General features: G+C 33.1%; 324 protein-coding genes, 5 tRNA genes, 1 other RNA gene, 1 pseudogene and 1 riboswitch (1 of these 332 running past the window's edge). Of the genes and pseudogenes, 174 read left to right on the top strand and 157 right to left on the bottom strand.

Annotation, left to right across the window (positions count from 1 at the left end):
• Positions 1 to 241 precede the first annotated feature (241 nt).
• On the top strand, positions 242 to 1,861 hold the full coding sequence (gene pafA / locus ASE40_RS10895; protein ID WP_057116968.1) for an alkaline phosphatase PafA: 1,620 nt from the start codon (positions 242 to 244) through the stop codon (positions 1,859 to 1,861).
• Between the two features lie 131 nt (positions 1,862 to 1,992).
• On the opposite strand, the gene ald is transcribed toward pafA, so the two are convergent.
• Positions 1,993 to 3,111, bottom strand: coding sequence for an alanine dehydrogenase (ald, locus tag ASE40_RS10890; protein ID WP_057116967.1), 1,119 nt, complete (start codon positions 3,109 to 3,111; stop codon positions 1,993 to 1,995).
• A 200-nt stretch (positions 3,112 to 3,311) separates the two neighbouring features.
• Here ald and ASE40_RS10885 point away from each other — a divergent pair, with 200 nt between their 5' ends.
• On the top strand, positions 3,312 to 3,770 hold the full coding sequence (locus tag ASE40_RS10885; protein WP_053474073.1) for an Lrp/AsnC family transcriptional regulator: 459 nt from the start codon (positions 3,312 to 3,314) through the stop codon (positions 3,768 to 3,770).
• A 62-nt stretch (positions 3,771 to 3,832) separates the two neighbouring features.
• Here ASE40_RS10885 and ASE40_RS10880 read toward each other — a convergent pair whose 3' ends face one another.
• Together ASE40_RS10880 and ASE40_RS10875 are read right to left on the bottom strand one after the other, a co-directional pair.
• Entirely contained in the window at positions 3,833 to 5,281 is a 1,449-nt protein-coding gene (locus ASE40_RS10880; RefSeq protein ID WP_057116966.1) for a glyceraldehyde-3-phosphate dehydrogenase, read from the bottom strand.
• 208 nt (positions 5,282 to 5,489) lie between these two features.
• Positions 5,490 to 6,890, bottom strand: coding sequence for a Do family serine endopeptidase (locus ASE40_RS10875; RefSeq protein WP_057116965.1), 1,401 nt, complete (start codon positions 6,888 to 6,890; stop codon positions 5,490 to 5,492).
• A 159-nt stretch (positions 6,891 to 7,049) separates the two neighbouring features.
• Between ASE40_RS10875 and dapF the strand changes: the two genes are divergently transcribed.
• The 4 genes from dapF (at position 7,050) to ASE40_RS10855 (ending at position 10,618) form a co-directional block, all read left to right on the top strand.
• Positions 7,050 to 7,832, top strand: a complete 783-nt coding sequence (gene dapF, locus ASE40_RS10870) for a diaminopimelate epimerase (RefSeq protein WP_057116964.1) — start codon at positions 7,050 to 7,052, stop codon at positions 7,830 to 7,832.
• Positions 7,833 to 7,915: 83 nt separating this feature from the next.
• Positions 7,916 to 8,449 carry a GNAT family N-acetyltransferase gene (locus tag ASE40_RS10865; RefSeq protein ID WP_057116963.1) on the top strand — a complete coding sequence of 178 codons (534 nt, stop codon included), beginning with the start codon at positions 7,916 to 7,918 and terminating at the stop codon, positions 8,447 to 8,449.
• Between the two features lie 10 nt (positions 8,450 to 8,459).
• Positions 8,460 to 9,500 (top strand): endolytic transglycosylase MltG, encoded by a 1,041-nt coding sequence (gene mltG / locus ASE40_RS10860; RefSeq protein WP_057116962.1) that lies wholly within the window; start codon positions 8,460 to 8,462, stop codon positions 9,498 to 9,500.
• 479 nt (positions 9,501 to 9,979) lie between these two features.
• The gene (locus ASE40_RS10855; RefSeq protein ID WP_057116961.1) at positions 9,980 to 10,618 is read left to right on the top strand and encodes a hypothetical protein; all 639 of its coding nucleotides are present in this window, start codon (positions 9,980 to 9,982) and stop codon (positions 10,616 to 10,618) included.
• 146 nt (positions 10,619 to 10,764) lie between these two features.
• On the opposite strand, the gene scpA is transcribed toward ASE40_RS10855, so the two are convergent.
• From scpA to dnaA, 10 genes are all read right to left on the bottom strand, one after another.
• Positions 10,765 to 12,903 (bottom strand): methylmalonyl-CoA mutase, encoded by a 2,139-nt coding sequence (gene scpA, locus ASE40_RS10850; protein ID WP_057116960.1) that lies wholly within the window; start codon positions 12,901 to 12,903, stop codon positions 10,765 to 10,767.
• Between the two features lie 222 nt (positions 12,904 to 13,125).
• Positions 13,126 to 14,490 carry a methylmalonyl-CoA mutase subunit beta gene (locus ASE40_RS10845; RefSeq protein ID WP_057116959.1) on the bottom strand — a complete coding sequence of 455 codons (1,365 nt, stop codon included), beginning with the start codon at positions 14,488 to 14,490 and terminating at the stop codon, positions 13,126 to 13,128.
• Positions 14,491 to 14,504: 14 nt separating this feature from the next.
• A complete protein-coding gene (locus ASE40_RS10840) occupies positions 14,505 to 14,837 on the bottom strand; it encodes an FtsB family cell division protein (RefSeq protein ID WP_057116958.1) in 333 nt (110 codons plus the stop codon).
• A 157-nt stretch (positions 14,838 to 14,994) separates the two neighbouring features.
• On the bottom strand, positions 14,995 to 15,603 hold the full coding sequence (gene udk / locus ASE40_RS10835; RefSeq protein ID WP_057116957.1) for a uridine kinase: 609 nt from the start codon (positions 15,601 to 15,603) through the stop codon (positions 14,995 to 14,997).
• 265 nt (positions 15,604 to 15,868) lie between these two features.
• Positions 15,869 to 16,750 (bottom strand): SDR family oxidoreductase, encoded by an 882-nt coding sequence (locus ASE40_RS10830; protein ID WP_057116956.1) that lies wholly within the window; start codon positions 16,748 to 16,750, stop codon positions 15,869 to 15,871.
• A gap of 75 nt (positions 16,751 to 16,825) precedes the next feature.
• On the bottom strand, positions 16,826 to 17,953 hold the full coding sequence (locus ASE40_RS10825; RefSeq protein WP_057116955.1) for a methionine aminotransferase: 1,128 nt from the start codon (positions 17,951 to 17,953) through the stop codon (positions 16,826 to 16,828).
• 58 nt (positions 17,954 to 18,011) lie between these two features.
• Complete coding sequence (locus tag ASE40_RS10820; RefSeq protein WP_057116954.1) at positions 18,012 to 18,419, bottom strand: energy transducer TonB; 408 nt, start codon at positions 18,417 to 18,419, stop codon at positions 18,012 to 18,014.
• A gap of 20 nt (positions 18,420 to 18,439) precedes the next feature.
• Entirely contained in the window at positions 18,440 to 19,153 is a 714-nt protein-coding gene (locus ASE40_RS10815) for an SAM-dependent methyltransferase (RefSeq protein WP_057116953.1), read from the bottom strand.
• A 59-nt stretch (positions 19,154 to 19,212) separates the two neighbouring features.
• Positions 19,213 to 19,680 (bottom strand): low molecular weight protein-tyrosine-phosphatase, encoded by a 468-nt coding sequence (locus ASE40_RS10810; protein WP_057116952.1) that lies wholly within the window; start codon positions 19,678 to 19,680, stop codon positions 19,213 to 19,215.
• An 8-nt stretch (positions 19,681 to 19,688) separates the two neighbouring features.
• A complete protein-coding gene (dnaA, locus tag ASE40_RS10805; RefSeq protein WP_057116951.1) occupies positions 19,689 to 21,116 on the bottom strand; it encodes a chromosomal replication initiator protein DnaA in 1,428 nt (475 codons plus the stop codon).
• A gap of 187 nt (positions 21,117 to 21,303) precedes the next feature.
• On the opposite strand from dnaA, the gene ASE40_RS10800 reads away from it, so the two are divergent.
• Positions 21,304 to 21,708 carry an acyl-CoA thioesterase gene (locus tag ASE40_RS10800; protein ID WP_057116950.1) on the top strand — a complete coding sequence of 135 codons (405 nt, stop codon included), beginning with the start codon at positions 21,304 to 21,306 and terminating at the stop codon, positions 21,706 to 21,708.
• A 31-nt stretch (positions 21,709 to 21,739) separates the two neighbouring features.
• On the opposite strand, the gene ASE40_RS10795 is transcribed toward ASE40_RS10800, so the two are convergent.
• The 3 genes from ASE40_RS10795 to ribD are packed head-to-tail and all read right to left on the bottom strand — an operon-like array spanning position 21,740 to position 24,027.
• Positions 21,740 to 22,372, bottom strand: a complete 633-nt coding sequence (locus ASE40_RS10795) for an IMPACT family protein (protein ID WP_057116949.1) — start codon at positions 22,370 to 22,372, stop codon at positions 21,740 to 21,742.
• 10 nt (positions 22,373 to 22,382) lie between these two features.
• A complete protein-coding gene (locus ASE40_RS10790; protein ID WP_057116948.1) occupies positions 22,383 to 22,985 on the bottom strand; it encodes an HAD family hydrolase in 603 nt (200 codons plus the stop codon).
• Positions 22,978 to 24,027 (bottom strand): bifunctional diaminohydroxyphosphoribosylaminopyrimidine deaminase/5-amino-6-(5-phosphoribosylamino)uracil reductase RibD, encoded by a 1,050-nt coding sequence (gene ribD / locus ASE40_RS10785; RefSeq protein ID WP_057116947.1) that lies wholly within the window; start codon positions 24,025 to 24,027, stop codon positions 22,978 to 22,980. Before ribD ends, ASE40_RS10790 begins: the two co-directional genes overlap by 8 nt.
• Positions 24,028 to 24,124: 97 nt before the next feature.
• On the opposite strand from ribD, the gene ASE40_RS10780 reads away from it, so the two are divergent.
• Positions 24,125 to 24,610: a GNAT family N-acetyltransferase gene (locus ASE40_RS10780; RefSeq protein WP_057116946.1), complete on the top strand. Its 486-nt coding sequence runs from the start codon at positions 24,125 to 24,127 to the stop codon at positions 24,608 to 24,610.
• An 88-nt stretch (positions 24,611 to 24,698) separates the two neighbouring features.
• Positions 24,699 to 25,553, top strand: a complete 855-nt coding sequence (gene prmC / locus ASE40_RS10775) for a peptide chain release factor N(5)-glutamine methyltransferase (RefSeq protein ID WP_057116945.1) — start codon at positions 24,699 to 24,701, stop codon at positions 25,551 to 25,553.
• Between the two features lie 107 nt (positions 25,554 to 25,660).
• Here the strand turns inward: prmC and ASE40_RS10770 are convergent, their stop codons facing one another.
• Positions 25,661 to 26,905: an ABC transporter permease gene (locus ASE40_RS10770; RefSeq protein WP_057116944.1), complete on the bottom strand. Its 1,245-nt coding sequence runs from the start codon at positions 26,903 to 26,905 to the stop codon at positions 25,661 to 25,663.
• A 179-nt stretch (positions 26,906 to 27,084) separates the two neighbouring features.
• Here ASE40_RS10770 and hisS point away from each other — a divergent pair, with 179 nt between their 5' ends.
• The 11 genes from hisS to ASE40_RS10715 all read left to right on the top strand — a co-directional run bounded on the left by hisS (position 27,085) and on the right by ASE40_RS10715 (position 37,450).
• Positions 27,085 to 28,512, top strand: a complete 1,428-nt coding sequence (gene hisS / locus ASE40_RS10765) for a histidine--tRNA ligase (RefSeq protein ID WP_057116943.1) — start codon at positions 27,085 to 27,087, stop codon at positions 28,510 to 28,512.
• 309 nt (positions 28,513 to 28,821) lie between these two features.
• A tRNA-Trp gene (locus tag ASE40_RS10760) sits at positions 28,822 to 28,892 on the top strand.
• Between the two features lie 537 nt (positions 28,893 to 29,429).
• Positions 29,430 to 30,008 carry a nucleotide exchange factor GrpE gene (locus tag ASE40_RS10755; RefSeq protein WP_057116942.1) on the top strand — a complete coding sequence of 193 codons (579 nt, stop codon included), beginning with the start codon at positions 29,430 to 29,432 and terminating at the stop codon, positions 30,006 to 30,008.
• A gap of 78 nt (positions 30,009 to 30,086) precedes the next feature.
• On the top strand, positions 30,087 to 31,196 hold the full coding sequence (gene dnaJ, locus ASE40_RS10750) for a molecular chaperone DnaJ (protein ID WP_057116941.1): 1,110 nt from the start codon (positions 30,087 to 30,089) through the stop codon (positions 31,194 to 31,196).
• Positions 31,197 to 31,354: 158 nt separating this feature from the next.
• A complete protein-coding gene (locus ASE40_RS10745) occupies positions 31,355 to 32,272 on the top strand; it encodes an ABC transporter ATP-binding protein (protein ID WP_057116940.1) in 918 nt (305 codons plus the stop codon).
• A 93-nt stretch (positions 32,273 to 32,365) separates the two neighbouring features.
• Positions 32,366 to 33,682: an ABC transporter permease gene (locus tag ASE40_RS10740; RefSeq protein WP_057116939.1), complete on the top strand. Its 1,317-nt coding sequence runs from the start codon at positions 32,366 to 32,368 to the stop codon at positions 33,680 to 33,682.
• A gap of 112 nt (positions 33,683 to 33,794) precedes the next feature.
• The gene (locus ASE40_RS10735) at positions 33,795 to 34,958 is read left to right on the top strand and encodes a sigma-54-dependent transcriptional regulator (RefSeq protein WP_057116938.1); all 1,164 of its coding nucleotides are present in this window, start codon (positions 33,795 to 33,797) and stop codon (positions 34,956 to 34,958) included.
• A 101-nt stretch (positions 34,959 to 35,059) separates the two neighbouring features.
• Positions 35,060 to 35,725 carry a DEAD/DEAH box helicase gene (locus ASE40_RS10730; RefSeq protein ID WP_057116937.1) on the top strand — a complete coding sequence of 222 codons (666 nt, stop codon included), beginning with the start codon at positions 35,060 to 35,062 and terminating at the stop codon, positions 35,723 to 35,725.
• Positions 35,726 to 35,813: 88 nt separating this feature from the next.
• Positions 35,814 to 36,032: a putative signal transducing protein gene (locus ASE40_RS10725; RefSeq protein ID WP_057116936.1), complete on the top strand. Its 219-nt coding sequence runs from the start codon at positions 35,814 to 35,816 to the stop codon at positions 36,030 to 36,032.
• A 77-nt stretch (positions 36,033 to 36,109) separates the two neighbouring features.
• On the top strand, positions 36,110 to 36,913 hold the full coding sequence (locus ASE40_RS10720; protein WP_057116935.1) for a Cof-type HAD-IIB family hydrolase: 804 nt from the start codon (positions 36,110 to 36,112) through the stop codon (positions 36,911 to 36,913).
• A gap of 6 nt (positions 36,914 to 36,919) precedes the next feature.
• Positions 36,920 to 37,450, top strand: a complete 531-nt coding sequence (locus ASE40_RS10715; RefSeq protein WP_057116934.1) for a GNAT family N-acetyltransferase — start codon at positions 36,920 to 36,922, stop codon at positions 37,448 to 37,450.
• 68 nt (positions 37,451 to 37,518) lie between these two features.
• Here the strand turns inward: ASE40_RS10715 and ASE40_RS10710 are convergent, their stop codons facing one another.
• Positions 37,519 to 38,037, bottom strand: coding sequence for a hypothetical protein (locus ASE40_RS10710; protein WP_057117019.1), 519 nt, complete (start codon positions 38,035 to 38,037; stop codon positions 37,519 to 37,521).
• Positions 38,038 to 38,523: 486 nt separating this feature from the next.
• Here ASE40_RS10710 and mtaB point away from each other — a divergent pair, with 486 nt between their 5' ends.
• Positions 38,524 to 39,858, top strand: coding sequence for a tRNA (N(6)-L-threonylcarbamoyladenosine(37)-C(2))-methylthiotransferase MtaB (gene mtaB, locus ASE40_RS10705; RefSeq protein ID WP_057116933.1), 1,335 nt, complete (start codon positions 38,524 to 38,526; stop codon positions 39,856 to 39,858).
• A gap of 195 nt (positions 39,859 to 40,053) precedes the next feature.
• Here mtaB and ASE40_RS10700 read toward each other — a convergent pair whose 3' ends face one another.
• The 11 genes from ASE40_RS10700 to ASE40_RS10650 form a co-directional block, all read right to left on the bottom strand.
• Positions 40,054 to 40,563, bottom strand: coding sequence for a hypothetical protein (locus tag ASE40_RS10700; protein WP_057116932.1), 510 nt, complete (start codon positions 40,561 to 40,563; stop codon positions 40,054 to 40,056).
• Positions 40,564 to 40,661: 98 nt separating this feature from the next.
• Positions 40,662 to 41,378 (bottom strand): 3-ketoacyl-ACP reductase, encoded by a 717-nt coding sequence (locus ASE40_RS10695; protein ID WP_057116931.1) that lies wholly within the window; start codon positions 41,376 to 41,378, stop codon positions 40,662 to 40,664.
• Between the two features lie 114 nt (positions 41,379 to 41,492).
• Entirely contained in the window at positions 41,493 to 42,080 is a 588-nt protein-coding gene (locus ASE40_RS10690; RefSeq protein ID WP_057117018.1) for a phospholipid scramblase-related protein, read from the bottom strand.
• A gap of 54 nt (positions 42,081 to 42,134) precedes the next feature.
• Positions 42,135 to 44,291 (bottom strand): vWA domain-containing protein, encoded by a 2,157-nt coding sequence (locus ASE40_RS10685; protein ID WP_057116930.1) that lies wholly within the window; start codon positions 44,289 to 44,291, stop codon positions 42,135 to 42,137.
• A gap of 70 nt (positions 44,292 to 44,361) precedes the next feature.
• Entirely contained in the window at positions 44,362 to 45,327 is a 966-nt protein-coding gene (locus ASE40_RS10680) for a hypothetical protein (protein ID WP_057116929.1), read from the bottom strand.
• A 2-nt stretch (positions 45,328 to 45,329) separates the two neighbouring features.
• Positions 45,330 to 45,830: an RNA polymerase sigma factor gene (locus ASE40_RS10675; protein ID WP_057116928.1), complete on the bottom strand. Its 501-nt coding sequence runs from the start codon at positions 45,828 to 45,830 to the stop codon at positions 45,330 to 45,332.
• Between the two features lie 211 nt (positions 45,831 to 46,041).
• Positions 46,042 to 46,695 carry a hypothetical protein gene (locus tag ASE40_RS10670; protein WP_057116927.1) on the bottom strand — a complete coding sequence of 218 codons (654 nt, stop codon included), beginning with the start codon at positions 46,693 to 46,695 and terminating at the stop codon, positions 46,042 to 46,044.
• A 153-nt stretch (positions 46,696 to 46,848) separates the two neighbouring features.
• Positions 46,849 to 47,319, bottom strand: coding sequence for a hypothetical protein (locus tag ASE40_RS10665; protein WP_057116926.1), 471 nt, complete (start codon positions 47,317 to 47,319; stop codon positions 46,849 to 46,851).
• Positions 47,320 to 47,352: 33 nt separating this feature from the next.
• Positions 47,353 to 49,509: a prolyl oligopeptidase family serine peptidase gene (locus ASE40_RS10660; protein WP_057116925.1), complete on the bottom strand. Its 2,157-nt coding sequence runs from the start codon at positions 49,507 to 49,509 to the stop codon at positions 47,353 to 47,355.
• Between the two features lie 75 nt (positions 49,510 to 49,584).
• On the bottom strand, positions 49,585 to 50,418 hold the full coding sequence (locus ASE40_RS10655; protein WP_057116924.1) for a DUF6929 family protein: 834 nt from the start codon (positions 50,416 to 50,418) through the stop codon (positions 49,585 to 49,587).
• Positions 50,419 to 50,483: 65 nt separating this feature from the next.
• On the bottom strand, positions 50,484 to 51,077 hold the full coding sequence (locus tag ASE40_RS10650; protein WP_057116923.1) for a hypothetical protein: 594 nt from the start codon (positions 51,075 to 51,077) through the stop codon (positions 50,484 to 50,486).
• Positions 51,078 to 51,185: 108 nt separating this feature from the next.
• Here ASE40_RS10650 and ASE40_RS10645 point away from each other — a divergent pair, with 108 nt between their 5' ends.
• Positions 51,186 to 52,064, top strand: coding sequence for a PPK2 family polyphosphate kinase (locus tag ASE40_RS10645; protein ID WP_057116922.1), 879 nt, complete (start codon positions 51,186 to 51,188; stop codon positions 52,062 to 52,064).
• Between the two features lie 182 nt (positions 52,065 to 52,246).
• Here the strand turns inward: ASE40_RS10645 and ASE40_RS10640 are convergent, their stop codons facing one another.
• A complete protein-coding gene (locus tag ASE40_RS10640; protein WP_057116921.1) occupies positions 52,247 to 52,768 on the bottom strand; it encodes a hypothetical protein in 522 nt (173 codons plus the stop codon).
• 190 nt (positions 52,769 to 52,958) lie between these two features.
• Between ASE40_RS10640 and ASE40_RS10635 the strand changes: the two genes are divergently transcribed.
• The 3 genes from ASE40_RS10635 to ASE40_RS10625 all read left to right on the top strand — a co-directional run bounded on the left by ASE40_RS10635 (position 52,959) and on the right by ASE40_RS10625 (position 56,620).
• Positions 52,959 to 54,344 (top strand): MATE family efflux transporter, encoded by a 1,386-nt coding sequence (locus tag ASE40_RS10635; protein WP_057116920.1) that lies wholly within the window; start codon positions 52,959 to 52,961, stop codon positions 54,342 to 54,344.
• A gap of 61 nt (positions 54,345 to 54,405) precedes the next feature.
• Positions 54,406 to 54,633, top strand: a complete 228-nt coding sequence (locus ASE40_RS10630) for a hypothetical protein (protein WP_057116919.1) — start codon at positions 54,406 to 54,408, stop codon at positions 54,631 to 54,633.
• 55 nt (positions 54,634 to 54,688) lie between these two features.
• The gene (locus tag ASE40_RS10625) at positions 54,689 to 56,620 is read left to right on the top strand and encodes an LTA synthase family protein (protein ID WP_057116918.1); all 1,932 of its coding nucleotides are present in this window, start codon (positions 54,689 to 54,691) and stop codon (positions 56,618 to 56,620) included.
• A gap of 137 nt (positions 56,621 to 56,757) precedes the next feature.
• Here the strand turns inward: ASE40_RS10625 and meaB are convergent, their stop codons facing one another.
• The 5 genes from meaB to ASE40_RS10600 all read right to left on the bottom strand — a co-directional run bounded on the left by meaB (position 56,758) and on the right by ASE40_RS10600 (position 60,513).
• Positions 56,758 to 57,855: a methylmalonyl Co-A mutase-associated GTPase MeaB gene (gene meaB, locus ASE40_RS10620; RefSeq protein WP_057116917.1), complete on the bottom strand. Its 1,098-nt coding sequence runs from the start codon at positions 57,853 to 57,855 to the stop codon at positions 56,758 to 56,760.
• A 303-nt stretch (positions 57,856 to 58,158) separates the two neighbouring features.
• Positions 58,159 to 58,800, bottom strand: a complete 642-nt coding sequence (locus tag ASE40_RS10615) for an NAD(P)-dependent oxidoreductase (protein ID WP_057116916.1) — start codon at positions 58,798 to 58,800, stop codon at positions 58,159 to 58,161.
• 57 nt (positions 58,801 to 58,857) lie between these two features.
• Complete coding sequence (locus ASE40_RS10610; protein WP_057116915.1) at positions 58,858 to 59,265, bottom strand: Rrf2 family transcriptional regulator; 408 nt, start codon at positions 59,263 to 59,265, stop codon at positions 58,858 to 58,860.
• Positions 59,266 to 59,420: 155 nt separating this feature from the next.
• Positions 59,421 to 59,885 (bottom strand): hypothetical protein, encoded by a 465-nt coding sequence (locus ASE40_RS10605; protein WP_057116914.1) that lies wholly within the window; start codon positions 59,883 to 59,885, stop codon positions 59,421 to 59,423.
• Between the two features lie 61 nt (positions 59,886 to 59,946).
• On the bottom strand, positions 59,947 to 60,513 hold the full coding sequence (locus ASE40_RS10600) for a Crp/Fnr family transcriptional regulator (protein WP_057116913.1): 567 nt from the start codon (positions 60,511 to 60,513) through the stop codon (positions 59,947 to 59,949).
• A 103-nt stretch (positions 60,514 to 60,616) separates the two neighbouring features.
• Here ASE40_RS10600 and ASE40_RS10595 point away from each other — a divergent pair, with 103 nt between their 5' ends.
• Positions 60,617 to 61,528, top strand: coding sequence for an AEC family transporter (locus ASE40_RS10595; protein ID WP_057116912.1), 912 nt, complete (start codon positions 60,617 to 60,619; stop codon positions 61,526 to 61,528).
• A 111-nt stretch (positions 61,529 to 61,639) separates the two neighbouring features.
• Positions 61,640 to 62,278 carry a peroxiredoxin gene (locus ASE40_RS10590; RefSeq protein WP_057116911.1) on the top strand — a complete coding sequence of 213 codons (639 nt, stop codon included), beginning with the start codon at positions 61,640 to 61,642 and terminating at the stop codon, positions 62,276 to 62,278.
• A gap of 144 nt (positions 62,279 to 62,422) precedes the next feature.
• Here the strand turns inward: ASE40_RS10590 and ASE40_RS10585 are convergent, their stop codons facing one another.
• The 3 genes from ASE40_RS10585 to ASE40_RS10575 all read right to left on the bottom strand — a co-directional run bounded on the left by ASE40_RS10585 (position 62,423) and on the right by ASE40_RS10575 (position 67,013).
• Positions 62,423 to 64,660, bottom strand: a complete 2,238-nt coding sequence (locus ASE40_RS10585) for a cation:proton antiporter (RefSeq protein ID WP_057116910.1) — start codon at positions 64,658 to 64,660, stop codon at positions 62,423 to 62,425.
• Positions 64,661 to 64,898: 238 nt separating this feature from the next.
• On the bottom strand, positions 64,899 to 66,245 hold the full coding sequence (gene purB / locus ASE40_RS10580) for an adenylosuccinate lyase (RefSeq protein WP_057116909.1): 1,347 nt from the start codon (positions 66,243 to 66,245) through the stop codon (positions 64,899 to 64,901).
• Positions 66,246 to 66,323: 78 nt separating this feature from the next.
• Positions 66,324 to 67,013, bottom strand: coding sequence for an SIR2 family NAD-dependent protein deacylase (locus ASE40_RS10575; protein WP_057116908.1), 690 nt, complete (start codon positions 67,011 to 67,013; stop codon positions 66,324 to 66,326).
• Between the two features lie 132 nt (positions 67,014 to 67,145).
• Here ASE40_RS10575 and ASE40_RS10570 point away from each other — a divergent pair, with 132 nt between their 5' ends.
• Positions 67,146 to 67,808, top strand: coding sequence for a TrmH family RNA methyltransferase (locus ASE40_RS10570; protein ID WP_057116907.1), 663 nt, complete (start codon positions 67,146 to 67,148; stop codon positions 67,806 to 67,808).
• 175 nt (positions 67,809 to 67,983) lie between these two features.
• On the opposite strand, the gene secA is transcribed toward ASE40_RS10570, so the two are convergent.
• The 4 genes from secA to ASE40_RS10550 form a co-directional block, all read right to left on the bottom strand.
• Positions 67,984 to 71,328, bottom strand: coding sequence for a preprotein translocase subunit SecA (secA, locus tag ASE40_RS10565; protein ID WP_057116906.1), 3,345 nt, complete (start codon positions 71,326 to 71,328; stop codon positions 67,984 to 67,986).
• Between the two features lie 89 nt (positions 71,329 to 71,417).
• Positions 71,418 to 71,639 (bottom strand): DUF2795 domain-containing protein, encoded by a 222-nt coding sequence (locus tag ASE40_RS10560; protein ID WP_007138072.1) that lies wholly within the window; start codon positions 71,637 to 71,639, stop codon positions 71,418 to 71,420.
• A 259-nt stretch (positions 71,640 to 71,898) separates the two neighbouring features.
• Complete coding sequence (locus ASE40_RS10555; protein ID WP_057116905.1) at positions 71,899 to 72,468, bottom strand: cob(I)yrinic acid a,c-diamide adenosyltransferase; 570 nt, start codon at positions 72,466 to 72,468, stop codon at positions 71,899 to 71,901.
• Between the two features lie 92 nt (positions 72,469 to 72,560).
• Positions 72,561 to 73,247, bottom strand: a complete 687-nt coding sequence (locus ASE40_RS10550; protein WP_057116904.1) for an ABC transporter ATP-binding protein — start codon at positions 73,245 to 73,247, stop codon at positions 72,561 to 72,563.
• Between the two features lie 277 nt (positions 73,248 to 73,524).
• On the opposite strand from ASE40_RS10550, the gene ASE40_RS10545 reads away from it, so the two are divergent.
• The gene (locus tag ASE40_RS10545; RefSeq protein ID WP_057116903.1) at positions 73,525 to 74,184 is read left to right on the top strand and encodes a DUF6565 domain-containing protein; all 660 of its coding nucleotides are present in this window, start codon (positions 73,525 to 73,527) and stop codon (positions 74,182 to 74,184) included.
• A gap of 60 nt (positions 74,185 to 74,244) precedes the next feature.
• Here the strand turns inward: ASE40_RS10545 and ASE40_RS10540 are convergent, their stop codons facing one another.
• The 3 genes from ASE40_RS10540 to ASE40_RS10530 all read right to left on the bottom strand — a co-directional run bounded on the left by ASE40_RS10540 (position 74,245) and on the right by ASE40_RS10530 (position 77,462).
• Positions 74,245 to 75,024 carry an O-methyltransferase gene (locus tag ASE40_RS10540; RefSeq protein WP_057116902.1) on the bottom strand — a complete coding sequence of 260 codons (780 nt, stop codon included), beginning with the start codon at positions 75,022 to 75,024 and terminating at the stop codon, positions 74,245 to 74,247.
• A 28-nt stretch (positions 75,025 to 75,052) separates the two neighbouring features.
• On the bottom strand, positions 75,053 to 75,517 hold the full coding sequence (locus ASE40_RS10535; RefSeq protein WP_057116901.1) for an FKBP-type peptidyl-prolyl cis-trans isomerase: 465 nt from the start codon (positions 75,515 to 75,517) through the stop codon (positions 75,053 to 75,055).
• An 82-nt stretch (positions 75,518 to 75,599) separates the two neighbouring features.
• Positions 75,600 to 77,462, bottom strand: a complete 1,863-nt coding sequence (locus ASE40_RS10530; RefSeq protein WP_057116900.1) for an ABC-F family ATP-binding cassette domain-containing protein — start codon at positions 77,460 to 77,462, stop codon at positions 75,600 to 75,602.
• Between the two features lie 215 nt (positions 77,463 to 77,677).
• On the opposite strand from ASE40_RS10530, the gene ASE40_RS10525 reads away from it, so the two are divergent.
• Both ASE40_RS10525 and ASE40_RS10520 read left to right on the top strand, forming a co-directional pair.
• Positions 77,678 to 78,109 carry a DUF6326 family protein gene (locus ASE40_RS10525; RefSeq protein WP_057116899.1) on the top strand — a complete coding sequence of 144 codons (432 nt, stop codon included), beginning with the start codon at positions 77,678 to 77,680 and terminating at the stop codon, positions 78,107 to 78,109.
• A gap of 17 nt (positions 78,110 to 78,126) precedes the next feature.
• Positions 78,127 to 78,816 (top strand): DUF4386 domain-containing protein, encoded by a 690-nt coding sequence (locus ASE40_RS10520; RefSeq protein ID WP_057116898.1) that lies wholly within the window; start codon positions 78,127 to 78,129, stop codon positions 78,814 to 78,816.
• Here ASE40_RS10520 and ASE40_RS10515 read toward each other — a convergent pair.
• On the bottom strand, positions 78,800 to 79,771 hold the full coding sequence (locus ASE40_RS10515) for a hypothetical protein (RefSeq protein WP_057116897.1): 972 nt from the start codon (positions 79,769 to 79,771) through the stop codon (positions 78,800 to 78,802). The genes ASE40_RS10520 and ASE40_RS10515 overlap by 17 nt on opposite strands.
• A gap of 324 nt (positions 79,772 to 80,095) precedes the next feature.
• On the opposite strand from ASE40_RS10515, the gene ASE40_RS10510 reads away from it, so the two are divergent.
• The 14 genes from ASE40_RS10510 to ASE40_RS10445 all read left to right on the top strand — a co-directional run bounded on the left by ASE40_RS10510 (position 80,096) and on the right by ASE40_RS10445 (position 94,785).
• Positions 80,096 to 80,518: an adenylyltransferase/cytidyltransferase family protein gene (locus ASE40_RS10510; RefSeq protein WP_057116896.1), complete on the top strand. Its 423-nt coding sequence runs from the start codon at positions 80,096 to 80,098 to the stop codon at positions 80,516 to 80,518.
• Between the two features lie 27 nt (positions 80,519 to 80,545).
• Positions 80,546 to 80,995, top strand: a complete 450-nt coding sequence (locus tag ASE40_RS10505; RefSeq protein ID WP_057116895.1) for an adenylyltransferase/cytidyltransferase family protein — start codon at positions 80,546 to 80,548, stop codon at positions 80,993 to 80,995.
• Positions 80,992 to 81,720, top strand: a complete 729-nt coding sequence (locus ASE40_RS10500) for an SDR family NAD(P)-dependent oxidoreductase (protein ID WP_057116894.1) — start codon at positions 80,992 to 80,994, stop codon at positions 81,718 to 81,720. Before ASE40_RS10505 ends, ASE40_RS10500 begins: the two co-directional genes overlap by 4 nt.
• 16 nt (positions 81,721 to 81,736) lie before the next feature.
• Positions 81,737 to 82,987: an oligosaccharide flippase family protein gene (locus tag ASE40_RS10495; RefSeq protein WP_082586792.1), complete on the top strand. Its 1,251-nt coding sequence runs from the start codon at positions 81,737 to 81,739 to the stop codon at positions 82,985 to 82,987.
• A 2-nt stretch (positions 82,988 to 82,989) separates the two neighbouring features.
• On the top strand, positions 82,990 to 83,769 hold the full coding sequence (locus ASE40_RS10490) for a phosphorylcholine transferase LicD (RefSeq protein ID WP_057116893.1): 780 nt from the start codon (positions 82,990 to 82,992) through the stop codon (positions 83,767 to 83,769).
• Between the two features lie 19 nt (positions 83,770 to 83,788).
• Positions 83,789 to 84,805, top strand: a complete 1,017-nt coding sequence (locus ASE40_RS10485; RefSeq protein WP_057116892.1) for a glycosyltransferase family 2 protein — start codon at positions 83,789 to 83,791, stop codon at positions 84,803 to 84,805.
• A gap of 350 nt (positions 84,806 to 85,155) precedes the next feature.
• Positions 85,156 to 86,073 carry a hypothetical protein gene (locus ASE40_RS10480; protein WP_128414963.1) on the top strand — a complete coding sequence of 306 codons (918 nt, stop codon included), beginning with the start codon at positions 85,156 to 85,158 and terminating at the stop codon, positions 86,071 to 86,073.
• Positions 86,070 to 87,020, top strand: coding sequence for a glycosyltransferase family 4 protein (locus ASE40_RS10475; RefSeq protein ID WP_057116890.1), 951 nt, complete (start codon positions 86,070 to 86,072; stop codon positions 87,018 to 87,020). Before ASE40_RS10480 ends, ASE40_RS10475 begins: the two co-directional genes overlap by 4 nt.
• Before the next feature lie 74 nt (positions 87,021 to 87,094).
• Positions 87,095 to 87,541, top strand: a complete 447-nt coding sequence (locus tag ASE40_RS22535) for an acyltransferase (RefSeq protein WP_317039087.1) — start codon at positions 87,095 to 87,097, stop codon at positions 87,539 to 87,541.
• A 109-nt stretch (positions 87,542 to 87,650) separates the two neighbouring features.
• Positions 87,651 to 88,400: a WecB/TagA/CpsF family glycosyltransferase gene (locus tag ASE40_RS10465; protein ID WP_057116888.1), complete on the top strand. Its 750-nt coding sequence runs from the start codon at positions 87,651 to 87,653 to the stop codon at positions 88,398 to 88,400.
• Positions 88,401 to 88,493: 93 nt separating this feature from the next.
• Positions 88,494 to 89,912 carry an undecaprenyl-phosphate glucose phosphotransferase gene (locus tag ASE40_RS10460; RefSeq protein WP_057116887.1) on the top strand — a complete coding sequence of 473 codons (1,419 nt, stop codon included), beginning with the start codon at positions 88,494 to 88,496 and terminating at the stop codon, positions 89,910 to 89,912.
• Positions 89,913 to 89,998: 86 nt separating this feature from the next.
• The gene (locus tag ASE40_RS10455; protein ID WP_057116886.1) at positions 89,999 to 90,790 is read left to right on the top strand and encodes a polysaccharide biosynthesis/export family protein; all 792 of its coding nucleotides are present in this window, start codon (positions 89,999 to 90,001) and stop codon (positions 90,788 to 90,790) included.
• Positions 90,791 to 90,796: 6 nt separating this feature from the next.
• Positions 90,797 to 93,181, top strand: coding sequence for a GumC family protein (locus ASE40_RS10450; protein ID WP_057116885.1), 2,385 nt, complete (start codon positions 90,797 to 90,799; stop codon positions 93,179 to 93,181).
• Positions 93,182 to 93,369: 188 nt separating this feature from the next.
• Positions 93,370 to 94,785 carry an undecaprenyl-phosphate glucose phosphotransferase gene (locus ASE40_RS10445; RefSeq protein ID WP_057116884.1) on the top strand — a complete coding sequence of 472 codons (1,416 nt, stop codon included), beginning with the start codon at positions 93,370 to 93,372 and terminating at the stop codon, positions 94,783 to 94,785.
• Positions 94,786 to 94,798: 13 nt separating this feature from the next.
• Here ASE40_RS10445 and ASE40_RS10440 read toward each other — a convergent pair whose 3' ends face one another.
• Positions 94,799 to 95,536 (bottom strand): tyrosine-protein phosphatase, encoded by a 738-nt coding sequence (locus ASE40_RS10440; protein WP_057116883.1) that lies wholly within the window; start codon positions 95,534 to 95,536, stop codon positions 94,799 to 94,801.
• Between the two features lie 110 nt (positions 95,537 to 95,646).
• Between ASE40_RS10440 and ASE40_RS10435 the strand changes: the two genes are divergently transcribed.
• Positions 95,647 to 96,837 carry a DUF5009 domain-containing protein gene (locus ASE40_RS10435; RefSeq protein WP_057116882.1) on the top strand — a complete coding sequence of 397 codons (1,191 nt, stop codon included), beginning with the start codon at positions 95,647 to 95,649 and terminating at the stop codon, positions 96,835 to 96,837.
• A gap of 78 nt (positions 96,838 to 96,915) precedes the next feature.
• Here ASE40_RS10435 and ASE40_RS10430 read toward each other — a convergent pair whose 3' ends face one another.
• A complete protein-coding gene (locus ASE40_RS10430) occupies positions 96,916 to 97,386 on the bottom strand; it encodes a hypothetical protein (RefSeq protein WP_241774354.1) in 471 nt (156 codons plus the stop codon).
• 306 nt (positions 97,387 to 97,692) lie between these two features.
• On the opposite strand from ASE40_RS10430, the gene ASE40_RS10425 reads away from it, so the two are divergent.
• From ASE40_RS10425 to ftsY, 11 genes are all read left to right on the top strand, one after another.
• Complete coding sequence (locus ASE40_RS10425; protein ID WP_057116880.1) at positions 97,693 to 98,796, top strand: hypothetical protein; 1,104 nt, start codon at positions 97,693 to 97,695, stop codon at positions 98,794 to 98,796.
• Between the two features lie 31 nt (positions 98,797 to 98,827).
• Positions 98,828 to 99,991 (top strand): glycosyltransferase family 2 protein, encoded by a 1,164-nt coding sequence (locus ASE40_RS10420; RefSeq protein WP_057116879.1) that lies wholly within the window; start codon positions 98,828 to 98,830, stop codon positions 99,989 to 99,991.
• Between the two features lie 83 nt (positions 99,992 to 100,074).
• Positions 100,075 to 101,424: a dihydrolipoamide acetyltransferase family protein gene (locus ASE40_RS10415; RefSeq protein WP_057116878.1), complete on the top strand. Its 1,350-nt coding sequence runs from the start codon at positions 100,075 to 100,077 to the stop codon at positions 101,422 to 101,424.
• A gap of 164 nt (positions 101,425 to 101,588) precedes the next feature.
• The gene (locus tag ASE40_RS10410; protein ID WP_057116877.1) at positions 101,589 to 102,359 is read left to right on the top strand and encodes a 3'-5' exonuclease; all 771 of its coding nucleotides are present in this window, start codon (positions 101,589 to 101,591) and stop codon (positions 102,357 to 102,359) included.
• A gap of 93 nt (positions 102,360 to 102,452) precedes the next feature.
• Positions 102,453 to 103,064: a fumarylacetoacetate hydrolase family protein gene (locus ASE40_RS10405; RefSeq protein ID WP_057116876.1), complete on the top strand. Its 612-nt coding sequence runs from the start codon at positions 102,453 to 102,455 to the stop codon at positions 103,062 to 103,064.
• A complete protein-coding gene (locus tag ASE40_RS10400) occupies positions 103,064 to 103,408 on the top strand; it encodes an Hpt domain-containing protein (RefSeq protein WP_057116875.1) in 345 nt (114 codons plus the stop codon). Before ASE40_RS10405 ends, ASE40_RS10400 begins: the two co-directional genes overlap by 1 nt.
• Before the next feature lie 179 nt (positions 103,409 to 103,587).
• Positions 103,588 to 104,841, top strand: a complete 1,254-nt coding sequence (locus ASE40_RS10395) for a CinA family nicotinamide mononucleotide deamidase-related protein (protein ID WP_057116874.1) — start codon at positions 103,588 to 103,590, stop codon at positions 104,839 to 104,841.
• Between the two features lie 71 nt (positions 104,842 to 104,912).
• Positions 104,913 to 105,149 carry a 50S ribosomal protein L28 gene (gene rpmB, locus ASE40_RS10390; protein WP_008468080.1) on the top strand — a complete coding sequence of 79 codons (237 nt, stop codon included), beginning with the start codon at positions 104,913 to 104,915 and terminating at the stop codon, positions 105,147 to 105,149.
• A gap of 27 nt (positions 105,150 to 105,176) precedes the next feature.
• The gene (rpmG, locus tag ASE40_RS10385; RefSeq protein ID WP_008253902.1) at positions 105,177 to 105,359 is read left to right on the top strand and encodes a 50S ribosomal protein L33; all 183 of its coding nucleotides are present in this window, start codon (positions 105,177 to 105,179) and stop codon (positions 105,357 to 105,359) included.
• A 75-nt stretch (positions 105,360 to 105,434) separates the two neighbouring features.
• A complete protein-coding gene (locus tag ASE40_RS21720; protein ID WP_008468081.1) occupies positions 105,435 to 105,587 on the top strand; it encodes a DUF4295 domain-containing protein in 153 nt (50 codons plus the stop codon).
• Positions 105,588 to 105,805: 218 nt separating this feature from the next.
• Positions 105,806 to 106,759, top strand: coding sequence for a signal recognition particle-docking protein FtsY (ftsY, locus tag ASE40_RS10380; protein WP_057116873.1), 954 nt, complete (start codon positions 105,806 to 105,808; stop codon positions 106,757 to 106,759).
• Between the two features lie 227 nt (positions 106,760 to 106,986).
• Here the strand turns inward: ftsY and ASE40_RS10375 are convergent, their stop codons facing one another.
• A complete protein-coding gene (locus ASE40_RS10375) occupies positions 106,987 to 108,051 on the bottom strand; it encodes a serine hydrolase domain-containing protein (protein ID WP_057116872.1) in 1,065 nt (354 codons plus the stop codon).
• Between the two features lie 84 nt (positions 108,052 to 108,135).
• On the bottom strand, positions 108,136 to 108,627 hold the full coding sequence (locus tag ASE40_RS10370) for a hypothetical protein (protein WP_128414962.1): 492 nt from the start codon (positions 108,625 to 108,627) through the stop codon (positions 108,136 to 108,138).
• Positions 108,628 to 108,951: 324 nt separating this feature from the next.
• Here ASE40_RS10370 and ASE40_RS10365 point away from each other — a divergent pair, with 324 nt between their 5' ends.
• The 3 genes from ASE40_RS10365 (at position 108,952) to ASE40_RS10355 (ending at position 110,517) form a co-directional block, all read left to right on the top strand.
• A complete protein-coding gene (locus ASE40_RS10365) occupies positions 108,952 to 109,392 on the top strand; it encodes a lipocalin family protein (RefSeq protein WP_057116870.1) in 441 nt (146 codons plus the stop codon).
• Positions 109,373 to 109,669 carry a DUF721 domain-containing protein gene (locus ASE40_RS10360; RefSeq protein ID WP_057116869.1) on the top strand — a complete coding sequence of 99 codons (297 nt, stop codon included), beginning with the start codon at positions 109,373 to 109,375 and terminating at the stop codon, positions 109,667 to 109,669. The genes ASE40_RS10365 and ASE40_RS10360 overlap by 20 nt, the downstream gene beginning before the upstream one ends.
• Positions 109,670 to 109,797: 128 nt before the next feature.
• The gene (locus tag ASE40_RS10355) at positions 109,798 to 110,517 is read left to right on the top strand and encodes a hypothetical protein (RefSeq protein WP_057116868.1); all 720 of its coding nucleotides are present in this window, start codon (positions 109,798 to 109,800) and stop codon (positions 110,515 to 110,517) included.
• Between the two features lie 76 nt (positions 110,518 to 110,593).
• On the opposite strand, the gene ASE40_RS10350 is transcribed toward ASE40_RS10355, so the two are convergent.
• The 3 genes from ASE40_RS10350 to bshC all read right to left on the bottom strand — a co-directional run bounded on the left by ASE40_RS10350 (position 110,594) and on the right by bshC (position 114,225).
• Positions 110,594 to 111,013 (bottom strand): nucleoside-diphosphate kinase, encoded by a 420-nt coding sequence (locus ASE40_RS10350; protein ID WP_012026941.1) that lies wholly within the window; start codon positions 111,011 to 111,013, stop codon positions 110,594 to 110,596.
• A gap of 229 nt (positions 111,014 to 111,242) precedes the next feature.
• Positions 111,243 to 112,514: an acyltransferase family protein gene (locus ASE40_RS10345; protein ID WP_057116867.1), complete on the bottom strand. Its 1,272-nt coding sequence runs from the start codon at positions 112,512 to 112,514 to the stop codon at positions 111,243 to 111,245.
• Positions 112,515 to 112,635: 121 nt separating this feature from the next.
• Complete coding sequence (gene bshC, locus ASE40_RS10340) at positions 112,636 to 114,225, bottom strand: bacillithiol biosynthesis cysteine-adding enzyme BshC (RefSeq protein ID WP_057116866.1); 1,590 nt, start codon at positions 114,223 to 114,225, stop codon at positions 112,636 to 112,638.
• 271 nt (positions 114,226 to 114,496) lie between these two features.
• Between bshC and ASE40_RS10335 the strand changes: the two genes are divergently transcribed.
• The gene (locus ASE40_RS10335; RefSeq protein ID WP_057116865.1) at positions 114,497 to 115,774 is read left to right on the top strand and encodes an MFS transporter; all 1,278 of its coding nucleotides are present in this window, start codon (positions 114,497 to 114,499) and stop codon (positions 115,772 to 115,774) included.
• 71 nt (positions 115,775 to 115,845) lie between these two features.
• Here ASE40_RS10335 and ASE40_RS10330 read toward each other — a convergent pair whose 3' ends face one another.
• Positions 115,846 to 119,901: a T9SS type B sorting domain-containing protein gene (locus ASE40_RS10330; RefSeq protein ID WP_057116864.1), complete on the bottom strand. Its 4,056-nt coding sequence runs from the start codon at positions 119,899 to 119,901 to the stop codon at positions 115,846 to 115,848.
• A gap of 135 nt (positions 119,902 to 120,036) precedes the next feature.
• Here ASE40_RS10330 and ASE40_RS10325 point away from each other — a divergent pair, with 135 nt between their 5' ends.
• Positions 120,037 to 122,259 carry a B12-binding domain-containing radical SAM protein gene (locus ASE40_RS10325; protein WP_057116863.1) on the top strand — a complete coding sequence of 741 codons (2,223 nt, stop codon included), beginning with the start codon at positions 120,037 to 120,039 and terminating at the stop codon, positions 122,257 to 122,259.
• Here the strand turns inward: ASE40_RS10325 and ASE40_RS10320 are convergent.
• A complete protein-coding gene (locus ASE40_RS10320; protein ID WP_057116862.1) occupies positions 122,256 to 123,020 on the bottom strand; it encodes an MBL fold metallo-hydrolase in 765 nt (254 codons plus the stop codon). The two genes, ASE40_RS10325 and ASE40_RS10320, sit on opposite strands and share 4 nt — an antisense overlap.
• A gap of 94 nt (positions 123,021 to 123,114) precedes the next feature.
• Between ASE40_RS10320 and ASE40_RS10315 the strand changes: the two genes are divergently transcribed.
• The gene (locus tag ASE40_RS10315) at positions 123,115 to 123,420 is read left to right on the top strand and encodes a GIY-YIG nuclease family protein (RefSeq protein ID WP_057116861.1); all 306 of its coding nucleotides are present in this window, start codon (positions 123,115 to 123,117) and stop codon (positions 123,418 to 123,420) included.
• Positions 123,421 to 123,704: 284 nt separating this feature from the next.
• Here the strand turns inward: ASE40_RS10315 and ASE40_RS10310 are convergent, their stop codons facing one another.
• Both ASE40_RS10310 and ASE40_RS10305 read right to left on the bottom strand, forming a co-directional pair.
• Entirely contained in the window at positions 123,705 to 124,391 is a 687-nt protein-coding gene (locus tag ASE40_RS10310; protein WP_057116860.1) for a response regulator transcription factor, read from the bottom strand.
• A complete protein-coding gene (locus ASE40_RS10305; protein ID WP_057116859.1) occupies positions 124,388 to 125,653 on the bottom strand; it encodes a sensor histidine kinase in 1,266 nt (421 codons plus the stop codon). The genes ASE40_RS10310 and ASE40_RS10305 overlap by 4 nt, the downstream gene beginning before the upstream one ends.
• Positions 125,654 to 125,818: 165 nt before the next feature.
• On the opposite strand from ASE40_RS10305, the gene ASE40_RS10300 reads away from it, so the two are divergent.
• The gene (locus tag ASE40_RS10300) at positions 125,819 to 126,235 is read left to right on the top strand and encodes a DUF1573 domain-containing protein (RefSeq protein WP_057116858.1); all 417 of its coding nucleotides are present in this window, start codon (positions 125,819 to 125,821) and stop codon (positions 126,233 to 126,235) included.
• Positions 126,236 to 126,401: 166 nt separating this feature from the next.
• Entirely contained in the window at positions 126,402 to 127,982 is a 1,581-nt protein-coding gene (locus tag ASE40_RS10295; RefSeq protein ID WP_057116857.1) for a murein L,D-transpeptidase, read from the top strand.
• Positions 127,983 to 128,147: 165 nt separating this feature from the next.
• Here the strand turns inward: ASE40_RS10295 and ASE40_RS10290 are convergent, their stop codons facing one another.
• Entirely contained in the window at positions 128,148 to 128,657 is a 510-nt protein-coding gene (locus tag ASE40_RS10290; protein ID WP_057116856.1) for a C40 family peptidase, read from the bottom strand.
• Positions 128,658 to 128,874: 217 nt separating this feature from the next.
• On the opposite strand from ASE40_RS10290, the gene ASE40_RS10285 reads away from it, so the two are divergent.
• The 4 genes from ASE40_RS10285 to ASE40_RS10270 all read left to right on the top strand — a co-directional run bounded on the left by ASE40_RS10285 (position 128,875) and on the right by ASE40_RS10270 (position 135,139).
• Positions 128,875 to 129,975, top strand: coding sequence for an SGNH/GDSL hydrolase family protein (locus tag ASE40_RS10285; protein ID WP_057116855.1), 1,101 nt, complete (start codon positions 128,875 to 128,877; stop codon positions 129,973 to 129,975).
• Positions 129,965 to 131,347 (top strand): sialate O-acetylesterase, encoded by a 1,383-nt coding sequence (locus ASE40_RS10280; protein WP_057116854.1) that lies wholly within the window; start codon positions 129,965 to 129,967, stop codon positions 131,345 to 131,347. The genes ASE40_RS10285 and ASE40_RS10280 overlap by 11 nt, the downstream gene beginning before the upstream one ends.
• 329 nt (positions 131,348 to 131,676) lie before the next feature.
• Positions 131,677 to 133,974: a beta-glucosidase BglX gene (gene bglX, locus ASE40_RS10275; protein WP_057116853.1), complete on the top strand. Its 2,298-nt coding sequence runs from the start codon at positions 131,677 to 131,679 to the stop codon at positions 133,972 to 133,974.
• A gap of 208 nt (positions 133,975 to 134,182) precedes the next feature.
• Positions 134,183 to 135,139 carry an aldo/keto reductase gene (locus tag ASE40_RS10270; protein ID WP_057116852.1) on the top strand — a complete coding sequence of 319 codons (957 nt, stop codon included), beginning with the start codon at positions 134,183 to 134,185 and terminating at the stop codon, positions 135,137 to 135,139.
• A gap of 51 nt (positions 135,140 to 135,190) precedes the next feature.
• On the opposite strand, the gene ASE40_RS10265 is transcribed toward ASE40_RS10270, so the two are convergent.
• The 7 genes from ASE40_RS10265 to ASE40_RS10235 all read right to left on the bottom strand — a co-directional run bounded on the left by ASE40_RS10265 (position 135,191) and on the right by ASE40_RS10235 (position 144,270).
• A complete protein-coding gene (locus tag ASE40_RS10265) occupies positions 135,191 to 137,173 on the bottom strand; it encodes a glycoside hydrolase family 97 protein (protein WP_057117016.1) in 1,983 nt (660 codons plus the stop codon).
• A 129-nt stretch (positions 137,174 to 137,302) separates the two neighbouring features.
• A complete protein-coding gene (locus tag ASE40_RS10260; protein WP_057116851.1) occupies positions 137,303 to 138,589 on the bottom strand; it encodes a glycoside hydrolase 5 family protein in 1,287 nt (428 codons plus the stop codon).
• 128 nt (positions 138,590 to 138,717) lie between these two features.
• Positions 138,718 to 139,224 carry a hypothetical protein gene (locus ASE40_RS10255; protein WP_057116850.1) on the bottom strand — a complete coding sequence of 169 codons (507 nt, stop codon included), beginning with the start codon at positions 139,222 to 139,224 and terminating at the stop codon, positions 138,718 to 138,720.
• Between the two features lie 66 nt (positions 139,225 to 139,290).
• The gene (locus tag ASE40_RS10250) at positions 139,291 to 140,481 is read right to left on the bottom strand and encodes an AGE family epimerase/isomerase (RefSeq protein WP_057116849.1); all 1,191 of its coding nucleotides are present in this window, start codon (positions 140,479 to 140,481) and stop codon (positions 139,291 to 139,293) included.
• Positions 140,482 to 140,487: 6 nt separating this feature from the next.
• A complete protein-coding gene (locus ASE40_RS10245) occupies positions 140,488 to 141,678 on the bottom strand; it encodes a glycosidase (RefSeq protein WP_057116848.1) in 1,191 nt (396 codons plus the stop codon).
• Positions 141,679 to 141,706: 28 nt separating this feature from the next.
• Positions 141,707 to 143,095, bottom strand: a complete 1,389-nt coding sequence (locus ASE40_RS10240) for an MFS transporter (RefSeq protein WP_057116847.1) — start codon at positions 143,093 to 143,095, stop codon at positions 141,707 to 141,709.
• A gap of 38 nt (positions 143,096 to 143,133) precedes the next feature.
• A complete protein-coding gene (locus ASE40_RS10235) occupies positions 143,134 to 144,270 on the bottom strand; it encodes a glycoside hydrolase family 26 protein (RefSeq protein WP_057116846.1) in 1,137 nt (378 codons plus the stop codon).
• Positions 144,271 to 144,576: 306 nt separating this feature from the next.
• Here ASE40_RS10235 and ASE40_RS10230 point away from each other — a divergent pair, with 306 nt between their 5' ends.
• The 7 genes and pseudogenes from ASE40_RS10230 to ASE40_RS10200 all read left to right on the top strand — a co-directional run.
• The gene (locus ASE40_RS10230) at positions 144,577 to 145,455 is read left to right on the top strand and encodes a helix-turn-helix domain-containing protein (RefSeq protein ID WP_057117015.1); all 879 of its coding nucleotides are present in this window, start codon (positions 144,577 to 144,579) and stop codon (positions 145,453 to 145,455) included.
• 317 nt (positions 145,456 to 145,772) lie between these two features.
• On the top strand, positions 145,773 to 148,964 hold the full coding sequence (locus ASE40_RS10225) for a SusC/RagA family TonB-linked outer membrane protein (RefSeq protein WP_057116845.1): 3,192 nt from the start codon (positions 145,773 to 145,775) through the stop codon (positions 148,962 to 148,964).
• Between the two features lie 11 nt (positions 148,965 to 148,975).
• Positions 148,976 to 150,574, top strand: a complete 1,599-nt coding sequence (locus ASE40_RS10220) for a RagB/SusD family nutrient uptake outer membrane protein (protein ID WP_057116844.1) — start codon at positions 148,976 to 148,978, stop codon at positions 150,572 to 150,574.
• A 17-nt stretch (positions 150,575 to 150,591) separates the two neighbouring features.
• On the top strand, positions 150,592 to 151,647 hold the full coding sequence (locus ASE40_RS10215; protein WP_057116843.1) for a hypothetical protein: 1,056 nt from the start codon (positions 150,592 to 150,594) through the stop codon (positions 151,645 to 151,647).
• 89 nt (positions 151,648 to 151,736) lie between these two features.
• Positions 151,737 to 152,969 (top strand): glycoside hydrolase family 27 protein, encoded by a 1,233-nt coding sequence (locus ASE40_RS10210; protein WP_057116842.1) that lies wholly within the window; start codon positions 151,737 to 151,739, stop codon positions 152,967 to 152,969.
• Positions 152,970 to 152,980: 11 nt separating this feature from the next.
• Complete coding sequence (locus ASE40_RS10205; RefSeq protein ID WP_082586791.1) at positions 152,981 to 153,946, top strand: glycoside hydrolase family 5 protein; 966 nt, start codon at positions 152,981 to 152,983, stop codon at positions 153,944 to 153,946.
• 603 nt (positions 153,947 to 154,549) lie between these two features.
• Positions 154,550 to 155,607: pseudogene (locus ASE40_RS10200) on the top strand (outer membrane beta-barrel protein); the annotation flags it as partial.
• 316 nt (positions 155,608 to 155,923) lie between these two features.
• Here ASE40_RS10200 and ASE40_RS10195 read toward each other — a convergent pair.
• The 5 genes from ASE40_RS10195 to ASE40_RS10175 all read right to left on the bottom strand — a co-directional run bounded on the left by ASE40_RS10195 (position 155,924) and on the right by ASE40_RS10175 (position 161,471).
• Entirely contained in the window at positions 155,924 to 156,826 is a 903-nt protein-coding gene (locus ASE40_RS10195) for an N-acetylmuramoyl-L-alanine amidase (RefSeq protein WP_057116839.1), read from the bottom strand.
• A 26-nt stretch (positions 156,827 to 156,852) separates the two neighbouring features.
• Positions 156,853 to 157,413: a hypothetical protein gene (locus tag ASE40_RS10190; protein WP_057116838.1), complete on the bottom strand. Its 561-nt coding sequence runs from the start codon at positions 157,411 to 157,413 to the stop codon at positions 156,853 to 156,855.
• A 43-nt stretch (positions 157,414 to 157,456) separates the two neighbouring features.
• Positions 157,457 to 158,770, bottom strand: a complete 1,314-nt coding sequence (gene rimO / locus ASE40_RS10185; RefSeq protein ID WP_057116837.1) for a 30S ribosomal protein S12 methylthiotransferase RimO — start codon at positions 158,768 to 158,770, stop codon at positions 157,457 to 157,459.
• Between the two features lie 152 nt (positions 158,771 to 158,922).
• Positions 158,923 to 160,440: an OmpP1/FadL family transporter gene (locus tag ASE40_RS10180; RefSeq protein WP_057116836.1), complete on the bottom strand. Its 1,518-nt coding sequence runs from the start codon at positions 160,438 to 160,440 to the stop codon at positions 158,923 to 158,925.
• Between the two features lie 41 nt (positions 160,441 to 160,481).
• Positions 160,482 to 161,471 (bottom strand): hypothetical protein, encoded by a 990-nt coding sequence (locus tag ASE40_RS10175; RefSeq protein ID WP_057116835.1) that lies wholly within the window; start codon positions 161,469 to 161,471, stop codon positions 160,482 to 160,484.
• Positions 161,472 to 161,572: 101 nt separating this feature from the next.
• Here ASE40_RS10175 and proS point away from each other — a divergent pair, with 101 nt between their 5' ends.
• From proS to rpsT, 4 genes are all read left to right on the top strand, one after another.
• Positions 161,573 to 163,051, top strand: coding sequence for a proline--tRNA ligase (proS, locus tag ASE40_RS10170; RefSeq protein WP_057116834.1), 1,479 nt, complete (start codon positions 161,573 to 161,575; stop codon positions 163,049 to 163,051).
• 78 nt (positions 163,052 to 163,129) lie between these two features.
• Positions 163,130 to 163,201, top strand: a tRNA-Glu gene (locus ASE40_RS10165).
• 46 nt (positions 163,202 to 163,247) lie between these two features.
• A tRNA-Glu gene (locus ASE40_RS10160) sits at positions 163,248 to 163,319 on the top strand.
• Positions 163,320 to 163,472: 153 nt separating this feature from the next.
• Positions 163,473 to 163,724 (top strand): 30S ribosomal protein S20, encoded by a 252-nt coding sequence (gene rpsT / locus ASE40_RS10155; protein ID WP_012026903.1) that lies wholly within the window; start codon positions 163,473 to 163,475, stop codon positions 163,722 to 163,724.
• 169 nt (positions 163,725 to 163,893) lie between these two features.
• Here the strand turns inward: rpsT and ASE40_RS10150 are convergent, their stop codons facing one another.
• Together ASE40_RS10150 and ASE40_RS10145 are read right to left on the bottom strand one after the other, a co-directional pair.
• Complete coding sequence (locus ASE40_RS10150) at positions 163,894 to 164,301, bottom strand: response regulator (protein WP_057116833.1); 408 nt, start codon at positions 164,299 to 164,301, stop codon at positions 163,894 to 163,896.
• A gap of 4 nt (positions 164,302 to 164,305) precedes the next feature.
• Positions 164,306 to 166,015 (bottom strand): PAS domain-containing protein, encoded by a 1,710-nt coding sequence (locus tag ASE40_RS10145; protein WP_057116832.1) that lies wholly within the window; start codon positions 166,013 to 166,015, stop codon positions 164,306 to 164,308.
• 168 nt (positions 166,016 to 166,183) lie between these two features.
• Between ASE40_RS10145 and typA the strand changes: the two genes are divergently transcribed.
• Positions 166,184 to 167,980 carry a translational GTPase TypA gene (gene typA / locus ASE40_RS10140; RefSeq protein ID WP_057116831.1) on the top strand — a complete coding sequence of 599 codons (1,797 nt, stop codon included), beginning with the start codon at positions 166,184 to 166,186 and terminating at the stop codon, positions 167,978 to 167,980.
• 86 nt (positions 167,981 to 168,066) lie between these two features.
• Here the strand turns inward: typA and ASE40_RS10135 are convergent, their stop codons facing one another.
• The 4 genes from ASE40_RS10135 to ASE40_RS10120 form a co-directional block, all read right to left on the bottom strand.
• Positions 168,067 to 170,514, bottom strand: coding sequence for a T9SS type B sorting domain-containing protein (locus ASE40_RS10135; protein WP_057116830.1), 2,448 nt, complete (start codon positions 170,512 to 170,514; stop codon positions 168,067 to 168,069).
• A gap of 111 nt (positions 170,515 to 170,625) precedes the next feature.
• Positions 170,626 to 172,926 carry a T9SS type B sorting domain-containing protein gene (locus ASE40_RS10130; protein ID WP_241774353.1) on the bottom strand — a complete coding sequence of 767 codons (2,301 nt, stop codon included), beginning with the start codon at positions 172,924 to 172,926 and terminating at the stop codon, positions 170,626 to 170,628.
• A 63-nt stretch (positions 172,927 to 172,989) separates the two neighbouring features.
• Entirely contained in the window at positions 172,990 to 173,826 is an 837-nt protein-coding gene (locus tag ASE40_RS10125) for an ABC transporter permease (RefSeq protein ID WP_057116828.1), read from the bottom strand.
• Positions 173,827 to 173,833: 7 nt separating this feature from the next.
• Positions 173,834 to 174,742 (bottom strand): ABC transporter ATP-binding protein, encoded by a 909-nt coding sequence (locus ASE40_RS10120; protein WP_057116827.1) that lies wholly within the window; start codon positions 174,740 to 174,742, stop codon positions 173,834 to 173,836.
• A gap of 106 nt (positions 174,743 to 174,848) precedes the next feature.
• On the opposite strand from ASE40_RS10120, the gene ASE40_RS10115 reads away from it, so the two are divergent.
• Together ASE40_RS10115 and ASE40_RS10110 are read left to right on the top strand one after the other, a co-directional pair.
• Positions 174,849 to 175,901: a hypothetical protein gene (locus ASE40_RS10115; protein WP_057116826.1), complete on the top strand. Its 1,053-nt coding sequence runs from the start codon at positions 174,849 to 174,851 to the stop codon at positions 175,899 to 175,901.
• A gap of 87 nt (positions 175,902 to 175,988) precedes the next feature.
• On the top strand, positions 175,989 to 176,849 hold the full coding sequence (locus tag ASE40_RS10110; RefSeq protein ID WP_057116825.1) for a hypothetical protein: 861 nt from the start codon (positions 175,989 to 175,991) through the stop codon (positions 176,847 to 176,849).
• Positions 176,850 to 177,035: 186 nt separating this feature from the next.
• Here the strand turns inward: ASE40_RS10110 and ASE40_RS10105 are convergent, their stop codons facing one another.
• Entirely contained in the window at positions 177,036 to 180,767 is a 3,732-nt protein-coding gene (locus ASE40_RS10105) for a metallophosphoesterase (protein ID WP_057116824.1), read from the bottom strand.
• A gap of 26 nt (positions 180,768 to 180,793) precedes the next feature.
• On the opposite strand from ASE40_RS10105, the gene ASE40_RS10100 reads away from it, so the two are divergent.
• Positions 180,794 to 181,972: a Pycsar system effector family protein gene (locus ASE40_RS10100; RefSeq protein WP_057116823.1), complete on the top strand. Its 1,179-nt coding sequence runs from the start codon at positions 180,794 to 180,796 to the stop codon at positions 181,970 to 181,972.
• A gap of 105 nt (positions 181,973 to 182,077) precedes the next feature.
• Here ASE40_RS10100 and ASE40_RS10095 read toward each other — a convergent pair whose 3' ends face one another.
• From ASE40_RS10095 to ASE40_RS10050, 10 genes are all read right to left on the bottom strand, one after another.
• Positions 182,078 to 184,447, bottom strand: a complete 2,370-nt coding sequence (locus ASE40_RS10095) for a GAF domain-containing protein (RefSeq protein ID WP_057116822.1) — start codon at positions 184,445 to 184,447, stop codon at positions 182,078 to 182,080.
• A 163-nt stretch (positions 184,448 to 184,610) separates the two neighbouring features.
• Positions 184,611 to 185,669 (bottom strand): nucleoid-associated protein, encoded by a 1,059-nt coding sequence (locus ASE40_RS10090; protein ID WP_057116821.1) that lies wholly within the window; start codon positions 185,667 to 185,669, stop codon positions 184,611 to 184,613.
• Positions 185,670 to 185,716: 47 nt separating this feature from the next.
• Entirely contained in the window at positions 185,717 to 186,076 is a 360-nt protein-coding gene (locus ASE40_RS10085) for a four helix bundle protein (protein ID WP_057116820.1), read from the bottom strand.
• Between the two features lie 96 nt (positions 186,077 to 186,172).
• Entirely contained in the window at positions 186,173 to 186,712 is a 540-nt protein-coding gene (locus ASE40_RS10080) for an IS1096 element passenger TnpR family protein (RefSeq protein WP_057116819.1), read from the bottom strand.
• A gap of 162 nt (positions 186,713 to 186,874) precedes the next feature.
• Positions 186,875 to 187,474 (bottom strand): HPP family protein, encoded by a 600-nt coding sequence (locus tag ASE40_RS10075; protein ID WP_057116818.1) that lies wholly within the window; start codon positions 187,472 to 187,474, stop codon positions 186,875 to 186,877.
• A 105-nt stretch (positions 187,475 to 187,579) separates the two neighbouring features.
• Positions 187,580 to 188,854 carry a chloride channel protein gene (locus ASE40_RS10070; RefSeq protein ID WP_057116817.1) on the bottom strand — a complete coding sequence of 425 codons (1,275 nt, stop codon included), beginning with the start codon at positions 188,852 to 188,854 and terminating at the stop codon, positions 187,580 to 187,582.
• Between the two features lie 267 nt (positions 188,855 to 189,121).
• Positions 189,122 to 189,511, bottom strand: coding sequence for a VOC family protein (locus ASE40_RS10065; RefSeq protein WP_057116816.1), 390 nt, complete (start codon positions 189,509 to 189,511; stop codon positions 189,122 to 189,124).
• Complete coding sequence (locus ASE40_RS10060; protein WP_057116815.1) at positions 189,511 to 190,086, bottom strand: sugar O-acetyltransferase; 576 nt, start codon at positions 190,084 to 190,086, stop codon at positions 189,511 to 189,513. Before ASE40_RS10060 ends, ASE40_RS10065 begins: the two co-directional genes overlap by 1 nt.
• Positions 190,087 to 190,089: 3 nt before the next feature.
• Positions 190,090 to 190,548: a YciI family protein gene (locus ASE40_RS10055; protein WP_057116814.1), complete on the bottom strand. Its 459-nt coding sequence runs from the start codon at positions 190,546 to 190,548 to the stop codon at positions 190,090 to 190,092.
• A gap of 55 nt (positions 190,549 to 190,603) precedes the next feature.
• Positions 190,604 to 191,062: a DinB family protein gene (locus ASE40_RS10050; RefSeq protein WP_057116813.1), complete on the bottom strand. Its 459-nt coding sequence runs from the start codon at positions 191,060 to 191,062 to the stop codon at positions 190,604 to 190,606.
• Positions 191,063 to 191,202: 140 nt separating this feature from the next.
• On the opposite strand from ASE40_RS10050, the gene ASE40_RS10045 reads away from it, so the two are divergent.
• The 8 genes from ASE40_RS10045 (at position 191,203) to ASE40_RS10010 (ending at position 197,860) form a co-directional block, all read left to right on the top strand.
• Positions 191,203 to 193,368 carry a TonB-dependent receptor gene (locus tag ASE40_RS10045; protein WP_057116812.1) on the top strand — a complete coding sequence of 722 codons (2,166 nt, stop codon included), beginning with the start codon at positions 191,203 to 191,205 and terminating at the stop codon, positions 193,366 to 193,368.
• Between the two features lie 353 nt (positions 193,369 to 193,721).
• Positions 193,722 to 194,342, top strand: coding sequence for a hypothetical protein (locus ASE40_RS10040; protein ID WP_057116811.1), 621 nt, complete (start codon positions 193,722 to 193,724; stop codon positions 194,340 to 194,342).
• A gap of 26 nt (positions 194,343 to 194,368) precedes the next feature.
• The gene (locus tag ASE40_RS10035; RefSeq protein WP_057116810.1) at positions 194,369 to 195,727 is read left to right on the top strand and encodes a histidine kinase; all 1,359 of its coding nucleotides are present in this window, start codon (positions 194,369 to 194,371) and stop codon (positions 195,725 to 195,727) included.
• A gap of 2 nt (positions 195,728 to 195,729) precedes the next feature.
• Positions 195,730 to 196,032, top strand: a complete 303-nt coding sequence (locus tag ASE40_RS10030) for a 2TM domain-containing protein (protein WP_057116809.1) — start codon at positions 195,730 to 195,732, stop codon at positions 196,030 to 196,032.
• A gap of 1 nt (position 196,033) precedes the next feature.
• Positions 196,034 to 196,363, top strand: coding sequence for a 2TM domain-containing protein (locus tag ASE40_RS10025; protein ID WP_057116808.1), 330 nt, complete (start codon positions 196,034 to 196,036; stop codon positions 196,361 to 196,363).
• The gene (locus tag ASE40_RS10020) at positions 196,354 to 196,671 is read left to right on the top strand and encodes a 2TM domain-containing protein (RefSeq protein ID WP_057116807.1); all 318 of its coding nucleotides are present in this window, start codon (positions 196,354 to 196,356) and stop codon (positions 196,669 to 196,671) included. Before ASE40_RS10025 ends, ASE40_RS10020 begins: the two co-directional genes overlap by 10 nt.
• Before the next feature lie 17 nt (positions 196,672 to 196,688).
• On the top strand, positions 196,689 to 197,057 hold the full coding sequence (locus ASE40_RS10015; RefSeq protein WP_057117014.1) for a 2TM domain-containing protein: 369 nt from the start codon (positions 196,689 to 196,691) through the stop codon (positions 197,055 to 197,057).
• Between the two features lie 38 nt (positions 197,058 to 197,095).
• Positions 197,096 to 197,860: a LytR/AlgR family response regulator transcription factor gene (locus tag ASE40_RS10010; protein ID WP_057116806.1), complete on the top strand. Its 765-nt coding sequence runs from the start codon at positions 197,096 to 197,098 to the stop codon at positions 197,858 to 197,860.
• Between the two features lie 135 nt (positions 197,861 to 197,995).
• Here ASE40_RS10010 and ASE40_RS10005 read toward each other — a convergent pair whose 3' ends face one another.
• Together ASE40_RS10005 and ASE40_RS10000 are read right to left on the bottom strand one after the other, a co-directional pair.
• On the bottom strand, positions 197,996 to 199,021 hold the full coding sequence (locus ASE40_RS10005) for a COX15/CtaA family protein (protein ID WP_057116805.1): 1,026 nt from the start codon (positions 199,019 to 199,021) through the stop codon (positions 197,996 to 197,998).
• Between the two features lie 14 nt (positions 199,022 to 199,035).
• The gene (locus tag ASE40_RS10000; protein ID WP_057116804.1) at positions 199,036 to 200,469 is read right to left on the bottom strand and encodes a CCA tRNA nucleotidyltransferase; all 1,434 of its coding nucleotides are present in this window, start codon (positions 200,467 to 200,469) and stop codon (positions 199,036 to 199,038) included.
• Between the two features lie 564 nt (positions 200,470 to 201,033).
• Here ASE40_RS10000 and yaaA point away from each other — a divergent pair.
• Complete coding sequence (gene yaaA / locus ASE40_RS09995; RefSeq protein ID WP_057116803.1) at positions 201,034 to 201,792, top strand: peroxide stress protein YaaA; 759 nt, start codon at positions 201,034 to 201,036, stop codon at positions 201,790 to 201,792.
• A 166-nt stretch (positions 201,793 to 201,958) separates the two neighbouring features.
• Here yaaA and ASE40_RS09990 read toward each other — a convergent pair whose 3' ends face one another.
• The 21 genes from ASE40_RS09990 to ASE40_RS09890 all read right to left on the bottom strand — a co-directional run bounded on the left by ASE40_RS09990 (position 201,959) and on the right by ASE40_RS09890 (position 222,770).
• Positions 201,959 to 203,548, bottom strand: coding sequence for an MDR family MFS transporter (locus tag ASE40_RS09990; RefSeq protein WP_057116802.1), 1,590 nt, complete (start codon positions 203,546 to 203,548; stop codon positions 201,959 to 201,961).
• A 4-nt stretch (positions 203,549 to 203,552) separates the two neighbouring features.
• Positions 203,553 to 204,632 carry an HlyD family secretion protein gene (locus ASE40_RS09985; protein ID WP_057116801.1) on the bottom strand — a complete coding sequence of 360 codons (1,080 nt, stop codon included), beginning with the start codon at positions 204,630 to 204,632 and terminating at the stop codon, positions 203,553 to 203,555.
• Between the two features lie 12 nt (positions 204,633 to 204,644).
• Complete coding sequence (locus tag ASE40_RS09980; protein WP_057116800.1) at positions 204,645 to 205,964, bottom strand: TolC family protein; 1,320 nt, start codon at positions 205,962 to 205,964, stop codon at positions 204,645 to 204,647.
• The gene (locus ASE40_RS09975) at positions 205,954 to 206,583 is read right to left on the bottom strand and encodes a TetR/AcrR family transcriptional regulator (RefSeq protein ID WP_057116799.1); all 630 of its coding nucleotides are present in this window, start codon (positions 206,581 to 206,583) and stop codon (positions 205,954 to 205,956) included. The genes ASE40_RS09980 and ASE40_RS09975 overlap by 11 nt, the downstream gene beginning before the upstream one ends.
• A 204-nt stretch (positions 206,584 to 206,787) precedes the next feature.
• Complete coding sequence (gene trpA / locus ASE40_RS09970) at positions 206,788 to 207,549, bottom strand: tryptophan synthase subunit alpha (RefSeq protein ID WP_057116798.1); 762 nt, start codon at positions 207,547 to 207,549, stop codon at positions 206,788 to 206,790.
• A gap of 70 nt (positions 207,550 to 207,619) precedes the next feature.
• Positions 207,620 to 207,940 (bottom strand): gamma-glutamylcyclotransferase family protein, encoded by a 321-nt coding sequence (locus tag ASE40_RS09965; RefSeq protein ID WP_057116797.1) that lies wholly within the window; start codon positions 207,938 to 207,940, stop codon positions 207,620 to 207,622.
• A 69-nt stretch (positions 207,941 to 208,009) separates the two neighbouring features.
• Positions 208,010 to 209,191 carry a tryptophan synthase subunit beta gene (gene trpB / locus ASE40_RS09960; protein ID WP_057116796.1) on the bottom strand — a complete coding sequence of 394 codons (1,182 nt, stop codon included), beginning with the start codon at positions 209,189 to 209,191 and terminating at the stop codon, positions 208,010 to 208,012.
• A gap of 12 nt (positions 209,192 to 209,203) precedes the next feature.
• Positions 209,204 to 209,815 carry a phosphoribosylanthranilate isomerase gene (locus ASE40_RS09955; RefSeq protein WP_241774352.1) on the bottom strand — a complete coding sequence of 204 codons (612 nt, stop codon included), beginning with the start codon at positions 209,813 to 209,815 and terminating at the stop codon, positions 209,204 to 209,206.
• A 100-nt stretch (positions 209,816 to 209,915) separates the two neighbouring features.
• Complete coding sequence (gene trpC, locus ASE40_RS09950; RefSeq protein WP_057116794.1) at positions 209,916 to 210,695, bottom strand: indole-3-glycerol phosphate synthase TrpC; 780 nt, start codon at positions 210,693 to 210,695, stop codon at positions 209,916 to 209,918.
• 20 nt (positions 210,696 to 210,715) lie between these two features.
• Positions 210,716 to 211,708 (bottom strand): anthranilate phosphoribosyltransferase, encoded by a 993-nt coding sequence (gene trpD, locus ASE40_RS09945; RefSeq protein WP_057116793.1) that lies wholly within the window; start codon positions 211,706 to 211,708, stop codon positions 210,716 to 210,718.
• A 75-nt stretch (positions 211,709 to 211,783) separates the two neighbouring features.
• Positions 211,784 to 212,350 carry an anthranilate synthase component II gene (locus tag ASE40_RS09940; RefSeq protein ID WP_057116792.1) on the bottom strand — a complete coding sequence of 189 codons (567 nt, stop codon included), beginning with the start codon at positions 212,348 to 212,350 and terminating at the stop codon, positions 211,784 to 211,786.
• 83 nt (positions 212,351 to 212,433) lie between these two features.
• Positions 212,434 to 212,877 carry a hypothetical protein gene (locus tag ASE40_RS09935; protein ID WP_057116791.1) on the bottom strand — a complete coding sequence of 148 codons (444 nt, stop codon included), beginning with the start codon at positions 212,875 to 212,877 and terminating at the stop codon, positions 212,434 to 212,436.
• Positions 212,878 to 212,968: 91 nt separating this feature from the next.
• Positions 212,969 to 214,369, bottom strand: coding sequence for an anthranilate synthase component I family protein (locus ASE40_RS09930; protein WP_057116790.1), 1,401 nt, complete (start codon positions 214,367 to 214,369; stop codon positions 212,969 to 212,971).
• A gap of 299 nt (positions 214,370 to 214,668) precedes the next feature.
• On the bottom strand, positions 214,669 to 215,949 hold the full coding sequence (locus ASE40_RS09925; RefSeq protein WP_057116789.1) for a hypothetical protein: 1,281 nt from the start codon (positions 215,947 to 215,949) through the stop codon (positions 214,669 to 214,671).
• Between the two features lie 202 nt (positions 215,950 to 216,151).
• Entirely contained in the window at positions 216,152 to 216,718 is a 567-nt protein-coding gene (locus ASE40_RS09920) for a YceI family protein (protein WP_057116788.1), read from the bottom strand.
• A 39-nt stretch (positions 216,719 to 216,757) separates the two neighbouring features.
• The gene (locus tag ASE40_RS09915) at positions 216,758 to 217,390 is read right to left on the bottom strand and encodes an NAD(P)H-dependent oxidoreductase (RefSeq protein WP_057116787.1); all 633 of its coding nucleotides are present in this window, start codon (positions 217,388 to 217,390) and stop codon (positions 216,758 to 216,760) included.
• Positions 217,391 to 217,399: 9 nt separating this feature from the next.
• The gene (locus ASE40_RS09910; protein ID WP_057116786.1) at positions 217,400 to 217,858 is read right to left on the bottom strand and encodes a MarR family winged helix-turn-helix transcriptional regulator; all 459 of its coding nucleotides are present in this window, start codon (positions 217,856 to 217,858) and stop codon (positions 217,400 to 217,402) included.
• Positions 217,859 to 218,146: 288 nt separating this feature from the next.
• Positions 218,147 to 219,724, bottom strand: a complete 1,578-nt coding sequence (locus ASE40_RS09905) for a glycerol-3-phosphate dehydrogenase/oxidase (protein WP_057116785.1) — start codon at positions 219,722 to 219,724, stop codon at positions 218,147 to 218,149.
• 481 nt (positions 219,725 to 220,205) lie between these two features.
• Positions 220,206 to 220,685 (bottom strand): DUF6691 family protein, encoded by a 480-nt coding sequence (locus ASE40_RS09900; protein ID WP_057116784.1) that lies wholly within the window; start codon positions 220,683 to 220,685, stop codon positions 220,206 to 220,208.
• A gap of 10 nt (positions 220,686 to 220,695) precedes the next feature.
• Positions 220,696 to 221,259, bottom strand: a complete 564-nt coding sequence (locus tag ASE40_RS09895) for a YeeE/YedE family protein (RefSeq protein WP_057116783.1) — start codon at positions 221,257 to 221,259, stop codon at positions 220,696 to 220,698.
• A gap of 95 nt (positions 221,260 to 221,354) precedes the next feature.
• A complete protein-coding gene (locus ASE40_RS09890) occupies positions 221,355 to 222,770 on the bottom strand; it encodes an MBL fold metallo-hydrolase (RefSeq protein ID WP_057116782.1) in 1,416 nt (471 codons plus the stop codon).
• 212 nt (positions 222,771 to 222,982) lie between these two features.
• Here ASE40_RS09890 and ASE40_RS09885 point away from each other — a divergent pair, with 212 nt between their 5' ends.
• From ASE40_RS09885 to ASE40_RS09865, 5 genes are all read left to right on the top strand, one after another.
• Positions 222,983 to 223,573: an HD domain-containing protein gene (locus ASE40_RS09885; RefSeq protein ID WP_057116781.1), complete on the top strand. Its 591-nt coding sequence runs from the start codon at positions 222,983 to 222,985 to the stop codon at positions 223,571 to 223,573.
• Between the two features lie 220 nt (positions 223,574 to 223,793).
• Positions 223,794 to 225,140 carry a cytochrome ubiquinol oxidase subunit I gene (locus ASE40_RS09880; protein ID WP_057116780.1) on the top strand — a complete coding sequence of 449 codons (1,347 nt, stop codon included), beginning with the start codon at positions 223,794 to 223,796 and terminating at the stop codon, positions 225,138 to 225,140.
• Positions 225,141 to 225,142: 2 nt separating this feature from the next.
• Positions 225,143 to 226,219: a cytochrome d ubiquinol oxidase subunit II gene (gene cydB / locus ASE40_RS09875; protein WP_057116779.1), complete on the top strand. Its 1,077-nt coding sequence runs from the start codon at positions 225,143 to 225,145 to the stop codon at positions 226,217 to 226,219.
• Positions 226,220 to 226,732: 513 nt separating this feature from the next.
• On the top strand, positions 226,733 to 227,137 hold the full coding sequence (locus ASE40_RS09870) for a hypothetical protein (RefSeq protein WP_057116778.1): 405 nt from the start codon (positions 226,733 to 226,735) through the stop codon (positions 227,135 to 227,137).
• A 231-nt stretch (positions 227,138 to 227,368) separates the two neighbouring features.
• A complete protein-coding gene (locus ASE40_RS09865) occupies positions 227,369 to 227,755 on the top strand; it encodes a helix-turn-helix transcriptional regulator (RefSeq protein ID WP_057116777.1) in 387 nt (128 codons plus the stop codon).
• A gap of 125 nt (positions 227,756 to 227,880) precedes the next feature.
• Here the strand turns inward: ASE40_RS09865 and ASE40_RS09860 are convergent, their stop codons facing one another.
• Both ASE40_RS09860 and ASE40_RS09855 read right to left on the bottom strand, forming a co-directional pair.
• Entirely contained in the window at positions 227,881 to 228,672 is a 792-nt protein-coding gene (locus ASE40_RS09860; protein ID WP_057116776.1) for a sulfite exporter TauE/SafE family protein, read from the bottom strand.
• Between the two features lie 311 nt (positions 228,673 to 228,983).
• Complete coding sequence (locus tag ASE40_RS09855; protein ID WP_057117013.1) at positions 228,984 to 229,625, bottom strand: Crp/Fnr family transcriptional regulator; 642 nt, start codon at positions 229,623 to 229,625, stop codon at positions 228,984 to 228,986.
• Between the two features lie 375 nt (positions 229,626 to 230,000).
• Here ASE40_RS09855 and ASE40_RS09850 point away from each other — a divergent pair, with 375 nt between their 5' ends.
• The 4 genes from ASE40_RS09850 to ASE40_RS09835 all read left to right on the top strand — a co-directional run bounded on the left by ASE40_RS09850 (position 230,001) and on the right by ASE40_RS09835 (position 234,772).
• A complete protein-coding gene (locus tag ASE40_RS09850; protein ID WP_057116775.1) occupies positions 230,001 to 230,312 on the top strand; it encodes a rhodanese-like domain-containing protein in 312 nt (103 codons plus the stop codon).
• A gap of 74 nt (positions 230,313 to 230,386) precedes the next feature.
• Positions 230,387 to 231,967, top strand: coding sequence for an NADP-dependent glyceraldehyde-3-phosphate dehydrogenase (locus ASE40_RS09845; RefSeq protein WP_057116774.1), 1,581 nt, complete (start codon positions 230,387 to 230,389; stop codon positions 231,965 to 231,967).
• A 210-nt stretch (positions 231,968 to 232,177) separates the two neighbouring features.
• Positions 232,178 to 234,055: a M1 family metallopeptidase gene (locus ASE40_RS09840; protein WP_057116773.1), complete on the top strand. Its 1,878-nt coding sequence runs from the start codon at positions 232,178 to 232,180 to the stop codon at positions 234,053 to 234,055.
• Positions 234,056 to 234,157: 102 nt separating this feature from the next.
• The gene (locus ASE40_RS09835) at positions 234,158 to 234,772 is read left to right on the top strand and encodes a tetratricopeptide repeat protein (protein ID WP_057116772.1); all 615 of its coding nucleotides are present in this window, start codon (positions 234,158 to 234,160) and stop codon (positions 234,770 to 234,772) included.
• Positions 234,773 to 234,805: 33 nt separating this feature from the next.
• Here ASE40_RS09835 and ASE40_RS09830 read toward each other — a convergent pair whose 3' ends face one another.
• Positions 234,806 to 235,369: an outer membrane beta-barrel protein gene (locus ASE40_RS09830; RefSeq protein WP_057116771.1), complete on the bottom strand. Its 564-nt coding sequence runs from the start codon at positions 235,367 to 235,369 to the stop codon at positions 234,806 to 234,808.
• 175 nt (positions 235,370 to 235,544) lie between these two features.
• On the opposite strand from ASE40_RS09830, the gene ASE40_RS09825 reads away from it, so the two are divergent.
• From ASE40_RS09825 to ASE40_RS09805, 5 genes are all read left to right on the top strand, one after another.
• The gene (locus ASE40_RS09825; RefSeq protein WP_057116770.1) at positions 235,545 to 235,949 is read left to right on the top strand and encodes a GNAT family N-acetyltransferase; all 405 of its coding nucleotides are present in this window, start codon (positions 235,545 to 235,547) and stop codon (positions 235,947 to 235,949) included.
• A gap of 155 nt (positions 235,950 to 236,104) precedes the next feature.
• The gene (locus ASE40_RS09820) at positions 236,105 to 236,488 is read left to right on the top strand and encodes a hypothetical protein (protein ID WP_057117012.1); all 384 of its coding nucleotides are present in this window, start codon (positions 236,105 to 236,107) and stop codon (positions 236,486 to 236,488) included.
• Between the two features lie 179 nt (positions 236,489 to 236,667).
• On the top strand, positions 236,668 to 237,750 hold the full coding sequence (locus tag ASE40_RS09815; protein ID WP_057116769.1) for an efflux RND transporter periplasmic adaptor subunit: 1,083 nt from the start codon (positions 236,668 to 236,670) through the stop codon (positions 237,748 to 237,750).
• A gap of 106 nt (positions 237,751 to 237,856) precedes the next feature.
• A complete protein-coding gene (locus ASE40_RS09810; RefSeq protein ID WP_057116768.1) occupies positions 237,857 to 241,024 on the top strand; it encodes an efflux RND transporter permease subunit in 3,168 nt (1,055 codons plus the stop codon).
• Entirely contained in the window at positions 241,017 to 242,468 is a 1,452-nt protein-coding gene (locus ASE40_RS09805; protein ID WP_057116767.1) for a TolC family protein, read from the top strand. The genes ASE40_RS09810 and ASE40_RS09805 overlap by 8 nt, the downstream gene beginning before the upstream one ends.
• 103 nt (positions 242,469 to 242,571) lie before the next feature.
• Here ASE40_RS09805 and ASE40_RS09800 read toward each other — a convergent pair whose 3' ends face one another.
• Both ASE40_RS09800 and ASE40_RS09795 read right to left on the bottom strand, forming a co-directional pair.
• Positions 242,572 to 244,278, bottom strand: a complete 1,707-nt coding sequence (locus ASE40_RS09800; RefSeq protein ID WP_057116766.1) for a tetratricopeptide repeat-containing sensor histidine kinase — start codon at positions 244,276 to 244,278, stop codon at positions 242,572 to 242,574.
• 61 nt (positions 244,279 to 244,339) lie between these two features.
• Positions 244,340 to 244,519 carry a hypothetical protein gene (locus ASE40_RS09795; RefSeq protein WP_057116765.1) on the bottom strand — a complete coding sequence of 60 codons (180 nt, stop codon included), beginning with the start codon at positions 244,517 to 244,519 and terminating at the stop codon, positions 244,340 to 244,342.
• Between the two features lie 1,050 nt (positions 244,520 to 245,569).
• Here ASE40_RS09795 and ASE40_RS09785 point away from each other — a divergent pair.
• Entirely contained in the window at positions 245,570 to 245,935 is a 366-nt protein-coding gene (locus tag ASE40_RS09785; protein WP_057116763.1) for a hypothetical protein, read from the top strand.
• An 80-nt stretch (positions 245,936 to 246,015) separates the two neighbouring features.
• Here the strand turns inward: ASE40_RS09785 and ASE40_RS09780 are convergent, their stop codons facing one another.
• Positions 246,016 to 247,368, bottom strand: coding sequence for a GH1 family beta-glucosidase (locus ASE40_RS09780; protein WP_057116762.1), 1,353 nt, complete (start codon positions 247,366 to 247,368; stop codon positions 246,016 to 246,018).
• A gap of 591 nt (positions 247,369 to 247,959) precedes the next feature.
• Between ASE40_RS09780 and ASE40_RS09775 the strand changes: the two genes are divergently transcribed.
• Entirely contained in the window at positions 247,960 to 248,376 is a 417-nt protein-coding gene (locus ASE40_RS09775; protein WP_057116761.1) for a lipocalin family protein, read from the top strand.
• 80 nt (positions 248,377 to 248,456) lie between these two features.
• On the opposite strand, the gene ASE40_RS09770 is transcribed toward ASE40_RS09775, so the two are convergent.
• Positions 248,457 to 252,548: a PAS domain S-box protein gene (locus ASE40_RS09770; RefSeq protein ID WP_262487370.1), complete on the bottom strand. Its 4,092-nt coding sequence runs from the start codon at positions 252,546 to 252,548 to the stop codon at positions 248,457 to 248,459.
• A gap of 276 nt (positions 252,549 to 252,824) precedes the next feature.
• Positions 252,825 to 253,271: a response regulator gene (locus ASE40_RS09765; RefSeq protein WP_057116760.1), complete on the bottom strand. Its 447-nt coding sequence runs from the start codon at positions 253,269 to 253,271 to the stop codon at positions 252,825 to 252,827.
• A 532-nt stretch (positions 253,272 to 253,803) separates the two neighbouring features.
• Here ASE40_RS09765 and ASE40_RS09760 point away from each other — a divergent pair.
• Complete coding sequence (locus ASE40_RS09760; RefSeq protein ID WP_057116759.1) at positions 253,804 to 255,249, top strand: glycosyltransferase; 1,446 nt, start codon at positions 253,804 to 253,806, stop codon at positions 255,247 to 255,249.
• A 345-nt stretch (positions 255,250 to 255,594) separates the two neighbouring features.
• Here ASE40_RS09760 and ASE40_RS09755 read toward each other — a convergent pair whose 3' ends face one another.
• Positions 255,595 to 256,299 carry an AAA family ATPase gene (locus ASE40_RS09755; protein ID WP_057116758.1) on the bottom strand — a complete coding sequence of 235 codons (705 nt, stop codon included), beginning with the start codon at positions 256,297 to 256,299 and terminating at the stop codon, positions 255,595 to 255,597.
• Positions 256,300 to 256,767: 468 nt separating this feature from the next.
• Here ASE40_RS09755 and ASE40_RS09750 point away from each other — a divergent pair, with 468 nt between their 5' ends.
• The 11 genes from ASE40_RS09750 (at position 256,768) to ASE40_RS09700 (ending at position 274,840) form a co-directional block, all read left to right on the top strand.
• A complete protein-coding gene (locus ASE40_RS09750) occupies positions 256,768 to 257,418 on the top strand; it encodes an RNA polymerase sigma factor (RefSeq protein ID WP_128414960.1) in 651 nt (216 codons plus the stop codon).
• 154 nt (positions 257,419 to 257,572) lie between these two features.
• The gene (locus tag ASE40_RS09745; protein WP_057116756.1) at positions 257,573 to 258,724 is read left to right on the top strand and encodes a FecR family protein; all 1,152 of its coding nucleotides are present in this window, start codon (positions 257,573 to 257,575) and stop codon (positions 258,722 to 258,724) included.
• Between the two features lie 172 nt (positions 258,725 to 258,896).
• Entirely contained in the window at positions 258,897 to 262,223 is a 3,327-nt protein-coding gene (locus ASE40_RS09740) for a SusC/RagA family TonB-linked outer membrane protein (RefSeq protein WP_057116755.1), read from the top strand.
• A gap of 10 nt (positions 262,224 to 262,233) precedes the next feature.
• A complete protein-coding gene (locus ASE40_RS09735) occupies positions 262,234 to 263,679 on the top strand; it encodes a RagB/SusD family nutrient uptake outer membrane protein (RefSeq protein ID WP_057116754.1) in 1,446 nt (481 codons plus the stop codon).
• Positions 263,680 to 263,695: 16 nt separating this feature from the next.
• Entirely contained in the window at positions 263,696 to 264,469 is a 774-nt protein-coding gene (locus tag ASE40_RS09730) for a DUF4843 domain-containing protein (RefSeq protein ID WP_057116753.1), read from the top strand.
• Between the two features lie 33 nt (positions 264,470 to 264,502).
• Complete coding sequence (locus ASE40_RS09725; protein ID WP_057116752.1) at positions 264,503 to 265,996, top strand: PKD-like family lipoprotein; 1,494 nt, start codon at positions 264,503 to 264,505, stop codon at positions 265,994 to 265,996.
• Positions 265,997 to 266,065: 69 nt separating this feature from the next.
• A complete protein-coding gene (locus tag ASE40_RS09720) occupies positions 266,066 to 266,935 on the top strand; it encodes a thioredoxin family protein (RefSeq protein ID WP_057116751.1) in 870 nt (289 codons plus the stop codon).
• A gap of 6 nt (positions 266,936 to 266,941) precedes the next feature.
• Complete coding sequence (locus tag ASE40_RS09715) at positions 266,942 to 268,414, top strand: aspartyl protease family protein (RefSeq protein ID WP_057116750.1); 1,473 nt, start codon at positions 266,942 to 266,944, stop codon at positions 268,412 to 268,414.
• A 29-nt stretch (positions 268,415 to 268,443) separates the two neighbouring features.
• The gene (locus ASE40_RS22340) at positions 268,444 to 269,826 is read left to right on the top strand and encodes a TlpA family protein disulfide reductase (protein ID WP_057116749.1); all 1,383 of its coding nucleotides are present in this window, start codon (positions 268,444 to 268,446) and stop codon (positions 269,824 to 269,826) included.
• Between the two features lie 12 nt (positions 269,827 to 269,838).
• On the top strand, positions 269,839 to 272,655 hold the full coding sequence (locus ASE40_RS09705) for a M16 family metallopeptidase (RefSeq protein WP_057116748.1): 2,817 nt from the start codon (positions 269,839 to 269,841) through the stop codon (positions 272,653 to 272,655).
• Positions 272,656 to 272,797: 142 nt separating this feature from the next.
• Complete coding sequence (locus tag ASE40_RS09700; RefSeq protein WP_057116747.1) at positions 272,798 to 274,840, top strand: protein-disulfide reductase DsbD family protein; 2,043 nt, start codon at positions 272,798 to 272,800, stop codon at positions 274,838 to 274,840.
• Positions 274,841 to 275,171: 331 nt separating this feature from the next.
• Here the strand turns inward: ASE40_RS09700 and ASE40_RS09695 are convergent, their stop codons facing one another.
• The gene (locus ASE40_RS09695) at positions 275,172 to 275,630 is read right to left on the bottom strand and encodes a DUF1810 domain-containing protein (RefSeq protein WP_057116746.1); all 459 of its coding nucleotides are present in this window, start codon (positions 275,628 to 275,630) and stop codon (positions 275,172 to 275,174) included.
• A 490-nt stretch (positions 275,631 to 276,120) separates the two neighbouring features.
• Between ASE40_RS09695 and ASE40_RS09690 the strand changes: the two genes are divergently transcribed.
• The 11 genes from ASE40_RS09690 (at position 276,121) to ASE40_RS09640 (ending at position 288,573) form a co-directional block, all read left to right on the top strand.
• Positions 276,121 to 276,480: a hypothetical protein gene (locus ASE40_RS09690; RefSeq protein WP_241774351.1), complete on the top strand. Its 360-nt coding sequence runs from the start codon at positions 276,121 to 276,123 to the stop codon at positions 276,478 to 276,480.
• Between the two features lie 100 nt (positions 276,481 to 276,580).
• Positions 276,581 to 278,236, top strand: a complete 1,656-nt coding sequence (locus ASE40_RS09685) for a peptidase domain-containing ABC transporter (RefSeq protein WP_057116744.1) — start codon at positions 276,581 to 276,583, stop codon at positions 278,234 to 278,236.
• A 2-nt stretch (positions 278,237 to 278,238) separates the two neighbouring features.
• Positions 278,239 to 279,591 (top strand): HlyD family secretion protein, encoded by a 1,353-nt coding sequence (locus tag ASE40_RS09680; protein WP_057116743.1) that lies wholly within the window; start codon positions 278,239 to 278,241, stop codon positions 279,589 to 279,591.
• A 1-nt stretch (position 279,592) separates the two neighbouring features.
• Complete coding sequence (locus tag ASE40_RS09675; protein ID WP_057116742.1) at positions 279,593 to 280,990, top strand: TolC family protein; 1,398 nt, start codon at positions 279,593 to 279,595, stop codon at positions 280,988 to 280,990.
• A gap of 160 nt (positions 280,991 to 281,150) precedes the next feature.
• The gene (gene nagA, locus ASE40_RS09670; protein ID WP_057116741.1) at positions 281,151 to 282,269 is read left to right on the top strand and encodes an N-acetylglucosamine-6-phosphate deacetylase; all 1,119 of its coding nucleotides are present in this window, start codon (positions 281,151 to 281,153) and stop codon (positions 282,267 to 282,269) included.
• A 167-nt stretch (positions 282,270 to 282,436) separates the two neighbouring features.
• Positions 282,437 to 283,651 (top strand): hypothetical protein, encoded by a 1,215-nt coding sequence (locus ASE40_RS09665; protein ID WP_057116740.1) that lies wholly within the window; start codon positions 282,437 to 282,439, stop codon positions 283,649 to 283,651.
• Positions 283,652 to 283,665: 14 nt separating this feature from the next.
• Positions 283,666 to 284,670: a PQQ-binding-like beta-propeller repeat protein gene (locus ASE40_RS09660; RefSeq protein WP_241774350.1), complete on the top strand. Its 1,005-nt coding sequence runs from the start codon at positions 283,666 to 283,668 to the stop codon at positions 284,668 to 284,670.
• 383 nt (positions 284,671 to 285,053) lie between these two features.
• Positions 285,054 to 286,085 (top strand): methionine ABC transporter ATP-binding protein MetN, encoded by a 1,032-nt coding sequence (metN, locus tag ASE40_RS09655; RefSeq protein WP_057116738.1) that lies wholly within the window; start codon positions 285,054 to 285,056, stop codon positions 286,083 to 286,085.
• On the top strand, positions 286,078 to 286,731 hold the full coding sequence (locus tag ASE40_RS09650; RefSeq protein ID WP_057116737.1) for a methionine ABC transporter permease MetI: 654 nt from the start codon (positions 286,078 to 286,080) through the stop codon (positions 286,729 to 286,731). The genes metN and ASE40_RS09650 overlap by 8 nt, the downstream gene beginning before the upstream one ends.
• Positions 286,732 to 286,777: 46 nt before the next feature.
• Complete coding sequence (gene metQ, locus ASE40_RS09645) at positions 286,778 to 287,590, top strand: methionine ABC transporter substrate-binding lipoprotein MetQ (RefSeq protein ID WP_057116736.1); 813 nt, start codon at positions 286,778 to 286,780, stop codon at positions 287,588 to 287,590.
• A 203-nt stretch (positions 287,591 to 287,793) separates the two neighbouring features.
• Complete coding sequence (locus tag ASE40_RS09640) at positions 287,794 to 288,573, top strand: Ku protein (protein ID WP_057116735.1); 780 nt, start codon at positions 287,794 to 287,796, stop codon at positions 288,571 to 288,573.
• Here ASE40_RS09640 and ligD read toward each other — a convergent pair.
• From ligD to ASE40_RS09625, 3 genes are all read right to left on the bottom strand, one after another.
• Positions 288,570 to 291,131: a DNA ligase D gene (ligD, locus tag ASE40_RS09635; protein WP_057116734.1), complete on the bottom strand. Its 2,562-nt coding sequence runs from the start codon at positions 291,129 to 291,131 to the stop codon at positions 288,570 to 288,572. The two genes, ASE40_RS09640 and ligD, sit on opposite strands and share 4 nt — an antisense overlap.
• Before the next feature lie 8 nt (positions 291,132 to 291,139).
• Positions 291,140 to 291,595, bottom strand: coding sequence for a hypothetical protein (locus ASE40_RS09630; RefSeq protein ID WP_241774349.1), 456 nt, complete (start codon positions 291,593 to 291,595; stop codon positions 291,140 to 291,142).
• 116 nt (positions 291,596 to 291,711) lie between these two features.
• Positions 291,712 to 293,208: a PLP-dependent aminotransferase family protein gene (locus ASE40_RS09625; protein WP_057116732.1), complete on the bottom strand. Its 1,497-nt coding sequence runs from the start codon at positions 293,206 to 293,208 to the stop codon at positions 291,712 to 291,714.
• Between the two features lie 67 nt (positions 293,209 to 293,275).
• Between ASE40_RS09625 and ASE40_RS09620 the strand changes: the two genes are divergently transcribed.
• The 10 genes from ASE40_RS09620 to ASE40_RS09580 all read left to right on the top strand — a co-directional run bounded on the left by ASE40_RS09620 (position 293,276) and on the right by ASE40_RS09580 (position 309,393).
• Entirely contained in the window at positions 293,276 to 295,138 is a 1,863-nt protein-coding gene (locus ASE40_RS09620) for a TonB-dependent receptor plug domain-containing protein (RefSeq protein ID WP_057116731.1), read from the top strand.
• Positions 295,139 to 295,285: 147 nt separating this feature from the next.
• A complete protein-coding gene (locus ASE40_RS09615) occupies positions 295,286 to 295,636 on the top strand; it encodes a hypothetical protein (RefSeq protein WP_057116730.1) in 351 nt (116 codons plus the stop codon).
• A gap of 266 nt (positions 295,637 to 295,902) precedes the next feature.
• A riboswitch (SAM riboswitch) is annotated at positions 295,903 to 296,002 on the top strand.
• Between the two features lie 249 nt (positions 296,003 to 296,251).
• Entirely contained in the window at positions 296,252 to 297,241 is a 990-nt protein-coding gene (locus ASE40_RS09610) for a TlpA disulfide reductase family protein (protein ID WP_057116729.1), read from the top strand.
• A gap of 96 nt (positions 297,242 to 297,337) precedes the next feature.
• The gene (locus tag ASE40_RS09605; protein ID WP_057116728.1) at positions 297,338 to 298,810 is read left to right on the top strand and encodes an aminotransferase class V-fold PLP-dependent enzyme; all 1,473 of its coding nucleotides are present in this window, start codon (positions 297,338 to 297,340) and stop codon (positions 298,808 to 298,810) included.
• A 231-nt stretch (positions 298,811 to 299,041) separates the two neighbouring features.
• On the top strand, positions 299,042 to 299,821 hold the full coding sequence (locus ASE40_RS09600; protein ID WP_057116727.1) for a polysaccharide deacetylase family protein: 780 nt from the start codon (positions 299,042 to 299,044) through the stop codon (positions 299,819 to 299,821).
• Positions 299,822 to 300,088: 267 nt separating this feature from the next.
• The gene (locus ASE40_RS09595; protein ID WP_057116726.1) at positions 300,089 to 300,337 is read left to right on the top strand and encodes a hypothetical protein; all 249 of its coding nucleotides are present in this window, start codon (positions 300,089 to 300,091) and stop codon (positions 300,335 to 300,337) included.
• A gap of 169 nt (positions 300,338 to 300,506) precedes the next feature.
• Positions 300,507 to 302,117: a tetratricopeptide repeat protein gene (locus ASE40_RS09590; protein ID WP_057116725.1), complete on the top strand. Its 1,611-nt coding sequence runs from the start codon at positions 300,507 to 300,509 to the stop codon at positions 302,115 to 302,117.
• A gap of 192 nt (positions 302,118 to 302,309) precedes the next feature.
• Entirely contained in the window at positions 302,310 to 302,447 is a 138-nt protein-coding gene (locus ASE40_RS22020) for a hypothetical protein (protein WP_157848508.1), read from the top strand.
• Positions 302,448 to 302,544: 97 nt separating this feature from the next.
• Positions 302,545 to 308,688 carry a M4 family metallopeptidase gene (locus ASE40_RS09585; RefSeq protein ID WP_082586788.1) on the top strand — a complete coding sequence of 2,048 codons (6,144 nt, stop codon included), beginning with the start codon at positions 302,545 to 302,547 and terminating at the stop codon, positions 308,686 to 308,688.
• 66 nt (positions 308,689 to 308,754) lie between these two features.
• Positions 308,755 to 309,393 carry a porin family protein gene (locus tag ASE40_RS09580; protein WP_082586787.1) on the top strand — a complete coding sequence of 213 codons (639 nt, stop codon included), beginning with the start codon at positions 308,755 to 308,757 and terminating at the stop codon, positions 309,391 to 309,393.
• Between the two features lie 71 nt (positions 309,394 to 309,464).
• On the opposite strand, the gene ssrA is transcribed toward ASE40_RS09580, so the two are convergent.
• Both ssrA and ASE40_RS09575 read right to left on the bottom strand, forming a co-directional pair.
• Positions 309,465 to 309,862: a transfer-messenger RNA gene (gene ssrA, locus ASE40_RS21710) on the bottom strand.
• Positions 309,863 to 309,928: 66 nt separating this feature from the next.
• The gene (locus ASE40_RS09575) at positions 309,929 to 311,131 is read right to left on the bottom strand and encodes a serine hydrolase domain-containing protein (RefSeq protein WP_057116722.1); all 1,203 of its coding nucleotides are present in this window, start codon (positions 311,129 to 311,131) and stop codon (positions 309,929 to 309,931) included.
• Positions 311,132 to 311,371: 240 nt separating this feature from the next.
• Here ASE40_RS09575 and ASE40_RS09570 point away from each other — a divergent pair, with 240 nt between their 5' ends.
• The gene (locus ASE40_RS09570; protein ID WP_057116721.1) at positions 311,372 to 312,574 is read left to right on the top strand and encodes an NAD(P)-dependent oxidoreductase; all 1,203 of its coding nucleotides are present in this window, start codon (positions 311,372 to 311,374) and stop codon (positions 312,572 to 312,574) included.
• Between the two features lie 229 nt (positions 312,575 to 312,803).
• Here ASE40_RS09570 and fumC read toward each other — a convergent pair whose 3' ends face one another.
• A complete protein-coding gene (gene fumC, locus ASE40_RS09565) occupies positions 312,804 to 314,189 on the bottom strand; it encodes a class II fumarate hydratase (protein ID WP_057116720.1) in 1,386 nt (461 codons plus the stop codon).
• Between the two features lie 340 nt (positions 314,190 to 314,529).
• On the opposite strand from fumC, the gene ASE40_RS09560 reads away from it, so the two are divergent.
• Positions 314,530 to 314,709 carry a hypothetical protein gene (locus ASE40_RS09560; protein ID WP_057116719.1) on the top strand — a complete coding sequence of 60 codons (180 nt, stop codon included), beginning with the start codon at positions 314,530 to 314,532 and terminating at the stop codon, positions 314,707 to 314,709.
• 258 nt (positions 314,710 to 314,967) lie between these two features.
• Here the strand turns inward: ASE40_RS09560 and ASE40_RS09555 are convergent, their stop codons facing one another.
• A complete protein-coding gene (locus ASE40_RS09555; protein WP_057116718.1) occupies positions 314,968 to 317,460 on the bottom strand; it encodes a TonB-dependent receptor domain-containing protein in 2,493 nt (830 codons plus the stop codon).
• A 92-nt stretch (positions 317,461 to 317,552) separates the two neighbouring features.
• A complete protein-coding gene (gene arsC / locus ASE40_RS09550; RefSeq protein ID WP_057116717.1) occupies positions 317,553 to 317,897 on the bottom strand; it encodes an arsenate reductase (glutaredoxin) in 345 nt (114 codons plus the stop codon).
• 116 nt (positions 317,898 to 318,013) lie between these two features.
• On the opposite strand from arsC, the gene ASE40_RS09545 reads away from it, so the two are divergent.
• Together ASE40_RS09545 and ASE40_RS09540 are read left to right on the top strand one after the other, a co-directional pair.
• Entirely contained in the window at positions 318,014 to 318,946 is a 933-nt protein-coding gene (locus tag ASE40_RS09545) for a CPBP family intramembrane glutamic endopeptidase (protein WP_057116716.1), read from the top strand.
• Between the two features lie 4 nt (positions 318,947 to 318,950).
• A complete protein-coding gene (locus ASE40_RS09540; protein ID WP_057116715.1) occupies positions 318,951 to 319,994 on the top strand; it encodes an AMP-binding protein in 1,044 nt (347 codons plus the stop codon).
• A gap of 193 nt (positions 319,995 to 320,187) precedes the next feature.
• On the opposite strand, the gene ASE40_RS09535 is transcribed toward ASE40_RS09540, so the two are convergent.
• The 4 genes from ASE40_RS09535 to ASE40_RS09520 form a co-directional block, all read right to left on the bottom strand.
• Positions 320,188 to 321,402 (bottom strand): RsmB/NOP family class I SAM-dependent RNA methyltransferase, encoded by a 1,215-nt coding sequence (locus tag ASE40_RS09535; RefSeq protein ID WP_057116714.1) that lies wholly within the window; start codon positions 321,400 to 321,402, stop codon positions 320,188 to 320,190.
• Between the two features lie 136 nt (positions 321,403 to 321,538).
• On the bottom strand, positions 321,539 to 323,512 hold the full coding sequence (locus ASE40_RS09530; RefSeq protein ID WP_057116713.1) for a KUP/HAK/KT family potassium transporter: 1,974 nt from the start codon (positions 323,510 to 323,512) through the stop codon (positions 321,539 to 321,541).
• A 130-nt stretch (positions 323,513 to 323,642) separates the two neighbouring features.
• Positions 323,643 to 324,926 carry a hypothetical protein gene (locus ASE40_RS09525; RefSeq protein WP_057116712.1) on the bottom strand — a complete coding sequence of 428 codons (1,284 nt, stop codon included), beginning with the start codon at positions 324,924 to 324,926 and terminating at the stop codon, positions 323,643 to 323,645.
• Between the two features lie 116 nt (positions 324,927 to 325,042).
• Positions 325,043 to 325,519: a hypothetical protein gene (locus ASE40_RS09520; RefSeq protein ID WP_057116711.1), complete on the bottom strand. Its 477-nt coding sequence runs from the start codon at positions 325,517 to 325,519 to the stop codon at positions 325,043 to 325,045.
• Between the two features lie 149 nt (positions 325,520 to 325,668).
• Between ASE40_RS09520 and ASE40_RS09515 the strand changes: the two genes are divergently transcribed.
• Complete coding sequence (locus ASE40_RS09515) at positions 325,669 to 326,730, top strand: hypothetical protein (RefSeq protein WP_057116710.1); 1,062 nt, start codon at positions 325,669 to 325,671, stop codon at positions 326,728 to 326,730.
• Between the two features lie 74 nt (positions 326,731 to 326,804).
• Here the strand turns inward: ASE40_RS09515 and ASE40_RS09510 are convergent, their stop codons facing one another.
• The 4 genes from ASE40_RS09510 to ASE40_RS09495 all read right to left on the bottom strand — a co-directional run bounded on the left by ASE40_RS09510 (position 326,805) and on the right by ASE40_RS09495 (position 329,514).
• Positions 326,805 to 327,263, bottom strand: a complete 459-nt coding sequence (locus tag ASE40_RS09510) for a hypothetical protein (RefSeq protein ID WP_057116709.1) — start codon at positions 327,261 to 327,263, stop codon at positions 326,805 to 326,807.
• 23 nt (positions 327,264 to 327,286) lie between these two features.
• Positions 327,287 to 327,706 carry a hypothetical protein gene (locus ASE40_RS09505; protein ID WP_057116708.1) on the bottom strand — a complete coding sequence of 140 codons (420 nt, stop codon included), beginning with the start codon at positions 327,704 to 327,706 and terminating at the stop codon, positions 327,287 to 327,289.
• A gap of 33 nt (positions 327,707 to 327,739) precedes the next feature.
• Positions 327,740 to 328,282, bottom strand: coding sequence for an RNA polymerase sigma factor (locus ASE40_RS09500; protein WP_057116707.1), 543 nt, complete (start codon positions 328,280 to 328,282; stop codon positions 327,740 to 327,742).
• 77 nt (positions 328,283 to 328,359) lie between these two features.
• The gene (locus ASE40_RS09495; protein WP_057116706.1) at positions 328,360 to 329,514 is read right to left on the bottom strand and encodes an SRPBCC family protein; all 1,155 of its coding nucleotides are present in this window, start codon (positions 329,512 to 329,514) and stop codon (positions 328,360 to 328,362) included.
• Between the two features lie 454 nt (positions 329,515 to 329,968).
• Between ASE40_RS09495 and ASE40_RS09485 the strand changes: the two genes are divergently transcribed.
• Positions 329,969 to 330,349, top strand: a complete 381-nt coding sequence (locus tag ASE40_RS09485) for a nucleoside triphosphate pyrophosphohydrolase family protein (protein WP_057116704.1) — start codon at positions 329,969 to 329,971, stop codon at positions 330,347 to 330,349.
• A gap of 146 nt (positions 330,350 to 330,495) precedes the next feature.
• Here the strand turns inward: ASE40_RS09485 and ASE40_RS09480 are convergent, their stop codons facing one another.
• Positions 330,496 to 331,566: a branched-chain amino acid aminotransferase gene (locus ASE40_RS09480; RefSeq protein WP_057116703.1), complete on the bottom strand. Its 1,071-nt coding sequence runs from the start codon at positions 331,564 to 331,566 to the stop codon at positions 330,496 to 330,498.
• Positions 331,567 to 331,870: 304 nt separating this feature from the next.
• Here ASE40_RS09480 and mnmD point away from each other — a divergent pair, with 304 nt between their 5' ends.
• Together mnmD and ASE40_RS22330 are read left to right on the top strand one after the other, a co-directional pair.
• Complete coding sequence (mnmD, locus tag ASE40_RS09475) at positions 331,871 to 332,533, top strand: tRNA (5-methylaminomethyl-2-thiouridine)(34)-methyltransferase MnmD (RefSeq protein ID WP_057116702.1); 663 nt, start codon at positions 331,871 to 331,873, stop codon at positions 332,531 to 332,533.
• A gap of 165 nt (positions 332,534 to 332,698) precedes the next feature.
• Positions 332,699 to 332,896 (top strand): hypothetical protein, encoded by a 198-nt coding sequence (locus ASE40_RS22330; protein ID WP_057116701.1) that lies wholly within the window; start codon positions 332,699 to 332,701, stop codon positions 332,894 to 332,896.
• A gap of 30 nt (positions 332,897 to 332,926) precedes the next feature.
• Here the strand turns inward: ASE40_RS22330 and ASE40_RS09465 are convergent, their stop codons facing one another.
• Entirely contained in the window at positions 332,927 to 333,871 is a 945-nt protein-coding gene (locus tag ASE40_RS09465; protein WP_057116700.1) for a LysR substrate-binding domain-containing protein, read from the bottom strand.
• Between the two features lie 106 nt (positions 333,872 to 333,977).
• Between ASE40_RS09465 and ASE40_RS09460 the strand changes: the two genes are divergently transcribed.
• From ASE40_RS09460 to can, 4 genes are all read left to right on the top strand, one after another.
• A complete protein-coding gene (locus ASE40_RS09460; protein ID WP_057116699.1) occupies positions 333,978 to 334,457 on the top strand; it encodes a Dps family protein in 480 nt (159 codons plus the stop codon).
• Between the two features lie 122 nt (positions 334,458 to 334,579).
• Positions 334,580 to 334,864: a hypothetical protein gene (locus ASE40_RS09455; protein WP_241774348.1), complete on the top strand. Its 285-nt coding sequence runs from the start codon at positions 334,580 to 334,582 to the stop codon at positions 334,862 to 334,864.
• Between the two features lie 89 nt (positions 334,865 to 334,953).
• Positions 334,954 to 336,600, top strand: a complete 1,647-nt coding sequence (locus tag ASE40_RS09450; protein ID WP_057116697.1) for a SulP family inorganic anion transporter — start codon at positions 334,954 to 334,956, stop codon at positions 336,598 to 336,600.
• Positions 336,601 to 336,712: 112 nt separating this feature from the next.
• A complete protein-coding gene (gene can, locus ASE40_RS09445; RefSeq protein ID WP_057116696.1) occupies positions 336,713 to 337,348 on the top strand; it encodes a carbonate dehydratase in 636 nt (211 codons plus the stop codon).
• Between the two features lie 38 nt (positions 337,349 to 337,386).
• Here the strand turns inward: can and ASE40_RS09440 are convergent, their stop codons facing one another.
• Positions 337,387 to 338,589 (bottom strand): LETM1-related biofilm-associated protein, encoded by a 1,203-nt coding sequence (locus tag ASE40_RS09440; protein WP_057116695.1) that lies wholly within the window; start codon positions 338,587 to 338,589, stop codon positions 337,387 to 337,389.
• A 107-nt stretch (positions 338,590 to 338,696) separates the two neighbouring features.
• The gene (locus ASE40_RS09435; protein WP_057116694.1) at positions 338,697 to 339,224 is read right to left on the bottom strand and encodes a superoxide dismutase family protein; all 528 of its coding nucleotides are present in this window, start codon (positions 339,222 to 339,224) and stop codon (positions 338,697 to 338,699) included.
• 213 nt (positions 339,225 to 339,437) lie between these two features.
• On the opposite strand from ASE40_RS09435, the gene ASE40_RS09430 reads away from it, so the two are divergent.
• From ASE40_RS09430 to ASE40_RS09420, 3 genes are all read left to right on the top strand, one after another.
• Positions 339,438 to 339,875 carry an META domain-containing protein gene (locus ASE40_RS09430; protein ID WP_057116693.1) on the top strand — a complete coding sequence of 146 codons (438 nt, stop codon included), beginning with the start codon at positions 339,438 to 339,440 and terminating at the stop codon, positions 339,873 to 339,875.
• A 4-nt stretch (positions 339,876 to 339,879) separates the two neighbouring features.
• Positions 339,880 to 340,398 carry a DUF4251 domain-containing protein gene (locus ASE40_RS09425; protein WP_057116692.1) on the top strand — a complete coding sequence of 173 codons (519 nt, stop codon included), beginning with the start codon at positions 339,880 to 339,882 and terminating at the stop codon, positions 340,396 to 340,398.
• 109 nt (positions 340,399 to 340,507) lie between these two features.
• Complete coding sequence (locus ASE40_RS09420; RefSeq protein ID WP_057117011.1) at positions 340,508 to 340,993, top strand: hypothetical protein; 486 nt, start codon at positions 340,508 to 340,510, stop codon at positions 340,991 to 340,993.
• Between the two features lie 70 nt (positions 340,994 to 341,063).
• Here the strand turns inward: ASE40_RS09420 and ASE40_RS09415 are convergent, their stop codons facing one another.
• The 7 genes from ASE40_RS09415 to ASE40_RS09385 all read right to left on the bottom strand — a co-directional run bounded on the left by ASE40_RS09415 (position 341,064) and on the right by ASE40_RS09385 (position 350,553).
• The gene (locus tag ASE40_RS09415) at positions 341,064 to 342,080 is read right to left on the bottom strand and encodes a glycoside hydrolase family 18 protein (RefSeq protein ID WP_241774347.1); all 1,017 of its coding nucleotides are present in this window, start codon (positions 342,078 to 342,080) and stop codon (positions 341,064 to 341,066) included.
• 293 nt (positions 342,081 to 342,373) lie between these two features.
• Positions 342,374 to 344,164, bottom strand: coding sequence for an acyl-CoA dehydrogenase family protein (locus ASE40_RS09410; protein WP_057116690.1), 1,791 nt, complete (start codon positions 344,162 to 344,164; stop codon positions 342,374 to 342,376).
• Positions 344,165 to 344,395: 231 nt separating this feature from the next.
• Entirely contained in the window at positions 344,396 to 345,577 is a 1,182-nt protein-coding gene (locus ASE40_RS09405) for a thiolase family protein (RefSeq protein WP_057116689.1), read from the bottom strand.
• Positions 345,578 to 345,667: 90 nt separating this feature from the next.
• Positions 345,668 to 348,058 carry a 3-hydroxyacyl-CoA dehydrogenase/enoyl-CoA hydratase family protein gene (locus ASE40_RS09400; protein WP_057116688.1) on the bottom strand — a complete coding sequence of 797 codons (2,391 nt, stop codon included), beginning with the start codon at positions 348,056 to 348,058 and terminating at the stop codon, positions 345,668 to 345,670.
• Positions 348,059 to 348,111: 53 nt separating this feature from the next.
• Positions 348,112 to 348,570, bottom strand: a complete 459-nt coding sequence (locus ASE40_RS09395; RefSeq protein WP_057116687.1) for a MarR family winged helix-turn-helix transcriptional regulator — start codon at positions 348,568 to 348,570, stop codon at positions 348,112 to 348,114.
• Between the two features lie 221 nt (positions 348,571 to 348,791).
• On the bottom strand, positions 348,792 to 349,829 hold the full coding sequence (locus tag ASE40_RS09390; protein ID WP_057116686.1) for a helix-turn-helix transcriptional regulator: 1,038 nt from the start codon (positions 349,827 to 349,829) through the stop codon (positions 348,792 to 348,794).
• A gap of 109 nt (positions 349,830 to 349,938) precedes the next feature.
• Positions 349,939 to 350,553 (bottom strand): hypothetical protein, encoded by a 615-nt coding sequence (locus ASE40_RS09385; protein WP_057116685.1) that lies wholly within the window; start codon positions 350,551 to 350,553, stop codon positions 349,939 to 349,941.
• Positions 350,554 to 350,647: 94 nt separating this feature from the next.
• On the opposite strand from ASE40_RS09385, the gene ASE40_RS09380 reads away from it, so the two are divergent.
• The 12 genes from ASE40_RS09380 (at position 350,648) to ASE40_RS09330 (ending at position 362,910) form a co-directional block, all read left to right on the top strand.
• Entirely contained in the window at positions 350,648 to 351,016 is a 369-nt protein-coding gene (locus ASE40_RS09380; protein WP_057116684.1) for a hypothetical protein, read from the top strand.
• A 169-nt stretch (positions 351,017 to 351,185) separates the two neighbouring features.
• Positions 351,186 to 351,303: transfer RNA gene (locus ASE40_RS22015), tRNA-OTHER, on the top strand.
• Between the two features lie 234 nt (positions 351,304 to 351,537).
• Positions 351,538 to 353,778 (top strand): hypothetical protein, encoded by a 2,241-nt coding sequence (locus ASE40_RS09375; protein WP_057116683.1) that lies wholly within the window; start codon positions 351,538 to 351,540, stop codon positions 353,776 to 353,778.
• 383 nt (positions 353,779 to 354,161) lie between these two features.
• The gene (locus tag ASE40_RS09370; protein WP_057116682.1) at positions 354,162 to 355,583 is read left to right on the top strand and encodes an RtcB family protein; all 1,422 of its coding nucleotides are present in this window, start codon (positions 354,162 to 354,164) and stop codon (positions 355,581 to 355,583) included.
• 282 nt (positions 355,584 to 355,865) lie between these two features.
• Positions 355,866 to 356,666, top strand: a complete 801-nt coding sequence (locus ASE40_RS09365; protein WP_057116681.1) for a TatD family hydrolase — start codon at positions 355,866 to 355,868, stop codon at positions 356,664 to 356,666.
• A 144-nt stretch (positions 356,667 to 356,810) separates the two neighbouring features.
• On the top strand, positions 356,811 to 357,560 hold the full coding sequence (locus tag ASE40_RS09360) for a DNA polymerase beta superfamily protein (protein ID WP_057116680.1): 750 nt from the start codon (positions 356,811 to 356,813) through the stop codon (positions 357,558 to 357,560).
• Positions 357,561 to 357,589: 29 nt separating this feature from the next.
• Positions 357,590 to 358,159, top strand: a complete 570-nt coding sequence (locus tag ASE40_RS09355; protein ID WP_057116679.1) for a peptidylprolyl isomerase — start codon at positions 357,590 to 357,592, stop codon at positions 358,157 to 358,159.
• 15 nt (positions 358,160 to 358,174) lie between these two features.
• Positions 358,175 to 359,233, top strand: a complete 1,059-nt coding sequence (locus ASE40_RS09350; RefSeq protein WP_057116678.1) for a DNA polymerase beta superfamily protein — start codon at positions 358,175 to 358,177, stop codon at positions 359,231 to 359,233.
• 270 nt (positions 359,234 to 359,503) lie between these two features.
• Complete coding sequence (locus ASE40_RS09345; protein ID WP_057116677.1) at positions 359,504 to 359,773, top strand: hypothetical protein; 270 nt, start codon at positions 359,504 to 359,506, stop codon at positions 359,771 to 359,773.
• An 87-nt stretch (positions 359,774 to 359,860) separates the two neighbouring features.
• The gene (locus ASE40_RS09340) at positions 359,861 to 360,487 is read left to right on the top strand and encodes a hypothetical protein (protein WP_057116676.1); all 627 of its coding nucleotides are present in this window, start codon (positions 359,861 to 359,863) and stop codon (positions 360,485 to 360,487) included.
• A 1,244-nt stretch (positions 360,488 to 361,731) separates the two neighbouring features.
• Complete coding sequence (locus ASE40_RS09335) at positions 361,732 to 362,235, top strand: hypothetical protein (protein WP_057116675.1); 504 nt, start codon at positions 361,732 to 361,734, stop codon at positions 362,233 to 362,235.
• Between the two features lie 129 nt (positions 362,236 to 362,364).
• Positions 362,365 to 362,910: a 3'-5' exonuclease gene (locus ASE40_RS09330; protein WP_057116674.1), complete on the top strand. Its 546-nt coding sequence runs from the start codon at positions 362,365 to 362,367 to the stop codon at positions 362,908 to 362,910.
• A gap of 55 nt (positions 362,911 to 362,965) precedes the next feature.
• Here ASE40_RS09330 and ASE40_RS09325 read toward each other — a convergent pair whose 3' ends face one another.
• The 3 genes from ASE40_RS09325 to ASE40_RS09315 all read right to left on the bottom strand — a co-directional run bounded on the left by ASE40_RS09325 (position 362,966) and on the right by ASE40_RS09315 (position 367,903).
• A complete protein-coding gene (locus ASE40_RS09325) occupies positions 362,966 to 364,744 on the bottom strand; it encodes an AMP-dependent synthetase/ligase (RefSeq protein ID WP_057116673.1) in 1,779 nt (592 codons plus the stop codon).
• 178 nt (positions 364,745 to 364,922) lie between these two features.
• Positions 364,923 to 365,357, bottom strand: a complete 435-nt coding sequence (locus ASE40_RS09320) for a hypothetical protein (protein ID WP_057116672.1) — start codon at positions 365,355 to 365,357, stop codon at positions 364,923 to 364,925.
• A 134-nt stretch (positions 365,358 to 365,491) separates the two neighbouring features.
• Entirely contained in the window at positions 365,492 to 367,903 is a 2,412-nt protein-coding gene (locus tag ASE40_RS09315) for a TonB-dependent receptor domain-containing protein (RefSeq protein ID WP_057116671.1), read from the bottom strand.
• 242 nt (positions 367,904 to 368,145) lie between these two features.
• Here ASE40_RS09315 and ASE40_RS09310 point away from each other — a divergent pair, with 242 nt between their 5' ends.
• Positions 368,146 to 368,427 (top strand): hypothetical protein, encoded by a 282-nt coding sequence (locus ASE40_RS09310; RefSeq protein ID WP_128414959.1) that lies wholly within the window; start codon positions 368,146 to 368,148, stop codon positions 368,425 to 368,427.
• Between the two features lie 231 nt (positions 368,428 to 368,658).
• On the opposite strand, the gene purL is transcribed toward ASE40_RS09310, so the two are convergent.
• The 3 genes from purL to ASE40_RS09290 all read right to left on the bottom strand — a co-directional run bounded on the left by purL (position 368,659) and on the right by ASE40_RS09290 (position 376,310).
• Positions 368,659 to 372,312, bottom strand: a complete 3,654-nt coding sequence (gene purL / locus ASE40_RS09305) for a phosphoribosylformylglycinamidine synthase (RefSeq protein ID WP_057116669.1) — start codon at positions 372,310 to 372,312, stop codon at positions 368,659 to 368,661.
• A gap of 394 nt (positions 372,313 to 372,706) precedes the next feature.
• Positions 372,707 to 374,551 (bottom strand): endonuclease, encoded by a 1,845-nt coding sequence (locus ASE40_RS09295; protein ID WP_057116667.1) that lies wholly within the window; start codon positions 374,549 to 374,551, stop codon positions 372,707 to 372,709.
• Positions 374,552 to 374,801: 250 nt separating this feature from the next.
• The gene (locus ASE40_RS09290) at positions 374,802 to 376,310 is read right to left on the bottom strand and encodes a hypothetical protein (protein WP_057117010.1); all 1,509 of its coding nucleotides are present in this window, start codon (positions 376,308 to 376,310) and stop codon (positions 374,802 to 374,804) included.
• A 293-nt stretch (positions 376,311 to 376,603) separates the two neighbouring features.
• On the opposite strand from ASE40_RS09290, the gene ASE40_RS09285 reads away from it, so the two are divergent.
• The 4 genes from ASE40_RS09285 (at position 376,604) to ASE40_RS09270 (ending at position 379,041) form a co-directional block, all read left to right on the top strand.
• Positions 376,604 to 377,035, top strand: coding sequence for a PaaI family thioesterase (locus tag ASE40_RS09285; RefSeq protein WP_057117009.1), 432 nt, complete (start codon positions 376,604 to 376,606; stop codon positions 377,033 to 377,035).
• 3 nt (positions 377,036 to 377,038) lie between these two features.
• Positions 377,039 to 378,103 (top strand): chorismate-binding protein, encoded by a 1,065-nt coding sequence (locus tag ASE40_RS09280; RefSeq protein ID WP_057116666.1) that lies wholly within the window; start codon positions 377,039 to 377,041, stop codon positions 378,101 to 378,103.
• Positions 378,104 to 378,184: 81 nt separating this feature from the next.
• On the top strand, positions 378,185 to 378,901 hold the full coding sequence (gene bshB1, locus ASE40_RS09275; RefSeq protein ID WP_057116665.1) for a bacillithiol biosynthesis deacetylase BshB1: 717 nt from the start codon (positions 378,185 to 378,187) through the stop codon (positions 378,899 to 378,901).
• A 66-nt stretch (positions 378,902 to 378,967) separates the two neighbouring features.
• Positions 378,968 to 379,041: transfer RNA gene (locus ASE40_RS09270), tRNA-His, on the top strand.
• A gap of 617 nt (positions 379,042 to 379,658) precedes the next feature.
• Here ASE40_RS09270 and ASE40_RS09265 read toward each other — a convergent pair.
• The 4 genes from ASE40_RS09265 to ASE40_RS09250 all read right to left on the bottom strand — a co-directional run.
• Complete coding sequence (locus tag ASE40_RS09265; protein ID WP_057116664.1) at positions 379,659 to 380,507, bottom strand: neutral zinc metallopeptidase; 849 nt, start codon at positions 380,505 to 380,507, stop codon at positions 379,659 to 379,661.
• Positions 380,508 to 380,642: 135 nt separating this feature from the next.
• The gene (locus tag ASE40_RS09260; RefSeq protein ID WP_057116663.1) at positions 380,643 to 384,695 is read right to left on the bottom strand and encodes a PAS domain S-box protein; all 4,053 of its coding nucleotides are present in this window, start codon (positions 384,693 to 384,695) and stop codon (positions 380,643 to 380,645) included.
• Positions 384,696 to 384,782: 87 nt separating this feature from the next.
• Entirely contained in the window at positions 384,783 to 385,577 is a 795-nt protein-coding gene (locus ASE40_RS09255; protein WP_057116662.1) for a hypothetical protein, read from the bottom strand.
• 118 nt (positions 385,578 to 385,695) lie between these two features.
• Positions 385,696 to 386,331, bottom strand: the end of a protein-coding gene (locus ASE40_RS09250; protein ID WP_057116661.1) for an aldehyde dehydrogenase. It continues 693 nt past the right edge of the window; the window shows 636 of its 1,329 coding nt (coding positions 694–1,329); its start codon lies beyond the right edge, outside the window; its stop codon occupies positions 385,696 to 385,698.

Here is a 386,331-nt window from a genome sequence, read left to right as displayed (position 1 = left end):
AGTAGTTAAGCCCGCCTGCGCAGATGGTACTGCAGTATTGTGGGAGAGTATGTCGCCGCCTTTCTTTGAAAACCCTATCCAAACTGGATAGGGTTTTTTGTTTTGTATTTGTTTGATTTTGTTAAAAGATACATTAAAGATTAAACTGTTAAATTATAGTCAATTGTTTGTTCTTCTACATTGATACTTTAGAAGTTTTAAATTTGAATGAGTATTTTTGTGCTCAAATTATTATTTAAACATGAGAAAAAGTATTTTACTGTTGGCACTTTTTATAATTACAAATCTAAGTGCACAACAACGTCCTAAGTTAGTTGTAGGTATAGTAGTTGATCAAATGAAAATGGAATATTTATACCGTTTTTCAGATGATTTTTCCCCGAATGGTTTTAAAAAATTAATGAATAATGGATATGTTTTTCAGAATATGCATTATAATTATATGCCAACCTATACTGCACCAGGACATGCTTCTATATACACGGGTACAACTCCTGCTACGCACGGAATCGTAGGAAACGAATGGTTCAGTAGAACTCTTGGAAAAGAAATGTACTGTACAGATGACGCAGGTGTGAAAACGGTTGGAGACGGAACTGCAGAAGAAGGTGCAATGTCTCCTAAAAATCTTCAAAGTACTACAATAACAGATGAAGTTCGAATGGCAACTAATTTTGCTGGAAAAGTTATTGGAATGAGTCTTAAAGATCGTGGCGCAATTTTACCAGCTGGTCATTTTGCGAATTGGGCATTTTGGTACAGCAAAACAGGTTCATTTATTTCTAGCAGTTTTTATGGAGAAAAATTACCAGAATGGGTGTCTGAATTCAATAATGAAAAAAACTACTTAAAATATATTGATAAAGGCTGGGATTTGTATAAACCAGCTTCAGTTTATAATGAAAGTCTCCCAGATAATAATCCTTATGAGGGGAAATTGTACGGAAGTGCTGCTCCAGTTTTTCCATACGATTTGAAAACTATGTATGAGAAAAATGATGCTGGAATTATTCGTGCTACTCCTTATGGAAACGATCTTTTGGCAGATTTTGCTAAAAGAGCAATTGAAAAAGAAGAATTAGGAAAAGATAATATTACAGACTTCCTAACTGTGAGTTTTTCTTCAACTGATTACGTAGGTCATTTACTTGGACCAAGATCTATGGAACTTCAGGATACTTACTTGAGGCTAGATCAAACTATTGCTGATTTCTTAACCTATTTAGATAAAACTGTTGGTAAAGGTAATTATTTGTTGTTCCTAACTGCGGATCACGCAGGAGCAGAGAATGTAATTTACTTAAAAGACCGTAAATACAATGTAGATAACTATCCGTCAAAAGAAGTTAAGAAAAGCATGCAAGATTTCTCAGTAAAAACTTTTGGAGTAGATCTGGTTTTAAACTATTCGAATTTTAATGTTTTCTTGAATAAGAAGATAATTAAAGATAAAGGTTTAGAATTATCTAAAGTTAAAAAAGCTTTTAAAGATTTCTTGATTTCTCAACCACAAGTTAAAAAGGTTTATACAGAAGAAGAAATTCTAGCTAATGGTGGAAACGATTACGCTCTTAATTTTGTGGCTAAAGGATATGATGTTACACAAAATGGTGATTTAGTTATAGTTGATAAACCAGGGGATATTGAATATAGCACGACAGGTACATCTCATGGAACGATCTACAGTTATGATACTCATGTCCCAGCTATTTTTTACGGGTGGCATATCAAAAAAGGGGAATCTTATGATAAAAAAGCAATTACTGAAATAGCTCCGACAATTGCTCAAAAAATTAAAGTTACTTTTCCTAATGGAACTGAAGCAAAAGTATTGCAGGAAGTTTTAGATGAAAAGAAATAACATCTTAATATTATTAGAAATAGAAAACCTGTCTTTTATGAAGACAGTTTTTTTTATGCATAAAAAAAGGCTTTTCAATTAAGAAAAGCCTTTATAATAGTGACTTAGTAAGCACTTATTAAGTATTAGCACTATGCGTTTGCTAATACTATCTCTTCGTTAAAAGGAAGGTTCCAAGCTTCAGCAACTCCTTTGTAAAGGATTTTTCCATTAGCTACATTTAAACCTTTTTTCAATTCTTCATTTTCGTTACAAGCTTTCTCCCATCCTTTGTTTGCTAGTTGTACGGCATATGGTAAAGTTGCATTAGTTAAAGCTAAAGTTGATGTGTAAGGTACAGCACCTGGCATATTAGCTACACAATAGTGAACAATATCATCTATAATAAAAGTTGGATTTTCGTGTGTTGTAGGAGTACAAGTTTCAATACATCCACCTTGATCAACCGCTACGTCAACAACAACGGCTCCTGGACGCATTAATTTTAGCATATCACGAGTAATTAAGTGAGGTGCTTTTGCTCCTGGAATTAAAACCGCTCCAACAACTAAGTCAGCATCTTTAATTGCTCTAGTGATATTATAATGGTTAGACATTTCTGTATTTACATTCGCAGGCATAATATCATCTAATTGACGCAAACGAGGTAAACTTAGATCCATGATAGTAACTTGAGCACCTAAACCTGCAGCCATTTTTGCAGCTTGAGTTCCAACAATTCCTCCGCCTAAAACTAAAACTTTTGCAGGAGGTACACCTGGAACACCACCTAAAAGAATTCCTCTTCCTTTTAATGGTTTTTCAAGATATTTAGCTCCTTGTTGAATTGCCATACGACCTGCAACTTCTGACATTGGTACTAAAAGAGGTAAGCTGCGATCTGTTTTTTCTACAGTTTCGTAGGCTAAACAAACAGCTCCTTTCTCAAGCATAGCATGAGTTAGTTCTTCTGATGAAGCAAAGTGAAAGTAAGTGAAAAGTAATTGATCTTTTTTAATCAAAGGATACTCAGAAGCAATTGGTTCCTTAACTTTGATAATCATTTCTGCAATTGCATAAACTTCTTCAATAGTTGGTAAAACTACAGCACCAGCTTGAGCATATTCATCATCACTAAAACCACTTCCTAAACCAGCAGTAGCTTGAACATAAACTGTATGCCCGTGTTTTTTCATTTCTGATACACCAGCAGGAGTTAAAGCAACTCTGTTTTCGTTGTTTTTTATTTCTTTTGGAACACCTATTATCATTTTGTTATATATTTTTGTTTTTATTGAAATTGTTTTACAAATCTACAGAGAGAGAAGAAATTATGGTTTAATGATTGTTAAATAAGAAAATATTATTTTATTTTTTACTTTTACAGAAAAATATTCTGTTTTATGTTCAATTTTATTCTTGAAAAAGAAAAAAAGACTAAAAACTATTAATCTAATAAAACGTTTTCGCTATGGCTTTAGATGAAATTGACAAAAAAATCTTACGTCTTCTTCAAGAAGATGCACATTACACTTTAAAAGACATTGCAAACAAAATAAACTTGTCGCTAACTCCTGTTCATGATAGAGTGAAACGTCTTGAGAAAGATGGTATTATAGAAAAATATGTTACTATTTTAGACAAGAAAAAGTTGGGAAATAACTTAACGGTTTACTGCCAGGTCACACTTACAAAACAGACTTATGACACATCTGAAGGGTTTAATCAATCGATTTTAAATTTACCCGAAGTTGTGGAGTGTAATTATGTTTCTGGAAATTTCGACTATATGCTTAAAATCATTATTCCAGATATGGAAAGTTATCATCATTTCCATCAAAAGAAATTATCTGTTTTGCCTGAAGTTTCTTTGATCAATACGGTTTTTGTGATTTCGGAGGTAAAAAGTACTACGGTTTTGCCTATTTAGCAAATCAAAAAACCATCAAGAAAAGCCTGATGGTTCTAAGAAAAAAAGTTAATTTGGTTGAATTAATAATACGTATAACGTCTTACTTTGGCAATATATTTTGCTAAACGAATCACTTGATGACTATATCCATATTCGTTATCATACCAGATATACAAAACGATGTTTTTTCCATCCTTAGATACAATTGTCGCATTGCTGTCATATATGGAAGGGGCAGAAGTTCCAACAATGTCAGATGAAACTAATTCATTATTTAAAGAATATTTAATTTGTTCTACCAATTCTCCCTCAAGAGCATATTTCTTCATTATTTTATTAATGCCAGCAATTGATGTCGCTTTTTTAACTTCTAAATTTAAAACAACCAAAGATCCATTTGGAACAGGAACTCTAATCGCATTTGAAGTTAATTTTCCTTCTAAAGATGGCAAAGCTTTTGCAACGGCACTTCCAGCACCAGTTTCAGTAATTACCATATTTAACGCAGCAGCTCTTCCGCGACGGTATTTTTTGTGCATATTATCAACTAGATTCTGATCATTTGTATAAGCATGAATGGTTTCTAAATGGCCTTTAGTAACTCCCAAAGTATCTTCAATGACTTTCAAAACTGGAGTAATGGCGTTAGTTGTACAAGATGCTGCAGAAAAAATATCCACTTCATCAGGATTGTATTCATTTTGATTTACTCCGTAAACAATATTTGGAACTCCTTTTCCTGGTGCCGTTAATAAAACTTTTTCAACTCCATTTGATTTTAAATGTCTTTTTAAAGCTTCTTCCGTTGTAAAAGCTCCAGTATTGTCAATTAGTAAAGCATCATTAATTTCGTATTGCATATAATCAATTTCTTCAGGAGAATTTGCGGTTATGATATGAACTGTAGTTCCGTTGATAATTAGAGAGTTATTTTTTGGATCGGCAATAACAGATCCGTGAAAATCACCATGGATAGAATCATAACGGAGTAAAGAAGCACGTTTCTCTAAACTTGTCGCATCATTTTTATCACGAGTTACAATTGCTCGCAGACGCAGCTGATTTCCTTTCCCGGTTTTAGACATCAATTCTCTTGCTAATAAGCGTCCGATTCTTCCGAAGCCATATAAAACCACATCTTTCGGTTGAATTTCTTTTGATGATTTGGCTTTCTTCAATTTATCCATCACAAAATACCTTGCATCTGGATATTTTTCGTCCTCTAAGCGATATTCGTAGGTTAGTTTTCCAAGATCTATTTTTGCCGGTGGCAGTTCTAAAGATAAAACGACTTTTGCAATTTCTACAGAATCAAATATGGTGATTGGTTTTCCAACAAATTCACCCGCATATTGATGAAGGTTAATAATATCGCTGACATTTTTGTCTAGCAGTTGGTTTTTAAATAAAACCATTTCTACCGATTTGTCATACCATAAATCACTTATGATTTTAATTAATTCGACTCCAGCTCTTCTTCGGTCGACCTGTAATGATACCTCTTTTTGGTACAAAGATTTGTTGTTCATAATAGATTAAATTGAAATAATAAAACGCTCACTTATTTTATAATTTGGCGCAAAAGTATCTATTTCAATCGATTTCGTAAACTATTTTAGCATTTATTTTAAAAAATAAAAAAGCCATCTTAAATTTCCTAAGATGGCTTTTTTAGTTTTCAGTCTCAGTCACAGTGTTCAGTTGTAAAAACTGTAAACTGGGACTGAGTACTGTGACTTAAATTATAATTCTAAAAATTTCTCCGTTTCTGTTGATCATTTCAATTCGAACACTTTGGCCTTCGTCTTTTTTACTTAAGAGTTTCGAAACTGTTTCAACATTTGTTGCTTTAACATTATCAATACTTAAAATGATATTACCTTGTAGTTCATTTTGATACTGCATTAAATTCTCATTTGTAATATTTTTAATCTTAACACCATAATCAATTCTGAATTTTTTCTTGTCTGCAGCATCGATATTTTCTAATTCAATTCCTTTAAACTCGGCGCTGTAAAATTCATTTTTACTTAAAGTTACTGGAACAGTTTTAGTTTTTCCATCTTTAATATACGTTACTTTTACTACATCATTTGGGCGTTTGGTATTAATGTAACCTGATAAATCTGCATATGTAGAAATATTTTGATCATCTAGCTTTACAATAATATCACCTTTGCCTAAGCCTGCTTTTTCTGCGCCAGAATTTTTGGTTACTCTATTAATGTAGAATCCTTGAGTTTCTGTAATACCTAATTCTTTAGATGCGGTACTATTTAGTTCACCACCTTCAACTCCTAAAATTCCTCTTTGCACATTTCCATATTCCATAATATCCTCGATTATTTTTCGAGCGATATTAGAAGGTACAGCAAAAGAATATCCTACATAAGAACCAGTCATTGAGGAAATCATGGTATTAATTCCAATTAGTTCGCCTCTCGCATTAACTAACGCTCCACCGCTATTTCCTGGGTTAACTGCTGCGTCTGTCTGGATAAATGATTGAATGCCGCTTTGATCTAAATTTCTGGCTTTCGCCGAAACAATACCAGCAGTTACTGTAGAAGTTAAGTTATACGGATTTCCAACTGCCAATACCCATTCTCCAACTTTTACGCTGTCTGAATTTGCGAAAGCGGTGTAAGGAAGTTTTTCATCGGCATTGATTTTCAAAAGTGCTATATCCATTTTTGAATCTGTACCGATTAACTTCGCTTTATATGATTTTTTATTGTTTAAAGTAATTTCGATTTCCGTAGCATCTTTAATAACGTGATTGTTGGTTACAATGTATCCATCTTCGGAAATAATTACACCAGAACCAGTACCAACTTGTTCTTGTTGCTGCTGTCCTCCGTAACCATAGAAAAATTCAAGCATCGGATTACTAACGGTTCTTCTAGAAACATTTTTTACGTGAACAACGGTATGGATAGTTTTGTCTGCGGCTTCGGTAAAATCTACTGTTTCAGCTGCTAAACCAACATTTTTTCCAAATGAATTGGGGGCAAGAGTAACAACAGAATTTCCTTTTCCAAAAAAAGAATTGTTGCTTTCAAATAATAACTTGTAAGCACCAAGAGTAATAGCACCACTTAATAATGACACTAAAAATAAGGCTGAAAATCTTTTCATATTAGAATTTGTAATTAAAGTTATTAGAATTTATGTTCATGTTATTTAACGTAAAATTACTTCAAAAAATTATTTGTAAAAACGGTTTAACTCTCTTTAACAATGATTAACATTTCATTAATTAATAGTTTGTACTTTTGTATTTCTAATGACTAAAAAATGCAAATAGAATTTTATAAATATCAAGGAACCGGGAACGATTTTGTAATGATTGATAATCGTTCAAATTTCTTTCCAAAAGAAGATGTTAAACTTATTGAACGCTTGTGCGACAGACGTTTCGGGATTGGAGCTGATGGATTGATTCTGCTTGAAAATGACTCTGAAACCGATTTTAGAATGGTTTATTATAACTCCGATGGAAATCAAAGCTCCATGTGCGGCAATGGTGGGCGTTGTCTCGTTGCTTTTGCCAATCAGTTGGGAGTAATTGATGACAAAACAACTTTTATTGCCACTGACGGATTACACCATGCTTCTGTTAATGATGATTCTATTGTTTCCTTGCAGATGATTGACGTCAACGAAATACAGAAAAAAGATTCTTATACGTTCTTAAATACTGGATCGCCACATCATGTTCAAATTGTAGATGATTTGGAACACTATAATGTAAAAGAAAATGGCGCAGCAATTCGTTATGGAGAATTATATGGAGAAAAAGGCAGCAACATCAATTTTGTAAAAAAAGTTGATAATGATACTTTTTCTTTGAGAACGTATGAAAGAGGTGTTGAAGACGAAACATTGGCATGTGGAACGGGAGCAACTGCAGTTGCAATAGCGATGAATGCAATTGGCGAAACAGATAAAACCTCAATTAATTTAAATGTTGAAGGTGGAAAACTTGTGGTTTCTTTTGATAAAGAAAATGATGGTTACACAAATGTTTTCTTAACTGGACCTGCAAAATTTGTTTTTAAAGGAACAATTGAGATCTAATGTTAAATTCCAACATTTTAAGTTCCAAATTCCAATTGACATTCTAAAATCTGCAATCTAAAATTTAAAATCTAAAATTGTAAATGATAACATTAAAAGGAGATTCTATTTATCTGCGTGCACTTGAGCCTCAAGATTTAGAGTTCATTTATTCGATAGAAAATGATGAGAATATCTGGGAAGTTAGCAATACGCAAACTCCTTACAGCCGTTTTTTGATTAAACAATATTTAGAAAATGCCCATCAAGATATTTATGAAGCAAAACAACTTCGTTTGGCAATCTGTCAGGATGAAGATTTTCCTGCTGTTGGATTAATTGATTTATTTGATTTTGATCCTAGAAATAATAGGGCAGGAATTGGGATTGTTATTCAGAAAGAAGAAAATCAAGGAAAAAATATTGGTTCTGAGGCTCTAGAACTTTTAATAAAATATTCTTTTTATAATTTAAACCTCCATCAATTGTATGCAAATATTGGTGTACAAAATGTAGCTAGTCTTGCACTTTTTACTAAATTTGGTTTTAAGAAAATCGGAATAAAGAAAGATTGGATCTTGTATCATAACCACTACCAAGATGAAGCAATTTTTCAATTAATTAATAAACAAATTTAAATTTTAAGCTTTGACTCTAAAAAAAATTATCACAATAAGTGCCGTAGCCGTAATTTCAGTCTTAATGATTTATGGTTTTATTTTAATCAGTAAAATTTTTAGTTCTAATACTAAGTTTGAAGAAAAAGAATTGTACGTGTATGTGCCTACAGATGCAACTTATGCCGATGTAAAAAAGATATTATCGCCTTACATCAAAAATTTCGACAATTTTGAAATGGTTGCCGAAAAGAGAGATTATCCGGAAAATGTAAAATCTGGACGTTTTCTTTTAAAGAAAGACATGAACAATATTGATCTAGTACGAGCAATGCGTTCTAATATTCCAGTGAAATTGGTTTTTAATAATCAAGAACGTCTAGAGAATTTTGCCGGAAGAATTGGTTCAGAAATAGAAGCAGATAGTTTATCATTAATGAAAGCTATAAAAGATTCTACTTTCTTAGCAGCAAATGGTTTTAATGAAGATAATGTTTTTGCTATGTTTATTCCAAACACATATGAAATCTATTGGAATACTTCGGCAGAGAAGTTTCGTGATAAAATGATTAAGGAGTATAATAATTTCTGGACAGGTGATAGAATTGCTAAAGCAAAAGCGCAAGGATTAACTCCTGTTCAAGCTACGATTTTGGCATCTATTGTTCATAAAGAGTCAGTTAAAAAAGATGAAAGACCGCGTATTGCTGGTGTTTATTTAAATCGTCTTCGTTTAGAAATGCCATTACAGGCAGATCCAACTGTTATTTATGCATTGAAATTAAGAGACAATAATTTTGATCAAGTTATTAAAAGAGTTTTTTATAACGATTTGATTATGAGATCACCATATAATACATATGTGAATAAAGGACTTCCTCCAGGACCAATCGCTATGCCTGATATTACAGCGTTAGAAGCAGTTTTAAATCCAGAGAAAAACGACTATATTTATTTCTGTGCAAGTGTAGAACGTTTCGGATATCATGAATTTGCGGCAACATTGGCAGAACATAATGTAAACGCAAAGAAATATTCTGACTGGATCGCTAGTCAGGGCGTAACAAGATAATTTACTTTTTTAAATTATTCCAAACCGAAGTAATTTTACTTCGGTTTTTTTGTTTCTAATTTTTAGTTGAAAAGTGATTTCGATCTTAAAAATATCAAATTATTATTTTGAGTATTTTTTTGTTCAGCTTCATAAAAAAATAAACATTTTTTAATGGGAAATTTTATAAAATTCAAAAAGTAGTTTTCAAAATTTGGATCAAAACGAGTAAATAATTGTAATCTATTTCTTTCTTTTTAGCCTTTTTTACTTAAAATTAATATAAAATTTGATTTTTTTTGAGCCTAAAATTCAATTTTTGAAGGTAAAAAATCACTCGATAAAACTTTTGGAATCCATTATTATAACTGGGACGAAAGCAATTTTGAGTTTTTTGATAAAAATGTTAAAACGTTGATTTATAGCATATTTTTAAAATGCCTTATCTTTGCACCGTAGAAATTTCAAGAGGGTGACAGCGTCTTGAAGAAAAACAATTTATGATAAAGAAATGGTATTTTTATGCGAGTTTAGTCGTTATTATTACATTTTTAAGTTTGGGATTTATTCCCTCTAACCACGAAACCAAACCTTGGTTTTCAATTGAAAAAACAGATGGATCAGAATATATTTTTCCATCTAAAGAAAAGGATGATTATCCAAACACCAACGTCCCATATACAGGAAATCATCTAATAGGTTTTAAAGAAGCAGTTGCTTTTAAAGAATCTCAAGGGAAATACAGATTAGTAAATTCTCTTGGCTACATGGGTAAATATCAATTTGGTTCTAAAGCTTTAAGAGCAATCGGAATTAATGATAATAAAGCCTTTTTAAAAGATCCTGCCCTACAAGAAAAAGCTTTCATGGCTTTATTGGCCAAAAACAAATGGATTTTACGCAATGAAATCGAAAAGTATGAAGGCAAAATCATCAGCGGTATTGAAATTACCGAATCTGGAATTTTAGCTGCAGCGCATTTAGGCGGTGCAGGTTCCGTAAAGAATTTTTTCAAAAACAAAGGAAGCAGACATTTTAGAGATGCTTTTGGAACTTCTTTGAAAAGTTATATGAGAGATTTTGCAGGTTACGATCTTTCTTTTATAGAAGCAGATAGTAACGCAACAGTAAACGACTAAATTAAAAGAGGTTGTTTCATAATTTTGAAACAACCTCTTTTTCTATTTTTATCTCTTCAATCAGCCTTAAGTAATACTATAAAACCTTAAGAATTTTTTCATCAACATCCCCTAATAACTGAAAACCGAGACTGAGACTAAAAAACTTACTCAATCAAGGCCTCCAAGATTTTAATAGCAGCTTCACTGATTTTAGTTCCTGGACCAAACACGGCAGCAGCTCCGGCATCAAACAAAAATTGATAGTCCTGAGACGGAATAACACCGCCTACAATTACCATAATATCATCACGGCCATGTTTTTTTAATTCTTCTATAACCTGCGGGACCAATGTTTTATGACCGGCTGCAAGTGAAGAAACTCCTAAAATATGCACATCATTTTCTACAGCTTGTTTCGCTGCTTCAGCTGGAGTTTGAAATAACGGACCAATATCAACGTCAAAACCAACATCGGCATAACCAGTGGCCACTACTTTTGCACCTCTGTCATGACCGTCTTGCCCCATTTTAGCAATCATAATTCTTGGGCGTCTACCTTCTTGTTTAGCAAAAACATCAGCTAGTTGTTTTGCCCGCTCAAAATTTTCGTCATTTTTTATTGCTGCACTATACACACCGCTAAAAGATTTGATTTGTGCTTTAAAACGACCAAAAACAGTTTCCAATGCATTACTAATTTCGCCTAGTGTTGCTCTGTTTCTGGCGGCTTCAATTGCATTTTCTAATAAGTTTCCTTGTCCTGTTTGTGCACAAAGGATTAGTTTTTCTAGTGAATTATTTACTTTTTCTGTATTCCTTGTTCTTTTTATTTCTTCTAAACGTTCGATCTGCTGTTTGCGAACCAATTGATTATCAACATCCAAAATATCTAATGGATCTTCTTTTTCCAATCGATATTTGTTAACGCCGACAATAATATCCTGTCCGCTGTCGATACGCGCTTGTTTTCTCGCGGCAGCTTCTTCGATTCTAAGTTTTGGGATTCCAGCTTCAATTGCCTTAGTCATGCCGCCTAATTCCTCAACTTCTTCAATTAATTTCCAAGTTTTTTCTGTGATGTCATTAGTTAAACTTTCCACATAATAACTTCCAGCCCACGGATCAACTGTTTTAGTAATCTTAGTTTCCTCCTGAAGAAAAATTTGAGTGTTACGAGCAATTCTTGCGGAGAAATCTGTTGGAAGCGCAATTGCCTCATCTAAAGCATTCGTATGAAGCGATTGTGTGCCTCCAAAAACTGCTGCAGCAGCTTCAATACAAGTTCTAGCAACATTATTAAACGGATCTTGTTCTGTTAAACTCCAGCCGCTAGTTTGACAGTGTGTTCGCAAAGCCAAAGATTTATCACTTTTCGGATTAAACTGCTGTAGTAATTTTGCCCAGATCATACGTCCAGCCCTCATTTTGGCAATTTCCATAAAATGATTCATCCCGATTGCCCAAAAGAAAGATAGCCTCGGAGCAAATTCATCAATTGTCATTCCTGTTGATAATCCTGTTCGAATGTATTCTAAACCATCTGCTAAAGTATAAGCCAATTCAATATCGGCAGTGGCTCCAGCTTCCTGCATGTGATAACCAGAAATCGAGATAGAATTGAATTTTGGCATTTTTTTGCTAGTAAATTCAAAAATATCAGCAATTATTTTCATCGAAGGAGCAGGAGGATAGATGTAGGTGTTTCGTACCATAAACTCTTTCAAAATATCATTTTGGATAGTACCTGCTAATTTTTCTGGGGTAACACCTTGTTCTTCGGCAGCGACAATATAAAAGGCCATAATAGGTAAAACAGCTCCATTCATCGTCATTGATACCGACATTTCATCAAGTGGAATCTGGTCAAAAAGCACTTTCATATCTTCGACAGAATCTATTGCAACGCCGGCTTTTCCAACGTCACCCACAACTCTTTCATGGTCAGAATCGTACCCGCGGTGTGTAGGTAAATCAAAAGCTATTGAAAGTCCTTTTTGACCCGCAGCTAAATTCTTTCTGTAAAAAGCGTTGCTTTCTTCCGCAGTAGAAAATCCAGCATATTGACGTATCGTCCACGGGCGTCGTACATACATTGTTGCATATGGACCGCGTAAATTAGGTGCAAAACCAGCTCCGAAATCAAGAAATTCTAAATCTTCTATATCCTTTTCAGAATAAGTTTTTTTAATCTCAATTCCCTCTGCAGTTGTGAAGTATTGTTCTAAGTCTTCTGGGTTTTGCGTTGGTTCGCTTAACTCTTCACTTTTAACTTCCAGCTTTATATGTTTAAGGTCTTTTCTCATTTTATATTGAATGACTACTGAAGATTTTTAAGAGCATTAATCATATTATTCATTATCATGTAATATGGTAAATAATAAAAAAGTATAGCTAATAACATGGTTGTAATTGCTATGAAAATCTTTTTATAGTTTTTATATGTGATTCCGATTGTCAAATAGATTAAACAAGTAACTATCATAATTAATGATAATATCCAAAAGATAACAAAATAAATTCCCATCTTATTCTTGTTCTAATCGTTCCTGTTCCATTTTTTCTGAAAGTCTTTTTTCGATTATGGGCGTAATTAATGTTTTTCTGGGTTTGATTTTGACAAAAGGAAACAGTTCTAAATCATGCTTCATTCTGTCTTCTTTGTTCGGATATTTATTTGTTCCTAAAAGAATTTCCTTTTTAGAATCAAATAATTCCTGTTCTTTATTGGCACTTTCCTGAATTTTCTTTTTGATTGTTCCATCATTTAAAAGCTTCAAGAAACCTCCATTAGCTTCAATATCTTTAAACAAGGCTAAAGCTTTTTCGGCGATCTGCATTGTTAAACTTTCGATATAATAACTTCCATCAGCTGGATTATTTACTTTGTCAAAATAGCTTTCGTGTTTTAAAATCAAAAGCTGGTTTCTGGCGATGCGGTCTCCAAATTCATTGTCTTTATGATACAAGGCATCGTATGGCAAATTAGCAATTGCATCTGCACCTCCTAAAATTGCCGACATGCATTCTGTTGTTGTACGAAGCATGTTAACATTATAATCGTAAATCGTTTTATTTCGTTTTGTCGGCGTTACCAAAAAATGGCATTTTATTTTAGAATTGTATTCTTTTGCTATTAAATCGAAAAGCATTCTAAGTGCGCGAAGTTTTGCAATTTCGAAGAAATAATTGGTTCCAACAGAGATTTGAAAAACAATTGGTTTCGTTAATTCAGAAAAACGATTCAGGTATTCGTTAGCATGCGCTAGACTGTATGCAATCTGCTGGGTAATATTTGCACCCGAATTTTGATATAAACCTAGATCTACGCTTAAGAGATTTAAGTTGGTTGTATTTTTAAATAGTAAATCTAAAGTTTCAAAATTATTTTTCTCTGAAGTTGTAAACCAATTTCCGTCGCGTGCTAATTGTCCAATAGGATCAAAATTGCAATAAAAATAAGCCTTTTTTTGGATTGAAATTGTATCTAATTTTTTAACGAAATCGATTGAGATAAAATTGAAATTAAAGTAAACGATTTTGTTTTCTAAAGGAAGATTCTCTAGTAATTTTTGAACATCAATTTTGTCATTTTCTATAGTAAAACGAAGACTTTCGGCACCTCTTTCTAAAGTGTTCAAAGCTCGTTCGATAGATTTATCGACATCATAAACAAAGATATTCTGGCAGATTTTAAAATCAGAGGCTTGTGTATTTACATTTGCTGCTTTGGTGAATTCATCGCTGTGATAAAAAGGTTTTACCTGAATATCTTCTGGAGAATTCCAAATAACAGTTTGATTATAATCGGCTCCATCTAATTCAAACTGAATTTTTTGTTTCCATTGTTTGGATGAAATCGGATTAAAATCGTCGAATAGGTTAGTGGCCATTTTATTTTTTTTGATTATTCTTTTTCTGGAATAGTGTCTCCTTCAAATTGTATGATGTAGATATCTTCGCTGTCTTTTTTCATGAAATACTTTTCGCGGGCGTATTTCTCAATTTGTTCTGGATTTTTTAATTGCTTGATCTGTTCCTGATCTTTTTTGATTTCTTCCTGATAATATTTTTTATTATCCTGAAGCTCATTTATTTGCTGATCTAAAAAGCGATGATCAAAATAAGAGTAGTTGTCTAAAAATAACATCCAAACAATAAAAAACAGCAACACCCAAACGTATTTGTTTCCAAGGTATTTGAACCATTTTTTGTCTTTATATGGATTTTTTAATTTCATTTTTAAACGAATATTGTTTTGAATATGATTGGTGTTTTTTTAGCCCCGATAGAAGTGAAAATCCTTTTGTGTCTCGTTTCTTTAACGAGACACAAAAGATTGTAACGAATAGCGGGAAACAGCTCCTTATTATTATGGTTTAAATTTACGATAAAAATTATGAAATTCGCTGATTAATTACTGCGCGAACTACATCAATTGCTACAGTATTGTATTTGTCATTTGGGATAATAATGTCTGCGAAAGCTTTAGACGGCTCGATAAATTGCTCATGCATAGGTTTTAAAGTCGTTTGGTAACGGTTTAAAACTTCGTCAATATCACGTCCGCGTTCTGAAATATCTCTTTTTAGACGACGAATTAATCTTTCATCAGAATCTGCGTGAACGAAGATTTTAATATCGAACATTTCACGTAATTCTGGATTTGTTAAAATTAGAATTCCTTCTACGATCATTACTTTTCGAGGATGAGTTGAAACCGTGTCATCTGTTCTATTGTGCTGTACAAAAGAATAAACAGGCTGATCGATTGTTTCTCCAGCTTTTAAAGCTTTTAAATGTTTTTCTAACAATTCAAAATCGATAGCACGCGGATGATCAAAATTAATTAATGCTCTTTCGTCAAAAGACAAATTGGTTGTTTCTTTATAGTACGAATCTTGAGAAATCACCCCAACTTCTGTGTGTGGCAATTCATTCATAATTTGGTGTACTACTGTGGTTTTTCCACTTCCTGTTCCTCCTGCAATTCCAATAATGAGCATAAAATTTTTGTTTGATATTTGTTTGGCAAAAATAATAATTTAACTGAATCGCTAAACATATTATCTGTTTTAAACCATATAAGTAATATAAGTAAATTTAAGCGGAAAATTTTTTAAGCAAAACAGTACTTAACTGAACTTATATCACTTATATGGTTAAAATGTTTGTTTTTATTTTAAAAAAAATCCCGAAAGTAAACCTTCGGGATTTCGTGCAATCAGTATAGTTTTAAAAAAATATTCTGAATTTAGTAAGCACTTGTAATTATTTATTCTTTTTTGCTTTAATCATCATTTCAAGCTGATCCCAAAGTTCTTCTGGAATTGCTTCTAATAAGTTGAATTGGCCTGCGCCTTTCAACCACTCGCCTCCATCAATCGTAATTACATCTCCATTGATATAGGCTGAAAAATCAGATACTAAATAAGCTGCTAAATTGGCTAATTCCTGATGATCACCAACTCTTTTCAATGGCACTTTTTTAGCCATATCAAATTTTTCAGATAAATCTCCAGGCAGTAATCTGTCCCAAGCTCCTTTTGTTGGGAAAGGTCCTGGAGCAATTGCATTAGAACGAATTCCGTATTTTGCCCATTCTACAGCAAGACTTCTTGTCATTGCCAAAACCCCTGCTTTTGCTGTAGCGCTAGGAACAACATAAGCAGATCCTGTCCAAGCATAAGTAGTTACTATATTTAAAATCGTTGCCGAAGTTTGTTTCGTGTCGATCCAGTGTTTTCCAAACGCAAGTGTACAGTTTTTAGAACCTTTCAACACAATATCTATAACTGTATCAAATGCATTAGCAGACAATCTTTCTGTTGGTGAAATAAAATTTCCTGCTGCATTATTTAAAAGAACATCCACTTTGCCAAAAGCTTTTAAAACTTCTTGAAGCATGTTTTCTACTTCTTCGTAATGACGAACATCGCATTGCAAAGGAAGACATTTGCCGCCAGTTTCGCTTTCCAGTTCGGCAGCTGTAGTTTTTAACTTTTCCAGATCTCTAGAAGTTATCGCTACTTGAGCTCCTAATTCGAGAAAATATTTGGTCATAGCTTTACCTAAACCACTTCCGCCGCCTGTAACGACAATGACTTTGCCTTGTAAAGCATCATCACGTAACATTTTGTCTGTATAGCTCATACTTTTCTTTTTTTGCAATATTAGTTAAATAAAATAGGATGCACGCATAATAATGTTATAAAATTTTGAAAAATTTTATATTCCGCATAATTTTTTCGCAGCAGATTCAAGTGTAAAGTCGTCTTTGGCGAAACAAAACCGAATTAATTTTTGATCTTTATGATCAGAGTAGAAAGTCGAAATCGGAATTGCTGCAACACCGTAATTAATGATTAGGTTTTTGCAGAAAGTCACATCATCTTCGTTTGAAATATTTGCATATGAAGCGACTTGAAAATAAGTTCCTTCGCAGGGCTTTAATTCAAATCGGCTGTTTTGAAGTAATTTTTGAAAGTAATCTCTTTTTTCTTCATAGAATTTTCCAAGAAGATTGACATCGACAACGTCTAAATATTCGTTGATGGCAAATTGAGAAATACTATTAACGCTGAAAACCAAAAACTGATGCACTTTCTTGATTTCTTTCATTAAATGTTCTGGCGCAATTGTGTAGCCAATTTTCCAGCCTGTAATATGAAATGATTTCCCGAAAGAAGAAACCATTATGCAGCGATCTAAAAGAAAGTTTTTGGTGTGTGCTGAAATATGTTTTTCTTCAAAAGTAATATATTCGTAAACTTCGTCGGATAAAACTAAAAGGTCTGGATATTTGGAAAGGATTTTTTCTAACTCAAGAAAATCAGCTTCAGTTAATATTTTTCCAGTCGGATTATGCGGATTATTGATGATAATCATTCGGCTTTTTGCTGAACACGCCTTTTCGATTGTTTCCCAATTTGGTGTATAATCGTCGTTTAAAGCCACACGAACGGGCTTAGCTTTGCAGAGTAGAACAGGAGATTCGTATGAATCGTAGCTTGGATCAAGAATTATGACTTCATCATTTTCTTTTACTAAAGCTAAAATTGAAGTAAAAATTCCCTGTGTAGCGCCAGCTGTAACTAAAAGTTCTAAATCAGGATTAATTGTTCTGTTATAAGAATCTTGAATTAGTTTGGCAATTTTATTCATCAACGGAGGATAACCTGCCATTGGAGTATATTGGTGAACGTTTTCATTCGCTAATCTTGCAACTATATCTGTTAATCTTTCATCTACAGGAAAATTTGGAAATCCCTGCGAAAGATTTATCGCATTGTATTCGGCTGCCATTTTTGACATTACCGTGAAAATGCTTGTGGTTACGTTTGGGAGTTTACTCATGCTTGAAGTTTGATTAGGAGAAAAACTTATTTAATAAAAAGGAAGACCAATTGAGAATTTAATTGATTGTTATAGGGAGAGCAAATAAAACCCTAACGTCTTGTCCTTCTAATTTTCCTGAATTCCATTTAGGAGATAGCTTTAAAACCCTAATTGCTTCATTTCCTGTGTTAAAACCGAGATCTTTTACAATTTTTATTTCATTTAACGAGCCATCTTTTTCAACAACAAAAGTGGCTACAATTCTTCCTTTTACGGTAATGGGCTTTTCTTGTGGAATTTTATAATTCTGAGAGATGTATTTATAAAATTCATTTAATCCTCCCGGAAACTCTGGTTTAATATCTATTCCTGCGGTATTGTAAACATGATTTTCATCGTCAGAAAGAACACTAACAGTTTTAGTTGCTTGAGAGAATGAACTTTGGGCAGCACAAATTAAAATCAGAAATAAAAGTTTTTTCATGGATGATGGTTTGAGTTAGTCTACATTTTATGGATAATAAAAATCGTTGGTCTATTATGTAAATCAACTTTCAGTTTTTTCCAGTCGGCAATTTTCATTGTTTTAATGAATTCTGTCGGCAGTGTAATATCTGTGGCGATACATAAATGTGTTGACGGACTTACAATCTGCAAAATATCTTCAACCAATTTGTTGTTTCTATAAGGAGTCTCAATAAAAATCTGTGATTGGTTTTTATCAAAAGATAATTTCTCAAAATGTCTCAATGCCGATTTTTTCTCGTCTTTGTCAATTGGCAAATATCCGTTGAAAGTAAAACTCTGGCCATTCATTCCAGAAGCCATCATAGCAAGTAGGATAGAAGATGGTCCAACCAAAGGCACAACCTGAATTCCTTTTTCGTGTGCTAATTTTACAATTACCGCACCTGGATCAGCGATACCAGGGCATCCTGCTTCACTCATTAAACCCATATTTTTTCCTTCTAACAAAGGTTTGATAAAGTCTAAATGTTCGTTTGGTTCAGTACGTTTGTTAAGAGTAAAAAGCACCAACTCGGATTGCTTTTTTTCAGGATAAACTGCTTTAATCGATTTTCTAGCGGTTTTATCGTTTTCAACAATATAGTGGTCTATAAGTTCGATACTTCTTTTAACTGTTTGAGGTAAAACATCCATCGGATCGTTTTCGCCCATTGTAGTTGGAATTAGATATAGTTTTCCTAGAAGTTTCATGTGTATATGTTTAAAATTAAAAAATTCAATTATCTCATTTTTGAAACAATTGAATTAAATTAAGCGTGTTTTTTGATTAGTTTTTCGGCGATCAAGTCTGTTACTTCGTCCAGCATTTGATAAACATTTTCAAATCCGTTTGTAGCACCGAAGTATGGATCTGGAACGTCTACATTTTCGTCGGGAAATAATTCATTTAGAATCAAATGAACTTTGTTTTTGTGTTCAGGATTTTTAGCAAGATGATTTACATCATTAAAATTTGAATTGTCCATTACAAAGATGTAATCAAATTCATCAAAATCACTGGTTTTAAACTGTCGGCCTTTTTGTCCGCTGATATTGATACCGTTTTTTTTGGCAACCTCGATCGAGCGTTTGTCAGGACAGTGGCCTACGTGCCAAGAACCTGTTCCGGCTGAATCAACAAAGAATTTATCTTTAGGTAATTTAGAAGCTAAAATTCCTTCTGCTAAGGGAGATCTACAGATGTTCCCTAAACAAACCATTAGGATTTTTACAGGCATGATGCGTCTTAAAGCGTTAGTTTTTTATTGATGTCTTCAACAAACTTTTTAAATTGTTTGTCTGTAGAAACTAAGTTGTCGACTGTTTTACAAGCGTGAAGAACAGTTGCGTGATCACGATCTCCAATTTGTGAACCGATATTGGCTAAAGAAGCTTTGGTGAATTTTTTAGCAAAAAACATTGCTAATTGTCTTGCTTGCACAACATGCCTCTTTCGGGTTTTCGATTGAAGTGTTTCAATATCTAACTGGAAATAATCTGAAACGATTTTTTGGATATAATCGATTGAGATTTCTCTTTTTACGTTTTTAACAAATTTCTCTACAACGCTTTTCGCTAATTCGATTGTAACTTCTTTTTTGTTGAAAGAAGATTGAGCGATTAAGGAAATAATGGCACCTTCTAATTCTCTAACATTTGTTTTAATGTTTCGAGCCACATATTCTAAAATATCTTCTGGCATTTCAACACCATCACGATATAAGATGTTTTTTAGGATCGAGATACGGGTTTCGTAATCAGGCTGATGCAATTCTGCAGACAATCCCCATTTGAAACGAGACAATAATCTTTGTTCAATATCCTGCATATCAACAGGAGCTTTATCTGAAGTTAAAATTACTTGTTTTCCATTTTGATGTAAATAGTTGAAAATATGGAAAAACACGTCTTGCGTACCTGATTTTCCAGATAGGAACTGAACATCATCAATAATTAAAACATCTATTAATTGGTAAAAGTGAATGAAATCATTACGATTATTCTTTTTTACCGAATCAATATACTGCTGTGTAAAAATCTCAGCAGAAATATATAAAACTGTTTTTTCAGGATATTTATCTTTTACTTCTACACCTATAGCATGTGCTAAGTGTGTTTTTCCTAAACCAACTCCTCCAAATATCAATAACGGATTAAATGAAGTTCCTCCAGGTTTGTTGGCAACAGCCATACCTGCAGAACGAGCCAAACGGTTAGAATCTCCTTCTAAGAAATTATCAAAACTGTAGTTCGGATTTAACTGAGACTCAATTTTTAAATTTCTAATTCCAGGAATTACAAATGGATTTTTTAGTTCAGGATTTAAGTTTTTAAACGGAGCATCAACCTCTTGCGGTTTCATCGGCACTCTGTTGGAACTTGGCAGCTGCTCGGTAAACGGCTGTTTGTTACCATAAGTGTTCTCCATTTTAATTTTATAGAGTAACTTTGCGTTTTTTCCCAGTTCTTTGGTAAGCGCAACTTTCAATAATTTTACATAGTGCTCTTCGAGCCACTCGTAGAAAAATTTACTTGGAACTTGAATGTATAATGCGTTATCGGTTAGCTCAACTGATTTGATTGGTTCAAACCAAGTTTTGTATGCTTGATCTTGAATATTATCCTTTATAAAGGACAAACAGTTTTCCCATACCGATTGAGCAGTTTTAGTCATAGATTCAGATAAATTTTTATTATTGTTATAAAGATTCTCCTAATAAATGAGGAGCAATTTTATTCCGTATTTCGGGATAACAAATATGTGAACAAATTTCTGTAAAAAAAAATATTTTGACATCTAATTTTATAAAAAAAAGTTGTAAGTAGGCTTTTTAAATTTGAATTTTTTTAATCTCTAAATAATGAAAAATCACCAGACTCAAGTAAGAGTTCGTTACTCAGAAACCGACCAGATGGGAGTCGTTTATCACGGAAATTATATTCCTTATTTTGAAATCGGACGCGTGGAATGGCTTAGAAATAAAGGGGTTTCGTATAAAAGCATAGAAGAAAGCGGTATTGGTCTGCCAATTGTAAACATGAACATAAGTTACAAAAAATCGGCGAGATACGATGAGCTTTTAACAATTCATACAACTTTCAAAAGTCACTCTTCTGTCAAGATTGAATTTGACTGCGAGATCTATAATGAGTCAAATGAGTTATTAACAACTGCGACGTTTATTTTAGTATTTATTTCGTTAAAAACAGGTCGTCCGACAGCTCCTCCAGATTATATTTTAGAAATATTTAAATCGCTTGAATAATTGTTAAATCGCTTAAAGATTTTCTACTAATTTATACAATTTTAATATCAATTTCAAACATTAAATCAAAAATGCTGAACACTGTTTCGGCATTTTTTTTTCGCGTTTTGATCGTAATTTTGCCAATCGGTAATCCAGAAATATCATCCATTTCCATTTCTTGAGAAGTTATTTCTAACTTTTTCTCTTTGATCACACGCATTACTTTATTCATGTTTTTATAATCAAATGAAATTAAAAATGATTCGTCAATTGTTTTTTCAATAATCTCGCAAGTTTCTAAAGTCATTTGAGCTGTTGTCCGATAAGCAGCAATTAAACCGCCGACTCCTAATTTTACGCCTCCAAAAATTCGAACAACCACAACAAGAACGTTCGTTACTCCAAAAGATTGTATCTGCCCGTAAATAGGTGCGCCTGCAGTATTGCTTGGCTCGCCGTCATCATTAGCACGATATGAAATTTTGTTTCCAACACCCAGTTGATAAGCATAACAATAATGTACAGCATGCGGATGTTGTTTTTTAAGGTCTTCAATAATTGGTTTTACTTCGTCTTCATGATCTATCGGAAATGCATAGCCAAAGAATTTACTGCCTTTTTCTTTAAACAGCATTTCTTCAGATGGAGATGCAATAGTTTGATAAGTATCGTTAATTTCCAAAAGCAGTATTCTAAATTATATTTTTATTATAAAGGTCAATAACATCTTCTTTCCCAACTTGAAGATTCCAGACTTTAATGCCTAGAGCTGCTGCGCTGTCGGTGTTTTCTTTTTTATCGTCAACAAATAAAGTGTTTTCTGGTAATAGATTATGTTTTTCAAGCAAGAATTGATAAATTTTTGGATCTGGTTTTCTTAATCCCATATCAAAGGAGAAATAAACTTTTTCAAAACAGCCATAAAAATCTTCATAAAAGGCAGTTCCGTTTTTTGTTTCAAATGTGTTGATATGAATAGAATCAGTATTACTCAACAAAAACAAACGATATTTTTTGGATAATTCTTTTAGGAACTCCAAACGGTATAAAGGAAAATCTGCCAATACAGCATTCCAAGCTTTTAAGATTTCTTCTTTCGATGCATTCGGAAGTTGTTTTTGAAAACCGCCAATAAAATCTTCTGGAGAAATATGTCCAGTTTCAAAAGAAAAATTTAATTGATCAAAGTCATTATTCCATTCTGTCATTCCTAATTTTTGCAAACCAGAAATTGTGGCAGGTTTGTCCAAATTGATGAAAATATCTCCAAAGTCAAAAATTATAGTATCAATCATAATTTCTAATCTGTATTAATTCGTCGCTTAAAATAGTAGTTTTACTGTTGTTTTTTCTTGAAATAATTGGAGCTTTTGTTCCATTGCCAAAACTTTGTTTTCCAACAAAAATTCGAGCTTCATCCCAAATATTTTCATCTATAAAAGATTGTAAAGTTTGTCTTCCGCCTTCAATTATTATCGATTGAATTTGATTTTTATATAAAACATCTAAAATTTCAGGAATAATATTTTTACTAAAATCAATTACTTCAAACTGCGTATTTGTTGTTGATGTTTTTCTATTTTCATTAGAAAAAATAATTGTTTTTACAGTGTCGTCAAAAATAAAACTGTTCTCGTCAATTTTATTTTCCCGATCTATAATAACCCTCACAGGATTATTACCGCTCCAGTCTCTGGCGTTTAATTTAGGGTTGTCAGCAGCAACTGTTTGTGTCCCAACTAAAATAGCCTGCTCTTCGGTTCTCCATTTGTGAACCAGTTGGCGAGAATAAGTATTTGTAATCCAAATAGGTTTACGATCCTGGCTGATTGTTTTTTCAGGAGCTAAAAATCCGTCTTGACTCTCTGCCCATTTTAAAATAATATAGGGTCTCTTTTTTTGATGAAAAGTAAAAAAACGTTTGTTCAACTCGTTGCATTCATCTTCTAAAACTCCAACAGTAACATTTGCTCCCGCTTCGATTAATTTTAGAATTCCTTTTCCGGCCACTTTTTCATTAGGATCAACCGTTCCGACAACTACATTCGGAATTTGATTTGCGATAATTAAGTCGCAGCAAGGAGGCGTCTTTCCAAAATGACTGCAAGGCTCTAAACTTACATAAATTGTAGCTTTTTTTAGCAGTGATTTATCCTTCACAGATCGAACCGCATTTACCTCTGCATGTGGTTCACCGGCCTTTTTGTGCCAGCCTTCGCCAATAATTTGATTTTCGTAAACAATTACGCTTCCGACCATTGGGTTCGGATAAGTAGTTCCAAGCCCATTTTGTGCCAGTTCGATACAGCGTTTTATATATTTTTCATGTATATTCACGGTGCAAAAGTAGTTATTTTTGAGTTTATGACTAAGTTAAGAAACTATAGAAATAACTACCTTTATTTTGCGTTTATAATATTTTAGATTAAAAAAAATGGTAAATTGGCTTATACGCGCAATTGAAAAAGAAGATAATCAATCAGTTGCGAGTTTAATTAGATCAGTTTTTGACGAAATGGAGATTCCAAAAGTCGGAACTGCATACGAAGATCCTTATTTGGATTTAATGTTTGAAGAGTATAGTAAAGCAAAATCTTCCTATTTTGTTGTAGAAAGTGAAGGTGAAATTGTAGGCTGTGCTGGAATTGCGCCTTTGGAAAATGGGGATCCAAAAATCTGCGAATTGCAGAAAATGTATTTTCTGCCCAAAACCCGCGGTTTAGGAATTGGAGCCAAAATGATGGAAAAGTGTTTAGAGCAAGCAAAGGATTTTGGTTTCGAAAAATGTTATATAGAAACAATGCCTTTTATGCATGCAGCACAAAAGTTGTATAAAAAATCTGGTTTTGAATATCTGGATGCGCCATTAGGGTCAACAGGACATTGCTCTTGTCCAATATGGATGCTGAAAGTTTTGTAATTAGAAGTTGTAACAATTTTGTGTTAACGAGACTTATTGAATTGTAAAAATCAGTTTTTAACTGGTACATAATGTTCAAAAAATTGAAATGAAAATTAAACAATACCGCACTCAATTTATTAAAGAATTATCGCCTTTTTACGATGCGTACGAAGCGGAGAGTTTTTTTTATTTAATTCTGGAAGAAAAACATAAACTTCGTCAGATTGATTTGGCATTAAATCATGAATTGACTTTTGAAGAGAATGATTTTGTTATATGGGACGAGCTTTTAAAACAGCTCAAAAAAGAAGTTCCAATTCAATATTTATTAGGAAAAACGAACTTTTATGGTTTGGATTTTGAAGTAAATGAAAATGTTTTGATTCCAAGGCCAGAAACTGAGGAATTAGTAGAATGGATTATTAATGAAAATTCTAATCCAGATAAATCAAAAAAAACGAAAATTCTAGATATTGGAACCGGAAGCGGCTGTATTGCTATTTCGCTGGCAAAAAATCTGCCTAATGCTGAGGTTTATGGAATCGATGTTTCTAAAAAAGCAATAGAAACAGCAAAAAGAAATGCTGTAAAAAATAATGTCGATGTGACTTTTGTTCTTTTGGATATTTTAGAAACCGAAGAACTAAGATGTAATTTTGATATTATTGTTTCGAATCCGCCCTATGTTCGAAATTTAGAAAAAGAAGAAATCAAAAAAAATGTACTGGATTACGAACCGCATTTAGCACTTTTCGTGGAAGATAATGATGCTTTGATTTTTTACAGAAAAATTGCTTCGCTGGCACAAAAACGCCTTTTTGAAAAAGGAAAATTATATTTCGAAATCAATCAATATCTTGGAAAAGAAATGATTGAATTGCTCGAAAATATGGATTTTAAAAACGTAGAGCTGCGAAAAGATATTTACGATAACGACAGAATGATAAAAGGGAATATTTAAAGTTTTTCAGTCTCAGTTTACAGTCTCAGTCTCAGTCACAGTTTTCGGTAACACCAATAACTGAAAACTGTTAGTGAGACTGAAAACTGAGACTGAATACTAAAAAATTATTCATATCGCAAAGCTTCAATAGGATCTAATTTAGAAGCTTTAATTGCTGGATATAAACCAGAAACCAATGCAACGCAAAAACTTGTTGCAAAAGCGGCAAAAATTGCCATCCACGGAATCACAAATACGAAGCTCATCGCTGCTGCAATAGCGAAACCAAGCAAGATACCCAAAACGATTCCGACTAAACCTCCAATTTGTCCAATTAATAAAGTTTCAATAAAAAACTGGAATGCTACGGTTGATCTTTTTGCTCCTAAAGCTTTACGGACACCAATTTCGCGAGTACGTTCTGTAACCGAAACAATCATAATATTCATCAAAGCTATGGAAGATCCCAAGATAGTTATGATGCTGATAATCCATGCGGCCCATCCTAAATATTGAGTAATTCCGAGAATTCTATTGATTAAATCATCGCTTCGAACAACGCCAAAATTATTGTCACGAACGGGGCTTAATTTGCGCACTCTTCGCATTGTGCTTGTTGCATTGTCAATTGCCTGGTCTAAAACTTCTTTTTTAGAAACCATAACACTAATTGTATAATTGATATTTGGTGCCGTGAATAAAGATCTTGCAACCTGAATCGGAATCAAAACTCGTAAATCCTGACTGTTTCCAAATGTTGAACCTTTTTCTTTAAGAACACCAATTACTTTGAATCGGGCACCTCGAATTGAGATGATTTTATCAATTGGATTAATATCTTTTAAAAGTCCTTTTTCAAAGTCAGAACCAACAATGCAGGAATAGGTATTATTTTCAACGTCAAATTGATTAAAACTTCTTCCTAAACTTGTTTCCAAACCAGAATTAGTAATAAAATGTTCGTCAACTCCGACAATTGTAATTTCAGGATCTGTTTTTTCGCCTAAATATTTTACTTCAGCCGTAGAAGTTGCTGTAAATGACAAAGAAGTTTCTGTAAAAGGATATTTGTATTTATTTTTGAAAGCAACAGCTTCGGGATAAGAAATAATCGGATTGATGACTTCTCGTTCGTTGCCGCCACGATTACGAACTTTATTTTCGTATTGATTGATGTTAAATGTATTTGCTCCCATTGACGCAAAATCGGTAGAAATTGTATTTTCTAAAGCAGAAACCACCGTTAGAATTCCAACCAGAGCTGTTATACCAATAGCGATAATTAAAACGGTAAGAATAGTACGCAGTAATTGTGTTTTGATAGAACCAAACGCAATTCGAATATTTTCTTTAAATAATTTTAGCATCATGACCAATTTGTCACGAAAATACGTTTTTTGTTACAAGTTTGTTTTCGAAGCGCTATTATTTATTTTAAAAAGTAAGATATTTGCAGGCGATTAAAATTAAAAGAAAATAATGTTAAAGAATTTAGAAGTAAGGATTCAAGGAATCTGAAATCTAAAATCAACAATCTAATATAAAAAAGATGGCTTCAAAACCAAGTATTCCACAAGGGACAAGAGATTTTTCGCCTGCAGAGGTGTCAAAACGTCAATATATTATTCAGACAATCAAAACTAATTTTGAGAAATTTGGTTTTCAGCCAATAGAAACTCCTTCGTTTGAAAATTCAGATACTTTGATGGGGAAATATGGGGAAGAAGGAGATCGTTTGATTTTTAAAATATTGAATTCAGGAAATTTTTTCTTCAATAAAAATAAAATTGAATTGCCAGAATCTATCGAAGCACTTCAGTCAAATTCTGCCGAAACAATAGATTTAAGTCAGAGAATCGAATTGAATAAATTTACTGGAAGAATTTCAGAAAAAGCATTACGTTACGATTTGACAGTCCCGTTTGCAAGATACGTTGTACAGCACCAAAACGAAATTGAATTTCCTTTTAAAAGATATCAGATTCAGCCCGTTTGGAGAGCAGACAGACCACAAAGAGGACGTTACAGAGAATTTTATCAATGTGATGCCGATGTTGTTGGTTCAAAATCACTTTGGCAGGAAGTAGAATTAGTTCAGTTGTATGATACCGTTTTTACTTCATTAGGATTAGAAGGCGTTACAATTAAAATTAATAACAGAAAAATATTATCTGGAATTGCTGAGGTTATTGGCGCTTCAGATAAATTGATCGATTTTACGGTTGCTTTAGATAAACTAGACAAAATTGGAGAAGACGGCGTAAAAAAGGAAATGATCGAAAAAGGAATTGCTGCAGAAGCGTTGGTTAAAGTACAGCCGCTTTTTAGCTTTAGCGGAACATTTGCAGATAAAATTGAGCAGCTTTCAGAATTATTGGCTTCTTCGGAAGAAGGAATGAAAGGTGTTGAAGAATTGAAATTTATTTGTGACAACGTTGCCGTTTTAGGATTGGCAACAGCAACTTTAGATTTAGATGTGACTTTGGCACGTGGTTTAAATTATTACACTGGAGCTATTTTTGAAGTTGCGGCTCCAAAAACCGTTTCGATGGGATCTATCGGAGGCGGTGGAAGATACGACGATTTGACTGGTATTTTTGGTTTGAAAAATATGAGTGGTGTCGGAATTTCTTTTGGTTTGGATCGAATCTATTTAGTATTAGAAGAATTGCAATTGTTTCCAGAAACTGTTGCAGCGACTTCAAAAGCTATTTTTATCAATTATGGAGATAAAGAAGCTTTGTATGCTTCAAAAGCAATTCAAAAATTGAGACAAGAAAATATAAAAGTAGAATTGTACCCAGATAATGTAAAAGTGGGGAAACAGTTTCAATATGCAGATAAACGTCTGATTCCGTTTGCAGTAATTGCAGGAGATCAAGAAATTGCCTCGAATTCTTATGCACTTAAAAATTTAGTGTCAGGAGAACAGATTACAGTTGATTTCGAAGGTTTGAAAAATGCTTTGTTGGCATAAGAGTTTAACCGCAAAGTACGCTAAGATTTATTTTAATTTCTGTATAAAAAACACAAAGTTCGCAAAGCCAAATCAATACAACGCTTTGCGAACTTTTTGTTTTTTTATAAACCACACTCAAAAAAAAACTTAGCGAACTTTGCGGTTATTTCACATAGTTTTGTTTTGACAAAAAAGGAGGAATTTGCAAACCTTTGAATATGATTTGGTTAGTAAATTATTAGCATTTTATGCGCTGAAATCTTTTGTAATGTGAGTGAAATGCTTGCTAGTAAAGAAAAAAAGCTTTTAATTTGCCGACCTTAAGTTACGGGCGTAGTTCAAGGGTAGAATAGCGGTCTCCAAAACCGTTGATGGGGGTTCGAATCCCTCCGCCCGTGCAATAAATTTTTTTACGCAGATTTTTTGTTGTAGAGATTTTAAACACACATACATAAATCGCAAAGCTAAATTAAAGCTTGCGATTTTTTTTTTAACCACAGAGAACACAAAGACTTATTTAAGTATAGTTTCTAAAATCACAGAGTTCGCAAAGCTTTGCGTGTTTAGATTGTGTAAACACAACTTAAATCTCTGTAAACTCTGTGAAAACCTTTGTGTTCTCTGTGGAAAAAAAGAATAGTAAAAAAAGCAAAAAAAAGCTTCGTCTCTTAAGGCGAAGCTTTTTTTAATATAAGGTAAATTTGAATTAATAATTATTTTGAGGCCGAGGCCAACCCTTAAATTCAATTTTGATAGGTAATGATTTAGTTTTAATGCTTCAAAGATAAAATAAACTATAACGTAATAGTCTTAAAATTATACTAAATTTTATTTGCTACGTTTCATTTTTTAAAAGACTCATAATTAATAAAGTGACAATTTGACATTTTAGAAGATTTGGCAGTACTTTTGCAATCCAACAGAAAGAAAATAAAATGAAGTTTAAAAATATTTTTAAAAATAAAAGTAATATGACTACGGAAAATACAGAATTCGATCAGGAATTAGACGACGTAACGTTAGAGAACAATGCCAACGGAGAACAGTTAATTGTTGAAGAATTAAGTGTTGAGGAGCAATTAGCTCAAGACTTGGCTAAAGAAAAAGATAAGTTTTTGAGATTATTTGCCGAATTTGAAAATTACAAAAAAAGAACTTCAAAAGAGCGTATTGATTTGTTTAAAACTGCAAATCAAGAAGTTTTGTTAGCAATGCTTCCAGTTTTAGATGATTTTGACAGAGCAATGGTAGAGATCAACAAATCTGAAGATGAGAATTTAACTAAAGGTGTTGAATTGATTCACGAAAAACTAAAAAGTACTTTGGTAACTAAAGGTTTAGAACAAGTGGATGTAAAAGCAGGTGATGCTTTTGATGCTGATTTTGCTGAAGCAATTACCCAAATTCCAGCTCCGTCTGATAAATTAAAAGGGAAAATTGTTGACGTTATTGAAAAAGGATACAAATTAGGAGACAAAATTATTCGTTTTCCTAAAGTAGTAATCGGAAACTAAAAAAAGCAAACAAAAGTTTCAAAAGTCAGTTTTAAGATTGGAATTTGGAATTTTAGGTTTTGGAATTTAACCTTTATTATGAAAAAAGATTTTTACGAAATACTAGGCATTTCAAAAAATGCTGACGCTGCTGAAATAAAAAAAGCATATAGAAAAAGTGCGCTGAAATATCACCCTGATAAAAATCCAGGCGACAAAGAGGCAGAAGAAAACTTCAAATTAGCGGCAGAAGCTTATGAAGTTTTAAGTGATCCGCAGAAAAAAGCAAAATACGATCAATACGGACATCAAGCATTTGATGGTTCTGGCGGATTTGGCGGTGGTCATGGCGGTATGAATATGGATGACATCTTCAGCCAGTTTGGTGATATTTTTGGAGGTGGATTTGGCGGTTTCGGAGGCGGAGGCGGTGGTCCTCGCCGTGCAAAAGGAAGCAATCTTCGAATTAAAGTGAAATTAACTTTAGAAGAAATTGCTAATGGAGTAGAGAAAAAAGTAAAAGTAAAACGTAAAGTTCAGGCAAAAGGTGTAACGTATAAAACTTGTACGACTTGTAATGGTCAAGGTCAGGTAATGCGTGTAACTAATACCATTTTAGGAAGAATGCAATCTGCGTCAACTTGTCCTACTTGTGGTGGTTCTGGTCAAATTTTAGATAAAAGACCTTCTGAGGCAGATGCTCAAGGAATGGTTCAGGAAGACGAAACAGTATCAATCAAAATTCCTGCGGGAGTTGTTGACGGAATGCAGTTAAAAGTTTCTAACAAAGGTAACGATGCTCCAGGAAATAGTATTCCAGGTGATTTGATTGTTGCGATTGAAGAAATTGAGCACGAATTCCTAAAACGTGAAGGTGAAAATGTTCACTACGATTTATATATCAGTTTCCCAGAAGCTGTTTTGGGAGCTTCAAAAGATATTGAGGCAATCAACGGAAAAGTTCGTATTAAACTGGAAGAAGGAATTCAATCTGGAAAAATCTTACGATTAAAAGGAAAAGGGATTCCAAGTCTAAACGGTTACGGAAGCGGAGATTTATTAGTTCACGTAAATGTTTGGACTCCTAAAACTTTAAATAAAGAACAAAAACAATTCTTTGAAAATGCTTTAAACGATGATCATTTCGTTCCAAGTCCAGAGAAATCAGAGAAATCATTTTTTGAGAAAGTAAAAGATATGTTTTCATAATCTAAACTTTTCTAAAATGTAATACTATCAAAAACCCATTCTAGTGCAAATTAGAATGGGTTTTTTGCGTATTATAATACAAGTTCGCTTCGAATTATTTACTTTTACAGTCGCAGAGCCACAATTGGTAAAGTGACGCAGAAAATCTAAAAAACAGCATGAGTAACTTACTTGAAGTACATAAAGTCGTAAAACAATATGGCGATTATGTAGCGCTTAACGAAGTTTCATTAAATGTGCCGAAAGGCAGTATATATGGACTATTAGGTCCCAATGGAGCTGGAAAAACTTCCCTTATCAGAATCATCAATCAAATTACAATGCCCGACAGCGGCGAAGTAATTTTGGATGGAGAAAAATTACAGCCAAAACACGTGCAGACAATTGGTTACCTTCCTGAGGAAAGAGGTTTATATACTTCTATGAAAGTAGGAGAACAATGTTTGTATTTGGCACAAATGAAAGGGCTTTCTAAAGCTGAGGCAAAACTGCAGTTAGAATATTGGTTTGATCGTTTAGGAATTCAAGGCTGGTGGAACAAAAAAATTCAAGAACTTTCTAAAGGAATGGCGCAGAAAATTCAGTTTGTAGTCTGCGTTTTACATAAACCAAAACTGCTGATTTTCGACGAACCTTTTTCAGGTTTTGATCCTGTAAATGCCAATGTTATAAAAGATGAAATTTTGGCATTAAAAGAGCAGGGCTCAACAATTATTTTTTCTACACACAGAATGGAAAGTGTTGAAGAACTTTGTGATCATATTGCTTTAATCCATAAATCGAATAAATTAATAGAAGGCAAAGTAAGCGATGTAAAACGTCAGTTTAAAACCAATAGTTTTGAAGTTGGAATTTTAACTGATAACGTCGAAGGTTTGATGTATGACATTACACAAAAATTTACTGTTGCACCGGCAAATTTCAAATCCTTAAATGATGATTTAAAATTAAATATCCAAATAGGAAATGCAACTCCAAACGAATTATTGAATATTTTGACACAACGTGGACAAGTGACACATTTCGTTGAAAAAATTCCAAGTGTAAACGATATTTTTATTCAAACAGTAACATAAAATAAAATTTAAAAATTCCAAAATAGAAATTCTAAATTCCAATTGTAAAAGCTTGGAATTTGGGATTTGAAGTTTTAAAAATTAAAAATATTTATGAGCATTATCTCGTTGATTATAAAAAGAGAATTTATTGCCAAAGTCCGCAATAAATCTTTTGTTGTCATGACTTTTTTGAGTCCGCTTTTATTTGTGGCGATAGCAGTTTTTATTGGCTATTTGAGTTCGATGAAAGCTGAGACAAAGCGTATTGCAATTCATGACGAAACTGGACTTTTTGCTTCCGATTTCTTAAAAGAAAATAAAAATGGAGCAGAGTTCAAATATCTCGATTTATCTGCAATTGATGTAAAGGCTTTAAAAGACAGTATTACAAAAGAAAATTTCAGTGGTCTAATTGTCATTCCAAAAACAAATGACACAAAAGATTTAGAAAGTAAAATTGAATTTATTTCGAATAATAGTCCGAGTATTTCTTTTGTAGAAAGCACACAGGATGTCATCGGAACAAAAATTACAAAACTAAATCTCGAGAAAGCCAATCTAGACACTCTAGCTATTCAAAAAGCACAGTCAAAAGTTAATATTCATTTGATAAAAGCTTCTGGTGAAGAAAGTTTAAAAGGCTTAAATGAAATCAAAATCGGAATTGGCGGTGCGTTCGGTTATTTGATTATGATGTTTATTATCATCTATGGAAACATGGTAATGCGAAGTGTAATAGAGGAAAAAACAAACCGAATTATAGAAATCATTATTTCGTCGGTTAAACCATTTCAGTTAATGATTGGTAAAATTATAGGAACATCGCTTGCAGGGATTTTACAATTTATGATCTGGGCAATTATTGGTTTGGGATTAATGTTTGCAGCTTCCGCATTTTTTGGTGTCAACGTTGGACCAACAGCCAGAATTTCGCCAGAATTAATGCAGTCGGCACAGCACGAACTTTCAGGATCTGCACAAATGTATATTGCTGAATTGTGGAACCTGCCAATTGCAAGTATCATAATCGGTTTTGTGGTTTATTTTATAGGAGGTTATTTTCTGTACAGTTCATTTTATGCTGCAATCGGAGCCGCAGTAGACAATCAAACAGATTCGCAGCAATTTCTTCTGCCTATTATAATGCCGCTTATTTTAAGCGTATACATCGGATTTTTTACAGTTGTTAATGATCCTCACGGAACGGTTGCTGTAATTTTTTCGATGATTCCATTAACGTCGCCAATTGTAATGCTCATGCGCATTCCGTTTGGTGTGCCGTGGTGGCAAATCGCAATTTCGGTATCATTATTGTTTGCTACATTTTTCCTTGTTGTTTGGTTCGCTGCAAAAATTTACCGAGTAGGTATTTTAATGTACGGCAAAAAACCAACTTGGAAAGAATTGTATAAGTGGCTTAAATATTAATTTTTTGGAGTTACTAAGGTTCTAAGGTGCTGAGGTGCTAAGATTTTTTTAGTGTCTTTTAGAAAAACCTCAGAACCTTAGTGACTTAGAACCTCAGAACCTTAAAAAAAAAATGAGTAAAATACTAATTATAGAAGACGAAGCAGCGATCAGAAGAGTTTTGGTAAAAATTTTATCAGAAGAAAATGATTCATACCAAGTTGAAGAAGCTGAAGATGGCGTTGCAGGGCTTGAAAAAATAAAAAACAACGATTACGATTTGGTTTTGTGTGATATCAAAATGCCAAAAATGGACGGTGTTGAGGTTTTAGAAGAAGTAAAAAAGATAAAACCAGAAATTCCGATGGTCATGATTTCGGGTCATGGCGATATGGAAACAGCAATTCATACCATGCGCTTAGGAGCTTTTGATTACATTTCAAAACCGCCAGATTTGAATCGTTTATTAAATACCGTTCGTAATGCTTTAGACAAAAAACAATTAGTTGTTGAGAATAAAATTCTAAAGAAAAAAGTCAGCAAGAATTACGAAATGATAGGCGAGAGCGAGTCAATTAATCATATTAAAGTGATGATTGATAAAGTAGCTCAAACCGAAGCCAGAGTTTTAATTACGGGGCCAAACGGAACTGGAAAAGAATTAGTAGCACATCAGCTACATGAAAAAAGCGAACGCGCTAATTTTCCTTTAATTGAAGTTAACTGTGCAGCAATTCCGAGTGAATTGATTGAAAGTGAATTGTTCGGACACGTAAAAGGCGCTTTTACATCGGCAGTGAAAGACCGCGCAGGGAAATTTGAAGCCGCTGACAAAGGGACGATTTTCCTCGATGAAATTGGTGATATGAGTCTTTCGGCACAAGCCAAAGTTTTACGCGCCCTTCAGGAAAGTATGATTACCAGAGTTGGTGCTGATAAAGATATCAAAGTTGATGTTCGTGTAGTTGCTGCAACAAATAAAGATTTAAAAACAGAAATTGCCGAAGGCCGTTTCCGTGAAGATTTATACCATCGTTTAGCCGTAATTTTGATTAAAGTACCGCCGTTAAATGAAAGACGTGACGATATTCCGGCTTTGATAAAACATTTTGCAGAAAAAATTGCATCAGAGCAGGGAAATGCAGTGAAAGTATTTTCGGCGCAAGCCATAAAATTATTGCAGGAATACGATTGGACAGGAAATATTCGTGAACTTCGAAATGTAGTCGAAAGATTGATTATTTTAGGAGGAAACGAAATCTCTGAAACCGATGTAAAATTGTTTGCAAGCAAATAGATGCTTGTCGCAATAGGCTTTAAGCTTTAAGCTTTAGGCTTTAAAAAAAAGTATAATATTTTAGCTTATGGCCTAATGCTTAAAGCTTAAAGCATAAAAAAATGAAACTAAAAAAAATAAACGAAAAATTACAGGACGGATTAATTGAAAATGGTTTGACAGAAGCAAATGCATTGCAGCTGGAAACATTTTCGACCATAAAAAGTGGTGCCGATTGCGTAATTATTTCTCCAGAAGGAAGTGGAAAAACAACTACAATTGTTTTAAATGTCATTCAGCAGTTAGCAGGAAAAAATGAAGAATCGCCTCGTGCTTTGATTATTGTTGAAGACAAAGCGAAGGTATTGGAAATGGTGGCGCTTTTTGAAAAATATGGAAAATACACCAATCTTGAGGTGTATGGCGTAAATGAAAAAGGCGACATGGATTACGATAAAAATTACATTTCAACCGGAATCGATGTCTTAATTGGAACACCAACAAAATTAAACGATATGTTTAGTACAGCAGGTTATAATGTTAACCGTTTAAAAATGCTGATTCTTGATGATGCAGATCCTATTTTAAGGTTGAGACACGAAACAAAGATTATGCGTATTTCTGGCAGTATTGCAAAAACGCAGCGTTTGATTTTTGCTGAAACCCTGACAGAGCGTATCGAAATTTTGGCTGACAAAATGTTAGTTGAACCTTTTTTATTTGATATGGATGAAGAAGGAGAGGAAGAACTTGACGAAGAAGAAGACGATATTCAAGAGGAGGAATAAGTAATCAGTCCCGGTTTTCAGTCGAAGTGTTCTGAAAATCGGGATTTTTAATTTTAAAAAAATAATATTAGAATAAATATAGAATATCATGGGATTAATGAAGGTGTTTTCGGGTAGTGAAGTGTTAGCAATTGCTTTGCAGGAAAGATTAGAAACAGCGGGAGTAGAAACCGTAAAAAAAGATAATATTCAATCGGCTCGTTTAGGGGGTTTTGGCGGAACAGATTTGGCTGTTGAGGTTTTCATTCAAGAAACCGATTTTGCAAAAGCAAATCCGGTTATTGAAGAATTTAGAATGAGTCTTTAAAAGTTTTCAATTTTCAGTCTCAGTTTTCAGTTGTTACTGAGACTGCGACTGAAAACTGCGACTGAAAACTAAAAAATATGCAATACAAAATGCTAGTGCTCGACATGGATGATACCTTGTTGACAGATGATCATAAAATTTCAGATTTAAATAAAAAAGTAATATTAGAGGCACAAGCCAAAGGTGTTTACGTAGTCTTGGCTTCGGGAAGACCTACATCTGCAATGACGGCTTATGCAAAAGAATTACAATTAGACATTTACAATTCTTATATTATTTCATTTAATGGTGCTATTATCAGCAGGGCAAAAGACGATTTAGTTTTTTTTGAACAAAAGCTGACTGTAGAGCAGATTCATGATTTATACGATTATAGTGTTAAAATGAAGACGCATATTATCACTTATTTGGACAATGAAATTATAAGCGAAACAGATTCGCCATACATAGAAGTCGAAAAAGAAATTACTGGAATGGTGCATCGTAAAGTGACCAGTTTTAAGGAATATGTTGACAGACCTGCTGTAAAATGTATTTTATTAGAAGATCCGGCTTATTTGAAAACGGTTGAAAAAGATTTAATTGAAGCAATGCCGCATTTGAGTGTTTCTATGTCGAAACCATTTTTCTTAGAAGCAGCGCAGCAAGGGATTGATAAAGCGGCCAGTTTGAAACTTTTGACAGATAAGTTAGGAATTCTTCAAAGTGAAATTATCGCAGTTGGAAACGCTGGAAATGACTTAACAATGATTGAATATGCTGGCCTTGGAGTCTGGGTAGATAATGTAACGCCCGAATTGCGTGATAAAGCAGATATAATTGTAGCATCTAATAATAATGATGGTGTTGCAGAAGTAATAACACGTTATATTTTAAACTAAATAAAGATGAAGAATTCAATTGAAACCGAACGTTTGATTTTAAGAGAATTAGCACTTTCTGATGCAGAAGGAATGTTCGAATTGGATTCGAATCCCAATGTCCATTTGTTTTTAGGAAATAATCCCGTAAAACATATTGAAGAAAGTATTGATTATATCAAATTCGTTCAAAAACAATACAAAGATTTTGGAACAGGGCGCTGGGCTGTAGTTCTAAAAGAAACCAATGAATTTATTGGATGGTCGGGAATAAAATATATTACTGACGAAATCAATAATCATAAAAATTTTTACGAGTTAGGTTATCGTTTTATCGAAAAACATTGGGGAAAAGGATATGCATCTGAAGCAGGAAAAGCTTTTGTCGATTATGCATTTAATGAAATGAAAGTGGAAACCCTTTACGCTTATGCAGATGCTGGAAACGAAAATTCTAGAAAGATTTTAGAAAAACTAGGTTTCCATTTTGTGAATTCTTTCGAATATCAAGGAGAAATAGAAGTTTGGTATGAACTCAAAAATCCAAACTCAAACTAAGAAATGTATTCCAAATCTTTACATACTTAAAAGTCAGTAAAGATTTGGAAACAATTCAGAGTGTATGATTATTTTTTAGCTACAGAAACAAAATATTTATTTCCGTCACCCATAGTTAATTTTACACGTTCGTCACAAAGATCGATTGCAAAATTAGCACTTTCGTAACAGCTGCAAGTTGTGTTTTTGTCTTTAGACATTTCTGTTTTACAGTTGTTATTTTTAAAAGTTGCCAATTGCGGTGTATATAAACTAACTAAGTCAGTAGAAGCAGTTACCAATGAGATAATACTTGCCGAATTATTATTAGTAATTCTGTACACAATTCTATCAGTATAGTTTACTTCGTTAACTGTTACTTTACGAATGTAGGTATAAGCTGTAGATCCTTCACCTGGTTCTTTAACTTCAAACTTAAACCCAACAGCACGAATAGCAACATCAAATTGCTGTTGTGAATTGAAGCTCGCCCAAGTCGTTAATGTACTAATAGAAGGAAATGGATTTGCGGCTGGGACATTAGTTTGCGCTTGCGAACTAAAAATGGTTAAGAACATCAAGCAGATTGTGGGTAAAAATGCTTTCATAAAGTGGTATTTATTATTATAATTTTGCCTACTCTCTTTGGTTTTCGGCTTTCCCATTTCATTTTGTAACACAAAACAACAACATAACGAGTAAAATTCAAAATTGTTATGCCCGAATTATTATTAAATTAATTAAAGCTTTCTAAAATTCTTAATTATGGATTTATTTTGAGGCTCAGCCATAATGAAAGTAAATGTAAGAAATTTTGAATTTAAATCAAGAAAAAATGTATTTAATCGATAAAATTTGCATTTGATCGATTATTTTGTCATTTTATTCTTATTGTACTGTTAAAAAAATAGAGTTTAAGAGGTATAATCTTCTGAAAAAATAAATCTCCAAAATATATTTTTAATGTTTCTAAATTAACATTGAATGCAAATTATTGATTCGAAGTAAATTAATCCCTTTCTTTTGATGAATATTGTTTGTAAATTTGCAGCCTTAAATTTTTTGACAACGATTTCATTAATTTAAGACAGATTATGGAAAATAGAAAGAAAGTTGCCTTTTATACGCTGGGTTGTAAACTGAATTTTTCAGAAACTTCTACAATTGCCAGAAACTTTAACGACGAAGGTTTTGACCGTGTCGATTTTGAAGAAATAGCAGATATTTATGTAATTAATACTTGCTCTGTAACAGAAAATGCAGATAAGCAGTTTAAGCAGGTTGTTAAAAAAGCAATGAAGCTTAACGATAAAGCTTTTGTTGCTGCTGTTGGCTGTTATGCACAATTAAAACCAGAAGAATTGGCTGCAGTAGACGGCGTTGATTTGGTTTTGGGAGCAACAGAAAAATTCAAAATCACTGACTATATCCATGATTTGAGTAAAAACGATATGGGCGAAGTGCATTCATGCGAAATTGCCGAAGCCGATTTTTATGTTGGAAGTTATTCTATTGGTGACCGTACAAGAGCATTTTTAAAAGTGCAGGACGGCTGCGATTATAAATGTACTTATTGTACAATTCCGCTAGCAAGAGGAATTTCCAGAAGTGATGCTTTAGAAAATGTACTAAAAAATGCCAAAGAAATTTCGGCTCAGAATATCCGTGAAATTGTTTTAACTGGAGTAAATATTGGTGATTACGGAAAAGGGGAGTTCGGAAATAAAAAACACGAACATACTTTTCTAGATTTAGTTCAGGCTTTAGATAAAGTAGAAGGTATTGAACGTTTACGAATTTCGTCTATCGAACCAAATTTATTGAAAAATGAAACCATCGAATTTGTTTCTAAAAGCCGCACTTTTGTACCGCATTTTCATATTCCGTTACAATCTGGAAGTAATGATATTTTAAAATTAATGAAACGCCGTTATTTACGTGAAGTTTATACAGATCGCGTGAATAAAATTCGCGAAGTAATGCCTCATGCTTGTATTGGTGTAGATGTAATTGTTGGTTTTCCTGGAGAAACAGACGAGCACTTTTTAGAAACCTATTATTTCTTAAATGATTTAGATATTTCGTATCTGCACGTATTTACTTATTCTGAAAGAGATAATACAGAAGCAGCTGATATGGAAGGCGTTGTGCCTTCAAATGTAAGAGCAAAACGCAGTAAAATGCTTCGTGGATTATCAGTTAAAAAACGTCGTGCTTTTTACGAAAGCCAATTGGGAACAAACAGAACGGTTCTTTTTGAAAGCGAAAATAAAGAAGGATACATTCACGGATTTACAGAAAATTACGTAAAAGTAAAAACACCTTGGAATCCAGAATTGGTAAATACGTTACAAGAAATCAATTTAACTAAGATTGATGAAGATGGAAGTGTTCGTTTAGAGTTTTTGAATAAACTGGCGGAAGCTTAATTTTATGATTTTTAAACTTTGACAAAGTTTTTACATAACTATTTTCATTCCGAGGAACGAGGAATCTCCACAAGTAACTCTACAAAGATTGGCAATTTTAGGAGTGGAGTTTCTCGTGGAGATCCTTCCTTCGTCAGGATGACAAAAACCGCATAATTTTTTAAAATTATGCGGTTTTTGTTTTTTAGAAGATATTTATTTTTGATTCTCGTCAACCACCAATTTCAAAGAATTAATATAATCAGTATCAAACTCAATAACACGAATCTTTTCTGGATTAAAACTCAATTCTCCTCCAAACTGGCCGCGTGTGTCTAAAAAATTAATGGTTAATTCTTCGTCGTTTAATTCTATTAATTTTCCTAAATAAGCAGATTTTGATGATTTTTTTGCAATTTGAAAAATGCCGTATTTCTCAGAAATAAATTTCATGATTGAAGCCAAATCTTTAATCGGAATGATATCTTCAGAATTAATTTTTAAACCTTTCAATCGAATTACTTTCTCTGTAAACGCCAGATCATGATCTCGGTTTACCGCTTCGATGTTTTTATTTCTTAAAATGACAAAACCGTCCAAAACAAAATCTACAGGATTATTTCGAAGTAAAATCCATTCATCAGAATAATCAATTAAAAATCCGCTGAATATTTCTTTCTTATCCTGAAATTCTATTTCGACCAACTGTCTTAAATATTGTTCCATAATTTTAGTTTTTGAAATTCCAAGTTTTAAATTCCAAATTCCAATTTAGTCAAACTTGGAATTTGGAATTTAAAACTTGGAATTTGAAGTTTATATTTTTAAGGATTAGTAGACCAGATGCTGCTGTTTTTGATAAATACTCTTCGGTTTAATTTTAACTGCGCAATAATTAAATCTGCCATATCTTCAGACTGCATCACTTTTTCTGGATTTCCGTCAGTCAGGTTTAAATCCTTAGCCATGTCAGTGGCAACAGTACTTGGCGTTAAAGCCGTAACACGAATATTGTGTTTTCTCATTTCCTGCATCAAAGAATCGGTTAAACCTAAAACAGCAAATTTAGAAGCGCTGTATGCACTCGTAAGAGCATTTCCGTTTAAACCTGCAGTAGATGAAATATTAATAATGTCTCCAGTTTGTCTTTCGATCATATTTGGGATAACGGCGCGTGTCGTATAATACGTTCCCATTAAATTCACCTGAATAATTCTTTCCCAAGCTTGTGGCTCCAATTCCAAGAATTTTCCAAAAGAAGCAATTCCAGCACTATTGATTAAGATGTCAATACTTTTAAATTCGGCAATTGCTTTTTCAACAGCAGTATTTATAGAGTTAATATCCGAAACGTCTGCAGATAAAGCCAAAGTTTTTACACCCAGTTTTGCAGTTTCTTCTGCCAATTGATCAATATCGCTTTTAGTTCTAGAAACTAAAATCAGGTTTACACCTTCTTTAGCCAAAGCAATAGCTACAGCTTTTCCAATTCCTTTTCCAGCACCAGTAATTAGTGCATTTTTATTTTTTAAGTCGGTCATGATTGTATTTTTAGAAATGCAGAAAGCATCATTTTAAGTAATACAAAAATAAGCTTTTGCAAACTAAAATGATGCTTTAAAATATATTCTTAATCTAAGTTTAACAACTTTTTGTTATTCTTTCAAAACCATATCGATACACATTACAGCTCCTAAAATTAATTGTCTCAACGGACTTTCGGCTGCTACAGTGTCTTCAATTTGAAGTACATAATTGTCGGCGCTTGTGAAAAACTCTTTTCCTAATCCAGCCCATTTTTTACTTACCTGCGCCAATTGTTTGTTTTCATGTGAGAATTTAAAATCCCAGCCTGTCCATTTTCCTTGAAGTGTTGCAACAGGTTTTTCGTTTTTGTCTAGGATATCAAACTTTCCTCCAATAGAGAAGAATTTTTGTTTAAAAGTTCCAATCAAACGATCTTTTTCGTCCAATACTTCAACAGTAGATCTAAAGATCGCTACACCTCTTCTTACGGTGATTAGTTTTTCGCCAGAAGGAGTTGTGATTTCAATATTAAATGGAGTTGCTCTTTTGTAATCTGTAAAACGAAGTACTTTTGTGAAGAAACCAAGATTGTTTTCTCGGCAGTTCATAATTATCTGATTCGTTTCCGGATTGTATATGTCATAGTTATTTGCGGCTTTAAACATTCCAACATGTTCTTTTACTAAAAATAGATTTTGGCTTAAAATTGGGTTCATACGAGTATAAAAAATTAAAGTTTTGAATAAAGCCCAAATGTAATACAATATTTATTAATTATACTGTTTAGAAGTTTCAACCAAACGAATAAATTCAGCTTTGTAACCTTCGGCATCATTTGAATTTCCTTGCTTTGCTAATTTTACAATCTCTTCAGAAGACTTGCCGGCAATCAATTTTGAATCTCTTAATTTTAATCCGAACCAAGCAACTGCAGTACTAAATTTCATATCATCACTCGCTTTTTCCATAGCAGCTGATTTGTTTTCAATTATCTGAATCATTTCTATACTTTTGTCACCGTCAGGTTTTTTATAACGGAATTTTATTGTTGCCAATTCATTAGTGTAATTGCTTGAATTTGTTTCGGTTTTAGTGTATTTTAAATCATCTGGCTGTACATTTAAGTAATCGCTTTTTACACCAACAGGAATAATTTCATATAAAGCCGTTACGGTATGATTACTTCCTAATTCTCCAGCATCAATTGCATCATTTTTAAAATCTTCAGCACGAAGTTTTCTGTTTTCATATCCAATCAAACGATACGATTGCACTTGTTTCGGATTGAATTCAATCTGTATTTTCACATCTTTCGCGATAGCAAACATCGAACCTTTAAATTCTTTTCCTAAAAAACGATTCGCTTCTTGAATATTATCGATGTACGCATAGTTTCCGTTTCCTTTGTCAGCCAAGATTTCCATTTTGCTGTCCTTGTAATTTCCCATTCCGTAACCTAAACAGGTTAAGAAAACGCCTGTTTTTCTTTTTTCTTCAATTAGTTTTTCCATATCAGAATTAGAAGAACTTCCCACATTAAAATCGCCGTCAGTTGCCAGGATTACACGATTGTTTCCGCCTTTGATGAAATTTTCAGCAGCTGTTTTATAAGCCAGTTCGATTCCTGCACCGCCGGCAGTACTTCCGCCAGACTGCAATTTATCCAAAGCATCTATAATTGTTTTTTTCTCGTCGCCAGAAGTTGGAGGCAGAACCATTCCAGCAGCGCCGGCATACACTACGATTGCCACTTTATCTTTTGCACGTAATTCGTTTACTAAAATTTTTAAAGATTGTTTTAATAACGGAAGTTTATTCATATCGCTCATTGAACCCGAAACATCAATTAAGAAAACAAGGTTTGAAGCTGGCAGATCGTTTGTTGGAATATTTTTTCCCTGTAAACCAATTTTCAAGATTTTATTGTTTGCATTCCAAGGCGAATCGCTTACTTCTGTGTTAATAGAAAACGGATTTTCATTTTTAGGCTGTGGATAAGTGTATTTGAAAAAGTTCACCATTTCTTCTACACGAACTGCATCTTTTGGGACTTGTTGCCCATTGTTTAAAAAACGTCTGATATTGGTGTAAGAAGCATTATCAACATCAATAGAAAAAGTAGAAAGCGGTGCTGTTTTAGGGCTTTCAAAAGCATTCTCAACAAAAGAATCATAATCTTCCTGAGTTGGTTCAGTAGGAATTGGCATTATGTTTAGTTTTTTGTCTAATTCTTTTTCTGAAAGATTTTTATAAAGTTCATTTTTAGTCGAAACTACAACAACGCCATTTGAACCTTTACTTCCATAAATCGAAGTTGCTGCTTGGTCTTTTAAAACCGAAACATTGTCAATATCATTCGGATTAATTTTTGCCATTTGGTTGGCTTTTGCTGGAACTCCGTCAATTATGTACATTGGTTCATTTTTTGGAGAAACAGATGCATTACCGTGTACAACGACATTGGGACTTGGCATATAAAGGGCGTTACTCGCAACTTGCATCGCCATTTTTCCTTGCGGTGCTACCGATTTATCTCTTTTTTCTTTTCTTCTTTCGGCACGAGCATAACTGCGGTCTTCATATTCAGCATTACTTGTACCATAACCCACAACTACAACTTCACTTAGAGTTTGATTGTCTGGAAGAAGTTTTATATTGATAATATTTGAGTTCTGAACCTTTTGACTTTGGTTTTTATATCCAATGAAGCTGAAAACCAGCATATCGCCAGTTTTGGCTTGAATACTGTACTGCCCATCAAAATTGGTTGTCGCATCTGCTTTTGATGTCTGATTGTAAATAGTAACACCTGGAAGTGGTTGTTTTGTTTCATCTGAAACGATTCCAGTTATTGTTCTTTGTTGTGCCATGGTTACGAAACATACAAGCATAGCAATGGCTGATGAAATAAGTTTTAAACTTTTCATGATAATAATTTTTAAGATTAATGTTCGGATTTAGCTTTGTCAAAGCTGCAGACTTTGACAAAGCTTGGAATTACTTTTTCGGAGCTGGTTTTCCTGTTTTTGTAGTAATAATGACAACTCCTTTTTTACCTTTTTCACCATATTTTGAAGTGGCTTCAAGGTCTTGTAAAATAGTTATAGTTTTAATGTCTTGTTTGTCCAAGGGCGCGTAAGGACTCGTTGGATTATTGCCAAATAAATCATTTTCAGAATAATAAATGCCGTCGATAATGTACAATGGCTCGTCTAGAACAACGAGCGAATCTACATTTTCTGGATTTAGATTCGGAAGTTCATTTCGCATCATTTTATCTTTTTTAGCTTCGTCGCTATGCGCCATTGCGTTTCCGTTAAAAATAACAAGTGGAGCACTTTTCTTAGCTCTTGGAGTACTTTTTTCAGCAAAAGCGACTTTCGCAGATTCTCTTTGCGGACTCCTTAAATAAGCCGATTCTGAAGAAAACTCTTTTTTAGAAATAATGTTATCGTCTTCTTCAATTGATTCTTGCACTACAGGCGCAGCAGCTACAACAGCATCTGCTGCAACTTTTGGTGCTGGTGTAGCTTGTAGCAATTCTGTATTTGGTGCAATTGTTTCCTCAATAGCGACTCTTTCTTTATTTTTAGTATGATTTTCTAAAATTTTATCGGCTTCTTCTTTTGAAACAATTCCTGAATCAGAAGAAGGTTCTGTACTTTTTTGATTTAAAGCAGGCTCTTGAGATTGTTCTTTTTCAGTTTCCTGAATAACTACTTTAGGAGTTTCTTGTACGGCATTTTTATCTGTATGTAAAAATTGAACAGCTAAAGAAATTAGTAAAAGAAGAGAAGCAGCAATGGCAATTTTTTTCCATAAAGCAATTGTTTTTTTATCTTCTTTTTTGTCGAGTTTTTCTTCAACACGTGCCCAGACTTTTTCCATTGCGGGAAAGTCTTTGAATTCCGCATTTTGCGAAGCTTCTTTTATTTTATCGAATAATTTATCTTGATTGTCCATGACTATTTTGCTTTTTGATAATACAGTTTATTAACCAGTTCTTTCAATTTGGTCTTAGCGGCGTTCAATTGTGATTTTGAAGTGCCTTCGGAGATCTTCAGCATTTCGGCTATTTCTTTATGAGAAAAACCTTCAATGGCAAAAAGGTTAAAAACAGTTTTACAGCCGTCTGGAATATGGTTTAATAAATTGAGTAAATCTTCTTCTTCCAATGTATTTAATTCGTCAACAGAAGGTTGAGAAATTAGTTTTACATCGTCGAGATACATGTTGAAATTGGTTGCTTTTCGAATTGATGCCAAACAATGGTTTACGGTTATCCTTCTGGCCCAAGCTTCAAAAGCATACGCTTCTTTTAATTGGTCCAGTTTGGTAAAAATCGTAAAGAAAGAATCGGCAAGTGCTTCTTCAATTTCCTCTTCCTTTTTTAGGTATCGTTTGCAAAGGCGATACAATTTGGGCGCCATGTATTCGTACACCTCACGCTGCGCATCGCGGTGCATTTTTTTACAGTTTGCTATTTGAGTCTCGTTTATCACAATTGTTGTCTTTCTTATATAGAGCGATAAAAAGATAAAAAGGTTGGGACGATGATGAATTTTTTTTTAAAGGTTCAAAGTTACAGAGATTCAAAGTTACAAAGGTTTGTCGTAGAGACGCACAGCAGTGCGTCTAAAGTCCTGTAAATCCGCAATTTTTAATGGAGTGAAATATTTATTCTCCCAAACAAATATCATTATAAAACTCTACAATTTCTTTAATATCTTCAAAAACCCATTTATCGCCTTTTAATTTTTTGACAATAAAATCGCAATCAGCGAAAAACTTGGAAGTGTTTTTTCTCCACGCGTTTATAACACCGCAGTTTAAACAAGTTGGATATTTGTCTTTTGGCTTTTTTATGTAATAAAATGTAGAAGGTTGGCTTACATTAGAATTTGATAAATGTTGTTGGGCTTGCGGACCTAATTGTGTTTTTAAAGTTGGGCTTAAGGTATTATCAGGCCGATCATCGTACGGATTATAAATCATGTCTGTAAGACTAAAATCTGAGCCTACTTTTTTATATAAAGTCGCTTCACCTTTAGTAATAATTTCTACCAATTTTGGTTTGTCTAAAGAATTCAGCTTTACATATTCAAAAGTTCTTGTGGTTCCAAAATCAAGGAAAGTAATTTTTTTTACATACTCTTCATCCCAGCTGTCAGATTTGTCATCCTGCGAAACTTTAAATTTTATTTTATTGAATTTTAATGAAGCAAAACCTTCTATAGAATCACCATCTTTAAAATAAATTATAGCTTGTGTTTGAGAATAGCTTTTAAGGCTGATAAGAATTAGGATTATGAATTTGTAAAGTTGTTTCATTCGTGAGTTTTGATTTCATGAAATATTTATCGTAGAGGCGTGTACAGCAGTGTGTCTCTACATTTAATCTGCTAAGCGAAATACTTTGTGTTCTCTGTGTAATTCTTTGTGAATCTCTGTGTAATAATTTTACCGCAAAGATTCACAAGGAATTTAATTTGCATGTACAGAACTTTTATACCAAATTTCTATTTTTTTAATTGATTCTCTGTCAGTTTTAGGATAACAGTTCAAACCCAAATTTATCTTTTTTTTCGAAATATAAGAATTTAAAAATATTATTGCGAAACCCCCAATCTCAGCATCTTCGGTTGAAAGATATGAAGAGAATATATTCATATATCCACAACATTTTTCTTGTGAACGGATTATCGAAATTAAGTATTGCACATCATCTGGTTTTACCCAGTTTTCAGGAAATTCTCCAGTCATTGTTACGCTATTTATAGGAGTTTTGTTATACCTGTCTTTACAAATAGTAATAAAAGATTCTGGGTCCAGATCCTTTATGTATAGAGTTTTATAATATTCTTTCTGGGCTTTCTTGGTCTTAAAATCATAAAACAAATAAGTACCGGTAACAAGAATTAAAACTAATACTAATGAAAGAATTATTTTTTTCATAAATGTAACTAGCAAATTCAATTATATGTTCTATTACTTCGCCATCTGAAATTTTGAATTTCCAACCTGCCACAATGCAAAAGCAAACATATCAGCACTATCATTATAAGTTACATCCAAATCGTTAGAAAAATGTCCGTTTGCGTAATTTACATGTAATAATATTGGTCTGTCAGAACTATTGTAATTTTGTAAAACAGCAGCAAATTTTCCAGGTTCCCAAGAAGCTACTCGTGCATCGTTAATTCCAGTATGAACCAAAACAGCAGGGTATTTTTGTCCCTTTTTAACTTTGCTTTGCGAATCCATTTCTAGGATATTTTTAAAATCTTCTTCATTTTTTAAAGAACCAATTTCTGGAATTTGATTCGGACCGTTTGGAGTTGTTTCCATTCGCAAAGTATTGGTGCATCCAACTTCAATAATAGCAGCTTTAAAAAGATCAGGACGTTCTGTAATTGCTCTTCCAATTAAGACACCGCCCATACTTGCACCATTTCCAATAAGTTTGTCTGCCGAAGTATATTTTTCTTTGATTAAATATTCAGAACAAGCAATAAAATCTTTCCAAGTATTGGGTTTCGTCGCTTTTTGACCTCCTTTATGCCAATTTGCTCCTTTTTCTCCGCCGCCTCTAACGTGTGCAAAAGCAATTACAGTATTTTGCTCCAGCAATGCCATCAAATCATCGCCAATATAATAGGGTGTTCTGCTTGATCCGTAAGCGCCATAACCACTAATATAGCAAGGAGTAGAGCCGTTCATTTTAATGTTTTTTGGATAAATAATAGACAAAGGAACCATTACGCCGTCGTGACTTGCAATTTCAACTTCTTTGACACTATACTGCTTTGAAAAGTCAGGATAATTGCCGCTTGCAATAAATTGTTTTGATTTTTCTAAATGGCCAGTTGAACCATTAAAAGAATAAGTCGTAGATGGTGCGATCCAGCCGTTGTAAAAAAATAAGAGATTATCATTTTCACGAGAATTTAAAGCGTAAGCTCCACTTGAACCTTTAGGAAGAGGTATTTCCTTGCTTTCTAATGTTTTTGGATTAATCTGATATCTGTCAATTACAATTCCGTCAGTTAAGCTATAATAAATGAAATTTTTAGATTTCAGTATTCTTCGTAATACTTTATTGCTCTCCGGAATTATAATTTTAGCATTATCAATATTTGGATTTTTAATATCTGTTAGTCCTATTTTATAATTTGGTGCATTTTTATGAGAAACAAAGAAAAATTGATCTCCAATTATTTCATAGCTTATAATTTCATCATCATATTTAATAAGCGGTTTCCAATTTATTTTCGGATTGTTAAGTTCTGAATAAGGAGCATAGAATGCTAATATTTCGCTTTTTGTAGATCCGATTTCTAAAATTATGTATGAATAATTATCTGAGAATTTAACATCAGGAAACTGTTCAGCAAGAAGATTCAAGTTGGGATTGTTTTCTTTTGATGCCAGTATTTTATCGGTCTCCGGATTAGTGCCAATAACGTGAAGTAGAGATTTCATGTGTTTTAAAAAATCATCACTTTTATTATCATTGGTACTCATTTTGGTATAAGTAATCGCTTTGCTATCAGGTGTAAATTCAAAATTAAACTCACTCCACACTGGATTTAAATTGTCTGGAAGAAAAGTTTTAGATTCAATATCCATAATTCGGAGATCACAAACTTCGGCACCATCTTGGGATAATGTAACCGCTAATTTTTTCTGGTCCGGACTAACATTGAAATTTGTAATTGTTGCATCTTTTTTATAAGTTTTGGGGTCTAATAATAAGACCTCGGTTCCGTTTAAACCTTTACGGATATATAATTTATCAATGCTTTCTCCTTTTTTCTTTTTGGTGTAATAATAATTGTCTCCTAATTGTTTTACGTAAGTATAATCATCTCCTGCCAATGCACTAATTTCCTTCATTCTATTGAAAAGAGCATCACGGCCAGAGATTTTTTTTATGACAGAATTGGTAAAATCGCTTTGATCTTTAAACCATTTTTGCACTTCTGGTTTTTTCATATCTTCCAGCCAACGGTAAGAATCTGTGATTTTTGTTCCGTAATAATCATCTACTACAGGATGTTCAGGTGTTGAAGGATATTGATATTGAGCCTGTGATATTTGACTGGTAATAAAAACTAAAAGAGCGAAAGCGGTTTTTCTGATCATTATTTTTTTATGTTTATAATTATTACTGATGGTTTGTTGTATAGTCAAAGACTCAATAAACAGGAAATTGCTGCGTTATTTAGGAATTGTCAATTTGTATATTTTTGTTTCCAAAAGATCGGTGTCATTATCCTCGCAAAGCAAAAACTCGATTTTATTGTTTTCTTTTTTGTAGAAAGTTAAACCTTCAAATTTATTGGTTGAGGTTATTTTTTGAGTGAAATCTATTTTCATGGTTTTAATGTCAATTCTGCCAATGAAGCTTCCTAAGATTTCACCGTCATCATAAGTTGATTTGGTATCTTCTGCTGTTGAAAGGAAATAGATTTTATCATCAACCAAAACAGCGTCTGTAAAGCTGGAACGAACGCCTTTTATTTTTGGAAGTTTGTAATTGACAGAAATTAGGGCAAATTCTTCTCCAAGGTTTTTCGCGTGAATCGTAAAAATGGTGTTTTTATTAGAAATTCCATTTCCTCGGTTGAATAAATACCAGTTTTCGCCATCGAAAATAGCGCCTTCCAAATTGAAATCTTCTGGTTTTATTGAACCGAAATTCTGCATTACGGCATACAAATCAACTAAATTGTTTTTTTGTAAAACAGTTTTGGATTTCAAATCAAATTCGATCATTCTGTTTCGGTTTTCGGTTGAACCAGAACCAAAAACATAAAGTGTATCGTTATGATGCGTTAGCGATTCAAAATCGGGTTTTAAGTTTTTCGGAATATTTTGCGACGGATTGTCAATTAACGCATGCTGGTTCAATTGCTGATTCTGCATATTGTATTCGTATAAGAATCCGCTGTTGTCGCCAATGACATAAAGTGCATCATTATTATAAAATAAACCTGATGCCGAACCGATGCCTATGATTTGAAATAATATTTCTAATGTGAATTTTTCCATGGAAAATGTGTTTTGAAAACTTTTGTGTGATAAAAATAAATTTATTTTAAAATTAGTTTTTAAATCTAAAACTCTTTAAGATTTAAGTAGATAATTAGATTTTCAATCTGTTCTCCTAAATTACAATCATATGATTTTTCTTTTTCTAATAAGATTTTTTCAGGACTATAAAAATGGTATGGAAATACTTCAATATGATATGGACCGAGGTCATCGTTTAAATGATTATAGTTGTTTCTTACTTTTAACAATTCTCTAAGTAAGTTATCCGAATTCTTAATATTTAAAAAAAGTTCGTATTCATCCATAATGTAATGCGATCTCTTCTCCTTATTTAGATTGAAAGCCTCTAACCCCCATCTTTTAAGCATTTCAATTGTTTCAATATTTCCGAAATAATAGGCTAAAATTAACTGATTTATTATAGCCAAACATGTACGTATTTGAATATTCACATTCCAGCTTAATTGAATATAACCAATACGCCTAATTTTAATTTCTTCTAAGTTAAGTAAATAAGCTTCAAAGAGATTTATTGTATTTTCTCTCAATGCATCAGAAATAAAATAAGAAATTTTATTTGCAACAAGTAAAGGGTTATTTATTTTATCAATAGTAGTAATAAAGTTTTCTATATCTTCATGTGTTAATTTTTTCATTTTAAATTTTTATAACTTTAATCAAAATAATCCAATGAATAGCAAATTGGATAGTTATCGGAATTCGTAAAAGTAGTATATTTATTATAAATAAAAACGGGAAAAAATATGAAGTCAATAGACCCAAAAGATTTTAAAGTTACAGATGAAATAAAATTAAAGAAGCTTCCGACATTACTAAATGTTGATGCGGATGATGACGAAAAAGAAGAGAAACTAGATAAAGTTCAGGCAAAATTAAGTGATTTGCAGGATGTTATGTATGCGCACAATAAGTATGCGGTTTTAATCTGTCTGCAAGGAATGGATACTTCTGGAAAAGACAGTTTGATTCGGGAAGTTTTTAAAGAATTTAATCCGCGCGGGGTAGTGGTGCATAGTTTTAAAACACCAAATTCAACCGAATTGGAACACGATTATTTATGGCGACATTACATTGCTTTGCCCGAAAAAGGGAAATTTGCCATTTTTAACAGAACGCATTACGAAAATGTTTTGGTAACGAGAGTGCATCCAGAATTTATTTTGGCGGAGAATTTACCAGGAATTAATTCGGTTGATGATATTAAACCGAAATTTTGGAAAAACAGAATTGAACAAATCAATAATTTCGAAAGGCATATTGCAGAAAACGGAACTATCGTTATGAAGTTCTTTCTGCACTTGAGTAAAGAAGAACAAAAGAATCGTTTACTGCGCCGTTTGGAAGAAGGAAAGCATAATTGGAAATTTTCGCCAGGCGACCTTAAAGAACGCGAACATTGGGATGAATATCAGCAGTATTACGAAGAAGCAATTAACCAGACTTCGAAAGAACATGCGCCTTGGTATGTAGTTCCTGCAGATGATAAAGATATGGCACGTTATATTGTGGCTAAAATTATTTGGGAGGAAATGAAGCAATATACCGATATTCAGGTTCCAGAATTAGCTAAAGAAATTAAAGACAATTTTGATACGTACAAAAAGACTTTGGAGAAGAGTTAAAATTAGATAATTTGTAAATGTGTCGATTAGATAATTTTTCTAGTTTACAAACCCGACAGGTTTTTAAAACCTGTCGGGTTTAATTTTTTAGCTGAATAGATTTTTATAAAATAAAAAACCCGACAGACTATGCAGGCTGTCGGGTTTTTACCAAAAACAAAATAATAAATTAAACCTATTTCTTAAAGTTTAAAACCGTATGCAACACGTAGTGCTACTTGGTTGGTTCTAAAATCATGATAATCTTCGTAACGAACACTTAAGTCAATATATTTATTAGCGTAACCAATTCCTGGCGACCATAAAAAAGTAGTGTTGTTGTAACCATTTGTTACTGCAAAACCAGCACCAAGTTCTCCTAGTACATAAAATTGATCTTTTAAAACAAAGGCTTTAAAACCTGCTTTAGCCGGAATAAATCCTAGATCTTTTATGTCATTTCCAGCGGCATCTTTTTTGCCGTTAAATAAATTAGTAAATCCTGTTGTTAAGGTTAATGATGTTTTTTTAGAAAGGTCATATTGTAAACGAACGTCTCCACCAAGAGCCCAGTCGTAATCGTTATCTGTTGGAAGTCCTCCATTTACTCCAAATCCTAATCTAAATCCTTGATCGTAATTTGTTGCTTCTGTTTCTTGAGCGAAAGTTGTGTTAGAGAATAAAAAAGCAAAAGCAACTAGGCAAATAATCTGTAATTTTTTCATGGCTTATAATTTTGAATTATTAATGATGTAAAAGTAAAATAGAGCACTTTTGAGCTTGTTATATAATTTTTAAAAATCGTTATATAATATTATGGTATACTTATTTTACCCTTAATAAAGGCTTATATTTTTATTAATAGGATAGAATTCGAAGCTTCTGATTATCTTTGCCGACTAAAATTGATTACAAGTGAATTTAAAGCAGTACACCAGAGAGTTTTCGTATAATTTGAGACTGGCATACCCTATTATTCTGGGAATGGTTGGCCATACTTTAATTGGTATTGTCGATAATATTATGGTGGGTAAATTAGGAAGTACAGAACTTGCCGCGGTTTCTCTAGGTAACAGTATGATTTTCATCGCGATGTCTCTTGGAATTGGATTTTCAACAGCAATTACACCAATTGTTGCAGAGGGAGATGCAGAGAAAAATGACAACAAAATTCGTTCTGCATTTCACCACGGTTTATTCCTCTGTACTATTTTAGGATTAGTTCTTTTTGGAGTTATTATGTTTGCAAAACCAATTATGGAATTATTGGAACAGCCTGCAGATGTAATTGTGCTCGCAAAACCTTATTTAGGATGGGTAGCTTTTTCGTTGATTCCATTAATAATGTATCAAGGATATAAACAGTTTGCAGACGGAATGTCGATGACTAAATATTCGATGTATGCAATGGTAATGGCAAACGTTCTTCACGTGGGAATTAATTATGTTTTGATTTACGGAATTTGGATTTTTCCAAAAATGGGAATTATTGGCGCAGCACTTGGTACCGTAATTTCAAGGATCTTTCTAGTTATGTTCATGCATATCATGCTTTCACGAAGAAATGATTTAAAACGATTTTTCAAAAACTTTAGTTTCGACGAAATTAAAAAAGCAACTATTAAAAAGATTATCAGTATCGGATTTCCTTCGGCTATGCAGATGCTTTTTGAAGTGGTTTTGTTTACGGCTTCTATCTGGCTTTGTGGTAATATTGGTAAAACGAGTCAGGCGGCCAATCAAATTGCTTTAAGTCTTGCATCGATGACTTTTATGTTTGCAATGGGACTAAGTGTTACTTCGATGATTAGAGTGAGTAACCAAAGAGGTTTAATGGATTATAAAAAACTAATTGTTGTAGCGAGGTCTATTTTCTTGCTTGCCATTATCTTAGAAACTGTTTTTGCTATATTCTTTATTGTTTTTCATAATTATCTTCCTTACATCTTTTTGAATATGGAAAACACAGGACAGATTTTAGACAATGAAGAAGTAATCAGTATCGCTTCAAAATTGCTTTTAATTGCAGCTGTTTTTCAAATTTCTGACGGAATTCAGGTTGTGGTTTTGGGCGCTTTACGCGGATTGCAGGATGTAAAAATCCCAATGTATATTACGTTTGTTGCATATTGGGTTATTGGTTTTCCAATTTCTTATTATTTAGGAGAGCATACCGACTTAAAAGCGCAGGGAGTTTGGATAGGACTTTTGGCTGGTTTAACAGCTGCAGCGCTTTTTCTGTATATTCGCTTTCATTACTTAACTAGAAAATTAAATAATAATTCAGTTTCAAATAATTAAATTTGACTGCCCATAAACAGTGACAGCAAAATAAATAAACAATTAATAAAACAAAATAAATATGGAATTACCTAAATTTTTACTTGGAGATAATACTGATTTTCCAGATGATATCTTTATCATTCACCTTGATTACCCAAGATTTATTATCAATTTAAAAGATGATGAGGTAGAATTTTTAGAAGAACCAGAAGATCTAGATGAAGCTGAATTGAATGCAGAAATGGAAAGCTTGATCGAAAAAGCAAATGATTTTTACGATCGTGAAGTAAACCGTTACGAAGAGTAGGGAAGTACACCCTTACTTCGTACAAAACACTTTAGCTAAATATCTAAATTATCTAATGAAAAAATTAAGTTTTTTAAAGCCTATATTTAATTTTATAGCAATCGGATTATTGATTACTACTTTAAGCCGAATCTTTTTATTTTTTCTTTTTAAAGAAAGAGTAGAGCAAACACCAAATTTCTGGTACATTTTTCCAATCGGTTTACGAATGGATTTGATTTTACTTTGTTATTTGTCTTTTCTGCCGGCTGTTTTAATTACTTTTCTGCCAAATAAATGGCTGAAATTTACCAATACGTTTTTGGTAATCTATAGTTTCTTATTTCTGTTTCTGATTCTATTTGTGGAGTTAGCTTCTCCGGATTTTGTCAAGCAGTACGATACGCGCCCAAATAAGATCTTCTTAGATTATTTAATTTACCCAAAAGAAGTTGTCGGAATGCTTTTAAAAAGTTATCTGACTTCTATAATTGTTACTTTCCTGATTTTAGGAGTTGTGATTTATTTTGCCTTCAAAAAAGGAAAAAAATATTTTCACACCACAAGTACAGAGTATAAATTCAAATTAATGGTTTTTCCATTACTTGCTTTTGTGTTGTTTTTTGGAGCACGTTCAAGTTTAACTTCAAAGCGTCCGATTAATGCTAGTAATGCTGTTTTCTCGACAGATCAACTAACTAATACGTTAGGTTTAAATTCATTTTATACCGTTGCTTTTGCAGCATATTCTATTAAAAATGAAGGAAACACAAAGATGTATGGTAAAATGGATGAAGCCGAAGCGATTGCACGTGTAAAAAAATACATGATTGCCGGTCCAAATGATTTTACCGATGCTGAAATTCCATTTTTGCATGTACAGCAGCCAGATTCTGTTTTGAAAAAACCTTATAATTTAGTGATTTTCCTGCAGGAAAGTTTAGGCGCAGAATATGTTGGAATCTTAGGCGGAAAACCTTTGACACCAGAATTTGACAAATTATCTAAAGAAGGAACATTATTCACCAATTTATACTGCACAGGAACTAGAAGTGTTCGCGGAATAGAAGCTGTTGTAACAGGATTTTTACCTTCACCTTCTGAAAGTGTTGTAAAACTTGGAAACTCACAGCAAGGCTTTTTTACACTTGCCGAGGCTTTAAAACAAAAAGGTTATGATACGAGTTTTATTTACGGAGGAATGGCGAATTTTGACAATATGGCTTCGTTTTTCAACGGAAACGGTTTTCAAGATATTGTAGATCAAGAAGATTTTGAATCTGATGGAAACAAATATGCTTTTAAAGGAACTTGGGGCTATTCTGATGAAGATTTGGTAACTAAAGCGAATCAGTATTTCAAATCAAAAGGCAGCAAACCATTTTTCTCTTTAATGTTCTCGACTTCAAATCATGAACCATTTGAATATCCAGCAGGAAGAATTAAACCTTACGATAAAAAAGCGGCGACGGTAAACAACGCCATGAAATATGCTGATTTTTCTATTGGAAAATTCTTCGAAATGGCTAAAAAAGAAGATTATTTTAAAAACACCATTTTCATTGTAATTGCAGATCATAATACGAGAACATACGGCAAAAATTTAGTGCCAATAAATAAATTCCATATTCCTGCATTTATTATGGGGCCTGGAGTTCCAAAAGGAGCGATTTATGATAGATTAGCAAGCCAGATTGATATTCCGCCTACATTGTTAAGTTACTTAGGCCTTCCGTTTGAAACCCCAATGGTAGGTAGAAATTTAAGCAAACTTGATCCAAAAGTACAAGGAAGATCTATTATGCAGTTTAATGATATCAATGCATTTAGAGTAGAAAATCAAGTTGTAATTATGCAGCCAAATTTGAAACCATTGCAATTTGAAATCAAAAATGATACGACTTTAATTCCTGTTAAATTAAATGAAGAATTAGCTAAAGATGCTTTGGCGCATGTGATTACTGCTGGGAATTTGTATAAGGAGAGTAAGTATAAATTAAGGCGCTAAGATTCTAAGATACTAAGGTTCTAAGTTTTTTATATACTGTCAGTTTGATCAGAGAACTGCAGAGCATTCCGACTTTGCTCAATGTGACAAAACTAGACAATTTCCTAAATTAAAATCTTAGCAACTTAGTATCTTAGTCACTTAGAATCTTTAGAAAAATATAATTTTAACAACTCAGAAGCAGCTGCAAAAGGTGAAATTTCATTTTTTTGCACTGCTTTTTTGCTTTCTTCTAAAAGTGAAATAATTTCTGGCTGATTATAGAAGTTTTGTTTTAATTGTTCGTTGATGGTTTCCATCATCCAGAAATGATTTTGGTCATTTCTTTTTTCGTCGAAAAATCCGCTTTCTTTAGTTAATTCAAAATATTCAGAAATAGTATTCCAAACTTCAGGAATGCCATCTTTTGTCAGTGAACTGCAAGTGGTTACTTTTGGCTGCCAATTTGATTTTTTTGGTGGAAACAAATGCAAAGCTCTATTGAATTCAAGTTTTGCCTGATTTGCTTTTTTGATATTATCTCCATCCGCTTTATTGATGACAATTGCGTCTGCCATTTCCATAATACCGCGTTTGATACCTTGAAGTTCATCGCCGGCACCAGAAATTTTTAAAAGCAAAAAGAAATCAACCATACTGTGAACGGCAGTTTCGCTTTGGCCAACACCAACAGTTTCTATAATAATAGTATCAAAACCTGCAGCTTCGCAAAGAATAATTGTTTCTCTCGTTTTACGCGCGACACCGCCTAAAGTTTCCCCAGAAGCGCTTGGTCTTATAAAAGCATTTTCATCTTTAACCAATTCTTCCATTCGGGTTTTATCTCCTAAAATACTGCCGTGTGAAAGCGAACTGCTTGGGTCGACTGCTAATACGGCTACTTTTTTTCCTAACTCAGTAAGTTGTTTTCCGAAAGCTTCAATAAAAGTACTTTTTCCAACGCCGGGAACACCTGTAATTCCTATTCGGATAGATTTATTCGCATGTTGTAAGCAGCCTTGAACAACTGCACTGGCTTTTTCAAAATGATCTGGATTTGTACTTTCGATTAAAGTTATAGCACGGCTTAAAGAAGTTCTGCTACCATCTAAAATTCCTTTAATTAATTCCTCAGAAGAGGGCTGTTGTCTGCGTTTGCTTTTAATTTGATTGATAGCCGAAACATTGGTGATTTCAGGAGGTGAAATTCCAGCTTTTTCAGTAATGCTGCTCGACTGTTTTTTAAAACTTGACAAAATACTTTTTTAATATTGTAAAAGTACAGAAAACAAAAACAGTTTCAAAAGACAATTGTTCCTTTGAAACTGTGTTGTTAGGTTTGCCACGAATTACTCGAATTTCCTCTAATTTTTAACGCTTTTTTTGTCATCCTGAGCGAAGTCGAAGGACTCTAAACCAGCTCGACAAAGATTGAAAATATTAATTGTGAGTTACTTGTGCGTCCTTCGCCTTCGATAAGGATGACATGAGTAAATTAGCTTCTATAAATAGGAACAAACAATTCGTGAAAATTCGTGTAATTCGTGGCTAAAAAAAAATTAGTAACCAGCTGTAAATCTAACTTGATGATGTTTTGGATTTTCTGCTTCATCAGCAATAACAACTGCTAAATCTTCTACAGATAAAATACTTCTTTGCTCGTCGTTAAATACTGGATTTTCTAATCCTAAACGATATTTTCCTGTTCTTCCTGTTGTAATTCCGCCATGCATTTCAAAAGCAGGACTGAAGAATGCCCAGTCTAAATCTTTTTCTTCCTTAATTACATTTAAATAATCTCTTGCCGCTGTAGCGCCTGCATAAAATTCTTTTGGAAAATCTGGAGTATCAACTGCTTGTAAACCTGGAGCAACAAACAAACTTCCGCCTCCGCCAATAGTAATGAAACGTTTAACTCCTGATTTTTTAACTGCTTCCTGAATAGCTTTAGAACCTGCTAAAAAGTCATCATAGATGTTTGGGTTTGTCCAACCTGGATTATATGCGTTAATAATTGTATCGTGGCCTTTTAAAATTTCTGCCAATGCATCAACATTAAAAATATCTGCAGCAACCCAAATGGCGTTTGCAGTATCTTTTGGAGTTCTTGCTATTGCAGTAATTTCATGTTTTCTATCTGCTAATTCGTTTAAAATTGCTGAGCCAACAAATCCTGTTGCTCCGATAAGTGCGATTTTCATAATATATAAATTTATTTAGTAATAAAAAATGTTACAGTTTAGGTTAAAAAAATAGTTTTAAAATTGATTCGAAAAATCTTCCAATGAAATTGCTTCCAGCTGTGTGCTAACTTTTTGGTTCATTTCGCTATATAAAGCTTCCAAATGCTGATTGATGTTTTTTCCAACAGGACAATCAGGATTTGGCTGATTTTTAGCAAAACCTAAACCAATAGTTTCAAAGGTCATTTCGAATATTTGTTTTAAAGTCAGTTCAGCAGCATTAACCGCCAATTTTGTACCGCCATTTTTTCCTTCTTTACTTTCTACAACATGATGAGCTTTTAGGTTGGCAATTTCTTTTCGAACCAAAACAGGATTTAAATTAATACTTCCCGCAATAAACTCAGATGACAAAAAATCATTTGGGAATTTATGGAGCAAAGTAAGAATGTGAATCGTTATGGCAAATTTACCTGAAATCATACTGTAATAAAATATGTTACAAATATAAGTGGCTTTTTTGAAATAAAAAAAGTTTTAACTAAAAATTAATTTTTGGTACTTAAAAGTCACTTAACCAGTGAAAAGCAAAAAAGATGCACATCATTAAATTGAATGATGCGCATTTTCCTGATTGACTATTTTGATTTTTGATTATTCCTAATAGAAGAAAAATATACCCAAAGTATAAAAAGAAGTTGCATTGGGATTCTAAGCCATAAATAGGAAAGTCCTTTGCCTGTATAGTCTGCAGTTTGCAAATTGATATTATTACTAGCCGCATAAATGTTAGCCGGAAGTAGCAGTATAAAAAATAAAATAAGCAAATTTCCGGTAAGGACTTTGGTACTTGGCAATAGGAGTCCAATTGCAGCGACTAATTCTATAATTCCTGTCGCCAGTACAATGGCGTTTGCCCAAGGTAAAAAAGAAATCATCATTGCCATTCCTTTCGTAAAGGCAAAATGACCTATAGCTGTAAATACTAGCATAAGTGCCATGGCAACCCTTCCTGAGAATGATAGTTCAAGTCGTTTGGTTGTAAGCCAGATAATAAGTAGAGTTGCAGTAAAAGCACCAAATAATACAATTAAGGTTTCCATATCTTTTTGTTTTTATTATACAAAGTTGCACAGTAAAGAAACCTAAAACAATGAACCTGGGTTATGAAATGCGCTTTCTAATTCGGCTTAAAGCTTGTGGAGTAATACCGATATAAGAAGCAAGGTATTTTTGAGGTATTTTTTGAATTAATTGAGGTTGCTCAGTAAATAAATTAAGGTATCGTTGTTCTGCAGAATCATTTAGTAACGACAATTCTCTTTTTGATTTTTTAAGAAATAATACTTCGCTTGCCAAACGGCCGATAGTATTACCGATTTCGGTTTTGGCATAAATATACTGAAGATCATTATAAGAGATACGCCATAATATAGTATCTGCAAGAGTTTCAATAGTATAATTTACGGGTAATCGGGTAATAAAGGAGTCGTAACCACTTGTAAATTCGCCATCAAATACAAAAGTAAAAGTGAGATCTTTATTTTCTGAAGGAATGTAGTACCTAACGATTCCTTTTTCTATAAAGGAAAGGTAACTTTCAACGTGGCCAGTATGAAGAATTGCCGTTTTCTTTGAAAATTCCTGACGGATAAGTTTTGACGAAAAGATATTCCAGTCTTCATCAGAAAGTTTTACCATTCGTTCCAAATTGTCTCGTATTTGCTGCATTACTTTTTTTTAAATATTAAAAGTAACAAAAAACTTAAAGAAGTGCTATAATTTGTTCAGCATCGCAATTTATAAATTCCTATTTTTGTGCGTAAGCCGTGATATGAACAACTTTATATTGATATTTCTCTTTCTTTCCCTAGGTTTAGTTTTACAACACGTAAAACAATTTCCTACTCATATCTATAAGACACTTAATAAAATTGTTATTTATTTCTGTCTCCCTGCGATCACCTTATATCACATTCCGAAAATAAAATGGAGCAGTGAACTTTTGTTTCCAATAGGAGCAGGGTGGATTACTTATTTATTAGCCTTTGTGTTTTTTCATTTTTTAGGAAGAAGAAATGGCTGGTCTAATAAATTAATTGGGTGTTTGATTTTAACTGCTGGATTGAGTAATAGCTCTTTTCTTGGTTATCCAATTATTGAAGCTTTATTTGGAAAAAAAGGATTAGAAACGGCAGTGTTGGTCGATCAGCCTGGAACTTTTGTCGTTGTATCGACTCTTGGTGTGTTTACAGCAGCTTTTTATTCTAAAGGAAGCCCAAACGCTTTGGGAATTTTGAAAAAAATAATTCTGTTTCCGCCTTTTATCATGTTTGTTATATCATGTTTGATGAACATTTTCCAATTTGATTTAAATGAAAATATTCAATCACTGTTATTGAAAATAGGCAGTTTAGTAACGCCTTTAGCTTTGCTTTCTGTTGGTCTCCAATTAACTTTTGATCGAAAAAGCCAGCATTGGAAATTCTTGAGACTGGGACTTTTCTTTAAGTTAATTTTAGTTCCTTTCATAATCTTTGTACTATATGTTTTTATTTTTAATCAACGCTCTGAAGTTATAAAAATCACCTTAATGGAAACTGCTATGGCTCCAATGATTACGGGTGCTATTTTAGCTTCAACTTATGGTTTAAAGCCCAAATTAAGCAGTATGATGATCGGTTTCGGAATTCCAATTTCATTTGTAACTCTTGCTGTTTGGTACTTCGTTTTAAGTTTTATTTAGTTTAAAATAGTAATTATATCGAGGAAGTAGAATTTTAACTTTTTTTTAATTCTATGTTGTTTTCTCAATGTATTTTTTAGTTAATTTTAGAGGAACTAAAAAAATTAAATTATGTCAACATTAAGATTAGGCGATATAGCTCCAGATTTCCATGCAGAAACCACGCAGGGACCAATTAATTTTCATGAATGGCTGGGAGATTCTTGGGGTGTATTATTTTCGCATCCAGCAGATTTTACTCCTGTTTGTACAACTGAATTAGGAACTGTAGCGAATTATGTTCCTGAATTTACTAAAAGAAATACGAAAGTTATTGCTTTGAGTGTAGATGGTTTGGAGTCGCACAAAGAGTGGATTAAAGATATCAACGAGACTCAAAATACAGAAGTTAATTTCCCTATCATTGCCGATGAAGATAAAAAAGTAGCTAATTTATACGATATGCTTCATCCAAATGCGAGCGATAAATTTACAGTACGTTCTGTTTTTGTTATCGGACCAGACAAAAAAATCAAATTGACTTTAACGTATCCAGCTTCGACAGGAAGAAATTTTGACGAATTACTTCGTGTAATTGATAGTCTGCAATTGACTGCAAATTATAGTGTTGCAACGCCTGCAAACTGGAAGGATGGCGAAGATGTAGTTATCGCACCTGCAATTCCAGACAGCGACATTCCATCGAAATTCCCAAAAGGACATACACCAATTAAACCTTATTTACGTTTGACACCACAGCCGAATAAGTAGCCTAAAAGGTTCTAAGATACTAGGCGCTAAGATGCTAAGTTTTTCTCTCGTAGAAGCTTACCATCTTAGCGCCTTAATTATATTAAAAGGAAACTTAGAATCTTAGTATCTTAGTATCTCAGAAACTTAGCCCCTCAAAAAAAACTATTTCACCGCTAATAAATCAGTCATTCTTTTTTTGTCACCAACCACCCAGAGAATATCGTTTTTCTCTAAGATTAAACTAGATTCTGGATTTAAGATACGATTTCCGTTTCGTTCGATTCCCACAACCATCCCGTCGGTTTTTGCTCTAAATTGCCCGATGCTTTTTTGAATGAATTCTTCCTGAGAAACTTCGAGCTGACGTAGTACAATATTAGTTTCTTCCACTTTTCCAGGTGCCTCAGTTTCATTCTGAGTTAAAAATTTAGTGAATTCAACAATTTGAGCATCTGTTCCAATTACGCAGATTTCATCTCCAGGAAATAGGCGTTCATTTTTTGTTGGAATTGGTATAGTAACTTCGCCTCTTTTGATATAGGCTATATTAATTCCTAATTGTTCCCTAATTTTTAATTCCTGTAACGTTTTACCAACTAAATTAGATTCTTTTTTAATTTCAAAAAAAGACATGTGACCGTCCCATGGCATTAAATTGGCATATCTTCTGTCTATTTTTTTGTTTTCGCGGTCATTAAGATTTTTCAAAAAGTGATTTTCAATTCTATGGTATTGTTCGTTCAGTTTTTTAGGGAAAATTTGATAGGCAGCAATAGCGATAATCAACGCAACAAATGCTACTAAAGGAGAGAAGAAAATATTCAATAAAAATCCAACAAAAAATAATCCAAGGCTCATTCTAATTAAAATCAGCATTAAAAGGGCTCCACGATATTTTCGTTCTTCCCAAAGTATTTCTACTTCTTCTACTTTAACGCGTCGAAGCGAGAGAGCCCATAAAAACGGCGCAATTATCACCAATGTTAGTAAGGCGGCTAAAGTATTTCCGAATCTAGTATCGGCTACTAACGGCGCTACAAATCGAGATGACAATAAAATAATAGCCGCAATAATTATAGTATGAAGAATAATTTGAGTGATTGAAGACCGCAATACAATCTGCCAAGTACTGACAGACTTAATTGCCTGCGCATTTACACTGTAGCGGTTGATGTTTTTAACCCATTTTTTGGGCATTTTTGATTCTAAAAATTGAGCAAATGTTTCAGAATATTTGATTAAGAATGGAGTTGTAAAAGTTGTAACTGCCGATACTGCCACAATAATGGGGTACAAGAAATCGCTGGTTACTTTCAAAGTCATACCAAGCGTGGCAATAATAAATGAAAACTCTCCAATTTGCGCCAGACTCATTCCCGTTTGAACAGATTGTTTAAGAGGCTGACCAGAAATTAACGCTCCAATAGATGAACTAAATGCTTTTCCGAAAATAGTTATCAGTGTAATTAAAGCCACAGGAAGTGCATAAGTCACTAAAGTTCCCGGATTAATCAACATTCCTACGGATACAAAGAAAACCGCGCCAAATAAATCTTTTACAGGCTGAATTAAATGTTCGATTTTTTCTGCCATTGTAGTTTCAGCAATAATAGAACCCATGATAAATGCGCCTAAAGCTGGAGAAAAACCAACATTTGCAGCAAAAATAACCATCATTAAACAAAGTGCCAGTGAAATTATCAAGAGCATTTCGTCTGTCATAAGATGTTTGGCTTTTTTAAAGATAGTTGGAATAATAAAAATTCCGCCTAAAAACCATATAATTAAAAAGAAAATCAATTTTAAAACCGATTGTAATAATTCACCTCCCGAAACTTGGTCGCTTACCGCAATGGTTGATAATAAAACAAGCATTAAAATAGCTACAATATCTTCCACGATTAAAGCTCCAAATACAATGCCGACGAACTTTTTACCTTTTACTCCCAATTCATCAAAAGCCCTGATAATAATAGTTGTAGACGAAATCGAAAGTGTTGCACCTAGAAAAATACTGTCCATTTTTCCCCAGCCCATCCACTGGCCAACACAGTAACCAATCAGCGTCATAAACATAATCTGGGTTATAGCGGTGATAGAAGATGTTCCGCCAACTTTCATTAGTTTCTTAAAACTAAACTCAAGTCCTAAACTAAAAAGTAAAAATATAACCCCGATTTCTGCCCATACTTCGACACTCTTCATATCGGTTATTGAAGGGAAAAAATCAAAATGGTTTCCAGCTAAAAATCCTGCAATCAGGTATCCTAAAACTAGAGGTTGTTTCATTTTTTTAAATAATAAAACGGCAATTCCAGCAGTCATAAGGATTAATCCTAAATCACTAATTAAAGGTTGTAGGTGATGTGTACTTTCGGCCGCGGCATTTAATGCAATCATATTAAAATGTGGTATTTTTTTAAGGAGCTGATCCAGCTTTTCATTACAAGCTTTTGTTCAAAAATGCCTATTTTTTTAACAGTTACAGGAGCTTCCGTTGGTCGCTCTGTACCTGCAAAAAAAATATGGCTTTTTTCACAAAAGGCTTTTCATTTCAATCTGGGCTAAACTCTGATTTAAATAAAAAAAGCTATCTCGATAAAGATAGCTTTTTTTGGTAAAATATTTTGAATTTTCTTTAGATTCCTGTGTAATTACTAGGTGTTATCTGCATTAATTCAGCCCTAACCGCATCAGAAACTTCCAAAGTAGCAATAAAATTATGAATTGCATTTTTGTCAATAGCTTCATTTGTTCTAGTCAAACCTTTAAGAGCTTCATACGGATTTGGGTAAGCTTCGCGGCGTAAAATTGTCTGAATTGCCTCAGCAACTACTGCCCAGTTTTTTTCTAAATCTTCAGCAAATTTACCCTCATTCAAAAGTAATTTGTTCAACCCTTTCAAAGTTGCTTCAAAAGCAATAATTGTATGTCCAAACGGAACTCCGACATTACGTAAAACTGTACTGTCAGTTAAATCACGCTGTAACCTCGAGATTGGTAATTTTGCTGATAAGTGTTCAAAAATAGCATTTGCGATTCCTAAATTTCCTTCAGAATTTTCAAAATCAATCGGATTTACTTTGTGCGGCATTGCAGAAGAACCAATTTCTCCAGCTTTGATTTTTTGTTTGAAATAATCCATCGAAACATACGTCCAAATATCGCGGTCTAAATCGATGATAATTGTGTTGATTCTTTTCAAAGCATCAAAGAAAGCAGCAAAATGATCGTAATGTTCAATTTGCGTAGTTGGAAAAGAATGCTGCAAACCAAGATTAGTCTCAACAAATTTATTTCCAAATTGTTTCCAGTCAATCTGCGGGTAAGCCACATGATGCGCATTGAAGTTTCCTGTCGCACCGCCAAATTTAGCAGCAAATGGAATATTAAATAACAAACGCATCTGCTCTTCTAAACGTTCTACAAAAACCAAAAGTTCTTTTCCCAAACGGGTAGGAGAGGCAGGTTGTCCGTGTGTGCGTGCCAGCATCGGAATGTCCTTCCATTCAACGCTTAATTCCTTTAATTTAGAAATTACGGCAATTAAAGTTGGCATATAAACCTGCTCAAACGCTTCTTTTGTAGAAAGCGGAATAGCAGTATTATTAATATCTTGAGATGTTAATCCGAAGTGAATGAACTCTTTGTGTTGAGATAAACCTAATTTTTCAAAAGCATCTTTTATGAAGTACTCAACTGCTTTTACATCGTGGTTGGTTACTTTCTCTGTTTCCTTAATCCAAAGTGCATCTTCTGTAGAAAAGTTTTTGTAGATATTTCTTAAGCTGTCAAATAAACCTGAATCAATACCTTTTAATTGTGGTAAAGGAATTTCGCATAAAGCAATGAAGTATTCTACTTCAACTAATACACGATATTTTATTAAAGCTTCTTCAGAGAAAAAAGGGGCTAAATTTTGGGTTTTATTTCTATATCTTCCGTCAATTGGCGATATAGCATTCAGTTCGTTTAGAGTAGTCATTGTTATGTTGTTTTTCGAAAGGTGCAAATATAAACAGAATTTAGCGATTTGAGGTAATCAAAAAGTGCATTTGTGCATTCAAAATGAATTTAATCGCTCTCTTAAATCTGCAACTCCTTCTGAAGCAAATTTGGCAATCGTTTCCACTTTATTTCGAATATTGGCAATAGCAATTGGCTTTGGATCAATATAAAAAACTGGAGTTGTACTTGGAACATAAGAAATTAAGCCCGCAGCAGGATAAACCTGAAGAGAAGTTCCGATTACGGCAAAATAATCTGCAGTTTCAGTTATGTCGATAGCTTCTTCGAGAGCAGGAACTTCTTCGCCAAACCAAACAATATGAGGTCTGAGCTGATGTCCGTTTGCATCAAAATCTCCTGTATTTAAATCTTCGGTCCAATCTAGAATTAGATTTTTATTCTGAATGCTTCTCACTTTTAGCAATTCGCCATGTAAATGAAGCACTTTTGTACTTCCCGCGCGTTCATGCAAATCGTCAACATTTTGAGTGATAATGTAAACATCAAAATCTTTTTCCAATTCAGCCAGAATAATATGACCTAAATTTGGATTCACTTCTTTTAACTGCTGACGGCGTTTATTGTAAAAATCTAAAACTAATTCCTGATTTTTATACCAGCCTTCAGGAGTTGCAACTTCCATTACGTCATGTCCTTCCCACAAACCGTCACTGTCGCGAAATGTTTTAATGCCGCTTTCTGCGCTTATTCCAGCTCCTGTTAAGACTACAAGTTTCTTTTTCATTTTTAAGGAGATTTTTTGATTCTCATTCAAAGATAATCAAATGAGGAATTTTTCAAATGAAATGGTTATTTTCGCAGACTAAATTTCTGTAAAATAAGTTGAAGAACTTATTTATTAATAAATAGAATTAAAATGATTGATTTAGATTACCTCGCATTTCTAGAAAATATCTTAACGGATAATAGAAAAAGCAATTTTTTGAAAGTTTTAGAAAACCGTACGAAGCATTTTACAGTTGCGGTAGAAGATGTTTTCCAGATGCATAATACAAGTGCAGTAATGCGAAGCTGCGAAGTTTTTGGAATTCAGGAATTGAACGTAATTGAACAGCGTTTCGGAAAAAGAATTGATAAAGAAATTGCTTTGGGCGCTCAAAAGTGGGTGGACATCAATAGGTTTGATTCGGTTTCAGGATGTCTTTCTGATTTAAAAAGCAAAGGTTACCAGATCATTGCAACTACACCTCACGAAAACGACTGCATGCTGGAAGATTTTGATATTACAAAACCAAGTGCTTTATTTTTTGGAACAGAAAAAGAAGGTCTATCAAAAGAAATAATGGACAATGCCGATGGTTTCTTAAAAATACCAATGGTTGGTTTTACGGAAAGTTTAAATATTTCAGTTTCGGCAGCTATTGTCATACAAAATTTGACGAATAGATTAAGAAGATCAGATATTAATTGGAAATTGACCGAAGAAGAAATTTTAGTAAAACGTCTGGATTGGGCTAAAAATTCCATTAAAGATATTAAAAGAATTGAAGCTCGCTATTATCAGGAGAATCCGAGATAAAAAAGTCGCAGTTTGCAGTCTCAGTCTTCAGTTTTGAGATGTTTAATTTAAAATATAAACGCTTAAAAAATAAAAAACCGACAGTTTTCGCTGTCGGTTTTTTTATGGAATTTGAAGTATCAGTGTAAACTGTAAACAGTACTGAGACTGTAAACTGCGACTGAATACTTAGAATTTATTCATTTACAATAACCCAAGTTCCAGCAGCTAAAAGACTTTCTGCTTTTTTGAATTTCATTGTTTCTGTTTTACCAGTTGCAACTTCTTGAACTGTTACAGTATCGTTACGATTGATTTTTGGCATATCTCTCACGATAGTTTCAGTAACTTGACGTTGTTGTGTTTCTCCAGCTTCGCGATTAATATTTTCGCTGTTTGGAATTTCGTCTTTAGTTAACTGTAAATTTTCTTTTTGACGAATTTCTCTTGCTTCATGAATTTCAGGAGCGTTTTGAGCAGGTAAATCACCTTTGAATAAGAATGAGATAACTTCTTTATTAACGTTGTCTAACATTGATCTAAACAAGTTAAAAGCTTCTAATTTATAAATAAGCAATGGATCTTTTTGCTCGTGAACAGCCAATTGAACAGATTGTTTCAACTCGTCCATTTTGCGTAAGTGTTTTTTCCAAGCTTCATCAACGATAGAAAGTGTGATGTTTTTCTCGAAATCAGCAATTAATTGAGCACCTTCACTGTCGTACGCTTTTTTCAAGTCAGTAACAACATTCAAAGTTTTGATTCCGTCTGTAAAAGGAACTACAATTCTTTCGAAATGATTGTTAGGTTCTTCATAAACACCCTTAATGATTGGGAAAGCTTCTCTAGCGCTTCTTTCAGTTTTTTCTGTGTAGAATGCCAAAGCTTCTTTGTACACTTTTCCAGTGATTTCAATATCAGATGATTTTAAGAAATCTGCTTCTGAAATTGGAGATGTAATTCCGAAATAACGAATTAAATCAAAATCAAATCCTTTAAAATCATTTGCCACTTTATTATTACTTACGATTAATTCGCAAGTGTCATAAAGCATATTAGCGATATCCAGTTTCAAACGCTCTCCAAATAAAGCGTGGCGACGACGTTTGTAAACTACTTCACGCTGTGAGTTCATAACGTCATCATATTCTAATAAACGTTTACGAACACCAAAGTTGTTTTCTTCTACTTTTTTCTGAGCACGTTCGATAGATTTGGTCATCATAGAATGCTGAATAACTTCACCTTCTTTAAGTCCCATTCTGTCCATTACTTTAGCAACTCTTTCAGAACCAAATAAACGCATTAGGTTGTCTTCAAGAGAAACATAAAATTGAGAACTTCCTGGATCTCCCTGACGACCTGCACGACCACGTAACTGTCTGTCTACACGACGAGAATCATGACGCTCTGTACCAACGATTGCTAAACCTCCGGCAGCTTTTACTTCTGGAGATAATTTAATATCGGTACCACGACCAGCCATGTTTGTTGCAATAGTTACAACTCCGGCTTTACCAGCTTCTTCAACGATTTGTGCTTCTTGTTTGTGCATTTTAGCATTCAAAACGTTATGAGTAACGCCTCTCATTTTCAGCATTCGGCTTAATAATTCTGAAATCTCTACAGAAGTTGTTCCAATCAAAACTGGTCTTCCAGCGTTTGATAATTCAGTAACGTCTTCAATAACAGCGTTGAATTTCTCACGTGTTGTTTTGTAGATATAATCTTCTTTGTCATGTCTAGCAATTGGACGATTGGTTGGAATTTCAACAACATCCAATTTATAAATCTGCCATAACTCGCCAGCTTCTGTAACTGCTGTACCCGTCATACCACCTAACTTGCTGTACATTCTGAAATAATTCTGTAATGTAACGGTAGCAAAAGTTTGTGTAGCAGCTTCGATTTTCACATTTTCTTTAGCTTCGATCGCTTGGTGTAAACCGTCAGAATAACGACGTCCATCCATGATACGACCTGTCTGCTCATCGACAATCATAATTTTGTTGTCCATGATAACATATTCTACATCTTTTTCAAATAAAGCGTATGCTTTTAAAAGCTGAGTAAGGGTATGAATACGCTCGCTTTTTACACCAAAATCTTGGAATAATCTTTCTTTAGCCTCTGCTTCAGAATCTTTATCAAGTTTTTGTTTTTCGATAGCAGCAATTTCTGTTCCAATGTCTGGTAAAACGAAGAAATCTGCATCAGTATCTCCAGAAAGGTATTTAATACCGTTGTCTGTTAATTCTACTTGATTGTTTTTTTCTTCAATCACAAAATACAAAGCTTCGTCAACTTTGTGCATTTCGCGATTGTTGTCCTGCATATATTGATTTTCAGTTTTTTGAAGTAATTGTTTAATTCCTTCTTCACTTAAAAATTTAATTAATGCTTTATTTTTTGGTAAACTTCTGTAAGCTCTTAATAATAAGAAACCACCTTCTTTAGTATTTCCTTCTCTGATTAATTTTTTAGCTTCTGCTAAGAAACCATTTGCTAACTGACGTTGTTGTGCAACTAAGTTCTCGATTTTTGGTTTCAATTCGTTAAATTCATGACGATCTCCTTGCGGAACTGGTCCTGAAATAATAAGCGGTGTTCTAGCATCATCAATTAATACAGAATCTACTTCGTCGACAATTGCGTAATTGTGTTTTCTCTGCACTAAATCGCTAGGCGAGTGCGCCATGTTATCTCTTAAGTAGTCAAAACCAAATTCGTTGTTTGTTCCATAAGTAATATCTGCGTCGTAAGCTTTTTTTCTAGCTTCTGTACTTGGCTGGTGATTATCGATACAATCAACAGTTAAACCGTGAAATTCGAATAAAGGTGCTTTCCAAGTACTATCACGTTTTGCCAAGTAGTCATTCACCGTTACTAAGTGAACTCCATTTCCAGTTAAAGCATTTAAGTAAAGTGGAAGTGTAGCAACCAAAGTTTTACCTTCACCTGTCTGCATTTCGGCAACTTTACCTTCGTGCAATACCATACCACCAATTAACTGAACATCATAGTGAATCATGTCCCAAGTGATATCTTTTCCAGCTGCATTCCATTTGTTAGCCCAAATTGCTTTTTCACCATCTATGGTAATGTATGGTTTTGTTGCTGAAAATTCGCGGTCTCTTGGAGTTGCAGTAACTTCAATATGTGAATTATCTTTAAAACGACGAGCCGTTTCTTTAACAACAGAAAAAGCTTCCGGAAGAATTTCCATTAAAGTTTTCTCAGAGATTTCATAGGCTTCTTTTTCAAGAGCATCTATTGCATCATAAATATCTTCTCTTTTGTCGATGTCTTCGATGTTTTCTACTTCCGCTTTAAGTGCAGCAATTTTAGCATCTTTTTCTGCTCTAGCTTCTTTTATTCTATCTTTAAAATATACGGTTCTCCCTCTTAATTCGTCATTAGATAGACTCATTAAGGTAGTTTCGAATGTTTTAATTTTGTTTAAGTAAGGTTGTAAAGCTTTGACATCTTTCTGTGATTTATCACCTACAAAGACTTTAATAATACTGTTTATGAAACTCATGATTTATTGTATTTCTTTATTGTTTTAAATATGTATTTGAACCAAAAAAAAAGCCTCTGTGATGAGACTTTTTCCTTTGGTTTATTTTTTTAATATTCATCCTCATTCCAAAGATAATCTTCGTCTGTTGGATAATCAGGCCAAATTTCTTCCATTGATTCATATATCTCGCCTTCGTCTTCTATTGATTGAAGGTTTTCTACCACCTCTAATGGAGCACCAGCTCTAATAGCGTAGTCTATAAGTTCATCTTTGTTAGCAGGCCATGGCGCATCACTTAAATAAGATGCTAATTCTAATGTCCAATACATCTGTTATCTGTTTAGTTTGTGCAAAAATAAATTTTTTACTGAAAAAGACAAGTAAATTTTGATTTATTTTAATAAAATTTAAGAACGTCTCTTGTTAAATTCCAAAAAACAAATTTCAAATTCCAAAAAATGGGCTTGAAAGCCTACTCTTTAATCACCATATTGTAATATTAGATGATAATTTTGTCATTTGTAAATTCAAAGAATTTTGTTTTTTTCTTTGGAATTTGGAATTTAAAAATTTGGAATTTTAGAAAATTTATTTCCTAGGTATCCATTTCACTTCCTCCGCTTTTAAGTCAGACGACAACTTCCGTGCCAAGACAAAAAGATAGTCAGAAAGTCGGTTTAAGTACTGAATTGCTATTTCTGGTACATGCTCATTGTGGCTTAAATGAACAGCTAAACGTTCTGCTCTACGGCAAATACAACGTGCAATATGACAATGTGACACAGTTGGATGACCGCCTGGTAAAACAAAGTGAGTCATTGGCGGAAGACTTTCATCCATTTTATCAATTTCTTTTTCTAATAATTCTATATCAGAATCAATTATTCCTAAATTTTTTAATCTAAGCTCGCCATTCTTCAGAACTTCTTTTTCTTGCGGCGTTGCCAAAATGGCACCAACAGTAAAAAGACGATCCTGAATTTCTATTAAAACTGTTTTATAATTTGAGTCGATTTCTTGGTCGCGAATAAGTCCTATATAGGAATTCAATTCATCAACAGTTCCGTAGCTGTCAATTCGAATGTGGTCTTTTGGTACACGAGTCCCTCCAAAAAGAGCCGTTGTTCCTTTATCGCCGGTTTTGGTGTATACTTTCATTTTTATGAGATGCTAAGGTTCTGAGGTGCTATCCCGAAGCTTCGGGACTAAGTTTTTTTTCTAATCTAAAATCTAAAATCAGAAATCTACAATTATTTAGTTGTATCACTTTCAATTAATCCGTCACGTAGACGAATTACACGATGCGCATAAGCCGCAATATCTTCTTCGTGAGTTACTAGAATTACCGTATTTCCCTGTTCGTGGATATCTCCAAAGAGTTTCATGATTTCTACAGAAGTCTTACTATCTAAGTTTCCTGTGGGCTCATCGGCCAAAATAATCGAAGGTTTATTGACTAAAGCTCTGGCAACAGCGACACGCTGGCGTTGTCCTCCAGAAAGCTGATTTGGCTGGTGATCCATTCTATCTGCTAAATTCACTTGTTTTAGAACTTCGGTTGCTCGTGCAATTCGATCAGATTTGCCGTAGCCGGCATAAATCATAGGAAGTGCAACATTATCAAGAGCTGTTGTTCTTGGCAGTAAATTAAATGTCTGAAATACAAAACCAATTTCTTTATTTCTAATTTCGGCTAATTCATCATCTCTCATTTGGCTGACATCTTTTCCATTTAATATATAATGTCCAGAAGTAGGTGTGTCTAGGCAGCCTAATAAATTCATTAATGTAGATTTTCCAGATCCAGAAGGCCCCATTAAAGCAACATATTCTCCTTTTTTTATTTCTAGATCTATTCCTTTTAATACATATACAATTTCGTTACCTAAAACAAAATTTCGTTTGATGTCCGTTATCTTAATTAATGGTTCAGCCATTTCTTTTTACAATTTTGGATTTAAAAGTACAAAACACTTTTGAATTAAAGAGATAAGTAGCTTATAATTGGTTTTTGTTACAAATGGATCTTTTCTTATATAGTGATATTATATTTTAAACTGTTACGTAATTTTTATATTACTTTATATAATTGTCATTATTTTTTATTTTTTACAGATTTAATATATTTTTAATATTAAAAATATGGTAATAATGTAATTTATGGGGTTTTGTTTTGGGTATCTTTGAAATGTAATTAATTAAATAATCAACATTATGAAGAATATTAAAATAACTGCAGTAATTGCATTAATGGCGTTAGGTTTTACGTCATGTAAAGATGAGAAACAAGAAAAAGCACAGCGAACAATTGACTCTTATGTAACCTACGTAGATTCGGTTAAAAATGTTAAAGCCGAAGATTTAAAAGAAAATTGGAATGCTGTAGAAGCAGAATATGACAGAAGAGCGGCAGAGGCTAGTTTAGCTTTAGCAGATATTAAAGACAACGCTGCCCAAACTGAAAAAATAAATACAAGTAAAGCAAAATACGAGGACTTTAAAAATGAAATGACCACCCTTTTGGCCCCGCCAGCTCCAAGTCCTAAACAACAATTGAGAAATGCTTTATTTGGTGAAGGAAAAATTGGAGACGATATGAGTTTTAGCTGGGTTAACGCTCAGAATATTCACAGCGTTTACCAACAATTTGTACATACAGTTGAAAACAATAAAGATAGTTATTCTAGAGAAGACTGGGATGAAATTAAATTATTGTATGAAGCACTTGACAGCAGAAAAAATACTGTTGAAAAAGAAGGACTTTCGTCTGAAGATAACAGAAAAATTGCTGGTTTAAAAATCAAATTTGCACCAATGTACACTGTTAACAGAATGGGAGCAAAATCTGAAGAGAATAAAGAAGCAAAAAAATAAAAAATGTTTTTTTGAATTAGTATAAAAAAAGGCAATCAGAGATGATTGCCTTTTTTTTATTTATGCTCTTATTATAAAGTGTTCTTTTTCCTGTTCTCGTCTAAAGAAAACAAGTCCCCATTGAAAAGTATCTATTGTTACTTTTACTTTTGGATGATTTTTTATAATCTCCCAAGTTTCCTCCATTTCTCGAGACCAATGAATATCATCAAAAATCCAAACAGAATCATTGTCAATCGTTGGCAATAAAAGTTCAAAATAGTTTAAAGTCGCTTTTTTTGAATGATTACCATCAAAATAGATCAGATTGTAAGTTGTTGATTGTAGATTTTCGGAAATTAAAAAAGATTCAAATTCAGAAATTATATTTTCAACATTTGTACAATCGAATTCATTCAGTTGATTTTTGGCAATATTTGCTGTATTCGGACAGCCTTCTACAGTTATTACTTTTGATTTGGGATTTCCTAAAGCTAAAGCAGAAGTTGCTAAGCCAAGTGATGTTCCTATCTCCAGAATATTTTTAGGTTGAAAATAATTGGATATTCGAAATAATAATTCAGCACGCTTAGGTGAAATTCCCGCTGTTTTAGCAATTTTCGAAATTTGTCTTTTGTTTGATTTAAAAACTTTAGAGCCTGCTCCAAAATCAGTTACTTCAATGAAACTTTTATTACTGAAAAGTGATTTTCGATATTTTTTCAGAATTGAATATTCTGGCTTTTGTTTCTTATCATAAAAACATTTTGTCAGTAAACTAAAAACAAAAGGCGAGTGAACCGCATGTTCGTTTTTAGAATTCCACAAAAATTTTAGATAAGATTTTATTTGAAAGAGCATTATTTTTCTAATAGTTCTTAAAATGGCATTAGTTTACTGCAATAATCTTTACATCAAACACAAGTACAGATCCTCCAGGAATTCCTCTGTCAGTATAACTTCCATATCCTAGGTGAGACGGTATTAGTAAAACACCACTACCACCTTCTTTAAAAAATGGAATTCCTTCCTGCCAGCCTAGTATTACACGATTTAAAGGAAAAGTTGATCCAGAAATTGGGCTTTGATCAAAAGTAGTTCCGCTTGTGTAATAACCTTTATAAACTACTGTAACTGTAGATGCTGTTGTTGGTTGTTTTCCTGTTCCTTCTTCATTAACAATATAATACAATCCTGAGCTTGTTCTCTTTGCAGTTAAGTTATTTTTTGCTAAATAATCTGTGATTTCTTTTTCATTTTCAGCCGTAAAATCTTTAGGCTTTATCAAGTCATCAGAACTAGAGCAGGAAACAAAAAGTGTTAAAGTGAATAATGCAGTTAATAATTTTTTCATGTGGTATTTATTTTTAAAGTCGTAAATATATAAAAATTAGATTTCAGTCTCAGTTTAAAACCTGAAACCTGAAAACTAAAAATTACCCTTCAATCTTTGCCGAAAGCTCAAACCAGCGTTCTTCTTTTGCGTCTATTTTCTTTATGATATTTTGCAATTCATTTGCTTTCTTTTCAATATCAGCATCGGCAACTTTTCCGTCAGAGAATAACTGTTCAATTTTAGTTTTTTCGATTTCTAAATCTTTGATTTCTCTTTCGATTTTTTGATATTCTTTTTGCTCGTTAAAGCTTAAATTTCCTGTAGGATTGTTTTGTTTCCAATCTTTCTTTTCGGCTTTGTTTTCTTCTTTTTGAGCAACGTCGGCACTGTCTTCATAAGCTCTAAAATCAGAGTAGTTTCCTGGGAAATTCTCAATTTCACCCTGTCCTCTAAATACAAATAAGTGATCGACAATTTTATCCATAAAGTAACGGTCGTGCGATACTACCAATAAACATCCCGGATAATCTAAAAGGAAACTTTCAAGAACATTCAGCGTTACAATATCCAAATCGTTCGTAGGCTCATCGAGAATTAAAAAGTTCGGATTCTGAATTAAAACGGTACATAAATACAAGCGTTTTAATTCTCCACCGCTCAGTTTTTCCACATAATCGTATTGTTTTTTGGCATCAAAAAGAAAACGCTCTAACAATTGCGAAGCAGAAATAATTTTTCCTTTTGCCAGCGGAATATACTCTCCGTATTCTTTTATAATATCAATAACACGCTGTCCTGGTTTCGGATTAATTCCAGATTGTGTGTAATAACCAATTTTAATGGTATCTCCTTTTACAACACGTCCATTGTCGGGCGGAATTGTTCCTGTCAACAAATTTAGAAAAGTAGATTTTCCTGTTCCGTTTTTACCAATAATTCCGATTCTTTCGCCACGCTGAAAATCGAAACTAAAATTGTCTAGAATAACTTTGTCTTTGAATTTTTTAGAAAGTTTATGAAGCTCGATAATCTTGCTTCCCATTCTTTCCATATTAATTTCAAGTTCTACCTTGTTTTCTTTTCTACGGCTTTGTGCTTTTTCTTTAATTACATAAAAGTCATCCTGACGAGATTTAGATTTGGTTGTTCTCGCTTTTGGCTGGCGGCGCATCCATTCTAATTCTTTTACAAATAAGTTTTTAGCTTTGTCAATGCTAGAGTTTTCAGAAGTTATTCTTTCTTCTTTTTTCTCTAAATAGTAAGAGTAATTTCCTTTATATTGGTATAATTTTCCGTTATCAAGTTCGATAATTTCGTTGCAGACGCGTTCTAAAAAGAAACGGTCGTGCGTAACCATAAACAGCGTAATATTTTCTTTAGCAAAATAACTTTCCAGCCATTCAATCATTTCAAGATCTAAATGATTGGTTGGCTCATCTAAAATCAATAAATCTGGTCGATTGATTAATATGATTGCCAATGAAAGGCGTTTCTTTTGTCCTCCTGACAGATTTTTTACTTTAAGTTTAAAATCTTCTAGTTTTAATTTGAATAAAATCTGCTTGTACTGCGTTTCAAAATCCCAAGCATTATGCTGATCCATTCCGTCAAAAGCCTTTTGATAAGCTTCTTCATCATTTGGGTTTTCAAGCGCTTTTTCGTAAGCCTCAATTATTTTTAGAGTTTCGTTATCTGAGGCAAAAATGCTTTCTTCAATCGTTAATTCATCTTGCAGATTATTGTCTTGCGATAGAAACGCCATTCTGATTCCTTTTCGCAGCACAACTTGTCCTGTATCTGGTTCGTCCAAACCATTAATAATGCTCATAATGGTGGTTTTACCAGAACCATTTTTGGCAATAAAAGCAATTTTTTGGTCTTTGTTGATTCCAAAAGAAATGTTGTCAAAAAGGACTCTTTCGCCAAATGACTTTGATATGTTTTCTACAGATAAGTAATTCATGAAGATCTTTAACTGATATTTCAGTTTTTATTAATTAAAATTCTAAATATTGCGCAAAGATAGGCTTTTGCATCAGAGAAAAAAAACAGACTTAAAAGCTCTATATCTTTGATTTTGTAAACCTATAACAAGTCCTTCACTAAAAACAGTTTTAAAAATAGATTGTAACGTTTTAAGATTATCTCCGACATATTTAAAAACTTAATTTCTTAAATATGAGTGAGAAAGAGATAAAATCGGGCAGTTTTGAAGATTTTAAAATAAACACTAAAATCAAACTTGCTGCATTGTGGACTTCGGTAATGTTTTGCTACATATATGGAGATTATTTTTCATTGTATGTTCCAAATAAAGTAAAAGATTTTATAAATGGTGAAACGCTTCTTGATTCTCCAGTAAGATTATTTCTTGCCACAATTTTAATGACAATTCCAGCTTTAATGATTTTTGCCTCTGTTATTTTAAAACCAAAAATAAATAGACTGTTAAATATTGTTTTTGGAGTTATTTATACACTCATAATGTTATTAATTGCTTTTACCACAATGAAACCTTGGTGGAGTTTTTATGTTTTTTTTGCATTTATAGAAAGTATACTTACAGCTATAATTGTCTGGTTTGCATTTAAATGGCCAAGATATATTTAATTTTAAAAAGATAAAAGATGACTCAAGAATCAAAAATATCGTTTACTAATACAGGAAGAATTGCAGGTTTGTTATACTTAGTTGTTGTAATAACCGGAATTTTTAGTTTAGGATATGTTCCCTCAAAATTAATTGTTTGGAACAATGCATCTGAAACTTTTAATAATATTGTGAATTCTGAATTTCTTTTTAGACTTGGAATCGTCAGCAGTTTAATCTGCTATACCTTCTTTTTGTTTTTGCCTTTGGTTTTATATAAATTACTCAGGTCTTTTAATAAAACATATGCCAGATATATGGTTGTTTTAGCTGTTGTAAGTGTGCCAATTTCCTTTGTAAATATGTTGAACAAATTTGCGGTTTTGTCTATTATTAATTCGGGAGAACAAAAAAAAGATCTCGTAATGTTTTACCTCAATCAATATGATTACGGAAATTTAATTGTTCAGATTTTTTGGGGACTTTGGTTGTTTCCTTTTGGATACTTAGTTTTTAAATCAGGAGTAATTCCAAAATTTTTAGGAATTTTATTAATGCTTGGCTGTTTGGGATATTTAATAAATTTCTTGGGCAACACATTATTATCTAATTATTCTGAACTCGGAATATCATCTTACGTAAGACTTCCGGCAAGCATTGGAGAAATCGGAACTTGTTTTTGGCTCTTAATAATGGGGGCGAAAAACAAAGTTATTGTTGCCGATTGATGTATTGATTTAAAATTTGACTCAAATCTAAATAATGAATTTGTTGCTTCACATTTATCACAGGTTTGCGAACCAAAGATTCATTTGTGATAAAGTAATGGAGTCCGTCTTTCGTCGCAATTCCTTCAATTTGATGAAAAGGAAGTTTTAAATCAATTCGTCTTTTATTTCCAGATAAAAAATCCTGATTTTTAAAATCGTAAAGCAGGTATAAAAATGGTTTTCCGACTTTAGTATACCCGCATAAAACAATCAAGTTTTTATTTGCTACATAAGTCGCGCCAGTTACTAAACCTTTTGTATCGAATGTTGCTTTAAGTTTTGCAACCTGCGATCCAGTTTGATTGGGGAGGACGTAAATATTGGTTTTAGAAGATTTCCATTGTTTAGTAAACAAATAAATACTGTCTTTAGAAACAATAAAAGCTTCACAGTCAAAATCGGTTTTATTGGGTTTTGAAGCAGAAAAATCCGTTTGATCAGCATAAGAAAATGAAATTGTTTCAATCTTAGGATTTTCTTCCAAAAACGATTTTTTTTCAATTTTAAGGATTTTAAGTTCAGATCGGTTTCCAGAATAATTATTGCCAAAATCACCTATATAAATATGTGAGCTGTCTTGGGTAATTTCTTCCCAATCGTAATTTGTTGCTTCATTAAGAATGATTTTTCTTTTGATTCTTCCTAAAGAATCCAATCCGTAAATCGTTTTATCGTGATCGTCGTTATGCGTCCAAAGTAAATTTTCGAAAGCAATTAATCCTGAAGTGTCTCTTATAGAATCGCTTAAAATTTTCGAATATTCTGGTTTAAGTTTTAAATTCTTATAACTACAACTGCCATCATTTTGTATAGCATTAGAATTGTAATTTTCTGCTCGAGAATCTGTACAGAGCGAGATTTGACTGTAGGTCGATGTAACAATTAAGAAAAAGAATACTATAACTTTTTTCATTTAAAGTCGCGTTTTAGGCATTGCAAAAATAGCTTTTAATGTTCAAAAAGCAGCTTTAAACTATTTTAAATGCAAATCTATATTTTTTTATTCTACTTTTTTGTAAGAGGAACAATACGTCTTTTTTATATTAAAATAAGACATTTCTTTCATTTTTGTTTTTTGATGCTGTTTTACTAAACTACTTTTGCAAAAAAATTAAAAGGACTCGTGGATAAATGAGATGATTTATTAAGAGTATTTTTTAATAGAATTTTAATCTGAATCTGACTCTTGTGAGTGGGAGAAGCGAAGCTATGCTTATAAATAACTAATTTTTTAAATATGAAGATAGGAATAACATTTAGCGCTTTTGATTTACTGCATGCTGGCCATATTAAAATGCTGGAAGAAGCCAAAAGACAATGTGATTATTTAATTGCAGGATTACAAATAGATCCGGCCTTAGATCGCCCTGAAAAAAATAGTCCCACACAAACAGTTGTTGAAAGATACATTCAACTTAAAGGATGCAAATTTGTAGATGAAATTATTCCTTATGCAACAGAGCAGGATTTAGAAGATATCTTGAGATCGCATAAAATAGATGTTCGAATTATTGGTGAGGAATATCAAAGTAAAAACTTTACAGGAAGAAATTACTGTGAAGAAAAAGGAATTAAACTCCACTTTAATAAACGAGATCATCGTTTTTCAAGTAGTGGACTAAGAAAAGAAGTTGCTGATCGGGAATTGGCAAAAGTCTAAATCTTCGTCATTTAAAATTTATTTAAAATGTCAAAAAGAAAAATTATTTATACATCTGGAACATTTGATATGTTTCATTCTAATCATTTAAAAATGATTAAATATGCCAGAGGGTTAGGTGAAGTGCTAATTGTAGGAGTAAGTACAGATGAGTTGGTTTGCTCTTATAAAAAAGCGCCCATTATTCCTTTTGAGGAGCGTTTGGCAATTTTAGAATCTTTAAAATATCCTGATATTGTAGTACCGCAAAAATCGTTGGATCATACCGAGTTAATTAAAAATCTTAATATAGATTCATTTGTAGTTGGTGATGATTGGGTTGGGAAATATGATTACTTAAGAGAATTAGGCATTCAAGTTTTTTATTTTCCCTATGGAGAAGGCATTTCTTCTTCTAAATTAAAAGAAGAGATTTTTCATAAATATAAAGAATTGAAAAAGGTTAGTGACAAACATTCAAATCCAGAAATTAAGTGAAAACGGCATTTATAACGGGTGGGACTAAAGGCATAGGTAAATCGGTTGTTGAGCGTTTATTGGAAGAGGGATGGAATGTAATTATTACGTATTTGTCTGATGAAGAAGCAGCAAAAAAAATACTATATAATTTGCAGATTATATATCCTCAATTAAAAATCGATGTTTTAAGAGTTGATTGTGGAAATCTAAATTCGATTGTTATTATTGAAAATTATCTCAAAAGAAATAATATTTATCTAGATGCGATTTTGTTCAATACTGGTGCAACCGACAGGTCTGTTTTTTCTGAAATTTCTGTTGAAAACTGGCAGCACGTTTTTGATGTAAATGTGAATTTTCCAACTTTTTTATTACAAAGACTAATGTCTAGACTTAAAAATAACTCAAGTATTACTTTTACGGGTTCATTGATGGGGGTTCATCCGCATTCCTTATCTCTGTCCTACGGTGTAACAAAGGCTGCAGTACATGCATTAGTAAAAAACTTGGTTAAAGTTCTGTCTGATAGAAAAATTAGAGTAAATGCAATCGCCCCAGGCTTTGTAAGTACTGAATGGCAGAATGCAAAACCAAAAGAGCAGAAAATAAGTATAAATAAAAAAATTGCCTTGGAGCGTTTTTGCGAACCATCAGAATTAGCAGATGCATATTTGTTTTTAATTAACAACAGTTATGTTAATGGAGAAATTCTTGTTGTTGATGGCGGATATGCTGCGTCCTAATTTATAGATTAATACCATGTTTTTTAAAAAGATAAATTTAAGTTCTTCTTTAATATCTAATTTTTTTTCTTTAGTAATACTTCAAGGAGCTAATTATATATTTCCATTACTAACTATTCCTTTTTTATTTAGAACATTAGGAGTAGATACTTTTGGTTTAATAAATTTTGCTTCAGCATTTGCACAGTATTTTGTGATTTTAACTGACTTTGGATTTAATTTGTCAGGAGTTCAGTTTATTTCTGCAAATAGAGGTAATAAAGAATTACGTGATACATTTTTTGTAAATGTATTAATATCTCAATTGTTTTTGTTTTTTATAGGTTTAATTATTTTACTCTTAGTGCTTTTTATTTTTGACAAGTTTAGTCATAATAAATGGTTGTACTTATTATCTTATTTAACAGTATTTGGGGCAGTGCTTTTACCAACCTGGTTTTTTCAAGGAATGGAGGAAATGAAATATATAACCAAAATTAATATTGCAACTCGAACACTGGCGATTATCCCGATTTTTTTTCTTGTAAAATCCGATGCAGATTATTTATTAGTACCATTTTTTTATGGATTAGGATCTGTGGCCTCAGGAGTTATAGCGCTCTATACAGCTAAAACTCGTTTCGAAGTGAATTTGTGTTTAGCAAAAGTTTCATTATCTGCAATAAAAAAATGTCTTAAAGATAGTTCAGATTTTTTCGTTTCAAGAATTTCAGTTTCAATATATACTGTAAGCAATACATTCGTATTGGGATTGGTGCTGGGGAATGTTGCGGTTGGTTATTACGCTGCAGCAGAAAAATTATATCTGGCGCTACAAAGTATGTTTGGCCCTCTAAATAATGCTTTGTATCCGTATATGATTAAAAATAGGGATATAGTAGTGTTTAAAAAGATTTTTATTACTGTATTAGTAATTAATTGTATTGTGCTGCCTGTTTGTATTTACAATTCTGATTTTATCATGCAATTGGTTTATAAGAATGTTGCAATAGAAAGTGTAAATGTTTTAAAAATTCTTTTTGGGGTGTGTCTTATTTCGGTTCCTTCAATTCTTTTAGGTTATCCTTTATTGGGAGCTTTTGGGCATGCCAGATATACTAATCGTACTGTAATTATTGCCTCTTTTTTTCACGTTGCAATGTTAGTACTGTTATTATTTATTAATTCAATTACTGTTTATTCTGTTGCAAGTTTGGTTGTTTTGACTGAGTTGTTTGTCTTAGGGTTAAGAGCAAATGGAGTTAGACGATTAATTTTTGAAAATTAAAAATGGAAGATTTAAGTTCTTATAACCCGGAAGGTTCTACATTAAGAAGGGCGCAAATGCGCATGCTAGAGATTGCAGTTGAATTTGACAGAATTTGTCAGAGAAACAATATTACTTATTGGCTAATGTCAGGCACGTTACTGGGAGCACGTAGACATGGAGGGTTTATTCCGTGGGATGATGATTTTGATGTAGGTGTGAAAAGAGACGATTATCAAAGATTGCTTGATTGTTTAGAAAATGAATTACCGGATTTTTTAAAACTGCAAACACAAAAAACAGATCAGGGGCATCCTTATTTTTATGCAAAAATACGAGATTTAAATTCTTTGATTATGGAAGATCATTGTTCACACAGAAATTATAAATATAATGGATTATTTATAGATGTTTTTCCATTTGAGTCTATTTGTTTACCAAAAAAAAGTAAGCTTCTTTTTGATTCGTTTTATAGCAAATTTAGATTTGAATTTAAAAAAGGTATTTTATGGAGTGGAGTATCTTCCTTTTTTTATCACATTTCTTTATTGATTCTTCCAGTCTTGCGATTAGTAGGAAAAATGGTTGAAAATAGATACTCACATGCTTATGGTATAGGTTTTTTTGCCCCTCATAAAATTACCACTTGTTTTCCTGTCTGCAAAGTTAAATTTGAGCATTATGAATTTAATGCACCCAATAATATTGATCAATATCTCACGGATGAATATGGCAATTTTATGGTAATACCGCCAAAAGAAAAGAGATTTATCCATTCTTCCAAAATAGAGTTATTTAATTAAGAGTTCAAAAATAAATCAAATGAATACTCAAAGTCCTGTAATAACGGTTTTAATGCCAGTGTATAATGGCGAAAAATATATTAAAGAGGCTATTATAAGTATTTTAAATCAATCGTTTAGAAATTTTGAGTTTATAATTATAAATGACGGAAGTACTGATGAGACAGAAAATATAATTTCTTCATTTAAAGATAACCGAATTCGTTATGTGAAAAATCAAAAAAATCTGCAACTTATCAAAACTTTGAACTATGGGATTGAATTGGCTAAAGGCAAGTATATTGCCAGAATGGATGCAGATGATATCGCAATGCAAGACCGACTTGAAAAACAATTAGATCAATTTCTTCTTGAAGATAAGATTGATATGGTTAATAGTCAATGTCTTTTGTTAAATGAAGATGGAAATAAAAGTAGAAAAAACAGAACAAATATTAGCCTTAATTATGAAGCGCTAAAGTATGTTTCTATTTTTCAAACTATGATTGTGCACCCTGCCGTTATGATAAAGACTTCTGTGATAAAACGTTTTAAATATAGTGATCAGCCTAATGCTGTACATATTGAGGACTTTGAATTATGGAATAGATTATTTGAAAATAATATCGTTTGTTATACAATTCCAGAACCCTTATTGTATTATCGTCTTAATTCAGAAAGTATTACTAATACAAACAGCAAACAGCAACAAGAAAGAATTAGAAAAATGACTATTTCTATTCTGAATAATTATGGTGCAGAGATAGATAATGAAGCATTAGATTTAATTCAGGGGCAGTGTGAGAAATGTAATTTTAAGATGCTTAAGAAGACTGATCTATATTTATGTAATTTCTTTTTAAAGATTAAAAAGCATGATTTGATATCCTTAGAGGGCTATAGTGATTTGTTGCTTTGGAAAGATTTCAAAATATCATATGTTTCAATAAAATCATTTAAAAGGAGCAGTATTTACAATAAAATTGGAATTCTCTTTTTTTTAGCCACAAAAACTCCTTCAATAATAAATATAAAATTAATTAAGAAAATTTTTTAAAGTTTTATAATATTAAGAAAGTATAATTTTTATAACTCAAAACATATTAAATTTTAAAAATAAGCTAGGTTCTTTGAATTTGTAATATAGTAATGATAACTAAATCTAATGTTTTACCGTTTTTTTTTGCTACTAAAATAATACTCGATTTTTTTAGTCCGTTTCGCGAACTTAATAGTGTTTTACAGTTATGCATTATAATCCCTGTTGTAATGGATAGAAATTTTTTGAGTTTTATTATTAAGCGCAAATTGAATTTTGTTTTGTTTTATTTTTTGGTTTATATTTTTATATCAGGAAACGCACAATCTTTCAAGATTTTTGTTGCTATTATTCTTTTTTGCGTTTTTTTGTTTATAGGATATAAGTCGACTTTGCATACAATTTCTAAAAAAGCTAAATTAATATGGAGAGTTGGTTTTATATGTTTTTTAATGAGTTTCACAATTTCAGTATTGACTGGAAGATATTCAAGAAGAGAATTTTATAATTTTGAACATGTAAATCTTTTAGGGACTTACCTTGTCTTTATTTCTATTTTCTATTTAATTCATTACAAAGAGAAAAATAAAAAAGGTGGTAATATAGAAAGTTCACCTTTCAGTTTAATTATAGGCTCGTATTTAACACTTTCAACAGGTGCATTTGTTACACAGCTCACTGCATTTATTCCTTCAAAATATTACAGATTAAAAAATATTAGATACTTATCTATTCTTTTAATAATTACGGGCATCAGTTCATATTATATTACAAATTCATTTTCTCCAGATTTATATCAAAAAATATTTGGTTCACTTAATTATTTTGGAAGAGAGATATCTTTAAGAGAGTTTTATCAGGAATCTATTCATCAAAATCTAGAGCTAAATGATTCCGAAAACAGTGGTTCATTTACGTGGAGAATTTTTTCTTATACTTTTTATTTGTACAACATTTTTCACCAAAATATTTTAAATTTTTTGTTTGGTTCGGGTGCTGAGTCTTTTTTTCAATTTGCAACTTTTGCCCCACATAATGATTTTATTGCAATTTTCCTTGATTTTGGTCTAGTCGGTTTATTGTGTTTCCTCTTTTTCTTGTTTAAGATGTTTAAAACTGCGATTAATAGTGATTTTGATATTCTAACATCGTTTGTTGTTTTTTTACTGCTTCGTTTGGCGTTTGAAAATGTAATTTATTCATCCTATGTATTCTCGTTGATTAGTGCTATCGGAGGGTTGTTGTACGGTACATTACTTCAAAATAATAATGCAAAAAAAATATGAAAATACTTTTTGTTACAAATATGTTTCCTACCAAAAGTCATATTTATTATGGTATTCATGTGCGGGAACAAATGGAAGGTTTAATGAAAAAAAATGATATTACAGGACTTTTATATTTTATAAATGCATTAGAAAATGGAAAAATAGAATACATAAAAGCATTATTTAAAATAAGGAAGACTATATCTAAATTTAAACCTGAAATAATTCATATACACTATGGTTTAGCGGGTTTGTTTTTACTGCTTTTTAGACCTAAATGCAAGATATTTGTTACGCTGCATGGAGGAGATATTCTTCCTAGACAAGGAAAATTTCTGCAACTGTTTTTTACACGGCGAATATTAAAAAAAGTTGATAAGGCATTTATTTTAAATGAAGAAATGGCTGAGATACTTTCAGAATTAAAAATTCCTTTTGAAATTCTTCCTTGTGGTGTTGATATAGATTATTTTAAGCAAAATGAAGATCTTATCATCGCAAAAAAAATAAATAAAGTTTTAGTTTTTCCAGGAGACTCTGCCAGACCCGTTAAAAATTTTTCGCTTTTTAAAGAAGTTTTCGAAGAAATTAAAAAAATAGCTCCATCATATAATGTGGATATGAAAATTGTTCATAATCTAGAACGGATCGAAGTGGTAAACACGTTGTGTTCCAGTGATTGTTTGGTTATGACATCCTTTAGTGAAGGATCCCCTCAAATCATAAAAGAAGCATTATCATGCAACTTACCAGTGGTCTCAGTAAATGTTGGTGATGTTTCTAATGTTATTGAAGGTTTACCGGGCTGTTTTGTAACCAAAACGTATGCTCCAAGAGAACTTGCAGAAGCTGTTATAAAGTCTTTAGGATCTGACGTTTCTGATTTAAGAAAAAAGTTTATAAAGAAAGGTATCTATGATAATAATTCAATCTTTAATAGGTTGTACCAAGCATATAAAGAGTAATAATGTATAATAAAATTACGATAGCGATTTATTATATGTTCATTTTTAAATTGCCTAATTCTAGGTATTTAAAAGTGAGTAATAAAATAAGAGTATGGTACTTAAAAAATATTCTTAAAATAATCGATTCTTGTGAAGAATGCATTTTTGAAGAGAGAGTTTATATTTCAACCGGAAAAGATAAAATTTCAATTGGTCATCATACACATATTAACGAAGGAGTATTTATACAAGCAGCAAAAATTGGAAACTTTGTTTTAATCGCGCCAAATGTATCTATATTATCAAATGCTCATGTTCATGAAAGGTTTGATATACCAATTATGCTTCAGGGAATGACATCAAATGAACCTGTAACGATTGAGGATGATGTATGGATTGGTAGAAATGTTATTATAATGCCCGGTTGTATTATAGGTACAGGTTCTATTGTGGGTGCCGGAGCAATAGTAACTAAAAACATTCCTCCTTTTTCAATCGCAGTTGGTGTTCCTGCAGAAGTAATTAAAAACCGAAAATAAACCAGTTTTTTTTCCTNTTTTTTTTTTGATTTATTTATAAAAATAGAAAACTAAGATCATAAAGCAATACTGATTAAGAGAATACTCATTTTAAGAAAGACTTTGTACCATGATTCCAAAAATAAAGATATTAAATATAAACATTCAATCTCTGTCAAAAGCAGAACTATTAAAAAAACTTAACAAAGGGGTGTTAGTTACTCCAAATTTAGACCATATGGTAAAATTGCAAAAGGATAAAAGTTTTTACAATGCTTATCAAAAAAGTGATTGGGTCATTTGCGATAGCAAAATACTATTGCTAGTATCGAGGTTTTTAGGGAGACCAATTAAAGAAGCTATTCCGGGGTCTTCATTTTTTAGTTCATATTGTACTTTTCATAAAAACAATCCTGACGTAAAAATATTTCTATTAGGTGCCGCTTCAGGCGTTGCTGATCAAGCTATGCTAAACATTAACAAAAAAGTTGGCAGAGAGATTATTTTAGGGTGTCATTCTCCAACATTTGGTTTTGAAAAAAATGATTTGGAATGTCAGGGAATTATCAAAATGATTAATGATTCAAATTGTAATGTTCTGGTTGTTGGAGTTGGAGCTCCAAAACAAGAGAAATGGATCATTAAGTACAAGGATGAAATGCCCAGTATTGATTTATTTATGGCTTTAGGTGCCACTATAGATTTTGAAGCAGGAAATATAAAAAGAGCTCCAATCTTTTTTCAAAAATTTTATTTGGAATGGCTTTATAGATTCTCTAAAGAACCTAAAAGATTATGGAAAAGATATTTTATAGAAGACCCTGTTTTTTTTTATCATTTGTTGAAGCAAAAATTGGGATTTTACAGTAATCCTTTTTAATAAAATTAATATACATATTTATTTAAAGTCAATTGCTTAATTGTGTTATTTCTATTTTGCATTCAATAGTGATATATAAAAAAATAATTAGTTATGAAAATTTTACAAAAACTATCTAACTATAGTTTTTCAAGATATTTCCAAATACTATTCATATTCTGGGATGTGATATTGCTTAATACGGCAATACTTATTTCAGGATTAATAAAATTTGAAAGTCTGGACAGACTTTTCTTAAAAGAAACACAAACAATATCGTTATTAGAAAATTTAATTTGGCTTGGGCTTTTATTATATAAAGATTCCTATAGAATTATCAGAGTCGAAACGATTGAATCTATATTATCAAGAACAATAAAAAAAGTTATTGTTCATGGATCAATTGTTGCCATTTTTGTTGTCTTTTTAGATTACTCCGATATTTCGAGATTTCAATTGCTTTATTTTTATATTTTTTTCTTTTCATTTTTAATGCTTTCCAGAATTTTTTCGATGAAAGTTTTAAAATATATCAGAATGAAAGGCTATAATTTCAGAAACGTTATCATTGTAGGAGCTAATGATACTGGAAATCGCATTCGCAAAATATTAGCTAAAAATTTAACTTACGGTTATAGGTTTCTGGGGTTTTTTGATGAAAAGGAAAATATTTCTGGTTCAATTTCTAAAAACATTATCGGAGGATTTGAAGATGTTCAGAACTTTATTAGTAAACATCAGGTTGATGAAATGTACATCACACTTCATATTAATGATATTGATATAATTAATAAATTAATTCAAATATGCGAACAGCATATGGTACGAATAAAATTTATTCCAGACTTTCAATTGTACACTAAATCTAGTCGAGTTGAAATCTCTTTTTATGAAAACACACCTGTTTTAATGTCACGAAGAGAACCTTTGGAAAATTCATTAAATCGAATCATAAAAAAGATTTTTGATATGTGTTTTTCCTTTCTAGTAATAACTCTGTTATTTCCTTGGCTGTTTCCTATTTTGATGTTAATTATAAAAATCGAATCTCCAGGACCAGTTTTTTTTAAACAAGAAAGATCAGGAAGGGATAATAAACCATTTTCATGTTTAAAGTTTAGGAGCATGCATATTAATGATGGTTCACATAAAAAACAAGCTCAGAAAGGCGATAAACGTGTTACAAAATTTGGTGCTTTTATGAGAAAGACAAGTATTGATGAACTGCCTCAATTTTTTAATGTTCTGTTTGGTAATATGTCAGTTGTCGGGCCAAGACCACACATGTTATATCACACCCAAGCGTATAAGGAATTAATTAACAATTATTTGGTTCGTCACTATGCAAAACCTGGAATTACAGGATGGGCACAGGTAAATGGTTATCGTGGTGAAACAAAAGAACTGGTCGACATGGAAAACAGAGTAGAGTTTGATATTTGGTACATAGAAAATTGGAGCTTGCTCTTAGATATAAAAATCATCATAAAAACAGTTCTCAATGTATTTCATGGAGAAAAAAATGCGTACTGATTTAGTACTTCTATAGATTCAAAATATAATCCTAGCAGAATAATTTAGACTATTCCTGTCCTATAATTTTTTTAAAATCAAGTTTAATGAAATCTAAAATTAATTTTTTGATGAGAAACATCAGTTTCTTGTCAATCATACTTATTCTTTTTTCCTGTGCTTCAAAAAAAGATCTAATATATTATCAAAATATTGATTCATTGGAAACAAAGCAAAATGAAAACTCATATGAAGTTAAAATTCAGCCAGACGATTTACTTATGATTATCGTCTCTGCTGATGATCCTGAAGCAGCTTTACCTTTTAATTTAAAAACGTACAGTATTTCTAATAATAACAAACTTGATGTGAGCCGAGGCCAAGAAACAGTTCAGACTTATTTGGTGGATTCTAAAGGCAATATTGAATTTCCAATCGTCGGAAGTATTAAAATAGGAGGACTTACACGTACAGAAGCCCTTCAATTATTGCAAAATAAGATTGGTAATTATATTAAGAAACCAATTATAAATCTTCGTATAACAAATTTTAAGGTTTCGCTGCAGGGTGAAGTCAATTTACCAGGGACTTATAATGTAGCTTCCGAAAGAATTACATTAATAGAAGCTTTAAGCATGGCAAAAGATTTAACAATTTATGGTAAAAGGGACAATATTCTTGTTATTAGAGAAACAAATGGTGTAAAAACATACAATAGAGTTGATATAACAAAAGCTGACTTTATGAATTCGCCTCTTTATTATTTGGCTCAAAACGATATTGTTTATGTTGAACCAAATAGAACAAAAGTCAATTCATCTGCAGTTGGTCCCAATACTTCTGTAATTATATCCGCTGTTTCTATTTTAGTTTCCCTAGCAGTTTTAATTTTTAAATAAAAACAAATGCAAAAAAGAGATTATTACAACGATTTTATCGATGATGAAATTGAAGATGACAACTTTAGAGAACAGTTGGAAAAATACTTAGTTCATTGGCATTGGTTTTTATTTAGCATTATTATTGGTTTAGTTGGAGCTTTTACATATTTATGTTATGCAACAAGAACATATGAAGCGCACACAACCATATTGGTTAAAGATGAGAAAAAAGGAGGCATACTTTCAGAATTATCAGCCTTTTCAGATATAGGCCTTGGTGGAAGTATGAAAAGTAATGTAGATAATGAAATTGAAATTTTAAAATCAAGAAGCCTAATAGAAAAGACAATTAAAAAATTAAATCTTAATATTTCTTTATATGCTGAAAAAAATATAGTTGACCAAAATATATATCAAGATGCGCCAATACGCGTCAATTTTATAAATCGAACAGAATTATTTGATGACACTAAAATTATATTAAAATGTAATTTATTAAGTTCGGAAACCTTTTCATTAAAGAATGAAATAGAAAATGAAGCAAATGTCAATTTTATTTTAGCATCTAAAAAAGAGTTTAAATACGGAGAAAAAATACCAACAAAGATTGGTACTTTAATTATTGATAAAGCACAATTGTCTGACAACAACAAAACTGATAAATTTGAATCTATTTCTATTCAAATCAAACCATTCGATGAGGTTGCAGAAGATTTTAAAAAAAGACTCAAAATTGATCCTATAAGTAAAACAAGTAGTATTGTAGAGGTTTCAATTACAGATCCGGTGGCAAATAGGGCAGAAGCATTTTTAGATAATTTGATTCAGATTTATAATGAAGATGCTGCTGAGGATAAAAATCTAATATCTGAAAACACCTCTGAGTTTATTTCAAACAGACTTTCTTTGATAACAAAAGAACTTGATGGTGTAGAACAAAACGTAGAAGGATTTAAAAAAACGAATAGATTAACAGATATAAATTCTGAAGCTAAGCTATTTATCGAAGGATCAAATGAATATGATAAAAAGGGAGTAGAAACTGAAATTCAACTAAATGTCATTTCTTCATTGTTAGGTTTTATGAAAAACAGTACTAATTCAGACTTACTTCCTTCGAATATTATTACTGATAAAGGAGATGCAGGAGGTTTAATTAGCGCCTACAATCAACTGGTATTAGACAGAAACAGGATTTTAAAATCGGCAACAACTGACAACCCGTCTGTAATTAAATTAGACCAGCAAATTAATTCTTTGAAATCAAGTGTTACGGCTAGTTTAAATCGAATCCAGTCCAATCTCGAGATTCAAAATAAAAACATCAGAAATCAAGAAGGAATTTTAAACAATAAAATTGCTAAAATTCCAGTTCAGGAACGTCAATTAAGAGGGATAGCAAGACAGCAGAAAGTAAAGGAAGAATTATATTTATACTTACTTCAAAAAAGAGAGGAAACAGCAATTTCACTTGCGGCAACAGAGCCTAATGCAAGAGTAATTGATAGCGCAAAAGCGGAACAGACACCAGTTAACCCGAAGAAAAAAATTATCTATTTAGCGGTAGTCTTATTAGGGTTGCTAGTTCCATTTGTGATTATTTATGCGAATGACTTATTAGATACCAAAATCAAAAACAGCAATGATTTGGAAGGAAAAACACAAATTCCATTTATTGGCGAAATACCTTCTTGCAATGATATTTCTGAATTAATTAAATCCAATAGCAGAAGCAGCTCTGCAGAAGCTCTTCGGATTGTCAGAACCAATCTTGGATTTATGTTGAACAAGGTAGAAGAAGGTAAGGCTAAAACGATATTTGTAACTTCAACCTTTGCTTCTGAGGGAAAAACATTTGTTTCAACGAATTTAGCAGCAAGTTTTGCATTACTGGAAAAAAGAGTTTTACTTATGGGAATGGATATTAGAAGTCCACGTCTCAATGAATATATGGATCTTCCTGCCGAAGGGGTAACAAATTATTTATCATCAAATGATCATAATGTTGACCAATATATTGTAAAACATACTGGGTATGAAAATTTTTATATATTGCCGGCAGGTGTAGTTCCTCCAAATCCAGCTGAATTATTAATGGATAATAAAAAAGTAGATCAATTATTCGAAAAACTAAAAAAAGAATACGATTATATTATTGTTGACACTGCTCCATCCAGTCTTGTAACAGACACTTTACTGGTTGCGAAAAACGCTGATACTTTTGTGTATATTATGCGAGCCAGATTTTTAGAAAAAAGAATGATATCAATTGCAAACGGATTTTTTAGAGACAAAAAACTTCCAAATATGTGTATTGTTCTTAATGATACAAATCCGCAACAAAAATACGGTTATGGATATGTTGAAAAAAGTTCGAAAGCAGGATGGTTCAAGAAACTTATCGGTTAAATTTATAAAAGGAAAAAAACGGCTCAATATATTTGAGCCGTTTTTTTTACGACCAAGCCATTGTATAATATGTCCTTAATCTAAAGTTTCACAAGAATTGATTTAAAAATAGTATATAAGAATAATTAAAATGCTATTTTCGTCATCCAGACTAAAAAACAAATCTTATCTAGAGAAATAAGCCGAAGATGAATTTTTTGCAAAACTTATCACGTTATCGTTTTTCGCGTTACTCCAAATTCTTATTTGTGTGCTGGGATCTTTTATTATTAAATTTTGCTATATATCTGTCTGCTATGGCGAGATTTGGGGATTTAGACAAGCTTTTTTTAAAAGACGAAAAAACGATTTCATTATTGGCGAACCTAATCTGGATAGCTTTACTGATGCAAAAAGACTCTCATAGAATTATTAGGATAGAATATATCGAATCAATTTTAAGAAGAACAATTAAAAAGATTTTTATGCATGTTGCGTTAATAGTCTTTTTTGTGGTTCTTTTAAAATATACAGACATCTCCAGACTCAGGCTATTGTACTTTTACCTGTTTTTCTTTGCTTTGCTCGTGATCTCTCGTTATGTGTTAATGAAGATCTTAAAATATATTAGAGCTAAGGGATATAATTTTAAAAAAATCATCATTGTAGGGGCTAATGAAACTGGGGAAAAGATGCGCAAGATATTAGCTAAAAATTTAACCTATGGCTACAAATTTTTAGGTTTTTTTGATCAAAAAAATGAAATTGAAAATCATTCTATTCCTATTACAGGGGGATTCGATGATGTAGAAGAGTTTATTATTAGAGAAAAAGTAGAAGAAGTTTATGTGGCTCTGCATATAGACAATATTGAAATAATAAATAAGCTGACAAAAATATGTGAGCAAAATTTGGTAAGGATCAAATTTATTCCAGATTTCCAGTTGTACACAAAATCCAGTAAGGTTGAGGTAGCTTTTTACGAAAACACACCTGTTTTAATGCTGCGTCCTGAACCTTTAGAATTAACACTTAACAGACTCCTAAAAAAAATATTTGACCTCTGTTTCTCGATACTCGTTATAATTTTAATCTTTCCCTGGCTATTCCCAATACTAATGTTAATTATCAAATTAGAATCACCAGGCCCAATATTTTTCAGACAAGATCGTTCTGGTCGTGACAATAAATCATTTTCATGTTTTAAATTTAGAAGTATGTACGTAAATGATTTAGCACACGATAAACAGGCAGGAAAAGGAGATTCACGTATAACAAAATTTGGGGCCTTTATGCGTAAAACAAGCATTGATGAGCTGCCTCAATTTTTCAATGTTCTTTTAGGAAATATGTCTGTTGTAGGACCAAGGCCTCATATGGTCAATCTAGCTAAAGAATATGGGGAACTAATAGATAACTACTCTGTCCGCCATTATGCAAAACCTGGAATTACAGGTTGGGCCCAAGTAAATGGCTATCGAGGAGAAACAAAAAAGCTCTCTGATATGGAAAATAGAGTGGAATGCGATATTTGGTATATAGAAAACTGGAGTTTGTTATTAGATATTAAAATTATAATTAGAACAATTATGAATATTGTTCAAGGCGAAGAAAATGCTTATTGATACTCTAAAAGTATTAAATCTTAAAAAAAGAATTATTTGCAATTACTTCTTTCAAAACAGAAACACTACTAACATTCACTTTTTGTTCAAAAGATCTGATATGCTTATTATGATGTACATCAGTTCCTGCAAAATCATACATTCCTTTTTTTAGAAGCTGTTCGGCTGTCTTGCTAATCTCACTTCCATAATACCCAACAACAGAAAGTAAGTTTAACTGAAATTTACACCCCGCCTTTTTTAATTTATCATATTCATTGAAGTTTTTATGATAAAACAAATATCTCTCAGGATGAGCCAGAACAGGGATATATCCTGCGACCTGTAAATCAAAAAATATCTTATAAAGCTGTACAGGAGCATTAATGTATGACATTTCTACCAGTACGTAATTATCTTTTAAAGTTAAAAGCTTTTCAGTTCTAAAGTGCCTTTCAAACCAATCGTCCATAAAATATTCAGCAGCAGCCTTAAAAGGTATTTTTATTTGATTTTCTTCTAATGCATTTTGTGTTTCCTGAAGTTTTGATTGTATAATTTCAGAAGAGTTATTCCAAACATAATGACTGATATGCGGTGTCGTGATAATTTGACTTATTCCTAATTTTTGAAAAGATTTAGTAAGTTCAATAGATTTCGCAAGAGATTTAGCACCATCATCAATTCCTGGTATAAGGTGAGAATGAATGTCAACAAAACTGCCGTCAAGCAAGTCTTTTAATGCAGGTTTCGATTTAAAGAATGTGAACATGGGGTAAAGCTATGTAACTCAATTTATAAGTGACAAAATTAACATAGAAATTGTAATAAGACATTTTAGAATTATACTATATTTGATTTTTAGTAAAAAAGTAAAAAATTATGAAAATAAAAACGAATTTGTTTAATCAGAGAATTATTTCTATAGATGCTTTGCGTGGAATTACGATTTTTGTAATGATTTTTGTAAATGAGTTGGCAAGTATTCAAAATGTCCCTCAATGGATGAAACACATGCCTGCAGATGCAGATGCAATGACTTTTGTAGATTTAGTTTTTCCTGCTTTTTTATTTATTGTCGGAATGTCAATTCCGTTTGCTTTTAATGCCAGATTACTAAAAGGAGATACTACAAAAACAATTTGGACCCATACTTTCAAACGAGCTTTGGCACTTATAATTATTGGTGTTTTTATGGTTAATGCCGAATATGGTTATGATGCTTCTAAAATGATAATTGCGCCTGCTTTTTGGGGACTTTTGGCGTATGCCATGCCAATTCCGATTTGGAATAAATATCCCAAAGATTTTCCTATTTGGCTGAAAAATGTACTTCAGTATGGCGGAATTCTGGTTTTAATTGCCCTTTACTTTTTGTATATTCAAGACACTGGAGAAAGAGGAATGACTCCAAAGTGGTGGGGAATTTTAGGACTTATAGGCTGGGCATATCTTTTTACAGTAGTTTATTATTGGCTAGTATCTGGAAATCTTTGGGCAATGATCGGATTTTTAGTTTTTTGCGTGGTTATGAATTCTTTAAATCTTATCGAAAATTCATTTGTTCAAAAAATTTCTTGGCTTAGTTTCATCGCTGGACATCTAACACATGCTGCTTTAGCCTCTGCAGGGATAATTATTTCGTTATTGTTTTTTGATCGAAAAATCGAAAACAAAATCAATTGGCCGGTTATTGGTTTTATAGTTTTGTTCTTTGCCACTGGATTTGCTCTCCGACCTTATTTCGGGATCTCAAAAATACAAGGAACTCCTTCATGGACAATGCTGTCAGCAGGAATTTGCACAATCTTATTTTACTTTCTATATTGGTTAATGGAAGTTAAAAAACAGACAAAATGGAGTGACTTTTTTATGCCAGCCGCTGCAAATCCGTTATTGATTTATATTTTGCCGGGCGTTATTTATTATTTCTGTAAAGCATTCAATATTCATATTATTCCGGGATATTTTAGAGAGGGAGTTCCTGGGATTATTTGGTCTTTGGTATTTTCTACGATTATGCTTTTCGTGATGAAAATCTTGAACAAATACAAAATTCAGCTGCATCTTTAGTTAGTATTCAGTCTCAGTCTCAGTTTCCAGTCTCAGTATTCAGTGTTAAAAACTGAAAACTGTCACTGTGACTGAAAACTAAAAAAAGACCGATTTTATCCGTAATACATCTCCAGAAACTGGACTATAATTTACGAAGTTGAATTTGCATAAATTGTGAATATCTAAAACTTTTCCATCAGGAAGTTCGTCTTGTTTGAAATTTAACCACGGAATTTTTATCGTTCTAAAGTGGTTTGGAGATGCAGGCAGACTAACTCTTGGGTGAGAACCACCGTGCACACAGCGAGTTCCTTCAGGATTTCCTTCTCTGGCTTGTAATTTTATAATCTGAGTAGATTGATACGTAATTTCAACATACTTTGATTCGCTGGAAAGATTGGTCGAAATTCCGTCATTCGTTTCAGATGCTGTGATCATTACATTCAGTTCTATTTCGCCTTTTGGATTATCTTTCGCAGTAACCGAAACGATTCCTTTTTCTAAACGGATGGAATTTATAGTTTCTTCCTTTTCTTTAACAGGACCGGCGATAAACCATTTATTCAACTTTACAAGATCTTGCTTTTGTTGATCATTTTGAGAAAAACAAAAAAGGGAAAAAAGTAAAAAGGACACAAATAGATAACGCATAGGAGTTTAAAATCAAATGTTTAGATATTCAAATGTAACTTTTTCTATTCATTTTAAAATTCTTTTTTATTCACTTAAAAATTTGACTATAATTCTTAATAAAGTTTTAAATTTGTAAGAAGAGTTTTTAAAATATTGTAAGTGAATAGTTTAAGAATTGTATCAGCACTCTCTTTTTTCTTAATCGCCTCGTTTTGTAATGCGCAAAACGACAGCATAAGTATGGGAAATCGAGACATTCTAGATGTTATTCATAGAATTTTTGATAAAAATGATACAATCAAAAAAGACAATCAAAAAAAATTAGCATTCTCTTTGCTGCCAGTTCCTGTAGATGTAAATTCCAGTACAGGTTTAGTGGTTTCTTTTTTAACTACATTTTATTTAGGCGAAGATCATCAAAAAACTAAAATGTCTCAGGTTACATTTTCCCCTTATTTCAGTTTTACGAAACAATATGTTTTTCCTATTCAGACTTATGTTTATACCAGTGAAGATAAGTGGAATTTTATTGGAGATTATCGGTATATGATTTATCCGCAGCTTACTTATGGATTGGGCGAACATGAGTCAAAAAAAGAAATGTCAACTCTCGATTATCAGCAGTGGCGTTTTTATCAGTTCATAACCAGAAAAATTATTGGTAATTATCGTTTGGGAGTCGGTTTTCTTTTTGATAATTACCAGAATATTTCTGAAGAATCTTATATAGATGAAGAAACAGATTATTTTAAATATATGAATGGCAATTATTCTGATGAAAGTTCTTTTGGTTTTGCTGTTCAAGGTTTATACGATTCTCGAAAAAATATTATAAATCCAGAACAAGGATTGTATGTAGAAGCCGATTTGCGAATTAACACCAGCGGAGTGGAAGGAGATAAATGGCAGTCATTGTATATTGATGCTCGAAAATATCATTCATTTAGTACAACCAAACACAGAGTCTGGGCATCGAGAGCTTTTTATTGGTCAACCTTTGGCGGAAAACCACATTATTTAGATCTTCCAAGTATTGGCTGGGACCGCGACGGAAAAACAGGGCGCGGTTTTACCAAAAACAGATATAGAAGTAATGCCTTGATTTATTTTGAAACCGAATATAGAACGGATATTAGCCGAAATGGATTTTTTGGTGCCGTATTTTTTACCAATATTTCCTCGGTTTCTAAGTTGGATACTTACGATTTTAAAAAATGGAATCCAGCTGTGGGAACAGGAATTCGGATCAAATGGAACAAACGAAACGGCAGCAATCTCGCGCTGGATTACGGAATTAGTAAAAACGATTGGTCATTGCGTTTGGGGTTATCAGAAAATTTCTAACTTTCGACCCAAATTTACAGATCAAATATTCATGCAGTTATCGATTATTATTCTCAATTATAATGTCCGTTACTTTCTGGAGCAATGCATTTTAAGTGTTCAGGAAGCGATTGCTGCAATTGAGGCCGAAATTATTGTTGTAGATAATAATTCGTCAGACGAAAGTGTTTTGATGATGCAGGAAAAATTTCCAGAAGTTACTTTGATTCAAAACAAAGAAAATTTTGGTTTCCCGAAAGGGAATAATATTGGTTTTCGTCAAGCGAAAGGAAACTACATCTGTATATTAAATCCCGATACTGTTGTTGCAGAAGATACCTTTACTAAAATTCTGGCTTTCGCCGAAAGGCAGTCCAATCTCGGCATTATTGGCTGTAAATTAATTGACGGGACGGGAAATTTTCTTCCAGAAAGTAAACGCGGTATTCCAACGCCTTGGGTTGCATTTACTAAAGTTTTTGGGTTGTATAAAATCTTTCCCAAAACAAAACTTTTTAATCAATATTACGCGCAGCATTTAAGTGAAAACGAAACAGGAAAAGTTGATATTCTAGTAGGAGCTTTTATGTTTTTAGAAAGTAAATTATATCAAGATTTAAATGGTTTTGATGAAGATTGTTTTATGTATGCCGACGATATCGATTTGTCATATCGTGCGCTTCAGAAAGGGAAAAACAACTTTTATTTTCACGATACCACAGTTTTGCATTATAAGGGAGAAAGCACAATAAAAGACGAAAAATACATGAAACGTTTTCAGGAAGCTATGAATTTCTTTTATGCGAAACATTTTAAGAAATCATGGTTTTTTAGTTTTTTCATTCAAGTTGGAACTTGGTTTTTTTCTATTGTAAAAATGTTTCAGGGAAATGTAAAAGAAAAACCATTGCCAGAATGCTATATTTTGTACTCTGAAAATGCGAATTTATCTGAAAAACTAGCTTCGATTTTAGAAAATAAAGTTAGTTTTTTGAATTTGAAAAAAGAAAAAATGGTAAATTCGTGCCTGATTTTAAAGGGTAAAAAGACAGAGATCATTTTGGATAATCAATATGTTTCATTCAAAAAATGTATCAATATAATAGAAACTCTTAAAGATAAGAACATTACTTTTAAGATTTTCCCTAAAAGAACAGCTTTTATTATTGGAAGTAATTTAAGAAATGGGAGAGGGGAAATCAGAAAAATTAAGTAAAAATTATACAAAGTGTAATTTATATTTAATTTTTTCAGTAATTTCGCAATCAGAAAATCAAAATCATCCTTTAGAATAACAATATGGCAAGATTTGAATTAAAGCTTCCAAAAATGGGAGAAAGTGTCGCTGAAGCAACTATTACAAATTGGTTGAAAGAAGTTGGAGACAAAATTGAAGCTGATGAAGCAGTACTCGAAATTGCAACAGATAAGGTTGACAGTGAAGTACCTAGCGAAGTATCAGGAATTTTAGTTGAGCAGTTGTTTGGTAAAGATGATTTGGTACAAGTAGGGCAGACTATTGCTATTATTGAAACTGAAGGCGGTGCGGCACCAGCTCCAGAAACAAGTTCGGTTGAAGAAACTGCTGTTCCTGAAGCGGCGGCTGAAATTGAAAAAACAATTGAAGCAGTAAAAGAAACTGTAACCACTGCAGAAGATTTTTCAGGATCAGAAAAATTCTTTTCTCCATTAGTAAAAAACATCGCGAAAGAAGAAAATATCTCTCTAAATGAGTTAGAAAACATGGCTGGATCTGGAAAAGACGGCCGAGTTACAAAAGAAGATATTTTAAAATATATAGAAGATCGTAAATCTGGTGTTGCAGCAACGCCACAAGCGATTGAAGCTCCTAAACCTATTGTTGAAGCGCCAAAAGCAGTTCAGAAACCAGAGCCAGTTGTACAAAAAAGTCAGCAGGTGGTTCCAGTTTCTGTAAATGGAGGCGACGAAATTGTAGAAATGGACAGAATGCGTAAACTGATTTCAGGATATATGACAGCTTCGGTTCAAACTTCTGCTCACGTACAATCGTTTATTGAAGTAGATGTAACAAACATTGTAAAGTGGAGAGATAAAGTAAAAACAGCTTTCGAAAAAAGAGAAGGCGAAAAACTTACTTTTACTCCAATTATGATGGAAGCCGTTGCAAAAGCATTGAAAGATTTCCCTGGAATGAATATTTCTGTCGATGGCGATTATATCATCAAAAAGAAAAATATCAATTTAGGAATGGCAGCAGCACTGCCAAACGGGAATTTAATTGTTCCTGTAATTAAAAATGCAGATCAATTAAATCTTGTTGGAATGGCAAAAGCGGTTAACGATTTAGGAAACCGTGCAAAAGCTGGAAAACTAAAACCAGACGATACACAAGGCGGAACTTACACAGTTACAAATGTGGGAACATTTGGAAGTGTTTTTGGAACGCCGATTATCAATCAGCCTCAAGTGGGAATTCTGGCGCTTGGAGCGATTCGTAAAGTTCCTGCAGTAATAGAAACTGCAGAAGGAGATTTTATTGGAATCCGTCAAAAAATGTTCTTGTCGCACTCTTACGATCATAGAGTTGTAGATGGGGCATTAGGAGGAAGTTTTGTAAAAAGAGTAGCAGAATATTTAGAAGCTTTTGATGTAGATAGAGATTTCTAAAAATATATTATAAGTATAGATTTAAATCCGATAAGTATAAAAACTTATCGGATTTTTCTTTTGTAAGAAAAGGTTAGAAATCAAAGCGTCAACTNAAAAAAAATGAGAATAAACGAGGAAATTCGGCTTTAAAAATTACATTTGTAAACTTATAAAAATTAGAAATGGAACTCAAACTAAACAAGCCAATTTGCTTTTTTGATCTCGAAACAACGGGAATTGATATCGGTAAAGATAGAATCGTAGAAATTTCAATATTTAAAGTTTTTCCTAACGGAAATAAAGAAAGTAAAACCTGGTTGGTTAATCCAACAATTCCAATTCCTCCGCAAACAACGGCAGTTCATGGCATTACAGATGAAAAAGTAGCCAATGAACCAACCTTTGCAGAGCTTGCTCCGCAAGTTCATAATATGATAAAAGATAGTGATTTGGGTGGTTTTAACTCAGATCGTTTTGATATTCCGCTTCTCGCAGAAGAATTGCTTCGTGCAGGAGTTGATTTTGATATGAAAAATAAAGTTTCTGTAGATGTTCAGACTATTTTTCATAAAATGGAAGAGCGTACTTTGAGTGCTGCTTTGAAGTTTTATTGTGGAAAAAGTCTAGAAAATGCACACTCAGCAGAAGCAGATACAATGGCGACTTATGAAATTTTAAAAGCGCAGTTAGATCGTTATCCAGAATTGGAAAATGATATGAGATCGTTGTCTGAATTCACAACCCGTAAAAAAATAGCAGATTTTGCCGGAATGATCGCTTTTGATAAAGACGATGAAGAAATTTTTACTTTTGGAAAACATAAAGGTGCTAAAGTTGAAAAAGTTTTAGAAGCAGAGCCAGGATATTTCAGCTGGATCCAAAATGCTGATTTTCCTTTATATACCAAAAAAGTATTAACAGCAATTAAATTAAGAAAATTAAATACGAAATAAGTTTCTAAGACGCTAAGTTTCTAAGTCGCTAAGTTTTTTTGCGTAGTTTTTATTAGAATCTTACCGTCTTAGAATCTTAGAACCTAAAAAAAAATGAAAATTATCTGTGTCGGCAGGAATTATGCCAATCATATAGAGGAATTAAAAAACGAGCGTCCAACAGAGCCAGTGGTTTTTATGAAGCCCGATTCGGCAGTTTTGTTGAAACAGCATCCGTTTGTAATTCCAGAGTTTTCTGAAGATGTTCATCACGAACTTGAAATAATCGTAAAGATTAATAAGGTTGGAAAATATATTGAGCCTAAATTTGCTCATAAATATTATGATGAAATTAGTGTTGGAATTGATTTTACAGCACGTGATCTGCAGAGTAAATTAAAAGAAAAGGGACTTCCTTGGGAAAAAGCCAAAGCGTTTGACGGTTCGGCAGTTATTGGCGATTTTTTGCCAAAAACTAATTTTGTTTCTATGGAAAATCTTAATTTTGAATTGAAAAAAAATGCAGAGACAGTTCAAAAAGGGAATTCAAACATGATGCTTTGGAAAATAGATGAACTGGTTTCTTATGTATCTCAATTTTTTACATTGAAAATTGGAGATATTATTTTTACAGGAACGCCAGAAGGTGTTGCAGCTGTAAAACCAAATGATGTTTTAGAAGGCTTTTTAGAAGATAAAAAATTATTCAGAATACAAGTAAAATAATGGCTTTAAAATACAACCTTTCGAAAGTGTATGCGCTTTCAGACAACGATCCTGAATTTGTAAACGAAATTTTAAATTTATTTGTTACAGAAGTTCCCGAAGATTTGAAACAAATTAAAGAGGGAATAAAGAAAAAGGATCATAAATATGCCTATTCATATGCGCACAAAATAAAGCCTACTTTAGATTTAATGGGACTAAATGTGGCTTTTGAAGAGATTTTGCAAGTTGAGGCTTGGACAAAAGCAGAAGGCAAGAAAAAAGATATAATTGAAACTTTTAAAAGTATTAAAATACAAGTTAAAGAAGCAATCAAAGAGATCAAAAAAGACTTTGATTTGTAAAATATAATACCCAGCCCAATTCTTGTTTTTATAAAGAATTGGGTTTTCTTATCTAAATCTAAAAGATTCGTTTTTTGTGATTTGGATTAAATATGATGAATCTTATAAAAGTTCATCACGAATAACTTCTTCTTATAATAAACCTGTTCGTAATTACAGGTAATATTCCTTACATAGATATGAAAGCAGCAATTATAACAATTGGAGATGAAATCTTAATTGGCCAAATCGTAGATACAAATTCAGCTTTTATTGCCAAATCGCTTGATAGAATTGGAGTTGAGGTAATAGAAATGCTTTCGATCAGCGATGATAAAAGGCATATTTTGGACACTTTTGCCTTACTGCAAAACAAAGTGGATGTGGTAATTGTAACCGGCGGATTAGGGCCAACAAAAGATGATGTTACGAAAAAAACATTCTGTGACTATTTTAACGACGAATTGGTTGTAAATCCAGATGTTTTGGCGCATGTAACGCAATTAATTGAAGGTTTTTATAAAAGACCAATTTCGCAGCTTAATAAAGATCAGGCTTTGGTTCCGTCAACTTGCACAGTATTGCATAATAAAGTGGGAACTGCTCCGGGAATGTGGATGAAAAAAGAAAATACCGTTTTTATTTCGCTTCCAGGTGTTCCTTATGAAATGAAATATTTGGTTGAAGAAGAAATAATTCCAAAAATAGTTCGTGAATATAAACGTCCATATATTATTCATAAAACCATTTTAACTTACGGTCAAGGTGAAAGTTTAGTTGCAGAACGTATTGAACATTGGGAAAATAATCTGCCGGAATTTATAAAACTTGCTTATCTGCCAAATCCAGGGCGCGTACGTCTAAGATTGACCGCAAGAGGAACAGATAAAGAGCTGTTGGAAACTGCAATAGAGGAAAATGTCCGTTCGTTAGATTTGATTATCCATGACATTATTGTGGGATATGAAGAGAATGAAACCATAGAATCTGTAGTTGGTAAAATTTTAACCAAACAAAATAAAACAGTTTCAACGGCAGAAAGTTTTACTGGTGGAAGAGTCGCGTCGCTTTTATCGGCTGTTCCGGGCGCTTCAAGCTATTTTAAAGGAAGCGTGGTCTCTTATGCAACCGAAACTAAGATAAATGTTTTAGGAGTTTCAGAAGAAATAATTAAAAAGCATTCTGTGGTAAGTGCAGAAGTTGCATCTGCTATGGCTTTGAGTGTGAAAAACTTACTAAAAACTGACTACGGTATTGCTACGACTGGGAATGCGGGACCTTCAAAAGGTGATTCAGATGCAGAAATCGGTACTGTTTTTATTGCTTTGGCGACGCCGAACGAAGTAATTGTAGAAGAATTTAACTTCGGACAACCTCGTGAAAAAGTGGTAGATAGGGCAACAGTTAAGAGTTTAGAAATATTGCAGAAAGAAATTTTAAAATTTGTGCAATAATTTTTTGCTACAATGGTTTATTTTTCTTTTCTTTGCACCCTGATTTTGAATAACGATAAAAGATAAGTATAATGTCAAGAGTTTGTGACCTTACAGGTAAAAGAGCGATGGTAGGAAATAACGTTTCTCACGCTATGAACAAAACTAAGAGAAAGTTTTCTGTAAACTTAGTTAAAAAGCGTTTTTATCTTCCAGAAGAAGATAGATGGATTACTCTTAGAGTAGCAGCATCTACGATAAAAACAATTAATAAAAATGGAATCACTGCTGTTTTGAAAAAAGCACAGTCAGAAGGATTTATCAAATAATCTTTTCCTAAATAAATATATAGCAAGATGGCAAAGAAAGGTAATAGAATCCAAGTAATTTTAGAATGTACTGAGCACAAGACTTCTGGTGTTCCAGGAACTTCTAGATATATTACAACTAAGAACAAAAAAAATACTCCAGACAGATTAGAGATTAAGAAATTTAATCCAATCTTAAAAAGAGTAACTGTTCATAAAGAAATTAAGTAATAATTAGAGATTTTTGTAAATCTCGAATGGTTTAGCCATGAGAGTTTTATAAAAGCTTCAAATAACATTTGAATCATGGCAAAGAAAACCGTAGCATCGTTACAAACATCTTCTAAGAGATTATCAAAAGCCATCAAAATGGTAAAATCTCCTAAAACTGGTGCATATACATTCGTAGAATCTATTATGGCTCCTGAAGAAGTTGATGAATTCTTGAAAAAGAAATAATTACAATTACATTATATAGAAAAGCTACTTTCTTTCGGAAGTAGCTTTTTTATTACCTATATTTGTCTATAAATTTAAAGAAACACAGTAATTGACTTTTTTTAATATGAATTTCTGTTTAAATTAAGGTTAATTGAAAAACAATTGCACTTTCTTTAAAGATTTGGATTTCTGATCTAAACAATCAAGAGATCTAATAAATCTAAAAATCTACAAAAATGAGTTTTTTTAAAAAATTATTCTCTACCGAAAAAAAAGAGACTTTAGACAAAGGTCTTGAAAAAACAAAAACTACTTTTTTCTCTAAGTTAAGTAAAGCCATTGCTGGAAAATCTAAAGTTGATGATGATGTTTTAGATAATCTGGAAGAAATTCTTGTAGCTTCAGATGTTGGCGTAAATACAACTTTAAAAGTAATTTCAAGAATTGAAAAACGTGTTGCTGAAGATAAATATTTAGGAACAGATGAATTGAATCAAATTCTTAGAGACGAAATAGGGGCTTTATTATCTGAAACCAATACAGGCGAGGCAACTGAATTTGATATCCCTAAAGATAAAAAGCCATACGTTTTAATGGTTGTTGGAGTAAACGGAGTTGGTAAAACTACAACGATTGGTAAGCTGGCTTATCAATTTAAAAAGGCAGGTCACAAAGTTGTTTTGGGTGCGGCAGATACTTTTCGTGCTGCAGCAATTGACCAATTACAAGTTTGGGCTGATAGAGTTGATGTGCCTATTGTAAGACAAAATATGGGAAGCGATCCAGCTTCTGTAGCTTTTGATACTTTACAGTCTGCAGTTGCTCAAAATGCTGATGTTGTGATTATAGATACCGCAGGACGTCTTCATAATAAAATCAATTTAATGAACGAATTGACGAAAGTAAAACGTGTTATGCAGAAAGTTGTTGCCGATGCTCCTCACGATGTACTTTTGGTTTTAGATGGTTCTACAGGACAAAATGCTTTTGAGCAGGCAAAACAATTTACAGCGGCGACAGAGGTTACTTCATTGGCTGTAACTAAATTGGACGGAACTGCAAAAGGCGGCGTTGTAATTGGTATTTCAGATCAATTTCAAATCCCAGTAAAATATATTGGTGTCGGCGAAGGAATTGAAGATTTACAAGTCTTTAATAAGTATGAATTTGTTGATAGTTTCTTTAAATAATTTAAAATGAGTTTTGAGTCTATAAAAAATATACCAGCGATTGCTTTTTATTTTGCAAGCGTTATTTGTTTTGTTTTGGCAAANATAATTTTATTCTTTTTAGGTATTTTGAAAAGAATAAAAACTAATCGTTAGTTTTTTAGTAGAATTTTATTTCTAAAAAAAATATTGAGCTTTTAAATATAAAAAGGGTCTTTAAGACATTTTATATTTAAAAGCTCATTTTTTTATTGATACAAAGCATTAATCTTTTCCCATAAAGTTTTATCAAAATCTGATAAAGCTAGATTTACATTGTCGGCTGCGTCTCCCATTCTAATTACAACCATCTTCTTGCTTGGAACGACATATATTTTTTGATCGTTTTTTCCTAAAGCCATGAACATGTCATTTGGACCAGTCGGAATTACGCTTCCTTGAAATGTAAGCTGCGATTGTGGTAAATGATAAGAGCTTTTGCCGTTTAGCCACCATAAATAACCATATCCTAGATTAATATTTTGTGATGTGGCGGTTGCTTCATTAAAAAAAGATTCGTTCAAGATTACATTGTTTTCCCATTTTCCTTTATTCAGCATTAATAATCCAAAGCGCGCCATACTTCTTGTGGTACTTGTATAAACGCTGTTTACTCCAATCTGTACCCAAGTACCATTCATGCCTATTTTATCTCTTAATTTGGCATTGAAATAATTCTCCCAGCTTTGTCCGCTGGCTTTTGCAACAACATCTTGTAGTTTTACATAAACATTATGGTAAGCCCATCTTGTTCCTGCATCAGCTTTATAAATTAAATTGGCTGGTTCAACTTCATCGGTACTGTCATCTAATCCAGAAGTCATAGAGAGTAAATTTTTGCAGGTAATTTGGTTTTCTTGAGCAATTGTTTCGCTTGTCCAGCCAGTTCCAATATAGTCGGATACTTTATTGTTAATGTTTAGTAATCCTTCTTGCTGCGCAATTCCAGTTAATGTTGAGGTTAAAGTTTTTCCGGCGCTTGCCCAATACCAATTTGTTATAGCTGTATGATTGTTGAAATAATTTTCTAAAACAATTCGTCCGTTTACTAAAATCATAAAAGATTTGGAATGTTTTAATTCTAAGTAATCTAGCAGTGGTTGAACTGCATTTTGATTCCATTTTAAATCAGTCAGCGATTTTGTTTCCCAAGCATTTCCAGTTAAAGGAGGGAAATACATTGTTTCTGTTGGAGTTGAATCTGGTTCTGTTGAATCTTTACTACAGCTTATAAACGATAAGGCCGCTAGAATTGTACAAATAGTTTTAGTCATGTTTTTTGGTTTTGGTTTAGGGTTTGACTAAAAATATATAAAATAGTTTAATGTTAATAAACTTATTTCTTGTTATGTGGAAATTTACTGATCATCAGATCCCCATTTTGTACCATCGACAAAGACAATATAATAAGCTCTAATTTTAGTTATTTTATCAGCATCTGTAGAAAAGTCTTCCCAGAATTCTGTTCTGCTTTCTCCAGATTTTATTAAGGATATTACCTTTTCAGTAAATCTTCCTTCGGCATAAAAATATCTTCCATTTGCGGGTTTGTCAAATGCATTTTTACAGAACCATTCAAATTTAATGGCTTTAATATTTTTCTTTCCTGAGTTTTTGTAAATTAATTTCAGGTCTTTGTGATTGGAATAGTCGTTTTTTAATAATGTAGCTGCTGTAATTTTTATGGGTGAAACTTCTTTTTTGCTTTCTAAAGAATCGTTTTTTATTGAGTCAGTATCTTTTAAGTTTGAAGTGATTGTCTCTACACTTTGTTTCTTAGTTTTTTCTGGCTTTTCGCATTTTGAGAATATTAGTATTGGACTAAAAAGTAATATCAATATTTTTTTCATCTTTTTTGTAGAGATTTTCAAAAGTAATTTGGATTTGAAATTCATTAAAAATGTGAATATCTTTTGCCCTGAAAAGTTTTTATGTTGTTAAAATAGGGTAATTATTATAAGGGGTATTAAAAAGATTGTTTTGGATAGGCTCAATAAATTAAGAGATAAAGCATTTCTTTTGATGATTATAAGTTTATCTTTGTAGTTCGCTAAAAATTTCTTTTGAAAACTGAAGCACTAGCCCTGATGGAAGCGGCATCCTTTTACTTTTTTCTTTAAAAAGTAAAAGATATAGCGGACAGCAGGTATCAGCTCCTTAATATTATAATAATTATGAAGAACACTTTTATGATCTTGGTTTTGTCAATCTTGTTTGTAAGTTGTAAACAAGAAATAAAACCGACGGATATTACTAAACTAAACGGTTATTGGGAAATTGAAAAAGTAGTTTTTGACAAAGGCGAGCAGAAGGATTATAAAATGAATGAAACATTTGATTTCTTTCAAATTAAAAATAATAAAGGTGTTCGAACGAAGGTAATGCCGCAGTTTGACGGGACATTTTTAACGACAGATACATTTGAAAATGTATCAGTTCGCTTTGCTGGGGAACATGTCTTTTTAGATTATAAAACAGATTATGCAAAATGGAGTGAAGAAATTATTTCGCTTTCTGATGAGCAGTTAGTGGTTAAAAATCCACAAAAAATAGAATATCATTATAAAAAAGCGGGACCAATTAATCTATTGAATGATGGCGAAAAGAATAAATAACGAGTCTACAATAAGTGCAGTTTTGCAGCAAATTATTCAGGTGAATAAATTACAGCCTGGAATGGATCAAATCGATGTTCGTGATGCTTGGAAAAGCCTTATGGGCAGTGGCGTAAATACTTATACAAGAAATGTTGTCCTAAAAGGCAGTACACTTTATGTAGAATTAGGATCTGCAGTTTTGCGTGAGGAATTAAGCCACGGAAAATCTAAAATTGTTAAAATGATTAATGAGGAGTTAGGACGCGAGGTTGTAAAAGAGGTAATTTTGAGATAGCTCTTTTTAATAGGATTATTTTTAAAATTAAATAACACTTCTATTGTGGAGTGTTTTTTTTTGCGATACATTTGCGCGTTATTTTTTGTAAGTAACATCCCTTTAATAACCCAATAATTTAACAAACAATGAAAAAATTTTTACTTATTTTAACCGTATTATTTGCCTTAACTGCTTATTCTCAAAAGAAGAAAGTTGCTGTAGTTTCTTTTTACACTGACAAAACAATAGATCTTTCAGATTTAGGTTTAAATAGCATTGCAGCAGTAACAGATTTAGGAAATAATCCAAATTTTAACCTGGCGCCTATTTTAGAGAAGTATCATAATGCTTTTTTTAATGATTATGCTAAAAAATTTCCGTTTGATTTAGTTCCAGAAAGTGAAGTAACACAAAAACAAGAATATATTGATTTTACTCCAAAATTTGCTAGAGAAGGAGATGCAGGAAGCACTATCATTAATTATCCAGGATATAAATATATATATGAAGGAATAAATGGTTCAACTAATGAAGTAGCATCTGCTAAAATTTTTAGTGAGAAGGCTGACGGAGTTTTATTTACAGAAATTCATTTCGCTTTGCAAAAAGGATTTGCAGTTGGCGGAACTGGAACCGTTAAAATGAGAGCTTATGCAAGAATCGCTTTATATGACAAAAATGGAAAAAAAGTATTTGCATTTAATGAAGGAGCAAATTCTAAGAAAACTGGAACAATTGTAGGAGGAATACCTGTTTTGTCTTTTGATAAAGTATTGCCAATGTGTGAAAGTGCATTAGATGAGCTTCTAAAAGATTTAGATGGAAAAATTGAGAAAATGGTGAAAAAGACGTCTGATAACCTTTAATCCATTTATAATTAAAAAATAAAAACCCGCTTCAATTGAAGCGGGTTTTTTATTTGATTGAAAATCAAAATTCTTATTAGAATTGCTCTCTTCCTGCAAAGTGGAATGCGCTTTCGATAGCAGCGTTTTCGTCGCTGTCAGATCCGTGAACTGCATTTTCTCCGATTGAAGTAGCGTATGCTTTACGAATAGTTCCTTCAGCAGCTTCAGCAGGGTTTGTAGCTCCAATTAAAGTTCTGAAATCTTCTACTGCGTTATCTTTTTCTAAAATAGCAGCAACAATTGGTCCGCGTGACATGAATTCAACTAATTCTCCGTAGAAAGGTCTTTCTGCGTGAACTGCGTAAAATGCTTTTGCATCAGCTACAGTTAGTTGAGTTAATTTTAATGAAACGATTTTGAAACCACCATTAGTAATCATTGCTAAGATATTCCCGATGTGTCCGTTTGCAACAGCATCTGGTTTAATCATTGTAAAAGTTCTATTTGTTGCCATTTTATATTTTATTAAATTTTGTGCAAAAGTATACTTTTTTTATCAATTGATTTTAATAAATTCATAATTAAAACTTGATTGTAAGGTGTTTTGGTTAATAAAAATGTCTTTTGAGAACTATTTAAGTAATAATTAGCGATATACTGTCATGTATTTAATATAAAAAGCATAATTATAACAATAAAAAATACACTTTGTATGTCTTTATATTAGATCTAGTTAAATTGTTTTATACTTTGAAAATCAGTTTGTTTCTGTAGAAAATCCATAAAATAAATGTCCAGATTGCTACATAAGTTAAAGCACCTGCGAGAGATGCTGTCATTGGATTGCTGAAAAATGGTGCAATTCCGGAGCGGTATAAATAATCTAAAAGATTGGTTTGTTCTTGTGGGTTTTGCGGATTTTGAAATCGAATCATAGTCAATGCCTGCGGAATAATCTGTGAAGCAAAGAAGACAATCATTGGATTTACACCCCAAATAACAAATAATTTAAAGCCTTTTTTATATTCGGCAATATCAATTATATAATACAGTAAAGCGAGACCAGTTGAAGCTAAACCTGTTGTATACAGAACATAACTGCTGCTCCAAAGTGATTTGTTAATTGGGAAAACAAAATTCCAGATTAATCCGCCGATAATTAAGGCAATTCCGGCAATTGCCATTTTTTTTGCCTTTTCGGTTTTTAATATATTTTGCAGTAATAGTTGCCCTATCAGTAAACCAATAATTCCGTTTACAATTGACGGAATCGTGCTCAAAATTCCTTCAGGATCCCAAGTATTAGTTTCATGGTACATATGTCCTTTTAGAAGTATACTGTCGACCCAGGCTGCTAAATTAGTTCCTCGTTCTAAATTTGCCTCTCCAATTCCAGGAACGGGGATTAAAGTCATCACTGTCCAATATCCTAGAAGCAAAATAGCTCCCGTAATAATTTGTGTTTTCTTGGAGGTTTTTAAATATAAAAGTGAAACAACAAAATAGACTATTGCAATACGTTGTAAAACTCCTGGAAGCCTAACGTCTTGGTAGTTTTCGAAACCGCCGTAGGCTAAAAAGAGATAGATGATTAATATACTAAAAGCTAAAATATTTTTTACTTTAGTGCTAAAACTTCCCATTAAAGCATATCCTACTGCAATGGTTATCGCTAGTCGACCAATAAGAAGGGGAATTCCGTCTAGACCAAATAATTGAATTTTTCCGAAGAAATTAAAAAATATTCCAAGACATAACATTCTTAGAGAACGAATGAGTATTTTATTAAATGTAGTATCGTCGTAAACTTTATCCGGCATTGCAAGTGGAACCGCAACTCCCATTATAAATATAAAAAACGGAAATACAAGATCGGTTGGTGTGCAGCCGTTCCAGTGTGCGTGTAAAAGCGGCGGATAAACATTTCCCCAGTCACCGGGATTGTTTACAATAGTCATTAATAGAATAGTCAGTCCGCGAAAGACATCAAGCGAAATTAGGCGTTCTCTTACCATTTGGTTAGTTAGTTAATAGGTTATAAAAATAATTCTATTTGGTTTGAGAGAGCAATAATCTCGGAAATGAGCTGGTTATTTGTTCCGAAATACTTACTTTAATTTTTTAAAGATAATTATTTTAGGTGATTATGATGTTAAAATTATTTTCCAACGGTTTTAATTTCTGAATTAAAAGCGGAATTAGCTGTTCTCCATTTTCTAGATAAAATTCAGAGAAGTTTGCCTGACGTTCTTGAAGACTATAATTCGGAAACAATTCGCATTGCAAATCAGTTACACGCTGTAATTGATCTTGGAGTTTTCTCTTTTGAGCTTTTAACAAACGTTTTTCCAGATTTTCTAAACCTTTTTTCTGCTTTACTTCTTGTGCTTTTACAGCGCCACTAAAAGATTTGTCGGTCTTTTCAGCCAATTCAAAAAGGTAATTAAATTGCTTTTCAAGCGCTTCTTTTTGTTCAGTTAAATCAATTGGAAAAGGAGATAGTTTACGGGTAATAGCATTAATTAAAACTTCAGATTTACTAAATAAATCTTTCCAGCTTAAATTTAAATTATCAGCTTTTTTAGCTTGTTTTTCTGTAGCTAAAAGAACTGAATTTCGAACCAATAAGATCGGGAAAGTAATGTTTACGGCATCAAAAAATGCTTTTAATTCTAACCAATAAGCAATTTCACCGCCTCCGCCAATGTAGCAAAGATTTGGCAGAATAATTTCCTGATATAACGGACGCATGATTACATTTGGACTGAATTTTTCAGGATTGCTGTCGACTAATTTTAAAATTTCTTCTTTAGAGAATGAAATTTTAGTGTTGTTAACCCAATATTTATCATCTTCGATAATTATTCGTTCACGGAGTTTATCTTCTATATAAAATAAATTAATTTCTCTCGGATTTACCTGAACAGTATAATCTGAAAGATTTTCAATCGATTTTTGAACTTCCTTAAATGACGTTTGATTTTCTAACTCATTTTTTACATATGGAATAAAAACACGCTTTAAATCGGTATTGTCAGCATCTATAATAACTAAACCGTAATTTGAAAAAAGACTATTTGCCAAGAAACGTGTAGCATCAGCCAGATTTTCATGTTTTAAATAGGCTTCTTCAAATAGATCTTTTAAGGTATTTGCATTTGAGCTTGAACCTAATTCTTTAGAATAAACTTCAAATAAATCTTCTAGCCCTTTTGTAGATAATCTGCCAACAGGACCTGTACTTTCGGCATTCCAACGGATTTTTTTCCCTTTAAAATTAAAATAATTAATTTCTTCAAAATCGTGATCTTCTGTAGCCATCCAATATACAGGTACAAAATTATAAGAAGGATATTTCGATTTTAATTCTTTAGTTAAATTAATAGTAGAGATAATTTTATATAAGAAATACAACGGGCCAGTGAATAGATTTAATTGGTGGCCAGTTGTAATTGTAAACGTATTTTCTAACGCTAAAAGAGTGATGTTATGTTGAGTTGATTCTGAAATATCAATATTTTCATATTGTTTTTTTAAAGTATCAACTAATGCAGTTCTATTATTGTTATCAAAATTAGATGCTTTTTCTGCAATCTGTTTTTCGAAATTTTCCAGTGTAGGGAAGTTGTTGTACAGCGGTTTTAATTCTGTTTTTTGATCTAAATAATCTTGCATCAATTTAGAAAAATATCCAGAAGATTGAAAGCTGATACAGTCGGTAGGCATAATTTTAAATTTATTTTTGACAGCTGTAAATTTAATGAAAATATACAGTTAAAAAGTCTTTTAACGATTGCTTAAGATTTGATTTTTAAATTTTCTTTTAAAGTTCCTGTAATCAAGTTTTTAAAAACAGATCAAATGCTTATTTTTAAAATATAAAATACATGAAATTTGTTAAAAAGCATAAGTGTTCTAAAACTAATTCTATTAAAGATGAATTATTGGTAATGAAACTATATTTTTGTAATCAAAAAAAAAGTTATATCTATTTTACATGAAAACGAACCCGAATCAAAAGAACTCCCTAAAACATGTTCTTTTTGGAAGCCTTATTGGCACGACAATCGAATTTTTTGATTTTTATATTTATGCCAACGCCGCGGTGTTGGTTTTCCCTCAGTTATTTTTTCCAAGTTCAGATTCTACAATGGCGACATTAGAATCTTTAGCTACTTTTTCAATTGCATTTTTATCCCGTCCGTTAGGTTCTGCTTTTTTTGGACATTATGGAGATAAAATCGGTCGTAAATTTACTTTGGTTGCAGCTTTGCTGACTATGGGAATTTCGACAGTTACAATCGGATTTTTGCCAAGTTACGCCAGTATTGGTGTTGCCGCTCCATTATTATTGATGCTATGCCGTTTCGGTCAAGGTGTTGGTTTAGGAGGCGAATGGGGAGGAGCAGTTTTATTGGCGATAGAAAATGCACCGCCAAATAAACGTGCTTGGTACGGAATGTTTCCACAATTGGGCGCTCCAATAGGTTTGTTACTTTCTGGTGGAACTTTTCTACTATTAACCGATTCTATGAGCAATGAGGATTTTATGGATTATGGATGGAGAATTCCGTTTATTGCCAGTTCGCTTCTGGTAATAGTAGGATTTTATATTCGAACAAAAATTACAGAAACTCCTTCTTTTGAAAATTCTAAAAAAGAACACGAAGAAGTAAAAGTCCCATTTTTAGAATTAGTTAAATCATATAAAAATCAACTTATTTTTGGAACCTTTGCAGCGATTACAACCTTTTTAGTTTTTTACTTAATGACAGTTTTTACATTAAGCTGGGCAACTTCGGACTTAGGAATTGTAAAAAGAGATGGTTTATTAATACAATTATTTTCGGTATTGTTTTTTGCTATTTTTATTCCGGTTTCGGCTGTAGTTGCAGATAAAATCGGACGTCGTAAAATGCTTATTATTGCGACGGCGGCAATCGCAATTTTCGGCTTTTTCTTTTCTTACTTTTTAAGCTCAGGAAATATTGTTTTAGTGACAACATTTGCCTGCATAGGAATGGCTTTAATGGGATTTACTTACGGCCCGCTTGGAACTTTTCTATCTGAGTTATTTCCAACAAACGTTCGTTATTCAGGTGCTTCACTAACTTTTAATATGGCAGGAATTCTAGGCGCTGCTTTCGCACCTATGATTGCGATTTGGCTGGCTTCAACTTACAGTGTGAGTTACGTAGGTTTGTATTTAACAGCTGCTGCGTTTATTTCTTTAATTTCATTTTTGGTAATTAGTAAAGACGAGCATAAATTTTAATTTATACCTAGACAATAAGATTTAAGCAAAGTCAGCAACGTATTAATTTACCTTGCGGACTTTCTGTTTATTTATCTTTTTAAACTAAAATGACCCCTAAATTCTGTTCCATTTAATCTTTTTACAATAAACCAATAATCTGCGGCAGGTTCTTGATGACCGAGATAGGTTCCGTCCCAAGAAGCGCTTGGAGCTAATTCTTTAATGAATTTTCCATATCTGTCAAAAATTTTAATTCCTGTATTTGGTGCTAAATAATCTGGATCAATTGTCCAAAGGTCATTAAAGCCATCACCATTTGGAGTGAAAAATTTCGGAAAAGGAAGTTGCTCAACTAAATTGATACAATCACCAGTTGTTGCTTCTAAAATATTTATTGTAATTGGAATTCTATTACTTTCGCAATTGCTTATGGTTTGAGAAGCATAATAGGTAATTCCATTTTCTAGGAATATTTCTTCAGATAAAGTATTATTTGAGGAAGTACTTTCATACCATTTTATATTTTGTCCAATAATTTCAATATCATTAATGGTAGCATTTTTTTGAATGCAAAATTGCTGTGGAGAATTAGCAATTGGATTTGGTGTATCTTGAATTTTTACTGTTACAGCGAATCGTGGGCTTTCACAATCATTTAGAGTTTGTGTAGCATAATAAACAGCAGTTTGTAATAAACTTGTCTCTTGTAAAATATTTCCGTCTGTTGCTTTATCGTACCATTTAAGGTTTGTTCCTGTTATATTAAGGTTTTCTAAAGTAGCAATTTCATCAATGCAGAATTGCTGATTATTATTACCAGTTGGTAAGCCAGTATCATAAACTTTTACCAAAACAGGTGTTCGGTCACTCTCGCAACCAACAGTTTGAGAAGCATAATAAGTTCTGTTGTTCTCTAACAAAGTAGTGTTTGGCAGAGAAGCTGCAGAAAAAGCAGTGTCGTACCATTTTACATTTTGACCTGTTATTTGAATGTTACTTAATTTCGCATTCTCGTTTTTACAAAATTGTAGATTTCCATTGATAGTTGGAGCAACTGGAGTGTTTATAAATGAAATTGTAATTCCTAATCTAGAGCCTTCACAATTATTTTCTGTTTGAGAAGCATAGTAAGTCTTTCCATTTTCTAAAGCTATTGTTTCAGCTAATAAATTTCCATTTGTTAGAGTATCATACCATTTTATAGTATTTCCGATAATTTGAATATTTGAAATAGTAGGATTTTGTCCTGTACAAAAAGATTGATTTGAATCTCCTGTTGGCGGAAGTGTATTTTGAATATTAATTTTAACCGGAGCTCTTTCGCTCTCACATCCGTTTATCGTTTGGGAAGCATAATAGATTGCTTTGTCCTGAAGTACAGTTGTTGTTGGTATAATCGGTCCAGCTGTTAGATCATTGTACCATTTAATATTTTGTCCAGTAATTTGAATGTCATTTAATTTTGCATTTTGATTAACGCAAAAAGTTTGTATAGGATTAACAGTTGGCAAAGGTTGGCTGCTGATAACAATGGTTTGATTTTGGGTTGAAGTATTTCCGTTTCCATCATTATAATTCCATGTAATTGTATAAGTTCCAGGTAAACTATATGAAAGTGGATTTGTTGTTGTGCCAGTAATTGGTCCTGCACATTCGTCTGTGGCAGTTGGAATTGTGGTTATAGTGGTAGTACAATCTCCAGTAACTGTGGGTAAAGTAATAATATCAGGAACTGGAGCTTCAACATCTCCAATAACAACATTGATTTTTTTTATATCGTTGTAGCCACCTATTCCTGTAATTAAACAGCTGTATTCTCCGCTGTTAGCTGTTGTTGCATTTACAATTGTCGGATTTTGATCTGTTGAACTAAAACCATTTGGACCAGTCCATGAATAATTTGTTCCTCCTGATGCTTTAAGTTCTAGTGTTTTGCCTATGCATACTGGAGAATTGCTTGAAATTAAAGAATTTGAATCATAATCTTTGAATTTTATAAGAAAGGCGTCTCCTGTATTAGGCTGATAATTACTTTTGTTGGGATAAAGATTTTCTTGATGCGTTCCCGAAGTCGAAATATTAGTTTTGCTATTAGTAGATCCAGCTAAATAAATATTGGAATTATCATCTAAACATGTCTGAAATGCATTATCTGCCATTTCTCCTCCAAAATATGTCGCCCATTCTCGTTGTCCATCAGTATTAAACTTTACTAAATAGGATTCGGTTCCTGAATTTTTGGTTCTCTGAAAAACATTTTCAGTTGGTTGAAAACCATCTTCAACACGACCTGTGAAGTAAATTGAACCATTTTTAGACACAGATCCTCCTAACGTTTCTGGAAAAAAGTAGGAGCCCCATAATTTTTGACCATTTCTGTCAAATTTAAATATGCATCCGTTACCGTTGCTTAATGAATTTTGAATATAAATTTCTTGAAAAACCCCAGTACTACCTATATTATTGAGACTATTAGTTTTTCCGAAACAATAAATATTGTAATATGAATCTATGCCTAGATTGTAAAAATAATCATTATTTTCTCCACCAAAATAAGTTCCCCAAAGACGATTTCCATCTTGAGTGAACTTTACTAAAAAGCCATCATCTCTGATATTCGTTTTTTGGTGAGAATTTTCGGTCGCAATATTGTTAGTGCTTCTTGAATATCCAAGAAAAATAATATTTTCATCTGAATCGAATCCACAATCAGTTATAGCATCTAAATTACTGCCTCCATAATATGTTGCCCACTGGCGTATACCATCATAATTAAATTTTGCTATAAAACCATCATTTGTGTTATCCATTAAATTTCCAGCTACTATTTGATGTGCATCTACTGTACTAATATTTTCTCTGCTATTAGTTTCTCCACAAATGTAAAAATTCTCATGTAAGTCAATTGCAAAGCTGTTTATAGACTCATTTGCTAAACCACCGTAATAAGTTCCCCACTTTCTAATTCCGTCAGAATCAAATTTTGCTATAAAACCGTCAAAATATCCGCTTTTTATAGGTTGATGAGTCAATGGAGTAGAGATGTTATTGGTACTTAAACTTCTGCCAGCAACAAAAATATTATTGCTACTTGAAACTTTAATTTTTAGAATTTCATCAGTACTGTTACCGCCATAATAGGTACCCCAAACTCTTGTTCCATCAGAATTGAATTTGGCAAAAAATGCATCGTAATCTATACCTATTATCAACGATGTTTGAAAACTACCAGTCGAAGCAATATTATTTTGACTATAAGTAACTCCAGCCATGTAAACAAAATCATCTTTTGTAAAGAGTGAGGTTGCGTAATCAAATTCTTCTCCACCATAATAAGTCCCCCAAAGTCTAGTCGGCACAGGATCAATAACAAGAGTTTTTCCATCCACAGATTGGACTGTATCAAAGCCATAAACATTTCTTTTTACTTTTTTATATCTAACCGCGATCTCCTTTTTGCCATGGTCATCTTCGATCCAGCTCGCAGGAAGCGTTTCCTCCATTTTCCCAAAACGAACATTCATTAGGATTTTATTATCAACCAAATCGGTTTCTGCGCCATTGAATTTTAATTGAATATCAGAAATCTTTCCTTTCGGATGAATAACAAAATTATATTCAACTGTTTTTTTAGGATCTTCGGGAATTGTAAAAACAACATCAATATTGGGATAAATATTTTTATATGTAATTTGTTTGTATTGATGAACTCCAACTATTCCTTCAGGTTTATTCGGAATATTATAATAATTATCAAAATCAGATGATTTCTGTCCTGTAATTAATTCAACTTTAGAATTGGAGTTTAGAAAATCAATATCTATTCTGTGAAAAATATATTCTAAATTGAATTCCTTTTTCTTTTCATCATCTTTTTCTGGAATTAAATATGGAAGTGTTTTTGATGTTGTCGAACCAACAATTGGAGTCTTCTTTACTTCATAAATATCATACGAAAATCCATTTTTTTTCAATTGAACATTTAATCCGTTAGAATTTAATAAATATTTTACTGCTGAATTTGATTTTCCTTTCTGATCAATAATTTGTCCTTTATTTTCTTTAAAACCAATTGATTGGTTTTTGTTTTGAGAAAATAATTGAATTGAAATTACTAAAAGCAGTACAAGTAAAGTTTGTTTCATTTGACTATTTTGGATGTCGACAAATGTAGTTAAATATCCTACAATACAAAATCAGAAACTTAAAACAGAGCGGCTAAAAATCTTTAACTTAAAAGTCTCCAAATATCTCGTATTTTTGCAAAAAAATAATTCCTCTTGAAAACGAAACTTTTTGTAATTACGCCTCCATTTACCCAACTGAATACTCCGTATCCGGCAACGGCATATATAAAAGGTTTTCTGAATACCAAAAATATCGAATCGGCTCAGGCTGATTTGGGAATTGATGTGATTTTAGAATTGTTTTCGAAAAAGGGATTAATTAATTTGTTTCAAGTTTCAAGTTTCAGGTTTGAAGTTGGAAATGAAGTTTCAGATAATTCCAAAAGAATTTTTGCTTTACAAGACGAATACATCAAGACGATTGATTCTGTAATCCAGTTTTTGCAGGGAAAAAATCCAACTTTGGCATTGCAGATTTGTCAGGAAGATTTTCTGCCAGAAGCTTCTCGTTTTGCACAGTTAGAAGAACTCGATTGGGCTTTTGGAACAATGGGAACACAGGATAAAGCCAAACACTTAGCAACTTTATACCTCGAAGACATTTCAGATTTTATTGTCGAATGTGTCGACGATAATTTTGGTTTCAGCAGATATGCCGAACGTTTAGGCCGAAGTGCAAATTCTTTTGATGAATTGTACGAAGCACTTCAACAGAAACCAACTTATATTGATTCGATTTTGATTTCGCTTTTGAAAGCAAAAATTGAAGCTGTAAAACCAACTTTGTTTTTAATTTCAGTTCCTTTTCCTGGAAATTTATACAGTGCTTTTCGTTGCGCACAATGGGTAAAACAGAATCATCCCGAAATTAAAATTTCGATGGGAGGTGGTTTCCCAAATACAGAATTACGCTCACTTTCTGATAAACGCGTTTTTGAATTTTTCGATTTTATTACGCTAGATGATGGAGAAGTTCCAATTGAAGAATTAATTTTCAACTTACAAAATCCAAATACTGTCACTTCGAGCGAAGTCGAGAAGCGATACAAAAGAACATTTTTATTAGAAAACGGAGAAGTTGTCTATAAAAATAATTCACTAAAACACGACTACAAACAAGCTTACGTAGGAACTCCGGATTATTCAGATCTGCCTTTGGATAAATATATTTCAGTAATTGAAATTGTAAATCCGATGCATAGAATGTGGAGTGACGGACGTTGGAATAAGCTTACAATGGCGCACGGCTGTTATTGGGGAAAATGTACATTCTGCGATATTTCATTAGATTATATAAAAGTCTACGAACCCGTTGCAGCAAGTCTGCTTTGTGATCGAATGGAAGAATTGATCGAACAAACTGGACAAAACGGATTCCATTTTGTTGATGAAGCTGCACCGCCGGCTTTAATGCGTGCTTTGGCGCTTGAAATTCTAAAAAGAAAACTGGCCGTAACCTGGTGGACGAATATTCGCTTTGAAAAAAGTTTTTCAAAAGATTTATGTTTATTGCTAAAAGCTTCTGGTTGTATTGCTGTTTCTGGTGGTTTGGAAGTAGCCTCAGATCGATTATTAAAATTAATTGATAAAGGTGTAACTGTAGAACAGGTCGCGAAAGTGACTCGAAATTTTACTGAAGCCGGAATTATGGTTCATGCGTATTTAATGTACGGATATCCAACGCAGACCATTCAGGAAACAGTTGACAGTCTCGAAATGGTGCGTCAATTGTTTGAAGCAGGAGTTTTACAATCTGGATTTTGGCATCAATTTGCTTTAACAGCTCATAGTCCTGTCGGATTATATCCTGAAAAATTTGGCGTAACCAAAAAAACAGAAGCAATTGGAACTTTTGCCAATAACGATATTGATTACACAGATTCTACAGGAATTAATCATGATAAATTCAGTTTCGGATTAAAGAAATCACTTTTTAATTTCATGCACGGAATCTGTTTTGATTATGAATTGCAAGACTGGTTTGATTTTAAAATTCCGAAAACCAAAATTCATCCCGATTTTATTTTTGATGCACTTCAGGAACAAAATGATTTCAATACAAAACCAAATGCAAAAGTGGTTTGGCTTGGCGGAAAACCATCTGCTGAAATTTTTATAAAATCGAAAAAAGGAAGAAGCTGGGAAATGATGTCTTTAACCTTTCACGATAAAAAAGAAAGTTTCAATATTCAAACCAGCAAAGAAGAAGGGGAGTGGCTGATTTCAATCTTGTCTAAAATTTCAATTTCAAGTGCTAAAAATTATACCTTTCAAGAAGTGAAAAATGATTTCGAAACTTCATTAGAAGATTTCGAATTATTTTGGTATTCTAAACCTATAAATACGCTTCGTGAATTTGGATTATTAGTGCTTTAATACTCCAAACATTCACCATCTTTAGGAATAGACGTTTTTGTTAAAAGCCCATGATCTGAAAGAGCAGATCGTAATTGAAATCTAGTTGTTGGGCAATGATTTAAAGCTTCTAAATGATTGGCAAGAACTTTTCCTGGAGCAAGGGTTGCAAATTTCAAAATGTCATCCATTCGCATTAATAATGGCTGTCCGATATCTAATCGCGCAGTACCGCAGGCGACAATCGAAATATCTGGTTTTAGCTGTGTTAGAACTTTTTCGACATGTTCGGTAAAAATAGTGTCAGAGCTTATATAAATTGATTTTTGATCTGCTAATTCGATAAGAAATCCCATGACATTTCCCATAAGTTTAGAGATAAAACCGTAACCATGAATGGCAGGAATTCCAGTTATTTTTCCGTCTAAAAATTTTTGAGGTTCCCAATATTCTAAAGTTTGAATAACAGTCAGTCCTCTTTGAAGAAGTGCTTTTTCGTCCTTTGAACTGCAGATTACAGGAACACTTTTTCTTCGTAAAAATACTTCGCCGGCTTTATCAATATGATCTGGATGCAAATGAGTAATTAAGCAATGTGTAACTCGGCTTAATATTTCTCGGCTGTTTTTTGGCAGTGCCACCAGCGGATTTCTTTTGGGCTTGTATCTAAAAATAGTAAAAGGCGGAATTGTTTTTCTTTTGCCTAACATTGGGTCCACTAAAATGACATGCTTTTCTGTTTCAATCACCAAAGTAGCATTTCGCAAATGATGTAATTTCATATCAAGGAAATTTAGATATTAAAAATACAAAGTTTTTCGAAAATCTATTTACAGATTTTTCTTTATTTTTAGCAAAATTGTTATCATTTTGTTTATGTATTTACAAGAAGGTTTTCATACCTATTTCATTTATATTCTTACAAATAAAGCGAGATCTGTTTTTTATGTTGGTGTTACAAATAACCTTAAAAATAGATTGTTGAAACATAAAGAAAATATTCTACTTGAGAATAAAACTTTTGTGTCTAACTATAAAGTTGAGTTTTTGCTTTACTATGAAAAATTTAATTGGATTCAGGAAGCAATAGCACGTGAAAAAGAAATTAAAGGATGGAGGAGAGAGAAGAAAATAGCATTAATAAAAACTATGAATCCTGACTTAGATTTTTTAAACTATTAATTTACGAAGAGATTTGATCAGAAAAGGTTTAATAGTTTAGTTTGTCATTCCGACGAAGGAGGAATCTCCATAAGTAACTCGCCAAAGATTTGTCATGACTGTGTATAAACCTTGCGTTAAGTTTTATTTATAGGTAAATTTGAACATTCTGTATGTCATTCCGACGAAGGAGGAATCTCCGCAAGTAGCTCCTCAAAGATTGGTCATAACTTTGCGGAATATTGTCGCGGAGATTCCTCCTTCGTCGGAATGACATACTGTACGATTATATTTCTTAAAACTGGTTATCCAATAGAAAATCGAAACCCAATGCCATGAAGGTTTTCAATTGAGATGCCTTGTTCATTTGCTAATATTTTGCGAAGACGCGAAATAAAAACGTCAAGACTTCTGCCCATAAAATAATCGTCTGTTCCCCACAAAGAGGTTAAGATTTGTTCGCGCTTTAAAACCGAATTTTTATGATCTAGAAAGAGTTTCAATAATTCGGCTTCACGCTGGGTAAGACCTACTTTTTCTTCTTCATTAAAAAGAATAAAATTTTTAGTGTCAAACTGATATTTCCCAACTTCATAAATAGTTTTTACAGGCGCAATATTTTTCTGCGAACGTTTTAAAAAAATCTCAATTTTCAAAAGTAATTCCTCAATACTAAAAGGTTTTACCAAATAATCATCGGCTCCCAGACGTAATCCTTTAATTCGGTCTTCTTTTAAAGTTTTTGCCGAAAGAAAAATGATAGGAATATCAAGATCGATTTTTCTAATAGCTTCTGCCAAATCAAAACCATCCATTTTTGGCATCATAATATCAAAAATGCAGATATCAAAATCTTCTTCTTCAAAAGTTTGCAACGCCGCTTTTCCGTCAGAACAATGAATTACTTCATAATTATTCTGCTCCAAATTATCTTTGGTTAAAAATGCAAGAGTTTCGTCGTCTTCGGCATAAAGTATTTTGAAATTTCTCATTTTTTATAAGGAATTGATAAGGTTATTGTTACTCCTTTTTCAACATTATTTTCGGCTTTTATTTTCCAATTCTGCAGTGAGCAGATTTCTTTTACGTAATATAAACCGAGACCAAATCCGTTGACTTCATTACTTTTCTCGTTCTGAACACGGTAAAATTTATCAAAGATAAAAGATATTTTTTTAGGAGTAATCCCGATTCCATTATCAATAAACTCAAGTTTTAAACAATTTTTATCTTCGGTAATTTTGATTATTACTTCTGGCTTTACGCTGCAGTATTTTACAGCATTATCCAATAAATTATAAACTAAATTAGCAAAATGAAAAGTATCAGTTTCTATTGAATAATCATTCGATGAAGTTTCAATTGTAAAAACAGCATCTGGATATTTTAAATTGATGTTTGAAATTGCTTCTTTAATTATAGGAACAATTAGGATATTCTCTTTTTTAAGTTCTAAAGGAGCATAATCTGCTTTTGCAACATTTAGAATTTTTTCAATATGGCCATTTAACTTATTTCCTTGACTAATAATAATATCGGTATAAGTATATAACTTTTTATCTTCTTTAATTGGCTTTTGCTCAATTAGATATTTAGAAGCGATAAGAATAGATGCCAGAGGCGTTTTAAACTCATGCGTCATGTTATTGATGAAATCACGCTGTAATTCAGAATATTTTTTTTGCTGTAAAAGTTTAAAAATAGAATAAACATAAATCAGTAAAATTAAAATTAACGCCGTTGAAAGGATAAACCAAAAACGCATAGAACTAAATAAATACGTAGTTTCATTAGGAAAACGTACTGCGAAATAATAAACCAGATTTTTATGTTTAGGGAAATAAACAGTTTTTTTGCATTCTGCTTTTTTCTTTGAAAGCGAAATGTAATCACCATAAATCATTTCATCACTCTGGCAATTGTACATCGCATACTCGAAATCGGTAGTGATATTCATTTTTTTGAATTCTGTTTTTAGATAAAATTCCAAAATTTCAGGTTCAAATTCATTATCGACATTTACAATATAATAATCGTTGGATATTTTCTGTACGGGATTCTGTACCGGCAGTTCATGATTTGTTCCTTCATAGAGCTTTTTTGCCACTTCCAGTAAAGCAATATGTGCTTTCTGGCTAAGCTTTTTTTGTTCAATTGTAAAAGCCTCTTTTGTCCATAACAATTGTGCCACCAAAATACTAATGATGGCTACCAATCCTAAGAGAATGATGCTGTTGAGTTTATTAATTTTCAAGAATAAGGAATTTTAAAAGTGTAATATTAATCAATTTTACCCTGAAAATAAGCGATTAACAAGTCATTAACAAACATTTGAAAGCGGTTAACAGCGATTTGGTTTTGTCTGAAATACCTTTGTAATATCAAATTAGAACTATAAACCATTTTAAATATATCCGTTATGAAAATGATTAAAATTTCGATGTTAGCTTTGGCTTTAGGGCTAATGTCTTTTTCGGCGATTGCTCCAGTAAAATCTTTAGTTTCAGAGACTAAAATTTCAGAAACTTCGGCTTCTACAATTACTTGGAAAGCAGAAACAATAGATGTTGGACAAATTCCACAAGGAACTCCAAAGGCAATTGTTTACGAATTTAAAAATACTGGAAAAACAGCTGTTGTGATTACAAACGTTAAAGGATCTTGCGGTTGTACGGCTACAGATTACACCAAAGAACCAATTCAGGCTGGAAAATCTGGAAAAGTTACTGCAACTTACAATGCTGCAAACAAAGGTGCATTTACAAAAACAGTTACTGTAACAACTAGTGCAGAAACAGCACCAAAAATCCTTACTTTAAAAGGTACGGTTATCTAAGAATTTTAATAGGTTGGTTATATGGCAAGCTCCAGACAAGTAATTGTTTGGGGCTTTTTTTATGCAGTTTAATTACTTTTAAAATCAGAAAAAAAGATAAATAAGATTTATTTGCGAAGACTTTGATTTAATAGAATTTTTTCTACTTTTAATAAAAAATTCTGGTATGAAAATTTGGTATTCGCTTATTATTACGGTTGTACTTTTTACTGTTTTTTCGTGTAACTCTAAAGCAGATAAAAAAGAGGAAAATTCGATAAAAACAGTTGAGAAAATTCCAGAATTAAAACTTACAATTGACAGTACTCGCGTTGCTGCATTTTATGAAAGTTATCCGAAACTTTCAAAATTTAAAAGTGATGTAACTTCTTTATATCAAAAAAATAAATCAACTCAATTGTGGCAGGATAATAAAGGCGTTGTAGAATTTGGTAATACTTTATTCAACCAATACAAAAATCTGGATCAAGAAGGATTAAAAGCGAATTTTCCATACAGCGAACAATTGAATCTGGTTTTTGATAATAATGCTGCCAAGAAATTATCAAAGGAAGATACTGATTTACTTCTTTCTAATCTTTATTACTATTATGCCGAAAAAGTATATGGAGGATTTGATGAAAAAACGGTTATTTCTTTAGAATGGCTTTTACCTCGTAAAAAGTTCAATTATCAAGTGCTTTCAGATTCTATCTTTAAAAAATCGACCATTTTAGACGATAAGAAAAGAAAGATGTTCAGCCAATATTATAAACTTCGTGATGCTCTAAAAGAATACAGAGAAATTGAGAAAAAAGGCGGCTGGAAAACCATTGAAACGGGAGAAGATTTTAAAAGTTTAAAATTAGGCGATTCTTCAAATGTTATAGCTCAAATTAGAGAAAGACTTTTTGTAACCAAAGATCTTAAAGAAGATACTAAAAGCGCGGTTTGTGATACGGTTTTAATAAAAGCCATGAAAAACTACGAACTGCGACACGGTTATGCGCCAAAAAACACCATTTTAGCAGAACATATAAACGATTTGAATATTCCAGTTTCTGACAGAATAAAAACCATAATCGCCAATATGGAACGCTGCAGATGGATTGATCCTGAATTGGAAAAAGGGAAAAAATACATCGAAGTAAACATTCCTGAATTTAAATTGTATTTAATTGAGGATGGAAAAATTGCTTTTACTTCGCCTGTTGTTGTGGGTAAAGCGATGACAAAAACTGTAATTTTCAGTGGAATGATGAACAATATTGTTTTTAGTCCGTATTGGAATGTGCCGCCGAGTATTATTGCAAAAGAGATAAAACCAGGAATGGCGAAAGACAAAAACTATCTGCAAAAGAAAAATTTAGAATGGAATAACGGGGCAGTTCGCCAGCTTCCAGGAAAAAATAATTCTTTAGGATTAGTGAAGTTTTTGTTTCCAAATTCAAGCAATATTTATCTGCATGATACGCCTTCTAAGAGTTTGTTCGAAAGAGAAAGCAGAGCTTTCAGCCACGGCTGTGTGCGTGTTGCAAAACCTCGTGAATTGGCAATTGAATTATTAAAGCCAGATCCATCGTGGAATCCTGCCAGAATCGATAAAGCCATGCACGCCGGAAAAGAAAGCTGGTATACGCTTAAGAAAAAAGTTCCCGTTTATATTGGCTATTTTACAGCGTGGGTGGACCGCGAAGGGCAGTTGAATTTCTATAAAGACATTTATCAAAGAGATGAAAGTCTGCTGAAACTACTGACGGAAGAATAAAAGTTTAAATTCCAATTCCAATAATTAGCTGGATAAATTCCAATTTCCAAAAATGGTTTTTTTAAATTTTATTTTATTCAGAATGCAAAAATTGAATCCAGAGATTAATGGATTAAAAAGAATTATAGAAAATGGGTGCTAAGCTCTTAATCTGTGGCGAAAAAATTATTTAGATAAAACATCAATACATTTATAAAAACGTTTGGTGTAATGTTCTGTATCAAGAGCTGTAATCGTAACTTGCTGTGCTTTTCCAGATGAGGCGTGAATAAATTTAGAATGCATTCCGTTGGCTTCGCATATAATTCCAAGGTGGCCAACAATAGTTCTGTCTTTGTAACCGTAAAAAACTAAAATATCACCAACCTTAAAATCTTCAGGTTTTAGAGCTTTTCCCAAATTCTTATAACCGCTTGAACTTCTAGGCAATGTCAATCCAAAATTGCTATACACATAACTTACAAAACCAGAGCAGTCAAAACCGTTTTTCGGATTACTGCCTGCGTACAAGTAAGGTGTTCCTAAATATTGTTTGGCATATGCGATAATAGAATCCCGATCAATTTCGGCTTCAATTTTAGGATATTGAGTTATTTTTTGTTTCTCTTCCCTTTTTACAGTGAAAGAAGAAAGTAAAAAAAGAGGAAGTAAAAAAATATAAAGGATTGATCTCATTTTTTTTAGTCTAATATAAGTTGAAACGTTAAAGATAAACCGTTATTTTATTTTAAAAGAACAAAAACACCCTTTAAAAGTACAAATAGCATTCATTATCCTTCAAATGATGTGTTTATGTGGTGTTTTTTTATTGCATTTTGACATTTTAGTATCTTTCTGTCTAGTTCATTTCAAATATATTTGTGAATCGTATTTATATTTTAACAAATAAATTATGTTTCCCAAAAAAATAGCTCTTTTAATTTCGTTTTTGCTGATTTCGAACGTTTCGACTTCGCAAACTCAAAATTCAAGTAAAACTTTTTTATACCAAGGCCGAATTGATAAACTTCAAAATGATCAAGTCATTTTGATAGGAACCGCTTCTTCGGTTTCGTTTAATTTTATTGGAAATGAATGTTCAATTGCACTTCAGAGTGTAGATTCTTACGAACATCATAATTATGTTCAGTTGGTTTTGGATGGAAAATATATTGGAAAAATCAGGATTGAAAAAGGTGATGTTCAAACATTTCCAATAAAAGTGACTTCAAACAAAAAAGAACATCGTTTAGAAATCTATAAAAATACAGAAGCACAAAGCGGTAATATTTTATTTGCTGGAACAACAGCAAAACTGACTACAATTTCTTTTAAAAAGAAAAAGAAAATCGAATTTATCGGAGATTCTATAACTTGTGGTGCGGCAAGTGATCCGTCTGATATTCCTTGTGATAAGGGAGAATATATGGATCATCACAACAGTTATTATGCATACGGACCAAGGCTTTCCAGAGCTAATGGTATTGATTATTTAATGAGCTGTGTTTCTGGAATCGGAATGTATCGCAACTGGAATGACGAAAACAAAGACGAAGCGATAATGCCGGATATTTATCAGAATTTATATTTAACGAAGGATCCTTCGAAACCTAAATATGATTTTGCTTTTCAGCCAGATATTATCAGTATCGCTTTGGGAACCAATGATTTTTCTGGTGGAGACGGAAAGAAAGAACGTCTGCCTTTTAATCCTGAAAAGTATGTTTCGAATTACATCAATTTCATCAAAATGTTGTACAAACATAATCCGAATGTACAGATTGTAATTACGAATAGTCCAATGGTTGGAGGAGAAAAAGGGGGCGTTTTTGAAGATTGTCTGAATAAAGTTAAAAATGCTTTCGCGAATGATAAAGCGCATAAGCCAATTCAGATTTTCAAATTTAAGCCGATGACTCCCAAAGGTTGTTCAGGACACCCAGATGTAGCAGATCACAAAGTTTTGGCTGATGAATATGCTCCATTTTTAAAAAGCTTATTACATGAAAAATAATATTTATAAGTTTGTCTTCTTTCTATTGATTTCCAGTACTATGATGGCAAACGTTTCGCTCCCGAATATTTTTAGTGATAATATGGTTTTACAGCGCAATTCTGAGGTGAAAATTTGGGGTTGGGCAAATCCAAAAGAAGAAATAAAACTAGTTTCTGGCTGGAATAATCAGGAATATAAAACCGTTGCCAATAATCAGGCAAAATGGGAAATCACGATTAAAACTCCAGAGGCAGGCGGACCTTTTTCTATTTCGATAAAAGGCTACAATGAAGTCATTTTAAAAAATATTTTGATTGGTGAAGTCTGGCTTTGTTCTGGACAATCTAATATGGAAATGTCAGCAAGCTGGGGAATTGACGATGGCGAAGAAGAAATGAAAAATGCCACAAATCCAAATATTCGATTTTTTACCGTTCCGAAATTGACTGCAGAAAGTCCGCAGAATAATTTGCTTGGAAACTGGACAGAATCTACTCCAGAAACCATGAAATATTTTAGTGCGGTAGGTTACTTTTTTGCAAAACACCTTCTCGAAGAGTTAAAAAATGTCCCAATCGGATTAATTTCTTCAAATTGGGGAGGAACTCCAGCTGAAATCTGGATGCCAGAAGACGTGGTTAATAATGATCCACTTTTACTGGAAAATGCCAAAAAACTAAACGAACAAGAATACGGGCCGCGACAACCTGGACGTGCGTATAATGCGATGATTTATCCAATTGTCGGATTTAAAATTGCTGGAACGCTTTGGTATCAGGGAGAATCAAATGTGGGTTCTTTGGTTTATGATAAAACTTTAGGCGCCTTAATTACTTCATGGAGAAAAGAATGGAAAGATGATTTTCCTTTTTATTATGTTCAAATCGCGCCTTTTAAAACTGGAAGTAATAATTTCTCAAATGTTACGGTTAGAGATTCTCAAAGAAAATTATTGAAAGAAGTGTCAAAAACTGGAATGGTCGTTATCAGCGATATTTCGGACACAATTGATATTCATCCAAAAAATAAAAAAGATGTTGGAATTCGTTTGGCCAATTTAGCTCTGGCTGAAACCTATAATGTCAATTCCAATTTGGTTAACGGACCGCTTTTTAGAGAAATTAAAGTAGAGAAAAACAAAGTGGTAGTTTCTTTCAATTATGATGATGGATTGTATTTTAAAGATAAAAAATCAAATCAATTCGAAGTAGCCGGAACAGATGGGGTTTTCTATCCAGCCGAAGCTTCGATTAAAAATAATGAAGTGATTTTGACAAGTAAAAAAGTTGTAAATCCAGCAAAAGTGAGGTTTGCGTGGGGAAATACAATACAGTCAGATTTGTTTAATAAAGCGAATTTACCGGCTTCTTGTTTTACGTCGGAATTTTAGATTTTAGTCCCGAAGCCTCGGGATAGATTTTAGATTTTTTGAGCAATGTTTGTCATCCTGAGGAACGAAGGATCACACTCGGGATTCGCCAAAGATTGGAATATTCTGTGTGGAGTTTGTAGTGCGATTTCTCCTTTCAGTCGAAATGACAAGATTGTGTCTTTTGAAAATGTTTGCGTGAGGGATAGCAGTGGAAAGCCCACAGCCTGACGAAGGAAGTGCGAGGACTTGAAACGGATAGCCCGGCCCGGAGGGACACGCCCAAAAAACTTAGTAGCTCAGAACCTTAAAATCTCAGCATCTTAAAAAAAACTAACTAAACCACACATATGAAAAATAAAAAAATAATAACTATTGGGGTTTTTGCCCTTCTTACGATTGGAAATATGAATGCACAAAAAAAGCCGTATCTGGAAAATAATAAAACTGTTGAGCAGCGCATAGATTTGCTTTTACCGTTGATGACGTTGGAGGAAAAAGTAGGACAGATGAACCAATACAACGGTTTTTGGGACGTAACAGGACCAGCACCAAAAGGCGGAACGGCCGAATTAAAATACGAACATTTAAGAAAAGGATTGGTCGGATCGATGCTGACGGTTCGCGGCGTGAAAGAAGTTCGTGCCGTACAGAAAATTGCAGTTGAAGAAACCAGATTAGGAATTCCGTTGATTATTGGTTTTGACGTTATACATGGTTATAAAACGTTAAGTCCGATTCCGTTGGCAGAAGCTGCGAGTTGGGATTTAGAAGCTATAAAAAAATCAGCAGCAATTGCAGCAGATGAAGCTTCGGCATCTGGGATTAACTGGACTTTTGGACCAAACGTAGATGTCGCAAATGACGCGCGCTGGGGACGTGTGATGGAAGGTGCGGGGGAAGATCCTTATTTAGGAAGTAAAGTGGGTTATGCTAGAGTAAAAGGTTTTCAAGGAGAAACTGTTGCAGATCTTCAGAAAGTAAATACAATTGCGGCTTGTGCGAAACATTTTGCAGCTTACGGTTATGTGGAAGCTGGTTTGGAATATAATATTGTGGATATTAGTAATTCTAAATTGTACAACTCGGTTTTACCACCTTTTGAAGCTACGGTTGAAGCGGGAGTTCGTACGTTTATGAATTCATTTAATACTTTAAATGGCGTTCCGGCAACTGGAAACGCTTTTCTGCAAAGAGATATTTTAAAAGGAAAATGGAAGTTTGACGGATTTGTAATTTCTGATTATGCTTCGATTCGTGAAATGATAGCGCACGGATATGCAAAAGACGAAGCAGATGCAACTGCAAAAGCGGTAGTCGCTGGTTCTGATATGGATATGGAATCGTATTTATATGTGGCAAAATTGGTTGATTTGGTAAAATCTGGAAAAGTGAAAGAAGCTTTGGTTGATGATGCCGTTCGCAGAATTCTACGAGTGAAATTTGAATTGGGATTATTTGATGATCCGTACAGATATTGTGATGAAAAACGCGAAAAAGAAGTTGTGGGAAGTAAAGCCAACAACGACGGCGTTTTGGATATGGCGAAAAAATCAATCGTTTTGTTGAAGAATGAAAAGAATTTACTTCCGCTGAAAAAATCAGGGCAGAAAGTCGCTTTGATCGGAGCTTTAGCAAATGATAAAAATAGTCCGCTAGGAAGCTGGAGAATTGCGGCTGATGATAATACTGCGGTTTCAGTTTTAGAAGGAATGCAGCAATATAAAGGCAATCAGCTAACTTTTGAAAAAGGAGTTGATTTATTAAAACAAAAAGCGACTTTCTTGACAGAAACAGTTTTCAACACCACAGATAAAAGCGGATTTGAAGCAGCTAAAACTGCAGCAAAAAATGCCGATGTTGTTGTAATGGTTTTAGGCGAATATGGTTTCCAAAGCGGTGAGGGAAGAAGCAGAACTGATTTGAATCTTCCAGGTTTACAACAGGAATTATTAGAGGAAATCTATAAAGTGAATCCGAATGTAGTTTTGGTTTTAAATAATGGACGTCCATTGAGTATTCCGTGGGCAGCAGAGAATGTTCCAGCAATTGTAGAAGCTTGGCATTTGGGAACTCAGACTGGAAATGCAGTTGCTCAGGTTTTATATGGAGATTATAATCCAAGTGGAAAATTGCCAATGTCTTTCCCGAGAAATGTGGGGCAAGTGCCAATTTATTATAACAAATACAGTACAGGAAGACCAATTGACAGTGATAAAAATGTTTTTTGGTCGCATTATATGGATGTGGAGAAAACGCCTCAATTTCCTTTCGGTTTTGGATTGAGTTACACGAAATTCGATTATAAAAACTTGAAATTGAATAAAACTGCTTTTGCAAAAGGAGAAAAAGTTGAGGTAAGTGTTGAGGTAACGAATTCAGGAAACTATGATGGAAAAGAAGTGGTGCAATTATATATTCATGATGAATTTGCAAGCATAGTTCGCCCAATAAAAGAATTAAAAGGTTTTGAATTGGTGAATCTTAAAAAGGGTGAAACTAAAACGGTAAATTTTACTTTAACGGATAAAGAACTTGGTTTTTATGATAACGAAGGAAATTATTTAGTTGAGCCAGGAACTTTTAAAATTATGGTTGGAGGAAGCTCTGATAAAGGTTTGCAGGGTGGTTTTGAGATAAAAGAATAGTTTTTTTGAGGTGTAAAGTTGCACAGGTTCAAAGAAGCAAAGGTTTTTTTCGCCACGAATTCACGAATTAATTGTTTAAAAATTCGTGAATTCGTGGCGATTTCATTTTACGATAAAAATCTTCGTGTATTAGTGTCTTCGTGGCAAAACTTCGAGAGTTTTTTGTATTTTTAAAATCTATAAAAACTCCAACCATTAAATTAAAATAATGAAATATAACAGATGTGGAAGAAGCGGATTGTTACTCCCTGAGATTTCTTTAGGATTATGGCATAACTTTGGTTCGGTTGATAATTTTGAAAACGCTGAAAGTATTGCCGTTGAGGCTTTTGATAAAGGAATAACTCATTTTGATTTAGCAAATAATTACGGGCCGGTTCCTGGTTCTGCTGAAGAGAATTTTGGAAAAATACTATGGCATAATTTTCAGGGAAATCTGCGTGATGAAATCGTAATTTCTACCAAAGCGGGTTACACGATGTGGAACGGACCTTATGGAGATTGGGGTTCGAGAAAATATCTGTTGTCTAGTTTAGATCAGAGTTTGAAACGAATGAGTATCGATTATGTTGATATTTTTTATTCGCATCGTCCAGACCCTGAAACGCCAATTGAAGAAACGATGATGGCATTAGATCATGCTGTGAGAAGTGGAAAAGCGTTGTATGTTGGAATCAGTAATTATTCGGCAGAACAAACTCGTGTTGCAGTTGATGTTTTAAAACAATTAGGCACGTCATGTTTAATTCATCAGGCAAAATATTCAATGCTGGAACGTTGGGTAGAAAATGGCTTATTAGATGTTTTAGAAGAAAAAGGAGTTGGCTGTATTGCGTTTTCACCTTTGGCACAAGGACTTTTAACAGACAAATATTTAAAAGGAATTCCAGAAAATTCAAGAGCGCATAACCCAAACGGACATTTGAAAGAAGATGAGGTGACACAAGAAAGAATTCAGAAATTAATTCAGCTGAACGAAATTGCTCAGAATAGAAATCAGTCTTTGGCGCAAATGGCTTTGGCTTGGCTGCAAAAAGACAAACGAATTACATCGGTATTAATTGGCGCAAGTTCTGTAAAGCAATTGTGTAATAATATTGATTGTCTTCAGAATACGGAGTTTTCGAATGATGAGTTAAATGCGATTGAGAAGATTTTATCTTGACTGTATCAAACCTAACAGGTTTTTAAAACCTGTTAGGTTTCTATATTTTTTTTATTGAATAATCATCGCCAATCCACCACCGTTTGCTAATCGATACGTTAATTTCGTTGCCGAATCAATTGTAATGATTTCTCTTTTATAATCCGTTGCGGCTTTATCTGCATTTAAACCATCAGAGAAAATTTCGGCTTGGAATTTTTTGCCTTTTTCAAGGAAAGAAAAATCGATAGTAATATCTCTGGAATCCCAATTTGTAATTGAACCTAAATACCACGTATTGCCTTTTCTTCTGGCAATGGAAATGTATTTACCAACTTCACCATTTAAAGAAACCGTTTCATCAAAAGTTGTTGGAACTTTAGCAATAAAATCGGTACTTTCCTGCTCTTTCATAAAAGCTGTTGGACTGTCTGCCATCATTTGCAAAGGCGCTTCAAAAATAGTGTAAAGTGCCAATTGATGACATCTTGTTCCCTGACTCATTGGGTTGGAATGACTTGGTTTGAATTCGCTTTTTGTGGCATTTCTCATTGCGCCAGGCGTATAATCCATTGGGCCGGCCATCATTCTGATAAACGGAATCGTTGTGTCGTAAAGCGGAACATCGTCATTTGGTGTCCATTTATTATTTTCTAAACCTTTTACACCTTCAAAATTTAGAATGTTTGGATAAGTTCGCTGAATCCCGGTTGGTTTGTACATTCCGTGAAAATCAATAATTAATTTATGATTGGCTGCTCTTTGAGCAATATCGTAAACGGAACTAACCATTTTAGCATCGTCACGGTCTATAAAATCAACTTTAAAACCTTTGACGCCCAGCTTAGCATAATTGTCAAAAACGCCATTAATATTTTCATGCAAAGCCATCCACGAAGCCCACAAGATAATTCCAACGTTTCTCTCTTTCGCGTAGGCGATTAAAGCTTCGAGATCAACATTCGGATTGTGTTTCATAATATCGGTTTCTACACTCCAGCCTTCGTCTAAAACCACATATTCCACTTTATTTTTAGAAGCGAAATCAATATAATATTTATAAGTTTGTGTATTGATTCCAGCTTTAAAATCAACATTATAAATGTTCCAGTCGTTCCACCAGTCCCACGCTACTTTTCCGGGTTTTATCCACGAAACATCTTTTATTTTTGATGGCTCGGCCAATTTCTGAACCATATCATTATTGGCTAAATCCGCATCATTTTCAGAAATCACAATTGCTCTCCACGGAAAACTTCTTGTTCCTTTGGTTTTTACCAAATAATCTGCTCTTTCTGTAATTAATTTGTTGAGGTCATTGAATCCGCCGTTGGTTTCCTTTAACGGATATTTAGAAAAGCGAGATTCAAAACCAGAATTGTTTTTATTATTGGTTACAAACAGTCCCGCGTAATCTTCCAGATTTGCTTCTAGAAAAACGGCTTTTTTATGATTTTTATAATCAATTAAAAAAGGTAAAAAAGCTAAAGTATCTTTTTTGAACTCGCTGATTTTTTTGTTTTCATAATGCGATTCAAACGATGAAATAAATGGATCTTTCGGATTTCGTAAATCGCGGACATAAGGCATTAAAGTATTGTAATCCTGATCAAAGTTTATAACCACTTCTTCAGATTTAACGGTAATATCTTTTTTCTTTTTAGTTATAAAACGATACGCAGCGCCGTCATCAAAAACGCGATACTCAATGCTGAAGTCATTTTTGAACTTTAAAGTCAATTGATTGTAATTGTTTTGAACTGATTTCTTTTTGTACAAAGGTGTTTCAAAAGAAGTGTTTACAGTTTCCTTTTTTGAATTTAAAACAACAGCATTTTTTCCTAAAACAATATTTTCGTCCAAAGTCATAGACATTTCTGATGGAGTCAAAATCACATCGTTTTCATGCAAAATTGTCCAGCTGATTTTATCATCAACATTAATTTTAACTTCAATTTTTCCGTTTGGAGATTTTACAGTAAAATCCTGTTTCTTCTGCGAAAAAGATAGGTTTACGAAAAATAAAAGCAGCAATATTGTTATAGCGTTTTTCATCAATTTTTGATTTGTTTTTTCTGTAGAGAAGCACCGCAGTGGGTCTACGCCCAGTTTACGTTCCATATATTCGTTGCACATAAGACGCACTGCGGTGCGTCTCTACAGAAAATAGGGTTGAATAATTTTTTAATTCTTCAATTCTAGGTTGTATTTCTTAACGATTTCTAAAGTCGATTTATCGCCGTTAAAAACAGAATTTAATCCTTGTGGTTCTTGCGGAGGATCTGTTGTAAGTGGTTCGCCTGGATTCCATTTTCCCGTTTCATTAACGGCTTTTCCTTCACCGCCGTATCCCCAAAAATTCGCAGCCTGCAACGGACCTCCGTTTTTATGACTTTCTAGAACTCTTCCAAAAATATAACTGTAAAATTTATCTCTGTAGATCGACGAAGCTCCAGCATTTAAGTTTTCATTTTCCCTCGGAAGACCAAATTCTTCTATAATAATTGGTCTTTTTAAATTATTTGCCACTTTAATATGATCGTCAATATATTTTCCAGCGTTTTCGATTGTTTTTGGCATTGTAGCTTCGGCATTATCGGCTTTAAACCAATTCCAGTTTTTTGGCCAGATGTGCATGGTCAAATAATCAATGTTCGGATTTTGGTGCGTTCTTTCGAAAATCTCCATGCTGTCGTTCGAACTGTTTTTTCCTTCAGAACCCGTAGAAACCAAGTGATTTTTATCTAAACTATCAATTAAATCCACAATGTTGTTTAACCATTTTGTGAATTTAGCTTCATTTTCTACTGTAAAAAGTCTTGGTTCATTTCCAACCTGCCATGCCATAATGGTGTTGTCTTCGTTGTATTTCTTTTTAGAATAAGCATTTGTTCTTCCAATAATAAACTTTACATGATTATTTAAAGCTTCCATGCAAGGTTCGCAGCTGTGAAACTGTTCTGTATACGACATAAATTGAGGCCAAGTGTTTGGCGGAATATTCGGAACTGGAATTGCTCCTTTGCCATTCCATTCTAAATATTGTGACATTCCGCCCGACCATTCCCAGTTGTTTGTCAAGTACAAAACGGCATACATATTACGTTTGCTCATTTCATTGATCAAAAAATCTAAACCGTCCAAAAGATCTTCATCATATTTTCCCTGCTCATATTGCAAAGCCGGACGAACCGTAAAATCGTATTTGCTGCCATCCGCGCCAACCAAAACACGAAGATTATCAATTCCGTTTTTCTTCATTAAATCCAGTTCGCGTAAAAGTCTTTTTCTGTCCCCAATTTTTTTAGAAGCAAGCATACTGCCGTACCAATAATTGGTTCCGATGTAGGCATAAGGTTTATCACCTTTATAAAATTGCGTGCCTTTTACGGTTATTTTTTCCTGCGCCTGACAAGCAATTGTCGACAAAAGCATTGCAAGAGAAAGTGTTTTGAGAAATCTGTTTTTCATGATTTATATTTTAAGAAGCTGTTTCCTGCTATCCGCTGTATCTTTTATGTTGAACGCCAACATAAAAGGATGCCGCTTCTATCAGGGCTAGGACTTTACGTTACTTTAGACCTTTTTATTTATCTCGTTTAAGGATTTCGTTTTAAAAATTCTTCTTCAGAAAGCGTTGTTATTTTAATATCATCAAAAAATACAGTACCGTTAGTTTGGGCAAGAGCGAGCATTATCCTAATCTTTTTAGCATCTGCAGGAACCTTTATGGCTTTTTTGTAATTGATCCAGCCTGTGGTACCTTTTGCATTGCCAATTAATTCAGAGCTGATTTTCTTTTCGGCATCAGTGGTAAATTCAATAATTACAGATGCAGCTTTGTAATCTTCTTTTTGGATTTCTACACCATCGGTTTTCATCCATGCACTGCATTCGATTGCAAAAGTATTTCGCGGAATTGTAATAACTTGATCAAAAGCCCTCCATTCTGCACCAGTATATTGATTAATCAGCGCACCATTTTTCCCAGATTTTTTATCATACGTAGAAAGAGCACCATTTTCTTCGCCTCTCCAATTTACAAACTCGTATTCGAAACCTCCATTTTTTATAAGATTTGTTTGCGCGGTTATTATTGTGGTCATAAATAATAAACTAAAAAGAAAAAAATGTTTCATAAGCGACTGTAAATTAGAGTTAAATCAATAAAGTTATTCTTTAATACGCTGTATAAGTTCCAAACAGGCTCGGCCATTATGATAAGGACATTTCCAGAATCCGGCTTTGTCTTTTTCGATTAAAGAATAGTCGTGGTAAATTCCCCAGACCCATTCTCCATTTTTCTGATCGAGGATATGTTTTTTTATGAATTTCCAAATTTTGTAAACAATTTCCAGATATTCTTCTTTTCCAGTTAATTGGTAAGCGTTGTAAAAACCAATTAAAGCCTCCGCTTGCGGCCACCAATGTTTTTCGGCAATTAATTTATTTTTCTCTGGATCAAATTCGTACCAGAGACCGCCGTCAGAATCAAGTCCTTCTTTTGTAACTTCAGCAATTTGAACGGCGTATTTTTTATAATTTTCGATCAGTTTTTCATTGCCCGAAATTTCTGCACACTGCTGTAAAAGCCAAGCCGCTTCAATGTCATGGCCGTAAGAAACAACATCTGGTTTTTCAATCCAATTTTCGTTGAAAAATAAACGTAAATGACCAGTTTCAGTGTTAATGAAATATTTCTCGATTGTTTCTAATAATTCAATAATATCTTCAAGCAGTTTTTCATCTTTCCAGACTTTGTATAAATTTACATAACCTTCAATAATATGAAGATGCGTATTCATAGTTTTCTTTTCATTCGCATCTTTTGCACTCAAACGTAAATCTTCAATTGGCTGCCAATCTCTTGTAAAAGCTTCAAAATAACCTTTGTTTACAGGATCGTAACTGTGTTCTTGAATTTTTAGATATAAATTTTTAGCAATTTCTAGAACTTTTTCGTTTTTTGAAATCACATAATATTCTGACAATCCGTAGATTGCAAATGCTAAAGCATAAATTTGATTTTTGGTGTCTTTTGGAGTTTTATCCTCATTAATGCTCCAAAAAAGACCGCCAAATTTTGTGTCATAAAAATAAGCACTGAGAAATTCAAATGCTCTTTCTGCCAATTTTTTGTGGTTTTCGTTTTTTGTGGTTTGATAACTGGCAGAGAAAGTCCAAAGAATTCGGGCGTTTAAAACCGAACCTTTTTCTGCATTTTCAATTCTTTGATCATTAAAATCGATCTGACCTGCAAAACCGCCATTTTGCTCATCAACAGTATGTTCTGACCAATATTTTAAAATGGAATCAAGTTCTGAGGTGAGTTCAGATTTTAAAAGCTTTCTTTGTAATGACACGATATATTAAATTGCGTTGTTTCTTTCGATTTGATCAATAATAGTCTGTACAGAACCTGCAGAAATAAAAGTGTCTGCTGGTGCATTGGTAACATAATCAACTAATTTCTCTACGGTTGAAACTGCTACATGCATTCTAGTGTCTGAAGAGGCATAATATACGTAAACAGTTCCGTTGGTATCTTCAATCCATCCGTTAGAAAATAAAACATTCGAAACGTCGCCGACTCTTTCAATTCCTTCTGGTCCCATAAAATGTCCGGCAGGAACGTGCGTAACTTTTGTAATATCATTCAAATCTGTCATGAACATATACAAAGTGTAACGTAAACCTGCAGCAGTATTACGGACTCCGTGTGCCAAATGCAGCCAGCCTTTTGATGTTTTGATAGGAGCAGGGCCAAGACCATTTTTCAATTCATAAATAGTATGATATTGTTTTCCAAAGATTATTTTTTCTTCTTTAACAACAGGGTTTGTCATGTCTTCCACATAACCTAAACCAATTCCGCCGCCACTTCCAACATCAATAAAACCATCTTGCGGACGTGTGTATAAAGCGTATTTTCCGTTTACAAATTCTGGATGTAAAACAACATTTCGCTGTTGTCCCGTATTAGATATTAAATCCGGAAGCCTTTCCCAGTTTACTAAATCTTTTGTACGAACTATTCCAGCATTGGCTACAGCCGAACTTGTATCACCTTTTGGTGCTTTTGGATCTTTTCTTTCAGTACAAAAAATACCGTACACATAACCATCTTCATGATGAATCAAACGCATATCATATACATTGGTGTCTGGTTCTTCGGTTTGCGGAATTACGCAGGGTTTGTCCCAAAACTTGAAATTATCAATTCCGTTTGGACTTTCGGCAATGGCAAAAAATGATTTTCTGTCGATTCCTTCTACACGAACTGCCAATAAATATTTGCCGTTCCATTTCATTGCACCAGCATTAAAAGCAGCATTTATTCCGATTCTTTCTTGCAGGAAAGGATTTGTTTTTTCGTTGAAATCAAAACGCCAGTTCAGCGGAATGTGCGCAGCAGTTACTACAGGGTTTTTGTAACGGTCATAAATTCCGTTTCCAGCAGCTTCCTGAGGTGCATTTTTTTGTTCAATAAGTGTTTTATGTTCTTTTTCTAATGCCGATTTTCTTTCTTGAAAAATGGCTGAAGATGTTATCGTTGTCATATTAATTGATTTCGGTATCTGTACTAATTTATTTTTGGTCTCGTTTTTGGTTTAAATCTTGTTCAATTGTTTGAAGTTTTTCTTCAGATAATGGGTAAAATGCTATAAAAGCTACTGATATTCCAGCTGCTATTGCCGGAAGTATACTCAGCATTAATTGAATTCCGTTTTGAGCGGTTGCAGTTTGTTCTACATTTGCCTGAAAACCGTAATAACCTAAAAGCCATCCAGCTCCAGCACCGCCAATTGTCCATCCAAATTTTTGCGACATGGAAGATGCAGAAAATACCAGTCCTGTAGCTCTTCGTCCTTGTTTCCATTCAGAATAATCGGCACTGTCTGCGTACATTGACCAGATTAATGGAAAAATACAGCCTGCACAAATACTTATTAAAACTTGGAAAATCATGATTAAGAAAATATCTTCTTTTCCGAATAAATAGAAAATCAAACTAAGAATTGCTGCCAGTGCCATTGCACCAAAAAATGTTTTCTTTTTACCAATTCTATTTGCAATTGGCGTCGCTGCGATCACTCCGATGATGTTCGCTGCTTGTCCTAAAACCAAATATATTGAGGTTGGAGTCATATGAAAATCGGTTCCGAAAAGCGAAAAATCGAAGTTTATACTGCTGCTTACATAATATTTGAAATAGTAAACCGCAGCACCATCTCGAATTGAATTGAAAACTAATGCGCCAATTCCAGCTCCCAATAAAATCCACCAAGGTCTATTTTTTAAGAGGTCTTTTAAATCCTCTTTTAGATTGTTTTGTTCGTCTCCAATTGGTTGTACTCTTTCTTTTGTAAATGCAAAACAAGCCCAGAAGAATATAGTTGTAATTAATCCGAAAACGGCAATTGTTGTCAGCCAGCCTGTTTTTGAATTTAAGTTTCCGCCAAAATAATTTACCAAAGGTTCAATCAGCCAAAGTGCCAAAAGACTTCCTCCAAAAGCAAAAACCATTCGATAAGAAGAAAGTGTGTTTCTTTCTTTTCGATCAGACGACATTACCCCCAAAAGTGAGGCATAAGGAACATTGATTAAAGAATAAATCATCATCATTAAAGAATAAGTGACGTAGGCGTAAATTATTTTTCCTTTTTCGTCAAAATCTGGAGTATAAAAAGTCAAAACTCCAATCACGGCAAATGGTATGGCGACCCAAAGTAAATACGGTCTGAATTTTCCCCATTTACTTTTTGTTCTATCAGCTAAAATTCCAACAATTGGGTCAAAGCAGGAATCCCAGATTCGGGTAATTAAAAACATGGTTCCGACTATAGCAGGCGCTAATCCGAAAACATCGGTGTAGAAAAACAACAGATACATGCTGAAAATTTTCCAGAACATAGATGAAGCAGCGTCTCCAAGACCGTAACCTATTTTTTCTTTTAAACTAATTTTGTCGTGCATTAGATTTTTTTTAAAGGTTGTAATTTAAATTTGGGCAGTTATTTTAATTTTTTTTGAATATCTTTTTCAAATATAGTTTGATCTAGATTATAAAAATCGACAAAATCTTTTTCACTTACTTGTCCTGAGAAAGGTGCGTAATAATGCATTTTTTGCTCTTTTTCCTGCCAGCCGTGATTTCTCCAAAGTAAAACATAAGAAATCTTATAATCTCCAATTGCTTTTAGTAAAGTTCCTGTCCACCATTTTGGGTCTGGAACAGCTTCATAACCAGCTTCGGCCAAAGCAATTATTTTATGTTTTTTAATATTGATTTCATTTAAGATTTTAAACTGATTTTGAACTTCGGCAATAAATTTCTCTCCATTTGGGTCGTTGCTATTTTGGTAAGAATCAAAACTTAAAATATCGGCGTAATTATCTCCGGGATAGTTAGCTAAAAAATCTGCTTCACTTCCAAAACCACCTGTATTGTAAACGTAAATTAAATTGTGAACACCTTTTTTCTGAAGATAATCAAAGGTGAATTTCCAAGCCGTTTTAAATTCTTCAGGAGTGCAGTTTCCTTTTCCCCACCAAAACCATCCGCCGGTAAGTTCATGAAAAGGTCTGAAAAGAATTGGAATATTTTTGCCGTTTTTATCTTTTAAAGACAAGAAAAATGTAGCCGCTTTATCTAACCAAGAAGTAAATTTTTTGTGGTTTTCGGCTCCTGGTAAAATTGTTTTTAAAGAGTTTGGAGTGTGATCCCAAGCATCTTTTCCTGTTGCGGGATTGTCAAAATGCCAGCTTATAGTTGAAATTCCGCCTCTTGCATTGGCTTCAATAATGTATTGTTTCATTTTGGCAAAAGGAACGCCGTCAATATTGTTTGGTTTGTCATTTTCCAAACCTGCAATATCCCAGCCATATACAGATGGATAATCTCCTGCGACATCTTTTACATCACTTCGACCGTCTTCATATTTCCATTTTACGCCGTAAGCCAAATCATCTTGATGACCAAAAAGAAAACCTTTTTGAGATAAAGTATTTAGGTTTTTATAAAGTGTCTTAGTTTCTGTAGTTGCTTTTTTATCTGAAAGTGACAAATTAGTATTATCTATACTTTTTTGCGCTATGCATGAACTGGTAAGTACTGTTACTGTCAAAAGTGTCAAAAAGTGTTTTTTCATTGCAGATTAGTTAGTTTGTTTTTCGGCTAAAAGCAAAATAAACAAGTGGTTATGGTTTGGAAATAGTGTTGATTTGTCTGTCAAAAAATCATTATGTTTTTATTGTTAAAATTATTAAAACTATAAAAACATATTCAATTAAAAATGATTAATGTTTATTATTAATGTTCTTTTTAAAGAAATGATAATTTATTTTTTCAAAGATAATTGGATGATTATAGTGGAATTAATATTATTTTATCAATTATATATCATATTATTGCAGTCAAAAAAACAAAATATTACGTTACTAATAATAATTCTGAGATGGGGACTACGAAAAATTTTTATAGAGAAATTGCACCGCTTGCTGCTAGCGACAGCTTTTTAGTTTTTGACCGAGTTAAAGACAGCTTTGATTTTCCTGTTCATTATCATCCGGAATTTGAAATTAATTTTATTTTAAACGGAAAAGGTGTAAAGAGAGTTGTTGGAGATAATATTGAAGAAATTGATAATATCGAACTCGTTTTAATTGGCCCAAATTTATATCACGGCTGGGAGTTGAGTAAATGTACCAGTAAAAAAATCCATGAAATAACGATTCAGTTTCATAATGATTTATTTCATGAATCCTTATTGTCAAGAAGAATTATGAATCCGATAAGAGATATGTTTAACAGATCTATTCACGGAATTCTTTTTTCGAAAAAAACAGCAGAAGAATTGACGCCAAGACTTGTAAGGCTTTCAAAACTAGACGGAATGGATTATTTTTTAGAAATTACCTCTTTATTATATGATCTGGCAAATTCTAGAAATCAGCGTCTGCTTTCGACTTATACAGTTGACTATGACACTTTTGATGACTACGATAAAATGAAATTGGTCTACGAATATGTGCAGAAACATTTTGCTGAAAAAATTACTTTAGAAGATGTAGCAAATGTGGCGAGTATGTCTATTATTTCTTTTAATAGATTCATTAAAAAACGTACAGGTAAAACTTTTGTCAATTATATAAATGATATTAGAATTGGTTACGCTGCTCGCTGGCTGGTAGAAAAAGATATGAGCGTTTCTGAAGTTGCGTTTAAATCTGGGTTTAATAATATTGCCAATTTTAACCGCAGTTTTAAAGCGACAAAAAATTGTACTCCGAGTCAATACAGAGAAGATTTTTCTGGATTGAAACGTATTTTATAGTGATACTTTTTTGTCACTACTAAATATTATTTTTAACGAAATCGTTTGATTTTACGCTTTTTGTTGATTTTTATATAGGTGTTAGGTTCTTTTTGAGGATTGTTGTTGCGAATAATTTAATTTTTATATGGTTTTATTTTCATATGTGTTTTTTTAATCGCTTAAAGTAAAAATATTATCATTAAATGATATAATATTATCGATTTGATAATTCTCTCTGTTATAGATTTGTTAAATAATTTAAGAGTTTGATATACCAGGCTTTTTGATCTCTTAGATTGGCAATAAAACAAATTTAAACTAACCAAACACTTATTATGAAAAAACTAATGACTAGCTTCATTCATTGGAAGGCTGACCACAGAGCTGTTCCTTTGATATTATTTTTGTTACTGACCAGTAATTTTATTACTGCGCAGGTAAAGGTTTCGGGGACGGTATCTGATGAAAAGGGATTATCTATCCCAGGGGCAAACGTATCAGTTGCGGGTTCTAAAGCAACGGTCTCTACTGATTTTGACGGTAAATATTCTATCGATGTTCCTGCAAATTCAACTTTATTGTTTTCTTTTATCGGATTTGCTACGCAGAAGGTTGCTGTAGATGGTAAATCGACTATAAATGTAATTTTAAAATCAAATGCTGAAGATTTAAAAGATGTAGTTGTAATTGGTTACGGTACTCAAAGGAGAAAAGATGTAAATAGTGCTATTTCTAGTGTTGCGGCAAAAGATATTGAGAACCTAAAAGTAGCCTCATTTGACCAAATGCTTCAGGGTAAAGCTGCGGGGGTAGTTGTAAATAGTAACTCTGGAGAGCCGGGAAGTAATGTTTCTGTAAGGATTCGTGGAGTTTCTTCTTTAACAGGTACTAATGAACCTTTGTATGTAATTGATGGTGTGCCTATTTCTGGTGATGCGAGAAACTCTTCTACTTCTGGAAGAAATGCAGCCGGGGATTCTAACTTTTCAAACAACGGAAATATTACTGTAAGTCCATTAGCGCTTATCAATCCAAGCGATATTGAGTCTATTGATATCTTGAAAGATGCTTCTGCTACTGCAATTTATGGTTCACGCGGAGCAAATGGAGTTATCATTGTAACTACTAAATCAGGAAAAAAAGGTACTGGGAAATTGTCTTTTGAAAATTCATATTCAATCAGTAATCTTCCTAAGAAACTGCATTCTATGAATTTGCAGCAATATGCTACTCATCAAAATGCTTTGGCAGATGTTTATGATCCTTCATCAAAACGTCCAGAATTTGCTTATCCTGAACTATTAGGAAAAGGTACAGACTGGCAGGATGCTATTTATGAAACAGGATTAATGAGTTCTAATCAGTTGTCTTTTTCAGGCGGAAAAGAAGGGATTAACTATTATATCTCTGGAGGTGTTTTAAATCAAGAAGGTATCGTAATCGAATCTGGATTTAAAAGATACAATGTTAGAGCTAATATCGATGCTAAGGTAAACAGCTTTATTAAAGTTGGTATCAATGTAAGTGGTGCAATTACAGATGAAAAACTTACACTGAACGGACAGTTTAATGGAGTTGTAGCTACTTCTCTTTTGGCGACTCCAGATGTGGCAGTAAGAGAATTGGATGGTGCATTTGCTGGACCAACAAGTGGTATTTCATTTGTTAATCCTGTTGCAACCTCTTTATTAGGTTCAAATACATTAGTAAGAAAAAATTATTCTGGAAATTTTTATACTCAAGTTGATATTCTTAAAGGTTTAGAATATCGTTTTGAAGCGGGAGGGTATATCTACGATAATTTAGGACAACGATTTGATCCTATGTATTCTTTGGGTAATGCGGTGAAAAATTACGCTAATCTATATTATAATCCGTCTTCTGGTAATTCATGGAACTTAAAAAACATGCTTACGTATAGAAAGACAATTGATAAACACAATTTTACAATTTTAGCTGTTCAAGAGTCAAATAGAGCACATTGGGAAGGATATTCTATGGAAGGAAATGGTTATAAAGATAATAGTAACCAGACGCTTGCCGGCGGAGATTTAGCGAAAGCCGTGCTTAAAAGTACCTATTCAGGAACTCAAACTTTATCATCTTATTTAGGAAGGGTGGTTTATGATTACGCAGATAAATATGGTATTTCTGCTGCGATTAGAACAGATGGATCTTCTAAGTTTTTCGTAGGAAATAAATGGGGTGTTTTTAGTTCTGCCAGCGGTTCTTGGAAAATTTCGAATGAATCTTTCATGGAAAGCACTAGAAAATATGTTGATAATATAAAGTTAAGATTTGGATGGGGACAAACTGGAAACAATCAAATCGGAAATAACTTATACGATTCTAATCTTCACGTAGTGGTAAGTTCTATGGGAACTTCTTATCTTCCTTCAAATACTCCAAATAAAGATTTGAAATGGGAGACTCAGGATCAAACAAACTTAGGTTTAGATTTTACTTTGTTTCAATCCAAATTTACAGCATCGGTTGATGTTTATAAAAAAGTGTCTAAAAACTTCTTGTATCAGGTTCCGTTGCCAAATTATCTTTCTGGAGGCGGTGATTATGAAGGTGGTGTAAATCCTCCATATTTTAACCTTGGAAGTATGCAGAATAAAGGTATCGAGGTAACTCTTGGCTATCATAATAAATTCTCAGAAAACTTCTCTTGGGATTCTAGTTTGAACTTTACCAAGTATGAAAATAAAGTTACAGACATGGCAGGTTTAAATATTATAAAAACAACTAATACACTTGCTTATAGTACTGTAAGTGTTTCAAGAACGCAGGAAGGTCTGCCGATTGGTTCGTTTTTAGGATACGAAGCTGTAGGGATTTACAGAACTGATGAAGATTTATTAAAATACGGACATGTTGACGGTTCAGGAAATAGAGTAGTCTTAAAAAACGGAACAAACTCTTTATTGCCAGACTTTGTAAAAGGTGATGTTATTTATAAAGATTTAAATAATGATGGTAAAATCGATCAAAACGATTTAACGAATATTGGAAATCCAAATCCAAAATTCACTTACGGTTTTACAAATAACTTTAAATATAAAAATGTCGATCTATCGATTTTCCTTCAAGGAACTGCAGGAAATAAATTGCTGAATTTAACTCGTGCATCGGGAACAATGAATAGTAATTTGGGAACTAATTATTTAACAGAAGCTGCTGATTTCTATTCTGCTGATAACTTAGATGCTTCGCTTCCTAAACCTTCTAGTTACGATCATATTAACAATGCCGTTTCTACCCGTATGATTGAAAATGGTTCTTATTTAAGAATTCAGAACGTAACTTTAGGATATTCGTTGCCATCGGATATAATTTCAAAAATCAAACTAACAAGATTGAGAATTTATGCTTCTGGACAAAACTTATTCACTTTTACAAAATACACAGGTTATGATCCTGAGGTGGGTGCTTATAATCAAGACGCATTAATGTCTGGAATTGATAACGGACGTTATCCTGTGCCAAGACTAATTTCTTTTGGTTTTAATGTTGAATTTTAATAAAAAATAATATGAAAAATATATATAAAAGAGGCAGCGTAGGTTTTATGGCGTTATTGATGTTGTTCTCATCCTCTTGCTCTCAAGATTTTATAGATGTTCCTGCAGAAGGAAATCCTACAATAGGAAGTTACTATGATTCTGACGAAAAACTAGACAATGCGACCAACGGACTTTATGGTTTAGTTTGGTTTAATATGAATAAAGAAGGTTTTTACGGTATTACAGATGTAATCTCTGGTAATATGTATGCCGATATTTATAATGACTTTGGAAAATTTACAGATTTGAGTTTTACAAATACATCAAGATATATTTCAGATTCTTGGAGATCTTGTTTTGGAGCTATTGCAAATTCTAATGCTTATATCAGTAATTTACCGCAGAGTGTTGGTCCAAATGTTAGTAAGGAAGCTTTGAATAATACATTAGGAGAATGCCATTTTATTAGAGCATTTTCTTATTTCTTCTTGGTAAGATTATGGGGAAATGTGCCTATTATCGAAAATAATGCAGACTATTCTAAAAACTACGTTATTCCGAGTAATCCAACTGAAGATGTTTACAAATTCATCGAAAATGATTTAAAATTTGCGATTGCTAATTTGAGAACAAAAAACAGAGGTTCAGATTATGCTGCGAATGCGCACGTATCAAGCGGTTCTGCAAAAGCAATGCTTGCAAAAGTTTATTTATATCAAAAGAAATATGACTTGGCGAGACAAATGGCTCAGGAAGTAATTAACAGCGGTGAGTTTAAATTGTTAGGAGGTGATGAATTACCGACTAAGTCTTTTGCCGACTTGTTTTTGCAAAAAAACAATAATAACGAAGAATCTATTTTTGCTTGGCAATGGACAGGAACTGGAGGGTATTTTGATGGTAATTTCACCAATACATTATTTGCTCCAGAAAACAGATTGGTAGAAACAACGTATTCTGGACAAATTGCACCATCTCAAGATTTAATTAAAAATGTTTTTGAAAATGGAGACAGAAGAAGAATTGAGACTTTTATGCTTCCTGGAGATTTCTATCCAAATTTGACTTACGCCAAAACACTTGATCTAGGTGCTCCAAAAATTCTGGGTTATACTTTTGAACTTCAGTACGAAGCTCAAAAATCTGGTGCAGGATTGAAAAAATATGTTATCGGGAAAGAAAATCTCCCAATAACGGGAGCGTTTAATCCTGTAAATAATGGAGAAAGTAGCATGAACAGCTACATGATGCGTTATGCAGAATTACTATTAATTCATGCTGAAGCAATTTTGGGCGGACAAACAGGCAGTACATCAGATGCACAAGCGCTTCAATCTTATAATGCAGTTCGTAAAAGAGCAGGGCTTGCACCAAAATCAGTTATAACATTCGATGATATTTTTAAAGAAAGACGTGCTGAGCTGGCGTGCGAAGGAGATTATTATTTTGATTTAGGTCGTTTACCTTTTGAAAAAGCAAAAGCGATTCTAGAAGCACAAAATAGAGGAAACAGAGAAGCTGAAAAACATATTACAATCTCGGCAACAAATCTTTTATTGCCTTATCCAGCTGACGACTTGACTAAAAATCCAAAATTGACAGAAGTAGTACCATATACTTTTAAATAATTTTAAAAATATAAAACATGAAAAATTTAAAAATTGTTTCATTAGCAGCATGCCTCGCATTAATAGTATCATTATTGCTTTTTACTTCATGCTCTAACGATGATAATGCAGATGCTTCCAGCGGAGGACCTGTAATAGAATCAGTAATGCCTTCGGGATATAATCTTGACGGAACTCTTAAGCCGCTAGAGCCAGTAACATTAGTAGATCCGAAAAACTATTATGTTATTCACGGAAAAGGACTTTTGGGTACTACAAAAGTGTATTTTAATGATTTTGATACTTATTTTAGACCAACTTTTGTAACCGATACTGATATAATTGTTTTGGTAGATGAAGCGACTCCTTTTGCGAATGCTTCGAATAAACTAAAAGTTGTTACAAAAAATGGAACAGCAGAGTTTGATTTAATGGTTGCGCCTCCAGTGCCAACATTTAGCGGTTTTAATTATATAAATTGTGCAGAAGGTGACGAAGTAATTATAAAAGGTAAGTATTTTCTAGATCCTATTGTTACGCTTTCAGCAACTCCAACACAGCCTGCTGTTCCAGTTGAAGTAATATCATCAACTTTAGAGCAGGTAGTAGTTAAAATTCCAGCCAATGCAGATCATAGATATTTGGCTGTAACCAATATTTCAGGAACAGCAGTTTCAAAAGAAGCAATTGGCACAGCGCTGTATGATGATAAACTATATGGAATGCAATGGGGTGGACCTTGGGCAGGCAAAGGAGTTAATTTTGATTTTGGAGGAGATTCCTATCAAGGAGAAAAATCTTGGCAGTGGGAATTTGCTGGCTGGGACGGTGGAAACTGGGGCTTTAATTTTGATATGACGCCGTATAAAGCCTTTAGAATTGCTGTAAAAGGAGCTAAAAATGGACAAGTGAACTTTAATTTAAATGGAGGGCCAAACTATGTAATTCCAGTTACAACAAGTTGGGTTTATATGGAAATTCCGTTGGATAAATTAGGAAGTCCATCAAGTATTACAATGATTACATTCCAAGAGTCTAATAATGACGGCGGTAATACTGTATTGTTTGACGATTTAGGATTTGTATTAAAATAAACATTTCTGTTTTTTGAGTTAGTTTTGTGATATTCCCTAATTTTCAATTAGGGAATATCTTTTTTGTATATCTTTTAAATTCATTGAGAATGAAGAAAATAATTTTAATGCTGACTTTGAGTGTTTCCAGTTTTGCTTTAGCTCAAGGCAATACACATAAACAACAAGCCGGAAAATTTGAAGGCCTTGCAATGACTCCGCCAATGGGCTGGAATTCGTGGAATACGTTTGCAACGAATATTGACGAAAAATTAGTAAAAGAAACTGCTGATATAATGGTCTCTTCTGGTTTAGCGGCTGCCGGTTACAATTACATTGTCTTAGACGATGGCTGGATGACACACGAACGTGATGTAAATGGTGATTTAGTTCCTGATCCACAAAAATTTCCAAACGGAATGAAATCACTGATTGATTATGTGCATGGTAAAGGATTAAAATTCGGATTATATAATTGTGCAGGAACAAAAACCTGTGCAGGATATCCAGGAACAAGAGGTTATGAATATCAAGATGCTCGATTTTATGCCAAGCTTGGAATCGATTTCTTAAAATACGATTGGTGTAATACCGAAGGAATTACCGCTAAAGAAGCCTATACAACAATGAGCAATGCGTTAAAAACAGCTGGAAGACCAATTGTTTTTAGTCTTTGCGAATGGGGCGATAATCAGCCTTGGGAATGGGGAAAACCAGTTGGAAACCTGTGGAGAATTTCGGGAGATATCTATCCTTGTTTTGACTGCGAATTCAAGCATCCAGAAAATTGGTCGTCTTGGGGATTTATGAAAATTGCCGATATGCGAAAAGACATTCGTAAATATTCTGGCCCAGATCATTGGAATGATTTTGATATGATGGAAGTTGGAAACGAAATGAATGATATAGAAGATAAATCGCATTTTGCAATGTGGTGTATGTTGTCGTCTCCATTATTTACAGGAAATGATTATCGAAAAATGACTAAAGAAACACTGGCAATTTTGACCAATAAAGAGTTACTGTCTGTTAATCAAGATAAGCTTGGAATTCAAGGATTCAAATACACTGTTTTAGATGGAGTAGAAGTGTGGGTAAAACCGCTTTCTGATGGAGCTTGGGCAGTTAGTTTTATCAATAGAACTGAAACTTCAAAGAAAGTTAATTTTGATTGGAATAAAAACAATTTCAAAGATGCCGATTTCGGATATGAAGCGGATTTTAATAAGACGACATTCAAAATAAAAGATCTTTGGAAAAATAAAGAAGCAGGAAATACTAAGAAATCTTTTAGTGCAGCAATTGCTTCGCATGATGTTATAACTTTAAAACTAATTCCTTAAAACCTAATATTATGAAGTTGAAGCTTTGGTATGTCACTTTTTTTCTTGTAATGTTTGGCAGTATTTCGAATGCACAATTTGTAAAAAAGCATGGTCAGTTAAGTGTTCAGGGAACGCAGCTTGTAGATAAGAACAACAATCCTGTTGTTCTTCGCGGACTAAGTTTTGGCTGGCATAGTTTATGGCCTCGATTTTATAATGAAAAAGCAGTAGCCTGGTTAAAAAAAGATTTTAATTGTAATGTAGTTCGCGCTGCAATGGGTGTAGAACTCGGAGATCTTTCCTATATTAATAATCCGCAGTTTTCTAAAGAAAAAGTAGAAGCAGTTGTAAATGGCGCCATAAAATCGGATATCTATGTAATAATAGATTGGCACAGTCACAATATCAACTTAAAAGAGGCGAAAGTATTTTTTGAAGAGATGTCAAAAAAATATGCTAAGTATCCTAATATTATATATGAAGTATTTAATGAGCCAGATCATGAAGCTTGGTGGGAAGTAAAAAATTATGCGGAAGAGGTAATTAAAGTCATCAGAGAGAACGATCCTAATAATATTATACTCGTTGGCTGTCCGCATTGGGATCAAGATATTGATCTTCCTGCCGAAGACCCAATTACAGGTTATACTAATATAATGTATACCATGCATTTTTATGCTGCCACACACGGAAAAGAATTAAGAGACAGAACAGACGCGGCAATCAAAAGCGGACTCCCCGTTTTTGTTTCAGAATCAGCAGGAATGGAAGCATCAGGAGATGGACCTTTAAACTATCAAGCTTGGCAGGAATATATAGATTGGATGGAATCTAGAAAGATAAGCTGGATTACTTGGTCGGTATCTGATAAAGATGAAACTTGTTCAATCCTAAAGAAATCAGCTAAATCTGAAGGGAAATGGCAAGACGAAGATTTAAAAGAATCTGGACTTAAAGTTCGAGAATATTTAAGAAAGTATAATAAGGTAGACTAGAAAATAATTGTCTGTTTAAAAAAGAGCCTGTTCAAACTTGAGCAGGCTTTTTTGTTTTTATGAACTTTTTATTTAAGCATTTGAGCTTGTAAAAGTGATGATAAAGGTGATTTTCCTGATTTTATTTTTGTAAGAATTAGTTTCGCTGGTTTTCAACTGTTTTTTAATTGATACGAGAATCTGACTTTTATTCTTTTTTGTATTGTTTTTGATTAATACCCCATTTTATTTTGGGGTTGTTTTTGTTTTAAGGTAGTTTTATAATTGTTTTATGTCAGTTTTTAGCTTTGTTTTTTAATTAAACCCTGTTTTTTTAATTGCTTTGCTTGAAATTATGTTATTGAATTTTCAAAAAAAAATATCGATAAATGTCAAATAACGATTATTGTTAATTTAATTTTTGTAATCCGTAATTCTTCGTCTAAAACGTCAAAAAAGTACTTTTGAATTATTCTACTCATACAAAAGTTAATAAATTCGCTAATGAAAATGATGATGTTTTAGAGGGCGGAAATAGGTTTTAGAAATGACTTATACTATTAAATAGATATATAAAAGATTAACTAACCAGAATCAATTAATAACTAAAAACCAATTTAAAACATGAAAAAAGTATTTCACATTTTAGCCGCGATGTTAACAAGTTCTTTTGCTTTTGCCCAAGAAGATGAAGCAGCCGCTCCACCAGCAACCACCTGGGGAGGCTCTGCAGATGCGTACTATAAATATGATTTTTCAAAACAGATGAATGGATTAACGAGCTTCACCAACTCACAAAATTCATTCGAACTAGGAATGGCGTCGATCGAGGCAGGTCATACTTTTGGAAAAGCTTCTGTTTTTGTAGACTTAGGTTTCGGAAAAAGAGCAGCAGAGTTTTCATATAATGAAACACCAGATAAAGATGTAAGTGCAAAATTTTTAATTAAACAATTATTCTTTACATACAATTTGACTGATGAATTTAAAGTAGTGGCAGGTAGTTTTGGAACTCATATTGGATATGAAGTTTTGGATGCCGTAGATAACAAAAACTACAGTATGTCTTATGCTTTTTCTTATGGTCCATTTTTTAACACGGGTGTTAAAGCACAATATACTGCTGGTAAATTTACAGCTATGTTAGGAGTAACAAATCCAACAGATTTTAAATCAGCGATGGATGCGGGTTCTTATCAAAAAACGTTCATAGGGCAGGTAGGATATATAGGAGATACAGGAAGTGCTTATTTGAATTTTACAACAGGAAGTACTAATCCAATACCAGGAAGTGTAATTCCAGTATCAGACGAAAATAAAACTCAGTTTGACTTGACTGCTTCTAAAACAATTAGTGATAGTTTTGGTCTTGGGTTAAATGCAACTTACGCTAAAACTACAAACGATTTTGATAGTGCTTTAGATGGTGAGTGGTTTTCAATAGTTGGATATGCTAATTATTCATTCAGCCCATCATTGCTTTTAGCTTACAGAATGGAATATTTTGATGCTAAAGATGCAGCGCCAAGTATGGGGACATTAACAGGATCTAGTGTTTTTGCAAACACGGTTTCATTAAATTACAAAGTTGGAAAGCTTACAATTATTCCTGAGCTTAGATACGATGCGGCGTCTGAAGATATATTCTTAGATAAAGATGCATTGCCAACAGGAGGAAGCTTNTTTTTTTTTTTTTTGGAGCTGTCGAAACATACTAATGTTTTGGCAGCTTTTTTATTGGAAGAGGTTTGTGAATTGTAAATTGTGAATTGTGAATGGTAAACTGTGAATTTTGAGTTGTTAGTTGTTAGTTGTTAGTTGTTAGTTGTGTCACTTAAAGCTCTTAGTGGGTCTATTCTAACAATATTTTGTAGAGACGCGCTGCAGTGTGTCTTCTTTTTATAAATCAATTTCTTGTATATTCTTTCGCTATTTAAATAAAAAAAACGCATTTCTAAAACTTAGAAATGCGTTGCTTATTTTAAAATTGAATCTTATTTATTGAACTTGTTTTTTGTAAATCGAATAAATAGTATCAATTGTCTTTCTGTCTAAGGTTGAGGTTGCGTCGGTTTGAATATAATGTAATTTAAATGCCTGAATTGCTGCAGTTAAATTTTTAGTATTATATCCAATTATTCGAAGTGCAGGTTCGATTTTAAAATCGAATGGTGCAGGTTCTAGAATTTCATCCGGCCAGATTCCGAAACCTTTTTCGGCAAGTGTTTTCCAAGGAAATAAAGCACTTGGGTCTTGTTTCCTTCCTGGAGCAATATCGGCGTGACCTAAAAAGTTTTGAGTCGGAATGTTATAGTCTTTTTTCAGCTTAGTCAGCAAAGCAACAAGACTGTTGATTTGTGCCTCTGTAAAAGGTTTGAAACCATTATTGTCTAATTCAATTCCGATAGAGCAGGAGTTTAAATCTGTTGTTTTTCCCCAAGTAGAATTTCCGGCATGCCAAGCTCTAAGGTAATCGTTAAGCATTTGTACTACTTTTCCATTTTCAGAAATAACATAATGTGCGCTAACCTGAGTTTTTGTTTTTGTAAAAGTACTAATAGTCTGCTGAAGCGAATCTTGAGCAGTATGATGAATAATAACGAAACTTGGTTTTCTTAAATTAAAGTTTACGGTACCAATCCACTCTGTATTAATTCCATTTACTAAATAGGTAGAACCAGTTTTAGATAAAGTATCTTTTATAATTCCTAATTGTTGTGCATAAGAAGTATCAATTACAACAGGAGTTGCAGGAATTGGTTTTGCTTCTTTGTTGGTAATCTGGTTTTCTAAAGTTTTTAACTGCTGGTCATATGCTTTTTCCGTATTCTTATACGGATTTGTAGAGCAAGAGCTGATTATAACAGCTAAAATAAGATAACAAAAATGTTTTTTTGTCATAATTCGTTGTTTATGGTTTTAAACGATTATTCTTCGATTTTCGTATCTGTGTTTTCTTTTACTTCTGTATTTTCTTTAGATTTTTTTGAGTCTTTGTCTTTTTTCTTCTTAGATTTTCCTGTTTTGCCTTCTTTTAGTTTCTCCATGAAAGTCTTGTACTTCTCTATTTGATCTGGATTTAAAAAAGAGCCAATTTTTTTATCAGTACTTTCTCTTAAAGCTTTTATCTGCTCAATTTTTTGCTCTTGACTACTGCTTTCATTTTTCAATAAAATACCTTGTTCTCTTAAACTGTCTGTCAAAACATTTGTAATAGCAATTGCTTGTAAGTCATCAAGATTTACATCAGGTTTCATTTGTTCGACAATTTTACCAGCCGTTTCTTCAACAGGAATTTCTTTAGGCTTACTTTGTGAACCTTGCTGCTGTCCTGCCATCATACTTCTGTCCATTCCGCCGCCTCTTCCGTAACCGTTGCCATAGCCATTACCATAACCATTGTTGTATCCGTTTCCATATTGTGCAGAGGCACTATCGAAAAAGAATAGGCTTAAAACTAAAATAAATAAAGTTTGAATTGGTTTCATAAAAGTATCTTTTATCTAATGTTAACTATTGTTCAGCGTAAATTTAAGCAGGTTCTCCGTATAAATCAAATTCTGTAGCTTCAATTATTTTTATATTAACAAATTCACCTGTTTTTACGTAATGTTTAGAAGCATCAATTAATACTTCATTGTCAACATCAGGGCTGTCAAACTCTGTACGTCCAACAAAATGTGCTCCTTCTTTTCTGTCGATAATACATTTGAAAGTCTTTCCTACTTTTTCTTGGTTTAAATCCCAAGAAATTTGAGACTGTAATTCCATAATCTCATTTGCTCTAGCCTGTTTGACATCATCTGGAACATTGTCTTCCAATAAATAAGCATGAGTATTTTCTTCGTGAGAATAAGCAAAACATCCCATTCTGTCAAATTTCATTTCTTGAACAAAATCTTTCAAAATTTCAAAATCCTCTTGAGTTTCACCTGGATAACCAACAATTAAAGTAGTTCTAATTGCCATTCCTGGAACTGCAGCACGGAAATCTTTTAACAACTGAGTTGTTTTAGCTTGAGTAGTACCACGACGCATCGATTTTAAAATCGAATCTGAAATATGCTGTAACGGAATATCAATATAATTACAGATTTTTGGTTCGCGTTTCATTAATTCCAAAACATCCATTGGGAAACCAGTTGGATAAGCATAATGAAGACGAATCCATTCTATGCCTTCAACTTTTGCTAATTCTTCTAAAAGTTCCGCAAGATTTCTTTTTTTATAAAGATCAAGTCCGTAATAAGTTAAATCTTGAGCAATCAAGATTAACTCTTTAACGCCGTTTTTAGCCAAACCTTGAGCTTCTTTAACTAATTTTTCAATTGGCTGAGAAACGTGCGAACCTCTCATTAAAGGAATTGCACAAAAACTACACGGTCTGTCGCAGCCCTCTGCAATTTTTAGGTAAGCATAATTTTTTGGAGTCGTAGTCAAACGCTCTCCAAGTAATTCATGTTTATAATCTGCTCCTAGAGCTTTTAATAATTGAGGTAATTCTGTAGTTCCAAAATATTGATCTACATTTGGAATTTCTTTTTCTAAATCTGGTCTGTAACGTTCAGATAAACATCCTGTAACGAAAACTTTATCTACAAGTCCTCTGTCTTTTTTATCTGCATATTCCAAAATCATGTTTACCGATTCTGCTTTTGCATTATCAATAAAACCACAAGTGTTGATTACAATAATGTTTCCTTCTTTTTCTGCTGGAGCTTCATGTTCAACTTCTTTTCCATTGGCACGCAGCTGACCCATAAGGACTTCACTGTCATAAACATTTTTTGAACACCCAAGAGTGATTACGTTAATTTTGTTCTTTTTTAAAGACTTGGTTCTCATACTTTTATAAATTGGAGTGCAAAATTACACTTTTTTTATTCAAACACACTAGTTTCAGCATGTTTTAGGTGTTTTTTATGAAGCGGATTTTNAAAAAAAAATCCGTTCAGTAAATACCAAACGGAAATTTTCATTCATCTATTTATTCTTAATTACAATTCAAATAATAAAGTAAGTGTTACATTGTTTAGTTTTGAAGACAGGTTAGCCCCATCTGTAAAACCTGTAGCAAAAAATCCTTGATTCGATTTTCTTTCTAAATAAGAGTAAGCTAAATCTAATTTAGTGCCTCCAAAATTGTAACCCAAACCACCAGAATAGCTGGTTAAATCTCCCACAGTAGTTCCATTTTTGTACGGACTTCCTTCGAAACGATATCCAGCTCGTAAACTTAGTTGATTAATTTTATATTCACCACCAATACGAAGCTCTCCTGTGCTAGTTAGATTATTATTGATATCGCTGTTGATTCCTCTGAAACCAGCATCATTTGTTGGTTTGAATTTTGCATTTCCGTAATTTTTTACCGCATAATCAACACTCAATAAACCTGATTTTCCAAAAACATACGCAGCGCTAAAAGTCCATTTGTCTGGAGTTTGTAAAGTGTATGATTCGTATACATTTACAATATTCGGGTTAACATTCGCATTTAAAGGTTGTCCACCATCTGCTTGTCTTGTCGTGTAAATACTTTGTGAAGTTTCATCATATAGTTCATACCAAGTATTCGATTCATAAGCAACACCTAGTCTAAAAGCGTCAGTTACTTTTCCTATAGCTCCAAGCTGGAAAGAAAAACCATTTCCATAAGTATACAATTCGTTGTTGAAACGTAAATTTGAAATAGTTTCATAAGGTTGTAATGGATTGCTGTTGTCTTCGTAAAAACTTGTCGATCTTCTATAGTCAGTTACGTGAACATTTAAGTTCGCTCCTAAATAAAGTCTATCTCTGTATGAAGTTGCAATATTAAAACCTACCTTACTATTGTAGCCTCTAGTGTGTATTTCATTTTCTTGATAATAATTTCCTTCTTCAGGATTAACCCCTCTCGGAACATTACTAATATATTCTGTATTTCCTGGTGTATTGGTAACGGGATCAATAACATGTCCCCAATATCCCATATAAGCCTGTTGCTCTCTATAGTTTAAATCTCTATAATCTAATCCATCAATATCTTGTAAAGGAATTCCATTTGCAAACTCCAAGAAATAACCATCTACAGAATTAGTTGGGTTTATTCCAGCAGAAAAAACATTGTTATTAAAATTATTAGTATTCTCGTATGTCGCTCCAATGGCAATTTTATTCCATCCGTTGTTAGGATTACGATCTTTAAAAACAAAAACACCACCCGCTTGATTTAAAATAAAAGAGTTTTCTTTATCTGAAGTTTGAGTTCCAAAGTACTCAGAATTATTTTTAATGTTTTGATTACTAAAAGATATTCCAACTTGATTGGTATTAAAAACTGCAGAACCAGCTGGGTTGACGCTTAAAGATGATAAATCCCCTCCAACAGCACCGAAAGCACCGCTCATAGCTCTAAATCTTGCAGTTCCTGTTAGATTGTCTTGAGAATAACGCAAAGCATCTGAAACTTCTTGAGAATATGACGCGCTGGCAGTTAGTCCTGTTATAAGTAGGAAAAGTATTTTTTTCATTTGGATAAGTTTTAGTTTGAATTTAGTTTAGTGAGAAAAAATTATCTTCTTCCTCCGCCACCGCCAGATCTCATACCGCCGCCACCGCCGCCAGAAGATCTCATGCTTCCACCGCCACCGCTGTTCATTGAACGTGATGGACTGCTAGGAGTGTAGCTTCTTGATGAACTGCTGTTGTTGCTATTGTTGTAATTATAGCTTCTGTTTGTCGTAGTGTTACTATTGTTGTAAGATCTTCTAGAGTTACTGTAATCTACACTATTGGTATTAGCTCTTCTATTTGTAAATGACGGACTAGTTCCTCCATTCATATTAGATCTTCTAAAGTCAGTATAACCATTAGATCTGTTTGTTGTGTAGTTTCTATTGGTTGTGTAACTTCCTCTGTTAGTAGTGTAGTTTCTATTTGTTGTAAAACCTCTGTTAGAAGTATAGCTTCGGTTGTATGCATAATTTCTGTTTCCATAATATGCGGCAGAACCTCTTCTTCCGTAAGTATAGTTATAGTTGTTGTAGCCGTAGTAACCGCCTCCCCAATATCCTGGATAGCCCCAGCCTGGTCCCCAGTATCCTGGATAACCCCAGCCTCCCCAGTAACCTGGGTATCCCCAGCCCCAGTATCCGCCATAGCCCCATCCGTAATAAGGATAGCCCATTCCAAAGCCAAATGACCATGATGGGTTTGAGTATACGTTTACAGAAACGTCAGAGCTACTGCTTCCCCATGCAGGATAAGCTACAGAAGCTGTTTGAGTACTGTCATTTTCTGAATAATTGGTATAATTGTCAACGTCAGTAAAAATTTCTGTCGGTTGGTTATCATCTTGCAGTGATCTGAAATAATCTTTGTATTGATTGTTTGTGCCATTAGACTGCTGCACATATCTGTTTGATGAAGAATTACCGTATACACCATCATTGTCATGATATGATGAATTTTGGTAAGAACCACACGACGCAAGTAATAAACTCAATAATCCAATTAAGTAAAAATGATTAGAGTTTTGGCGAAGAGAAATGTTAGTTTTCATATCTGTGGTGTTTTTTATTGTTGCACATTACAAAAATAGTTAGTTTTGTCAAACTATTTAGTTAAAATTATTAAAACAAAATTTGTGCCAAACTATATAATATGAGTAAGAACCTCACTACAAGATCAGAAGATTATTCGAAATGGTATAACGAGCTGGTTGTAAAAGCAGATCTAGCTGAAAATTCAGGAGTTAGAGGCTGTATGGTAATTAAACCATACGGATATGCTATTTGGGAAAAAATGCAGGCTGAATTAGATCGCATGTTCAAAGAAACTGGACATCAAAATGCGTATTTTCCTTTGTTCGTGCCGAAAAGCATGTTTGAGGCTGAGGAGAAGAATGCTGAAGGATTTGCAAAAGAATGTGCTGTTGTAACACATTATAGATTAAAAAACGATCCAGAAAAACCTGGGAAATTAATGGTTGATCCAAATGCAAAGTTAGAAGAGGAGCTTATTGTTCGTCCTACTAGTGAAGCAATTATTTGGTCTACCTATAAGGGATGGGTACAATCATATAGAGATTTGCCTTTGTTGATTAACCAATGGGCTAATGTCGTTCGATGGGAAATGCGTACGCGTTTGTTTTTGAGAACAGCAGAGTTTTTATGGCAGGAAGGGCACACTGCGCATGCTACAAAGGCAGAGGCTATTGAAGAATCTGAAAAAATGATGAATGTTTATGCTGATTTTGCAGAAAGTTTTATGGCAATTCCGGTAGTAAAAGGTTTTAAAACTGAAACAGAACGTTTCGCAGGTGCAGATGAAACTTATTGTATTGAAGCTTTAATGCAGGATGGAAAAGCATTGCAGGCTGGTACTTCTCACTTTTTAGGTCAGAACTTTGCCAAAGCTTTTGATGTTAAGTTTGCTAATGCAGAAGGAAAACAGGAACATGTGTGGGGAACGTCATGGGGAGTTTCTACTCGTTTGATGGGAGCTTTGATTATGACGCATTCTGACGATCAAGGATTAGTACTGCCTCCAAATTTAGCGCCAATACAAGTTGTTATTGTGCCGATTCATAAAACAGACGAACAATTAGCACAGATTTCGGCAGCGGTTAATGAATTGACTGCGAAATTGAAAAAGCTTAAGATTTCGGTTAAATACGATGACAGAACAACTCAAAAACCAGGATTCAAATTTGCTGAATGGGAATTGAAAGGTGTTCCTGTTAGAATTGCTGTTGGTCCAAAAGATCTAGAAAACGGAACTTTTGAGGTTGCAAGACGTGATAATTTGACTAAAGAAGTTGTTGAAGGTGAAAAAATTGTTGAATACATTAATGACTTGTTAGAACAAATTCAAAAAGATTTATTTGACAGAGCATTAAACTACCGCGATACTCATATTACAGAAGTAAATAATTTTGAGGAGTTTAAAGAAGTTCTTGAAGGTAAAGGAGGTTTTTTGTCTGCTCACTGGGACGGAACTGCTGCAACAGAAGAGAAGATAAAAGAATTGACAAAAGCAACAATTAGATGTATCCCTTTAGATGCTGTTGAAGAGGCGGGAACCTGTGTGTTTACTGGGAATCCTTCTTCTAAAAGAGTGCTTTTTGCTAAGGCATATTAAAAAAATATATTTTTTTTTGTGTTAACTATTGTGCAACTAAAAAATAGATGTATCTTTGCATCCGCAATACAGAAGCACGGTCCGTTCGTCTATCGGTTAGGACGCCAGGTTTTCATCCTGGTAAGGGGGGTTCGATTCCCCCACGGACTACAAGTTATATTACATATTGAAAAGTTTCCAAACTTAGGAGAATTATGGTCCGTTCGTCTAGGGGTTAGGACGCCAGGTTTTCATCCTGGTAACAGGGGTTCGATTCCCCTACGGACTACAAATTAGTTGTAAATAAGTTTTGTAAAATAAAAATTGGTGTCTCGGTTTTTATTTTATTAGTTAAAACCAAAGTGATTGTTTTACAATTGTGGGAGGTTTTTCTTTTTTAACTAGTATTTATAATAAATTATTACATCTAAAATTAAAGAAAATGGCAAATCATAAGTCAGCATTAAAAAGAATCAGAAGTAACGAAAAAAGAAGAGTTCTTAACAGATATCAACATAAAACTACTCGTAATGCAATTAAAGCATTAAGATTAGCTACTGATAAGTCTGATGCTGCTGCAAAATTATCAACTGTAATCTCTATGATTGATAAATTAGCTAAAAAGAACATCATTCATGATAATAAAGCTTCTAACTTGAAGTCTAAATTAACTAAACATGTTGCTAAATTGTAATTAAATACAATTTGAAAGATATATAAAAGTCCTCATTCGAGGACTTTTTTGTTTCTGCTAAAAATGAAAGTTTAAGTAAACGCTTTGTTTATTAGATCAAAATCAAAAAATCCAGATTCTAATTTTAAAAGATTGGAATTTGGATTTTTTGATTTGAAATTTTTTAAGTTTAAAGATCTATTTTCTTTTTAAGATATTCCAGCATTGGCTGTGTAATGGGTTTAGAAAGAAAATCGATTATAATAGGATATTGTTTTGCTTTAGCTAAATCTTCTGGGTCAATTGTAGAGGACAATACAATTACAGGAGCAGAGTTGAATTCGTCATAATCTGAAGAAGTAAAATGATCTAAAAACTCCCATCCGCCCATTATTGGCATGTTTAAATCTAAGAAAATCAATTCTGGTTTTCTTTTATTTTTATCGTTTGTGTATTTTAAGGTGTTGAAATGATGGAGAGCTTCTTCACCGTTTTGAGCTGTAATAACTTCATGTGAAAATGAAGATTTCGAAATTACCTTTTTGCATAGCATCAATGTGATTGGATCATCGTCAACGCATAAGATCTGCTCAAGCATAATATTAATTTTTAAATGTTATTGTAAATGTGGTTCCTTTGTTAACTTCGCTGTCTATAGAAATAGTTCCTCCCATTGTTTCTACCTGCGATTTCACGAGATAAAGACCTAATCCTTTGCTATCTGGATAATTGTGAAATCTTTGATAAAGACCAAATACTTTGTCTCGGTTTCTTTCTAAATCAATTCCAATTCCGTTGTCTTTAAAGGTTAGGATTGTTTTATTATCGATTTTTTCTGCAGTTATAGATATTTTTAATTTTCTATTCTCTGATTTATATTTGATGGAATTGGTAAGTAAGTTTAATAAAATACTTTCAATATATGCTTTATTGGTAATGAGCTCTGGTACTTTGTCGAACTTAAGTTTGATTATAGGTTTGTGCAATTCTATTTGGAATGACAGCTGACTGAATACATTTTCAAAAACTTCTTCTAAAGATGCTTCTTCTTTTTGCATCGAAGGATTGTCTTTGATAATTATAACTTTTACTAAATCATTAATTGTTTCGTTTAATAAATGTGTCGATTTTGTAAAGCCAGTAAGAATTTCCTGGAGTTCTTCATTTTCTACAGGAATGTCTTCAATTAAATTTAAAAGTCCGATTAAATTAGATAATGGGGCTCTAAGGTTATGAGATGTAATGTAAGAGAATTGTTTTAAATCTTTATTGTTTTGGGTTAATTCTCGAATAAGATGCTCTTTTTCTGTTTCTAGTTTTTTCTCGTCGGTAATATCTCTTTGTATGGAAATCCAGTGCGAAATAGCTCCTTCGTTGCTGAAAATTGGAATCATGGAAAAACGTACCCAAAATTCTTCTTTATTTTTGGTATAGCTGATAGTTTCAATTAGACATTCTTCTTCGTTTTTTATAGCACGTAAAAGTTTCTTTAATTCTTCAGAATCAGAATTCGGCCCCTTAAAGATGTTAGGTGACTTTCCAATTATTTCATTGGATTGGTATCCGGACATTTGCGAAAATGCTGGATTAACATAAACAATTTTAGGGATTTTTCCGTCAGGCGAATTGGCTTCTGTGATCAAAATAGAATCTCTAGATTGAGTAATTACAGTTTCTAAAAGCTTTAAACGTTGTTCTTCTTCTTTTTGTTTAGTAATATCTTGAATAGCACCAATCATTCTAATGGCTCTTCCGCTTTCATCTTTCAATAAAAAACCTCTGTCCAAAACATATTTATAAGTTCCGTCTGCGCATCTAAAACGGTATTGATCCTGCCATTTTTCTGTTTTTTGTTCAATAAAAGAATATAATTTTATTGACATTCGGATACTGTCTTCTGGGTGAATTTTGTCAAACCACCATTTAGAAGTTTTTCCAACTTCTTCAGGGTTGTAACCAAAAACACTTTCAATTCCTTTGTTCCAATTAATACTATCCTCTTGAATTTTCCAATCCCAGATAGTATCGCTTGTTGCTTTTGCTACGATGTCATATTTCTCATTAGATTCTTTTATTTCTTCATTGGTTTTGTTTAGCTTTTCAAAAATGGTAATACTCCTTTTTTCATTTTTTGCCAGTATAAACCTGAAAACCAATCCTGTAATTAGAATAAAGATAATGTCTTTTATAAGTGATAAATATTGATATTCTGATGAAGAAAAGTAACTTATGAGTAATATATGACACAAAACTGCCATAATTATCGAGATGATTGAATAAATAAGAGTAATTTGGAGAGTTTTACTTTTCATTACCTCAAATATAGTTAAATTAACTATAACTAAACATATGTTAATATTATTTTGAAGGCGATATTTTGGTGTTTTACATTAACTAATTGATTGTATATACGCAAACTATGTCAGAAACGTTTTTTATTAAAAAATAAAGTGTACCTTTGCGCCCATTAAAAATCACAGATGGAATCTATTAGAAACATTGCAATTATTGCCCACGTCGATCACGGTAAAACCACTTTGGTTGATAAAATTATGTATCACTGTCAATTATTTCGTGAAAACGAAAACACAGGTGATTTAATCCTAGATAATAACGATTTAGAGCGTGAGAGAGGTATTACAATTACTTCTAAGAACGTATCGGTTCAATATAAAGGAACAAAAATCAATATTATTGACACCCCAGGCCACGCCGATTTTGGTGGTGAAGTAGAACGTGTATTGAACATGGCCGATGGTGTATGTTTGCTAGTTGATGCTTTTGAAGGACCAATGCCTCAAACTCGTTTCGTTTTGCAAAAAGCGATCGATTTAGGATTGAAACCTTGCGTAGTTATCAATAAAGTTGATAAAGAAAACTGTACTCCAGAAGAAGTTCACGAGAAAGTTTTTGATCTAATGTTTGAATTAGGTGCAACTGAAGAGCAATTAGATTTCCCAGCGGTTTACGGTTCTGCTAAGAACAACTGGATGTCTGATGATTGGAGAAATCAAACAGAAAACATTGAACCATTATTAGACATGGTTATCGCTAATGTTCCTGCTCCAAAAGTATCTGAAGGTACTCCTCAAATGTTGATTACATCTTTAGATTTCTCTTCTTTTACAGGTCGTATCGCAATTGGTCGTCTTGAAAGAGGTGTATTGAAAGAAGGAATGCCAATCTCTTTAGTAAAAAGAGACGGTAAAGTAATCAAATCTAGAATTAAAGAATTACACACTTTTGAAGGTTTAGGCCGTAGAAAAGTAGATCAAGTTATTGCTGGAGATATTTGTGCTGTTGTAGGTATTGAAGGATTTGAAATTGGTGATACTATCGCTGACTTCGAAAACCCAGAAGCTTTACAAACTATCGCTATCGATGAGCCAACAATGAGTATGTTGTTTACAATTAACGATTCTCCTTTCTTTGGTAAAGAAGGTAAATTTGTTACTTCTAGACATATTCGTGAAAGATTGACAAAAGAGCTTGAGAAAAACTTAGCAATGAAAGTTGGAGAGACTGATTCTGCTGATAAATTCATGGTTTTTGGTCGTGGTGTGTTACACTTATCTGTTCTTATTGAAACAATGAGAAGAGAAGGGTATGAGCTTCAAATTGGTCAGCCGCAAGTTATCATCAAAGAAGTTGATGGTGTTAAATGTGAGCCAATTGAGGAATTAACTATTGACTTGCCAGAAAACCTTTCAGGTAGAGCAGTTGAATTCGTTACTATCCGTAAAGGTGAAATGCTTTCTATGGAAGGTAAAGGAGAGCGTATGATTATTAAATTTAATATTCCATCTCGTGGAATTATTGGTTTAAGAAATCAATTGCTTACTGCTACTGCTGGTGAAGCTATCATGGCACACCGTTTCATTGGATATGAGCCTTACAAAGGAGAAATTCCTGGACGTAACAACGGTTCATTAATCTCTATGGAAAACGGAAAAGCAATTCCTTACTCTATCGATAAGTTACAAGATCGTGGTAAATTCTTTGTTGATCCTAACGAAGATATTTATGAAGGTCAGGTTATTGGAGAAAACACTCGTAGCGACGATATGACTGTTAACGTTACTAAAACGAAAAAACTTTCTAACGTACGTTCTTCTGGAGCTGATGATAAAGCTAGAATTATTCCAGCTGTCAAATTCTCATTAGAAGAAGCTTTAGAGTATATTCAAAAAGATGAGTATGTTGAAGTTACTCCAAAATCTCTTCGTTTAAGAAAGATTTATTTAAGTGAAACTGATAGAAAAAGATATAAAATCTAATTAGTTTTCAATTTTAATATAAAAATCCCAAATTCCGTATGGAGTTTGGGATTCTTTTTTTATTATAAAATTGAGTTACTTGGAATTTACCTTTTCAACGAAAAATGACCTTTACTTTCTCGCTGATCGCTTAATTTTAAAGTATACCAATAATCATCTGATGGTAATGGAATTCCTTGAAATGTTCCATCCCAGCCGTTGTCAAATGTGGTTAATTGTTTTAGTAATTTTCCATATCTGTCATAAATATAAATTTTGGAATTTTTATATTCATTGCCATTCAATCCAATGATATTCCAATAATCATTAAAACCATCATTATTGGGTGTGAAAAATTGTGGAACACCAATTACGGCTACTGTTTTACTGACCAGTCCACAATTCTTTTTATCATTAATATAGACTTCATAAATTCCAGATTTTATATTTTCAAATACATTTGAATCTTGAAAAGGACCGTTTGGAGTATTTAAACTAAATTCATAATCTCCGCTTCCAGAAACATTTATCTTAATTTTATTAGAATTATCAATTTGTAAATCGACAACTTCAACGCTTTCTATAGTTGCAATGTTTGAAGATACAACCTGAATTATTCTCGTTTTAGAACAATTATTTTTGTTGAAGACTGTTACAGTATAAATTCCGCTGGTATTGACTTCGATATTTGATGCTGTTTTGTCCAATATTTCAACACCGTCTTTTTTCCAGACGTATACAAAGTCACTTAATGTATTAATGTCTTTTATTCCAGCATCTAATTGGGCAAAATAAGAAGAATCATTATCGCAGACATTTGTTGTTGTACCAATAATTTCTATATCGGGTAATCGGATGACTTCTAATTTAATTTTACTGATTCCAAAACATTCATTTCCTTCTTCAATTCTTGCATAGACAAAATCATTATAAGGGACTTTGTTGTTATATTGTGAAGGTGTCTGAATCTGATTTTGTTCTAATAAAGCATCATTTTCTGTAGCGTAATATTTTAATTCTTGAGTGTTTGTGAAAGGAATATTTGCGTTGGTTAAATTAAAGGTATGTATGCCATCTTCATTTTCATCATCATCACAAGCAATATCCAATAGATAAGTTTGTACCGAAATTACATTGGTTTTTAAATTTAAGGTAGAGATGCTGCTACATTTAGTTTGTAAATTAGTGATTCTGGCAAACACAATTTGAGGATTGCTACTATTGGTATACTCTGTAGACAATTGATCTGTATTGCTTTCAGCATCGGTCTTACTTATAAAAAAAGAAGTTTCAAGATCAGGATTATTATTGGTCAAAGCTGCATTTGCTTCTTTTAAATTGAACAACACAAAACCATTAGCATTTTCACCAGAATCACATTGTACAAGACTGACATTGTTTACTGGCGGTAAAGGATTTATAGTAATTTTTACTTCTGCTACAGATGCGCTGAGCTGGCTATTAAAGGCTTTTATAAATACCGATTGCTCAAATGGTGTAATGCTGTTAAAAAGATTTGGCAATTGATTGCTGTTATTATCAGCATCGCTTTGAGTTAAATAATAATTGATAGTTAAACCAGAAACATCAGCATTATCAAAAACTACTTTTGTTACTTGATCAAAATCAATTTTCGTTTTTCCATCGAATGGATTTGCATCATTTTCATCACAAACTTCAACCTTGTTATTCGGAAAAACAACTTTGTCATTTATTTTAATTGTAAAAGAAGCAGTATTATAACATTGTGTAATCGTGTTTGTTGCTCTCACAAAAATAGTTTCGGGACTTGTAGTGTTTCTGTAAGCAGTTGGATCTGCTATTGGATTGCTATTAATAATAGCATCATTTTCAGAAGTATGATAAGTAATTTTTACTCCTGTTTGAGATCCTGTTATTTTTGGAGAATTTGCTGTCAAATCAAAAATTAATGAAGAATTTGCCTGTCCAGAAAAGTCAGATTTTGTAATATTCAAATCACTTAAAACAGGAACGCTGATACTTGGTGCATCATCAAATGTTGCTGTGCCCAGCCATTCTAAAGAAAAATTACTAATTCCGACAGGCCTGTCAATTACAATAAAATAAGATTCTCCAGCATTTGCGTTAATCCATTTGATATACCCGTCTCCAAGTTCAGCAGGACCTTCAGACGTGTCAAAATAATCAGCTGTCATTCCCGTATGGTTGTAGGTGAGTTTTGCCATATTAGGATTTGTGGTAGAACAGCGAATGGGAAATGTTAATGAAGTACATTTTGCATCTGGGCCAAATACAAAAAAATCAAAATCTTCGTTAAGATCAGAACTTTCAGGTTTTATAATAAAACCAAACGTTCCAGAAGTTTTAATTGAAATTTTTAACCATACGCTATTATTTTCTCTAGAACCACAGCTGTTTTCTCCTGTAATTTCTTGAACGTTTCCGGCGCCTTGTATACTTAAACCTTTAAAACCAGAATTGCCGCAAACTACAATTGCATCGATGCAATCATTTTGCGAATAAATATTTGTAGAAAGTAAAAAAAGAAAGAGTACAGTTTTACATAAATTCATCTTATAAGAATTTAAAGTAAATATAAGATAAATTTGATGTTTTGTATTTTTTTATGCTTTACTTTTTAAATTGTTTTAAGCTTTTAGTAAAGAATTAGTTAAAATTCTACTTTACCTTTTCAAGCTGAAATGACCTTTAACATTTTTTCCATTAATGAATTGAAGGGTAAACCAATAATCATCCGACGGCAATTGTTGTCCGTTGAATATTCCGTTCCAGCCTAAACTGTTTTGAGTCATTTGTTTTAACAATTTACCATAACGGTCAAAAATTGAAATACTATAATCAGGCATTTCTTCAATATTTTTGATTGCCCATAAGTCGTTATATCCGTCGCCATTGGGAGTAAAAAATCTAGGATAATCTAACACATAGACTACAAACGAATTAGATATTCCGCAGCCATTTTTGTCTCGGGCAATTGCATTATAAATACCTGGATTTACTTGTGTAAATGTTGGATCATCTTGAAAAACAGAGCCTTCTAGAGAGAATTCATAATTTCCAACTCCAGTATATTGAATTAATACCGTATTATCTACCCCAGAAAAATCTTTTACGTCGGCTCCTGTAATTACTGCAGGCTCAGATAGAATGACTTTAAATTTTTTAGTTTTTTGACAATTATTAATATCAGTTACTGTAACAGAATAATCTCCAGCCGTGTCAATTAGTATTGAATTTGTAGTGTTACCATTTGACCAAGTATAGCTTTGAAAGCCAGCATCAACCGTTAATGTTATCTGATCACCTTTGCATAAATACAGTGTTTCATCTTCAAAATTAGGCGGATCAAAAGTGTGGACAATTAATTCTATTGGAGCTATATCATAACAATCAGGACCATTTGCTGCTCGAGCATAAATAGTCTGACTATTTGGCGTTGTATTTTTAAAAATATTAGGCAGTACGTTTGTTTCTGTTATCGCATCATTTGCTGTCAAATAATAATTGATAATCAATCCTGCCGGTAATCCTGTCAAGATTTGTGGTGTTACTTCAGAATTCAAATCAAATTGGTACAAACCGTCTTGAGTATCGTCACCATCACAAGTTGCAATTGGAGATTGATCGGGAATAATTGAATTAGAAATGTTTAAAGCAATTTGTGGAGTAGTATAACAACCAAAGGAATTCTCTATTCTTGCATAAACAATTTGATTCGGAGCTTTATTGGTGTAACTCTCTGGATTTACAATTGGATTTGTTTTGGTTTGTGCATTTGCTAAGTTCTCATAGTATCCTTGATTGATAATTTGCGTATTATTGTTTTTCACAATATTAGCGGTCTTCGTCAAATTAAAAATTGAAATTCCGTCAGTATTATCATCACATTGCAATAAAGAAGTATTTGTTGAGACTATTTCTGGCGTAAATTCGATTGTTATCTCCCCAACTGAAACGCAAGTTGTGCCGTTTAATGTAGCTTCTACTTTATAAGTTCCCGATGTAATTACAGCATATGTAGAAGTTATGGCGCCAGATAGTTGTATATAATTATTAGAATCGTCTTTTTTAAACCATTTAAAATTGTAATCAGAAGTGCTTAATTTGGTGTCTAAAACGAAATTTTCTCCAAAACATACAGGATTATTATTAGCAGCCGTTCTATCTTGTCCAAAATTTATTCGGGTTACAAAACTTCCGGCTTGTATAAAAACAGCCGAGTTATATTGTCTGGTTTCATCATCTGCAATAACCAATTTTAGATGATATTTTTTATTAGGAACTACATCTGTATAAGCATTCATTACAACGGTTTGCCCCGCATAATTTATTGGACTTACTGCAGAATTATAACCATTAAAATAAGTTTCATTTTCAGCATCACATCCTTTTACTATTCCTTCTGGAGTTGTAATCGGATTTATTTTAGGATGCACAGTTGTCGCAGAAACTGCCGTAGTTAAATTTGGTAGAACTGCTAAATTTTTATAATCTTCGGAACTTCCAACTTCCTTAATTAAAAAGGCAAAACCATCTGAATAAATGCATGGATAATTGAACTGATATTCATTTGAAGCAAACAGATAATTAAAGCTGATAGAATTCGTCAAAGCAGTAAAGTCAAATTCTAATACTGTTGCTTGTCTGCTATTGTTAATGCCCAATGCTCTATTTAAGTCATTATCACCGTTCCACGATTGTACTTGTACACCTTTAGAATCTGCTTGGTTGTAAGGACCTTCTGCATTTTGACTTGGCGAAGTACTTAGAACAAGTCCGCCCGAAAAAGGAAAATTAGTTCCTGCGGTGAAGGAAGCATAACTTTGACCATTTGCGGACGGATTTCCTGAAGCGCTTACATTGTCAATAGCAATACAAGAACTATTGATTAAAATATTTTGAACTAAATCTGCAGGCGTGATATTTGGATTAACAGTAATATTTTGAGCACTGGTCTTATGCATGACACAGGACAGCAGAAATAAAACAATTAAGATTTTAAAATGCTTCATAGTATAACAAATATACTATAAATCTCTATTTTTTAATAGTTTGTAAGAAAAATATACAAATAGGAAAGTCCATGTTAAAACGATTAAAACTGTAAAGTAATTTACGCTGTAATCCATATCTGTATCGATTCCCATTTGTGAACCGATATTCTTAATAACAGATAATCTAGGTCCTGGATTAACAATTAAATTTGACATAGATTCTAACGGAAAAAACTGCATAACTTTTTCGCCAGTATTACTGTCTGGGAAAATTTTAAAAGCCAATACACCTTTTGCAATTCCTTCAATTATACTCCAAACCAAAAGAAATCCTAATGCAAATGCGGAGCGTTTTACCAGAATCCCAAGAAATAAACAGAAAGAAAAGAATCCCGTTAATTTTACAAAAAAAGCTAGAAGGTAATCTAAATCACTAAAAATAATATCAAATTCAGTATAAGAAGAAAAAAACAATCCCAGAATTAAACTCATAATAAAAACGAAAACTGTCGAACCGAAAGCAAATAAAACCACGGTTAAAAATTTAGACAGAATAAATTCTTTTTTGCTTAAACCGTCAATCAAGTTTTGTTTTAAAGTTCCGTAACTGTATTCATTAGCCATCATAGAAACAATTACAATAGCCAGAAAAAATTTAAGAATAGCTGCAACATAGGTATTAAAATGCCAGATAAAAGGGAAGTTGAAAATTCCCATTTCTGCTAAATGAAATTTAAAAACGCCAATGTCAAATTTTATGGCTGCAATTAGTGCTATAAAAGAAAGTAAGATAAAATAAGTTAGTGTTAATATACGGCTGGCTTTATTCATCCAGATTTTTTGTAATTCTATAGAGATAAGTCTTTTCATGGCTTGGTTAGTTTTTTGGATGAGTGTTTTTGGTTAATTCTAAAAATTGCGCTTCCAAACTATTTTTACGTTTTACCAAGTGACTTAAAATTATATTTTTGGAAAATAAAAATTGATTCAATTCTGAAGCTGACAAATCTGATTTTAAATACACTAAAACTTTTCCGTCTTCATCCTTAATTTGACTTACGGCATTGTGATCTTTTAAAGCTGATTTTAATGACTCATTATCATTCGAAGAAATTTCAAAGAAACCTTCATTAGATGACATTCCATCGACGGAACCTGAGTATAAAACTTCGCCTTTTCTTAAAACAATTACATGCGAACAAACTTTTTCAACTTCATCTAATAAATGTGATGCCAGTAAAATAGTAGTTCCCTGAGAAGCAATTTTTTTAATAATATCTCGAATCTGATGAATTCCCTGCGGATCTAATCCGTTAGTTGGTTCATCTAAAATTAAAATTTCCGGATCATTTAAAAGTGCAGATGCAATGGCCAGACGCTGTTTCATTCCCAACGAAAAAGTACTGAATTTGCTATCTTTTCTTTCATCCAAACCAACCAATTCCAGCTTTTCATTAACTTTAGAATAATTGATATTTTTGATTTTGCAGACCAATTTCAGGTTTTGCTCAGCAGTCATATAAGGATAAAAGTTTGGTCGTTCTATAATTGCGCCAACCTTTTTTAAAGCTTCATGCGTTTCTACATTGCCGTCAAACCAGCGATAATTACCAGAAGATTTATTAACAACATTCAATACAATTCCTAATGTAGTTGATTTTCCGCTTCCGTTTGGGCCAAGAATGCCATAAACACGGCCTTTTTGTATAGTAAAAGATACATTTTTTAAAGCCTGAATTCGGCCGTATCTTTTGTTCAGATTCTCAATGGTTAATATGGTTTCCAAATTTTTCTGGTTTTAGTTTTTAAGTATGACGAGACAAATTGATTTTTGTTACTTTAAATTCAAACTTTAATCGTATTGACGTAAATTTGTAATAAAGATATTCAAAATGAGCGAGCCATTAATGGTTTTAAAAAAACCGTCCTATCCTTTAACACTGCAACTTTTAAACTATTTAGAGCGATACGAACGTATTTCTAAAGTTTCTGTGTTTTATGATGACTTGCTTCGTTTTTCGGGCTCGATAAATGTTTACGATAAAAATGATAATGATACTCTTTGGATTCGTGTATATTACAGCGAATTTGAGCGCAATGAAATTGATTTAAACCTAAAAAGAATTTATTCTCTTCTTCATTCTGATGGTAACAGCGAGATTATCCAGTTCCTGAATATTGATGCGATTGATTATTGTACATTCGGAAATTCCAAACCTTTTAGAATTAAAGTTCGAAATATCCTCAACGATAATTACGTTCATTTCTACATTAAAAAAGCCGATGCTTCTCGAATTTATGGTTTAGAATTGGAAGATATTCTTTCGCCAGATAAAATCAATTTTTTGGTTTATAAAGATACTTTGATCGAAGAACACATTATAGGAATTCCAGGTGATGTTTTTATGGATACTTTGTTGGATAGTTGTTCTGAAACTGAAAAAGCGCAGATTGCAAAAGAATTTGTGAAGTTTAACGAACGTTGTATGATTCGTCTTTTGGGTGATATGCGTGCGTACAATTATGTAATTGTCCCAATTCACGATTTTGATCAAGTAGTTTACAAAATTCGCCCAATCGATTTTGACCAGCAATGTTATGAGGGAAATTTCAAAGTATATCGTCCTCAGTTTTTCAAAGAAAATTATCCAATGATTCAGCTTATCAAAGAAAAATTGGAAGAGCGTTCTATAATTCAATACAAAGATGAAGAAAGAGCGATTTTGGCCAAGCGTATTCATTCCGCAGAAAATCGAATTAAAAAGCTCTTGAATATAATGTGTCACGATACCATTTCGACAGAAGAACATCTGAATCAATTAAAAATGGAATTGTACCGATATACTAACGATATGAAATTTAAAAATGCCAAATCGATGGGACATATTATGCACGCGGCATTTGAGTTTATTATCCGTAATTTTAAAAACACAAACTTAGTTTAGAATTAACATCCAATTATGTAAGTTCATTAAATCAACTCTTAAATTGACTGATATAACTTATATGGTTTAAGAAGAAAATATAATCTTATGAAAAAATCTTTTTTAGTATTCGCGTCTTTAGTTTTATTGGCTTGTCAGCAACAGTCAGGGAATGATTTGAAGACACTTTATTCGCTTCCGAAAAAATTAAAAGAAGTTTCAGGAATAACTTATTTCCCCGAAACAAGTACAATTTATACCTTAGAAGACAGCGGTAATAAAAATGCAATTTATGCGATTGATTCTAAAGGAAAATTAGAAAAAACAATTACAATCTCTAATGCAGAAAATATCGATTGGGAAGATATCACAAGAGATAAAACTGGAAATATTTATATTGGTGATTTTGGAAATAATGATAATGAACGTAAAGATTTATGTATTTATAAAGTTGCTAAAAGCGAATTAAACAAAGATTTGGCTAAAGCCGAATATAAAATCTCATTTTCGTATCCAGAACAAACCGAATTTCCTCCAAAGAAAAAAGAAATGTTTTTTGATGTTGAAGGCTTTTTTGAACAGGGCGGTTACTTTTATCTTTTTACAAAAAACAGAAGCAAAGGTTTCGATGGAACTGCTTTTATTTACAAAATCAAAAATGCATCTGGAACTCAAAAAGCAGTAAGAATTGGCGAATTTAAAACTTGCAATAATTACAATCATTGTGTTTTAACGAGTGCCACAATTAGCCCTGACGGAAAAAAAGTAGCGTTGTTGAGCCATGATAAAGTTCTTTTATTTAAAGGTTTCAAAGGAGATTTATTCCACAAAGGAACTCACACAGAAATAAACCTAAACCATTTTTCTCAAAAAGAAGCCATCGTTTTTAAAGACAACAACACCTTACTTATTGCCGACGAAAAAACGAATAAAGTAGGAGGGAATGTTTATGAGTTTAAATTAAAATGATAAAAGGTTCTGAGAGGCTAAGATTCTAAGGTTCTGAGTTTTTCTTAGAAATCAAAAATGATAATAAAAAGTTAGCCACGAATTACGCCAATTCCCATGAATGATATTAAAAAAATCAATGAAAATTAATGTAATTCGTGGCCAAAAAATCTTAGAACCTTAGCATCTCAGAACCTTAGAACCTCTTTAAAAACTATATGCCGCGCCAAAAATAACTCTTCCTATTTCATCTGGAGATTTAAAATAAGAGATTCTGGCAGTTAAAACATTAATGGCATTTAGCCAAAGTCCGCCGCCGTAATCGTGATGCCATTTTTTAGAATCTTCTCCGTCCAGCCAAACTCTTCCGTAGTCGAAACCGCCTAAAATTCCGTAGGTAAATGGAGCAATTGTTTTTCTAATTCTGCCCAAACTTAAACGTAAATCAGAACTTTGAGAAAAATACGAACTTCCTAAAAAGCGTTCATTTCTAAAACCACGTAAATCAGTGTCACCGCCTAAAGCAGCACCTTGATAGAATTCGAAATTATTATTCAAAATTGCTTTTCCTTTGAAATAAGTTGCTAAAACCAATTTTCCGTTGTGATCAATTTTATGCGTGAATCCTAAGAAACTTTCAATAGTTGGAAAATTTTGTTTTGTTTCAGATAAATTTGTGGTCCAAGTCGCAGCGACCATAAAAGCCATTCCTAAAGTTGGTTTCGCTGCAAAATCAGAATTTTTGAAAAGATATTTTACTTTCAGTCCACCATAATTCTGAGTGTCAAAAACATTTGGATTCACAATATTTGGAATGTCAATGTATCTATCTTCAGTTTGCTCAACCGTCATTCTTTGAAACATTGGCTGTATGCTAAATTCGCTTCCATATCTTCCAACATGTCTTATGGCTCCTGAAGCATTAAATTTTCTGATTCTAACACGGTTATAATCTAAGCTAACGTCATCATCATATTGCGATTCATTTCCGTATCCAAAATAATTCATAGCAAAATTTGGAGTTGTATACAACGATTCAACATCAATAACCCATTTTCCTAATAAACCTGGGAAATGTGCTGCATAATTAAATTCTAAACCGCCTGTCGCAAAGTAGTAAAAAGCATTTAAAACATGTCTTTGTGTATAAGGATTCTGTTTGAAATTGTTAACAGTATAATTTAAATTGATACCTACTTTTACACCGTCATCTGGATTAAAACCAATGTTAGGAAGACCAGAAACGACATTATATTTCGGTTTTTCATAATTATATAAGTTAACATCATAATCGTCAGTTAACTGCGTTTGAGTTTTTGAATCTAAATTATAAGTGTTTTCTTTTGATTTAAAATCGTAAACAATAACCTTTCTTCCGTTTTCGATATTATAAGTATCATTGTTTTGGCCGCCTATTAAGCGAACTTTAATTTTCGATTTCTGATCTCCTTTTACTTCAAAAATATCATTATCATCTAAACCATAAATCCATAAATTTTTGGTTTTAGCATCAGTTACTGTTTTTGAATATTGTAATTCGTCACCTTCTTTTTTAACTCTGTAAACTTGAATTTCAATACTTTTTTTAGCATCGTGATTCAATACAAATTTGTCTTTCTTATCAGTACCAGCAATCATAACTGTTTTACTTAAAACATCAGAATAACGTGATGCATATTTTTGAAGTTCTCTTTTTCTGTTTTTCAGTTTGGCTATAATTTCATTAACAGTTCCATCCTGAACTTCTTTTGGCATTTTTTTGAAAGCATTTTCAATTTCGGTGTCAGATAAATTTTCCTGAATAAATTTTGCCTGCTCAATCCATTCTTTTTCTCCAGAAGTTCTTAAAAAAGCCAGATCCATTGGATAAGGTTCCCTGCTTAACCATTTTACATTGTCAATTTTATACTTAAAAGTTCGCATATGACGAAGCGCAGGAATGTTCATTAATAAGGAAAGCAAAGTTCCATCATATTTCGCAAAAGCTTGATCACGATCTCTAGGAATCGGTCTGTAGATTACTTTACCATCTTTTTTATATTCTGCCCAGCGCCATTGATCGCTATGTCTGTCCCAATCGCCAATAAGCATATCAAACAAACGGGCTTTTATATATTCTTTTTCATCAACCGAATATTTTTCATCCTTATGAAGATTGGTCATCAGATCATCTGTACCAATTATATTACTTGGATTTCCGAAATTTTTTCCATCCAGATGATTATCAGCAGGTCTTTCTTCAACCATATACAATTGGTCTCCAAAACCAGAATTAAATTCACCTAAACCTTTCTGTCTCGGAATATAATATAAAACTGGATTAGTGTGCAAAAGACCAATTTGATCAGACATGCTTCCAATTACAAACGGAGCGTAAGGATGAGAAGTGGTGTAAAAATCAAACAAGAAATTTTCTGCGTATGTGTCTTCAAAATCATTTACTACATATTGATCTTTAAAAGCAACAGATTGTAAAAATACAGTTGCACTTTTTTTCATGCCTCGCATGACATATTCACGACCTTTAGGATCAGACATTCTTAAAGAAACAGATTGATGTCCGCCGCCTTCGCGAATAGGTTTTAGACCGCCCATTAAAGTGTCTACAGTTGCAACTTTCGCCTCAATTGGCATGCTGTAATATTTTCTGTAATGCTGCCCAAATAAAAATTTATGAAACAAACTTTTATTGGTCATTTTCTGTGAATAGATAGAAGTTGTAATTTTTGCAGGGTAACTATTGGGAATATCTGAAGCCCAATTAATTTCTTTTGCCTTTATAATTTCACGTTCAAACAGCAGTTTTTCTTTATTGTTGTCATTTCCGTAGAAAGAGACTTTGGCATCGCCGCTTTTAAATAAAGTTAAGGTTGCATAACCATTTCCTCCATAAGAAAAATCATTTTCATTTATGGCTCTAGCCGCTTCGGATTTTGAACCCGCACCGCTAATAATCTGCTGAATATTTTCTTTGCTGATGAATTGAAGGTTATGATCATGCCCAGAAACTACAATTACATTTTTCTGCTTTTGCAAAAGCGTCTTTATCCTTTTGGCATAAATTGTATATTGTTTATTCTGAATATCCTGTGGACTTACACCAGATGTCTTTCGGAGTAAATTAATAAAAGATCCAATTATTGGAAGTGGGATTTTTTTCTCCAGCGGAAATAATTGTTTTTCTAATGAAAATTGTCCGCCGTGAGTTCCATTGCTTAACAATGGGTGGTGAATTGCCAGAACAACTGTCTTTTCTTGATTTTTATTTAAAATATTTTCCAGTTCATCAAAAAATGCTTCTCTGGTTTTAATATCACAATTATCATTTATTGTCGGGTGATTATCCCAATCTTCTAGAAACCATTCGCTATCAATAGTTACTAACGTTGTAGTACTGTCAATTTTTACATCTTCGATTGGACAAGACTTTCTTGGCATAAATGCTTTTTTGTCATTGAGATGCTTCGTTACAAAATCAGCCTGAAGTTCCAGCCCTTTTATACCGCTGTACCAATCATGATTTCCAGGAATAAAAATAGTTTTTCCCTTAAAACCATCTGCTAATTTTAACTGATTGGTAAGTTTTGTTTCTGCTAAAGCTTTGTCTACCGATTTATTATCGCTGGGAAAACCTTTCGGATAAATGTTATCGCCTAAAAATAGTAAGGTCGATTTCTTGTTGGCTTTTTTAAGCCTTTTGTGTAAAAGCTCAAGCGTTTGCTGTGCTTGTGCTTCATCGGCATTTCCAGCATCGCCGACAAGATAAAATGTTTGCGCAATTTTTATGGTATCTGTTGCGTTTTCATTTTCGTTTGCGCTTACATTTTTGCCATATTGCGGCTTATGCGTAGCACAAGAATTGATCAATGATATAGTAATAATTGCTAATGAATAGTTTTTAATCTTAGCAATAAAATGATTATCCAAAAACAATTTCATAATTTAGTGGTATAAAAATATTCTTTATGAATCTAATAGAACAATCCGAAGATTTCGTCAGTAATTTACTCAAAGATAAACTTTCTAATTTATATTCTTATCATAATTTTAACCATACTTTCACCGTAGTTTCTGCGGTAAAAGAACTGTGTAAAAAAGAAGATGTAGAAGGTGATGATAAAGAAGCACTTCTGGTTGCAGCATGGTTTCACGATGCTGGATATGTTGAAGGATATAACAATCATGAAAAAACGAGTGCTAAAATAGCGGCCGACTTTTTACGCGAAAAAGGAAAATCAGAGGATTTTATTGCGCTTGTTTCGAGTTTGATTTTGGCAACAGTTAAAGAGTACGTACCCAAAACTCATTTAGAAAAGATCATTAGAGACGCAGATTATGCTCATTTAATGGGAGAAGAATACGCTACAACTTGTGAATTATTGCGTTTGGAGCTAAAAAATACTGGAATAGTAAATTTTTCTAATGCCGAATGGACCAGAGAAAATTTGAATTTTTTATTGAATAAGCACCGCTTTTATACTGATTATGCATTGAAAAAATGGCAGCCTTTAAAAGAAAAAAACCTGCTTCTTATTCAGAAAAAAATAAATAAACAGGAGTTGAAGGCGGCAGCTGCGATTGAAGAAGAAAATAAAAAGAAAGAAAAATTAGAAAAACCAGATCGTGGTATTGATACTTTATTTCGTGTTACACTTGGAAATCATACCCGTTTGAGCGGAATCGCCGATAGTAAAGCTAATATTTTATTGTCTGTAAATGCGATTATAATTTCAATTGCATTATCCTCTATAATTCCAAAATTAGATAGTCCGAAAAATGCCCATTTGGTTATTCCGACATTTATAATGCTGATGTCTAGTGTTATTACAATTATTTTTGCGATTCTATCCACACGTCCAAAAGTAACTTCTGGATTTTTTACACGTAATGACGTAGAAGCAAAAAAAGTGAATTTAATGTTCTTTGGAAATTTCTATAAAATGCCTCTCGAAGATTACGATTGGGCAATGAACGAAATGATGAAGGATAGAGATTACTTATATTCTACAATGATCAAAGATTTGTATTACCTCGGATTGGTTTTACAGCGAAAATATAATTTACTTCGAATTGCCTACAATTTTTTCATGTTCGGATTAATTATCACGGTAATCGCGTTTGTGATTGCTTTTAAATCTATTTAAAATTCAAAAATATTTAGACACTGATTTTACGGATTTGCTATCGCGAAAACGCTGATGAAACGGATTTTTAATTTAACCTAAAAAATNAAAAAAAAAGCTCAACTTTTAGTTGAGCTCATCTAATAAATCTTGATAAGTAATCTTTTTTACTCCTGGATTTGAATTGTTATTGATCACTTTGACACGAATAGCTCTCAAACCAGAAACACCTTGAAGATCTTCAACTTCAAATTGTTCTATCGAAGGTTCTAGAATTTTCTTGTGCTGTAAGTATTTAATATATTTTAAATATTCTGCTTCTTCGCTGTTTTGAGAATAAACAATTGTGATTTTTTCTTTCTCTGTAATTCTTTCGTTTGTTCCTTTAATGTTCGATTTGTCAATTCGTTTTTTAACGACTTCATATCTTGCATTATAAGTTCCGTCCACATCAAAGCGTTTTTCATCCATTCTAAAACGAATTGAAAGCGGAGAACTGAAAACCAGAATCAATGACGTCACATCTAATTCATAAGGAAGTGATTCCTTAAGTTCATGATGCTCCAATTCCATTTCGCATAAAGTCTGCAACTGCCACAAACGAAGATTATGCAGGTACATAATATCAAATGGTTTGGTTGGGGAAATTGAAGCTCCGATATACAAATTGTGTTCCACACCATCCGTTTTAAAACGCTCGTAATAATGCGGATAAATTTGCTGCGCTTCAACTTGTTTTTTATCTAAAACCGTTGCCAGTCTTTTATTGATAATAGACATTGCATTGTCAAATTTCTTTCTTTCCTGATAAAACATTCCTGTTTTTTCGTCCAGACTTTCAAAGTAAAGTTTTTCTAATTTTTCGTTTTTAGCGTTGCTTTTTGTGTTTTTAAGGATCGGGTGAATTTCTTCTTCGATATAACGTTGGATATGCTGTTCCGTATCAGCTTTTAGAGGGAAATCTAGTTCACTTCGAAGGGATTCTAATTCAAATTTTCTTTGTTCCAAAAGAACCAAATTAGAATTCGGATCCTGATTTTCGAAAATTTCTAAAAGAGCTGTAAGCTGGCTTTTTAAATCAGTTTTTACCGTTTCGTTTCGGTGTTCTGAAGAACTTTTAATATCAATTTGTCCATAAAGCGGAAACACATTTTTAAATACAATCTCTTTAAAAATATAATCTTTTGTATGATTTAAATTTTGAAAATAGTTCTGCGATTCTTTTTTGAATTTCCAGTAAACACTTGGGTGAATCGTAGTGTACTCACGTTGAATAATTGCTTCAACCTGATGCTGCATGTCTGTATTGTAGCGATCAATTGTATCAGTTAAATACGGAAGTACTAATTCTAGTTTTGTAGCATTCACACTATTTAAATCTCTTGGATTTTCAGAAACCAATTCGACAACACCCAGTAAATGTCCGTTTCTAATAACGGGAGCAAAAATACAGCTGTTAATGTTTTGCGATAAAAGATGCTCTCCCAGTCTTTTGTTTGTCGATTCTTCTGTAAATTTAGTAACATTAGAAATCACAAAAGGTTCTTTATTATCTAACAAATTTTCAAACGAACATCCAAAAAAAGCATTTTTACAATCGACTTCCTGATCGGCAGAAAGTAAAAAGCTTTTAAGCTGGTTTTCGTATTTTGCCGGTCTAATAAATTTTTCTTCTTCAGGATTGTAAATAATAAACCCAACTTTTAATTTTGGAAGATTAAAAATAGACTGGAAAATATTAGAAACTTCCTGATCTGTTGTAACTGTTTTAGCTCCAGGTTTCAACAAATTACTTTTCAATGTAGAAATGGCACTTTCTGTCGTAGCATCAAATAAAGAAACAATTCCGAAACCTCTTAAGATCCAGCTTCCTTTTGGGAATTTAGATTTCCACAGATTAATATCGCCGTAATTATCAATCAGCTGATCGATATCTTCCTGAGTTAACACAATAGCATTTTCAGTCGGAATAATTTCCATGAAATCTGCATTGTACAAAATACGATAATGTTTTTCGACACCGCTTTCGTCTGGGATATCATAGAAAAATGGTTTGTTGAAATCAATATGCTGTTTGTAATAACTGCTCAAAATCAAACAGCAGTTATTAATGTAAAATTGATGTTCGTCGAAATCACGAATTTCCATATAAAATTCGTCTCCAGCGTTTTTTAGAATTTTTTTGAAACGTTCTGTATAATTGAAGGAAATGTTTTGAAATGGAATTGTAACTGCTTTTATTTCGTTGTGCGTTAAAGCTGTTGGGAATAAATCGGCTAAAATATTTTTAATTAAAGCTTCATTATCTTTAATAACCGAATAATCTTGAATCCCAGTTCTTAATTCCGGGATAGATTCAATTTGTTTTAAAATAGCTTTTGCGTAATTCGATCTGTAATCAACGTCTGATAAAGCAATTTCTTCAAAAGATTCAATTAGCTTATGAAATGATATAATGGTAGTGAAGGGACTTTCTTTAAAAAATTGAATATCCATCTTAGTTTATTTTTAATGCAAAATTAATGATAAATTAAGAATGATCGACATTTTATGATTTCTTTCGTCTATGAAAGTATAAAATTTATTTTTAAAAGCAAAAAAACCTCAAAGCCAAAGCTTTGAGGTTTTTTATCAGTAAGTAATAGAAAATGAAAACTTCTTAGCTTTTTTCTTCTTTGTTGAAGTAAACTAAGTAGTAATACATTTGTTTTTCTTCATCCCAGCCTTTTTCAACAAATTTTTCTGCGCTTTCAGGATTAATAAAGTCCATTTTGATCTGAATATGAGTATCCAAATTAATAACGTTTTTAATCGATTTTCTTGCGTCAGAAACTGCTGCGTTGGCAATTGGGAATGAGGTTACATCTTCGATGCTGTATTTTTCTCCTTTATCAACTTTATAGTTTTTGAATTCAGGAATTAAGTCTGGATTATCTAATACTTCATTCAAGAAATTCTGCTCTTCAAACTGATCATTTTTAGCGAAATAATTCACAGATCGGTTCATAAACATTACTTCCTCTTTCTTATCTTCTGCTGGCAAAACCACATCTTTTGCGAAGTTCTGACAGAATTTTAAATATTTTTTAGTGATGAAATTTTCATCTTCAAAAGCATCAACAGATAGAAAGTGCTCTAACCAGTAACGAGCATCATAACGGTTGCTGTCGACAGTTAGGATTTTATAACCTTCTTCTTTTTTATAATTGAAAATCAAACAGCCTTTATCCAATTTATTCAAGTTGATACCCTGCTGTAAAATCATTTCAAGATTGCTGTTTTTTTCTTCAAACTGTAAAAAGTCTGCCTGCAATTCGCTTTTAAAAATCCCAATTGCATCAACAACATTGTTATCGATACTTAAGTTGGTCAAATACGTTACATAAACCTCTCCGTTTTTAATATGCGGATGATTTGACTGCTCGTATAAATGCTTCGTAATGTTTTTAGAAACCTCATGCACATTTGCCGGATTAGCAAAAATCTCAGTTGCATATTTAAACATATCGTTGTAGTCCAAGTCCACTTCGTGTGCAAACTGATAGTAGTTTTCTTCTTTTTCTCTAAAAGGCTTAAAAAAGAATTCTTTTATAAGAGGCACAATTTCATCATTTAAATTAAATGGCTGCTCTGATAAAAAAATCGCTTCGTTACGGCTTTTGTTTCCTACACGGTGTATAGAAAGCGTCTCGATGTGGGTGTTGAATAGGTTGATCATTTTTTTTGTTTAGGTGCTGAGGTTCTAAGATGCTAAGGTACTAAGGTTTAGTTTCTGTCTTTTATTTTTTTAATAAAAGAAACTAACATTCTTTCTACTTCGCGGCTGTCCTCATATAAGTTGTTAAAATCTTGTTCTTTTAGATAAGATATATTTTTTGCAATTTCTAACTGCGTCTGCATTTCGAATAATGATCCGACTGAAATGTTTAAAAAACGTAAAAGATCTTTATCGCTTTCTCTTCCAAATCCTTCTGCAATATTGCTTGGGATAGAAATTGAACAGCGTCTAATTTGTGAAGTTAATCCGAAAATTTCTTCTTTTGGAAAATTGTTTGTTGAAAAATAAATTTTGGTTATCAAGGCCATTGATTTCTGCCATATAAGCAGACTTCTAAAATTACTCATATTAAATATTTTTAATTCGAAGAATTAAAAATAAGAAAAAACTTTCAAAATAAAAACTTAGAACCTTAGCCTCTCAGAACCTTAGAACCTCAAAAATTAATTCCAATTCTCCTCAAATCCATAATCTTCGAAGCTGTCGTCGCCTTCGAACATATCAAGATCGTCTTCGTCTAGGTCGTCTTCAAATTCTCCGTAGATATCGTCGTGCATATCAGCTTCAAAGTTTTTTTCGACAGCCTCGTCTGGCATTTCACCGTGAGAGAACAAAGTTTCAGGATAAACAGCTCTAACGGCTTCCTCTTCGATAGCAGCTAATTCAACTAAGAAAGTCCACATACTGATGAAATCGTAAACGTAGATAATTTTAGTGTTTTCGCGATCTAAGATACTAGACAAAGGATAATCATTCATGGTTCTTATTTCGCCAGGAACATCTCCAGTATCAAAAAGCGGAATTTCATCTTCTTGATTCCAAGTTTCATCACAAGTATAAAATGAAGCGACTTCTGATCCGTCAAAGCCAAAAGCGTTGAAGATTGCATTATGTAAATCCTCAAGAGTATCATCTTCAAGAATTGCAATGTCTCTAAAAATATCTTCTTCGGCGTCTAGAATTACTCTAAATTTATAAACCATAACATTTGTTTTTATTGAGAGGTCAAAGGTAAAATATAAAAAACGAAATACGAATTGTGAATTGAGATTTGTTGAAAAGATTTTAATGTTTTGATTTACGGTAGTTTATTTAGTTGGCGCTCCTGCAAGGTTTTCAAAACCTTGTAGGAATAGGAATGAGAATTACCTTCCAGTCAATCTTTTTCTAATTTTATGATAATGTTTATGATAAGTACTATGACTAGGATAACTTCTGCTGGAAGTCAGATTATTAAAAACTAAAGCCGTTAAAAGTAAAATAAGCACACCAACTAAAACTGGCGAAATCACATACATATATCCTAAAGCTTTTATTTGTGTTGAACCTGTAACTGCAATCAAAGCAGTAGCACCTCCCGGCGGATGAAGGGTTTTTGTAATCTGCATGAAAATAATAGAGAGTGAAACTGCCAGAGGAGCAGAGATCCAAACAATATCGGGTACAAGCTTATTTATAGTGACACCTATAAAAGCCGAAATAACATGACCGCCAACTAAATTTCTCGGCTGCGAAAACGGACTTTGAATAATTCCGTAAATCAAAACACTCGAGGCACCAAAAGAACCAATTAAATACACAACATCACTCCCCGAAAAATGAGAAGATTCAAGATAAGCTAGAATTCCGATACCAACAAATGAACCTAAAAAGGACCAAAAATGTTCTTTATAATCAATTAAAGTTTCTTTATAAAGAATGTAACGTGTTTTTCTGTAGCTTCTTCTAATTTTTTGAGTGGGCATTTATGTGGTATTTATTGTAAAACTTTGATATTTTTTGCAATAGATTTCAACGATACATAAAGATTTTTTAATCGTTTTAATCTGTGAAATCTGTGGCTAAATTATTTATTTAGTCAAGCTTGGCGCGTAACTATATACAGTGTATGGATATATTGTTTTCGCAGTGTATTTTGAAATTAAGCAAACTATAAGAATTGGTAAAAAGAGAGTATAATCGTTTGTTAATCCGCAGACTAAAAATATTGCTGTAAACGGAGCATGAATACTGGCGCTTAAAACAGCTGCCATTCCGATGATCATGAAATTTACTGGAATTACATTTACATGAAAAAGACTGTTTAATATTGATGCTAATAACAATCCTAAAAATGCACCAATAAATAAACTTGGAGCAAATACGCCGCCGTCACCTCCAGAGGCAAGAGTTACTGAAGTAACAATTGGTTTTAAAACCAAGATTCCTATAAATGTCAGTGCCAACGTTATGGTTAAAGGAAGCTGGCTGGTGCTAAAAATCCCTTTTATAGCATGATATCCTTCTCCGTATAATTGAGGGAAAATAAAAAGTGAGATACTCAAAACAGCAGATCCGATAATAATTTTATAATAATGGGTATTTATTTTTCCGAATTGAGATTTGAAAAATAAAACGCATTTAGTCAAATAAACAGAATTCATTCCAGCTAAAATTCCTAAAAGAATAAAATACGGAATCGCTTTTAAATGCCAAGTTGTAATAGATACAGCAAATAGAGGTTCTTCTTTTAAAATATTAAGTAAGCCAAAAGCAATTGAAACAGCAATTACATTTGAAATTATAAATGCACGTGTTACTTTTCTGGAAATAACTTCAAAAGCAAACAATATTCCCGCAATCGGACTGCTGAAAAGTGCCGTTACACCAGCAGCAACTCCGGCGCAGATTAACTCTGTTTTGTATTGACGGAAAACATTTTCTTTTTCGTGTGCAACAGAACCAATTGTTGCTGTGGCTACAACTGTAGAAACTTCGATTCCTGTTGAACCTCCAAAAATTACAGTTAATAATCCGTTTATAAAATGAGATGGAATTTTATATGAAGGAAGATTTTTTGCGGTTTTTGTGCTTTCAAAAACCTCTTTGATTCCTTTATTTTCTTTTTTCTTAAAAAGATATCGTCTCAGAAAATAAATTACAGATAATCCGAAAACTGGAAATAAAATGTAAAACAGTGGATGAACCGATACTTGGTGAAAGAAGATTTCTTCGTAATATTCGGTTATTTTTTTTAGAGAAATTCCAAGAAAGGCAGAAAGGAAGCCAATTAAAATAGAAACAATAACTAATTTTCGGAATTTTATAAATTGATGATTTTTTTTGATTTGCGCCGTTTTGTTCATCAGAAGTAAATTTGAAATCGCATTTTTTTTATGCGGATCACAAAATTAAGCATCAAAATTGGTTTTTTATAAGAAATAATCAATTTAGTGTGTTAAAACCGATATAAACAAGAAAATTCGTTCAGGTTAAACGTGTTGCCACAAAGTCGCCAAGGCGCAAAGTTTTTGTTTGCTTTATTTGCAAAGTTCTCGCATTTATGTAGGTGTATTCGTTAAATGAAAAACCTCTGAAGCTTTGCAACTTTGAGCCTTTGCACCTCTCATTATCTATCTCTCATAAAACTCGATCGGCAATAAATCAGGATCTGCAATAAAAGTAAAACGTTTATCGGTGGTTTCATCGATTCTGATTGGTTCTGATTCTATATTTTTTGAAGTTAAAAAGGCAATAGTTTCTTCTAAATTAATTACTTCAAAAGCCAAATGTCTTAAACCAACAGCTTCAGGTCTTGAAGGTCTTTGCGGCGGATTCGGGAATGAAAACAATTCAACTACATAAGAACCATTTAAAGCCAAATCTAATTTATAAGATTGACGTTTTTCGCGATAAATTTCTCTAATAATTGTTAACCCTAAAATCTGGGTGTAGAAGTATTTAGATTTTTCGTAATCTGAGCACAAAATGGCAATATGATGAACTTTATTAAGGGTAAGCATTATTTTTTTGATTCAGGTTCTTGATTTAATTTTCTAATTACTTTTGCTGGGTTTCCAACCGCTAATGAATTGTCTGGAATATCTTTTGTCACAACCGATCCGGCGCCAATAACACAGCCTTTTCCAATTGTAACACCTGGACAAATAACTGAATTTCCGCCAATCCAGCAATCGTCTCCAATGGTAACTGGGTAAGCATTTTCAAGCGTTTTTCTTAATTCAGCGTCAAGCGGATGTGAAGCTGTGTAGATTTGAACATTTGGTGCAATAAATACATTTGATCCGATATTTACTGGAGCACAATCCAGAACCACGCAATTTACGTTAAAATAAACATTGTCACCACAAAAAATATTATAACCGTAATCACAGTGAAAGGGAGGCTCTATGTAAAAACCATCTCCAGTATTTGGAATAAGTTCTTTTAGAATTTCTTTTGCTTTTTTGGTTACTCTATATTCTTTTACATTAAGAGTATGCAAAAGATTTTTGGCTGTTCTACGTCCTTTGACAAGTTCTTGATCAAACGCATTATAGTATTCGCCAGAGATCATTTTTTCTTTTTCTGTTTTCATTTATTACATTTTCGTCTTGGCGATTTTTTCATGTATTTTTAAAGTTTCCAATAAGGCGGCAGTGGCATACCAAGGTGTTAATTCAGCTTCGAGTAAATTGGCTTTTATGGCAGGATCTGTTGCAACAAGTGCCTTTGCTTCTTCTATAGTTTCTACATTAAAAATATAAATGCCCCTATAATTTCTGTCGTTTTTCATAAAAGGGCCAGCAACAACCAGTTTTCCTTCTTTTGCTAATTTATTGATGTTGGCCATATGTCCCTCAAAAAGTTTTTTGGTTTCTTCTTTTGAAGCTGTTGTATTGGTTCCAGATTTTAAAAGACAAAAAACATATTTCTTCATTCCGTATTCGTCGGCATGAAGAGATTTTGCAAGATTTTCATCGTATTTGGCTTCAGTTTCCTGCGAAAAACCGATTACATTCATAAATAAAAAAAATAATAATAGTGTTGATTTTTTCATATGAACATATTTTAGATTTCGTTTTTTATTTTTCGTTAATTCTTTATGAATTAAATTAAACCAATTTCTTCAAAATAACGATCTGACCTAAATGATACACATCATGCTGAATAATTCCGTGAATGTGTTCGTAATAGGTATGGCCATTATTTACGTAAATTTTAGCCAAATCTTCGTCATTAAAATCTTCGAAAAAAGTATTCCATGATTCTTGAGATTTTGCCAATGTTTGAAGCGATTGTTCCCAAGCAGCTTCTGAAGGGTCTAGAACAGGTACAAAATAATTATGGTCAGGAGTTATAATTACTTCTCCCTGCATGCGTTCTAAAATGTTTCTTCTCCATTGTATCAAATGATTTACAATTTCCCAAATCGTGTTAAGATTTGGATTTGCTTTTTTGTAAGCCTGCTCTGCTGTTACATTTTGTAAAGTATCGGCAAGATTTACTTCCAGCCAAGGATTACCATTATAAATGGATTGATATAGATTTGAAATTCGTTTACTTTCTGACATAAAATGATGATTTTGGATTTCATAGCTAAGATACAAATTAGTAATTTACAACTCATCCTCGAAATTCTACAATTGGGTTATTATATATTTTTTAACAGAAAATGTTAAAATACATTTGCTTCATCAAAACCAAAGATGATATGAAAACCAAATTATTTTTTACCATTAGCTTTTTATTTTTTACAGCTTTAATTTTTGCACAAAATACTATTTCTGGAAAAGTTGTAGATCAAAAAGGAAAACCAGTTGCCGGTGCTAATATTTATATTGACGGCACTTATGACGGAGCAACAAGCTCTGAAACCGGAGATTTTTCTTTTGAAACAACTGCTGAAGGAAATCAATTTATAGTAGTTAGTTTTTTACTTTTCGAAACTTTTAAAACCGAAATTGATGTTACTAATTATAAAAATCAAACGGTAAAATTAAGAGAAAACGTTAATGCTCTTGATGCCGTTGTAATCACAGCTGGAACCTTAGAGTCTGGAGACAAAGCAAGGGTTTCTGTTTTAAAACCATTAGATATTGTAACAACTGCGGGTTCTGCAGGAAATATCGTGGCAGCTTTACAAACTTTACCTGGCACACAAACTGTTGGCGAAGACGGACGTTTGTTTGTTCGTGGAGGTGAAGCCAATGAAACACAGACTTTTATTGACGGAATTAGAGTTGCGCAGCCTTACGGAGCGACAACCAATAACTTACCAACTCGAAGCAGATTTTCTCCTTTCTTGTTCAGTGGAATTGCATTTTCTACTGGAGGTTATTCTGCCGAATATGGCGAAGCTCTATCTAGTGTTTTACTTTTAAACACGCAAGACGAAGAAGATCACGAAAAAACAGATATCGGTTTAATGACAGTGGGTTTGAGTGTAGGAAATACTCAAAAATGGGAAAAAAGTTCTTTAAGTGTCAATATGGCTTATATAAATTTGGCGCCTTATCAAGCAGTAATTCCACAAAATGTAGATTGGAATAATCCCTATCAATCTCTTGGAGGTGAGACGGTTTATAGATATAAATTCACAAATGGAATCTTTAAATTGTACGCTTCTTTCGACTCAGAGAAATTCGATTTGAATCAGAAAAATATCAATTTCGAAAATCCGATCAGAACCGATATGAACAATAATAACTTTTATTTGAATTCTTCATACAAAGGAAGTTTTGGAACAGGATGGCAGTTAACTTCAGGAATTAGTTACGGTTACAGTAAAAATAAATTGAAATATAATATCACAGATGTTGACAGCAACGAAAATGCAGCACAATTGAAATTGAAACTTGCCAAAAAGGTTTCCAACCATTTTAGATTGTCTTTTGGTACAGATTATTTCATTACCAAATACAACGAAAATTTCGATGATAATGTTTCTATTAACGGTTCAAATGGCTACGATTCTAATATTTTTGCAGCTTACACAGAAGGAGATCTTTCGATCTCTAAAAATCTAGCTTTAAAAGTTGGTTTGAGATACTCAAATAACAGTTTGTTAAACGAAAATAATTTTGCTCCGAGAGCTTCATTAGGTTATAAAGTTTCAAAAAGCAGCCAGTTCTCGTTTGCTTACGGAGATTTTTCTCAAACGCCTGTTGTAGATTATATTAAATATTCAAAATACCATCAGTTTGAGAGTGAAAAAGCCAGACATTATATCTTAAATTATACGTTTACAAAACCTGGACAACTGCTTAGAACAGAATTATATTATAAAGATTACAGCAATTTAGTTCAATACGATACAAGAGATATTCAGTACAATTCGGTTTTCAATAATAACGGATCGGGTTATGCAAAAGGATTGGATGTACTTTGGAGAGACAGCAATTTGTACAAAAACTTAGAATATTGGATTTCATATTCATACATCGATTCAGAAAGACAATATAAAAACTTTCCAAACATGGCTACTCCAAGTTTTATTGCTAATCATAGTTTGTCTGTTGTAACCAAATATTTTATTACAGACTGGAAATCGCAAGTAGGTTTTACAAATAGCTACAGCTCAGGACGTCCTTACAATGATCCGAACCAAACGCAATTTATGAGCGGAAAAACAAAATCTTACAATAGTTTAAGTTTCAACTGGGCCTATTTATTAACCACACAAAAAATTCTTTACTTCTCTGTTTCGAATATTTTAGGAACACAAAATGTTTTTGGATATGATTATGCCAAAACAGCAGATCCAAGCGGAGTTTATCAAAGACAAGCTGTAACACCAACCGCAGATAGATTTTTCTTCGTTGGTTTCTTCTGGACAATCAGCCAGAATAAAAATGAGAATCAGTTGAAGAATCTTTAAAAGATGCTAAGGTTCTGAGATTCTAAGTTGCTAAGAAAAACTTAGAGTCTTAGTCACTTAGAACCTCAGAATCTCAAAAAAAACAATTCATCATCAAAAATCAACAACTCAGTATCATTTAATTTTAAAAGAGTAAAATCCGTAATACTTTTGAAGTATAAATTAGAAAGGAACAAAGAAGCAAAGTGACAAAGGTTCAAAGTTTTAAAAATAGTAACAATATAAAAAACCAAACCTTTGTCCCTTTGCAGCCCTAAATCTTTGAACCTTAAAAAAAAGAGTTTTAATCATCAATAAAAAAAACTTAGAATACCAGAATCATAATAACTTATAAACTTTAAAAAAAAGAAATCATGACCAAAATTATCACCGTTATTACATTATTTATCTGCAGTTTATTATCTGCACAAACACAATTTGAACAAGGAATGACTAAAGCTTTCGGGCTTTGGAAAGAAGGCAAAAATGCAGATGCTTCTGCAATGTTTGAAAGAATCGCAGCGGCTGAAAAAACAAGCTGGCTTCCTAATTACTATGTAGGTTTGGTAAACACATTATCTGTTTTTACAGAAAAAGATAAAACAAAAATCGATTTGTTATTAACCAAAGCTCAGGATGCATTAGATATTGAATTGATAAAAGATCAAAGTAACTCAGAATTATATGTATTGCAAGCGCTAATTTATACAGGATATGTTGTAGCAGACCCAATGACAAACGGAATGAAATATTCTGGAAAAGTTATGGAAGCTTACGCGAAAGCTAAAGCACTTAACCCAAACAATCCAAGAGCAGTTTTTGGAGAAGCTGACTATCAATTAGGAGGCGCAAAATGGACAGGAGTTGACACAAAACCTTTATGTGTACAAGTTGATAAAGCTATTGAACTTTTTGGTACTTTTAAACCAGAAACTCCTTTTTCTCCAAAATGGGGGTTAGAAAGAGCTCTTGAAGTTCAAAAAACTTGTAAATAATAAAAATATTAAACTAAGCTGATTATATGAAAGATGATGGAACTGTTTTTTCTGATTTAAAAGGTGGAACTATAGCATGTTTCAAGATTGCAATGGTATTTGCGATAATATTTTCAGCTTGTTTAGGAGATGATCTAAATATTAGAAACGTTCTTTTAACCTTTTTTATAAGCTGTCTTTATTCTTTTGGATTGGGTTTCGGTAACGGATTTATCAATGTTTTTCTAGATAAAAAATGGGATTGGCTGGAACAAACCAATCTGAGAGTTTATTACGGAATCTTAATAACCGTTTTATATACGGTTCCAGTTGTTTTAGGAATAAACTATTTTATTTTCGTTGTCGTGCAACATGTAACTTTAGATGTGTTTTTTGGAGCAAGAATGTTATGGGTGCATCTTTTCTACATCATTTTATCATTAGGAGTTTCGACTTTTATGCAGGCTAGAAGTTTTATGGTAAAATGGAAAAGGGCTTCAAAATTTGAAATAACACAACAGAAAATCATTGCAGGAACAGCAAATGCTAAATTCGAAAGCTTAAAAAATCAAATTGATCCGCATTTTCTTTTTAACAGCTTGAATGTTTTAAGTTCATTGATCGAAGAAAATCCAGATAATGCACAGCGGTTTACGACTTCTTTATCTAAAATTTACAGATATGTTTTAGAACAAAAAGATAAAGAATTGGTTTCGGTTGAAGACGAATTATCATTTGCGAAAACCTATATGAATTTGTTGAAAATGCGTTTCGAAAACAGCTTGTTTTACGAATTGCCAACAGAAGACATAAATCCAGATGCTAAAGTGGTGCCGCTTTCCTTACAGCTTTTGCTTGAAAATACAGTTAAGCATAATGTGGTAAGCGAACAGAAACCACTTCATATTCGAATATTTATTGATAAAGATTATTTGGCTATTCAAAATGATCTTCAGAAGAAAGAAGTGCTGCAGGACAGACAAGGTGTTGGACTGCAGAATATCGTAAACCGTTACGGAATTATAACCGATAGGAAAGTGAAGGTGGAGCAGGACGAGAAAAATTTTACGGTTAAAATTCCAATTTTAACAAAACAAGTTAGTGTTATGGAAACAAATGCAGATTATAATGATGAAGCGAAAGCTTATTATAGAGCCAAAAAAAGAGTTGAGGAATTAAAGGGATTTTATGCAAATATAATTTCATACTGTTGTGTGATTCCGCTTTTAGTTTTTATCAATCTTAGATTTTCACCTGGATTTCAATGGTTTTGGTTTTCTGCTTTAGGCTGGGGATTTGGAATTACGATGCACGCTTTTAAGGTATTTGGTTATAGTTCAGATTGGGAGGAAAGAAAAATTAGAGAGATTCTAGAAAGAGAAAACAAACAAAAAACCTGGAAATAATCATGGAAAAAGATTTTACAGAAGCAGAACGTTATTATGATGCTCAGAAAAGAGTAAAAGAAATAAAAGAGTTTTACGAGCATTTGACAGTTTATCTTCTAACTAATCCAATTGTGATTGTGGTAAATCTGATGACTTCTCCAGGATATTTGTGGTTTTTATGGTGCTTGATGGGATGGGGAATGGCTCTTATTATGCACGGATTAAAAGTTTTCAGCCTGCCGCCTTTTTTCAATAAAAAATGGGAAGAAAGAAAAATTAGAGAAATTCTAGAGAAAGAAAAAATTAGAAAAACTTGGGAGTAATATGGAAACAAAATTTGATTTTGATAAAGAACAATCTGAATTACAGAAATTAGCAAGTCGGAAAGTTATTAAACTTAAATCCTTTTACAAACAGTTATTTATTTACACCATCATTCTAATACTTTACCTTTTAAAAGAATACACCGAACTGCCGCTAAATGTATTCCCGATTAATTTGTTAAATGGTGTAATTATGATTTTGTGGGCTGCGGTAGTCATTGGCTCAGCAATAGATGTATTTGCTTCTTTTAAGATTTTTGATGAAGATTGGGAAGCACGTAAAGTAAAAAGTATTTTAGAGAGAAGAAATAAAAAACAAAAATGGGAGTAGTCATGGAAATGAATTATAACGAAGAAGAAAGATACATTCAAGCAAGAAAAAAAGTTGAAAATATCAAAGGATTTTATGGAAATCTTGTTGCCTATGTATTGGTAAATGCGATTCTGATTTTCATCAATTTATATACATCACCCCAATATTTATGGTTTTTCTGGCCTTTATTATGGTGGGGAGTAGGGGTCGTTTTTCACGGATTGAAAGTTTTTGAAGTTTTCCCAACTTTAGGAAAAGAATGGGAAGAAAGAAAAATCAAAGAATTTATGGAGAAGGAAAAACAGAACAAAAATAAGTGGAAATAATATTAAAAGATAAAAAAATGGGACGATTAAGAAGACATATGTACGAAGAATACGGGCAGGATTTTAACACTGATGAACGTTATAATAAGGCGTATAGGAAAGTAAAGAAAATTAAAGGCTTTTACTCACATTTAAAAGTTTACATTATTGTTAATGTAATTATTATATTTTTAAGTTTGAATAAAAATTTTATAGGCAGCGAATTTAGACAAAGTGGTCTATTTGAGTGGCATACTTACTCAACAGCATTTTCATGGGGAATAGCACTTTTAATTCACGCTTTCCTTGTTTTTAGCGGCGATTATTTTTTTAGTGATAACTGGGAGGAAAAGAAAATTCGAAAATACATGGAAGAAGACGCTGCGAATAAAAAAAAATGGGAGTAACTTTGAATTAATTTTTTTCAAATTTTACATTATAGTAAATGATCACATTAATTATAGAAGACGAAAAACCAGCTGCAAGATTACTGCAAAGAAAGCTTGAAAAGTTAGATGTAAAAGTAGAGACGATGCTTCATTCGGTTGAAGAATCAGTTGAATGGTTTGAAAATAACCCTCATCCAGATTTAATTTTTCTGGATATCCAATTATCAGATGGTTTGTCTTTTGAAATTTTTGAAAAAATTGACATCAAAAGTGCTATTATTTTTACTACTGCATATGATGAATATGCTTTAAAGGCTTTTAAATTAAACAGCATTGATTATCTTTTAAAACCAATTGATGAAGATGATCTTGAAGTGGCCGTTTCGAAGTTTAAAACCCGTATGCCAAAAGCAGCAGAAAGTTCAAATCTGCAATTAGATTTTGAGCAGATTCGCCAAATGCTTTCCAATCCTTTTGAGAAAACGTACAAAAAGAGGTTTACAGTTAAAATTGGACAGCATTTAAAAGTCATTACTACAGAAGAAATAGAATGCTTTTTTAGTGAAAATAAAGGAACATACATTCATACTTACGAAAATCGTGATTATTTAATCGATTCGACTTTAGAAATCCTGGAGCAGGAATTAGACAAGAAAGATTTCTTTCGCGTAAGCAGAAAATTTATTGTGCCGTTAAAAGCTATTAAAGAAATTCAGGTGTATACCAATTCTCGTCTAAAAGTTATTTTACCAACTTACAGAGAAGATGAGGTTATTGTAAGCCGAGAAAAAGTGCAGGATTTTAAATCTTGGCTGGCATAAAACTTTTACTTTAAAATAGATTTCAACAGATTATAATTCATTCGAATTAAATCTATTCCATAAAAATGCCCCCAAATAGTGTCTAACTTTTTGGGGGCAGTTCAATTCGGCTCTTTTTAGTTTACATAAAATGAGTTATTTGCTCAGTCGGTGCAGCGTAAAAGTCATAGCGCTTAAAAGGAAAAATGCCATAATCTGGTGAATTAATCCTAAAGCCAATGGAACGCTGTATAATAATGTGAAAACTCCAAGTAAAAATTGGATGAAAACAAAAACTACAAGAGTTTTGATTCCGTTAGATTGTGTGTTTGTCAGCGAAATTTTTGTACTTCTGTAATATAAGAACAAAATAAAAGCTACAACAACATAAGCAAAAGTTCTATGCACAAACTGAACACCGCTTTTTCCTTCAATAAGATTTTTAATTAATGTTGGCTGTTCGATGTAAACCGAATCATGAATAAATTGCCCGTCGCTCATTAAGGGCCAGTGATTGTGAATTAATCCAGCATTTAATCCAGCAACAAATCCGCCATAAATAATTTGGATTAGTAAAGCCACTAAAGCAAATCGCCCAATGTTTCGTAACGGAATATTGATTCTGCTGTTTTTTTCAGGATAGATTAAATCTAAAGCGACCCAAAGTGTATAAGCAAAAGTGATGAAAGCAAAAGTTAAGTGTAATGAAAGTCTAAAATGACTCACATCTGGATTATCAATCAAACCGCTTCTCACCATAAACCATCCTAAAAATCCTTGGAAACCTCCCATCGCCAAAAGAATGACACATTTTTTGATGGTTGCGCGATCCAGTTTTTTTCTAATTAAGAAATAAACAAATGGGACAAAGAAAACCAATCCAATAATACGACCGATGAAACGGTGAAACCACTCCCAGAAATAAATGAATTTATAATCTGCTAATTGAAAATCGTTATGAATATTGATTTTTTGATACTCAGGAAATTTCTTGTATTGTTCAAAAGCTTCATTCCATTTTGCTTCTGACAATGGCGGGAAAGTATCCGTTACCAAATGCCAGTCAGTCATTGATAAACCTGAATTGGTCAAACGTGTGATTCCGCCCACGACAACCATTAAAAACAATAAAACACAGCCCGATAGTAACCAAATGATTACTGATTTATTCTCTTTTTTCATTTTATAAATAGTACTTATTTCTCTACTTTTTTTAAGCCCAATTTAGCTGCCCTTTTAATTACAAAATCATAAGCTGCCTGATATTCATTTGGAATATCTCCTTCTAAAATGGCTTCTTTCACTGCTTCTTTTAAAATTCCGATTTCTCTTGAAGGTTTTAAATCAAATATTTCCATAATTTCTTCGCCAGAAATTGGCGGCTGGAAATTACGAACATGATCGCGTTCTTCAACTTCAACAATTTTCTTACGGACGATTTCAAAGTTCTTGTGATATTTTTTGAATTTCGATGGATTTTTGGTTGTAATATCTGCCTCACACAAAGTCATTAAATTTTCGACATCTTCACCAGCATCAAACACCAAACGACGAACTGCGCTATCGGTCACAATATCCTGCGCCAAAACAATCGGACGCGAACTCATAATAACCATTTTCTGCACAAATTTCATTTTGTGGTTCAAAGGCATGTGTAAACGTTCGAATATTTTCTTAGCCATTTTTCCGCCTAGAAATTCATGTCCATGAAAAGTCCATCCTTGTTTTTTAGTGAAACGTTTTGTTGGCGCTTTTCCAATATCATGCAATAAAGCCGACCAGCGTAACCAAACATCATCTGTATTTGGGCAAATATTATCGACAACTTCAAGCGTGTGGTAAAAGTTGTTTTTATGCGTATGACCTTCAATTTCCTCTACCTGATTCAACGCTGTTAATTCAGGTAAAATAATATCCAAAAGTCCAGTTTTGTATAAAAGTAAAAATCCGACTGAAGGTTTATCTGTAGAAAGAATTTTATTTAATTCGTCTACTATTCTTTCCCCAGAAATTATTTTAATGCGTTCAGCATTTTTGGTGATAGCATTTAGCGAGTTTTCTTCAATCTCAAAATTCAATTGTGTGGCAAAACGAATCGCGCGCAGCATTCGCAAAGGATCATCAGAATAGGTAATATCTGGATCCAATGGCGTTTTTATTGTTTTATTTTCTAAGTCGGACAAACCATTAAACGGATCTAAAAGATCACCAAAATTATTTTCGTTTAAAGATAAAGCCAAAGCATTAATGGTAAAATCACGACGGTTTTGATCGTCTTGAAGTGTTCCGTTTTCTACAATCGGATTTCGGCTGTCAAAATTATAAGATTCTTTTCGGGCTCCAACAAATTCGATATCCGTATCTTCAAAACGCAGCATTGCTGTTCCGTAAGTTTTAAAAACCTGAACCTTTGGTTTTTTAGGAAGTAGTTCAGACACTTTCAAAGCCAGTTCAATACCGCTTCCAACTGCTACAACATCAATATCCTTTTTAGAACCTCGGTTTAAAAGTAAATCGCGAACAAATCCGCCAATAACGTAACTGTCAACATTAAGTTCTTTTGATGCTTTCGAAATAATATCGAAAATTTTGTTTTGTAAAGCAGTTTTATAATTTGTTTGTGTAGCCACGAATTCAGTGATTTTTGAGTAAAATGCATTTTATATTTTAATAGAAATAGTTTCTATTAAAATAGAATAAAAATGCATGCAAATTTACAACATAGAAAATGCCTATTATAATCTACAGCTCACTTTTTTGAAGAAATTAATAGTTTTTAATATCGATTTTTATGAATTGAGAAAAAGGTTTGCCACGAATTACACAAATTACCACGAATTTATTTTTTTCTGCCACAGATTACAGGATTAAAAGGATTAAAAAATCTGTGTAAATCTTTTTAATCTGTGGTAAAAAATGGAAACAATCAGAGTAAAATAGAAATTAGTGGTAATTTGTGTAATTCGAGACGAAAAGAGAATAGCCGCAGATTACAGGATTCAAAGGATTAAAAATCTGTATGAATTTTTTAATCTATGGCAAAAAATCTTCTAAACCTGCATGAAAGAAAAATTCGTGGTAATTTGTGTAATTTGTGGCGGAAGAAAAAACTATAGAGCAATAAAACAAATCAATTAGGATAATCTGTTTTTAAAAATGCAATTTGTATTTTTGAGTCATAGAAAAAAGCACAAATGAAAATAGTTATATCGCCAGCAAAGTCTTTAAATTTCGAAAAAGAATTACCAACTACAAAACATACAGAGCCTTCATTTTTAAAAGAAGCAAGAGTAGTTCATAAAGTGGTTAAACAAAAAAAGCCATCTGAATTATCTGAATTAATGTCAATCTCAGATAAATTGGCAGATTTAAACTGGAAAAGAAATCAAGATTGGAAAACTCCTTTTACGCCTCAGAATGCACGTCCAGCAGTTTATACTTTTGATGGTGATGTTTATACAGGCTTAGACGCATATACTATTCCGTTAGAGAAATTAGAAGCGCTTCAAGATAAATTAAGAATTTTATCTGGTCTTTATGGTCTTTTGAAACCGCTTGATTTAATGCAGGCATATCGTTTAGAAATGGGAACCAAAATGCCAGTTGGTGAATATAAAAACCTTCACGAATTTTGGAAACCAACAGTTACAAAAGCGCTAAATAAAGAATTGAAAAAAGGCGAATTATTCGTGAATTTAGCCAGTAACGAATATTTTTCTGCTGTTGATGTGAAAGCTTTAAAAGTTCCTGTCATTACTCCAGACTTTAAAGATTATAAGGACGGAAAATTAAAAATGATCAGTTTTTTTGCCAAAAAGGCGAGAGGTATGATGGTTCGTTATATCATCGATACCAATGCTGAAACGGTAGATGATTTAAAAGGATTTAATTATGATGGATATCAGTTTGATGCCAATCTTTCAAAAGGAAATCATTTGGTTTTCACAAGATAATTTTTAAGATGCTAAGATTCTAAGTAGCTGAGGTTCTTAGTTTTTTACAGAATTATTTAAAAAATTCAATAAAATTATCCTCTTAGAAAAGAAATAATAGTAAAATAAAAAGCCGAGTTACAGGAAAGTGAACTCGGCTTTTTCGTATTATAAATAATTATTAACATTAATGCATCGCATCTGCGGGATTAATTTTATTCTTCCCTTTTTTGATAAAGAGAATAATCGGTATACAACATAAAAACATAATTCCTAAGTACATGAAAATATCCATGTAAGCCATTACTGTACTTTGTTTCATGACTGAACCTTCTATTGCCTGATATGCTTTTTTCAAAGCAACATCTGCACTATATCCTTTTGACATAAAGGCGTGCTGCATTCCTGCAATTCGTTGCTGCACTTCAAATTTGGCAGGATCAAGATTGTTTATTAAATCTACTCGATGTGACTGGCTGAAACGTGTGATGAAAGTGGTAATAATCGCAATACCAAATGATCCTCCTAACTGACGCATCATTCCTGTAAAAGCTGCACCTTCACCAATTTGTTTTCCTTTTAATGTAGAAAGCGAAAGTGTGGTAATAGGCACGAAAAGTAATCCAAGACCAATTCCTCTTAAAATTAAAGGCCAGTACATATGTTCAACTCCTGTATCAGGTGTCATACGGCTGTACATCATAAAGGTAAAGAAGAAGAAAACTAAAAATCCTACTCCAACCATATATCCTTGAGGAACACCTTTCTGAATCATATTTCCAACAAATGGCATCATAATCGCCGTTGTGATAGATCCTGGAATTAATAATAATCCAGCATCAGTTGCGGTCCACCCTAAAATGGATTGTGTATAAATTGGGATAATTAATGTCGAGCCATATAAACCGAAACCAAGTATGAAACACATAATAGTTCCGATTCGTAAATTTCCATCTTTTAAAACACTCAAGTTTACAATTGGATATTTGTAGGTCAGCTCTCTCCAAATAAAAAGAACTAATCCTAAAACAGTTATGACACTTAGAGTTACAATAAGTGAGTCGTTAAACCAATCGTCCTGCTGACCGTGTTCTAGTACGAATTGTAAAGAACCAATAAAGGTGCTCAACAAAACAATTCCCCACCAGTCAACCTGATTTGCTTTTAATTTTTCTCCATATTTTGGACTTCTAACAAAAGTTAAAGCCAAAATTGTAGCAATAATCCCTAATGGAATATTGATGTAGAAAATGTACGGCCAAGAATAATTATCTACTAAATATCCTCCTAAAGGCGGACCTAAAGTTGGACCAACAATTACACCCATTCCGTAAATTGCCTGCGCCATTCCACGTTTTGCAACTGGGTAACTTTCTGTAATAATTGTTTGGGCTGTTACCAGAAGCGCTCCACCACCCATACCTTGTACGAATCGAAAGGCTACAAGTTCCCAAATATTTGTGGCATTACCACACAAAAAAGAACAGACCGTAAATATTATGATGGAAGCCACAAAATAATTACGTCTTCCAAATTGCTGTGATAGCCAGCTCGTCATCGGAATTACAATAACATTCGCAATTGCGTATGCTGTAATTACCCACGCCACATCGGTCAAGGTAGCACCAAGACTTCCGCGCATGTCTGTTAGAGCTACGTTTACGATCGTGGTATCAACAATTTCCAGCAATGCACAAAGTACAGCTGTAATTGTAATTACAACACGTCTGAAGCCGTATTCTACTAAATCGTCGTCTGCTTGTATTGCTGTTGCCATTTATTTATTTTAAATGTACGTCTACATCAACATTCATTCCTGGTCTTAAAAGTTTTACTTTCTCAGGATCGTTTGATTGGTCTAAACTAATTTTTACTGGTAATCTTTGAATTGTTTTTACGAAGTTTCCTGTTGCATTATCAGGAGGTAACAATGAAAAACGAGATCCTGTAGCAGGAGAGAATGAAGTTACAGTTCCTTTAAACTCATAATTTGGATACGCATCAACTTTTAAGCTTACTTTTTGTCCCACAACCATTTTGTTTAATTGTGTTTCTTTAAAATTAGCTACAACCCAAGCTTCATTATTATTGATAATGTAGAATAAAGATTGTCCTGGCTGAACCAATTGTCCTGGCTGGATATCAACTTTAGAAACTTGACCATCAATAGCTGCAGTTACCACTGTATAAGAAAGATTTAAGTGAGCAACATCTAACATTGTTTTAGCTTTTTTAATGTTTGCTGCCGCAACTTCTGTTTGTTTGTCAGAAACTTTAGATTTTGACTGAATAACAGATTTTTGGTAAGAACTTGCTCTTTGTTGTTGTTCTAAAACACGTACTTGGTTTTCAGCCTCTTCTTTTGCAGTTAAAGCCTGCTCATATTGTTGTTTTGTAATAGTATGAGTTTTGTACAAGTTATTGTAGCGGTTGTAATCGTTTGTAAGTTGTCTCAATCTAATTTTTGCACTTTCGATAGAACCACCTGCAGATCTCATTTGAGCATCAGAAACTGAAATACTTGCGTATGCACTTCCGATATCAGCTTTTGCAGCTTCATATTGACCTTCAGCACCTAATAAAGCAGCATTAGCTTCATCAATTTTTAACTGATAATCTCTCTTGTCGATAGTAAATAAAGTATCTCCTTTTTTTACATAATCATTATCTTTCACATATACTTTGCTGATATACCCAGAAACTCTTGGGATAATCGGGTTCATTTTTTTCTCAATTTGAGCATCATCTGTTTCTTCGTGAGCCAATGAGTGCATGTATTTTGATATTCCGTAAGTTCCTCCCACTAAAACCAAAACGGTTAGTATGATGATGAATTTTTTATTTGTCTTTTTCTTTTCCATGAGAGATATCGATTATATTTTAGAAAGATTGAATGATTGTGATAATTGTCCTGATACTGAAAGTAGTTCGTAATATTTTTGAATAATTGTCGCTTTTGATACAGCTGTATTTATTTTTGCGCTTAATTGCTCAACATCAGCTTCTACCAAGTCATTGGTATCTGCCAACCCATTATCGAATTTATCTTTTACAAGTCTGTAATTTTCAGCTGCTTGTTGAAGTGCTTCGTCATAAACTACACTTTGATTGATTGCCAAGTCATAGTCTTCAAGAGATTTTTGAACTTCAACTTTAATGCGATCCGTCATAATAGCTTCGGTATTTTTAACTTCTAAAGCTCTGCTTTCTGCTTCTTTAACATGTGCGCTGTTTTTTAGAATTCCAGATAAATCATAAGATAAACCTAAACCAAAATTCATAGCATATTTTACAGTTATAATATCTTTAAGATCTAAAGCGGTATAGCCTCCCAACAATGAAAGAGTTGGGTAATAAGCTGCTTTTGCAATCTTGATATTAGCTTCTGAAGCTTTTTGCTGTAAACGAATTGCTTCAAGATCTTTTCTATTTTCAAGAGCCATAGCATCAGATGTAGGTGCGTTGGTTGTTTTCAAGTTGAAGAAATCTTCTTCATTTACCTCAATCTTTACAGATGGATCTAATTTAAGTATTGTCGTTAAATAATAATTAATGTTAGTGATATTATTATTAGCTTCATCGATTGATAATTGTGTCTTTGAAACTAATAATTGCGCTTTCAATAAATCATTTCTCGGAATAATTCCGTTTTTTTCCAATTCAATGAAATCAGTAACACGTTGTTTAGCGCTTTTTTGATTCTCATTTAGAGCATCTAAAGTTTTTTGTGCTTTGTATAAAGCAGTATAATAGGTAATAACCCTTAAAGCAACATCTTCTTTTGTTTTCTCAGCGTTAGCACTTTCAGCTTCGTACAATTTATCGTAAGCTTCAATGCTGTTTTGAATTTTAAATCCAGCAAAAAGAGGTAAGCTTAAATTCGCCATTCCTATCATTGCGCGGTCTGGAGAAGCCAAAGAAGCACCTTCACCTTGATTTGGCAAATCAATCGAAGCTTTTGTAAGACGTTGATATTGCCCAGAAATTTTTAAATCTGGATATTGGTTATTCTTAACCGTTTGTAATTCATACTTTTTTGTGTTTACCTTAGTATTGGCAAGCGTAACTTCGTTACTCTTCTCCCAGGCCATTTTCACGGCTTCGTCTAAGGTTAAACTTGTTTTTTCTTGTGCTTCAATTGAAGATATTCCTATAAAGAAAACTCCAAAGAGCATTAATTGACTAATTTTCATAAACAAGTAGCGCTTTTATAGTTTGTTGAATGTGCTTTGTGAGATCGTTTTTAATGTAATTGTTAAACATTTCTTCTGTTTTTAAATCCAATAATTCTTCGAAGAAAGATCGGTTCATATGGAAGTGAAAGAAGGTTCCAATAATAGTTGGTGTAATTAGTTGAATATTAATATCTTTTCTAAAAACACCCTGAGTCTGACCCTGTTTGATAATACTTTCAACAGATTTTAAATTTCCTTTTTTAAGTTCTGTAAACGCATTTAGGCTCTTCTCTCTTTTTTTATTGTTAAGTTCAAAATGTAAAACTCTGTAAATCCCTTTGTTAAGGCAAATTCTGTTAATGTAAATTTCGATTAATTTATTGACTTTTTCAAGAGGTTCAAGGTTTTCCTGTAATAAATTTTCGAGTTGTAATTTTAAATCAACAGTTTTGTAAAAAATCAAAGCTTCTAGAAGTCTTTCTTTTGAACCAAAATAATACGAAACCATGGCAATATTAATTTTTGCCTCTTTGGAAATATCCCGTATTGATGTCCCCTCAAATCCTTTCTCAGAAAATAGCTTTTCAGCAACATTAAGAATCTGAATTTTTTTATCGTTTAATTCGATCTGTGACATGATATTGTTTCTAATCGGATGCAAAATTAAACAGTTGTTTAATTTAAACGCTTGTTTAATTTTATTTTAACAAAATATTAACATAAAACGGTTTCGATAATTTTGAGAAAAAAAAAGCTGAAACACTTAGTATTTCAGCTGTATTAGTTTATTTTGTCTTTCCTCCTTTGTCGGAATGACAGAAAGGATATTTAGTTTGGATAATTATCGAATCGCTCTAACAAAAGACTCAATTTTGCCAGAACCATTTTCACTCAAATGCTTTATGAAAGCGCTTCCAATAATAGCGCCTTTTGCATATTTAGTAGCCTGATTAAAAGTTTCTTTATTTGAAATTCCGAAACCAACAATTTGAGGGTTTTTCAAGTTTAGGTTTGCGATTCTTTCGAAATAATCTTCCTGAACATTTCCAAAACCAGATTGTGATCCTGTAACGCTTGCAGAACTTACCATATAAATAAATCCGTTTGAGACGCTGTCAATAAAACGAATACGTTCGTCTGAAGTTTGCGGCGTAATTAAAAACACATTAATTAATCCGTATTTTTCAAAAATAGCTTTGTATTCATCTGCATAAACATCTACTGGAAGATCTGGAATAATTAAACCGTCAATACCAATTTCGGCACATTTTTTACAAAAAGCTTCAACACCATATTGTAACATAGGATTAAAATATCCCATAATAATCAATGGAATTTTTACGCTTTCGCGGATGTTCTTCAGCTGATCGAATAGAATTTGAGTCGTCATTCCGTTATGAAGAGCCTGCGTAGAACTTGCCTGAATGGTTGGTCCATCTGCCAAAGGATCACTAAAGGGAAGCCCAATTTCAATTAAGTCAACTCCATTTTTTTCTAAATCTTCAATAATCTGCACGGTATCATTTAAGTTCGGATATCCTGCAGAAAAATAGATCGAGAGTATTTTTTTATCTTCTTGTAATTTCTGAGTTATTCTGTTCATTAGTGTGTGTTTTTGTCCTAACAGGTTTGCAAAAAACCGGTTACGTATTTTTTATCGTAATATTTATCGATTATTTATTTTCTGTATAAACCCATGCCATTCTTCCTGACTTTAGTTTGACTTGGACTCTTTTATATGAATTAGATTCGAATTGATCAACTTTTAATAATTCTGTATTTGTAACCTCAAAGACAGCACCATGGATAATGTCTTCCAGATTTTCACTTGGCACTGCAACGACATAATCTGCCATTCCAAATTCTTCTTCTATCTGCAAACTTTTTAATTTGAAACCCAGTATTTGATCTTGAGTTCCGTTTAAAACTTTATTGAAAATCTGCATTTGAATTTGTTTCGATCTTAATGTTCCGTATGAGAATAATAGTTCCATAATTATGATTTTTCTCTTTATTTGTTTGAGTTTGGATATCGGATTGGAACGTCCAAATTACAATTTTTATTACAATTTAAAGTAATCTATATAATTATCTAAATCTTTGTCACCACGTCCAGAAAGGCTGATAACCACAATATCTGTAGGTTTAAATTTTTTCTGATCTAAAACTGCAAACGCATGCGCACTTTCGATTGCCGGAATAATTCCCTCTAATTTTGTCAATTGTAAGCCTGCATTCATCGCATCATCATCGGTTACCGAGAAAAATTCACCACGTCCGCTTTTGGCTAAGTGTGCATGCATTGGCCCCACTCCAGGATAATCTAATCCTGCTGAAATAGAATAAGGTTCAGTAATTTGTCCGTCTGCAGTCTGCATTAGCAAAGTTTTGCAACCGTGAATAACGCCTACTTTTCCTAATTTACTCGTTGCAGCGCTGTGACCACTATCTACGCCTTTCCCTGCAGCTTCAACAGCGATAATTCCAACTTCTGGTTCGTGCAAAAAGTGATAATACGTTCCCGCTGCGTTACTTCCGCCTCCAATACAAGCTACCACATAATCAGGGTTTTCACGTCCTTCTTTTTCCTTTAACTGCCATTTAATTTCTTCTGAGATAATACTCTGAAAACGCGTTACCATATCTGGATAAGGATGAGGTCCAATCGCAGATCCGATAATATAATGTGTATCTACAGGATTATTGATCCAGTCGCGAATCGCCTCGTTTGTGGCATCTTTAAGTGTTCTTGAACCCGAAAGTGCTGGGCGAACTTCAGCGCCTAACATTTTCATACGGGCAACGTTTGGTGCCTGGCGCGCAATGTCAATTTCACCCATATAAACGATACATTCAATTCCCATTAAGGCACAAACAGTTGCTGTTGCAACACCATGCTGGCCAGCACCAGTTTCGGCAATAATTCTTTTTTTGCCCAAACGTTTTGCCAGTAAAATCTGCCCGATTGTATTGTTTACTTTGTGTGCTCCGGTATGATTTAAGTCTTCTCTTTTTAAGTAGACTTTGGTGTTGTATTTTTCAGATAAACGTTTTGCAAAATACAACGGACTTGGTCGCCCAACATAATCTTTTAGCAGTTGGTTGAATTCGGCTTTAAAATCCGGTTCGTCCATTATACTAAGGTATTTTTGACGTAATTCTTCTACATTTGGGTATAACATTTCTGGAATATAAGCTCCTCCAAATTCTCCGTAATATCCTTTTTCGTTGACGTTAAAACTCATTTTATTTAAAGTTTAAAAGTTGGCAACATCAAATTTTCGTTTGAAGTTGCTAAATAGATTTCTGTTTTTCAGCCCTGGTTCGATTTCAAATTTACTATTTACATCGACAGCATAAATAGGTAATTTACTTTTTGAAATTTCTTCAATGGCTTTTAATTCGTTAATTCCAATTCCGCCGCTCAAAAAGAAAGGTTTGTCAGAATTGTATTTTTTTAATATCGTCCAGTCGAAAGTGGTTCCGTTGCCGCCTGGTAATTTGCCTTTAGTATCAAAAAGAAAATAATCGCAGACACTTTCAAAAGGTTTAATAATTTCAAAATCAAAGTTTTCATCAGCCGAAAACACTTTTATAATTTCAGTTTTTTTCGGCAGTTGTTTTTTTAATTCCGATAAAAATTCGACGGATTCATTTCCATGTAACTGAACGGCTTGTAAATTGTATTTTGTTACTTTTTCCAGAATTTCTTCTTGGCTTTGATTGACAAAAACGCCTACTTTTTTAATTGTTTTTATCAGTTCCGGAATTTCTCCGTTAAAGTATCGTGCGGATTTTTCCCAGAAAATAAATCCCATATAATCGGGTAGGAGTGCGCCTACTTCTAGGATGTTTTCGGGGTATTTCATGCCGCATATTTTGAGTTTCATTTTTTTTTAGTGCTTTAAGCTTTAAGCTGTACGCTTTAGGCTAAATTAATAATGTTGAGAAAGGCTTATAGCTTAAAGCCTACAGCTGACTAATAAAGTCAACAGCCGCTTGTCCAGCGTTGTCTGTTTTCATGAAGTTTTCTCCAATTAAGAAACCTTTATATCCATAAGGTTTTAGTTCCTGAATAGCTTCGACTGATGAAATACCGCTTTCTGAAACTTTTACAAAATCGTCTGGAATTTGCGATGCCAATTCTTTACTGAAATCTAAACTTACTTCGAATGTCTTTAGGTTTCGGTTATTTACTCCAATCATGTCTAAAGTTGGCATAATCGATTTTTCCAGTTCTTCTTGATTGTGAACTTCTAGTAAAACTTCTAAATCTAATTTTTTGGCAAATTCAGATAATGATTTGATTTCTTCTCTGGTTAAAACAGCAGCGATCAAAAGAATTAAATCTGCCCCGTGAGCTTTTGCTTCTAAAATCTGATATTCGTCTACAATAAATTCTTTTCGCAAAAGCGGAATATTTACCGATGCTCTAGCCAAAAGCAAATCGTCTAGAGAACCACCAAAGTATTTTCCGTCTGTTAAAACTGAAATTCCGCAAGCGCCTGCATTTTCGTAGCCTTTTACTACTTCTTCAACTGTAAAATTATGGTTAATGATTGATTTTGAAGGAGAACGGCGTTTGTGTTCGGCAATAATTCCTGAATTACTTTCTTTTAATTTCTGACTCAGAGAAATAGTTTGTTTTCCAAAAAATACAGAAGCTTCCAATTGAGAAACTGGTATGATTGATTTTTTTAGAATGACTTCTCTTTTTTTGTCTACTATTATTTTATCTAAAATGTTCATTTTTAAAGATGCTAAGTTTTTTAAAGAGATAGTTGTTGTAATTTTTTAAGAGCTTGATGTCCTTTTCCGGATAACAAACTTTCTTTTGCCAGTTCAAAACCTTCTTTTGGAGAGCATTTTGTAACCGTTGCGATTGCCATTGCAGCATTCGCTAAAACTACATTGTTTTGTGCTTCAGTTCCTTTTCCTGAAATGATATTGATAAACATATCAGCTGATTCCTCGATGGTTTTTCCGCCTTCAATTTCACTTTGTGATAAAAGGTGAACACCAAAATCTTCTGGTTTCAGCATTCCTTCCATGTGGTTAGAAATGGTTTTGGTAGGACCAGTTAAGGAGATTTCATCATATCCGTCAAGCGAATGCAGAATCGTAAAATTCACATCGGTGTTTTGATATAAATATGCATACATTCTTGCCAGCTCTAAATTGAAAACCCCAACCAATTGATTTTTTGGAAATGAAGGATTTACCATTGGCCCCAGCATATTAAAAAATGTTTTTACGGCAAGTTCTTTTCTAATTGGTCCAACATTTTTCATCGCTGGATGAAATAGGGGAGCGTGCAAAACACAAATTCCGGCTTGATCGATACATTTCTCTAAAAAAGAAGGATCGTTGCTGAATTTAATTCCCATTTTTTCCATCACATTGCTTGATCCTGAGATCGATGAAACTCCGTAATTTCCATGTTTGGCAATTTTAATTCCAGCTCCAGCCGCTACAAAAGAGGCTAAAGTTGAAATGTTGAAAGTGTCTTTTCCGTCACCGCCCGTTCCGCATAAATCTATTGTATTATAGGCTGATAAATCGACACGAATACATAATTCTAATAAAGCTTCACGAAAGCCTGAAAGCTCATCGATTGTTATGCTTCGCATCATAAAAACTGTCAAAAATGCCGAAATCTGGCTTGGATTGTATTGACCGCTTGAGATATTAATCAATACGTTTTTTGCTTCTTCTTTTGAAAGCACTTCATGATTGATTAATTTGTTTAATATAGTTTTCATTTTTTTTAAGATTCTAAGTTGCTAAGGGATTAAGGTTCTAAGTTTGAACTGAGACTGAATACTGAGGCTGAAAAACTAACTCTTAATCCAATTCTCTAAAATCCTTTTTCCGTTTGGTGTTAACACACTCTCTGGATGAAACTGAACACCCCTTACATCATAGTTTTTGTGTCTAAGTGACATAATTTGTCCATTTTCGTCTACTGAAGTTGCTTCTAAATCTTCTGGTAAATTGCTGTCTACAACCCAAGAATGATATCTTCCTACTTCAAATTCGTTACCTAAACCTTCAAACAAAATTTCGTCTGAAACGACTGTTTTTACATTTGTTGCAACGCCGTGATATACTTTATCAAGATTTGAAAGTGTTCCGCCAAATACTTCTCCAATTGCCTGTTGTCCTAAACAAACGCCAAGAATACTTTTCGTTGGACTATATTTTTCAATTACAGCTTTTAATAAACCCGCTTCATCTGGAATTCCAGGTCCTGGAGAAAGTAAAATTTTATCAAAAGATGCGATTTCATCAATATCAAATTCGTCGTTTCTATAAACGGTTACTTCGCAGTTTAAATCTTCTAAATAGTGCACTAAATTGTAAGTGAAACTATCGTAATTGTCTATAACTAGTATTTTTTTCATGTCTTTTTTGTTTCAGGTTTTCTATGTTTCAAGTTTCACGTTCCAATAACTTGAAACTTGAAACCTGAAACTTGAAACCAATTTTATTTTTCTCGAACGTATTTTTCTGTAATAATTCGATTGATTCCTAATTTTTCTACTTTCTCAACACCTTTTTGTATTAAGGTGTCGTTTTGAATTTTTACAACAAACTCAAATTTGCCATTTTCCCAATTACGATTATTAAAATATTCTAAGTTTTCGGTATAAATACTGTCTTTCAAAGTATATTTTCCTCCTCCTGCAAAATATACTGCTGTTGTAGAATCTTTTCCGTTTTTCAAATCATGATTCAAAAAAGCAAAATGGCTGTCATTTATAATTTTAATCATTTTTGTGTTTGCATTGAAAGTCGAAAAAGTAGAATCTTTCTCTGTCGTTTCAGCAGAAATAAGACGCCAGGTTCCTTCAATAGAATTTTGCTTTTTTTCGGAATTACAAGCTGTAATGCTAATGATTAAAATTAAAATTGAAATTACTTTTTTCATGGATTATTGATAGTTTATGGTTTGTGGTTTGTTGTTAATTGTTTAAAGTTTCAGGTTTCAAGTTCTGCGACTGAAAACTGAACACTGATGACTAAATTTTCTCTGCCATTTCCAACGCCGTATTTAAAGCTCTTAATTTATTATAAACTTCCTGCATTTCACTTTCTTCATCTGAACTTGCTACTATTCCTGCACCAGCCTGACAATGCAATTGGTGATTTTTAGAAAGGAAAGTTCGAATCATGATTGCGTGGTTAAAGTTTCCGTCAAAATCCATAACACCTATTGCGCCTCCATAAAAATTACGATTGGTTTTTTCGCAGTCTTCAATTAACTGCATAGCTCTGTGTTTTGGAGCACCGCTTAATGTTCCTGCTGGAAACGTGTCTGCAACTACCTGCATTGTTGTAGCTTTGTCGTGTAAATGTCCAGTAACTTTTGATACTAAGTGAATTACATGCGAAAAGAACTGAACTTCTCTATATTTTTCAACATTTACGTCATGTCCGTTTCGGCTTAAATCATTTCTTGCTAAATCGACTAACATTACGTGTTCGCTGTTTTCTTTTTTATCTTCAGAAAGTTCTTTGGCCAAAAGAGCATCACGTTCATCATCTCCCGTTCTTTTGAAAGTTCCAGCAATTGGATGAATCTCAGCTTTTCTGTCTTTAACGATAATTTGCGCTTCTGGTGAAGAACCAAATATTTTGAAATCTCCATAATCAAAAAAGAATAAGTATGGAGAAGGATTGATGCTTCTTAAAGCTCTGTAAACGTTGAATTCATCACCTTTAAATCCTTGTGTGAATCGGCGGGATAAAACCAATTGAAATACATCACCTCTGTAGCAGTGCTTTTTCGCTAAAGCCACATTTTCTTTAAATTCTTCATCGGTTAAATTTGAAAATCCTTCGCCTTCTTTTGCAAATTTGTATGAAGCTATATTTCTAGATTGTAATAATTGTTCGATCTCTGCTATGTTATTTTTTCCGTCTAAACTGTGGCAGAAAATATATGCTTCATTTTTAAAGTGATTGATTGCAATAATGTTTTGGTAAACGGCATAAAAAACATCTGGAATTGCAGTTGCATTGTCTTTTTTCGCAATAGAAACCTTTTCAAAATAACGAACAGCATCATAAGAAATGTATCCGAATAAACCATTGTTGATGAATTTAAAATCGTTTTTTTCAGATTTAAACTGACTTGAAAATTCCTGAATGACCTGCGGAATATTTGTAGAAGCATCAATATTGATTTTTTCTGAAGTTCCGTCAGGAAAAGTTTTAGAGATAACTTCGTTTTCAATTTTTATAGTAGCAATCGGATTACAGCAGATGTAAGAGAAACTGTTGTCATTTCCGTGATAATCACTACTTTCCAATAGTAAACTGTTCGGGAATTTATCTCTAATTTTAAAATAAATACTTACTGGAGTAACCGTATCTGCCAGAATTTGTTTGTAATGTGTATTAAGAATAAAAGGTTTCAAAATGTATAGTTTTATTTAGTTCGTTGTTTTTTTATTTTAAATTTTGACCAAAAAAAAAGGCTTGTCGTGATGACAAGCCTTTTATATTTTATAGTTTTACAATACCATAGGAAGCTTTGTTCACGACGTCTGACGTAAATTGTTCCACCACCAAGTATTGTTTAATATTGTTCTCATTTCTGTTTTTGTTGTGACAAAGATATAAATGTAATTTGAATTGAAGTATATAAAATTTGAAAAAAATCTTTTCGAAAATGCAAATTTTGTTAAATTTTGATCAAATATAGTATGATAACTCTTTAATTCCCAATTGCTATTGTGTTGTTTACATTTAACCTAAAATCTGGATTTCCTTTGATATTAGGAAGCGCAAATAAGTCATTAAGCTTAATTTTAGTAAATTCAATTCCGTTTGCAGGATTGCTGTAATAGCTTTTTATGCCAGAATTGTTACTTGTAGATTCGCTTTCAATTTCACCAGTACAATTATTAGCAACAACATTTTTAAAAGTAATTTTAGCCAAATTAGCTTCCCCATTTCCGATATTTCCTTCCAATAAAACAAAAGGGGAAAATCCAGAAATGACACTGTTGGTTAAATTGAAAAATGTATTTTCTTTAATGTACGCAGATTCTCTTACCAAGCCTTGATTGTTTTCTTCTAAATTAACCAATGTAATGTTGGTTGCATTAATTTTGGTCATTTTTTTGGTCATATCAGTATTAGCGACCTTCTCATAAGAATCTACCTCAAAACATCTTGAACCTGAAATATCCGAAGAAAATGGATGACGAATTGCAATACTATTGCTGATATTAATTTGAGCACCTTGTGTAAAATCAAAATCATCATCAGTCGTTCTGTATGAAATTAAATTACTCATATTCAAATCACCGCCATAACATTCGAAAGAATCATCGTTTGAAAAACTAATTTGTATATTACTAACAATTGTTTTTCTTCCAACACCTGCAAGAGAAAGTCCGTTTAATTCTTTTGAAGCACTCAGTTTTCTTCCCGCATATTCGATTCTCACATATTTTAAAATTCCAGAATTATCTTCAGCATCGGTACCTCCATAATGATTCAAATTTGCTTCTAGATCAAAAGGCAGAGTATGCATGCCTCCTAAAGAATTTATTGGAGCTTTTCCTAAAACAATGATTCCTCCCCAATCTCCTGGTTTTCTATTGTTTATTTCTTTTTCTGATGTAAAAATAATAGGATCTGTTTCCAGACCTTCTGCGATAATTTTTGAACCAGTTGTAATAACAAGAGTCCCGCAGGTTTTGTCGTCGCCTCGAATTACAGTTCCAGGTTCAATTGTCAAAGTTGCATTATTGTTAACGTAAACCACACCTACTAAATGGTAAGTATTACGCTTTAATAATTTGGTGTCTTTATCAATGTTTCCAGCGATTATATTAGTAGCTTCATTGTAGTCGTTAGCAGCAGGTTTAAAGTTCGTCCAATTGTTCATCCAGTTTGTATTTCCGATAATTCCTTTTGGCTGTTGCTGCGCTTGTGCGAAAAAGCTGATAGTGAATAGAATACAGGCAATACGTAATTTTGTTTTCATAACTATGATTTAAATTTCTAGTTGTTGATTTTTTTAATTTCCCCAAAATTAGAAGCCAAATGTTAATCAAAGCCCTGATGCTTATTACGAAAGCGTTATTATACTATTAAGAACGTTAAGTTTTTGAAAAGAAAAAAGAAACCCCAGCAGTATCAAACTGCTGGGGTTTATTACAATTTTTGAATTAGTAAGTTTTAAAATATTAGAATTTTAAAGCTACAGTCAATTCAAATTCGTCATTGATAGTTTTGTCTCCTAAACCTTCGAAGAAACTACCTGAACCGTATTTAATGTCGTATTTAGTTCTGTCAACTTTGAAAGCAGTTGTAGCAGTGTTTCCTTTTACAGTGATATCAAAAGTTACTGGTTTAGTAATTCCTTTGATAGTTAAATCTGCAGTTACAGTGTAAACGTCAGTAGATTTAGCACCAATAGTTTTGAAAACTAATTTTGAAGTTGGGAATTTTTCAGTTCCGAAGAAATCATCAGCTTTTAAGTGCCCGTTTAATTTTCCTTGGTATTCTCCAGTTAAATCGGTTGAAGTTAATGAAGTCATGTCAACAGTAAAACTACCACCAACTAATTTTTTTCCTTTGAAAACTACAGCTCCATCTTTGAAGTTTACAGTTCCAGAGTGCTCTCCAGTTACTTTTTTACCTACCCATTTAATAGTAGACGCTTTTACGTCAATTTTTTTAGTTTGAGCGTTTACTGAAATACCAGCTGCTGCTACGAATAATGCTATTGCAATAGTTTTTAAATTTTTCATGTTTTTTAAAATTAAAATTTGAATTTGATTAATAAATAATTATAGTGTGATAAATAATTCTTCGTGAGATTTTCTAACTTTTTTAAAGTGCTGTGTATTGTCTTCTTCGTGTCTGTAACCTACAGTTGCAATTACAGAAGCATTTAAACCTAATTTATCGAAACCTAAAATTTCGTTGAATTTAGCAGCATTGAAACCTTCCATTGGAGTAGCATCAATTTTTAATTCAGCAGCAGCATTTAATAAGTTTCCTAAAGCTAAATACGTTTGTTTTGCCGTCCAAATATGTTTTGCTTCTACAGGTAAATTTGAGATTACACCTTTCATCATATCGCTGAATCCTCCTAATGCATCTGCAGGAACACCTCTTGTTTCGCTGATAGTGTTGATGTATTTGTCAACAGAAGCTGCATCAAGGTTTAAATCGTTAGCAAAAATAAATAGGTGAGAAGCATCAGTAATTTGTGCCTGCCCGTAAGCTGCGCCTTTTAATTGCTCTCTTAATTCTGGATTTTCAACGATAATTACTTTGTAAGGTTGTAATCCGTAAGAAGAAGCGCTTAATCTAACTGCTTCTTTCAGGGTGTTTAAATCATCAGATGATATTTTTTTTGAAGCATCAAATTGTTTTGTTGCATAACGCCAATTTTGATTTTCTAAGAAATTGCTCATAGTATTAATTTATTTATTGGTTCTGTATTTTTCTAATAATTGATTTAAGAAAGTTAATTCTTCTGGCTTTAAATTGTCAGCAAACGTTTTCTCATGTTCGTCTACTTTCGGATCTAATTCTTTTAAAACATCTAATCCTTTTTGAGTAATCAAAACTTCAATTTTTCTTCGATTATCCGGACAAACATTTCTAGTTACAAACTCTTTCAATAATAATTTGTCTACCAGCCGCGTTGTGTTGCTTGTTTTAGCAAGCATTCGCTCTTGTATTACGCACATATTGGCAGGTTTTCCTTTTTGCCCTCTTAATATACGTAACACATTATATTGTTCTCCAGATAAATCATACGGTTTAATTAACTCGTTGAAATGATCCTGAATCACATTCTGCGTGTACATGATATTCAGAATAACTTTTTTCGCATTATCCATCTTAACCGTACTCTTAATAACCTCTTCAATTGTCATAGTCGTAAGTGTATAATTTGTATATACAAATGTAGAAATTTTAATAGTTGTATATACAAATGTTGTGTTAATTTTTTGTTAATGTGTTTAAATGCGGTTTTCGAAGAACGTATTGTATAATTTTCAGAGAATAAAAGTACTATAATTTTTTAGCGTAAACTATTGATATGATGTTGTTTAATGATTTTTTAAAATCAAAAAGTAATTATGGCTCGAAAAAACATCAGATAATCTTTTGTAAGATAGTTTTTAAGCAAGCAGATTTTCAAATTCATCAGAGTTTACGATTTATTGGAATTCAGACAAAAGAAAACCTTTTGCAATTTGTTTGAAATTGACAATTTCTGTACTTATCCAAGCTTCATCATGACCAAGTTCTTTGGCAATTATTCTTGCCGTTTTTTCTGCAGCTTCAATTGCAGCTCTGGCATCTAAGAATAATAATCGTACTCGTCTTGCCAATATATCATCAGTAGTTCTTGCCATTTCATAGCGAATCGCCCAAACGACTTCTGCCATTGTAAAATCGTAATCAGGATGCAGTTTTTCTTTTAACTCCAGTTCGTTTTCTTGTAATTCGAGTATTTTTGGAATATCAGAACCATATATATATAGGTGATTTTCTCTATCGAGAGACGTTGTAGGTTTATTTCCGTGAATAGAAAGATGCTCAGTAACGCATTCCTTTTTTGTTAATTTTCCCGTTTTAATAGCTTTGTCTATTAGGTCTTCGGCAATTTTTCTGTAAGTTGTCCATTTTCCTCCAGTAATGGTAATAAGCCCAGTTTCAGAAACAATTATTTTATGGCTTCTAGAAACTTCTTTGGTACTTTTTCCTTCTTCTTTTGGGGCGGCCAACGGGCGCAAACCTGCAAAAACCGATAATACATCTTTTCGTGTTGGTTTTTTGGCTAAGAATCGTTGTGCTGTTTCTAAAACAAATTGAATTTCAGTTTCTAAAGCAATTGGTTCTAAACTTTGTTTTTTTATTAAAGTATCCGTCGTTCCAACCACAACATGATTGTGCCACGGAACAGCAAACAAAACTCGTCCATCTTTTGTTTTCGGAATCATTAAGGCATTTTCACCTGGCAAGAAAGATTTATCAAATACTAAATGGATTCCCTGACTTGGAACAATATATTTTTTGTAAACTGTATCATTGAGTTTCATGATAGCGTTTGTAAAAACTCCAGTTGCGTTTATAATGGCAGCACCTTTTAGACTATATTTAATTCCGGTTTCTAGATCTTGAGCTTGAACACCAATTATTTGATTTTTATCGTCCTTTAGTAAATTGACAACTTTTACATAATTTAAAACGCAGGCTCCATTCTCCACAGCAGTCTGAGCCATGTTAACTGCTAGACGAGAATCATCAAATTGACCATCGTGATAAATAACACCATTTTTCAATCCGATTTCTTCGACGTTTGGAAGCAATTCAATTGTTTTCTTTTTCGAAAGATATTTAGAACCTCCTAAACTCAGGCGGCCCGATAATAAATCGTAAATTTTTAATCCGAAAGTGTAAAAATAGCCGCCAAACCAATGGTAATTTGGAATAACAAAAGATTGATTTTTGACCAAATGATTGGCATTTTGAAGCATTAAGCCTCGTTCTTTTAAAGCTTCTCTTACCAAATGAATATTTCCCTGTTCCAAATAACGCACCCCGCCATGAACCAGTTTTGTACTTCTGCTTGAAGTTCCTTTTGCAAAATCTACAGCTTCTAATAAAATTGTTTTATAACCTCGGCTGGCAGCATCAATTGCAGTTCCTAAACCGCTAGCTCCACCGCCAATTATGATTACGTCCCATTTTTGTGTATTTTGTAATTGAGATAACTGTTCGGAACGATTCATGTTTTTGTTTTCTAGGAAATGTTGTTCGAAAGCAAACTTAACGAAATGAAATTAATAATCGATGAAGAAAAGTTTTTTGGTTTTTATTTGTTTCGGGTTTCAAGTTTTAAGTTTCAGGTTTCAGGTTTTCAAGTTTCAAGTTTCGCGTGATAGTGAAAGCTATAACGAGATGGGAAGTTCTATGAAGAAACGAATCTTTTTATTCCGTAGGAATATTTCGTCGGTAACAAATGATAATATGGTTTGCATGGTGTCCTGTAGGGACACATGATTTATGAAAATAATGCATTTGAAATAATGTATCAAACGTTCCTACGGAACGTGTAATGGCAATCACATTTAATTTCTACCAACGAGACATTCCTACGGAATGAATCTTTTCTTAAAGAATAAACCCGACAGGTTTTTAAAACCTGTCGGGTTTATGTTATGTTAAGTTAACTTGAAACTTGAAACATGAAACCTGAAAAAAAACAAAATCTTAATGAGGCAATTTATCCTTAATCAAACCATAAAACCAAGTTCCTGCAATAGCACTTAATAAAGTAACGATGATTACAGTTGCGCCAGTTCCAATCTGAGCGAAAAGAGGACCTGGGCAAGCGCCAGTAATCGCCCATCCAAAGCCGAACATAAGTCCGCCGTAGATTTGTCCTTTGTTGAAATCTTTAGGCTGAATCTCGATTTTTTCGCCTTGAAGCGTTTTGATATTGAATTTTTTAATGATGAAAACAGAAACAACGCCTACTGCAACCGCGCTTCCAATTACGCCATACATAAAGAAAGACTGCAGATGAAACATTTCCTGAATACGAAACCAGCTGATAATCTCTGCTTTTACAAATACAATCCCGAAAAAGATTCCGACGATTAAATATTTAAGGTTTGATAGACTGCTTTCTTTTTTCTGACTTGCGTTGATTCCTTCGCTATCTATATTTTTATTTTCTAAATTATTCATTTTTGAAATTTTAAAGTGAAAGAATATAAGGTAAAATCAAAAGGGACATTACAAAACCTCCAATCATAAAACAGATTGTGGCTACCAGTGAAGGCCATTGTAAGTTTGATAATCCCATAATCGCATGTCCGCTAGTACATCCGCCCGCATAACGAGTTCCGAAACCAACTAAAAACCCGCCCACGACAATCATAATAAATCCGCGAAGCGTTAATAAACTCTCCCAAGAAAATAATTGCGAAGGAACTAGACCAGTATGATCTGTAATTCCATAACCTGCCAATTGTTCTGAAAGCTCTGGAGTAATTACAACCGCATTCGGATTCGATAAAAAGTAAGCTGCAATTACACCGCCAAGAAATATTCCGAAAACAAAAAATAAATTCCAGCTTTCTTTTTTCCAGTCATACTTAAAAAACGAAATATTTGACGGAATACAAGCCGCGCAAATATGACGAAGAGAAGAACTAATCCCGAAAGATTTATTTCCGATAATTAATAAAATTGGAACAGTCAATCCAATCAACGGACCTGCAACATACCAAGGCCATGGTTCTTTGATGATTTCTAGCATATTTTTTAGGTTCTAAGTTGCTAAGATTCTAAGGTACTAAGTTAAAGGTTGAAAATCTTAGAACCTTAGAATCTTAGTAGCTCAGCATCTTTAAATTATTTTAATACTTTACTCTGACAAACAAAATCTGATTTTGGAAGATTTGTTTTTGAAATGGCTCCAAAACCGCCTTCAACTTCAGAAAAATTTCTAAATCCGCGTGCCTGTAAAATAGAAGCAGCAATCATACTGCGGTAACCACCTGCACAATGAAGATAAAAATGCTCATTCGGATTAATGTCTTTTACCCAGTCATTAATATAAGCCAAAGGTTTGCTGTAAGCATCTTCAATATGTTCGGCTGCGTATTCTGTTTCTTTACGAATATCGATTATTTTATCTGTCTCGATATTTACTTCGTTTGCAAACTGTTCAGCTGTAATTCGGTTTACGGTATCTGTTTCAAAACCTGCATCTTGCCAAGCTTCAAATCCGCCTTCTAAATGCCCAATAATAGTATCAAAACCTACACGGCTTAAACGTGTTACGGTTTCTTCTTCCATTCCATCAGCTGTAATCAATATAATAGGCTGCTTTACATTTGCAATTAAAGTTCCAACCCACGGCGCAAAATCACCATTAATTCCGATATTAATAGACTGCGGAATAAATCCTTTGCTAAAATCGGCAGCACTTCTGGTATCCAAAATTAAAGCGCCAGTTTCTTCTGCAACAGCTTCAAATTCTTTTACATTTATAGCTTTCATTCCGTTGTTTAAAACCGATTCAAAACTTTCGTAACCTTGCTTGTTCATGGCAACGTTCATGCTGAAATAGGCAGGAGGAGGCAATAATCCATCCGTTACTTCTTCAATAAATTCAGCTTCGGTCATATTGGCGCGCAAAGCATAATTTGTTGCTTTTTGGTTCCCGATAGTCGAAACAGTTTCTTTACTCATGTTTTTTCCGCAGGCACTTCCGGCTCCATGCGCAGGATAAACAATTACATCATCAGCCAGAGTCATAATTTTATTTCTTAAAGAATGAAATAAAATTCCAGCCAATTGATCTTGTGTCATTCCCGCAGCTTTTTGTGCTAAATCTGGACGGCCGACATCTCCAATAAATAAAGTGTCACCAGAGAAAATAGCGTGATCTTTTCCGTTTTCATCAATCAATAAAAAAGTGGTGCTTTCCATAGTATGCCCAGGAGTGTGCAATACCTTAATAGTCACTTTTCCGATTTTAAATTCTTGTCCGTCTTTTGCAGAAATGCAGTCAAATTCGCAGGCTGCGTTTGGTCCGTAAACGATTGGAGCTCCAGTTTCTTTACTTAAATCGACGTGGCCCGAAACGAAATCGGCGTGAAAATGTGTTTCAAAAATGTATTTCAATTTTACGGCATCGCGTTCTAAACGATCTAAGTAAGGCTGTATTTCTCTAAGCGGATCGATAATGGCCGCTTCGCCATCTGAAGTAATATAATAAGCACCTTGTGCTAGACATCCGGTGTAAATTTGTTCTATTTTCATGATATGAAATCTAAAATATGTGGGATACAAATGTACTGCTGTTTTCTCAGAAAATAGGTGACTAATGTTACAGAAATTTGATTTCTGTTAAAAAATAACATTGATTTTATCATACAGGTTATATAAAGTGATTTAAAGTTGAGCAATTAAGCTTTTACTTCTAATTTTGCATATGACGAATGTCATTTTAAGAAAAAAAATATTCAGTTACTATGAACACAAAAGACTTATTAGATCAAATTGCTTTTATAAAAGAAATTGATAAAGTAAAATACATTCAGCGTAAAACAAAGTTATTTAACAGCGACCGATGCGAAAATGATGCTGAACACAGCTGGCATTTGGCATTGATGGCAATTGTTTTGGCAGAACATTCAGATGAGCCGATTGATGTTTTAAAAGTCGTTAAAATGGTTCTCATTCATGACATTGTCGAAATTGATGCTGGAGACGTTTTTATGTACGACACCATAAAAAATCATTTAAATACAGATGAAGAACGATTAGCTGCTAATCGAATCTTTGGTTTACTGCCTAAAAACCAAGCTGAAGAATTTATTGCTATTTGGGAAGAATTTGAAGCTGGTGAAACCAATGAAGCTAAATTTGCAAAATCGATGGATCGTCTAGAACCTTTATTACAAAACACCTCTAACAATGGTGGAACTTGGAAAGAATTTGACGTGAAGTATGACAAGGTTTATGAGAAGAAAAGCGTAATTAAAAATGGTTCAAAATCATTGTGGAATTATGCTGAAGGTTTGATTAACGATAGTGTAGAAAAAGGGATTTTGAAGAAATGATTTTTTTAAAACCATATAAGTGATATAAGTAAATATAAATTGGAGGTAACTTTGACAAAGATGCAGCGTTTACTTATGAGTTTAAAAAAATTACCGCAAAAACTAAATCAAACTTATATCACTTATATGGTTCAAAAATTTAGAAATAAACTCTTGTTTTAGGGGGTAATTCGGGTTTTAATGGGTAAATTTGTGGAACTTCATAAACAAATTACCTATTATGGAAGAAATGCTCTTTTATGATCGAATGCAATTTGCCTTCACCATTACTTTTCATTATCTTTTTCCTCAGCTTACAATGGGCCTTTCGCTCATCATTGTTTACTTCAAATGGAAATACTTAAAAACCAATAACGAACAATACAATCACGCCACCCATTTCTGGATGAAAATCTTTGCCCTGAATTTTGCAATGGGCGTTGTAACTGGAATTCCCATGGAGTTTCAATTTGGAACCAACTGGGCCAAATTCTCTGAATTAACGGGCGGAATTATTGGTCAGACGCTCGCGATGGAAGGAATGTTTTCTTTCTTTCTCGAATCTTCGTTTCTCGGAATATTTTTATTTGGAGAAAAACTCCTCGGGCATAAATGGCATTTTGTAACTGGAGTATTAATCATGATTGGTTCTTGGGCAAGTGGTTATCTTATTATTGCCACACATTCTTGGATGCAGAATCCTGTGGGTTATGAAATTCTAGAAAACGGAAAGTTTGTATTAACCAATTTCAAAGCTTTATTTTTAAATCCTTGGCTTTGGCCTTCTTATCTTCATAATCAAGCAGCTTCTTTGGTTACAAGTTCTTTTGTTGTGGCTGGAATCGGGGCTTTTTATATTTTGAGTAAAAAAAATGTTTCTTTTGGGAAATTGTTCTTGAAAACAGGCGTGATATTCGGGTTGATTTCGAGTATAATTGTGGCTGTGCCGACTGGAGATTTACTGGCAAAAAATGTGGTCAAATACCAGCCGGTAACTTTTGCAGGAATGGAGGGGATTTTTCATACCGAGAAAAGAGGTTCTGAAATTGTTTTAATTGGCCAGCCTGACGTAAAAGATAAAAAACTGGATAATAAAATTGCGGTTCCTAATATTTTGAGTTTCCTGACTTATGGAAATTGGGATCAGGAAATAAAAGGTTTAGATCAGTTTGAAGAAGATCTGCATCCGACAAATATTTCAGGATTGTATTATGCCTATCATATTATGGTTGGACTTGGAACAGTTTTTATCGGTTTAATGGTAATTTCTCTTTTTCAATTGGTTAGAGGAAAATTGTATCAAACCAAATGGATTTTATGGTCACTAATGTTCATGATGCCATTTCCCTATATCGCAAATACAACAGGCTGGTACACGGCCGAATTAGGGAGACAGCCTTGGTTGGTTTATAATTTACTGAGAACAACAGCGGGAGCTTCGCCAACGGTTTCTTCTGGAAATACTTTGTTCACATTGCTTGGATTCATAGGATTGTATCTTTTGCTTGGAATGCTGTTTTTACTTTTAATTGGAAAAATTATCAATAAAGGACCGCATCACGTGGAACTTTCAACAGAAAAAATATAAGTATGGAATTTTTTTGGTACGTAGTTTTAATGGGAATCCTGGCAGTTTATCTGGTTTTAGACGGCTACGATTTTGGTGCAGGAATTATTCATTTGTTTTTTGCAGATACAGAGCGAGATAAAAAAGTAATTACAAACTCAATTGGACCTTTTTGGGATGCTAATGAGGTTTGGCTGATTGCAGCCGGAGGTGTTTTGTTCTTTGCATTTCCGACTTTATATGCTTCTTCTTTCAGCGGATTTTATCTGCCGTTGATTATGATTTTATGGCTTTTGATTTTTCGTGCAATTGGGTTAGAAATGCGCGGACAGGTGCATCATCCCATGTGGGAAAGTATTTGGGATAAAGCTTTCGGAATTGCCAGTTTGCTTTTGGCTTTGTTTTTTGGAATTGCTTTAGGAAATATCGTTCGCGGGGTCAATCTTGGAATGGTGCAGAATGGCGTTTCTACACAAGAAGCACATTTTTTCTTTCTGCCTTTGTGGAATCCAACTTTTAGTCCGCAGGCCAATGAGCTGGGAATTATCGATTGGTTTACGCTTTTCTTAGGAATTGTAAGTACTGTAGCTTTAACTATTCACGGGGCAAACTGGATTATTTATAAAACAAATTCATCTCTGAATCCGAAATTGAAAAAAGTAGTTTTTGCCTTGAATATTGTTTTGCTGGTTTTAGTTTGTATTTCATTGCAGATTTGGCATTTTATCGAGCCTAAACCATTTCATAATTTTGTTGAAAATCCGATTTTATGGTTTTTTCCTTTAATGACTTTTGTTGGAATTTTAGGATTATTCAAAGTTCGCTCGTTTAAAAAAGATGGTCACGGATTTCTGTTTTCGACTTTGTTTTTAGTTGGCGGGTTTGCGTCGACAGCAGTTTCAATTTTTCCGAATGTTTTGCCTTCAACAAATAAAGTAAATCCGTCTTTAACGATTTACAACACTGCCGCTCACGAATACGGATTAAATGCTGGTTTGAGCTGGTTTTTTATCGCTCTATTTTTAGTGATTGTTTATTTTGTTATTCAATATCGTGTTTTCAGCGGAAAAATGGATGATATTGGGTATGGAGAGCATTAATTTTTATAAATGCTGATTCACGAATTTTAATTATTTGATTATATGAATTGCCTCCAGTTTTAACTGGAGGTTTTTTTATTGAAAGGTGAGAATGCTTTAGCCAAATAAAAAGTTTGGCTAAAACCTAGACTCAAATTTCTTTATCTCCAGATGGAGACAATTGTTAAAAATCTTTAAAACCAAAAAAAATCATTCACTCAAGTGTGCGTTAGGGATAGGAGCGGTATCCTTTTTCTTGTTTCTTTAACAAGGAAAAGATACAAGCGGATAGCCCGGCCGGAGGAAACGCCCAAAATATAAATCTCCTAAATCAGGACATTTTATAAGTAATAAAAGAGGTAAATTATTATTAAAGATTTAATTACAACTTATAGTTATATTCTATAATTTTCTATTGTAGGAAAAAAAAGAAGTTAATGCTTAATATTGCGTATCTAAGAATTATTCCCCTAATATTCTTTAAAAATGATTTCTACTATAACTTTTAAATCTATTTTTACCTACTAATTAATTATGTCTTTAACAATTTTTCGCGACAAGATTAGATTTCATTACAAATCTAAAAATTGGCAGTATCAATTTGATGAAATAAAAGAGATTGGACTGCTGAAAAAAAAGAAAAAATACTTTTTAGAAAATAGTGTTTTTATTGCCGTTACAGCTGTTACTTATTATTGCATGATTTTCTCTGATATAATAGATGTGTATTACATTATTCCCGCAGTTTTGTGTTACAGTCTTGTTATAATCGCTTGGTTTAGAGAAAAAACGGAGTTTAACTATTTTGTGTTTGTAAAGGATGTTTACAAAAATAAAATAAGAACCAAAATCAAGGCAGAGGATCGGGTTTTGATAAGTAGACAAATAGATCATTTTTTAGATCTTCAGTTTGAGCGAAGTATTGGAAGAACCGCTTAAATTTAAAATTCAAGGATGTTTGTAATTGATATTTTCCATTATGATTTTGTTTTCATAATGGGAGCTTTGATGTGTAGTTATTTATTGCAAAAAGGAAAAATTAACGAAAAAACAATGCTTCAGAAATTAGTAGTATGAAGCAATACTAGAATACCCAAAAATAAGTATAGTTACGCTGTTTAACCAACGGCTGGCTGTTTTAACTATACATGACCCCAAATCAGAAAAATTATGGCCGCAACAATTAAAAACAAAATTAAAAACATTAGAGAGTTAAAGAATTATACTCAGGAATATATGGCAGAAAGATTAGGTGTAACACAAGCAGGTTACAGTAAAATTGAAAAAGGGAAGACTTCTTTGAGTTATGAGAAATTGGTTGAAATTGGAAGAATTTTAGATGTCAGTGTAGAGGATATAATTAGTTTTGATTACGATAAATACTTTAACAATTTTAATAAAATAACAGGAAACAACAACGGAAGCATTTTGATAAATGCTGATAATTCTTCGATTTTAAAAGAGCTTTACGAAGACAAAATCAAACTTCTGGAAAAACTTCTCAACCGAACAGAACATGAGCTTGAACGCTATAAAGAGAGGTTTGGAGAGATTTAAGAAATACACTTTTTAGTTTCATCTTTGTCAAAGTGTATAACTTTGACAAAGATTACTCTACAAGTAAAACTAAATTCAAAATATTTAAATAAAAATCTAAACAGATTGGCAATCCGTTTTAAATTTTAAAAGTTAAAACAAACTTCTTTTGCAATAATGTAAATTCCCATTACAAGTACAAACCATCCAAAAAGAGGTTTGAGTTTTGCACCATCGATTTTTTTAGAAAGCTGGCTTCCAATAATCATTCCGATTAAAGCCATTGCCGAAACGCTTAATAGAAAAGTATAATTGATTGGTGTTCCTATATATAAATCGCCTGCAAAGCCTATTGACGAATTAATGGTAATAATTAGTAATGAAGTGCCGACTGCCTGCTTCATTGGTAAATTGGCAAAGAAAAGAAGCGCAGGAATAATTAAAAATCCACCGCCAGCGCCAAGAAATCCCGTGACGATTCCCACTAAAAAGCCAATTAAACTAAGCTGCAAATAATTGGTTTCTGTTGTTTTTATCTCAGGCTGATTTTTTTTAATCATCGAAATTGCTGCCGTAATCATTAATATGGAAAAGATTATCATGATCAGAAAATCTTTTGAAACCGTATAAGAGGCAACTGAAAATAAAGTCGCGGCAATTTGAGGAAAAATTACTTCGCGGATAATTAATATGGAAATTACAGAGGGAACTGCAAAATACAACGCCGATTTCAGTTTGAGATTTCCCATTTTGTAATGGCTGTAACTTCCTGATAAAGCCGTTAATCCCACAATAAATAGGGAATATGAAGTTGCCTGATCTGGATTTACTTGAAATAAATAAACTAGAATAGGAATAGTCAAAATAGAACCGCCGCCGCCAATTAAGCCAAGCGAAATTCCGATTATGATTGAAGCAAAATAGCCTAAATATTCCATTGCATTTCTTTTAATGCAAAGTTGCTTCGGAAATTAGAATCCTACAGTAACATTTATCACAGAAGGAATTTTAAAGACGAATTTCACAAATTTTCACGGATTATTCTGTCTGCATAAATTTAAATCCTATGTGCAGTAATGAAAGTAAAACACCTTTTTTAAAATTACTAAAGCTCTATTTCTATGTGTTTAATACTAATAAAATATTTTGTCACATTGAGTGAAGTCGAAATGCGATGTGCAATATCTATCGAAGCCTCGGGACGCTCGAACTGACAATCGTTTTAAGAAATAAATTATTGGAATTAGTGTTAATTCGTTAAATTAGTGTTTAATAACTCAATCTGGTTTCGGTTTAGTTTCACCAGACCGCGTTGTTCCATTTTTTTTAATAATCGAGAAATCACTTCGCGGGAAGTATTTAATTCCGTTGCAATTTCTTGGTGTGAAAGATTGACTTCAGAACAGCCGCAGGCATCAGAATGCCTTTTTAGGTAAAACTCCAAACGTTCGTCCATAGAACGGAAAGCGATATTATCGACTACTTCCAGCACTTCTTCAAAACGGCTTCTATAGGTTTCAATTACAAATTCGTACCAGCTTCTGTGTTCCATCATCCATTTGTCCATTAATTGCAGTGGAATCATCATTACAGAAACGTCTTCTACAACTTTCGCCATAATCTGGCTTTTCTCACTTTTTGCGGTGCAGATCATAGAAATGGCGCAGGCTTGGCCAGGTTGTAAATAATACATTAGGAATTCGCCGCCATCTTCGCCTTGACGATAAATCTTTATTTTTCCTTTGGTTATTAAAGCGGTATTTTTGATATACTGCCCCATACGCATTAGTATTGTTCCAGCTTCAAAATCCTGCAGGCTTCCGTTTTCTTCTATAGTAGCGATAAGTTCGTTGGAGAAATTGGGAAATATGGTTTTTAAGGAATTTTGCATTGCTATAATAATTTTGGCACCTCGATCGGAGTCGAGATGTTTGCGGTTTTCGACTCTGCTCAAACTGACAGATGATACTTTTGGTTTCTAAATTTTTATCAAAAAGAGATTTAAAATTGTAATTGTTTGCAAAGATAATAGTTTGATTTGGGATTCATTGTCATAAAATTAGATTTAAGATGTATTTAGCGGAAATGAAAAAATCCTATTTTCTACCGATTTTGTAGACTGAATTTTTAAAAATAGTAAGTAAATTTGTAAATCACTGATTATAATACTTTCTCTAAAACGTTTTCTGAGAATAATAATCGAAATCGCATTTGGTACGTTTTTTATAAATAGAAACGTCGTAATTTTACAAAAACACATTTTATTATGAATTTATCACAAGAAGATTGGGTTGCTCAGTTAGAAGCTGACGAAAATGCAGTTATACTTGACGTAAGAACTGAAGACGAATTTAATGACGGCTATATTGAAAATGCTTTAAACATTGACATCAATAAGGGTCAGGGGTTCATTTACGAAATCGAAGAATTAGACAAAAATAAAAATTACTATGTATACTGCCGTTCTGGAGCTAGAAGTGCAAAAGCATGTCAGATCATGAACGAACTAGGTATCGAAAATGCCTACAATCTGCTTGGCGGAATCCTGGATTGGGAAGGCGAAACAGTACAACCATAAAAGAAGAAGAGGCATATAAAGGCCTCTTTTTTCTTTTGAAAATAGAATTACCAGACCATTAAACAAACCAAATTATGAGTTTTATACCAGAAGAATATCAGATTAATACGCTGATAAATCAAGATACTTATCTTGTAAACGGAGAATTGAAACAATGGACAGGGCAAACCACACCTGTGTTTTCTACTATTTCTTCAACAGAAAAATATTCGCCGACTTTATTAGGATCTATTCCTTTTATGGGAGAAAAAGAAGCGGCGGAAGTTGTCGAAGCTGCAACCAATGCATACGATATGGGTCAGGGCTTATGGCCGACTATGAAAGTAGCAGATCGCATTAAGTGCATGGAAAATTTTGTGAAACAAATGAAGGAAACCCGCGAAGAAGTGGTTAAACTTTTGATGTGGGAAATTGGAAAAAATCTTGGAGATTCACAAAAAGAATTCGACAGAACGGTAGAATATATTTACGATACTATTGCCAGTTATAAAGAATTAAATGGACGCAGTTCGCACTTCGAAAAAGTACAGGGTGTAAACGCCATGATTCGCCGCGGACCTCTTGGAGTTGTATTGTGTCTTGGACCTTACAATTATCCTCTTAATGAAACTTTTTCATTGTTGATCCCAGCTTTAATCATGGGAAATACAGTGATTTTTAAACCTGCGAAACATGGTGTTTTATGTATTACACCATTATTAGAAGCGTTTAGAAGCAGTTTCCCAAAAGGGGTAATTAATATTGTTTATGGCAGAGGACGTGAAGTGGCTTCTCCAATTATGAAATCTGGAAAAATTGATGTTTTGGCATTAATTGGAAATAGTAAATCGGCGATTGCTTTACAAGATCAGCATCCAAACAAAAATAGACTGCGTTTGATTTTAGGTTTAGAAGCTAAAAATCCAGCGATTATTTTACCAGATGCCGACTTAGATTTGGCAATCCAAGAATGTATTGCGGGAACTTTATCTTTTAACGGACAACGCTGTACGGCTTTAAAAGTATTATATGTTCACGAATCTGTTAGAGAAGAATTCAATAAACGCTTTTCTGAAAAAGTAGATAGTTTAATTTTTGGAAATCCTTGGGAAAAAGGAGTTTCTTTAACACCGCTTCCAGAAACCGAAAAACCAAGTTACATTCAGGGATTAATAGATGATGCAACTAGTAAAGGAGCGAAAATCATTAATGAAAAAGGAGGAAAGCATACTGATAATTATATTTTTCCAGCGGTTTTATATCCAGTTAACAAGGAAATGCGCGTTTATCACGAAGAACAATTTGGACCAGTTATCCCTGTACTTTCATTCAAAGATATCAAAGAACCTTTAAATGATATGGCAGAATCTAACTACGGACAACAGGTGAGTTTGTTTGGTAAAGATATAAAAACGCTTGCCCCGCTTATTGATTCCTTGGTAAACTTAGTTTGTAGAGTAAACCTCAACAGTTCTTGCCAAAGAGGACCAGATGCGTTTCCGTTTACAGGCCGCAAAGATTCGGCTGTAGGAACATTAAGTATTCCAGATGCTTTGCGTTCTTTCTCAATTCGTACGTTTGTAGCTTCAAAAGATATCGATTATAATAATGAAATTTTGCAGGAATTGCTAAACAGCAAAGAATCGAATTTTATTAATACCGACTATATTTTGTAGNTTTTTTTTTAAATGTAAAATGTAAAATGTAAAATGTAAAATGTGAGATGTGAGATGTGAGATGTGAGATGTTAGAGCAGTCTTTTCACATCTAACATCTAACATCTAACATTTCACCATTAACAATTAATAATTAAATTTGTAACATTCGCAGAAAAGACACCACTAATCTGTTATCAAAAATTAATTTTAAAGACCTAAGAATAACTTATGGAAAAGAAAATATTGCAATTTGCAGTAATAGCATTTGTTTTTTTTGCCCAAAACAGCTTTGCCCAAGAGCTTTATATGCCAAGAAACATAAAAAAAGCTTACGCAGAAGGAACACGTTCTAAAGACGGAAAACCAGGAAAAAACTATTGGCAGAATCACGGAAAATACAATATGGAGATTTCGGTTGATCCGAAAACTAAAATTGTAAGCGGAACAGAAACAATTATTTACGAGAACAATAGTAAAGACACTTTAAAAAACTTGGCTATTCGTTTTGTAAACAACCTTCATAAGCCATCTGCACCTCGCGGAAGCTCTGTAAGCGACGATTTTTTAAGCGACGGCTTGACTATCACTTCATTAAAAATAGAAAATGAAGTTTACAAAGAAGATGCAAGAAACTGGGGAACAGTTGGAAATGTAAAATTGAAAAAGGCAATTTTGCCACATTCAAAAACCATCTTAAATATTCAATGGAATTATCCTTTGTCTAAAGAAAGTGGAAGAGAAGGACAGATTGACGAAACTACATTTTTTGTAGCCTACAGCTATCCACGTGTTTCGGTTTATGACGATTATAATGGCTGGGATAGGTTACCACATACAGACCGCCAAGAATTTTACAACGATTTTAATGATTACGTTTTCTCTGTAAAAGCTCCAAAAAACTATGTAGTCTACGCAACTGGAGATTTACTAAATCCAGATGAGGTTTTACAGCCAGAATTTGCCGCTCGATTAAAAAAATCCTACACGACAGATGAAATTCTGCATATTGCCAATGAACAAGAAATGAAAAGCGGTATTGTAACCAAGCAGTACGATTGGAATGTTTGGAAGTTTGAAGCCAAAAATATTTCAGATGTAACTTTTGGATTAAGCGATCATTACTTATGGGATGCCAGCAGTGTTGTAGTGGATAAAAAAACGAATCGCCGCGCAAGTGTTCAGGCAGCTTATGATATTAAAGGAACAGATTTTGTAAATTCAGTAAAAAACAATCAATATGCTTTAGATTGGTTTTCAAATAACTGGCCTGGAGTTCCATATCCGTTTTCTAAAATGACAGCTTTTCAAGGTTTCGCAGATATGGAATATCCAATGATGTGTAACGATTCGCAAATGGGAGATCCTGTTTTTGCACAATTGGTACAGGACCATGAAGTTGCACATACTTATTTTCCATTTTATATGGGAATCAACGAAACACGCTATGCTTTTATGGACGAAGGATGGGCAACAACTTTTGAATATTTAATTGGAATTGCAGAACATGGTAAAGAAGCAGCAGACAAATTTTATCAGGACTTTAGAGTAAAAGGATACATAAATGATCGATCTACGGAAGAAGATCAGCCGATAATTTCAATGTCTACACAAGTTTCTGGAGCAGGTTACGGAAATAACTCTTATGGAAAAGCATCACTTTCATATTTAGCTTTAAAAGATATGCTGGGCGATGAATTGTTCAAAAAGGCGTTGCACGCTTATATGGATACTTGGAATGGAAAACACCCTATTCCGTGGGATTATTTTAATTCATTTAATACTGCAACAGGGAAAAATCTAAACTGGTTCTTCAACAATTGGTTCTTCACTAATAATTATCTTGATATTGCAGTAAAGAATATTTCTTCGGATAATAAAATAATTACAGTAGAAAACATTGGAGGTTTTGCTATTCCTTTTGATGCAATTATTACTTATGCGGATAATTCAAAAGCAGTATTGCATCAGACTCCTTCAGTTTGGGAAAAGAATCAAAAAACAGCTAAAATTATTTTAAAAAGTACAAAAAAAATTAAGCAGGTACAACTTGACGGAGGTATTTTTATGGATGCCACTCCAGAAAATAACATTTTGCAGATCAAATAATTAAACGTTTTTTAAATATATTACAACGNAAAAAAAAATAGAAAGTGTAAGAAAGTTTCTTTAAAATAAATTAGGTTTGCAAAAAATAAACCTACTAATTTAATGAAAAAGACCTTTATTCTAATTGTTTTGTTGAAGACTTGTCAGTTTTTCGGGCAGAATGATCAAAAAACCACATTTCAAAAGAATAAATACGAATTAGCCCTTTCGTATTATAAAAAAGCTGATTTTGCAAAAGCTATTGATTTATTTTCTTTAGCTGCAAAAATTAAACCTGACAATGAAATAGCGGAAGAAGCTATCAAAAAAGTGGACACCTTACGTGATGTTTTAAGAAAAAATATCTTAGACCATGCAATAGGAACTTGGAAGAAAACTGGAAGTCATCCAGTTTGGGCAACTACATCTGCTAGTGTCGATAATCAGACTGATTTCGATGAATTTCTTGAAATTAATGAAAATGAAATTTTGTTTTTCGAAATTGATAGAAAAACCAAACAAAAGAAAATTCTAAAAACTGAGAATTTAGTTTATAATGATCAGAAGAATACCGTATCATTATATTCAGAAATCATACTTTCAGACGGAACGATTTGGAATTGCAGTATTAACGAAAAATCAAATGTATTGCATGTAATCAATGTAGCTGTTAAAACAGAAGAAGGTATCGAAAAAATAGATGAGGATAACTTGGAAAGTTACTACGTTAAGATATAATAGAAAGGGAATCAATTGATTCCCTTTTATTTTTTACAAGAATTTAAAGCCAAGCGAAAAATTTGTAATTCCTGTTTTAATTTCACCATCAGAAGAATCGATATCTGTTAAGCCAGCAAGATATCGTACGTCAAAAGTCAATTTCCATACATCAACTCCAACTCCGCCAATTATACTATGATTGTTCTTTTCTAATGCTATAGAATTGAGGTTATTATTTTTACTAATATCCGAATAATTTTTCCAGTTATACCCAACAAAAAGCCTCACATTTCCAACTTTACCCAGTGGTACAAGCTTGTACCCGGCAATTAACGAAGCGTCTGTCCCAGCTAGTTTAAATTCGGTTTCACCAATACCATCTTGATAAACACTGAAATTTGATTTCGAATAACCAAATTCACCCTGACCATAAAAAAGTAAAAGATTTACTCGGGCAAATGCCGCAAAACCAATTCCTGTGTTGGTGTGATCTGAACTAAAATTTTTTGCATTTACAGAAGTTATATTAGTTGAAATCTGAGGTCCGATTTGTATTAATTGCGCAAATCCGTTGACACAAATACATAAAAAAGCAGCTAAAAAGAAATTTTTCATAATGGAAGATATTTGATGTTGGTACTATAAAAATAATGATAATTGGTTTAAATTGAACGATTTGTCTGATTTATTTTCGTTTAATTTTTGAAAGAATATTAACATTCATCTCTTTTTTGATTTTTCAAATTCATGATAAAATGCATTACTTTTGGTCAACTTCTAATGGACTAAAATGGAAATTAAAACAATAAATGCATCCGATACGTGGCAGATCAGACATGAGGTGATGTGGCCAGACCAGCCTTTTGAATTTGTGCAGCTCGAAGAAGATAATTTAGGATTGCATTATGGTGCTTACGAGAATGATAAATTAGTTTCAATAGTGTCTTGTTTTATTGCGGGAGAACAGATGCAGTTTCGAAAATTAGCCACTTTAGCCGAATATCAAGGCAGAGGAATTGCATCGGCATTATTGAACCACATTTTTACGGCAGCGAGAGAAAAGGAAATAAAAAAAGTTTGGTGCAATGCAAGGGCAGAAAAAAAACAATTTTATGAAAAATTCGGTATGGTTGATACTGGAGAGCTTTTTACAAAGGCAGGACAGGAATTTGTAATTATGCAGATCGTCTTTTAAGTGATTGGTTTGTAGTGTTTTGAGTGGGTTTTTGTTGTCTAAATATGTCCATTTTGATTTTATTTTAAAGTGAAAACGTTTTCGTTTACGATTACATGTTAAGACTTTCTTATTTTATTTTTTTTATTCCAATCTTTTATTACTTTCGCACCCAAATGAGAAAGTTAATAGTATTTTTAGTATTCATGAATATGCTTCTGTTCGGCGGAGGCCAATATCTTAATGCTAATACTTTTGGCTTACCTCAGCACCATAATCTTGAAAAGAAACACCGAGTTAAATTCACTAATCAAGATCGTGGATCTTCAACTATTGAAGATGCCGCAGATATTGATATTGAAGAGGAATTTCTAGGAAATGATGATGTTGATGGACTTACGAATAAATTTTTTGCATCGTCTTACAGTTTAGTAGACTACTTGTATCTGGCTTTATCAGATCAATCTGCTGCAAATGATTCCAATCGTTTAAAAATTTCTACGCCTAACTTAGGGCATTCAAATCCTATATATATTACTCAGAGAGTATTAAGAATTTGATTTTAAAATATACATTGGTTGCCTAAGTTGCGATCCTGCATATCTTGCTGCTGTATATTTTTCTCTTACTTCCGCTTATATGACAATTAAGGTCAGACCAAGGCTTACTGATGTTTTATCCATCTTTAAGGAATCTTTGTATTCCAAGCATTCAATCGCTTAATTTCCATTTAAAAATCATGAAAAGAATCATCTTGTTCGCGGGCTTTATGGCCGCGGTGTGCTTAACCAGTTGTACAGCAAAAAAAGAAGAAAAAGAAGAAGCGGAAAAGTTTACAGTAACTAATCCCGTAAAACTTGACACTTCATTTACAAAAGAATATGTTTCGCAGATCAAATCTGTACGAAACATTGAAATCCGCGCCCAGGAAAAAGGGTTTTTACAAAACATTTATGTTGATGAAGGACAGTTTGTAAAAAAAGGACAGCTGTTGTTTAAAATTATGCCAAACATGTATCAGTCTGAATTGCTTAAAGCTCAGGCAGAACAAAAATCAGTAGAAATTGAATTACAAAATTCAAAACTATTGGCAGATAAAAATATCGTTTCTAAAAACGAATTAAGTGTAGCTCAGGCAAAATTGCAGTCTGCAAAAGCTGAAGTTGCTCTTGCAAAACTTCATTTATCATTTACAGAAATCAGAGCTCCATTTGATGGAACAATAGATAGAATTCCATTAAAATTAGGAAGTTTAATTGATGAAGGCGAATTACTGACAAGTCTTTCAGACAACAGTCAGATGTTTGCCTATTTCAATGTTTCGGAGCCAGAATATATCAGCTATGAAACAAATGTAAAAGATCGTGCAGATAATAAAGTGAATTTAGTTTTGGCTAACGGAGACATTTTTAAAGAAAAAGGAAATGTTGAAGTTATCGAAAGTGAGTTTAACAACGAAACAGGAAATATTGCTTTTAGAGCAAGATTCCCAAATTCTGGTAAATTACTTAGAAACGGTGAAACAGGACAAGTACAAATGCTGGTTCCTCTTAAAAATGCAATTGTAATTCCGCAAAAAGCGACTTACGAAATTCAGGATAAAAAATATGTTTTTGTTGTGGATAAAAATGATAAGGTAAGCTCTAGAGAAATCACTATTACAGGTGAAATTCCTGATTTATATGTGATCAAAAGCGGACTTAATGAAAATGATAAAATTTTACTTGAAGGTGTTCAGAAAGTAAAAGAGAATGATAAAATTAAATACGAATTTGAATCTCCTAAAAAGGTTATCAATAACCTGCGCTTAAAAGCAGAGTAAATTAGTGTTCAGTCGCAGTTTTAAGTATTCAGTTTATTTTGAAAGTACTAATATTTGCAAGTAACTTATTGATTTCCTTTTAGTTTAATCATTAAAAAAAATAAAAATGTTTAATAAATTTATTCAAAGACCAGTATTGTCGATAGTGATATCGTTGATAATTGTCTTTTTAGGGATTTTGTCTGTATTGAATTTACCAATTACACAATTCCCTACCATTTCACCGCCAATGGTGAACGTTACCGCAGATTACCCGGGATCTAACGGTGAATTGATGGTAAAAGCTGTTGTTATTCCTTTAGAAAGAGCCTTAAATGGAGTTCCAGGAATGAAATATATGGCTTCTGACGCAGGAAATGATGGTGAAGCTACAATTAAAGTGGTGTTTAACTTAGGAACAGATCCGAATCAGGCAGCTATTAACGTTCAGAACCGTGTGGCTTCGGTTACTAATAAATTACCTCCATTAGTAATTAGAGAAGGTATCAAAATTACACGAGAAGTACCAAGTATGTTGATGTACGTGAACCTTTACAGTACAGACAAAAATACCGACATGAAGTTCTTGTATAACTATGCCGATATCAACGTTCTTTCAGAATTGAAAAGGGTAAATGGTATTGGTTCTGGAGATATCTTAGGAACTCGTGAATATGCAATGCGTATCTGGCTGAAACCAGACCGTATGCTGGCTTATAAAATTTCTGCTGATGAGGTAATGGAAGCATTATCCAGTCAGAGTTTGGAGGCTTCCCCAGGTAAAACAGGAGAAAGCTCTGGTAAACGTTCTCAGGCATTTGAATATGTATTGAAATATTCTGGACGTTTTACAACAAAAGAGCAATACGAGAATATTGTAGTAAAAGCAAATCCAAATGGAGAGCTTTTGAGATTAAAAGATGTTGCTAAAGTAGAATTTGGAAGCTCGATGTACGATATCTATTCTAATTTGAATGGAAGACCATCTGCGGCTATTGTATTGAAACAATCTTTTGGAAGTAATGCGAATCAGGTTATTGAAGAAGTTAAGGCTAAACTGGAAAAAATCAAGCAAAGATTTCCTAAAGGAATGGATTATGAAATTTCGTATGACGTTTCTAAATTCCTTGATGCTTCTATCGAAAAAGTAATCCATACTTTGGTTGAAGCATTTATTCTGGTAGGTTTGGTAGTTTTCCTTTTCTTAGGAGACTGGCGTTCGACAGTTATTCCTGCAATTGCGGTACCAGTATCGTTGGTAGGAACTTTTGTGTTCATGACATTCTTTGATATTTCGTTGAACTTGATTACATTATTTGCTTTGGTATTGGCAATTGGAGTCGTCGTCGATGATGCGATTGTAGTTATCGAGGCCGTCCACGCCAAAATGGAAGAAGAACATCTCTCTCCATTTAAAGCAACCAAAAAAGCCATGCACGAGATTGCAGGAGCAATTATCGCAATTACATTCTTAATGGCTGCGGTATTCATTCCTGTTGCTTTTATGTCTGGTCCTGTTGGAGTATTTTACAGACAGTTCTCTGTAACTATGGCAACTGCAATTATCCTTTCTGGTATTGTGGCTTTGACATTGACACCGGCACTTTGTGCGATGATGTTAAAAAACAATCATGGTCAGCCTAAAAAGAAAACCCCTGCAAATAGATTTATAGATGCGTTTAACGATAAATTCAATTTAGCGCAAGGTAAATATCAAAATCTATTAGGTAAAATTGTTGACAGAAGAGTGGTTACTATTGTGGCACTTTTAGGTTTCTGTGCTGGAACATGGTTGATAAGCAGTTCTGTTCCTTCAGGATTTATTCCGAATGAGGATCAGGGAATGTTTTATGCGGTAATTCAGACTCCTCCAGGTTCGTCTTTAGAAAGAACTAATAATATTGCAGAGAGAGTTCAAAAAATTGCCGAAGATATAGATGGAGTAAAATCTGTTTCTTCTTTAGCAGGTTATGAGATTTTGTCTGAAGGTACAGGGGCCAACTCTGGAACTTGTTTGGTGAACTTGAAAGACTGGAGTGACAGAAAAGAATCTGTTGTTGAGATTATGCATGAAATGGAGGAGAAATGTAAAGATATTACAGGAGCGAATATCGAATTTTTCCAACCGCCTGCTGTACCAGGATATGGTGCTGCCGGAGGGTTTGAGCTTCGTTTATTAGATAAAACAGGTTCTGTTGATTATAAGAGAATGGAACAAGTAAATAACGATTTTGTTGCTGAATTGAATAAACAACCGGAATTATCAAACGTATTTAGTTTCTATAGTTCTAGTTTTCCTCAATACATGATGAAAGTCGATAATGACTTGGCACAGCAAAAAGGTGTTTCTATCGAAAATGCCATGAATACTTTGTCAACTCTTGTGGGAAGTAACTACGAAATCAGTTTTATCAAATTTGGTATCAACTATAAAGTAATCGTTCAGGCTTCGCCAGAATATCGTGCACAGCCAGATGATATCTTAAAATTGTATGTAAAAAATGATCGTGATGAAATGGTACCTTTTTCTGCTTTTATGAAACTAGAAAAAGTGTATGGTCTTTCTGAAATTACACGTCATAATATGTATACCTCAACACAAATCAGTGGTTCACCAGCTGCGGGTTATAGTTCTGGTACAGCGATTAAAGTTATTCAGAAAATTGCGGCCGAAAAATTACCAAGAGGATATGACATTGACTGGGCAGGTATTTCTGCCGATGAGGTAGCTCAGGGAAATCAGGCAATTTGGGTATTCTTGATCTGTTTAGGATTCGTTTACTTAGTATTAGCTGCTCAATACGAAAGTTTTATCCTTCCATTATCGGTAATTCTTTCTTTGCCAGCGGGTATTTTTGGAGCTTTCCTTCTGTTAAAATTAACAGGATTAGAAAACAACATTTATGCTCAGGTTGCAATGGTAATGCTTATTGGTTTATTGGGTAAAAATGCGGTATTAATTGTAGAGTTTGCGATTCAGCGACACGCAGCAGGATTATCAGTTTTACAAGCATCAATGGAAGGAGCTAAAGCAAGGTTCCGTCCAATCTTGATGACTTCGTTTGCCTTTATTGCAGGTTTATTACCGCTTGCTTTTGCAACTGGTCCAGGTAAAATTGGTAACAGAACTATTGGTACAGCAGCTGCAGGAGGTATGCTTATAGGAACTATTTGTGGTGTATTCGTGATTCCTGGATTGTATTTCATATTCGCTAAGATTGCTGAGAAACACAAACTAGTAAAACATGAAGAAGAAAATCCATTAACAGAAGAAATTGATAACAATCATGTATAAATTCAAATCATATCAATATGGTATTGCATTAGGAATATGTCTTACGGTTGCAGGGTGTAAAGCCCCTGCACCTGAGGCAGCAATTACCACAAGCACACCAGTTCCTGAGTCATTTGGTACAACGGCTCAAGCTCAGGATGCAAACAATAATACGGCAGCTTTAAATTGGAAAGATTACTTTAAAGATCAAAATCTTATTGATTTAATTGATATTGCCCTGAAAAATAATCAGGAGCTGAATATCACTTTACAAGAAATTGAAATCGCTAAGAATGACATTCGAGTAAGAAAAGGACTTTTATTACCAACAGTTGGTGTTCGCGCCGGCGCTGGAATAGAAAAAGTAGGTAGATATACCAGCCAGGGTGCCGGTGATGCTACAACAGAAATTAAACCAGGTGTAGAAACACCAGATCCGCTGGGAGATTTTACGATTTCTGCTTATGCAAATTGGGAAGTAGATATCTGGAAAAAACTTCGTAATTCTAAAAAAGCAGCTTTAAACAGATATTTAGCTACTGTTGAAGGTAGAAACTTTGTTATTACAAACCTTATTGCAGAAGTTGCAGATTCTTATTATGAATTAATAGCTTTAGACAATCAGTTGGATATTGTAAAACAAACGATCAAATTGCAGACTAACGCTTTAGAAATTGTAAAAGTTCAGAAGCAGGCTGCAAGAGCAACAGAACTAGGAGTTAAGAAGTTTGAAGCAGAGGTTTTAACTTCACAGAGTATGGAGTTTGATATTTTGCAGCAGATAAAAGAAGCTGAAAACAAAATCAACTTTTTATTGGGAAGATATCCACAGGAGATTAAAAGAACAAGCAATACTAATTTCTTAAGTTTGCTTCCAGCTGCTGTAAGTTCTGGAATTCCATCTCAATTATTAGCTAATCGCCCAGATGTGAAACAAGCAGAATTGGAGTTAGTAGCTGCAAAATTAGATGTAAAAGTAGCGCGTGCTGAGTTTTATCCATCTTTGGATATTTCTGCTGCAATAGGTGTACAAGCTTTTAAACCATCTTATTTGCTTACAATGCCCGAATCTCTTTTATATTCTTTAGCGGGAGATCTTGTTGCACCATTGATTAATAGAAATGCAATTAAAGCGGAGTTTGCAAGTGCAAATGCAAGACAACTTCAAGCATTATATAATTACGATCGTACTGTTTTAAACGCTTATTTAGAAGTTTCAAATCAATTGTCTAAAATTGATAATCTTCAAAAAGGATATGATCTTAAATCGAAACAAGTAGAAGCTTTAAATACTTCTATTGACGTTTCTAACGATTTATTTAAATCTGCAAGAGTTGATTATTTCGAAGTTTTGATGACACAAAGAGATGCATTAGAAGCAAAACTAGAATTGGTTGATACTAAAAAAGAACAATTGAATGCTGCTGTCCATGTTTATAGAGACTTAGGCGGCGGTTGGAAATAATATTGCCAATTAATTTGTAGAAAAAAGGCCTTTTGGAAGTAAAATTCTGAAAGGCCTTTTTCTTTAAATTAAATTTGAATCTATTTACATTTCTAATTTTAATTTATTTTGGCATTGAAATCTTTGCTTTAAAACCTTTACCCGGTTCTGTATCAAAATCTATAGTTCCTTTAACAGCCTGAATGCGGCTTTCCATGTTTTGGAGACCATTTTTTATCATCTTAGTTTTTTCACAGCCTTTACCATTATCGGTATAGTTTATTAAGACTGATTTTGGGTCACTGTCAAATTTTATTACCACAAGGTTTGCCTCACTGTGTTTTTTCATATTGACCATCAATTCCTGTAAAATTCGGCTGATAGCGATCTTTTTTACATCATCTATAGTTTCCCAGTTTACACTTTCTAAATTAGTAACCATGATATTCCTTTCTCTGGTATTATAAGTAGAAAGCATTTCTTTTATACTTCTGGTAAAATCTACCCCGGTATCAATTTTATTGTTTTCTTTTGAAATTCCTCTCACGCGCCCGTAGATATCATCTAGTTTTTGTAATAGATTTTCTTTAGTATTTTCTTGAGATAAGGGTTGAGATTCGGCAAAAGCAATTACATGAAATACATCATTTGCCAATTCGTCGTGGATTTTTTTGGCAATTCTAGTTTCGGTATTGTATGAAGTTTTAAATTCTATAGCCTTGTTTTTATTTTTATAATAACGAATTAAAATTGCTATTAAAATCAGTAAAAAAACAAAAACGATAACAAATACAATTCGCATGTATTTGGCTCTTTGAAGAAATAATAAGTTTTCTGCTTTTTCTAAACGAAGTTTTTCGTTTTCATCTTTTTCTTTTTTAGAATCGTATTTAATTTTAGCAAACTTATTTTTAAAGTTATTTCTAATCTTAATAATACTGTCGTTTAGTGTAAAATATTTTTGCACATATTTAGTATCTTGAGAACTATGATTATTTGAAATTAGAATTTGAAGCGCTTCGAGTCTTTCGTCAACGCTGTTTAGTTTTGTGGCAATATTGTAAGCAGCAAGAGCATTTTCATCTGATTTTTGAAGGTCTTTTTTAGAATAGTAATCCGCAAGATGTAGATAACTTTCAATGCTTCCGTAAGTATCTTTAATTTCGTTTTTTAGATGGAGACCTTCATTCATTAAACGAAGTCCTTTTTCATCCAATCCTTTTTTTGAATAAGCATATCCTAAATTGTCTTGCATCCTGCCTTTTAGATATCCTTCAGATTTATTCTCTAAAAGTTTTTCTAAAATTGATTCTAGAAGATTAATTGCTTTATCATATTTTTTTTGGTGTATATAAAGTGCTGCAATATTATTTAGTGGGATTAGTTTTTCCTCCATATCTTTAGAATCTTTTATTGATTCTTTATAGTAAAAAATGGCATCATCATATAGAGAAAGTTCTTTGTCTGCGATCCCCAATGTATTATTTATGCAGCTTACATGGTTTTTATTTTTTATAGCATAAGGTAATGCCTCTGTTACTGTTTCTTTACTGCCATAATAGTCACCATTGATTTGCTGAATAGCAGCCATTTGAATAAGTATAAATGAGATATTGGCGCTGTCTTTTAAAGTTTCAAAAAGTAATTTTGATTTATTAAAATCATAAAAAGCGGTGTTGAAGTTTTGTTTTTGATAATCCTCATCTGCCTTATCTCTTAAACGAAGTGCCTCTTTCCGTACCGATTCAGTGTTAGGGTTGGCAGGCTTTTTTTCTTTACAAGAAAAAAAAGAAAGGAAGATAACAAAATAAAAAAACGGGGACCGTAACATATAAATTTACTTTCCCCGAAAATAGTAATAAATTAGACACTAAAAATATAATTTATTAAGCTTATGGCTTTACTGGAGGTCTAGGTACTTCACCAGGACCATCAGGATCTGCATCACCAGCTTGTAAAGGTTTAGTAACCTTTTCAATTTTCTTTTCTGTTTGAGTCTCGTATTCATCAGGAGTACAAGAAAATATCGTGAATATTAACGCAAAAGCGATAAACAGTATTAGTTTTTTCATTTTAATTTAATTTAGAAATTAGACATAGGTATTGCTGTCCAGAATTATCCAGAGTCTATTTATGACAATACCAAATTGATTTTGGGAAGTAGAGCGTGTAGGACTGTAAGATGTTATTTATACTTCCCGAATAGACTCGATCTTACGGTTTTTCCACACTGCTAATTAGAACTAGTTTATACATTTGTTTTAGTCTGCAGACAAAACTTGAACTAATTTCTATGGCAAAGTAAAGGCGTTTGTAGGCCACTGTAGATAAGGTATTCCCAGAATTCCCGCATTTCCCAGAGATTCCCGAGAATTCCTTAAATCAAAATACAAGGCATAGTAATTTAGGTCCGTTAGAACATGTTATTTCAATATAAAACCAATCTGACCTATATTATAATAGATGCAAAAAGTCCTGAAAAAGTTGCCTTGAATGATTAAAAAAAGATAGAAAATAGAGTATTGAAGAAATCAATAAATTGAGATTGATAGTTGAACAAGTAAAATCGTTGCAAAACAAGAAATAAATCATAGAATTACGTTTGGTTTTTGGGAAATGAAAATGAGGAGTCGAAAGAATATCCTAAAGAGGAAATCTTTTAAATTGTCAATTCTAAAATAATTAAGAAAGAAATTGAAGCGGTCGCTTCGGTATATTCTGCACTTTTATGTTTGGTGCAGAAAAAAGATTAGAAAATAAAATTTCTAAATGAAGTTGGAAAGCATTTTTAAAAATAAAATGCGAAAAGAGATAAAAAAAATAATTTTTAAGGGAATAATTAAGGCGTTGAAAAAGTTTGTTTTTTGGCATATATTATCTGTTATTTATAGCTTAAAGATAAGAAAAAAATATCGATAAACCTAATGATTATCAATAAAATAAAGATTTTTTTCACTCAAAATCATGTTTTTTTTTCTTGACTTTTTTCGTCGTCAATTATCAATTTTTGAGACACTTAAACTTGCCTTTTTCTTATAACTGAATTGTGATAAAATTATTTATATTTATAAAACATTACAAGAGATTTAATTCTAGTAATTATCATTTAAAAAATATCTTTTATGAAAAAGCTTCTTATACTATTAATTGTTTTTTGCACATTCGGTTGTAAAAAATATGTTGTCTCGTTTGAACAGCCCACAAATATGAAACTTGATAACTTAAAGCTGGAAGTGCTTCTTGATAAGCAGAAAGTTAAAGACATCACTTTAAAAGCATCAGATGCAATGCCTACCTATGAGACAGCGTCATTATCAGTATCTGATGATGGAAAACATCTGCTTCAAATAAAAGTAAAAGACACAACCTTTAGCTATGATATAAATTACCCTGAGGAAAAATATATTCTTGTAACGGCTCACTTAAAACAGAATGGTAAGATTCATATCGGAATCTTAAAACAAAATTATAAATATAGATTGCGTTGATCAATTCGATCATATTTAAATAAAAAAAAGCCTTTCACAATTAAACTGTGAAAGGCTTTTGTATATTTTAAGATAGGGGGTTAAGATAAAAAATCTTTAAACCATAAACCTGAGTTTTTAATAGTTCGTTTTTGTGTTTCGAAATCAACGTGAATTAATCCGAATCTGGCATTGTAACCTTCAGCCCATTCAAAGTTATCCGTTAAACTCCACACAAAGTAACCTTCAACATTCAAACCTTCACTTTTAGCTTTTAAAATCTGTTCTAAATGATCTTGAATGTAATGTGTTCGTTTGATATCAAATACTTTTCCGTTTGTAACTGTATCCGGAAAAGCGGCGCCGTTTTCAGTAATAATAATTTTTCTAATTCCTTCGTACTCGTTGAATTTCTTCAAGATATGATACAAAGCAGGCGGATAAACTTCCCAGCCCATTTCGGTCGAAATCACATTTCTTTTCGCGGCGCTGACCAATTCGGCACCAATATACGGAATCAACATGGCTGATTTTACGACTTCTCGAGTATAACATTGTAGCCCGATGAAATCAAAATCGAAATCGAGATTGTTTAAATCGTCTTCGAGAATATAATTGTTGAGTTTTTTTAGCACAGGAAGATCTTTCTGCGGATATCCTAATCCTAAGATAGGTTCGATAAAAGTTCTGTTTAGTAAAGTATCGACACGTTTTGCGGCTTCGATATCTTTAGAACTTTCTGTTGCAGGTTCAATATGGGTGCAGGAAAAAGTAGTTCCGATGTTCGCATCAGGAACTCTATTTCGTAAGGTCTTCGCTCCTGCAGCCGTTGCCAAAGTAACGTGATGCATCGCTTTTAGATAATTGGTAATTCCATTTTTTCCTGGTGCGTGAATTCCTAAAAAATAACCCGCTCCGGTAAAAACCGAAGGCTCGTTAATTACCATCCAGTTTTTAACGCGATCGCCAAAATATTGCGCGCACACTTCAACATATTCTGAAAACCAAGAAACCGATTCGCGGTTTGTCCAGCCTCCTTTTACTTCGAGAGCGTGCGGTAAATCCCAGTGGTAAAGTGTAATCCACGGTTCGATTCCAGATGCAAGTAACGAATCGATAATTTTATTGTAGTAATCTATTCCAGCTTGATTTACAGGATGAATTCCAGTTGGCATAATTCGCGGCCAGCTGATCGAAAACCTAAAATTCGGAATATTTAATTCCTTAATCAGATTAATATCATCTTGATAAGAATTATAAAAATCGCAGGCGGTCAGAGCATGATGTCCGTTTTTTATTTTTCCTTTTTGAGAAGTAAAAACGTCCCAGATAGAAGAACCTTTTCCGTCAGAGTCATGTGCTCCCTCAATTTGGAAAGCGGCGGTAGAAACACCCCACAAGAAATCTTCACCAAATTGGTTTTTGTTCAAAAATGAGTTTTCAACTTTATTCATTCAATGGTACTTTCCTTTATTTTTAAATGATTTATTAATGAAGGAAAGAAGATTGCATAGCTCTTAAAAAAAGCCATTCTTTGAATGATACCAGGAATTTTAGGTTAAAGAATTTCATAACGATTAGTTTTATATCAAATTAATAAAACTAATGTGAATTTATTGTAAAGTGATTATTATCAAATAATTAAATAAAAAAAAAGGGGAGATAAATTAATCTTCCCATCCACAAAGTGTCAATCCAAGACCTTGTGCCTGTTTAAGCGTTTTTTTTGACCACTCCATGACTGCAGGAACTTAAACCTCGACAATTTTCATTGAAATGATATTTTTTTGCAAAACGGAGATGCAATAATTTGGTATGCAAAAACTGAAAATGGAGTCGACTTTTTTAATGGTCATGGAAGGCATCCAGAGAATAATCGTCCTTTAAAGCCTGTTACAAAGTATATTATATCAAAGTATGTAAAAAAATAAAATTTCGTTAAAATGCGATTTATGTAAGATTTTGTTGAAATCATAGAATTTTTTGTAAGTGTATCCCTGTAATTTAGCATTATTAAATTAATTCAATAAAAAAAACAAATCAACATGAAAAGTAGAAACATATTATTTGCAATGGCTTTAGGCTTAGGAATGTTTGCAACGTCTTGCAGCAGCGATGATAACGAAGGAGAAACAATTGTTCCATTACAAGGAAAATACAACTTAAGCAAAACAGGTACACTTGTTGGTACTGAAGAAGTATTGGTTGATGCCGCAGCAAACGCACCAGGATGCAACAGAGATTATTTAGATTTAAGATTAAGTAATGCAGCAGTATATGGTGATTATAATGGAAGTAATTGTGCATTGGTAGAAACTACAGGAACTTATGTAAGATCGCATAATGATTTAACTGTTACTATTGGTGGTATTACTACAACTAGTGATATTATGAACCTTACAAACAAAGAACTTAAATTAAAAGATAAAGCAACTGGTGTAATTACTGTTTATACTAGATAATTAGTTTTCTTTTAAAACTAAAAAACGGAAATAACTTTTAAAGTTATTTCCGTTTTTTTTATGAATTGAAATTAAAAGTTTTAGCTTACCGGAATATAAATATCGAAAGAAGCTCCTTCGTTTTGTACGCCCGAAGCACTTATAAATCCGTTATGGTTTTCTACAATTTTCTTCACAATTGCTAAGCCAATTCCAGTTCCGTTATAATGGTCTCGGCCATGTAGTCGCTGGAAAACTTCAAATATTTTTTTATTGTATTGAGAGTCAAAACCAATTCCGTTGTCTGACACTTTAATATGGCAATAGTTTTTAGCTGGAATGAGTTTCTCATTTTTAAATTCTTTTCCAGTTTTAATTTCGCTGTTAATTTTAATGACAGTTGGAATTTCTGGATTTGAAAACTTTAATGAATTACTTATCAAATTGTACAACAATTGTTTGAATTGAAACGGAATAATATCAACTTCTGATGTTTGCCCCATTTCGATAATGGCACTTTTTTGTTCCAATTCTTCTTTTAAATCCTCTTTTACTTCGTTGATTATCTTAGAAAGTTCTGTTTTTTCAAATACACGTTCTTGAACATTAGTTCTAGAATAAGCTAGTAAATCATTAATTAAAGTCTGCATTCGCTGCGCAGCATTTTGCATTCTTCTAAATTTATCTTTTCCGCTTTCAGATAAATTTTCAGATTCTTTTTCCATAATCTGAGAAGCAAAAGTCTGGATTTTACGAAGCGGTTCCTGCAAATCATGACTTGAAATATATGCAAATGACTGAAGTTCTTTATTCATTTCTTCCAGTTCATTGTTTTTTTGCTCCAATTCCAAAGCATTCATTTTTAATGTATCATCAGCTCTTTTTTTCTCTGTTAAATCATGCGTCACTTTCGAAAAACCAATAACTTCACCTTGTTTATTATGAACAGCTGTGATCACAACGCTTGCCCAAAATAAATTTCCGTTTTTTCGTGCACGCCAGCCTTCATGAATTGCTTTTCCTTTTTCTCTCGCGATTTGTAAAAGTTTTTCTGGAAGCTGATTTTCTTGGTCTTCTTTGGTATAAAAAATGGCAAAATATTTACCAACAATTTCTTCTGCTTTGTAACCTTTTATCTTTTCAGCCCCAACATTCCAATTTTCAACAATTCCTTCTGGATTTAAATATAAAATAGAATATTCCTGAACTTCTTCAACCATTAAATGATAACGTTCTTCACTTTTTTGAAGCGATTCGTTGATCTGAATTAATTCTCTTGTTCTAGCCGTAACTTGCTGCTCAAGTTCGTGTGTAAATGCTTTTTCAGTATGAATATCTGTAAAGGCACCAACCCATTTTATAATTTTATTATCTAAATCGTAAATTGGTTCTCCAATAGCTGTATGCCATCTATAACTTCCATCTTTTCTTCGCATTCTAACATCGCATCGATATAATTCTCCTGTTGCAAGCGAATGTTTCCAGATTTTGATATTTTCTTCAAAATCATCTGGATGTACCATAGACTGCCACGAATCGTCGAGATCTGGGTGAATACCAGTATATTCCTGCCATCTTCCAGAAGTAAACAAAGAATTACCTTCTGCATCTGTTTCCCATATTAGCTGCGGAATACTTTCGGTTAGAGAACGGAATCTTTTCTCGCTTTCTTCGATTTTTTTTCGGGCTTCTACTTTTTCTGTAACATCAATAAGTGTCATTCTAATTCCAGAAATAGAATTATCGCTTTCGCGGAGCGGTGCAAATTCAAAATCAACATAAAATTGATTAACAGAATTTAGGTCATTAATAAAAAGCAGCGATTCGTATTCAGAATAAGTTTCTCCAGCTTCGTAAACCTTTTTTAATAATCCGGCATATTTCTGCTCATTAAGTTCTGGAAATAATTCTAAAATGTTTTTTCCTTGAACATCAGCTTCACCTTTTTTCCAAATATTATTTAGAAGAGCAAAATTAGCCATTTCGATTACAAAATTATTTCCTCTTAAAATGGCTTTAGGAACTGGAGACTGCATAATAAGATTGCGTAATTTTTTTTCGCTATCTTCAATTTTCTGCTGGTATTTTTTCTCTTCTGTTATATCTCTAACCGTTCCAATTAGTTTTTCGGGTTCATTATTTTCATCATAAAAAAGTTTGCCTTTTCCCTCAATCCAATGTATCGATTGATCGATCCAGATTACGCGAGCTTCATAATGCAGCAAACCATTAGTTAAAGCATCTTTAAATGCTTTGTTTCGAATATGCATATCATCTGGATGAAGATGTGCCAATAATTCTTCATGCGTTAAAGAAACATCTTCTTTGTAACCGCCAATAACTTCAAGATAACGTTGAGAATAAGCAGGAACTCTAGTTTTGACATTTAATTCCCAAGTTCCAAGTTCACTGGCTTCAACAACAATTTTAAGCCGATCTTCGTTATGTTCAATTTTTTTACGGGTTTCTACTTTTTCACTAACTTCAGTTACGGTTACGATAATACCCGTAATTTCTCCATTTTCTTCTCTTAGCGGATGATAAAGAAAATCAAAATAGCAAATTTCTTGTTTTCCATATCGGTTTAATGGAATAGGCATTTCGTTTCCATAATAAGGAATTCCAGTAGTAAAAACATTATCTAAAAGAGAGCCAACAGTATCTTTTACTTCAGGTAACGAATCAAACAGAGGTCTGCCCACAAAAGTACTTTCTTCGCGTGCAACCAATTTTAGATAAGACTCATTCGCCATTTCTACCACATGCTGAGGTCCGCGTAAAATTGTAATTCCTACAGGAGCTTGTTTAACGGTGTTTCTAAAGCGTTTATCTGCTTCTTCAATTTCTTGTCTGGCAGTGACTTGCGCTGTGTTGTCTAGAACCCAAATTGCGATTTTAGTTACTTTGCCTTCTATGTTTTTTAGTGGAGAGTAAACAAAAGTTACGTATATTTTTTCTTTTTTGCCATGCCTGATTAATACCATTTCTACCTCATTGGCATGAAAAGGAATTCCTTCTTTAATTACTTTCTGCAGTTCTTTTTCATAAAAAGGTTTAACTTCTGCAAAAGCATCCCAGTAATATTTTCCAGCAATTTCATCGTAAGTTTTTCCAGCGACTTCTACAAAACTGTCATTTACAATTTCGCTTATCAAAGTATCAGCATCAAGTAAACAAATGCCAATTGGTGCTTGATGCACCATGCTGCTTAAATTTTGTTCGTTTTCTTCAATTATTTGTTTGGCCAAATACAAATCTGTCAATTCTGCAGCAGTATTCATTACCGCATAAATTTTACCATTTGTATCGTACAGTGGTGTAAAACTATAATTGAAGTAGAATGGCTGTAATACATTATCTATTACAATATCGATTCGTGTATTTTTAGAATGGAAAGATTGTCCGGTTTCATAAACCATTGCGACTTGTTCAAATACAGATTGATTATGCAGCTCTGGAAGAATTTCTTTGTACGTTTTGCCGATTACGTCGTTACCTTTTCCCCAAATTTTTATAATTGATTCATTGGCAAGTTCAATGCGCATTTCCTTACCAACATATACTGCAATAGGAAAAGGAGCATTTTCGACCAATTGTCTTATCTTTTGTTCACTTTCTTCGACTTTTGAACGAGCCAAAACCTGAGCCGTTACTTCGGTAGCAATTGCCACAACACCAGAAATAGTGCCGTCACTTTCCCTAAGCGCTTCATATACAAAATTGATATAAGTGTTTTCGGTTTGACCATTTCTATTTAATTGAACAGAACGTTCATTAGTCGTGATTTTTTTTCCGTTTTGATAAACGTTTTGAAGAATTTCATCGAGACCTTGCTCTTTAAATTCAGGAAAAGTTTCAAAAATAGGTCGATTGATTATTTTTTCTGCATTTGCTCCCCAGAGTTCGATCATTTGCTCATTGGCAATTTCAACCACATAATTATCGCCTCTAAAAATGCACATAGCAATTGGAGCCTGCATAATATTGTTTACAAATCGAGCATTACTTTGCTGTAAAGCATCTGCAACAATTTTCTTGTCTGTAGTTTCGACTACGGTAACTAAAATACCGCCAATAGATCCGTCTTCTATTTTTATTGGACTGTATGAAAAATCAAAGAAGCATTCTTCTGTATACCCATTTCTAGATAGAAATACTTTAAAATCGGGATAGCTTACTGCTTTTCCTTTCATTACATCGGCGAACATAGGACCGGTAATATCCCAGATTTCGGCAAAAGTTACTTGAGGACTTCCACCTAATGCTTCTGGATGTTTGGTTGCGCCCAAAATTGGTAGAAAAGCATCATTGTATAATTGAGTATAATTTTTTCCCCAAGAAATGTACATCCCAAAAGGATTATTAAGCATCATTGCCGTCATAGTTTTTAAACTTTGCGGCCATTTTTCAGGATCGCCCAAAGGCGTTTTGCTCCAATCNTTTTTTTTCGGTTCATTTCCAAAGAAGATTTAGGGTTGCAATATAAAATTTGCTCTTTCGGGCTGTTTAAAATTGTTCTCTGATGCGTTCGTCAGTGCGTTTTCGATAACTTTTTTTAATTTAGAAAAATCACCTGGTTTCCTAATATAAAATGATGCTCCTTTTTTATACAAGTTGTTTACAATTTCGGTATCCAAGGAGGTTGAGAAAATTATTATGGGCAGATCTTTCAGTTTTTCGTCTCCTTTTATTTCTGCTAAACATTCCAAACCGTTTTTTCGAGGCATATTCAAATCAAGAAAAAGAACATCTGGAAGGTTTAAAGCGTTAGTTTTTAAATAATCCATCAGCTGCACACCGTCATTAACTGTGGAAAGAGCGGTCTCAATGGGAATCTCATCGAGGGCTTCCTTAAAAAAATCGCAGTCATCTTCATCATCATCAGCTAATAAAAGATTGTAATGCTTTATATTCATTGCTTTTAGTCTCCTAAAATTTATTATTAATTTTTTATTTGGCTAAATTTAACTTTTTTAAGTAAGAATTCCTGTTTTTTTGTGAAGAATGTTTTTTGAAAAGAGAAAAAAAATAGCTCCTGCAATTTTATTTTAAATTTTACGTTATTAATTATTGTTAGATGTTTTTCACTCTACATTATTTTGAGTTTTGATTTCTTAATTAATACTAAAAAGAAATCCTGTTAAAAGGGAGCAATAATACTCTTCAAGACCCTTTTTAAATCTGACTGTAAACTCTGAAATTTTCCGTTTTTCTGTATACTATATGCACAAAGTGTAAAATAATTATACACTCTTTTTTGGCCTGATTTCGCTAAAAGCCTCTACATCAGTTTTAAACCTTATTGGCACGACGCTTGCAAATTGTGTTTATGTCAAAATCTTTGATGCGTTTGTTTTTTATTATTTCTCCCCATACGAGAAACAAATAAAAGGAGAAGAAAAGATTTTACTAAAAGCCATATTAAAGAAATCAAACAGGAGTATAAGCATGGAAAGCGAAACAATTATCTCAGAACAATTTTACTCGAACAGCAGTTCGGTTATCAGCGAAAAAGCATTAAACAGTTCTTTTTTTGGAACTAAAGAAAAATCACAAAAAATACACGTAGAAAGGCCAACAAGTCCTTTTGGATTAGCAGTTCTTATTGCAACATTTTTATTAATGATTGCAGGTGTGTATTTGGTAGTTCAATTACAAGACGATTTTGAACAATTCCACTTTGAAAGAATTGCTTCAACTTGGGGACTGCCATTTTTAATCATAACTACAATTTTATTCTTATACCAAACAGGAGTTTTCTTGTACAGTTCTTATTTATATTTAAGATATAAAGCAATTCCATCTGTATCAGACGATTTATTGCCAACTTGTACGATTATCGTTCCAGCTTATAATGAAGGAAAATTAGTTTGGGATACTTTAATGAGTCTTGCAGAAAGCGATTATCCAGCAGAAAAATTACAGCTTTTAGCAATTGACGATGGAAGTAAAGATGATACTTGGTATTGGATGCAGGAAGCAAAAGCAAAATTAGGAGATCGTGTAACTATTTTTCAACAACCTAAAAATGCAGGTAAACGCCATGCTTTATACAGAGGATTTAAATTAGGGACAGGTGAAATTTTTGTAACAGTAGATAGTGATTCTATCGTTAAAAAAGATACTTTAAGAAACTTAGTAAGTCCGTTTGTAGTAAACAAAAAGTGCGGTGCTGTTGCTGGAAACGTTCAGGTTTTGAATAATAAAAAAGCTATTTTACCAAAAATGCTGAATGTAAGCTTCGTAATGAGTTTTGAATTTCAACGTTCTGCAGAAAGTGAAGCAGGTGCAGTATTATGTACTCCTGGAGCTTTAGCAGCCTATAGAAGAGATGCAGTATTTAATTGTCTGCCAGAATGGATCAACCAAACTTTTATGGGACAGCCTTCAGATATTGGAGAAGACCGTGCTATGACAAATATGATCTTGAAACAAGGTTTTCATGTATTGTTTCAAAGAAATGCGGTTGTGTTGACTAATGTTCCAGAAGATTATAAAGGACTGTACAAAATGTTTATCAGATGGAGCAGAAGTAATGTTCGTGAAAATTTGATGATGGCTAAATATGCTTTTAAAGATTTTAGAAAAGAATCAAAATTTGGAGCAAGACTTTTCTTTTTAAATCAGTCTTTTAAAATTTTAATGACATATCCGTTCCTATTATTTATGTTCTTCTTTATTGCGGTACACCCAGTATTATTTTTAAGCTCGACATTAATGGCAATTTTGATTTTCTCTAGTTTCACAATGCTATTTTATGCAAAAAGATATACGCTTGCAGAATCTTTCTGGGCATATTCATACAGCCTTTTTTACACTTTCAGTTTGTTCTGGATTGCGCCTTATGCGATAGCAACTGCCAGCAAAAGAGGATGGTTAACAAGAGGATTGTAACATTTCGTACACTATTTATATCACTATAAAAACTCCACCCAAGTGAAAGAGCCCGCTGTATTTTTACAGCGGGTTTTTTAATTATATGCCAATTCATTCTGAATGTCTGTATATAAATTAAAATTTGTTATGGTGGCATACGTTCCTTCGGAACGTTTCATTGGTAGAAAAAATATAGCAGTCATTAAAAATACGTTCCGTAGGAACGTTTGTTACTTCTGATGATTAAAAAGGATATTAAAATCAAACGTTTCTATGGAACTTTAAAAAATAATTCCAATTTAGAATTTGCTGCCGATGAAATGTTCCTCGCAACAAATAAAATTTGAGAATTTTTATTTGTTTTTATTTTGATTCTAAAGCAGCAATAATCTGCTTTTTCATCGCAGTATTAATGTAATCTAAAGCTTCAGCATAGGAAATAGCATAACGTCTTTCTATATTCTGAAAATGCTGTGGAAAAGTGTCTAAAATTTTATCGTAATAAATATTTAGTTGGTTTTCAGATGGCATTTCATATTTCAAACGAAGCTGAAATCTTCTTAATAAAGCGCTGTCGATTATTTCGTAATGATTCGTGGCACAAATCAGTAAACTATCAGAAGGGAAATAATCAAAAAGCTGAATTATAGTATTCACCAATCGTCTCATTTCGCCGACATCTTTATCGTCGCTGTCGCGACTTTTACCAATTTGGTCAAATTCATCTAAAAATAAAACGGCTCTTTCGCGAATGGCTTTATCAAAAATTGCTTTTAAGTTTTTAGAAGTTTCACCAATTCTAGAGTCGATTATAGTGCTGAGGTTGACAATTATAATCTTTTTGTTTAAAGTATTTGCAATTGCTTTTGCCGTTGTAGTTTTACCGCAGCCAGAACTTCCATGCAATAAAATCTTATTATCAACTTTAAGATTGTATTTCTTTAATTCCTCAAAATATTGATGTTCTTTAATAATCTGAAGCAGGGCAGATTTGTTTTCATTACTAAAGAATAAATCATCTAAAGCAATTTTTTCGGTATCGATTACGGTAAGATCATTCAGGTTCATCTGCTGTTTATTTTGCTGCAAAATTAAGGTTTATTCTGTTTTGTTCTAACGAATGAAGATGTTAAAGAAAATCCTTTGAAATAATTAAAATCATTACGTTTTAATTCTTTTCTAAAATTTGAACAGATAAAAAAATCTGCTGTGGATTCTTCTGCAGCAGATTTTTTTTATTTCTAAAGCTTAAGCAGAGTTCAATTGAAAAAATAAGATAAAAAATTTCAATTTTAGATTTAAAGAAATTGGCTACGGCATTTTTTTGAAATTTAATAAAAATACAAATTTAACTTAATAATGGTTTGAATTTGATATTTTGTAAAATCCATTTTATTTTAATTGAAGAATTCATTTAAGTTGAAAAAAAGAATGTATTTTGTGTTTTAGATTAAACATTTTTTAACGTTTAGTTGTTTTTAAAATTAAGAATTATAGCAAATATAAAATTGTGTTGTCGAGAACAAATTAGGATTATTGGCTAAATTTATTATGTTTGTTGCGAATTATTCAATTTCAAAAACCATCATTCATTTGTCGACTCTTACCTTAAATCAAGATCAAATTTTAATTGATCGTCTTCGTGACGGCGATGAATCGGCTTTGACAGAATTGTATAATAAATTTTGGCAGGCGCTTTTTATGTCTGCTTATAATGTCATCAAAGACAAAGAATTGTGCGAAGATATTATTCAGGATATTTTCATGAATATCTGGCACAATCGAGAAAAAATTGAAATTCATATTTCTTTAAAAGGCTACATGTACGCGTGCGCCAGATATCAGGTTTTTAATCATTTAAGAAAAAATAAAGACAAAATACATGTCGAACTTTTTGATGATCTTGAAAAACGATTTCTAACAACTACTCCCGAAACGCAGTTAATGCACGACGAATTGGTTCAGCAGCTCAATTTAATTATCGAATCGCTTCCCGAAAAATGTCAGGCGGTTTATAAATTAAGCCGTGAAGAACAACTGAGTCATAAAGAAATTGCCGAACGACTTAATATTTCTACAAAAACAGTCGAAAACCATATTACAAAAGCCCTGCATACTATAAGATCTTCTATGGGCGAGAGTATGAGTATGGCGATGATTTTATGGCTTTCAAAAAATATCTTTTAGCAAAAAATAATGCAGTGATTAGATTGGTGATGTGTGGTTTTTCTTCTTTTTTAATTGTCTTTCAAAAAAAAATCAAAAAAATACGATTTGGAATAGGGGGTATGTGTCTTTTTGGATACTTACTTAATAACTCCCCGAATTAATATAAAAAAAAATGAAAAAAGAGGATTTTTTAGTGCTGCTAAATAGATATCTTTCCGGTGATACCACTCTCGAGGAGAATAATAAATTATTGAATTATTACGAGAGTTTTCAAACCGGACAAGATTGGGACGATGCATTGGGTTCTAAAGAAGAAATGGAACTCAAAATGAGAACGCGTCTTCAAAATGCACTTCAATCTGAAGAAAATAAAATTATTCCCCTTCAGCCTTTTTACACTAAAACGACTTTTAAATTAATGGCGATGGCGGCATCACTATTATTGTTGATTTCGATTTCATTATTCATTAGTAAAACAAATCCGCTTAAAATAGAAACTCCCGCAGTTGCCCACAAAGAAATTCTAATTGGCAGCGATAAAGCTACTCTGACATTAGAAGACGGTTCTGTAATTGCTTTAGAAAAAGGAAAATCGTATACGCAGGGGAATGCTTCTAGTAACGGAGAAAAATTGATTTACAATTCAAAAGATGCTAAACCTGCTGCAATCGCAAACAATTATTTAACGATTCCGAGAGGCGGACAATTTTTTGTTCAATTAGCCGACAGTACTAAAGTCTGGCTGAACTCTGAATCTCAGCTAAAATATCCAGTTGCATTTGTAGATGGCGAAACCAGACAGGTAGAGTTGGTTTATGGAGAAGCCTATTTTGAAGTTTCACCAAGTACCAAACACAAAGGTTCAAGATTTAAAGTAAAAACTCAAAGTCAAAATGTAGAGGTAATTGGAACAGAATTTAATATTAAAGCCTATAAAGACGAAACTACTATTTATACCACATTGGTAAAAGGGATAGTTGCGGTAAGTAATGCTAGTAAAAAACAAATTTTAGCGCCAAACGAACAATCTAGAATAACTGATTATAACGGAAATATTGCCGTTTCGGATGTGGATGTTTACAACGAAATTTCGTGGAGAAAAGGATTATTTGTGTTTAAAGGAATGCCTCTAAAAGATATTGCAAGAGTACTTTCTAGATGGTACGATGCTGATATTGTGTTTGCTGATCCAGCTCTTGGAAACGTAAAATTTAATGGAGTTTTAAATAAAAATCAAAAATTAGAAGACATATTAACGACCATCAAAAACATCAATTTTATTAATGCCTATGAGAAAAAAGACAATAAGATTATTATAAAATAAAAAGAAAAGGGATTAAAGTTTAGACCTCTCACCGTACTGCACTTCATCCCTTTCTGTGTATTAATCAATTAATCAGTTTTAACAACCAACCAACCAATTAACATGTAAATTTATGAAATTTAAATTAACCAGTGCCTATTTCTATTTGAGAAAGAGGCTAATTATTAACATTATGAGAACTTTTATCTTCTTGTTTTGTACTACAATTTTTGGTTTTTCTCCCGTAAATCTATTTTCACAAAACACAAAAGTTGTAATTGCCGCTGATAAAATGGTGTCTGTTGACGAAGTTTTTGACATTATCAAGCAGCAAACAAATTATACTTTTATTTATCAGGAAGATTTATTTAAAAAATTACCGAGAGTACAATTAAAAAAGGGAAAAATTAAGGTAAATGATCTTTTAAAAGCGACTTTTACAAGTAAAGATTTTGACTTTAGTTTTACAAATGGAAATACGATTGTTGTAAAAGAGGTTCGTCCAGAAAGAGTTGTAGTACAGCAGTCTAAAAATATAGAAATTTCTGGTGTTGTAACCAATCAGAAAAAAGAACCGCTGCCAGGGGTTAACGTAAAAGTTAAAGGTACAAATGCAGCTGCCCAAACAGATTTTGACGGGAAATTTAAAATTACAGCGCCAAATGATGGAATCTTATTATTTACTTATATTGGACACAGAGCCGAGATTGTTGCCGTAAATAACAGAAAGGTAATCAATGTTTCGCTTACCGAAGAGACCAAACAATTAGAAGGTGTTGTCGTAAATACAGGGGTTACGGTTCGTAAAAAAGAATTAATTACGGGTGCAGTCTCTACTTATAAAGGTGAGGAATTAAGACAAGTTTCGACTCAAAACGTTGTTCAGGCCTTAAAAACGTTAGATCCTTCGTTTATGGTTTTAAACAATAACATTGCAGGTTCAAACCCAAATGTTTTGCCAGTAATCGAAGTGAGAGGACAGACCAGTTTATCTGTAAATCAAGTAAATGATCGTTTTAAAGAAGATCCAAATCAACCTTTGTTTATCTTAGACGGATTCCCGACTACATTACAGCAAGTTGTTGATTTAGATATTAATAGAATTGCCAATATTACGCTTCTTAAAGATGCTGCTTCTACGGCATTATATGGTTCACGGTCTGCAAACGGAGTTGTTGTTATTGAGACCAATAAACCAATTCCTGGAAAATTACAAATTTCTTATGTCTATAATTCATCTTATGAATTGGCAGATTTAAGTGTTTATAATTTAATGAATGCGGAGCAGAAATTAGAATTCGAAAGACTTTCTGGCGCTTATGTAATAAAGCGTCTTGGCGACTATGCTACACAATTTAAGTGGGATGAAATTTATAACCAGCGTCTGGCAAATGTGCGTCGTGGTGTTGATACTTACTGGCTGAATGAGCCTATTCAAATGGGAATTACTTCGGGACACAGTTTGTCAATTGGCGGAGGATCAGACGAATTTAGATTCAATCTTGCCGGAAATTACAAATCTTTATCCGGAACAATGAAAGGCTCTGAGCATAATACTTGGGGATACAATGCCAACTTGATTTATAAAAAGAAAAAAGTAAGTTTCAATAATAACTTCTTTATTTCAGGAGGTAATAATCAGGAATCTCCTTATGGCTCATTTGCTACTTGGGCAAAAGCAAGTCCGTATTATGAAAAATATAATGAAAATGGAGTTCCAACACGTTATTTAGATGGAACTAATATTCCTGTGGGAAATCCAATTGTAAACGATTATGTAAATCAGGCAGAGAATCCTTTATATAATGTTCGTTTAAACAGCTTTGACAAGAGTGTAGATTTTAATTTCACAAACAACTTTGCTATTAATTATGACATTAATCCTCATATAAAAACAACTGCAGCACTATCGGTTTCTAGATTGCAGACTACATCTACAAAATTCGTTTCGCCAGATAACACGCAATTCATTTCAGATATTCCAACAGAAAAAGGAAGTTATGAGAGAAAAGATTATCTGACTAATAAATGGAATGGAAATATTGGAGGGACATATTCAAATGTTTTTAATAATGTTCACTCTGTTACGTACACGTTGCGAGCTTCGGCTTTAGAAACAAGATATGGATCTTATAGTTCTATTTTAAGAGGATTCCCATTAGGAGTTGAAGGCAATCCTAGCTTTGCTTTTGGATTTGAGAAAGATTCAAAACCTGGAAATTACAATGAAATGGTGCGAAGCGTTGATTTAACCAATCAGCTGAATTATGCTTACAATAGAAAATATTTGCTTGATTTAACTCAGACAATTTCTGGAGCAACCAATTTTGGAACAAATAAAAAATATTCACCTTACTATGGTATCGGTATTGGATGGAATATGAACTATGAATTTAACATGAATGTTGATGTCGTGAATATCTTAAAACTTCGTGCAAATTTTGGTCAGACAGGAAATCAAAATCTTGTTGGTTTTGCTTCACATGATATTTATACTTATGATCCTAATACTAATATTTTTGGCGCCGGATTAAACGTTTCGCAATTGGCAAACATCAATTTAGAGCCTCAAAAAACAAAAGATTTGTCTTTAGGGCTAGACTTGGCAATGTTTAAAAACAGATTGACGGCAACTTTGGGAGCTTACAGACGTAGAACTTCTCCACAAATTGTTGAAATCGATCTTGCGGCTTCAACTGGAGTTACCGCTTATCCTTTAAATATTGGTTATATCACTACTCAAGGTTTAGAGCTTAAAGCCAATTATACTATTATTAATAATGCTAAATCTGATTTTTATTGGGGAGTAGGATTAACCGCGACTACAAATGAAAATGAATTAGGAGGCTTTAATAATGCTTTGGCTTCATTAAATGATGCGGCCAAAAAAACAACCAGTCTGACAAGATTTTATGATGGAGCCAGCACAAATGATCTTTGGGCAGTGCCTTCATTAGGAATTGATCCTGCTACAGGAAGAGAAGTTTTCTTGAAGAAAAATGGAGAAACTACATTTATTTTAGATAAAAATGATGAAAGAATCATGGGTAATTCAAGAGAAATTGCAACAGGTGTTTTTTCTACAAGTGTTAATTACCAAAGCTTCAGTTTAGGAGTATTCATCCGTTACAGTTTTGGAGCAGATCAATTCAACACTGCTTTATATGACAAAGTCGAAAATATCAGCTCAAGTAATATTTTTGATAATCAAGATGCCAGAGCGTTTACAGACCGATGGACAACTCCAGGACAAATCGCACAATTTAAGGCTATCAGCTTAACAAACGAAACACCGATTTCGTCTCGATTTATTCAAAAAGCAGATTATATATCAGGAGAATCGCTTCGCTTAGGATATCGCGTAACCAACAAAGCTTGGCTTAATAAATCAGGATTAGCTGGTTTAGCATTCAATGCTTATGCAAATGAGTTTTTTAGAGTTTCGACTATAAAAGCTGAGCGAGGAATTGAATATCCTTTTTCAAGAATTTATTCTTTAAGCATAAACGTATCATTTTAATACAGAAATTATGAAACAGTATTTTAATAAAATAGCATTAATCATCTTGATTGCATTGTTAGCGACAGGCTGCAGTGATTTCTTGGATGTAACGCCTCAGGATAAAATTTTAGAAAATCAAATATTTGAAAATGAAGCCGGAATGCAGAATGTGCATAACGGACTTTATTTAAGTCTGGTATCTGATGACCTTTACGGAAGACAGCTGACAATGGATGCTGTAGAAATTTTAGGGCAACAATATAATATGACAAACAATACTTCTAAAAGTAAAATAGCATCATATTCTTATACAGAAAGTCATCCTAAAGCAGTGTTCTCTAATATCTGGGAAACAGGATATAAAACTATTTTGTATGCCAATAAATTTTTAGAAAGCATGGAGGAACATGCAGGAATTGTTTCAAAGGAAAAATCCGATCTTTTAAAAGGAGAAACAATCGGGATTAGAGCAATGCTTCATTTTGATATGCTTCGTTTATATGGACCAATCTATAAAGTTGATCCTTCTCTTCCTGCAATACCTTATTATGACACTGCCGTTACTGCAAATCAGCCTTTGATTTCTGCAAAAGATGTTGTGGCTAAGATTCTGGCTGATTTGGATAAAGCCTTAGAATTATTAAAAAAAGATCCAATTTTGACTTCAGGAAAATATAATGCTACTACTGATTTTGATGCTAATCCGTATTATTCTGCAAATAGAGGTTTACGAATGAATTATTTGGCTGTAAAATGCCTTAAAGCACGTGTGTTATTATATTCTGGAGATAAAACAGGGGCTTCTGCAGTAGCAAATGAAGTAATTAACTTTACTAAATCGACGACATTTTTTCCATGGACTCCATTTTTAGAAGCCACAAATGCTTCAAATCCAGATCGAATTTTTTCTTCTGAAAACTTTTTCGCTTTAAGTGATTACAGATTGTATACAAAACAAAAAGCTTTATTTGATTATAATCTATCCAATGAAGCTATTTATTCGCCTTTATTGAGCAGATTAACAGCTGTTTTTGAATCAAATGATAATGATTACAGAAGCCTGCCAAGCTGGAAAGTTCCTGCTGTTGGTGGAAAAACGCAAAAAACTTTTTACAAATATGAAGATGTAGAGACAAAAACAAAGCTATTTCGTCTGCAGATTCCTATGATAAGACTTTCAGAAATGTACTTGATAGCTGCAGAAACCGCACCAGTACCAGCCGACGGAATTGCTTTTTTAAATACACTTCGTTTTAATCGCGGTTTAACAAATTTGGCTGCAACGGCAAATGTTACTACAGAAGTTACAAAAGAGTATAAAAAAGAATTTATTGGCGAGGGACAGCTATTCTTTTACTATAAAAGAATAAATAGTGCTACAGTTCCTAATGGCTCAGCAGCTTCTGGAAACATAACTATGGGAGCACTTCAATATGTTGTGCCATTGCCAGAGATTGAAGTTAATTTCCAATAATTTTAAACAAAGTATCATGAAAAAAATATTGATTTTAAGCATATTGTTTTTATCATTTTTAGGACTTGCTTCATGCGATCAGGAAGGAATAGAAACATATAGTGGAAGTGACAGCATTTATTTTGCACCTTCTGTTTATGGAATTTCTGACGGTGCAACTATAACAGTAACAGATAGCACAGGGATTACTTTCGCTTTAGACAAGGCTGAAATTGCTGGTAGAATTTATAATATTCCAGTTCGAGTGCAAGGAAAAAGCAGTGATGTGGACCGAAAAGTAAAAATTACCATAGATCCCAAAAGTACTGCCGTATCAGGAACTCATTTTAAAATTCCTGAAAATTTTGTAATTCCTGCAGGAACGGTAGTGAATGATCTGCCAGTAACTGTTTTCAGAACTGCAGACATGAAGAAAAATGGTTTTTTGCTGATTTTAAATTTAGAGGAAAACGAATCGTTTAATACGAATATGAAAAGTAAAGTAATAAATAATCTGACGAATAAAAAAATCAGCTTTATTACTTTCAAACTTTCTTTTGATGATAAATTAACGCAGCCTATCGGATGGTATGCACCATATTTAGGTGTTTTTTCGGCAAAGAAATTCTTCTTGATGTGCGACTTGATTCATTTAGAGCCAGCAATGTTCAATCAGAAATTAGGTTCAGTAGGACTTGCTATTTCTGATATTATGTATTATCAAGCTTTTATGAAACGTTATTTGGCTGACCAAAAAGCATCTGGCAATACTGTTTATGAAGAGGATGGGAAAGAAATGGTCTTTCCTTAAAAATCATTTAGTAAATTTTAAAAATAGAACATTATGTTAAAAAATATAAAGATTCAATTTCTTCTGTCGCTGTTGCTGGTTTTAACTTATAGCTGTGCTGAGGATGAAGGAAATTACAATTATAGTGCAATAAATGAAATACACGCGACTGGTATTGAAGAAGCGTATACGGTTTATACGGGTGATAATTTTAAAATTACGCCTGATTTGAATGAAACTTTAATTGACGTCAACAGTACAGATCGTTACAGCTACGAATGGGTAGCGCTAAATCCTGCTAAACTTTTATTAGAATCACGAACATTGCTTGCAACTACCAAAAATTTGGATGGAGTCATAAAGTTAGCACCAGGAAGTTATAATATCTACTATTTTGTAAAAGATAAAGTTACAGGCGTTACTTGGCAGCAAGAACCTTTTAAGCTAAATGTAGTTTCGGCTATTTATGAAGGCTGGATGGTGATAGGAAATGTAAACGATAAAGCACGTCTCGATATGGTTTCAATTGTGCCAGGTGTTGCACAACCAAGAATTATTACAGATGTTTTAGATGCTTCAGGTTCTGCTTTAAAATTAACTGGCAAAGCTGTAGAGGTTTCTTGTTTTGGAAGCGCCGTTTCTACTACTTCGGCTTATGGGATTTATGTAACTACTACAGAAAATGGTACCGCAAGACTTGATCCAGATTCTTTTGCGTGGACTCAATCACAAAATTTGGCTTATGAAACTTTGGGAGGTTCATTTCCTACCAATTTTGGGGTTGATTTTATGGAAACTCCTGGTGCCGGAGGCGAAAATTTTATTTACAGCAAAGGCGATATATATTATTATTACCGCGCTTTTAATATAAAATACGGTTTGCCTCAAAACATATTAGAGACAGCTACAAAAACTTTTTATGCAGCGCCTTTTATAGCTTCTAATAATGGCTCAAGTGCAGCGCCGGTTTTCTTTAATAATGAGACTAGCAGTTTTGTTCGTTTTAATTATTCAAAAGGAAATTGTTCGGCGATGCCACCTGTCACTGGAACTGCATCAACTTTAGATTGGAATAATACGAACTCCGATTTAATCTACATGACTACTTCTGGATTTAATGGTTATGAAAATTTTGCTGTTCTAAAAAATCGATCAACAGGAAAATACTATTTACTGCGTTTTTCTCGAGGTTTGATTCAAAGTTATTACAAAGAAATTTTGAATGCGCCAGAATTTGACAAAGCAACAAAATTTGCTGTAAGCCCAGATTCAGGGTATTTATTTTATGCAGTTGGTGGTAAAGTGTATGAATATGACAACGGAACACAATCGGCTAAATTGATGATTAATAAAGGTGCTGAAGAAATAACTTATATCGCTTTTAATTCTCTAGCAAAAAATGCTGACAAAAAATTAATTGTGGGCAGTTATGGAACTTCTGGCACATTAGAGCTTTATACAGTTCCTCCGGTAAACGGCGATTTAGTATTAACTGACAAATATGAAGGCTTATGCAAAATTGTCGATGTTGCATACCGCCGAAGATAATTTTAAACTAAAAAAAAACCGAATGAAGAGTAAAATTCATTCTTCATTCGGTTTCTAAAACCACATTTTATGAAACGATTTATTAGAATCGCAAGCGCAGTTTTGCTGCTTGCCTGTCCATCTATTGCCTTAAAAGCACAGGCTCAATCTACCGAAGAAAGCTGGGCGCAGGCCAAAAAACAAGCGCAAACGGAGAAGAAATTAATCTTTGTCGATTTGTATTTTACAGGCTGTGCGCCGTGTGCACAAATGGACAAAGAAGTATTTCCAGATCCAAAAGTAGCAGCTGTTTTAAGTGCAGATTTCGTCACTTTCAAGTCTGATATTTTAAAAGAAGAAATTGGTAAAAAATTATGCATGAAATACGGCGTAACTGGTTTTCCAACATTTTTATTTATGAATGCAGATGGAAAAGTAATTGATATTGCAGGCGGATTTCAAAACGTTGAGCAATTTACAGCCTTGCTTCAAAATGCAAAAGAAGCAGCTAAAAAAGGAATCTTCAAAAAGTATAGTCCAGAAATCCAGGAAAAAGATTATCCTGATTTTTACAAACAAGCTTATTTAGACGGAAAAAGAAATGTGCCGTTTGAGGTTATCGATACGTATTTAAAATCCAAAGATGCTTCTGAAGAGGTTTCTTTTGTGATTATTACCGGATTAAGAGTGGGTAAACAATATGATGATCCATTTCTTTTTGGGAGTAAAAAATTAGCGAATGATTACGGAAAATGGAGTGTTAACAGTCATGTATTTACAATTTTACAGCGCAAGAAAAAAGAATTTGAAAAAAAGAAAGATTTGAAAGGTTTTATAGAATTAGTAAATGATGCTAAAGAACTATACACGCCAGAAGAATTTGCCAAATACTCGGGTATTTTACTTAAAGATTTTGGAGTAGAAAAAGTGGTTGTGAATCCGTATTCTGCACAAAAGTAAATCGAAATGAAAAAGATATTCCTGTTTTCAATATTAATTTTTAGCTGCAACATTTATGCTCAAAACAGCATTCAGAAATCTATTGAAACTTTCGAAAAAGCCTTTCAAAATAAAAGTTACAACGAGATGAAAAATCTTCTGGCACCGCAGTTTACTGTTGGTGTTGGAGATTCGTCTTCAAACGAATATTATCTGAATGGTATTTTTAATGCTTTTCCCGTTTTAGATTCAATTCAGATTGGAAAAACTGTTGAGATGAAAAATGAAACCTATGTTTTGGTAGATTTCTATTTTAAAGGAAAAGAAAAGAAACCGTCTCAAATCGTTTTCAATTCAGAAAGAAAAATTTTATATGTGACTTTCTTTGATGGTTTATATAAAGTTGACCGAAATGCAACAGTAAAACAAGTGACCAGTATTCCGTTTCAAATTATCGAAAACGGAATCGCCATTAAAATCAAATTAAACAAAGCCGATCGAGAATTTTTAATGCTTTTTGACACTGGCGCAGACGGAATGGCTTTAAATCCCGATAGCGCATACAAAGCGGGAGTTGTTGTGACGAAAACCAAATCGGCTTCTGTAGTTGGCGGAAGTCAGGAAGTGAAATATTCTGCGGATAATACGATTTATATTGGCGATCAGGTTCTAAAAAATCAAGGATTGGTAATTTTTCCAAAGCACGGCGTTTATGACGGCTTATTTGGTGCCAATTTGCTTCGAAATTATATCACTTCTGTCAATTTTGATACCATGACAATTGATTTGTACAACTTCGGAAATTTTAATTATTGGGGAAAAGCAAAGCCGTTGGTTTTTGATTATAAATCGGGACTTCCGGTAGTAAAAATGAATCTGACTTTTGAAGATAAAAAAACAGTAGAAGGCAGTTTCACTTTTGATACTGGAGCAGGTTATGATCTTATTGCTTACGGACCTTTTAATCATAAAAATAATCTCGAAGCAAGTTTAAAAACCGAGTACACATCTGTCAATTACAGTTTAGGAAAACAAACTAAAATTGTTGGCGGCGCCATTCCGAATATTTCTATTAACGGAAACAATTTTTCAAATGTAACCGTGGCACTTCAAGAGTATGACGAAGCCAATAAAAACTGGGCTTTCGCCGATGGGTCTTTGGGAATTGATTTAATAAAACGTTTCAATTTTACAATCGATTTATTACACAAAACCGTGTATTTAGAACCCAATAAAAATTTCAATAAAACACCTTCTTTTTATTTGAGCGGACTCGATTTAGATTTTGATGAAAAGCAGAATCTTTTGGTAAAAAGAGTTTTAGATCAGCAAAATGAAGATTTAAAGAAAGTAAAAGTTGGAGCAAAAGTTACTCAGATAAACGATTTCGAAGCCAAAGATTTAGTAAAACCAGAAAATCTTAAAAAGCTGAAAGAAACTAAAGAAAGCAAAGATATTATTATAGAACAAGACGATCAATCGATGCGAATTTCAATTTAATCTATCAAACAAAAAACAAATATACTATTATGAAAAAACACATTTTTTATTTCATTTTAACCTTCATTACGGTTCAAATGAGTTTTGCTGCAAACCTATCTGAATATGCAGTAATCAAGGGAACGATTTCGATTCCAGATAGTAAAGTAAAAGAAGTTACACTTTACAATGTCGAAGAAGGAAAGCCAGTCGTTGCAGCTACCGCAAAAGTTAATTCGCTGGGGGAGTTTGGCTTTATGACACCAGTTTCAGCCGCTGGCTTTTATTATGTCGATTACGGACAATTTAAAAGCAGAAACCAATTAATTCGTTTGTATTTAGAACCTAAATTGGATATCAATCTTGTAATAAATAAAGAAAGTTACGTTTTAAGCGGAAAAAATATCGGACAAAATGCCTTGGTTCAAAAAGCCAATGAAATTTACAACGAATTTGCGCCTTTCGCTAGACTTGGAGGAAATGTAACTTATGTGGAGTTTTATCCTTTTATAGATAAAGGTGTGGCTAAAGCAGAAGAATTTTCGAATTCAATAAAAACGAAAGATGCTAGCTTTAATAAGTTATTAAAATTAGCCGTTGCAACAGATGTTGAAGAATTGACGTATACTTTTTTCAGAATGCCTAGAACTGCATTTCCAGATAAAGATGATCGTCCTGCGGTAATCAAAACTTGGCAGACCGATAAAAAGTTTACAGATCCAGATTTATTAAAATTGCAAAATGGCGTTTCATTAATGTCACATTATTTCTTTTATGTAACAATGAATTCTGGTTCAGGGCCAAAACGTCTGGATTTAGCAGAAGCAATTACTCACATTACAGATCCAGCTTTAAAAGATGTTTATCTTCGTGATGCAGTTGCAACATCAAGAATGAAAATTGAAGAATATGAAAAAATTGCACCAAGTATAAAACCTTTTATGATTTCTGATGCAAGTAAAACATTTTTAGTAGAATACGAAAAAGTATTGCATAAAAGCGTAGGTCAAAAAGGATTAGATTTTACGTATAAAGACATTAACGATAAACCAGTTTCGTTTTCAGATTTTAAAGGTAAATTTGTTTACATCGATTTATGGGCAACTTGGTGCGGACCATGTAAGGCCGAGATTCCTCACATGAAAAAAATCGAAGAAGATTATCACGGAAAAAATATTGTTTTTGTAAGCCTTTCATTAGATAAACCAAAAGATGCACAAAAATGGAAAGATTACGTTATTAAAGAACAATTAAAAGGAATTCAGTTAATGGCAGATAAAGATTTTGGTTCAGATGTGGCTAAAAATTACGAGGTAAATGCCATTCCGAGATTCTTATTGTTTGATCCAAAAGGAAACATTATCAATGCAGATGCGTTTCGTCCTTCAAATCCTGAACTAAGAGAACAGCTTGACAAATTATTGAAAAGTTAATAAACCAGCTTTATGAAATACAGCAAAAAAATAGCGATCTTACTGCTCTTCGTTGGATGTTTGTCATTCGCGCAAGCGCAGCATTATAAAGCAAATGATCCAATTGCGGTCAACCAAAAAATAAAAAAAGGAGTGCTGCCAAATGGAATGACGTACTATATTTATCCGACTGAGGTCAATAAAAATACGGCAAGTTATTACATCATTCAAAATGTAGGTTCGATTTTAGAAAACGACCAGCAGAAAGGTCTGGCGCATTTTCTGGAACATATGGCCTTTAACGGAACCAAAAATTTTGAAGGAAAAGGAATCCTGAATACGCTTCAAAAACAAGGTGCTGTTTTTGGAAAAAATATCAATGCCTACACCAGCACAGACGAAACAGTTTATAATCTGGACAATATTCCGTCAAAAGATGGTGGAGTAGTAGATACCTGCTTATTGGTTTTGCACGACTGGTCTAATTTTTTATCGCTGACGAATGAAGAAATCGATGCCGAGCGTGGTGTAATTACCGAAGAATGGCGCACGAGACAAAATGCAAGAGCAAGAATTTACAATCAGTTAGCGCCGTATTACTACAACAATTCGCTTTACGCAGACCGCATGCCGATTGGCGATATGGAAATCGTTAAAAACTTTAAATACCAGGTTTTAAAAGATTTTTATAAAGATTGGTACCGTCCGGATTTACAGGCAATCGCAATTGTTGGAGATATTAATGCAGATGAAATTGAGGCAAAAATCAAAAAACTTTTTGCAGATATTCCAACACCCGTAAATCCGAAAAAAAGATTTGAAGTTGCTATTCCAGAAAAAGCAGAACCTACTTTTAAACTGGCTTTAGACAAAGAAATTGCAGCATCGAATATCAATTTTATGATTCGTCATAAAGCTGAGAAAGCAACTGGAACTTATGCCGATTTAGAAAAATCTACACAACGAAGCATTGCGTTTGGAATTATAAACAATCGTTTGAGCGAAATGGCTCAAAAACAAGAATATCCTTTTAAAGGAGCACAAATTGGATATCAAAAATATTCCCGTTTGAACGATGTTTTTGTAGTAAGCATAACGCCTAAACCAGATAAACAAGCCGAAGCTTTAACAGCAGTAATGAACGAATGGGTTCGAGCTTATAAATTTGGTTTTTCAAAAGGAGAAATCGAAAGAGCAGTTACAGAAACGATTTCTAGATATGAGAATTATTTAGACAAACTAAACGAGATTTCGCACAAACAAGTAATCGGAATGGTAAAAGATGATTATTTAAACCATGAAGTTATTGCAGATCCTAAAGCAGAATTTGAAATGACGAAAAGCATTTTGAAGAATATTGATACTAAAACGCTTCAGGACGAAATCAATAAATTATACACAAAAGAAAATCGCGTCGTAACTGTAACGGGTGTTGAAAAAGAAGAAAACCTAATGCAGGAAAAAGCTTTTGATATTATTCAGAAAGCAGAAAATGATGTTTCATTACAGGCGTATGTAGATACTTTTGAAGGAAAAACACTTTTAGGAAATCTGAAAATTAATCCAGGAAAAATTGTTTCTGAGAAAAAAGAAACTGCAATCGATGCCACAACTTTTGTACTAAGCAACGGCGTAAAAGTGCATTATAAGTTTGCAGATAAAAACAAAAAACAGATAAACCTGCAAGCAGAAAGTTTGGGCGGTATATCCTTGTATAAATTTGAAGACATGCCCTCAGCATATCGTTCTACAAGTCTGGCAATGATGTCTGGCGTTGGTGAACTTTCTAATGTTGATTTAGAAAAGGTTTTAAAAGGAAAAATTGCAAATTCATCTGTAAGTTTAAATTCTGTAAAGGAAACAGTTTCGGGTTCTGCAAATGTTAAAGATATCGAAACGATGATGCAGCTAGTGCATCTGCGTTTTGTACAGCCAAGATTTGATTCGGAAATGTATGATCTCTTAAAACAAAGACTTCAAAACTCCTTAAAAAATAGAGAAAACGACATTAATGCTAAGATGCAGGATAGTCTATCCAATATTGTTTACGGAAAAAATAACCCTAAAATTCGTCCATTAGATCAAAAATATATCGATGATTTATCTTTTGATAAAATGAAAGCGATTTATACGGATCGCTTTGCAGATGTTTCAAATTTTGATTTTTTTATTGTTGGGGATGTTACAGCAGAAGTTTTAAAACCATTACTAGAAAAATACATCGCAAGTATAAATGGGATCAAACGAAAGGAAAAATTTAATACCGAGATTCCAAAATGGACGTCGAATAAAATTGATAGAGATGTTTTCATAAAAATGGAAACTGCAAAAAGTTCTGTTCGAATCACATTTGTAAAGGACTATGCTTATACTCAGCGAAACAGAATTTTAGCTTCTTTCTTAGGAGATATATTGACTTTGCGTTATACAGAAAGTCTTCGTGAAAAAGAAGGTGGAACTTATGGCGCAGGTGTGGATTCAGGAATTGACAAATTACCAATTTCAAAAGCTAGTCTAGAAATTAACTTTGACTGCGATGCTAATAAAGTAGAGCATTTACTTCCAATTGTTTATCAAGAAATTGATAAAATTAAAAAAGGAGATATTGTAGCTGAGGATTTAGAAAAAACAAAAACAAACTATTTAAAGGAGAAAGAAGACAGCAAAAATTTTAATATGTATAGCAGTTATTTGCTTTACAGTTATTTTATAGATGGCAAGAATATGAATGATCCTAATAATTACGAAAATATTATAAAAGGTATTACAGCAAAAGATATTCAGGACTTTGCGAATTCGTTTTTATACAAAGCCGATTCATATGAAATCGTTTTCAAACCACTACAATAATCTGAAGAGTTTTTATTACTAGAGTTTAATTTGTATTTCCCTATCAATCAATTATTTTGAATTAGTAAGCAATTTAGTTTGAATAGCGGATTTAATAGAGGGTTGTTTTTGCTATTCAACCCTCTTTCTAAAGTTTTTACCCATGAAAAAGAATATTTTTTTACTGGGCTTTTTCCTGCTGTTTTCCATATTAGTAAAAGCTCAGATATATAACCCAATAAAATGGAAAACCAGTATTGCGAAAATTTCTGATACTGAATATGAATTGCAGGCAAAAGCCATTATAGAATCGGGCTGGCATTTATACAGTCAGGAAGTTGCAGACGGAGGTCCGCTTCCCACAACTTTTAGTTTCAGCAGGAGTTCAGATTTTCAATTAGTTGATAATGTAAAAGAAGAAAAAGGAAAAAACATTAATGATCCCGTTTTTAAAATGCAGATCAAGTTTTTTGAAAAAGAAGCAGCTTTTACACAACGCATTAAAATACTTTCGTCCAAACCTTTCAAAATTAAAGCTCAAGTGGAGTTTATGGTTTGTAATGATGAAAATTGTCTGCCGCCAAGTTCTGATGAATTAGAATTTAATATTAGTCCTTCCGCGAAAGCGAAAACGTTAATAGAAACAACCGTAAAAGAAAATAATAAACCAATTGTTGTTGATTCTTCGGTTTTAGAATTAAAAGAAAAAGCATCAATAGTTTCAAAAGAAATAGTTGAAACGCCAAAAGCAGCAGTAAAAAAAATCCAGCCCAAAACAGCATCAAGAAGCTTGTGGACTATTTTTCTTTTATCATTTTTCTCTGGATTTGCTGCATTGCTGACGCCTTGCGTTTTCCCGATGATCCCAATGACGGTCAGTTTTTTTACCAAACAAAGCAAAACCAAATCGCAGGGAATTAGAAAAGCCATTTTTTACGGAATTTCGATTATTGCCATTTATATTTTTCTAGGTGCCGTTGTAACTTGGGTTTTCGGAGCAGATTCATTAAATGCGCTTTCCACAAATGTCTGGTTCAATCTGATCTTTTTTGTGCTGTTAATGGTATTTGCCTTTTCATTTTTGGGTGCATTCGAAATTATGCTGCCGAATTCATGGGCAAATAAAGTTGATACGCAAGCAGACAAAGGCGGAATCGTCGGGATATTATTTATGGCTTTGGCCTTGGCAATTGTTTCCTTTTCGTGTACTGGGCCAATTGTTGGAACGTTATTGGTGGAAGCCGCTTCACGCGGAGGAATTGCACCTTTTGTGGGAATGTTTGGTTTTTCCTTGGCTTTGGCTTTACCCTTTACACTATTTGCTGCTTTTCCCGGCTGGCTGAATTCACTTCCAAAATCTGGCGGATGGTTAAATTCGGTAAAAGTGTTTTTGGGATTTTTAGAAATGGCTCTAGCGTTCAAATTTTTATCAAACGCCGATTTGGTTCTGCAGTTGCATTGGCTGGAAAGAGAAGCTTTTTTAGCCATTTGGATTGCCATTTTTGGAACGCTGACTTTTTATTTATTCGGAAAAATTCAGTTACCGCACGATACGCCTAGTTCCAAAATCAGCGTTGGAAGACTTGGACTTGGTGTTGTAGTCCTGGCTTTTACCATTTATTTAATTCCCGGAATTTGGGGTGCTCCGCTAAAAATGATCAGCGGTTTTCCGCCGCCAATGCATTACAGCGAAATTCCAAATGGATTGAATAATTCAAGTTCATCACAAATAGTGCAGAATCTTCCAGAAGGAGCAGAGCTTGGCCCCCATAACATTATGGCCTTTACCGATTACGATTTAGGAATGCAGTACGCCAAAAAAATAGGAAAACCAGTTATGATCGACTTTACCGGCCACGCCTGCGTAAACTGCCGAAAAATGGAAGATAATGTCTGGTCTGACGAAAAAGTACAGAAAATTCTAAAAGGCGATGTGGTCTTGATTTCTCTATACGTTGACGACAAGAGAGAATTGACGCAAAACGAGCAGATTACCTCTAAGCTGACAGGGAAAAAGTTAAAATATATTGGTCAAAAATGGAGTGAATTTCAAACACTAACTTACAAAACCAATGCACAGCCTTTTTATGTTTTGGTAAATCATAACGGCGAAAAGCTCAATGAAACTTCAGCCTACAATCCAAATATTCAAGAATATTTAAACTGGCTGCAAAAAGGCGTTTCTAATTTTGAGAAAAGTTCATAAAGAGATTTTTATCTTTAATTTGTAATTATATTGTTGATGAAAGAGACTATCTAAAAGGGATAGTCTTTTTTTTTATATTTTTTGTTCCGTAGGAACATTTCATCGGTAGAAAATTATTGTTAGCATATTCATCGTTCCATAGGAACGTTTCATTTTGACATTGTTTTTTAACAATTTACCAATTTCAAACGTCCTACGGACGTGAATATGACGGGTCATTATTTTGTCTACCAATGAAACATTCTTACGGAATGACGTTAGCTATATAAACGTAAAAAAGCGGTTATCTCAATTTTGAGATAACCGCTTTTTTTAGAATCCTAAGAGAGTATTAAGAAAGAACAGCTTCTGGCTGTTTAACGGCTTTTTTAGTAAAGTTTAAAGTCATTTGATCTAAATGTCCGTAGAAAAAAGTATCCAGAACTTCTTGAAAAACAGGATCTGCATTTTCTACCTGAACAAATAAACTCATTGACGAATGCAGTTTTCTTGCGCCAAGTTCGCCCAAAATACCTTCTGCTGACTTTTTCTTTAAAGTCAAAAGCAATTTTGAGATTTCAATTAAATGTTTTGCTAAAATCGGATGATTTAAAAATTCAGTTGCTTCTTTAAGATCTGCAACCGCATAATAATCAGAGAGCGCGCTTTTTCCCAATCCTTTTATCTGCGGAAAAATAAACCACATCCAGTGTGTTTCTTTTTTTCCTTTTTTAATCTCAGAAAGAGCAGTCAGATAAAGTTTATTTTGTGCATCTAAAAATCGGGTCAAATCATTTTTTGCGTAGATCATCTCTTGATTATATATTAAATGGTTTATAAATCGGGTTTGTTTAATCGGTAACACTTGTTTAATCTTTTATTATATTTTATCGAAATTTTCGATTATCAAAAGTAGAATTCCTATCTATTTGGGAGTTATAGAATTATAGCGTGGTGTTATATAATTTCGATAATCTTTAAGTGTAGGAATGTCCTGTTAATTTATTTTTAAAGTTTTAAAAAGAGCTAAATTCTAATGTTATTTTAATGTTCTGCAAAAAAAATGGCGCTAAATTGCGCGCTCCTAAAAATTAGGATGACTGCTCTAAATCACTGAGGTTTTGAACAAAATCGAATGTGGTTTTTAGACTGAAAAGTAAATTTAGAGGCAAAAAAGACTTAGGAATTATTAAACTGTTTTTTGGTTAAAGTCTTTCAGGGATTTTATTGGTGATGTAACTTTTATTTTTTAGAAAATGTTGAATAAAATTAAAAATAGCTTTTTTTGCAAATGCCTTCAGGTGTTACTAGTCGGTTATTTTTTAATCAGCAGTTTAAATATCTCCAATAGTTTTGGCAGAATTATAAGTGACAATGCCGAAACTTATACTGTAAAAGGTATTGCATGCAATTTTCTAAAGAAAGTTTTTAAATGCGACGGAATTCCAGAAGAATTGGATGATTACGAAACAAAAGACACGAAAACAGCCAAATTAGCTAAAGGAATTCCAGCAATGGAATATTTGATTTCGATAGAATCATCAATGCCTAATTTTTATTTTCACATAGAAACCAAAGGAAAAAACTACATCAATAATCCAATGTTTTCGTTTGGATTTCATGGTAAGATACATTTACCGCCTCCTCGAATGAACTCATAAATACTTGTTTTTTAGGGATTGGAAGAAAAATCTTGATCTCGAATACGGTTTTTGCCGTATATTTATTCTATGTAATAATCTCGTATTTATACTTACATTCATGACACCATTAAAACGTTTTTATACCTTATTGCAGCTCGATAAGCGCGATGTATATCAAATTATCTTCTATGCTGCTTTTGGAGGGTTAGTAAACCTTTCACTGCCTTTGGGAATCCAGGCTATTATTAATTTTATTCAAAGCGGACAACTCAGCGTTTCTTGGATTGTTCTCGTAGTTTTAGTTACAATTGGAGTTGGTTTTGGCGGTGTTTTAACAATCTTACAGCTTCGTATAGTCGAAAACCTGCAGCAGCGAATTTTCGTTCGTTCTTCATTTGAATTTGCATACAGAATGCCTTTAATTAAATTTAAAGAAATGTATTCTGAATATGCGCCCGAAAAAGCCAATCGTTTTTTTGATACCTTAACGGTGCAGAAAGGAACGGCAAAATTACTGCTTGATTTCTGTACAGCATTTCTTCAAGTGGGTCTGGGTATTATTTTACTGGTTCTTTACCATTCTTTCTTTATGGTTATCGGACTTCTTTTCATTGTTATTTTATATGTCATTTTTAAATTTTCTTACAAAGATGGTCTAGAAACCAGTTTGAACGAGTCGAAGTTTAAATATAAAGTAGCAGCATGGCTTCAGGAAATTGCCCGAAATCGAGAAAGTTTCCGCAGAAAAGGTGCTTTTGAATACGCTTTAGATAGAAATGACGGCTATGTGAGTCAATATGTTAACTACCGTGAAAAACACTTTCAGGTAATGAAAAAACAATATATACAGCTGACTATTTTTAAAGTAATTGTTACCGCTGCCTTATTGTCGATCGGTGGTTTTCTGGTAATTCACCACCAAATGAACATAGGGCAGTTCGTAGCAGCTGAAATTGTAATTGTATTATTGATTAACTCAGTTGAGAAAATTATTTTCGGATTAGAATCTTTCTATGATGTTTTGACTTCCCTTGAAAAAATTGGACAGATTACGGATATGGAAATTTCATGCATTCCGCAGACTTCTGATAAAACAGAAAAAGGAATTAATATAGAAACCGAAAGCATCAGTTATAATTATCCAGAACATACCAAAAAATCGCTTAAGAATATTAATTTAAAAATCTCTCAGGGCGAAAAAATTATTCTAACCGGAACAAACGGAGCTGGAAAAAGTACCTTGTTAAGACTTCTCTCCGGAGTTTTGGAGCCAGAAAGCGGTGCCATGTATGTTACCGATAATTATATGAACCGTCTTAACGAAGACACTTACAGAGCTCAGGCAGGAACTTTTTTGCAGGGTGATACACTTTTTGCAGGTACAATACGCGAGAATATTGTTTTCGGAAACGAAACATTAAACAGTGATGATTTAAAATGGGCTTTAGATAATGTTGGTTTGACACCCTATATTAAAACTTTTGAGAACGGACTCGAGAATCAAATTCATCCAGGCGGGCGCGAACTTTCTGCTTCAGATGTTCAAAAGATTCTTTTGGCCAGAAGTATTGTCGGGAAACCGAATATTTTATTCTTAGAAGATCCGGTTGATAAAATGGACGAATTAACTTCGAACAAAATTGTTGATTTTTTACTTTCTGATGAAAACGACTGGACTGTAATTGTAACTTCTAAAAGTGACATTTGGAAAAGCAAGTGCAGCCGTATGATCACGATTGATGACGGAAAAATTATTAACGACATAAAGCTTTAATCATGCTCAATATATCTAAAGATAATAACGTACTTATAACGCCGGGCAAATACAAATCGATTACAAGCGTTGCCCGCAGGCCACATTATAAAATTTTAAATAAAGTCATAATCGGATTCTTGATTTTTCTTATCTGCTGTCTTTTTCTGCCTTGGACACAGAATATATCTGGAAGCGGTTCTGTAACGACTTTAAAACCAGATCAAAGACCGCAGACCGTGCATAATGCTATTGCTGGACGTATTGAAAAATGGTTTGTGAAAGAAGGAGATTATGTAAAAAAAGGAGATACTATTCTTTTTATTTCAGAGATTAAAGAAGATTACCTAGATCCAAATTTGGTTGCAAATACCAAAGAACAAGTTGATGCCAAAAAAATGGCTGCAGAATCGTATAGTGATAAAGTAGGTTCTCTTGATGTTCAGGCACAGTCGCTTACAACAGAAAGACAATTGAAATTGCAGCAGGCGCAGAATAAAATTCGTCAGGCACAACTGAAAATAAAAAGTGACAGTATGGATCTTGTTGCGGTAAGAACACAATTGCGAATTGCAAAAACACAATTTGATCGTTCTACAGCATTAAACAAAGAAGGTTTAAAACCAATGACAGATGTCGAGCAGAAAAGATTAAAACTGCAAGAGTCTGAAGCTTATATTATTACACAGGAAAATAAACTTTTGAGCAGCAGAAATGAACTGATAAACGCCAAAGTTGAAATCAATAGAATTACGGCCGAATATGCTGAAAAAATATCAAAATCAAGAAGTGATAAATTTACAGCATTAAGTACGCAGTACGATACAGAAGCTCAGGTAAATAAACTGGAAAATCAATATACGAATTATAGATTGAGAAATGGTTTATACTACATAACAGCACCCCAGAGCGGTTATGTCAATCGTGCTTTGCTGGCTGGTCTTGGAGAAACTATTAAAGAAGGAACTCCAGTTGTAAGCATTATGCCGTCTAAATATGATATTGCTGTAGAAACTTACGTAGATCCTATCGATTTACCGCTTGTTCACCGCGGTGCAAAAGTTCGTGTCTGGTTTGACGGATGGCCTAGAATCGTATTTTCTGGATGGCCAGGATTATCATACGGAACTTATGGAGGTAAAGTCGTTGCGATAGAAAACTTTATTAGTCCGAATGGGAAATATAGAATTTTGGTTTCGCCAGATGGAGAAGATCGTCATTGGCCAAAAGAATTAAGTATTGGTGCCGGAGCACAAAGTATTGCTTTGCTCGAAACGGTTTCTGTAGGGTATGAAATTTGGCGAAACTTGAATGGTTTCCCGCCAAACTACTATAATTCTGGTGATAAAGAAGAAAAAGGAAAGGAGAAAAAATAAAATGAGAAATCTTGTAAAATTGCTTTCTTTCTTATTTCTGCTGAGTTTTTCTTCGCTTCAAAGTCAGAACTTTAATGAAGAAGAGCTGAGTTTCAGCGAGTTTTTGGGATATGTCAAAAAATACCATCCGCTCGTAAAACAAGCTAATCTTGAAGTAAGCAATGCGCAGGCTAGATTAATGGCGGCGCGTGGGGGCTTTGATCCAAAAATTGAAGTAGATTACAATAAGAAAGAATTTAAAGGAACCGAATATTATTCCATATTAAACAGCAGTTTCAAAATTCCGACTTGGTATGGAATTGAAGTAAAAGCTGGTTTTGATGATACAGACGGACAATATTACAATCCGCAGAATCGCACACCAGAAGCGGGTTTAACATCGCTCGGAATCAGCGTGGCTTTAGGGCAGGGAATGTTTATCAATCAGCGAATGGCTGATGTGAGAGAAGGAAAACTTCAGGTAAAATTAAGTGATGCCGAAAGAAAACTGAAAGCTATCGCCGTTTTGTACAAAGCAAGTGAAGCTTATTTCGAATGGAGAAAAAGCTACAACGAAGCCGAATTGTATAAGAATTACTTAGGCTTTGCAAGTACGCGTTTTTCTGGTGTTAAAAAATTAATTGAATCTGGAGATTCGCCTGCAATTGACAGCGTTGAAGCTCGAATCACGGTAAGAAACAGAGAATTAAATGTAGAAAATGCAAATCTGAAACTAGCTAAAGCAAGACTTAATCTGGCTAATTATTTGTGGATTGAAAATATCCCGGTTGAATTAGTAGATTTTGTAAAACCAGAGCAGAATTTAGGTCAGACGATTGAAGAAACTTTAAGAACAGATGCCATGATGGTCGATGTTGAATCACTGGATTCGCATCCGAAAATACAATCTTTAGAAACTAAAATGTCTATTTTGGAAGTAAACAGGCAGTTAAAGGCAAATTCACTGCTTCCTAAAGTAAATGTTGGTTACAATTATATTTCAGAACCGCAATATTGGAACACTTTTAATGCCGATGACTATAAATTTAATATCGATTTTAGTTTTCCTATTTTCTTAAGAAAAGAAAGAGGGAATTTAAAAATGGCTAAAATTAAAATTCAGGATCTGCAGTTCGATATTGGTCAGCAGCGATTGGAACTTAAAAATAAAATAAAAGCACAGCAGACAGAAATCGCTTCTTTAAGAAGACAGAAAATTGTAATTGATAACCTTGTTAACGATTATATGACAATGCTGAATTCAGAAGAGAAACTGTTTTCATTTGGAGAAAGTTCCATTTTCTTAATTAATTCGAGAGAAAATAATCTGGTAAGTGCTAAGTTATCTCAAATTAGTCTAGAAAATCAGTTTTATCTTTCTAATGCAGAATTGTACAAAATATTGGCAAATCCAGATTAAAACAAATCAAATATGCAGTTTGCAATGACTGTAGTATATTAATTTTCAGAATTTAAATTCAAAAAAGCTTCAGATTTTTTCTGAAGCTTTTTTATTTAGAGAAATAATACGACCTTTCTCTTTTCATTTCTGAATTAAAATTAAAAGAAATAAATTAAACATGAAACAAGCAATTGTAAGCGCTGTTGTGCATACGGGTGAAGAAATAATCGAAAATGGTGTCGTTATTATAGAAAACGGAATTATTATTTCGGTGCAAAGTGAAATTCCAAGTGATATTGAAAAAATTGATTTAGGCGGCAGTCATCTTGCAGCTGGTTTTATAGATATTCAAATCAATGGCGGCGAAAAGTATTATTTCAGCCAGACTCCAAACGAAGAAACCATTCAGGATATTTACGATTCGAGCTTGAAATACGGCACAACACATGTTTTACCGTGTTTGATTTCTTCTTCAAGAGAAACCATTTTAGAAGGAATTCAAGCCGTTCGCAATTACATGAAAAAGCATAATAATGGTGTGATCGGAATGCATTTAGAGGGGCCATTTTTAAATCCGTTACGACGGGGCGCCCACAGTATCGATCAGGTGCGAAAACCAACAAATGAAGAACTTAGGGAAATTATCGAAAAAGGAAAAGATGTTATTAAAGTAATTACAATTGCTCCAGAATGTTTTACAGAAGAACAATTAAATATGCTGATTGAAAGCGGAATTACCATTTCAATCGGGCATTCGACCATAACCCATAAAGAAGCGCAACCTTATTTTGCTAAAGGAATAAATCTGGTAACGCACTTATTTAATGCCATGACACAGTTTGGACATCGTGAACCAGGATTGGTTGGGGCAGTTTTTGAAAATGAAGAAGTTTATGCTCCAGTTATTCTGGACGGCGTACATTGTGATTATGCAGCGGCCAAAGTAGCTTACAAACTAAAAAAAGATAAATTCTTTCTAATCAGCGACGCAACGTTTTTAGGCCGAAAAGTATCCAATTTTAAATGGGATAATTTTGATGCTCATTTAGAAAATGGTTTTTACAGAAATGAAGACGGTAATTTGGCAGGAGCTTCAATATCAGTGGCAGAAGCAGTACAAAATGCCTATAATCATCTTGAAGTTTCTGCAGATGAAGCAGTAAAAATGGCGGCTTCAAGAGTTGCAGCAGCAATTGGTCTGCAAGATAAAATCGGAAAAATTAAAGCTGGATTTCCTGCATCTTTTGTAAAATTCAATGCTGATTTATCTACAATCGAAACTTTAGATTTAACGTAAAATACATTTTTTTAAATCTTAAAATATAACTTTTAAATACTGTAGTGACTGGATAATTTTACTTTTAGTACAATTTAATTTCATACTTTTCTTTCAATCTGTTTGTTTTTAAAAAGCATATTGATAGTTTTGTGTGCATATTTAACCCCCAAACCTACTTACTTAAAATGAGAAAAAAAACTCACTACATTGTACTTGCGTTACTTTCAAGTATAATTTTTGGCTGCAGTGACGATGGAGATTCGTACAAACCAAATTACCTTCCGAGCATTGATGCTACAGCTTTACCCGTAGAAAATCATCCGATGACCATGTTTGCTGATGACGAAGATCCAGCAAGAATGTACGATAAAACAGATCGATGGTTTAGGGTAAATGAGCCGCTGCAGGTTATTCAAAAAGGAAAAGACTCTGTACAAATTTCGCTTTATTCGCCTGTTGGACTTAACGATGTAAAAATTTATGCAAAACTGCCGAATTACGATAAGCGATTTTTGATTTACAGTTTTTCAAAAATTCCTGCTTTTCACCGCTCGTTTCATAAAATACCTTTAACAGATCAGAAAAATGATTATTTGTTAGAAACAGGAAATACGGTAACAATTGACAAAATCGAAGGATTCTCTTCTGGTGCAATTGAATTCTCTGTTGAATCTGAAGATCCATTATTTCAAAAAATCAAAAAAATCAAATCCAATCATTTAGTGCAGTTTAATGATTCGTATCATATAAACGATTTGGGTAAATACCTTCCAATGAATCCAGCTTTGGCAAAAGAAGCAATAACAATGATTATTAATTATTCTTACGCCTTAAGCCATCCGCTATATTACAGCACTTTTACCAATTTTGATAAGTACAAAGAAGAGCAGGCTGCTTTGGCAGGAACTGCTGTAAATGGGGCATTGAATTGGCACGGAAATGCTGATGACGTTGACGGAGTTTACGATTATATTTCAAAAGAAGAAATTGAAAAAATATATTGGAATTATCTAGATAAAAGAACGCTTTGGATGGCAATGGTTGGAGGTGATTCTGCTTGGGGCGGAGGAAATCTGGCATCGCAATGGGAATCTGGATATGTTACCGGACATTGGTTGGGAGAAATGTCAGTTTGGTCGCATGAATATTCACATCATATTGGTTTTAGCCACAGCAGTAATTTAGCCAATAGCGGAGAAGGCGGAGGACAGCAGGAAATGCTGACTCATTTTTATAAATATTTGATTTATTTAAATGATCTTCCTTTTACAGATCCAGAGGTTTTACAAACTTATACAAAGACAAAATACCTTAACGGAACGTACAAAAAACCAGTATTTACCATTAATCCAAAGAATCCATTTTTGCTGAAATATAAAGGTGAAGGAAAATGGAATTAAAATATAAAATAGACATGAAACATATTTTGCCCTTAATTCTTGTACTTTGCTTTTTTACCAATTGCAGCAAAGACGATATTGAATCTAAAAATTATGATTACTATTATCCAACAGAACAAGCGACTCTAACCGCAGAAAATATTCCTGGAAGCACAGAAGCATTTGATCCTAAAGGAATAGCCGTTTCAAAAGATAAATTATACGTTGTTAATGGAAACGTTTTGGAAGTTTTTGATGCTCTTACTTTTACTCATATCAAAACCATTAAAGAATATGTAAAAGGAACAACTACAATTCCGCTAACGAGTTTGACTTCTGTTGCGGTTGACAATGGCCGTATTTATGTTGGAAGCACCGAATCCAGATTATTTGTTTTTGATGAGACCACAAATGCGGGAATCAGTACTGTTGGAAACGGACAATGGTGGAAGACTTTTGTACACGTTTTTGGCGTAGTTGTAAAAGATGGATTGGTATTCGTAAAAGAAAAAGAAAAGTCTATAAAAGTATTTGAAACCTCTCAGATTACAGAAACAAGTGATTGGGATTTACAGCCTCTGGCAAAATTAAACACATTAAATGGTTATACAGAAGTATATTCAATGGATGTGTATGGCGGTAATCTTGTGGTAGCAGGAAGAGAGGCAAAAAGCTATTTGTACTATAATATTGCCAATATTAAAGCAAATGCGGCGGCATCTTTAACAACTCCAATCGAGCCTCAGAAAACACAATTTGTAGATATAAAACCAATTGCTGTTTCTTTCAGCAAAGATTGGGCAGTGACTTCAGAAAATGTTGGAAGTGCTTCTTATTTAAGATTATACCCAAAAGAAGATTTTATCAAACAAAATTACAAAGCAGTTGTAAACGCTTCAGATATTTTGGGACAGAATTCATTTGGAACTATTGTGGGAACGGCACAGCTTAATGATTTTATTTTTTTATCGGACAATACCAATAAAAAAATCAGAATTATAAAATTGAATAAATCTACTATTGCAGAACAGAATAATTAGTATTTAAATTCCAAAATAAAAACTCTAAATCAAAAATTTCAAATTCTAAATTCCAAATTCCATAATCAATTGGAGTTTGGAATTTTTTATTTGGAGTTTCTCCTAAGGATTTTTTATTTGAAATCAAAAAGTCTATTAAATTGATAGGTTAATAAAAGTTTTAAGGATTTATAGCTAAAAATTGGAAATAACTATTTAAATTTGCACTCGCTATGAAGAAATATAACCAGAAAATGAATAATTATTATCATTGCAGCATGATGTGCTGTGCTGTTGTAATGGTATTTATTGATCTGGCTTAATATATAAAATGATAAAATTTATTTCCAAAAGCCTTTCATAACTATTTGAAAGGCTTTTTGATTTTAAAATGTAATTAAAGAATGATTGAATTAAAAAATGTAACCAAAACATTTCATCAGAAAGACAGAATTGTGGCTGCTTTATCTGATGTCTCGCTTAGAGTTCCTCCAGGGAAGATTTTTGGTGTAATTGGAACTTCTGGTGCTGGAAAAAGTACTTTAATTCGCTGTGTGAATTTATTGGAGAGACCAACTTCAGGAGAAATTATTGTAGACGGCAAAGCGCTTATGCAGTTATCAAATTCGGAACTGGCGATTGAAAGAAGACAAATCGGAATGATTTTTCAGCATTTTAATCTGCTTTCTTCACGAACTGTTTTTGAAAATGTTGCCTTTCCGCTGGAATTAGCTGGAACTTCAAAAACGGAAATTAAAACGCGTGTTTTAGAACTGCTTCAATTAGTTGGTTTAGCAGAAAAAGAAAATGATTATCCTGCAAGTCTTTCGGGAGGCCAGAAACAAAGAGTTGCAATTGCAAGAACTTTAGCCAATAATCCGAAAGTTCTTTTGTGTGATGAAGCTACAAGCGCGCTGGATCCTGCAACTACCAGATCTATTTTAAATTTATTGAAAGACATTAACAAACGTCTGAATATTACTGTTTTATTGATAACGCACCAAATGGAAGTTGTAAAATCTATTTGTGATGAAGTTGCGGTAATAAGTCACGGAAAACTAATAGAGCAGGGAAGTGTAGGCGAAATCTTTGCCGATCCGAAACATGAATTGACTAGAGAGTTTATTTCATCTTCTCTACATATTGATATCCCATCCGTTTATCAGGAAAAATTAAAACAAGAAGATGACGGAACTTTGAATCCGTTGTTGAAATTAGAAATGACTGGAAAATCGGTAAACGAACCTGTTATTTCTGAAGTTTCAAGACTTTTTGATACTGACTTTAAAATTGTCAGTGCACAAATGGATCAGGCGGGCGACGTAAATTTTGGTGTAATGCTGATTGAATTATCAGGAAAGCGTGAAAATTATAGTGCCGCGATTCAATATTTTAATTCAAAACATATTAAAACAGAAATTATAGGTTATGTCTGATTCCATTATAGAATTATTGTTAAAAGGAACATGGGAAACCATTGTTATGACTTTTGTATCGGGATTTTTCGGTTTTTTACTGGGGCTTCCAACAGGAATTTTACTTTTTCTTACTCGTAAAAATCAAATTTTAGAACAGCCTGCTTTAAACAGGACATTATCTGTTTTAGTAAATATTTTTCGTTCGATTCCATTCATTATTTTAATCGTTTGGATGATTCCGTTTACACGCGCCCTTGTAGGAACTTCAATTGGTGTTAGTGCGGCATTAGTACCGTTAAGTATAGGAGCGGCTCCATTTATCGCCAGATTAGTCGAAAACAGTTTGTTAAGTCTTCCTTCAGGATTAATTGAAGCGGCAAGAGCTTTAGGAGCAACTCCTCTTCAAATAGTTTACAAAGTATTACTTCCAGAGGCTTTACCTTCATTAATAAACGCTGCATCGATTACGTTAATCACGCTTGTAGGTTATTCTGCAATGGGCGGCGCTGTTGGTGCGGGCGGACTTGGACAAGTGGGCTATCAGTACGGATATATTGGTTATGATGCTGTTACAATGAATTCGGTTTTGGCATTACTGGTAATATTAGTATTCCTGATTCAGTTTGCAGGAGACAGATTATCAAAACGATTTGATCACAGATAATTATCAATTAAAAAATTAGAATTAAAAATTTAAAAATAGAATTGTCATGAAAATAAATTTCTTGAAAACAGCCGGAATTTTAGCTTTAGCTCTTGTTGTAGCAAATTGCGGAAAAAGCAAAAACAATGATCCGCATTTTATAAAAGTTGGTGTGGCTTCCGGCCCAGAATTAAAAGTAGCCGAAGCAGCTAAAAAAGTAGCAAAAGAAAAATACGGTTTAGAAGTGGAATTGGTTTCTTTTAACGATTATGTTATTCCAAACGAAGCTTTGAGCCAAGGAGATATTGATGCGAATGCTTTTCAGCACAAACCATATTTAGACGAACAATCTAAACAGCGCGGTTACAAATTGGCGATCATCGGAAAAACATTTGTTTACCCAATTGCAGCGTATTCTAAAAAAATAAAAAGTCTTTCAGAATTGAAAAACGAAAGCACAATCATTATTCCGAATGATCCAACAAACGGCGGGCGTTCTTTATTGCTTTTGCAGAAAAACGGATTGTTGAAATTGAAAGACGGCGTTGGTTTACTTCCTAAAGTTACAGACATTGTTAGTAATCCTAAAAATTTGAAAATTTTAGAATTAGAAGCACCGCAATTGCCTCGTGCCTTAGACGACGAAAATGTATCTATCGCTATTATCAATAATACTTTTGCTTCTGCAGCAGGATTAGTTCCTTCCCGCGATGCTTTATTTGTTGAAGATAAAGATTCTCCGTATGTAAATTTAGTGGTAAGCCGTGAAGACAATAAAAACGAAGAAAAAGTAAAACAGTTTTTACAAGCGTTCCAATCTGCTGAAGTAGAAAAAGCTGCTGAGCAAGAATTTAAAGGTGGAGCTGTTAAAGGCTGGTAATTAATTGTTAATTATTAATTGTTAATTATGAATTGTTAATTATGAATTGTTAATTATGAATTGTGAATTATTAATTATTAATTATGATTTCGCCCATAACTCATAATTCATAACTCATAACTTTATAAAATAACGGGTTGATTTTGTAACGTTTATAGATCCTTTATCATTTAATTTAGAGAGATATTTCTAAAGCAATAATCATGAGATCAATTTGGACAGGTTCGGTAAGTTTTGGTTTAATTAATATTCCAATTAAAATGTTTTCGGCAGTTGAGGAAAGCAGCCTTGATATGGATATGCTGGATAAAAAAGACCATGCAAATATCAAGTTTAAGCGTGTGAATGAAAGCACGGGTAAAGAAGTCGATTTTGCTAATATTGTCAAAGGATATAAAATTGACGATAAATATGTCATTTTAGACGATTCAGACTTTGAAGCCGCAGATGCCATCAAAACAAAAACTATCGATATTGAAAGTTTTGTTCTTGAGAAAGAAATTCAAAGTATTTACTATGAACAGCCGTATTATCTTGAACCAGACAAAGGTGCAATGAATGCTTACGGACTGCTTCGTGACGCGCTTCAGGCTTCAGGAAAAGTCGGGGTAACACGTTTTGTTTTAAGAAATAAAGAAAGTCTTGCGATTTTAAAACCTTATAAAGACGTAATTGTTTTAAATCGAATTCGGTTTGAACAGGAAATTAGAAGTACAAGTGAATTAAAATTACCGCCAATGTCGAAAAAATCTACAAAAGAAATGGATATGGCCGAAAAACTTATCGATCAGCTTACAGAGAAATTTGATATTACAGGATTTAAAGACGAATATACTGCCAAACTTTTGGACATTATTAAAAAGAAAGCCAAAGGAAAACCACAAAAAGCTTCTCCAAAACTTAAAGTCGTGCACAAACAAAGTGACGACTTAATGGAAATGCTAAAAGCAAGTCTCGAAACTAAAAAGAAAAAATCATCTTAGCTGTTTTGTTTTTCTTCCAGCTTTAAAATAATCTTTTTAATATTGGCTCCTTTTGATAAAATAGGTTTCCACAAATCACCTTTTTTCTCAAAACGACTCAATACATTTTTAATAGTAAATTGTGAAGGATGCAGTTTTTCTGTGACTTCACTCCATTCTAAAGGTGTCGAAACTGTAGCGCCTGGTTTTGGACGAACAGAATAAGGCGCAGCCAAAGTTTGCCCGCGGCGGTTTTGCAGAAAATCTATATATAATTTGTTTTTTCTTTTTTTGATGCTTCGTTCAATCGACGTAATTTTTGGAAGTCTTGCATGAACTTCTTTCGCAATTAATTCGGCTAAAATTTTAATCGAATCATAATCGTACTGTGCTCCAAGCGGAATATAAATATGAAGTCCAGTAGCGCCAGAAGTTTTGCAAAGACATTCCGTTTCCAATTCATCCATCACTTCTTTTACCACTAATGCTGTTTGTACCACTAATGGGAAATCATTTTCTGTGGCAGGATCTAAATCGATTACCAGCCAGTCTGGATTTTGAATATGTTTTATAGTCGAGTTCCACGGATTCATTTCTATACAGCCTAGATTTGCCATATACAAAAGCGTTTCTTTATCGTTACAAATCAAATAATTCACATCGGCATCATTAGATTCAGAAAATATTTTTTTGGTTTTCAGCCATTTTGGCGTTTTGTCCAAATCAATATCTTTTTGATAAAAACTAGGAGAATCAATTCCGTTTGGAAAACGATTCATAGATTCTGGTCGGTCTTTTAAATACGGCAGCATAAGCGGCGCCACTTCATTATAATATTGAACGACATCGCCTTTAGTAATTCCGTCTTTAGGAAAATAAATTTTGTTTTGATTGGTTAAATGCAAAGTCGTTTTACCAATTTTCAAATCATAATCATTTTCAGTTTTATGTTCTTTTAAATCTTCCATTGCAGTTGTATTATCATTGGTTTTTTTATTCTTTTTGATATTGCCAATGAAATTTACTTCGCTGGCTTTTTTGTCTATTCTCAATCCTAAATAAACCGGATGTCTTAAATTTTTGTCCTGCGTCCATTCAGAATATTTTACCTGACAAACCACTTTGGGCTTAACCCATTGAATTTTGTCGCGTAAAGGCACTTTTTCCTTAAGTGGTGACTTATCAATAAAAAGAGGCTGTAATTTGGTATAAAGTTCTTTTAAAACCGATTCTGTAAAACCGGTGCCGCATTTTCCAATAAATTGTAGTTCTTTTTCGTTGTACTGCCCAAGCAAAATTGCACCAAAATATTTTCTGGAATTTTTAGGTTCTGTAACTCCAATAATGATAGCTTCTTCTTCGTTAGAAATTTTAATTTTCAGCCAATTATTACTTCTGTTTCCTACGGAATATGAGCTGTCTGCTTTTTTAGCGATAATGCCTTCGCTGTTACTTTTTCTGGCATTTTCAAATTGTTTGATTCCATCGCCGATTGTATGTTCAGAATAAAAAATATTCGAAAAATCATATTTATTAAATAAGATTTTAAGCAGTTCTTTTCGGTCAAGAAGAGATAAGTCGGTTATTGAATTTCCGTCAAGATTCAGTAAATCAAAAACATAATATTTTAAATTGCCAATGCCGGTTTTAAGATAATTTTGAAGCATTTGAAAGTCCGCACGTCCAGCATCATTTTCAACTACAACTTCGCCATCGAGAATGACAGTATGATCTATTTTTTTTAATTCTTCTGCAATTGGTTTAAAATTAGAGTCAAACGAAATTTTATTTCTACTAAATAATTCTACACTTGGTGGATTAACTACAGCAATTGTACGATAACCGTCATATTTGTTTTCAAAAATCCACTCTTCATCGTCAAAAGGTTTTTCAGTTATATTGGCAAGCATAGGTTTTAAGAATCCTGCTTCGGCAGTTTTTGCTTTAGGCTTTTTTTTTACGGCACTTTTAGTTTTACTTTTTTCTTCCGATTTAGAAATTAACTTTTCAGATCTCTTTTCTAATTCATCCAGAGTTCTTTTAGAAATCACGGATTTATCGTTTTCTAAAACATCAGAATCAGAAGCGTATTTGTCGTGTTTTTTAATCAACAGCCAGGCATTTTCCTGCTTTCCGTGAAGTTTTACCAGAGAAAATTCTCCTTTTAGTTTTTTTCCTTTTAGAATAAAACTTAAACGTCCTTTTTTAAAATCGGCCAGTAATTGTTTTTCATCAGATGCTGTTTTTTCATCAGAAGTATAAGTTCCATTATCCCATACAATCACATTTCCTGCCCCATAATTTCCTTCCGGAATAGTGCCTTCAAAATCTTTATAACTATAAGGATGATCTTCAACCATCATAGCAAGACGTTTTACTTCAGGATCCATTGACGGTCCTTTTGGAACTGCCCAGCTTTTTAAAACACCATTCATTTCTAACCTAAAATCATAATGCAAATGTGATGCGGCGTGTTTCTGCACCACAAAAATTAACTTGTCAGCCGATTTTTCGATTTCTCCTTTGGGCTCACGTGTTTGTTTAAAATCCCTTTTTTGGTTGTATTTAGACAGTGACATAAGTTTTCTTAGATTATCAGGGTTAACATAATAGCATAAAGTGCAGTCGCAACAACAGCAAAAATTATATGGGCAAAGAACAGCTGAATATAATAACCTCTAAAATCAATTGGGGGTTGATGATGGGTCATTTTAAAAATGATTATCCAGCTGATTATGCCAATTATACCGCTGATAGCGCCTAAGATAAGAGCAGTTAACGGTGTAATTGGTGCAATATTCTTTACCCAAATAATGTGATATCCAACTACAAATAAAAAACCAATTGCATAATGCAATATCCATCCCCAATTTATTTTTGCTTGTGTTGAAAGTTCAATTTTCATTTTGTCAATAGCGTAACTCAAGAGTACCGGCTCTTTATACAATTCCCTGAAATTTTTAGACATTGCATAACTAAACCATGTCATGGCAGATGTTGCCGCAATAGATACTAATAATAGTTGTAAAATAGTATAAAGCATGATATAGGTGATTTAGAGACTAATTGATACCAAAGTTAGTTTCCAAATACCTTTTCTGCTTATAGGATTAGAATTACAAATTACATAATTGTCAGTATATGAGATACTTGTTCAAATTAGTTGTGGGAAGAAACTGTAGCTTCCAGACTTGTGCTTAATATTGTTACGGCTTTTTCCATTTCTTCTGGCTCCAAATTTCCAAATCCTAAACGGGTTGCAGTAAGATCTTTGGTTTGGTACAAAATGGTTTTCGGAAGGAATAATCCGTTTGTAGAGCATTCTTTCTGAAATTTTATGAGGTTAAAATCAGGAAGCCATTCTACCCAAATGGCTAAACCTCTCGGCGGTACTTTAAATTTAATTTTGCCTTTTAGTTTTTCATTAAGTAATGAAACAAAATAGTCTCTGCGTTCTTTGTAGATTTTTTTATTTTTTTTAGAAAGCCGATGTACCTCTCCTTCAGTAATCCAATCGGTTAAAACCTGTTCTTTAATAACATCAATTCCAGGTTCAAGGATGTTTTGATGTTTTTCCAGTTCTTTAATAAATTCAGATGGTGCAGCAACAAAACCATAGCTAAATCTCGAAGGAAGTGATTTTCCAAAAGATCCTATGTAAACCACACGCTGATTAGAATCAAATGCTGCCAACGGCAAAACAGGATTATTATCATAATGAAAATCAAAGTCATAATCATCTTCGAGAATCACAAATCCATACTGATTCGCCAATTCCAAAACTTCAATTCTCTTTTTAGCACTCAGTAAAATTGTCGTAGGATAATGGTAATTGGAAGTAAGATACAACACTCTAATTGCAGAAGTTTCGCAGATTTCTTTTAGTCGTTTGGTATCAATTCCGTCTTCATTTACTGGAATAGAAATAATCTGCGCTCCAGTATTGGTCAAAGTCATATTAGACATGTAGTAACCGGGAGAAGCCACCACAACTTTATCGCCAGGACTGATAAGTACTTTTGTTACCAGATATAAACTGATTTCGTGACTGCTGGCTGTGAGCAGGTTTGAAGTCGAAATTCGAATTCCTCTAGTAAGATTTAAATAATTGGAAAAATGGGTTTTAAAATTTAAGTGGGAACGCAGCTGAATTTGTTCGTATGTTTTGGAAGTTTTTCGTCTCTTTAATTTGGAAACGTAAAGTCTTGCGAGAACATCTGTTTGTACCAATCGCAAATCTGGCATTCCATCATTAAATTGATAAGGCAGATTACTAATTTCTATTGGATTTTCGAGAATCGTAGAACGCTGAAATGTAAAACCAGTATTTAATTCAGATTGATTTTGGTCTTTTACAACAGTATATTCAATTTGTTTTTTTTGTTTTTGCTGTGATAAAATAAATGTTCCTTTATTCGGAAGCGTTTCAATCCATCCCTGCGATTCCAGATCCTGAAAAGCTTTAATTAATGTATTGCGATTGACAGCCAATACTTTGCAGAGTATTCTTGTGCCGGGAAGTTTTGTTCCTTCGGGAAGAAAACCAGTTTGTATGGCTTTGATAAATTCAAAAACAATCTGAAGATAAAGCGCTGTATTTTCTTCTGGTTTGAGCTGAATAAAGCTTTTGAAAGGAATTTCAACCGGACTATCCATAATTACAAAACTGGTATACTTGATTAGTACGGCAAGATACTACTTTTGCCAAAAAAACATTAACCAAATGAAAAAAATCTATTTTGCTGTTTTTACAGTAATTTGTACCAATTTTTACGCGCAGACCAAAAAAGATTCCATCAATAATATGGAGGAAGTTATAATTAATGAAAACCGTTTTACTACCCCAATTTCTAAACAAAATAGAAATGTGTATGTTATAACAAGTGAAACCATTAAAAAACTTCCAGGAAGAACGCTTCAGGAAGTATTACAATATGCTAACGGAGTTGACATTAGACAAAGAGGTCCGTTTGGAACTCAAGCCGATATTAGTGTAGATGGCGGAAGTTTTGAACAGACGGTTGTTTTGCTAAATGGAGCAAAAGTAATCGATTCGCAAACCGCTCATAATATGCTAAATCTGCCTCTTCCGGTAGAAGCAATCGAAAGAATAGAAGTAGTGCGTGGACCAGCTGCGAGAGTTTTTGGAATTAACAGTTTAACGGGAGCAATTAATATTGTAACTAAAAAACCAACAGATTCTGGATTTTTGGTAAGTACTTATGCGGGGTCTAATTTTGAAAAAGATACTCAAGATACAGGAGATACTTTTTACGGAACAGGTGTTCAGGCAGGAGCTGTTTTAGGTAAAGAAAAACAACAGCATTTAATTTTTGCTTCGCACGATAAAAGTAACGGTTACCGTTATAATACCGCATTTGAAAACAATAAAATTTTCTACCAAGGAAATGTACAGATCAATGATTCTAATGAAATTTTAGGTTCGGCAGGTTACATCAAAAACGGCTTTGGAGCAAACGGATTTTATGCAGCGCCTGGAGATCGAAATTCTACCGAAATAGTGCAAACTACATTTGCCAATATCCAGTCGAAACATGCTATTACAGAAAATTGGAAAATTATGCCGAGAGTAACTTACCGCTATAATTATGATGATTACCGTTACTTAGGAAACTCAAATTTGAATGTTGGAAGAAGTCAGCATTATACTAATTCTATCGCTGGAGAATTGAATTCGACAGTTAAATTGTCTAAAGGCGAAATTGGTTTTGGCGCAGAATTTAGAAATGAAAATATTCATTCTACTAATATTGGCGATCACGACCGTGAGAATGTTGGAATCTATGCCGAATACAGAACAAGTTTTACAGAAAAACTAGACGTAAATTTAGGAACTTATTTAAATTATAATTCTGATTATAAATGGCAGGTTTATCCTGGAATTGATGCTAGTTATGCCATTACAGATGCATTTAAAATCATTGGAAATGTTGGAACAAGCCAGAGAATTCCATCGTTTACAGATTTATATTTAAAGCAGACAGGAAATATTGGTAACGCCGATTTAGATTCAGAGAATGCTTTTCAAAGTGAAATTGGTTTTAAATACAATAAAAGAGCTTTAAGTTTCAATGCCAATTATTTTTACAGAAAAATAAACAATTACATCGATTGGATGCGTAACTTAACCACTCAGCCTTGGCAGAGCCAAAACACCGGCGATTTAAAAACAAACGGAATTAATTTGCGAGGTAATTACAGATTTGATTTTTCTAAAGATTCAAGATTGAACATTCTTTTAGCATATACTTATTTAGATTCTCAATTTGAAAGTTCTCGTACCGAAGTATATTCTAAGTATCTTATTTCTTCGTTGAAACATCAAATAACAAATACGATCGATTATCAATACAGAGATTTTTCAGTATTGTTTGCAACACGCTTTGACGAAAGAATTACTGGACCTTCTTATTGGGTAAATGATTTTAGAATAAGTCAATCTATTCAAAAATTTACAATCTTTTTAGATGCGCAGAATATATTTAATGCTACTTATTATGAAGTAGGAGCGGTGCCTCTGCCTTCAAGATGGTTTACTTTAGGAGTAAAATTGGTTACATTTTAATTTAGAAAGAGCCTGTAAATCAAAATTTACAGGCTCTTTTATTGCTAATCAAACCAATTGCGGTTATATAAAATTCAATAGAAATATTGTAAAATAAACTGCTTTATAAGTAGTTACTTAGCTTTTGCAAATATTAAAACGTTTATTATGAAAGCTTTATTAAAATTAAAAGTCATACTTTTTGTAGTTGTAATTGGATTGCTGTTTTCTTGTAAAAAGAATGACGGCTACAGCGATCAAATAGAAACTTCGAGTGTTCCACTTGATACAACAAATACAGAACAAGTTTCTGATACTGCCACTACATCAACCAATATTGTTACTACTCAAACGCCAACATCTGCAAATGGTAATACAGATTCTTTAAGTACAGCCGGCAGAGGAAGCGGGCCAGGAGAAAGTGCACAAGATGGGTCTACCTACACGCCTTCAAAAGGAGTGCAAAAAGACAGTGTTAAACTGCAGACGGAAAGTGCTAAAAAAAGAAAGAATAAATAATTTATTCGGTCAGAAAAGTTAAAAACTCATTTCAAAACGAAATGAGTTTTTTTATGCAGTAAAGAATTTAAAGCTATTGTATTAGGAATTTCTGTTCTAAAAATAAAAATTAATTGAAATTTATTTTAGGATTAAATAATTGTTTTTCAGTGTGTTTTAAAGGCTTTTGAGCAACTCTTAAAATAAAATTTTAAAAAATATTACTAAATACTACTAATTTGATAGAATTAGTATGTATATTTGTGTCACAGAAAATTTCTGAATGATACTTATCCAGAAAGACCGAGGGAATAGGCCCATTGACGTCTTAGCAACCTGTTACCGAATAAGGTGCTAAATCCTTCCACTATGGTGGACAGATAAGAAAGATTTCCTCCAAATCTGAATAAGGTCATATTTTTAAACTTTATTTTTTTAAAATGAAAACCGAATCAATCTTATACTCAGGTTACGAACTTTTGAATTTAATTTTCGAAGAAAATAGTCTTGCTTTTTTCCGAATGTGAAGACATTAAATTCTCCCCAATATTTTTTATTAAACAGCATTTTCTAGAAGCCTTTGTGACTTTGGCCTAGAATTCTTTTGTCCAATCTTAAACTAAAAATCAAAATAAAATGAAAAAAATACTATTAGGCTTTGCGCTACTTTTTGGCTTTACGCAAACTCAGGCACAGGAAAATAATTTACAACTAAAAGGAACTGTTGTTGATACAGTTGTCAATTATGTTTATCTGCAAAAGTTTCATAATAAAATGTTTACCACAATTGATTCGGTAAAAGTAAAAGACGGAAATTTTAGTTTTAAAACTAAAGTGAAAACGCCAGAACTATATGGTTTAAGTGTGAATACAGAAAGCAGTCCTTTGTATATTTTTCTTGAAAAAAGCCCGATTACAGTAAAATTAAGTCCGAAGAAATATTACAGCAATTCTGTAGTCGAAGGTTCTGCTTCTCAAGATTTATTTGAAACTTACAAAAAATCAAAAGATGTAGAAATCAGTAAATTCATTACAGAAAATCCTAATTCAATTGTTTCTGCTTATGTATTGTATAGAAATTGGTCTTATAGATTATCACCAGAACAAATTAGACAAAATATTGCCTTGCTTGATAAAACCCAGCAAAATACTACTTACGTGAAAGAACTAAAAGATCTTGCCCTTGTTTTGGACGGATTAGCAGTCGGGAAAAAAGCTCCAGATTTTACTGCCAATGATCCTGAGGGAAAACCAATCCGTTTTTATGAAAATTTAAAAGGTTACACTTTAGTCGATTTTTGGGCTTCGTGGTGCGGTCCATGCCGAAGAGAAAATCCAAATATCGTAGCCGCTTATAAAGAATTTCACGATAAAGGATTCAATATTGTTGGAATCTCTTTGGATAAAAAGAAAGAAAACTGGATCAAAGGAATTCAGGATGATAATCTAACCTGGCTGCACGTTTCCGATTTACTTTTTTGGAACAGCGCCGTTGCGAAATTATATGGAATAAGAGCGATTCCTGGAAATTATTTAGTGGATTCGAACGGAATAATCGTAGCCAAAAATCTTCAAGGCGAAGAATTACAGTCGACACTTAAATCGCTTTTAGAGAAAAAAATATGAACGTTTTAAAAACGTAGAGTCAAGTCAAAATGCTTTACTCACCAAAAGATTAAAGTTCATCAATAAAAAAAATAGTTAATTTAAAATGATCAGGAAATGAATGCAATTGAGACAACAAAAGAACCAATTGAGTTAGAATGTTACTTCTCTAAGTTTAGAGAAAATACAGTAGGTGTAAATCATACGTATAGATCGGTATATGGAAAACAAAATCTGCTTTACGCCGACTGGGTTGCCAGCGGAAGATTATACAATCCGATCGAGGATATTATGCTTAATAAAATGGGACCGATGATTGCCAATACGCATTCGCTTTCAAGTCAGACCGGAAAAACGTCTACTTACGCATATCAATATGCCAGAGATATTATTAAAAAATCGGTTAATGCAAATGAGTACGATGTCTTAATTACAACAGGAACGGGAATGACTGCTGCTTTATCGAAGCTGCAAAGAATCATGGGACTGCGAACGAGTAATGAAGCAGATAAACCAGTAGTTTTCATCACACATATGGAACATCATTCGAATCAGGTTTCTTGGTATGAAACAAATGCCGAAGTTGTGATTCTTCCCGCCGATGAAAATAATTTGGTTGATCCTAAAATTCTTTCCCAAGAAATTAAAAAATATGCCAGCAGAAGCTTGAAAATTGGTTCGTTTACGGCTTGCTCGAACGTAACTGGAATTATTACGCCTTATCATGAATTAGCTAAAATCATGCATCAAAACGGCGGACTATGCTTTGTAGATTTTGCAGCTTCGGCACCTTATGTTAAAATCAACATGCATCCAAAAGATCCAGAGCAACAGTTAGATGCTGTTTTCTTTTCGCCTCATAAATTTCTTGGCGGACCAGGAACATGCGGTATTTTGGTTTTTAATGAAAAATTATACAAATCTGAATTTCCAGATAATCCGGGCGGAGGAAATGTAAAATGGACCAATCCGCTGGGTAAATATTGTTATAGCGAGGTCATAGAAGTTAGAGAAGATGGCGGAACGCCAGGCTTTCTACAAGTAATAAGAACTGCCTTAGCTTTAGAATTAAAAGATAAAATGGGAGTTTCAAACATTAAAAACAGAGAAAAAGAACTCCTTGATCTTTGTTTTTCAAGACTTCAAAAAATAAAGGGTTTGTCCATTCTAGGAGACCTTACGACAGAACGAATTGGCTGTGTTTCTTTTGTCATCGAAGATATTCACTACAACTTAATCGTAAGACTTTTAAATGACCGTTTCGGAATTCAGGTTCGCGGCGGGTGGTCTTGTGCGAGTACATATGCGCATTATCTTTTCAATATAAATGAAAAAAAATCGGCACAACTTACTAATGAATTATTAGAAAGAAACCAGACCAATAAACCAGGCTGGGTTCGTTTGTCACTGCATCCGATTATGACAAACGATGAGGTTACATTTATATGCGATGCAATTGAGCAGATCGCTTTGCATTATAAAAAATGGAAGAAAGATTACGTCTATAATTTGGTTTCAAATGAATTTGAAAATCCAGAAATAAAAGAAACAATTTCAGAAGAAGTAAATAAATGGTTTAAACTGGAATAAGATATTCTATTACTATCACAGATTAAAGCTAACAAGTTTTTTTAAAACCTGTTAGCTTTAGTGTTAGATATTATAAAAGTAATTAGAAGTATAGTATTCTAAGAAGATCAGTAGAGGAAAATATGTTTTCGTTTGTTGCAGCGTGTAAGTAAAATATCTCAAAAAGTGTTTATATTTGAATGATTCTATTCTTTAAAGAACATTTAAAATTTCAATTTAATTCAACTCTGTATGAAGCTATTTTTTCTCAAGACAATGCTGTTTTTAATGTTCGTAACTTTTTTTTCCTGTAATACAAAAAACGAAAAACCTGAGCTAAAGCCTTATAAAGCTGGTGTGATTTTGTCTTTTGATGATGCGTACGTAGATGAGTGGGCTGAAGCTGATGCCGCTTTGAAAAAATATTCTTGGAAAGCAACTTTTAATGTCTGCAGAATAGATTCTATCGGAGAGCCTCAAATTAAAAAGCTTCTTCAAATGCAGAAAGAAGGGCATGAAATTGCCGGCCACGGTTATCATCATTATAATGCTGTGAAATTTGTACAAAAAAATGGAATAGACGAGTATATGAAGCAGGAAATAGAACCAATGATTGCTTCGATGAAAAAGAAATCTTTTAATGTTACTTCTTTTGCCTATCCTTACGGCGAAAGGTCTCAAGAACTTGATAAGGCTTTGTCGAGCAAATTTAAAATTATTAGAGGCAGGGCATTTGGAGGTGAAGTTCCTGAAAAGCAGGACAGTTATTTTAATAATTCAAAAATTGTATTTGCGTTTGATATAGATAACAGCCATATTCATTTTAGTATTCCATATCTTTTGGAGTTATTAGATTACGCCAAGAAAAATGATAAAATTTTGATTTTATGCAGTCACAAACCAGTTAAAAATGTAACCGAAAATTATCAGACCAAAATCGAAACTTTAGAATTTGTCTGTAAGTACATGAAACTTAACGGACTTAAATTTTACACTTTATCAGATTTAGATAATTTACTTCCTGAAGAATAATAGATTTTAAAGATAATCTTGATCAGTTTTTATTTATTATTACTTTGAGTTTATATTGTTGCAAAAAACAATCTTCAAATTTAATATTGTTGCAAATTATAACTTGCAACATCTTTGTAAAACAAATGGCGTTTTAAATTTATAATTTAGTATAGAAATAATTTACTGCTTAGTTCCTAAAAGAAATTTTATGGAATTATTTTCTTCTCTTAGAGACTGTTAATCATAGATTAAAAGTGTAAAAATTTATATTTTAAATTCTAAATTATGACTGTGCCTGAAGAATTATATAATATCAAATTTGCGGAATATTTTGAATCTATGAAAGTTCTTTACTTAACAAATGATAAGTTTAGAACCATCTGTGATGATTATTGCAGTAATGTTGTCAATGCACAGGTTTATAAGAAACGGTTTGAAAAAAATTTTCGACGTAAGCTGGAATGTGAAAATTTATCAAAAGAACTAGAAGAAGAAATTTTGTTTTTTATGATAAGAAGCACAGATGAATCTTAAAAATTGAGACTCTATTTCAATCAATCTTTTCCATATACTTTTTAAAAATTTTATAAAAAACATTTCCTAGATATTTAAGTTTCGGAAGCAGAATGCTTTTTAAGAGTTTTATTTAGGATTTAGCTTTCTATATTGTTTAAATTTGGAATTCCCAATAGAATTTTTAAAAATGATACCACGATTATTTTTTTTATGGCTTTTTTTGCTTCCCCTTACTATTTATTCACAGTCAACACAAGAACTGATAGATAGTGTAAATACTACTAACAATCATCAGAAAAAAGTAGAACTGTGTCGCAAAATTGCTTTAAGATTACAAAAAACAGATTGGGAAAGAGCTATAAAATACATAGAACTGGCTGAGACTGAAGCTAAAAAAACAAAAGAATCTGAACTTACCTTGGCTGGTGTTTATATTACATCAGGCAAAATGTATTCTGCGAGAGAGGTATTAGATGTTGCCCTTCAGTATTATTTAAAAGCCTATGATATCTACAAAAAAAATGGCAACCTTGAAGAAGCATCCAAATTAGAAAACAATCTTGCGATTATCTATGCACAAGGGAAAAATAAAGAAAAAGCACTGCAATGTTTCTTAAACGTATATCGTTTTCAAAAGTCAAAAAATGATGCTGTAAAGCTGGTCAAAATTTTAAATAATATAGGGACTTTATATCTCAGTCGAAATTTAGATTCTTCATTGCATTATTTTCATAAAGCCGAAGGACTAAATAAAAGTTTAAAAAATGATGATCTAAAGGTTTACGTATACACTAATCTTGCAAGAGCATATGTTTTGAAAAAAAATAAGACACAAGCTGATGAGTATTTTGACAAAGCTTTTTCTTTATTGAGCAATCGTGTTGATAATTTACTGCAGGCTTTTGTATATCAGTCTTTTTCTGAATATAATTTAAAAGAAAAAAACTATGATACCGTAATTGTAAACGCAAAGAAAGGTTTAGAATTATGCAGCGAAAATGTATATAGTTCTTCTGGTTTAGACCTCAATAAAATGCTTTATGAAGTTTATGTAATTAAGAAGGATTATAAAAATGCTGTTTATTATTTTCAGAAATATAATGCCATTAAGGATAGTATAAATATTGAAGAAAAGACAGTAAACATTGAAAGAATAAAGCTGGAACAGGATTACAAAGCCAGAACCCAGATAAAGATGCTTATTGAGCAAAAAAAGCGATTTAAATATTATGTAGTTGGTTTAATATTGGTTATCGGGATATTGATTTTAATTATTTTACTGATAAAATACCGCAACAAGAATATTAAAAATCAGCTCGAAAAAGAGAAATTAAAGACAAAAATGCAAGCCTTAAACGAAAGTTTGGAAGCCAAAAAAAAGGTTCTCATAGGAAAGGCAATGGCAGAAATACATCGTACAGACAGCATTAACGAAATCCTGACGGATCTTAAACAGATTAAACTCAAAACTGTTAATAAAGAAATGCAGCAGGCTATTGATATAGTTTTAAAGCGTCTTGAGAAGAATTTGAATACAGACATCTGGAAAGAATTTGAAATAAGTTTTGAGCAGGTTCATAAATCTTTTTTCGACAAATTAACGGAGGATTATCCTTCTCTTACTCCAAAAGATCGAAGATTATGTGCACTTTTATATCTGGATTTAACCACAAAAGAAATCTCTCAAATTACCGGACAATCCTTTAAATCTATCGAAAATGCCCGAACGAGACTGCGTAAAAAGTTTGATTTAACCAACGAAAAGGTAAATCTCTCCACTTATCTCAATACAATTTAACGTATTTAACATCATAAAATAAACCAAGCTAATGACCTGATTTAGTTTGGTTTATTTTTTTTTGAGTGCTTTCTGGGTGGAACTTTTCTGCCTCAGAGTGTTTTTGCAATAGTCCTTTTTTGCATAAACACATAATCTCCATTCTACATTTACCAAATCGATTAGCGCGCAGATCGAAGTAAATAAATTAGAATGAATAGGAAGAAAAAAGATATCCCTCCTAAAAGTTTAGAACAACTCTTAGAAGAAACAGAAACAAAAAAGAAAACCCTTTTAAAAATTCTAGAAAAAATAACAAAAGAAAATCCTAAAGATCAAACTCCGAATTGATTTTTAAAAACTGCTTTTATGGTTTTGCTATGAGCCATCGAAGTGGAATATTTATTAACCAAGCATACTATATTATTAATTTTTAAATTTAAAACGAATGAACCAAATTTACTTTAAAACCAAGTATTTGTTTGTTTTGTTAGGTTTCTTTGTCTGTTCCGTGGGAATGGCTCAGTCACCTGTTCCCAACAGACTAAAGGGCAATGCAGTAATGGCATTAGGATCACCAACTTTGAGCAGGACAAAAGATAAGGTTTCTAAAAATGCCAGTGATTCATATTCAAGTCAGAATAATGATGCTGCAAATCTTCTCACTCAAAAAGAAGAAAAAATAAACGGAATAGAACTTTCTGATGTTGAAACTGAAGCAGTAAAGAAGAAGGAACAGGAAAGCCAAAAATTATACGGGCAAAATCTAAGTAGTACGGTACAAAAAACAAATCCGCAGGATTCAGTTAGTACAAAGGTTAAGTCTTTTGCAAAAACTGCAAACGTAACGGCTAAAAATATCTTTGAGGTTAAAAAAGGAGATTTTGATTTAGCTGCGTCAGATAAAATGCAGGTAAAATCAGTTTCTGATACTCATGGCAGAACAGTAGTTACATATCAGCAAATGCATAACTCGGTTCCTGTCGAAGGAGCAATTTATAAGGTTAGAGAAAATAAAACTAAAATTGATGCATTTGGGGCAACGGCTAAGAAATTAACCGTAAACAGCAATTATAAAATAAATGCAGCGACAGCTTTAGACAATGCGCTTAAAGCCGTAAATGCACAGCAATATATTTGGGAGAGTAAAAAATTAGGTTCTTTAGTTAATAAAAACATTAGCACAAAACCACAGGGGGAGCTGGTTTATGTTGGACCTAATTTTTCTTCTGAATTAAAAGAATATTACCTAGCTTGGAAATTTAATATTTATGCGACAAATCCGCAATCAAGTCATACCATTTATGTAGATGCAAATACAGGAAAAATAGTTTTAAACCTTGATTTAAGCCGTGATGCTGCTTTTGGCGATCAGAGTCTAGGAAAAGGTAAATCAAGATATGCTGGAGAAGTAGTTTTTAATACCAAGCAATACGCTGACGGATACAGACTAGAAGGTCTGCAAGGTAAATATAAAGTGCCAATGGTTACTTGGAATATGAACCATGCCGAGCATGCTGCAGATGAGGTAATCACAGAATTTGTTGATGAAGATAATATTTGGAATGAACTGCATAACAAAGATCACGATGAGGTTGCTATGGATATTCATTGGGGTATGCAGAAAACCATAGAATATTATGGTGAAAGGTTTAACCGAAATAGTATCGATGATAAAGGAATGACCATTATTGGTCTTGCGCATTTAGGCACTAATGTCGAAAATGCTTCATGGACTGGCGGATGGGCACAATTTGGAGATGGTTATGGTACGCCGTATGTTGGTTTAGGAATTACAGCCCACGAATTAACTCACGGTGTAACAGGTTTAACTGCCGACTTAATCTATCAGGGAGAATCAGGAGCGATGAATGAATCTTTCAGTGATATCTTTGGTACGTGTGTTGAATTTTATGTTGGAAAAGACAAAAAAGAAGATATTTGGATGCTTGGAAGTGAACTGTACACTCATGGCAGCATGAGAAATATGGGTAACCCAAAAGCGCAGGGTCAGCCTGATACTTATGGAGGAATAAATTGGATAAGTCCAACAAATGTTAGTTACGATAATGGCGGCGTTCACATTAACAGCGGTATCACGAATTATTGGTTTTACCTTTTAAGCGAAGGTGGTCAAGGTGTAAATGACCTTAATAATAGTTATGATGTTAAAGCTATTGGTCTGACTAAAGCAGAGAAAATTGCCTATATAACACTTACAGAGTATTTGTCGCCTTCTTCAAACTTTAGCGATATGCGTCAGGCAACCTTAATGGTTACAGAAGATTTATACGGAATAGGTTCTGAAGAATACAAACAAGTTAGTAATGCCTGGTACGCAATTGGTATTGGAACTGCTTATGCAGATAAACAAATAGCACTTGTTTCTGTTGAAAATCCTGTGGCATCCTGTGGTTCTTTAAAAGGAGATGAGCCTTTTTACATTAAATTTAAAAATACAGGGTCAACTGTAATTAAAGCGAATGAGGTTTTAAATTATAAATTGAGATTAATGGTTCCAGGTTTTGGCGGCAGATTGAATGAAATTTATGGCAGTAATGGCGTTATTAATTTTGATAAAGATTTGGCATCTGGTGAAGAAACCATTGTAAAAATTCAAGAAAAACTTCCTTACTTAATAAGCACAACGAAGTTAAACTATGTAGAAGTTAAATTTGATTTTGCTCCAGTTACAGAATTTGGCGCAAAAGATGGAATTTCTTTTACTACAAGTTTTATGGTTGTTCCAGAGCAAAAAGATTTTGATCTTAAAGTAATAGGATTAAATCTTCCGGAATATACCGGCACTTCGCTGTCAGCAAATCATGCACTAACAGCAACGATCTATAATGTGGGCTGTAAAGATATACCAGCAGGATCTCAATTAAAAGTGGGATATGCAGATACAGCTTCTGGAAATCAAACCATCTGGAAAGATATAACGTTAAGCACTGCATTTAAAGGAAATACAGAAATGACAATTCCTTTTGATGGCACAATTGATTTATCAGCAGCAGGTCTGCATACTTATGAAGCTTTTGTATCATACAGCCAAGATCCTGTAGCGGCTAATAATAGTGCTATAAGTGCTTCGTACAGCGGTATTATTACTCAGTTTCCTTACAATCAAAATTTTGAAAGAACACCGGGAGGCTGGTATTCAAAATCACTGGCTACCAATCAAAAATTTATATGGCAGGCATCTTCTTATTCATTTAGAGATACAAAATCGAAATATTTGTGGGCTACTGAAAACCTTGCAAATGCTTCTGAAAGAATGGCTTTGAATGCTGATTTTACATTACAATCGCCAGTATTCGATTTTAGTAATGTTGCCTCTCCGTATGTTGAGTTTGATATTATTTCATTGTTTCACAATGGATATGATGGATTAGTAGTAGAATATTCTGAAGATAATCAAAACTGGAAAAAAGTTACCGGTATCGATTATCCTTCAACTTTACATATTTATGACGATGGTGTATTGTCAGGCCCATGGTTTACTGGAATTAATAATGATTTTAGTAAAAAGCCAATTGGTATTCGCTTAAGTGAACTTGCAGGTAAAAAAGGAGCGATTCGTTTTCGTGTTGCTACAGATGATTATAATGACGGATTCTTAGGAGCCTTTATAGATAATATTCATGTAGATAATGCACCTTATGACTTAGTGCTTTTAGATGCAAAAATAGATGCTGGAAGTTGTAAAATTGACAATACTAATACAACAATAACTACTAAAATCATCAATAATTTTGCGACAAAAGCAGAGCAGGTAAATGTTGCCGTAAAAATTCTTGATAATTTACAAAATGAAGTTTATTCAAAAACAGAAAAAGTGGCATTGGCATTTACTAAGTTTAGAGATACCATAACGTACGCTATTCCGAATATTGATTTAAAAAGCATTGGTACTAATACCATTAAAGTTTCTGTATTTCCTGATGATATGACTCAGGATATCAAGCCAGAAAATAATACTTACACTTTTGATTACGATAATTGGAACAATGAAGATGAGAAAATAGCTGTGCTGCCTTATACAATGGATTTTGAAGATGCAGCTGGATATAAAGGATGGAGAACTTTTGAAAACAAAGGAGCTGCAGGCTGGAAACTCGGAACAGATTTAGATCTAAGGTCTCCAAGTTTTTACCTAACGGAGCATACAAAATTTATGGCCAGTAACGATGATATTTGTAACTGTGATGCTGCAAATGATATGTTGACTTCTCCTGTGCTGGATTTGAGCAATTATAAAGAAGCACACTTAACATTTGACGCTTTTGGAGACGGAACAGGACTTTCTGACGGATATGTAAAAGTAAGTACAGATGGTGGTAAAACCTGGGAACAGGCATTTAAAATGTATTACATTAATAACTGGATAGAATATCACGTAGATTTAACTCCGTATGCAGGAAAACCTTGTGTTATTGTAGCATTCCAGCACGATGATAATGGGTTATTTGCTAATGGTTTTGCAGTAGATAATATTAAGATTACAGAGAAATCAGAATATGTACAGTTATCTGATTTAAGTGTACCTGAAATTGTTTACGAAGATGCACCTTCTCACCAATTTTTTATTGGGGCAAGAAATGTATTTTATAAAAAAGTAGAAAAAGCTTCGATAGAATATCAAATTACCCAAAATGGTAAAGCTGTAGGTGAACCAATTGTTTTAGAACGAAATGATCAAATCTTACAGTATCAAACTATTGTTTACACATTAGATGGTCTTCCGAAGTTAGAACCAGGAAATTATGAAATCAATGTAAAAGTAATTACAAACGGCCAGCCAAAAGCTGAAGCGGCAACTCTTACAAAATCTTTTCAGGTTGTGGCTAAGGCACCGACTCTAGATATTGAAACTTTTTCAAGTGTAGCTCAGGGTTCAATATTTGGAACAAATGGTTACACTTCAAATCAAAGTGATGATAATTATCCGTGGAGAGCTGTTCCAAAGCCAGATAATACAAATCTGACACTGCCGAAAAAAGATCATACAGGAGATACTTTAGGAACAATGCTTTACAATCAGCTTGAATATTATGCAATTAATGGAGAAATGGTTTCGCCAATGTATAAGTTATCTGAAAATGCAACTTCTTTAGAATTTTACTATGCAATGCAATGTAATTATAGGAACTCATTCAGCATAGATATTAAAACGCAAGGTGGTGAATGGACAGAAATATGGAAAGACGCTAAACAAGGAACTTATTCAGATACTGAATGGCAAAGAGGAGCAGTAAACCTAAGTAAATATGCAGGAAAATCTGTAATGCTTCGACTTAGACATGCTAAAGAAGGCGGATATTCTTATATGGTTTTAGATGATTTAAAAATAATCAGCGAACCTGTTTTAGATGTATCTGTGCAAATAATGTCACCAAAAGATATATGCGGCGGTTCTGAATTTAAAGTAAAGCTGACAAATGAAGGACAAATTGCAATTCCTGCAAATAGTATTCAATTAGATGTGGAATATATCAACACAAATGAAACTATTTCAGAAGCTATTGAAGCTGGAATTCTAGTTGGCGAAAGCGTAGAATATATTTTAAAGAAACAGCCTAAACTTGATAACAGCGGAGATTCTCATGTGTTTAATGTTACCGCCAAATTGGAAAATGACGGTATTGCACAAAACAATAAAGTCGAAAATTATCTTTATCAAGGAACAACATCAGATTTTAAAATATTTGATAGTCCAGTAATTCATGGATATGCAGGCAAAAGCTTATATATTGATGCCCAAACTAATTTTAATTCAGATAAATTAAAAGTTGCTTCATACAAATGGAGTACAGGTGAAGTTACTAATGGTATCGAAATAAATAAAGCTGGAGATTACTCTGTAACAATAACAACCAAAAACGGATGTACACTTACAGAAAAGATTACGGCAACATTTGATACTTTCGAATCTGACTTAGTTAGTGGAGCTGTCTGCGGCCCTGAAGTTGTTTTAAATCCTGGAAATTATAAATCATACGAATGGTTTGATGGTTCAACAGAGCCAACTTACAAGACAACAGAAAGCGGCGATTATTTTGTAACGGTTTATAATGAAAATGGAATTGGTAAAACTTTTAGTACTACGATTTCAATTTTGGAGAACAACATTGTACCAGAAATTCAGGTTGTGGGAGAGAAGAAATTAACAACTTCGGTTGAAGGAACATCTTACCAATGGTTTTTAAATGAAAGACCAATACCAAACGCAACTGAAAAATCTATAATTACAATTTGGGAAGGAAATTACAGCCTTCAAGTAACAAATAATAATGGATGTAATAGTATGTCAGCACCATTTGATTCAAAAGGTATGCTTGTTGGAAAAATAACAAATCCTTTTAGAGTATTCCCTAATCCAGCTGTTGATAATGTAAACCTATTTTTAGCTGAAAAGATTGATGGGCAGGCAGAAATCAAAATCTATGCAATGGATGGTAAAGCTGTATGGAGTAAAACGTATTCAAGTATTCCATCAAATGTAAATCTAAGCGGATTAACTTCTGGAGTTTATGTTTTAGAGTGCGCTGTACAAGGCAAGAAATACACAGCTAAGGTTATTAAAAAATAACAAATTAAGATAGAAATACGGCAGCTTTCCTTTTTGAGAGCTGCCATTCTTAAAAAAATATTATCTATGAAAAAATATATGCTTATATGCACACTCTTTTTAGGTGTGACTGTTATGGCTCAAACTGAAAAAGTCAAGCTCGGTGTAAAAGCGGGTTTAAATTTAGCAAATCTTACTTTTGATGAAAATGAATTGAATTCATCAAGCAAAACTGGATTTACTGCGGGATTAATGGTCGAAATTCCAGTGGCGAAAAACTTTTCAATTCAACCAGAATTATTGTACAGCCAGCAGGGAACAAAAATTTCCTTTTCTGATCAGGATGTAACCAATTCCAATTATAAAAGCACAATAGACTTAAACTATTTGAATATTCCTGTAATGCTAAAATATTATGTGCTAAAAGGATTAAGTGTGCAGGTAGGACCTCAAATAGGAATACTTCTAAAAGCTAATAATGAATATCACGATAATTTTTTAGGTTACGACAATCATGAAAATTTAGATTTGAAAAAATACTCAACAGGTATTGATACTTCTGTAAACTTTGGATTGGGTTATCAATATAAAGATAAGTTTTACACAGACCTACGATATAATCTATCATATTCTAATGTTTTTAAAGAAAGTGATGTCAGTTATGTTATCAATAATGACATGAAGAATAGAGTTTTCCAAATAACGATTGGTTATTTTTTTAAATAACGTGAATTAGTAAAAAGCGGTTTAATTAAGTGCATAAAAAAAGCCTGTAAACAAATAGTTTACAGGCTTTTTTGTGGAGTCGCCGGGAATCGAACCCGGGTCCAAACAAGCAACTAAAGAGCTTTCTACACGCTTATTTCCTGATTAGATTTTCGATGTTAAGCTAGGCCAGAAACAGCCACCGAACACTTATCTTCTTAATTTTCGAAACCCACCCGAAGCTCATGGGTATCTAGGTTTATTTTTACGGTTCTCCTTGACGGAACGCCACAAACCAAGGCTTTCCAGGAGAATCCAGCTTCTCTACCTTGTAGAGACGTGGCGCAATCTTACTATGATTCGGATTATGCAGCTAAAGCGTAATTATTTTCGCCGTGTAAAAGTTCGAGATCTTATATTTACGAGCAAGGTCTCAATGCTCGACGTGCTTACTGTTCAATTCGACTTGCTGTCAAAACCAGTCGACCCCAAAAATAGGATTGCAAATTTATGCTATTTGAAATTACTTTATGCTAAAATTTTCAGAAAAATTTTCTTATTCTTCGTCTTTAAAATTAAAAGGATAATCTCCAAAAATCGGCGCTAATTTGCGAACTGCATAAGTGTTTCTTGTCATCTTATTTGAGAGCGCAATTATGGTAACTCCTTCTTTCATTAAAGTAATATACGACGAAGTATTACCATGCCACCAGCCATTATGAAAGTAAAAATTCTGACCAGTTTCCCAATTAATCATTCTAATTCCAAGTCCGTAATTTTTAGTCCCTTTACGTTCGTTGCTATAGCCTGTATAAACTTGTTTCAATAATTCAGGTTTTAAAAAGTCAGGTGATTGTCTCGCGCGGTCAAATTTTAAAAGATCTCGTGCCGTTGAAAATACATTTTTGTCTCCGTACACATTATCCAAATAATCGAAACCAATTTCTACACCGTTTCCTTTGTAAGAAGGAACAATTTTCTTTCTGTCCTTATCATCGTCAAAAACATAGGTATGAGTCATTCCTAATGGTTTAAAAATCATTTGAGACATCGCCTCTTTATAACTTAAACCAGTAATTTTCTCAATAATAAGAGCCAGCATTGCATAATTGGTATTGCAATAACTAAAACGTGTTCCAGTTTTAGATTCTAAACCAATGTCTTTTGTTGCTAAAATATTTAGAATTTCTTTGTTTGTTAATTGATTATGTCTATCCCAAACAGATTTATCTCTATCTGTAAAATAAGCATAATTACGCATTCCAGTACGATGACTTAAAAGCATCCTGATTGTGCAGTCTTCGTATGGAAATGTCTTTAAAATAGTATTTACTTTCTGGTCTAAATCAATTTTACCCGCATTTACCAGTTTTAAAACCGCTGTAGCTGTCAAAACTTTACTTACAGAAGCAATTTGTACAGGTGTTTCTGGAGTTATTTTAGTACCTTCATTTTTATTAGCAAACCCATTATATCTTTCAAAAATAATCTGGCCGTTTCTTGCCACTAAAAAACTGCCATTCATAGTATTATTAGGCCAGTTTTTATTGTAAAAATGATTAATTCTACCAACAACCGAATTTTTATAGGTCTGTGAAATTTTCTTTTCAGCACCTAACGGCTTCATTTTAGGTAATGTATCTTCGACTGTAGGAGTAGTATCTGTTTGTGTATTTTTGTTTTTACCACATGAACTCAAAACTAGAATTGAGAAAAGTATTTGTGGTATCTTTGTTTTTTTAAGGAAAATCATTTGCATCGTTCTTTAAAAACAAATATATCGAATTCAATTTTGTTGTTTTCTCAATTTATACAGTTTAATTTACTCTTTTTAACATAATTTTAAGAGTTGTAAATTTTATTTGTTTGTTTTTCAGCTTGTAACGTTTTTGAAGCATTCTAAATAGTATTTTGGAAAGAAAAATTTAACTAAATTTGTTATATTTGAAACAAATACAATATAAAAAGTTATATTATTGAATATTAAAATCATTTATAAATGAAGTTTGGAATCATAAAAGAAAGAAAAAATCCACCAGATAGAAGAGTTGTATTTGCTCCAAATGAACTCACAAGATTAAAACAGCTTTATCATGATGCTTCTGTAAAAGTAGAAAGTTCGGATATTAGAATATTTTCTGATGAGGATTATAAAAATATGGGAATCACCGTTACTGAAGATGTTTCAGATTGTGACGTTTTATTTGGTGTGAAAGAAGTTCCTGTCGAAGATTTGATTCCAAACAAAGCCTATTTCTTTTTTTCTCATACGATTAAAAAACAGCCTCACAATAGAAAATTATTGCAGGCAATCTTAGAAAAAAATATTGATTTGTATGACCACGAAACCATTGTTGACGAACATGACCGCCGTTTAATTGGTTTTGGACGTTATGCTGGAATGGTTGGTGTTTATAACGGAATTCGTGCTTTCGGAATTAAATTCGAGTTATTTAAGTTACCAAAAGCTGAAACACTTTCAGGAAAAGAAGCTTTGATAATGCACTTAAAACGTATTACAATGCCGGCTTTAAAATTTGTAATTACTGGAACTGGAAAGGTTGGGAGCGGGGCAAAAGAAATTTTGGATGCCATAAAAGTAAAAGAAATTACGGTTGATAATTATTTGACAAAAAAATATGCGCAGGCAGTGTATGTGCAGCTTGATGTTTTGGAATATAACAAAAGAAAAGACGGACAGGTTTTAGATTTTAATGATTTTGTGAATCATCCAGAAGAATATGAATCTGATTTTGAAAGATTCACCAAAGTGTCTGATATTTACTTTGCAGGACATTTTTATGCCAGTAATGCACCAATGATTTTAACTAAAGAAATGCTGAATGCCAGCGATTGTAAGTTAAAAGTCGTGGCAGATATTTCCTGCGATGTAAATGGTCCGATTGCGAGTACAGTTCGTTCTTCGACAATTGCAGAACCTTTGTACGGATATTTTCCTTTAGAAGATAAAGAAGTTGATTTCTTCCATCCCGCAGCAGTTGCTGTTATGGCAGTAGATAATCTTCCATGCGAAATTCCAAAAGATGCCAGCGAAGGTTTTGGAGAACAATTTATGGAACACGTAATTCCAGCTTTCTTCAACGGTGATAAAGACGGAATTCTAAAAAGAGCCAAAATCACAGAAAACGGTAAATTAACAGAGAGATTCAGTTATTTACAAGATTATGTAGACGGAAAATGATTTTTTAATTGTGAATGGTGAATTGTGAATGATTAATGGTTAATTGTGAATTATAAAAGGTTATAAAAAAAAGGATTTCTCAATCTGAGAAATCCTTTTTTTTATAATAGTTNCCATCAACCATCAACCATCAACCATCAACCATCAACCATCAACCATCAACCATCAACCATCAATCATCAACCATCAATCATCAACCATCAATCATCAACCATCAACCATCAAAAATTTAAACCATCTCCTCAGGTTTCACCCAAGCATCAAAATCTTCTGGAGTTACGTAGCCTAAACGAACTGCTTCATCTTTTAGAGTAGTTCCGTTTTTGTGTGCGGTTTGTGCGATTTCGGCAGCTTTGTAGTAACCGATTTTAGTATTTAAGGCCGTAACCAGCATCAATGAATTGTCTACTAATTCTTTAATGCGTTTGTGATTCGGTTCGATACCTTGTGCACAATGTTCGTCAAAAGAAACACAAGCGTCGCCTAATAATTGTGCCGATTGTAAAAAGTTAGCTGCCATAACAGGTTTGAAAACATTCAATTCGTAATGTCCCTGCATTCCTCCAACGGCAATTGCCATATCGTTTCCGATAACTTGTGCGCAAACCATTGTAAGAGCTTCGCATTGCGTTGGATTTACTTTTCCAGGCATAATAGAAGAACCTGGCTCATTTTCAGGGATATGAATTTCTCCAATTCCAGAACGTGGACCAGAAGCTAACATTCTTATGTCATTCGCAATTTTATTTAAAGAAACGGCTAATTGTTTTAATGCTCCGTGAGTTTCAACAATTGCATCGTGTGCAGCAAGAGCTTCAAATTTGTTTTCTGCTGTTACAAACGGATGATTCGTAAATTTTGCAATATATTCAGCTACTTTTACATCGTAGCCTTTTGGTGTGTTTAGTCCTGTTCCAACCGCAGTTCCGCCCAATGCGATTTCAGATAAGTGCGATAAAGTATTTTTTAGGGCTTTTAAGCCAAAAGCTAATTGCGCGGCGTAACCAGAAATTTCCTGGCCTAAGGTTAATGGTGTTGCATCCATTAAATGTGTACGACCGATTTTTACAACATCTGCAAATTCTGCTGCTTTTTTAGCTAAAGTAGTATGAAGTTTTTCTACTCCAGGAATGGTTGTTTCTACAACCATTTTATAGGCTGCGATATGCATTCCGGTTGGGAAAGTATCGTTTGATGATTGTGATTTATTTACATCGTCGTTAGCTTTTATGAATTGTTCGCCTTCGCCAATTTCAAAACCTTTAAGAACCTGTGCGCGATTTGCAATGACTTCATTAACGTTCATGTTGCTTTGTGTACCAGAACCAGTCTGCCAGATTACAAGCGGAAACTGGTCATCTAGTTGCCCAGCTAAGATTTCGTCGCAGACAGCAGCAATGGCATCTCTCTTTTCTATTGGCAGAACACCTAAATCATAATTAGCATAAGCAGCAGCTTTTTTTAGATAAGCAAACCCTTCTATAATTTCTTTTGGCATAGATGCCGATGGTCCGATTTTGAAATTGTTTCTAGAACGTTCTGTTTGTGCACCCCAATATTTATCGGCTGGGACTTGAACTTCGCCCATGGTGTCTTTTTCTATTCTGTATTTCATTTTTTTGTTTGTAAAATGTTATTTGAAAAATGTGAAATGTTATTTGTAAAATTGAAACTTCTTTTGAAAACGAGTGCCCTAGCCCTGATGGAAGCGGCATCCTTTTTGTTTTTTCTTTAAAAACAAAAAGATACAGCGGACAGCAGGAAAGAGCTCCTGAAAATTATTATGATTTGAAATGAACTCTTTATTTAAAAGGTTTCACGTTCAAAAAAAAGCTTATTTAAAATGAGTATAAATATACGGATAAATGTTATTTAACGAAAATTGATTTAGATTTTATTGCTGAGAAAAAATATATACCCTACATTTGTCGTAACATTCAAAAATTCCGGAAAACATGTTTGAATTTTCACAGTACTTAGGCTTTTTACTTTTCTTAACCATACTAACTATAGGGTTTTGGTTAATGTTTTTCTTAGTTGGTTTCGTATCTTACTGGGTTACGGGAGCAAGCTGGGAAATGTTCAAAGAAAAGAGAGCTAAAAAAAGACAAGAAGAACAATCTATTAAATACTAGATTGATGTCATAAGAAAAGAACCCTTTTGGGTTCTTTTTTTTGCTGCACAAAAAAATAAATTCCAATACTATAAATTCCAAATTCCAATTTCATTTGGAAAATTCCAATTCCTGAAATTCTAAATTCCAAATATAAAAGGTTAAATACAAAAAATCCCAAATCCCAATCTTATAAATTGGAATTTGGGATTTTTACTATTATAATTTATCTCAAAGAGATTGGAATTTGGAATTTCAGGAATTGAAATTTAACTGATGTTATCCAGGAAATTCTCCACCGCCTTCTCCGCCGCCTTCATTGTTTTTTGGTATATTTTTATCTCTTTCACCTTTTGCTTTGTTGAAACGGTAAGTGAATGACAAATTAAATTGACGTTTACGAAATTGGAATTCGCTGTATGAATTTACATTATCCAAATACGTATACGATCTCATTTTTCTAGAATTAAAGATGTCGCTGATATTGAATGCAATTGTAGCTTTATCTTTTAATACATCTTTGCTTAAAGCAGTATTCATTCCGAACATTCCTAAATTTTTACCTTGAGCTGTTTTTTGTTCGCCATTGTACATAGCTGTCAATTGCCAGTCAATTTTGTATGGAAGCGTTACTTTAGAGTTGATTCTTGCAAACCAAGAATTAGCCTGATTGTCTAAATTTTGAACAATTTCGTTTCCTTGTGTATCGGTATAACTGTTTTCTCCAGTTGTTTTTACGTTGAAAAAGTTGAAATTACTGTTTAATTTCCACCATTTGAATGGAGTATAATTAAATGTAAATTCGAAACCAAATTTTTGTTCTCTTCCTAAGTTGATAGGAGAACTTTTGATTACGGGAGTACCAATAACTGTTTCACCTGGTGCAGGGGTTACCACTTCACCGTCAGGCGTTACAACGTCACCAGTAGGAGATCTTACAAAACTAAAAACGTCTTTTGTGCTTTCAAAATACGCTGAGGTGTTAAATGTTACTTTATCCCATCTTTTGATATAACCGATGTCATATTTATCTGTTAAAGAAGGATCTAAATCTGGATTTCCTTGAAATATGTTAATGTTACTTGCGTAATTTACAGCTGGATTCATAAAACGTCCTCTTGGTCTGGATAAACGTTTGCTGTAACTTGCAGAGAAATTACTTTGGTCTGAAATTTCGTAACTGACAAAAGCGCTTGGAAATAAATTGTTGTATTTTTTAGTGTTAAAATCGCTGTTATCTAATAAGTTAACCTCAATATTAGTGTCTTCCCATCTTAGACCAAATAAATAAGAGAATTTATTTACTTTGAAACCATATTGCGTATAAAGGGCATTAATGTTTTCTTTATACTCTAATGTGTTTGATAAATTAGGATTTGGAACTGTACCATTTGTAACATCATAAACGTTGTTCAAATCGCCAAAACTTCCTTTATAACCTGCTTCAAATTGACTGCCTTCGCCTAATGGCAATACATAATCTGCCTGAAATAAAACTTGTTTTTGTACTTGGTTGTTTAATGTTGTGTCAAAATTTGGTGAATCAGTAATAGTACTATTACTGTCATCTGTATTTCTTGAAACAGAAAGATCTGCAGTAAGTTTGTGTCCTTTGTCGTTAAAATTTTTAATTAAGTTTGAAGTAAACTCAATATTTTCGCTCCCAGTATCTGCGTTGTTTAAACGGTAAGTTGTTCCTGTAAAATTACGGCCGGCATCATAATTATAATAATTAATCAAATCTCGATCGTCACCAGTGTTCTTTTGATAATTAATGGCGTTTGTCCAGAAAGTCGTTGGAGTAACTGTCCATTCAAATCCAGCTCTTCCGTTAAATCCGTTTCGGGTACGTTTAGTATCACGATCTTCATCCAAGAAACTTTTTGTTGTTCCGTCTGGATTAAGGTATTCTGAATTTGTTTTACCTGCTCCTTCGTTTGTTCTGTAGTTGTACCCCGCAGTTGTGAAGTAGTTTAGTTTTTCAGTTTTATAATTCACATTGGCACTTAAACCATAAGTTTCTGGTAAACCTGTAGAAGCAATTAAAGTTCCGTTAAAACCTTGATTTTTTCCTTTTTTAAGAATAATATTGATAATTCCAGATCCGCCTTCGGCGTCATAACGCGCTGATGGATTAGTGATTACTTCAACTTTATCAATTGCATCAGCAGGAAGCTGTCTTAGGGCTTCTGCCATATTTATAGCTTGAGAAGGTCTTCCGTCAATTAAAATACGAATGTTGTCGCTTCCTCTTAAACTTACATTTCCTTCTGTATCAACAGAAACAGATGGAACATTGTCTAAAACATCGCTTACACTTCCACCTTTTACAATCATATCTTGACCAACGTTGTAGACTTTTTTATCTAATTTTATTTCTACAGATGATTTTTCTGCACGAACTACAACTTCATTTAATTGTGCTGCATCTTCAGATAAATTTACTACGCCCAAATTTGTGTCGTCTTGAATACTCTTTTGCTTGATCTCTGTTGATTTAAAAGAAATAAATTCAACTTTTATGTCGTAAGTTCCAGGCGCAACAGCAACCTCAAATTCTCCTTTTGGATTTGTAATACCACCAGCAATAACTTTAGTGTCATTTGGGGCAGTAATAGAAATTGTAGCATACTCCAAAGGTTGTTTACTTACTTTTTCATAAACTTTACCTGTGACTTTAACTTTGTTTTTGCCACCCGGACCTTGCTGAGAGTAATTGTAAAAACTTGTAAGTAAGAATACAAGTAATACGGCAAATTTGATTTTTTTCATTTTTTTTGGTTTCTTTTTCTCTTTAGACGGCAAATGTAGTTTTTGGTTTAAAGCAAGAACTCACAAAAAAATGTTAATAAGGTATTTTAGAATCAATCTAAAAAAGAAGCTACAAGGTCTGGATCCCTGCCAATAATAGCTTTTCCGTCTTTTACAACAATTGGGCGCTCGATTAAAATGGGATTTTCTACCATAGCATTGATAATTTGATCATCGGTTAAAGTTTTGCCTTTAAAGTTTTCGATCCAGATTTTTTCCTTAGTTCTAATTAATTGAATAGGCTCAAGATTAAGCTGTTTCAGCAAAGTTTTAAGTTCATCAAAAGATGGAGTTTGTGTTAAATAAGGTATAATTTCGAATTCTTGATTGGATTGTTCAATAAAAGCAAGACAGTTTCGTGATTTTCCGCATCTCGGATTGTGGTAGATTTGTATCATTTTGTTATATTTAAACGTTTCAATATTCGTAAAATAAAAAAGAGGTATTTTAGCTATACCAAAAGTAAGATTAACTTATCGAATTTGAATTCTCATTTTTTTAAAATTTAAAATTTATGTTTTTAGAGCAAGGAATTAAACCTGAAAATAAGTTTTGGAAATATCTTGTAGGATCTGTTTTTATTATTGCAGCTTCTTTCGTCGGACAAATTCCAATTACGGCCGCGGTGTTTTATAAAACTTTTTCAGAGAAAAAAGCTTTTCCAACAACCAATGAAGGAGTTATGAAAATGTTTGAGTCCAATACAACGCTTTTTTTGGTAATGATCTCGTTTACTTTTGCTTTTGCTGGAATTTATTTTGTTGTAAAATATATTCACCACCAAACATTATTGTCAGTAACAACTTCAAGGCCAAAAGTAGATTGGAGCCGAATTTGTTTTTCTTTTTTCTTGTGGACATTCTTTTCTTTATTGAGTTTTTTATTTGTTTATCTAAGAGCTCCAGAACAGTTTGTATTGAATTTTAAATTAATTCCATTTCTGATTTTAGTTGTTTTGGGTTCTATTTTAATTCCTATTCAGACTAGTACAGAAGAATATGTTTTTCGTGGATATTTGATGCAGGGATTTGCTAATCTGGCTCGAAATAGATGGTTTCCGCTGCTTATGACCTCAGTTATTTTTGGATCAATGCATTGGGCAAATCCAGAAGTGGCTAAAATGGGAAATGTTATAATGATCTATTACATAGGAACAGGACTTTTCTTAGGAATTATCACCTTAATGGATGAAGGCATGGAGCTGGCTCTTGGGTTTCATGCTGCTAATAATCTCGTAGGAGCATTATTGGTTACTTCAGACTGGTCGGTTTTTCAAACACATTCTATATTTAAAGATCTTTCGGAGCCTTCAGCAGGAATTGACGTTATTTTACCTGTTGTAGTTATTTATCCTATTCTGCTTTTTATTTTCAGTAAAAAGTACGGCTGGACAAATTGGAAAGAAAGATTAACAGGAGATATTAATAAAATTGAAGTAATAAATTAAAATCATGTCAAATTTAACCCATAAAAATGTTCACAATTATTTTAAGTTAAATGGTTATCATTTAAACGCAAAAGATTTGTGTCGTGTCGCTTATAGTTTTATCAAAGAAGGAGATGCTTACGAACAATCAATAGGAGAGTTCTTTTTGGATTGGTTTGATAAAAAAGAATATATCGAAATGACAACTTCAGGAACTACTGGTCTTCCTAAATTAGTTCGACTGCAAAAACAGGCAATGATTCATTCTGCCTTGGCAACTGGTGATTTCTTCGACTTAAAACCGGGAGATAAAGCTTTATTGTGTCTTCCAACTCAATTTATTGCGGGAAAGATGATGCTGGTGCGTAGTCTAATTTTAGGATTAGAACTTGACGTAGTTTCGCCAAGTCTTCATCCGCTGGCTTTAAATTCTAAAACTTATGATTTTGTTGCGATGGTTCCGCTTCAGGTTCAAAATTCGATAAAAGAACTCTCAAAAGTTCGTAAGCTGATAATTGGTGGTGCAAAAATGGATTCTTCTCTTGAGGAACAACTTTTACCGCTTAAAACCGAAATCTACGAAACTTATGGAATGACGGAGACAATTACTCATATTGCAGCAAAACGCCTGGGAGATTCTGTTTTTTCAATTCTGCCAAACGTAAAAATATCTCAAGACGATCGTCAATGTCTAGTAATTAATGTTTCTACAATTTCTGATGAACCAATTGTGACTAATGATCTGGTAGAATTGGTAAATGAACAGCAATTTATTTTTCTAGGAAGAATTGATAATGTAATTAATAGTGGAGGAGTGAAGCTGATTCCAGAACAGATTGAAGCTAAATTGATCGGCAAAATAAGTAACAGATTTTTTGTAACTGGACTTCCTGATACTGTTTTAGGAGAAAAATTAGTTTTGGTTATTGAAGGTGAAAAGCAAGACTTTCCAGCCGATTTCTTTGATGTTTTGGGAAAATATGAAAAACCGAAAGAAATTGTGTTTGTTTCAAAATTTAAAGAAAACGAAAACGGAAAGTTACTGCGAAAGCCGACCTTGCAATCTTGAAGAAATTTCAAATTAAAAATTCCAAATTCCAATGTTTTTAGTTTAGAACTTTGTCAAAGTTAGACAACGAAGTACCAATATCAGAAATTAAAAAAATCCAAATTCCAAGTTTAAGATTGGAATTTGGATTTTTAAATATTCAGTTATTCCGTAAATAATTGGAATTTGGAATTTAAAAATATTGGAATTTAAATTATGCTTTACGTTCTAAAAGCGCCATATAGAATCCGTCAAAACCAGATTCTGAAGCCAGCATTTTACGGTCTTCAACAAAAGTAAATTGTTGTCCGATTTCTGTTTTTAAGAATTTCTCTACCTGCTCCTGATTTTCTGATGGTAATATAGAACAAGTTGCGTAAACTAATTTACCGCCTGGTTTTACAATTTTAGAATAGTTTTCTAAAACTTCACTCTGTACTTTACGAATATTATCAATAAATTCAGGCTGTAATTTCCATTTAGAATCTGGATTTCTCTTTAAAACTCCTAAACCACTGCAAGGTGCATCAATTAAAACACGGTCTGCTTTCTCGTGTAGTTTTTTAATCACTTTTGTGCTGTCGATAATACGGTACTCAATATTAAAAGCGCCGTTTCTTTTAGCTCTTAGCTTTAGTTGTTTTAATTTGCTTTCGTATAAGTCCATTGCAATCAACTGACCTTTATTTTCCATTAAAGAAGCCATATGCAATGTTTTTCCTCCAGCTCCAGCACAAGTGTCAACAACACGCATTCCAGGCTTTACATCCAAAAATCCTGCAACTAATTGCGAATTTGCATCTTGAACTTCAAAAAGACCTTGTTTAAAAGCATCTGTTAAAAATACGTTTGCTCTTTCTTTTAAAACAAGAGCTTCTGGCTGATCTTTTAAATATTCTGTTTCAATATTTAAATCCATCAGAGTATTTCTAAGGTTTTCTTTAGTACCTTTTAAAGTATTGGTTCTAAGAATAACTTTTGCTGGCTGATTTTGTGCGGCAATTTCTTTTGCCCACACTTTTTCACCCAATTCTTTAACTCCTAATTCATCCATCCAATCTGGAATAGATTCTTTTAAAGCTCTATTTTTAGATAATTCGTCAAAACGACCTTTTATTTTTCTTTCAGGAGTTCCTTCCAATTGTCTCCAATCAGGAATTGGATAACCGCGAAGAACAGCCCAAACGGCAAACATCCTCCATAAGTTATCTCTGTCATAAGGTTCCTTAACATCTGCAATTTCTGCGTATAATCGTTTCCAACGAACAATTTCGTATATCGTTTCAGCAACAAACTTCCTGTCAGAACTTCCCCAACGTTTGTCTTTTTTTAATGCTCTGGCTACCACTTTGTCTGCATATTCTCCCTCATTGAAAATTGCATTTAAAGAGTCGATGGTAGTATAAACTAAATTTCTGTGTAATCTCATTTTTAATATTTGAGTTGCAAAGGTACTATTAATTGATTGAAAGTTAAATTTTTAATACTGAATCTTAATTCAGATTCTCATTAAAAGAAAAAACACTCTAAAAGATAGAGTGTTTTTTTGAATTATTTAAAAGCGTTTATTTAATTATACGCGTTAATCCAATATTTTCTGGCGCATGAAGCACCATTGGGAATTTCTCTATTTTTACAGAACTGCTGTCTAGTCCAAAAGCTCTTTCTTCAGACAAACTCAGTTTTTTAATAAAGAAGTAAGAATTCATGATAATGTTTTCATGCCATCTTAAATCGTTGTCGTTTGATAAGAATTTCTCAGATAAAACAAATTTAAAGTCTCCAATAATATTGTTTTTGTTTAAAGATTCGTAACGGCTTGTTATATCTACTTCGCCGCGTTTCACCATGTCTTTGATAACTTCTCTAAACATCAAATTGATTTTAGTAGGTTCTCTAAAACCTAAATTAAAGTCAATTCTATAAATATCGTCTTTAGCGATTTCTGTTACCTTGTATTGTGTTTTATAAGGTTCTGTCAAGATATTAACGTGAACAAACCAATAAATATCAGCTCTTTTTGGACGTTTTTGCAGAATAGAATAAATTACTTTTTCCTCCAATTCGTCAACTCGGTTTGCATTGGTCATGTAAACCAAGTGTGTCGCATATTTCGGAATAGATAAATCTTGGCTTAGTTCTACTAATACACGTTTGTAGTCATCAATTTTAACCACTTTCGTGTAGTTTTTATTAATTTTCTTAGCTAAGTACCAAATAGTCATTACAGAGATCAGCATACTTGCAATAATCAATGTTACATAACCACCTTCAGCGAATTTCGTGATATTAGCAAAAAGGAAACTAAATTCAATCAAAAGATAAATTGTGATCAACGGAACCATGAAATATAATTTCACACGTTTCATGATTAAGTAATAATTCAACAAAATCGTGGTCATGATCATACATAAAATAATGGCTAGACCATACGCATGCTCCATGTTTCCAGATTTTTCAAAATGTAAAACGATTCCAACACAACCAAAAAACAATAACCAGTTGATTGACGGAATGTATAATTGACCTTTTACTTCTGTTGGATATTTGATTTTTACTTTAGGCCAGAAATTCAAACGCATAGCTTCATTTATCAAAGTAAATGATCCGCTGATAAGCGCTTGAGAAGCAATTACAGCTGCTAATGTTGCCACTACAATTCCGAATGGTAAAAACCAATGCGGCATAATTAAGTAAAACGGATTCCCGTTTTCTCCACCTAGTTGCTGCAACGTACTTCCTTCATGGTGAATTAAATAAGCTGCTTGTCCAAAGTAGTTTAGAACCAATGTTGTTTTTACAAAAATCCAGCTGATTCTGATGTTTTTTCTTCCACAGTGTCCCATGTCAGAGTATAAAGCTTCAGCTCCAGTTGTACATAAAAATACAAAACCAAGAACAAAGAAACCATCAGGATGAATCGATAATAAATGATAAGCGTAATATGGATTAATAGCTTTAATTACTTCTGGAAAATTAATAACTTGTATAGCTCCTAAAGTTCCCAGCATCGCAAACCATATTAACATCATTGGTGCAAAGAATTTACCAACGAGTTTAGTTCCGAATTGCTGAATCGTAAATAAAACAAATAAGATCGAAATAACAATATAGACAATGGTTTGTGTTTCCATTGTTGGATAAAATGCCCTAATTCCTTCTACAGCAGATGAGATTGAAATCGGCGGAGTTATAATTCCGTCTGCAAGAAGGGCACTTCCTCCAATGATGGCGGGCACAATGAGCCATTGAATTTTTGTTTTCTTGACTAATGCGTATAGTGCAAAAATTCCACCTTCACCATGATTGTCTGCACTTAAGGTAATAAGTACATATTTAATTGTAGTTTGTAATGTCAAGGTCCAAAACACACAAGAAATACCTCCTAAAACAATATCGGCATTAATCGTGTGATCGCCCAGAATAGCCTTCATTACGTACAATGGAGATGTTCCAATATCTCCATAAATAATCCCTAAAGTAATCAATAAACCCCCAATAGACAACTTACTATGTAAGTTTTTATGCGATGCGCTCATGTATATTTTTATAAAAGACGGTTGCAAATTTACTGTTTTAAAACAAATTAGAAGCAATTAAAATTAAAAAGATAAAAAAAAGCACAATCGTAAAATTGTGCTTCTATTTTAATGATAAATTGAAATATTGTTAACCTCTTCTTCCGCCGCCTCTTGAATTTGAGCCGCTTTCTCTCTGTGTCTGTCCTCCTCTTGATTCTTGACTAACTCTTGGAGACTCAGAACGCTGAGTGTTTTGAGGTCTTGCAGTGTTTGATCTGCTTTCAGAATAGTTTCTTGAAGGCTCGGTTCTTTGAACTGGAGCAGACTGAGTATTCATTCTATTTGAACTTGCTCTGTTTTCAGAATAATTTCTAGGAGCTTCACTTGTTTGTGAAGATTGTCTGTTACTATAACCTCTATTTTCTGAATTTCCTCTTGCAGCAGGAGTAGTAGCCGAATTATTTCTGCCATAATCTGATCTTTGAGTATTTTCAGTTCTTACAGGTGCATTTACTGTTGCAGTATTGTCTCTGTTAGTATTTGCTGTACGATTTGTGTTGTAACCTCTATCAGAAGCTGTTCTGTTAGTGTTATAATTTGTATTCGTACTTCTGTTTTCTGAATAAACTCTTCCAGTATTCGATCTGTTAGTGTTGTAAGTGTTCGAATTTCTATTAGATTCTCTGCTTGCAATTCTTCTTTGATCTAAATCGTATCTGTTGCTAACATTAGAATGTCTTTGAGCAAAGCTGTAATTTGGTTTCATTCTTTCGTAACCATATGTACGTCTTGTTTCATAAATAGCTGGAGCTCTGTAACTTCTTCTAGTGTTTACGTAGTTGTAGCTGTTGTGAACATTGATACATACATTTATGTTATTTCTGTATCTATACACAGGATAAGGTCTCCATGCAGAATAGTATGTTGGATAGTAACCCCAATACCATGTTGAATAGTATGGTCTGTAGTTAGTAACCCAGAAAGAAGTATAAATTACTGGAACAACACTGTAAACAGGCTCATAAATATAGTTGTCGCCATATAAATAAGAGTTTCCAACAACCTGAACACTCACTTTATTATAATTATCTCTTTCAACATCGATAGTAGCAACGTCTTGGTAAACATCACGATCCAAAACAGCTTGAATAATTACAACGTGGGTTCTGTCTTCTACAGATTCAATTACACGCAGGTAATCAACTTGGTCGTCGCCATTTAAATCAAGGTTAGAAATTTGATATTTAGGATCGTTTAATCTTCTTTCAAAATCTTGAAGATTTGCAGATTCTCCAAACATAGAAGCTACTGCTCTTAAATCTAAATTATCGCTTATATCTGAATTTTTGGCGTATACAGTAGCTCCGGCTTGTGCTTGACATGAACTGATTGCTAATGCAAATAGGGCTATTATAAGTAATTTCGCTTTCATGACTAAATCATATTAAATTATTTGTATTAGTAGATATCCAATTACTGTGCCACAAAATAATTTTATTGCTTTTAGATTTTATGTTGTTGATAATGAGTGTGATTTTATTGGGTGCTTTATCTTCTAATAGTTAAATAGATATTTAGTGCTGTGTACATAAACGGAAGTATGATGTCTTTAGCACGTAAACCTGAGTCATTATAATATGAACTTCGTTCTCTATCTGCATTCCTGTTTGGATTTATATTTTGACGATCTGTGCGGATAGCCGAATTTGCACTTCTATTTTGATTCTTTAATATAATATTGATAGATGCTACATCTTGATATATATTGGGACTTATTTCAGATTGAATTTTTATTATTTGAATGTTGTTCTCGATTTTATCTGAAACTTTTAAATAATCAACTTTTCCATCATCATTTAAATCAAGATTTGAAATTCGATCTTGGGGATAATTTATTTTTTTCTCAAAGTCTGCGAGATCTGCAGATTCTTCAAATAGTAAGCCTACAGCATTTAAATCTAAATTTTCTTGTACGTAAGAACTGTTAGGATATACGTTAACTTTTTGTGAATGAGCTGAATTCATAAATAATAGTAAGATTCCAGTTAAAACTATAATTCTCATATTTTATTTTTTATAATTGTAAGAAATATACTTCAATTATTATGCCAGAAAAAATCATTTGAATTGTTAGAAATAATCGTATTTTAGCATTAACCAAATTTTGAATTCTTATGAAAAAACTCGCTTTATTTTGTGGTATTTTTATTTTATTGATGTCTTTTAAAACATTTAATTATAAAACTAAAGTTTGCTACAGCGGCGGTTTTACATCAATGACTGTAGATACCTTATTTAAAGATAGAATTAGTATAAGAGCAATTCTAATTGATAAAAATAAAGTTTGGTATGGTGCTGATAATTCGCGTTTTGGATATTATGACCTAGATAAGAAAGAGAAATTTGAAGAGCATATTTACCGAGATACGCTTAAATTAGAATTTAGAAGTATTGCTCAAACTTCTAAAGATATATTTCTACTGAGCGTCGCAAATCCAGCTTTACTTTATTCTGTATCAAAAAAAGATCGTAAAGTTAAATTGGTTTATAAAGAAGTTAATCCCAAAGTTTTTTATGATAGCATGCAGTTTTGGAACGATAAAGAAGGAATTGCAATTGGTGACCCAACAGAAGATACTTTTTCTGTTATTGTTACCCGCGATGGAGGAGAAACTTGGACTAAATTATTATCTGATAAATTACCAACAAATGCTACCGGAGAAGCTGCTTTTGCTGCCAGTAATACGAATATTGTAATAAAAGGAAATGATACTTGGCTGGTTTCTGGAGGAAAAAAATCACGTGTTTTCTATTCGCCAGATAAAGCAAAAACATGGAAAGTAATTGAAACTCCAATTGTGCAGGGAAAGGAAATGACAGGAATTTTTACGGCCGATTTTTACGATTCTAAACAAGGATTTATTGCTGGTGGAGATTATGAATTTCCGAATAAAAAACTAGATAATAAAGCTTTTACAAAAGACGGAGGAAAAACTTGGGAATTAATTGGCCAGAATCTAGGATTTGGCTATGCATCATGTGTGCAATATGTTCCAGGAGGAAGCGGCAGAGAAATTATTTGTGTGGGTTCTGAAGGAATACAATATTCTCAAAATGGAGGTGAAAACTGGACACAGCTTTCTACAGATTCAAAGCTTTTTACCATCCGATTTGTCAATCGTAATACTGCAATTGCTGCGGGACACAATAAAGTAGTTCGACTTAACTTTAAATAAAAAAATAAGAACCCTAAATAATAAAGTAAGTATTATTATATAGGGTCCTTATCACTGTTGTTTCGTATTTGAATTTAATCTTTACCAGCTTTATCTCTATATTGCTGTAGTAATTTTCGATTAAAGTCGTCTTCAGATTTTTTAAGCTTTAGTATTTTTTTTGCTGAAAGCACTTTCTTTAAGCTTGTCATATATTTTTCTCGAAGTACATACAATTCCTTATCTGTACTTTCTATTTGCGATAGTAATGTTACTGCATCTTTATCTGAAAGATTATTGATGTTGTCATCATTTAATTTTCGCAGATAAGTTTTCATTTTCAAATGCTTTAAGTCGAATTGCTTGTCGTCGTAAGCATTGTAAATTGGCCAGAATTTTTCGGCTTCTGTAGAAGTCAGCTCTAATTCTGTTGTCAAAAAAGAAACCTTAAAAGCTTTAATTTTTTCACGCTTTTCGTCAATTTTTCCATTTTGTGCAAAAAATGAAAAACTGGTCAGAAAGAGCAGAAGCGGTAAAATATTTTTTATTTTCATTGTTAAGTTGAGTTAAGTTTAATTTAGTTTTGTTCTGAAATTAAATGTTCTATGTTCGGACTGGTCGATAAAATATCTTCTATCGTTTCATCTTCCAAAGTAATGTCATTGTTTATTTTTTCTATATCGCTGTCATCTAATTTTTGAATTAAATCGTATTGATTCAAATTAGATTGATACGATAAATAGGTTTCTAAAGTAGCTTCGTCAAGATCATTTGATGTTGCTCTATAATTGTTCACAATTGGAATCATTAAGGCAAAACCTACTACCACTGCCGCTACTAGAGAGAATGTTTTTTTACGTTTGTAAAAAGGAATTACTTTTACTTCTTTTTCGTTTAATTGCTGTAAAACTTTCTCTGAAAAATCATCAAAATAATGCTCTGGAGTTTTAAATCCAGATTTTATTTTTGGTTCGTTTTCTAATTTAAATGTTTTCATAATACCTATAAGATAGTTTTAGTTACAAAAGGTTTAATTTGATGTAACATATAATTCGATTTTTTTTACTGCATGATGATAAGACGCCTTCAAAGCTCCCACAGAAGTACCTAATATTTCTGCTATTTCTTCATATTTTAATTCTTCAAAATATTTCATTTTGAAAACCAGCTGTTGTTTTTCTGGAAGTGTTACAATTGCTTTTTGAAGTTTGATTTGAATTTCATCCCCATCAAAATAAAGATCTGCTTTTAGGTTGTCAATTGTTTTATTCTGCAGATCTTCGGATGAAATACCGCTTAATTTTGCTTTTTGAGATAAAAAAGTCAAAGCTTCGTTTGTAGCAATACGATACATCCATGAAAAAAGTTTACTTTCACCTTTAAAGTTTTTAAGATATTGAAAGACTTTTACAAAAGTATTCTGCAAGACATCATCGGCATCATCATGATTCAAAACTATGTTTCGAATATGAGAATACAAAGGTCTCTGATAATCAGATAGGAGTTTTTGAAACGCAGCATTTTGCGTTTCAGGGTTTAATAATTGTTTTATAAATTCCTTTTCGTCTATCAAACTTTTTGTTTTGTAAACCTTCTTAATATAACTTAGACTGAATTTAAAACAAAAGGTTTAATGAGTGAACCTAAAGTTTAGAATTCTGACTGTTCTTCTTCTTTAGCAGGAGTTGTTGCAGCTGGGGCTGGAGTAGCAGCAGGTTTTTTCTGTGCTGGTTCCGCTTGGGTTTCTGGTGAATAAACTGGTGTAGTTACTACAGGTTCTTCTACTTTAGGTTTAACTGGGAAATAAATTTCAGTAACTAATTTAGACGAGCCTTTAACATCCAATTTACTTAGTGTCCAAATTTCAAGATGCGACCAGCTTAATTCTGGAGTAATCTTTTCTTTGTTTATAAAAGCTGTTGTTTTGGCAATAGCTTCATTTCTATGAGAATAATCTCCGGTAAGCGTAGTTTTTACAGCATCGAATCCGTTAAGTTTTCCAGAAAGAATGTCACTTCCAGAACTAATAGAAATTTCTTTATTAATAGGTAAACAGATAGAGATTTTAGCTAAACCTGTTTTAGTGTCGTACGTATGATAAATAATAAAAGGCTTTCCGCTTGCAGATAATCCGTTTGTTTCGCTAAAGTGAATAAGCTTCGGAATTACAATTCGGGCATTTTTGTTTACTTTTTCTATCTCACTTGTAAAAGTTTGTTTTATATATGGAGTTTCAGTTTTTTTAACCAATCCATCAACTTTAACAGCATAAGTTTTTGTTTCGTAATCAAGGTTTTTATCAATATTGGCTAAACTTTTTTCATAAATAGTACCAATAACTCTGTCAGAACCTCCATGTAATGCAGTGTAGATTTTGAAAAGAAAACTCATAGTTCCTTTTCCTTTCCAGGTAACTTTAGTTTTTCCGTTCAAGGTATCTTTTAAAGTCCAGCTCACATCTGCTTCTGTACCTTCATATTTCATTTTTTGCTCAATGCTTTCACCATCTTTTGTTTTCAAGATGATTGCATTTCCTTTTCCTTCAACCCCGTCCCAATAAAAAGAAGCCCCGCTTCCGCTTGTTTTGTTCGGAAAAGTCATTTGTATTGAAGGATCTTCAACCGACCAAGATTCAAAATCTTCGTAATTTCTAAAATCATTAAGATAATTGTAAACCGTTGCACGAGGCGAATTGATTACTTTGCTTCTTTCTACATCAAAAATTCCTTTTTGTGTAGCAACAAAAACGGTAAGGGCAACAAGACTTAATAACGCAAAAAGAAATAAATACTTAAGAATTTTCATTGGTAGATTGTTTGGTTTCGTAAAGTTATAAATTTTATTGTGAGTCTTACTAATAACCAATAATTATTAGGTTTTATTTTGCTGTGATATACTTTTTTATCGAAAAAAGACCCTTTTAAATTTGAAGATAATTATCTTTTAAAGAAAATTTTAATCAAAAATAAAATTGCGATGAATAGTAAAAAAACAAGTAATACTTTATAATTTCCTTTGTAAAAGATTTTATGTAATGCTAAATCTTTTCGATAAGCAAATATCATTACGATTACAAAAGCAATAAAAAAACACACCCCAAATATTAATTGTCCTTGACTAAACATAGCTTTAAAATTATTTTTGGCAAATTTAGAGAATTGCAGACGATTTGCTGCTAAATTGCCTTTTGATTTAATTCAGTTTTATTGCTAGATTTATATCGAAGTACCTTAAATTAGCAAAAAAAAGAAACAACTATATGAAAAAACAACTTGACGCCGTAACTGAATTTCACACCGCTTTTAAAATTGGCCACAGCGCAACACCAATTGCCGATGTTGGAGCTGAGAAAAAATTACTTCGTTACAATTTAATGAAAGAGGAAAATGAAGAATATTATGAGGCAGTTCAAAATAATGATTTAGTTGAAATTGCAGATGCGCTAGGAGATATGATGTATATTTTGTGCGGTACAATTATAGAACACGGGCTTCAGGATAAAATTGAAGCTGTTTTTGATGAAATTCAGCGTAGTAATATGAGTAAGCTTGGCGAAGATGGGAAACCAATTTATCGTGAAGACGGTAAGGTAATGAAAGGTCCAAATTATTTTAAACCTGATTTTTCGAAGCTTTTGTAAAAAAATCGCTGTGCTATTTGAGTGTCATTTCGACGAAGGAGAAATAACAATATTGCGTTTAAATAGTTATACGATAATAGAGTAAAATACAAAACCCGACAGATTTTTTAAAATTTGTCGGGTTTGTTTTTATAAATATCTTTTGATTATTGAACTTTAACTGTCCATCCGTAAGTGTCTTCAGAAAGTTTGTTTTGAAGACTTGTTAGTTTTTCTTTTAAGAAAGAAGCGTATGAATTCTCGATTGGAGCCATTTCATAATATTCATCTTGATAAGAGAAGCCTTTAATTACGCTGATAACTGCAGCAGTTCCAGCTCCAAAAATTTCTTTTAAAGATCCGTTTTTAGCAGCTTCAACTAATTCTGAAACAATTACTGGACGAACTTCTACTTTAAGACCTTCTTTTTCAGCCATTGCGATCAAACTTTTTCTAGTAACACCATCCAAAATTCTTTCGCTTGTTGGAGCAGTCAATAAAGTATCGTTGATTCTGAAGAAAACGTTCATTGTTCCAGCTTCTTCTAATTTTGTGTGCGTTGCATCATCAGTCCAGATAACTTGTTGAAAACCATCTTTGTTTGCCAAGTTAGTTGGGTAAAATTGCGCAGCGTAATTTCCAGCAGCTTTCGCGGCACCAATTCCGCCATTTGCAGCTCTACTGTAATGTTCAGCAATAATTACTTTTACTTCACCTCCGTAATAAGCTTTTGCAGGAGAAAGTAAAATCATGAATTTATATTCGTCAGAAGGATTGGCGATAACTCCAGGTCCTGTAGCAATCATAAACGGACGGATATACATACTTGCTCCGTTTCCTCTCTGAATCCAGTCTTTGTCTAATTTCAATAATTCATTTAAACCATCCATAAAAATAGATTCTGGAATTTCTGGCATTGCCATTCTTACTGCAGAACTATTAAAACGTTTGTAGTTTTCATCCGGTCTAAACAACCAAACATCATTATTGTCATCTTTATAAGCTTTCATTCCTTCAAAAATAGCTTGACCATAATGGAAGACTTTTGAAGATGGATCCATCAAAATAGGAGCATAAGGTTTAATGACAGGATTTTGCCATTGTCCGTTTTTAAAATCGCATTCGAATAAATGGTCTGTAAATACAGCACCAAAACTTAAGTTGTCAAAATCTACTTCGTTTATTTTTGTAGAAGTAGCTTTTATGATTTCAATTTTGCTTGTTTGAGTTGTACTCATAGTTATGTAAGTTTTTTGTGAGATATTTCACGGTCGAGAATCTAACGTGATGATATCATGTAAAATAGAATTTATTGAATGCAAAATTAAGTAAAATAATGTAAAAAGCTTAGTGAAAATTCATTATTTACTGCTTTTGATTGAGATTTATTTATCCTATAATAAACTCAAATATTTAATTCGTTTTTATAAAGATTTTATGAAAAAACTATCGATTTTTAAGGCTTTACGCATTAGTTTTGACTAATTTTGAATATTAAAATGGCTTGAAAATCAATAAAAAGCTATTACAAATTTCGAAAAAATGAAAAGGGAAATAATTAAAACGCTAGACGGCTCAACTACAATTCGTTTGCCAGAATGGGATGAATGTTACCATTCAAAACATGGTGCAATTCAAGAAGCTAAACATGTATTTATTAAAAACGGACTTGATTTATTTGAACAGCCAATAAGTATATTAGAAATAGGTTTTGGAACAGGTTTAAATGCCTTTATTACTTTTTTAGAAGCTGTCCGTAAAAAACAGAATATTGATTACGTTGGAGTAGAAGCTTATCCCGTTGATGCAAATGAAATTCTGGAGATGAATTATGCCGAAGAGCTGGAAGCATTGGAATTTGAGAACATTTTTGAAAAAATGCATAAAACTGAATGGGATAAAAAGGTAGAAATTTGCGATCTGTTCTCGTTAACCAAAAGGAAACAATTTTTTCACGAAATAAATGACTTTGAAATTTTTGATTTGATTTACTTTGATGCCTTCGGATATAGAGTACAACCGGAGCTTTGGAGTACAGAAATTTTTCAGAAAATGTACAATAGTTTAAAGCCAAACGGTGTTCTTGTAACTTATGCAGCGCGCGGAGTTGTTAAAAGAAGTATGATCGAAGTTGGGTTTACAGTAGAAAAATTGGCAGGCCCTCCAGGGAAAAGAGAAATGTTTCGAGCTTTTAAAAAGGTTTAAATGAACTATTTAGAATTATTCTAGATTGATTTATATGTTTTAAGAAAACGTATTCGTTGCTAAATTTTTTAAAAAAATAAGTTAAAAGTAGTATTTATGTTGGATATTTGATTAAATTTGCTCGAGTTTAAAAAAATAGATAACCCCCGAAAATCTTATTTTATTATGTCAAAAATGATGTTTGATTACACGAAATCAATACTTGAAAGAGTAAGTTTCGACCCGGTACTTTTCTGCAAGGAGTTAGAAAAAGCTATCAAAACACTGTTACCTTACGAAATGGAACAATTGCAAGAATGGTTATTAAATTTCATTATTGAAAAACCAGAATTAAAACAGAGTCTACAGCTAATTAAAGTATAAGAGAAAAGGAGCCAAAATTGGCTCCTTTTTTTATGCTCTCTTTTGTAAAGGACTAATGATTTGAACATTCTGAAAAACAATTGCTCCTTTTACAACGCCGGCAATTGTAGATCTGATCGCATCAATGATTTGCATTTTTAATTCGCTCTTTGGGTAAATTAAACTTACCTCACGAGCAGGTTTTGGTTCCTTAAAATTACGTAGTTTCAGTTTGTCGGAATCTTTTAAGTCTAAGGTGTGCAAGTACGGAAGTAACGTTGTGCCAAGGCCTTCGTCTGCTAATTTAATCAGGGTTTCAAAACTGCCGCTTTGAATCTGAAAATTAGTCTGATCGATGTCGGAACCATTTTTGCATAAATTAAGAATTCCATCTCTAAAGCAGTGTCCGTCTTGCAAAAGAAGGATTTCATTTAAATTTAAATCAGAAACTTCTATTTCCTGCTTTTGAAAACTAGCATGATGCTCAGGAATATAAGCCACAAATGGTTCGAAGTATAAAACTATTTCTTTGATTTTTTCATCTTCCAACGGTGTTGCAGCTATCGCAGCATCTAAATGTCCGTTTTTTAACTTTACAATAATTTCGTCTGTGTTAAGCTCTTCAATTAAGAGTTTTACCTTTGGATATTTTTTGATGAAATTATTTAAAAACATCGGTAAAAGCGTCGGCATAATGGTTGGAATTATTCCTAAGCGGAATTCTCCTCCTATAAAACCTTTTTGCTGCTCTACAATGTCTTTTATTCGATCGGCTTCGTTTACAATGTTTTTTGCCTGGTTCACTATTTTTTGACCAATGTCAGTAAGTTGAATAGGTTTTTTGCTTCTGTCGAAAATTAATATATTAAGTTCTTCTTCAATCTTTTGTATCTGCATACTCAAGGTTGGCTGAGTTACAAAGCATTTTTCAGCAGCAAGAGTGAAATTTTTATGCTCAGCAACTGCTAACACATATTGTAATTGAGTTATAGTCATATTGATAGTAAATTTTGATGCAAAAATAAGAAAATATAATTTTTATTTATATAAAATTCATGAAACTTACTTTAAATTTGTAGTAAATTAGTGTAAAAATTAAATTATGAAAACAAATATTTTAGGATTACCTGTAAAAGAATCAGAAGAATTAGTAAAAGAGTTGAATGTATTATTATCAAACTTTCAGGTATATTATCAAAACTTGAGAGGGATTCACTGGAACATTCGAGGAAAACGTTTTTTTGATTTACACGTAAAATTTGAAGAATTATATACAGATGCACAATTAAAAATTGATATGATAGCTGAAAGAGTTTTGACAATTGGAGGAACTCCGCTGCACACTTTTGATGACTATATTAAAAATAACAAATTAACTGTTGGAAAAAATATTTCTAATGATGAAAAAGCTGTTCAGTTAATTGTTCATTCGTTATCAGATTTGTTAAAAATTGAAAGAGACATACTAAACAAATCTGACGAAATTAACGATGAAGGTACTAATTCTATGATGAGTGACTTTATTGCTGAGCAGGAAAAAACAATTTGGATGATGAATGCTTGGTTAGAAGAAACTCTTTAAAATATTGTTTGTTAACGATTTAAAAGCAGAACAGCATAAAAATTGCGTTCTGCTTTTTTGTTTATGTTAAATTTCTATAAAAATCTCTTTGATTTTATTTGTTTAACGCTATTTTTGCTTCAATGAAATTAGTTGCTCGCATATTATTATTCATTTTTATTGCCTTCTTATCGACCCCGACAATTGTTCAGGCGATAAAGAAAGGGAATAATACAGTTGTATCTTTTAGTATAGCTGAAGAAGAAGTACATAAAGAGCTGAAAAATGTTATGCATCATCCATCAATTTTGGAGCATGAAGTTATAATTCCGGTTTACATCGAGAAAAAAACAATCATATCTGAAAATATTGTAAAACTTGACAATATTTCTCCGAGCATATTTGCTCCACCTCCCAATTTAGTATAATACTTCCGATTATTTGATCTTTAGCCGCATTTGAATTTAAGCAAATGGGGTAAATCTTTAATGAATAATTTTTTTAGTATTGTATTATTATGACAAAAAAAATCAATCTTTTTGCCAACCTTAAGTCTGATTTTGCGTCAGGTTTAGTGGTTTTCTTGGTGGCTCTTCCATTGTGTTTAGGTATTGCAATGGCTTCTGGGGCGCCGTTATTTTCTGGAATTATTGCTGGTGTTGTGGGCGGTATTGTGGTAGGTTATTTAAGCCAGTCACATATTAGTGTATCGGGTCCAGCTGCTGGGTTGACAGCTATTATTTTAACCGCAATCACCGATTTTGGAGCTTTCGATGTATTTTTAATGTCTGTTTTTATTGCAGGATTAATTCAATTAGCATTAGGATTTTTAAAAGCCGGAAGTATATCCAACTATTTCCCAACAAATGTAATTGAAGGAATGTTAGCTGGTATTGGAATCATCATCATCTTAAAACAAATCCCTCATGCTTTTGGTTATGATGCTGATTTTGAAGGGGATCAAGCCTTTATACAAAATGATGGAAGTAATTCTTTTTCGTTTTTGTTTGATCTTTTAAATCACATTCAATTAGGAGCCGTAGTAGTTTCTTTAGTATCACTGATAATCTTGCTTTCGTGGGAGAAGGTACCATTTCTAAAAAGAATAAAATTAGTTCCAGGAGCACTAGTTGCAGTTATTGCTGGGGTTGTTTTAAACGAAATATTTGTATCAACAGGAAGCGCTTTGGCAATTGGAAAAGAACATTTGGTTTCTTTGCCAGTTCCAAAATCTTTTGATGAATTTAAATCAATTATAATTACGCCAAACTTTGCCGCTGTTTCAAATCCGCAGGTTTGGGTAGTTGCTGTTACAATTGCCATTGTTGCTTCTATTGAAACACTTTTATGTATTGAAGCCTCAGATAGAATGGATGCTCAAAAACGATACACAAACACAAATGTTGAATTAAAAGCGCAAGGTCTGGGTAATATAATAAGTTCTCTTTTAGGAGGACTTCCTATGACATCTGTTGTAGTGCGTTCGTCAGCTAATAATAATGCTGGTGCAAAATCTAAAATGTCTACTATTATTCATGGTGTACTTTTATTAATAAGTGTATTATCGATTCCAGCAATTTTAAACAAAATTCCGTTGGCAACATTGGCAACAGTTTTAATTTTAGTGGGTTATAAATTAGCAAAACCAGCAACTTTTATGCATTTCTGGGAAAAGGGGAAATACCAGTTTGTCCCTTTTATTGCAACTTTGGTCTTTGTCGTTGCGACAGATTTGCTAAAAGGTGTTGCGTTGGGAATTATTATTAGTATCATTTTTGTTTTAAGAGGAAACTTAAAAAGAGCTTATATCTTCAAAAAAGAAGAATATGAAGACGGTGATATTATTCACATCGATTTAGCGCAGGAAGTTTCATTTTTAAACAAAGCTGCGATCAAACAAACGCTGAATGAAATTCCTGAAAATTCAAAAGTAATTATCAATGCTCATGATACAGAGTATATTGCACATGATGTTTTAGATTTGATTCGTGAATTTAAAGAAACAAGGGCAATTGATGATAACATTAAAGTCAAACTTAAAGGCTTTAAAGAAGCATACGAATTAGAAAATACACCAGATAATAACAATCACGTTACTATTGAACATTATTATGATGTAGCAAAAAGGGAAGTGGTTAAAAAAGAAGTTGTTAAAGGAGAATAATTAAAATAAGGTGTTTTTAAGGAGGAAGAAATCTTAAAATTTAGGTAACTTTACCTCAAGTTCTTTTTTGAGAAGATTATAACTTAAAAATTACCACAAAAAAAATAAAAAAATGAGAAAGTTTTATGAGCAGTTATTAGAAAACAATAAAAAGTGGGTAGAGAATTCATTGGCATTAGATCCAAATTATTTTGCTGATTTAGCAAAAGGTCAGTCGCCGCCATTATTATGGATTGGATGTTCTGACAGCCGTGTTCCTGCAAACGAAATTGTTGGTGCAAAACCAGGTGAAGTTTTTGTTCACCGTAATATCGCAAATATGGTTGTGCATTCTGATATGAATATGCTTAGTGTTCTAGATTATGCTGTAAATGTATTAAAAGTAAAACACGTTATCGTATGCGGACATTATGGATGCGGAGGTGTAAAAGCTGCAATGGGACACCAATCTGTTGGAATTATTGATAACTGGCTGCGTCACATAAAAGATGAATACCGTCTGCACGATAAATACTTAAACTCAATTGAGGACGAAACAGAACGTTTTAATGCTTTTGTTGAAATCAATGCAAAAGAGCAGGTTTACAATTTAGCTAAGACTTCTATTGTACAAAATGCATGGAAAAATGGTCAGGATTTAATGCTTCACGGATGGGTTTACGGATTAAATTCAGGTTTTGTAACCGATTTAAATGTAAATATCGCGTCGAATGATGAACTAGACGAAGTTTATCAATTAGATCTTTAATAGATAAAAAAAATCGCCCTCAAAAGGGCGATTTTTTTTTATTCATTTTCATCTAAGTTTTCGTTAAATGCAGATGGAAGCATTGTTGGGATAAACTTGATTAATATTGGTAATAACAAACTTCCTCCTGGAAGTAAAAATATCGTAAGCGATGGAATTGTTTTACAAATGTCCAAAAGCTGTTTTTTGACTTTCTTTTTTTCCTTTGCATCCAAATCTCTTGTTGTAGAGTATGCTAATAAAACAACGAGTTCTTTACTCTGCATAATTTCTCTTACCAATCGGTTTTTGTTTCTTGTGATCAATTTTATAACGCTGTGCGTCATTTGATCGTAAAAATGCTTAACAGGGTTTGAGTAATTAAAATACGGAATTTTACTTTTATGAGTTGTGATAAAAGCGTTCGTTGTTGCAATACTTTGGGCTGTAAATTCATCTGTAACACCCATCATTGATCCTAAAGAATATAAAAAATAAGCTTCTTCATTTTCAACAACACCATCACTCCAAAGTGCCATTCCAGCCATATCAATTAAATAATATTGCTCTAATTTGTTGCTGAAATAATCTAACTGCAAGGTTTCTAAAGTATCTACAGTAACTTTAGAGAATTTAGAATAACGAATAGAAGCTTCGAATAATTTAATCAATAAATCATCGTGCTGTGATTTTACCGTTTTAGTTTTTAGCGCTAAACCCACAATACCAAGAACTGTTTCTTCAATACGTTTTAGATATTTTTCTGGAATTTCGCCATGAGCCAAATATTGTCTAAAAGCTAAAACATCAATAAACAATAAAGCATTTGTTACCAAATGCGAAAAGTTTTTGCTGATGATGCTGTCATTCGTCTGAACCCTTTGGTCAATAATGCTTTCCAGAGAGAGAGAAGGAGTATCTTTTGGAAGTAAAATTTTAAACAAGTTAAATCCTTCTGGATTCATTTGTTTGTAAAACTTTAAAACTTCTGAGATGAAATTTTTAGGTTCCGAGTTTCTTTTCTCTAAACAAAAAACATGATAGAGTGTATTAAGTAAAGCTACTTTAGAAATTTCAGTTTTAAACCAGCCTTTTATTGGAATCGGAATCTGAGAATCTATAGCAATAATATGACCATAAATAAATCCCGTTTCTCTTACTTTATAGTAAAACGATTCTACTGTTTCAAAAGGAATTGCTTCTGAAAACTTCTGTTCACTAAAAAACTTATCTATCCAGCCGTGTGCTGATGGGTTAATCATTGACTTAATTTTGCTAATGCAAAGCTATGTCTTTTTCTTGTTTTAGGATTCATTTTAAAATGAAATAACCACTAGATTTTGTTAAAAATAGTGGTTATTGTATTTTCTTATTTGATGATTCCTGCACAAGCAACTCTTCCGCCGGCATTTCCTGTAGGCTGGGTTGTAAAATCATCTGTTCCTGCATGAACGATTAAACCTTTGCCAAGAACATCTTTGTTAGAATCTCCACATCCAACGCACCATTCGTCAGTAGTTAAAGTGATCGATCCATTACCTTTTGCATCTGCAGTAAAGTTTCCGATATCACCTTTATGATATTCTCCAACTCCCCATTTTCCGTGTTTTTTAAAAGTTGGATTCCAGTGTCCTCCAGCAGAGCTTCCGTCTGCAGCACTACAATCTGCTTTTTCATGGATATGTATAGCGTGAACTCCTGGTTCTAGTCCAGTCATTTTTGCAGTAAAAGTAACTTTTCCATTTTTCTCTGTAAAAACAGCAGTTCCAGTAACCTTACTGTTGCTTTTTGGTTCTAATGCAACTGTTAATGTTTTTGCATCACTTGATTTTGTATTTGTCTTACAGCCAATGATTACGGCTGTAATTATAGCGAAAGAAACGATTAGTTTTTTCATATATATGGGCATTTTAGTTAAATATTAAGTAAATTTAACATAAAATAACGGAATGGCTTAACTCTAAAAGTTAAAAAAAAGTCAAACTATTCGTTATAATTTAATATCGATTGAGCACATGACACGGAAATATTGCGTAAATTCGTATGGTTTTAAGGAATAATTTCTGAGATCATCCTGCTCTAATTCGCTCATATTTAATTCTTAACTATTATGATTAAAAAGATTTTTACTCTCGTTTTTCTTAGTTCAATATTGCTTTCCTGCAATATTTTTAAATGTAAAAAAAGTGATGCAGTTTCAAAACTCGACGGAACTTGGGAACTGAATTATATCACTGGTCCAAAGATTACTTTTGATGGTCTATACCCAAATAAGAAACCTACAATAATTTTCAATACAAAAGAAAACCAAGTTTCTGGCAATAACAGCTGTAATTCTTATACGGGAAAATTGGTTGTGAATGGAAATAAAATTGATTTTACCCAGCCAATGGCAGTGACCAAAATGATGTGTCTGGACGGACAACAAGGTGAACAAATTTATATGTCTACACTTCAAAAAATTACTTCATACGATATTACGGATGATGGTAAAACTTTAAATTTTATTTCTGGAGATATTGCAATGATGCGTTTTACTAAAAAATAATGCTATGAAAGCTAAAATATCTGTTATGTTCCTGATTTTTTCACTCTTAAGCTTTTCAGTTTCGGCACAGGAAAAAACAAAAAAAGAATTAAAAGAAGAAAGAGAACTAAAAAAGCAAAATGAAATTCAAGCACTTTTAGATTCCAAGAATTTTGTTTTTGAAGCACAAAAGGTTACACCGCAAGGTGGAAGATTAATTCAGCTGGATTATAATACTTATTTCTTGAACTTTAACACAGAAAACACAACTTGCGATCTTCCTTTTTTTGGACGCGGATTTAATGTTGCCTATAATGGTGAAGGCGGAATTAAATTTGAAGGAAAACCTGAGAATATTAAAATCGAAAAGAAAAAGAAAAATACCATTTTAAAAGCGACAGTTCGAGGAAAAAACGATGTTTATGATCTAATGTTTAGTATTTTTTCTAATGGAACAGCTACGCTTAATGTAAATAGTAACAATAGAGCGCCAATTAGTTATGATGGAATAATTAGTGCTCCAAAGACATCAGTGAATAAATAATAGTTTTACCTATTTAAGATATAGATATACTGTTTTGGGTTTTAAGGTTTTAATAATCAGTATATTTAGTATGCATATTATTTTTAAAAACAAATTTAAAATTGAAACTATGAAAAAATTAAGTCTTATTCTTATTCTGGCTGTTGCCTCATTTTCATCTTATGCACAATCTTCTTTTAAAGAAGATGTAGATGTTTTGCAAAGTGTTTACGGAAAATCTAAAAGTGATTTAGTAAAACAATACATGAACTTGTCAGATGCTCAAGCAGCAGCTTTTACAAAAGTGTATGATGAGTACGAAACCAAACGTAAAGCGCTTGGTCAAACCAAATTTCAATTAATAAATGATTATGCAGCTAATTATGAAACTTTGACAGATGCCAAAGCCGATGAATTAGCAAAAGGTACTTTAAAAAATCATATTGATTATGAAAAACTTTACTCTAAAACTTATAGTCAAGCCAAAAAAGCGATTGGAGCTATAAATGCGGCTAAATTTATTCAGTTGGAAGTATACCTGCAAACGATTATTCGCAGTGAAATTTTAGAATCTATTCCTTTTATCGGAGAATTGGATAAATCAAAAGTTCAATAAGGTTTTTGTAACTATAAAACAAAAAGGCAGTTATTTAGATAACTGCCTTTTTTTATTCTTTTAAACAAAATTATTTTGCTGTTTTCACTTTGTAAATTTCATTTACCATTCCGTCACGGAAACTATCTAACGTAAGTTCCCAAAACATAATTCCTCCTAATTTCTTCGCTTTTACATATTCTGCTTTTGCTTTTATAGATTTAAGGTCATCAGATGTTGCAAAAGTTTTGGTTGAAGCGTTATACCAATATGGTGCTTTTGCTTTATCATCCCAAAAGTATTTCCATCCATTTGCTTCAGTATAAGTTGTAGCAAAGTTTTTAAAATCGATGCCTTGAATATGTTCTCCAGCTTGATAAAGACCATTATTTACGTTTTCTACATTTTTCCAAGTTCTTGAATAAAAAGCACCGCCAATAACTAATTTCTCTGCAGGAACGCCTTGTTTCAATAAAAATTCAACAGCTCTATTCGTAGATTCTTCATTAGCATTTGTACTGTATAATGGAGAATGATGACCAGTAACTTTAGAATACCCGTTTACTAAATCATAACTCATAATATTGATGCGGTTTACCAACGGAGTTACAGCTTTCCAGTCAATAGATTCGTCTAAATATTTTTGGAAACCTCCTGCAGCGAAACTCAATTCGTATTTTTTACCTAATGTAGAACGTAATATTTTTACCAGTTCAGTAAAGTTAGGCTTGTCAACACCCTGATACAAATGACCTGGAAGTCCTTCGATTGCTGGATATTCCCAATCTAGATCTAAACCGTCAACTTTATAAGAATCGCTTATTTCTTTTACAGATTTAGCAAACTTTAAACGACCTTCTGGAGTAGAGAAAGCAGCAGAACAAGGTTCGCAGCCACCCCAGCCGCCAAGTGATAAAATAATTTTTAGCTGCGGATTTTTTGCTTTTAGAGAAACTAAGTGTTTGATTGTAGTTGAATCTTTAGGAGAATCAACACTTAATTTTCCATCTTTTAAATGGCAGAAACTGAAAATAATTTGATTTAATTTGCCAACTTCGTATTCATCAATAAGTTTTGAATCGCCAGTGTAATAAGCGATTATGTCCATTTTTTTGTTCTTTTGAGCAAAGGTCGTCGTGATACCAAAGCACAACAAAAAAGAAGCGATTAGAGTAATTTGTTTCATTATTTTGTTTTTAGCGTTTTTAGAACGTTAAATATAAAGTAATACATTGGATATTTAACTATTATAATTCACTTTGCAAGTTAATTTTAACGAAAATTTTGCAAATCGTTGCAAAAATATTGCGAAGAAAGATCTGGAAAATAACAAAAATAAACCCGCGCAGTTTCGGACTTGCGCGGGTTTAAACAAATTAAAAGCTAAAAACTATTGTAATATTAGAAGCAGTATGAATTTTCTGCAACTAATTTTTCTGCAATTTTTTCTCTCAACGCCACAACATTTGGCAGGTTAGTGTATTTTGTAAAACGTTTCAATCCCATTAACATCATACGTTGTTCGTCTCCTTCAGAGAAAGAAGCAATTCCTTCTTTTCCTCTTAAGTTTACAATATCTACAGCTTTGTACAAGTATAATTTTGCCATAGCAATTTGCTCTTGAACTTTATCTTCACCTTCTTTTTTAGCTAATTTCTCAGTTCTAAGAATTGTACTTTCAGCCATATAAATTTCGATTAAGATATCTGCAGCAGCCATTAATAATTGTTGGTGAGAATCTAATTCTGGACCATATTTTTGAACAGCGCTTCCAGCAACCATCAAGAAAACTTTTTTCAAGTTAGCTACGATTACTTTTTCTTCTGCAAATAATTCAGAGAAATCAGGCGTATCAAAAGATGGAATTCCCATTAATTCTTCTTGAACTTTCATTGCTGGTCCAAGTAAATCAACGTGTCCTTTCATTGCCTTTTTGATCAGCATACCTACAGAAAGCATTCTGTTGATTTCGTTAGTTCCTTCGTAGATACGTGCGATACGAGCATCTCTCCAAGCACTTTCCATTGGAGTATCTTCAGAGAATCCCATTCCACCAAAAACCTGAATTCCTTCGTCAGAACAGTTTTGAACGTCTTCAGAAACCGCTACTTTCAAGATCGAACACTCGATAGCATATTCTTCAACACCTTTCAATTCAGCTTCCTGATGAGAAGTTCCTTCCGCTTCACGAGCAGCAATTCTGTCTTCGATGTCTTTTGCAGCACGGTAAGAAGCACTTTCTCCCGCGTAAGCGCTAGTTGCCATTTCAGCTAATTTAGAACGGATAGCTCCAAAAGATGAAATAGGAGTATTGAACTGAATTCTTTCGTTAGCATATTTTACAGCTCCAGTTGTTACTCTTCTTTGAGCATCTAAACATGCAGCAGCCAATTTAATACGACCAACGTTCAAAGCATTCATCGCAATTTTGAAACCGTTTCCTCTTTCAGACAACATGTTTTCAATCGGCACTTTTGTTTCGTTGAAGAAAACCTGACGAGTAGAAGAAGCACGAATTCCTAATTTATGTTCTTCTTCATTCATAGAAATTCCGTTTGACGGATCATTTTCTACGATGAAACCTGTAATATTTTTATCATCACCAATTCTAGCAAAAACAATGAATAAGCTGCAGAAACCTGCATTCGAAATCCACATTTTTTGACCTGTAATTAAATAATGAGTTCCGTCTTCTGATAAAACTGCTTTAGTTTTTCCTGAGTTTGCATCAGATCCTGCGCCTGGTTCAGTTAAGCAATAAGCACCAAACCATTCTCCAGAAGCCAATTTAGGAACGTATTTTTTCTTTTGCTCTTCTGATCCATAAAGTGTAATTGGCATTGTTCCAATTCCGGTATGCGCACCAAAAGCAGTTGAGAACGAACCAGTTGCTCCAGAAATGTAGTCACAAACTAACATTGTAGAAACAAATCCCATTCCTAATCCGCCGTATTCTTCAGGTACTGCAACTCCAAGAAGTCCCAATTCACCCGCTTTACGCATAGAAGCTTCCGTATAAGCGTAATCTTTTTTCTCAAAACGATCTTTATGCGCCCATAATTCTTTGTCAACGAACTCCTTAACAGAGTCACGCATCATTAACTGCTCTTCCGAGAAATCTTCTGGAGTAAAGATGTCCTCGCATTTTGTTTCTTTAACTAGGAATTGACCTCCTCTTGTTTTGTCGCTCATGACTTTTATTTTTTTTGTTTTAGTATCTTTTTATTTATGCTTTTTCCTCAATCTTGTCATTTCGACGAAGGAGAAATCTCCGCAAGTAACTCTACAAAGATTATCAGCTATGTGGACAATCGTCGTGGAGATTTCTCCTTCGTCGAAATGACAAACTAGATGGTTACTTTGTCGAAATACTAGTGCGATTTCTCCTTCGTCGAAATGACAAAAGAGACGTATTACTTTGTCTTAAAGAACCTCGTAAATCCCCGCAGAACCTTGCCCAGTCCCCACACACATCGAAACGATTCCGTATTTATTACCTCTGCGTTTCATTTCATCAAATAACTGAACAGAAAGTTTTGCTCCTGTACATCCCAGCGGATGCCCTAAAGCGATTGCTCCTCCGTTTACGTTTACGATATCTGGATTTAAACCTAATTCGCGAATTACAGCCAAAGACTGAGAAGCAAAAGCCTCGTTTAATTCAACTAAGTCAATGTCTTTCAATTCTAAACCAGCTTGTTTTAAGGCTTTCGGAATTGCTTTTACTGGTCCGATACCCATAATTCTTGGCTCAACACCAGAAGAAGCGAAGTTTACAAGTCGTGCAATTGGTTCAAGATTTAATTCTTTTACCATTTCTTCGCTCATGATTAAAACGAATGCAGCACCGTCGCTCATTTGAGAAGAGTTACCCGCAGTTACACTTCCATCAGCAGCGAAAACTGGTTTTAAACCTGCTAAAGCTTCTTTAGAAGTTCCAGCTCTTGGACCTTCGTCTTTATTTACAACGTATGATTTTGTTTCTTTTTTACCATTTTCGTTGATGAAAGTCTGCTCAACAGTAATTGGAACGATCTGTTTGTCGAATTTTCCTTCTGCCTGAGCTTTCAAAGCTTTCATGTGTGAGTTGTATGCAAACTCATCTTGATCTTCTCTTGAAATTTTATATTGATTGGCAACCGCTTCAGCAGTTAAACCCATTCCCCAATAGTAATCTTCGTGACCTGCAGCAGCAACTTTATAATCCGGAGTTGGTTTGTAACCTCCCATCGGAATAAAACTCATGCTTTCTGCACCACCTGCAATGATACAATCTGCCATTCCTGATTGGATTTTAGCAGTCGCCATTCCGATAGTTTCTAGTCCAGATGCGCAGTAACGGTTTACTGTAACACCAGGAACATCTTCAACTTTTAATCCCATCAGAGAAATCAAACGTCCAACGTTCAAACCTTGTTCTGCTTCCGGCATGGCATTTCCTACCATAACGTCGTCGATACGCTTTTTATCGAAATCAGGCAGTTCGTCCATCATAAACTGAATGGTTTCTGCAGCTAATTCATCAGGTCTTTTAAATCTAAAAACACCTTTTGGAGCTTTTCCAACTGCTGTTCTGTATGCTTTTACTATATATGCTGTTTTCATTTGTTTTGTTTTTTTTAAGATTTATTAGAAGAAAGAGGCAAGAGGCAAGATTCTCTAAAGTCTTGCTTCTTGTTTCTTGCATCTTATTATCTAATTACGAAGCGGTTTTCCTTTAGTTAACATATATTGAATTCTCTCTAATGTCTTTCTCTCTGTACATAAACTCAAGAAAGCTTCACGTTCGATATCTAATAAATATTGTTCAGATACTAAAGTCGCTTCAGATAAATCACCTCCGGCCATAACGTAAGCCAGTTTGTTAGCGATTTTCTTGTCGTGTTCAGAAATGTATTTTCCAGCTTCCATTTGATCCGTTCCAACTAAGAACATTCCAAGTGCTTGTTTTCCTAAAACTTTAATATCATTTCTTCTAATTGGCTGTGTATAACCAGCTTCTGCTAATAATAAAGCATGTTTTTTAGCTTCAGCAATCTGACGATCTTTGTTTACTACAATAACATCTTTTCCGTGTTGTAAAAGTCCGGTATCAAAAGCTTCATAACCAGAAGTCGAAACTTTTGCCATTGCGATTGTTAAGAAATATTCTTGAAGAACGTTCAACTCTACATCGTTTTTACGGAATAAATCTGAAGCTCTTAAAGTCATTTCTTTAGAACCACCACCACCAGGGATAACTCCAACACCAAATTCAACTAATCCCATGTAAGTTTCTGCAGCGGCTACCACTTTATCAGCGTGTAAGCTCATTTCGCATCCACCACCGAAAGTCATTCCGTGAGGCGCTACAACAACAGGAATAGAAGAATAACGAACGCGCATCATTGTATCTTGGAACAATTTGATCGCCATGTTTAATTCGTCGTATTCTTGTTCAACTGCCATCATGAAAATCATTCCGATATTAGCCCCAACAGAGAAATTCGCTGCTTGGTTTCCAATAACTAAACCTTGATATTCTTTTTCAGATAAGTCAATTGCTTTATTGATAGCTTGTAGAACGTCGCCACCAATTGTATTCATTTTAGATTGGAATTCTAAATTCAAAATTCCGTCTCCTAAATCCTGAATGATTGCACCGCTGTTGCTCCAAACTTTTTTGCTTTCGCGAATGTTGTTTAGGATAATGAATGAATCTTGTCCAGGAACTTTTACTTGAGATTTTGTTGGGATATTATAGAAATAAGTCGCTCCTTCTTTTACAGTATAGAAACTTTCGCTTCCAGAAGCCAGCATTTCGTTAACCCATGCAGCAGGCTCTAAACCTTCTGCTTTCATGATTTCAATTCCTTTGGCAACACCAATGGCATCCCAGATTTCGAATGGACCATTTTCCCATCCAAAACCAGCTTTCATGGCATCGTCAATTTTGTATAATTCGTCTGAGATTTCAGGAATTCTGTTTGATACATAAGCAAACATTCCGGCGAAACTCTTACGGTAGAATTCTCCCGCTTTATCTGTTCCTTTCACTAAAACTTTAAAACGATTGATTGGTTTATCGATAGTTTTTGTCAGTTCAAGCGTAGCAAAATTTGCTTTTTTCGCAGCGCGGTATTCTAATGTATCTAAATCTAAAGAAAGAATATCTTTATCTACTTTTTTATAAAAACCTTGTCCTGTTTTGCTTCCTAGCCAATTGTTTTCCATCATTTTGGTAACAAATTCTGGAAGTTTGAACAATTCGTGTTGTTCATCAGTTGGGCAGTTTTCATAAATACCGTTGGCAACATGTACCAAAGTATCTAAACCAACAACGTCAACCGTACGGAAAGTAGCCGATTTTGGACGACCAATTACAGGGCCAGTCAATTTATCCACTTCTTCAATCGTTAATCCCATTTCTTTTACTAAATGGAATAAACTCTGGATTCCGTAAATACCAATTCTGTTTCCAATAAACGCCGGAGTATCTTTGGCAACAACCGAAGTTTTCCCTAAAAATTTAGATCCATATTCGTTTAAGAAATCCAACACTTCAGTTGAAGTTTTCGGACCAGGAATAATTTCAAATAATTTTAAGTAACGCGCAGGGTTAAAAAAGTGAGTTCCGCAGAAGTGCTGTTGGAAATCTTCGCTTCTTCCTTCACTCATAAAGTGAATTGGAATACCAGAAGTATTAGAAGTAACCAAAGTTCCCGGTTTACGGAATTTCTCAATTTGTTCAAAAACTAATTTTTTGATATCTAAACGTTCCACTACAACTTCGATAATCCAGTCAACATTGGCAATTTTTGCCATATCATCAGTCGTATTTCCAGTTGTGATTCGGCTAGCGAATTTTTGGCTGTAAATAGGAGAGGGTTTCGATTTTAATGAATTCGCCAAATGTTCGTTTACCACACGGTTGCGAACGGCTTTACTTTCAAGTGTTAATCCTTTTTTAGCTTCAGCTTCTGTCAGTTCGCGCGGGATAATGTCAAGAAGTAAAACTTCAACACCAATGTTAGCAAAATGACTGGCTATACCTGAACCCATAATTCCGGATCCAATTACAGCAACTTTTTTAATTGTGCGTTTCATATTTGTAAAATTTGTTTTTTTGGGTAGAATTTGAATTTTCTCTTTAAAGGAGATTATTCATTTTCTGAGTTTTCTGTATGATTGAAAATATTTTTGTCCTGAATTAATTCGTTGATAATTTCAGAAACTTCTATAAAATGCTGTAGCTTTTCGTCTGAGACATGTTTTCTAACCGTTTCATTAAATTTCAGAACTGTATTTTTAGATAAATCTCTCTTTTCTTTTCCAAATTCGGTCAGGTAAATTAATACGCCTCGGCCGTCGCTTGGGTTCTTTTTGCGAACAATTAAACCTTTTTCTTCCATAGATTTAAGTGTTCTGGTTAAGCTGGTGGCTTCCATGCCCATTCTCGGACCTAAAGCGGTTGATGGAGTTCCTTCTTCCTTGTCCATACTTAAAAGAGCAAATCCTGTTGCCATTGTAGCATCATATTTGGCAGCCTCTTCATTATACATTCTTGAAACAGCCTGCCACGTAGCTCTCAAAATATAATCTATCGTTTTGTCTTTCATAGGTAACTATATCGATTTCAAATATAATTAAAAAATACTATGCATGCATATAATTTTTTAATAAATTTTTGGTTAGTTAAAAAATATCACTGATTTAGAGTGATTTGGTGGTTTATTTATAGGGAAATATACTATTCTTTTTTTAGATTTTAACATTTTTAGTGTTGTAAAAATCTCTTTTTGGTTTTTAAATCGGATTTAATTCGATATTCTTTAAAAAATTATGCATTTATTTCAGTTGAATTTTCAGATTCGTAACGCGAAATGGCATCTTGAAGTATCTTTTTCATACGATTTCTCAGACTTTCAGGTCTTAAAATTTCCAGACAGCTTCCAAAACCTAGAAGAAGTCTTTCCATTTCATAATTTGGTATCACATATAATTGGACAATAATGCTTCCGTCTTCATTTTCCTTAATTAAACGCTGAGAAGTGTGTAAAGGTTTTGTCAATACATAAGGTGCATTTGACGCATCTACCCAAAGTTCAATTCGCCTGGCTTTTAATCCCGAATTAACCGTAACACCAATTACATCTTTATAATACATGTCGGCATCAAAATCTTCTTCTAAATAAGGATGATTAAAATCGTAGTCAATTGCAATGATTCTGTCCAAAGCCAAATTGGTAATAGGCTGTGATGCTTTTTTCTTTCCGATTAAAAACCAGCGGTTATTGAATTCCTTTAATATAAAAGGATGAAAATGAAATTTTGTTTCTTCTCTCGATTTAAAAGATTTGTACGTAATTATCAGAACCATTTTCTTTATGATAGCCTGATATATTTCATCCAGATAATGCAGCCCTTTTAGATTCTCATTTTTATCCAGATAAATTACGGGCTTGGTATGTGATTTTTCAGAATAGATTTTATCCTCCAATCGTTGTAAAATATCGGATACATCATTAAATAAAGAGAAATCCTTGAATTGTTTCAACATCGAAACGGTTTCAGTCAAAACATTCATATCGGTTTCCGTCAGCGGAATATCGGTTATCGAAAAATCTTCGTCTTCATATTTGTAATACTTTTTATCGTAAACAACAATTGGCGCATTGTATCCCAGTTTTTCACTTCGCATTAGCTGAATATCCATTTGAATCGTTCGCTTACTAATTGGATTTTGACGTCCTTCGTATTCAAATAATGCTTCAGAACAACATTCAATTAAATCTTCTAGAGTCCATTGTCTGTATCTGTTTTGCAGACATTTATCGATCGTTTTATAGCGTATTAAGGCGTTTTTATTTTGTGACATAAGAATATTTGTTTTTCGGTTTGAATTGTAGAGACGCACCGCAGTGCGTCTTACGTATTGTGGATATTCGTTGCGTAGACGCACTGCAGTGCGTCTCTACAGATATACTTTATGTTAATATTGAAATTTCCTTTTCGATATTTTGTCTCGCTTTTTCTTCGTACAAACTCCTGAATTCCTCAGTCTGAAAAATAAACTCATTTTCCAGAAAATGCTTCAATGCTTTTGCGCGTCCAGGTTTGTATAAAAAATCAGGATAAATGCTGTATTCTTTTCTAATCTGTTCAAAATAGATTTTATAAGAATCCCAATCTTTAGCAAGGATTTTTAAATCAAAATCGATTAACCAATTGATATCTTCAATTTTATTATGCTGATGTTGTTGTGTAGCGCAGATTGCATCAAAAACCAATTGTTTATTTAAGTTGACATTTTCAGGTAAAATCGACAAAGCATACTCAGCACTTTTGAGTTCGTTGTCTTTTTTTGAAGCTGAATAAACGAAATCATGATAAAAAATAGAAAATAATATTTCATTCGGATTTTGAAGCCGATTAGAATAGGTTTCAAAACCCTCAATCATTTCTTTTAAATGAGTGAGATTATGATAATGTCTTGATTTCTTGGAATATGCCTTTTCTAAACCTGTCCAGTTCTGCTGAATTTCATTTGCTGAAAAGCCAATATTGGTAAGTAATTCAGAATAGATTTTCTCTAAATTCATGTTGTTTTTTACTCAAATTTAAAATTCTTTTTTTACTGCGCAAAATAATTGCGTAGTGGTTTTGAAATCTTTGTCATGTTAAAACGAAACAGTTATGAGAGCAATTAAAATTTATTGCAAAGAATGTGAAATTGAGTTGACTTCAGAATTAATCGAAATTTCGGAAAAAGATTTATGTTGGGAAGATAACAAGGATATAATGCCGAAAAATTCTTTTTCAATTCTAGTTAATAAACAAACAAATAATAAGTCTTTATTAGTTGGCTTGTATGATTATAATTTAAAAGACCATCCTGATAAAACACGATTTTATGGATGTTGTGGAAGTGATGGTTCTCACGGTTTAAATAAACTGTGCTTAAATGATCATGAAGTTGCGACAGAAGTTTCAGATTGTTGGACAGGTTGTTACATTGAATTTGACATTAATAAGGTTACAGTTAAAGATGAAAATTTAGAATAAATTTTAACTACGCAAAATAACTGCGCACTAGTTTTAAAATCTTTGTTCAGAAATAAAAACAAACGTTCATAGAAATAAAAAAAAGAATAAAACAGGTCAAGTTGGAGTTACTTCGAAACACTTTCCACGTACACACTTACACCATTACCTTTTTATTCTACTATTATATGGGACAGTAGCTCAGCGGTTAGAGCAGGTAGTTTTGAAATTATCCTTAAAAGGTCAATCAAAACTTACTTCGTACACTTTTAATGTCCGGGTCGTGGGTTCGAATCCCACCTGTTCCACTATTAATGGTCAATTAAAACTTACTTCAGAAAATTGGTACTCCGGTTCGAGTCCGGCAAGTTTTAAAATCATCATTAATAAAAATAGAGGGTCAAGATTAACTTACTTCTTCCAATCCGATAATTTGTTAGTTAATCCATTACACTTCAATTTCAGGTCAAGTGTTTCTTACTTCAAAATCTTTTAGGTAGAACTCAGAAACGCAATTATCTAAATTTTAAAAATTAAAAAAAATGAAAACAAGAGAATTATTAAAAATCAGTTTACGTCAAAATGCCATTTTCATTCCATCAGAAATGATTTCGAATGATATTAAAAATTTATCAGGAACTACTTCAGTTTTGTTAGCCAATGTTTCTAAACTTGGATTTACATTTTCCGAATCGTTATTGCACGCTTTAAACAACGTAAACCCAAATTATAAAGTAGAAGTTTTAGAAGTGCTGAGAGAAGTTTTAGGAACAGATAAAAACTGGACGCCTTTAGTGAAAGAATGGAATATCCCAACGGGAGAATCTGTTGTAGATCATATTATCACGTATTTCGGAAATGTTTTTAAAACAAAAAACGGAACAACTTTACAATGCGGACATGTTATCCCAGATAATACTTTTCCATTAGAAAGATACAACGGTTGCCCGTTCTGTGGAACTCCATTTGAATTTGGAAAAATCGAAAATTTCGGTCAGGGAAGCAAATTGAAAGTGCTTGAATTGTGGACAGAAAAAGATTTAAACGATTTCTATATCTCATTATTGCAGTCAAAAACGGCTTTGGACGCTACTCAGGTAGATAGTTTAAAAATGGCGATGCAAAATTTGCTTTTGCCAAAAGTTGATGTTGCAATGAAGGAAACTTTAATGCTTGTGATCGATCTTTTGATTGAAAACGGTAAAGAAGCCGAAGCATCTCAATTTTTAAAAACTCCAACTGATATCTTAAGATATTTATGGTATAAAAATACTGGAATGCTGCAGACTATCGAACCAAAAACGATTGTCAAAAGAGCGACTAAAAATGGTCAGCATTTTCATAATTCTTTGGATACAAGTGCGCAGGCTAGAATTGCATCTGCAAAAGATTTGAAACTTAAATATTCAAGAAAAGAATGTTTAATGGTAGCAAACTGGTTAAACAATATGAACATGGACGTTGAAGCCATGTGCGAAATTATGCATCCAAAAAGAGGAATGTGGGTTCGTTTTATTCGAGCGCTTCGTTTGGCAGAATACAGCAAAAGAAAAGGGTTTGAGAAATTGAACTTTTTAATGGATGTGTTCTACAACCAAGTGTATGATGTTTGGCAAAGCAAAGTAGACTCATCAAGATTGAAATTTGATGCCGATAAAACATTTACGTTATTAAAACAACGTCCGGGATTGTTTGCACGTTCGTTATTTTCGAATATGTTATGGTTTGGGGCAGAAGAAACGATTGCCCATTTTGAAGAAATCATCGATAAAGTTCCGGCTCGATTGGTGTTTACTTTAAATATGTATGCGCAAAATTACTTTGATAAAAACATGCAGAGAAGTGTGAAACCTTTGGGTGGCACAAACAAAAGAATCGAACCAAACGGTTTATTGAAATTGTATGATGATGTTCAGTTGGAAGCAATGAAAAACCAGATCGAAGAATTGTGTCTTTTGGCCATGAAAAAACGATTTGCAAAAATTGAGAACACCAACAAAACAATGTATATCGATCCGCAGTTGTTTAATATTCCGGTTTCTATAGGAGATCGAAGCGAAACCGTTCAGGATTTGCCGGTTGCTTTAATGGGAACACGTTTCCCAGTTGAAGGTAGCGAAGTGCGATTGTTTATGCAATGGGGGAAAGATTTGCCAGCACAGCATTTAGATATGGATTTGAGCTGTCATATCGCTTACGAAGACCGTTCAGATATTTGTTCTTTCAGCCGATTGACTACAACTGGTTGCCAGCATAGTGGTGATATCAGAAGTATTCCGAATAAAATTGGAACGGCCGAATATATCAACATCAACATCGACGAATTGGCGAAGGCCAAAGCTAAATTTGTAACTTTTACTTGTAATGCGTACAGCAACGGAAGTATTACGCCAAATTTAATTGTTGGTTGGATGAACAGTAAACACCCGATGAAAATTTCGGAGAAAACGGGTGTAGCATACGATCCGTCGTGTGTAGATCATCAGGTTCGTGTGACGCAGAATGTTGCCAAAGGTTTGGTTTTTGGAGTGTTGGATGTAGCCAAAAGAGAAATCGTTTGGTTAGAGATGACTTTCGGAGGTCAGGTTGTAGGCGGTTTGGATTTCAAAGGCGTTCAGGCGTTATTATCAAAACTAAACAGCAAATTGAATATTGGTAGTTTGTTACAGCTTAAAGCGGAAGCTCAAGGCTTAACAATCACCGAAGATCAAAATGCCGATGAGATGTATACAGCGCAATGGGCAATGAATCCAGCGGTGGTTACGCAATTATTAGTGGATTAGGTTTAATTAAGGTACAAAGAGGCAAAGGTTCAGAGGGACAAAGGTTTTGTAGAGGCGTACTGCTGTGCGTCTCCGCAAAGTTTGGTAAATTTAATCTCGCAGAGACGCCCAGTTTTTTCTGCGCAATTGTCATTTCGACGAAGGAGAAATCTCCACAAGAAGCTCGACAAAGATTGGACTCACGTTGCGGAGTTGCTTGCGAAGATTTCTCTCCCGAAGTCTCGGGATCGAAATGACAAAAAATGAGAAAAAAAAATCATTTTAATCCTCATAATCTGTGGCTTAAAAAATAAAATCTTAGCGACTTTGCGAGAAATAAAAAAACTGCGCAAAATAATTGCGCAGTACTAAACCACCTTTGTACTATCAAAATAAAACAAGTAATGAAAACACAAATAAACGGTACAGATATATTAGAATTAGGATTCCCAGAAGGAAAAATAATTGGGATTGCCTTAAAAATAAACAGCAAAAGAAACGGATTCACAAGAGACGAAATGATTGCCAATTTCAAAAACGTCTTAGAAACTCCGGAGAATTATATAGACGATAAAATCTTCAGCAAACTGGCTGTTGCTTTAATCGAAAAATCGAATGAAAAACCAGAAGATTTTATTGCTTTAAATCAGAATCCGAATGCGTATTCGGCTTACGGATTAGATCATATCGAAGACGGAGCCAGAAAACAAATGGAAGTGGCCATGAAATTGCCGGTTACGGTTGCAGGAGCTTTAATGCCAGACGCACACCAAGGTTACGGACTGCCGATTGGCGGAGTTTTAGCCACAAAAAATGCCATTATTCCGTATGGTGTTGGGGTTGATATTGGGTGTAGAATGGCGTTGTCGGTTTATGATATTCCTGAGGATTTTTACTTTGAAAATGAAGCCAAATTCAAAAAAGAATTAATTGCCAATTCTATTTTTGGAGCAGGTCACGGTTTTCACGGTCAGTACAAATCGGATCATGCGGTTTTGGAGAACGATACATTTAACATGAATCCGTTTGTGAAGAATTTGAAAGATAAAGCCTGGTCACAATTAGGATCTTCGGGTGGTGGAAATCACTTTGTGGAATTCGGAATCATGGAATTTGCGCAAGACGATGCGGTTTTGAATATCCCAAAAGGAAAATATGTCGCTTTGTTAACGCATTCTGGTTCGCGCGGAATGGGTGCCACAATTGCGGGACATTATACTAAAATTGCCAAAGACGAATGTAAACTTCCCGAAGTGGCCAAAAACTTAGCGTATCTGGATATGAACTCACAATTGGGTCAGGAATACTGGATGGCGATGAATTTGGCGGGCGATTATGCTTCGGCTTGTCACGAGATTATTCATAACAAAATGGAACGCGCTTTGGGTGCGACGATTTTAGCCAAAGTCGAAAACCACCATAATTTTGCGTGGAAAGAAATCTGGAATGGCGAAGAAGTGATCGTGCATAGAAAAGGAGCAACTCCAGCAGGAAAAGGCGTTATGGGAATCATTCCGGGAAGTATGACCGCGCCAGGATTTTTGGTGAGAGGAAAAGGCGAGGAGAACGCCATTAATTCGGCTTCACACGGAGCAGGACGACAAATGAGCAGGACCCAAGCTATAAAAAACATTACCAAAACAGAGATGAAATCTATCCTTCAAGATCATGGCGTTACGCTTATTGGTGCAGGTCTGGACGAAGCCCCAATGGCGTATAAAGATATCAACCAAGTGATGGAAGCACAACAGGATTTGGTTGATGTGGTTGCGAAGTTTACACCGAAATTGGTGAGAATGGCAGATGACGGAAGCCGTGAAGACTAGTATTTTTGAGATACTGAGGTTCTAAGATGCTAAGATTCTAAGTTTTCTCATCACAGCGATTTCTCTCATTTTATGTCATTTCGATCCCGAGGCTTCGGGAGAGAAATCTCCACGAGAAACTCTACAAAGATTAAACTCACGTTGCGGAGCTACTTGTGGAGATTTCTCTCCCGAAGCCTCGGGATCGAAATGACAAATATTACGCTTAAAAAATAATAATAACCACACCAAAGAATAGAAAACTTTGTGCCTTAGCGCCTTAGTGGCAAAAACAAAAAAGAAATGAAAACATACATAGATATCGGAATTAATTTGACCAACAAACAATTCCAAAACGACATAGACGATGTCGTACAAGACGCGCTCGACGCCGACGTATCGCAGATGATACTCACGGGCACAAGCGTACGAAACAGCGAAGCTTCATTAGAAATCGCAAAACAATATCCGGGAATATTATATTCGACGGCTGGAATTCATCCGCATGATGCGAAGAGTTTTGATGAAAAAAGCATTTCACGACTGCGGAATTTATTAAAGCAGAAACAAGTCGTTTCGGTTGGGGAATGCGGACTCGATTTTGATCGTGACTTTTCGCCCAGAAAGAAACAGGAAGAATGTTATAAAGCCCAATTAGAATTGGCAATCGAAGTACAGAAATCTTTGTTTTTGCACGAAAGAGCCGCTTTTGACAGCTTTATGAATATCACCAAAGACTATTTACCGCAATTGCCAAAAGCCGTTGTGCATTGTTTTACGGGTACGCTGCAAGAAGCCAAAACCTATCTCGATAACGGATTTTATCTGGGTTTTACGGGAGCGATTTCAGATGCCAAACGTTTCAGCCATTTAAAAGAAGTCATTCAGTACGTACCGCTCGACCGAATGATGATCGAAACCGATGCGCCGTTTATGCTTCCTAAAAATGTCCCGAACAGCCTTTTGAAAAAATACCAGGAACGCCGTTGCGAACCAGCTTTTTTACCGTATGTTGCCGGAACAATTGCACAGTTTAAAGGAATTGCTTTGGATAAGGTTGCGGAGGAAACGACGAGGAATGCTAAGGATTTTTTTAAGATTTAGCATTTTTGCCACGAAGATACAAAGGCACAATGTTAAAAGTAAAAAAAACTTTGTATCCTAGTGCCTTAGCGGCAAAAAAGTTGGCTTTTAAATCAGGTATATTTACTGAGTTTAAAGGCTTTTAATTTATATTTGATAACAATCATGAAAGAAAAAATACTTCAAAAATTAAAAGAAATAGAAATACAGAAAAATGTAGAAATACTTTTTGCTGTAGAATCAGGAAGTCGTGCATGGGGATTTGCTTCTCCGGACAGCGATTATGATATCCGTTTTATATACAAACACAAACCTGAATATTATTTATCACTTTGGGAAAAACCTGATGTAATAGAGTTTATGACTGAAGATGATCTTGACGGCTCTGGCTGGGACTTACGGAAATCTGTAAAGTTATTAGCAAAATCTAATGCACCTTTGATCGAGTGGTTGTTTTCACCAATAGTGTATTTCCAAAATGATGATTTTGTAAAACAAATGCAGAAATTGGCTTTAGAATGTTTCTCGCCAATAGCGGTTTTACATCACTATTTAGGAACGACAAAAAACTTTATGGAAGTATGCGAAATTCACGAAGTAAAACTTAAAAGTTATTTTTACGCTTTAAGAACTGCTTTAGCTGGAAAATGGATTATAGAAAATAATACTTTTCCGCCAATAGTTTTTACAGATTTATTGCCAATTGCACCGAAAAATATACAAGAAAAAATATTGGAACTGCAAGAAATAAAAGTCACTCACGATGAAAAATATCTACATCGAAAAGAAAACTTGATTACTGATTTTTTATTGGAAACGGTAAAATTTAATCAAGAAAATGCATATAAACTACGAAGTGGAAATAAATTGAGTGAGGAGTTAGATTTGTTTTTTAGAAGAGAAATTTTAAATTAAAATCATTGTTTTTAAATATCCATTGTGTTATGTTAAAGTATTTACTATTACCAATTAGTTTTCTTTGTTTAACAACTGTTTCTTCTCAAAGTTTAAAAGAAATAAATTCTATTGAAGAGGCAGAGAATTTTGTTAAATTGAATCCAAAAGCTGAAATTACTACTTTCGAAATTAGTACTGATAGTCTCGATTATTATAAAAATAGATTTCTAGAAAAAGATATGATACATAAAGATCGAATTGTAAAAACAGAATCTATTGTTTCAATGAGAGTGAGTTATATTTATTTAGATGGCAGTAAGTTAAATGTTAATGTTATTAATAAAAAAAGGCAAGAGATTATCAAATCGTATAAAAACGGCAAATCGTTTGGAGAACTAGCTGTTATTTACAATATGGATGGTAATATTAATAAAGGTGATTTAGGATGGTTTAATGAAGGAATTATGCATAAGACTTTTGAAGATGCAATTAAAAATCATAAAAAAAATGATCTGTTTGAAGTCGATATTCCTGAAAATAAATGGTACTATGTTGTTTTGAAGACCTATAATGATTATCCTAAATCAATTCTTTACATTTTGAGCTTAACTGAATAAAATAATAAATAATCTATGACTATCCAAGATATAAAATCTCAAAACCTTATCCTTTTCGAAGTTATTTCAGGAAGCAAGTCTTTTGGGTTAAATACGCCAACATCGGATACAGATATTAAAGGTGTTTATTATCTTCCTAAAGAAAAATTCTTTGGATTAAATTATATTCCGCAGATTAGTAACGAGACTAATGATGAGGTTTATTATGAAATTGGTCGTTTTGTAGAATTATTGCTTAAAAATAATCCAAATATCTTGGAGATTTTGGCTTCGCCTGATGATTGTATTTTATACAAACATCCTTTAATGGAGAAATTAAAGATAGAAGATTTTCTTTCGAAACTCTGTAAAGATTCTTTTGCGGGTTATGCTGTAACACAAATAAAAAAGGCAAGAGGTTTGAACAAAAAAATTGTAAATCCGTTACCAAAAGAAAAGAAAAGGCTTTTGGATTTTTGTTATGTTTTAAAGGGTTATGAAACTATTCCACTATTAGAGTTTCTACAAGAAAACAATTGGAATCAGGAACAGATTGGTTTAGTAAATCTTCCTAATTCAAGAGGAATGTTTGCCATGTTTTATGACGAAAAGAAGTCTTTAGGTTATAAAGGAATTATTCAGAAAACAAATTCTAATGAAGTTTCACTTTCATCAATTCCAAAAAACGAAAAGCTGATTGGTTATTTGTCTTGCAATCAAGATGGTTATTCAAAATATTGCAAAGAATACACTGAATATTGGAACTGGATTGAAAAAAGAAACGATGATCGTTATAACACGAATCAGCAGCACGGAAAGAATTATGACAGTAAAAATATGATGCATACAATTCGCCTTTTGCAAACTGCTGAACAAATTCTTTCCACAGGAAAATTGAATATTCGTGTTTCAAATCGGGCTGATTTATTAGATATAAAAGCTGGAAATAAAGAATATGATGATTTACTTGAAATGGCAGACAATTTAATTGCTTCAATAGAAAGTCATTATCTAACTTCCAATCTTCCTGATAAACCAGATCAAGATATGGTACTTCAAAGCTTAATTGAAATTAGAGAACAATTATATCAGTAATTTCTATCTTTGTTTTCAAACTTTGATTCAGTATTATAATCTAAACAACAATAAAAAAAGTAAGTTTTTTCTTTCTTTTTTAAATAAAAGCATATCTTTGTTCTCGACAAAACATTTTATCGGCAATCGAGAACTTTGAAACTTTATAAGTTAACATAAGCGAAGCCCTCATTCACGTTGCTGGAGCTAGTGATAGCCCTAATCTCATTCGATAAGAATGTTTTGTCACAACCGAAGATGAGGGTTTCGTGCGTTTAATATTTTCAGAAAATGACAAAAGAAAATCAAAAACCAACACATCGTGATGTAGTGCCATCCGTAATTAATTTCCTTTCAGACGAATTGTTTGAGGGAGATTACAAAGAACAGCCCATGTATTTGCAGGAAATCTTCGAGATTTTAATGCATACAGAGTTTGGCGACGATATCAATTTAAGGCAAAAAATACTGAGCTGTTTAAGAACCAGCCGTAATCTGGCGGAAACCTTATCGCCATTTTCGGAGAAGCAGATTTATAAGGCTTGTGCCAGTAATAGATAATAACATAAAATCAAAACTCTGCAAGCTTGGTATTGCAGGGTTTGAAAGATGTATTGATAAAAACTTTATCTTTGAACTTTAAACTTCATGAAAAATGAATTACAAAATATCATTTCAGGAAAGAGCCAAGTTAGGCATGGAAATTCTATCCAAACAATCTCCCGTTACCTTAGAGAAAGCGAGAGCGCAAGCAGAGCGCTTAAGTCAAGCAAGCAAATCAAAAGTGAAGAAACAGCGTTAATAAAACAATTCTGCGATCGAAATAGTTTTTGGATTACATACATAAATATTCATGCTTTTATATCTTCAGGTGCAGAGCAAAAAGTTTATCTTCAGAACAAGCATAAAGTAATCAAGCTTAATGATAGTATATATTATGAATCTTGGAAAGATTATTTCAATAATTTGTTGCTGAACAATTATTTCTTTCCAGATACTGCATATCAATTAATTGGATTTTATGAACAAGCAGAAGTACTTTATGCTGTAGTGGAACAAAAATTTGTTCAATCTGATAGTGCAACAGAATTAGAGAATGTGAAACATTTTTTAAACTCAAACGGTTTTGTTAATACTAGAAATAATGACTATTTTAATGATGAATTAGGTATTATTCTTGAAGATTTACATGATGAAAATGTTCTGACTTTTTATAATAATTTATTTTTCATTGATACAGTTTTCTATCTTACGGATCAATTTTACCAACTTTAATTTGTTATAAAAAAATATATTTTAAATATATTTTGTTAAATTAATCTAAAATATACTACATTTGTATCTGTAATTAATAAACAGAAAAATACATATGATACTTTCAATTAAATCAAGTTTTGAACTTTTAGCAGGAGATTTTCCCGCTGAGATGGCAGGACGCTATATGTATTTTTATGAAAGTGAAATGTAATTTTAGAGTGTAACTCATCATAAAATATAAAAAGCGTCCTAATTCGGGACGCTTTTTTTGTTTAAAAGCATTTTTCCCGAAGTCTCGGGACGCTCAGTATGACAATGAAATTGTTCAAACGTGATAACAAAATGATAAAGAAAACAAACCAGAACTAAAAAAAACTAAAAAAATATTTAACCAATATGTTTAATGATTAATCAAAATAGAGAGATATAGTCTTGGAAAGTAATCTGATGAGTAACAGTCATTTGATATAAAATAGAGATCTGCACCAGTTTGCGGACAGGAATTTCTTTGTCTTAATTTTTCATGTAACTAATTGATAGTCAGAAAAATAATCTTAAAAAATATTTGGAAATATGATTTTTTCCATCATATCTTTGCCAGACAAAATCGAAACAATGAGTTTCAGAAAAACAACAACAACAATTAAAAAATAAATAAAATGAGTTTTAAATTATACATACACAACCCAGGATTAGTAGCCGCGCCTTCGGAGCGTGAATGCTTTTACATGTTGGTGCATCAATATAGGCAATAAGATAGTTATATCGTATTTGTTATGAAGCACCTTATAATTGGGTGCTTTTTTTTGTTGAGGTGCAAAGGTTCAAAGGTACAGAGGTACAAAGGTTTGAAAACTTAGCAACTCAGTCTCGAAGCTTCGGGATAGAAAATTAAAGAAGTACGCAAAATAAATGCTCAGGGCGATTGTAATATTTGTTCGTAAAGAAATCGTCGCGACGTAAAAAATTTAGTTTAATAATAAAAATTTAAGGATGAATCAAAAAAGTGGACTTAGGTCGGATCATAGTGATCAAACAGAAACAGTGGAGTTTAGCGAGTCGTCATATGCCTCAAGTAAAAAAATGGATTTGAAACTGATTAACCTATGGAATGAAAGGGTGAATTTTAGGGAGATTATATATATCATTTAGAGATATTTCTCTGGTAGAGCAAGGGTGCTTTTAACTTTTGTGATATTGGATTTCCCAGAAAAACCTTCGATTTCCTGAGATTCCCAAGAATTGCAAAAAAAAAAAATACCATGCAAAACAATACATTAGAAAAATACAAAAAAGCAATTAGAAAAAAATACGAGACCGAAAAAGAAGGTAAATACTTTGATTATTTGTACAAACCTTCTCGCGGACAACTTCGTGATTTGTGCTGGCTGATTTTCGAAAATAACCCAACAAAAGATGATTTGAATGTTTTCAGTAATCTATTGGGCTTAGATTTCGATCATAGTAAAAAGAATAAATTTAAGGAGAAAAAAGATAAGTTTAGACCTATCGAGACTTTCTTTAAAGGTGAAACAGATCCGTCAAACATTGATGCTATAAATATGGCTGCAATTTTGGTTGATTTCGAGCCGCGTCCTTTCAAAAAGTTTTACGAAAATTCTAAAACTGAGGAAATAAAACCAGTGAAACGAATGGAGAAAGCTAAAGAAGTTTTGAAAAAGAAAAGTGCTGCGAAAAAAGAGAAGCATGAAAAAAAGTCTAAGAAAAGAAGTTTCTTTCTAGATTTTAAAAGCATGTTCTTCTAGGTTTCTAGCCACTCCCGATAGCGATCGGGATAAAGGATTAAAAAGATTATACAAAATCTTCTAAATCTGCGTGAAATTAATCTTAGCGTTCTTAGCGGTTAAAAAAACAATTATTAAAAAATTAAAAAAATGAAAACAACAGATAAAATTATTATTATCGATTTAGAAGCCACATGCTGGCAGAGTGCAGTCCCACAAGGACAGGAAAATGAAATTATCGAAATCGGGTTAGCGGTTTTAGATACGCAAACGGGAGAAATTACGAAGAATCAAGGTATTCTGATCAGGCCCCAGCTTTCGAGTGTGAGTCTGTTTTGTACAGAGTTAACTACTATAACTCAAGATTTGCTGGATAAAAATGGAGTTCTTTTTGAGGAAGCCGTGAATCAGTTAATCGACCAATACAACCCCGATTTATATACTTGGGCAAGTTACGGTCAGTACGACTTAAATATGCTTAAAAAGCAGTGTAAATCGTTTGGAGTGACGTATCCGATGGCTGATGAACATATTAATGTGAAAACCCATTTTGCCGAAAAGTTTGGATTAGTAAAACCAACCGGAATGAATGGTGCACTTGAATTATTGAATATTCCGCTGGAAGGAACCCATCACCGCGGTATTGATGATGCCAAAAACATCGCGAAGATTTTGCGTTGGTGTCTTCAAAATTAAAAACGGCTGTCAAAATTATCGACAGCCGTTTTCTTTTTGGTTATATTATTCTGATTTAATTCTGACCATAAATTTTAGCATACAGATCTTTATAAATCTCTTTGATGATTTTACGTTTTAATTTCAGCGTAGGAGTCAATTGTCCTCCGTCGATAGACCAAACATCTGGCGTAAGTTCAAAACGTTTGATTTGTTCCCAGTGTCCGAATTTTTTATTGATTTCTTCCACTTCACTATCAATACGTTTAATTACTTCTGGATTTTCGCTGATTTCTTTATCTGTGCTTCCTAATGTAATTTTATGAATTTTAGCCCATTCTTTTACAAATTCAAAGTTTGGCTGAATAAAAGCTGCAGGCATTTTTTCGCCTTCACCAACAACCATAATCTGCTCAATAAAACGAGATTGTTTCATGGCATTTTCGATCATTTGCGGTGCAATATATTTACCTCCAGAAGTTTTGAACATTTCTTTCTTACGATCGGTAATTTTTAAGAAACCTTCGCTGTCAATTTCACCGATATCTCCTGTGTGGAAATAACCGTCTTGTAAAGCTTCAGCCGTTTTTTCAGGATCTTTGAAATAGCCTAACATTACGTTTGGTCCTTTACAAAGAATTTCTCCGTCTTCGGCAATTTTAACTTCTATGTTGCGGATTGGTTTTCCAACGGTTCCAATTTTAAAACCTTTGTTTCTTTGATCGTTTACAGCGATTACCGGAGATGTTTCAGATAAACCGTAACCTTCCATAACCGGAATTTCTGCAGCAGCAAAAACTCTTGTTAAACGAGGCTGTAAAGCCGCACTTCCAGAAACCATTAAATCCAGGTTTCCGCCCAAACCTTCTTTCCATTTACTGAAAATAAGTTTGCGGGCAATTTTTAATTGGAATTCATACCAAAATCCGTTTGCTCCGTATGGCTCATATTTTAAACCTAAATCAATAGCCCAGAAAAATAGTTTTTTCTTAATGCCGGTTAATTCAGCACCTTTAGCATAAATTTTATCGTAAACCTTCTCCAAAAGTCTTGGAACAGCTGTAATAACTGTTGGACGAACTTCTTTTAAGTTATCACTAATTTTATCAATAGATTCGCCAAAATAAACCGAAACACCATAATATTGATAGATGTACAAAATCATTCTTTCAAAAATATGACAGATTGGTAAGAAGCTTAAAGCAGTACTTTTTCCGGCATCAAAAGGAATTCTTGGTGCACTGTCTAAAACATTTGAAACAATATTTTTGTGCGAAAGCATAACACCTTTTGGTTTTCCTGTCGTTCCAGAAGTATAAATAATAGTCGCTAAATCGTCTGTTTTAATGCTGTCTTTTATAGCTTCAACTTCGTTTTGGTTGCTTTCGTCTTCTCCTGCTAATAATAGATCAGACCAATGTTTGCAGCCTGGAATTTCATTAAAAGAATAAACCTCTTTTAAAGTTGGTACATTCGCTCTAATAGCCTGTACTTTTTGATATACTTCATCATCAGAAACAAAGCAGTAAATACTGCCGCTGTGGTTTAAAATATATTCGTAATCTTCCTCAGCAATAGTTGGATAAATAGGAACATTCTGAGCACCAGTCTGCAAAATACCAATATCCATGATATTCCATTCGGTTCTGTTATTTGAAGTAATTAAGGCAATTTTATCATCTTTCTTAACGCCCATGCGCAATAATGCTCTTGAAACAGCATTTGCTTTTGCAATATATTCCTGGCTAGATGTTTTTTCCCAGACTCCATTTTTTTTGGTTGCAAGAGCAACTGGGAGGTTGTAAGTTTCTTGTTGATAATAGGGAAAATCAAAAAGGCGTGTGATTGAAACCATGTTTAATATATTGAATTTTACTGCAAATTAAATAAAATTTAGGTATAATTTTTTATTTTATGAAATTTTATGGGAAAATTTATAGAGACTATCAAAATTCAACGAAAACGTTTTCTTTTTTATAGTAAACTTTCATAAAAACCAAGAAAAATTTAATAGCAGGACCATTTTTTACAGATTATTGAACATTGTAATCTTCATATTCTTTTACTCGCTCTCCCATTAAGAACATTTTTTTCTTGGCAAAATGAATCGAGAATTGCGAGTAATACCATTCTTCACTATCATTTGGTCTGTACCAAAAGGTGTAAGAGGCGCTATTGAAGCCTTCTTTAAAAACAGGAACTCCTTCTTCTGTACACTCAATTCCCCAATTGATCTTTTGTTTGCTCAAATCATCAGCCTGAATAAAACCAGTTCCGTCTGGATTTAAAACCGTAATAGGCTGCTTTTGTCCAATTGGCGCATAAGTTCCAGAAACAGGATAATTGATTGTAGTAGTAATAAAACGATCTTTAGAATTGTGCGTAATTTGATCTACGTGAACTTGTGAATGTGATGTTGTGGCAGCAAAAAATAAGCTGAAAATAAAAAGTAATTTTAAAAATTTCATTCTATGTAGGTTTAATGTTTTTGGGCTTAAAAAATCTAGCGGCTGATTTTTTCTGAGCGAATATAATCCATTTTTTTAATAGAATGGAAGCTTAAAAATACAAGAATGAAATTTATTTATTTTTGGTCAGTTTTTTACTCTGTAGAAAACTGATTTTCGAGTAATTTTTCTTTAAAATCAGATTTAAAAGTATAAGCAAAAGTCAGCATCAAAGCTCGAGTATCAGATTTAGAAGTTCTATTGTTTCTAAACAATAAAGTGCTGTTTTTATAACCGCTTTCTAAAGTGTTAAGCATATCAGTAACTACCAAACCCAATCTGGCATTTCCTTTTCCTAATTTCTGCTGAAAACCCATATCTACATTGTAAATCGGAATTCGTTTTCCCTGCGGAGTTGCAACGGCAGAATTATAGTTGCCAATAACCTGAAGTTTTCCGCCTTTCCAAGGCGTAAAATTATTAATCATTTTTCCGTACCAGCTGAAAGCGCTGCTGACAATATCTTGAACTTGTGCTAAATTATCGGCATTGATATTTTGTTCAAAAGCAGTTACACTAATATTGGCATCGTAAAAAGAAATCGGTTTAAAACTGAAAATCGTTTCGAGTCCGTAAGTAACGGTGTTTCCAATGTTTTGAGGCTGTAATAAAACCACTCCGTTATCTTGTAAAATGGCATATTGTCTAATGGTATTATTGGCATTTCTATAAAAAATATTTCCAGAAAGAGAAGAATTATTCCACTCTTTATTATAATTCAATTCGATAATATGAATAATTTCTGGTTTCAAATACGGATTCCCTCCATGCGGATTCAATGCATCTGTAATATCAATAAACGGATTCAAATCATCTAAATCTGGACGATTAATACGTTTGCTGTAACCGAATTTTAAAGACTCATCCGATTTTAAATTTAATTGAATTGATCCCGAAGGAAAAAGTTTTAAATAATCATTATTAAAGCGGTCACTATTGTTTTGTGTTGCTCCATTGTTTGAAACATTTTCTGCGCGTAAACCTAAATTGTATTTCCATTTCGGATTCTCTTTGGCACCTGAATAAGAATTTAAAAGTCCATACACAGCATTTATTTGATCATTAAAATCAAAAATATTGCTGGCTAGCGGATTAATCACATATTCATTATTGATTTCATCTGCACTTTGAAAATCAGAATTAAAGAATCTAAAAGTTCCTTTATATCCAGTTTCAATAATAGTTTTTTCTGAAATAGGGAATGCGTAATTTAAAATGGCATTTGAGATATTTTCTTTTTCGTAATTGTGAGTTCTCTGCCAAAAAGTGTCGCCAATTTGTATCTGATTTTCATCATAATTGTCAGTATCAATATCGGTGTTTTCTCTATCAAAATTAAACGAAGTCGTAATGCTGGCGTTTAAACTTTTTCTATCATCAGAAAATTTTCGATCATAATTAAAAGCAAATTCTGCGACTTTTGAACGCTCTAATTCTAGCGAATGACGTTTGTTACTAGAGTAAAATTCATTTGAACTCTTAAAAATAGCTGTTCTTAATGTTTCATCATTATCTTGATTTTCAATGTTTCCGAGTGCTTCAAACGAAAAAGTATTTCTTTCATTTGGAGAAAAATCTACATTAAACTTCAAATTTTGCAAACCTTCAGTTCGCTGGTCGCTTCTATTTTGATTGATAAAATGTTCATCATCAATAAAATAATTCGTTCTTTCACCTTTTATTCTTTTAGTTCTTCCAGCAAAACGATTGTCATAGGCAAGACCCACATTCCATTTATCCGTTTTATGATTTAAAAGAACCGAACTATTAATTCTGCCTTTTGCACCAAAACCGCTTCCTAGAACCGCTGCACCGTTTATTCCGTTTGAATTATTTTTCTTGAGTTTTATGTTAATAATACAGCTCTCTGCACTAGCATCGTATTTTGCAGTTGGACTTGTAATAATTTCAATACTTTCGATACTGCTTGCTGGAATCTGATTCATATTGGTAATAGCAGAATTTTTTCCGTTAATTAAAATCAAAGGTGTTTTTCCTCTTAACGAAACAGCATCATCTGCATCAACAGCCACAGTCGGAATGTTTTTTAGCATATCAATTGCAGTTCCGCCAGACTGGGAAATATTAGAAACAGCATTAAATACAAAACCTTCGGCCGTTTTCTCAATTTGCTTTTTTTCTGATTTTACAACAACTGTGTTCAGTAAATTGGCATCTTCCTGTAAAACGATATTTCCGAGAGCAATAGAAGAACCTGAATATTTTATTTTCTGAATAGCTGTTTTAAAACCAATTAATCTAAATTTTAAAACATAATCGGCAGGATTTATATTTTCAATAATGAATTTTCCAGAAGCATCAGTAACGGCATAAGCTGCAGTTTTGGTTGTATCAGTAACTGGTTTTAAAACTACGTCGACAAATTCGATTGGAGCTTTTCCATCTGAAATAGTTCCATTTATAGCATTTGTTTTTTGGCTAAAAGAATATTGGCTTAAGGCAAATAAGATAATTGCGGCAGCTAAATTTTGTTTCCATTTTTTCATACCGCAAAGTTATTTATCAACTGAAATACCGAAGAAGAAAGCATCTTAAGATATTATTAAGTTAGTCTTAGTATAGACTAATGGTTCCTTAATGAAACTCCAAATTTTAAAAAAAAGGTGTTTTTCCCCTTTTAAAAACAGGAAATTTCATTGACTTTTTAAAAATTTCTAATCCTACTTTTATCCCGTCAAAATGCGGAAGCCGAAAAGCAAACGAGTAGGCAACACATAAAACTAATATTATGGAAACTGCTTTTTTCTTAGCGATGGGCTGGTGCGGAACTAAATATCCGGGCTGGTGGAGAAGATTTTTGAAAAAACCGCCAATTCCTGAACCAGAACCTTGGTGGATTATTTCGACAATTGGTTTAGGTTTAATTGCCGGACTGGCTGGCGGAACAATTTTTAGTGCTGTAATTCGCGAAAGTCAATTTTTTTCTGGACAAGCTGCAATTGCTTCTGGATTATTTGCCTTCGGAACAGCGAATATTGTTACCGGAATTGCATCAGCTTTTAAGGAATGAAATATGAAATGCTTCGGCTTATTTGGGGATAGTGCCGAGGTTTTTTTGCCGCGAATTGCTCGAATTTCCACGAATTAGTTTCAATTTATTAGGATGAGCGATGAATAAAAATCCTTCTATCCTTAATCTGTTGCTATTTTTTAGACTAATAATTAATTAGTGGAAATTCGTGTAATTCGTGGCTATAAAAAAAAACGCCCGATAAATTCGGGCGCTTTTAAAATATATTTTTTAGTTTTTCTCAATCCATTTTCTTGCATTTACAAACGCTTCATGCCAAGGTGAAACTTCATCGTTTCTGTCTTTTGGATAATGCGCCCAGTTCCATTGGAAAGTCGAACGCTCAATATGAGGCATCATAACCAAATGTCTTCCAGTTTTGTCACACATCATTGCGGTGTTATAATCAGAACCGTTAGGGTTTGCAGGATAACCTTCGTAAGCGTATTTAGAAACAATGTTGTATTGATCTTCTGCATAAGGCAATTTGAATTTACCTTCTCCGTGAGAAACCCAAACTCCTAAAGTACTTCCAGCCAATGTCGATAACATAACCGAATTGTTTTCCTGAACTTTTACAGAAGTAAAGATACTTTCGTGTTTCTGGCTTTCGTTATGAAGCATTTTTCCGTGAACTTCATGCTCTGGATTAATCACTTCCAATTCCATAAACAACTGGCATCCGTTACAAATTCCGACAGATAAGGTATCTTCTCTTTTGAAGAAATTATCTAAAGCTGTTTTGGCTTTTTCGTTGTATAAGAAAGCTCCGGCCCAGCCTTTAGCAGAACCTAAAACATCTGAGTTAGAGAATCCTCCAACTGCACCAATAAACTGAATATCTTCTAAGGTTTCACGTCCAGAAATTAAATCCGTCATGTGAACGTCTTTTACATCAAAGCCGGCTAAGTACATAGCATTTGCCATTTCACGCTCAGAATTACTTCCTTTCTCGCGGATAATTGCTGCTTTTGGTCTTGGTTTAGAATTGTCGATTTCTGGTTTTTTTCCTGTAAAGTGAGCAGGGAAAGTATAATTTAAAACCTGATTTTTATAGTTTTCAAAACGTGCCTGAGCTCTTCCGTTTTTAGATTGTTTTTGATCTAATAAATAAGAAGTCTCGAACCAAACATCTCTGTAAGCTGGAATATCCAATTTGTAATCTGCAAATTCTAAAGTGGCAGTTTCTTGAACTGAACCAATTTTGAAGAATTCGATATTATTCGCGTTTAATTTAGCTTCAACAGCTGCATCAGATTTAGCTTGGAAAACAATTCCGATGTTTTCTGCGAAAAGAATTTTCAATAAGTCTTTTTCTGCGAATGGTGAGAAATCAATTTTAGCTCCCAGATTCACATCAGCAAAACACAATTCTAAAAGAGTAGTAATTAAACCACCGCTTCCGATATCGTGACCTGCTAAAATCTGGCTTTCGCCGATTAATTCCTGAATGGTATTAAAAGCATTTTTAAAGAAAGAAGCGTCTTTAATAGTAGAAGTTTCGTTTCCGATTGTGTTTCTAATTTGTGCAAAAGAGGAACCTCCTAATTTGAAATCATCCTGAGACAAATTGATATAATAAATAGAATCTCCGTTTTTCTGTAAAACTGGCTCAACTACTTTTCTGATATCTGTACAGTTTCCTCCAGCAGAAATAATAACCGTTCCCGGCGCGATTACTTCGTCGTTTGGATATTTTTGTTTCATCGAAAGTGAATCTTTTCCTGTCGGAATGTTGATTCCCAATTCGATTGCAAAATCTGAACAACCTTCAACAGCAGCGTATAAACGAGCGTCTTCACCTTCGTTTTTACAAGCCCACATCCAGTTTGCAGAAAGTGAAATTCCTTTTAAACCATCTTTAATTGGTGCCCAGATAATGTTTGATAAGGATTCTGCAATTGCATTTCTAGAACCCGCAACAGGATCAATTAACGCAGCAATAGGAGCGTGCCCAATAGAAGTTGCAATTCCTTCTTTTCCTAAATAGTCCAAAGCCATAACTCCAACATTATTCAAAGGCAATTGTAACGGACCTGCATTTTGTTGTTTTGCCACTTTTCCACCCACACAACGGTCCACTTTGTTTGTTAACCAGTCTTTTGAGGCAACAGCTTCTAAACGTAAAACGTCTTTTAAATAACTTTCGAAATCCCCTGCGTTGTAAGCAACATCAGCATATTTTCTATCGATAGTTTTATCTGTCATAACCGTTTTTGGAGAACTTCCGAAGAAATCTTCTAAAGCATAATCCATCGGTTTTGAACCATTTGATTGTGATTGAAAAGTAAAACGGTGATCTCCGGTTACATCTCCAACCTGATACATTGGCGAACGCTCTCTGTCGGCAATTCTTTGCAACGTATCAATATCTTTTTGACCAATAACCAATCCCATTCTTTCCTGAGATTCGTTACCAATAATTTCTTTTGCAGAAAGTGTTGGGTCTCCAACTGGTAATTTATCTAAATCGATCAAACCTCCAGTTTCTTCCACTAATTCAGAAAGGCAATTTAAGTGTCCACCTGCACCGTGATCGTGAATCGAAACAATTGGGTTATTGTCGCTTTCTACTAAACCACGAATGGCGTTAGCAGCACGTTTTTGCATTTCAGGGTTTGAACGCTGAATTGCATTCAACTCGATTCCTGAACCGAAAGCACCAGTATCTGCAGATGAAACCGCAGCACCACCCATTCCGATTCTATAATTTTCTCCACCAAGAATTACGATTTTATCACCTTCTTGTGGTTTTTGTTTGATAGATTGATCTAATTTTCCGTAACCAATTCCTCCCGCCTGCATGATTACTTTATCGTAACCAATTTTACGGTCGTTTTCTGAATGTTCGAAAGTTAAAACAGAACCTGTAATAAGTGGCTGCCCAAATTTATTTCCGAAATCAGAAGCTCCGTTTGAAGCTTTGATTAAAATATCCATTGGCGTTTGATACAACCATTTTCTTTCTTCAAGAGCATTTTCCCATTTTCTGTCATTGTTCAAACGAGAATATGAAGTCATGTAAACAGCAGTTCCTGCTAAAGGCAGAGAACCTTGTCCACCCGCTAAACGGTCACGAATTTCTCCTCCAGAACCTGTTGCAGCTCCGTTGAAAGGCTCAACTGTTGTTGGGAAATTGTGTGTTTCTGCTTTTAATGAGATAACAGAATCAAATTCTTTTATTTCGTAAAAATCAGGTTTGTCAGCAGATTTTGGTGCAAACTGCTGCACTTTTGGTCCTTTTACAAAAGCAACGTTGTCTTTGTAAGCAGACACGATATCGTTAGGATTTTCCTGAGATGTTTTTTTAATTAATTTGAAAAGAGAAGTCTCTTTTTCTTCACCATCGATTACAAAAGTTCCGTTGAAAATTTTGTGGCGGCAGTGTTCTGAATTGGCTTGTGAGAAAGCAAAAATCTCAGAATCGGTTAATTTTCTTCCAAGTTTTGCAGCAAGATTATTTAAGTAATTTACTTCTTCTTCGCTTAAAGCTAAACCTTCAACTTTGTTGTAAGCTGCAATATCATCAATTTCCAGAATTGGTTCCGGCTGAATGTTGATAGTAAAAATCTCTTGATCTAATTCATTGAATTTTTGAAAAAGCATCGGATCAAAATCAGTAAAATCTTCCGTTGCAGGATGAAATTCTTCAATTCTGATAATGCCCGGAACACCCATATTTTGAGTGATTTCTACAGCATTTGTGCTCCAAGGTGTGATCATAGTGGCGCGTGGACCAACAAAAAAACCCGTCAATGCGGATTTTTCGATCTTATTCGAGTCGGCAAATAGCCAGTTTAATTTTGAAATGTCTTGAGCTGAAATTTCGTTTTGCGTTTGTACGGCAAAAACAGTTTTGCTTTGGTTTTCAAAGAAATGGATCATTGTGATGTGTAGTTTGTTGTATTGAGCTGCAAATTTAGTTTAAATAAATAGTAAGCGCAAATTTGATAACAAAGTCTTTAGAAAAAATGTAAAACTGCTTTTTTCTGGCAGATTTCGTTTAACCACAATGGATGCAAAGTCATAAACTTTTTTTGAATCAAAGTCTTTTGCAAAGGTTTTTATTTCAAGAAGATTATGAAAATGACGGCAATTTTTGAGCCACGAAAAATCCAAAATTACCAAACCTTTTGTTTTTCGTAGATTTTGCAAATTTTGCGGATTTTTTTCAGTTTATAAAGTGAAAAAGTTCTGCGAAGTATATTATTTCACGCAGATTTTAGTGATTAAACAGGTTTAATTTTGTAAAATCTGCGTGAAAATATAGTTTTCTGACTTAGTTAATAATTATCTTTTCAATAATAGTTTTAGAGTCTTTGACAATTTTAACTAGATAAATTCCTTTTGGAAGATTTCCTGCGGTAATTACAGCATCTGTACTATTTTGTTTTTCAAACACTTTTTGTCCATTAAAAGAAATAATTTCTATTGAGTAAGGAGATTCAAAATTGTTTAAACCAACATTGAAATTTCCATCTGACGGATTTGGAAAAATAACAATATCCTCTGATGTTTCAGCAATTTCCTCTTCAATTGGCAGCGCTTGTTTGCTTGCTAAGTTGCCGCACGTGTCGGTTGTATAAGAGTCCCATTGTGAGCTTAAATTGAAAGTTGTACTTGGAGAAGTCACAGTAGATTTTCTTCTTAAAGTAACATCAATAGCAAAATTAGCTGTTCCGCCATTAAAAGTTCCAATGATATCAATTAGTACTCCGTTTTTGAATAAACCTACAGCGTCATTTCCGTTAAAAGTCAATTCAGTTGCCGTTGTCGAAATATTGGCTGAACTTGTAGAAAAACAGCTTGAAGAAATGGAACTGTTTACAATTACAAATTTACTTCCAGTTGTTAATGTTCCCGTTAAAGCCAAACCTGTGCTCCAAGAACCAGCACCATTAGTTTGTTTTTTGATCGTATAAGCAGCTAAACTAACCGAACTTCCTGTATTATTGGCAATTTCCAACGCTTTATTGTTTCCAGAACCTTCAATGTATTCAGAGAAAAGTAAGTCGGTTGCTGTTCCAGTTCCGCTGCTGTTGGTTGTAACTGAAATTGTATTGCTTGAAGCAGAAGTGTTTCCAGCTGCATCTTTTGCTTTTACATAAATAGAATAAGTGGTAGAAGCTGTTAATCCAGTAATTGTTGCTGTTAACCCAGTAACAGTTGTTTTTAAAGCACTGTTGGCGTAAACATCATAACCTCTAACTCCAACATTATCTGAAGAGGTATTCCAAGCAAGTGTAATTGAAGTTGCAGTTTTTGATGTTGAAGCCAAACTAGCAGGTGCAGTTGGCGCTTGAGTATCTGTAGAAGATGTTCCGCCCCAAATTTGATTTACATATTCTGGATGGTCTATGTATGGATTTCTATTGCCTTGACGTGCATAAATAGCATTATTTCTAGCAATTTCTCTTGCACTAACAGGATCTTGAGCATGCCAGGCTAATAAAGTATTTAGAAAAGCAGTTGTAAAAACTTTATTGCTTGAACCATCAAACATAGCATATGAATAACCTGCAACTGTATTTTCATAACGGGTTGCAAAATAAAAATACATTCTCGCAATATCACCTTTAAAAGCATTGATAGGTTCAAATACAGTTCCAGAATATCCAGATACTGAACTTGATCCCAATTTACTTCCGTTTTGAGAAGTATATGTAGCAGAACTTACAGTGCCGTGTGGGTAATTAGAACGCATTCCGTTTACTTTTCCATCTGTTGGTGTAATAAAATGTGCATCGGCAACCATTGGAGACTGCTCATTAAAAACAGATTGCGGAATAATGTGTTCTCTGTTATAACAATCGCCTTCTACAGAATAGCTGCCGCATCTTTGCGTGCTTCCAGTACTGTAGTTGTAAGGATCTGTTCCTGATGGATTTTCAGAATACATGTCTAAAACTGTTCCGTCGTTTTCGTAAAAATTGTCAACGTCAGATGTTTGGTAGGTTGTGTATAAACCTGCATAACCGTTATCAGTATGTCCTTTGATAATGTTGTACAATTGAGTTTTTAAGGTATAACCTGTGCCAGTTGCCGTGTTGTAGTAGCCGGATGGAATTTGAGCAAAACCAACAGCGGTAAACATCAATAAGAATAAAAAGTAGTTTTTTTTCATAAATTAATAGTTAAGATTTGGGTTAATAAATTCATTTTAAAAATCTGATTTTTAGAAGTTTAAAAATGTATTGTAACAAATCTACTACTTTTATGAATGCGATACGTTAAGCGATCTTTAATTTTAGATACATTTTCTTACGATTTGTTTTTTAATCATATAAGTTATGTAAGTTCATTTAAAAGTATTTGTGATATACTTTAATAGAAAAAGCTTAAATTTCTTATATAACTTATATGGTTTAAAAATGTTACTTCGGAAAATCTTGACTCTGATAAGCACCTAAATCTGGTGGAGAAGTTCTCGTAATTCCTAAAATATCTAGCGGAATTATATATGCCGGATTCCCTTTCGCGAAAGCGGCAGAAGTTTTATCAATATTGAATTTATTCTGAGCAGCATTATAAAACTTCGGATTTTCATTTAGAATAATGTTGTTATAATGTTCTGTATCGGTTTTAAATTGATAATCAGGATTTGTGGTATTTCCGAATTTCAATAAACAATTATTGAGCTGATAGACAAAAGCAGCGCTTGTATTTTTACTCAAATTCAATTCGTTAAAATTAGAACCGTAAATAATGCAGTTGTTAAAAGTTGCATTTGTCAACGCATTTGCTTCAGGAGTTTTGCCAGTTAAACTATTGCTTAAAGTAACTGCGAAATGCGAAGGGTTTGACCAATTGTTATTAAAAGTACAATGTGTGAAATTATAATTGCCGCCGTAAACGCAAGATAAACTTGCTATACCAGCATAATTGATTACGATGTTTTCGCCAATAATATGAGTGTTTTCAGCTAAAATTCCGTATTCAACACAATTGTAAATCTGCGTATTTTTAATTTCAACCGTATTAGATGGATTTTTAAAGTCTAATCCAGTAACTGCATTTTTTAAAGTCAAATGATTGATCGAATGATTAGAACTTCCGTTAGAAAATATAACCGATTTCCACTGTCCAGGAATATCAGAATATAAAGATTCTAAGCGATCTCCTTCAAAAATAACTTCATTTTCTAATTGATCCGTTTTTGAGGCTGTTCCGTTAATCTGTAATGAAGCATTGTTACCAACATATAAACCAGAATTAGCATGAAAATGGATTCTTGCGCCAGCTTCAAAAGTTACGGTCTTGTTCTCTGGAACTCCTGCATATCCGTAAATTACGTAGGGTTTTTGTTTGGTAAAAATCAATTCGTTTCCGTTTACAGCATCATTTTCACTCAGATAAAATCCATCAACATCTTTGCCATCAATTTGTATTTTTTCTTTTGTTCCATCAGGATTTTGGTTTGGATATAAGAAAACAGCATCTTGGATCAAAGTAACTAAAGCTACTTCCTGAAGATTAGCCCCGCTGTCGAACTGGATTTCATCAGTATATAAAAAATCAGTCGGGTTGGTGTCTGTAATATCGGCCGTTGTTTCTATAAAAATATACAAACTGTCTTTCGCTAAAAGCGTAACATCTTTAAAAATCTTGCCGTTAGTGCCGGTCATTCCGTCAACGGTCATGCGGTATTTAGAGCTTAAACCTTTTTTGAATTGAACAATTGGAATCGAAATGTCGTTTTTACTTCGGTTGTAAACTTTCAGCTGGTAAGTACTCGAACCAATATTTTTAAAAACAGTATCTAAATAAACAGTGTCTTTTGAAAACTTTAAATCTCCAGTGCTGGCAACAGTATCAAAATCAGTTCGACAGGAACTGAAAGCTAGAATTAAACCCAGAATTAAGATTGTAAAGTATTGACGCATTTCTATGTTTTTTTTTGCCAGATTAAAGAATTTTTTTTCGCCACGAATTTCTCGAATTTTCACAAATTTAATTCGCGGAAATTCGTGCAATTAGTGGCTATATTTTTAAAATCCTTTAAATCTGTGAAATCTGTGGCAAAAAAAACATTGCATTTCAGCCTCAGATGTATATTGATAGTTTTTGTAAAAATAGCAAAAAACTGACAAGTTCATAAATGATTTTCAATTTAGAATCCGATTTTTCGATTTGTGTCTTATCTTTCTTTAATTTTACGTTTTTAAAGTTTATTTTAATGAATCATACAAAAGAGCAGATTTTAGCGCGATGCAATGAGTTTTCTAAAAACACATTGATGGAAACGCTGAAAATTGAATATATCGACGCCGGAGAAGATTTTTTAACTGCAAAAATGCCTGTAAATCCAAGTGTTCACCAGCCAATGGGATTGCTGCACGGCGGAGCATCTGTAGCTTTAGCAGAAAGTGTAGGAAGTGCGGCTTCTTTCTTTTTTATTAATCCGAAAGAGCAGGAGGTAAGAGGTATCGAAATTTCGGCAAATCACCTAAAAAGTATTCGTGAAGGTTATGTTTTTGGTACAGCCAGAATTATTCACAAAGGAAGAACGGTTCATTTGTGGGAAATTAAAATTACAGATGAAGCTGGAAATTTGATTTCGCTTTGCAAATTGACGAATATGGTTTTGGATAGAAAGAAAAGTGAATAAATTATGAATCCATTTTTCTTAAAAATTAAAAATCATAAAGAGCAAAATTTACCATTTGTACTTTATTCTAAACCCAATACTACTGATCTTATTGGGATTTTACAGCAAAATAATACTTTGCACACCGTTTCGGATTACAGCGAAAAAGGATTTGTTTTTGCTTCTTTTGATGAAAAGCAATTGATTTTAATTCCAGAAAACGAATCGGAAATTATTACTTCCGAAAAAGAAGTTACAGCATTTGAGCCCATTAAAATTGACGATTTAAATTTTGATCCTGAAGCGAAGTTTCAATATGAATATTTGGTTGCCCAGGGAATCAATGCCATTAAAAACGGAGAATTTAAAAAAGTAGTTTTATCAAGAAGCGAAGAAGTTCCGTTAACGGAATTTGATTTTGTTGAAACCTTTCAGCATTTGGTTCAATTGTATCCAGCGACTTTTTGTTATTGCTTTTTTCATCCAAAAATTGGACTTTGGATGGGAGCAACACCTGAAAAGCTTTTAAAAGCAAATGGGAATGTTTTTGAAACCATGGCTCTGGCTGGAACGCAGAAAGATAATTTGGAAACTGAAATTGTCTGGCAGCAGAAAGAAAAAGACGAACAGCAGTATGTAACCGATTTTATTGTAAAAAGACTTCGCGAATTTGCGGCTTCGGTTGTAGTTTCTGAACCTTACAGTCTTAAAGCAGGATCGATCTGGCATATAAAAACCGATATTTCAGGAGTTTTAAATGATAACTCCACTTTAGAGGAGGTTATTGATACATTGCATCCAACGCCTGCCGTTTGTGGTCTGCCAAAGAAAAAAGCAAAAGCGTTTATTATTGAAAATGAAAACTATGATAGAACTTTCTACACAGGTTTTTTAGGAGAATTAAACAGCAGTTTTGCTGGAAATAATGCAAGTTCTGATTTATTTGTAAATTTACGAAGCATGCAGATTCAGGAAAACAAAGCCATTTTGTATATGGGATGCGGTATTACCAAAGAAAGTATTCCAGAAAAAGAATGGGAGGAAAGCGTCAACAAATCGATGACGATGAAGAGAGTATTGAAAAAATAGTTTCAGGTTTCAAGTTTCAAGTTTCACGTTCTGTACGTAACCTGAAACCTGAAACTTGAAACAAAACAAACAAAAAAACAAATGAAATTAGACATATTAGCCTTTGGTGCGCATCCAGATGATGTAGAATTGGGATGTGCGGGAACAATTTTAAAAGAAGTATCACTTGGAAAAAAAGTGGGTATTGTAGATTTAACACGCGGCGAATTAGGAACCCGTGGAACTGCAGAAATTAGAGATCAGGAAGCAAAAGATGCCGCAAAGATTTTAGGTGTCGCTGTGCGTGAAAATTTAGCAATGCGTGATGGTTTTTTTGTGAATGATGAAAAACACCAATTAGAAGTCATTAAAATGATTCGTAAGTATAAACCCGAAATTGTATTGTGTAATGCAATCGATGACCGCCATATTGATCACGGAAAAGGAAGTAAGTTGGTTTCTGATTCTTGCTTTTTATCAGGTTTGATGAAAATTGAAACGTCAATTGATGGCGAGAAACAAGAAGCTTGGAGACCTAAAGTGGTATATCACTACATTCAGTGGAAAAATATCACTCCTGACTTCGTAGTAGACATTACAGGTTTTGAGAATAAAAAAGTAGAAGCGATCTCGGCATATAAAACACAATTTTACGATCCGAATTCGAAAGAACCCGCTACGCCAATTACCAGTAAAAACTTCTTTGAAAGTTTAAATTACCGCGCTCAGGACTTAGGAAGATTAGTTGGAAAAGATTTTGCCGAAGGTTTTACTGTTGAAAGATGTTTGGCAGTCAATAGCTTAGAAAATTTGTTGTAAATTTTTCATTTTTTTCTTTGTAGAAGTAAACCTTTGTTATATATTTGCACTCGCTAAGCAAAAATGGTGGTTGTAGCTCAGCTGGTTAGAGTAGCGGTTTGTGGTGCCGCGGGTCGCCGGTTCGAACCCGGTCAGCCACCCAGATTCAAAGCCTTGAAGAAATTCAAGGCTTTTTTTGTTTTCTGCCTAAAACAAAAAAAGTAAAATTCCAATTTTTTGAAATTTCAGTTTTTTGAAATTCCAAAATTCAAAATTCAAAATTCAAATTCCAAAATTCAAAATTCCAAAATTCAAAATTCCAAATTCCAAATTTCAAATTCCAAATTTCAAATTCCAAATTTCAAATTCCAAACGCCAAAATTCCGAAACCAATTTTATATTCCGTAGGAATATTTCATCGGTAGAAAAAAAATGGTGTTGTTTTTTCATTGTGTCCTGTAAGGACACTTGATTTATCGAAAAATAATACATCTTCTTCCCATCAAACGCTCCTATGGAGCGTATAACCGATTATCTAAATTTGATTCTACCAATGAGACATTCCTATGGAATGTATGTGATCGATTAAAACATACTATTGTTTTTCTACCGATGAAACATTCCTATGGAATGTATTTGTGAGCGATTAAAAAAATACCATTGTTCTTCTTGTTAATTCTACCGACGAGACATTCCTATGGAATTTATTGTGTTCGATAAAAAAAAAGCACAACTTTTAGGTTGTGCTTTCTGGTGGTTAATATATTTGGTTTATGTATTATCGAATTTCTTCAAATGTAGTTCCTTGTTTAATATCACCGGTTTTAAAACCTTTTTTAAACCAATACATTCTTTGTTCAGATGTTCCGTGTGTGAAAGAATCTGGAACAATTTGGCCCTGCATTTTACTTTGAATTGCATCGTCACCAACTGCATTTGCAGCACTTAATGCTTCGTCAATATCGCCCGTATCTAAATTTTCCTGATTATAATGTGCCCAAACCCCAGCGTAAAAATCTGCTTGCAATTCTAACGCAACAGATAATTTATTGGCTTGTGCGTCGCTTTTTCCTTCCTGTTCCTGACGCATTTTTGCAGATGTTCCTAATAAGGTTTGGATATGATGACCTATTTCGTGTGCAATTACATAAGCAATGGCGAAATCTCCGCCTTTAGCACCAAATTTGTTTTTTAATTCTTCAAAAAAAGCTAAATCCATATAGACTTTACGGTCGCCAGGACAATAAAACGGACCAGAAGCAGATGATGCACCGCCGCATGCTGTTTGTACAGAGCCTCTAAAAAGTACTAATTTTGGTTTTTCATATGTCATTCCGTTTTCGGCAAAAATTTTGCTCCAGATGTCTTCGTTATCAGCTAAAACAACTTTTACAAAATTCCCCATTTCTTCATCTTCTTTGCTTAAGGGAACTGCAGTTTCAGTTTGTGATTGCCCGCCTTGCATTTGTTCTAGGATTGGTGCTATCTGCTGGCCGGTTTCTCCTCCAAATACATTAAGTAGTAAAACTATAATACCAATAACACCACCTCCAGCGATTACTTTTCCGCCAGATAAACCTCTTCTGTCTTCTACATTATCACTTTGTCTTCTACCGAGCCATTTCATATTGAATTCTTTTTAAACTTATTATCAAATTGATTGTACGAATTTATATATTTTTTATGATAAATTTCACATTCGAAAGATTAATGTTTAAAAAATGTAGAGAAATAATATGCTTATTTTTTGATACATTTAAAATTAGGTAAGCCATTTGATTAATGTCTCTTCGACACTTCCTTTCATGATTGGTTTTGAAATGTAGTCATCCATTCCAGCAGAAAGGCATTTGTTTCTTTCGTCTTTTTCTGCACCAGCTGTAACCGCAATTATCGGAATATCACGGCCTTTTTTGGTGTTTCTAATGGCTCTTGCAGTTTCATAACCGTTCATAATTGGCATCTGAATATCCATAAAAACGATTGTTGGATTTATTTTTTCAAATTGCTGTATCGCTTCATATCCATTTTCGCATTCATGGATGTAAGCATTGTTGTAGAGATTTTTAATAATTGTTTTAAGTAGAAGCATGTTTACTTTGTTGTCTTCAACAATTAGAAATGTAATTTCATTATCGTTCCGTTCGATTTCTTCAGGATCCAATTCGATATTGAGACTTTTCAGTTCAGCATTGTATCGGTCACTAATACTTTGATTGCTTGTTTTTAGGTTTAAATCAAAGTAAAAATTGCTTCCTTCGTTAATTTTACTTTCAAGCTGTAAACGGCTTTCCATTAATGCAAGTAATTGGTTTGAAATGGTTAAGCCTAATCCTGTTCCTCCAAATTTTCTCGTTGTAGAACTATCCTCCTGCGAAAAAGCTTTGAAAATTTTCTTCTGATTCTTTTCAAGAATACCAATTCCGGTATCGATTACCGAAAAGCGAATCACACAATTATTGTTTTTCTTTTTTTCTAAAACTGACACATTTAATTTTATTGAACCTTCAGTCGTGAATTTTACTGCATTTGACAGAAGATTGATCAAAATCTGCTTTATTCTCACAATATCTGTCCAGATGTATTTGGGAACATCAGGATCGATATTTAATTCGAGTTCCAAATTTTTCTGATTGGATTCGTAAACAATTAAATCGAAAACTTGGCCCAGAACTTTTTTGATATCATAAAGGTCAATAAAGAGTTCTAATTTTCCAGCTTCAATTTTAGAGAAATCCAAAATGTCATTTATAATTTCAAGCAGCGAATGTGCCGATTGATTGATAGTTGTCATGTATTTTTCCTGAATTTCTTCAAGATCAGTTTTCATTAGTAAATGTGTAAAACCTATAATTCCGTTAAGAGGAGTTCTAATTTCGTGCGACATATTGGCCAGAAAATCCGACTTCGATTTATTGGCTGCTTCGGCTAATTGCTTGGCTTTTATAGCGTCTTCGATTTCTTTTTTATTGGTGATATCAAAATAAATACCGCCGACAAACTCAATTTCGTCATCTCTTTTAATTACGTCTCCAAATTCTTCAATCCAAATATATTCTCCAGTTTTACGTTTAATGCGATATACATTATGCAGAGGCATTCCCTTTTGCAGATTGTCGATTTGGCTGTTTATCACTTCTTCTTTATCATCATGATGAATTAAAGAAAGAAACGATAAATTGTTTTCTATAAATTCTGATTTAGAATATCCAGTTAAATTTAAAACTTCATCATTAAGAAATATTTTAGTTGAGAAAGCATCAAATTTGGATAGATAAACTGTGCCAGGAATATTGTTTGCTATTAATTTGAATTTTTCTTCGCTTTCAAGAATTTTAGTTTCATTTCGATTTCTCTCCAATGCAGAAGAAATGTTATTTGCTAAAACCTGAAAGATGTAAATTTCTTCATCAGACCATTTCTTTTCTTTCGTACAATCGTCAAAACCTATAAAGCCAGTAAATATATCGTTAATATAAAGAGGCAATATTAAAATAGATTTGATTTCATTATTAATCAAAAGGGTTTTGAAAAATCCTTCGTCAAGTTTTCTGGTGAGTGTGTTTAGAATTTTTTTCTGTGCGGCTGCTTCGTAAATTTCCTTTAAATTTTCTTCGGTCATGTGACGCAAAGGTGTAATTTGATGCTCGATTCCTTCGCGGGACCATTTGTATTTTTGGCTGACAGTGTTGTAAATTGGATCTTTTTCATAATAGTACATATGATCCACTTTGGCAGCTTTACCAATAATATCATACGTTTCTTGAAACATTTGCTGTGTGGTTTTACTCAGCAGAAATTTCTCGGTGCATAAGGAAAGGGCAGATAAAAGATGGCTTTTGAATTCTAATCTTCTTTCTGCTTCTAAGCGCATCTGAGACGAAATAGCCAGCGAAATGACATCAGATATTGTTCTTGCATAATTGATGTCTTCGTTGTCCCATTCGCGTTTTTTTTCGGTGCTTTCAAAACAAACCACACCTGCCAATTGTCCCGTTAAAAAAATAGGCACATCAAGCATTGATTTGATGTTATTCTTTGTAAAATATAATTTTTGAAATTCAGATGTTTCTAATTTATTAAATACATCCGGTGCGTTTATAATCGCTTTATTATTTAAAGTTTCAAAATAAATTGGATACGATTCTTTATTTAAAATGTTTTTGTCAGTTAGATTTTGATTGTCAAGACTGAAAAGATTTTTACAAATAATTAGATCTTTATGATATTTCCAGAAGCTCACACGATTAGCATTGCTTATTGTTGCAGCCTCTTGCAGAATTAAATCAATTACAGTATTTAGTTTGTCGTATTTACTGAAATCAGTCGTTGATAATTTTTTGGTCGAATTATTATAGGCTTCAATTTTTTTGAGACGTCTTTTTTTCTCGTTTTCTATATTCTTTTTCTCTGTAATATCTCTTGCAATTCCAGAGAATCCTGTTGTTAATCCGAAGTCATTTCTGCGAACAATAATTTTTTGTGAAATCCATATTTCTTCTCCATTTTTCGTTAAAATCGGGATTTCAATTATCGGATAATTGTTTTCATTAAGCACTAAATTTTCGTAAAAGTCAACCGCACTTTTAATATAATTTTCGTGAATGAAATTAGAATAATGTTTCGAGATAATTTCATTTTCAGGATATCCCAGAATAGAGAAACCAAATTCATTTAAAAAAGTAAAATGTCCTTCGGCATCAATTTCAAAAATAATATCAGTTGCTGTCTGAATTAGGTTTTTATATTGATCTTGAACAATAATCTGCTCTGTAACATCCTGCCCAATACTGATAATTAAATCGTCAGAGAATTTTTTATCTTTCCATTGAATATATTTAAACTCGCCATTTTCACTTTTTAGTTTTCTAATGTAAAGTTTGTCTTCATGATTTTTAACGGGATTTGATTTTTCTATGAATTCTGAATCTTGTGTCAACTCCCAAAACTTTAATCCCATTACATCTTCGGGTTCATAACCTAAAATAGCAGTTACGGTTTCGCTGCAAAATAAGATTTCGCCTTTTTGGTTATAGGCAATTGTTAGAGAATTTCCTTTATGAACAATTTCGCTGGCAAATCTAAAATTGTCACGATTGTTTAATAAAACAGCATATTTTACTTGATTAATAATGAAAATTAGAATACAGAAATTAAGCAGTAAAATAGAAGATTTTATTGGAATTAATTGAAATATAATCGTCGTAATTAAAAAAGTAAAAGTTAAACCAACAAAGAGCCAATAAATTTTGATCGGTTTAAGGATACTGTACGAAAAGAAAAAAGAGATGAGGAAAACGATAATAGGAACAACATCATTATCAAGAGTTACGATGTTGAATCCTACGTATGCGATGTAAATGAAAAAAGAGAAAATAAAGATCTGCTGAATTTGATCTCTCAGCCATTTAATTTTGTCTGTAATTGCGTATATGATAAGTACACCAACACCAACTGAAACATTTACTATAAGTAGACTTTTGGGTCTAATCTTAAAAATTTCGTTGATGATTTCAATTACAATTACTGCAATACCAAAAAATAGAATATAGAGCTGATATTCTTTACTAATCGTATCCTGTTCTTTCTTTTTTTCGATGAAATATCCAATTTTAGCTTTGATCCTAAAAAACTGGTATACTAACAGCGAAAGAAATGCGAAGAGTGATAATCCTAATAAAATGAGTTTAGGATTATTGTAAAAAATAATATCATAGTTTACTACGTACCATCCTGTCATAATTGATTTTAAGGTATTACCAATGCTGGCAATTCCTGAAATAACCGAATTAAAAAAACTATAGTCAGCCGCCATAGAATTTGGATGTATTGGTTTAGTAAACAGCCTTTTGAGAATTCTTAAAAGAAGTGGTTAAGTTCTTTACAAATAAGAATTTCTATTTTAATCTAAATTAGATTTTCCAATTGAATCAATTGAATCCTCTTCTTCTTGTATTCCAAAAATGGCAAAATAAGTAGCATAAATCATCGAGCTATTAAATACGACCGTAAAGATAATTCCCACGCAGCACGCGAAAATACCAATCAGCGAACCAATAAAACCTATGATGAAAAATGCAAATATGTTAAGCGGATTTTTAGTAACAAGAGTAATGCTTGATTTTATGGCATCTAATGCACTCAAATTTCCGAAAACAATTAAGGGAATTGATAAATACATAAAGAAAGAGACCATAAAAGAAATAACATTTCCAACATACAAAACGTCGAAGCTGTCAATAAAATTCGAAAGAGCGGTTCCTACAAGAGCTGGAATAAACGCTGCTACAAAAATTTGTCCAAAATACGGACCTTTATAATAGCTGAAAATAGTAGAAACATTAAACTCGATATCTTTATCTGCACAATCTGCCATTTTTAGAAAACCTGCACCAAAAGGTGCCGTAATTCCTGCTAATGCAGACACGGTAACAGTTTGAATTACAAGTTCTAATGCCGTAAGTTTTTGGTTTTCTAGATTTTCAAAAAAATCTTTCGTCATACTTCCCACTCCAAAATAAGCAATTATTACTCCCATAAATACCATCGCAGCTATAATTGAAAAAACTAAGATGATAAGACCAGAATAAAGCGCAATTTTTTTATAGTTTTCGAAGGCGTGATTAAAAACTGTAGCAAAATCAAGGGAATAGCCATTTTTTTTAATGTCCTCAATTTGGGCAAGTGTAGATTTCATTTGGTGTAAAATTGTTTTATAGACTTGTAATATTTGATAAGTATCTTGACGTAAATATAATATTTTTAATCAATTCCGTATAAAAATCTATAAAACATTCCGAAAGGTTTTAACTAATTTAAAGCCAGTCTAAAATCCTTTTAATTGAAGCTAATTTTTCTTTGTAGGGTGCGTAGCGCATAGGTAAATCAAGCCAGTTTCCTTTTTTAACCATGGCTTTGTGATGCGAAAATGTGTCGAAGCTAAGCTGGCCGTGATATGCGCCGATTCCGCTGTGTCCAACACCACCAAAAGGAAGTCTTTTATTAGAAAAATGAACGACTGTATCATTAATGCATCCGCCTCCAAAAGAGTATTTTTTAATTAATTTTTTAGTAAATGAATTATTTTCACTAAAAATATAAAATGAAAGAGGTTTCTCATAACGGCTGACGACCTTTTCAATGTCATTTTCGTTTTCATATGTAAGAATTGGTAAAATAGGGCCAAAGATTTCTTCTTTCATAACAGGACTATCCAAATCTGGTTCTTCAAGTAAAGTTGGAGCGATATAAAGTTGATTTGCATCACTTTCACCTCCAAACAATACATTTTCGTTCTGGATCATATTGGTTAGACGATACCAGTTTTTGATGTTGATAATGCGCGCAAAATCTGGCGATTTGTCAATTTTTTTTCCGTACGCTTTAATGATTTCTTCCATTAAGTAGGTAATAAAATTGACTTTCATGTTTTTCTGCACCATGATATAATC

Origin of the sequence: Flavobacterium sp. Root935 (genome assembly GCF_001429295.1) — a bacterium.
Lineage (GTDB): Bacteria > Bacteroidota > Bacteroidia > Flavobacteriales > Flavobacteriaceae > Flavobacterium.
The sequence above is the reverse complement of the archived record's forward strand: the minus strand, read 5'-3'. Positions and strand labels throughout refer to the sequence as shown.

Bases quoted from the DNA above. Each gene is read 5' to 3' on its own strand.
- ASE40_RS10260 (WP_057116851.1), bottom strand. From the start codon at position 138,589: ATGAAAAACAGATTTCTCAAAACACTTTCTCTTGCAATGCTTTTGTCG.
- ASE40_RS09280 (WP_057116666.1), top strand. From the start codon at position 377,039: ATGAATCCATTTTTCTTAAAAATTAAAAATCATAAAGAGCAAAATTTA.
- ASE40_RS09290 (WP_057117010.1), bottom strand. From the start codon at position 376,310: ATGCGTCAATACTTTACAATCTTAATTCTGGGTTTAATTCTAGCTTTC.
- ASE40_RS10130 (WP_241774353.1), bottom strand. From the start codon at position 172,926: ATGCATAAGACCAGTGCTCAAAATATTACTGTTAATCCAAATATCACG.
- ASE40_RS09415 (WP_241774347.1), bottom strand. From the start codon at position 342,080: ATGGACATAATCGCTTATTACACTGGCGATTCAAAACTTATTGATGAA.
- ASE40_RS09585 (WP_082586788.1), top strand. From the start codon at position 302,545: ATGAACCAAATTTACTTTAAAACCAAGTATTTGTTTGTTTTGTTAGGT.
- ASE40_RS09375 (WP_057116683.1), top strand. From the start codon at position 351,538: ATGAAAACAAGAGAATTATTAAAAATCAGTTTACGTCAAAATGCCATT.
- dnaA (WP_057116951.1), bottom strand. From the start codon at position 21,116: ATGACTAAAACTGCTCAATCGGTATGGGAAAACTGTTTGTCCTTTATA.
- ASE40_RS10735 (WP_057116938.1), top strand. From the start codon at position 33,795: ATGAGTAAAATACTAATTATAGAAGACGAAGCAGCGATCAGAAGAGTT.
- ASE40_RS10450 (WP_057116885.1), top strand. From the start codon at position 90,797: ATGCAAAAAAGAGATTATTACAACGATTTTATCGATGATGAAATTGAA.
- ASE40_RS09400 (WP_057116688.1), bottom strand. From the start codon at position 348,058: ATGAAACGCACAATTAAAAAAGTTGCTGTAATTGGATCCGGAATTATG.
- ASE40_RS09450 (WP_057116697.1), top strand. From the start codon at position 334,954: ATGACAAAAAAAATCAATCTTTTTGCCAACCTTAAGTCTGATTTTGCG.
- ASE40_RS10855 (WP_057116961.1), top strand. From the start codon at position 9,980: ATGATAAAGAAATGGTATTTTTATGCGAGTTTAGTCGTTATTATTACA.
- cydB (WP_057116779.1), top strand. From the start codon at position 225,143: ATGGAATTTTTTTGGTACGTAGTTTTAATGGGAATCCTGGCAGTTTAT.
- ASE40_RS10065 (WP_057116816.1), bottom strand. From the start codon at position 189,511: ATGCTTACCCTTAATAAAGTTCATCATATTGCCATTTTGTGCTCAGAT.
- ASE40_RS09820 (WP_057117012.1), top strand. From the start codon at position 236,105: ATGAGAAAGTTAATAGTATTTTTAGTATTCATGAATATGCTTCTGTTC.
- ASE40_RS09685 (WP_057116744.1), top strand. From the start codon at position 276,581: ATGACACCATTAAAACGTTTTTATACCTTATTGCAGCTCGATAAGCGC.
- mnmD (WP_057116702.1), top strand. From the start codon at position 331,871: ATGAAAAGGGAAATAATTAAAACGCTAGACGGCTCAACTACAATTCGT.
- bshC (WP_057116866.1), bottom strand. From the start codon at position 114,225: ATGCCTACCGACTGTATCAGCTTTCAATCTTCTGGATATTTTTCTAAA.
- secA (WP_057116906.1), bottom strand. From the start codon at position 71,328: ATGAGTTTCATAAACAGTATTATTAAAGTCTTTGTAGGTGATAAATCA.
- yaaA (WP_057116803.1), top strand. From the start codon at position 201,034: ATGAAAATAGTTATATCGCCAGCAAAGTCTTTAAATTTCGAAAAAGAA.
- ASE40_RS09905 (WP_057116785.1), bottom strand. From the start codon at position 219,724: ATGAATCGTTCCGAACAGTTATCTCAATTACAAAATACACAAAAATGG.
- ASE40_RS09285 (WP_057117009.1), top strand. From the start codon at position 376,604: ATGAATCATACAAAAGAGCAGATTTTAGCGCGATGCAATGAGTTTTCT.
- ASE40_RS09515 (WP_057116710.1), top strand. From the start codon at position 325,669: ATGAAAAAACTCGCTTTATTTTGTGGTATTTTTATTTTATTGATGTCT.
- ASE40_RS09955 (WP_241774352.1), bottom strand. From the start codon at position 209,815: ATGAAATACCCCGAAAACATCCTAGAAGTAGGCGCACTCCTACCCGAT.
- ASE40_RS10825 (WP_057116955.1), bottom strand. From the start codon at position 17,953: ATGAGTAAACTCCCAAACGTAACCACAAGCATTTTCACGGTAATGTCA.
- ASE40_RS22340 (WP_057116749.1), top strand. From the start codon at position 268,444: ATGAAAAAACACATTTTTTATTTCATTTTAACCTTCATTACGGTTCAA.
- ASE40_RS10415 (WP_057116878.1), top strand. From the start codon at position 100,075: ATGGCAAGATTTGAATTAAAGCTTCCAAAAATGGGAGAAAGTGTCGCT.
- ASE40_RS10405 (WP_057116876.1), top strand. From the start codon at position 102,453: ATGAAAATTATCTGTGTCGGCAGGAATTATGCCAATCATATAGAGGAA.
- ASE40_RS10040 (WP_057116811.1), top strand. From the start codon at position 193,722: ATGACCAAAATTATCACCGTTATTACATTATTTATCTGCAGTTTATTA.
- ASE40_RS10525 (WP_057116899.1), top strand. From the start codon at position 77,678: ATGAGTGAGAAAGAGATAAAATCGGGCAGTTTTGAAGATTTTAAAATA.
- ASE40_RS10670 (WP_057116927.1), bottom strand. From the start codon at position 46,695: ATGAAACAACTTTACAAATTCATAATCCTAATTCTTATCAGCCTTAAA.
- ASE40_RS09255 (WP_057116662.1), bottom strand. From the start codon at position 385,577: ATGAAATCTACACTTGCCCAAATTGAGGACATTAAAAAAAATGGCTAT.
- ASE40_RS10370 (WP_128414962.1), bottom strand. From the start codon at position 108,627: ATGAAAAAAATATTGATATTACTTTTTAGTCCAATACTAATATTCTCA.
- ASE40_RS09715 (WP_057116750.1), top strand. From the start codon at position 266,942: ATGAAAAAGATATTCCTGTTTTCAATATTAATTTTTAGCTGCAACATT.
- ASE40_RS09775 (WP_057116761.1), top strand. From the start codon at position 247,960: ATGAAAAGTAGAAACATATTATTTGCAATGGCTTTAGGCTTAGGAATG.
- ASE40_RS09495 (WP_057116706.1), bottom strand. From the start codon at position 329,514: ATGAAAATTCTTAAGTATTTATTTCTTTTTGCGTTATTAAGTCTTGTT.
- ASE40_RS09425 (WP_057116692.1), top strand. From the start codon at position 339,880: ATGAAAGCTAAAATATCTGTTATGTTCCTGATTTTTTCACTCTTAAGC.
- ASE40_RS09830 (WP_057116771.1), bottom strand. From the start codon at position 235,369: ATGAAAAATTTCTTTTTAGCTGCTTTTTTATGTATTTGTGTCAACGGA.
- ASE40_RS10410 (WP_057116877.1), top strand. From the start codon at position 101,589: ATGGAACTCAAACTAAACAAGCCAATTTGCTTTTTTGATCTCGAAACA.
- ASE40_RS09915 (WP_057116787.1), bottom strand. From the start codon at position 217,390: ATGAGCAATTTCTTAGAAAATCAAAATTGGCGTTATGCAACAAAACAA.
- ASE40_RS10615 (WP_057116916.1), bottom strand. From the start codon at position 58,800: ATGAAAATCGCACTTATCGGAGCAACAGGATTTGTTGGCTCAGCAATT.
- ASE40_RS10655 (WP_057116924.1), bottom strand. From the start codon at position 50,418: ATGGAAAAATTCACATTAGAAATATTATTTCAAATCATAGGCATCGGT.
- ASE40_RS10100 (WP_057116823.1), top strand. From the start codon at position 180,794: ATGAATCTAATAGAACAATCCGAAGATTTCGTCAGTAATTTACTCAAA.
- metN (WP_057116738.1), top strand. From the start codon at position 285,054: ATGATTGAATTAAAAAATGTAACCAAAACATTTCATCAGAAAGACAGA.
- ASE40_RS10400 (WP_057116875.1), top strand. From the start codon at position 103,064: ATGGCTTTAAAATACAACCTTTCGAAAGTGTATGCGCTTTCAGACAAC.
- trpA (WP_057116798.1), bottom strand. From the start codon at position 207,549: ATGAACAGAATAACTCAGAAATTACAAGAAGATAAAAAAATACTCTCG.
- ASE40_RS09845 (WP_057116774.1), top strand. From the start codon at position 230,387: ATGAGTTTTATACCAGAAGAATATCAGATTAATACGCTGATAAATCAA.
- ASE40_RS10350 (WP_012026941.1), bottom strand. From the start codon at position 111,013: ATGGCAACAAATAGAACTTTTACAATGATTAAACCAGATGCTGTTGCA.
- ASE40_RS09370 (WP_057116682.1), top strand. From the start codon at position 354,162: ATGAAAACACAAATAAACGGTACAGATATATTAGAATTAGGATTCCCA.
- ASE40_RS10420 (WP_057116879.1), top strand. From the start codon at position 98,828: ATGCAGTTATCGATTATTATTCTCAATTATAATGTCCGTTACTTTCTG.
- ASE40_RS09810 (WP_057116768.1), top strand. From the start codon at position 237,857: ATGTTTAATAAATTTATTCAAAGACCAGTATTGTCGATAGTGATATCG.
- purL (WP_057116669.1), bottom strand. From the start codon at position 372,312: ATGATCCATTTCTTTGAAAACCAAAGCAAAACTGTTTTTGCCGTACAA.
- ASE40_RS10755 (WP_057116942.1), top strand. From the start codon at position 29,430: ATGAAGTTTAAAAATATTTTTAAAAATAAAAGTAATATGACTACGGAA.
- ASE40_RS10490 (WP_057116893.1), top strand. From the start codon at position 82,990: ATGGAAGATTTAAGTTCTTATAACCCGGAAGGTTCTACATTAAGAAGG.
- metQ (WP_057116736.1), top strand. From the start codon at position 286,778: ATGAAAATAAATTTCTTGAAAACAGCCGGAATTTTAGCTTTAGCTCTT.
- ASE40_RS09625 (WP_057116732.1), bottom strand. From the start codon at position 293,208: ATGGATAGTCCGGTTGAAATTCCTTTCAAAAGCTTTATTCAGCTCAAA.
- ASE40_RS10395 (WP_057116874.1), top strand. From the start codon at position 103,588: ATGAAAGCAGCAATTATAACAATTGGAGATGAAATCTTAATTGGCCAA.
- ASE40_RS10790 (WP_057116948.1), bottom strand. From the start codon at position 22,985: ATGATTGATACTATAATTTTTGACTTTGGAGATATTTTCATCAATTTG.
- ASE40_RS09660 (WP_241774350.1), top strand. From the start codon at position 283,666: ATGAAACATATTTTGCCCTTAATTCTTGTACTTTGCTTTTTTACCAAT.
- ASE40_RS10070 (WP_057116817.1), bottom strand. From the start codon at position 188,854: ATGAACAAAACGGCGCAAATCAAAAAAAATCATCAATTTATAAAATTC.
- ASE40_RS10315 (WP_057116861.1), top strand. From the start codon at position 123,115: ATGTATTTACAAGAAGGTTTTCATACCTATTTCATTTATATTCTTACA.
- ASE40_RS10190 (WP_057116838.1), bottom strand. From the start codon at position 157,413: ATGAAACCAATTCAAACTTTATTTATTTTAGTTTTAAGCCTATTCTTT.
- ASE40_RS10475 (WP_057116890.1), top strand. From the start codon at position 86,070: ATGAAAATACTTTTTGTTACAAATATGTTTCCTACCAAAAGTCATATT.
- ASE40_RS10060 (WP_057116815.1), bottom strand. From the start codon at position 190,086: ATGAAAACAGAAAAAGAAAAAATGATCTCTGGCGAATACTATAATGCG.
- ASE40_RS09865 (WP_057116777.1), top strand. From the start codon at position 227,369: ATGGCCGCAACAATTAAAAACAAAATTAAAAACATTAGAGAGTTAAAG.
- ASE40_RS09485 (WP_057116704.1), top strand. From the start codon at position 329,969: ATGAAAAAACAACTTGACGCCGTAACTGAATTTCACACCGCTTTTAAA.
- ASE40_RS10875 (WP_057116965.1), bottom strand. From the start codon at position 6,890: ATGAAAAGATTTTCAGCCTTATTTTTAGTGTCATTATTAAGTGGTGCT.
- ASE40_RS10770 (WP_057116944.1), bottom strand. From the start codon at position 26,905: ATGATGCTAAAATTATTTAAAGAAAATATTCGAATTGCGTTTGGTTCT.
- typA (WP_057116831.1), top strand. From the start codon at position 166,184: ATGGAATCTATTAGAAACATTGCAATTATTGCCCACGTCGATCACGGT.
- ASE40_RS09580 (WP_082586787.1), top strand. From the start codon at position 308,755: ATGAAAAAATATATGCTTATATGCACACTCTTTTTAGGTGTGACTGTT.
- trpD (WP_057116793.1), bottom strand. From the start codon at position 211,708: ATGAAAACTATATTAAACAAATTAATCAATCATGAAGTGCTTTCAAAA.
- ASE40_RS22020 (WP_157848508.1), top strand. From the start codon at position 302,310: ATGAATAGGAAGAAAAAAGATATCCCTCCTAAAAGTTTAGAACAACTC.
- ASE40_RS09765 (WP_057116760.1), bottom strand. From the start codon at position 253,271: ATGAATATAAAGCATTACAATCTTTTATTAGCTGATGATGATGAAGAT.
- ASE40_RS09980 (WP_057116800.1), bottom strand. From the start codon at position 205,964: ATGAAAATTAGTCAATTAATGCTCTTTGGAGTTTTCTTTATAGGAATA.
- ASE40_RS09615 (WP_057116730.1), top strand. From the start codon at position 295,286: ATGAAAGCTTTATTAAAATTAAAAGTCATACTTTTTGTAGTTGTAATT.
- mtaB (WP_057116933.1), top strand. From the start codon at position 38,524: ATGGAAAATAGAAAGAAAGTTGCCTTTTATACGCTGGGTTGTAAACTG.
- ASE40_RS09920 (WP_057116788.1), bottom strand. From the start codon at position 216,718: ATGAAAAATTTAAAAACTATTGCAATAGCATTATTCGTAGCAGCAGCT.
- ASE40_RS09455 (WP_241774348.1), top strand. From the start codon at position 334,580: ATGAAATTAGTTGCTCGCATATTATTATTCATTTTTATTGCCTTCTTA.
- ASE40_RS09770 (WP_262487370.1), bottom strand. From the start codon at position 252,548: ATGAAAGGAAAAGCAGTAAGCTATCCCGATTTTAAAGTATTTCTATCT.
- trpB (WP_057116796.1), bottom strand. From the start codon at position 209,191: ATGAGTTTTAACGTCAACGAAAAAGGATATTACGGAGAATTTGGAGGA.
- ASE40_RS10335 (WP_057116865.1), top strand. From the start codon at position 114,497: ATGAAAACGAACCCGAATCAAAAGAACTCCCTAAAACATGTTCTTTTT.
- ASE40_RS10550 (WP_057116904.1), bottom strand. From the start codon at position 73,247: ATGGCTGAACCATTAATTAAGATAACGGACATCAAACGAAATTTTGTT.
- ASE40_RS10050 (WP_057116813.1), bottom strand. From the start codon at position 191,062: ATGTCAGAAAGTAAACGAATTTCAAATCTATATCAATCCATTTATAAT.
- ASE40_RS10555 (WP_057116905.1), bottom strand. From the start codon at position 72,468: ATGAAAGTATACACCAAAACCGGCGATAAAGGAACAACGGCTCTTTTT.
- ASE40_RS10280 (WP_057116854.1), top strand. From the start codon at position 129,965: ATGAAAAATAATATTTATAAGTTTGTCTTCTTTCTATTGATTTCCAGT.
- ASE40_RS10345 (WP_057116867.1), bottom strand. From the start codon at position 112,514: ATGGTAAGAGAACGCCTAATTTCGCTTGATGTCTTTCGCGGACTGACT.
- ASE40_RS10090 (WP_057116821.1), bottom strand. From the start codon at position 185,669: ATGATCAACCTATTCAACACCCACATCGAGACGCTTTCTATACACCGT.
- ASE40_RS10630 (WP_057116919.1), top strand. From the start codon at position 54,406: ATGGAATTACCTAAATTTTTACTTGGAGATAATACTGATTTTCCAGAT.
- ASE40_RS09785 (WP_057116763.1), top strand. From the start codon at position 245,570: ATGAAAAAGCTTCTTATACTATTAATTGTTTTTTGCACATTCGGTTGT.
- ASE40_RS09720 (WP_057116751.1), top strand. From the start codon at position 266,066: ATGAAACGATTTATTAGAATCGCAAGCGCAGTTTTGCTGCTTGCCTGT.
- ASE40_RS10425 (WP_057116880.1), top strand. From the start codon at position 97,693: ATGGGAAATCGAGACATTCTAGATGTTATTCATAGAATTTTTGATAAA.
- ASE40_RS10010 (WP_057116806.1), top strand. From the start codon at position 197,096: ATGATCACATTAATTATAGAAGACGAAAAACCAGCTGCAAGATTACTG.
- ASE40_RS10435 (WP_057116882.1), top strand. From the start codon at position 95,647: ATGAAAATAAAAACGAATTTGTTTAATCAGAGAATTATTTCTATAGAT.
- ASE40_RS10535 (WP_057116901.1), bottom strand. From the start codon at position 75,517: ATGAAAAAATTATTAACTGCATTATTCACTTTAACACTTTTTGTTTCC.
- ASE40_RS10505 (WP_057116895.1), top strand. From the start codon at position 80,546: ATGTCAAAAAGAAAAATTATTTATACATCTGGAACATTTGATATGTTT.
- ASE40_RS09990 (WP_057116802.1), bottom strand. From the start codon at position 203,548: ATGGCAACAGCAATACAAGCAGACGACGATTTAGTAGAATACGGCTTC.
- ASE40_RS09260 (WP_057116663.1), bottom strand. From the start codon at position 384,695: ATGGCGGCTGACTATAGTTTTTTTAATTCGGTTATTTCAGGAATTGCC.
- ASE40_RS09600 (WP_057116727.1), top strand. From the start codon at position 299,042: ATGAAGCTATTTTTTCTCAAGACAATGCTGTTTTTAATGTTCGTAACT.
- ASE40_RS10675 (WP_057116928.1), bottom strand. From the start codon at position 45,830: ATGCACCGCGATGCGCAGCGTGAGGTGTACGAATACATGGCGCCCAAA.
- ASE40_RS10865 (WP_057116963.1), top strand. From the start codon at position 7,916: ATGATAACATTAAAAGGAGATTCTATTTATCTGCGTGCACTTGAGCCT.
- ASE40_RS10590 (WP_057116911.1), top strand. From the start codon at position 61,640: ATGTCAACATTAAGATTAGGCGATATAGCTCCAGATTTCCATGCAGAA.
- ASE40_RS09590 (WP_057116725.1), top strand. From the start codon at position 300,507: ATGATACCACGATTATTTTTTTTATGGCTTTTTTTGCTTCCCCTTACT.
- ASE40_RS10595 (WP_057116912.1), top strand. From the start codon at position 60,617: ATGAACAACTTTATATTGATATTTCTCTTTCTTTCCCTAGGTTTAGTT.
- trpC (WP_057116794.1), bottom strand. From the start codon at position 210,695: ATGAACATTTTAGATAAAATAATAGTAGACAAAAAAAGAGAAGTCATT.
- ASE40_RS10605 (WP_057116914.1), bottom strand. From the start codon at position 59,885: ATGGAAACCTTAATTGTATTATTTGGTGCTTTTACTGCAACTCTACTT.
- ald (WP_057116967.1), bottom strand. From the start codon at position 3,111: ATGATAATAGGTGTTCCAAAAGAAATAAAAAACAACGAAAACAGAGTT.
- ASE40_RS10300 (WP_057116858.1), top strand. From the start codon at position 125,819: ATGAAAATGATTAAAATTTCGATGTTAGCTTTGGCTTTAGGGCTAATG.
- ASE40_RS09880 (WP_057116780.1), top strand. From the start codon at position 223,794: ATGGAAGAAATGCTCTTTTATGATCGAATGCAATTTGCCTTCACCATT.
- scpA (WP_057116960.1), bottom strand. From the start codon at position 12,903: ATGAGAAAAGACCTTAAACATATAAAGCTGGAAGTTAAAAGTGAAGAG.
- ASE40_RS09740 (WP_057116755.1), top strand. From the start codon at position 258,897: ATGAGAACTTTTATCTTCTTGTTTTGTACTACAATTTTTGGTTTTTCT.
- ASE40_RS09410 (WP_057116690.1), bottom strand. From the start codon at position 344,164: ATGAGCGACAAAACAAGAGGAGGTCAATTCCTAGTTAAAGAAACAAAA.
- ASE40_RS10625 (WP_057116918.1), top strand. From the start codon at position 54,689: ATGAAAAAATTAAGTTTTTTAAAGCCTATATTTAATTTTATAGCAATC.
- rpmG (WP_008253902.1), top strand. From the start codon at position 105,177: ATGGCAAAGAAAGGTAATAGAATCCAAGTAATTTTAGAATGTACTGAG.
- ASE40_RS10320 (WP_057116862.1), bottom strand. From the start codon at position 123,020: ATGAAATTACATCATTTGCGAAATGCTACTTTGGTGATTGAAACAGAA.
- ASE40_RS09345 (WP_057116677.1), top strand. From the start codon at position 359,504: ATGACAAAAGAAAATCAAAAACCAACACATCGTGATGTAGTGCCATCC.
- ASE40_RS09800 (WP_057116766.1), bottom strand. From the start codon at position 244,278: ATGTTACGGTCCCCGTTTTTTTATTTTGTTATCTTCCTTTCTTTTTTT.
- ASE40_RS09760 (WP_057116759.1), top strand. From the start codon at position 253,804: ATGGAAAGCGAAACAATTATCTCAGAACAATTTTACTCGAACAGCAGT.
- ASE40_RS09890 (WP_057116782.1), bottom strand. From the start codon at position 222,770: ATGAAAATAGAACAAATTTACACCGGATGTCTAGCACAAGGTGCTTAT.
- ASE40_RS10720 (WP_057116935.1), top strand. From the start codon at position 36,110: ATGCAATACAAAATGCTAGTGCTCGACATGGATGATACCTTGTTGACA.
- purB (WP_057116909.1), bottom strand. From the start codon at position 66,245: ATGACTACTCTAAACGAACTGAATGCTATATCGCCAATTGACGGAAGA.
- rpsT (WP_012026903.1), top strand. From the start codon at position 163,473: ATGGCAAATCATAAGTCAGCATTAAAAAGAATCAGAAGTAACGAAAAA.
- ASE40_RS09840 (WP_057116773.1), top strand. From the start codon at position 232,178: ATGGAAAAGAAAATATTGCAATTTGCAGTAATAGCATTTGTTTTTTTT.
- ASE40_RS09520 (WP_057116711.1), bottom strand. From the start codon at position 325,519: ATGAATTCAGCTCATTCACAAAAAGTTAACGTATATCCTAACAGTTCT.
- ASE40_RS10665 (WP_057116926.1), bottom strand. From the start codon at position 47,319: ATGAAAAAAATAATTCTTTCATTAGTATTAGTTTTAATTCTTGTTACC.
- ASE40_RS10690 (WP_057117018.1), bottom strand. From the start codon at position 42,080: ATGAACCCAATTTTAAGCCAAAATCTATTTTTAGTAAAAGAACATGTT.
- ASE40_RS10485 (WP_057116892.1), top strand. From the start codon at position 83,789: ATGAATACTCAAAGTCCTGTAATAACGGTTTTAATGCCAGTGTATAAT.
- ASE40_RS10290 (WP_057116856.1), bottom strand. From the start codon at position 128,657: ATGAGATCAATCCTTTATATTTTTTTACTTCCTCTTTTTTTACTTTCT.
- ASE40_RS10230 (WP_057117015.1), top strand. From the start codon at position 144,577: ATGGGGACTACGAAAAATTTTTATAGAGAAATTGCACCGCTTGCTGCT.
- ASE40_RS10020 (WP_057116807.1), top strand. From the start codon at position 196,354: ATGGGAGTAGTCATGGAAATGAATTATAACGAAGAAGAAAGATACATT.
- ASE40_RS09385 (WP_057116685.1), bottom strand. From the start codon at position 350,553: ATGAATTTAGAGAAAATCTATTCTGAATTACTTACCAATATTGGCTTT.
- ASE40_RS10455 (WP_057116886.1), top strand. From the start codon at position 89,999: ATGAAATCTAAAATTAATTTTTTGATGAGAAACATCAGTTTCTTGTCA.
- ASE40_RS09975 (WP_057116799.1), bottom strand. From the start codon at position 206,583: ATGTCACAGATCGAATTAAACGATAAAAAAATTCAGATTCTTAATGTT.
- ASE40_RS09795 (WP_057116765.1), bottom strand. From the start codon at position 244,519: ATGAAAAAACTAATACTGTTTATCGCTTTTGCGTTAATATTCACGATA.
- ASE40_RS10880 (WP_057116966.1), bottom strand. From the start codon at position 5,281: ATGAACAACAAATCTTTGTACCAAAAAGAGGTATCATTACAGGTCGAC.
- ASE40_RS09675 (WP_057116742.1), top strand. From the start codon at position 279,593: ATGAGAAATCTTGTAAAATTGCTTTCTTTCTTATTTCTGCTGAGTTTT.
- ASE40_RS09705 (WP_057116748.1), top strand. From the start codon at position 269,839: ATGAAATACAGCAAAAAAATAGCGATCTTACTGCTCTTCGTTGGATGT.
- ASE40_RS09860 (WP_057116776.1), bottom strand. From the start codon at position 228,672: ATGGAATATTTAGGCTATTTTGCTTCAATCATAATCGGAATTTCGCTT.
- ASE40_RS10520 (WP_057116898.1), top strand. From the start codon at position 78,127: ATGACTCAAGAATCAAAAATATCGTTTACTAATACAGGAAGAATTGCA.
- ASE40_RS10270 (WP_057116852.1), top strand. From the start codon at position 134,183: ATGAAATATAACAGATGTGGAAGAAGCGGATTGTTACTCCCTGAGATT.
- ASE40_RS09535 (WP_057116714.1), bottom strand. From the start codon at position 321,402: ATGAGATTACACAGAAATTTAGTTTATACTACCATCGACTCTTTAAAT.
- ASE40_RS09680 (WP_057116743.1), top strand. From the start codon at position 278,239: ATGCTCAATATATCTAAAGATAATAACGTACTTATAACGCCGGGCAAA.
- ASE40_RS09380 (WP_057116684.1), top strand. From the start codon at position 350,648: ATGAGAGCAATTAAAATTTATTGCAAAGAATGTGAAATTGAGTTGACT.
- ASE40_RS10360 (WP_057116869.1), top strand. From the start codon at position 109,373: ATGGCGAAAAGAATAAATAACGAGTCTACAATAAGTGCAGTTTTGCAG.
- ASE40_RS09540 (WP_057116715.1), top strand. From the start codon at position 318,951: ATGTCAAATTTAACCCATAAAAATGTTCACAATTATTTTAAGTTAAAT.
- ASE40_RS09330 (WP_057116674.1), top strand. From the start codon at position 362,365: ATGAAAACAACAGATAAAATTATTATTATCGATTTAGAAGCCACATGC.
- ASE40_RS10740 (WP_057116939.1), top strand. From the start codon at position 32,366: ATGAGCATTATCTCGTTGATTATAAAAAGAGAATTTATTGCCAAAGTC.
- ASE40_RS10540 (WP_057116902.1), bottom strand. From the start codon at position 75,024: ATGCTCTTTCAAATAAAATCTTATCTAAAATTTTTGTGGAATTCTAAA.
- ASE40_RS09335 (WP_057116675.1), top strand. From the start codon at position 361,732: ATGCAAAACAATACATTAGAAAAATACAAAAAAGCAATTAGAAAAAAA.
- ASE40_RS09640 (WP_057116735.1), top strand. From the start codon at position 287,794: ATGAGATCAATTTGGACAGGTTCGGTAAGTTTTGGTTTAATTAATATT.
- ASE40_RS09390 (WP_057116686.1), bottom strand. From the start codon at position 349,829: ATGTCACAAAATAAAAACGCCTTAATACGCTATAAAACGATCGATAAA.
- ligD (WP_057116734.1), bottom strand. From the start codon at position 291,131: ATGTCACTGTCTAAATACAACCAAAAAAGGGATTTTAAACAAACACGT.
- ASE40_RS09430 (WP_057116693.1), top strand. From the start codon at position 339,438: ATGATTAAAAAGATTTTTACTCTCGTTTTTCTTAGTTCAATATTGCTT.
- ASE40_RS09420 (WP_057117011.1), top strand. From the start codon at position 340,508: ATGAAAAAATTAAGTCTTATTCTTATTCTGGCTGTTGCCTCATTTTCA.
- ASE40_RS22330 (WP_057116701.1), top strand. From the start codon at position 332,699: ATGTCAAAAATGATGTTTGATTACACGAAATCAATACTTGAAAGAGTA.
- nagA (WP_057116741.1), top strand. From the start codon at position 281,151: ATGAAACAAGCAATTGTAAGCGCTGTTGTGCATACGGGTGAAGAAATA.
- rimO (WP_057116837.1), bottom strand. From the start codon at position 158,770: ATGAGAACCAAGTCTTTAAAAAAGAACAAAATTAACGTAATCACTCTT.
- ASE40_RS09340 (WP_057116676.1), top strand. From the start codon at position 359,861: ATGAAAAATGAATTACAAAATATCATTTCAGGAAAGAGCCAAGTTAGG.
- ASE40_RS09365 (WP_057116681.1), top strand. From the start codon at position 355,866: ATGAAAACATACATAGATATCGGAATTAATTTGACCAACAAACAATTC.
- ASE40_RS09805 (WP_057116767.1), top strand. From the start codon at position 241,017: ATGTATAAATTCAAATCATATCAATATGGTATTGCATTAGGAATATGT.
- ASE40_RS09570 (WP_057116721.1), top strand. From the start codon at position 311,372: ATGAAGTTTGGAATCATAAAAGAAAGAAAAAATCCACCAGATAGAAGA.
- ASE40_RS10285 (WP_057116855.1), top strand. From the start codon at position 128,875: ATGTTTCCCAAAAAAATAGCTCTTTTAATTTCGTTTTTGCTGATTTCG.
- ASE40_RS10560 (WP_007138072.1), bottom strand. From the start codon at position 71,639: ATGTATTGGACATTAGAATTAGCATCTTATTTAAGTGATGCGCCATGG.
- ASE40_RS10810 (WP_057116952.1), bottom strand. From the start codon at position 19,680: ATGCCTGTAAAAATCCTAATGGTTTGTTTAGGGAACATCTGTAGATCT.
- ASE40_RS10295 (WP_057116857.1), top strand. From the start codon at position 126,402: ATGAAAATTTGGTATTCGCTTATTATTACGGTTGTACTTTTTACTGTT.
- ASE40_RS09935 (WP_057116791.1), bottom strand. From the start codon at position 212,877: ATGAAAAAAGTAATTTCAATTTTAATTTTAATCATTAGCATTACAGCT.
- ASE40_RS10445 (WP_057116884.1), top strand. From the start codon at position 93,370: ATGAATTTTTTGCAAAACTTATCACGTTATCGTTTTTCGCGTTACTCC.
- ASE40_RS09965 (WP_057116797.1), bottom strand. From the start codon at position 207,940: ATGGAACTATTATTCTCATACGGAACATTAAGATCGAAACAAATTCAA.
- ASE40_RS10075 (WP_057116818.1), bottom strand. From the start codon at position 187,474: ATGCCCACTCAAAAAATTAGAAGAAGCTACAGAAAAACACGTTACATT.
- ASE40_RS09665 (WP_057116740.1), top strand. From the start codon at position 282,437: ATGAGAAAAAAAACTCACTACATTGTACTTGCGTTACTTTCAAGTATA.
- ASE40_RS09755 (WP_057116758.1), bottom strand. From the start codon at position 256,299: ATGAACCTGAATGATCTTACCGTAATCGATACCGAAAAAATTGCTTTA.
- ASE40_RS09835 (WP_057116772.1), top strand. From the start codon at position 234,158: ATGAAAAAGACCTTTATTCTAATTGTTTTGTTGAAGACTTGTCAGTTT.
- ASE40_RS09850 (WP_057116775.1), top strand. From the start codon at position 230,001: ATGAATTTATCACAAGAAGATTGGGTTGCTCAGTTAGAAGCTGACGAA.
- ASE40_RS09465 (WP_057116700.1), bottom strand. From the start codon at position 333,871: ATGACTATAACTCAATTACAATATGTGTTAGCAGTTGCTGAGCATAAA.
- ASE40_RS09525 (WP_057116712.1), bottom strand. From the start codon at position 324,926: ATGAAAGCGAAATTACTTATAATAGCCCTATTTGCATTAGCAATCAGT.
- ASE40_RS10545 (WP_057116903.1), top strand. From the start codon at position 73,525: ATGAAGAATATTAAAATAACTGCAGTAATTGCATTAATGGCGTTAGGT.
- pafA (WP_057116968.1), top strand. From the start codon at position 242: ATGAGAAAAAGTATTTTACTGTTGGCACTTTTTATAATTACAAATCTA.
- ASE40_RS10610 (WP_057116915.1), bottom strand. From the start codon at position 59,265: ATGATTTCAGGTAAATTTGCCATAACGATTCACATTCTTACTTTGCTC.
- ASE40_RS09925 (WP_057116789.1), bottom strand. From the start codon at position 215,949: ATGAAAACAAAATTACGTATTGCCTGTATTCTATTCACTATCAGCTTT.
- ASE40_RS10150 (WP_057116833.1), bottom strand. From the start codon at position 164,301: ATGCTTGAGCAGATCTTATGCGTTGACGATGATCCAATCACATTGATG.
- ASE40_RS10255 (WP_057116850.1), bottom strand. From the start codon at position 139,224: ATGACCACAATAATAACCGCGCAAACAAATCTTATAAAAAATGGAGGT.
- can (WP_057116696.1), top strand. From the start codon at position 336,713: ATGAGAAAGTTTTATGAGCAGTTATTAGAAAACAATAAAAAGTGGGTA.
- ASE40_RS10685 (WP_057116930.1), bottom strand. From the start codon at position 44,291: ATGAAAAGTTTAAAACTTATTTCATCAGCCATTGCTATGCTTGTATGT.
- ASE40_RS09440 (WP_057116695.1), bottom strand. From the start codon at position 338,589: ATGATTAACCCATCAGCACACGGCTGGATAGATAAGTTTTTTAGTGAA.
- dnaJ (WP_057116941.1), top strand. From the start codon at position 30,087: ATGAAAAAAGATTTTTACGAAATACTAGGCATTTCAAAAAATGCTGAC.
- ASE40_RS09560 (WP_057116719.1), top strand. From the start codon at position 314,530: ATGTTTGAATTTTCACAGTACTTAGGCTTTTTACTTTTCTTAACCATA.
- ASE40_RS09895 (WP_057116783.1), bottom strand. From the start codon at position 221,259: ATGCTAGAAATCATCAAAGAACCATGGCCTTGGTATGTTGCAGGTCCG.
- ASE40_RS09405 (WP_057116689.1), bottom strand. From the start codon at position 345,577: ATGAAAACAGCATATATAGTAAAAGCATACAGAACAGCAGTTGGAAAA.
- ASE40_RS09985 (WP_057116801.1), bottom strand. From the start codon at position 204,632: ATGGAAAAGAAAAAGACAAATAAAAAATTCATCATCATACTAACCGTT.
- ASE40_RS10035 (WP_057116810.1), top strand. From the start codon at position 194,369: ATGAAAGATGATGGAACTGTTTTTTCTGATTTAAAAGGTGGAACTATA.
- ASE40_RS10145 (WP_057116832.1), bottom strand. From the start codon at position 166,015: ATGAAAAGTAAAACTCTCCAAATTACTCTTATTTATTCAATCATCTCG.
- ASE40_RS10015 (WP_057117014.1), top strand. From the start codon at position 196,689: ATGGGACGATTAAGAAGACATATGTACGAAGAATACGGGCAGGATTTT.
- ASE40_RS09530 (WP_057116713.1), bottom strand. From the start codon at position 323,512: ATGAGCGCATCGCATAAAAACTTACATAGTAAGTTGTCTATTGGGGGT.
- ASE40_RS10830 (WP_057116956.1), bottom strand. From the start codon at position 16,750: ATGAGCTATACAGACAAAATGTTACGTGATGATGCTTTACAAGGCAAA.
- ASE40_RS09610 (WP_057116729.1), top strand. From the start codon at position 296,252: ATGAAAAAAATACTATTAGGCTTTGCGCTACTTTTTGGCTTTACGCAA.
- ASE40_RS09555 (WP_057116718.1), bottom strand. From the start codon at position 317,460: ATGAAAAAAATCAAATTTGCCGTATTACTTGTATTCTTACTTACAAGT.
- ASE40_RS10125 (WP_057116828.1), bottom strand. From the start codon at position 173,826: ATGAAAAGACTTATCTCTATAGAATTACAAAAAATCTGGATGAATAAA.
- ASE40_RS10575 (WP_057116908.1), bottom strand. From the start codon at position 67,013: ATGAAAAAGAAACTTGTAGTCTTAACAGGAGCTGGAATAAGCGCAGAA.
- arsC (WP_057116717.1), bottom strand. From the start codon at position 317,897: ATGATACAAATCTACCACAATCCGAGATGCGGAAAATCACGAAACTGT.
- ASE40_RS10700 (WP_057116932.1), bottom strand. From the start codon at position 40,563: ATGGAACAATATTTAAGACAGTTGGTCGAAATAGAATTTCAGGATAAG.
- ASE40_RS10005 (WP_057116805.1), bottom strand. From the start codon at position 199,021: ATGAAAAAAGAGAATAAATCAGTAATCATTTGGTTACTATCGGGCTGT.
- ASE40_RS10175 (WP_057116835.1), bottom strand. From the start codon at position 161,471: ATGAAAACTAACATTTCTCTTCGCCAAAACTCTAATCATTTTTACTTA.
- ASE40_RS10715 (WP_057116934.1), top strand. From the start codon at position 36,920: ATGAAGAATTCAATTGAAACCGAACGTTTGATTTTAAGAGAATTAGCA.
- ASE40_RS09745 (WP_057116756.1), top strand. From the start codon at position 257,573: ATGAAAAAAGAGGATTTTTTAGTGCTGCTAAATAGATATCTTTCCGGT.
- ASE40_RS09630 (WP_241774349.1), bottom strand. From the start codon at position 291,595: ATGCTTTATACTATTTTACAACTATTATTAGTATCTATTGCGGCAACA.
- ASE40_RS10225 (WP_057116845.1), top strand. From the start codon at position 145,773: ATGAAAAAACTAATGACTAGCTTCATTCATTGGAAGGCTGACCACAGA.
- ASE40_RS10265 (WP_057117016.1), bottom strand. From the start codon at position 137,173: ATGAAAAACGCTATAACAATATTGCTGCTTTTATTTTTCGTAAACCTA.
- ASE40_RS09505 (WP_057116708.1), bottom strand. From the start codon at position 327,706: ATGAAAACATTTAAATTAGAAAACGAACCAAAAATAAAATCTGGATTT.
- ASE40_RS09825 (WP_057116770.1), top strand. From the start codon at position 235,545: ATGGAAATTAAAACAATAAATGCATCCGATACGTGGCAGATCAGACAT.
- ASE40_RS09695 (WP_057116746.1), bottom strand. From the start codon at position 275,630: ATGATCTACGCAAAAAATGATTTGACCCGATTTTTAGATGCACAAAAT.
- ASE40_RS09480 (WP_057116703.1), bottom strand. From the start codon at position 331,566: ATGAGTACAACTCAAACAAGCAAAATTGAAATCATAAAAGCTACTTCT.
- ASE40_RS09815 (WP_057116769.1), top strand. From the start codon at position 236,668: ATGAAAAGAATCATCTTGTTCGCGGGCTTTATGGCCGCGGTGTGCTTA.
- ASE40_RS10600 (WP_057116913.1), bottom strand. From the start codon at position 60,513: ATGCAGCAAATACGAGACAATTTGGAACGAATGGTAAAACTTTCTGAT.
- ASE40_RS10365 (WP_057116870.1), top strand. From the start codon at position 108,952: ATGAAGAACACTTTTATGATCTTGGTTTTGTCAATCTTGTTTGTAAGT.
- ASE40_RS10660 (WP_057116925.1), bottom strand. From the start codon at position 49,509: ATGATCAGAAAAACCGCTTTCGCTCTTTTAGTTTTTATTACCAGTCAA.
- ftsY (WP_057116873.1), top strand. From the start codon at position 105,806: ATGAGTTTTTTTAAAAAATTATTCTCTACCGAAAAAAAAGAGACTTTA.
- ASE40_RS10570 (WP_057116907.1), top strand. From the start codon at position 67,146: ATGATTGATTTAGATTACCTCGCATTTCTAGAAAATATCTTAACGGAT.
- ASE40_RS10510 (WP_057116896.1), top strand. From the start codon at position 80,096: ATGAAGATAGGAATAACATTTAGCGCTTTTGATTTACTGCATGCTGGC.
- ASE40_RS10210 (WP_057116842.1), top strand. From the start codon at position 151,737: ATGAAGAAAATAATTTTAATGCTGACTTTGAGTGTTTCCAGTTTTGCT.
- ASE40_RS10780 (WP_057116946.1), top strand. From the start codon at position 24,125: ATGGTAAATTGGCTTATACGCGCAATTGAAAAAGAAGATAATCAATCA.
- fumC (WP_057116720.1), bottom strand. From the start codon at position 314,189: ATGAAATACAGAATAGAAAAAGACACCATGGGCGAAGTTCAAGTCCCA.
- bshB1 (WP_057116665.1), top strand. From the start codon at position 378,185: ATGAAATTAGACATATTAGCCTTTGGTGCGCATCCAGATGATGTAGAA.
- ASE40_RS10245 (WP_057116848.1), bottom strand. From the start codon at position 141,678: ATGACAACGATAACATCTTCAGCCATTTTTCAAGAAAGAAAATCGGCA.
- ASE40_RS10495 (WP_082586792.1), top strand. From the start codon at position 81,737: ATGTTTTTTAAAAAGATAAATTTAAGTTCTTCTTTAATATCTAATTTT.
- ASE40_RS09360 (WP_057116680.1), top strand. From the start codon at position 356,811: ATGAAAGAAAAAATACTTCAAAAATTAAAAGAAATAGAAATACAGAAA.
- ASE40_RS10710 (WP_057117019.1), bottom strand. From the start codon at position 38,037: ATGAAAGCATTTTTACCCACAATCTGCTTGATGTTCTTAACCATTTTT.
- ASE40_RS09355 (WP_057116679.1), top strand. From the start codon at position 357,590: ATGTTAAAGTATTTACTATTACCAATTAGTTTTCTTTGTTTAACAACT.
- ASE40_RS09595 (WP_057116726.1), top strand. From the start codon at position 300,089: ATGACTGTGCCTGAAGAATTATATAATATCAAATTTGCGGAATATTTT.
- ASE40_RS10110 (WP_057116825.1), top strand. From the start codon at position 175,989: ATGAAAAAATCTTTTTTAGTATTCGCGTCTTTAGTTTTATTGGCTTGT.
- ASE40_RS10845 (WP_057116959.1), bottom strand. From the start codon at position 14,490: ATGGCCACTAACCTATTCGACGATTTTAATCCGATTTCATCCAAACAA.
- ASE40_RS10815 (WP_057116953.1), bottom strand. From the start codon at position 19,153: ATGAAACTTCTAGGAAAACTATATCTAATTCCAACTACAATGGGCGAA.
- ASE40_RS10215 (WP_057116843.1), top strand. From the start codon at position 150,592: ATGAAAAATTTAAAAATTGTTTCATTAGCAGCATGCCTCGCATTAATA.
- ASE40_RS09730 (WP_057116753.1), top strand. From the start codon at position 263,696: ATGAAAAAAATATTGATTTTAAGCATATTGTTTTTATCATTTTTAGGA.
- ASE40_RS21720 (WP_008468081.1), top strand. From the start codon at position 105,435: ATGGCAAAGAAAACCGTAGCATCGTTACAAACATCTTCTAAGAGATTA.
- ASE40_RS10460 (WP_057116887.1), top strand. From the start codon at position 88,494: ATGAAAATTTTACAAAAACTATCTAACTATAGTTTTTCAAGATATTTC.
- ASE40_RS09910 (WP_057116786.1), bottom strand. From the start codon at position 217,858: ATGACAATTGAAGAGGTTATTAAGAGTACGGTTAAGATGGATAATGCG.
- ASE40_RS10680 (WP_057116929.1), bottom strand. From the start codon at position 45,327: ATGGACAATCAAGATAAATTATTCGATAAAATAAAAGAAGCTTCGCAA.
- ASE40_RS10055 (WP_057116814.1), bottom strand. From the start codon at position 190,548: ATGAAAAAATCAACACTATTATTATTTTTTTTATTTATGAATGTAATC.
- ASE40_RS09725 (WP_057116752.1), top strand. From the start codon at position 264,503: ATGTTAAAAAATATAAAGATTCAATTTCTTCTGTCGCTGTTGCTGGTT.
- ASE40_RS10885 (WP_053474073.1), top strand. From the start codon at position 3,312: ATGGCTTTAGATGAAATTGACAAAAAAATCTTACGTCTTCTTCAAGAA.
- ASE40_RS10640 (WP_057116921.1), bottom strand. From the start codon at position 52,768: ATGAAAAAATTACAGATTATTTGCCTAGTTGCTTTTGCTTTTTTATTC.
- ASE40_RS09350 (WP_057116678.1), top strand. From the start codon at position 358,175: ATGACTATCCAAGATATAAAATCTCAAAACCTTATCCTTTTCGAAGTT.
- ASE40_RS10745 (WP_057116940.1), top strand. From the start codon at position 31,355: ATGAGTAACTTACTTGAAGTACATAAAGTCGTAAAACAATATGGCGAT.
- ASE40_RS10725 (WP_057116936.1), top strand. From the start codon at position 35,814: ATGGGATTAATGAAGGTGTTTTCGGGTAGTGAAGTGTTAGCAATTGCT.
- ASE40_RS10330 (WP_057116864.1), bottom strand. From the start codon at position 119,901: ATGAAACAAACTTTACTTGTACTGCTTTTAGTAATTTCAATTCAATTA.
- rpmB (WP_008468080.1), top strand. From the start codon at position 104,913: ATGTCAAGAGTTTGTGACCTTACAGGTAAAAGAGCGATGGTAGGAAAT.
- ASE40_RS09325 (WP_057116673.1), bottom strand. From the start codon at position 364,744: ATGGTTTCAATCACACGCCTTTTTGATTTTCCCTATTATCAACAAGAA.
- ASE40_RS10095 (WP_057116822.1), bottom strand. From the start codon at position 184,447: ATGGATATTCAATTTTTTAAAGAAAGTCCCTTCACTACCATTATATCA.
- ASE40_RS10695 (WP_057116931.1), bottom strand. From the start codon at position 41,378: ATGACCGACTTAAAAAATAAAAATGCACTAATTACTGGTGCTGGAAAA.
- proS (WP_057116834.1), top strand. From the start codon at position 161,573: ATGAGTAAGAACCTCACTACAAGATCAGAAGATTATTCGAAATGGTAT.
- ASE40_RS09940 (WP_057116792.1), bottom strand. From the start codon at position 212,350: ATGAAAAAAATACTAGTTATAGACAATTACGATAGTTTCACTTACAAT.
- ASE40_RS10240 (WP_057116847.1), bottom strand. From the start codon at position 143,095: ATGCACGACAAAATTAGTTTAAAAGAAAAAATAGGTTACGGTCTTGGA.
- ASE40_RS10085 (WP_057116820.1), bottom strand. From the start codon at position 186,076: ATGAGTAATTTTAGAAGTCTGCTTATATGGCAGAAATCAATGGCCTTG.
- ASE40_RS09460 (WP_057116699.1), top strand. From the start codon at position 333,978: ATGAAAACAAATATTTTAGGATTACCTGTAAAAGAATCAGAAGAATTA.
- ASE40_RS09605 (WP_057116728.1), top strand. From the start codon at position 297,338: ATGAATGCAATTGAGACAACAAAAGAACCAATTGAGTTAGAATGTTAC.
- ASE40_RS10205 (WP_082586791.1), top strand. From the start codon at position 152,981: ATGAAGTTGAAGCTTTGGTATGTCACTTTTTTTCTTGTAATGTTTGGC.
- ASE40_RS09900 (WP_057116784.1), bottom strand. From the start codon at position 220,685: ATGAATAATTTAGAAAATAAAAATATAGATAGCGAAGGAATCAACGCA.
- ASE40_RS09780 (WP_057116762.1), bottom strand. From the start codon at position 247,368: ATGAATAAAGTTGAAAACTCATTTTTGAACAAAAACCAATTTGGTGAA.
- ASE40_RS09295 (WP_057116667.1), bottom strand. From the start codon at position 374,551: ATGAAAAAAAACTACTTTTTATTCTTATTGATGTTTACCGCTGTTGGT.
- ASE40_RS10840 (WP_057116958.1), bottom strand. From the start codon at position 14,837: ATGAAATTAAAAAATCCATATAAAGACAAAAAATGGTTCAAATACCTT.
- ASE40_RS10800 (WP_057116950.1), top strand. From the start codon at position 21,304: ATGAAAAATCACCAGACTCAAGTAAGAGTTCGTTACTCAGAAACCGAC.
- ASE40_RS10820 (WP_057116954.1), bottom strand. From the start codon at position 18,419: ATGAAAAAACTTTTATTTCTGATTTTAATTTGTGCTGCCCAAAGTTCA.
- ASE40_RS10115 (WP_057116826.1), top strand. From the start codon at position 174,849: ATGAGCGAGCCATTAATGGTTTTAAAAAAACCGTCCTATCCTTTAACA.
- ASE40_RS10195 (WP_057116839.1), bottom strand. From the start codon at position 156,826: ATGACAAAAAAACATTTTTGTTATCTTATTTTAGCTGTTATAATCAGC.
- ASE40_RS09435 (WP_057116694.1), bottom strand. From the start codon at position 339,224: ATGAAAAAACTAATCGTTTCTTTCGCTATAATTACAGCCGTAATCATT.
- ASE40_RS10515 (WP_057116897.1), bottom strand. From the start codon at position 79,771: ATGAAAAAAGTTATAGTATTCTTTTTCTTAATTGTTACATCGACCTAC.
- ASE40_RS09700 (WP_057116747.1), top strand. From the start codon at position 272,798: ATGAAAAAGAATATTTTTTTACTGGGCTTTTTCCTGCTGTTTTCCATA.
- hisS (WP_057116943.1), top strand. From the start codon at position 27,085: ATGGCTTCAAAACCAAGTATTCCACAAGGGACAAGAGATTTTTCGCCT.
- ASE40_RS10375 (WP_057116872.1), bottom strand. From the start codon at position 108,051: ATGACTAAAACTATTTGTACAATTCTAGCGGCCTTATCGTTTATAAGC.
- ASE40_RS09620 (WP_057116731.1), top strand. From the start codon at position 293,276: ATGAAAAAAATCTATTTTGCTGTTTTTACAGTAATTTGTACCAATTTT.
- ASE40_RS10730 (WP_057116937.1), top strand. From the start codon at position 35,060: ATGAAACTAAAAAAAATAAACGAAAAATTACAGGACGGATTAATTGAA.
- ASE40_RS09265 (WP_057116664.1), bottom strand. From the start codon at position 380,507: ATGAAATGGCTCGGTAGAAGACAAAGTGATAATGTAGAAGACAGAAGA.
- ASE40_RS10220 (WP_057116844.1), top strand. From the start codon at position 148,976: ATGAAAAATATATATAAAAGAGGCAGCGTAGGTTTTATGGCGTTATTG.
- ASE40_RS10465 (WP_057116888.1), top strand. From the start codon at position 87,651: ATGATTCCAAAAATAAAGATATTAAATATAAACATTCAATCTCTGTCA.
- ASE40_RS10135 (WP_057116830.1), bottom strand. From the start codon at position 170,514: ATGAATTTATGTAAAACTGTACTCTTTCTTTTTTTACTTTCTACAAAT.
- bglX (WP_057116853.1), top strand. From the start codon at position 131,677: ATGAAAAATAAAAAAATAATAACTATTGGGGTTTTTGCCCTTCTTACG.
- ASE40_RS10650 (WP_057116923.1), bottom strand. From the start codon at position 51,077: ATGAAAAAATTAACACATGAAGATATAGAAAACTTTATTACTACTATT.
- ASE40_RS09310 (WP_128414959.1), top strand. From the start codon at position 368,146: ATGGAAACTGCTTTTTTCTTAGCGATGGGCTGGTGCGGAACTAAATAT.
- ASE40_RS09510 (WP_057116709.1), bottom strand. From the start codon at position 327,263: ATGAAAATAAAAAATATTTTACCGCTTCTGCTCTTTCTGACCAGTTTT.
- ASE40_RS09395 (WP_057116687.1), bottom strand. From the start codon at position 348,570: ATGAAAGACAAAACGATAGATTATATTTTGAGAGCTACGTGGCAGGCT.
- ASE40_RS10105 (WP_057116824.1), bottom strand. From the start codon at position 180,767: ATGAAATTGTTTTTGGATAATCATTTTATTGCTAAGATTAAAAACTAT.
- ASE40_RS09855 (WP_057117013.1), bottom strand. From the start codon at position 229,625: ATGCAAAATTCCTTAAAAACCATATTTCCCAATTTCTCCAACGAACTT.
- ASE40_RS10645 (WP_057116922.1), top strand. From the start codon at position 51,186: ATGAAGTCAATAGACCCAAAAGATTTTAAAGTTACAGATGAAATAAAA.
- ASE40_RS10440 (WP_057116883.1), bottom strand. From the start codon at position 95,536: ATGTTCACATTCTTTAAATCGAAACCTGCATTAAAAGACTTGCTTGAC.
- ASE40_RS10530 (WP_057116900.1), bottom strand. From the start codon at position 77,462: ATGAATTACTTATCTGTAGAAAACATATCAAAGTCATTTGGCGAAAGA.
- ASE40_RS10030 (WP_057116809.1), top strand. From the start codon at position 195,730: ATGGAAAAAGATTTTACAGAAGCAGAACGTTATTATGATGCTCAGAAA.
- ASE40_RS10045 (WP_057116812.1), top strand. From the start codon at position 191,203: ATGAAAACCAAATTATTTTTTACCATTAGCTTTTTATTTTTTACAGCT.
- ASE40_RS09545 (WP_057116716.1), top strand. From the start codon at position 318,014: ATGTTTTTAGAGCAAGGAATTAAACCTGAAAATAAGTTTTGGAAATAT.
- ASE40_RS09885 (WP_057116781.1), top strand. From the start codon at position 222,983: ATGAACACAAAAGACTTATTAGATCAAATTGCTTTTATAAAAGAAATT.
- prmC (WP_057116945.1), top strand. From the start codon at position 24,699: ATGAAAATTAAACAATACCGCACTCAATTTATTAAAGAATTATCGCCT.
- ASE40_RS10355 (WP_057116868.1), top strand. From the start codon at position 109,798: ATGAAAAAATTTTTACTTATTTTAACCGTATTATTTGCCTTAACTGCT.
- ASE40_RS09320 (WP_057116672.1), bottom strand. From the start codon at position 365,357: ATGAAATTTTTAAAATTACTTTTTATTTTCAGCTTATTTTTTGCTGCC.
- udk (WP_057116957.1), bottom strand. From the start codon at position 15,603: ATGCTCATTATTGGAATTGCAGGAGGAACAGGAAGTGGAAAAACCACA.
- ASE40_RS10080 (WP_057116819.1), bottom strand. From the start codon at position 186,712: ATGGTTTATAAATTTAGAGTAATTCTAGACGCCGAAGAAGATATTTTT.
- ASE40_RS09735 (WP_057116754.1), top strand. From the start codon at position 262,234: ATGAAACAGTATTTTAATAAAATAGCATTAATCATCTTGATTGCATTG.
- ASE40_RS09575 (WP_057116722.1), bottom strand. From the start codon at position 311,131: ATGCAAATGATTTTCCTTAAAAAAACAAAGATACCACAAATACTTTTC.
- ASE40_RS10025 (WP_057116808.1), top strand. From the start codon at position 196,034: ATGGAAACAAAATTTGATTTTGATAAAGAACAATCTGAATTACAGAAA.
- ASE40_RS10310 (WP_057116860.1), bottom strand. From the start codon at position 124,391: ATGAGAAATTTCAAAATACTTTATGCCGAAGACGACGAAACTCTTGCA.
- ASE40_RS09650 (WP_057116737.1), top strand. From the start codon at position 286,078: ATGTCTGATTCCATTATAGAATTATTGTTAAAAGGAACATGGGAAACC.
- ASE40_RS09870 (WP_057116778.1), top strand. From the start codon at position 226,733: ATGTCTTTAACAATTTTTCGCGACAAGATTAGATTTCATTACAAATCT.
- ASE40_RS09315 (WP_057116671.1), bottom strand. From the start codon at position 367,903: ATGAAAAAATGGAAACAAAATTTAGCTGCCGCAATTATCTTATTTGCC.
- ASE40_RS10585 (WP_057116910.1), bottom strand. From the start codon at position 64,660: ATGATTGCATTAAATGCCGCGGCCGAAAGTACACATCACCTACAACCT.
- ASE40_RS10180 (WP_057116836.1), bottom strand. From the start codon at position 160,440: ATGAAAAAAATACTTTTCCTACTTATAACAGGACTAACTGCCAGCGCG.
- ASE40_RS10235 (WP_057116846.1), bottom strand. From the start codon at position 144,270: ATGAAAAAACACTTTTTGACACTTTTGACAGTAACAGTACTTACCAGT.
- dapF (WP_057116964.1), top strand. From the start codon at position 7,050: ATGCAAATAGAATTTTATAAATATCAAGGAACCGGGAACGATTTTGTA.